Origin of the sequence: Actinomadura sp. 9N215 (genome assembly GCF_044326345.1) — a bacterium.
GTDB lineage: Bacteria > Actinomycetota > Actinomycetes > Streptosporangiales > Streptosporangiaceae > Spirillospora.
On the sequence record NZ_JBIRBA010000001.1, the window covers coordinates 225,716 to 687,088 of the forward strand.

Annotated in this window: 368 protein-coding genes, 2 tRNA genes, 2 pseudogenes and 1 riboswitch (2 of these 373 only partly in view); of the genes and pseudogenes, 151 read left to right on the plus strand and 221 right to left on the minus strand. The window is 71.3% G+C overall.

All coding sequences use genetic code 11. The features are described 5' to 3' along the window. On the minus strand, positions 1 to 69 hold the 5' end (the start) of the coding sequence (locus tag ACH34T_RS01010; RefSeq protein WP_395989980.1) for a family 2B encapsulin nanocompartment shell protein. It extends 1,362 nt beyond the left edge of the window; only the first 69 of its 1,431 coding nucleotides appear in the window; the start codon lies at positions 67 to 69; its stop codon lies off the left edge, out of view. Positions 70 to 280: 211 nt separating this feature from the next. Here ACH34T_RS01010 and ACH34T_RS01015 point away from each other — a divergent pair, with 211 nt between their 5' ends. After that, complete coding sequence (locus ACH34T_RS01015; RefSeq protein WP_395989981.1) at positions 281 to 628, plus strand: ArsR/SmtB family transcription factor; 348 nt, start codon at positions 281 to 283, stop codon at positions 626 to 628. A gap of 1 nt (position 629) precedes the next feature. Continuing rightward, the gene (locus ACH34T_RS01020; RefSeq protein WP_395989982.1) at positions 630 to 1,118 is read left to right on the plus strand and encodes a hypothetical protein; all 489 of its coding nucleotides are present in this window, start codon (positions 630 to 632) and stop codon (positions 1,116 to 1,118) included. On the opposite strand, the gene ACH34T_RS01025 is transcribed toward ACH34T_RS01020, so the two are convergent. Both ACH34T_RS01025 and ACH34T_RS01030 read right to left on the minus strand, forming a co-directional pair. Then, positions 1,024 to 2,448 (minus strand): MFS transporter, encoded by a 1,425-nt coding sequence (locus tag ACH34T_RS01025; RefSeq protein WP_395989983.1) that lies wholly within the window; start codon positions 2,446 to 2,448, stop codon positions 1,024 to 1,026. The two genes, ACH34T_RS01020 and ACH34T_RS01025, sit on opposite strands and share 95 nt — an antisense overlap. A gap of 75 nt (positions 2,449 to 2,523) precedes the next feature. Next, positions 2,524 to 3,156 (minus strand): hypothetical protein, encoded by a 633-nt coding sequence (locus tag ACH34T_RS01030; protein ID WP_395989984.1) that lies wholly within the window; start codon positions 3,154 to 3,156, stop codon positions 2,524 to 2,526. A gap of 376 nt (positions 3,157 to 3,532) precedes the next feature. On the opposite strand from ACH34T_RS01030, the gene lpdA reads away from it, so the two are divergent. Further along, positions 3,533 to 4,948: a dihydrolipoyl dehydrogenase gene (gene lpdA / locus ACH34T_RS01035; RefSeq protein WP_395989985.1), complete on the plus strand. Its 1,416-nt coding sequence runs from the start codon at positions 3,533 to 3,535 to the stop codon at positions 4,946 to 4,948. Positions 4,949 to 5,044: 96 nt separating this feature from the next. Here lpdA and ACH34T_RS01040 read toward each other — a convergent pair whose 3' ends face one another. The 3 genes from ACH34T_RS01040 to ACH34T_RS01050 all read right to left on the minus strand — a co-directional run bounded on the left by ACH34T_RS01040 (position 5,045) and on the right by ACH34T_RS01050 (position 8,143). Next, the gene (locus ACH34T_RS01040) at positions 5,045 to 5,653 is read right to left on the minus strand and encodes a hemerythrin domain-containing protein (protein WP_395989986.1); all 609 of its coding nucleotides are present in this window, start codon (positions 5,651 to 5,653) and stop codon (positions 5,045 to 5,047) included. A 55-nt stretch (positions 5,654 to 5,708) separates the two neighbouring features. Continuing rightward, on the minus strand, positions 5,709 to 6,749 hold the full coding sequence (locus tag ACH34T_RS01045; protein ID WP_395989987.1) for a DUF2637 domain-containing protein: 1,041 nt from the start codon (positions 6,747 to 6,749) through the stop codon (positions 5,709 to 5,711). A 137-nt stretch (positions 6,750 to 6,886) separates the two neighbouring features. Beyond that, positions 6,887 to 8,143 carry an NAD(P)/FAD-dependent oxidoreductase gene (locus ACH34T_RS01050; RefSeq protein ID WP_395989988.1) on the minus strand — a complete coding sequence of 419 codons (1,257 nt, stop codon included), beginning with the start codon at positions 8,141 to 8,143 and terminating at the stop codon, positions 6,887 to 6,889. 117 nt (positions 8,144 to 8,260) lie between these two features. Between ACH34T_RS01050 and ACH34T_RS01055 the strand changes: the two genes are divergently transcribed. Together ACH34T_RS01055 and ACH34T_RS01060 are read left to right on the plus strand one after the other, a co-directional pair. After that, entirely contained in the window at positions 8,261 to 9,790 is a 1,530-nt protein-coding gene (locus ACH34T_RS01055) for a PucR family transcriptional regulator (protein ID WP_395989989.1), read from the plus strand. A gap of 63 nt (positions 9,791 to 9,853) precedes the next feature. Continuing rightward, positions 9,854 to 10,441 carry a hypothetical protein gene (locus ACH34T_RS01060; protein WP_395989990.1) on the plus strand — a complete coding sequence of 196 codons (588 nt, stop codon included), beginning with the start codon at positions 9,854 to 9,856 and terminating at the stop codon, positions 10,439 to 10,441. A 54-nt stretch (positions 10,442 to 10,495) separates the two neighbouring features. On the opposite strand, the gene ACH34T_RS01065 is transcribed toward ACH34T_RS01060, so the two are convergent. Further along, complete coding sequence (locus tag ACH34T_RS01065) at positions 10,496 to 11,005, minus strand: carboxymuconolactone decarboxylase family protein (RefSeq protein WP_395989991.1); 510 nt, start codon at positions 11,003 to 11,005, stop codon at positions 10,496 to 10,498. A 184-nt stretch (positions 11,006 to 11,189) separates the two neighbouring features. Here ACH34T_RS01065 and ddaH point away from each other — a divergent pair, with 184 nt between their 5' ends. After that, on the plus strand, positions 11,190 to 12,032 hold the full coding sequence (ddaH, locus tag ACH34T_RS01070; protein WP_395989992.1) for a dimethylargininase: 843 nt from the start codon (positions 11,190 to 11,192) through the stop codon (positions 12,030 to 12,032). Between the two features lie 10 nt (positions 12,033 to 12,042). On the opposite strand, the gene ACH34T_RS01075 is transcribed toward ddaH, so the two are convergent. Next, positions 12,043 to 12,615, minus strand: a complete 573-nt coding sequence (locus tag ACH34T_RS01075) for a helix-turn-helix domain-containing protein (RefSeq protein ID WP_395989993.1) — start codon at positions 12,613 to 12,615, stop codon at positions 12,043 to 12,045. Between the two features lie 71 nt (positions 12,616 to 12,686). Here ACH34T_RS01075 and ACH34T_RS01080 point away from each other — a divergent pair, with 71 nt between their 5' ends. Beyond that, positions 12,687 to 13,685, plus strand: coding sequence for a hypothetical protein (locus ACH34T_RS01080; RefSeq protein ID WP_395989994.1), 999 nt, complete (start codon positions 12,687 to 12,689; stop codon positions 13,683 to 13,685). Here the strand turns inward: ACH34T_RS01080 and ACH34T_RS01085 are convergent. Next, positions 13,672 to 15,132 carry a wax ester/triacylglycerol synthase family O-acyltransferase gene (locus ACH34T_RS01085; RefSeq protein WP_395989995.1) on the minus strand — a complete coding sequence of 487 codons (1,461 nt, stop codon included), beginning with the start codon at positions 15,130 to 15,132 and terminating at the stop codon, positions 13,672 to 13,674. The genes ACH34T_RS01080 and ACH34T_RS01085 overlap by 14 nt on opposite strands. A gap of 187 nt (positions 15,133 to 15,319) precedes the next feature. On the opposite strand from ACH34T_RS01085, the gene ACH34T_RS01090 reads away from it, so the two are divergent. Beyond that, positions 15,320 to 15,997 (plus strand): uracil-DNA glycosylase, encoded by a 678-nt coding sequence (locus tag ACH34T_RS01090; RefSeq protein ID WP_395989996.1) that lies wholly within the window; start codon positions 15,320 to 15,322, stop codon positions 15,995 to 15,997. Between the two features lie 180 nt (positions 15,998 to 16,177). Here the strand turns inward: ACH34T_RS01090 and ACH34T_RS01095 are convergent, their stop codons facing one another. Further along, positions 16,178 to 17,032, minus strand: coding sequence for a hypothetical protein (locus ACH34T_RS01095; protein WP_395989997.1), 855 nt, complete (start codon positions 17,030 to 17,032; stop codon positions 16,178 to 16,180). 154 nt (positions 17,033 to 17,186) lie between these two features. Here ACH34T_RS01095 and ACH34T_RS01100 point away from each other — a divergent pair, with 154 nt between their 5' ends. Both ACH34T_RS01100 and ACH34T_RS01105 read left to right on the plus strand, forming a co-directional pair. Next, on the plus strand, positions 17,187 to 17,963 hold the full coding sequence (locus ACH34T_RS01100) for a lysophospholipid acyltransferase family protein (protein ID WP_395989998.1): 777 nt from the start codon (positions 17,187 to 17,189) through the stop codon (positions 17,961 to 17,963). 92 nt (positions 17,964 to 18,055) lie between these two features. Then, on the plus strand, positions 18,056 to 19,219 hold the full coding sequence (locus ACH34T_RS01105) for a DUF5925 domain-containing protein (RefSeq protein WP_395989999.1): 1,164 nt from the start codon (positions 18,056 to 18,058) through the stop codon (positions 19,217 to 19,219). 13 nt (positions 19,220 to 19,232) lie between these two features. Here ACH34T_RS01105 and ACH34T_RS01110 read toward each other — a convergent pair whose 3' ends face one another. After that, positions 19,233 to 20,414: a trans-sulfuration enzyme family protein gene (locus tag ACH34T_RS01110; protein ID WP_395990000.1), complete on the minus strand. Its 1,182-nt coding sequence runs from the start codon at positions 20,412 to 20,414 to the stop codon at positions 19,233 to 19,235. Between the two features lie 349 nt (positions 20,415 to 20,763). Continuing rightward, positions 20,764 to 21,552, minus strand: a complete 789-nt coding sequence (locus tag ACH34T_RS01115) for a DUF2470 domain-containing protein (protein ID WP_395990001.1) — start codon at positions 21,550 to 21,552, stop codon at positions 20,764 to 20,766. A 66-nt stretch (positions 21,553 to 21,618) separates the two neighbouring features. Here ACH34T_RS01115 and rpsD point away from each other — a divergent pair, with 66 nt between their 5' ends. Continuing rightward, positions 21,619 to 22,224: a 30S ribosomal protein S4 gene (rpsD, locus tag ACH34T_RS01120; protein WP_395990002.1), complete on the plus strand. Its 606-nt coding sequence runs from the start codon at positions 21,619 to 21,621 to the stop codon at positions 22,222 to 22,224. A 162-nt stretch (positions 22,225 to 22,386) separates the two neighbouring features. Here the strand turns inward: rpsD and ACH34T_RS01125 are convergent, their stop codons facing one another. From ACH34T_RS01125 to ACH34T_RS01170, 10 genes are all read right to left on the minus strand, one after another. Then, entirely contained in the window at positions 22,387 to 22,890 is a 504-nt protein-coding gene (locus tag ACH34T_RS01125) for a MarR family winged helix-turn-helix transcriptional regulator (protein ID WP_395990003.1), read from the minus strand. A 96-nt stretch (positions 22,891 to 22,986) separates the two neighbouring features. Beyond that, positions 22,987 to 24,018, minus strand: a complete 1,032-nt coding sequence (locus tag ACH34T_RS01130) for a hypothetical protein (protein ID WP_395990004.1) — start codon at positions 24,016 to 24,018, stop codon at positions 22,987 to 22,989. A gap of 24 nt (positions 24,019 to 24,042) precedes the next feature. Continuing rightward, complete coding sequence (locus ACH34T_RS01135; RefSeq protein WP_395990005.1) at positions 24,043 to 25,341, minus strand: MCE family protein; 1,299 nt, start codon at positions 25,339 to 25,341, stop codon at positions 24,043 to 24,045. Next, positions 25,338 to 26,426 (minus strand): MlaD family protein, encoded by a 1,089-nt coding sequence (locus tag ACH34T_RS01140; protein ID WP_395990006.1) that lies wholly within the window; start codon positions 26,424 to 26,426, stop codon positions 25,338 to 25,340. Before ACH34T_RS01140 ends, ACH34T_RS01135 begins: the two co-directional genes overlap by 4 nt. Further along, positions 26,426 to 27,496: an MCE family protein gene (locus ACH34T_RS01145; RefSeq protein WP_395990007.1), complete on the minus strand. Its 1,071-nt coding sequence runs from the start codon at positions 27,494 to 27,496 to the stop codon at positions 26,426 to 26,428. Before ACH34T_RS01145 ends, ACH34T_RS01140 begins: the two co-directional genes overlap by 1 nt. Further along, a complete protein-coding gene (locus ACH34T_RS01150; protein WP_395990008.1) occupies positions 27,496 to 28,518 on the minus strand; it encodes an MCE family protein in 1,023 nt (340 codons plus the stop codon). The genes ACH34T_RS01145 and ACH34T_RS01150 overlap by 1 nt, the downstream gene beginning before the upstream one ends. Beyond that, positions 28,518 to 29,597, minus strand: a complete 1,080-nt coding sequence (locus ACH34T_RS01155; protein WP_395990009.1) for an MCE family protein — start codon at positions 29,595 to 29,597, stop codon at positions 28,518 to 28,520. Before ACH34T_RS01155 ends, ACH34T_RS01150 begins: the two co-directional genes overlap by 1 nt. Beyond that, complete coding sequence (locus ACH34T_RS01160) at positions 29,594 to 30,655, minus strand: MlaD family protein (RefSeq protein WP_395990010.1); 1,062 nt, start codon at positions 30,653 to 30,655, stop codon at positions 29,594 to 29,596. Before ACH34T_RS01160 ends, ACH34T_RS01155 begins: the two co-directional genes overlap by 4 nt. Then, entirely contained in the window at positions 30,652 to 31,506 is an 855-nt protein-coding gene (locus ACH34T_RS01165; protein ID WP_395990011.1) for an ABC transporter permease, read from the minus strand. Before ACH34T_RS01165 ends, ACH34T_RS01160 begins: the two co-directional genes overlap by 4 nt. Further along, entirely contained in the window at positions 31,506 to 32,309 is an 804-nt protein-coding gene (locus tag ACH34T_RS01170) for an MlaE family ABC transporter permease (RefSeq protein WP_395990012.1), read from the minus strand. The genes ACH34T_RS01165 and ACH34T_RS01170 overlap by 1 nt, the downstream gene beginning before the upstream one ends. A gap of 284 nt (positions 32,310 to 32,593) precedes the next feature. Between ACH34T_RS01170 and ACH34T_RS01175 the strand changes: the two genes are divergently transcribed. The 3 genes from ACH34T_RS01175 (at position 32,594) to ACH34T_RS01185 (ending at position 34,920) form a co-directional block, all read left to right on the plus strand. Then, positions 32,594 to 33,214: a MarR family winged helix-turn-helix transcriptional regulator gene (locus tag ACH34T_RS01175; RefSeq protein WP_395990013.1), complete on the plus strand. Its 621-nt coding sequence runs from the start codon at positions 32,594 to 32,596 to the stop codon at positions 33,212 to 33,214. A 201-nt stretch (positions 33,215 to 33,415) separates the two neighbouring features. Beyond that, complete coding sequence (locus tag ACH34T_RS01180; protein ID WP_395990014.1) at positions 33,416 to 34,204, plus strand: lytic transglycosylase domain-containing protein; 789 nt, start codon at positions 33,416 to 33,418, stop codon at positions 34,202 to 34,204. Positions 34,205 to 34,257: 53 nt separating this feature from the next. Further along, positions 34,258 to 34,920, plus strand: coding sequence for a TetR/AcrR family transcriptional regulator (locus ACH34T_RS01185; RefSeq protein ID WP_395990015.1), 663 nt, complete (start codon positions 34,258 to 34,260; stop codon positions 34,918 to 34,920). Positions 34,921 to 34,956: 36 nt separating this feature from the next. Here the strand turns inward: ACH34T_RS01185 and ACH34T_RS01190 are convergent, their stop codons facing one another. The 21 genes from ACH34T_RS01190 to ACH34T_RS01290 form a co-directional block, all read right to left on the minus strand. Next, on the minus strand, positions 34,957 to 36,102 hold the full coding sequence (locus ACH34T_RS01190; RefSeq protein WP_395990016.1) for a hypothetical protein: 1,146 nt from the start codon (positions 36,100 to 36,102) through the stop codon (positions 34,957 to 34,959). A gap of 143 nt (positions 36,103 to 36,245) precedes the next feature. Then, positions 36,246 to 37,457, minus strand: a complete 1,212-nt coding sequence (locus ACH34T_RS01195) for a helix-turn-helix domain-containing protein (protein ID WP_395990017.1) — start codon at positions 37,455 to 37,457, stop codon at positions 36,246 to 36,248. Positions 37,458 to 37,710: 253 nt separating this feature from the next. Then, positions 37,711 to 38,910: a helix-turn-helix domain-containing protein gene (locus ACH34T_RS01200; RefSeq protein WP_395990018.1), complete on the minus strand. Its 1,200-nt coding sequence runs from the start codon at positions 38,908 to 38,910 to the stop codon at positions 37,711 to 37,713. Between the two features lie 188 nt (positions 38,911 to 39,098). Beyond that, a complete protein-coding gene (locus ACH34T_RS01205; RefSeq protein WP_395990019.1) occupies positions 39,099 to 39,743 on the minus strand; it encodes a hypothetical protein in 645 nt (214 codons plus the stop codon). A gap of 111 nt (positions 39,744 to 39,854) precedes the next feature. Continuing rightward, positions 39,855 to 40,673 carry a hypothetical protein gene (locus ACH34T_RS01210; RefSeq protein WP_395990020.1) on the minus strand — a complete coding sequence of 273 codons (819 nt, stop codon included), beginning with the start codon at positions 40,671 to 40,673 and terminating at the stop codon, positions 39,855 to 39,857. Positions 40,674 to 40,781: 108 nt separating this feature from the next. Then, the gene (locus ACH34T_RS01215) at positions 40,782 to 42,887 is read right to left on the minus strand and encodes a hypothetical protein (protein ID WP_395990021.1); all 2,106 of its coding nucleotides are present in this window, start codon (positions 42,885 to 42,887) and stop codon (positions 40,782 to 40,784) included. Between the two features lie 87 nt (positions 42,888 to 42,974). Beyond that, positions 42,975 to 43,634, minus strand: a complete 660-nt coding sequence (locus ACH34T_RS01220; RefSeq protein ID WP_395990022.1) for a hypothetical protein — start codon at positions 43,632 to 43,634, stop codon at positions 42,975 to 42,977. A gap of 240 nt (positions 43,635 to 43,874) precedes the next feature. After that, complete coding sequence (locus ACH34T_RS01225; protein WP_395990023.1) at positions 43,875 to 44,609, minus strand: hypothetical protein; 735 nt, start codon at positions 44,607 to 44,609, stop codon at positions 43,875 to 43,877. A 29-nt stretch (positions 44,610 to 44,638) separates the two neighbouring features. After that, the gene (locus ACH34T_RS01230) at positions 44,639 to 45,193 is read right to left on the minus strand and encodes a hypothetical protein (protein WP_395990024.1); all 555 of its coding nucleotides are present in this window, start codon (positions 45,191 to 45,193) and stop codon (positions 44,639 to 44,641) included. A 16-nt stretch (positions 45,194 to 45,209) separates the two neighbouring features. Beyond that, positions 45,210 to 45,848, minus strand: a complete 639-nt coding sequence (locus ACH34T_RS01235) for a hypothetical protein (protein WP_395990025.1) — start codon at positions 45,846 to 45,848, stop codon at positions 45,210 to 45,212. Between the two features lie 20 nt (positions 45,849 to 45,868). After that, on the minus strand, positions 45,869 to 46,480 hold the full coding sequence (locus ACH34T_RS01240) for a hypothetical protein (RefSeq protein WP_395990026.1): 612 nt from the start codon (positions 46,478 to 46,480) through the stop codon (positions 45,869 to 45,871). Beyond that, entirely contained in the window at positions 46,477 to 47,034 is a 558-nt protein-coding gene (locus ACH34T_RS01245) for a hypothetical protein (protein ID WP_395990027.1), read from the minus strand. The genes ACH34T_RS01240 and ACH34T_RS01245 overlap by 4 nt, the downstream gene beginning before the upstream one ends. Next, on the minus strand, positions 47,031 to 48,281 hold the full coding sequence (locus ACH34T_RS01250) for an MCE family protein (protein ID WP_395990028.1): 1,251 nt from the start codon (positions 48,279 to 48,281) through the stop codon (positions 47,031 to 47,033). The genes ACH34T_RS01245 and ACH34T_RS01250 overlap by 4 nt, the downstream gene beginning before the upstream one ends. Before the next feature lies 1 nt (position 48,282). After that, positions 48,283 to 49,530 (minus strand): MCE family protein, encoded by a 1,248-nt coding sequence (locus ACH34T_RS01255; protein WP_395990029.1) that lies wholly within the window; start codon positions 49,528 to 49,530, stop codon positions 48,283 to 48,285. Next, positions 49,530 to 50,762: an MCE family protein gene (locus ACH34T_RS01260; RefSeq protein ID WP_395990030.1), complete on the minus strand. Its 1,233-nt coding sequence runs from the start codon at positions 50,760 to 50,762 to the stop codon at positions 49,530 to 49,532. Before ACH34T_RS01260 ends, ACH34T_RS01255 begins: the two co-directional genes overlap by 1 nt. Next, complete coding sequence (locus ACH34T_RS01265; protein WP_395990031.1) at positions 50,762 to 51,781, minus strand: MCE family protein; 1,020 nt, start codon at positions 51,779 to 51,781, stop codon at positions 50,762 to 50,764. The genes ACH34T_RS01260 and ACH34T_RS01265 overlap by 1 nt, the downstream gene beginning before the upstream one ends. 89 nt (positions 51,782 to 51,870) lie before the next feature. Next, positions 51,871 to 52,929: an MCE family protein gene (locus ACH34T_RS01270; RefSeq protein WP_395990032.1), complete on the minus strand. Its 1,059-nt coding sequence runs from the start codon at positions 52,927 to 52,929 to the stop codon at positions 51,871 to 51,873. Further along, positions 52,926 to 54,206, minus strand: coding sequence for an MCE family protein (locus ACH34T_RS01275; protein WP_395990033.1), 1,281 nt, complete (start codon positions 54,204 to 54,206; stop codon positions 52,926 to 52,928). The genes ACH34T_RS01270 and ACH34T_RS01275 overlap by 4 nt, the downstream gene beginning before the upstream one ends. 1 nt (position 54,207) lies before the next feature. Continuing rightward, positions 54,208 to 55,044 carry an MlaE family ABC transporter permease gene (locus tag ACH34T_RS01280; protein WP_395990034.1) on the minus strand — a complete coding sequence of 279 codons (837 nt, stop codon included), beginning with the start codon at positions 55,042 to 55,044 and terminating at the stop codon, positions 54,208 to 54,210. Position 55,045: 1 nt separating this feature from the next. Beyond that, complete coding sequence (locus ACH34T_RS01285; RefSeq protein WP_395990344.1) at positions 55,046 to 55,747, minus strand: MlaE family ABC transporter permease; 702 nt, start codon at positions 55,745 to 55,747, stop codon at positions 55,046 to 55,048. A gap of 127 nt (positions 55,748 to 55,874) precedes the next feature. Then, positions 55,875 to 56,873 carry an ABC transporter ATP-binding protein gene (locus tag ACH34T_RS01290; RefSeq protein ID WP_395990035.1) on the minus strand — a complete coding sequence of 333 codons (999 nt, stop codon included), beginning with the start codon at positions 56,871 to 56,873 and terminating at the stop codon, positions 55,875 to 55,877. Between the two features lie 469 nt (positions 56,874 to 57,342). Here ACH34T_RS01290 and ACH34T_RS01295 point away from each other — a divergent pair, with 469 nt between their 5' ends. From ACH34T_RS01295 to ACH34T_RS01305, 3 genes are all read left to right on the plus strand, one after another. Beyond that, on the plus strand, positions 57,343 to 58,695 hold the full coding sequence (locus ACH34T_RS01295; RefSeq protein ID WP_395990036.1) for a helix-turn-helix domain-containing protein: 1,353 nt from the start codon (positions 57,343 to 57,345) through the stop codon (positions 58,693 to 58,695). A gap of 137 nt (positions 58,696 to 58,832) precedes the next feature. Next, complete coding sequence (locus ACH34T_RS01300) at positions 58,833 to 59,624, plus strand: NAD-dependent epimerase/dehydratase family protein (RefSeq protein WP_395990037.1); 792 nt, start codon at positions 58,833 to 58,835, stop codon at positions 59,622 to 59,624. A gap of 80 nt (positions 59,625 to 59,704) precedes the next feature. Next, complete coding sequence (locus ACH34T_RS01305) at positions 59,705 to 60,352, plus strand: TetR/AcrR family transcriptional regulator (RefSeq protein WP_395990038.1); 648 nt, start codon at positions 59,705 to 59,707, stop codon at positions 60,350 to 60,352. An 11-nt stretch (positions 60,353 to 60,363) separates the two neighbouring features. Here the strand turns inward: ACH34T_RS01305 and ACH34T_RS01310 are convergent, their stop codons facing one another. Beyond that, positions 60,364 to 61,827 carry a flavin-containing monooxygenase gene (locus tag ACH34T_RS01310; protein WP_395990039.1) on the minus strand — a complete coding sequence of 488 codons (1,464 nt, stop codon included), beginning with the start codon at positions 61,825 to 61,827 and terminating at the stop codon, positions 60,364 to 60,366. A gap of 83 nt (positions 61,828 to 61,910) precedes the next feature. Between ACH34T_RS01310 and ACH34T_RS01315 the strand changes: the two genes are divergently transcribed. Continuing rightward, on the plus strand, positions 61,911 to 62,612 hold the full coding sequence (locus ACH34T_RS01315; RefSeq protein WP_395990040.1) for a TetR/AcrR family transcriptional regulator: 702 nt from the start codon (positions 61,911 to 61,913) through the stop codon (positions 62,610 to 62,612). Positions 62,613 to 62,626: 14 nt separating this feature from the next. Continuing rightward, positions 62,627 to 63,490, plus strand: coding sequence for an SDR family NAD(P)-dependent oxidoreductase (locus ACH34T_RS01320; RefSeq protein WP_395990041.1), 864 nt, complete (start codon positions 62,627 to 62,629; stop codon positions 63,488 to 63,490). A 419-nt stretch (positions 63,491 to 63,909) separates the two neighbouring features. On the opposite strand, the gene ACH34T_RS01325 is transcribed toward ACH34T_RS01320, so the two are convergent. Beyond that, positions 63,910 to 64,614 carry a hypothetical protein gene (locus ACH34T_RS01325; RefSeq protein WP_395990358.1) on the minus strand — a complete coding sequence of 235 codons (705 nt, stop codon included), beginning with the start codon at positions 64,612 to 64,614 and terminating at the stop codon, positions 63,910 to 63,912. 122 nt (positions 64,615 to 64,736) lie between these two features. Between ACH34T_RS01325 and ACH34T_RS01330 the strand changes: the two genes are divergently transcribed. Beyond that, positions 64,737 to 66,320: an ATP-dependent DNA ligase gene (locus tag ACH34T_RS01330; RefSeq protein WP_395990042.1), complete on the plus strand. Its 1,584-nt coding sequence runs from the start codon at positions 64,737 to 64,739 to the stop codon at positions 66,318 to 66,320. A 13-nt stretch (positions 66,321 to 66,333) separates the two neighbouring features. On the opposite strand, the gene ACH34T_RS01335 is transcribed toward ACH34T_RS01330, so the two are convergent. After that, positions 66,334 to 67,608 (minus strand): hypothetical protein, encoded by a 1,275-nt coding sequence (locus tag ACH34T_RS01335; protein ID WP_395990043.1) that lies wholly within the window; start codon positions 67,606 to 67,608, stop codon positions 66,334 to 66,336. 92 nt (positions 67,609 to 67,700) lie between these two features. On the opposite strand from ACH34T_RS01335, the gene ACH34T_RS01340 reads away from it, so the two are divergent. Then, the gene (locus ACH34T_RS01340; RefSeq protein ID WP_395990044.1) at positions 67,701 to 68,801 is read left to right on the plus strand and encodes a PLP-dependent cysteine synthase family protein; all 1,101 of its coding nucleotides are present in this window, start codon (positions 67,701 to 67,703) and stop codon (positions 68,799 to 68,801) included. Positions 68,802 to 68,914: 113 nt separating this feature from the next. Here the strand turns inward: ACH34T_RS01340 and ACH34T_RS01345 are convergent, their stop codons facing one another. Together ACH34T_RS01345 and ACH34T_RS01350 are read right to left on the minus strand one after the other, a co-directional pair. Beyond that, positions 68,915 to 70,213 carry a M50 family metallopeptidase gene (locus ACH34T_RS01345; RefSeq protein ID WP_395990045.1) on the minus strand — a complete coding sequence of 433 codons (1,299 nt, stop codon included), beginning with the start codon at positions 70,211 to 70,213 and terminating at the stop codon, positions 68,915 to 68,917. A gap of 93 nt (positions 70,214 to 70,306) precedes the next feature. Next, a complete protein-coding gene (locus ACH34T_RS01350) occupies positions 70,307 to 71,101 on the minus strand; it encodes a FadR/GntR family transcriptional regulator (protein WP_395990046.1) in 795 nt (264 codons plus the stop codon). Between the two features lie 156 nt (positions 71,102 to 71,257). On the opposite strand from ACH34T_RS01350, the gene ACH34T_RS01355 reads away from it, so the two are divergent. The 8 genes from ACH34T_RS01355 to ACH34T_RS01390 all read left to right on the plus strand — a co-directional run bounded on the left by ACH34T_RS01355 (position 71,258) and on the right by ACH34T_RS01390 (position 81,128). Continuing rightward, complete coding sequence (locus ACH34T_RS01355) at positions 71,258 to 72,802, plus strand: amino acid permease (RefSeq protein ID WP_395990047.1); 1,545 nt, start codon at positions 71,258 to 71,260, stop codon at positions 72,800 to 72,802. A gap of 6 nt (positions 72,803 to 72,808) precedes the next feature. Then, entirely contained in the window at positions 72,809 to 74,164 is a 1,356-nt protein-coding gene (locus tag ACH34T_RS01360; RefSeq protein ID WP_395990048.1) for a glutamine synthetase family protein, read from the plus strand. Positions 74,165 to 74,229: 65 nt separating this feature from the next. Beyond that, positions 74,230 to 75,636, plus strand: coding sequence for an aldehyde dehydrogenase family protein (locus ACH34T_RS01365; protein WP_395990345.1), 1,407 nt, complete (start codon positions 74,230 to 74,232; stop codon positions 75,634 to 75,636). A 90-nt stretch (positions 75,637 to 75,726) separates the two neighbouring features. Continuing rightward, positions 75,727 to 76,491, plus strand: coding sequence for a 3-oxoacyl-ACP reductase (locus tag ACH34T_RS01370; RefSeq protein ID WP_395990049.1), 765 nt, complete (start codon positions 75,727 to 75,729; stop codon positions 76,489 to 76,491). An 83-nt stretch (positions 76,492 to 76,574) separates the two neighbouring features. Continuing rightward, a riboswitch (glycine riboswitch) is annotated at positions 76,575 to 76,670 on the plus strand. 165 nt (positions 76,671 to 76,835) lie between these two features. Beyond that, the gene (gene gcvT / locus ACH34T_RS01375; protein WP_395990050.1) at positions 76,836 to 77,993 is read left to right on the plus strand and encodes a glycine cleavage system aminomethyltransferase GcvT; all 1,158 of its coding nucleotides are present in this window, start codon (positions 76,836 to 76,838) and stop codon (positions 77,991 to 77,993) included. Between the two features lie 41 nt (positions 77,994 to 78,034). Continuing rightward, on the plus strand, positions 78,035 to 78,439 hold the full coding sequence (gene gcvH / locus ACH34T_RS01380; RefSeq protein WP_395990051.1) for a glycine cleavage system protein GcvH: 405 nt from the start codon (positions 78,035 to 78,037) through the stop codon (positions 78,437 to 78,439). 3 nt (positions 78,440 to 78,442) lie between these two features. Next, the gene (gene glyA, locus ACH34T_RS01385; protein ID WP_395990052.1) at positions 78,443 to 79,699 is read left to right on the plus strand and encodes a serine hydroxymethyltransferase; all 1,257 of its coding nucleotides are present in this window, start codon (positions 78,443 to 78,445) and stop codon (positions 79,697 to 79,699) included. A gap of 55 nt (positions 79,700 to 79,754) precedes the next feature. Beyond that, entirely contained in the window at positions 79,755 to 81,128 is a 1,374-nt protein-coding gene (locus ACH34T_RS01390) for an L-serine ammonia-lyase (RefSeq protein ID WP_395990053.1), read from the plus strand. 24 nt (positions 81,129 to 81,152) lie between these two features. Here the strand turns inward: ACH34T_RS01390 and ACH34T_RS01395 are convergent, their stop codons facing one another. From ACH34T_RS01395 to ACH34T_RS01410, 4 genes are read right to left on the minus strand one after another with little or no spacing between them, the layout of a single operon-like run. Further along, a complete protein-coding gene (locus tag ACH34T_RS01395) occupies positions 81,153 to 82,517 on the minus strand; it encodes a ferritin-like protein (protein WP_395990054.1) in 1,365 nt (454 codons plus the stop codon). Continuing rightward, positions 82,514 to 83,365, minus strand: a complete 852-nt coding sequence (locus ACH34T_RS01400; RefSeq protein WP_395990055.1) for a putative DNA-binding domain-containing protein — start codon at positions 83,363 to 83,365, stop codon at positions 82,514 to 82,516. The genes ACH34T_RS01395 and ACH34T_RS01400 overlap by 4 nt, the downstream gene beginning before the upstream one ends. Further along, complete coding sequence (locus ACH34T_RS01405) at positions 83,358 to 84,311, minus strand: DUF692 domain-containing protein (protein WP_395990056.1); 954 nt, start codon at positions 84,309 to 84,311, stop codon at positions 83,358 to 83,360. Before ACH34T_RS01405 ends, ACH34T_RS01400 begins: the two co-directional genes overlap by 8 nt. Beyond that, the gene (locus tag ACH34T_RS01410; protein WP_395990057.1) at positions 84,308 to 84,949 is read right to left on the minus strand and encodes a hypothetical protein; all 642 of its coding nucleotides are present in this window, start codon (positions 84,947 to 84,949) and stop codon (positions 84,308 to 84,310) included. Before ACH34T_RS01410 ends, ACH34T_RS01405 begins: the two co-directional genes overlap by 4 nt. 459 nt (positions 84,950 to 85,408) lie before the next feature. Here ACH34T_RS01410 and ACH34T_RS01415 point away from each other — a divergent pair, with 459 nt between their 5' ends. Beyond that, positions 85,409 to 85,675: a hypothetical protein gene (locus ACH34T_RS01415; protein ID WP_395990058.1), complete on the plus strand. Its 267-nt coding sequence runs from the start codon at positions 85,409 to 85,411 to the stop codon at positions 85,673 to 85,675. Here the strand turns inward: ACH34T_RS01415 and ACH34T_RS01420 are convergent. The 14 genes from ACH34T_RS01420 to purU form a co-directional block, all read right to left on the minus strand. Then, the gene (locus tag ACH34T_RS01420) at positions 85,665 to 86,111 is read right to left on the minus strand and encodes a winged helix-turn-helix transcriptional regulator (protein WP_395990059.1); all 447 of its coding nucleotides are present in this window, start codon (positions 86,109 to 86,111) and stop codon (positions 85,665 to 85,667) included. The two genes, ACH34T_RS01415 and ACH34T_RS01420, sit on opposite strands and share 11 nt — an antisense overlap. 20 nt (positions 86,112 to 86,131) lie before the next feature. Further along, a complete protein-coding gene (locus ACH34T_RS01425; protein ID WP_395990060.1) occupies positions 86,132 to 87,295 on the minus strand; it encodes a thiolase family protein in 1,164 nt (387 codons plus the stop codon). A gap of 390 nt (positions 87,296 to 87,685) precedes the next feature. Continuing rightward, positions 87,686 to 88,264, minus strand: a complete 579-nt coding sequence (locus ACH34T_RS01430; protein ID WP_395990061.1) for an alkaline shock response membrane anchor protein AmaP — start codon at positions 88,262 to 88,264, stop codon at positions 87,686 to 87,688. Further along, positions 88,264 to 88,872: a DUF6286 domain-containing protein gene (locus ACH34T_RS01435; protein ID WP_395990062.1), complete on the minus strand. Its 609-nt coding sequence runs from the start codon at positions 88,870 to 88,872 to the stop codon at positions 88,264 to 88,266. Before ACH34T_RS01435 ends, ACH34T_RS01430 begins: the two co-directional genes overlap by 1 nt. Positions 88,873 to 88,900: 28 nt before the next feature. Continuing rightward, on the minus strand, positions 88,901 to 89,431 hold the full coding sequence (locus ACH34T_RS01440) for an Asp23/Gls24 family envelope stress response protein (protein WP_395990063.1): 531 nt from the start codon (positions 89,429 to 89,431) through the stop codon (positions 88,901 to 88,903). Positions 89,432 to 89,462: 31 nt separating this feature from the next. Continuing rightward, on the minus strand, positions 89,463 to 89,666 hold the full coding sequence (locus tag ACH34T_RS01445) for a hypothetical protein (RefSeq protein WP_395990064.1): 204 nt from the start codon (positions 89,664 to 89,666) through the stop codon (positions 89,463 to 89,465). A 22-nt stretch (positions 89,667 to 89,688) separates the two neighbouring features. Further along, the gene (locus ACH34T_RS01450; RefSeq protein ID WP_395990065.1) at positions 89,689 to 90,009 is read right to left on the minus strand and encodes a hypothetical protein; all 321 of its coding nucleotides are present in this window, start codon (positions 90,007 to 90,009) and stop codon (positions 89,689 to 89,691) included. Next, on the minus strand, positions 90,006 to 90,485 hold the full coding sequence (locus ACH34T_RS01455) for an Asp23/Gls24 family envelope stress response protein (protein WP_395990066.1): 480 nt from the start codon (positions 90,483 to 90,485) through the stop codon (positions 90,006 to 90,008). Before ACH34T_RS01455 ends, ACH34T_RS01450 begins: the two co-directional genes overlap by 4 nt. Before the next feature lie 230 nt (positions 90,486 to 90,715). Continuing rightward, positions 90,716 to 90,856, minus strand: a complete 141-nt coding sequence (locus tag ACH34T_RS01460) for a hypothetical protein (protein WP_395990067.1) — start codon at positions 90,854 to 90,856, stop codon at positions 90,716 to 90,718. A 46-nt stretch (positions 90,857 to 90,902) separates the two neighbouring features. Further along, on the minus strand, positions 90,903 to 91,574 hold the full coding sequence (locus tag ACH34T_RS01465) for a response regulator (RefSeq protein ID WP_395990068.1): 672 nt from the start codon (positions 91,572 to 91,574) through the stop codon (positions 90,903 to 90,905). Beyond that, the gene (locus ACH34T_RS01470) at positions 91,571 to 93,172 is read right to left on the minus strand and encodes an ATP-binding protein (protein WP_395990069.1); all 1,602 of its coding nucleotides are present in this window, start codon (positions 93,170 to 93,172) and stop codon (positions 91,571 to 91,573) included. The genes ACH34T_RS01465 and ACH34T_RS01470 overlap by 4 nt, the downstream gene beginning before the upstream one ends. A 712-nt stretch (positions 93,173 to 93,884) precedes the next feature. Beyond that, complete coding sequence (locus ACH34T_RS01475; RefSeq protein WP_395990070.1) at positions 93,885 to 94,454, minus strand: hypothetical protein; 570 nt, start codon at positions 94,452 to 94,454, stop codon at positions 93,885 to 93,887. A 1-nt stretch (position 94,455) separates the two neighbouring features. Next, entirely contained in the window at positions 94,456 to 95,070 is a 615-nt protein-coding gene (locus ACH34T_RS01480; protein ID WP_395990071.1) for a DUF6286 domain-containing protein, read from the minus strand. Between the two features lie 119 nt (positions 95,071 to 95,189). Continuing rightward, positions 95,190 to 96,038, minus strand: a complete 849-nt coding sequence (gene purU, locus ACH34T_RS01485) for a formyltetrahydrofolate deformylase (protein WP_395990072.1) — start codon at positions 96,036 to 96,038, stop codon at positions 95,190 to 95,192. A 184-nt stretch (positions 96,039 to 96,222) separates the two neighbouring features. Here purU and ACH34T_RS01490 point away from each other — a divergent pair, with 184 nt between their 5' ends. The 3 genes from ACH34T_RS01490 to ACH34T_RS01500 all read left to right on the plus strand — a co-directional run bounded on the left by ACH34T_RS01490 (position 96,223) and on the right by ACH34T_RS01500 (position 98,766). Then, positions 96,223 to 97,407: an amino acid deaminase/aldolase gene (locus tag ACH34T_RS01490; RefSeq protein ID WP_395990346.1), complete on the plus strand. Its 1,185-nt coding sequence runs from the start codon at positions 96,223 to 96,225 to the stop codon at positions 97,405 to 97,407. 294 nt (positions 97,408 to 97,701) lie between these two features. Continuing rightward, positions 97,702 to 98,376 (plus strand): SIMPL domain-containing protein, encoded by a 675-nt coding sequence (locus tag ACH34T_RS01495; RefSeq protein ID WP_395990073.1) that lies wholly within the window; start codon positions 97,702 to 97,704, stop codon positions 98,374 to 98,376. 72 nt (positions 98,377 to 98,448) lie between these two features. Next, on the plus strand, positions 98,449 to 98,766 hold the full coding sequence (locus tag ACH34T_RS01500; protein ID WP_395990074.1) for an anti-sigma factor family protein: 318 nt from the start codon (positions 98,449 to 98,451) through the stop codon (positions 98,764 to 98,766). On the opposite strand, the gene ACH34T_RS01505 is transcribed toward ACH34T_RS01500, so the two are convergent. Next, positions 98,717 to 99,043, minus strand: a complete 327-nt coding sequence (locus tag ACH34T_RS01505) for a DUF3618 domain-containing protein (RefSeq protein ID WP_395990075.1) — start codon at positions 99,041 to 99,043, stop codon at positions 98,717 to 98,719. The genes ACH34T_RS01500 and ACH34T_RS01505 overlap by 50 nt on opposite strands. Positions 99,044 to 99,178: 135 nt before the next feature. On the opposite strand from ACH34T_RS01505, the gene bcp reads away from it, so the two are divergent. After that, positions 99,179 to 99,646 (plus strand): thioredoxin-dependent thiol peroxidase, encoded by a 468-nt coding sequence (gene bcp, locus ACH34T_RS01510; RefSeq protein WP_395990076.1) that lies wholly within the window; start codon positions 99,179 to 99,181, stop codon positions 99,644 to 99,646. Between the two features lie 189 nt (positions 99,647 to 99,835). Here the strand turns inward: bcp and ACH34T_RS01515 are convergent. Beyond that, positions 99,836 to 99,920, minus strand: a tRNA-Leu gene (locus ACH34T_RS01515). A gap of 263 nt (positions 99,921 to 100,183) precedes the next feature. On the opposite strand from ACH34T_RS01515, the gene ACH34T_RS01520 reads away from it, so the two are divergent. The 3 genes from ACH34T_RS01520 to ACH34T_RS01530 all read left to right on the plus strand — a co-directional run bounded on the left by ACH34T_RS01520 (position 100,184) and on the right by ACH34T_RS01530 (position 103,127). Beyond that, positions 100,184 to 101,167 carry an anti-sigma factor RsbA family regulatory protein gene (locus ACH34T_RS01520; protein ID WP_395990077.1) on the plus strand — a complete coding sequence of 328 codons (984 nt, stop codon included), beginning with the start codon at positions 100,184 to 100,186 and terminating at the stop codon, positions 101,165 to 101,167. Between the two features lie 77 nt (positions 101,168 to 101,244). Then, a complete protein-coding gene (locus ACH34T_RS01525) occupies positions 101,245 to 102,210 on the plus strand; it encodes an MEDS domain-containing protein (RefSeq protein ID WP_395990078.1) in 966 nt (321 codons plus the stop codon). Next, on the plus strand, positions 102,207 to 103,127 hold the full coding sequence (locus ACH34T_RS01530; protein ID WP_395990079.1) for an anti-sigma factor RsbA family regulatory protein: 921 nt from the start codon (positions 102,207 to 102,209) through the stop codon (positions 103,125 to 103,127). The genes ACH34T_RS01525 and ACH34T_RS01530 overlap by 4 nt, the downstream gene beginning before the upstream one ends. 93 nt (positions 103,128 to 103,220) lie before the next feature. Here ACH34T_RS01530 and rdgB read toward each other — a convergent pair whose 3' ends face one another. The 11 genes from rdgB to clpS all read right to left on the minus strand — a co-directional run bounded on the left by rdgB (position 103,221) and on the right by clpS (position 109,622). Further along, positions 103,221 to 103,826 carry an RdgB/HAM1 family non-canonical purine NTP pyrophosphatase gene (rdgB, locus tag ACH34T_RS01535; protein WP_395990080.1) on the minus strand — a complete coding sequence of 202 codons (606 nt, stop codon included), beginning with the start codon at positions 103,824 to 103,826 and terminating at the stop codon, positions 103,221 to 103,223. Positions 103,827 to 103,858: 32 nt separating this feature from the next. Continuing rightward, the gene (gene rph, locus ACH34T_RS01540) at positions 103,859 to 104,584 is read right to left on the minus strand and encodes a ribonuclease PH (RefSeq protein ID WP_395990081.1); all 726 of its coding nucleotides are present in this window, start codon (positions 104,582 to 104,584) and stop codon (positions 103,859 to 103,861) included. A gap of 20 nt (positions 104,585 to 104,604) precedes the next feature. After that, entirely contained in the window at positions 104,605 to 105,354 is a 750-nt protein-coding gene (locus ACH34T_RS01545; RefSeq protein WP_395990082.1) for an MBL fold metallo-hydrolase, read from the minus strand. Positions 105,355 to 105,391: 37 nt separating this feature from the next. Next, complete coding sequence (locus ACH34T_RS01550) at positions 105,392 to 105,658, minus strand: hypothetical protein (protein WP_395990083.1); 267 nt, start codon at positions 105,656 to 105,658, stop codon at positions 105,392 to 105,394. Positions 105,659 to 105,865: 207 nt separating this feature from the next. Then, on the minus strand, positions 105,866 to 106,654 hold the full coding sequence (locus ACH34T_RS01555; protein WP_395990084.1) for a thioesterase family protein: 789 nt from the start codon (positions 106,652 to 106,654) through the stop codon (positions 105,866 to 105,868). A gap of 61 nt (positions 106,655 to 106,715) precedes the next feature. Further along, entirely contained in the window at positions 106,716 to 107,663 is a 948-nt protein-coding gene (locus tag ACH34T_RS01560) for a PLP-dependent cysteine synthase family protein (RefSeq protein WP_395990085.1), read from the minus strand. Positions 107,664 to 107,684: 21 nt separating this feature from the next. Then, positions 107,685 to 107,957 (minus strand): MoaD/ThiS family protein, encoded by a 273-nt coding sequence (locus tag ACH34T_RS01565; protein WP_395990086.1) that lies wholly within the window; start codon positions 107,955 to 107,957, stop codon positions 107,685 to 107,687. A 107-nt stretch (positions 107,958 to 108,064) separates the two neighbouring features. Then, positions 108,065 to 108,232: a hypothetical protein gene (locus ACH34T_RS01570; RefSeq protein WP_395990087.1), complete on the minus strand. Its 168-nt coding sequence runs from the start codon at positions 108,230 to 108,232 to the stop codon at positions 108,065 to 108,067. Continuing rightward, positions 108,232 to 108,648, minus strand: a complete 417-nt coding sequence (locus ACH34T_RS01575; RefSeq protein ID WP_395990088.1) for a Mov34/MPN/PAD-1 family protein — start codon at positions 108,646 to 108,648, stop codon at positions 108,232 to 108,234. The genes ACH34T_RS01570 and ACH34T_RS01575 overlap by 1 nt, the downstream gene beginning before the upstream one ends. A gap of 86 nt (positions 108,649 to 108,734) precedes the next feature. Next, the gene (locus ACH34T_RS01580) at positions 108,735 to 109,262 is read right to left on the minus strand and encodes a DUF2017 domain-containing protein (protein WP_395990089.1); all 528 of its coding nucleotides are present in this window, start codon (positions 109,260 to 109,262) and stop codon (positions 108,735 to 108,737) included. 63 nt (positions 109,263 to 109,325) lie between these two features. Next, the gene (clpS, locus tag ACH34T_RS01585) at positions 109,326 to 109,622 is read right to left on the minus strand and encodes an ATP-dependent Clp protease adapter ClpS (protein WP_395990090.1); all 297 of its coding nucleotides are present in this window, start codon (positions 109,620 to 109,622) and stop codon (positions 109,326 to 109,328) included. 132 nt (positions 109,623 to 109,754) lie between these two features. Here clpS and ACH34T_RS01590 point away from each other — a divergent pair, with 132 nt between their 5' ends. The 3 genes from ACH34T_RS01590 (at position 109,755) to ACH34T_RS01600 (ending at position 112,360) form a co-directional block, all read left to right on the plus strand. Next, entirely contained in the window at positions 109,755 to 111,074 is a 1,320-nt protein-coding gene (locus ACH34T_RS01590) for a nicotinate phosphoribosyltransferase (protein ID WP_395990091.1), read from the plus strand. A gap of 135 nt (positions 111,075 to 111,209) precedes the next feature. After that, a complete protein-coding gene (locus ACH34T_RS01595) occupies positions 111,210 to 111,791 on the plus strand; it encodes an isochorismatase family protein (RefSeq protein WP_395990092.1) in 582 nt (193 codons plus the stop codon). Positions 111,792 to 111,793: 2 nt separating this feature from the next. Next, on the plus strand, positions 111,794 to 112,360 hold the full coding sequence (locus tag ACH34T_RS01600; protein WP_395990093.1) for a gluconokinase: 567 nt from the start codon (positions 111,794 to 111,796) through the stop codon (positions 112,358 to 112,360). 66 nt (positions 112,361 to 112,426) lie between these two features. Here ACH34T_RS01600 and ACH34T_RS01605 read toward each other — a convergent pair whose 3' ends face one another. From ACH34T_RS01605 to ACH34T_RS01620, 4 genes are all read right to left on the minus strand, one after another. Then, on the minus strand, positions 112,427 to 114,172 hold the full coding sequence (locus ACH34T_RS01605) for a DEAD/DEAH box helicase (protein ID WP_395990347.1): 1,746 nt from the start codon (positions 114,170 to 114,172) through the stop codon (positions 112,427 to 112,429). 142 nt (positions 114,173 to 114,314) lie between these two features. Beyond that, positions 114,315 to 115,136, minus strand: coding sequence for a zinc metalloprotease (locus tag ACH34T_RS01610; RefSeq protein WP_395990094.1), 822 nt, complete (start codon positions 115,134 to 115,136; stop codon positions 114,315 to 114,317). 405 nt (positions 115,137 to 115,541) lie between these two features. Continuing rightward, on the minus strand, positions 115,542 to 115,805 hold the full coding sequence (locus tag ACH34T_RS01615) for a DUF3039 domain-containing protein (RefSeq protein WP_207936091.1): 264 nt from the start codon (positions 115,803 to 115,805) through the stop codon (positions 115,542 to 115,544). A 10-nt stretch (positions 115,806 to 115,815) separates the two neighbouring features. Beyond that, positions 115,816 to 116,391, minus strand: a complete 576-nt coding sequence (locus tag ACH34T_RS01620; RefSeq protein ID WP_395990095.1) for a YqgE/AlgH family protein — start codon at positions 116,389 to 116,391, stop codon at positions 115,816 to 115,818. 170 nt (positions 116,392 to 116,561) lie between these two features. On the opposite strand from ACH34T_RS01620, the gene ACH34T_RS01625 reads away from it, so the two are divergent. Then, entirely contained in the window at positions 116,562 to 117,179 is a 618-nt protein-coding gene (locus tag ACH34T_RS01625) for a hypothetical protein (protein WP_395990096.1), read from the plus strand. 56 nt (positions 117,180 to 117,235) lie between these two features. Here ACH34T_RS01625 and ACH34T_RS01630 read toward each other — a convergent pair whose 3' ends face one another. From ACH34T_RS01630 to ACH34T_RS01640, 3 genes are all read right to left on the minus strand, one after another. After that, a complete protein-coding gene (locus tag ACH34T_RS01630; RefSeq protein ID WP_395990097.1) occupies positions 117,236 to 118,639 on the minus strand; it encodes an NAD-dependent malic enzyme in 1,404 nt (467 codons plus the stop codon). A 53-nt stretch (positions 118,640 to 118,692) separates the two neighbouring features. Then, positions 118,693 to 119,322: an AAA family ATPase gene (locus tag ACH34T_RS01635; RefSeq protein WP_395990098.1), complete on the minus strand. Its 630-nt coding sequence runs from the start codon at positions 119,320 to 119,322 to the stop codon at positions 118,693 to 118,695. Positions 119,323 to 119,404: 82 nt separating this feature from the next. After that, a complete protein-coding gene (locus tag ACH34T_RS01640) occupies positions 119,405 to 120,367 on the minus strand; it encodes a tetratricopeptide repeat protein (RefSeq protein WP_395990099.1) in 963 nt (320 codons plus the stop codon). Between the two features lie 463 nt (positions 120,368 to 120,830). Here ACH34T_RS01640 and ACH34T_RS01645 point away from each other — a divergent pair, with 463 nt between their 5' ends. The 3 genes from ACH34T_RS01645 to ACH34T_RS01655 all read left to right on the plus strand — a co-directional run bounded on the left by ACH34T_RS01645 (position 120,831) and on the right by ACH34T_RS01655 (position 123,968). After that, the gene (locus tag ACH34T_RS01645; RefSeq protein WP_395990348.1) at positions 120,831 to 121,832 is read left to right on the plus strand and encodes an ATP-binding cassette domain-containing protein; all 1,002 of its coding nucleotides are present in this window, start codon (positions 120,831 to 120,833) and stop codon (positions 121,830 to 121,832) included. Further along, positions 121,825 to 123,174: a hypothetical protein gene (locus ACH34T_RS01650; RefSeq protein WP_395990100.1), complete on the plus strand. Its 1,350-nt coding sequence runs from the start codon at positions 121,825 to 121,827 to the stop codon at positions 123,172 to 123,174. Before ACH34T_RS01645 ends, ACH34T_RS01650 begins: the two co-directional genes overlap by 8 nt. A 101-nt stretch (positions 123,175 to 123,275) precedes the next feature. After that, positions 123,276 to 123,968, plus strand: coding sequence for a DUF4230 domain-containing protein (locus ACH34T_RS01655; RefSeq protein ID WP_395990101.1), 693 nt, complete (start codon positions 123,276 to 123,278; stop codon positions 123,966 to 123,968). Positions 123,969 to 123,991: 23 nt separating this feature from the next. Here ACH34T_RS01655 and ACH34T_RS01660 read toward each other — a convergent pair whose 3' ends face one another. Together ACH34T_RS01660 and ACH34T_RS01665 are read right to left on the minus strand one after the other, a co-directional pair. Next, complete coding sequence (locus ACH34T_RS01660) at positions 123,992 to 125,275, minus strand: serine hydrolase domain-containing protein (protein WP_395990102.1); 1,284 nt, start codon at positions 125,273 to 125,275, stop codon at positions 123,992 to 123,994. Between the two features lie 121 nt (positions 125,276 to 125,396). After that, positions 125,397 to 126,578: an acetyl-CoA C-acetyltransferase gene (locus ACH34T_RS01665; protein ID WP_395990103.1), complete on the minus strand. Its 1,182-nt coding sequence runs from the start codon at positions 126,576 to 126,578 to the stop codon at positions 125,397 to 125,399. A gap of 107 nt (positions 126,579 to 126,685) precedes the next feature. Between ACH34T_RS01665 and mce the strand changes: the two genes are divergently transcribed. The 3 genes from mce to ACH34T_RS01680 all read left to right on the plus strand — a co-directional run bounded on the left by mce (position 126,686) and on the right by ACH34T_RS01680 (position 130,714). After that, complete coding sequence (gene mce, locus ACH34T_RS01670) at positions 126,686 to 127,120, plus strand: methylmalonyl-CoA epimerase (protein ID WP_395990104.1); 435 nt, start codon at positions 126,686 to 126,688, stop codon at positions 127,118 to 127,120. A gap of 384 nt (positions 127,121 to 127,504) precedes the next feature. Beyond that, positions 127,505 to 128,836, plus strand: a complete 1,332-nt coding sequence (locus tag ACH34T_RS01675) for a DivIVA domain-containing protein (RefSeq protein WP_395990105.1) — start codon at positions 127,505 to 127,507, stop codon at positions 128,834 to 128,836. A gap of 159 nt (positions 128,837 to 128,995) precedes the next feature. After that, the gene (locus ACH34T_RS01680) at positions 128,996 to 130,714 is read left to right on the plus strand and encodes an AI-2E family transporter (protein ID WP_395990106.1); all 1,719 of its coding nucleotides are present in this window, start codon (positions 128,996 to 128,998) and stop codon (positions 130,712 to 130,714) included. Between the two features lie 22 nt (positions 130,715 to 130,736). Here ACH34T_RS01680 and ACH34T_RS01685 read toward each other — a convergent pair whose 3' ends face one another. The 4 genes from ACH34T_RS01685 to ACH34T_RS01700 form a co-directional block, all read right to left on the minus strand. Then, the gene (locus tag ACH34T_RS01685; RefSeq protein ID WP_395990107.1) at positions 130,737 to 131,528 is read right to left on the minus strand and encodes an alpha/beta fold hydrolase; all 792 of its coding nucleotides are present in this window, start codon (positions 131,526 to 131,528) and stop codon (positions 130,737 to 130,739) included. 114 nt (positions 131,529 to 131,642) lie between these two features. Then, the gene (locus tag ACH34T_RS01690; protein WP_395990108.1) at positions 131,643 to 132,365 is read right to left on the minus strand and encodes an alpha/beta hydrolase; all 723 of its coding nucleotides are present in this window, start codon (positions 132,363 to 132,365) and stop codon (positions 131,643 to 131,645) included. 9 nt (positions 132,366 to 132,374) lie between these two features. After that, positions 132,375 to 132,692, minus strand: a complete 318-nt coding sequence (locus ACH34T_RS01695; protein WP_395990109.1) for an ATP/GTP-binding protein — start codon at positions 132,690 to 132,692, stop codon at positions 132,375 to 132,377. A 13-nt stretch (positions 132,693 to 132,705) separates the two neighbouring features. Beyond that, positions 132,706 to 134,298 (minus strand): 3-hydroxyacyl-CoA dehydrogenase family protein, encoded by a 1,593-nt coding sequence (locus ACH34T_RS01700; RefSeq protein ID WP_395990110.1) that lies wholly within the window; start codon positions 134,296 to 134,298, stop codon positions 132,706 to 132,708. On the opposite strand from ACH34T_RS01700, the gene ACH34T_RS01705 reads away from it, so the two are divergent. Further along, positions 134,297 to 135,346, plus strand: coding sequence for an LLM class flavin-dependent oxidoreductase (locus ACH34T_RS01705; protein ID WP_395990111.1), 1,050 nt, complete (start codon positions 134,297 to 134,299; stop codon positions 135,344 to 135,346). The genes ACH34T_RS01700 and ACH34T_RS01705 overlap by 2 nt on opposite strands. 51 nt (positions 135,347 to 135,397) lie before the next feature. Here ACH34T_RS01705 and ACH34T_RS01710 read toward each other — a convergent pair whose 3' ends face one another. Continuing rightward, positions 135,398 to 135,784: an SCO5389 family protein gene (locus tag ACH34T_RS01710; protein WP_395990112.1), complete on the minus strand. Its 387-nt coding sequence runs from the start codon at positions 135,782 to 135,784 to the stop codon at positions 135,398 to 135,400. Between the two features lie 159 nt (positions 135,785 to 135,943). Further along, entirely contained in the window at positions 135,944 to 136,117 is a 174-nt protein-coding gene (locus ACH34T_RS01715) for a hypothetical protein (protein ID WP_395990113.1), read from the minus strand. A gap of 163 nt (positions 136,118 to 136,280) precedes the next feature. On the opposite strand from ACH34T_RS01715, the gene nucS reads away from it, so the two are divergent. The 4 genes from nucS to ACH34T_RS01735 all read left to right on the plus strand — a co-directional run bounded on the left by nucS (position 136,281) and on the right by ACH34T_RS01735 (position 139,147). Then, positions 136,281 to 136,961 (plus strand): endonuclease NucS, encoded by a 681-nt coding sequence (gene nucS, locus ACH34T_RS01720; protein ID WP_395990114.1) that lies wholly within the window; start codon positions 136,281 to 136,283, stop codon positions 136,959 to 136,961. Between the two features lie 240 nt (positions 136,962 to 137,201). After that, complete coding sequence (locus tag ACH34T_RS01725; protein WP_395990115.1) at positions 137,202 to 137,609, plus strand: DUF3224 domain-containing protein; 408 nt, start codon at positions 137,202 to 137,204, stop codon at positions 137,607 to 137,609. A gap of 56 nt (positions 137,610 to 137,665) precedes the next feature. After that, the gene (locus ACH34T_RS01730; protein WP_395990116.1) at positions 137,666 to 138,250 is read left to right on the plus strand and encodes a TetR/AcrR family transcriptional regulator; all 585 of its coding nucleotides are present in this window, start codon (positions 137,666 to 137,668) and stop codon (positions 138,248 to 138,250) included. A 108-nt stretch (positions 138,251 to 138,358) separates the two neighbouring features. After that, a complete protein-coding gene (locus ACH34T_RS01735; protein ID WP_395990117.1) occupies positions 138,359 to 139,147 on the plus strand; it encodes a site-2 protease family protein in 789 nt (262 codons plus the stop codon). Positions 139,148 to 139,186: 39 nt separating this feature from the next. On the opposite strand, the gene ACH34T_RS01740 is transcribed toward ACH34T_RS01735, so the two are convergent. Further along, positions 139,187 to 139,801 (minus strand): TetR/AcrR family transcriptional regulator, encoded by a 615-nt coding sequence (locus ACH34T_RS01740; RefSeq protein ID WP_395990118.1) that lies wholly within the window; start codon positions 139,799 to 139,801, stop codon positions 139,187 to 139,189. Between the two features lie 81 nt (positions 139,802 to 139,882). Here ACH34T_RS01740 and ACH34T_RS01745 point away from each other — a divergent pair, with 81 nt between their 5' ends. The 3 genes from ACH34T_RS01745 to ACH34T_RS01755 all read left to right on the plus strand — a co-directional run bounded on the left by ACH34T_RS01745 (position 139,883) and on the right by ACH34T_RS01755 (position 142,794). Continuing rightward, a complete protein-coding gene (locus tag ACH34T_RS01745; protein ID WP_395990119.1) occupies positions 139,883 to 140,704 on the plus strand; it encodes an SDR family oxidoreductase in 822 nt (273 codons plus the stop codon). 91 nt (positions 140,705 to 140,795) lie between these two features. Then, positions 140,796 to 142,295 carry an aldehyde dehydrogenase family protein gene (locus ACH34T_RS01750; RefSeq protein WP_395990120.1) on the plus strand — a complete coding sequence of 500 codons (1,500 nt, stop codon included), beginning with the start codon at positions 140,796 to 140,798 and terminating at the stop codon, positions 142,293 to 142,295. Positions 142,296 to 142,302: 7 nt separating this feature from the next. Beyond that, a complete protein-coding gene (locus ACH34T_RS01755; protein WP_395990121.1) occupies positions 142,303 to 142,794 on the plus strand; it encodes a GNAT family N-acetyltransferase in 492 nt (163 codons plus the stop codon). Positions 142,795 to 143,213: 419 nt separating this feature from the next. On the opposite strand, the gene ACH34T_RS01760 is transcribed toward ACH34T_RS01755, so the two are convergent. Then, positions 143,214 to 144,581, minus strand: coding sequence for an FAD-dependent oxidoreductase (locus ACH34T_RS01760; protein WP_395990122.1), 1,368 nt, complete (start codon positions 144,579 to 144,581; stop codon positions 143,214 to 143,216). Positions 144,582 to 144,773: 192 nt separating this feature from the next. Here ACH34T_RS01760 and ACH34T_RS01765 point away from each other — a divergent pair, with 192 nt between their 5' ends. Continuing rightward, positions 144,774 to 146,867: an ATP-binding protein gene (locus ACH34T_RS01765; RefSeq protein ID WP_395990123.1), complete on the plus strand. Its 2,094-nt coding sequence runs from the start codon at positions 144,774 to 144,776 to the stop codon at positions 146,865 to 146,867. A 57-nt stretch (positions 146,868 to 146,924) separates the two neighbouring features. Here ACH34T_RS01765 and ACH34T_RS01770 read toward each other — a convergent pair whose 3' ends face one another. Next, on the minus strand, positions 146,925 to 148,517 hold the full coding sequence (locus ACH34T_RS01770; protein ID WP_395990124.1) for a GMC family oxidoreductase: 1,593 nt from the start codon (positions 148,515 to 148,517) through the stop codon (positions 146,925 to 146,927). A 72-nt stretch (positions 148,518 to 148,589) separates the two neighbouring features. Here ACH34T_RS01770 and ACH34T_RS01775 point away from each other — a divergent pair, with 72 nt between their 5' ends. Together ACH34T_RS01775 and ACH34T_RS01780 are read left to right on the plus strand one after the other, a co-directional pair. Continuing rightward, positions 148,590 to 149,216 (plus strand): cob(I)yrinic acid a,c-diamide adenosyltransferase, encoded by a 627-nt coding sequence (locus tag ACH34T_RS01775; RefSeq protein WP_395990125.1) that lies wholly within the window; start codon positions 148,590 to 148,592, stop codon positions 149,214 to 149,216. 145 nt (positions 149,217 to 149,361) lie between these two features. Beyond that, positions 149,362 to 150,294, plus strand: a complete 933-nt coding sequence (locus ACH34T_RS01780; protein ID WP_395990126.1) for a DUF4097 family beta strand repeat-containing protein — start codon at positions 149,362 to 149,364, stop codon at positions 150,292 to 150,294. A gap of 52 nt (positions 150,295 to 150,346) precedes the next feature. Here the strand turns inward: ACH34T_RS01780 and ACH34T_RS01785 are convergent, their stop codons facing one another. The 12 genes from ACH34T_RS01785 to ACH34T_RS01840 all read right to left on the minus strand — a co-directional run bounded on the left by ACH34T_RS01785 (position 150,347) and on the right by ACH34T_RS01840 (position 160,333). Then, entirely contained in the window at positions 150,347 to 151,873 is a 1,527-nt protein-coding gene (locus ACH34T_RS01785) for a M28 family peptidase (RefSeq protein ID WP_395990127.1), read from the minus strand. Between the two features lie 146 nt (positions 151,874 to 152,019). Next, positions 152,020 to 152,484, minus strand: coding sequence for a DUF2550 domain-containing protein (locus ACH34T_RS01790; RefSeq protein WP_395990128.1), 465 nt, complete (start codon positions 152,482 to 152,484; stop codon positions 152,020 to 152,022). A gap of 38 nt (positions 152,485 to 152,522) precedes the next feature. Beyond that, a complete protein-coding gene (locus tag ACH34T_RS01795) occupies positions 152,523 to 152,909 on the minus strand; it encodes a F0F1 ATP synthase subunit epsilon (RefSeq protein ID WP_395990129.1) in 387 nt (128 codons plus the stop codon). A gap of 75 nt (positions 152,910 to 152,984) precedes the next feature. Then, positions 152,985 to 154,415: a F0F1 ATP synthase subunit beta gene (gene atpD, locus ACH34T_RS01800; RefSeq protein WP_395990130.1), complete on the minus strand. Its 1,431-nt coding sequence runs from the start codon at positions 154,413 to 154,415 to the stop codon at positions 152,985 to 152,987. 2 nt (positions 154,416 to 154,417) lie between these two features. Beyond that, complete coding sequence (locus ACH34T_RS01805) at positions 154,418 to 155,314, minus strand: F0F1 ATP synthase subunit gamma (RefSeq protein ID WP_395990131.1); 897 nt, start codon at positions 155,312 to 155,314, stop codon at positions 154,418 to 154,420. A gap of 5 nt (positions 155,315 to 155,319) precedes the next feature. Continuing rightward, a complete protein-coding gene (gene atpA / locus ACH34T_RS01810; RefSeq protein WP_395990132.1) occupies positions 155,320 to 156,954 on the minus strand; it encodes a F0F1 ATP synthase subunit alpha in 1,635 nt (544 codons plus the stop codon). A 38-nt stretch (positions 156,955 to 156,992) separates the two neighbouring features. Then, positions 156,993 to 157,814 (minus strand): F0F1 ATP synthase subunit delta, encoded by an 822-nt coding sequence (locus ACH34T_RS01815; protein WP_395990133.1) that lies wholly within the window; start codon positions 157,812 to 157,814, stop codon positions 156,993 to 156,995. Next, complete coding sequence (locus ACH34T_RS01820) at positions 157,811 to 158,368, minus strand: F0F1 ATP synthase subunit B (RefSeq protein WP_395990134.1); 558 nt, start codon at positions 158,366 to 158,368, stop codon at positions 157,811 to 157,813. Before ACH34T_RS01820 ends, ACH34T_RS01815 begins: the two co-directional genes overlap by 4 nt. Positions 158,369 to 158,400: 32 nt before the next feature. Further along, positions 158,401 to 158,640 carry an ATP synthase F0 subunit C gene (atpE, locus tag ACH34T_RS01825; RefSeq protein WP_395990135.1) on the minus strand — a complete coding sequence of 80 codons (240 nt, stop codon included), beginning with the start codon at positions 158,638 to 158,640 and terminating at the stop codon, positions 158,401 to 158,403. Between the two features lie 99 nt (positions 158,641 to 158,739). Then, positions 158,740 to 159,534, minus strand: coding sequence for a F0F1 ATP synthase subunit A (gene atpB, locus ACH34T_RS01830; RefSeq protein ID WP_395990136.1), 795 nt, complete (start codon positions 159,532 to 159,534; stop codon positions 158,740 to 158,742). Positions 159,535 to 159,595: 61 nt separating this feature from the next. Further along, a complete protein-coding gene (locus ACH34T_RS01835; protein ID WP_395970705.1) occupies positions 159,596 to 159,817 on the minus strand; it encodes a hypothetical protein in 222 nt (73 codons plus the stop codon). A gap of 84 nt (positions 159,818 to 159,901) precedes the next feature. Beyond that, entirely contained in the window at positions 159,902 to 160,333 is a 432-nt protein-coding gene (locus ACH34T_RS01840; protein WP_395990137.1) for a hypothetical protein, read from the minus strand. A gap of 356 nt (positions 160,334 to 160,689) precedes the next feature. On the opposite strand from ACH34T_RS01840, the gene ACH34T_RS01845 reads away from it, so the two are divergent. Then, positions 160,690 to 161,187, plus strand: a complete 498-nt coding sequence (locus ACH34T_RS01845; protein WP_395990138.1) for a hypothetical protein — start codon at positions 160,690 to 160,692, stop codon at positions 161,185 to 161,187. 155 nt (positions 161,188 to 161,342) lie between these two features. Here ACH34T_RS01845 and ACH34T_RS01850 read toward each other — a convergent pair whose 3' ends face one another. The 16 genes from ACH34T_RS01850 to ACH34T_RS01925 all read right to left on the minus strand — a co-directional run bounded on the left by ACH34T_RS01850 (position 161,343) and on the right by ACH34T_RS01925 (position 179,581). Next, entirely contained in the window at positions 161,343 to 162,491 is a 1,149-nt protein-coding gene (locus ACH34T_RS01850; protein WP_395990139.1) for an MraY family glycosyltransferase, read from the minus strand. An 80-nt stretch (positions 162,492 to 162,571) separates the two neighbouring features. Then, entirely contained in the window at positions 162,572 to 163,777 is a 1,206-nt protein-coding gene (locus ACH34T_RS01855) for a DUF2207 domain-containing protein (RefSeq protein WP_395990140.1), read from the minus strand. 121 nt (positions 163,778 to 163,898) lie between these two features. Further along, complete coding sequence (locus ACH34T_RS01860) at positions 163,899 to 164,678, minus strand: BTAD domain-containing putative transcriptional regulator (protein ID WP_395990141.1); 780 nt, start codon at positions 164,676 to 164,678, stop codon at positions 163,899 to 163,901. Positions 164,679 to 164,847: 169 nt separating this feature from the next. Continuing rightward, positions 164,848 to 165,732, minus strand: a complete 885-nt coding sequence (locus ACH34T_RS01865; protein ID WP_395990142.1) for an L-threonylcarbamoyladenylate synthase — start codon at positions 165,730 to 165,732, stop codon at positions 164,848 to 164,850. Positions 165,733 to 165,839: 107 nt separating this feature from the next. After that, the gene (gene prmC, locus ACH34T_RS01870; RefSeq protein WP_395990143.1) at positions 165,840 to 166,700 is read right to left on the minus strand and encodes a peptide chain release factor N(5)-glutamine methyltransferase; all 861 of its coding nucleotides are present in this window, start codon (positions 166,698 to 166,700) and stop codon (positions 165,840 to 165,842) included. 108 nt (positions 166,701 to 166,808) lie between these two features. After that, on the minus strand, positions 166,809 to 167,873 hold the full coding sequence (gene prfA / locus ACH34T_RS01875) for a peptide chain release factor 1 (RefSeq protein WP_395990144.1): 1,065 nt from the start codon (positions 167,871 to 167,873) through the stop codon (positions 166,809 to 166,811). Between the two features lie 142 nt (positions 167,874 to 168,015). Continuing rightward, positions 168,016 to 168,234: a 50S ribosomal protein L31 gene (rpmE, locus tag ACH34T_RS01880; protein ID WP_021598595.1), complete on the minus strand. Its 219-nt coding sequence runs from the start codon at positions 168,232 to 168,234 to the stop codon at positions 168,016 to 168,018. Positions 168,235 to 168,477: 243 nt separating this feature from the next. Continuing rightward, positions 168,478 to 169,131, minus strand: a complete 654-nt coding sequence (locus ACH34T_RS01885; RefSeq protein WP_395990145.1) for a response regulator — start codon at positions 169,129 to 169,131, stop codon at positions 168,478 to 168,480. A gap of 118 nt (positions 169,132 to 169,249) precedes the next feature. Further along, positions 169,250 to 170,659 carry a sensor histidine kinase gene (locus ACH34T_RS01890; RefSeq protein WP_395990146.1) on the minus strand — a complete coding sequence of 470 codons (1,410 nt, stop codon included), beginning with the start codon at positions 170,657 to 170,659 and terminating at the stop codon, positions 169,250 to 169,252. Between the two features lie 239 nt (positions 170,660 to 170,898). Then, the gene (gene rho / locus ACH34T_RS01895; RefSeq protein ID WP_395990147.1) at positions 170,899 to 173,022 is read right to left on the minus strand and encodes a transcription termination factor Rho; all 2,124 of its coding nucleotides are present in this window, start codon (positions 173,020 to 173,022) and stop codon (positions 170,899 to 170,901) included. Between the two features lie 453 nt (positions 173,023 to 173,475). After that, complete coding sequence (gene thrB / locus ACH34T_RS01900) at positions 173,476 to 174,426, minus strand: homoserine kinase (RefSeq protein ID WP_395990349.1); 951 nt, start codon at positions 174,424 to 174,426, stop codon at positions 173,476 to 173,478. 91 nt (positions 174,427 to 174,517) lie between these two features. After that, complete coding sequence (gene thrC, locus ACH34T_RS01905; RefSeq protein ID WP_395990148.1) at positions 174,518 to 175,621, minus strand: threonine synthase; 1,104 nt, start codon at positions 175,619 to 175,621, stop codon at positions 174,518 to 174,520. Between the two features lie 196 nt (positions 175,622 to 175,817). Then, positions 175,818 to 177,119 carry a homoserine dehydrogenase gene (locus ACH34T_RS01910; RefSeq protein WP_395990350.1) on the minus strand — a complete coding sequence of 434 codons (1,302 nt, stop codon included), beginning with the start codon at positions 177,117 to 177,119 and terminating at the stop codon, positions 175,818 to 175,820. 14 nt (positions 177,120 to 177,133) lie between these two features. Next, positions 177,134 to 178,525 (minus strand): diaminopimelate decarboxylase, encoded by a 1,392-nt coding sequence (lysA, locus tag ACH34T_RS01915; protein ID WP_395990149.1) that lies wholly within the window; start codon positions 178,523 to 178,525, stop codon positions 177,134 to 177,136. Then, positions 178,522 to 179,169, minus strand: a complete 648-nt coding sequence (locus ACH34T_RS01920) for a DALR anticodon-binding domain-containing protein (protein WP_395990150.1) — start codon at positions 179,167 to 179,169, stop codon at positions 178,522 to 178,524. The genes lysA and ACH34T_RS01920 overlap by 4 nt, the downstream gene beginning before the upstream one ends. A 49-nt stretch (positions 179,170 to 179,218) precedes the next feature. Continuing rightward, complete coding sequence (locus tag ACH34T_RS01925) at positions 179,219 to 179,581, minus strand: response regulator transcription factor (protein WP_395990351.1); 363 nt, start codon at positions 179,579 to 179,581, stop codon at positions 179,219 to 179,221. A 127-nt stretch (positions 179,582 to 179,708) separates the two neighbouring features. Here ACH34T_RS01925 and ACH34T_RS01930 point away from each other — a divergent pair. The 4 genes from ACH34T_RS01930 (at position 179,709) to ACH34T_RS01945 (ending at position 182,797) form a co-directional block, all read left to right on the plus strand. Next, a tRNA-Arg gene (locus ACH34T_RS01930) sits at positions 179,709 to 179,783 on the plus strand. 1,070 nt (positions 179,784 to 180,853) lie between these two features. Continuing rightward, the gene (locus ACH34T_RS01935; RefSeq protein ID WP_395990151.1) at positions 180,854 to 181,372 is read left to right on the plus strand and encodes a hypothetical protein; all 519 of its coding nucleotides are present in this window, start codon (positions 180,854 to 180,856) and stop codon (positions 181,370 to 181,372) included. Then, positions 181,369 to 181,740: a hypothetical protein gene (locus ACH34T_RS01940; RefSeq protein ID WP_395990152.1), complete on the plus strand. Its 372-nt coding sequence runs from the start codon at positions 181,369 to 181,371 to the stop codon at positions 181,738 to 181,740. Before ACH34T_RS01935 ends, ACH34T_RS01940 begins: the two co-directional genes overlap by 4 nt. Positions 181,741 to 181,831: 91 nt before the next feature. After that, complete coding sequence (locus tag ACH34T_RS01945; RefSeq protein ID WP_395990153.1) at positions 181,832 to 182,797, plus strand: phytanoyl-CoA dioxygenase family protein; 966 nt, start codon at positions 181,832 to 181,834, stop codon at positions 182,795 to 182,797. Here the strand turns inward: ACH34T_RS01945 and istA are convergent. The 3 genes from istA to ACH34T_RS01960 form a co-directional block, all read right to left on the minus strand. Next, positions 182,794 to 183,627 (minus strand): IS21 family transposase, encoded by an 834-nt coding sequence (gene istA / locus ACH34T_RS01950; RefSeq protein ID WP_395990154.1) that lies wholly within the window; start codon positions 183,625 to 183,627, stop codon positions 182,794 to 182,796. The genes ACH34T_RS01945 and istA overlap by 4 nt on opposite strands. Next, on the minus strand, positions 183,628 to 184,017 hold the full coding sequence (locus tag ACH34T_RS01955; RefSeq protein WP_395990155.1) for an alcohol dehydrogenase catalytic domain-containing protein: 390 nt from the start codon (positions 184,015 to 184,017) through the stop codon (positions 183,628 to 183,630). A 92-nt stretch (positions 184,018 to 184,109) separates the two neighbouring features. Further along, positions 184,110 to 185,123, minus strand: a complete 1,014-nt coding sequence (locus tag ACH34T_RS01960; RefSeq protein WP_395990156.1) for a sigma-70 family RNA polymerase sigma factor — start codon at positions 185,121 to 185,123, stop codon at positions 184,110 to 184,112. Between the two features lie 154 nt (positions 185,124 to 185,277). On the opposite strand from ACH34T_RS01960, the gene ACH34T_RS01965 reads away from it, so the two are divergent. The 9 genes from ACH34T_RS01965 (at position 185,278) to ACH34T_RS02005 (ending at position 189,739) form a co-directional block, all read left to right on the plus strand. Next, the gene (locus ACH34T_RS01965; protein WP_395990157.1) at positions 185,278 to 186,000 is read left to right on the plus strand and encodes an SDR family NAD(P)-dependent oxidoreductase; all 723 of its coding nucleotides are present in this window, start codon (positions 185,278 to 185,280) and stop codon (positions 185,998 to 186,000) included. 15 nt (positions 186,001 to 186,015) lie between these two features. Next, a complete protein-coding gene (locus ACH34T_RS01970) occupies positions 186,016 to 186,819 on the plus strand; it encodes an SDR family NAD(P)-dependent oxidoreductase (protein WP_395990158.1) in 804 nt (267 codons plus the stop codon). 28 nt (positions 186,820 to 186,847) lie between these two features. Beyond that, the gene (locus ACH34T_RS01975; RefSeq protein ID WP_395990352.1) at positions 186,848 to 187,270 is read left to right on the plus strand and encodes an SDR family NAD(P)-dependent oxidoreductase; all 423 of its coding nucleotides are present in this window, start codon (positions 186,848 to 186,850) and stop codon (positions 187,268 to 187,270) included. 6 nt (positions 187,271 to 187,276) lie between these two features. Then, on the plus strand, positions 187,277 to 187,714 hold the full coding sequence (locus tag ACH34T_RS01980; protein WP_395990159.1) for a magnesium chelatase domain-containing protein: 438 nt from the start codon (positions 187,277 to 187,279) through the stop codon (positions 187,712 to 187,714). Further along, entirely contained in the window at positions 187,692 to 187,973 is a 282-nt protein-coding gene (locus ACH34T_RS01985; protein WP_395990160.1) for an ATP-binding protein, read from the plus strand. Before ACH34T_RS01980 ends, ACH34T_RS01985 begins: the two co-directional genes overlap by 23 nt. Before the next feature lie 116 nt (positions 187,974 to 188,089). Continuing rightward, positions 188,090 to 188,284 carry an ATP-binding protein gene (locus ACH34T_RS01990; protein WP_395990161.1) on the plus strand — a complete coding sequence of 65 codons (195 nt, stop codon included), beginning with the start codon at positions 188,090 to 188,092 and terminating at the stop codon, positions 188,282 to 188,284. Continuing rightward, positions 188,266 to 188,721, plus strand: a complete 456-nt coding sequence (locus ACH34T_RS01995; RefSeq protein WP_395990162.1) for an ATP-binding protein — start codon at positions 188,266 to 188,268, stop codon at positions 188,719 to 188,721. The genes ACH34T_RS01990 and ACH34T_RS01995 overlap by 19 nt, the downstream gene beginning before the upstream one ends. Positions 188,722 to 188,907: 186 nt before the next feature. After that, positions 188,908 to 189,237 (plus strand): ArsR/SmtB family transcription factor, encoded by a 330-nt coding sequence (locus tag ACH34T_RS02000; RefSeq protein ID WP_395990163.1) that lies wholly within the window; start codon positions 188,908 to 188,910, stop codon positions 189,235 to 189,237. A gap of 22 nt (positions 189,238 to 189,259) precedes the next feature. After that, positions 189,260 to 189,739, plus strand: coding sequence for an SRPBCC family protein (locus tag ACH34T_RS02005; RefSeq protein ID WP_395990164.1), 480 nt, complete (start codon positions 189,260 to 189,262; stop codon positions 189,737 to 189,739). A 903-nt stretch (positions 189,740 to 190,642) separates the two neighbouring features. Here the strand turns inward: ACH34T_RS02005 and ACH34T_RS02010 are convergent. The 13 genes from ACH34T_RS02010 to ACH34T_RS02070 form a co-directional block, all read right to left on the minus strand. Then, entirely contained in the window at positions 190,643 to 190,909 is a 267-nt protein-coding gene (locus ACH34T_RS02010; RefSeq protein WP_395990165.1) for a hypothetical protein, read from the minus strand. Continuing rightward, positions 190,899 to 191,729, minus strand: coding sequence for a hypothetical protein (locus ACH34T_RS02015; protein WP_395990166.1), 831 nt, complete (start codon positions 191,727 to 191,729; stop codon positions 190,899 to 190,901). Before ACH34T_RS02015 ends, ACH34T_RS02010 begins: the two co-directional genes overlap by 11 nt. Positions 191,730 to 191,775: 46 nt before the next feature. Then, positions 191,776 to 191,994 (minus strand): hypothetical protein, encoded by a 219-nt coding sequence (locus ACH34T_RS02020; protein ID WP_395990167.1) that lies wholly within the window; start codon positions 191,992 to 191,994, stop codon positions 191,776 to 191,778. Positions 191,995 to 192,160: 166 nt separating this feature from the next. Beyond that, entirely contained in the window at positions 192,161 to 192,628 is a 468-nt protein-coding gene (locus ACH34T_RS02025) for a hypothetical protein (RefSeq protein WP_395990168.1), read from the minus strand. A gap of 351 nt (positions 192,629 to 192,979) precedes the next feature. Next, the gene (locus ACH34T_RS02030) at positions 192,980 to 194,752 is read right to left on the minus strand and encodes a hypothetical protein (RefSeq protein WP_395990169.1); all 1,773 of its coding nucleotides are present in this window, start codon (positions 194,750 to 194,752) and stop codon (positions 192,980 to 192,982) included. A gap of 189 nt (positions 194,753 to 194,941) precedes the next feature. Further along, the gene (locus ACH34T_RS02035; protein ID WP_395990170.1) at positions 194,942 to 197,350 is read right to left on the minus strand and encodes a tyrosine-type recombinase/integrase; all 2,409 of its coding nucleotides are present in this window, start codon (positions 197,348 to 197,350) and stop codon (positions 194,942 to 194,944) included. Next, the gene (locus ACH34T_RS02040; protein WP_395990171.1) at positions 197,343 to 198,545 is read right to left on the minus strand and encodes a tyrosine-type recombinase/integrase; all 1,203 of its coding nucleotides are present in this window, start codon (positions 198,543 to 198,545) and stop codon (positions 197,343 to 197,345) included. The genes ACH34T_RS02035 and ACH34T_RS02040 overlap by 8 nt, the downstream gene beginning before the upstream one ends. 33 nt (positions 198,546 to 198,578) lie before the next feature. Continuing rightward, on the minus strand, positions 198,579 to 198,824 hold the full coding sequence (locus ACH34T_RS02045; protein WP_395990172.1) for a hypothetical protein: 246 nt from the start codon (positions 198,822 to 198,824) through the stop codon (positions 198,579 to 198,581). A 97-nt stretch (positions 198,825 to 198,921) separates the two neighbouring features. Then, on the minus strand, positions 198,922 to 199,188 hold the full coding sequence (locus ACH34T_RS02050; RefSeq protein WP_395990173.1) for a hypothetical protein: 267 nt from the start codon (positions 199,186 to 199,188) through the stop codon (positions 198,922 to 198,924). A 34-nt stretch (positions 199,189 to 199,222) separates the two neighbouring features. Next, positions 199,223 to 199,795: a hypothetical protein gene (locus ACH34T_RS02055; RefSeq protein ID WP_395990174.1), complete on the minus strand. Its 573-nt coding sequence runs from the start codon at positions 199,793 to 199,795 to the stop codon at positions 199,223 to 199,225. Further along, positions 199,792 to 200,133 (minus strand): helix-turn-helix transcriptional regulator, encoded by a 342-nt coding sequence (locus ACH34T_RS02060; protein WP_395990175.1) that lies wholly within the window; start codon positions 200,131 to 200,133, stop codon positions 199,792 to 199,794. The genes ACH34T_RS02055 and ACH34T_RS02060 overlap by 4 nt, the downstream gene beginning before the upstream one ends. Positions 200,134 to 200,181: 48 nt before the next feature. Beyond that, positions 200,182 to 200,496, minus strand: a complete 315-nt coding sequence (locus ACH34T_RS02065; protein WP_395990176.1) for a PadR family transcriptional regulator — start codon at positions 200,494 to 200,496, stop codon at positions 200,182 to 200,184. Between the two features lie 647 nt (positions 200,497 to 201,143). Continuing rightward, positions 201,144 to 201,407 carry a hypothetical protein gene (locus ACH34T_RS02070; protein WP_395990177.1) on the minus strand — a complete coding sequence of 88 codons (264 nt, stop codon included), beginning with the start codon at positions 201,405 to 201,407 and terminating at the stop codon, positions 201,144 to 201,146. 298 nt (positions 201,408 to 201,705) lie between these two features. On the opposite strand from ACH34T_RS02070, the gene ACH34T_RS02075 reads away from it, so the two are divergent. The 3 genes from ACH34T_RS02075 (at position 201,706) to ACH34T_RS02085 (ending at position 212,232) form a co-directional block, all read left to right on the plus strand. Then, positions 201,706 to 205,677 (plus strand): hypothetical protein, encoded by a 3,972-nt coding sequence (locus tag ACH34T_RS02075; protein ID WP_395990178.1) that lies wholly within the window; start codon positions 201,706 to 201,708, stop codon positions 205,675 to 205,677. A gap of 123 nt (positions 205,678 to 205,800) precedes the next feature. Continuing rightward, positions 205,801 to 211,728: a toxin TcdB middle/N-terminal domain-containing protein gene (locus ACH34T_RS02080; protein WP_395990179.1), complete on the plus strand. Its 5,928-nt coding sequence runs from the start codon at positions 205,801 to 205,803 to the stop codon at positions 211,726 to 211,728. A 210-nt stretch (positions 211,729 to 211,938) separates the two neighbouring features. Then, entirely contained in the window at positions 211,939 to 212,232 is a 294-nt protein-coding gene (locus ACH34T_RS02085) for a transposase (RefSeq protein ID WP_395990353.1), read from the plus strand. Here the strand turns inward: ACH34T_RS02085 and ACH34T_RS02090 are convergent. Together ACH34T_RS02090 and ACH34T_RS02095 are read right to left on the minus strand one after the other, a co-directional pair. Continuing rightward, a pseudogene (locus tag ACH34T_RS02090) lies at positions 212,199 to 212,987 on the minus strand (IS5 family transposase); the annotation flags it as partial. The gene ACH34T_RS02085 and the pseudogene ACH34T_RS02090 overlap by 34 nt on opposite strands. Positions 212,988 to 213,082: 95 nt before the next feature. Further along, entirely contained in the window at positions 213,083 to 213,334 is a 252-nt protein-coding gene (locus ACH34T_RS02095; RefSeq protein WP_395990180.1) for a hypothetical protein, read from the minus strand. Positions 213,335 to 213,585: 251 nt separating this feature from the next. Between ACH34T_RS02095 and ACH34T_RS02100 the strand changes: the two genes are divergently transcribed. Continuing rightward, positions 213,586 to 217,476 (plus strand): NB-ARC domain-containing protein, encoded by a 3,891-nt coding sequence (locus tag ACH34T_RS02100; protein WP_395990181.1) that lies wholly within the window; start codon positions 213,586 to 213,588, stop codon positions 217,474 to 217,476. 37 nt (positions 217,477 to 217,513) lie between these two features. Here the strand turns inward: ACH34T_RS02100 and ACH34T_RS02105 are convergent, their stop codons facing one another. Both ACH34T_RS02105 and ACH34T_RS02110 read right to left on the minus strand, forming a co-directional pair. Further along, a complete protein-coding gene (locus ACH34T_RS02105) occupies positions 217,514 to 217,960 on the minus strand; it encodes a hypothetical protein (protein WP_395990182.1) in 447 nt (148 codons plus the stop codon). Positions 217,961 to 218,642: 682 nt separating this feature from the next. Next, positions 218,643 to 219,242, minus strand: coding sequence for a hypothetical protein (locus ACH34T_RS02110; RefSeq protein WP_395990183.1), 600 nt, complete (start codon positions 219,240 to 219,242; stop codon positions 218,643 to 218,645). An 806-nt stretch (positions 219,243 to 220,048) separates the two neighbouring features. Here ACH34T_RS02110 and ACH34T_RS02115 point away from each other — a divergent pair. After that, complete coding sequence (locus ACH34T_RS02115) at positions 220,049 to 220,837, plus strand: hypothetical protein (RefSeq protein ID WP_395990184.1); 789 nt, start codon at positions 220,049 to 220,051, stop codon at positions 220,835 to 220,837. 514 nt (positions 220,838 to 221,351) lie between these two features. Continuing rightward, positions 221,352 to 222,533, plus strand: coding sequence for an MFS transporter (locus ACH34T_RS02120; protein ID WP_395990185.1), 1,182 nt, complete (start codon positions 221,352 to 221,354; stop codon positions 222,531 to 222,533). A 45-nt stretch (positions 222,534 to 222,578) separates the two neighbouring features. Here ACH34T_RS02120 and ACH34T_RS02125 read toward each other — a convergent pair whose 3' ends face one another. After that, a complete protein-coding gene (locus ACH34T_RS02125; protein WP_395990186.1) occupies positions 222,579 to 223,382 on the minus strand; it encodes a class I SAM-dependent methyltransferase in 804 nt (267 codons plus the stop codon). A 235-nt stretch (positions 223,383 to 223,617) separates the two neighbouring features. Between ACH34T_RS02125 and ACH34T_RS02130 the strand changes: the two genes are divergently transcribed. Together ACH34T_RS02130 and ACH34T_RS02135 are read left to right on the plus strand one after the other, a co-directional pair. Beyond that, positions 223,618 to 223,740 carry a hypothetical protein gene (locus ACH34T_RS02130; RefSeq protein ID WP_395990187.1) on the plus strand — a complete coding sequence of 41 codons (123 nt, stop codon included), beginning with the start codon at positions 223,618 to 223,620 and terminating at the stop codon, positions 223,738 to 223,740. Between the two features lie 476 nt (positions 223,741 to 224,216). After that, positions 224,217 to 225,323, plus strand: coding sequence for a hypothetical protein (locus tag ACH34T_RS02135; protein WP_395990188.1), 1,107 nt, complete (start codon positions 224,217 to 224,219; stop codon positions 225,321 to 225,323). A gap of 70 nt (positions 225,324 to 225,393) precedes the next feature. Here the strand turns inward: ACH34T_RS02135 and ACH34T_RS02140 are convergent, their stop codons facing one another. The 15 genes from ACH34T_RS02140 to ACH34T_RS02210 all read right to left on the minus strand — a co-directional run bounded on the left by ACH34T_RS02140 (position 225,394) and on the right by ACH34T_RS02210 (position 307,418). Continuing rightward, positions 225,394 to 226,152: an ABC transporter permease gene (locus tag ACH34T_RS02140; protein ID WP_395990189.1), complete on the minus strand. Its 759-nt coding sequence runs from the start codon at positions 226,150 to 226,152 to the stop codon at positions 225,394 to 225,396. Continuing rightward, positions 226,149 to 227,687 (minus strand): ABC transporter permease subunit, encoded by a 1,539-nt coding sequence (locus tag ACH34T_RS02145; RefSeq protein ID WP_395990190.1) that lies wholly within the window; start codon positions 227,685 to 227,687, stop codon positions 226,149 to 226,151. Before ACH34T_RS02145 ends, ACH34T_RS02140 begins: the two co-directional genes overlap by 4 nt. After that, positions 227,684 to 228,634 carry an ATP-binding cassette domain-containing protein gene (locus tag ACH34T_RS02150; RefSeq protein WP_395990191.1) on the minus strand — a complete coding sequence of 317 codons (951 nt, stop codon included), beginning with the start codon at positions 228,632 to 228,634 and terminating at the stop codon, positions 227,684 to 227,686. The genes ACH34T_RS02145 and ACH34T_RS02150 overlap by 4 nt, the downstream gene beginning before the upstream one ends. A 229-nt stretch (positions 228,635 to 228,863) precedes the next feature. Continuing rightward, entirely contained in the window at positions 228,864 to 235,313 is a 6,450-nt protein-coding gene (locus ACH34T_RS02155) for an amino acid adenylation domain-containing protein (RefSeq protein ID WP_395990192.1), read from the minus strand. Beyond that, a complete protein-coding gene (locus ACH34T_RS02160) occupies positions 235,310 to 249,664 on the minus strand; it encodes a non-ribosomal peptide synthase/polyketide synthase (RefSeq protein ID WP_395990193.1) in 14,355 nt (4,784 codons plus the stop codon). The genes ACH34T_RS02155 and ACH34T_RS02160 overlap by 4 nt, the downstream gene beginning before the upstream one ends. A 183-nt stretch (positions 249,665 to 249,847) precedes the next feature. Next, positions 249,848 to 250,609 (minus strand): class I SAM-dependent methyltransferase, encoded by a 762-nt coding sequence (locus ACH34T_RS02165; RefSeq protein WP_395990194.1) that lies wholly within the window; start codon positions 250,607 to 250,609, stop codon positions 249,848 to 249,850. Then, positions 250,596 to 251,675, minus strand: a complete 1,080-nt coding sequence (locus ACH34T_RS02170; RefSeq protein ID WP_395990195.1) for a sulfotransferase domain-containing protein — start codon at positions 251,673 to 251,675, stop codon at positions 250,596 to 250,598. The genes ACH34T_RS02165 and ACH34T_RS02170 overlap by 14 nt, the downstream gene beginning before the upstream one ends. A gap of 250 nt (positions 251,676 to 251,925) precedes the next feature. Next, a complete protein-coding gene (locus ACH34T_RS02175; protein WP_395990196.1) occupies positions 251,926 to 283,101 on the minus strand; it encodes a non-ribosomal peptide synthase/polyketide synthase in 31,176 nt (10,391 codons plus the stop codon). Next, positions 283,101 to 289,673, minus strand: coding sequence for an amino acid adenylation domain-containing protein (locus tag ACH34T_RS02180; protein ID WP_395990197.1), 6,573 nt, complete (start codon positions 289,671 to 289,673; stop codon positions 283,101 to 283,103). The genes ACH34T_RS02175 and ACH34T_RS02180 overlap by 1 nt, the downstream gene beginning before the upstream one ends. Further along, a complete protein-coding gene (locus ACH34T_RS02185) occupies positions 289,670 to 302,623 on the minus strand; it encodes an amino acid adenylation domain-containing protein (protein WP_395990198.1) in 12,954 nt (4,317 codons plus the stop codon). Before ACH34T_RS02185 ends, ACH34T_RS02180 begins: the two co-directional genes overlap by 4 nt. Before the next feature lie 28 nt (positions 302,624 to 302,651). After that, the gene (locus tag ACH34T_RS02190; protein ID WP_395990199.1) at positions 302,652 to 304,574 is read right to left on the minus strand and encodes an ABC transporter ATP-binding protein; all 1,923 of its coding nucleotides are present in this window, start codon (positions 304,572 to 304,574) and stop codon (positions 302,652 to 302,654) included. A 32-nt stretch (positions 304,575 to 304,606) separates the two neighbouring features. Further along, positions 304,607 to 305,098 (minus strand): flavin reductase family protein, encoded by a 492-nt coding sequence (locus tag ACH34T_RS02195; RefSeq protein ID WP_395990200.1) that lies wholly within the window; start codon positions 305,096 to 305,098, stop codon positions 304,607 to 304,609. A 30-nt stretch (positions 305,099 to 305,128) separates the two neighbouring features. Next, positions 305,129 to 306,712, minus strand: coding sequence for an MBL fold metallo-hydrolase (locus ACH34T_RS02200; RefSeq protein ID WP_395990201.1), 1,584 nt, complete (start codon positions 306,710 to 306,712; stop codon positions 305,129 to 305,131). 30 nt (positions 306,713 to 306,742) lie between these two features. Continuing rightward, a complete protein-coding gene (locus ACH34T_RS02205; RefSeq protein ID WP_395990202.1) occupies positions 306,743 to 307,084 on the minus strand; it encodes a hypothetical protein in 342 nt (113 codons plus the stop codon). A 58-nt stretch (positions 307,085 to 307,142) separates the two neighbouring features. Further along, complete coding sequence (locus tag ACH34T_RS02210; RefSeq protein ID WP_395990203.1) at positions 307,143 to 307,418, minus strand: hypothetical protein; 276 nt, start codon at positions 307,416 to 307,418, stop codon at positions 307,143 to 307,145. 285 nt (positions 307,419 to 307,703) lie between these two features. On the opposite strand from ACH34T_RS02210, the gene ACH34T_RS02215 reads away from it, so the two are divergent. Both ACH34T_RS02215 and ACH34T_RS02220 read left to right on the plus strand, forming a co-directional pair. Then, positions 307,704 to 309,197, plus strand: coding sequence for a tryptophan 7-halogenase (locus ACH34T_RS02215; RefSeq protein ID WP_395990204.1), 1,494 nt, complete (start codon positions 307,704 to 307,706; stop codon positions 309,195 to 309,197). A gap of 181 nt (positions 309,198 to 309,378) precedes the next feature. Beyond that, positions 309,379 to 310,614, plus strand: coding sequence for a cytochrome P450 (locus tag ACH34T_RS02220; protein WP_395990205.1), 1,236 nt, complete (start codon positions 309,379 to 309,381; stop codon positions 310,612 to 310,614). 39 nt (positions 310,615 to 310,653) lie between these two features. Here ACH34T_RS02220 and ACH34T_RS02225 read toward each other — a convergent pair whose 3' ends face one another. The 3 genes from ACH34T_RS02225 to ACH34T_RS02235 form a co-directional block, all read right to left on the minus strand. Beyond that, entirely contained in the window at positions 310,654 to 311,892 is a 1,239-nt protein-coding gene (locus tag ACH34T_RS02225) for a cytochrome P450 (protein WP_395990206.1), read from the minus strand. Between the two features lie 15 nt (positions 311,893 to 311,907). After that, the gene (locus ACH34T_RS02230) at positions 311,908 to 313,113 is read right to left on the minus strand and encodes a cation:proton antiporter (protein WP_395990207.1); all 1,206 of its coding nucleotides are present in this window, start codon (positions 313,111 to 313,113) and stop codon (positions 311,908 to 311,910) included. A gap of 229 nt (positions 313,114 to 313,342) precedes the next feature. Next, positions 313,343 to 314,422, minus strand: a complete 1,080-nt coding sequence (locus ACH34T_RS02235; RefSeq protein WP_395990208.1) for a pyridoxal-phosphate dependent enzyme — start codon at positions 314,420 to 314,422, stop codon at positions 313,343 to 313,345. A gap of 308 nt (positions 314,423 to 314,730) precedes the next feature. On the opposite strand from ACH34T_RS02235, the gene ACH34T_RS02240 reads away from it, so the two are divergent. Continuing rightward, positions 314,731 to 315,969, plus strand: coding sequence for a sensor histidine kinase (locus tag ACH34T_RS02240; protein WP_395990209.1), 1,239 nt, complete (start codon positions 314,731 to 314,733; stop codon positions 315,967 to 315,969). Then, a complete protein-coding gene (locus ACH34T_RS02245; RefSeq protein ID WP_395990210.1) occupies positions 315,966 to 316,661 on the plus strand; it encodes a response regulator in 696 nt (231 codons plus the stop codon). The genes ACH34T_RS02240 and ACH34T_RS02245 overlap by 4 nt, the downstream gene beginning before the upstream one ends. Before the next feature lie 10 nt (positions 316,662 to 316,671). Here the strand turns inward: ACH34T_RS02245 and ACH34T_RS02250 are convergent, their stop codons facing one another. From ACH34T_RS02250 to ACH34T_RS02285, 8 genes and pseudogenes are all read right to left on the minus strand, one after another. After that, positions 316,672 to 317,727, minus strand: coding sequence for a fatty acid desaturase (locus ACH34T_RS02250; protein ID WP_395990211.1), 1,056 nt, complete (start codon positions 317,725 to 317,727; stop codon positions 316,672 to 316,674). A 106-nt stretch (positions 317,728 to 317,833) separates the two neighbouring features. Further along, positions 317,834 to 318,634, minus strand: a complete 801-nt coding sequence (locus tag ACH34T_RS02255; protein ID WP_395990212.1) for an alpha/beta fold hydrolase — start codon at positions 318,632 to 318,634, stop codon at positions 317,834 to 317,836. Between the two features lie 12 nt (positions 318,635 to 318,646). Next, entirely contained in the window at positions 318,647 to 318,859 is a 213-nt protein-coding gene (locus ACH34T_RS02260) for an MbtH family protein (protein WP_395990213.1), read from the minus strand. Positions 318,860 to 319,136: 277 nt separating this feature from the next. Then, positions 319,137 to 320,510 carry a (3,5-dihydroxyphenyl)acetyl-CoA 1,2-dioxygenase DpgC gene (gene dpgC, locus ACH34T_RS02265; RefSeq protein WP_395990214.1) on the minus strand — a complete coding sequence of 458 codons (1,374 nt, stop codon included), beginning with the start codon at positions 320,508 to 320,510 and terminating at the stop codon, positions 319,137 to 319,139. Beyond that, complete coding sequence (gene dpgB, locus ACH34T_RS02270; protein ID WP_395990215.1) at positions 320,507 to 321,187, minus strand: enoyl-CoA-hydratase DpgB; 681 nt, start codon at positions 321,185 to 321,187, stop codon at positions 320,507 to 320,509. Before dpgB ends, dpgC begins: the two co-directional genes overlap by 4 nt. Next, positions 321,184 to 322,251: a 3,5-dihydroxyphenylacetyl-CoA synthase DpgA gene (gene dpgA, locus ACH34T_RS02275; protein ID WP_395990216.1), complete on the minus strand. Its 1,068-nt coding sequence runs from the start codon at positions 322,249 to 322,251 to the stop codon at positions 321,184 to 321,186. The genes dpgB and dpgA overlap by 4 nt, the downstream gene beginning before the upstream one ends. 262 nt (positions 322,252 to 322,513) lie before the next feature. Beyond that, complete coding sequence (locus ACH34T_RS02280) at positions 322,514 to 323,842, minus strand: PLP-dependent aminotransferase family protein (RefSeq protein WP_395990217.1); 1,329 nt, start codon at positions 323,840 to 323,842, stop codon at positions 322,514 to 322,516. A gap of 108 nt (positions 323,843 to 323,950) precedes the next feature. Continuing rightward, positions 323,951 to 324,154: pseudogene (locus tag ACH34T_RS02285) on the minus strand (MbtH family protein); the annotation flags it as partial. 550 nt (positions 324,155 to 324,704) lie between these two features. On the opposite strand from ACH34T_RS02285, the gene htpG reads away from it, so the two are divergent. Further along, positions 324,705 to 326,717, plus strand: a complete 2,013-nt coding sequence (gene htpG, locus ACH34T_RS02290) for a molecular chaperone HtpG (protein WP_395990218.1) — start codon at positions 324,705 to 324,707, stop codon at positions 326,715 to 326,717. A gap of 127 nt (positions 326,718 to 326,844) precedes the next feature. On the opposite strand, the gene ACH34T_RS02295 is transcribed toward htpG, so the two are convergent. After that, complete coding sequence (locus tag ACH34T_RS02295) at positions 326,845 to 327,441, minus strand: 4'-phosphopantetheinyl transferase (RefSeq protein ID WP_395990219.1); 597 nt, start codon at positions 327,439 to 327,441, stop codon at positions 326,845 to 326,847. Between the two features lie 628 nt (positions 327,442 to 328,069). Between ACH34T_RS02295 and ACH34T_RS02300 the strand changes: the two genes are divergently transcribed. Next, positions 328,070 to 329,188, plus strand: a complete 1,119-nt coding sequence (locus ACH34T_RS02300) for a ParB/RepB/Spo0J family partition protein (RefSeq protein WP_395990220.1) — start codon at positions 328,070 to 328,072, stop codon at positions 329,186 to 329,188. A gap of 27 nt (positions 329,189 to 329,215) precedes the next feature. Next, the gene (locus ACH34T_RS02305) at positions 329,216 to 330,067 is read left to right on the plus strand and encodes a MaoC family dehydratase N-terminal domain-containing protein (protein ID WP_395990221.1); all 852 of its coding nucleotides are present in this window, start codon (positions 329,216 to 329,218) and stop codon (positions 330,065 to 330,067) included. A gap of 25 nt (positions 330,068 to 330,092) precedes the next feature. Here ACH34T_RS02305 and ACH34T_RS02310 read toward each other — a convergent pair whose 3' ends face one another. Next, entirely contained in the window at positions 330,093 to 333,380 is a 3,288-nt protein-coding gene (locus ACH34T_RS02310) for a BTAD domain-containing putative transcriptional regulator (RefSeq protein WP_395990222.1), read from the minus strand. A gap of 1,101 nt (positions 333,381 to 334,481) precedes the next feature. Here ACH34T_RS02310 and ACH34T_RS02315 point away from each other — a divergent pair. Both ACH34T_RS02315 and ACH34T_RS02320 read left to right on the plus strand, forming a co-directional pair. Continuing rightward, positions 334,482 to 335,222, plus strand: coding sequence for a BTAD domain-containing putative transcriptional regulator (locus ACH34T_RS02315; RefSeq protein WP_395990223.1), 741 nt, complete (start codon positions 334,482 to 334,484; stop codon positions 335,220 to 335,222). Positions 335,223 to 335,557: 335 nt separating this feature from the next. After that, positions 335,558 to 336,052 carry a beta-class carbonic anhydrase gene (locus tag ACH34T_RS02320; protein WP_395990224.1) on the plus strand — a complete coding sequence of 165 codons (495 nt, stop codon included), beginning with the start codon at positions 335,558 to 335,560 and terminating at the stop codon, positions 336,050 to 336,052. 67 nt (positions 336,053 to 336,119) lie between these two features. On the opposite strand, the gene ACH34T_RS02325 is transcribed toward ACH34T_RS02320, so the two are convergent. Further along, a complete protein-coding gene (locus tag ACH34T_RS02325) occupies positions 336,120 to 336,665 on the minus strand; it encodes a hypothetical protein (RefSeq protein WP_395990225.1) in 546 nt (181 codons plus the stop codon). Positions 336,666 to 336,899: 234 nt separating this feature from the next. Between ACH34T_RS02325 and ACH34T_RS02330 the strand changes: the two genes are divergently transcribed. Continuing rightward, on the plus strand, positions 336,900 to 337,697 hold the full coding sequence (locus ACH34T_RS02330) for a hypothetical protein (RefSeq protein WP_395990226.1): 798 nt from the start codon (positions 336,900 to 336,902) through the stop codon (positions 337,695 to 337,697). Positions 337,698 to 337,712: 15 nt separating this feature from the next. On the opposite strand, the gene ACH34T_RS02335 is transcribed toward ACH34T_RS02330, so the two are convergent. Together ACH34T_RS02335 and ACH34T_RS02340 are read right to left on the minus strand one after the other, a co-directional pair. Continuing rightward, complete coding sequence (locus tag ACH34T_RS02335; RefSeq protein WP_395990227.1) at positions 337,713 to 338,411, minus strand: response regulator; 699 nt, start codon at positions 338,409 to 338,411, stop codon at positions 337,713 to 337,715. After that, positions 338,408 to 339,634 carry a sensor histidine kinase gene (locus ACH34T_RS02340; protein WP_395990228.1) on the minus strand — a complete coding sequence of 409 codons (1,227 nt, stop codon included), beginning with the start codon at positions 339,632 to 339,634 and terminating at the stop codon, positions 338,408 to 338,410. The genes ACH34T_RS02335 and ACH34T_RS02340 overlap by 4 nt, the downstream gene beginning before the upstream one ends. Positions 339,635 to 339,834: 200 nt before the next feature. On the opposite strand from ACH34T_RS02340, the gene ACH34T_RS02345 reads away from it, so the two are divergent. Further along, positions 339,835 to 341,898 carry a right-handed parallel beta-helix repeat-containing protein gene (locus ACH34T_RS02345; protein ID WP_395990229.1) on the plus strand — a complete coding sequence of 688 codons (2,064 nt, stop codon included), beginning with the start codon at positions 339,835 to 339,837 and terminating at the stop codon, positions 341,896 to 341,898. Positions 341,899 to 341,977: 79 nt separating this feature from the next. On the opposite strand, the gene ACH34T_RS02350 is transcribed toward ACH34T_RS02345, so the two are convergent. The 4 genes from ACH34T_RS02350 to ACH34T_RS02365 form a co-directional block, all read right to left on the minus strand. After that, positions 341,978 to 342,316, minus strand: a complete 339-nt coding sequence (locus ACH34T_RS02350; protein ID WP_395990230.1) for a VOC family protein — start codon at positions 342,314 to 342,316, stop codon at positions 341,978 to 341,980. 157 nt (positions 342,317 to 342,473) lie between these two features. Then, entirely contained in the window at positions 342,474 to 343,340 is an 867-nt protein-coding gene (locus ACH34T_RS02355) for a DUF6745 domain-containing protein (protein ID WP_395990231.1), read from the minus strand. 99 nt (positions 343,341 to 343,439) lie between these two features. After that, the gene (locus tag ACH34T_RS02360; protein ID WP_395990232.1) at positions 343,440 to 344,690 is read right to left on the minus strand and encodes an esterase-like activity of phytase family protein; all 1,251 of its coding nucleotides are present in this window, start codon (positions 344,688 to 344,690) and stop codon (positions 343,440 to 343,442) included. Positions 344,691 to 344,795: 105 nt separating this feature from the next. Next, positions 344,796 to 345,527: a S1 family peptidase gene (locus tag ACH34T_RS02365; RefSeq protein WP_395990233.1), complete on the minus strand. Its 732-nt coding sequence runs from the start codon at positions 345,525 to 345,527 to the stop codon at positions 344,796 to 344,798. Positions 345,528 to 345,784: 257 nt separating this feature from the next. Here ACH34T_RS02365 and ACH34T_RS02370 point away from each other — a divergent pair, with 257 nt between their 5' ends. Both ACH34T_RS02370 and ACH34T_RS02375 read left to right on the plus strand, forming a co-directional pair. Beyond that, complete coding sequence (locus ACH34T_RS02370) at positions 345,785 to 346,687, plus strand: ArsR family transcriptional regulator (protein WP_395990234.1); 903 nt, start codon at positions 345,785 to 345,787, stop codon at positions 346,685 to 346,687. Next, complete coding sequence (locus ACH34T_RS02375) at positions 346,684 to 347,079, plus strand: VOC family protein (protein ID WP_395990235.1); 396 nt, start codon at positions 346,684 to 346,686, stop codon at positions 347,077 to 347,079. The genes ACH34T_RS02370 and ACH34T_RS02375 overlap by 4 nt, the downstream gene beginning before the upstream one ends. Before the next feature lie 25 nt (positions 347,080 to 347,104). On the opposite strand, the gene ACH34T_RS02380 is transcribed toward ACH34T_RS02375, so the two are convergent. Genes ACH34T_RS02380 through ACH34T_RS02390 form a run of 3 tightly spaced genes read right to left on the minus strand, consistent with a single transcriptional unit; the run spans position 347,105 to position 355,303 of the window. Then, entirely contained in the window at positions 347,105 to 347,548 is a 444-nt protein-coding gene (locus ACH34T_RS02380; protein WP_395990236.1) for a hypothetical protein, read from the minus strand. Positions 347,549 to 347,600: 52 nt separating this feature from the next. Continuing rightward, the gene (locus ACH34T_RS02385) at positions 347,601 to 353,867 is read right to left on the minus strand and encodes an SDR family NAD(P)-dependent oxidoreductase (RefSeq protein WP_395990237.1); all 6,267 of its coding nucleotides are present in this window, start codon (positions 353,865 to 353,867) and stop codon (positions 347,601 to 347,603) included. Between the two features lie 38 nt (positions 353,868 to 353,905). Beyond that, positions 353,906 to 355,303, minus strand: a complete 1,398-nt coding sequence (locus ACH34T_RS02390; RefSeq protein ID WP_395990238.1) for a class I adenylate-forming enzyme family protein — start codon at positions 355,301 to 355,303, stop codon at positions 353,906 to 353,908. Positions 355,304 to 355,451: 148 nt separating this feature from the next. On the opposite strand from ACH34T_RS02390, the gene ACH34T_RS02395 reads away from it, so the two are divergent. From ACH34T_RS02395 to ACH34T_RS02405, 3 genes are all read left to right on the plus strand, one after another. Then, on the plus strand, positions 355,452 to 356,432 hold the full coding sequence (locus tag ACH34T_RS02395) for an ABC transporter ATP-binding protein (RefSeq protein ID WP_395990239.1): 981 nt from the start codon (positions 355,452 to 355,454) through the stop codon (positions 356,430 to 356,432). Further along, positions 356,429 to 357,208, plus strand: a complete 780-nt coding sequence (locus ACH34T_RS02400; RefSeq protein WP_395990240.1) for an ABC transporter permease — start codon at positions 356,429 to 356,431, stop codon at positions 357,206 to 357,208. The genes ACH34T_RS02395 and ACH34T_RS02400 overlap by 4 nt, the downstream gene beginning before the upstream one ends. A gap of 72 nt (positions 357,209 to 357,280) precedes the next feature. Next, positions 357,281 to 359,530, plus strand: coding sequence for a hypothetical protein (locus ACH34T_RS02405; protein ID WP_395990242.1), 2,250 nt, complete (start codon positions 357,281 to 357,283; stop codon positions 359,528 to 359,530). Here the strand turns inward: ACH34T_RS02405 and ACH34T_RS02410 are convergent. Then, positions 359,460 to 360,590: a serine hydrolase domain-containing protein gene (locus ACH34T_RS02410; protein WP_395990243.1), complete on the minus strand. Its 1,131-nt coding sequence runs from the start codon at positions 360,588 to 360,590 to the stop codon at positions 359,460 to 359,462. The genes ACH34T_RS02405 and ACH34T_RS02410 overlap by 71 nt on opposite strands. Positions 360,591 to 360,855: 265 nt before the next feature. Here ACH34T_RS02410 and ACH34T_RS02415 point away from each other — a divergent pair, with 265 nt between their 5' ends. The 13 genes from ACH34T_RS02415 (at position 360,856) to ACH34T_RS02475 (ending at position 379,941) form a co-directional block, all read left to right on the plus strand. After that, positions 360,856 to 361,059, plus strand: coding sequence for a DUF2997 domain-containing protein (locus ACH34T_RS02415; protein WP_395990244.1), 204 nt, complete (start codon positions 360,856 to 360,858; stop codon positions 361,057 to 361,059). After that, a complete protein-coding gene (locus ACH34T_RS02420) occupies positions 361,047 to 361,649 on the plus strand; it encodes a 4Fe-4S cluster-binding domain-containing protein (RefSeq protein ID WP_395990245.1) in 603 nt (200 codons plus the stop codon). Before ACH34T_RS02415 ends, ACH34T_RS02420 begins: the two co-directional genes overlap by 13 nt. Before the next feature lie 33 nt (positions 361,650 to 361,682). Then, a complete protein-coding gene (locus ACH34T_RS02425; protein ID WP_395990246.1) occupies positions 361,683 to 363,236 on the plus strand; it encodes an AAA family ATPase in 1,554 nt (517 codons plus the stop codon). Continuing rightward, complete coding sequence (locus tag ACH34T_RS02430) at positions 363,237 to 365,507, plus strand: hypothetical protein (protein WP_395990247.1); 2,271 nt, start codon at positions 363,237 to 363,239, stop codon at positions 365,505 to 365,507. A gap of 6 nt (positions 365,508 to 365,513) precedes the next feature. Further along, positions 365,514 to 367,802, plus strand: coding sequence for a hypothetical protein (locus ACH34T_RS02435; RefSeq protein WP_395990248.1), 2,289 nt, complete (start codon positions 365,514 to 365,516; stop codon positions 367,800 to 367,802). A gap of 5 nt (positions 367,803 to 367,807) precedes the next feature. Next, positions 367,808 to 369,643 (plus strand): hypothetical protein, encoded by a 1,836-nt coding sequence (locus ACH34T_RS02440; RefSeq protein ID WP_395990249.1) that lies wholly within the window; start codon positions 367,808 to 367,810, stop codon positions 369,641 to 369,643. A gap of 5 nt (positions 369,644 to 369,648) precedes the next feature. Further along, positions 369,649 to 371,028, plus strand: coding sequence for a hypothetical protein (locus ACH34T_RS02445; RefSeq protein WP_395990250.1), 1,380 nt, complete (start codon positions 369,649 to 369,651; stop codon positions 371,026 to 371,028). A 5-nt stretch (positions 371,029 to 371,033) separates the two neighbouring features. Continuing rightward, positions 371,034 to 372,803, plus strand: a complete 1,770-nt coding sequence (locus ACH34T_RS02450; protein WP_395990251.1) for a hypothetical protein — start codon at positions 371,034 to 371,036, stop codon at positions 372,801 to 372,803. Further along, positions 372,800 to 375,052, plus strand: a complete 2,253-nt coding sequence (locus ACH34T_RS02455; protein WP_395990252.1) for a hypothetical protein — start codon at positions 372,800 to 372,802, stop codon at positions 375,050 to 375,052. The genes ACH34T_RS02450 and ACH34T_RS02455 overlap by 4 nt, the downstream gene beginning before the upstream one ends. A 5-nt stretch (positions 375,053 to 375,057) precedes the next feature. Beyond that, positions 375,058 to 376,911: a hypothetical protein gene (locus tag ACH34T_RS02460; protein ID WP_395990253.1), complete on the plus strand. Its 1,854-nt coding sequence runs from the start codon at positions 375,058 to 375,060 to the stop codon at positions 376,909 to 376,911. After that, positions 376,908 to 378,518, plus strand: coding sequence for an Hsp70 family protein (locus tag ACH34T_RS02465; RefSeq protein ID WP_395990254.1), 1,611 nt, complete (start codon positions 376,908 to 376,910; stop codon positions 378,516 to 378,518). Before ACH34T_RS02460 ends, ACH34T_RS02465 begins: the two co-directional genes overlap by 4 nt. Before the next feature lie 44 nt (positions 378,519 to 378,562). After that, positions 378,563 to 378,970 (plus strand): DUF1257 domain-containing protein, encoded by a 408-nt coding sequence (locus ACH34T_RS02470; protein WP_395990255.1) that lies wholly within the window; start codon positions 378,563 to 378,565, stop codon positions 378,968 to 378,970. A 128-nt stretch (positions 378,971 to 379,098) separates the two neighbouring features. Continuing rightward, the gene (locus ACH34T_RS02475) at positions 379,099 to 379,941 is read left to right on the plus strand and encodes an SMP-30/gluconolactonase/LRE family protein (RefSeq protein WP_395990256.1); all 843 of its coding nucleotides are present in this window, start codon (positions 379,099 to 379,101) and stop codon (positions 379,939 to 379,941) included. Positions 379,942 to 379,957: 16 nt separating this feature from the next. Here ACH34T_RS02475 and hpnH read toward each other — a convergent pair whose 3' ends face one another. From hpnH to ACH34T_RS02535, 12 genes are all read right to left on the minus strand, one after another. After that, entirely contained in the window at positions 379,958 to 380,962 is a 1,005-nt protein-coding gene (hpnH, locus tag ACH34T_RS02480; protein ID WP_395990257.1) for an adenosyl-hopene transferase HpnH, read from the minus strand. 46 nt (positions 380,963 to 381,008) lie between these two features. Then, a complete protein-coding gene (gene shc / locus ACH34T_RS02485; RefSeq protein ID WP_395990258.1) occupies positions 381,009 to 382,889 on the minus strand; it encodes a squalene--hopene cyclase in 1,881 nt (626 codons plus the stop codon). 28 nt (positions 382,890 to 382,917) lie between these two features. Further along, positions 382,918 to 383,928 (minus strand): polyprenyl synthetase family protein, encoded by a 1,011-nt coding sequence (locus ACH34T_RS02490; protein ID WP_395990259.1) that lies wholly within the window; start codon positions 383,926 to 383,928, stop codon positions 382,918 to 382,920. After that, positions 383,925 to 385,334 (minus strand): hydroxysqualene dehydroxylase HpnE, encoded by a 1,410-nt coding sequence (hpnE, locus tag ACH34T_RS02495; RefSeq protein ID WP_395990260.1) that lies wholly within the window; start codon positions 385,332 to 385,334, stop codon positions 383,925 to 383,927. Before hpnE ends, ACH34T_RS02490 begins: the two co-directional genes overlap by 4 nt. Continuing rightward, a complete protein-coding gene (hpnD, locus tag ACH34T_RS02500; protein ID WP_395990261.1) occupies positions 385,331 to 386,191 on the minus strand; it encodes a presqualene diphosphate synthase HpnD in 861 nt (286 codons plus the stop codon). The genes hpnE and hpnD overlap by 4 nt, the downstream gene beginning before the upstream one ends. A 4-nt stretch (positions 386,192 to 386,195) precedes the next feature. Next, positions 386,196 to 387,053, minus strand: coding sequence for a squalene synthase HpnC (gene hpnC, locus ACH34T_RS02505; protein ID WP_395990262.1), 858 nt, complete (start codon positions 387,051 to 387,053; stop codon positions 386,196 to 386,198). A 281-nt stretch (positions 387,054 to 387,334) separates the two neighbouring features. Beyond that, complete coding sequence (locus ACH34T_RS02510; protein ID WP_395990263.1) at positions 387,335 to 388,150, minus strand: helix-turn-helix domain-containing protein; 816 nt, start codon at positions 388,148 to 388,150, stop codon at positions 387,335 to 387,337. A gap of 220 nt (positions 388,151 to 388,370) precedes the next feature. Continuing rightward, positions 388,371 to 389,180, minus strand: coding sequence for an SAM-dependent methyltransferase (locus ACH34T_RS02515; protein WP_395990264.1), 810 nt, complete (start codon positions 389,178 to 389,180; stop codon positions 388,371 to 388,373). A gap of 566 nt (positions 389,181 to 389,746) precedes the next feature. Beyond that, positions 389,747 to 390,169, minus strand: coding sequence for a VOC family protein (locus tag ACH34T_RS02520; RefSeq protein ID WP_395990265.1), 423 nt, complete (start codon positions 390,167 to 390,169; stop codon positions 389,747 to 389,749). 29 nt (positions 390,170 to 390,198) lie between these two features. Continuing rightward, positions 390,199 to 390,639: a helix-turn-helix transcriptional regulator gene (locus tag ACH34T_RS02525; protein WP_395990266.1), complete on the minus strand. Its 441-nt coding sequence runs from the start codon at positions 390,637 to 390,639 to the stop codon at positions 390,199 to 390,201. A gap of 72 nt (positions 390,640 to 390,711) precedes the next feature. Continuing rightward, positions 390,712 to 393,159: an ABC transporter permease gene (locus tag ACH34T_RS02530; protein ID WP_395990267.1), complete on the minus strand. Its 2,448-nt coding sequence runs from the start codon at positions 393,157 to 393,159 to the stop codon at positions 390,712 to 390,714. Then, a complete protein-coding gene (locus tag ACH34T_RS02535) occupies positions 393,159 to 393,890 on the minus strand; it encodes an ABC transporter ATP-binding protein (RefSeq protein ID WP_395990354.1) in 732 nt (243 codons plus the stop codon). The genes ACH34T_RS02530 and ACH34T_RS02535 overlap by 1 nt, the downstream gene beginning before the upstream one ends. A 175-nt stretch (positions 393,891 to 394,065) precedes the next feature. On the opposite strand from ACH34T_RS02535, the gene ACH34T_RS02540 reads away from it, so the two are divergent. Continuing rightward, positions 394,066 to 394,671, plus strand: coding sequence for a DNA-binding response regulator (locus tag ACH34T_RS02540; protein ID WP_395990268.1), 606 nt, complete (start codon positions 394,066 to 394,068; stop codon positions 394,669 to 394,671). On the opposite strand, the gene ACH34T_RS02545 is transcribed toward ACH34T_RS02540, so the two are convergent. The 3 genes from ACH34T_RS02545 to ACH34T_RS02555 all read right to left on the minus strand — a co-directional run bounded on the left by ACH34T_RS02545 (position 394,668) and on the right by ACH34T_RS02555 (position 399,076). Further along, complete coding sequence (locus ACH34T_RS02545; protein WP_395990269.1) at positions 394,668 to 396,872, minus strand: histidine kinase; 2,205 nt, start codon at positions 396,870 to 396,872, stop codon at positions 394,668 to 394,670. The two genes, ACH34T_RS02540 and ACH34T_RS02545, sit on opposite strands and share 4 nt — an antisense overlap. Before the next feature lie 324 nt (positions 396,873 to 397,196). Next, positions 397,197 to 398,237 (minus strand): SRPBCC family protein, encoded by a 1,041-nt coding sequence (locus ACH34T_RS02550; protein WP_395990270.1) that lies wholly within the window; start codon positions 398,235 to 398,237, stop codon positions 397,197 to 397,199. An 11-nt stretch (positions 398,238 to 398,248) separates the two neighbouring features. Continuing rightward, complete coding sequence (locus tag ACH34T_RS02555; protein WP_395990271.1) at positions 398,249 to 399,076, minus strand: SRPBCC family protein; 828 nt, start codon at positions 399,074 to 399,076, stop codon at positions 398,249 to 398,251. Positions 399,077 to 399,651: 575 nt separating this feature from the next. Between ACH34T_RS02555 and ACH34T_RS02560 the strand changes: the two genes are divergently transcribed. The 8 genes from ACH34T_RS02560 (at position 399,652) to ACH34T_RS02595 (ending at position 407,807) form a co-directional block, all read left to right on the plus strand. Next, positions 399,652 to 400,899: an extracellular solute-binding protein gene (locus tag ACH34T_RS02560; protein WP_395990272.1), complete on the plus strand. Its 1,248-nt coding sequence runs from the start codon at positions 399,652 to 399,654 to the stop codon at positions 400,897 to 400,899. Next, positions 400,900 to 401,880, plus strand: a complete 981-nt coding sequence (locus tag ACH34T_RS02565) for a carbohydrate ABC transporter permease (protein ID WP_395990273.1) — start codon at positions 400,900 to 400,902, stop codon at positions 401,878 to 401,880. Beyond that, entirely contained in the window at positions 401,877 to 402,692 is an 816-nt protein-coding gene (locus ACH34T_RS02570) for a carbohydrate ABC transporter permease (RefSeq protein WP_395990274.1), read from the plus strand. Before ACH34T_RS02565 ends, ACH34T_RS02570 begins: the two co-directional genes overlap by 4 nt. After that, the gene (locus ACH34T_RS02575; protein ID WP_395990275.1) at positions 402,689 to 403,567 is read left to right on the plus strand and encodes an ROK family protein; all 879 of its coding nucleotides are present in this window, start codon (positions 402,689 to 402,691) and stop codon (positions 403,565 to 403,567) included. The genes ACH34T_RS02570 and ACH34T_RS02575 overlap by 4 nt, the downstream gene beginning before the upstream one ends. A 382-nt stretch (positions 403,568 to 403,949) precedes the next feature. Further along, positions 403,950 to 405,740, plus strand: a complete 1,791-nt coding sequence (locus ACH34T_RS02580) for a hypothetical protein (protein WP_395990276.1) — start codon at positions 403,950 to 403,952, stop codon at positions 405,738 to 405,740. 358 nt (positions 405,741 to 406,098) lie between these two features. Continuing rightward, on the plus strand, positions 406,099 to 406,818 hold the full coding sequence (locus tag ACH34T_RS02585) for an NIPSNAP family protein (protein WP_395990277.1): 720 nt from the start codon (positions 406,099 to 406,101) through the stop codon (positions 406,816 to 406,818). 114 nt (positions 406,819 to 406,932) lie between these two features. Continuing rightward, a complete protein-coding gene (locus ACH34T_RS02590) occupies positions 406,933 to 407,289 on the plus strand; it encodes a hypothetical protein (protein ID WP_395990278.1) in 357 nt (118 codons plus the stop codon). 212 nt (positions 407,290 to 407,501) lie between these two features. Then, positions 407,502 to 407,807, plus strand: coding sequence for a hypothetical protein (locus tag ACH34T_RS02595; RefSeq protein WP_395990279.1), 306 nt, complete (start codon positions 407,502 to 407,504; stop codon positions 407,805 to 407,807). A 31-nt stretch (positions 407,808 to 407,838) separates the two neighbouring features. Here ACH34T_RS02595 and ACH34T_RS02600 read toward each other — a convergent pair whose 3' ends face one another. Continuing rightward, a complete protein-coding gene (locus ACH34T_RS02600) occupies positions 407,839 to 408,360 on the minus strand; it encodes a hypothetical protein (RefSeq protein WP_395990280.1) in 522 nt (173 codons plus the stop codon). Between the two features lie 188 nt (positions 408,361 to 408,548). On the opposite strand from ACH34T_RS02600, the gene ACH34T_RS02605 reads away from it, so the two are divergent. Beyond that, a complete protein-coding gene (locus ACH34T_RS02605) occupies positions 408,549 to 411,344 on the plus strand; it encodes an ATP-binding protein (protein WP_395990281.1) in 2,796 nt (931 codons plus the stop codon). Positions 411,345 to 411,509: 165 nt separating this feature from the next. Continuing rightward, positions 411,510 to 412,259 (plus strand): SDR family NAD(P)-dependent oxidoreductase, encoded by a 750-nt coding sequence (locus tag ACH34T_RS02610; RefSeq protein WP_395990282.1) that lies wholly within the window; start codon positions 411,510 to 411,512, stop codon positions 412,257 to 412,259. A 101-nt stretch (positions 412,260 to 412,360) separates the two neighbouring features. Here ACH34T_RS02610 and ACH34T_RS02615 read toward each other — a convergent pair whose 3' ends face one another. Further along, entirely contained in the window at positions 412,361 to 413,641 is a 1,281-nt protein-coding gene (locus ACH34T_RS02615; RefSeq protein ID WP_395990283.1) for a cytochrome P450, read from the minus strand. Positions 413,642 to 413,762: 121 nt separating this feature from the next. On the opposite strand from ACH34T_RS02615, the gene ACH34T_RS02620 reads away from it, so the two are divergent. Genes ACH34T_RS02620 through ACH34T_RS02640 form a run of 5 tightly spaced genes read left to right on the plus strand, consistent with a single transcriptional unit; the run spans position 413,763 to position 416,732 of the window. Next, complete coding sequence (locus ACH34T_RS02620; RefSeq protein ID WP_395990285.1) at positions 413,763 to 414,122, plus strand: VOC family protein; 360 nt, start codon at positions 413,763 to 413,765, stop codon at positions 414,120 to 414,122. 19 nt (positions 414,123 to 414,141) lie between these two features. Then, a complete protein-coding gene (locus ACH34T_RS02625) occupies positions 414,142 to 414,495 on the plus strand; it encodes an ArsR/SmtB family transcription factor (RefSeq protein WP_395990286.1) in 354 nt (117 codons plus the stop codon). After that, positions 414,492 to 415,436, plus strand: a complete 945-nt coding sequence (locus ACH34T_RS02630) for an ATP-binding cassette domain-containing protein (protein ID WP_395990287.1) — start codon at positions 414,492 to 414,494, stop codon at positions 415,434 to 415,436. The genes ACH34T_RS02625 and ACH34T_RS02630 overlap by 4 nt, the downstream gene beginning before the upstream one ends. Continuing rightward, positions 415,433 to 416,197 carry an ABC transporter permease gene (locus ACH34T_RS02635; protein WP_395990288.1) on the plus strand — a complete coding sequence of 255 codons (765 nt, stop codon included), beginning with the start codon at positions 415,433 to 415,435 and terminating at the stop codon, positions 416,195 to 416,197. Before ACH34T_RS02630 ends, ACH34T_RS02635 begins: the two co-directional genes overlap by 4 nt. A 34-nt stretch (positions 416,198 to 416,231) precedes the next feature. Beyond that, complete coding sequence (locus ACH34T_RS02640; RefSeq protein WP_395990289.1) at positions 416,232 to 416,732, plus strand: SRPBCC domain-containing protein; 501 nt, start codon at positions 416,232 to 416,234, stop codon at positions 416,730 to 416,732. Between the two features lie 94 nt (positions 416,733 to 416,826). Here the strand turns inward: ACH34T_RS02640 and ACH34T_RS02645 are convergent, their stop codons facing one another. Together ACH34T_RS02645 and ACH34T_RS02650 are read right to left on the minus strand one after the other, a co-directional pair. Continuing rightward, a complete protein-coding gene (locus ACH34T_RS02645; protein WP_395990290.1) occupies positions 416,827 to 417,285 on the minus strand; it encodes a VOC family protein in 459 nt (152 codons plus the stop codon). A gap of 219 nt (positions 417,286 to 417,504) precedes the next feature. After that, positions 417,505 to 419,391, minus strand: coding sequence for an ABC transporter ATP-binding protein (locus tag ACH34T_RS02650; RefSeq protein ID WP_395990291.1), 1,887 nt, complete (start codon positions 419,389 to 419,391; stop codon positions 417,505 to 417,507). Between the two features lie 188 nt (positions 419,392 to 419,579). On the opposite strand from ACH34T_RS02650, the gene ACH34T_RS02655 reads away from it, so the two are divergent. Then, positions 419,580 to 420,746: an aminotransferase class V-fold PLP-dependent enzyme gene (locus tag ACH34T_RS02655; protein ID WP_395990292.1), complete on the plus strand. Its 1,167-nt coding sequence runs from the start codon at positions 419,580 to 419,582 to the stop codon at positions 420,744 to 420,746. A 52-nt stretch (positions 420,747 to 420,798) separates the two neighbouring features. Here the strand turns inward: ACH34T_RS02655 and ACH34T_RS02660 are convergent, their stop codons facing one another. Together ACH34T_RS02660 and ACH34T_RS02665 are read right to left on the minus strand one after the other, a co-directional pair. Beyond that, positions 420,799 to 421,218, minus strand: a complete 420-nt coding sequence (locus tag ACH34T_RS02660; RefSeq protein ID WP_395990293.1) for a CBS domain-containing protein — start codon at positions 421,216 to 421,218, stop codon at positions 420,799 to 420,801. 82 nt (positions 421,219 to 421,300) lie between these two features. Further along, positions 421,301 to 421,756 (minus strand): RNA polymerase sigma factor, encoded by a 456-nt coding sequence (locus ACH34T_RS02665; protein ID WP_395990294.1) that lies wholly within the window; start codon positions 421,754 to 421,756, stop codon positions 421,301 to 421,303. Positions 421,757 to 422,789: 1,033 nt separating this feature from the next. On the opposite strand from ACH34T_RS02665, the gene ACH34T_RS02670 reads away from it, so the two are divergent. Then, complete coding sequence (locus tag ACH34T_RS02670) at positions 422,790 to 424,082, plus strand: D-alanyl-D-alanine carboxypeptidase family protein (RefSeq protein WP_395990295.1); 1,293 nt, start codon at positions 422,790 to 422,792, stop codon at positions 424,080 to 424,082. A 209-nt stretch (positions 424,083 to 424,291) separates the two neighbouring features. Here the strand turns inward: ACH34T_RS02670 and ACH34T_RS02675 are convergent, their stop codons facing one another. The 3 genes from ACH34T_RS02675 to ACH34T_RS02685 are packed head-to-tail and all read right to left on the minus strand — an operon-like array spanning position 424,292 to position 427,692. Then, positions 424,292 to 425,716 carry a pyridoxal phosphate-dependent decarboxylase family protein gene (locus ACH34T_RS02675; protein ID WP_395990296.1) on the minus strand — a complete coding sequence of 475 codons (1,425 nt, stop codon included), beginning with the start codon at positions 425,714 to 425,716 and terminating at the stop codon, positions 424,292 to 424,294. Then, complete coding sequence (locus ACH34T_RS02680; protein WP_395990297.1) at positions 425,706 to 427,067, minus strand: MFS transporter; 1,362 nt, start codon at positions 427,065 to 427,067, stop codon at positions 425,706 to 425,708. The genes ACH34T_RS02675 and ACH34T_RS02680 overlap by 11 nt, the downstream gene beginning before the upstream one ends. A gap of 13 nt (positions 427,068 to 427,080) precedes the next feature. Then, positions 427,081 to 427,692: a TetR/AcrR family transcriptional regulator gene (locus ACH34T_RS02685; RefSeq protein WP_395990298.1), complete on the minus strand. Its 612-nt coding sequence runs from the start codon at positions 427,690 to 427,692 to the stop codon at positions 427,081 to 427,083. A gap of 429 nt (positions 427,693 to 428,121) precedes the next feature. On the opposite strand from ACH34T_RS02685, the gene ACH34T_RS02690 reads away from it, so the two are divergent. After that, positions 428,122 to 429,027: an SAM-dependent methyltransferase gene (locus tag ACH34T_RS02690; RefSeq protein WP_395990299.1), complete on the plus strand. Its 906-nt coding sequence runs from the start codon at positions 428,122 to 428,124 to the stop codon at positions 429,025 to 429,027. 360 nt (positions 429,028 to 429,387) lie between these two features. Here ACH34T_RS02690 and ACH34T_RS02695 read toward each other — a convergent pair whose 3' ends face one another. Further along, a complete protein-coding gene (locus ACH34T_RS02695) occupies positions 429,388 to 429,858 on the minus strand; it encodes a hypothetical protein (RefSeq protein ID WP_395990300.1) in 471 nt (156 codons plus the stop codon). A 54-nt stretch (positions 429,859 to 429,912) separates the two neighbouring features. On the opposite strand from ACH34T_RS02695, the gene ACH34T_RS02700 reads away from it, so the two are divergent. Then, positions 429,913 to 431,388 carry a helix-turn-helix domain-containing protein gene (locus tag ACH34T_RS02700; protein WP_395990301.1) on the plus strand — a complete coding sequence of 492 codons (1,476 nt, stop codon included), beginning with the start codon at positions 429,913 to 429,915 and terminating at the stop codon, positions 431,386 to 431,388. 24 nt (positions 431,389 to 431,412) lie between these two features. Here the strand turns inward: ACH34T_RS02700 and ACH34T_RS02705 are convergent, their stop codons facing one another. After that, positions 431,413 to 432,063 carry a TetR/AcrR family transcriptional regulator gene (locus ACH34T_RS02705; protein WP_395990302.1) on the minus strand — a complete coding sequence of 217 codons (651 nt, stop codon included), beginning with the start codon at positions 432,061 to 432,063 and terminating at the stop codon, positions 431,413 to 431,415. Between the two features lie 114 nt (positions 432,064 to 432,177). Between ACH34T_RS02705 and ACH34T_RS02710 the strand changes: the two genes are divergently transcribed. Both ACH34T_RS02710 and ACH34T_RS02715 read left to right on the plus strand, forming a co-directional pair. Then, positions 432,178 to 432,624, plus strand: a complete 447-nt coding sequence (locus ACH34T_RS02710; RefSeq protein WP_395990303.1) for a hypothetical protein — start codon at positions 432,178 to 432,180, stop codon at positions 432,622 to 432,624. Positions 432,625 to 432,789: 165 nt separating this feature from the next. Beyond that, positions 432,790 to 433,443 carry a hypothetical protein gene (locus ACH34T_RS02715; protein WP_395990304.1) on the plus strand — a complete coding sequence of 218 codons (654 nt, stop codon included), beginning with the start codon at positions 432,790 to 432,792 and terminating at the stop codon, positions 433,441 to 433,443. On the opposite strand, the gene ACH34T_RS02720 is transcribed toward ACH34T_RS02715, so the two are convergent. The 5 genes from ACH34T_RS02720 to ACH34T_RS02740 form a co-directional block, all read right to left on the minus strand. Next, positions 433,405 to 434,043, minus strand: coding sequence for a hypothetical protein (locus tag ACH34T_RS02720; protein WP_395990305.1), 639 nt, complete (start codon positions 434,041 to 434,043; stop codon positions 433,405 to 433,407). The two genes, ACH34T_RS02715 and ACH34T_RS02720, sit on opposite strands and share 39 nt — an antisense overlap. A gap of 211 nt (positions 434,044 to 434,254) precedes the next feature. Beyond that, on the minus strand, positions 434,255 to 434,512 hold the full coding sequence (locus ACH34T_RS02725; protein ID WP_395990306.1) for a hypothetical protein: 258 nt from the start codon (positions 434,510 to 434,512) through the stop codon (positions 434,255 to 434,257). Further along, entirely contained in the window at positions 434,509 to 434,724 is a 216-nt protein-coding gene (locus ACH34T_RS02730) for a DUF397 domain-containing protein (protein ID WP_395990307.1), read from the minus strand. The genes ACH34T_RS02725 and ACH34T_RS02730 overlap by 4 nt, the downstream gene beginning before the upstream one ends. A 38-nt stretch (positions 434,725 to 434,762) precedes the next feature. Next, complete coding sequence (locus tag ACH34T_RS02735; protein WP_395990308.1) at positions 434,763 to 435,005, minus strand: DUF397 domain-containing protein; 243 nt, start codon at positions 435,003 to 435,005, stop codon at positions 434,763 to 434,765. After that, positions 434,996 to 435,790: a helix-turn-helix domain-containing protein gene (locus tag ACH34T_RS02740; protein WP_395990309.1), complete on the minus strand. Its 795-nt coding sequence runs from the start codon at positions 435,788 to 435,790 to the stop codon at positions 434,996 to 434,998. The genes ACH34T_RS02735 and ACH34T_RS02740 overlap by 10 nt, the downstream gene beginning before the upstream one ends. A gap of 205 nt (positions 435,791 to 435,995) precedes the next feature. Here ACH34T_RS02740 and ACH34T_RS02745 point away from each other — a divergent pair, with 205 nt between their 5' ends. The 6 genes from ACH34T_RS02745 to ACH34T_RS02770 all read left to right on the plus strand — a co-directional run bounded on the left by ACH34T_RS02745 (position 435,996) and on the right by ACH34T_RS02770 (position 439,695). Next, complete coding sequence (locus tag ACH34T_RS02745; RefSeq protein WP_395990310.1) at positions 435,996 to 436,397, plus strand: ATP-binding protein; 402 nt, start codon at positions 435,996 to 435,998, stop codon at positions 436,395 to 436,397. Then, a complete protein-coding gene (locus tag ACH34T_RS02750; RefSeq protein ID WP_395990311.1) occupies positions 436,376 to 436,753 on the plus strand; it encodes a hypothetical protein in 378 nt (125 codons plus the stop codon). Before ACH34T_RS02745 ends, ACH34T_RS02750 begins: the two co-directional genes overlap by 22 nt. 24 nt (positions 436,754 to 436,777) lie before the next feature. Then, complete coding sequence (locus ACH34T_RS02755) at positions 436,778 to 437,200, plus strand: hypothetical protein (protein ID WP_395990312.1); 423 nt, start codon at positions 436,778 to 436,780, stop codon at positions 437,198 to 437,200. Positions 437,201 to 437,425: 225 nt separating this feature from the next. Beyond that, the gene (gene hisS / locus ACH34T_RS02760; RefSeq protein WP_395990313.1) at positions 437,426 to 438,748 is read left to right on the plus strand and encodes a histidine--tRNA ligase; all 1,323 of its coding nucleotides are present in this window, start codon (positions 437,426 to 437,428) and stop codon (positions 438,746 to 438,748) included. A gap of 18 nt (positions 438,749 to 438,766) precedes the next feature. Beyond that, complete coding sequence (locus ACH34T_RS02765) at positions 438,767 to 439,303, plus strand: hypothetical protein (protein WP_395990314.1); 537 nt, start codon at positions 438,767 to 438,769, stop codon at positions 439,301 to 439,303. Between the two features lie 26 nt (positions 439,304 to 439,329). Continuing rightward, on the plus strand, positions 439,330 to 439,695 hold the full coding sequence (locus ACH34T_RS02770) for a hypothetical protein (RefSeq protein WP_395990315.1): 366 nt from the start codon (positions 439,330 to 439,332) through the stop codon (positions 439,693 to 439,695). 87 nt (positions 439,696 to 439,782) lie between these two features. Here the strand turns inward: ACH34T_RS02770 and galE are convergent, their stop codons facing one another. Continuing rightward, complete coding sequence (galE, locus tag ACH34T_RS02775; RefSeq protein WP_395990316.1) at positions 439,783 to 440,787, minus strand: UDP-glucose 4-epimerase GalE; 1,005 nt, start codon at positions 440,785 to 440,787, stop codon at positions 439,783 to 439,785. Between the two features lie 261 nt (positions 440,788 to 441,048). On the opposite strand from galE, the gene ACH34T_RS02780 reads away from it, so the two are divergent. From ACH34T_RS02780 to ACH34T_RS02815, 8 genes are all read left to right on the plus strand, one after another. Next, positions 441,049 to 441,711, plus strand: coding sequence for a response regulator (locus ACH34T_RS02780; RefSeq protein ID WP_395990317.1), 663 nt, complete (start codon positions 441,049 to 441,051; stop codon positions 441,709 to 441,711). A gap of 141 nt (positions 441,712 to 441,852) precedes the next feature. Next, entirely contained in the window at positions 441,853 to 443,286 is a 1,434-nt protein-coding gene (locus ACH34T_RS02785) for a hypothetical protein (protein ID WP_395990318.1), read from the plus strand. Positions 443,287 to 443,289: 3 nt separating this feature from the next. Continuing rightward, on the plus strand, positions 443,290 to 444,435 hold the full coding sequence (locus tag ACH34T_RS02790) for a DegT/DnrJ/EryC1/StrS family aminotransferase (RefSeq protein WP_395990319.1): 1,146 nt from the start codon (positions 443,290 to 443,292) through the stop codon (positions 444,433 to 444,435). Between the two features lie 2 nt (positions 444,436 to 444,437). After that, positions 444,438 to 445,556, plus strand: coding sequence for a polysaccharide biosynthesis protein (locus ACH34T_RS02795; protein WP_395990320.1), 1,119 nt, complete (start codon positions 444,438 to 444,440; stop codon positions 445,554 to 445,556). 9 nt (positions 445,557 to 445,565) lie between these two features. Further along, positions 445,566 to 446,792, plus strand: a complete 1,227-nt coding sequence (locus ACH34T_RS02800; protein ID WP_395990321.1) for a glycosyltransferase — start codon at positions 445,566 to 445,568, stop codon at positions 446,790 to 446,792. Then, the gene (locus ACH34T_RS02805) at positions 446,789 to 449,515 is read left to right on the plus strand and encodes an O-antigen ligase family protein (protein ID WP_395990322.1); all 2,727 of its coding nucleotides are present in this window, start codon (positions 446,789 to 446,791) and stop codon (positions 449,513 to 449,515) included. The genes ACH34T_RS02800 and ACH34T_RS02805 overlap by 4 nt, the downstream gene beginning before the upstream one ends. 2 nt (positions 449,516 to 449,517) lie before the next feature. Next, positions 449,518 to 450,261 carry a sugar transferase gene (locus ACH34T_RS02810; protein ID WP_395990323.1) on the plus strand — a complete coding sequence of 248 codons (744 nt, stop codon included), beginning with the start codon at positions 449,518 to 449,520 and terminating at the stop codon, positions 450,259 to 450,261. Between the two features lie 23 nt (positions 450,262 to 450,284). After that, a complete protein-coding gene (locus tag ACH34T_RS02815) occupies positions 450,285 to 451,205 on the plus strand; it encodes a hypothetical protein (protein WP_395990324.1) in 921 nt (306 codons plus the stop codon). Between the two features lie 171 nt (positions 451,206 to 451,376). Here ACH34T_RS02815 and ACH34T_RS02820 read toward each other — a convergent pair whose 3' ends face one another. Together ACH34T_RS02820 and ACH34T_RS02825 are read right to left on the minus strand one after the other, a co-directional pair. Next, the gene (locus ACH34T_RS02820; protein ID WP_395990325.1) at positions 451,377 to 451,535 is read right to left on the minus strand and encodes a hypothetical protein; all 159 of its coding nucleotides are present in this window, start codon (positions 451,533 to 451,535) and stop codon (positions 451,377 to 451,379) included. Between the two features lie 108 nt (positions 451,536 to 451,643). After that, entirely contained in the window at positions 451,644 to 453,209 is a 1,566-nt protein-coding gene (locus tag ACH34T_RS02825; RefSeq protein WP_395990326.1) for a Rieske 2Fe-2S domain-containing protein, read from the minus strand. Positions 453,210 to 453,524: 315 nt separating this feature from the next. Between ACH34T_RS02825 and ACH34T_RS02830 the strand changes: the two genes are divergently transcribed. The 6 genes from ACH34T_RS02830 (at position 453,525) to ACH34T_RS02855 (ending at position 459,000) form a co-directional block, all read left to right on the plus strand. Beyond that, entirely contained in the window at positions 453,525 to 454,445 is a 921-nt protein-coding gene (locus ACH34T_RS02830; RefSeq protein ID WP_395990327.1) for a sensor histidine kinase, read from the plus strand. Beyond that, positions 454,442 to 455,089 (plus strand): LuxR C-terminal-related transcriptional regulator, encoded by a 648-nt coding sequence (locus tag ACH34T_RS02835; protein ID WP_395990328.1) that lies wholly within the window; start codon positions 454,442 to 454,444, stop codon positions 455,087 to 455,089. The genes ACH34T_RS02830 and ACH34T_RS02835 overlap by 4 nt, the downstream gene beginning before the upstream one ends. Positions 455,090 to 455,248: 159 nt before the next feature. Further along, a complete protein-coding gene (locus ACH34T_RS02840; RefSeq protein WP_395990329.1) occupies positions 455,249 to 456,142 on the plus strand; it encodes a cytochrome P450 in 894 nt (297 codons plus the stop codon). Positions 456,143 to 456,254: 112 nt separating this feature from the next. After that, on the plus strand, positions 456,255 to 457,586 hold the full coding sequence (locus tag ACH34T_RS02845) for a sensor histidine kinase (RefSeq protein ID WP_395990330.1): 1,332 nt from the start codon (positions 456,255 to 456,257) through the stop codon (positions 457,584 to 457,586). Between the two features lie 46 nt (positions 457,587 to 457,632). Next, positions 457,633 to 458,298 (plus strand): response regulator, encoded by a 666-nt coding sequence (locus ACH34T_RS02850; protein WP_395990355.1) that lies wholly within the window; start codon positions 457,633 to 457,635, stop codon positions 458,296 to 458,298. 90 nt (positions 458,299 to 458,388) lie between these two features. Continuing rightward, the gene (locus ACH34T_RS02855; RefSeq protein WP_395990331.1) at positions 458,389 to 459,000 is read left to right on the plus strand and encodes a two-component system response regulator; all 612 of its coding nucleotides are present in this window, start codon (positions 458,389 to 458,391) and stop codon (positions 458,998 to 459,000) included. A 31-nt stretch (positions 459,001 to 459,031) separates the two neighbouring features. Here ACH34T_RS02855 and ACH34T_RS02860 read toward each other — a convergent pair whose 3' ends face one another. Together ACH34T_RS02860 and ACH34T_RS02865 are read right to left on the minus strand one after the other, a co-directional pair. Continuing rightward, positions 459,032 to 460,588, minus strand: a complete 1,557-nt coding sequence (locus ACH34T_RS02860) for a protein kinase (protein ID WP_395990332.1) — start codon at positions 460,586 to 460,588, stop codon at positions 459,032 to 459,034. A gap of 23 nt (positions 460,589 to 460,611) precedes the next feature. After that, on the minus strand, positions 460,612 to 461,373 hold the final stretch of the coding sequence (locus ACH34T_RS02865) for a serine/threonine-protein kinase (protein ID WP_395990333.1). The gene runs 930 nt beyond the window's last position; 762 of the gene's 1,692 nt are visible here — the last part of the coding sequence; its start codon lies off the right edge, out of view — the gene reads right to left on this strand; its stop codon occupies positions 460,612 to 460,614.

The following is a 461,373-nucleotide window of genomic DNA, read 5'->3' on the forward strand; positions in this document are numbered from 1 at the left end:
CCGTGCCGCCGCGGTACCGAGGCTCAACTGCTGCTGGTCCTGCTGCTGCTGGTCCTGCTGTTCCGTCACGTCCACACCACCGTTTCGTCGCCGGTCTGCCAGGAGGGGGCCGGGTTCGGCCAACCGTGACGCTACAGACGGTAATTGACGGATCGCAATTAGGCATTGCCTCACCTCTCCTTGCCGTGCCGCCACACAAGTCGCACCCGTCCGCGACACCCCGCCGGAGGCGGTCGCATATGCCGGGCAATTTATATGAGCGGACGGTTATGATGAGGCCATGTCCTCCGCGTTCGCCGTGCTCGCCGAGCCGACCCGCCGCCGCATCCTCGACCTGCTGCTGGAGCGCCCCCGGCCGGTCGGCGAACTCGTCGAGCGGCTCGGGCTCACGCAGCCGGGGACGTCCAAGCACCTGCGGGTCCTGCGCGACGCCGGGCTCGTCCGGGCCCGGCAGGACGCGCAGCGCCGCGTGTACGAGGTGCGCCTGGAACCGCTGGCCGAGGTGGACGCCTGGCTGTCCCCGTACCGCCGCGCCTGGGCGGCCCGCCTGGACGCCCTCGAAAACCACCTCGACACCGTCGAACCACACCTCGACACCCGCGAACAGGGCCTGGACGCCGGAGACTGACGTGGGCAGGCGTCGTTACCGCAGGCTCCTCGTCGGCCCCGACACCTACCGCTGGCGGACCGCGCATCAGCACAGCGGGGACGGGCGGCGTTTCGTCGACTGCCGTGAGGTCGTCCTGCTCCGCAAGGAGGGACGTCCCGGCCGCATCAACGTGGTGTTCCGCGCAGGGCCGGGCAGGATCGTCCCGGACGGCGGCCCTTACACGCACAGTGGCGGCGTGCGGCGCGCGGGCGACGACACTGTCCTCAACCTGCACCTGCCAAGGGTCGTGCGGGCGCTCGTCGACATCGCGCTGGCGCGCGGCGAGGACTTCGGGTCCAGCACGGAGATCGACGGATGGGACTGGCTCGACGCCGTGCGCGCCCACCTGGACGGCGAGTCGCGGGACGAGACCGCTAGGTGCGCGAGCCCACCCCGGAACTCGCGGGTTCCGGGGTCTTCTGCTCTCCGGCCTCCTCGATCGGCACCCCGGCCGTCTCCGGGATCTTGATGATCGGGACCAGCGCCACCAGCCCGGCGAGCATCAGGTAGTAGGCCGGGACGTAGTTGGAGCCCGTCGCGTCGATCAGCGACCCGACGAGTACCGCGGCCGTCCCGCCGAACAGGGACGTCGAGAGGTTGTAGCCGATCGCGAACGCCCCGTACCTGACCTTGGTCGGGAACATCGCCGGGAACGTCGCCGCGATCACCGCCAGGATCAGCACCAGCAGGCCCCCGACGATCGCGTACCCGAACGCGACGCCGACCGCGTTCTCGGTCTGCATGAGCGCGAACGCCGGCCACGCCAGCACGATGTAGCCGATCGCCGCGGTCATCAGCAGCGGTTTGCGGCCGATCCGGTCCGACAGCGCGCCCAGCGGCACGATCGCCGTGATCATCACCGCCTCCACCCCGATGGTGATCAGCTGCGCCGTCGTGTCGTTCATGTCCAGGAAGTCGACGAGGTAGGACGGCATGAACGTCAGCAGCGTGTAGTCGGCGACGTTCAGCAGGAACACGATGCCGATCAGCATCAGGATGACGCGCCAGTAGTGCTCCAGCGTCTCCTTCAGCGGCGACTGGGCCTTCTTGCCCGCCTGTTCCATCTGCTGGAACGTGGGGGTGTCCTCGATGCGCGTCCGGACGTACAGGCCGACGAGGCCGAGCGGCAGCGAGAGCAGGAACGGGATCCGCCAGCCCCAGTCGTGCATCGCCTCGCCGGTCAGCGCCAGGTCCATCAGCAGGACGAGGCCCGCGCCGAGGATGTAGCCGGTCAGCGTGCCCATCTCCAGGAAGCTGCCGAAGAACCCGCGGCGGCGCGTCGGCGCGTACTCGGCGATCATCGTGGCGGCGCCGCCGTACTCGCCGCCCGTCGAGAAGCCCTGGATCAGCCGGACGGCGAGCAGCAGCAACGGCGCGGCGACGCCGATCGTGCCGTAGCCGGGCAGGATGCCGATCACGAACGTGGAGCCCGACATCAGCATGATCGTGGTGGCCAGCACCCGTTTACGGCCGAGCTTGTCGCCCATCGGGCCGAAGAACATCCCGCCGAACGGGCGGGCCAGGAACGCCGCCGCGATCAGCGCGAACGAGCGCAGCGACGCGCTGCCGCCCGCGTCCTCGGGGAAGAACACCGTGCCGATGATCGCCGTCATCACCCCGGCGCTGAACACGCCGAAGTCGAACCATTCCACGCAGTTCCCGATCGCGGAGGCGATGACGGCCTTGTGGACGGCGGTGAGGTCGGCCTCGTCCTTCGTCAGGTCCACGCGCGGGTCGGCGCCGGGCGGCCCGGCGCGTTCCGGGTCGCTCCCGGAGCCCGCGTTCGTCGGCGTTTCCACGGGCGTTGATCTGCCCCGAGATCTGCGAAGATAACGCCGGGTGAGGGATTTCGGTTACTTAGGGGAAGCGTACGGTCACGCCTTCCGGGCGTCGCTCGCCGCGTCCTCCGCGTCGGTCTTGGGGGCGTTGGGGGCGTTGCGGGCTTCGTCGGCGTCGTGGGCTTCGGTGGCGGGGTCGTCCGGCAGCGTGGGGAGGACGGTGGTGCGCTGCGGATCGTCCTCCCTCGCCTCCTCGATCTCCTCGGCCATGGCCATGCGGTCCTTGGGGAGCTCGTCGGTGCTCTGCGGATCTCCGTCGAGCAGTTCGTCGAGGGTGGCGGTGGCCTGGGTGTCACCGGGGCCGCGGACTTCCTGGCCGTCCGGCGGCAGGTCGTCCTCGGGGATGGACATCAGCGCCTGCGTCTCCTGCGCCTCCCGGGTGATGACGCCGCTGGCGAGGACGGTGTTGCGGTGCCGCAGCGCGCCGTTCTCGCGGAGCAGGTTGTCGACGTCGGCGCGGACCCGCGCGACGCGGCGGCTCGCCCGGACGTGCACGGTGAACCCGCCCGCCGCGAGGCCCAGGATGAACGCGGCGACGGGGATGCCGACCGACCGCGGCGCGAGCGTCGCCACCAGCGCGACCGCGATCAGCGCGGTGACCGCTCCAAGCGCGAGGTAGTGCTCCTCCATCCAGTCGAGGACGGTGTTGACGCGCTTGGGAATTCGCACTCGTCTTCTCCTCACTCGGCTCGGAACGTGGACAACGACCGGCCCGCGGCGCGACGTTCCATGCACGCCTCCGGCGCAGGGTTTCCTGCGCCGCCCGCGAGGGTGGTCCTCGTTCTCGGCACGGCTGCTGGCGGGTGCCGCCGGACTCCGCGGCCGGGGGCGGTACGGGCTCGCGCCGCTCGGGCGCCGCCTCGCCTCCCGCGGTTCCCTGACCGGCGGGGGGCCGATCGAAACACTAACAGCCCGTGACCAGTGCTCCGGCGACCGCCGCCCGATGACGGAGGTCGCGCGGACAGGGTCACTCGGCGGGTCGCGCGACCGGGGTCACGTCCGGCCGGGATGCGAGCGCCTCCCGTGGCGAATATCGTCCATGGATATGAGCGAACACTTTGACGTCGTGGTCCTGGGCGCGGGCCCGGGTGGATATGTCGCCGCGATCCGGTCGGCGCAGCTCGGGCTGAAGACGGCGATCATCGAGGAGAGGTACTGGGGCGGCGTCTGCCTCAACGTCGGCTGCATCCCCTCGAAGGCGCTGCTGCGCAACGCCGAGCTGGCGCACATCTTCACCCAGGAGCAGAAGACCTTCGGGATCAACGTCGAGGGGCGGGTCTCGTTCGACTACGGCGTCGCCTACGAGCGCAGCCGGCAGGTGTCGGACAAGCTCGTCAAGGGCGTCCAGTTCCTGATGAAGAAGAACAAGATCACGTCCTATGACGGGCGCGGCACGTTCACCGACCCGAACACGCTGCAGGTCGCCAAGGCCGACGGCTCCAGCGAGACGGTCACGTTCGGTAACTGCATCATCGCGGCCGGGGCGCACACGAAACTGCTGCCGGGGACGTCGCTGTCCGAGCGCGTCGTCACCTACGAGGAGCAGATCCTCAGCTCGGACCTGCCGGAGAGCATCGTCATCGCGGGCGCGGGCGCGATCGGCGTCGAGTTCGCGTACGTGCTGCACAACTACGGCGTGAAGGTGACGATCGTCGAGTTCCTCGACCGGATGGTCCCGAACGAGGACGCCGACGTGTCCAGGGAGCTGGCGAAGCGGTACCGCAAGCTCGGCGTGGACGTGCTGACGTCCACCCGCGTGGACGCCATCGACGACTCGGGCGACAAGGTGCGGGTCTCGGTCACCGGCAAGGACGGCGCGCAGCAGGTCCTGGAGGCCGACAAGGTGCTGCAGGCCATCGGGTTCCAGCCGAACGTGGAGGGCTACGGGCTGGAGAAGACCGGCGTCGCGCTGACCGAGCGGGGCGCGATCGACGTGGACGGGCGCTGCCGCACGTCCGTCCCGCACATCTACGCGATCGGCGACGTGACCGCCAAGCTCATGCTCGCGCACGCGGCGGAGGCGATGGGCATCGTCGCGGCCGAGACCATCGCGGACGCCGAGACGATGGAGCTCGACTACGTGATGATCCCCCGCGCCACCTACTGCCAGCCGCAGGTCGCCTCGTTCGGCTGGACGGAGGCGCAGGCGCGGGAGCTGGCAGGGGAGAAGGGCTTCGACGTCAAGACCGCCAAGTTCCCGTTCAGCGCGAACGGCAAGGCGCTCGGCCTCGGCGAGGGCGACGGGTTCGTCAAGGTGATCAGCGACGCGAAGTACGGCGAGATCCTCGGCGCGCACATGATCGGCCCGGAGGTCACGGAGCTGCTGCCGGAGCTGACGCTGGCGCAGCAGTGGGACCTGACCGTCCACGAGGTCGCCCGGAACGTGCACGCGCACCCGTCGCTGGGCGAGGCGATGAAGGAGGCCGTGCACGGCCTCGCCGGACACATGATCAACCTCTGACCCCGGCCGCCGGGGCGCCGGACGAGTCCGGGCCCCGGGGCGAGCCGCCGGCGGGTCGCGGCGGGCCCGTCCGGGCACGCGGCGGCCGCCGGCGGGTTACGGGGTGTTCCACCTGTTGAGGGCCTCGTAGGCGGGACGCCACTCGTTCTCGAACGCGGCGCGCGCCGGCGGCGGGAGGGGGGCGAGCGCCGTCTCGACGGTCTTGGCGTCGGCGCCGTCCACCAGCCACGGGAAGATGCGCGGCGCGTCGGGTCCGATCCCGGCGGCGTGGGCCTGCCCGAACCGCGCCAGCTGCTCGGGCGTCACGGCCTCGTCCATCAGCGGCAGCGCCTCGTCCTCCTCGTGCTTCAGGTGGGCGGTGAGGCCGGTGGACAGGGTCTCGACCAGGTCGGCGAGCGGCTCCGAACCCTCGTCGATCGCCTCGATGACCGGGTCGATGCGGGCGTGCTCGGCCTCCATCGCGTCCAGCAGGGCGAGGTCGTCGGGACGTCCGGCCAGGGCCTCGCGCATCACCGGCCACAGCGCCTCGTCCTCGGCGGTGTGGTGGGCGTGCAGCGCCTTCTTGAACAGCTCCCAGCCGGGGGCGGACGCCAGGATGCGGCGCGGGTCGTCGTCCTCGCGGGCGGCGAGCTTGGCCAGATGGTCCAGTTCCCGCCTGAGGGCGTCGTGCATGGCGTACATAAGGGTCATGTCGTGCTTGGTCACTGTCTCCCCTTCCATTCACCGCATTGACGAAACGGTGGAGGGAAACGTGACCCCGTCAGGACGCCCGCGTGGTCGAGGCCCGGGTCGAGGCCTGGGCGGTCGACGACTGGGGAGTCGACGTGCGGGGGGCGGAGGCTGGGGCCGGGCGGGCCAGCCTGCTCAGCAGGCGCTGGCCCTGGCGGACGCTGATGTCCAGGCGCCGTCCCAGCTCGGCGCCGGTGATGCCGGGCTCGGCGTCGAGGATGGCGAGCGCGCGGGCCTCGTTGTCGGTGGCGACGCTGCGCGGGACCCGCTGTTGCGGGACCTGCCGTCGCGGCACCTTCTTCGGAGCGGCCCGCTTCGGAGGCGGGAGCGGCTCCGGCGACGCGGGTTCGGGCGCCGGAGGCTGAGGCTCGGGCGCCGTGAGTTCGGTGACGCGGGCGAGGGCCTGGTCGAGCATGACGCCGTCGCGCAGCATCCAGGTGATGTCGGCGGGCGCCCTGGACTTCCACTTGCGGCCGAAGTGGGCGTCCAGCAGGGCCAGGGCGTGGCGGCGGCGCTGCTCGGCGACCAGCGCCTGCGGGTAGGACGTGATCTGCCACAGCACCATGCGCCGCCACAGCCGGAACGTGGAGAACGGCGCCAGCAGCCACCGCGTCGCCGGAACGCCCTCGCGGACGGTCCCGGCGGCGATCCCGGCGCGCCGCCGGATCGCGTGCCGGACGGCTTCGATGAACGTCACGAACAGCACCGGCATCGCGGCGTGCATCACCATGCCGGTCGCGTCGCCGTGCGCGGCGGACACGTTCAGCCACACGGTCGCGCCGGTGAACGCCATCGCCATCCAGCGCAGCGCCGGCATCGGCATGGCCAGCCATTCGAGGAGCAGTGCCACCGACACCAGCGCGAGGATGCCGAGGTCGACCCCGGCCGGGACGATCCACGCCTCGTCGCCGAACCACGGCTCGGCCACGTCCCGGACCGAGGCGAACGATCCGTACCCGCCCAGGCCGGCGAGCCCGGCGAAGAACAGCCCGCCGACCCCGGCCAGGACCTTCTGCGCCCGGGTCAGCGGGACGACGGCCGTCCGCGTGGCCGTCCGCACCTCGCTGGTCATGACGTCCTCCCGCACAGGGGTGTCTACGCGATCACCAGGTGACCGTAGCGCGCCGGCGCGCCCGTCCGGACGAAACAGCCAGAACCGCCCAGAAGCCCCAGGTCGGCGGGGCAGGCGAGTTCCCAGTAGCGGCGGGCTCAGCGCAGCGGGTTGAACGGGGACAGTTCGGCGGGACGGCGGCCGGTGGTGATCATCTCGGCGAGGAGGCTCCCGGTGGCGGGGCCGAGGGTGATGCCCCACATGCCGTGCCCGCCCCCGACGTACACGTTCGGCGACCGGGTGGCGCCGATCAGCGGCAGCCCGTCGCGGGTGCAGGGCCGCGACCCGACCCACTCGTCGCGGCGGGCGTCCAGGTCGGCGCCGCGCAGCAGCGGGCGGACGGCCTCGACGATCGCGCTGATCCGGCGCGGGTCGAGCGGCGCCTCGGGATCGCGGAACTCCATCATCCCGGCGACGCGGAGCCGGTCGCCGAGCGGCGTGCACGCGACCTTCTGGGCGGGGAAGTACAGCGGGCCGTCCGGGACGCGCTCCATCGGCACGCTGAAGCTGTAGCCGCGACCGGCCTGCACCAGGGTGCGGACGCCGAACCGCCGGGCGAGACCGCCGAGCCACACGCCGCTCGCGATCACCACCGCGTCGAACGCCTCGCCGCCGCCCCCGGCGACCCGCACGGCGGCGCCGCGGCCCGGCACGTCGCGGACGTCCGTGACGGCGGCCCCGGTCTGGATCTTGCCGCCGCGGTCGAGGACGGAGTCGGCCAGCGCGTGCACGAACCGTCCGGGATCGATGAAGCGCTGCCCGCGCAGCAGGATCGCCGCCCCGATCTCGCCGGACAGCGCGGGCTCCAGGCGGCGCGCCTCGTCCCCGGTGAGGACGTCGAACTCCAGGTCCTGGCCGGCGGCGCGGATGTGCTCGACCTCGTCCAGCAGGAAGCGGCGCTCCTCGGCCGTCCGGTAGGCGGCGAGGAAGGACCCGGCCTCGTTGGTCTCCGCCTTGACGCCGCCTCCGACCAGCGCGTCAAAGCTCGGCAGCGCCCGGCCGTTGATCGGCACCAGCGACTCCATGGCGCGCCGCCACCGCGCCGCGGTGCTGTTCCGCGCGAAGCCCGCGAGGAACCTGAGCAGCCGCAGGCTCGCGCTCGGCGGGACGTAGACGGGCGACGACGGGCTGAGCACCGCGCGCACCCCGTACGACAGGACGGCGGGCTCGGGCAGCGGTGTCGCCAGGCCGGGCGTCAGCCATCCCGCGTTGCCCCAGGACGCTCCGGCCGCGACGTCCTTCCGGTCGAACACGGTGACGTAGGCGCCTCGCTCCTGCAGGAACCACGCCGTGGACAGCCCGACCATTCCGGCGCCCACCACGGCGACGCGGCGCGGACCGGCGCTGGAAGCCATGACAACTCCTCTTCGTCAACGATGTCACCTCGATGGTGAACCCGTCCCGGCCGGACGCCCCTGTTCATTTCGGCCAATTCGAGTGGATCACATAGTGTGAAACGCACAATGATCACGGTGACGGACCTCGTCGAATCCCTCGGACCCGGGCTGTTCCGGCTGGCCGCGGAGGGCCGCGACACGCAGGTGTACGACGTCGTCCTGGCCGAGCCGGGCGAGGCGGCCGGACGGCCGGGCGAGATCGTCCTCGGCGCCGGGGTGACCGCCGCCGCCGACGCCGTGGCGCTCCTGGAGCGGGTCGGCGCGGCGGGCGCGGCCGGGCTCGTCCTGAAGGCGCCGCTCGCCGCCGAGGTCGTCGCCGCCGCGCGACGGCCGGGGCCCGCCCGACGGCCGGGGCCCGCGCTCATCGAGCTCCAGCCGGAGACGTCCTGGACGCACGTCATCTGGCTGGTGCGCGCCGCGATCGACCACGCCTACGCCCCGCCCGGGGAGTCGGGCGACGACCTGTTCGCCCTCGCCGACGCCGCCGCCGAGATCGCGGACGCGCCGGTCACGCTGGAGGACGCGCGCTCCCGCGTCCTCGCCTACTCGGGTCATCGGCGCCCCGCCCGCCGGGACAGCACCGACCCGGCGCGCGTCTCCACCATCGTGGGACGGCGCGTCCCGCCGCAGGTCATCGCCCACCTGCGGGCCTGCGGCGTGTTCCGGAGGCTGGCCCGGTCGAGCGACCCCATCCGCGTCCCCGCCGGACCGGACGGGATGCTGCCCCGCCTCGTCATCCCGGTCCGGGCCGGGGGCGAATGGCTCGGCTCGATCTGGGTGGTGGCCAGGACGCCGATCCCGGTGGACCGCGTCCGGCGGCTGACCGAGCTGGCGTCCGTCGTCGCCCTGCACCTGCTGCGCCTGCGCGCCGAGACCGGGGTGGCGCGGCGCGCTTCCGCCGACCAGCTCCGCGCCGCGCTGCGGGACGGCACGGAGCCCGTTCCGGCGCGGCCGCCGTGGCGCGTCGCGGCCCTCGGCGGCGAGACCGGCGACCCGCGCCGCCGCCTCGACCTGTGGGAGGCGATCACGCACCGCTTCGGCTGGCACCGGCCGCTCCTCGCCGACGTCGACGGCGCGCTCTTCGCCGTCCTCACCGACCCGGGTCACCCCGGCCGCGACGCCGGTTCGATGCCGTGGCTGGAGCACGTCCTCTCCCGCGTCCGGTCCCACGACCCCGGGCTCTACGCCGCGGCGGGCGGCCTCGCGCGGACTCCCGCCGAACTCCCCCGCTCCCGCACCGAGGCCGCCGAACTCGCCGCCCTCACGGCCTCCGGCCACCTCGCTCCAGGGCTCCTCCTCCTGGACGACACCTGGGACGCCATCACCGTCGAACGCGCACGGAAAGCCACCGGAACCCATTTCCTGGGCGGCCCTCTCCCTGATCTCCAGGCCCACGACGAGAAACACGGAACGGCTTTCCTGCCGACACTCGCCGCCTGGCTGGACCATTACGGCGACACGAAGGGCACCGCGCAGGCACTCGGCGTCCACCCCAACACGCTCCGCCACCGCCTGAAGAGAATGGCCGAGGTCACCCCCCTGGACCTGGCGTCCTCCCAGACCCGCCTAGCCCTCCGCCTCCAGCTGACCGCCGTCCTGGACTAGGCCGAGCCGGAAAACCAGTTGCCCTGATCGGGGTGGCTGGCAAAGGTGGCGGAGGGAGGTCTCATGGACGTCACATTTCATCGGCTGGCCGGGAATCTCTACATCACCACAGCGGTCCGCGCCGACGGGGTGACGGTGACGTCTCCCGGATACGACCGCACCAGCGCGATCCCGCATGACCTGGCGCACTTCGTCGCGGAGCGGGAGTTCGGGATGACGCGCGGATTCTGGGGCAGCGTCGCCGCGGGGGCGCTGTTCACCAACATGGCCGTGGCCTCGGGACGGCAGAAGCCGGACGCGGCCGAACGGTCGAAGCGGATCATCAAAGCCCACGCGGACGACATCGGCCTCGCCGAGGCCGCAGCCGGCGCGATTCACGACGCGGTCGAGCACGACCTCACGTCCAAGGAGGTTGTGGCCCGGCTGCGCGCGCTCTGGGGCGTCATCAGTCCCGCACCTCTGCCCGTAGGCGACAAGGATATCGAGGCTGCGTCCGCCGCCCTGCGCCGTGAAGCCGCACGCTGGTCGGCGGTGCCCGTCGACCAGGGCCTGACCTTGAACTGGCCGCTGCGTGTGGAACACGTGCCGACGCCTCGTCCCGGCAAAGCACGCACCGGCCGCCGTTCCCGCAAGGCCCGCCACCAACGCTGATCGATGGTTCGACGGTGCGCTGGTCTCGGTGAGACTGCGCTGGTCTCGGTGAGACTACGCGTGCGGCTCCGCCTCGATCGCCAGCACGTTCGCGAACTGCCCGAACATCCAGTAGTAACCCACGACCTGCACCAGTTCGACGATCTCCCGGTCGCTCAGCCCGGCGCGGACCGGCGCGAACGTCGCGTCGTCCACCGGCAGTCCGCGCGCGACCGCCGTGGCGAACGTGAGCACCGCCAGGTCGAGTCCGCTGAAGCCGGAGTGGTCGCCGCGGTAGATCGCCTCGCGCTCCGCCGGTGTGACCGGATCGTCCGGCAGGACGTGCCGGAGGCGCAGATATTCCGCACCCAGAACGCCCGCGGTCGCGTTCGTCGCGAGCTCACGCAGCCGGGCCGGGAGTTCGAGCTGCGTGATCTGCTGCAAGCCGAGTTGCATCAGCGTCCCGGCGGTCGCCTCGGCGTGGGCGACCATCATGAACAAATGCGAGTTCGGCGGCAGTTTCGCGTGCCACTCCTGCAGATCGGCAGGCAATGCGGACGTGTCTGCGTACGGGATGCGTGCCACGTACGGAGCCTATGACACCCCGGGCGGTCACTGACGGTTTCGATCCCGCCAACGCGCAACAAAGTGCCGGCAGGCGGCGAAAGACGCAACGAAACTCCAGGTGGGAGCAAGGTTGGCGCATTGGTTCGCGAGCGCTTGCTTTCTAGGCTTTCGATCGGTCGGACCTAGCCCCCTGGAGATGCGCATGAGCGTTCTGCCGGTAACGGCGCCCGGTGTCGGTTCTGAGCGGACGGCGCTGCGGCGGCGGTATCTGATGTGCCGCCCCGAGCACTTCGCCGTCAGCTATGCCATCAATCCGTGGATGGACCCGGCGGCGGGAGCGGACGCCGGGAAGGCGGTGGAGCAGTGGGAGGCCCTGCGGGCGGCGTATCTGGGGCTCGGGCATGAGGTGAGCCTCATCGACCCGATCGAGGGGCTGCCCGACATGGTGTTCGCGGCCAACGGCGCCCTGGTCGTCGGCGGACGGGTCTACGGCGCGCGATTCACGCATCCGGAACGGCATGCGGAAGGGCCCGCCTATGCGCGATGGCTGCGGAAGAACGGCTTCTCCGAAGTGCTGGACGCGGAGCACACCAACGAGGGAGAAGGCGATTTCCTCACGCTGGACCAGGTGATCCTGGCGGGGACCGGTTTCCGGACGGAGATCGCCGCACATCAGGAGGCGCAGGAATTCCTCGGCCGTCCGGTGGTGACGCTCCGGCTCGTCGACCCGCGGTTCTATCACCTGGACACAGCGCTGTTCGCGCTCGGCGGCGGGAACGTGGCGTACTTTCCCGGGGCGTTCTCACCTGGCAGCCGCGCGGTGCTGGAAAGGCTGTTCCCGGACGCGATATTGGCGGCCGAACGCGACGCGGCCGTGCTCGGCCTCAACGCCGTGTGCGACGGACGCAACGTCGTCATCAACGCCGAGGCCGCCGAGCTGATCGAGACGCTGCGCGGCCGCGGATACGAACCCGTCCCGGTGGACATGTCCGAGCTCCGGAAAGCGGGCGGCGGCCCCAAATGCTGCACCCTGGAACTGCGTTAGCGCCGGCGCGTCATTTCTGCCGGGGCCTGGCGCGCAGATGCATGCGCTCGCCCTGTGGACCGAAAAGGCTGAGCAGTTCGACCGTGCCGCCGTGGCCGCTGAACCAGTGCGGCAGCCGGGTGTCGAACTCGGCGGCCTCGCCCGGCTCCAGGATCAGCTCGCGTCCGGCGAGGAAGAGGCGGAGCCGCCCGTTCAGGACGTACAGCCAGTCGTAGCCCTCGTGGGTCTGCGGGTCGGGCGTCCAGCGGCGCTCAGGGACGATTATCTTGAACGCCTGCACACCGCCGGGACGCCTGGTCAGCGGCAGTACGGTCATGTCGTGCATGCGCTGAGGACGGGGCCTGATCCGCGGGTCGCCGACGTCCGGGGCGCCGACGAGCTCGTCCAGCGGGACGCGGTGGGCCTGCGCCAGCGGGAGGAGCAGCTCCAGGCTCGGCCGCCGCTTGCCCGACTCCAGCCGCGACAGCGTGCTCACCGAGATGCCGGTGGACTCGGCGAGCGCGGTCAGCGTGACGTTCCGTTCCTGCCGCAGCCGCCTCAGCCTGGGGCCCACACCGGCGAGGACGTCCTCGGTCGTCTCCATGCGTTCATTGCAGGAACGGCAAAGCGGTTTGTCAAACGCGGACCCCGCGGCCTCCCTCTAGGGTGACCTGCATGAGACCGGACGAGCGGCGGTGGCGAGACGAGCGAACGAGCCTCAACGCCTCGCGCGGACCGCTCGGCGAGGCGGCGAGCGCGCTGTACCCGGACGTTCCGCGCGTCGCGGGCACGCCGTTGCTGTGCCGCGAGGAATGGGTTCCGGACGTGCCGATACCGCTGGAAGACGTCCGGCTGGAGTGGGATGCGCGGGACGTCCCACCGGCCGTCGCCGACCCGGCGGACGGGCTGCCGGACGGCTACCGCACGTACGCCGAGGCCATGGCCGCCCTGACACCGCCGAAGGTGTTCGAGGACCGACCGAGCTACCGGCTTCTCGAAGCCCGGCCGCCCCTGCTCCGCCTCGGCCCGGCGCGCTACTTCGACGGCGTGAACGTGGGTGAGCCGGTCGCGCACGAACTGGCGGCCGCAGTAGACGGCCTGCCGCTGCGCACAAGGGTCGGCGACCCGTGCGGCCTGACCCGCCGGACGGCCCTCCCCGCGATCACGACGCTGACCGTCACCGGAACCGAGTACGTCCTGCATTGGCGAGATCCGGCGAAGGTCGCGCACGCAGGCGGCCTCTACCAGGTGATGCCGGTCGGGGTGTTCCAGCCCCTGGACGACGAACGGCCGGACATCTGGGCGTGCATGGTCCGCGAATTCGCAGAAGAACTGCTCGGAATGGACGAGAACTACGGCGCGGGATTCGTCCAGGAGGAGTGGCCCTTCCACCGCGCGTTGACGTCAGCCCGCGAACAAGGGCGCCTGCGCGCGCACTTCCTCGGCCTTGGCGTAGACCCGCTAACCTTTGCGCTCGACCTGCTGACGGTGGTCGTCATCGACGGCGACGCATTCCGCGAACTGTTCGGCAAGCTGGTCGCGGTGAACGACGAGGGCGAGGTCTCGACGGCGCCGTTCGACGGGACGGTCCCGCGGCCGATGCAGCCGGCCGGGGCCGCGGCGCTGCGGCTGGCGTGGCGGCACCGGGCGGGCCTCGGGATCACTCCCGGCTGAGGTCCCGTAGCTCGTCCAGCGCGTCCACCAGGTGGTCGACGATCTCGGACGGGTCCGGGACGAGCTCCCGGCAGGCGACGATCCCGACGTTCACCTTGCCGTCGTAGGAGAAGACGGTGATGTTGAGGCCGCCGGTGACGTCCGTGATGACGGAGATCGGATAGTAGGCGAGCACCCGGGCCCCGCACATGTACAGCGGGAACTGCGGTCCCGGCACGTTCGAGATGATCAGGTTGATGGGCCGCAGCGACATCGTCGGCGCGGCCTGGAGGGCGAGGCGGGTGGCGGCGCCCGCGATCGGCGCGGGCAGCAGGGCGCTGATCTCCTGCACCCAGCCGCCCGACGACCCGGTGAACCGCCGTTTGGCGTTGTCCATGTCGCGCCGGACGGCCAGGTACCGCTCGGCCGGGTCGGGGACGTCGGTGGCCAGCCGCGTCGCCATGACGGACACCTGGTTCCCGGCGCCGGCGCCCGCGCCGCCGGTGCGCGCGGCGCCGCGCCGCAGCGACACCGGGACGGCCGCGACGAGCGGACGGTCCGGCAGGTCGCCGCGCTTGTCGAGCCACTGCCGCAGCGCCGTCGCGCACAGCGCCATGACCACGTCGTTGACGCTGCCGCCGAGCCCCTGCCTGATCTCCTTGATCGCGTCCAGCGGCAGCTCGCCGCAGGCGACGGCGCGGCGGCGTCCGATCTGCTGGTTGAACGGGGTCGGCGGCGCGCTCATCCGCGGCGCCCGCGGCACCTCGGGACGCCGCAGCGCGCCCTGCACGACCGACGACATCAGCCCCACGCCCGGGATCGCCGCCACCCCCGGGATCTCGTCCAGATACGGGGCGGTGCGCGCGACGGACACGGCCGTGCGGACGGGATGCAGCGCCGTCCTCAGCAGCCCGGTGCCGACCATGCCCGCGGTGCCGGGCGCGCGCGCCGGCTCCGACTCGTCGGCGGGCAGCTCGCGCGGCTCCGGCGACAGGTCGAGCAGCGCGGCGAGCGCCTCGGCGGCCATCACGCCGTCGACGGCGGCGTGGTGCACCTTCACGTAGACGGCGGTCAGGCCGCCCGCGAGCCCCTGGATGAGGAACATCTCCCACAGCGGGCGCGACCGGTCGAGCGGCTGCTCGTGCAGCATCGCGACGACGTCGGCGAGCTGCCGGTCGTCGCCCGGCGCCGGGAGGCCGATCTCGAAGATGTGCCGGACGGGATCGAAGTCCGGGTCGTCCTCCCAGTACGGGTGGTCGAGGCCGAACGGCACCTGGACGAGCCGCTGCCGCAGCGGCCGGGCCGCGAGATGCGCGCGGTTCCGGACGAGCTCGGCGACGAGCGGCACGGTGAGCCGTCCGCCGGGGCACGCGGCCGCGTCGACGATGCCCAGCCCGGCGATGTGGGCCTGGGTGGTGCCGGTCTCCGCGTTGAGGAAGGTGGCGTCCACGGTGGTCAGCTGGGTCATGCTCTCTTGTCCGTCCGCTCGGATTGCGCCTGCATGTCCTCTAGGAGATGCCGCCTGAGACCGCAGGTCAACGCGGTCCGGCAGGAAGTAACCCGGACTTAACAGGACGTTTCACGCGGTTCACATGGCCGCCCAAGCCGGGCGTTCACCCAGCGGGCGCATGATCATCGCATTAGGGTTGTGCCCCATGACGGCACGACCACTCACGGAGATCGTCGAAACCGGGTGGGCGACCGCGCTGGAGCCGGTCGCCGGGACGATCGCCGCCGCCGGCGACTGGCTCCGCGCCGAGGTCGCCGCCGGACGCCGCTACCTCCCCGCCGGGAACCACATCCTGCGCGCCTTCACCCGGCCGTTCGACGACGTCCGCGTCCTCATCATGGGCCAGGACCCGTACCCGACGCCCGGGCACCCGGTCGGGCTCAGCTTCTCCGTGGCGCCGGACGTCCGGCCGCTGCCCGGCAGCCTGATCAACATCTTCCGCGAGTACTGCGACGACCTGGGCCATCCCGAACCGTCCAACGGCGACCTCACCCCGTGGACGGAACAGGGCGTCTGCCTGCTCAACAGGTCGCTCACCGTCATGCCCGGCAAGCCGGGCTCGCACCGCAACAAGGGCTGGGAAGAGGTCACCGAGCAGGCCATCCGCGCCCTCGCCGCCCGCGGCCGCCCGCTCGTCGCGATCCTGTGGGGCCGCGACGCCCGCAACCTCAAGCCGCTGCTCGGCGGCGTCCCGTGCGTCGAGTCGCCGCACCCGAGCCCGATGTCCGCCGACCGCGGCTTCTTCGGCTCCCGCCCCTTCTCCCGCGCCAACCAGCTCCTGGAACAGCAGGGCGCCCAGCCTGTCGACTGGAAGCTGTTCTAGCCCAGGGGGCGACCCCCTGGAACCCCCGTCACGAGCCGGTCGATCCTCACGCCACGGTGCGGCTGTGTTGTGACCGTGCGGGTTCCGTGACCGTGGCGCTGCGGTCGCCCGGCTCGGCGGGCATGCGCCCTCCGCTCGCAGAGCTCGCTCCACGCGCCTGCCCGTGACCGGCGCTGAGCTTTAGACCTCTCCGGGGAGACGGTGGAGAAGGGAGGCGAACTCGGGGGAGGCGTCGGGGTTGGCGGGGAGGGGGGTCAGGCGGCGCTCGCCGTGGCTCCAGTAGACGCCGGGGGCGCAGGGGTCGTCGGCGTCGGCGTGCATCTCCCGGACGACGTCGGAGAACACCGGCAGGACCTCCCGGACAGCCGCCGACATGATCGGGTAGAGCAGCAGCGTGCTGTGGCACGGGACGCCGACCAGCGCGCCGTGCTCGTTCGGCCACGGGAGGAACTGGTCGACCTCGCTGAGCAGCGCCGACACGTACCGGCTGCCCGGCTTGGTGACGACGCGGACGTTGCGTCCCGGCAGCAGCGGCTGGTCGCGGACGGCGACGTCGGCCAGCTCGCGGTCATGCGTGTTCGTCATCACGTAGCCGAGCTTGTGCAGGCCGAGCAGCCCGGCGCGGGCCTTGGTGAGGGGGCCGCCGTAGCGGGGGTGCTCGATCATCACCATCGCGTCGAAGTGGTCCCCGGCGGGGACGACGACGAGGCCCTCCCGGTCGCGGGGGGCGAGCTTCGGCACGATGCGGAGCCGGAGCAGCTCCCTGACGTCGCCGAACAGCTCCATCTCGCCGACGGCGAGGAACGCGCGGTCGCCGACCTCGCGGACCCACTCGTCCACCACCTTCGGCCACGCCGAGCGCGGCTCCCTGGCGCAGCGTTCGAGCACGGTCCAGCTGGAGGCGCGCGCCTCCGACCGGCCGACGGGCAGCACCACCTCGGAGGTGCCGGAGTCGAACCAGGCGCTGGGCGCCAGGGCGGGCAGCACGTCGCGGATGAGCTCGTGCACGTCCGCCGCCGCGTCCAACGGTTCCATCTATGCTCATCCCCTTTCACACCCTCAGGGGGATCCTCGGGCTTCAACGGCTCACGTCACAACCCCACCTTCTCAGAGTTCCGGTCGGTTGTGGGACCCATCCGGATCCCCGCCCGCACTCGCTGATCATGGAGGCCTCAAGTACCGTGCTGCCATGCCCGAAATCGTGTATCCACCGGTGATCATGACGGCTCGCTGCGTGTTCAAGGCCCTGAACATCAAGATCCGTCTGGAGGGGACCGACCAGATCCCCCGTACCGGAGGCGCGGTGCTCGTCAGCAACCACATCAGCTATCTCGACTTCATCTTCGCCGGGCTCACCGCGCATCCGGCGAAGCGGCTGGTGCGGTTCATGGCGAAGAAGGAGATCTTCGACAACCGGATCGGCGGGCCGCTGATGCGCGGGATGCGGCACATCCCCGTCGACCGGGACGCGGGCGCCTCGTCGTACGCGGCGTCGCTGAAGGCGCTGAAGGGCGGCGAGATCGTCGGGGTGTTCGCGGAGGCGACGATCAGCCGCTCGTTCACGGTGAAGGACATCAAGAACGGCGCGGTGCGGATGGCGGTCGCCGGGAAGGTGCCGCTGATCCCGGTCGCGATCTGGGGCCCGCAGCGGCTGTGGACGAAGGGCCGCAAGCGCCGGCTGCTGCAGCGCGGCGTGCACGTGACGATCCTCGTCGGCGAGCCCCTGCACCCGAAGCGCGGCGACGACTACGACCAGTTCACCCGGGATCTGCACGCCCGGATGTCGGAACTGCTGGAGAAGGCGCAGCGCGAGTACCCGGACGTCCCGAAGCCGGGCGAGACGTGGTGGCAGCCCGCCTACCTCGGCGGCACGGCCCCGACTCCGGAGGAGGCCGAGAAGCTCGACCTGCGGGAGGCCGAGGCCCGCAAGACCGCCGCCGACGACGGCGGCGGCGGCGCATCCTGACGGGCTGCGACGGCTACTGACGGGCGGTCGGCGGCCCCCGGCGGGGCTAATTCGGTGGACGCGGTCCGCCGACGCGCCTGATCATTTATGGCATGACCACGCCACAGGAGAGGACGCAGGAGATCCTCCATCTCGTCGAGCCCCGGGAGAACGTCACCGACCCCGGGCCTGAGTCCGTGCTGCCCGTGGTCTTCAACCTCAGCGACAACAACTCCCCGGCCGACGTGATGGACGTGCTGTCGCTGCGCCCGTTCGCGTCCGGCGAGCAGCCCTGGTCCCGGTCGACGCGGCTGGAGCACGTCCGCGCGGACGCGCCGCTGCGTCCCGGCGACGCCCGGACCGTGCGGGTGGCGCACGAGAAGGGCAAGGAGTCGCTGCTCGCCGAGGGCGACGGCTGGACGCTGCTGACCAACCGGTGGAAGAGCGGCGTCGCCTACGTCGCCGTGTCCGCCGTGACGGACGAACTGGCGGAGGCCGTCCTCGAAGCGTCCGTGAAGGACGCGACCGACCCGCCGAAGGTGGACGAGACCAGCGTCGAGATGGGCTTCTGGCACATGGGCACGCACGGGCCCGTCCGCAACGAGCGCGCGATCACCGCCGACGCGTGGGCGGACATCCGCCGCAACTACACCGCGCCGGTCGCCGAGGCCCTCGACGAGGTGATGCGCCTCGGCCGCGACGACGTGTCCGGACGGCTGCTGCTCCTGCACGGCCCGCCCGGCACCGGCAAGACGACGGCGTTGCGCGCGCTCGCCCGGGCGTGGAACGACTGGTGCCAGTCCGACTGCGTCCTCGACCCGGAGGCGCTGTTCGGCACGCCCAGCTACCTCATGGAGGTCGCGGTCGGTGACGACGAGGACGAGAACCGCCGCTGGCGGCTGCTCGTCCTGGAGGACTGCGACGAGCTGATCCGCGGCGAGGCCAAGCAGTCGACGGGCCAGGGCCTGTCGCGGCTGCTCAACCTCACCGACGGGATGCTCGGGCAGGGCCGGGACGTGCTGGTCGCCATCACCACCAACGAGGACCTCGCGATGCTGCATCCGGCGGTCGTCCGTCCCGGGCGCTGCCTCGCGCAGATCGAGGTGGGGCGGCTCACCCGCGCGGAGGCGGTGTCCTGGCTGGACGGCGCCGAGGCGCCGTCCAGCGAGATCGGGGCCGACGGCGCGACGCTCGCCGAGCTGGCCGCGCTCCGCAAGGGCGAGAAGCGCCATGACGACCAGGACGCCCCGACCACCGCGACCGGCTTCTACCTGTAGGCGTCGACGCGGATCAGGTCGCCTTGGCGAGGGCCTGGTCGATGTCGGTCCACAGGTCGTCGGGGTCCTCAAGGCCGATGGACAGCCGGACCGTCGCCTCCCCGATCCCGGCGGCGGCGAGGGTCGCGGCGTCCATCTGCCGGTGGGACGTGCTCGCGGGGTGCATCACGAGCGTCGCGATGTTGCCGAGCGACGGGCCGAGCGAGATGAGCCGGACGGCCTCGGAGAAGGTGCGGCCCGCGTCCCGTCCGCCGGCGGGGTCGAAGGCGAGGACGCCGCCGCTCCCGTCCGGCAGGAGCCGGCGCGCCACCTCGTGCTGCGGATGGTCGGGCAGCCCCGGATAGTGGACGCGGGCGACGGACGGGTGCGCGGCGAGGCGGCGGGCGATCTCCAGCGCGGACGCGCTCTGCCGCTCCACCCGCATCGGCATCGTGGCGAGGCCGCGCACGGTCAGCCAGGCGCCGAACGGGTCGGCGACCGAGCCCATGTCGATGGAGAAGTCCCAGACGCGGCGGTACACGGCGTTGTCGGCGAAGACGGCGATGCCCCCGATGACGTCGCCGTGCCCGCTGAGGTACTTCGTCGTCGAGTGGACGACGATGTCGGCGCCGTGGTCGATGGGCTTGCAGAGGGTCGGCGCGAAGGTGTTGTCGACGACGGTCAGCACGTCCGTCCCGTGGACGGCCGCGGTGAACGCGGGCAGGTCGGTCACGTGCGTGTTGGGGTTCGCGACCGTCTCCAGGTAGAGGAGGCGGGTGGTGGGACGGAGCGCGTCCCGCACCTCCGCCGGGTCGTCGCCGGAAACGTAGGTGACGTCGACGCCCCACCGTTCGGCGAGGTCCTGGAACAGCGCGTACGTGCCGCCGTAGAGGGTGGTCTGGGCGATGACGTGGTCGCCGCTGCGCAGCAGGCTCATCAGCACGGTGCTGACCGCGCCCATGCCGGACGCGGTGGCGAGCGCCCCTTGCCCGCCCTCCAGCTCGGTGACGGCCCGTTCGAGGGAGCGGACGGTCGGGTTGGCCATGCGGGCGTAGAAGAAGGCCTCGTCCGGTCCGTGGAAGGCGGCGGCGAGGTCGTCGGCGGCGTCGAAGGCGAACAGGTGGCCCTGGTAGAGCGGCACGGCGAGCGGACGGCTGCCCACCGGCGTGATCACGGGCGGGTGGACGGCTCTGGTCTGCGGATGGTGTCCGGTCATGACTCCAGCCTGCGGCGGCGGACCGGCCGATGGAAACGGCCAATTCCGACCAGTGGCCCATTTCCAAACCAGTGGCCCGGACCACGCCCCCCGTCATCGCGGCGCCGGACCACCGGCCCGGCCGAAGGCGCACCGGACGCCCCCGCGGCCCGGTACGGTTCCCCGTCACCGGCTCACCCACCCCGCGAGGGCGAGCCGGTGATCGGGGTCGTCCCGGACGGGTGACGCTCGGCGTCCCTCGGCCGGAGACTTGAGCATCGCCCGGCGAGGGGTCCGCGCGCCATCCGGGAGATCACCGGCAAATTGCCGGGTTAGTCCGGTATCCGGGTTTCTACGTACTACGAGGGCGTTACGGGGTGGCTCGGGCGAACAGCCGCCGGTACACGCACCGCAGACCGTGGAGATCACTGACAGGCTCGGCGAAGGGGAGCCGCAGGTCGAACGTCGCGTGCGCGTCCGATGGCGGTGCGGAGCAGCGCAACCACATACCGTACCTGTCGAGCGCGAGTGGTCTGACCGGTCCGGGCGGGACGGATTCCGGCGGCAGGCCCGCGAGCTCGTCGCGGTGACAGGCGTCCAGATGCGTGAGGATGCCCGACTCGACGGCGACGAACGGGTCGGGCGCGGCGGCGGCGTACTCCTCGGGTTCGAGGGTGGCGCTCCCCCACGCGTCGTCGATCTCGACCTGGGCGACCTCCAGCGCGAGGATCGTCCACTCCCGGCGGCCGTCCCGCTCCGCGCCGAGGTCGAGCAGCTCGGGCCGCGGATGGGCGTGCGAGACGCGGAGCGCCGCGGCGCGCAGCTCGGCGTCCGGGACCTCGCTGAGCCAGCCGTGCAGCCAGGCCCGGCCGCGGACGCGGTCGGCCAGCGCGACCGGCGCGACGTCGGAGATCCGCAGCGTGGCGGGCACGTCGGCGTCCGCGTCCGGCGCCGGGTTCCGCAGCCCCGCCGCGATCGGCGACGCGGACTGGACGAGCAGCAGCGGCCTGCCGTCCCGGTCCGTCGCGTGCGCCGGGACGGGCGCGTACGGCACGCCGGGCGCGACGAGGACGCCGTCCGCGATGCCGTAGGCGAGGGTCCGCGCCCGCTCCGCCGCCGTGGGGCCGTCCACCGTCTTCGTGGTCTCCGCTCGCCGCACCTTGCCTCCTTGACCTACCAGGTTAGGCTTACCTAACTTAGGCATACCTAACCACCAAGGAGCGTGATGAACAACCCTCGTCCCAAAGTCCGGATCTCGCGGGCGCTCGGCATCCCGCTGACGCCGAAGGCCGTCAAGTACTTCGAGGCCCGCCCTTACCCGCCCGGCGTGCACGGCCGCGCCCGCAAGCAGGAGTCCGACTACAAGGTCAGGCTCCGCGAGAAGCAGCGCCTCCGCGCGCAGTACAACATCCGCGAGGCGCAGCTCCGCAACGCCTTCGCCAAGGCCGCGAAGACCGGCGGCAAGACCGGCGAGGCGCTGATCGTCGACCTGGAGCGCCGGCTGGACGCGACCGTCCTGCGCGCCGGGTTCGCCCGCACCATCTACCAGGCCCGGCAGTTCGTCGTGCACCGGCACATCCTGGTGAACGGGCGGCGGGTCGACCGTCCGTCCTACCGGCTCCGCCCCGGCGACGTGATCACCGTCGCGCCCCGCAGCCGCGCCATGGACGCCTTCCAGATCGCCGCCGCCGGCGGCAACACCGAGCACGTCCCGGCCTACCTGAACGTCCGCCACGACGCCCTCGTCGCGCAGCTGACCAGGCTCCCCGAACGCCACGAGATCCCCGTCATCTGCGACGAGCAACTGGTAGTCGAGCACTACTCGCGTTAACCCAGGGGGGCGACCCCCTGGAACCCCCGTCACCGGCCGGTGAACCGTTTCCCGAGCCGCTGGCGCGTCTCGTGAAACGGCCCCCCGACCGGCGGGCCGTGCGACCTCCGGCGCTGGGCGCCTCCGGCCGCACGACCCGTGGTGGCGGGCTGGGGTCTTGGGTCAGTGGAGGGCGCCTAGTTCTTTGCGGGCCTTGGTGCGGAGGGTTCGGAGGGCGTCCACGAGGACGTGACGCTGGTCGTCGGTCAGGGGGGCCGCGAAGTGCTCGCGGAGGGTTTCGGCGTGGACGCGCAGGGCCTCGTCGAGTTTCGCGCGGCCGGCGTCCGTCAGCTCCACCAGCTGGCGGCGGCGGTCTCCGGGGGCGGGCTCGCGGCGGACGAGGCCCGCCTCCACCATCCGGTCGATGATCCGGGTCATGCCGCCGCTGGTCAGGATCAGCTCGCCGGCCAGGTCGCCCATCGTGTGCGGGCCGGACCCGGCGGCGCCGGACAGCTTCAGCAGGACCTCGAACACCGCGTGCCGGATGCCGCAGCGGCGCTCCAGCTCCCGGCCCGCGATCCGCTCCAGCACGGACGCGGCGCTGAGCAGCGCGCCGAACTCGTGGACCAGCTCGTCCGGGACGACTCCGCCGTCGGTCCTGCGCTCGCCCGGTTCCGTTTCCGTCACGGTCGACATGATGCCCCGCCTTCGTCCAGCGACCCCGTCCATCCGGACAACGCGCGGCGCCCCGCGCGGCTTCCACGCGGGCGCCCCGGTTGATCGTCAGTTGTTCGGCTTGTCGCTCTTCTCCGCCTTCGGCGACTTCGACGCGCCGCCGCCCGGGACGCCCGGGAGTTGCTGCCCCGGCTGCTGGTTCTTGTTCTGCTCGTTGACGCCCGACGCGTACTGCTGGGTGACCTTCCATTCGCCCTCGACCTTGCTCAGGGACAGCCGCAGCAGCGTCGCCGGCTCCCTGGCCTGGCCGTCCTTGGTCCTGAGCGAGATCTCCACCATGACCACCGCCGTGGCGAACCTGCCGTCGACGCCGCCCACGAAGACCTGCTCGGTCTTGGACGACACCGCCACCTGCGGATCGGCCTGGAACGCGCTGGTCAGCGAGGGCAGCGTGTTCTTCTTGAACTCGTCGAGGAGGTCGCCGGCCATCAGCTTCTGCGCCTTGCCGGACTGCGTCTGGTAGTTCTGCGCGTTGTAGCTGAACGCCAGGTCGCCGTAGGCGGAGGCGGCCCTGCTCACCGCCGCCCGGTCGTCCTCCTTGGCGGAGCGGGAACTCGCGCTCCGCCACTGCCAGATCGCCAGGCTGGCCAGCAGCGCGACCAGGACGACGACCACGACGGCCTGCACCATGCCGAGCCCGAAGATCGTCGGCCGGGCGGCATGAGCCTCCGGCGCGACGTTCTTTCCGGCGGGCTCCTTCTCGTCTGGGGCTTCCAGGTGGGAGGGGCGCGTCGGCTTCGCGGGCTTGGCGGTGGGTTTCGCGGGTTTCGCTGCGGGCTTGGTCGGGCGGGGCGGGGACTCCTCCTCGGGCTCGTCGAGCTCCTCGTCCTCGGCGTCCAGGGCCTGCAGGACCTCGTCGAGGTCCTCGTCGTCGATGACCTCGATGACCCGCACCCGGCGCTTGCGCTTGGCGGCCGGACGCGCCGGACGCTCCGGAGGGGCCGGACGCTCCGCGACCTCGGTGTCCTCGGGCGCCTCGGTCTCCGGCGCCTCGGTCTCCGGCGCCTCGGTCTCCGCCGGCGCCGCGTCCGCCTCGTCCGAGACCTTGTCGGGCTCGTCCCTGGTGGTCTTGGCTGTCACTTCGGGCACTCCTCGGGATTGGGGTCAGTCCTTGCCCCGACGCAGTCGGGTCAGGCGGGACACCACGGGCACCGAGCCCATCATGACCCTGATCAGCACCAGCAGCGCGAGGACCGGGGGGACGTACACCAGCCACGCCGGCGGCCCGCCGGACGAGTCGTCGCCGGTGTTCGCGGCCTTCCCGGCCCGCACGCTCCGCTGGTCGAGCGCGGGATCGTGGGTGGGGATCGTCTCACCCGGGTTCTTGGCCTTGTAGGGCTTCTGCTGTGTCACCGCAGGGGTCCGCCCGCCGGGGCAGGCCGGGACCTTGTTCACCGCGGGCTGCGGCAGCGGGTACTTGTACTCCAGCGCGGCGGGCTCCTTCAGCGTGACCTGGAAGACGACGTTCAGGACGGGCTTGCCCTGGTCGATCCCGATCACGTTGTCGAGGACGACCCTCAGCGACGGCGCGTACTGGAGCGTCTTCCGCAGGTCGGTCAGGTAGCCGGGGTTGTGCGTCGAGATCCCCAGGGTGCCGAGCATGTCGACGGCGCAGCCGAAGTCGGGGCCGGTCTCGTCCAGCAGGTCGTTGACCGTGTCGAGCAGGCCGGGGCCGCGGTCGCGCAGCTCGGCGATCCGGCCGCGGACCTGGCCGAGCGCGGCGGTGAGCGCGGCGAGGTCGTCGATCCCGGCGCCTAGCGAGCCGCGGTTCTGGTTCAGGACGCGGGTGATCCGGGCGAGGTCATGGGTGAGGCCGTCGAGCAGCTCGGTGTTCTGCGCGAACGTCCGCGTCAGGTCGTCGCCGCCGTTGATGATCTGGCGGAGGGAGTCCTCGCGTCCGGCCCAGCCCTCGGCCAGCTCGTGGGTGAGGACCTTCGCGTCAGCGGGATCGATCGCCTTGAGTGTGTCGATGACCGCGCCGAACAGGTCGCCGTACTTGGGCGGGACCTTCGTGTGCGACACCGGGATGACGCCGCCGGGCTTCATCGGCGGCGCGTCCGCCTTGCCGGGGCCCGGGGTCAGCTCGACCACCGGCTCGCCGACCGCTGACTTGCGGGCCGCGGCCGCGGTGACGCCCTGCGGGATCTTGACGCCGCGGTCGATGTCCAGCCGGACGACGACCCTGTCCCCGTCCAGCTTCACCGAGTCGATCTTGCCGATGCGCAGGCCGAGATAGTCGACCTCGAAGTTCGGGTGCAGGCCGGGCGACGACTCGAACTCCACCGTGATGCGGTACGGCCGGTCGATGAAGTCGAATCTGATGACGTTGTTGAACGCCCACACGGCCATCACCACGGCGAGCGCGGCGAAGACCGCCAGGTTGACCGTCAGCCGCCTGTTCATCCCCGCCCTCCTAGGATCGCGTCGAGATCGGGGAGCGCGCCTTCGAGCCCGTCCGGGAGCTCCGGGGCGGGGGCGGGGGACTTCCCGTTCCCGTTCTTGTTGCCGTTCTTGGGCTTCTCGCTCAGGCCGGGGAAGATCGGCGTGCCGTCCGGCCAGACGATGCGGACGATCGGGTACAGCAGCAGCTGGCCGTCATAGGTGGCCAGCGGGATCTTCTTCGAGAAGGCGACCAGGCCGTTCACCAGGGCGGTGAGCCGCCGGCGGTTGCCGCCGAGCTGCTGCAGGACGGGGTCGAGGTCCGCGAGCAGTTTCCGGAACCGCAGGATGCGTCCTTCGAGGACCTTGTCGTTCAGCTCGCGGGCCATCCGGGTGAGCCGGTCGACCGTCTTGAGGATCTTCTCCTTGTCGTCGTCCAGCATCCGGGTCGTGCGTTCCAGCTGGACGGGCGTCTCGTTCAGCGCGTCACTGCCCCTGGCGAGCGACCGGCCCAGCCTGGCGAACCGGTCGACCGACTCGCCGAGCTCCCGGCGCTGGTCGGCGAACATCTTCAGCAGGACGCTCGCCTGCGCGACGGTCGTGTTGAGCTTCTGGCCGTTGCCGTCCAGCGCGGTGGCCCCGGCGTTGACGACCGTCGCGACGTCGTTCCCGGCGAGCGCCTGGATCAGCGGGCCCGCCTGCCCGACGACCTGCTCGAACGCCGGCTGGACGCTGGTCTGCGCGATCGTGTCGCCGGAGGCGAGGAACGGGCCGCGGCCCATGCTCGCGCCGGGCGGCATCCGCAGGTCGACGTAGTTCTCGCCGAGCAGCGACGTCACCTTGATCTCGGCGCGGGTGCCCTTCGGGATCCTGACGTCGTCCTCGATGGACAGCGTCACCTTCGCCCGGTAGCCGTCGAGCCGGACCTTGGTGACGCTGCCGACCGTGATGTCGGACATCTTGACGCTGTGCCCGGCGACGAGCTGCTGGACGTCGTCGAACGTCGCCGTCAGCGTCAGGTCGCCCTTCGGCGCGCCCGCCGTCGTGTAGGAGCAGCCGGAGACCGCCAGCGCCAGGACGGCCACAAGGACGAAAAGGGTCCTGCCCATCAGTTGCCTCCGTTCTGCCAGGGGCAGTTGGAGTTCGGCGGCGGCAGCGGGCAGCCGATGTCGTCGTTGTTCAGCAGGCCCTTCAGCCACGTCCGCAGGAACGCGTCGGTGGCGAACCGGATCTGCAGCGACTTGTTCTTCGGGTTGTAGGCGTTGAGGAGCAGCTCGTTGACGCCGGGCAGCGCGTGGATCAGCTGCGCCAGCTCCCTGGAGTCGCCCTTGAGGGTGAGCGCGGTCCGGGTGAGGACGGCGAGGTCGTACGGCAGGCGCCCCTTGTACTTCTGGATCAGCTTGTCGCCGTTCTTCGCCAGGTCGAGGACGCCGCCGATCAGCTGCTGGAGCTCGCCGCGCTCGGCGGCGAGGACCCGGCTGGCCTCGCCGAAGTCGCGGATCACCGAGCCGAGGACCTGCTCGCGTCCGCGGACCACCCCGGCGAGGCGGCTGAGGTTCCGCGCGACCTCGATGAGCTCCTCGTCCTGCCCGGCGACGTTCTCGACGAGGCGGGCGCTCTGTTCCAGGGTGGCGTTGAACTCCCGGCCGTTGCCGTTCACCGTGCCGGCGGCGGTGCCGAGCGCGCTCTGCATCTTCGTCGGGTCGAGCGCGTTCGCGAGGTTCGTGAACGAGCTGAGCGCGTCGTCCACCTCGACCGGGACGTGGGTGCGCTCGATGGGGATGACACCGGACGTCTCCTTCGGCTGACCCGGCTTCCACGCCGGATGCAGGACGAGGTTGCGCTCGCCGATCAGGTTCAGCGGGACGATCGACGCCTGCACGCCCCTCGGCAGCGGGACGTCGTCGCGCACGTGGAACGTCACCTTGACTTTGTCGCCCTGGTTCTCGACCCTCTCGACGAGTCCGACGTCCGCGCCCATCACCTTGACCTTGGACTCCGGGTAGAAGGAGCGGGCCTTCGGGACGTAGACGACCATCGTCCGCTCATCGCCGCCGTCGCTGCCCGGCGAGGTGATCGAGCAGCCGCCGAGCGACGCGGTCATCGCCAGACCGGCCGCGATCGCGACGCCTCTCCCAATGCTCCTTCCGGGGCGCGCGTCCGTCATGGCTCGGCGCATCAGTTGCCTCCCTGCTGGCGGCGGGTGGAGACCGGGCCCGGCGGCTGGAGGGGGCCGAGGCCGGTGAGCACGCCCTCCAGCCACGGCCCGTTGCCCCTGAGGATGGCGAGCTGCTGGAACGTCGGCCCGAGCAGCGAGAAGTCGGTGTTCAGCGCGTCCATGTTTGGGGCGAGCCTGGTGGTCAGCAGGTGCAGGTTGTCCAGGAGCGTGTTGAGCTCCTTCTGGTTCGTGGAGATCACGTTGGAGAGCGTCCGGACGGTGCGGTTGCCCTGCCCGATCGTCGCGGCCAGCTCGTCGCGGTGGCGCACCAGCGTCCGCAGCAGCACCTGGCTGGCGTTGATGATCTCGCGGAGCCGCTCGTCCTTGCCGGCCAGCGTGCCGGTGATCGTCTTGCTGTTCTCGATCAGCTTCTGGATCTCGGGATAGGAGTCGTTGAGCATCCGGGACAGGTCCTGGACGTTGACCAGGACGCGGTTCAGCTTCGCCGCGCCCGGTGACTTGATCTTGTTGACCTGGGTGAGCAGGCGGTCGATGGTCCGCTGGTCGAGCCTGCCGACGATGTTCTGCGCGCCCTCCAGCGCGTCCGGGACGGTGAACGGGACGCTGGTCCGCGACAGCGGGATCCGCCGCCGCGACTCGGGGACGTCCGCCATGTACGGCGCGGCGACCGGGCCCGACAGCCGCAGGTACCGGCCGCCGAGCAGCGTCGTCGTCTGGATCTCCGCCCGGGTCTTCGGCCCGAGGTCGATGCCCGCGTCGACGTGCCAGGTGACGACGACCACGCCGCGCCGGAAGTCCGGCTCGACGGACGTGACCCGGCCCGACTTCACGCCCGCGACGCGGACGTCCTGCCCCTTCTTGAGCCCGGCGGCGTCGCTGAACTCGCCGGTCATCGTGTAGCCGCGGTCGAGCAGGTGCAGCTGGCCCACGGCGAACGCGAACACGCATCCGGCGGCGAGCGCGGCGAGGGTGACGAGCGCGACGACCCTGTGGTTCGCGTCCCGGAGCGACTTCAGCGCCATCAGCCGCGCACCCCCAGCAGCATCTTCCGCAGCTCGGCGAGGTCGCCCTTGGACGGGGCCCCCGCGCCGGGCGACTTCGGCAGCGTCATCGGGAACGGGCACGGGCCCTGCACGATGTTCAGGCAGAGCGCGTTCGTCCGCAGGTAGTGGCCGCCGTTCGCGGACGAGAACAGCTGCCGCAGCGTGAGCGGCAGCTGCTGCACCATCTTCTCCAGCTCGTCGACGTTCAGCCGGAACGTCTCGCTGAACCTGCCGAGGTTGTCGATGATGCGGGCGAGCTGCGCGTCGTTGCCGCCGAGCACCTGGTTGAGGTTGGCGGTGACGCCGGAGACCTCCACGACCGCGTTCTCCAGCAGCCTGCGGTTGTCCGCGAAGACCCTGGTGAGCGACTCCAGGTTGTCGACGCTGGCCGCGATCTGCCTGTCGCGGACGGCGACGGCGTCGCTCACCGTCTCGTAGTCGTCGATCATCTTCTGGATCGTCGTCCGGCGGGCGGCGAACGTCTGGAGCAGCATGTCCAAGTTGTCGGTGAGCAGGGAGACGTTCTGCTCGTTGCCGTCCAGCGCCTGCGAGAACGAGAACAGGATCTTGTTGAGCTGGTTCGGGTCGAGGCTGCGGGTCAGCGGGCCGAGGTCGTTGACGATGGCGCCGAGGTCGACGACCGACCTGGTGTGCGGGACGCGGTCGCCGTCGCCGAGCATGGCGCGCTTCCTGCCCGGCTCCAGGTAGACGACCCGCTGGCCCATCACGTTGCGCCAGCGGATCGCGGCGGTGGAGTCGGACGGCAGCCGGACGTCGTCGTCGACGGCCATGTCCACCACGGCCTTGCCGCGCACCACCTTGATGCCCTTGACCTGGCCGACGGGCGTGCCCGCGACCTTCACGTCGTCGCCCTCCAGCAGGCCCGTGACGTCGTCGAACGTCGCGGTCAGCCGGTAGCGGGACGCGAAGCTCGCGCCGAGGATCTGCTGGCCGATGTAGAACGTGAGCAGCCCGGTCACCGCGACGAACACCAGGAACTTCACCGTCGTGGCGCGGCCGGGCCCGCGCGCGGCCTTGGCGCGCCGCCGCCCGCTCACGGCCGTCCCCCGGGCATCGGGGCGGTGAAGGCGGTCGTGGCCGGTTTGACGGGGCAGATGTCGATGAGGATCTGGCAGAGATCCAGCGGGAGGTCGTCGCGCGCCTGCGCGATCATCGTGCCCTCCGGGCCGGGGACGCGGATGATCTGCGCGAGCAGGTTGAAGAATCCGTTCAGGCTGTCCAGCAGCACGGGGATGTTGCGGCGCTGGCCGTTGAACACGGCGACGACCTGGCCGCCCGAGTCGATGATGGTGCCGAGGTTGCGGCCGTGCCGCTGGAGGTTCGTGCCGAGCGTGTCGCCGAGCCGGCCCGACTGGTCGAGCAGCTGCGTGATCTTGTCGGGGCGCTCGTTGATCGTGCGGGAGAGCCGGTTGAAGTCGCCCGCGAAGCCCGCGAGGGTGTCGCCGCGGGACGAGAGCGTCCCGGACAGCCCGTGAATGTCGCCCAGCAGCGCGTTGATCGCCGCCCGGCTCTCGTACGTCGCGTCGACGACCTCGGCGCCGTTGTCGATCGTCCGGCGCAGCGCGGGGCCCTGGCCGGAGAGCCCGCTGCCGAACGTGCGCAGGATCGTGGCGACCTCGTCCGGGTTGATGGCCTTGGTGAGCTTGTAGGTGGGCCAGGCGGTGTCGGACAGCTCCTCCGGGTCGCGCGTCTTGGCGACCTTTCCGCCGTCCTTCAGGTACGGGCCGGTCAGCTCGTGCGCGCCGAGGTCGAGCGCGAGGTCCTTCGGCCCGAACACCGAGATCGGCTCGACCGCCGCGACCGCCGTGTCCGCGACCCTGACCCCCTTGTCGACGCGGAACCGGACGTTGACGCGCCCGCTGTCGACCAGCGTGATCTCGTCGACGGCGCCGACGGCGATGCCGCGGACCTTGACATCCGACTTGCCGGGGTCGAGGCCCTGGCCGGCGCGTCCGAACGTCGCGGTGTAGTAGGTGGAGCCCTCGTGCGACGGCGTCGTCCCGACCGCGACGAACGCCACGGCGGCCGCGATGACGCCCGCGCCGGCCAGCCCGAAGACCGTCCGGGAGCGGCTCGACAGCGTCTCCTCGCTCATCCGGTCAGCCTCACCGTGCTGCCGTGGCCCCAGAAGATGTACGACAGGACCAGGTTCATCAGGATCATCAGGATGGTGGACTCCCGGATCGCGCGGCCCGCGGCGACGCCGACGCCGACCGGCCCGCCCGCCGCGTAGTAGCCGCGGTAGCAGTGCACGAACATGATGATGAACGCGAACACCGCGACCTTGACGACGCTGTAGAACACGTCGATCGGCGGCAGGTAGAGGTGGAAGTAGTAGTCGTAGATGCCGGGTGAGAGCCCGAAGTAGTGGATCGTGATGAACCGGGTCGCGAAGAACGCCATGAACAGCGACACCAGGTACAGCGGCACCAGCGCGATGACCCCGGCGGCGACCCGCGTGCACACCAGGTACGCCAGCGAGTTGATGCCCATGACCTCCAGCGCGTCGATCTCCTCGGAGATCCGCATCGCGCCGATCTCGGCGGTGAAGCCGGTGCCGACCTGCGCGACCAGCGCGACGCCCGCGATGATCGGGGTCACCTCGCGGACGTTGGAGTAGCTCGCCACCAGCCCGGTGAACGCCTCCGCGCCGATCCGCTCCAGGCCCGGGTAGCCCTGCAGGCCGACCATCGCGCCGGTGGCCAGCGACATCGTCGCGATCACGAAGATCATGCCGCCGCCGATGACGAGCGCGCCGACGCCGACGGTGATGTCGCTGACCTGCTTGGCGAGCGTCCTGCCGTACTTGCGGCGGACGATGATGTCGACAACCAGGTGGTACAGGACGCGGCCGAGGAACACGGGCAGGTCGGCGGAGGCGGCGAGCCCGGCGGTCCGGCCCCGGACGGCCCGGCCCAGCCTGCGCACGGGGGAGATGGCGACCATCAGAACCTCGGCGGGAAGAGGACCTGGTAGATCATGGTGAGGACGTAGTTCGTCGCGAACACCACGATCGAGGTGACCACCACCGCCCGGTTGACCGCGCGGCCGACGCCGACCGGCCCGTAGTCGCAGTTCATGCCCATGTGGCAGGCGACGGCGGCGGCGATGAACCCGAACACCCACGCCTTGAACAGGGTGATCACCAGGTCCGGGAACTGGAGCAGGGTCGTGGCGCCGTCGAAGAACGCGCCGGGGCTGACGCCCTGCTGGATGACGTTGAAGTAGTAGCCGCCCAGGACGCCCGCCAGGATCACCACCGAGCAGAGCAGCAGGGACACGGTGCTCGCCGCCCACAGCCTGGGCGTGACCAGGCGGTGGACCGGGTTGATGCCCATGACCTCCATCGCCGCGAGCTCGTCGCGGATGTTGCGGGCCCCCATGTCGGACGTGATCGCGGACCCGCCGACCCCGGACACCAGCAGCGCCGCGGCCAGCGGCGCCACCTGCTGGATCATCGCGGCGGTCAGCAGCGCGCCGGTGCCGGACTGCGCGCCGAGCTGCCGGGCGATGTCGCCGACCTGCAGCGAGATGGTCGCGCCGAGCGGGACCGCGATCAGCATCACCGGGACGCTCGTGACGCGCGCCAGGAACCAGCACTGCTCGACGAACTCGCCCCACCACTGGCGCAGGTCCCAGGTGCGGCGCAGACCCTCCAGGAGGGTCACGCACAGCAGTCCGGTCTCGTCGAGCGTCCGCCCGACGCGTCTGCGCGCGAGGTCCGGGGCCTTCGTCAGGCTCAGGGCCATCAGCCGGTGCCCTCCCCCAAGGGGGTTTGGTGAAGGTACAAACCAGCCTCCTTCGTTCTCGGACGTCGGCGCTCATCCGATACTCCGGACCCCTGCCGCGGCACGGGGCGCCGTCGTCGTGCTCGTTCGCGCGCCACCGTGGTCTCGGCCGAGACCGGGATCACACGCGGAGCCCGCGCCCAAGCAAGCACTCGGGCACCGCATGTGATCTGAGGCACTCTATTGGAAGAAGGTCTAAGAAGCGAGTACTTACATGTCGTTTTATCCGCGGCTAAGATCATCCGGTGCGAACCGAGGCGCGACACGACACCGAGAGAGACGCGACGGCGGAGGACAGGGCGACGGCGGACAGGACGACGGGCGCGGCGGACGACGTCGACCCGCTGGTCATGGGCGTCCGCGACCGCTGGGACGAGCAGGGGCTCCGCGGCGGGCCCTGGCCGTTCATGGCGATCTGCGCGGTGGGACGGCTCAACCAGCTCCTGAAGAAGGCCCTGGACACCGAGCTGAAGCGGCTGGACCTCACCCGGACCGGCTACTTCCTGCTGACCACCCTCGCCCTCACCACCCACGGGCGGGCGCGGCTGAGCACGCTCGGCCGGATCCTGATGATGCATCCGACGACGGTGAAGCTCACCGTCGACCAGCTTGAGGCGGCGGGCCTCGTCGCCCGCGCCCCCCATCCGCACGACCGGCGCGCCACCCTCGTGGCGATCACCGCCGCCGGACGGGACCGGGCCAACGACGTCAGCCTGGCGCTGGAGTCGCCGGGCGGCGAGCTCGCCGCGTTCGACGGCATGCACCGCGAGATCTTCGAAGCGCTGCAACCGGCGCGACTGGCGGCCGGAGATGTGGAACTCTTGAACCCTGGCGCGGGGCGCGATCGGGGGCGCCGCGACGGGTGAACCACGTGTCGCCCGGCCCCCGTACAGGCTCATGGACTCCGTTCATGGAAGATCCCATGGACGACACGACCCCGGGCGATAAGGCAGTCTTCTCCTATGCCACAGAGTCACGGCACGCGCAGACGTCCCCCAGCCTCCTCCCGGCGCGCCCGTTCCGGGCCGGGGCGACCGGACCGTTCGGGCGGGCGCGACGCCGCGCAGGTGCCCCCGCCCCGCGAGGCTCCCGAGCCGCGCGGCGGCGAGCGCGGGCCCGGCGCGTACGCGCCCTACGACCCCTATGACCCGTACGGCGGCGGGCCGCCGCCGCCCGGCGACGTCCGGCCGTCCAGGGAGCGGCGGCTGTGGCGGCTGCTCAGCAGCAACATCGTGATCACGGTCGTGGCGACCGGCGCGATCGCCGCGGCGGTCGTGCTGGTCGACATCGGCCGCTTCGTCGGCGACGACGACACCAAACCGCCGAAGATGGCCGCCGGTGACCTGTCGACCAACGACATGCTCACCCGGCTCACGGCCGGGTCCGACATGGACCCGGTCATCGCGGACGCGGTCGCCGCCGCCAAGAAGCGCGCCTACGAGAAGCACAAGCGCGAGATGGCGGAGCTGAAGAAGAGGGCCGAGAAGGAGGCGGCCGCCCGCGCGAAGCTGAAGGCGCAGCAGGAGAAGGAGCGGCTCGCCAAGCTGAACCCAAGCGCCAAGCAGAACAAGGCGTACGGCAAGAAGATGAACGCCCTCAAGGGGTGGGGCGGCTGCTGGTCGTCGCTGCTGACGCTGTGGAACCATGAGAGCGGCTGGAACGAGCGGGCCGAGAACCCGTCCAGCGGCGCCTACGGGATCCCGCAGGCGCTGCCGGGCACGAAGATGGCCAGCTCCGGGTCCGACTGGCGCACCAGTTCGCCGACGCAGATCGCCTGGGGGCTCGGCTACATCAAGGCCCGTTACAAGGACCCGTGCGGCGCGTGGTCGTTCTGGCAGTCGCACAACTGGTACTGACCGCGCGCGGCGGGCGCCGGGTGCGGGCGTCCGCGTCCTGGCACCATGGGGGGATGCGAGCGAGCAGGGCGCACCACGCGAACGGCGCCGCGGGCGACGGGACCGGCGGCGACTCGGGCGGCGGCGGGCGCCAGTGGGCGCGGGCCGACGCGACGCGGCAGGCGCTGCTGAGCGCGGCGCTGCACGTCTTCGCCGACCGCGGCTACGCCGACGCGGGCATCGCCGAGATCGTCGAGCGGTCCGGGATCAGCGTCGGCAGCCTCTACCACCACTACGGCGGCAAGGCCGGGCTGTACGTCGCGCTGTGGGAGGACCTCAGCGGCGAGCAGGAGGCGAGCGCCGCGCAGGCCGTGTCCGCCGCGCGCAAGGGCGGCGAGTCCGACCCGATCGCGCTGTTCATCGCGGGCGCCCGCGCCTACCTGCGGGTGTGCTGGGAGCGCCGGGACGCGGCCCGGCTGTTCCTCGGCGGGGAGGGCCCGTCCGGGTCGTCGCTGATGCGGCGCAGCCGCGCCCAGCACTGGATCGCGCAGAACACCAAGCTGCTGCGCGGCCCGTCCTCCGGCGAGCCGGCCGGACGTCCCGAGCAGGTGCTGAGCCTCGTCCTCACCACGGTGATCGGCGAGGCCGGACGGGAGATCGCCACGGCCGAGAGCGAGTCCGAGGCCACGGAGATCATCGAAGAGGTGTGCCGGATCCTGATCCGCCTGGCCCGCTGAACCCGGAGGCGGACGGCGCGGGCCGCCGAACAGGGGTCAGGCGAGGCGGATGCGCCGGACGCGTTTGGCACGGGCGGGTTGCGGCGGGAGCGTGCGCAGCCGCGCCGCCGTGAGCCGCTTCCCCGCGATCCGGGACCGGGACCGCCTGCGGACGGCCCGCGGCGGCCGGACGTCCGCGGCACGGCGGATCAGCCGCAGCCTGAGCAGCAGCAACGTCACCGACACCGTCAGCGCGGCCAGGAAGCCGGCCTGCAGCGCGCCGATGTCGTCGACGGTGAGCGGCTCGTCGGGAAGCTCCCGCAGGCCGGACACCGGGACGAGCGGCCCCAGGCTCGGCGCGATCTGCGGCTGGGCGATCGGCGGCAGCGCGACCTGGGGTCCCTGCATGCCCGCGAGCGGGTTGAAGCCGGTCGGGGTCAGCGGCGGGACGCCGGGCGGCAGGTTCGACAGGCTCACCCCGGGCGGCGGCGCGCCGGACGCGTCCGTGATGATCAGCTTGTAGCTGCCGGACGCGCCCTTGGCCTTCGTCGCGGCGGCCGCGGCCTTCACGAGGATCACACCGGGCTTGGCGTCGGACGCCGCCCGCACCGTCGCGAGGGCGGAGGTTCCACCGGCCCCGACGGAGCCGAGATTGTGCGTCCGCGGGCTCACCGCGGCGCCGGACGACGACAGCCGCAGGACGGTGTGCTGCGCGGTCGCCTTCCTCGACGACACCCGCACGGTCGCGGTGATCGATCCGCCGGGACGCATCGTCGCCGCCGACACCGACAGCCCGAGCGCCAGTTCGGGAGTCGCGGGCGTACCGGGACCGGGACCTGGCCCGGGCGGGTCGGTCGGATCAGGCGGGTCGGTCGGATCAGGCGGGTCCGGAGGGTCGGTCGGATCAGGCGGGTCCGGAGGGTCGGTCGGATCAGGCGGGTCCGGAGGGTCGGACGGGTCCGGCGGATCGGGGGGATCGGACGGGTCCGGTGGATCGGACGGGTCGGGCGGGTCCGTCGGCGTGCCGGTGGCCGGCGGATCGCTGGGAGGCGGGTCGGTGGCGGGCGGGTCGCTCGGCGTCTCGGAGGCGGTCGCGCTCGGGTCGGGCGTGGGCTCCGCGAGCACCGGGGGTGCGCTCGCCGCTCCGATCACCGCCGCCGCGGCCAGTCCCGCCAGGATCGACCAGGCCGATCGTGAGCGCACCCTGAACGCACCTCCACCGCGTCGCGACTATCCGTCCAATAGCTCCGAATTGGATGGAAGCATGGGCGAATGGGGGAATCAACCCTGTGCATCAAGGTCGTCGCACAGTGCTCATCGACCTGCGGCCGAGCGCTCGCCGTTTGTCAATCGGTGCTTGTTCTCTCCGTCGCGGCGCCCTCGCGTAGCCACATCGCGCGCAGCACGGCCTCGATCGCGAACCGTGCGTCGGGATCGGTCAGCCGGTCGCCGAGGATGTCTTCGAGGCGCCGCATCCGGTAGCGGACGGTCTGCGGGTGGATGTCGAGCTCCTTGGCGATCCCGGCGGCGGTTCCGCGGCTCACCAGCCAGGCGCGCAGCGTGTCCAGCAGCCGGTCGCGCTGCCGGGGGCTGAACCGCGCCATCGCGCCGAGGTGGCGGCGCGCGAGCTGGTCGATGAGCGCCTGGTCGGACAGCAGCAGCAGCGTGATCAGATGGTCCTCGCAGTCGGTCACCGGGCCGTCCCCGAGCACGCCGTTCTCCACCAGCCCGAGGGCGTGCCGGGCCCAGCGCAGCGAGTCGGCGGCGTGCCCGGCCGGGACCGCCGGGCCCGCGACGAGCTGACCGTCCGGCAGGACGCGCAGCAGGGCCCGCCGCCGTTCCGGGGTCAGGCCGCCCGGGACGACGAGGAACGGCTCGGCCGCGGTCAGGTCGGCGAGGACGTCGTCCTCCAGCGCGGCCCGCACGTACTGCGCGCCGGGCGGGGCGACGACCACGGTGACCTCGTCGGGGATCGGCCAGCCGGCCCGTCCGGCGGCGTCGGCAAGGACGCGCGGCGACCCGAGCGGGCGCATCAGCAGCTCCAGCAAACGCCGCCGGTGGCTCTCGACCTCGCCTTCGGGACGCGCGTCCAGGTAGCCCTCCAGCGCGAGCGCGGCGAGCTCGTCGATGTAGGCGAACAGGGCGTCGGCGAGCTGCGCCATGACCTCGGGCGACAGGTGCCTGCGCGGGCCGACCTTCATGATGCGGCGCCACGCGACCTGCGCGCCGAGGCGGAGCGCGGACTGGAGCGTGTCGAGCGTCCGGCCCTCCTGCGCCTCGAAGCGGCCGAGCCGCCGGTACGTCTCGTAGTGCCGCTCGCGCGGGGCGAGGGGGTTCGCGACCTGTTCCACGAAATCGGTCAGGGCGCGTTCGACGCCGATTCTCAGCGCCTCCACGTAGGGGCCCTTCAAATGGCGGCCGTATTCGGGGATCGTCCCGCGCACCTCGTGGACGATCTCCTGCGCGAGGCTGGGCAGTTCCGGCCGCATCAGCACGGCCAGCCGGCGCGGCAGCCTCGTCCGCCGCCGCACGACGCCCGGCGTCATCGTCTGCGCCATCGGCACACCTCCGAGAACGCCGCCGTCGCGGGTCCTGGCGTGTCGCCGGGAGGGGCACCCGGCGTCCCGGACGGTCGGCGGTGCGGCGGGACGTCGAGGGCGCGCCGAGCGGGGGTCCCCTGCACGCCCCCCGCGACATGTGAGCCGAACCACATTGAAGGTAGATCACTTACGTCCGGTCTCAAGGTAAAGAAAACGCAAATTCACCACTGTGTCAATCTGTAGTGACACTCGGCGTCCAATAAGGGCGGGCTCATCGCGGCGAGGGCCTCCGGTCCCGCAGCCGGTGCGCCCGGAGCACCGCGTCGAGCATGAAACGCGCCGCCGGATCGGCCAGCTGCGCGTCGAACGCCGCGCTGATCTGCCGCATCCGGTACCGCACCGTCTGCGGATGCAGCCGCAGCCGCCGCGCCGCCTCGACCGCGTTCCCCTGTGCCTCCAGCCACGCGCCCAGGGTTTCGGTCATGCGCATTCTCCGAGAATTCGTCATTCCGGCCAGTGCCGCCAATTCCCGCCGGACGAGCTGGTCGAGCAGCGACCCGTCCGACAGGAGCCACAGTTCCAGCAGATGCCGCTCGCACAGCGTCGGGCCCGCGTCCTCCAGCACACCGGCCTCCACCAGGCCGAGCGCGCGCCGCGCCCAGCGCAGCGAGTCGCCGGCCTCCGCCAGCGGGACGGTCAGCCCCACCGCGGCCCGGCGGTCCGGCAGTGCCCGGTGCAGCATCGCCCCGCGCGCCGCGCCGAAGCCGCCCGGGATCAGCAGCTGCGGCTCGGCGTCCGCGAGGTCGGCGAGTACGTCCGCGTCCAGCGCGTCCCGCACGCAGCGCGCCCCGGACGGCAGCGCGACCATCGTCACCTCGCCGGGCACCCGCCACCCGGCGGCCTCCGCCGACTCGGCCAGCGCGCCGCTCGCCGCCCCGGGCCGCAGCACGAGGCGCAGCAGCCGCCGGTGGACGCCGGACACCTCGTCCGCCGACGACTGCGCCTCCAGATAGCCCTGCACCGACAGCGACGCCAGCTCGTCGATGTAGGAGAACAGGGCGTCGGCCAGCCGCGTCATCACGTCCGACGGCAGCCGCCTGGTCCGCCCGACGTGCGCGACCCGCCGCCACGCGACCTGCACGCCGACCCGGTACGCGGCCTGGAGCGCGTCCAGGCTCCGCCCCTGGTACGCCTCGCTGCGCCCGAGCTCGCGGCACAGCTCGTCGCGCCGCTCGTAGGAGTCGCGGCCGCCGGACACCTGGTCGACGAACGCCGCCATCGCCTGCTCGACGGTGACCCGGAACGCGGCCGGCCTCGGCGTCCCCTCCTGCCGCCCGTACTCGGGCACCGACCGGCGCACCTCTCCGATGATCTCCTCGGCGAGCGAGGGCAGCTCGGCGCTCAGAATGGCGATGACCTGAGGCGGGATCGGCCCAGGACGACGCCCCCGCCCAGCGAGGGTCCCCGTCATTCAGCCCTCCTTCGCGCCGTCGAAAAGGCTTCAATAAAATTACCCGAACAACGGCTGCCGTGCAGCATTCAGCGGCGATCGGCGGCGGCTAATTCCGGGCATGCTCACTTGGCGACAGAATTGCCGTCGCCGAATAGTCATCTGGAGACAAAACTGTCCGATGACAATGGCGGTGGGTGATCGTCCGGTCAGGGGCTCGTGATGGTCTGGGCGGGGGTGACGGGGAGGGACGCCGCCAGTTCAATGGCGTCTCCCGGGGCGACCAGGTCGGCCGTGCATCGGTAGTTCGTGAACGTGACGCTCAGGTGCGCGCCGCTCAATGTCAGGGTGCGGTCGCCGTTGGCGTACGTCGCGCCGGTCGTGCCGGGGGCGCCGTCGGGGGCGCCGACGTCGGCGCGGCAGCCGTTCGAGACGTCCAGCGTGAGGTTGAGGTTGTTGAACGTGGCGGTCGTCGTGCCCTCGGCGGCGGCGTAGGAGTCGGCGTAGAAGTCCCAGGGGAGGTTGGCCGCCGTGGCCGCGGTGGTGAGGGCGTGCGGTCCGGTGCAGGCGGTGAGCGAGCCCTGGTCGAACGAGATCAGGCCGTAGCCCGACTGCCCCGCGCCCGCCGGGGCCGTCCCGGAGAACGCCGCCGTGCAGCGGATCGTCCAGCCCTTGGCGGTGTTGCGGAGTTCGGCGGGGGCGGTGGCGGAGACGGCGCCGCCGGGCGAGACCGTCCAGGTGCCCGCGTCCGCGTCCGCGTGCGCTGGGGCGGGGGCGGGGGCGGTCGTGACGAGTGCGAGCGCGGTCGCCAGTGCGAGCGCCGGTCTCAGTGCGGAGAACAGGGAGGACGTCATTGGCACGTTCCTTCGGCGTGGGCGCCCGCCCGGCGGGGTGAACCGCCGGGCGGGTGCGGGCCGCGCCCGCTGGGGGTGGTCAGCGCGCGGACGCGGCCGGTCTCGCGCGGATCAGGCCGGCAGCGTGGCGTACGTCCGGTAGCCGACGTACTCGTTGAAGATCATCGTGTTGCGGCCGGCGGCGGACGGGACGCCCGCCTGGCTGTTGACGATCTCGTTGACCAGGCCGAAGTCCAGGGCGCAGCCGCGGGCGCCCGGCACCGAGAACGCGTTGTCGACGTGGCCGAGCGACCGGGTCACCGTGGTGCCGTCCGTCCCGATGATCACCGGGGGCTTGCCGGAGATCGGGGTGTTGGGCGGCGGCGGGCTGGTCGTGCCGGTGATCAGGTCCAGCCTGATCGGGTGGGCCGAGTCGCCGATCAGGCACCTGCCGCCGAGGAACGGGTTGGTGAGCCGGATCTGCAGGTTCATCTTCACCTGGAAGTTCGAGTACTGGAAACCGCCCGCGTACTCGGGCTTGGCGTAGACGGCCGTGAGGATCGGGTCGCCGAAGATGCCCGGCATGACGAGCATCTTCTCCGACCTGAGGTTGCCGAAGATGGGCGTGTGCTCACGGGTATCCGGGTTGTACGACGTCGCGAACGTCATCCGGATCGGCTTGTCGATGTTCTGCGTGAACTTCCCGAGGATCATCTTGCCGCTGGTCACCACCGCGTTAAAGCAGATGGACGACCGCGGCGACGCGCCCGCCGGCAGCGTCGGACAGTCGGAGAAGTCGAAGGTGGGGATGGGGTCGTCCGCGAGCGCCGGCGCGGCGGGGGCCGCGGGCGCGGCCTGCGCCGGCGCCCCGGCCATCGTCAGTGCGGTCGCCAGGCCCGCGACGGGCAGCGCGACCTTGCCCATCCTTCTGAGCGCTCTGGTTGCTTTCACTGTGGGTCCTTTCCTCCTACCTGGTCGAGACCGTGGACCGGTCTCGGGCGAACAGCGGCGGGAAACTGCGGGCCTTCCTGGCGAGAAAGGACGGCACTCGGGGCCCTGCTACTCGGGCGTCTTGGACATGGTGATCTTCTGGCCGGGCCTGAACGCGAAATTTCCTTCCCCCGAGGCCCAGTTGGGCGTCCAGGCACCGGCCGGGCAGTCGGTGCTCGCGAGGGTGTCGAGTACCGAGGTCCCGTGCAGGGAGTTGTCCGAATACTCGCCCCCGATGGAACTGAAACCATCGAACTCTTTCCCGGACGGCGTCTTTCCTTTCGTGCCGAGCCGCAGCCGGCAGCTGTCCTCGTCGCCGTCGCCGTCGACGTCCGTGCCGCTGATCGCGACCGTCAGCTGCAGCCCGTAGACCCGCGCGATGATGTCGCCGGCGTCGGTGAGTTCCTGGCGGACGTTGAGGCTCCACGATTCGGTGTTGGCCGTCACGGTCACCGGGACATCGGACGGGCCATAGGTGCATCCGGCGAATTTCCGGGACTTGATCGTGGCGAGCTTGAACCTCGGCTGCCAAAGCCCCTTGGGAAGGGTGAACTTCATCGTGGCCGTCTCGCATTTGATCGAGCGGAACGCCCCGTCCGCCTCGCGGATCTCGAAGGGCTTCGCGACGGCGGTCACCTCGCCGCCCGGCGACACCGTGATGGTCTTCGGTTCGGTGTTGGTGTCCGGCTGGCACTTCGACGGGTCAGGGTTGTTCGGGTTCAGGGTGCACCACTTGCCCGACTCCAGCTGCACGTAGTTTCCCGTCCCGGACGTCGTCGCCGTCAGCAGCGGGCTGAGGTCCTCGCCCACACCGCAGCCGCTGAAGGCCGGCACCTCGGCATGGCCCGTGTAGGTGCCGCCGTCGGTGAAGTTGTTCGCCCCGATCACGTTGTTTCCGAGATAGCTGGAGAGTTTCAGGGGAATCGGGCCGGCGGCGCATCCGTCGCCGACGGCGACCGGCGTCCCGTTGACCAGGACGCCCGCCACCTGGATCTTCGTCGCCGCTTTGACCCAGACCGTGTTCTCCGCCACGGTGGGGATGATGCTGTTGCTCCAGAAGTCGGCGCGGAAGTTGGCGTTCCTGTTCCCGTTGGAACGCGGAGTCGGGACCTGCGCCACCTTCGCCGTGACGGTGGTGGGCATGAATCCGAAGCCCAGCATGGTCGCCTGTGTCGCGGCGGGCACAGCCAGAATGTAGCCGCGATACTGAATGTAGTTGTTGTCGCCTCGGTCGACCCATGCGTCGACGCTGTTGCGGATGCGGGCCTGCGCGCCGAGCGGCAGCGCGGCTCCAAGCTTCTTGGAATTGGCGAATCCCGATTGGCGGGCGCACTGGGGGCGGCCCGCGCTTGAGGTGTGCCGGGCGTCCGGGGGCGCCTTCGGAAGGTCCGGCGTGTCCATCGACGTCTCCGGATCGTCGTTGTATCCCCCGCCGGGCTCGGTCGGCCCGGGCATTCCGGCGCAGGTCGGATCCTCATCGGGAACCTGTGCATTCGCGCCCGCGCCGCCGGCGGATCCGGCGCCGGGTGCGCGAGCGATTCCACTACCCGAGACAGATCCGCGCATGACCGTGCCGTAGCTCTTCAGGGCACAGACCGCCTGGACGGGCCGCGCGTCCGTGTTGCCTTCGTCGCCGTTCAGGTCGAGGTTGAGGTTCGGCGCGATCCACACCACCTCTCCCGGAGAGTCGATTGTGACCGGGGGGACGGGACCCGTCCCCTTCAATTCGACCGGCCCGCGATGGTCCGGCTCCGTATTGGTCGCCTCAAGGGTGAAGCTCGGCCATCCCGCGTCCGTCAGCCGGCCGCCATGGCTGATCGCCACGGCGCTGCGAAGGGTGCCCGAAAGGCGCGGGCCCGAGATGCCCGCCGCTTGCGCGGGAGCCTCTGTCGCCGGAATTTGTTTGAGGACGTCCGAGACCATTCGTTCCGGCAGCCTTAGCGAAAGGGTCACCTTTCCCGGTGCGAGCGGCTTGCCGGGCTTGGCCACGAGTCGCGAGCGCGAACTGCCGGCGCGCAGCGTGATGTCGTAGATGCCGGACGACGTCGAGCAGACGTAGGAAAGGTCGTTCCCGGTCGCGGCCACCGCCTGAGGGAGATGGGCGAAAAGGCCGCCGACGACGACCAGCCCCGTCGTTCCGGCGCTCAGGGCCGATCTGCGGGAAACGAGCTTCATGGACATCCTCGTTCTTCGGGTGGAGCCGCGTCCCCCGGCGCCGGGGGACGCGGCCGCACGGTGACGAGTCCCGGTCGGTGCGACCGATCAGGACATGGTGATGATCGGCTTCGGACTGCCGTTCACCACGACCTCTCCGTCGAGCCTGATGTGGTCGCCGATGTTGATCAGCAGCGGGTCGCAGAGCCCGTTGTCGGCGGTGACCTCCAGGTTGTTGCTCGTCCCCGACAGCAGGTTGAGCGTGCCGTCGGCGTTGTCGTAGTTGCCGTCGACGGTGCCGGCCGCGCCGCCGGGGCCGGTGATGTCCGCCTCGCACCCGTCGCTGCCGACGATGTGGGCCTTCACGCCGCTGAGGAAGCCGGTGGTCACGCCGCCGGTCTGGCTGACGGCGGTGAGACCCCAGGGGAGGTTGCCCGGCTGGATCTCCACAAGGAGGCCACCGGGACCGTTGCAGGGCCCGTTGGCGCCGTTGTCGGTGTGGTGGAACGCGATGCTGTCGACCGTCGCGAGCGGGTTGTTGTCGCTCACCCCGTTGTCCAGGGTCGCGCCGCCGTTGACCACGTTGCAGGTGACCACCGCGCCCGTCTCGATGTCCTCGGCGATGAGGTTCGTGGACGCCTTCTGGAAGGTCTTCGCGCCGCCGTTCTGGACGGTCCAGGTCGCGGCGGAGGCGGGGGTCGCGACGAGGGAGAGGGCGGTGCCGGTGACGACCGCCGCGGTCAGGCCGGTGCGGATGAGCTTTCGCATGTCAGTTCTGCTTCCCTTCAGGGGTGGTTTCTCGACTAGTAGGGACACTGACCGCGTTTTACAAAGGGGCAACTCCTCTACGGGACGGTGAACTCGCGAGACCCCCTGGAATCCGCCGGTCTCAGCGGACTCCGGCACCGGACCACCCTGTCTCGCTGCTCTGCTACCAAGAAAGATACGCATCGGTAACTTGTTCCTCAATACTTGGCCGCAACTTTCTCGGGCATTTCTTGTGGCCTTTCAAATAATTGTCATGCACTGAGTTTTCGATCTTGGTCGCATTGTCATCGCCTGACAATTGATTCCAGTCCGCAATGGGTCCGTCACGGGCTCGTCACGGTGTGCGGATCTCCGTCCTGGACATATCCGCCGGTGAGGCCGATCCGATTTCCGACCTCGACCAGCAGCGGGTCGCACAAGCCGTTCGTACCGGTGATGACCAGATTGGTCCCCAGCGCGTCGTCGAGCGTGAGACGGCCGGTCGAATTCTGATACGAGAGACCGACCCCCGTTGGGGCCTCCCAGTTCGAGCTCGCAGCCGTCACTGCCCTCGCCCTTCGCGACGACCCCGGTCACCTTGCCTTTCACCGTTCCCCCGGTCACGTCGTAGGACTGGGCCTGGAACTTCCACGGCAACGCGAGCGCGGTCACGCGGACGAGCAGTCCCCCGGGGCCGTTGCAATCACCGCCGACGCCATTGTCGGAGTGCGAAAAGCTGATGGCGTCGATGGTGACGAGATCGTCGCCGGACAGTCCCGTGCCCGATTTCGCGGTCGAGGTCGCGGCGGAGGTGTCGCACGTGACCACCGCACCGTTGTCGATGTTCTCGACAATGAGATTGAGGTCGTTGTGCGCGGTGATCTTTCCGCCCGGGAGGAACGTCCAGGTCGCGGCGGTGCCGGCGGCCGCGGTCGCGAGAATGGCGGCTCCGGCCAGGGCGGCCAGTGCGGGCTTGCGGTGACCGATTTTAAGCATCGCGCATCTTACTCCAAAGAGAAGTTCGGCTATTTTTCGGTCAGGGTGTCGATGTTGCTGATTTTCCAGGCGCCGTCGGCGTGCACGGCGTTCACGGCGAAGACGGCCGCGGAATAGCTCGTCTCGTTCTTGTCGGTGCGGATGTTGCGCTGGTCGGCGAAGATGAGCAGGCGCGCGTCGTCGGCGGTCAGGGACTTGACCGCGGAGTCCGTGACCGTGGTGGTGAGGACCTGTTTCTGCGCGGGCGCCTGCTTGCGGACGAGCGCGAAGAGCTCGTTGTACTGCTGGACGGCCTTGCCGGTCAGCACTTCCTGCGCCGCCTTCTCGGTTTTCGCCACGTCCGCGTAGTTGTAGGAGAACGCCGTGTTCACCGCCGTGGTGATCTGGCCTTTGACTTCGGCCGTACGGGCGTTGTCGGTGAGCGCGTCGTTCCTCGCGGACGCCGCGCCCGCCAGGTCGCCCGCCTGGCCGTGCAGCCAGGCCGCGGCGACGCCGAACGCGATGGTGAGAGCGCCGAGGAAAACGACGAGGCGGCCGCGGCCATTGCCGGGGAGCGCGCGTCCGAGTGTGCTGATCGCTGCCATTCTGGGGTGCTCCTCGTCAGGGGGTTCCGGTCGGGGCCTGGCCGAGGGCCGACAGTTTCCAGCCCGACGACGTCCTCGTGAGCTGACCGGCGAACCTGCGCAGATTGCTCACCGGCTTTCCGTCGGCACGCGTGATCGTGACGTTGACGGCGGCGATGACGGCGGCCTTTCCGGCGCGGGTGTCGAGTTCGGTGAGCGCCGATTCCAGGACCTTCGCGGTGCTCGTCGTCTGCGCCTTCTCGATGTCGCTCTTCAGCCGGGCCCGGCCCTGGACGATCTCGTCGTAGAGCTGGGCGGTCGACGAGTCCTGCCAGACCTTCAGGCCCCCGTCCACGTCACGGTGGTCGAGGGTGTTGAGGTTGACGATCGCCTGGTCGGCGGCGGCGAGGACCCGGTCGCGTTCGGCGGCGTAGGTCAGCGAGGCGTCGTCGGACGCCGAGCGGTACGCATGGCCGAACCACGCGCACACCAGCGCGGCGATCACGGTCACCGCCAGCGCGACCTTGATCAGCGGCCCCTTGGAGAGGCCGCGTGGCGGCTTTGCGTCAGTGCTTTTCCTGGCGGACGGCTCCGGCTCTGTGGTTTCGGCCGTGGACTCGTCGGCTCGGGACTCGGGCGCTTCCGCGTTCGGGTCGGCCGTCCTGGTCTTGGTCACCTGAATTCCACCCCTTTCCTTCAGGCGGCCCGGAGGTCGCTGATGCGCCAGCCGTGGTCGTCGCGGGCCGTGACGATGAGCTGGGCCGCGACGGGCGCGCCGGTCGGCCTGCCGTCGCGGGTGGCGGTCTGGTCGAGGACGACCAGCAGGACCGCCGTCCCGTCACGGGTGAGTTCGATCAGCCCGGCCTTCGCGACCTTCGTGGTGAGGGCGAGCCTCATGACCGGGGCGTTCCGCTTCACCAGGCCGAACAGCCTGCGGTATTGGCCGGTGGCGCGGCCGGTGAGGGCCTCGCCCGCCGCCCGTTCGGTGGCCGCGGGGTCGGCGTGGGTGTAGGTGAAGATCCGCGCGACCTTGGCGGACACGTCCGCGACGACCTCGGCGGTGCGGGCCTTGTCGACGAGCGCGCGGTTGGCGGCCGGTGAACCCTCGCTCCGCCTGTCGGCCCAGCCGTCCACGGCGAGGGCGGACAGGCAGATCGCCAGGGCGAGGGCCACCGGCCACCCCCGTCCGGCGGCCCGCCTGAATGCTGGAACGAGCGGGCGCCGGGCAGGCTTCTTCTTCGGCGGGATGGGAACGCGGCGGGCGCCGCCGGTGCGGTCGGCGGGCCGGTCCTGGTCGGTGACGCTCACGGCCTGCTCCCCCCGGGCGACAGCGGCTTCAGCGAGCCGACCTTCCACACGCCGCCGACGCGCCGCATCCCGACCTCGTAGCGTTTGCGCTGCTCGGTGCCCTCGGCGGCCTCGCCGGATGGGTCGGTCCTGACCCTGACGGACGCGATGACGGTCGCCTCCCCGGCGGACCGGTCGAGGGAGGTGACGGCGAGCGCGGTGACCCGTCCGTGCGAGGCGGCCTTCTGCTTGCCGAACCTCGCGCGCGCGGCGGGCATGTCGCGTTTGAGGGCGTCGTGGAACGGGCCGGTGGCGACGTCCAGCCAGTGCGCCAGGTCGAGTTCGGCGACCTTGGGGTCGACGCTGTTGAGCAGCGTGAGATCGCGGACGGCCGTCCGGCTCACCTCGTCGCGCGCGGCGGCGAGGTCGTGGTCGGCGCCGCGTCCCGACTGGATCAGCGACCAGAGCGACAGGCACAGGAAGGCGGTGGCGGCGGCCGTGAGTACGTACCCGGCCGGACGGATCCACCGGGTCGTCCACGCGGACTCGCGAAGCGCCGCCGCCGGGCCGGTCATCGCGGGCCTCCGAGACCGAGGAGCGTGCGGAGGTCGCCGGCGGGGGCGGGGGCGGGCGTGCCGGGCAGGCCCAGTGCCGTGAGGAGGTCGCCGGTCGGGGTGGCGCTCAGCGTTCCGGGCTTGGCGGGTGCGGGGACGCCCTTGCGCGGCGCGTTCGCGGTGCCGCGGACGTTGATGCCGGTACCCGGGCCCTCCGCGCAGCGCGCGCCGGTATTGAAGCCGGGGGCGGGCGACAGGTCGAGGCCGTTGCGGTAGCGGGTCCCGCCGTAGCCGCGCGTGCACGGCTGCGGGTTGAAGAAGGTGTTCACCAGGCCGAGCCGGAGCTTGCCGCCGGACACGATCGAGGAGCCCACTCCGGCGACCTTCGGCAGGTTGGCGAGCAGTTCCTCGATGGCGGCCTGGCGCGGCTCGCCGACGCGCGCCGTCGTGAGGAGGTTCGCGAGGAGGATGCCGAGGTCGGGGTCCAGATCGCGCAGGAGTCCTGAGAGCTCGTTGGCCGCGCCGGGGCCGGACGCGATGACCTCGCGCAGGTCGGTGTCGGAGTCGCGGAGCTGCGCGGCCAGCAGCCTGGAGCTGGACGCGAACGACCTGAACGCCGCCGACATCTCGTTCTGCGTCCGCAGCACCGCCCGCCCGTTGTGGATCAGTGCGCGGGAGTCGGGGAACGCCGCGTCCGACGCCGACACGAACTGGGCGCTCGTGTCGAGGAGCTGCTGGAGGTGCGGGCCCTGCCCGGTGAACGCCAGCCCGAGCTCGTCGATCAGCACGCGGACGTCGTTGAGCGGGAGCGAGGCGGCCAGGTCGTTGACGCTCTTCAGCGTCTCGTTCACCGGCGCCGGCGTGGTGGTGACGCTGCGCGGGATCGTGCTGCCCTGCGCCAGGTACGGCCCGGACGGCGCGCTCGGCCGGAGGTCCACGTACTGCTCGCCCACGGCGGAGCGGTTCGCGACGATCGCCTGGAGGTTCTGCGGGATCTTCGGCGCGGAGGAGTCGATGTGCAGTTCGGCGGCGACTCCGTCCCGGGTCAGGTCGAGCTTCCCGACCGTGCCGACGGTGACGCCCCGGTACGACACCGCGGACCCCTCGAACAGGCCGCCGGTCGTCGCCAGGTCGAGCCGGACGGTGTAGTACCCGCGCATCCCGACGTACCGGCCGAGGTCGGCGTAGTTGACGCCGATGTAGCCGATCACCAGCACCGCGATGACGGCGAACGCGACGATCTTGATTCGGGTGACCGCGGTGAGCATGTCAGTTCCCCTCCCCGAGCGTCGGCAGCGGAAGGGCGGGCCGGTCGCCCGGAGTGCCGCCCGGCGGCGCGACCGGCGCTACCGGCTGCGGCGGCTGGGTGGTGGCGGGCGGGGCGGGCGCGCCGGATTCGGGGCCGCCGCCGTTCCCGACGTCCGGGCACGGGATCGGGAGCGGGCCGGAGGGCGGCGGCGTCTCGGCCGCGAGGGCCCGGAGTTTCCGCAGGTCGGCGCGCGGGTCGTACTCCTTCGCCGGCGGGACGACGCAGTTGTTGCCCGTGGTCGCGACGACGGTCAGGTAGCCGTTGAGGTAGTCGCCCTTGACGGCCTTCAGCGCCTCGTCCGTGAACGGGTACGTGAGCAGCACCTGCAGCGACCTCGGCAGGTCGCGGCCGGAGTCGGCGAGCTTGCGCAGGATCACCGCGAGCGAGCGCAGGTTAGCGACCGTGTCGTCCTTGCTCGCGTTGATCGTCCTCACCGCGACGTCCGCGAGCTTCTCCAGCTCGTGCAGCATCTCGACGAGCTGGCCGCGCTGCTCGTCCACGACCTTCAGGCCGGGCGACAGGTCGTCCAGGACGGTCTCGACCTGACCGTTGCGGGACGCGACCGTCGACGACAGCCGGTTCAGGCCGTCCAGCGCGTCCACGATCGAGGTGCGGTTCCGGTTGAGCGTGGCGGTCAGGCGGTTGAGGTTCTCCAGCGCGGAGCGGACCTTGTCCTCCCGCCCGCCGAGCGCCTTGTTCAGCTCCCGGTTGATCGTCCGGATCTGCGGGAGCCCGCCACCGGACAGCAGCAGCGACAGCGCGCCGAACACCTCCTCGGTGTCGGCGTTCCGCGTCGTCCGGTGCACCGGGATCGTGGCGCCGTCGGCCAGCGGCTGCGCGGACGGGGCCGTGCCCGGGGCGGCGAGCTTGATGTACTTCTCCCCCAGCAGGCTCGACTGCTCCAGGTTCGCGGTCGCGTTCGCCGGGAGGCGGACGTCGCCGTTCACCAGCAGCGTGACCTCGGCGTTCCACGAGCCCTTCGGCAGCGACACCTTCTTGACCCGTCCGACCGGGACGTCGTTGACGCGGACGGCGGCCTGCGGGACGAGGTTCAGCACGTCCTCGAACTGCACCTTCACCGTGTACGGATGGTCGCCGAGGTCGGCGCCGCCGGGCAGCGGGACGTCCTCGATCCGCATCGAGCAGCCCGCCGCCACGACCAAGGCGGCGACGGCGGTGAGGGCCGCGACGAGCTTGGGCGCGCGCATCAGCGGCCTGCCTCTCCGCCGGGCCCGGCGTAGGTGCGTCCGGCGGGCGGCAGCGGCAGCGGCGGCACCCCGGACGTCTGCGACGGCGGCACCGCGACCAGCCCGGACGTCTTCAGCCGCTCGCACTGCTCGCGGAGCGTCGCGGTCGCGGACGCCGCCGCCGCGCACACCGGCCGCAGGTCGGCGGCGGGCGGGTCGACGCCCGGCCGGCCCGTCCCGCCGAACGCCTTGGTGATCTCCAGCAGGTTGCCGCGGGTCATCAGCGAGCGGGTCTTCGGGTCGTAGGCGTTCAGCGCGTTCTGCGTGAGCAGCGGCGCGGTGTCGAGGAGCTCGGCGAGCGACGCGCGCTGGTCGACGAGCACCTGGGTGATCCCGGCGAGCTTGCCGACGTTCTGTTTCAGCAGCGTCCGGTTGTCCTCGATGAATCCCTTGACCTCGGCGAGCGCCCTGGCGAGGCTGCGCAGCGCCGCGCCGAGCTCGTCCCTGTCGGCGGCGAGGAACCCGCTGACCTCGGCGAGCTGGCTCTCCGCCAGCCGGATCTGCGCGTCGTTCTCCCGCAGCATCACGCTGAACTTGTTGAGGTTGGCGACGGTGGCGTACAGGTCGTCGCTGGAGTCCGACAGCGTCTGCGACGCCTTGCCGAGGTCGGCGATCGTGGTGTTGAGGGCCTTGCCGTTGCCGCCGAGGTTGGCGGCGCCGACGCGGACGACGTCCGACAGCGCGCCCTGCGCGTTCACGCCCCGCGGCCCGAGGTCGGAGGAGAACCGCCGGACGGCGTCGTACAGCTGGTCGAGTTCGAGCGGCGTCGCGGTGCGGCTCTCGTCGATGGACGCGCCGTCCGCCATCCGCGGGCCGCCGTCGTAGGCGGGGTCGAGCTGCACGTACCGGTCGGAGACCAGGTTCGGGGCGATCACGACGGCGCGGGCCCCGGCGGGGACGCTCACCTCCTCGTCCACCCGAAGGACGGCCTTGACCCGGTTGCCGAGCGGCTCGATCGTGTCGACCGACCCGACCTTCACACCGAGGACGCGCACGTCGGAGCCGGGGTAGACGCCGATGGCGGTGGCGAAGTACGCCGTGATCCGCCGGGACGGCCCGCCGCCCAGGACGGGGATCAGCGCGACCGCGACCAGGATCACGAAGCCCGCGATGAGCGCCTCCAGGACCCGCGTCCGGTGGTGGCGCATCGGGGACGGCAGCCGCGGCAGTTTCACCGTGCGCGTGGTGGCCATCAGCGACCTCCCGTCAAGTGCGGCGGTTTGCAGCCGGTCACGGGCGGTTTCCAGTTGCCGTTCTCCAGGTAGTTCTTGGGGACGGTCCCGCACAGGTAGCCGTCCACCCAGCGGCCGTTGCCCATCGCGTTGCCGACGACGCGGATGTAGGGGGCGGCGGTCTCCAGCGTCCGGTCCAGGTTCTTCTGGTTGCGTTCGAGGACGTCGGTGACCTCGTTGAGCGAGGTGAGCACCGGCTGGAGTTTCCAGCGGTTGTCGTTGACGAGCCCGACCAGCTCGTCCGCGAGGCGGCGCCCGCCGACCAGCAGCGCGTGGATCGCCTCGCGGCGGCGGCGGAGCTCGTCGAGGAGCAGGTTGCCGTCCTTGAACAGGGTCCTGAACTGGTCGTTCTGCGCGGCGAGCGTGCCGGACAGCCTCTTGGTACCGGCGAGGAGCCGCGCCAGCTCGGCGTCCCGCGACGCGATCGTCGTGGACAGCGACGACAGGCCCTTCAGCGCGACGCGGACGCTCGCCGGGGTGTCCTCGAACGTCGTGGAGATCGTCTCCAGGCTGGCCGCGAGCTTGGCGGTGTCGAGCCTGTCGAACGTCCGGCCGAGGTCCTCGAACGCGGTCGTGACGTCGTACGGGGAGATCGTCCGGTCGAGCGGGATCGGCCGTCCCGGGTCCTGCTCGCGGGCGCCGAGCGGGTCGAGCTGGAGGTACTTCGACCCGAGCAGCGTCTTGATCATGATGGTGGCGCGGGTGGCGTCGCCGACCCAGGTGTCCTTGACCCGGAACGTGACCTCCACCTTGTTCCCGGCGAGCGCGACGCCGGTGACCTTGCCGACCTTGACCCCGGCGACGCGGACCTCCTGGCCGTCCTTCAGCCCGGCCGCCTCGGAGAAGTGCGCGCTGTAGGTCGTGCCGCCGCCGATGACGGGCAGGTCGTCGGCGCGGAAGGCGAGCAGGCCGAGCACCAGCAGGACGGCGATGCCGACGGCGGACACCGCGATCGGGTTGCGCTCGCGCAACGGCTTCAACCGCGGACGCCCCTTCTTCAGACGCGGCAGCGCCCGAGGCAGCGGAGACGACGGTGGGGGCGGGGGCGACGGTGGCGGGTTCGGGGGCGTCATCCGCGGCACCTCGCGTCCTTGATCGGGATCCCGGTCGGCGGCGGCTGGTCCGTCACGTCCGCCCCGGCCCAGGTGGCGCCGACGAGCTCGACCTCGCACTGGTAGAAGTTCATCCACGACCCGTACGAGCCCAGCCGCCCGAGCGTCGCCAGCTTCCCCGGCGACCGCTGGAGGAAGCGCTCCAGCAGCGGCTTGTCGCGGTTGAGGTTGTCGGCGAGGCGGCCGAGGTGGACGATGTCGTCCTTCAGCGGCGGCCGCGCGACCTGGAGCAGGCCGGCGGTCGCGCTGGTCAGGTCGGCGATCGAGCCGAGCGCCTCGCCGATCGGCTTCCGGTCGGCGGCCAGGCCCGAGGTGAAGCGGCGCAGCGTCGTGATGAGGTCGACGAGCTGCCGGTCCCGCGCGTTGACCGTCTGGACGACGCTGTTCAGGTTCGTGATGACCTGGCCGATCACCCGGTCCTTGGCGGCGAGCGTGGTGGTCAGCTGCCCGACAGTGCGCAGCAGGCTCTCGATCGTGCCGCCCTCGCCCTGGAGGACCCTGACGATCGACTCGGAGAGCTTGTTCGCGTCGCCGGGCGAGAGCGCCTGCATCAGCGGCTGGAAACCCTGGAAGAGCTGGGTGAGGTTGAGCGTGCCCGTCGTCTGCCGCACCGGGATCGTCCCGCCGGGCCGCAGCGCCTGCCCGGGCGGGCCGGTGCCGCGGCCGAGCGCGATGTACCGTCCGCCGACGAGGTTGAGGTACTTGACGGCGGCGGTCGCCGACGCCGGGATCTCACGGTCGCGGTCCACCTCGAACTTCACGCGCGCCAGCCGCCGGTCGCTGACCCTGATCTCCTCGACCTGCCCGACCTCGACGCCCGCGATCCGGACGCCGTGCCCGGGATGCAGCCCGGCGACGTCGGTGAACTTGGCGTAGTAGGTGACGCGGTCGCCGCTGGTCGCGCCGGTGATGCTGGACGCCAGCAGCAGCGTCGCCGTCACCGTCACCGCGATGAAGATCAGCGAGCTGGTGAGCGGGACCGCCAGGCCCTTCAGCCCCTGTCCGCTGAGCCTCACTTGACCGTCACCTCCGTGCCCCGGTAGATCGGCCCGACGAGCACGCTCGACCAGTCCGGCAGCTCCTCGGGGACCTCGTCGAGCGCGGGCCCGGCAAGCTCGTTGACCAGGTCGTTCTCCGACGCCGAGTTGGCGGGGCCGAGCCCGCTCCCGGCCGCGCCGCCCTTGCCTGGGACCCCGCCCGCGGGCAGGATCCGCGCCGCCCCGGCCCCGGCCGCCAGGTACGGGACGCTCGGGCAGTGCGGCCCGCCGCCCGAGCCGTACCGCGGCGCGTCCCTGCCCGGCAGGTAGCGGCCCTTCTGCGGGATGGAGACGACCACGCCGTGGACGCCGTGCTCATCGGTGCCCTTGCCGAGCACCCGGTCCATCTTCGGGACGAAGCCTGCGAGCGCCCGGAACGTGCAGGGCGCGGCCGGCGCGTACCGGCGCATCAGATCGAGGCTGCCCCTGCTCGCCGACGCCAGCGCGATGATGTTGCCGGAGTTGGCGTTCAGGAAGTCGGTGAGGTCGGCGGACGATCCCGACACCGCCTCGTACAGGCTCGCGATCGCGGCGCGCTGCTCGGCGAGCGTCCGGCTGGTGACCGTGAAGTCGTCGAGGGCCTGCAGCAGGTCGGGGGCGGCGTCGGACGCGTGCCGCGTGAACTCCGCCAGCTCGGCGAGGTTGCGGGTGAGCGCCGGCAGCTCCGGGTTGAGCTTGCGGAGGAACGCGTCGAGCTGCTCGAAGTTGCGTCCGAGCTGGTCACCGCGATCCTCCAGCGCCGTCGCCATCGCGTTCAGCGTCGCCGACAGCTTCGCCGGCTGGACGGTGTTCAGCAGGTCCATCGTGTGGTTGAGGACCTCCGACAGCTCCACCGCGTTCTCGCTGCGGTCCTCGGAGATCACGTCGCCTTCGGCGATCGGCCGCCCCGACGTCGTGGACGGCGGGACGAGCGACACGTACCGGGCGCCGAACACCGTCGTCGGCAGCAGCCGCGCCTGGACGTCCGACGGCACCCGATCGGTCATCCCCGGCTTCAGCGCCAGTTCGAGTTTCGCGCCCGTCCCGTCCGCCTTGATGGAGCGGACCTCGCCGACGACGACGCCGCGGACCTTCACGTCCGCCAGCGGGTGCATCTCGTGCCCGGCCGTCGAGGTGCGCAGCGTCACCTTCGTCACCTCGGTGAACCGCTTGTCGTAGATCGCGATCGACAGCCAGATCAGCAGCGCCGGGACGAGCAGGAACGCGACCCCGGTGAGGCGCTGTCCGGCCACGTGCCGGGTGGTTCGTCGCGGCATGTCAGCCCGTCACCTTCACCGTCGTCGTCGCGCCCCAGATGGCGAGGCTGATGAAGAAGTCCGTCACGCTGATCAGCACGATCGCGGTGCGGACCGCGCGGCCGACGGCGACGCCCACGCCGGCGGGGCCGCCGACCGCGCGGTAGCCGTAGTAGCAGTGCGCCAGCACGACCATGACGCTGAAGATCAGCACCTTGGCGAACGACAGCACCACGTCCTCGGGCGACAGGAAGATGTTGAAGTAGTGGTCGTACGTTCCTGCCGACTGCCCGTTGAACCAGAGCGTCACCTGTCTGGACGCCAGATAGGAGCTGAGCAGCCCGATCCCGTACAGCGGGACGATCGCGACCGTGCCCGCGATGATCCGGGTCGTCACCAGGTACGGGACGGACTGGATGCCCATACCCTCCAGCGCGTCGATCTCGTCGTTGATCCGCATCGCGCCGAGCTGCGCGGTGAAGCCCGCGCCGACCGTCGCCGACAGCGCCAGCCCGGAGACGAGCGGCGCGATCTCGCGGGTGTTGAAGTACGCGGACACGAACCCGGTGAACGCCGCCGACCCGATCTGGTCGAGCGCCGCGTAGCCCTGGAGCCCGACAACCACGCCGGTGAACACCGTCATGCCGATCATCACGCCGACGGTGCCGCCGATGACCGCGAGCGCGCCGCTGCCGAACGCGACCTCGCCGAGCAGCCGCAGCGACTCCTTCATGTACCGGCGGACGGCGCGCGGCGTCCACAGCAGCGCGCGGACGTAGAAGCCGAGCTGGTCGCCCGGCTGGTCCAGCCACGACACGAGCTTCACCGGACGGAGCCGGCGCGCCCCGGGGACCGCCACGTCACGCTCCCTTCGGCGGGACGACCTGGAGGTAGATCGCCGTGAGCACGAGGTTGACGAAGAACAGCAGCAGGAACGTGATGACGACCGACTGGTTGACCGCGTCGCCGACGCCCTTCGGTCCCGGGCTCGGGTTCAGCCCCCGGTAGGCGGCCACCACACCGGCGATGAACCCGAAGATCAGCGCTTTCAGCTCGCTGATGTAGAGGTCGGGGAGCTGCGCGAGCGCCGAGAACGAGGCGAGGTACGCGCCGGGCGTGCCGTCCTGCATCATCACGTTGAAGAAGTAGCCGCCCGCGACGCCGACGACGGACACGAGCCCGTTCAGCAGCACCGCCACCGCCATGCAGGCCAGGACGCGCGGGACGACGAGACGCTGGATCGGCGAGACGCCCATGACCTCCATGGCGTCCATTTCCTCGCGGATCGTCCGGGAGCCGAGGTCGGCGCAGATCGCCGAGCCGGCCGCGCCGGAGATCAGCAGCGCCACGATCAGCGGGCTGGCCTGCTGCACCACCGCGAGGACGCTCGCGCCGCCGGTGAGCGACTGCGCGCCGAGCTGCTTGGCGAGCGACCCGACCTGCAGCGAGATGACCGCGCCGAACGGGATGGACACCAGCGCGGTCGGCAGGATCGCGACCGACGCGATGAACCAGAACTGCTGGATCAGCTCGCGGAGCTGGAACGGCCGCCGGAACGTCATCGCGAGGACGGTCCCGGCGAGCGCGAACAGCCGTCCGACCTGCCGCAGCGCGCCCGCGCCCGGCGCCCTGGCCGCGGCGGGCTCCGGCGTCGTGGGGTCGAGTCCCGTGCCGCCGGGTGTCGCGGTCTCAGCGCCGGCCATGACCGGTCCCCTCCTGCCGGTGGCTCCGGTTGGCCCGGATCGCCTGCTGCGCCTGGGGCGAGAGCCGCGGGAACATCTGGTCGACGCGCAGCGCGTGCCGGAACTCGCCCTGGCGGGGCGGCATCCCGGGCGTCGGGCGCAGTTGCGGCGGGATCTCGATCGTGCGGCGCGGGCGCGGACGGTCGGCGGCAGCGGCGGCCTCCGCGGCGAGCAGCGCGGCGTCCTTCTCCTCCGACATCCCGATCGGGCCCCGGACGTCGCCGTGCAGGAACTGTGCGACTGCGGGCTCGTCGCTGGTGAGCAGCGCCTCGCGCGGCCCGAACGCGACCAGGTCGCGCCGGTACAGCATCCCGATGTTGTCGGGGACGGTCGACGCGATCTCGATGTTGTGGGTGACGATCAGCATCGTCGCGTCGATCCGCGCGTTGACGTCGATGAGCAGCTGCGACAGGTGCGCCGTGCGGACGGGGTCCAGCCCCGAGTCCGGCTCGTCGCACAGGATGATCTCCGGGTCGAGGACGAGCGCGCGGGCGAGCCCGGCGCGCTTGCGCATGCCGCCGGACAGCTGGCCCGGCAGCTTGCGCTCCTCGCCGGTGAGGCCGACCATCTCCATCCGCTCCAGCACGATGCGCCGGATCTCGGCCTCCTTCTTGCGGGTGTGCTCGCGGAGCGGGAACGCGATGTTGTCGTAGAGCGTGAGGGAGCCGAACAGGGCGCCGTCCTGGAACATCAGGCCGAACCGCTTGCGGGCCTCGTAGACCTTGCGGTCGCGGTCGTTGACCATGTCCACGCCGTCGACCAGGACGCGGCCCTCCTCGGCCTTGAGCAGGCCGATCAGCGACTTGAGGAACACGGTCTTGCCGGTGCCGGACGGCCCGAGCAGCACGCTCACCTCGCCGGCGGGCAGGGTGAGGGTGACATCGCGCCAAATGACCTGCGGCCCGAACGCTTTGGTCAGGCCCTCGACGACGACTTCAATTCCCAACGAACACCACCACTCGCGATAAGCACGTCGCGAGGACGTTACGGCCGAGTAGCACTGGAACTCAATAGGCGTTCGCAGGATTCTGGAGGCTATTCGATGAATGGCGTCCAAAATTGTCATCGAGTTAGTCTTTGATCTCCCGGAATCCGTGTCCGGTGATTACCCGCCGGTAACCTGAGGGGGTTCGCGGGCCCGTCCGGCGGGCCCCGCGGCACCGGTTTGTCAACGAGCCAGCAACCGAATGCCGTTCTTGTCACTTCGCGCGCAAAAGCGCGTCGTCCGCCGGGCCGGCGAACGTGAAACTCTTGCCAGCGGCGGGTGGCGACTTTATGTTCGCGGTGTTCTCAGTCCCGCCCCCGGGTGTCAGCCCCTCCCCGCTCGGACACCCCCTCCCGGGCCGCCGTCCCACCCAAGGACGGGCAGCACGGCACCGGGACCGAGCCGGCCCGATGCGGAGGTCACCTTTCCCATGTCGCAGGCATTGGAATTGTCCGAAACCGACCGGAGCCAGACCCGTTCCCTGTCGGGGGGCGACCCCCCGCACCCCCAGGAAAAGGCCCGTTCCCTGTGGGGAGGCGACCCCCCGCACCCCCCGGAAACGACCGTTGTCGCCGGCTTTCTCGACCTGCTGCGCTCGGAGCTGCCCGACGTCGCGCAGGAGGTCGTGACCGAGATCAAGCAGACCATCCCGGAGTACGACCGGACGCAACTCTCCGCATACGACCAGATACTCCGGCTCAGCGTCGACATTCTGCTCTCCGGATTCCTGGACAAGGTCACCGACCCGGGCGCCTCCACCGCCCAGCGCGACGAGACCTGCCGCGCGATCGGCCATTTCGAGGCCGTCGAAGGGCGGAGCCTGGACCTTCTCCAGGCCGCCACCCGCGTCGCCTTCCACATCGCCTGGCGCCGGACGGTCATCGTCGCCGAACGCGAGCAGGTCCCCACCGCGGTCGTCTCCACGATCGTCGACGCGATGCTCGTCTACCTGGACGAGGCCGTCGCGCAGGCCCGCCTCGGCCACCAGCAGGCCACCGGCCACGCCGACATCCGCCGCCGCGAGGACCGCAGGCGGCTCCTGCACCTGATCCTCCAGCAACCCGCCGTCGTGCCCGAGGCGATCGAGGAGCTCGCCAAGTCCACCGGCTGGTGGCCGCTGCCCGGCGAGGCCACGCTCGTCGCGATCCACCCCGACGCCCCGTACACGCGCGCCGCGCTGGACGCCGACGTCCTCGCCGACCTGGACTCCACCGAGCCGTGCCTGCTCGTCCCCGGCCCGCTCACCACGGCGCGCCACGGCATGCTGCGCGCGGCCCTGTCGGACGCGAGCTCCGTCGTAGGCCTCACCCTGCCGCTGGAGCGGGCGACGCACTCGCTGCGCTGGGCGCGCCGCGTCCTCGGGCTCGCCGAGGAGGGCATCATCCGGGACGGCTCCCTCATCCCGTGCCGGGACCACCTCATGACGATGTGGCTGCTGTCCGACCCGCCGCTGATCGAGGAGCTCACCCGGCGCCACCTGGAGCCGCTGCGCGACGTGTCCGACGGGCAGCGCAGGCGCCTCGTCGAGACGCTCGCCGAGGCCGTCACCACCCGCGCCACCGCGGTCGACATCGGCGAACGGCTCAAGATCCATCCGCAGACCGTGCGGTACCGGCTCCGCCAGCTGGAGGGCTACCTGGGCGACAGCCTGGACGACGCCGACGCCCGCTTCTCCCTCGACGCCACCCTCCGCGCCGCGAGGCTGCACCGGCGCCGCGCGCTCGGCCGGCGGGGCACACCCGGCGAGGCGGCCGCGCCCGGCGGGGCCGCGCCCGGTACCTGACCCGCCACCGTTCGCTCGCGGCGTGCCGCCCTGTGCGGCAGGGCACGAGGACGGCACGCCGCGCCCCGCGAAACCCGGATGATCCCAAGCGCGGGGGCGCGTCGCCCGGCCCGGCGGCGGATGCGACACTGCTGGGCATGACACTCGGGACGATCATGCTGACCGGCGCCGCCGGCCGGGTCGGCAGTGTGCTCAGGGCATCGCTGCGGGACGAGACGGACCACCTGGTCCTCGCCGATCGCGCGCCCCTGCACGCCGAGATGCCGAACGTGACCGTCCACCGGACGGACCTGTCCGACGCGGCGGAGATCATGCGCGGCGCGGACGCGGTCGTCCACCTGGCCGGGGTGTCCGACGAGGCGCCGTTCCCCGACCTGGTCGAGGGCAACATCCTCGGCACGCAGCGCGTGCTGGAGGCCGCGCGCGTCACCGGCGTCCCGCGCGTCGTGCTCGCCAGCAGCAACCGGCTGACCGGCTGCTACCCCTCGACCGAAACCGTGTCGGCCGAGATGCCGCCGAGACCGGACGGCCTGTACGGCGTCAGCAAGGTCGCCGTCGAGGCCCTCGGCCGCCTCTACGCCGACAAGTTCGGGCTGGACGTGGTGTGCCTGCGCATCGGCAGCGTCGAAGCGCGTCCCACGGAGCCCCGCCACCTGTCCACCTGGCTCAGCCACCGCGACTGCGCCGGGTTCGTCCGCGCGGCGCTGACCGTCCCGTCGCCGGGTTTCCTCGCCGCCTACGCCGTGTCCGCCAACGCGCGGCGGTTCTGGGAACTGGACGAACGGCTGGGCTACGAACCGCTCGACGACGCCGCGACCTACGACATTCCGGACACATTCGTCGGACCCGGCGTGCCGCAGGGCGGGGAGTACGCGTCCGCCGAATTCACGCTCCAGTATCTGGACCGGTCCGCGCCGGGGCGCCGGTGATGTTTTGGGTCACGCGTGACGCCATGGACCGTTATCCTGACCTATGGGTTACCGGTTCCTGACGGAAAGTCGAAGGGTCCATGCCAACGTCGACCTGGTTCCGCCTCAATGTCGCCAAGCGTGAGCGCGTGTTCGAGGTGGCGATGCGCGAGTTCGGCGAGAACGGGTACTCGACGGGCAGCCTGAACACCATCGCGCGCGAGGCCGGGATCGCCAAAGGCTCCCTCTTCCAGTACTTCAGCGACAAGCTGGAGTTCTACGCGTTCGTCTGCGACGAGGCGTCGCGCCGCGTCCGCGAGGAGATGCAACGCCGCATGGAGCGGATCGACTTCGACCAGCCCTTCGACGAATGGCTGGTCGACGCCTTCTGCGACTGGACCGAGTACATGGCGGAGCACCCACTGGAGCGCGGCGTCACCGCCGCGACGAACTTCGAGCTCGACAACGGCGTCCGGTCCGTCGTCCGCGACACCGCCAACCAGCACTACCTGCAGGTCATCCGCCCGCTGCTGCGGCTCTGGCAGGAGCGGGGCGAGATCCGCGAGGACGCCGACCTCGACGTCATCGCCACCTGGATGATGGTGATCCTGCCGTTCCTCGCCCTCGCCCCGTACTACGACGGCATCGACCCGATCCACGAGCTGCGCGGCCGCACCCCGGCCGAGCAGCGCCCGGTGATCCGCCAGCTCATCGCGGGCTTCCGCCCGATCTTCGCCCCCACGAAGTAGCCTCCGCCGGGTCAGCGGGTCAGCAGGTACTCCGCCGGCCTGGCCCTGCGGGACCCGGCCCAGAACTCGAACGTGTGGCCCGGCCACAGCGTGCGGTTGACGCCCTCGTCGTCCAGGTACCAGCTGTCGCAGCCGCCCTCGTTCCAGACGGCGCGGCGCAGGCGGCGCTGCAGGCGGTCGTTGAAGCGGCGGGACGCGTCCGGCCGCGGCTCGATGGTCCCGGCGCCCCGGTCCCGCAAGAGGCGCAGGCAGCTCAGCACGTGCTGGATCTGCACCTCGATCATGAAGACGACGGAGTTGTGGCCGAGTCCGGTGTTCGGGCCGAGCAGCATGAAGAAGTTCGGCATGCCGGGGATCGTCGTGCCGCGGTGGGCCTCGATTCCGTCCGCCCAGAGCTCCTGGAGCTTCACGCCGTTCCGTCCGGTGACGCGCAGGTCGGCGAGGGCGTCGGTCACCTTGAAGCCGGTGCCGTAGATGACGCAGTCGACCTCGTGCTCGCGTCCGTCCGCGGTGACGATGGAGTGCTCCCGGACCTCGGCGATGCCGGACGTCTCCAGCTCCACGTTGGGACGGCCGAGCGCCGGATAGTAGTCGCTCGACAGCAGGATCCGCTTGCACCCGATCGTGTAGTCGGGCGTCACCTTGGCGCGCAGCTCGGGGTCCGCGATCTGGTTCTTGATGTGGTGGCGGGCGACCCGCTCCTGCGGCCCCGACAGCCGCGGGTCGATGGTGAAGCCGATCGCGCGGGCCTCCAGCGCCCAGTAGATGCCGCCGCGGAACGCCCGCGCGGCGCCCGGGATCTTCTCGAACGCCTTGCGGACGGGCGCGGGGATGGGGACGTCGGGCTTCGGCTGGATCCACGGCGGCGTCCGCTGGAACACGACCAGCTCGGCCGCCCGCTCCGCCACGCGCGGGACGAACTGGATCGCGGACGCGCCCGTCCCGATGACGGCGACGCGCTTGCCGCCGAGGTCGTAGGAGTGGTCCCACTCGGCGGAGTGGAACGCGGTGCCGCGGAACCGCTCGATGCCCGGCAGGTCAGGGAAGGACGGGACGTGCAGCGCGCCGATGCCGGACACGACGGCCTTCGGGGTGAGGACGGTCCCGTCCGCGAGCGTGACGTTCCAGCGCCGGGCGGCGTCGTCGTACTCCATCGAGTCGACGGCCGCGCCGAAGCGGATGTGCTCGCGGACCCGGTACCGGTCGGCCGTCCGCTCCATGTAGGCGCGGATCTCGGGCTGCGGCGCGAACATCCGCGTCCAGCCCGGGTTGAGCTCGAAGGAGAAGGAGTACATGTGCGAGGGGACGTCGCAGGCGCAGCCGGGATAGGTGTTGTCGTGCCACGTCCCGCCGAGGGCCTCGCTCTTCTCCAGGACCGTGAAGTCGTGGAAGCCGGCCCGCTTCAATCGGATCGCCATGCCGAGGCCGGCGAAGCCGGAGCCGATGATGACGATCGCCGGTGCGCGCTCGCTCATGTCCCGTCCTCTCGCGTAACCTACTCGCAGTAAGTTACCCGGAGTAGACTTACTGACGCCAGGTCCAATTGAGGGGATTTCCTGTGAGTGCCGCCACACCCAGCCCGCCGTCCGGCCGCGCGCCGTCCGGCCGCGCGTCGTCCGGCCGCGCGTCGTCCGGCCGCGCGTCGTCCGGCCGTGCGCCGTCCCGGCGGCGGCGGATGTCGCGCGCCGAGCGCGAACGGCAGATGCTGGACGTGGCCGAAGAGGTGTTCGGCGAGCGCGGCTACCAGGCCACCTCCATGGACGAGATCGCCGAGCGCTGCGGCGTCTCCAAGCCCATGCTCTACGAGTACTTCGGCTCCAAGGACGGGCTGCTCGTGGCGTGCGTGAGCCGGTCCAAGGCGGAGCTGCTCGACGTCACGCAGAAGGCCATGGCGGGCGCGACCGACCCCAAGGACATCCTGTGGCGCGGGATGGTCGCCTACTTCGGGTTCGTCGACGCGCACAGCAGGTCGTTCTCCATGCTCCTGCGCGAGCCGCTCTCCGCGCCGCCGTCCGCGATGGAGGCCGTGGAGGCGACGCGCAGGCAGCAGAGCGCGCTGATCGCGGGCGTGCTGTCCACGTTCGCGCCGTGCGCGCCCGCCGACGTCATCGACGCGTTCACGCAGATCATCATGGGCGGCAGCGAACGGCTGGCGCAGTGGCAGGCGCGGCGTCCCGACGTGTCGGCCGAGGACGCCGCCCGCCATATGACCGACTTCTGCTGGAAAGGCCTTAATCCGTACCTGTCAGACGCGTCCTGAGTACGGTTGACCGCATGCCACTCGCGCACTTCGACGGAGCGCTCGCCGTCGTCACCGGAGCCGGCAGCGGGATCGGCCGGGCCACCGCCCTCGCCCTCGCCGAGCGCGGCGCGCACGTCATCGCCGCCGACATCGACCTGCCCGCCGCCGAACGCACCGTCACCCTCGCGAAGACGGTCGGCGCCGGAGGCACCCCGTACCGGGTGGACGTGTCCGACGCCGCCGCCATGGAGACTTTCGCCGCCGAGGTCAAGGAGTCCCGCCGGGCGCCGGACATCGTCGTCAACAACGCGGGCATCGCGGTCGCGGGCTCGTTCCTCGACACCGGACTGGACGACTGGAACGCCGTCCTCGGCGTCAACCTGTGGGGCGTCGTCCACGGCTGCCGCCTGTTCGGCAGGCAGATGCGCGACCGCGTCCACGCCCTGCCCAACAAGCCGGACAAGCCCAACTTCGGCGGCCACATCGTGAACATCGCGTCCGCGGCCGCCTACAGCCCGACCCGCACGCTGCCCGCCTACTGCACGACGAAGGCCGCCGTGCTCATGCTCAGCGAGTGCCTGCGCGCCGAGCTGGCGGGCTCCCGCATCGGCGTCACCGCCGTGTGCCCCGGCTTCGTCAGCACCGACATCGTGAAGAACGGGACCTACGTCGAGGGCGACGAGCCGGCCCGGGAGCGGCTCCGCGAACGCGGTGAGCGCGCCCTCAGGATGCGGAACTATCCGCCGGAGAAGGTCGCCGAGCGGATCGTCCACGCGATCATCAAGAACAAGCCCGTGGTGCCCGTCAACTTCGAGGGCCACCTCCTGCACGCCCTCTCCCGGGTCTCCCCCGGCTCCCTCCGCCTCCTGGCCAGGATCCCCGCCCCGCGCGGCTAGGAGCCGTCGGCCGAGCCGGGGCCGTCCCCCGTCCGGCGCCGGTCGACGACGATCATCCGGAACGGGCGGCCGAACGGTAACGAGTTCTCGTTCGCGGCCATTTGGCTTTGGGTCGAAACGGGTTCGAGAAAATGGTTCGCGAATGGGGCGGCATTGGCACACGCCAAGGAACCGAAAGGGCCGCGGAGCGAGGTCCACTCCGCGGCCCGTCGACGCGTACAGGTTGCTGACCTGGGATTATCTCACCCAGGACACTCCTACCGATTGCACGGTCACGTCGTCGACCTCCTCCTCCCCGGGCATCACAAGCACACCGATCACCTGGCTGGTTCCCGGGAGCATGATCGGCGGCCCCTCCCCTTTACCGGAACACCCTAGAAGCTGTTGACAGAAAATATGCCATGATCGGCCGATTCAGGTCAGAAACGATTTAGTGCGGTGAGCACTTCGCGCGCGACGGCGGTCACCTTGGCGAGGGACGCCCGTTCCCGTCCGTCCTGGACGCCCCCGGCGGGCGCCCGCTCGGCGTAGCTGACCGTGAAGACCGCGTTGCGGATCCTGGCGGTGACCTGCCCGACCACGGACGGGCGCCCCTCGTCCGCCCGGAGCCAGCGGTACGCCTCGTCCCCGAGGCCGCGATGGCGCTCCAGGCTGATCGTCCGGACGAGCGGGGTGTCGTGCGCCTGCGCCCACTGCGTGTCGTAGTAGTTCTCGGCGTCCCGCACCGGGGTCGCGGTGTTGCCGGACGCGTACAGGTGCGTCTCCACCCGCAGCCAGGGGAACGCCGAGCCCGTCGTGGAGTACGTGCATGTGGTGAGCGTCGAGTTCGCGTTCTCCGTCCGCATCGCCATGGGCACGGTGCGGTCGACGGTGCGTTTCGAGACGGCGCCGCATGGGGCGGGCAGTGCTCTGACCACCTGGCTTCGTGACGTCTCGGGTGTCGGGCGTACGGACGCGTCCTTGCCGCCCCGTCCTGGGATCACGAGGAAGGCCGCGACGGCGGCGACGGCGAGGACGGCGGCGCCCACGAACAACGCGAACCGCTTCGGCCTGCGCTCGGGAGACGGCGGCTCCGGCGGGGAGTACGGCCGGTGGAACGGTCCGATCGAACGCTGAAGGCTCACGCCCCGCTCCTCCCTCCCCCGGCCGATCTTTGCCCCGCTCTCGCCAACGTAGTCAGGCGGATGGGCCCTGACCAGGCCCCCGGCCGGTGTTGATTGTCGGCCCCGGTGGACACAATGGGGGGATGCTGATAGCGGACCTCACCCGGACGTCGGCGGCCGTGGCCGGCACCTCGGGCCGGAAGGCCAAGGTCGCGGCGCTCGCCGAGTGCCTGCGCGCGGCGGAGCCCGGCGAGGCCGCGATCGTGGTCTTCTACCTGTCCGGCGAGCTGCCCCAGCGCCAGATCGGCGTGGGCTACGCCTCGCTGCGCGACGTCCCGCCGCCCGCCGCGGAGCCGTCCCTGACGGTGCCGGAGGTGGACGCGGCGTTCACCGAGATCGGCGCGGTGTCCGGGGCGGGCTCGGTCGCCCGGCGGCGCGAGCTGGTCGCGGGGCTGCTCGGCCGCGCCACCCGCCCAGAGCAGGACTTCCTGATCAGGCTGCTGGCGGGCGAGCTGCGGCAAGGCGCGCTGGACGGCGTGATGGCGGAGGCGATCGCGGCGGCGGCCGGGGTGCCGTCCGCGGAGGTGCGGCGGGCGTTCATGCTGCGCGGGTCCCTCGGGCCCGTCGCGACGGCGGCCATGGCCGACGGCGTGGACGGGCTGCGCGGGTTCACGCTGGAGGTCGGGCGTCCGATCAAGCCGATGCTCGCGGCGTCCGCGCCGTCCATCGGCGACGCGTTCGAGAAGCTCAAGGCGGACGCGGCCGTGGAGTGGAAGCTCGACGGCATCCGCGCCCAGATCCACATCTCGGACGGGGAGGTCCGGGTGTTCACCCGGACGCTGGACGAGATCACCTCCCGGCTCCCGGAGGTCGTGGCGGCGGTACAGGAACTGCCCGTTCGCGAGGCCGTGTTCGACGGCGAGCTGATCGCGCTGCGGCAGGACGGGCGTCCCCACCCGTTCCAGGTCACGGCCGCCCGAACCGCGACCCGAACCGCCAAGAACACCGAGCCCGTCCCGCTGGCCGTGTTTCTCTTCGACGTCCTGTATCTGGTCGAAGCCGAAGGCGTGCCGGGGGGCGCGGGAGGTCGTACCCCCTCGGAAGGCACGGACGGCGGTGATCTGCTCGACGCGCCCGGGGCGGAGCGGAACGCGGCGCTCGTCCGGGTCGTTCCCGAGGGGCTGCGGATGCCCCGCGTGATCACCGGCGACCCGGCGCGGGCGAAGGAGGTCTTCGACGAGGCCGTCGCGCGCGGGCACGAGGGCGTGGTGGTCAAGTCCCTCGACACGCCCTACACGGCCGGACGGCGCGGCGCGGGCTGGATCAAGGTCAAGCCGCGGCACACCCTCGACCTCGTCGTCCTCGCCGTCGAGTGGGGGCACGGGCGGCGGCAGGGCCTCCTGTCGAACCTGCATCTCGGCGCCCGCGATCCCGAGACCGGCGGGTTCGTCATGCTCGGCAAGACGTTCAAGGGCCTCACCGACGAGCTGCTCGCCTGGCAGACGAAGCGGCTCCGCGAGCTGGCCGTGCGGGAGGACTCCTGGACGGTCCACGTCCGTCCCGAGCTGGTCGTCGAGATCGCGTTCGACGGCGTCCAGCACAGCCCCCGTTACCCGGGCGGCATCGCGCTGCGGTTCGCGCGCGTCCTGCGCTACCGGCCGGACAAGTCCGCCGCCGAGGCCGACACCATCGACACGGTGCGCGCCGTCGCGCCCGTCATGGACTGAACCGGCCCAGGGGTCAGGTCGGGCGGTCGTCGAGCGCGGCCGGTTCGGCATGGCCGGGCGCCGCGGCCGGGCGCCTTTCGGCGGGCTGGGCGCTCGGCGGCGGGCGCCGTCCGGCGGGCGAGGTGCTCGGGGGCGGGCGCCGTCCGGCGGGCGAAGTGCTCGGGGGCGGGCGCCGTCCGGTGGGCGGGGTGCTCGGGGGCGGTTCCTCCTCGGGCGCGGCGCGGTGGGTCTGGCGCCTGGACGCGGCGCGCGTCCGCAGGCGGGACGCGCCCTTGCGAGTCCGGGAGTCGGTGCGGCGCTCGCGCGCCTCGGCCCGGCGGTCGGCCCAGGCCCCGGCCTTGCGCCCGGCGCGCCCTGACCTGGCGGTTCGGGACGACCGGGACGACCGTTCGGATCGGGCCTCCCGGGCGGCGCGGGCGGCGGCCTTGCGTTCCGCGCGGGCCGCGGCCCGGTCCTCGGCGCGGGCCGTCGTCCGCGCCCTGCGGAGGCGGCGCCGGGCGCGCTCGGCGGTCTCGGTGCGGCGCTGCAGCAGCTCCGGCGGGATGAGGTCGTGCCGTCCCGCGATGAACTCCTGCACCCAGATCTTGCCGCGGATGAGGGGCCGCCGGATCCGCCTCTCCCGCCGGACGGCCCGCTGGTAGCGGCGCGACGCCTCGTCGTAGCGCCAGCGCGACCAGGGCGAGGCGGGCCGCGCCACCCGCACGGCGCCGACGATCAGCAGCGCGGGCAGGAACAGGCCGATCAGCCCGGTCCAGATCTTGCCCTTCAGCAGCGTGATCACCGCGAGGACGAGGTTGCCAACGAGGAACGCGACGTAGACGGCGCTGAGGTCGCCGCCACCCGGGACGATGCCGACGCCCTCGTAGCCGAACGGCCGGACGCCGAGCAGCAGCAGCCCCGTCACGGCGATGGCGACGAACACGGCGTCGACGGACGCGCGGCCCTTCTCCGTCCAGTAGACGTCGCTGAGGTGCAGGATCAGGGCGAACTCGTCCAGGACGAGCGCCGAGCCCATCCCGAACACGACGGCCGCCGCCAGTTCGAAGCGGACGTGCCCGTCCGGGACGGCGAGGCTCGCGACGCCGCCCGTCAGCATCAGCACGACCCCGAACACGACATGGTGGATGTGCAGGTCGCCGGTGGTCACGTTGCGGAACCAGCGCACGTCCGCGCGGATCAGCCGGACGTTCACCCGCGTCAGCACGAATGTGATCATGAACGCGACGAAGAAGCCGAACAGCGGCAGCCGCCCGGTCTCCACGATGCGCGCGTCGAACATCTCGATCATCTGCCCCCCGCTGCCTCCATCATGCCCGGTGACATGCGCGGATATCGTGGGACCCCGGTTACGGAACAGCGCCGATCGAGGGGAGGGCCGCCGTGGGACGCACCGTGGACCGCTGCGATCCCGGGTACCGCGCCTGGGTCGCGGAGGCGATCCGGCTGGTCGACGCCGACGCCAACCGCAGCGCCGACACGCATCTGCACGTGTTCCCGCTGCCGCCGGAGTGGGGCATCGACCTGTACCTGAAGGACGAGTCCGTCCACCCGACGGGGTCGCTGAAGCACCGGCTGGCGCGGTCGCTGTTCCTGTACGGGCTGGCGAACGGCTGGATCCGCGCGGACACGACGGTGATCGAGGCGTCCAGCGGGTCGACGGCGGTGTCGGAGGCGTACTTCGCGCGGCTGCTCGGGCTGCCGTTCGTGGCCGTGATGCCCGCGTCGACCAGCCCGGAGAAGATCCAGCTGATCGAGTTCTACGGCGGGCGCTGCCATCTGGTGGACGACCCGTCCTCGATCTACGCCGAGTCGCGGCGGCTCGCGGCCGAGTGCGGCGGGCACTTCATGGACCAGTTCACGTACGCGGAGCGCGCCACGGACTGGCGCGGCAACAACAACATCGCCGAGTCGATCTTCGAGCAGCTGGGGCTGGAGCGGTTCCCCGAGCCGTCCTGGATCGTGGTCGGGGCGGGCACGGGCGGGACGTCCGCGACGATCGGCCGGTACGTCCGGTACCGCCGGTTCCAGACGCGGCTCGCGGTCGTCGACCCGGAGGGCTCGGCGTTCCACGGCTCGTTCGCCGACGGCGACCCGGAGCGGACGGCGGCGGGCTCGCGGATCGAGGGCATCGGCCGTCCGCGCGTCGAGCCGTCGTTCCTGCCCACGGTGATCGACCGGATGATCCGGGTGCCGGACGCGGCGTCCATCGCCGCGATGCGCTGGACGAGCGAGGTCAGCGGCCGGGACGTCGGCGGCTCCACCGGCACGAACATGTGGGGCGCGGCGGAGCTGATCGCGGAGATGCGGGCGCGCGGGGAGCGCGGCAGCGTCGTCACCCTGATCTGCGACGGCGGCGAACGCTACGCCGGCACCTACGGGTCGGACGCCTGGCTCGCCGCGCAGGGCCTCGCCGTCGAGCTCTACCTGGCCGCGCTGGACGCCTTCGTCAAGACCGGCGAGCTGCCGGACGTCCCGCAATAACGCCCGCAGCCGTAATCGCAATAACGCCCGCAGCCGCAATGACGCCCGCGGCCGTAATAACGCGCGCGGCGGTCTCGTGACGCCCGCGGTCGTCCGGCGGCCGCGGGCCCGAGCTAGCCGGTGACGCGGACGGGGTTGAACAGGTCGGCGTAGATGAGCAGCCCGCCCATGACGATCAGGACGGCCGCCATCACATACGTCACCGGGAGGGCCTTGGCGACGTCCACATATCCGGGATCGGGCCTGCGGAAGATCTTGGCGAACAGCTTCTTGATCGCTTCCAGCAGGGCGCCCGCGATGTGGCCGCCGTCCAGCGGCAGCAGCGGGACGAGATTGAACAGCCCGACCGCGAGGTTCAGCGACCCGAGCAGCATCACGAAGTAGGCGACCTTCTGCGACCCGGTGATGGTGTCGTCCGCGGCGACCTCGCCGCCGATGCGGCTGACGCCGACGACGCCGATCGGGCCGTTCGGGTCGCGATCCTCGCCGCCGAACGCCGCGTTCCAGACGCCGACCATCTTCTGCGGCATCCGCACCAGCGCGCCCGCCGTGCGCGAGGTCAGATCGCCCATCGTGCTCGCGACCGCGCCGGGCCCCTGCCGCTCGACCTCGCTGTCCGGGGTGATGCCGAGGAACCCGACGTTGACGACCTTGTCGGTGTCGTCCAGGTCGTACATCTTGTTGCGGGTGATGGGCACGTTCAGCCGCACGTCCTGCCCGCCGCGCCGGACGGTCATCGCCGCGGTCTCCCCGCCCGCCCCGCGGATCAGCTCCTGGAGCTGCCGGTAGTCGTCGATCTTCCTGCCGTCGAACGACACGATCCGGTCGCCCGCCTTCAGCCCGACCTGCTGGGCGGGGGTCGGCGTGGCGTTCGCCGGGCACTCCTTGAGCCCGGCCTGGCTGGCCGGGACCATGCACGGCTGGACCTCCCGGATCACGGGCTGGAGCTGGTTCGTGCCGATGCCCATCAGCAGGATCGCGAAGAACAGCACCGCGAGGATCAGGTTCATGGCGGGCCCGCCGACCATGATCAGCGCCTTCTGCCACCACTTCTTGGAGTAGAAGACGCGGTCCTCGTCGCCGGGCCTGACCTCCTCCAGCGCGGCGCCGCGCGCGGACTCGATGAGCCCCTGGAACGGGCCGGTGCTGGCCTGCCGCACCTGCCCCGGGGCGTCGCCCTTGCGCGGCGGCAGCATCCCGATCATGCGGACGTAGCCGCCGAGCGGGACCCACTTGACGCCGTACTCGGTCTCGCCGCGCCGCCACGACTTCATCGTCGGCCCGAACCCGACCATGAACTGGGTCGTCCGCACCCGGAACAGCTTGGCGAACGAGAAGTGCCCGAGCTCGTGCAGCGCGATGGACACCAGCAGGCCGAAGAACAGGATCAATGCTCCAGCCAGGTAGGCCATGCGGCTTGCCCCTCCGGTCGTGCACCCCGCGCACCGGGGGGTGATCTCCAGCAATCAACTCAGAGTACGTCAACGGTCCGCGTCCGGTTGAATCTAACCGAGGAAGCCGCGCAGCAGCGCCGCCGTGCCCTCCAGATGCTCGGCGACGGCGCGGTACGCGGCCCCGGGATCGCCCGCGAGGACGGCGTCGACGATCGCGGCGTGCTGGACGGCGGCGTGCTCGATGTTGCGGCCGAGGACGGGAATGGCGTTGAGCAGGTCGGTCACCCGCATCCGCGCGTCCGCGCAGGCCGCCGACAGCAGCGCCGACCCGGTCATCTCGGCGATGGTGAGGTGGAAGAGGGTGTCGAGGCGGCGGTACTCGTCCGGGCCGGCGGCGTTCAGCTCGGCCAGCCGGGTGCGGAGCAGCTCGCGCTGCGCGGCGGACAGGTCCGCCGCCGCGAGGATCTGGGCGGCGCCGGTCTCGACGGCCATCCGGTAGGTGAGCGTGCCGTTGAGGTCGTCGCCCATCTGCGCCAGGGCCCGCTTCAGGTCGGACTGGCGCGGTTTCGGACGCTCGTAGGTGACGAACGTCCCGCCGAACCGTCCGCGGCGCGACTCCACGTACCCCTCCTGCTGGACGACCCGGATCGCCTCGCGGAGCGTGACGCGGCTGACGCCGAGCAGCGGCGCCAGCTCCCGCTCGGGCGGGAGGCGCTCGCCGCGATCGACGACGCCGAGCTTGATCGCCTGGAGGAGCCGTTCCACGGTCTCCTCGAACGCGTTGCCCGTCCGGACGGGCCGGAACACCGCACTCGCGGCGAGATCCACCAGCCCCGAGCCACCCCCGGCAGGTCCGGCAGGCTCGGCGGGCTCGGCGGGTTCGGCAGGCGTGACGGGCTCGGGCATTGCCGTCCTTCGACCGCGGGGAATCTGGAAATTCCCACGTTACAGGTGCATTTCGGGGCGATCAGGGTCTTGACGTGGGGGCCGTCGCAAACATTAATGGTCTGTCGTTAGCCCATTATGGGCGACACCGAACCCCCTGTGGACGAGGAGGTGCTCGTGAGCCTCGACGAGCACAAGGCTTCCGCCGGCCCCGACCCCGTGTCCGACGACGAGAAACGGCTGCACGAGCTGGGCTACGCCCAGGAGCTCAGCCGGTCCATGTCCGGCTTCTCCAACTTCGCGGTCTCGTTCACCATCATCTCGGTGCTGAGCGGCTGCCTCACGTCCTACACCATCGGCCTCAAGGGCGGCGGTCCCGTCGTCATCAGCTGGGGCTGGCTCGGCGTCGGCGCCATGACGCTGCTGGTCGCGCTCGCCATGGCCGAGGTGTGCTCCAGCTACCCGACCGCGGGCGGCCTGTACTACTGGTCCGCCAAGCTGGCCAAACGGAACGGTCCAGCGTGGTCGTGGTTCACCGGCTGGTTCAACTTCATCGGCCAGGTGGCCGTCACCGCCGCGATCGTCTACGGCTCCGCCGCGTTCCTGAACCCGCTGCTCGACCTCCAGTTCGGGTACGACGTGTCACTCGGCCACACGTTCACGCTGTTCGCGATCCTGCTGGTCACGCACGCGCTGCTGAACCAGTTCGGCGTCCGGCTCGTGTCGCTGCTGAGCAGCGTCAGCGTGTGGTGGCACGTCCTCGGCGTCGCGATCGTCGTCGGCGTGCTGGCGTTCAAGCCGTCCCACCACCAGTCGGTGGGGTTCGTCTTCACCGAGTTCGTGAACGAGACCGGCTGGCAGTACGGGGCCTACGCGGCGCTGATCGGGCTGCTGCTGTCGCAGTACACGCTGACCGGGTACGACGCGTCCGCCCACATGACCGAGGAGACGCACGACGCGGCGCGGTCCGGGCCGAGGGGCATCGTCAACTCGGTGCTGATCTCGGTCGTGGCCGGGTGGATCCTGCTGCTCGGCGTCACGTTCGCCATCCAGGACTACGCGGCGGCGGTCGAGGGCGGCCCGGCGGCGATCTTCATCGCGGCGACCGGGGAGACGACCGGGAAGCTGCTGATCCTCGTCTCGTTCGGCGCGCAGTTCTTCTGCGGGATGTCGTCGGTGACGGCCAACTCCCGGATGATCTACGCGTTCTCGCGGGACGGCGCGCTGCCGCTCTCGTCCTTCTGGCACCGCATCAACAAGCGCAGCCGGACGCCGACCAACGCGATCTGGCTGGCAGCGGGCGGCGCGTTCGTCCTGGCCCTGCCCGCGATCTGGAATCTCACCGCGTACCTCGCGGTCACGTCGGTCGCGGTGATCGGCCTCTACATCGCGTACGTGATCCCGACGTTCCTGCGCCTGCGGCAGGGCGCCGACTTCAAGGCGGGCCCCTGGAACCTCGGACGCTGGAGCAAGCCGGTCGGCACGCTCGCGGTGGCGTGGGTGCTGTTCATCTCGGTGGTGTTCATGCTGCCGCCGGCCAACCCGATCAACAGGGACTCGTTCAACTACGCGCCGGTCGCGATCCTGGTGGTGCTCGGCGGCGCCGGGCTGTGGTGGGTGCTGTCGGCCCGCAAGTGGTTCAAGGGCCCGAAGGTGCAGGGCACCGCCGAGGAGCTGGCCGCCATCGAGAAGGAACTCCAGTCCCTGGGTAAGGAGAGTTAGAGAATCGTGACCACATCGCTCACCCTCGACGAGCTGCGCGGGGAGGCGGCGGCGGGCCGGATCGACACCGTCATCGTCGCGATCACCGACATGCAGGGACGCCTCCAGGGCAAGCGGCTCTCGTCCCGCTTCTTCCTGGAGGAGGTCGCCGGGCACGGCTCGGACGGCTGCAACTACCTGCTGGCCGTGGACGTCGACATGAACACGGTGGACGGCTACGGCATGTCGTCCTGGGACACCGGCTACGGCGACTTCGTCATGCGTCCCGACCTGGCCACGCTCCGCCGGATCCCCTGGCAGGAGGGGGCGGTGCTCGTCCACGCGGACATCGTCGCGGAGGACGGCGGCGACGTCGCGCCCTCGCCCCGGCAGATCCTGCGGCGCCAGCTCGCCCGGCTCGCGGACCGGGGCTGGGGCGCGTACGTCGGGACGGAGCTGGAGTTCATCGTCTACAAGGACAGCTACGAGGACGCCTGGACGAAGGCGTACCGGAACCTCACCCCGGCCAACCAGTACAACGTGGACTACTCGCTGCTCGGCGGCGCCCGCGTCGAACCGCTGCTCCGCCGGATCCGCAACGGCATGACCGGCGCGGGCATGTACGTCGAGTCGGCGAAGGGGGAATGCAACCTCGGCCAGCACGAGATCGCGTTCCGCTTCGACGACGCCCTCACGACGTGCGACAACCACGTCCTCTACAAGACGGGCGCCAAGGAGATCGCCGCCCAGGAGGGCATGTCGATCACGTTCATGGCGAAGCCGAACGACCGCGAGGGCAATTCCTGCCACGTGCACATCTCGCTCCGCGACGCGGACGGGCGTCCGGTCCTCGCCGGGGACGGGCCGCACGGCCTCTCCCGCCTGGGCGAGCACTTCATCGCGGGGCAGCTGGCGTGCCTGCGCGAGTTCACCCTGCTGTACGCACCGAACATCAACTCGTACAAGCGGTACCAGTCCGGCTCGTTCGCGCCGACCGCGATCAAGTGGGGCGTCGACAACCGGACGTGCGCGCTGCGGCTCGTCGGGCACGGGCCGTCGCTGCGCGTCGAGAACCGCGCGCCCGGCGGGGACGTCAACCCGTACCTCGCCGTCGCGGGGCTCATCGCCGCCGGGTTGCACGGCATCGAGCACGAGCTGCCGCTGGAGGAGCCGTTCGTGGGCAACGCCTACGCGGCCGACGCGGACACCGTCGTCCGGACGCTCCGCGACGCCGCCGCCGACTGGGGCCGCAGCTCCCTGGCCCTGGACGCGTTCGGCAAGGAGGTCGTCGAGCACTACGCCAACTACGCCCGCGTGGAGCTGGACGCCTACGACCGCGCCGTCACCGACTGGGAGCTGTTCCGCGCCTTCGAACGCCTTTGACCGTGGCCACGGCCGGGCCCGCGATCCAGCTCGGGGCCGCCGCACACCCAGGGGGGAAAGTGACCATTTCCAGCGAACCCGACCGCGCCGAAACAGGGGCCGGCGCGAGCGGATTCGACGTGGTGGATCCGGCGACCGAGGAGGTCGTCGAGACCGTCCGGATGGCGTCCGCCGGGGAGGCGGACGCGGCGGTGGAGCGGGCCCGGCGGGCGTTCGCGGGGTGGCGGGGCGTGGCGCCCGGGGACCGGGCGCGGCTGCTGCGGCGGTTCGCCGAGCTCGTCGACGCGCACGTGGACGAGCTCGCCGCGCTGGAGGTCCGCAACGCGGGGCACCCGGTGGCGCAGGCGCGCTGGGAGGCGGGGAACCTGCGGGACGTCCTGCACTACTACGCGGCGGCGCCCGAACGGCTCGCCGGACGGCAGATCCCGGTGGCGGGCGGGCTGAACGTCACGTTCGCGGAGCCCCTCGGCGTCGTCGCCGTGATCGTCCCGTGGAACTTCCCGATGCCGATCATGGGGTGGGGGCTGGCTCCGGCGCTCGCGGCGGGCAACACCGTGATCGTCAAGCCGGCGGAGCTGACGCCGCTGACGGCGCTGCGGGTCGGCGAGCTGGCGCTGGACGCGGGCCTGCCCGAGGACGTGCTGCAGGTGCTGCCGGGCGCGGGCCCGGTGGCCGGACGGCGCCTGGTCGAGCATCCGGACGTCCGGAAGGTCGTGTTCACCGGCTCCACCCGGGTCGGGACGGAGATCATGGCGGCGTGCGCGCCGGGCGTGAAGCGGCTGACGCTGGAGCTCGGCGGCAAGAACGCGAACATCGTGTTCGCCGACGCCGACCTGGAGAAGGCGGCCGCGACCGCGCCGTACGCCGTGTTCGACAACGCCGGGCAGGACTGCTGCGCCCGCTCCCGCGTCCTGGTCGAGCGCCCGGTGTACGACCGGTTCCTCGAACTGCTGGAACCGGCCGTCCAAGGGGTCGTCGTCGGCGATCCGCGGAACGAGAACACCGAGATGGGGCCGCTGATCAGCGCCGCCCACCGGGCGAAGGTCGCCTCGTACGTCCCGGCGGACGCGCCCGTGGTGATCCGCGGCGCCGCGCCCGCGGGGCCGGGATTCTGGTTCCCGCCGACCGTCCTCGCCACCACGTCCCCCGGGACCCTGCCGGCCTGGCACGACGAGGTCTTCGGGCCGGTCGTCACCGTCGTCCCGTTCGAGGACGAGGCCGACGCGATCCGGCTCGCCAACGACACTCCGTACGGCCTGTCCGGGTCGATCTGGACCCGCGACGTCGGACGGGCCCTGCGCGCCTCCCGCGCCGTCGAGGCCGGGAACCTGTCGGTGAACTCGCACTCGTCCGTCCGATACTGGACGCCGTTCGGCGGGTTCAAGCGGTCGGGCCTCGGACGGGAGCTCGGCCCAGACGCGCTCGACGCGTTCACCGAGACGAAGAACGTCTTCATCGCCACCGAGGAGTGAGCCAGCGTGACAGGAGCCGGAGCGACGGCAGCCGGAGCGACAGGAACCGAAACGACGGAAACCGCAGCGACGGAAACCGCAGCGACACCGATGCGGCGGCTTGAGGGCCGGGTGGCCGTCGTCACCGGCGGCGCCAGCGGCATCGGCCTCGCCACCGCGCGCCGCTTCGCCGCCGAGGGCGCGCGGGTCGTCGTCGCCGACGTCGACGAGACCCCCGGCAAGGCCGCGGCGAAAGAACTGGACGGCCTGTACGTCAAGGCCGACGTCACCAGCGAGGACGACGTGGCCGCGCTCTTCCGGACCGTCCACGACGCCTGCGGCCGCATCGACGTCGCATTCAACAACGCGGGCATCTCGCCGCCGGACGACGACTCGATCCTGAAGACGGGCCTGGAGGCGTGGAAGCGCGTCCAGGACGTCAACCTCACCGGCGTGTACCTGTGCTGCAAGCACGTCATCCCGTACATGCTCGACCAGGGCAAGGGCTCGATCATCAACACGGCGTCGTTCGTCGCGGTGATGGGCGCGGCGACGTCGCAGGTGTCCTACACCGCGTCGAAGGGCGGCGTCCTGGCGATGTCGCGGGAGCTGGGCGTGCAGTTCGCGCGGCAGGGCGTCCGGGTGAACGCGCTGTGCCCGGGGCCGGTCGACACGCCGCTCCTGCGGGAGCTGTTCGCGAAGGACCCGGAGCGCGCGGCGCGGCGGCTCGTGCACATCCCGGTCGGACGGTTCGCCGAGGCGTCCGAGATCGCCGCCGCCGTCGCGTTCCTGGCCTCGGACGACGCGTCCTTCATCACCGCCTCGGAGTTCCTCGTCGACGGCGGCATCTCCGGCGCCTACGTCACCCCCCACTGACCGCCCGGCCCGACCCGCGGGATCGGCCGGGCGGCGGGTGGTCGCACGGCGAAGCCGCTGCTAGCCTGGCCCGCAACAGCCGATGATCCCGTGCGGGAGAGTCCCTCGCAGCCGGTGGGGGACGCCGAAGGAGCAACCCCTCCCCGGAACCTCTCAGGCCCACGGACCGCACGGGCGAGGCAACCTCTGGAAAGCGGGGACCCTGTCCCCCGCCGAAGGTGCAAGCCCGTCCATGGAGATGGGTGAAGCTCTCAGGCGCCGATGACAGAGGGGGAGGCGCCGAGACGCCCGGTGCGCGAGTGGGACGATGGACCACGCGTGCCCGTGACGAAGGAGCCGAACCCATGCCCGCCGATCCGCCCGCGAAAAGCGCGAAGAACGCGGAGACCGCCGCCGACCCGGAGAGCGCCGACACCCCGGGAAGTCCCAGGAAGACGCCGCTGCACGACGTCCATGTGGACCTCGGCGCGAACCTCGTGGACTTCGCCGGATACCTGATGCCGCTGCGCTACAGGAGCGAGACCGCCGAGCACCAGGCGGTCCGCACCGGCGCCGGGCTGTTCGACCTGTCGCACATGGGAGAGATCTTCCTCTCCGGCCCCGGCGCGGGCGACGCGCTCGACCACGCGCTGGTCGGGAAGCTCGCGGCGATGCCCGTCGGCAAGGCCCGCTACACGATGATCTGCGCGCCGGACGGCGGCGTCCTCGACGACCTGATCGTCTACCGGCTCGCGGAGGCCACGTGGATGGTCGTGGCGAACGCCGCCAACGCCGACGTCGTCCGGGACGCGCTGGCCGAGCGGGCCGCAGGCTACGAGGCCGCCGTCGACGACCGGTCCGCCTCTTATGCGCTGATCGCGCTGCAAGGGCCGCGTTCACAGGAGATTCTCGAAGGTTTCACCGGCGCGCCGCTGGCCGACCTCAAGTACTACGCGATCCTCGCCGGACGGGTCGCGGACGTCGACGCGCTCGTCGCCCGCACCGGCTACACCGGGGAGGACGGCTTCGAGTTGTTCGTGGACGCGGCCGACGCCGTCCCGCTGTGGAAGGCGCTCGAACGGGTGGACGGGGTCGTCCCCGCCGGCCTGTCGGCGCGCGACACGCTGCGCCTCGAAGCGGGCATGCCGCTGTACGGCAACGAGCTGACCGCCGAGACGACGCCGTTCGAGGCGGGCCTCGGCCGGGTCGTGAAGCTGGACAAGCCGGGCGACTTCGTGGGGAAGTCGGCCCTGGCAGCGGTGGCGCAGACCCCGCCGGGCCGTAGGCTCGTGGGTCTGGTGGCGCAGGGGCGGCGCGCCCCGCGCAAGGGGTACCGGGTCGTCACGTCCGGCGGCGCGCCGTGCGGGATCGTGACGAGCGGCGCGCCGTCCCCGACACTGGGCGAACCGATCGCCATGGCGTACCTCGACAGCGGCGCCGCGGAGACCGGCCTCGCCGTGGACGTCCGCGGCCGGCACGAGCCGGTGGACGTGGTGCCCCTGCCGTTCTACAAGCGTTCCTGAAGTTCGGGGGGAGCCCCCGCAGTGAAGAGAGAGAAGTGATCGTGAGCGTTCCGGAGCAGCTCCGCTACAGCGAAGAGCACGAATGGGTGTCGGGCCTCGGCCCGGCTGGTTCAGCATCAGACGGCGGCATCGTCACCATCGGCATCACCGCGCACGCCGCCGACGCCCTCGGAGAGATCGTCTACCTTGAGCTGCAGCCGTCCGAGGGCGACGCCGTCGAGGCGGGCGAGCCGTGCGGCGAGGTCGAGTCGACGAAGTCGGTCAGCGACATCTACTCGCCGGTCAGCGGCGAGGTCACCGCGATCAACAGCGCGGTGGTGGACGAGCCGAAGGTGATCAACGACGACCCGTACGGCGAGGGCTGGATCTTCAAGGTCCGGGTGTCGGACGAGCCGGGCGACCTGCTCGACTCCGTGGCCTACGAGAAGCTGATCGAGGAGGCCTGACCGGTGCGCCTGCACGACCCGCTCGCCGCCGCCGACCCGGAGGTGGCCGAGGCCGTCGCCGCCGAGCTGCGGCGGCAGCAGTCCACCCTCGAAATGATCGCGTCGGAGAACTTCGCGCCCGTGTCGGTGCTGGAGGCGCAGGGCTCCGTCCTGACGAACAAGTACGCGGAGGGGTACCCCGGCAGGCGGTACTACGGCGGCTGCGAGTTCGTCGACGTCACCGAGCAGCTCGCGATCGACCGGGCCAAGGCGCTGTTCGGCGCGGAGCACGCGAACGTCCAGCCGCACAGCGGCGCGCAGGCCAACACGGCGGTGTACTTCGCGCTGCTGCAACACGGGGACACGATCCTCGGGCTCGACCTCGCGCACGGCGGGCACCTCACGCACGGGATGCGGCTGAACTACTCCGGCAAGACGCTGAACGTGGTGCCGTACCACGTCCGCGGCGAGGACGGCCTCGTCGACATGGACGAGGTCGCCGCGCTCGCCGCCGAGCACCGCCCGAAGATGATCGTGGCGGGCTGGTCGGCGTACCCGCGGCAGCTGGACTTCGCGGCGTTCCGGGCGGTCGCCGACGCGGTCGGGGCGCTGCTCATGGTCGACATGGCGCACTTCGCGGGGCTCGTCGCGGCGGGGCTGCACCCGTCGCCCGTCCCGTACGCGGACATCGTCACGACCACGACGCACAAGACGCTCGGCGGCCCGCGCGGCGGGCTGATCCTCGCCCGCGAGGAGTACGGCAAGAAGATCAACTCGGCGGTGTTCCCCGGCATGCAGGGCGGCCCGCTGGAGCATGTGATCGCCGCCAAGGCCGTCGCGCTGAAGATCGCCGCGTCGGACGAGTTCCGCGCCCGGCAGGAGCGCACCGTCGAGGGCGCCCGGCTGCTCGCCGACCGCCTCCTCGCCGAGGACTCCGCGAAGGCCGGCGTCAAGGTCCTGACCGGCGGGACGGACGTGCACCTCGTGCTGGTCGACCTCGTCGGCTCCGACCTCACCGGACGCGACGCCGAGGACCGCCTGCACGACATCGGCATCACCGTCAACCGCAACGCCGTCCCCAACGACCCGCGGCCGCCGATGGTGACGTCCGGGCTCCGGATCGGCACGCCCGCCCTCGCGACCCGCGGCTTCACCGCCGGCGACTTCGCGGAGGTCGCCGACGTCATCGCGCTGGCGCTGCAGCCGTCCTTCGACCGCGACGCCCTGTCGGCGCGCACGAAGGCCCTGGCTGACAAGCATCCCCTGTATCCCGACCTGTGATTTCTCCGCGCCCCCTCGCTCACCGGCGAGGGGGCGCAGCTACAAAGGGGTAGCAATGGCCATCAGCGTTTTCGACCTCTTCAAGATCGGCATCGGGCCTTCGTCGTCCCACACCGGCGGACCCATGGCCGCCGCGCACCGCTTCGCCCGCGGACTGCACCACGACGGCCTTCTGGAGAAGACGGCGACCGTCCACGCCACCCTCTACGGCTCGCTCGGCCTCACCGGAAAGGGCCACGGCAGCGACAAGGCCGTCATCCTCGGCCTCGAAGGCGACAAACCCGAACTCGTCGACGTGGACAAGGTCGACGAACGCCTGGAGGCGATCCGCGAGCGCGGAACGCTCCACCTCTTCAACGACCACGACATTCCGTTCGCCGTCAACGAGCACCTCATTTTCGAACGCAAGGAATCGCTCCCCGGCCACCCCAACGGAATGCGCTTCACCGCATTCGACGACTCGGGCAACGAACTGCGCACGAAGGTGTACTACTCGGTCGGCGGCGGCTTCATCCTGGACGAGAACGCCACCGGCGCCGACCGCATCAAACCCGACGACACCGTCCTGCCCCACCCGTTCGACACGGCCGCCGAACTCCTCGAACGCTGCCGCGACACGGGCCTTTCCATTTCCGCGCTGATGCTGGAGAACGAGAAGGCGTTCGGCCGCTCACCCGAGGAGATCCGCCAGGGGCTCCTCGACCTCTGGGACGTGATGCGCGCCTGCGTCGCCCGGGGCTACACCCGCGAGGGCCTCCTCCCCGGCGGCCTCAAAGTGCGCCGCCGCGCGCCCCAGCTCCACCGCCAGCTCTCGGTCGAGAAGCCGTCCGACCCCCTGCACGCCATGGACTGGGTCACCCTCTACGCCCTCGCCGTCAACGAGGAGAACGCCGCGGGGGGGCGCATCGTCACCGCCCCCACCAACGGCGCCGCCGGCATCGTCCCGGCCGTCCTGCACTACTACGACCGCTTCGTCCCCGGCCACGACGACGAGGGCGTCGTCCGCTTCCTCCTCACCGCGGGCGCGATCGGCGTCCTGTTCAAGCAGAACGCCTCCATCTCCGGCGCCGAGGTCGGCTGCCAGGGCGAGGTCGGCTCCGCCTGCTCCATGGCCGCCGCCGGCCTCACCGAGGTCCTCGGCGGCACCCCCGAACAGGTCGAGAACGCAGCCGAGATCGGCATCGAGCACAACCTCGGCCTCACCTGCGACCCCGTCGGCGGCCTCGTCCAGGTCCCCTGCATCGAACGCAACGCCGTCGGCGCCATCAAGGCCATCAGCGCCGCCCGCATCTCCCTCCGCGGCGACGGCCGCCACTTCGTCTCCCTCGACAAGGCCATCAAGACCATGCGCGACACCGGCCGCGACATGCTCGACAAATACAAGGAGACGTCGCGCGGCGGCCTGGCCGTCAACGTCATCGAATGCTGACCGCGGCGATCGGGATTCCGGGTGTCAGATGTCGGCGAGGAGGCTGATCTGGCGTTGGATGCCGTCCGAGCCGCCGAGGTCCGGGAAATGGTCGATGGCCGCGTCGCACAGGTCGATGAGCTGCTGCTTCTTGGAGCGGTTCTGCACCTTCGAGAAATCGAAGAACTCGAATGACGGCGCGGCGTGCAGTCCCTTCCACGAGCCCGCGGGGATCCGGGTGGTGACGAGCGCCTGGGCGATGGGGTACAGGACCCCCTGCATGATGGCGACGCCGTTGCGTTCGAGCCCGTACCGGCGGCTGAAGTGCTCCTCGCGGTCGGTGCCCGGGTACTTCTTCGTGACGACGTCGTCGGTGGTGTGCTGGTAGATCTCGTCCAGCATGCACAGGGTGTAGCAGTAGGCGGCGTTGAACAGCGTCATCAGGGCGTGGACGCCCGGCTGGTCATCGAAGTCCTCCACGCTCGGGTCGGACACGACGGGCCAGGTGGCCCGCGGGTCGTCGATGCTGATCTCGTACTTGTCGCCGTCGACGGCTCCGATGCCCTCCTCGCCCCGCTGGATGCGCAGGAACTTCTCGTAGTGGGTGAAGTCCTCGATGCCGCGCTTGACCTTGATGTGCTGGCGGTCCTTGAGGGTCCCCTCGCCCTGCTCGATGATGATGTTCAGCGCCTTGCGGGCGGTGTCCAGGTTGTGGACGCGGATCGGCTTCCCGCTGCCGAACTCGTTCCAGAAGGCGCGCTTGTACTGCTTGCGCGCGTCGCCGAGCGCCCATTTGATCTTCTTCTTGGCGTCCAGGTCGCAGAAGCCCGCCTCAATGGAGCGGTAGAACGCGCCCAGGCTGGTGTACTGGCCGACGGCCTTGGGATGCGCCTCGAAGGTGACCGCGTCGGGTTCCACGTCGTCCGGCATCTCGATTCTGCGGAACGTGCTCACATGGTCCGTGGACAGCTTTTCGAGGGACAGGAGGATCTCCGCGCCGTCCTCGTCGTCGGGGTTGTAGCGGTGCATCATCAGGCTCGGGTATTTCGGGATGAAGTCCTTGTCGTAGAAGGAGATCTGGTCGCCGTGCCCGATCGCGACCATCAGGTTGCGGACGAGGGCCAGGTGCAGCATCTCCTCGATCGAGATCCCGATCAGCGAGCGCAGCACGCCGCGCGGCGCCGCCCACTGGGAGTGCCCGCGGGTCTTGATCGAGTAGGTGGCGTACAGGTACAGCGGGATGGTGGACAGCTCCACCTGGGCCGCGACGTGCAGGTGGTCGGCCAGGTCCTGCACGCTCTGGATGCCCTTCTCCGGGTCGAGGCGCCGGATCGGCTCGGCCCTTGCCGCTGTCGCCGGGGCCTTCGTCGCCGTCCTGCCGTTCCCCGAGCGGATCGTCTTGGTGGTCATCGTGCAACCTTTCCTGTGGGTGTGGTGGTGCCGCTTCCGGGCGCGTGGACGCCGGGTTCGTGGAAGCGGGAGAAGTAGCCGAGGCCGGTCCAGCGGCGGAGGAGGTCGGCGGCGTGGGCGGCGTCGACGTCGCCGAGCGCGGCGCCGACCGTGGCGCCTCCGGCCAGCGCCCGCAGCGCCCGGTGGCCGGCGGGGCCGAGTTCCCGCATCGTGACCCGGTAGTCCCGCCGGTGGACGGCCAGCCGGACGGGACGCGGCGCGGGCGGTTCGGGGTCCTCGCCGCGCCGGACCGCCGCCAGGTACTCGTGGACGGGGAACGCCAGTTCCGGGAGGCGCAGGCAGGGCGCGACCACGGGACGCAGGCCTGGGAGGTCGGCGGGCCCCGGAAGGTCGTCCGGGTGCGGGAGCGGGGCGTCCTCGGTGCCCGGGCCCTCCATGACCTCGGTGACGACGCGTTCCAGCCGGGCCATGTCGATGATCAGGTCGGGCCATTCCTCGCGGCTCCGGCCCGGGGCGCCGTCGGGCCGGGTCGCCGACAGGTGGGCGGCGAAATCCTCGTCCAGCCGGGACAGCGAGTACGCGCTGGGCGGACGGGCGTCGAGATAGTCCAGGGCGAAGCGGTCGAACATCTCCTCGCCCAGCAGATGCGTCAGGCCGGGATGCAGGCCGCGCATGTTCTCCAGCAGCCTCAGCCGGTAGCCGCGCCAGTAGATCGCCAGCCGCTCCCGGGCGGTCAGCGCAGAGGACGGGGTGAGCTTGCGGGACGCCTCATCCAGGTCACCGTCCGGGTCCAGGATCGCCGTCTGCACCAGCCGCTGGAGCCCGGCGAGGCCGGACGCCTCAGGCATCGCGGCCGCCCCCGGCCCGGAGCGGCCGCCACGGGCGAGCGTCGGCGGCACTCAGGCGAGCGTCGGCGGGTCGCGGTCGAGCGTCGGCGGCGATGGGCCCGGCGGCGGCGGGCGGCCGGGCCTTGGCGGCGATGCGACGGGCCTTGGCGAGTTCCGCCTCCAGGACGGGGAAGGCGGGCAGCTTGTCGTCCCACTCCAGCAGGGTGGGGATCTCCTCGCGGCGTTCGGCGACGCGGCGGTACATGTCCCAGACCTCGTCGGTGACCGGGCCGTCATGGGTGTCGATGATGTGCGTGCCGTAGTCGGTGTGCCCGGCCAGGTGGATCTGCTCCACCTTGTCCAGGGGGATCGCGTCGAGGTAGTCGACCGGGTCGTAGTCGTGGTTGGCGGCGGAGACGTAGACGTTGTTGACGTCCAGCAGCAGGCCGCAGTCGGCGTCCTCCGCGAGCCGGGCCATGAACTCCGGCTCGGACATGGTGGACGCGGTGAAACCGACGTACGTGCTCGGGTTCTCCAAGACCAGCCTGCGTCCCAGATAGTCCTGGACGATGCGCACCCGTTCGACGACGTGCGCCAGGGCCGCCTCGGTGAACGGCAGCGGCAGCAGGTCGTGGGTGGTGCGGCCCATGACGCCCGTCCAGCAGACGTGGTCGGACACCAGCCGGGCCCGGACGGCCTCGGCGAGGTCCCGCAGCCGGGCCAGGTAGCCGAAGTCGAGCGGATCGGTGCTGCCGATCGACAGCGACACCCCGTGCAGGACGATCGGGTAGCGGTCGGCGATCGCGTCCAGGGCGCGGCGGCGTCCGCCCGCGCAGTCCATGAAGTTCTCCGAGATCACCTCGAAGAACCCGACGTCGGGCCGGTGGCGCCGCACGTGGTCCAGGTGCGGCGCGCGCAGGCCCAGCCCGAAACCGAGCGGCCGTTCCCCGGCGCTCGGCGGCGTCATCGACGCTTCCTGGCGGCACCCTTCCGGGCCGTCGCGGACGTGCTCTTGCGCGAGCTCGTCCGGCGATGGCCGTCCGACCGCGTGTGCGGCAGGTCGTGGCCGTCGTCGATGTCGTACTCGGGCAGCATGTCGTCGGGGATGCCCTCCGACGGGGACGGGCCGAACGCCAGCCCCGCCCGGTACATCCGGTCTTCCATGATGCGCCTGGCCTGCAACCACACGCTCTTGCCCTTCATCGGCCCGCAGCTGAACACGCGGCTGACGTTGAGCGGGCTGGCGCAGCTGCCGTTGAACCGGCACGCCTGGTCGCCGGGCCGCCACTGCTGCTCGTCGTTCCCGGCGTAGCCGCAGCCGCCCTGCCCGCGGCACTGCCCCTCGCCGTGACAGACATGGCGCACGGTCGCGCAGTTCCCCGTCCCGGCCATCGCGGCGCCGCCGTCGACGTCGAAGGCGTTGCACGCGTTCAGCCCCATGCAGACGTGCTGTTCGAGCCCCTCGGCCGGGCCGCCGCAGCTCATCGCCCCGAAGGTGAGGCCGCTCGCGTCGTCCCTGAGCTCGGCGGCGTACTCCTCCGACGACAGGACGCCGGCGTCCGCCGCCTCGTCGTGACCGTTGTGCTCCCGCTTCACCCTTGCCATGACCCCCCGATCTCCGCGAATCCGGCGCCAATGTCGAATTCGGCCCGCGATGCCGGTGAACATCGCGAACCCTCCTGCACCTTTGCCGGAACGAAGATCAGTAACCGCGGGCCTTGACTTATTACATCCCGGGTAACAGGGCACGCTCCCCTTGACCCGGCATTGACCGGACGACACGATCGTTTCAAGAAGATGAGCGTTTGCCGAGGCCCACGAATCACCGACGAGCGCCCCAAGGACGCGCGCGTGCCGTCCGCGTGACACCCTCGCCGTCCAGCCCATTCACCACCGCCGGGACGCTCAACACGACCTGCTTAGGTCGGCGAAACCCGCGGATGCTCAGGCTTATCTCGATGACCTGCTGACCCATATTCTGAATCAGAATATGGCCAAGTTACCGATCGTATTCTGCCTCGGTCGATCGATCCTAGAACGGAAGATATGTGAGCACAGTTCGCGATGCGCGGCGCCATTCTCACCGCCCTGGAGTTCCTCGCCGACGGCACGGCCGACATGCGTCAGAAGTTCGGCGCGCGTCAGAAGTTCGGCGCGCATCACAAGGCTGGCGTGCATCAGAAAGTCAGCGCACGTCACAAGGCCAGCGCACGTCACAAGGCCAGCGCACGTCACAAGGCCAGCGCACGTCACAAGGACGGCGCGCGTCACAAGGACGGCGCGCTTCGCCGGTCGGCGCGCGTGAGGAGGACGGGGTGTGTCAGGAGGTGAGGGTGCCGCGGCCGGTCGGGGAGTGGGCGCCGGGGCGGGCCTCGTTGCCGCAGTGCCGGCAGATGACCATGGGGTTGAGCGCGTGGCCGCAGGAATGCGTCCAGCGGACGGGCGGATCGTCGGGATGCAGATGCCGGTCGCCCCACCTCATCAGCACGAGGAGGACGTCGCACAGCTCCACGCCCGCGGACGTCAGGTGGTACTCGTAGCGGGCCGGGTGGTCGCTGTAGCGCTCGCGCCGGACGATGCGGTTCGCCTCCAGCTTCCGGAGCCGGGACGTGAGGATGTCGCGGGACGCGCCCGTGTTCCGGACGATCTGGTCGAAGCGCCGCACCCCGTAGCTCAGCTCGCGGATCACGAGCAGGCTCCAGCGTTCGCCGACCAGGTCCAGCGTGTCGGCGATGGAGCACTCGCGCGGCGCGGCGTCCTTCGGCATACCGGGCAGCCTAACCGCCGTCAGAGCCGCTCGATGACGGTGGCGTTGGCCAGCCCGCCCGCCTCGCACATGGTCTGGAGGCCGAACCGTCCGCCCCGGTCTTCGAGGGCGTGCAGCAGCGTCGTCATGATGCGGGCGCCGCTGGCGCCGAGGGGGTGGCCGATCGCGATCGCGCCGCCGCGGACGTTGACGCGGGCCAGGTCGGCGCCGGTCTCGCGCTGCCAGGCGAGGACGACGGGCGCGAACGCCTCGTTCACCTCGAACAGGTCGACGTCGTCCAGGGTGAGGCCGCCGCGCCGCAGGACCTTCTCGGTCGCCGGGATGATCGCGGTGAGCATCAGCAGCGGGTCGTCGCCGGTGACGGCGAACGCGTGGAAGCGGGCGCGGGGGCGCAGGCCGAGGCGTTCGGCGACGTCCGCGCCCATGACCAGGACGGCGGCGGCGCCGTCGTTGACGGGCGACGCGTTGCCCGCGGTGATCTTCCAGCCGATCTCGGGGAACCGCTCGGCCGTTCCCTCGTCGTAGTACGCGGGCTTGAGGCCCGCGAGGACCTCGGGCGAGGTGTCCGGACGGACGGTCTCGTCCCGCTGCCCCGGCCACGCGACCTCGCGGTCGAACTCGCCGTTCTTCCACGCCTCGGCGGCGCGGCGGTGCGACTCGTACGCGTAGGCGTCGAGTTCCTCGCGCGGCAGGTTCCAGCGGGCGGCGATCAGCTCGGCGCTGATGCCCTGGCCGACGAGGCCGCCGGGGTAGCGCTCGCCGAGCGTCGGACCGAACGGGTCGCTGCCGGGCAGGACGCCCGACCCCATCGGCACCCGCGACATCGACTCGACGCCGCAGGCGATCGCGATGTCGTACGCGCCGCTCTGCACGCCCTGCGCCGCGATGTGCAGGGCCTGCTGGGACGAGCCGCACTGCCGGTCGACCGTCATGGCGGGGACGCTCTCGGGGAACCCGGCGGCGAGGACGGCCGTGCGGGTGACGTTGAGCGCCTGGTCGCCCACCTGGGTCACGACGCCGCCGATGACGTCGTCCACCTGCGCCGGGTCGAGGCCGGTGCGCTCGACGAGCGTCCTCAGCGTCCGTGCGAGGAGGTCGGCGGGGTGGTCGTCGTGCAGCGCCCCGTTCGGCTTGCCCTTGCCCAGCGGCGTGCGCACGGCCTCCACGATCACCGCGTCCCGCATGATCCCCACCTCCGTCTGTTTTTCCAACTCACTCTCGAAGTATCCGATCAGTAAGTTGGAAAACACAACCCACTCGTGTCGTGGCGCCGCTCACACAAGAGCCCGGGGGTCGCGGCGGGTCGCCGCGTCCCCCGGGCCTATCGGGCCGCTCAGCGGGAGGGGCCCATGCTGTGGTCCGTCTGTTCCCTCCATGCGTCGAAGAGTCCCTCGGCGGAGCCGCCCGGAAGTGCAGAGTCGGACAAGCGTGCCTCCTCGTGGCCTCGACGTCAGGTTCACTTCGGACATTAGCCGCGCAAGCCGCTATAGGCCCTCAAACAACTTCAAAGTGCCCGTAAGACTTGTGCGGCGGGACGCGCCAGACGGCGGAGGCGCCAGACGACAGCGGAGGCGTCAGACGACGGTCGGGGGCTGCTCCCCCGGCACCAGGCGCAGCCGCACCACCGTGGGCACCGAATCGCGTTCGAGGGCGGCGCACAGCCGGGGCACGCCCTCGTCCTCGATGCGCCGCCGCAGGTCGGCGGCGTCGGCGCCGCGCCCGTACGCGACCTTCAACCGCAGTTCGGGACGGCTGGACGAGCCGATCAACCGCGCCCGCACCTTCCGCACACCCGGGTACTCCCCGATCTCGTCCTCAAGCGCACCCGTGACGGCCTTCGCCGACAGGCGCGTCGCGCCCGCGTCGGCGTCCGGCTCCATCGCGAGCCCCGCCAGCTTGCCGGAACGCCCCTGCGCGACCAGCCACGCCAGACCCAGCAGCGCCAGGACGACGGCCGCCGCGGCCACCGCGGGCCAGAACCAGCCGTGCCCGTCGGCGAACCGGCGCGCCTCGCCGGTGAGCACAGGGCTGGACGCCCGTCCGTCCCCAAAGGCGCCCAGGCCACGCGCGAAGCCCGCGCCACCGGCGACCGCCATGACGGCGCCGAGCAGAGTCAGGCCGGTGCGGTTCAGGTGCGCGGGACGGCGGTCCATCACCGGTCCCGCCGCTTCATCCGCACCGAGACGGACCGGGCGGGCAGCGGCCGCAGCCCGCCGAGCCGTTCGCGCACCGCCTCCGCGACGCCCGCGTCCAACCCCTCGGGCGCGTGCACGGGCGTCTCCGCGACCACCTTCACCCGGCGGCGGCGCAGCCGGACCCGCCGCACCCGCGACACGCCCGGCGCGTCCTCCGCCGCCGCGGCGACGGCGCCCTTCAACCCGCGCCGGCTCACCCCCATCATCAGGCTCGGCACCCGGCCGCGCAGCGGGACGATCTTGGACTTGCCGGGCAGCAGCGCGGACAGCAGGAACAGCAGGCCCACCCCCGCCACGGCACCGAAGATCGCGAGCGCGTACCAGTCGTCCCACGCCGCGTCCTTCACCCACCCGTACGGGAACACGTGTGCCGGACGGTCGAACAACGCCGAGATCACCTCGATCGCGGTGAGCGTCCCGGCCGCCGTCATCAGCAGCGCGCCGACCATCGCGGGCCGCACGCGGCGCGATCGGAACGCGTGCCTGGCCGCACGGTCGGCCTTCCGCGGCTTCGCCGCCGGCGCGCGCCGCGCCGTGGCGGGACGCGGCCCGGCCTGCGCGGTCACAGCACGGTCCTGTCACCGGCCTGCGCGGTCACAGCAGGGTCCTGTCGCCCGCGGCGGGACGGCCGAGCTCGTCCACGTCGATGTCCACCTGCCGGACGGTGAAGCCGGTCAGCTCCGCCACCCGCCCGCGCACGCTCTCCCGCACCCGCCGGGCGACCTCGCGCACCGGCAACGGGTAGGGCACCGACATCGCCACGCGAGCCGTGACGACGTCCCCGTGCACCCGCACCTCGGTACGCACCGGCCCGCGCCCGGGGACCGGGACTCCGAGGACCGTTCGGGTGAGCCCGCCGGACTCGTCGACCTCCGCCGCCGCCTCGGCCACGATCCGCGCCACCACCCGATCACGGATGACCGTCCGCCCCCGCTCCCCGCCACGCCCACCGTCCCCCACCCCGCCCGCAGCACCGCCCGCCACCCCACCTGACGCACCGCCCGCCACAGCGCCTGACGCGGTGCCCGGTGCATCGTCCGAAGTGCTGTCTGACGTGGCGTGTGGGGTGGGGGGCGGGTCGTTCGGGTCTGGGGTGGCCGGTCTGGCTTGGCCGGCGTCCGTCATCTTGGCTCTCCCGGTGCTCGTCGTGGGCCGGTCATCGGGGGCGGCGGCCGGTGTTCGTGGAGGTGAAGAGCTGTCTGAGGTCCAGGCTGCCCTCGATGGCGCGACCGATCAGGAAGCCGAGCGCGCCGAGGAACAGGACGATGAAGAACGCGCCGAAGCCGCCGAACGCCCCGGCGAAGCCGAGCGCCGCTCCGAAGGCCAGCCCGACCAGGGGCCACGGCGGTTTCACGTCCATCCCGGAACCTCCTCTCGGGCCGTCAGTCATCGGTCAGGTCCGCGATGAGCACGTCGACCGTGCGCCGCCCGGCCAGCGGGCGGACCAGGCGGCGGACGTCCTCGGCGATCTCGGGGAGCGGCCGCCCGTAGCGCACGACCACGCCGACCTCGACCTCGCCGTCGCGCACCGCGACGCCCGCCAGCGGCAGGCCCGCGCGGTAGGTCGCGACGCGGCCGTGCGGGCCGGACGACAGCGTCCGCACGTCCGGGCAGGCCATGGCCGCCTCGGCGACCTGGTCCGCCAGGCCGGTGCGGGATTCCCGGGGCGGGGTCGCGGGCACCGTGTCCGTCCAGGCGATCATCGGACGCGGGGCTCCTCGGACCGTTCCTCCGAGTCCTCCCCCGCGACGTGGACGTCGTCCACCGTGATGTTCACCTCGACGACCTCCAGCCCGCACATGTGCTCCACCTCGGTGATGACGTTGTCGCGCACCGCGCCCGCGAGGTCGGGAATGGACAGCCCGTACTCCACGACCAGGTCGATGTCGACGGCCGCCTGGCGCTCGCCGACCTGCACGTCCACGCCCTGGGTGGCGTCGGACGCCACCCCCGGCAGCCGTTCCCTGACGGAGCCGATCGTGCGGGACATCCCGGCGCCCATCTCGTGGACGCCGCCGACCTGCTTGGCCGCCATCGTCGCGACCTTGGCGACGACGGCGTCGGCGATCCTGGTGCGGCCGCCGGGCGTGACGAGTTCGCTGGAGCCGCCGTCGGCGCCGCGCTTGCGCAACGTCCCGGCGCCGCCCCGGCCGGCGCCCGGCCCGTCGTCCTGGCTCATGACTCTGCCCCCTCTGCGGGGTCGCCCCCGGCAGCCCCCGGTCCGGTCCCGCTCGCGAGGTCTCCCACGCGTCGGCTGACGTCCGGTTCATGCTCGCGGACGCCGCACCGAACCGCCGCTACGGAGAAAGACCAGGTCAACGCCGGTTTACCCGGGCGGGCGTCGCCGGGCCCCGACCCGAAACGGCGGGTCCCGGCGGACGCCCGCGGCCCCGGAAACGGCACCGGGGGCTAGCCCTTGAACATCTCGCGCATCTTCCGGGCGGCGTCGCCGGGCTTCTTCTTCGGCTGGGGCTTGTCCTTGGCGGGCGGACGCTTCTCGCGGTCCTTCCCGGTCGTCTCGGACTTGGCCTTCTCCGGCTTCTCGTTCACGACGACTCCCCCATGTCGTTTCACCGTCGTCCCATGCGTACCCCGTCTACCCGGGATAGAAGCGCACTTCCGGGCGGCCGACCTGACCGTAGTGGGGCCGGCGGCGGGCCAGGCCGTTCTCCGCCAGGTATTCGAGGTAGCGGCGGGCGGTGACGCGCGAGACGCCGGTGAGGTCGGCGGCCGCGGCGGCGGACAGCCCGTCGTGCGCGCCGGCGAGCACCTCGGTGACGGCCTGGAGCGTCTCGCGGCTCATGCCCTTCGGCAGCGACCGGTGGTCAGGGCTGCGGAGCGCGGCGAGCATGCCGTCCACGTCGGCCTGGCCGCTGACCTCGCCGGAGCCGACGGCCTGCTCCCGGAACCGCGCGTACGCGACGAGCTTGTCGCGCAGCGACGCGAACGTGAACGGCTTGAGCAGGTACTGGACGACGCCGACCGACACCGCCGAGCGGATCACCGCGAGGTCCCTGGCGGAGGTGACGGCGATGACGTCCACGTCGCTGCCGCCGGCCCGGAGCGCGCGGCACACCTTGAGGCCGTGCGTGTCGGGCAGGTAGAAGTCGAGCAGGACGACGTCGACCGGCGTCCGCTCGCAGAAGCGGAGCGCGTCCGCGCCGGAGTGGACGACGCCGGCGACCGTGAACCCGGCGACGCGGCCGACGTAGGAGCGGTGCGCCTCGGCGGCGACGGGATCGTCCTCCACGACGAGCACATTGATCATCGGGACTCCAGGGGCAGTCGGACGGTGAAGATGGCGCCGCCGTCGTGGCCGACGTGGATGTCGCCGCGGTGCCGCCGGACGGCCTGGCCCACCAGCGCGAGGCCGAGGCCGTGGCCGACGGGGCCGACGGACGTCTTGGTCGTCCAGCCGCGCCGGAACATCTCGGGCACGGCGTCCGGGTCGACGCCGGGCCCGCTGTCTGCGACCTGCAGGACGAGTTCGCCGTTGTCCTTCCTGGCGCTGACGACCACGCGGGGCGGGCGCTTGCCCGCGCCCGCGAGGGCGGCGTCGACGGCGTTGTCGATGAGGTTGCCGAGAATGGTGACGAGGTCGCGGGGCTCCACCACGCCCTCGATGGTGGTGTCGTCGGTGACGACGAGGTCGACGCCGCGCTCCCCCGCCTCCGCGGACTTGCCGAGCAGCAGCGCGACCAGCACCGGCTCCGTCGCCGAGCCGACGACCCGGTCGGTGAGCCGCTGCGCGGTCGCCAGCTCCGCCGTGGCGAACTCGACGGCGTCGTCGGGACGGCCGAGCTCCACCAGCGACACCACCGTGTGCAGCCGGTTCGCGGCCTCGTGGGCCTGGGAGCGCAGCGACTCGGCGAAGCCGCGCACCGTGTCGAGCTCGCCGGTCAGCCCCAGCAGCTCGGTGTGGTCGCGGAGGGTGACGACGTTGCCCATCGCCCGGTCCCGCGATTTGACCGGTGAGGTGTTCACGACGAGGACGCGCGTGTCGCCGACATGGATCTCGTCCGAGCGCGGCTCGCCGGACACGAACGTGGCGACCAGCTCGTCTGACAGCCCGAGTTTGGCGACCGGCCGTCCGCGCGACGCGTCCCGGAGGCCGAGCAGGTCGCGGGCGGCGTCGTTGCAGAGGACGATGCGTCCCGTCCGGTCCAGGAGGAGCAGGCCCTCGCGGACGGCGTGCAGGATCGCCTGGTAGTACTCGAACATCTCGCGCAGCTCGCCGGGCGCGGCGCCGCGCGTCTGCCGGCGGAGCCGCGCGGACACCAGGTAGCTGCAGCCGAGCCCGGCGGCCAGGACGGCGGCGGCGACCGCGACGAAGGACAGCATCCGCTGCCGCAGCTCCGCCGAGATCACCCGGACCGTGATGCCGACCGACACGAGCGCGACGATACGGCGCTGCCCGTCGTACACGGGCGTGACCGCGCGGACGGACGGGCCGAGCGTGCCGGTGTAGGTCTCGGTGAACGTCCGTCCGGCGAGGGCGGCCGCGGTGTTGCCGACGAAGTGCCCGCCGATCCGGTCCGGGTTCGGGTGCGTGTAGCGGATCCCGTCCGGGCTCATGATCGTGATGAAGTCGACGCCGGTGTCGCGGCGGACGCGCTCGGCGTACGGCTGCAGCAGGACGCTGGGGTTCGGGGTGGCGAGCGCGGCCTGGATGTTCTGGGCGTTCGCGATGCTCGCCGCGACCCCCGTCACCTTCTGCCGGGCGGCCTCGTCGGCGGCGCGTCCGGCGTCCAGGTAGGCGATGGTCGCACCGGCCGCCACCAGCAGGCCGACGATCGCGGCCTGCAGCACAAGCAGCTGCCGCGCCAGGCTCCAGCGGCCGGGCGCCGTCCATCCGGGACGCCGCACTGTCGCACCTTTCGTCGCTCCACGCCGTGAACGAAATGTACACAAGCGTGACCATCGTTACGGGACCGCGCATAGTCACGGGTGCACGGATCTCCGCCCACGCCGATTCATGCTTCTGACCTGCGAGCCTTTTCCACACGCAGGCGTCCGCCGTGTGCATGCGCCCGCTCCGCTTGGCGCATGGGCGCCTGCCAAGGCGCCGGCGCCCGTCCAGGATCCGCTGCCCCCGCAATGCGCGGGACCGGACGGGCGCCGCTCCTTGCTTCTCAGCTTGGGGCATCGCGGCTTCGCATACCGCGCGGTACGTAGGGATGGCCAGGGTAGGCCTGGCCGGGCGCATCACCGGCCGGCCGGGCACATCGCCAGAACGTCCGCCGCACCAAAACGCGCGGCACGCGCCGGGCTCCACGAGCCCGGCGGGTTTCAGCCGGTGGACGAGGTCGGCTCTCATCGTCGGACCCGCCGACCCATGCCCGGGCCGGCCGGCAGGCGGGCCGTCGCCATGCTGCCGATCTGGCCGGAGCCGGGCGCCCGGTGTCAGAGTCACCCCGCTCCTGACACCGGGCGGCCCTTCCCCAGGCCGTCAACTCCCCACCAGAACTTCAGGCCCGGCCGGTACCGGCGGGCGTCGGTTCCTGGCGGGCGTCGATTCCTGGCGGGCGTCGGCTCCTGGCAGGCCTCGGCTCCTGGCGGGCGTCGGTTCCTGGCGGTTTCAGGTGGTTTCTGGACGTGGGCGGCGGCGCAGCCGTCCCGGGCGTGTGGCGGCGGCGCGGAAGCGGATCACCACCGGCAGGTCCGGCATGCCGATCGCGCGGCGGTACCGCTCGACCGGGCCCGCGCCCAGTTCGCCGTACACCTCGCTGAGGACGGCGTCGTCCGCGCAGGCGACCCGCACGCGGAGCCGGGGCCTGGTGACCGTGCCGGTGAGCCGGACACGGGTGTCCCGGACGCCGGGCAGCCCCCGCGCGTCCCGGTTCAGGTCGTCGGCCGCGGCCCGGGCGAGGACGCGGATCTTCGGGTCGACGTCCGGCCGCCACCGGTGGACGAGCGACCGGCACTGCAGGACCAGCCACAGCTGCCCGGCGAGCGCCACCGCCTCCGCGACGCCCGCGGCGGTGGGCAGGAACCAGCCGTTGCCGTCGACGAACCGGATGAGGGCGGGGTCGAGCGGCGTCCTGTCCGAGACGGCGCCCAGCGCGTCGAACGCGCCGAGACCGGCGGCGAGCACCGCGCCGCCGCACAGCAGCAGGACCGCCCCGGTCACCGCGATCGCGATCCTCATGTCAGTCCTTCCGCCAGCCGAGCCGGACGTCGACGTCCGGCCGGTGCATCGGCTCGATGCGGTCGAGGCGCTCGCCGACGGCGTGCCCGACCAGCTCGGCCAGGTTCGCCGGGTTGCGGTAGTGCGTGCTCGCCCGGACGACGAGGCGCCTGCGGAACAGGCCCGGGCCGCGGACGCGGGCGCGCTCGATGCCGTGCACGCCGAGCGCCGCGTCCGCCAGGGTGCGGCGCAGGGCGGCGCGTCCGACGGCGCCCGCCAGGCGCGGGTCGGCCCCGGCCAGCGGCATGCCGCGGAGGCGTCCCGGCAGCGCGGCCAGCAGGAACGCCAGCCCGAGGACGGCGATCGCCGCCCCGCCGAGCAGGACGTCCGGGTCATGCCAGGCGCGGTGGCGCAGCGTGGCTGCGGCCGCGGCCACGCCCGGCACCGGGTGGACGCCCGACCCGAGCGCCGCGGCCAGCAGCTCGATCGCGGCGATCCCGCCGGCCGCGGTGACCAGCAGCGCGGCCGCGGCCCCGGCGACCGCGCGCCGGGGCCGGAACTCGCGGACGGCCAGCCGCCGCGCCCGCCGCTCGTTCTGCGCCTCCTCGATCAGGTCCTTGACCAGCGTCTCGGTCATGGCCACCCCCGTGAGCCATCGGCACGTCCGACATCATCACCCATGGTGAGGCATCGTCACGTGGAGTGAAACACGCCATGCCGACATCCCACCCGATCATCGGGCGGCAAAAGCGCAGGTCAGCGGAAGACGACGGTGCGGTCGCCGTTGAGCAGGACGCGGTGCTCGGTGTGCCAGCGGACGGCCCGGGCCAGCGCGAGGCACTCGACGTCGCGTCCCACGGCCACGAGTTCCTCCGGGCTGTGGGTGTGGTCGACGCGCGCGACCTCCTGCTCGATGATCGGGCCCTCGTCCAGGTCGGCGGTGACGTAGTGCGCGGTGGCGCCGATCAGCTTCACGCCGCGCGCGTGCGCCTGATGGTAGGGGCGGGCGCCCTTGAAGCTCGGCAGGAACGAATGGTGGATGTTGATGATCGCGCCGGGCAGCTTGGCGCAGAAGTCGTCCGACAGGATCTGCATGTACCGGGCGAGGACGACCAGGTCGGCGCCGTAGTGCTCGACCAGCGTCAGGACCTCCGCCTCCTGCGCGGCCTTGCCGCCGGACCCGGCCGGGAGGTGGTGGTAGTCGATCCCGTACGACTGGGTGAGGGGCCGCAGGTCCGGATGGTTGGACGCGACCGCGACGATCTCGATGTCGAGCAGCCCGGACCGCGTCCGGTAGAGCAGGTCGTTCAGGCAGTGCCCGCCCTTCGACACCATGATCAGGACGCGCGGCCGCTCGGCGAGCGCGTGCAGCCGCCAGTCCAGCTCCAGCTCGGGCACCAGGGACGCGAACGCGCCGCGCAGTTCGTCGGGGTCGGTGTCGTCCAGGGCGGCGAACTGCACCCGCATGAAGAACGTGCCGGACTCGCCGTCGCCGAACTGCTGGCTCTCCAGGATGTTGCACCCGCGCTCGGCCAGCAGCCCCGAGACGGCGGCGACGATGCCGGGCCGGTCGGGGCATGACAGGGTCAGCACATATTCGTTCACGGTCTCATCTTTCGCACGGGAAACGGCAGCTCAGAACGTCCTCCGAGCTTACGCGCCCCCCACCCGCCGCGCCGCGCGATGCGTCCGCCCGCCACGCCGCGCGCGTCCACGGACGTGTTGACCGGTCCTCACAGCGTATGTGAGAGGTTTTCACGTTATCCCTATACTGGACGGCGTGACGAGCATGAACCTCCGGGATCGCTACGACGCCGCGACGGCCGGGGTCGAGGCGCCGTTCGCCGTCGTCGACCTGGCGGCCTTCCGCGCCAACGCCGCCGGCCTCGCCCGCCGCGCCGCCGGCAAGCCGATCCGGGTCGCGAGCAAGTCGGTGCGCTGCCGGGCCCTCCTCGCGGACGTCCTCGCCCTGGACGGCTTCGCCGGGATCATGGCGTTCACCCTGCCCGAGGCCCTCTGGCTGGCGCGGGAGGGCGTCAGCGACGACGTCCTCGTCGCCTACCCGACCGCCGACCGCACCGCCGTCGCCGAGCTGGCCGGCGACCCCGCCGCCGCCCGCGCCGTCACGCTCATGACCGACTCGCCGGAGCATCTCGCCCTGATCGAGGACGCCGCCGGCGACCGCAGGATCCGCGTGTGCATCGACATCGACGCCTCCTACCGCCCCCTCGGCGGACGCGTCAGGATCGGCGCCCTGCGCTCCCCGCTCCGCACCCCCGCCGAGGTCGCCGCGTTCGCCGAGCGGGTGCTCAAGCGGCCGTCGCTCGACCTCGTCGGGCTGATGGCGTACGAGGCGCAGATCGCCGGCGTCGGGGACGTCCCGCCCGGACGGCCCGCGCGCGGCCGCGCCATCCGGGCCGTGCAGCGGCGGTCCCGGGTCGAGCTGGCCCGCCGCCGCGCCGCGATCGTCCGGGCCGTGCGCGGGCTCACCGACCTGGAGTTCGTCAACGGCGGCGGCACCGGCAGCGTCGAGACGACGGCCGCCGAACGCGCGGTCACCGAGGTAGCGGCGGGCTCCGGGCTCTACCAGCCGCACCTGTTCGACCAGTACTCCAACTTCAGCGGGCGCCCCGCCGCGCTGTTCGCGCTGCCCGTCGTCCGGCGCCCGGGGCCCGGCGTGGCGACCTGCCTCGGCGGCGGCTACCTGGCGTCCGGTCCTGGCGACGCCGTCCGGCTCCCGCAGCCGTACCTCCCGGCCGGTCTCGCCTACGACCGCGACGAGGGCGCGGGCGAGGTGCAGACGCCGCTGCTCGGACACGCCGCCGACCTGCTCTCCGTCGGCGACCGCGTCTGGTTCCGGCACACCAAGGCCGGCGAGCTGTGCGAACGCTTCGACGCCCTGCACCTGATCGACGGCGACCAGATCACCCGAACGGTCCCCACCTACCGAGGCGAAGGCCGCACCTTCTTGTGAAGGGGGGCGACCCCCTGGAACCCCCGCCACCGGCCGGTGAACCCTTTCCCAAGCCGCTGGCGAGTCTCGCGAAACGGCGCTTCCAACCCAGGGGGACGACCCCCTGGAACCCCCGTCACCGGTCGGGGAACCCTTTCCCGAGCCGCTGGCGCGTCTCGTGAAACAGCCCCCCGACCGGCGGGTCGTGCGGCCTCCGGCGCGGGGCGCCTCCGGCCGCACGACCCGTGACCCCGGCTTGGGTCCCGTTCAACGGAGGCGGCTGAGGTCCTGTCCGCGGAGGTCTAGGTTGGGGGTATGAGCGACGCTCCGATGATCAGTGTTCGCGGTGAGGCGGTGCTGGAGGCCGAGCCGGAGATCGCGCGGCTGTCGGTGCACGTCCAGTCGCAGGAGTCCGACCGGCGCACGGCCGTCGACCGGCTCACCGAGCGCAACCAGCGCTGCCTCGACCTGGTCAGGTCCTACGGCGAGGCCGTGGAGAAGCTGGAAACGGGCGGGCTGTCGATCACGCCGCTGCTGAAGTACAAGCGGCGCGAGGGCGACGTCCGCGCCTACCGCGGCACCGTCTGGATCAAGATCACGGTGAGCGACTTCGGGATCCTCGGGGAGCTGATCACCCGGCTCGGCGACATGGAGCGCACCTACGTGGACGGCCCGGAGTGGGAGCTGCGGCGCGAGAGCGAGGTGTACGGACGAGCGGCGCGGGAGGCCGCGCACGAGGCCGTCGAACGCGCCCGCAGCTACGCCGAGGCGCTCGGCGCCCGGCTCACCGGACTGGTCGAGCTGTCGGACGAGGGCCTCGGCCGGCACCAGGACACCGGCGGCCCCGTCGCGCTGGCCGCCGCGTACGGCGGCGTGGGCGGCGCGCCCGAGGAGCCCGAGCCGATCGACCTGGAGCCCGCGACGCAGATCGTCCGCGCCGCCGTGGAGGCCCGCTTCACCGTGACCCCACCCGACCTCAACGCACACTGACCCCGCCCGGCCCAAGGCCGCTGGCAGACGACGCCGCTGAACGGGCAAGGCCCGGAACCCGTACTCCATGATGTGGGAGGACCGGACTGCGGGGAGTTCCGCATCGGCCTCGGCGTGTACGCCCTGGGACGGCTGCCCGGCGCCGAGGCGGACGAGCTGTCGGCGCACCTGCTCGGCTGCCCGCCGTGCCGCGCCGAACTGGCCGAGCTGCGAAGCGTCGCCGAACTGCTCCGCCGGACGATCGTCCAGCGCCCCGCCTCCGGCCAGCCGCGCGGCCGCGCCGTCCAGACACGCGAAGGCGCCGGCCGCAGACCGCGGACCGGCGCCTCGGGGGCCGGGCTCAGCGGCGCCTGCGCCTACGGCTCCAGAGGATCAGGGCGGTCACGGTGACGGCGGCCCCGACGCCCACCGCCACCAGGCGCTTGTCGATCCCGCCGCCCTCGGCGTCCTTGCCGTCGGTGTCGCCGGACCCCTCGGACGGACGCACCATCGAGCCGACGGCCCGCACGACCTGACCCGCCTCCTCCTTCAGCCGCTCGGTGCCCCGGTGCGCGACGTTCTTGGGATTGACCCGGGCGGCGAGCTCGTCGATGGTCCGTGCGAAGCTCTGCCGGGTGAGGTCGAGCTCCCGTTCCAGCGCGTCCGGGTCCCGGGCCCTTTCAGCCATGCCGTGTCCTTATCGTGTCGGGCGAAACCATGACCAGCGAGTGATCCGAACAGTGTGGCAGGTCTTCCCGCCGGACGTCCGCCGCACCCCAGCCGGTACCGTTGGACCCATCTTCCGAGCGAAAGGCGGGTCAGGGTGTCCGAGCGGCTGCAGCCGGGCGACGTCGCCCCCGATTTCGAGCTTCCCGACGCCGACGCCCAGCCGGTGTCGCTGGCGTCGCTGCGCGGGCGGCGCGCGATCCTCTACTTCTACCCCGCGGCCCTGACGCCCGGCTGCACCAAGGAGGCGGTCGACTTCCAGGGCAGCCTCGGCGAGCTGGCGGACGCCGGCGTCGCGGTCGTCGGCATCTCCCCCGACAAGCCGGCCAAGCTCGCCAAGTTCCGGGAGAAGGAAGGCCTGACCTTCCCGCTGCTGTCCGACGCCGACACCGAGGTCCTCCAGGCGTACGGCGCGTACGGGGAGAAGAAGCTGTACGGCCGGGTCGTCGTCGGCGTCATCCGCTCCACCTTCATCATCGACGCCGAGGGCAAGATCGAGAAGGCGTACTACAACGTGAAGGCCACCGGCCACGTAGACCGCCTCCGCCGCGACCTCGACCTCTGACCCCGGTCCGACCTTCTTGGACGAGACCTCAGCCGGGGCCACGGGTCGTGCGGCCGTAGGCGCCCAGCGCCGGAGGTCGCACGACCCGCCGGTCGGAGGGCCGTTTCGCGAGACGCGCCAGCGGCTCGGGAAACGGTTCACCGGCCGGTAACGGGGGTTCCAGGGGGTCGCCCCCCTGGGTAAACACAGTGCGGGCGGGGGGATTCGAACCCCCACGGTGTCGCCACCAACAGGACCTAAACCTGCCGCGTATACCTGATTTCGCCACGCCCGCCGACGTTTCCTCAGGGAAACGCGTTCAGCTTAGCGTTCTGATCGGCGGGCCCGTGAACGGATTTCGCGGCGCCGCGGCGGGCCGCGGACCGGCCGTCCGGGTAAGGGACGCACCCTCCCCGCAATTGCGGACAGGGGCCCTGAGAATCTCGGCACGGTATTTGCGGAACGGCCTCGGCAGGCGGTCGCGGGCGGCCTAGGCTTGATGGGTCCGTCCGCCCGCACAGTCGGTGACGCCATGATCGCAAGCCCGGCGGGACCGCCGTGAACGACTCCTTCACGCACCGCGTGCTCCCCTACGACGGCATGGAACAGTTCCTCGACGGCGCCGTCCCGTTCCTCCTCGACGGGGTGGACGCCGGCGACCGCGTCCTCGCCGTCTGCGGGACCGCGCGCGAGACGCTGCTGCGCGACGTGCTCGGCCCCGCCGCCGCGGACGTCGAGTTCACCGACGCGTCCACCTGGTACGCGCACCCGTCCCGGACGCTCGCGGACTGCCTCAGCGACGCCGACGACACCGCCTGGCGGGGACGCCGGCTCCGCGTCCTCGGCGACCCGGTGTGGGCGTCGCGGTCGCCGCTGGAGGTCGCCGAGTGGCAGCGGGTCGAGGCCGTCGTGAACGTCGCGTTCCGCGGCACCGGCGCGTCGGTCCTGTGCCCCTACGCGGCCACGCTGCCGCCGGGCGTCGTCGCGGCGGCCCGCAAGACGCACCCCGAGACCGTGCGCGGCGCGCGGGCCCTCGCCAACCCCGGCTTCGTCGACCCGTGGGCCTACTGCGCGCAGTCCGACCGGGAGCCGCTGCCGAAGCCGCCGCCCGACGCCGACACGTTCAAGATCGACCGGCCGGACCTGTACTGGCTGCGCGCCTACGTGTCCGAGTACGCGCGGCAGACGCCGCTGCCCGAGGAGGACGTCCAGCGGCTCCTCGTCGCGGTCACCGAGGTCGTCACGAACGCGCTGCGGCACGGCGAGCCGCCCATCGTCCTGCGCATGTGGACGGACGCCCACGCCGCCGACCCCGCCTTCGTCTGCGAGGTCGGCGACGAGGGCCGATGGCCGCCGGGCACCGGGTACGGGCTGATCCCGCCGCGCCGCGGGGACACCGGGTCCGGCGGACGGTTCGGCCTGTGGGCGGTGCGCCTCCTGTGCTCGATCGTGCAGATCCGGACGGGCGACCACGGCAGCGTCGTCCGGCTGCGGCTCACGCTCCCCACCTCCGGCGATCCCGCCGCCGTCGACGGAGCGTGAGGAACTCCATGCGTTGGGCTTCCAAAAATCTCGCGGCGGCGTACGCTGAACCAATCACCGAACTCGATGGGCAGGCCATGGAGACACCCTGGTTCGCCAAGCGCCCCGTGAGCGGCGTCCGGCCCGGAGATCACGGCTGGCTGGCCTACAGCGGCTTCGAGGAGCGTGACCGGGTCATCGGGCCCTTCGTCCAGGAGGGCCTGCAGACGAACGAGAAGGTCGTGTACGTCACCGACGCGCAGCCCGAGCGGCTCCCCGGCCTCGGGCCCAGGCACCGGATCGACGTGGACGCCTACCGCAGGGCCGGCCAGCTGCAGGTGATCTCACGGCGGGACGCCTGCCTCGACCGGTACGGCGGCTTCGAGCCCGCCATGATGCTGGACACCCTCGGCCGCGAGGTCGACGCGGCGTTCGGGCAGGGCTTCCGCGCCGTCCGCATCACCACCGACTACACCTGGCTGCTGGACGAGCCGCGGCGCTCCGACCTCGGCCAGATCCTGGGCTGCGAGCACCGGGTCGGCGACGCCGTGTCGCCGAGCACGATGGCGATGGCCATCTGCCAGATCGACCGGCACGCGTGCCCGCGCGAAGAGCTCATCGCCCTCCGCGACACACACGAGGTCCTCGTGGAAGTGAACCCCGAATTCGATGACGGGATCCTGAAGATAGTGCGCACTTTCGAACCCGACGGCCTGCGCGTCGAAGGCGAGCTGGACGCCGCGCGGCACGCGGTGTTCGCCGAGAAGCTCACCCAGGTGAGCAGGGAGCGTGGCCGCGTCCATCTGGACTTCTCCCGGCTCGCGTTCATCGACCTGGCCGGCCTGCACCTGCTGGCGCGGCACGCCACCGTCCTGCCGGCGGGCGAGCCGCTGGTGCTCGACCACCTGGCGCCGGACGTGGAGGGCGTCATCGAGATGGTCGGCTGGCACCGGCTGCCGGGCCTCACCCGAGGCAGCGGGGGCGAAGGCGGGCGCGACGGCGAACGGGGCGCCGACCGCGGCGTCAGCCGACCGGTCCCCGGTGCGGAGGGGGTCGGCCGATGACCCTGGAGCACGGAGCGTTCCTGTACCGCGACGTCGACGAATTCCTGGCCGTCACCGTCCCGTTCCTCAAGTCCGGGCTGGAACAGGGCCAGGCCGTGATCGCGGTGGCCCGCGAACCCAACCTGGCCGCCCTGCGGGACGTGCTCGCGTCCGACGCCCCGCCGATCGACTACTTCGACTCGGCCGACTTCTACCGGCATCCCGTCCACACCCTGCGGGACTACCAGAACGTCGTGAAGCAGAGCGCGCCGCGCACCGTCTGCGCGCTCGCCGAGCCCGTCTGGGACGGCTGGGACGAGCGGCAGACCCTGGAGTGGATCCGCTACGAGTCCCTCATCAACGTGGTGTTCCAGGACTCCGGGGCCAGCGCGCTGTGCCCCTACGACAGCGCGACGCTGCCGCCCCGTGTCGTCGCGGAGGCGCGGCGCACCCACCCCTGGCTGCTGACCTCCGGGCAGCGCTGCCCCAGCGACGAGTACGTCGACCCGGTGGTGTTCGGCTCCGGCTGCGACCGCGGCCTGCGCTTCGACCGTCCCCGCGACGCCGACTACCTTCCGATCGACGGCGACGACCTGCACAAGCTGCGGACGTTCGTCGGCGAGCGCGCGGGCAAGCACGGCCTCGCCAAGCAGCGGGCGCAGAACCTCGTCACCGCCGCCAACGAGGTCGCCGCGAACGCGCTGCAGCACGGCACGCCCCCGATCGGCCTCTGGGTGTGGCAGGACGGCGCCGACCTCGTCTGCGAGATCGGCGACAACGGATTCTGGCGTCCGGGTCCGAGCCCGCTCACGGGATTCATCCCGCCCGACTCGGCCCTCCAGCGCGGCTTCGGCCTGTGGACCGTCCGCCTCCTCGTCGACCTGATGGAACTCCGCGCGGGCTGGGACGGCACCTTCGTGCGCCTCCGGTCCCGCTAGCAGATCAGCCGACCAGGCCACCGGTCGGCGGTCAGGCCAGCCGGTCGGGTGGGCGGGACGGCCCGTCGGCGGGCGGGAGGGCCGGTCGGCGGGTCAGGAGAGGGCGGCGGGGATCAGGGCCGCCAGGGCGCGGAACGCGCGGCCGCGGTGGCTGATGGCGTCCTTCTCCTCGGGCGGCATCTCGGCGGTCGTGCGGGTCTCGCCGTCCGGGACGAACACCGGGTCGTAGCCGAAGCCGCCCGTGCCGCGGGGCTCGCGGACGACGGCGCCGCGCAGCCGTCCCTCCACGCAGTGCTCGACGCCGCCCGGGACGACGAGGGCGGCCGCGCACACGAACGCCCCGCCGCGCTGACCGTCGGGCACGTCGCCGATCTGGTCGAGGACGAGCCGGAGGTTCGCGGCGTCGCGGTCGCCGGTGGCGTCGCCGAGGCGTCCCGACCAGCGGGCCGACAGGACGCCCGGCATGCCGTTCAGGGCGTCCACGCACAGGCCGGAGTCGTCGGCGACGGCGGGCAGGCCGGTGAACGCGGAGATCGCGCGGGCCTTCAGCAGCGCGTTGCCCTCGAACGTCAGCTCCGTCTCCGGCACGTCGGGCGCGCCGGGGAACTCGTCCAGCCCGGCGACGTCGAGGTCGCCGAGGATGCGGTGCAGCTCCGCGACCTTGCCCCGGTTGCGGGTGGCGAGCACGATCCTCGTCATCGGGTGTCTCTCGCCATCGGGCGCGGGCCTCGTCATCGGGCGAGGGCCGCCGTTTGCAGGCGGGTCAGCTCGGCGCAGCCGGCGGAGGCGAGGTCGAGCAGCGCGTCCAGCTCGGCGCGGTCGAACGGGGCGCGTTCCGCGGTGCCCTGCACCTCGGCGAAGCGGCCGTCGCCCGTGCAGACCACGTTCATGTCGGTGTTGGCGGCGCCGTCCTCCTCGTAGCAGAGGTCGAGGCGGGGCTCGCCGTCCACGACGCCGACGCTGACCGCCGCCACGGACGTGATGAGCGGCTCGCCCCCGCCCCTGAGCAGCTTGCGCTCCCGCATCCAGGCGACGGCGTCGGCCAGCGCCACGTACGCGCCGGTGATCGCGGCGGTGCGGGTGCCGCCGTCGGCCTGGAGGACGTCGCAGTCGAGCTGGACGGTGTTCTCGCCGAGCGCCTTGAAGTCGACGCAGGCGCGGATGGACCGTCCGATCAGCCGGGAGATCTCGTGGGTGCGGCCGCCGATCCGGCCCCGGACGGCCTCGCGGTCGTTGCGGGTGTTGGTGGCGCGGGGCAGCATCGCGTACTCGGCGGTGACCCAGCCGAGACCGCTCTCGCGCCGCCAGCGGGGCACCGAGTCCTGCACGGACGCGGCGCACAGCACCCGGGTCTTGCCGAACTCGACGAGCACCGACCCCTCCGCGTGGTCGAGCCATCCGCGCTGGATGCGGACGGGCCGGAGCTGGTCGGACGCGCGATCATCGGGGCGAGGCATGCGCTCCACCCTAGCGGGACTCAGAGGGTGTACTGGGCGCCCACGCGGGCCAGGTCGATGGGGCCCTCGTAGCCGCTCCCCCTGGCCTCCTTGAGGGAGACGTCGGCGTCGTTCCACGGCACCAGATGGGTGAGGACGAGCCGTCCCGCCCCGGCCAGGGCGGCGTGCTCGCCGGCCTCGCGGGCGGTCAGGTGAAGCTCGGCCGGGAGGCCCGGCTTGTCGAGGAAGGACGCCTCGCAGAGGAAGAGGTCGGCGCCGCTCGCCAGCTCGACCAGCGTCTCCGACGCGCCCGTGTCGCCGGAGTAGGCGAGGGTCTTGCCGCCGTGCTCGATGCGGAACGCGTATGCCTCCACGGGGTGCGGCATCAGCGCGGTCGTCACGCGGAACGGGCCGATCTCGTAGGGGCCGCGGCGCAGGGTCTGGAAGTCGAACGCCTCGGACATGCCTGGCTCGGGGTCGAGGTCGTACGCCTTGGCCATGCGGGCGGCGGTGCCCTCGGGGCCGTGCACCGGGATCCGGGGCGCCGGGCCGCTCGGCCGGTACGTGCGCGCCACCCAGTATCCGCACAGGTCGAGGCAGTGATCGGCGTGCAGGTGCGAGATGCAGACGGCGTCGATCTCGTACAGCGAGCGGAAGCGCTGCAGCGACCCGAGCGCGCCGTTGCCGAGGTCGAGCACCAGCGCGTAGCCGTCCGCCTCGATCAGGTAGCTGGACGCGGGGCTCTCCGGTCCGGGGAAGCTGCCGGAGCAGCCGATCACTGTGACCCGCACGCTCACTCCTCCTTTGGGTCCCCGAGGAATCAGGTGGTCAGAGCCGGGACCGGCGCCGCGGCCGGGGCACCGGCCCGGCGCGGGCCGGTCCCCGATCGGGCGGCGCCCGGTAGACGTCCTTGGCGGTCTCGTCGGTGCTTGACACCAGTGTGACCCGGTCCCCGACGACAATCGAGTTTGCGTCCACCACGTGCGGGTAATGTGTGCGGCCGGGCCGGAGCGCGCCGTCGCGGCGTCCGCGACCGCTGTCGAAGACCTCGTTGGGGGCGTCGGGGAGGCCGTCCCCCCGGAATGGGTCTGACATGGTCCACAAGGCTAAGCGACACGGCCGCGCGCGGGCGCGTCATGCGTTGGACATCACATCGTCACGCGGCGGAAAGGCCGCCCGGCCCGCGTGGTGCGCGCGCGATCCGGTCGTGGACGGCCCCGGACGCGGATCAGGCCCGAGGACGCGCCCCCCGGGATCAGGGCTGGGGACGCGGCCGCCCGCGGATCAGCTGCCGCCCGAGAATCAGGGGCGGGGGACGCGGGCGAGCTGGCGGCTCTGGGCGACGAGGCGTCCGGCGGAGTCCCAGACCTCGACCTGCTCGTCGAACCAGCCGTCGGCGAGGAGGCGGCCGTCGCCGTGGACGGCGAGCCAGCCCGGCGCGGGGACGGCCCGCATGTGCCAGGTCAGCTCGACGGTCGGCGCCCAGCCCCGCGCGCCGAGGTTCAGCGTGACGGGCGGCAGCGCGTCCACGGCGATGGCGAGCGCGTACGCGTCGGGCTCGTAGCCGTCGCGGAGCCGGAACCAGGCGCGCATTTCCAGGCGTCCGCTGGGCCGCCCGTCCAGCCAGCCCATCGTGGACCGGTCGAAGCGCATCTCGACTCGGTCGACGAAGCCGCTGCTGCCGGACGGTGGCCGGACCTCGGTGCACTCGTCCAGGGGCGGCAGCCCGGCGGGCGCGGCGCCGGCCCAGCCGGGCTCGGCGGCGGCGTCGAGGGTGGCGGTGGTGATCAGCGCGTCCGCGGCGGGACGGCCGTCCTGGACGAGCGTGACCCGCGACGTGGCGGCCGTGCGCCCCTCCTTGCGGGGCTCGACGTGCACCTGGGCGGGGCCGGCCTTGGCGACGCGGTGGAAGGTCACCGCGGTCGAGACGGGATGCGCGTGCGGGGAGGCGGCGACGGCGGCGCGGCCCAGGACGGCCATGAGGTAGCCGCCGTTGAGCGCCTCGGCCATGCCGTAGCCTGCGTCCAGGACGGTCTCGTACCGGCCCTCCCCGGCCTGCTCCACCGCGGTCGCCGCACCGAACCCGATCACCCGCGCCCTCCCGCGAATCTAGAATGACGTTCGAGAACGCACCCTACCGGGACGGCACGGGTCAGGCCCAGAGCTGCCCTTCGAGGCGGGCCTCCGCCTCCTCCAGGGTGCCGCCGTACGCGCCGGTGGACAGGTACTTCCAGCCGCCGTCCGCGACCACGAACGCGATGTCGGCCCGCTCGCCCGCCTTGACCGCCTTGTTCGCCATCCCGATCGCCGCGTGCAGCGCGCCGCCGGTGGAGATGCCGGCGAAGATCCCCTCCTGCTGGAGCAGCTCGCGGGTGCGGCGCAGCGCGTCCCCGGACGTGACGGAGAACCGGGTGGTCAGGACGGAGTCGTCGTACAGCTCGGGGATGAAGCCCTCGTCGATGTTGCGCAGCCCGTACACCAGGTCGCCGTACCGGGGCTCCGCCGCGACGATCTTGACGTCCGGCACCCGCTCGCGCAGGAACCGGCCGACGCCCATCAGCGTGCCCGTCGTGCCGAGCCCCGCGACGAAGTGCGTCACGGTCGGGAGATCCGCGAGGATCTCGGGGCCGGTCGTCTCGTAGTGCGCGAGCGCGTTGGCCTCGTTGCCGTACTGGTAGAGCATCACCCAGTCGGGGTTCTCCGCCGCCAGGCCCTTCGCGACCCGGACGGCCTCGTTCGACCCGCCCGCCGCCGGCGAGAAGATGATCCGCGCGCCCCACATCTCCAGCAGCTGGCGGCGCTCCGCGGACGTGTTCTCCGGCATCACGCAGATCATCTTGTAGCCGCGCAGCGTGGCGGCCATGGCGAGGGAGATGCCGGTGTTGCCGGACGTCGGCTCCAGGATCGTGCAGCCGGGCGTCAGCAGCCCCTCCTTCTCCGCCTTCTCGATCATGTAGAAGGCGGGCCGGTCCTTCACCGAGCCGGTGGGGTTGCGGTCCTCGAGCTTGGCCCAGAGCCGCACCTCGGCGGACGGCGAGAGCCGCGGCAGCCCGACCAGCGGGGTGCCGCCGAGCGAGTCCAGCAGCGAGTCGAAACGCATCAGTCTGCTCGCGGGTCCCGGTCAGCCGCCGGCCACGGCGGGCAGGATCGTGACGCTGTCGCCGTCGGCGACCTCGGTGTCCAGGCCGCCGAGGAAGCGCACGTCCTCGTCGTTGAGGTAGACGTTGACGAACTTGCGCAGGCCCTTGCCGTCGACCAGCCGGTCGCGCAGGCCGGCGTGCCGCGTGTCCAGGTCGGTGAACAGCTCGTCCAGCGTGCCGCCCTTGCCTTCGACGGCCTTGGCGCCGTCGGTGAGGTTGCGCAGGATCGTGGGGATCCGGACCTCGATCGCCATCGCGGTGGTCTCCTTCTACGTCGTACGGGGCTCCCCGCCCTCTAACCTGCTCACAACCGGGCGGGCAGCGGGATGATTCCGGGCATGTTCCAGGCAGGATCAGCGCGTCAGCGACAGTCGTAGACGACCTCGGCGCGCGAATGCCCGAACAGGAAGCTCTGTACGGGTGGGACCGCGACGGAACCGGCGCGGCGCCGTACGCCGACCGTTCCCTGCACGCTCGTCCACATGACGGCCAGTTTACCGGTCGCGTCCCGGACGATCCCCTGCGCCATCAGGCGTAGGAGTCGACGATCGCGACCTCTTCTTCGGTCACTTCGCCGTCCACGATCCGGTACGACCGGAACTCGGAGTCGTCCTCGTCGCGGGTGGAGACGAGCACGTAGTGGGCGTTCGGCTCGGCGGCGTAGGACACGTCCGTGCGGGACGGGTACGCCTCCGTCGAGGTGTGCGAGTGGTAGATCACCACGGGCTCCTCGTCCCGGTCGTCCATCTCCCGCCACACCTTGAGCTGCTCCTGCGAGTCGAACCGGTAGAACGTCGGGGACCGCTCGGCGTTCGTCATCGCGATGTACCGGACGGGCCGGTCCGAGCCGAGGGGGCCGGCGATGACGCCGCAGGCCTCGTCGGGGTGGTCGGCGCGCGCATGCGCGACGATCTTGTCGACCAGGGCCCGTTCGATCGTCAGCATGCCCGAAGGCTACCCGGCGGCGCGTCCTGGGCCGTCCCCGGGCCGCGCCGTCCCCGGGCCGCGCCGTCCGCACACCGCGCGGGCCGTCACCAGAGGACGCGGACCAGGCTCTCCTGCAACGACGTGAGCCAGTCGTAGGCGGCGAACATGGGGGCGCGCGGGTCGTCCGGGGTCATGGTCTCCGCCTCCTCGTACCACTCCTCGGTGATGTCGAGCCGGGTGCCGAGCGCCAGCCGGACGTCGTTCAGCGCCCGCAGCCACGCCTGCGCCTGCTTCTCGTCCAGGACGGCCTCGGACCCGGGACCGGCCAGCGAGGCCAGCACCGTCCCGGCCGCCTCGCGCTTGCCGTCGCGCAGCCCCATCTCGGTGTAGCGGCGGAACTCCTCCGCGGACTCGCCGTCGTCGCGGTAGGCGTCGGGGAACAGCCGCGCCAGGACGGGGTCGTCCGGCGTGGTGGCGTTCTCGGCGATGCCCATCGACGCCAGCTCGTCGTCCGCGCCCGGGGCGTCGCCGAGCAGCGCGAGCAGTTGCTCCATGAGGGCGCGCAGGAGCGCGACCTCCTCGGCCTCCAGCCGCACCCGGACGCCCTGGCGGGTCTTCTTCACATGGCTCATCGGCTCGCTCCGCCCACGACCGCGGCCGTTTCGCCTAGGTGCTCGCTCGTTCCGCCCACGCGCTCAGTCGTCCCGCTTGACGGTGGCCCACAGGCCGTAGGAATGGAGGATCTCCACGTCGCGCTCCATCTCCTCGCGGGTGCCGTTGGCGACCACGGCGCGGCCCTTGTGGTGCACGTCGAGCATCAGCTTCTCGGCCTTCGGCTTGGGATAGGCGAAGACGGCCTGGAACACGTACGTGACGTACGACATCAGGTTGATCGGGTCGTTCCACACGATGGCCAGCCAGGGCCGATCGGCGCTGACGTCCTCCTCGACGTCCGGCCGCTCCAGTTCGACGGGCGCGGGCGCCGTGCTCATGGCGCTCATTCCGCGTCGCCCCCTCTCTCGTGAAGTCGGTGGCCCACCGCACCCGATGCTATGCGCCACCCGTCCCCGGGTGTGGCGGCCTGCACGACCATCGTGCCCGCGGCGAGCCGTAAGGTTCCACTTGTGGACCTTGGTGACGGTACTGCCCTGCTGACCGACCGGTACGAGCTGACCATGCTCCAAGCCGCGCTGCGCAGCGGGACGGCCGACCGGCGCGCCGTGTTCGAGGTGTTCGCGCGGAGCCTGCCCGCCGGACGCCGCTACGGCGTCATCGCCGGGACGGGACGCCTCCTCGACGCCATCGAGCGCTTCCGTTTCGACACCGCCGAACTCGACTACCTGACGTCCAACGGCGTCGTGGACGAGCCCACCGCGCAATGGCTGGAGAAGTACCGCTTCACCGGAGACGTCTGGGGTTACGCCGAAGGCGACTGCTTTTTCCCGGAATCGCCGATCCTGGTGGTGGAGGGGACGTTCGCGGAGGCCGGCCTGCTGGAGACCCTCGCGCTGTCGATCCTCAACCACGACTGCGCGATCGCGTCGGCCGCGTCCCGGATGGTGCGGGCGGCGCAGGACCGTCCGATCATCGAGATGGGGTCGCGGCGCGCCCACGAGCGCGCCGCCGTCGCGTCCGCCCGCGCCGCGTACGTCGCGGGGTTCGCGACCACGTCCAACCTGGAGGCGGGACGGCTCTACGGGGTGCCGACCGCCGGGACGAGCGCGCATTCGTTCACGCTCCTGCACGACAGCGAGCGCCACGCCTTCGAGGCGCAGCTCGCCTCGATGGGCGAGGGCACCACGCTCCTCATCGACACGTACGACGTCGAACGGGCCGTCCGCACGGCGGTCGAGCTCGCCGGGCCGTCGCTGGGGGCCGTCCGCATCGACAGCGGCGACCTCGGGGTGATGGCGCGGCGCGTCCGCGACCAGCTCGACTCCCTCGGCGCGCACGACACGCGGATCGTGGTGACCGGCGACCTGGACGAGTTCGGCATCGCCGCCCTCGCCGCCGCGCCGGTCGACGGCTACGGCGTCGGGACGTCCCTCGTGACCGGCTCCGGCGCGCCGACGGCGTCCCTCGTCTACAAACTCGTCGCCCGCTCAGACGGCCCCGAAGACGACGCGCCCATGCGCCCGGTCGCGAAACGCTCCACCGGCAAGCCGAGCCGAGGCGGACGCAAGACGGCCGTCCGCCGCATCGACGGCCACGGCACCGCCCACGCCGAGACCATCTCCACCGGAGAACCTGCTCCTGGCCCGCGCGACCGCGTCCTGCAGGTGCCGCTGGTGCGGAACGGCGAGGTCGTGGGACGCGAATCGCTCCTGGACGCCAGGGAACGCCACGCGCGCGCGGTCGCCGAACTGCCCGCGACGGCGACGCAGCTTTCCAAGGGCGAGCCCGCAGTCCCCACCGAGTTCGTCAACGGTGGCCCGCGCCGCTGAGACCATCCCGGTTGAGCTGGGGTACGGTCCCCATTGAGCCCTTTTCATCCTGTGCCGGGGCGAGAATGCCACAACCCCGAACGAGAGCGGATGAAACGGACTCTTCGTTCGGCGCGACTCGTACAGGGAGCGGTCATGGGCAAGAAGGCTCTGATCATCGTCGATGTGCAGAACGACTTCTGCGAGGGCGGGTCGCTCGCGGTCGGCGGGGGCGCGGACGTGGCGACGGCCATCTCCGGGTACATGGCCGGGCACCGGCGCGAGTACGCGCACATCGTCGCCACCCGGGACTTCCACCTCGACCCCGGCGACCACTTCGCCGTCGAGCCCGACTTCGTCGACACGTGGCCGCCGCACTGCGTGATCGGCACGCCGGGCGCCGACTTCCACCCCAACCTGGCGCTCGCGCCCATCGAGGCCGTCTTCAGCAAGGGCCGCGAGACCGCCGCCTACAGCGGCTTCGAGGGCGTGTCCGACGACGAGCAGCCCCTCGCCGACTGGCTCGCCGCCCGCGGTGTGGACGCCGTCGACATCGCCGGCATCGCCACCGACCACTGCGTCCGCGCCACCGCCGTGGACGCCGCCCGCGCCGGCCTGCGCACCGCCGTGCTCCTCGACCTCACCGCCGGGGTCGGCAAGGCGACCGTCGACCGCGCCCTGGACGAGCTCGCGCAGGAGGGCGTCGTCCTGTCCGGGGCACCGGTGGTGACCGCCTGACCATGACCCCGCGACCCCCCGGGACACCGCCCCCCACGGTCGTCGTGATCGCCGGCGTGTCCGGCAGCGGCAAGACCACCATCGGGAGCCTCCTCGCCGAACGGCTCGGCTGGGACTACGCCGAGGCCGACTCCTTCCACTCCGAGGCCAACATCGAGAAGATGCGCGCGGGTCATCCGCTCACCGACGCCGACCGGCTCCCGTGGCTGCGCGCCATCGCCGACTGGATCGACGACCGGCTCGCCACGGGACGTCCCGGCGTCGTCACCTGCTCCGCCCTCAAACGCGGCTACCGCGACCTGGTGGCGGGCGGACGTCCCGGCGTCCGCGTCGTTCTGCTGGACGGCGACCGCGACCTCATCGCCGCCCGCATGAGGGCCCGCAAGGACCACTACTTCAGCGCCGACCTCCTCGACTCCCAGTTCGCCGACCTGGAGCTCCCCGGCCCGGACGAGGACGTCCTCACCGCCCCCGTCACGGGCCCGCCGGAGGAGACGGTCGCCCGCCTCCGCACGGCCCTCGGCCTCTCCCCGTCCCCCGACACCTGCTCCCCCCAGCCACGTCCGTAGCCGTCGCCTGACGGCGTCCGACAGGAAGAGCGGGCACGGCTGGTGAACTTCTCCGGCGGCGCTCGGTCAGGGACGGCGCTTGGCGGCCCATTCGCGGATCTTGGCGATGCGTTTGCGGATGTCGTCCGCGCTGGCCTGGGCGATGGCGGGGCCGCCGCAGGAGCGGCGCAGCTCGCTGTGGATGACGCCGTGGGGCTGGCCGGTGCGGTGGTTCCAGGCGCCGACGAGGCCGTTCAGCTCGCGGCGGAGGGTCGCGAGGTCTTCGGCGGTGGTGCGGTCGGCGCGGGGGTCGCCCGTCTTCTTCTTGCGTTCGCCGGCGAGCTGGTCGGCCTGGCGCTTGCGCAGCAGCGCCGACACCTGATCGGGTTCGAGCAGGCCGGGGATGCCGAGGTATTCCTCCTCCTCGGCCGAGCCCGGCTGGGCGTGCATGCCGAACTCGCCGCCGTCGTACAGGACGCGGTCGAACGTCGCGGACGCCTCGACCGTCTCGAACGGCAGCTCCTCGCCGACCGCGTCGGGCGTGTCCTTCTGCTGGTTGGCCTCGGCGAGCAGCTCGTCGTCCAGGCCGTCCTCGGGGACGGGACGGTCGAGGACGTGGTCGCGCTCCTCCTCCATGTCGGCGGCGTGGCCCATCAGCGTGGGCACCGACGGCAGGAACACCGACGCGGTCTCGCCGCGGCGGCGCGCGCGCACGAAACGGCCGATGGCCTGCGCGAAGAACAGCGGCGTGCTGGTGGACGTCGCGTACACGCCGACGCACAGGCGCGGGATGTCGACGCCCTCGGACACCATCCGCACCGCGACCATCCAGCGGTCGTCGGTGTCGGTGAACTGCTTGATCTTCTTGGACGCGGACGGGTCGTCCGACAGCACGACCGTGGCGCCCTGGCCGGTGACGGCGCGCAGCATCTTGGCGTAGGCGCGGGCGGTCTCGTGGTCGGTGGCGATCACCAGGCCGCCCGCGTCGGGGATGACGCGGCGCAGCTCGGTGAGGCGGCGGTCGGCGGCGGCGATGACCTGCTTGATCCAGTCGCCCTTGGGGTCGAGCGCGGCGCGCCACGCCTGGGCGGTCTGGTCCTGGGTGAGGGGCTCGCCGAGCGTCGCGGTGATCTCGTCGCCGGCGCGGGTGCGCCAGCGCATCTCCCCCGCGTACGCCAGGAAGATCACCGGGCGGACGACACCGTCCGCGAGGGCCGGGCCGTAGCCGTAGGTGTAGTCGGCGCGGCTGCGGCGCACGCCGTCGGGGCCCTCGTCGTACTGAACGAACGGGATCGGATTGATGTCCGTGCGGAACGGCGTGCCGGACAGCGCGAGCCTGCGCGTCGCGGGCTCGAACGCCTCCCGGACGGCGTCGCCCCACGACAGCCCGTCGCCCGCGTGGTGCACCTCGTCGAAGATCACCAGCGACTTGCGGGACTCGGTGCGGTTGCGGTGCAGCGCCGGACGCGCGGCGACCGTGGCGTAGGTGACGGCGACGCCGTGGAAGTCCTTGCCGACGGGGCCGTCGCCGTTCTGGTACTCAGGGTTGATCTTGATGCCGACGCGGGCGGCGGACTCGGCCCACTGCCGCTTGAGATGCTCGGTCGGGCACACGACCGTGATCGCGGAGATGACGCGGCGCTCCATCAGCTCGCGGGCGAGGCGCAGCGCGAACGCCGTCTTACCGGCGCCGGGCGTCGCGACGGCGAGGAAGTCGCGCGGGCCCGGCTGCTGCCCGTCGCTCCCGAAGTAGGCCTCCAGCGCGTGCTGCTGCCAGGCGCGCAGGGACGGCGCCGTCCCCCAGGCGGCCCGCTCGGGGAGGGCGGGAGGCATGCTCGATGCGGCGAAGGTGCTCACGGTCATCGAAGGCTACCGAGCCCCACCGACAGATCGCGCCGCCGCGGCCGCACATGTGCCGAGATCCACAGCGGGCCCGCGGCGGGTCCGAGGCGGGTCCGCGGCGGGCCGGCGCCCGTCAGCGGGACCGGTACGCGGCCCAGGCCGCGCGGATCCGGCGGCCCTGGCCTGCGGTGAACTCCCGCATGCAGGGGTCGTGGGCGTAGTCCATGAAGTTGTGCACCGGGTCGTCGCCGCGCTGCGGGCAGGTGTCGCGGGAGTAAGGACATCCTTCCGCCGGCTCCGCCTCGTACGGCGTGTCGGCCACCCCGTCGCCCGGCGGCAGGCACCCGCCCTCGAACGTGTGCAGCAGCCCGAGCCAGTGCCCGATCTCGTGGACGGCCGTGTAGCCGCGGTCGAACCGCTTGTACGGACCGCCCGGCAGGCTGCGGTAGTCGATGATGACGCCGTCCACGCGTGGGTTCTTCTTGTAGTGCTGCGGGAACGTGGCGAAGCCGAGCACGTCGGTGCCCACGGCGGCGGTGAAGACGTTGAGCGTGCCGCGTCCGCCCTTGCGCAGGCGTCGCTTCATCGGGCCCTCGTACCTTCGCGGGTTGTGGAACCACGCCGCCTTGTCGGCCCGGCCATATCCGGCCAGGCGGAACCTGACGCGCGTGTCCGCGCCGCCCCTCCTCCCTCCGTACGCGGCGTTCAGCGTGGAGATCTGCCGCCGGACGGTCGCCTTGGACAGCCGCCCCCTGGGCCCGCTGTGGACGATGTGGAACCGCACCGGGACGACGACATGCCGCGCCCTGCGCTCCCCCGGGCCCAGCCGCGACTCCGAGTCGAGCCGCCGTTCGTCGGACGTGCCGAACCGGGCGCGCAGCGTCCGGCGCAGATCGCCGAGCATCCCGACGACCTGGTCATGGCCGAGATGCGCCCCATCCCGGTGAGGCCCCACGTCACGCAGATGCGTCCCGGCGCGGTCGTGCCGGGCGTCGTGGTCGTGCCCCGCGTCGCGGAGAGGCGCCCCGGCGTGAGGGTGGGCCCTTCGTGCGTCGTCTTCTGGGGCGTCTTCTGGGAGGCAGGCTTCGGCACGTCCTGCCGCAGGGGCGGTCTTGAGGCGTGTCCGGTCGCCCGTCGCGGAGGCGGCCCTGATCCGCGTCCGGTCACCCATCGAAACTGGAACGGCACACACCGTGACCAGCAGTGCGCATAGCGAAACCCCGGCGATCCGCCGCATTGAATCCCCCGTAAGTGTGTCAACACCAAGGTCCCGCGGTCACGCGTCCCGACCGCGGGACCCCTTCACACGCGCACGCCGGTACCGGCGACGCGCCGCCGGCCGCCGCTCAGCGGCGGCCGGTCACTCGTCGCCTTCGCCGCCGCCCGGCTTCATCGACTCGTAGATCTCCTTGCACTCCGGGCACACCGGGAATTTCTTCGGGTCCCGGTTGGGCACCCAGACCTTGCCGCACAGCGCGATCACGGGCGTGCCGCTCACCGCGCTCTCGGTGATCTTCGCCTTCTTCACGTAGTGCGCGAACCGCTCATGGTCGCCGTCACCGTGCGAGAGGTCCGGCCGCACATCTGTCTGGGTGTCGCCGTCGGGCAGGATCTTCGTACTCACGTCGTTCACCTTAGTTCAGCGTCGGGTCGTCGGGGAACGTGGCGACGAACGCCAGGTCGCCGCCCTGTCTGCGCAGCACCTGCCGCCAGAGCCCGTCCGGGTCGCCCGCGAACACGTCCCCCGCCTCGGCCGGCACCAGGTACCAGGAGCCGTCCTCGATCTCCGTGCGCAGCTGGCCCGCCGACCATCCGGCGTAGCCGGCGAACACCCGCAGCTGCAGCAGTTCGGCCGCCAGCAGGCCGGGCGGGGCCTCCAGATCGACCAGGCCCACGCGGGAGACCTCGGTGCCGCCGTCCAGGGCGCGCCAGCCGAGCGGTTCGTCCTCACCGGGGAGACGGGCCAGGGCGAGCGCGTTCTCCAGCGCGACCGGGCCGCCCTGGAACACCACCGCGGGGCCGGTGACGAGCTCGGCCCACGGCGGCAGCACGCGGTCGACCGGTACTTCGGTCGGCCGGTTGAGGACGACGCCGAGCGTCCCGCCCTCGATGTCGTGCTCGACCAGCAGGACGACGCTCCGCCGGAAATTCGGATCCTCCAGCTGAGGCGTCGCCACCAGCAGGAGCCCCACCCTGATGCCGTCTTCCATGCGTTCCATCATGCGTTGCGCGGACCTCCGGCGGCACGTCCCAGGGCTCGTTAGCCTGTTACGCATTCCTATCGATGGGGATATCGGCACCACAAGCACCTAGGTCGACAATGATCTAGGATCATCGACCACCCGCGCGGCGGCCGCCGAGCGGGCCGGGGAGGACCGCGATGCAGTTGCCCAGGGTCGTCATCGCCGCCGTGTTCTTCGTGATCGGGGCGCTGATCGCGATCCCGGCCCTGATCAACGCGTTCACGGACGACGGGGAGCCCAGGGCGTCGGCGACCACCTCGCCGAGCCCGTCCGCGTCGTCCAGCCCGTCCCCCGGCGGGTCGAAGGGGGCGCAGGCGGTGACGGCCACGATCGGGTCGGTGTCGTGCCCGGCGAGCACGGTGAACGTCACGGTCCGCAACACCGGCACCAAGACCGAGGACTTCGGGATCGAGAAGAACGACGACACCGCCGCGATCCCCGGCCAGATCCGGCCGGACTCGACCCGGACGGTCGCCGTCCGGCTCCGCGAGGACCGCCGCACCCTCATCACGGTCAACTGGGCGAACAAGCGGCTTGAGACCAAGACCGTCAGGGCGAACTGCGAGAAGGCCGGGGCCGCCCCGGCGCCTACGAAGAAGCCGCCGGAGAAGCTGCCGCACACCGGCCCCGACGACCTCGTGTGGGCCCGCGCCGCGACCGGCGTCGGCATCATCCTCACCGGCGCGATCATCTTCTGGTACGGCGGGGTCTGGCCCCGCCGCCGCGACCAGGTCTTCGCGAAGAAGAACTCCTAGGCCGTGTTCTCCTCGTCCCGGGGCGCCCCGGGCAGGTAACGCGCTCGCGCGACGGCTCAGGCCTCCGTGCGGGGGCGGCCGCCCGCGGCCTCGCGAACGGCGCCCGCGACGCGGGTGCTGACGTCCGGGTGGAACACGCTCGGGACGATGTAGTTCGGGCCCAGCTCGTCCGGCGTGACGACCTCCGCGAGGGCCTTGGCGGCGGCGGCGAGCATGTCCAGCGTGACGCCGTCGGCCTGCGCGTCCAGCAGGCCGCGGAAGACGCCCGGGAACGCCAGCACGTTGTTGATCTGGTTGGGGTAGTCGCTGCGGCCGGTGGCGACGACGGCGGCGTGCTCGCGGGCCTCGTCCGGCGACACCTCGGGCTCGGGGTTGGCGAGCGCGAACACGATCGCGTCGTCGTTCATCGTCGCGATGTCGTCGCCGTTCAGGATGCCGGGCGCGGACACGCCGATGAACACGTCGGCGTCCTTCACGGCGCCGCGCAGGTCGCCCGCGTAGCCGCCGGCGTTGGTGTGGGTCGCGATCCAGCGGAGCGAGTCGTCCAGGTCGTCGCGGCCGGCGTGGACGGCGCCGCGGTAGTCGCAGACGACGAGGTCCCGCGCGCCCGCGTGGATCAGCAGCTTCAGGATGGCGCTGCCCGCCGCGCCCGCGCCCGCCATCGTGATCCGGACGGAGCCGAGGTCCTTGCCGACGACGCCCAGCGCGTTCGTCAACGCGGCGAGCACGCAGATCGCGGTGCCGTGCTGGTCGTCGTGGAAGACGGGGATGTCGAGCAGCTCGCGCAGCCGGGCCTCGACCTCGAAGCAGCGCGGCGCCGAGATGTCCTCCAGGTTGATGCCGCCGAACGCGGGCGCGATGATCTGCACGGTCCGGACGATCTCGTCGGTGTCCTGGGTGTCGAGGCAGATGGGCCAGGCGTCGATCCCGGCGAACCGCTTGAACAGCGCGGCCTTGCCCTCCATGACGGGCAGCGCGGCCTCCGGGCCGATGTTGCCGAGGCCGAGCACCGCGGAGCCGTCCGACACGACCGCGACGCTGTTGCGCTTGATCGTCAGGCGGCGGACGTCCTCGGGGTTGCGGGCGATCGCGAGGGAGACGCGGGCGACGCCGGGCGTGTACGCCATGGACAGCTCGTCGCGGTTGCGCAGCGGCACCTTGGACTGCATCTCGATCTTGCCGCCTAGGTGCATCAGGAACGTCCGGTCGCTGACCTTGTGGATCTTGACGGCGTCGATCTGCTCCAGCGCCGCCGCGATCGCCTCGGCGTGCTGGGTGTCGCGGGTCGCGATCGTGACGTCGATGCGGAGCGTCTCGTGCCCGGCGGTGTTGACGTCGAGGGCCGTGACGATGCCGCCGGCGTTCTCCACGACGTGGGTGATCTGGCTGACGGCCCGCCCCCCGGCCGGCACCTCCAGCCGGACGGTGATGGAGTACGAAACGCTCGGCACGCTCGCCACGACAGCTGCTCCCTCTGCTCCGGATGGGGGCCGCGTCCCGGCCGGCCTTCGACTCAGAACGCCCGCGCCGCCCCGACGATGAGATCGGCGGTCGCGGACGCGGGCAGCCTCGTGGCGTCGATCACGAGGTGGTAGAGCCGTGGATCGGCGGGGTCGACCCCGTAGAAGTGCTTCACGTAGGCCGTACGGGCGCGGTCATTGTCCTCGAGCATACGCTCAACATCGCGGTCGGGTGGCGGGGTCCCGGCGATGGCGCGGGCGAGCCGGCGGTCCTTCGGGCCGTCCAGGCGGACGTGCAGCGCGTCGTCCCGTCCGGCCAGGACGACCGCCGCGGCCCGGCCGAGCAGGACGGCACCGCCGCGATCGGCCATGCGGGTGATCACGCGCTCGGTGTGCTCGACGAACTCCTCCGGCGGGACGAACCCGTGATCGGGGATGTAGACGTCCATGCCGAGCGCGACCGTGGGCAGCCGCGCCGCCCCGGCGAGGATGCGGCCGATGCCGCTCTCGGCGCGGCCGTCGTGGACGAGCGCCTCCTCCAGCGTGCAGCCGATCTCGCCGGCGACGAGCTCGGGGATCGCGCGGTCGACGAAGCGCAACCCGAGCCGCTCCGCCACGGCGGGACCGATCGTCGAACCGTCCGTCCCGAACGTGGCGGAGATGGTCACCACGCGCGCGCTCACATCCCGTCCATGCCCGCTCAGGGCACGGACGGAACTCGGCGATCACATTCGGGCGGCGCTGGTCAGATCCGGAAGTCGCTGGTCAGAACAGGGCGGACTGCAGGGAGCGGCGGGCCTTGGCGACGCGCGGGTCGTCCGGCGGCAGGACCTCGAACAGCGACAGCAGGTGCTTGCGCGCCGCGTCGCGGTCGTCGCCCGCGCCGGCCCTGACCGCCGCCACCAGCCGCTCGAACGCCTGCTCCAGCCGTCCGGTCAGCATCTCCACGTCGGCCGCGCTGATCTGCGCCTGTACGTCGCCCGGCTTCTCCGCGGCCTCCTGGAGGGCGCGCTCCGGGTCCAGCGACCTGACCCGGAGGTTCAGCTCGACCACCGCCAGCCCCTGCTTGGCCTGGGCGTCGCGCGGGTCGCTCGCGAGGATCCGCTCGAACGCGGCCTTGGCGCCGTCCAGGTCACCGCTCTGGAGGGCGTCCTCCGCCTGCTGGTACACCGGGTCGGCGGCGGGCGCCTCCGCGGCGTCGGCGGCGGGCTGCTCGCCCTCGGGGGCGTCCGGCAGGATGCCCTCCTTGCGCAGCGCCTCGAAGAGCTGGTCGATGGCCTGGCGCACCTGCGCCTCGGGCGCCGCGCCGTTCAGGAACGGCAGCAGCTGCCCCGCGACGACCGCCGCGACGAACGGGATGCCGCGCACGCCCATCTGCTGCATGTACGCGCCGAGCTGCGGGTTGGCGTCGATGTCGACCTTGGCGAGGATCCACGCGCCGGCCGCCTCGGTGGCGAGCTTCTCCAGGATCGGCGAGAGCTGCTTGCACGGCCCGCACCACTCGGCCCAGAAGTCCACCAGGACGGGGACGGACTGCGACCGTTCCACGACCTCGGTGTTGAACGTCTCGTCGGTGACGTCCACGACGTACTGGCCGGCGGCGGCCCCGCCCGCGTCCGCCGCGGACGCGCCGCCGCCCTGGGCCCGGCGTTCCTGCTGCTTCCTGGCGGCCGCCTGGCGCGCCCCCAGGTCGATGGCCCCGTGCAACGAAAAGTCCCGAGAAGGCATGGGTCCATCCTGCCCCATGAGCGCCGGTGGCTGCGCGTCCGTCCGCTCCAAGCGGACCGCGCGGCCCGCGCCGGACGTCCCGCACCCCGGGCCGGACGTCCGGCCCGCCCCTTTCCAAAGCACAGTTCGGGAATTGTCCGCCTTTTTCGAATTCTCACCATCGGCGCGGCAGGCAAAGAATCCAGGAGTTCCGCTGTAAAGGCGAAAAGATTGCTGGCACCCATCACCAAGCCCGGTTATAGTCACTGTGTCGATGCATCGCGGCACGGCAAAAGCGACCGGCGCGCCGGGCCCGCCGAACGGCGGAGGCCCGGTCCGGTGGACGCCGAGTGGCAGGGTTGGGGGACCGAGGCCACCGGCGCGTCCGCCGCACCGGGGCTCGCCGGCCGGCCGCCGCGACCGCATGACAAGCAATGGGGGGAATCCTGTGATCGCGGAGCATTCCGTGATCGTGGCCCGAGGAATGGGTGTCCGCCGCGGGGGGCGGTGGCTCCTGCGCCCGGTGACCTTCGGCGTACCCGAAGGCGTGGTCGGCCTGGCCGGTCCACCTGGCGCCGGTAAATCCACTCTGCTGGCCACGTTCGCGACCTTGCGCAGGCCGAATGCCGGCGCGCTGCACATTCTCGGACACGACATCACGAACACCGCCGAACTGCGCGCCGCGCGGGCCGGCATCGGATACCTGCCGGCGCGGTTCGCCCGCGCCGAGCACATGACCGCCGGCGAATTCGTCGAGTATGCGGCGTACTACAAGCGGACCAGCGCGTCCACCGCGCGCTCCACGATGCGGCGGCTCGACCTCGCCGAGGCCGCCGGCACCGAGCTCGCGCTGCTGCCGCCCGACGTCCGCCTCCGCGCCGGGCTCGCCGCCGCGTGCGTCCACGAGCCCGACGTCGTCCTGCTGGACGACCCGTTCGGCGACCTGTGCGCCGCCGCCGAGCCCTGGCCCACCGGCGCCGCAGGTCCCGGCCGGCACGCGCTCACCGCCGCGATGGCCGAGCTGATCCCGGTCCTGCGCTCCCTCGCCCCGACGGTGGTGATCACGGCCGACGTCCCGGAGACGCTCACCGGCTGGTGCGACCGGCTCCTCACGCTCGCCCGCGGCAGGCTGACCGAGCAGCCCACCCACTCGGCCGCCGCCCGCCGCGGCCGCACCGCCGCCGACCGGCGCGGCCCGGACGCCGTGTCCCCCGGCGCCATGTCCCCGAACGCCGTCGCACCGAGCGCCGTGGCACCGGACGCGGCCGCCCCGCGCGACGCCGGGGCGATGACCCCGCAGGGCGCGGGCTCGACGGTCCCGCGGAAGACGAACGCGGCGGGCCATCGCCACCGGCGGCGTCCCGCGCGGCCGTCGCTGCCCCAGTTGCCCCGGCTGACGTTGCCGCAGCCGCCCTGGCCGCAACTGCCACTGCCGGCGAGGCCGCGGGCGAGGCGGCCGCCCGCCGGGAGCGCCACCGGTGTCTGACCTGGGGCGGGTGCTCCGGCTGGACGCCCGTCGCACGGCGCTGCTGGTCGCGGTGCCGGTCCTCACCGCGGTCGGGACGGCGGCGGCCGCGCTGTCGCTGACCCCCGCGGTCGCCTACTGGGACAACACCGTCGTCGCGCTGCTCAACGCCGTCCGCTACCTGAGTCCCGTCGCCGCGGGCCTCGCCGCATGGACCGCCGTACGGGAACGTCCGCTCGACTATCTGCGCGACCTCACCGCACGATCGCCCGCCACCGGCGTGCTGTTCGACCTGCTGCTGCTGTCCGCCGCGGCGCTGGTCTCGTACGTTGCGGTGACGGTCGTGGTCGTCGCCGTCACCTTCGTGCAGGCGGAGGCCGGGCACCCGCACCCGCTGGGCGTGGTGTCGGGTGCGGGCTCGCTCGTCCTGCACGTCGTCGTGGGCTACCTGACAGGACGCGTCGTCCCGCATCGCGCCACCGCGGCCGTGGTCGTCGCCGTGGCGTCGGTGTGGGCGGCGGCCCGCGTCCCCGGCGTGTCGTGGTGGAGCCTGCTTCCCCCGGCGGCGTTCGACCAGCTCGACCTGTTCACCGCCCTGCGTCCCGAGGTCCTCGCCGACCAGGTCACCTGGACGGCCGGGCTGACCGCCGCGCTGATCCTCGGCTACGTGATGTGGGCGACGCGGCGGTTCCTGATCGTCCTGCCGCTGATCGTGGCGCTGGCCGCGACGGTCAGCGCCACGCTCGGACTCCACCGCTCCGGCGGCGGGACGGCCGCGCCCGTGGCCGCCGAGCCGGTGTGCCGCGACTGGCCGCTGACCGTGTGCGTCCACCCCGCGCTGCGCGACGCGCTGCCCAGGCTGATGGCCGCCGCCACGCCGCTCGCCGCGCGGCTGAACGGCACGCCGGGCGCGTTCACCACGGTGGAGCAGCGTCCGGCGTGGGCGCCGATCTCGGTGGCGGACGGCGTCGCCACCGTCCACCTCGACGAGGAGCTGACGCCCGGGTACGCGGCGCGGGCCGTTCGGCAGATCAGCGAGAGCCTCAAGGACGCCCGCACCTGCGTGGCCGCGCCGGACGGCTACCGCGCGGTCGTCGACGCCTGGCTCCTCGGCGAGGACCCGCCCGCCGCCGCCGACGCCCGCTCCGCGCGCCGGTTCGCCTCCTGGACCGAGGCCCGGCGCCGCGCCTGGCTGCGCCTCCACTTCGCCGCCTACCGGACGTGCGCGCTCGGCCCCGCCGACTTCCAGCCCGTGAAGGCCCGCGCCGCCGAGCACGCCCACCATCCGGGGCGCGCCGCGGCCGACTCGCGCGTCCCGGCCCCGAAGCGGAAGGCGCTGGTGCGCGAGGGACGCCCAAACTGACGCGTCCGATGTTGTCCAGTAGCGACGTCGTGGGGGCGATGCCTACGCCTACCTAACCGTCGCGACAGATATGGGACGGTTCTGCCGGGAAGGTCCCGTACATGGCTCGCTCGGAACCGAAGAACGACGCGCCCCGAAGGTCCTTCTCCGTTCTGCCCCGGCGCGGGTTGCTCGTCCCCGCGCTGCTCATCGTCGCGACCGTCGCGGTCGTGCTGCTGGCCCAGCAGGTCCTGCGCGGCCTCCCCGGCTGGCTGAACCCGTTCGCCGAGGAGACCAAGGACCGCAGCGGGCCCGTCCTGCTGCAGTCGATCCGCGACCTGCACCGCTACGAGGCGGCGAGCGGCAACTTCCAGGTCATCGTGGACCTGGAGAAGGACGCCAAATTCCTGCCTGGCGCGCTGCGCGGCAAGCGCACCCTGTTCGTCGGGAACGGGTCCGTCGACGCCTACGTCGACTTCGCGAAGCTGGGCTCGGGCGCCGTCAAGGTGAACTCCGACCGGACGTCCGCCACCATCACCCTCCCGCCGGCCCAGCTGGAGAAGACCAACCTGGACACGAAGCACAGCTACGTCCACGCCACCGAACGCGGCCTGTTCGACCGCTTCGGCGACTTCTTCAGCAGCAACCCGAACAACCAGCAGCAGCTCTACGTGCTGGCGTCCCAGAAGATCCAGACGGCCGCCGCGCAGAGCGGCCTGAAGGAACGCGCCGACGCCAACACGAAGACGATGCTGGAGAACATGCTCAAGGCGCTCGGCTTCACGACGGTCACCGTCAACCTCGGCTCTCGGTGACCGAAGCGGACTGACCCGGAGCGTCAGCAGAGCACGTTTTCGATCGTCTCTCTTGCGGCCATGCCCTGCCGATCGGCGGGCTCCCCGGCGAGCTGGCTCGCCATCGCGACCGTGACGGCCCGGCCGCCGTCCGCGCGGACGCCCTCGCGGACATTGTAGCCGAGCATGTCGCCGCCGTGCGCCCAGTAGCCAGCCCGGTCGCAGCGCAGCGGGTACCAGAACAGGCCGAGCCCGTACCGGGAGCCCTGGTACGGGCCGTCCCATCCGGTCGGGACGGTGCGCTGCATCTGGGCGAGCAAGTGCGGCGGGACGAGCCGTCCCCCGATCAACGCCCGGAAGAACCGGTTGTTGTCCGCCGCGGTGGTGATCATGGCGCCGGACGCGTCCGCCACGCTCGGGTCCAGCAGGGTCACGTCGGTCAGCGGCGCGCCCTCGCCGTACTGATCGCCCGCGCCATACCGCGCGCTCTCGCCGTGCCGCGCGCCCTCGCCGTACTGCGCGTCCTCGCCGTACTGCGCGTCCTCGCCGTACTGGTGGTAGCCGCGGACGAACGGGCGGCGCAGCGTGACGCGGTGTCCCGGAACGTACGTCCCGTGGAGCCGGAGCCGCCGCAGGACGCGGTCGCCCACCTCGTCCTGCCACGACTTGCCGGTCGCCCTCGTGACGATCATGCCGAGCAGGACGTAACCGGTGTTGGTGTAGTTCCACTTCGGCGTCCCGTCGGGGTGGGTCTCGCCGGGCTCGAAGTCGGGCCGGTCCTCAAGCGCCAGGCGCACGAGCCGTTCGGGCGTGTAGTCGTCGAAGCGATGCTCGCGGTAGTAGGCGGCGCTCTCCAGCAGCGGGATGTCCAGCAGGAAGTTGTGCAGGCCGCTGGTGTGCTGGAGCAGGTGGCGGATCGTGATCTTCCGTCCGTCGTTGCCGTTGGCCCGGACGAGCCCGGGCAGCCATCCGTCCACGGTGTCGTCCAGGCTCAGCCGTCCCTCGCCCACGAGCTGGAGCACCACGGTCGCGACGTAGGTCTTGGTGATGCTGGCGGCGCGGAAATGGGCGCCGGGCGGGATGGGCCGTCCGGTGCGCAGGTCGGCGACGCCGGCCCGCGCGGTGATGCGTCCGTCCGGGGTGCGCGCCTCCGCGAGCACGCCGGTGACGCCGAGGCGGTGGATCCCTTCGACGTCGCGGCGCGACCGCTCCTGCGGGTCGGCGGCGGCCGAGGCGGGCGCGGCCCCCACCCCCGCCGTGAGGATCAGGGCTCCGGTGACGGCCAGCGCCCTTCGTCCTTCCCGGGCACGCGCGGCATCCGAGTGCATGGCCGGCTCCTCCCGTCGCCAACGTCCGGTGCGGTCCGTCGAGGCTAGGGATCACGGCCGTGCGGGCACGATGCGGCTGGCCGGTGGGGTGGGACTGGTGCCAGCCCCACCCGGCCGGGGTTCAGGACGCGGGGACGCGGAGGATGAGCGCGTCGCCCTGGCCGCCGCCGCCGCACAGTCCCGCGGCGCCGAGGCCGCCGCCGCGCCGCTTCAGCTCGTAGGCGAGGGTCAGCGCGAGGCGGGCGCCTGACATGCCGACCGGGTGGCCGAGCGCGATGGCGCCGCCGTTGACGTTGACCTTCTCGGGGCCGACGCCGAGGTCGCGCATCGACTGGATGCCGACGGACGCGAACGCCTCGTTGATCTCGATGAGGTCGAGGTCGGCCACGCTCAGGCCCGCCTTGCCGAGCGCGTGCCTGATCGCGTTGGACGGCTGGGAGTGCAGCGAGGTGTCCGGGCCCGCGACGTTGCCGTGCGCGCCGATCTCGGCGAGCCAGGCGAGGCCCAGCTCCTCGGCCTTCGCCTCGGACATCACGACGACGGCCGCGGCGCCGTCGGAGATCTGCGAGGCCGAGCCGGCGGTGATCGTCCCGTCGTTGCCGAACGAGGGGCGCAGCCTCCCGAGCACTTCGGCGGTGGTGTCGCCGCGCACGCCCTCGTCCGTGCCGAACACGATCGGCTCGCCGCGCCGCTGCGGGATCTCGACCGGGGCGATCTCGTCGTCGAACACGCCGTTCTTGATGGCCGCGGCGGCGCGCTGGTGGGAGCGGGCGGAGAACTCGTCCTGCTCCTCGCGGGAGATGTTCAGCCTCGCGTTGTGGCGATCGGTCGACTCGCCCATGGAGAGTCCGTCGAAGGCGTCCGTCAGCGCGTCGTACGCCATGTGGTCGAGGACCTCGACCGAGCCGTACTTGTACCCGCCGCGCGACTTCGGCAGCAGGTGCGGGGCCTGCGTCATCGACTCCATGCCGCCCGCCACGACGATGTCGAACTCGCCCGCCCGGATCAGTTGGTCGGCGAGCGCGATCGCGTCCAGCCCGGACAGGCACACCTTGTTGACCGTGACGGACGGGACGCTCATCGGAATGCCCGCCTTGACCGCCGCCTGCCGGGACGGGATCTGCCCTGCGCCGGCCTGCAGCACCTGGCCGAGGATCACGTACTGCACCTGGTCGCCGGACACGCCGGCCCGCTCCAGCGCCGCCTTGATCGCGTGGGCGCCGAGGTCGGCCGCGGAGAAGTCCTTCAGCGAGCCCGTCAGCCGTCCGATGGGGGTGCGCGCGCCGGCGACGATCACGGACATTTCAGGGGCCTCCAAGGGGTGCGTAGGCGACGTTTGCCACGATACCCAGGAGGACCTCGTTCGGTTCCGTTCGGCCCCGCCTGGCCGCCAGACTAGGGAGAAAGCCCGTGCTGACCCGTATCGACCACATCGGCATCGCCTGTCGCGATCTCGACGCGACCGTCGCGTTCTACCAGGAGACCTACGGCTTCACCGACGCGCATTTCGAGGTGAACGAGGAGCAGGGCGTCCGGGAGTGCATGCTCAAGATCAACGAGACCGGGGACGGGGCGGCCAGCTATCTGCAGCTGATCGAGCCGATCCGGGACGACTCCGCGGTCGCCAAATGGATGGCGAAGAACGGCGAGGGCGTCCACCACATCGCGTTCGGGACGGACGGGACCGTCGCCGGCGAGGCCGCCGGAATCGCGGGCAAGGGCGTCCGCGTGCTGTACGACGCGCCGCGCAACGGATCGATGGGTTCCTTGATCAACTTTTTGCATCCGAAGGACTGCCACGGCGTCCTGACCGAGCTCGTGGAGAAGCGCCGCGACCCCGCATGATCTTGCGGGTGGGGCGGCGTGCCGGGGCCTGCCGGGGCTCCGCGTGACGCCGCCGCGAGCCGCGACCGGATCGTGACGTGTTCGATATCACGGCGGCCGCCGGCCCGCCCCCGACCGCCGCTCTGTGACCGTTCAGACACGTTTGGCGTATTTGTGGGCCCCGTACCTGGGGAGTCGCGGCGCCGGTGAAGTCAATTACAAAGCAGACAAACCACGCAGCGTGTCAAGATGAACCCCCAACACGGCAGTGTCGGGAGTAGGCTTCATTCGCCGGAAGAGGTCTGGGGCACTGAGCCCGTCATGGAGCCCGTCATGCCGTCATGCCAGGCGATCAACCGGTCCCCGGAACCACTGGTAGCCCCGTCACATCCAGGATTGAGCCACATGCAGTCCGACATCGACGCCCAGCTCAGCAACTTCTTCGAAGACACGCCCCCACGCGAGTTCGACGTGGTGCTCCGCGGCTACGACCGGCACCAGGTCGACGAGCACATCAAATCGCTCGACAACGAGGTCCGGCAGACCCGGGAGCAGACCCAGGCCCTGCAGCGGGAACTGTCGGACGCCCATCGTCAGCTTCAGGAACAGGAACGTCCCACCTATTCCGGGCTCGGCGCCCGCATCGAGCAGCTGCTCCGGCTGGCCGAGGAGCAGGCCACCGAGCTCGTGCAGGCCGCCAGGTCCGAGGCCAACGAGATCAAGGCCGCGGCCAAGGTCGACGCCGCCGAGCAGCGCGCCAACGCCGAGAACGACGCGGCCGAGCTGCGCGCCAACGCCCAGCGCGAGGGCGACGACATGCGCGGCGCCGCCGAACGCGAGGCCGAGGAGGTGCGCACGTCGGCCCGCCGCGAGGCCGACGAGCTGACCTCCACGACCGAGCGCGAGGTCGCCAAGCTGCGCGCCACCGCCGACCACGAGGTCGCCGAGAAGCGCGCCGGCGCCGAGCGCGAGATCGCGAAGCTGCGGACCACGACCGAGCGCGAGGTCGCGCAACTGCGCGCGTCCACCAAGCGCGAGCGGGACGAGATCCTCACCACGGCCAAGCGGCAGGCCGACGAGATGCGGGCCCAGGCCCAGCGCATCCTGGAGGAGAGCGAGGCCCAGCGCGCCCAGGCCGAGGCCGAGTTCGAGATCCAGCTGGCCGCCCGCCGCGAGGAGGCCGACCGGCAGGACGCCGAGCGGCACTCCAACGCCCAGGCGGCCACGCAGAAGCTCGTCGCCGAGGCCGAGCAGCGGGCCGCGTCCGCCGAGCAGCGGGCCGCGAAGGCGACCCAGCAGGCCGAGCAGACCCGGCGTGAGGCCGACTCGCACGCCAAGCAGCTCATGGCCAACGCCCGCAAGAACTCCGACAACGTCATCGCCGAGGCCAAGGCGCAGGCCGAGCAGCTGCTCGCCGAGACCAAGGCCGAGGCCGACCGCGTCCGGACGGCGGCGCAGCGGCAGGTCGACGAGCTCACCCGGCAGCGCGACAGCATCACGAGCCACCTCAACCAGCTGCGCCAGCTCATCGGCGGCGTCGCGCCGAACCTCGGCGGCGACGCCGAGCTCGCCGCGGCCCCGGAGAAGGCCGCGATCCCCGCGGCCGACCCCAAGCCGGCCCCGGCGCAGCAGCAGGCCCAGCCGAAGCAGCAGCAGCCGGCCGGGAAGGCCGCGCCCGCCAAGCAGGCCCAAGGCAAGAAGTCCGACGAGGACGACGAGGACTGGTGGCAGGAGTGACCGGATTCACGACCGCCTGACGCGGTCGACGTGCGACGGAGAGCCTAGAGGCCGGAAACGCCTCTAGGCTTTCCTACGTCTTACCACGTAGCCGCTTGATCCAGAGCCCGTCGCCACGGGCCGGCGAGCGGCTGCGGCCGGACGGAAGAGGAGAGCGGCGTGCCCGACCAGACCCCCCACGAGGACGGCCCGGAGGCGACGCACGGCGACGCACGACCGGCGACCGACCGCAAGGTCCCGGCGCCCGCCCCGCCCGCCGACGACGCCGAAGACACCCCCGCCCGGCCGGAACCAACCGAGCCCACCGAGCCGACCGAGGACGCCCGGCCGAGCAAGGCCCACGCGCCCGGCGAACCAGCCGACGACGAGCCCACCGAGCCGGAGGAGTCGAACAAGCCCGCCCAGCCCAACGGGCTGGACGAGCCCGACACCCCCGCCAAGGCCAACAGCCCAGCCACGGCCAACAGCTCCACCAAGACCGACACCTCCGCAAAGACACGCAGCTCCGCAAAGACCCGTGGCTCCGCCAAGACGGGCAGGTCTGGTGAGCCGGACGGAGACAACAAGACCGGCGGCGAGTCGAGCGAATCGTCCGAGCCCGGCGAACCGTCCGAGGACGCCATCGCGCCCAGCGGAGCGCTGAAGCCCGAGGAGATCGACGAACCCGTCGGCGAACGCGATCCGTCGACCGGCGCGCCGGTGAACCTCCCGGCGCCGGCCGCGAAGGCGGTGGTCGAAGGGCAGCCGGCGCTCGACCCGGACGCGCCCGACCCCGCGCACGACATCGAGCAGCGCAGGCGCGAGGCGGGCGTCGACCATCGCTTCCCGTTCGGGCGCCCCGGCGAGCCGCTCGGCCGTGCCCACCCGTTCGTGTTCGGGTTCACCGCGGCGCTCGGCGTCATCACCGCGTGGATGCTGGTGCAGGCCGCCTCCAACGCCAAGTCCGTGATCGTGATGATCGTGGTCGCGATGTTCCTCGCGGTCGGGCTGAACCCGGCGGTGGAGCGGCTCCGCAGGTTCGGGCTGCCGCGCAGCGCGGCGGTCGCGGCGGTGTTCCTGGTCGTGATCCTGTTCTTCGCCGGGTTCGTGGCCTCGCTCGTCCAGCCGGTGTCCGAGCAGGTCACCGAGCTGCGCAAGAACATCCCCGAGTACGTCGAGCAGTTGCAGGACAACAAGACGCTGGCCAACTGGGACAAGCGGTACGGGCTGCTCGACCGCGCCGAGGAGACGGTCAAGGGCGAGGACTTCCAGAAGAGCCTCACCGACACCGCCACCGGGATCGGCAAGGTCGCCGTCAGCGGCGTCTTCCAGACGGTCACCATCCTGATCCTGACGCTGTACTTCATGAGCTCGCTGCCGCAGATCAAGACGTTCTTCTACAAGCTGGCGCCGCGCTCGCGAAGAGCGCGGGTCGCGCTGCTCGGCGACGAGATCCTCGACCGGATCGGCGGGTACGTCGCGGGGCAGTTCACGATCGCGTTCATCGCGGGCACGACCTCGTACGTCTTCCTGGCGATCCTCGGGGTGAAGTATGCGCTCGCGCTGGCACTGATCGTCGCGGTGACCGACCTGATCCCGCTGATCGGCGCCACGATCGGCGCGGTGGTGGTGTGCCTGGTCGCGTTCCTGACCGGGGACGTCACCAACCTGATCATCTGCGCGATCTTCTATCTGATCTATCAGCAGGTGGAGAACTACGTCGTCTATCCGCGGGTCATGAAGCGGACGGTCGACGTCCAGCCCGCGGTGACGATCGTGGCGGCGCTGATCGGCGGGGCGCTGCTCGGCGTGGTCGGCGCGCTGCTGGCGATCCCGACGGCGGCGGCGATCTCCCTGCTGATCCGCGAGATCGTCGTGCCCCGCCAGGAGACGATGTAGCCCCGCCGCCTCGCCCCGGTGGCTAGTGGCTGGTGCGGGCGAGGGCGGTGGCGAACTCGGCGACGGCCTGGTTGAACAGGTCGGGCTGCTCGACGGCGCACAGGTGCCCGGCGCGCGGGATGACGAGCAGTTCCGCGTTCGGCATCGCGTCCGCCATGGCGCGGGCCTCGTCCTCGGTGGCGAGGGTGTCCTCGTCCCCGACCATGACGAGCGCGGGGACGCGGAGGCCGCGGAGCGTGTCGAAGGACTCCGGCCGTCCCGCCATGGCGCGCTGCGCCCACGCGGCGGCCTTCGGCGGCGTGGCCTGGACGAGCCCGCGAACCCGCCCGTAGACGAGGGCGCGCTGCCGGTACGTGGTGGGCCCGACGAGCGCGGGCAGCACCTCGTCCACGAGGACCCGCGTGGTGCCGTCGCCGTCGAGCAGGCCCGCCTGCCGCAGCCGGTTCTCCCGGACGGCCCCGGTGTCGGCGGCGGCGCGGGTGGCGGCCAGGACCAGCCCGAGGACGAGGTCGGGATGGCGGCGGCACAGCGCCATCGCCACGTAGCCGCCCATGGAGAGCCCGCCGACCACGGCCCGCCCGACGCCGAGGCGCCGGAACATGCGGGCGACGTCGTCGGCCATCGCGTCGATGGACGGGTCGTCGTCGCCGAGCTGCGAGCCGCCGAAGCCGCGCAGGTCGGGCGTGACGACCCGGAACCGGCTCGCGAGGCCCTCGCGCTGGGCGAGCCACATCGCCGAGGAGAGCGGGAACGCGTGCAGCAGGACGAGCGGCGTGCCGGATCCGACATCCCTGGCGTACAGCTGCACGGTCATAGGCGGTCCTCCCGGACGGCGTCGCCGAGGGCCGCCGTGAACGCGACGGCTCGACCATCGTCTACCCGCTGCCGGGCCTGCGTGACGGGAGTGGCCATGACCGGCCGCGCAGAGTTACTTGTCTGGTTCGTCCCATTCGGTGGGGAGCGGGGCGGCCGCCGGAGCGACCCGCTTCACGATCTCGTTCAGCACGATCCGCACGTACGGCTCGCCGACCCAGAGGTGCTTGGCGTTGTCGACCGCGATCACCTCGGCCTGCGGGACGCGCTTGAACCGCTCCCGCGCCTCCGCCGGACGCAGGTAGTCGTCGAACTCGGGGACGAGCGCGACGACGGGACGTCCGTCGGCGCCCCAGGCGTCCAGCTCGGCGTCGCCCGCGCGCTTCAGCGGCGGGGACAGCAGGATCGCGCCTTCGACCAGCGGGTCGCGCCCCCACTTCAGGGCCAGCTCCGTCCCGAACGACCAGCCGAGCAGCCACGGGCGCGGCAGGTCGTGGTACTCGGTGTACTCCAGGGCCGCCGCCACGTCGAACCGCTCGGTCTCCCCTTCGCCGAACTCGCCCTGGCTCGTGCCGCGCGCCGACGTCGTCCCACGCGTGTTGAACCGCAGCACCGCGACGCCGGCGAGCGCGGGCAGCCGGTAGGACGCCTTGCGCAGCACGTGGCTGTCCATCATGCCCTCGGCCGTGGGCAGCGGATGCAGGCAGACGAGCGTCGCGACCGGCGGCCGGTCGGGCGGCAGCGCCAGCTCGCCGACCAGCTCAAGCCCGTCGGACGTGTGCAGCGTGATGTCCTCGCGCCGCGCCGGCAGCACGCTGGACGCCCTGATCTCCGCCATGAGTCTCCTTCAGTAACGCGGCGCGTTCCGCGACCGCCGCACCCGAGGGGAGCGGCGGGTCCGTGCCTGCCAGCAGGGACGATGCCAATGCCGCCGGTCGTCGCCGCCCTGGTCGTCCGCCGGCCAGGCGACGACGTGCCCGATGCCCGGCGGGATCTCCTGGTCGCATCCGGGGCACCGGTACGCCTTGACGGCACCGGCCCCGGACACGGCCCGGACGACCCATTCCCCGTCCGGCCCCTCCTCGGTCTCCTGAGCCCACGACCCGCCCCCGCCGCCCTTGTCCGGGCGGCCGGAAGGGGCGCGACGATTCTTCCGGGGGCTCATGCTCCGAGGATATTCAGCGCAGCGGGCGGCCCGCCGTGACGTGCTCCACAAGGAGGGGGTCGGGGGCGAGGGCGGGATCGCGGGTCTCGGTGTGGAGGGCCCGCAGGACGGTGACCGCGCGGTCCAGGCCGAGCCGGTCGAGGTCGGCGATCGGGCCGGTGGGGTAACCGCAGCCGAGCGTCATCGCGGCGTCGATCGAGTCGGCGTCGGCGTATCCGGCGCCGAGCATGGCGGCGGCGTCGTTCAGGTACGGGAAGCGGAGGGCGTCCACGATGAACCCGGCGCGGTCGCGGCAGCGGACGGCGGTGAGGCCGAGGCGTCCGGCGAGGTCGGCGGCCCGGTCGGCGACGTCGGGCGCGGTCGCGACGGTGGCGGCGATCTCGGCCAGCGGAGCCGCCGTGGCCGTGGCCGCCGGGTCGGGGAGGTGCAGGCCGATGACGTCGGCGGGACGTCCGGTCGCCATGGCCTGCCGGATCACCGTCCCGTCCGCGGACGTGACCGCGAGCACCGTGCCCGGCTTGACGGCCTGCGCGGCGGTGGACAGCAGCGCCCGCCCGGCCTCGGCGTCCTCCGCGGCCTCGATGACCAGGTCGCAGCCCGCCAGCTCGGCGGCGGAGGCGCGGACCCGGGAGCCCGCCCGGTCGCACAGCGCGGCGATCGCGTCCGCGAGCGGGCCGACGCCGACGACGCCGACGACGGGCGGCGGGCCACCCGGGGCCTCCGCCGCGGGCGCGGGGGCCTCGGCGCCGTCGTGGACGTAGAAGCCGCGGCCGGTCTTGCGGCCGAGCAGCCCGGCGGTGACGAGCTCGCGGAGCAGCGGCGAGGCGGCGTGCCTGCGGTCGCGGGACTCGGCGTAGATCGCGTCCAGGACCTGGAGGCAGGTGTCGAGGCCGATCAGGTCCATGAGGGCGAACGGGCCCATCGGCAGCCCAGCGCCGGTCTTCATCGCGGTGTCGATGTCGTCGCGGGTGGCGTGCCCGGACTCCAGCATCCCCGCGGCCTGGTTCAGGTAGCCGAAGAGCAGCCGGTTCGCGACGAACCCGGCGCGGTCCCCGATCGTGACGGGCGTCTTGCCGAGGCCCTTGACCAGCTCGGCGACGCGGGCGACGGCGTCCGGCTCGGTGCGGACGGTCGCGATGACCTCGACGAGCTTCATCACCGGCGCCGGGTTGAAGAAGTGCACCCCGACGACCTTGGCGGGACGGCCCGTCCCGGCGGCGATGTCGGTGACCGGCAGCGAGGAGGTGTTCGTGGCGAGGACGGCGTCGTCGCGGCACACCCGGTCCAGCTGGTCGAACACCTTGCGCTTCAGGTCGAGCCGCTCCGGGACGGCCTCGACGACCAGGTCGCAGCCGCCCAGGTCGGCGAAGTCGACGGAGAGCGCGACCCGGCCGAGGATCTCCCGCCGCGCCTCCTCGGTGAGGCGCCCGCGCTTGACGGCCCGTCCGGTGGACGTCTCCAGATGCTCGCGTCCGCGTTCCAGCGCGTCCCGGTCCACCTCGATGCCGACGACGGAGAGGCCGCCGCGTGCCAGCACCTCGGCGATGCCCGCGCCCATCGTGCCCAGTCCGACGACCCCGACCCTGCTGAACGATCGACCAGTCATGGACGGCAGTCTCGCAGAGCGCGCACGCGTCCACGATGCCGGGTACGACGGGGACGTGCGCCTCGGAATCTTCCTCCTCGCCGCCCGTTTCCCCGGCCAGGACGACGCCTCAGCCCTCTCCCGGACCATCGACGCGGCCGTCGCCGCCGAACGCGCCGGGTTCGACGACGTGTGGCTCGCGGAACATCACTTCATGTCGTACGGGGTCGTCCCGTCGGCGACCGTCCTCGCCGGGCACATCTTGGCCGTCACCGGCCGGATCGACGTGGGGACGGCGGTCAGCGTCCTGTCCAACCAGCATCCGGTGGCGCTGGCCGAGCAGGCGGCGATGCTGTCGCTGCTGTCCGGCGGACGGTTCCGCCTGGGCGTCGGACGCGGCGGGCCGTGGCGCGACCTGGAGGTCTTCGGCACCGGCCTCGACCGCTACGAGCACGGCTTCGCCGAGTCACTGGACCTGCTGCTGGCGTGGCTTCGCTCCGACCGGGTCGCGTGGTCCGGGGAGCAGTTCCGGTTCCGTGAGGTGCCGGTCGTCCCGCGCGCGCTTGTCCCGCCGCCGGTGGCGGTCGCGTGCACGTCCCCGTCCACGGAGGCGCTGGCCGCGGAGCGGGGCCTGCCGATGCTGCTGGGCATGCACATCGGACCGGACGACAAAGCCGCCGCCGTCGCCCGCCACGGCCTGCCGGACGCCCCGCACATCTCGACCCACGTGGCGCAGGTCGCCGACACGCGAGAGGAGGCCGTCAAAACGCTCATGGACGAGATGCCGCGCTGGCTCGGACCCGGCCTGGAAGGATACGTCGCCGTGGACGATCGTCCGCGGCCGTCCCGCGACCCGGTCGGCTACACGCGCCGCATGTGCGAGCTACATCCCGTGGGTTCGCCGGACGACTGCGTGGAGTCGCTCGTGACCGCCGCCGAACGCACCGGCATCCGGCATCTGATCCTGCTGGTCGAGGCCGCGGGGTCGCGGGAGGCCACGCTGGAGAACATCGCCCGGCTCGGCGCGGACGTCCTCCCCGGGGTCCGCTCCGCCGTCCCCGCGAAATGACGCGCGGCGCGCCGAGGGGGCTCGGCGCGCCGCGACGGTCGTGCGGTCGGGTCAGCAGTCGCGGAGTTCGGGCGACTGGTTGAGGATCTGTTCGCGGGCCGTGACGAACGTCCGGTAGGTGTCCGAGCCGCCGTCCGGGAAGACGGCGACGCGGTGGCAGTTCTGGAAGGCCAGCCGGACGCCGAAGTACCGCTCCAGCGCCCCGCGCATCGCGTCGCTCGCGAGCACCCGGAGCAGCTGGCCGCGGGCCTGCTCGTCCGGCGGCGGCGTCTGGTTGTCGGCGAACTCGCCGCCGTCCACCTGCAGCCGGGCCACCAGGCCGCTGATCATGTCCCAGGCGTAGGGCAGGGACGTCTTGATGCACTCGACGAACTGCGCGTCGCCGACCTCGCCCTGCTTCGCCGTCTCCAGGAGTTCCGGGGTCACGTCAAGAGACATTGCGGGGGTCCTTTCGTCGGATGCCCACGACGCTAATCACGCCTCCGGAAGATTTCCAGGGTTGACAAAGGTTTTCATTCCGCTATGTCCAGCCGCCCGGGCGACCCCGCGTCCCGGCCGTTCCCTGCGTCCCGGTCGCCCCCGCGAGCCGGGACGCGGTCAGCGCGGCTGCGCGGCGCCGTGCCCGGACGGACGCCGCCGGACCGGACGGGCGGCCGCCCGCTCGGCGCGCTCCGCCCAGTACTCGCGGGCGCGGCGCGCCATCCGGGCGGTCCGGACGGCGCTCGCCTCGGCCCGCCGGTCACGGGCCCGGTCCCGCATGATCGATCGCATGATGTCGTGGTGGTACACGGCCCCTCCCAGGTACTGCCCGGCCGATGAGCACGGCCCGGCAGTTAAGAGACTCGTCCTAAGGCCCCCTCCCCCACATCGGCACGACGCCTTATATCGGGCGTCCGGGCGCCTTAGCCGTCCGCCCACACTAGGGTTGGTCGCCGTGCGTCTCGTTATCGCCCGGTGCAGCGTCGACTACGCCGGAAAGCTCACCGCCCACCTGCCGATGGCGCTCCGCCTGATCCTGATCAAGGCGGACGGGAGCGTCAGCGTCCACGCGGACGACCGCGCCTACAAGCCCCTCAACTGGATGAACCCGCCCTGCTCGCTGCGCGAGGAGCCGCACGAGGAGAACGGCGCCGTCGCCCGCTGGACGGTCACGCACGGCAAGTCGGGCGAGCGGCTCATCCTCACCATCGAGGAGTTCCTGCACGACACCAGCCACGAGCTGGGCATCGACCCGGGCCTGCAGAAGGACGGCGTCGAGGCGCACCTCCAGGAGCTGCTCGCCGAGCACATCACCACGCTCGGGAACGGCTGGTCGCTGATCCGCCGCGAGTTCCCCACCGCGATCGGCCCGGTCGACATCCTGTGCCGGGACGCCGCCAGCGCCACCGTCGCCATCGAGATCAAACGGCGCGGCGAGATCGACGGCGTCGAGCAGCTCACCCGCTACCTGGAGCTCCTCAACCGCGACCCGCACCTCGCGCCCGTCCGCGGCGTGTTCGCGGCCCAGGAGATCAAGCCGCAGGCCCGCGTCCTCGCCACCGACCGCGGCATCGACTGCGTCACCCTCGACTACGACGCCCTCCGCGGCATCGAACACGAGGGCACCCTCTTCTGACCCCACAATTGTGGTTCTTGGACGAGTGAGATTCCGCTACTTGGACTGGACCTCAGCCGGAGTCACGGGTCGTGCGGCCGGAGGCGCCCCGCGCCGGAGGTCGCACGACCCGACGGCCGGGGGTTCCAGGGGGTCGCCCCCTGGGCCAACACAGTGCCGGGGGTTCCAGGGGGTCGCCCCCTGGGCCAACACAGTGCCGGGGGTTCCAGGGGGTCGCCCTCCTGGGTAAATACTGCGGGCATGACTTTTCAAGCCAGCGGCAGCTTCGACATCGACGCGTGGGAAGCCGAGAAGCCCTACGACGAGCGCGACGGCACCAAGCTGACCCGGGTCCACGTCGGCAAGACGTTCCACGGCGACCTCGTCGGGACGAGCAGCAGCGAACTGATCACCGTGGAGTCCGCCGCAGGGCCCGTCGCGTACGTGGGGGTCGAGCACGTCCAGGGCATCCTGCACGGGCGGGAGGGGACGTTCGTCCTGCAGCACAGCGCGGGCAGTGAGGACGGCACGCCCGACACGCAGTGGCTGCGGTGGCTGATCGTCCCGACGTCGGGCACGGGCGAGCTGGCGGGCATCCGCGGCGTCGGCCAGATCACCGTCGCCGAGGACGGCGGCCACACCTGGGCGCTGGAGTACACGCTCGACTGAGACCGCGCGGGCGGCGGCGGAGCGGCGATATGGCGGGCGGCCGGTAATGTGCAGGCATGCCCCCGGTCACCACCGACGCGACACGCGAGCGGATCATCGACGCGGCCGAGGAATGCTTCGGCCGTTTCGGCGTGGCCAAGACGACCGTCGAGGACATCGCGGCCGCGGCGAACCTGTCGCGCGCCACCGTGTACCGCAGCGTCACCGGCGGGCGGGACGAGCTGATCCTGGCCGTGCTGATGCGCGACCTGCGCCGGTTCCTCGACCGGCTCGCCGAGCGGCTGCGCGGCGAGCGGTCGGTGCCGGAGGCGATCGTGGAGGGCACGCTGGACGCCGTCGAGTACGCCCGGCGCGAGCCGGCCGTCGCGCATTTCCTGGCGCCGGAGGCGGCGGGCCACATGCAGGCGGCGGTGGCGGGCGCGGCGGAGCACGTGCTCGCGCTGTGCTGCGAGTACGTCCGGCCGCACTTCGAGCGGGCGCAGCGGCAGCGGACGCTCAGGGCCGACATCGAGGTGGAGGGGACGGTGGAGTTCCTCTTCCGGATCATCACCTCGCTGATCGTCATGGACCGGGACCGGGACGCCGACGGGTCGCGCCGCTTCCTGCGCACCTATGTCGTTCCCGTCATCGCGGCGCCATGACCGCGGCGAGGCGGTAGCTTCCGTGATGGCGGCGAGGATCAGGCGGGACGCGACGGGCGGGACGGACGGGACGCCGGACGGCCGGCATGGCGAGAGGGGCCGGGAACGATGACAGGAACTGCGCACGGGACGCGAGGGGGCGCGGCGGTCCGGCCGAGCCCGGTGTTCCTCGCGATCGTGGCGGCGACCGTCCTGTGCGGCCTGATCGCCTGGCGGTACGGGGAGAACCCGACGAGGTCCGCGCGGCTGGCGCTGTTCGGGTTCGTCCTGTCGGCGTGGGTGCTGTCGCTGTGCCTGCACGAGTTCGGACACGCCTACATGGCGTACCGGTCGGGCGACCGCGGCGTCATCGCCAAGGGCTACCTGACGCTGAACCCGCTGAAGTACTCGGACATGCTGCTCAGCTTCCTGATCCCGGTGGTGTTCATCCTGCTCGGCGGGATCGGGCTGCCCGGCGGCGCCGTCTGGATCGACCGGCACGTCATCCCGGGCAGGCTCCGGCACAGCCTGATCTCGGCGGCGGGGCCGCTGTCGAACGCGATGTTCGCGGTGATGCTCGCCGTCCTCTACAAGAACTTCGCCCACCAGGACCACGGCGTCTTCTGGCTGGGCGTGGCCTTCCTGGCGTTCTTGCAGGTCACGGCCGCTGTCCTGAACCTGCTGCCGATTCCCGGGCTGGACGGCTTCGGGATCATCGAGCCCTATCTGCCGCGGCGGTGGGCCGACCAGCTCGGCTCCTACGGCGGCTACGTGTTCCTCATCCTGATCGCCCTGCTGTGGCTGGACCCGGTCAACGAGGCCTTCTTCGACTTCGTCTACAACATCACGGACGTGCTGGGCCTGGACGAGCTGCCGATCCAGTTCGGCCACTCGCTCTTCCAGTGGTGGAACGACTGATCCGGCCGACCGGCTGGTTAGGCTGCTCGGCTGGTCCGGTCAGCCGGGTCCGGCGAGGTGGCGGACGATGCGGCGGAGCTGCTCGGCGTAGCGTTCCTGGAACTCGGGCGAGCCGGGGTCGAGCCCGAAGACGCGGCGGACGGCCAGCGGCATCGTGACGGGCGCCGCGACCATGGCCATCATCGCCAGCATGACGGCGGCCGGGTCCAGGTCGCCGGCGAATTCGCCCGCGGCCTGGCGGCGTTCCAGGTCGGACAGGTCCTCGCGGTCGCCGGGCGGGACGTCGTCGAGGTCCTCGGTGAGGCCGCGCCACGCGTTCAGCCGCGTCCCGCGCGGGTCGTCCAGCACGTGCCGGAGATACCGGACCATGATCTCGTCGAACGGCGCGGCCGGGTCGTTGAACTCGGCCTCCCGCTCCAGCCAGCGCTGCCCGATCGCGCAGTACAGGCCCTCCTTACCGCCGAAGTAGTAGTTGATCAGCTGCTTGTTGACGCCGGCGCGGTCGGCGATGTCCTGGACGCGGGCCCCCGCGTAGCCCTTGGCGGAGAACTCGTCCAGCGCGGCGTCCAGCAGCAGCCGCCGCGAGCGTTCGGCGTCGAGTTTGCGCTCGTCGGGGGCCGGGGCCCGCCGCGAGCGGCGCGTGGTGTCCGTCACGCCCCCATGCTAGCCGCCCGCCTGAAGGCATCATCCATCCAGCTGGTTGACATTTTCATCCAGTTGGTTGAACATGGGCGCATGATACTTGTGACCGGAGCGACCGGAAACGTCGGCCGCCATGTCGTCGGCGAACTGCTCTGCGCGAACGCCAAGGTCCGCGCCCTGACCCGCGACCCCGCCACCGCGCGGCTGCCGAGCGACGCCGAGGTGGCCCGCACCGATGAGCTGCCCCTGGACGGCATCACCTCGATCTTCCTCAACCCGGCCGTGTTCTGGAACGGCGTGGACGACCTGCTGTCCCGCGCGGCCGGCCACGGCGTCCGCCGCGTCGTGCTGCTGTCGTCGTCCGCCGCCCTCGCGCCCGACCCGTCCAGCGAGCTCGCCGCGCGGCACCTGGACATCGAGCGGGCGATCGAGGACTCCGGGATGGAATGGACGTTCGCGCGTCCCGGCGAGTTCGCGTCCAACGCCCTGGCCTGGCGGGACGCGATCCGCGCCGGCGACGCCGTCCGCGAGCCGTACGCGGCGGCGCGCACCGAGCCGATCCACGAACGCGACGTCGCGGCCGTCGCCGCGAAGGCCCTGCTCACCGACCACCTCGTCGGCGCCAGGCCGGTGCTGAGCGGCCCCGAGTCGATCACGCGGCCGGAGATGGTCCGGCTGATCGGCGAGGCGGCCGGCCTGCCGGCGCGCTTCGAGGAGATCACACCGGAGGAGGCCCGGAAGGAGCTCCTCGCCCGCCCCTACATGCGCGAGGGCCTGGTGGACGACCTGCTCCGCCTGCGCGCCGGGGCCGTCGGCGTCCCGTCCGCGCCGTCTCCCGAGGTCGAGCGCATCACCGGCCGTCCCGCCCGGACGTTCGCGGAGTGGGCCGCCGATCACGCGGACGACTTCCGGTGATCCGGCCGTTCACGCTTGGGCCTAGGGTGGTTTACTAACGGGTATCCGCCCGCAAGCAGGCACTTACACGGTCCCTCCCGGGAGGTTCCTCATGTCCGTGGCCACGGAGAGCACCGAGACGTTCGCGTCGCTGAATCCGGCCACCGGCGAGGTCGTCGCCGAGCATCCCGTCCAGGACGCCGCCGCCGTGGCCGCGGCCGTCGAGCGCGCCCGGGAGGCGGCCGGCTGGTGGCGGGCCCTCGGCTGGAAGGAGCGCCGGCTCCGGCTGCTGAACGTCAAGGGCTCGCTCACCCGCAACCTCAACCGGATGGCCGAGCTCATCCACCAGGAGACCGGCAAGCCGCTGCAGGACGCCCAGCTTGAGACGATCATGGCGATCACGCATCTGGACTGGGCGGCCCGGAACGCCCAGAAGGTCCTCGGGGCGCGCAGCGTCTACCCGGGCATCATGGCGATCAACCAGAAGTGCGTGCTGGAGTACCAGCCGCTCGGCGTCGCCGGCGTGATCGGCCCGTGGAACTATCCGATCTTCACGCCGATGGGCTCGATCGCGTACGCGCTGGCCGCGGGCAACGCGGTCGTGTTCAAGCCGTCGGAGTTCACCCCGGGCGTGGGGGTGTACCTTGCCGAGCTCTTCGCCGCGGTCGTCCCCGAGCACCCCGTCCTGCAGACGGTCACCGGCTTCGGCGAGACCGGCGCGGCGCTCGCGTCCTCCCCCGGCGTCAACAAGATCGCGTTCACCGGCTCGACCCGGACCGCCAAGCGCGTCATGGCCGCCTGCGCCGAGAACCTCACGCCGATCATCGCCGAATGCGGCGGCAAGGACGCCTGCATCGTCGACGCCGACGCCGACCTCGACGCCGCCGCCGACGCCGCGCTCTGGGGCGCCATGTCGAACGCCGGGCAGACCTGCATCGGCGTCGAGCGGATCTACGTCGTCGACGAGGCGTACGACAGGTTCCTGGGCGCGCTCACCGAGAAGGCGCGCGACCTGCGTCCCGGCTTCGACCGCGCGGCCGCCTACGGGCCGATCACGATGCCCGGCCAGCTCGACATCATCGAACGCCACATCAAGGACGCGCTCGCCAAGGGCGGGAAGGCCGTCGTGGGCGGCGCCGAGTCCGTGCGCAAGCCGTACGTGGAGCCGGTCGTGCTGACGAACGTGCCGGACGACTCGTCCGCCGTCCGCGAGGAGACGTTCGGCCCGACGATCACCGTCCACCGCGTCAAGGACCTCGACGAGGCGGTCGAGAAGGCGAACCGGACCGCCTACGGCCTCGCCGGGACGATCTTCTCCGGGGACAGGTCCCGCGCCATGGACGCCGCCCGCCGGATGCGGTCCGGCATGACGTCCATCAACGCGTTCGCCGCGTTCGCCCAGGTCGCCGCGCTGCCGTTCGGCGGGGTCGGCGAGTCGGGGTTCGGCCGCATCCATGGCGCTGACGGGCTGCGCGAGTTCACCCGCCCGAAGGCCATCACCCGGCAGCGGTTCGCGACCGTGAACGTGACCTCGTTCGCCCGCGGCGAGAAGGAGATGAACCGCGTCCTCGGGATGATCAACATGATCCACGCCCGCCGCTACAAGCGCTGAAGCGTCCATGGCCTCCGGCGCACCCGTACGCAGCCGCCTCCAGGTGACCTTGGGCGCGGCGCCCCCGTCCCCGCCTCCGCCCGGTTTCCGCCCGTTCGAGGACGCCGACGCCGCCGCCGTCGCCGCCCTGATGTGGGACGCCTACCGCGGCACCCCCGACGAGGCCGACGTCGGCGACCTCCAGGGCGCGGCGCGCGAGGTGCGGCTCACCCTGAACGGCGAATACGGGACGTTCCTGCGCGACGCGTCGTTCGTCGCCGAACACGACGGACGCCCCGTGGCCGGCGCCCTGGTCACCCTCTACAAAGAGCTCCCTCTCCTGGCCTTCCTTTTCGTCGCCCAGTCCCATGCGGGCCACGGCCTAGGACGCGGACTGGTCCAGGCCGTCATGCACGCCCTCGCCGACCAGGGCCACGACACCCTCACCCTGGCGGTGACCCGCCGCAACCACCGCGCCCGCCGCCTCTACGACCAGCTGGGTTTCGTCGAGGTCCCCTGAGGAAGCCGCCTGAGCACGCCGCCTGAGCACGCCGCCTGAGGACGTCGCCTGAGGACGTCGCCCAAGCCGGTCGGGCGCCGTCTGTCTAAGCCGGGGGGCGGCGCCGTCCGGGATCTAAGGCGGGCTAAGGCGCCTAGATAAGGCGTCGTCCCGATGTGGGGGTGGGGGCCTTAGGACGAACCTTGTAGATGTCGGGCCGAGAGGGTCCGGCAGAACGCAAGGAGAGCGACGATGATCCGCCCGGACTTCAGCAACATCATCATCAGCGACCGCGTCACGGTGTTGCGCAACGAGGCCAAGAAGGCCCACCGCGTCCGCATCGCCAAGGCCAACAAGCGGTGACGCCCGCACCCTGTACCCACCACCATGCGCCCCCGTCCAGAAGGACGGGGGCGCTCCTCGTTGTGCGGCGAGCGGGTTCAGCCCCGTACCTCCTGGGCGGACGGAGTCTCGGGACGCGGTGTCGCGTGCGGGGACGGGTCCGCGGACCGCCGGACGGCGCAGGCCGCGGCCAGGACGGACGGGCGCATCAGCGTGGACGGCGGGTCGAGGAGCCCGATCACCCGCATCAGGCGGCCGGCGATCTCAGGGTCGCGGGCGGCCGCCGCCTGGACGCGGCCGACGTAGGCGTTGAGCAGCCGGACGATCGCGCCGCGCCGTCCCGGCACCTCCGGCATGGACAGGTCGGCGGCCACGGCCATCCGCCACGGGTCGTCCAGGGCCTTGCCGACCTCGCGGAAGTACCGCCTGGTCAGGCCGCGGGCGCCCGCGCCCGCGGTGTCCAGGGTGCGCGCGAGCACCTGCGCCTCCAGGCACGCCACCGTCATGCCCTGGGCGTAGATCGGGTTGAAGCTGCACAGGGCGTCCCCGGTCACGAGCAAGCCGGCCGGGAACCGCCGCAGCCGCTCGTAGCGGTGCCGCAGGTCGGACGGGTAGCGGTGGGTCGCGATCTCCCCGAGCGGCTCGGCGGCGCGGACCGCCTCGGCCACGTCCGGCGGGGCCATGCCCGCCATGTAGTCCAGGAATCCCTCGGGGTCGGTCGGCGGCCGGTGCCCCCGGTCGAGCCCGGCGAGCGTCAGCAGGTGCCGGTCTCCCTCGATCGCGATCAGCGCCATCCCGCGCGGCCGTCCCGGCCCGGGACCGACCACCACGGCCTTGTCGGGCGGCGAGCCCAGCGGCAGCCGGACGGGACGGCTGGCGTACGCCACCCCGACCTTGATCTCCTCGCGGGGGGCCGGGTCGTGGCCCAGCGACTCCAGCCACAGCCGGGTCCTGCCGCTCCGTCCGGTCGCGTCCACGACCAGGTCGGCGGGGAGCTCCTCCTCGGCGCTGCCCGGGACCCGGCGCATGATCCGCACACCGGTCACCCGCCGGGGATCGGGCGCGACCAGCCCGACAGCGTCGCATCCGTCGGCGAACGCGACGCCGTCCAGGGCCCGCACCCGGTCCCGGACGGCGCCCTCCAGCAGCGGGCGGCTCGCCTGCACCACCCGGTCGCTGCGCGGCACCCGGCGGAGCGCGTGCCCGCCCAGGGTGAACCGGTGCTCGGTGCGCGGGTCGGCCACCACCGCCCCGGCTTCGACCAGCTCGCTCTCCAGCCCGGGGAACAGGCCGTGCAGGATCTCCTGTCCCCGCGGCAGCAGCATGTGCGCGTGCCGTCCCTGCGGCACGCCCCGCCGGGCCCGGCCGGGGCCGGGCGCCGTGTCGCGTTCGACGATCGTCACCTGCTCGTAGGCCCCTGCCAGGACCCGGGCGGCGAGCAGGCCCGCCATCCCGGCCCCGAGCACGACCGCGGTCTCCGATCCGTCCCATGTCTCGTCCCTTCCTTCGTGCTGGTGGGTAGGGCGACGATCCGACGGTCCGGTGTCCACTCGACAGGCCATTCGCTGTCCGTCTACTGCCCGATCGGCGGGCACTCCGGGCTGCGCGGCGGACGATCAGCGGCCTAGCTTAGGGAGACGGGTGCGGAGGGGGTGCCGATGAGCGGGACGTTCGAGGACCGGCTGCGGCGGGCTCGGCGGCGGCGTTTCGTCGGCCGGGCCGGGGAGATCGAGCTGTTCAGGGTGGCACTCGGGGCCGGGGCCGGGGCCGCAGCCGAGGGCGGGGACGAGGCCGAGTCTCCGTTCTCGGTGCTGTTCATGTACGGGCCGGGCGGCGTGGGCAAGAGCGCGCTGCTCGCGGAGCTGGCCGACGAGGCACGGCGGTGCGGTGCGGCTCCCGTGGTCGTGGACGCCCGGGTCGTGGAACCGTCGCCCGAGGCGTTCGTCCAGGCGGCCGGGGAGAGCACCGGACGCCGCGTCGTCATGATCGACACCTACGAGCTGCTCGCGCCCCTGGACGACTGGGTGCGCGAGACCTTCCTGCCGGGACTGCCGTCCGACGCGCTCGTGGTCATCGCCGGACGGGACGCCCCCTCCCCCCGCTGGACGGCCGATCCGGGGTGGCGGGAACTGCTGCGGGTGGTGTCGCTACGGAACCTGCGCCCCGAGGACACCCGCGCCTACCTGCGGGTCGAGGGCGTCCCCGACGAGCTGCACGAGCAGGTGCTGGCCATGACGCACGGGCATCCGCTGGCGCTCTCGCTGACCGTGGACATGATCGTCCGGCAGCGGCGGGAGGGCCGCGCGGTGCCGGACGCGCTGGCCGCCGCGCCCGACGTCGTCCGGGCCCTGCTCGGACGGGTGATCGATCAGGTGCCGTCCCCACGGCACGCGCGGGCGCTCCAGGTCTGCGCGCACGCCCGGTTCACCACCGAGGAACTGCTGCGCGCCATGCTCGACGGGCGCGCCGAGCTCGACGGGAACGCGATGCCCGCCGCCGGGGACGACGCGGGAGAGCTGTTCGGGTGGCTGCGCACGCTGTCGTTCATGGAGGAGGGCGCGCACGGCCTGTTCCCCCACGACGTCGCCCGCGACATCCTGGACGCGGACCTGCGCTGGCGCGACCCGGACGGATACGCGGCCCTGCACCGCAGGCTGCGCGGGCATCTCGTCGAGCGCGTCCGGCGGGCGACGGGGAACCGGCGCGACCACCGCAAGCACGTCGCGGACGTCCTGTTCCTGAGCCGGTCCCATCCGGTCGTCAGCTCGTACTGGCAGCTCACCGGGCTGGGCGGGTTCTTCACCGACGGGGTGCGCCCGGACGATCACGCGGCCCTGCTCGACCTGACCCGGCGCGTCCAGGGCGAGGAGCAGGCCGCGCTCGCCGCGTACTGGCTGGGACGGCGTCCCGACGCGTTCGGCGCCTTCCGCGACACGTCCGGCGAGCTGTTCGGGTACGCGGCGTTCCTGCCCCTGCACGAGGCGGACGAGCGGGACCTCGCGGCGGATCCGGCGGCGCGGGCGATGTGGGAGTACACCGAACGGCACGGCCCGGCGCGCCCCGGGGAGAGCGTCATGGCCTGGCGGTTCTTCGTGGACGCCGAGGCGCACATCCGTCCGTCCAGGGCGGAGACGCTGATCCGGCTCTGGACCGGCCAGGACATCCTCACGTCCGGGCCGCGGGCGTGGGACCTCGTCGCCGTCCCGTCCGACCGCGGCTACTGGGACCCGCTGCTGCGCCACTTCGACTTCCACCACGCCGCCCGGTTCGGGGTCGGCGGCCGTCCCTACGAGGTGTACGCGCACGACTGGCGCCGGTTGAGCGTCGAGGAGTGGCTGGAGCTGACCGCCGAACGCGAGCTGGGCGCCGCCGCCACCCCGCCCACCGGGACGGCTCCGGAGCTGGTGCTCTCCCAGCCCGAGTTCGCCGACGCGGTGCGGGCCGCGCTGAAGGATCTGCACCGGCCCGAACGGCTCGCCGGCAACCCGCTGATGCGGTCGCGGCTCGTCCGGCACCGGGCCGGGACGCTCCCGGACCTGATCACCGAAGCGGCCGGCACGCTCCGCGGCGACGAGTCCCTGTACCGGGTCGTCGACCGGACGTTCCTGCGTCCGGCGGCCACGCAGGAACGCGCCGCCGAGATGCTGGGCCTGCCGTTCAGCACCTACCGCCGCCACCGCGACCGCGCCGTGGACCGGATCACCGCCTGGCTCTGGCAACGCGAGATCCACGGCGCCACGGAGACCGGCTAGCGGCGGGCCCGGCCCACCGGCCCGGCCCACCGGCCCGGCCCATCGCCTCCGGCCGGTCTATCCGTGGGCGTTGGCGGGCTTCAGCGGGGCGCGGTCGCGGATCAGGTCGGCGGCGCGTTCGGCGATGGCGATGGTGGGGGCGTTGGTGTTGCCGCGCGGGACGGCCGGCATGACGGACGCGTCCACCACGCGCAGGCCCTCGACGCCGCGGACGCGCAGTTCCGGGTCGCAGACGGCGCCGTCCGCGCCCATCGCGCAGGTGCTGGTGGGGTGGTAGAGGGTCGCGACCTCGCGGCGGATGTAGTCGACGAGGGCCTCGTCGGTGTCGACCTGCTCGCCGGGGGCCCACTCGCCGCCGGTCAGGGACGCCAGCGGTCCGGACGCGGCGATCTCGCGGGCCTGGCGGACGCCCGCGAGGAGGACGTCCAGGTCGGCCTTGTCGGCCAGATAGGCGGGGTCGATCAGCGGCTTGGCGTGCGGGCTGGAAGAACGGAGGGTGAGCGAGCCCCGGCCGGTGACGGCGACCGCGGCGACGAGCACCGACATGAGCCGCTCGGACGACTCGGTGAGGCCCTGGTCCACGAACGGCGAAGGCAGGACGTGGTACTGGAGGTCGGGCGCGGGCAGGCCCTCCACCGTCCGGACGAACCCGCCCGCCTCGGCGACATTGGACGCGTGCGGGCCCCGCGCGAACGCCTGGTAGACGGCGAGGGAGCGCATCGTCGCCAGTTCCCACAGCGGCTTGGTCCGCGGGGTGGCGAACATGACGTTGACGAACGGGTGGTCCTGGAGGCCCTGCCCGACCGGGGAGTCGGCCAGGACGTCGATGCCGAGGGAGCGCAGGTGGCCGGCGGGCCCGATGCCGGAGAGCATGAGGAGCTGCGGGCTGTTCACCGCGCCGCCCGCCAGGACGACCTCCGCCTCCGCGCGGGCCGACAGGCTCTCGCCGCGCGCCTCGTACCGGACGCCCGTCGCGCGCCCCTTCTCGAACAGGACGCGGGTGGCCAGCGCGTCGGTGATGACCGTGAGGTTCGGGCGGTTCTCGGCCGGACGGAGGTAGCCCGCGGCGGCCGACCAGCGGCGGCCGCGCTTGTGCGTGACCTGGTAGAAGCCGACGCCGTCCTGGTCGGCGCCGTTGAAGTCGGGGTTCGCGGCGAGGCCGTACGCCTTGGCCGACTGCACCCACGCGCGCGTCAGAGGGTGCTTGTAGCGCAGGTCCTCGACGCGGAGGGGGCCGCCGACGCCGTGGTACGGGATCTCGCCGCGCTGCTGGTCCTCCGCGCGCAGGAAGTAGGGCAGCAGGTCCTCGTAGCCCCAGCCGTCGCAGCCGTAGGAGTCGCGCCAGGTGTCGTAGTCGTACCGCGCCCCGCGGATGTAGATCATCGCGTTGGTGGACGAGCTCCCGCCGAGCGTCCGCCCCCGCGGCCAGTACACGCTGCGCCCAGCGGCGTGCTCCTGCGGGACGGTGGAATAGTCCCAGTCGTAGGGGCCCTTGAACATCGTGCCCGCGGCCGCCGGAATGTGGATCTCGGGGGCGTCGTCGGGCGGGCCCGCCTCCAGCAGCAGGACCTTCACGGAGGGGTCCTCGGTCAGTCTGGCGGCGAGAACGCAGCCCGCGCTGCCCGCTCCCACGATGATGTAGTCGTACACGGCGGCCTCCGGAGTATTTCCCGAAACCCTACCGAACGGGTTTCTGGCGATCCCGGCGCTAGGGTGATCGACATGGCGAAGAACAGGGACAACCCCGTCGTCCTGTCGCGGATCTACACCAGGACCGGGGACGACGGCACCACCGCGCTGGGCGACGCGTCCCGGACCAGGAAGACGGACCCGCGGCTCGCCGCCTACGCCGACGTCGAGGAGGCCAACGCCGCGATCGGCACGGCCGTCGCGCTCGGCGCCCTCCCGGACGATCTCGTCGCGCTGCTGACCCGCGTCCAGAACGACCTGTTCGACGTGGGCGCCGACCTTTGCGCGCCGGTCGTCCCCGACCCGCAGTATCCGCCGCTGCGCGTCGACGAGTCGTACATCGACCGGCTGGAGGCGGCCTGCGACGAGTACAACGAGGCGCTACCGCCGCTGCGCAGCTTCGTCCTCCCGGGCGGGACGCCGGGCGCGGCACTGCTGCATGTCGCGCGGACGGTCAGCCGCCGCGCCGAACGCTCCGCCTGGTCGGCCGTCGAGGCGCACGGGACGGCCGCCGAAGGCGACCCGGACGCGGTGGAGGGCGGCGTGAACCCGCTGACGGCCCGCTACCTGAACCGGCTGTCCGACCTGCTGTTCATCCTGTGCCGCATCGCCAACGCCGAGCACGGCGACATTCTGTGGAAGCCCGGTGGGGAACGCTGATCCCCTCCTTTCCAGGACCCCACCGGAGACACGCGAGGGTGGGGTTAGCCCCACCCCCGGGAGACCGGCTCCCCTCCTGGTCACGCCGTCCCGCACCGAGCAGGCTGGTTCCGTACGGGCGCACAGCGACAACAGGAGTGACCACGTGAGGACCCTGACGATCACCGCCGTCGTGACGGCCGCGGCCGCGGCGACGCTGACCGGCTGCGGCAACCTGACCTTCGGCACGCACCAGGAGGACCGGACCTACTCCGCGCCCGCCGGGATCACCGCCTTGAAGATCAAGTCGAACGGCAGCCGGGTGGTGGTCACGGCGTCCGACTCCCCCGGCGTCAAGGTGCGGGAACGGCTGAAGTGGTCGAACGGCAAGAACAAGCCCGAGGCGCGGCACGTCACCGAGGGCAACACGCTCAAGCTGTCGTCCAAGTGCGCCAGGGCGACGATCGGGGTCACCAACTGCGGGATCTCCTACCGCGTCCAGGTCCCGACCGGCATGCCCGTGGAGGTCGACAACGACGACGGCGCGATCGTCGCGACCGGCCTCGGCGGGGTCGTGAAGCTGCACAGCGACAACGGCTCGCTGAAGGTGACCGACCTGCGCGCGTCCTCCGCCTCGCTCAGCTCGAACGACGGCGCCATCCACGTCACAGGACGCGCCACCACCGTCGACCTGAGCAGCGACAACGGGTCCATCAACGCCACCGGCCTCACCGCCGACAAGCTGACCGCCCACACCGACGACGGGCGCATCGACCTCAGCGGCCGGGCCACCGTCGCCGACGCGCGCACAGCCAACGGCTCGATCAACGCGAGCGGCCTGACCACCGACCGGATCACCGCGAAGACCAACGACGGCAAGATCGACCTGCGGCTCACCACGCCGCCGACCAGCGTCCGCGCCACCACCGACAACGGCTCGGTGCACGTCCGCGTCCCGGCGGGCGAGGGCTACGCAATCAGCATGTCCAGCGCCAACGGCGCCGAGCGGATCGACTCGGCCGTCCGGCAGGACTCGCGCTCCCAGCACCAGCTCCGCCTCCGCAGCGGCAACGGCAGCATCACCGTCTCCCCGTCCTGACCCCCCGCGCCCTCGACACGACTCGCGCCCTTTCCGAGCCGCCCCGGGCGGGTCAGCGGAGTTGGGACCGGCCCTGCCAGGCGGGCGTGTAGGGCCCCGGGGTGGCGCTCAGGGGCAGGCGGGCGCCGCCGTTCACGGCGACCGTCGTCCGGGCCAGGTGCTGGGTGACGTGGGCGATGCCGTCGGCGTTGGTGTCGAGGAGCTTGCGGTCGACGTTCTTCAGGCGGTCGCACTTGGCGTGGTAGCACGGGTCGTACGGCCTGCCGGCCCTGCCGCCGAACTTCTTGGCCTCCGCGGCGGTCTTGACGCCGTCCGAACCGGTGGCCATGCCGCCGGACGGGATGCCCGCCTCGACGAACGGGCCGTAGTCGGAGCGTCCGTTGAACTCCTGCTCGGTCGTCGGGAGCTTCCGGCCCCTGAAGTAGTCTCGGAACATCTTCTCGATCGCGCCCGAGCCGGCGGGGGCGCGCGTGCCGGTGCGGGTGGAGTGGTCGCCGTCGTACACGCCGCGCGTGCCGTTGCGGGAGCCGAGCATGTCGAAGTTGAGGGCCAGCGCGATCTTCTCGCGGTCCGGACGGGACAGCGACTTCACGTAGTGCGTGGAACCGCGCAGCCCCTCCTCCTCGGCGCCCCACCAGGCGAACCGGACCCGGTTGCGCAACCCGTCCTTGCCCAGCTCGTTGATCTTCGCGGCGATCGCGAGGAGGGCCGCCGAGCCCGTGCCGTTGTCGTTGACGCCCGCGCCCGCCGGGACGCTGTCGAGGTGCGCGCCGAGCAGCACCACGTTGCCGGGCCGTCCGCGCCCGGTGTCGGCGATGACGTTGGCCGTCCTGCGCTTCCCGTGGACGGTGTCGGTCCGCACGCGCAGCTTGAGCCCGCCCTTCCCGGCGCCTTTCCCGGCGGCCTTCGCCAGCGTGACGCCGACCGCGCGGGACGTGCCGACGACCGGGACCCGGGACGGCGTGCTCACCGTGCCGATCACCGGCCCCTTCTCCCCCGGCCTGTTGTAGATCACGACGGCGGACGCGCCCGCCGCCCGCGCCTTCGCGACCTTGGTGGCGAACGTGCAGGTCCCGCGCTGGACGAGCGCGATCGACGCCTTAGTGAAGCCCTTGAAGTCGCCCTTCTCGCAGCCGCTCGTCCCCTCGCCCTTGGCCGGGACGTCGACCGCGATCACGGGCGCCGTCAGATCGCCGGAACCCGAGTACGCGAGGGTGGCGAAGTCCGCGCCCTCCTTGTAGGACGCCCTGGACGGCGCCGTCCGGGCCAGCGCCGCACGGGAACGCTCCCGCCAGTACGGGTAGGCGAACTTCTGGATCTTCGGTTCGAGACCGGCCTTCCGCAGCCGCCCGGCGACGTACCGCGCCGACACGTCGTAGCCGGCGCCGCCCGACGCGCGGTGGCCGCCGTTGTAGTCGGCGATCTCCTGGAACGCCTCCAGGTGCGCCTCGACGTCCTTCAGCGTGACGAGCCTCGCGAGGTCGGGACGGGGCGGCGCCGCGCCCGCCATCGGCAGGAAGGCGGCGGGCAGAACGGCGACGGGCAGCACCACGGCGGCGCCGATGAGCAGCTTGCGCACGTGCACTCCTGCGGATGAGGACGGACCTGAGCAGCAGGATCCTCACCCCGCGACCGTCCCGCGCCGAGCGGCGGCGCGCACGCCAGGCCGATTCCGTACCGGGGCCTTACCGCTTCATGAAGAACGCCCCGTGGGGCATGCCTCCGTCATTCCGGAGGATGCAGTTCCACGGGGAAGCCGGGCGGGGCCGCCTCCAGCCAGGCGAGGAAGCCCGTCAGCGCCGCCGCGCCCATCGCCAGCTCCACCGTCAGGTCGCCGTCCCTGACCTCGATGATGCTCACGTCCGGCAGCAGGCCCTCCGCCTCCTCGGGCCCGGGGCTCCGGCGGTTGGACACGACGAGGCCCCGGCGGTGAATCACCTGCCGGGGCCTGGTACGGAAACCGAACACGCGGTGCCAATGCAGGACATCGCCCTTGTAACGGCCGATGCCGAGACGCCACACCCCCGGGGCTCCGCCCTCCGGGGACAGCTCCCGGAGGCTGCACTCGACCGTGCCGCCGCCACGGGTGAACAGCCGGCGGCGCACCGCCATCGACGCGAACAGCAGCGCCGCCACCAGGACGGCCACGGCGAGCACCCCGCCCGCGTCCCATGCCAGGTGCTCGCCCAAATCCCCCGCCGTCCGCCCTGCGCCGCCGCGCCCCGTGCTCAGGCCTCGATGCCCGCCGCGCGCAGCCGCGCCCGGGCCCGCCGCTCCGGCGTCGCGTCCTCGCCCTCGGCCGCGAGCGCGTTCTCCAGCGCCCGCCGCGCCTCCGGGACGTCGATCTCGTCGCCCAGCTCGGCCTGCTCCGCCAGCACCGACACCTCGTCGGCGGCGACGGAGAAGAAGCCGCTGCCGACCATCGCGACGATCGGCTCACCGCCGGCGGCCGGCTCGATCTTCACGACGCTGCCGTCCAGGAGGACGCCGAGCACCGGGGCGTGGCCCGGCAGGATGCCGAGCGAGCCCTCGATGGTCTGGGCGACCACCATCCTGGCCTCGCCGGACCAGATCTCGCGCTCCGGCGAGACCAGCCCGACCTTAAGGTTTGCCACGTTTTCCCTCCGGGTTCACCGGGAGCCGCCGCCGGCGGAGCCGCGCACTCGCTGTGGCGGCCCCGCCGGTGCGGGCTACTTCTCCAGCTCCTTGGCCTTCTTCTCGGCGTCCTCGATCCCGCCGCACATGTAGAACGCCTGCTCGGGCAGGTGGTCGTACTTGCCCTCGGCGATCGCCTTGAAGGACGCGACCGTCTCGTCCTTCGACAGCGTCACGCCGGCCAGACCGGTGAACTTCTCCGCCACGTACATCGGATGCGACAGGAAGCGCTCGATGCGCCGCGCCCGCTGGACGGTGACCTTGTCCTCCTCCGACAGCTCGTCGATGCCGAGGATCGCGATGATGTCCTGCAGCTCCTTGTACTTCTGCAGGATCCGCTTGACCTCCTGCGCGACCTGGTAGTGCTCGTTCCCGAGGATCTGCGGGTCCATGATCCGCGAGGTCGAGTCGAGCGGGTCGACCGCCGGGAAGATGCCCTTCTCGGAGATGGCCCGCGACAGGGTCGTCGTGGCGTCCAGGTGCGCGAACGTGGTGTGCGGCGCCGGGTCGGTGATGTCGTCGGCGGGCACGTAGATCGCCTGCATCGAGGTGATCGAGTGACCGCGCGTCGACGTGATCCGCTCCTGCAGCACGCCCATCTCGTCGGCCAGCGTCGGCTGGTAGCCCACCGCGGACGGCATCCGGCCGAGCAGCGTCGACACCTCGGAGCCCGCCTGCGTGAACCGGAAGATGTTGTCGATGAACAGCAGCACGTCCTGGTTCTGCACGTCGCGGAAGTACTCCGCCATCGTCAGGCCCGACAGCGCGACCCGCAGGCGGGTGCCCGGCGGCTCGTCCATCTGGCCGAACACCATCGCGGTGTCCTTCAGGACGTCCATCTCGTCCATCTCGACCCAGAGGTCGTTGCCCTCACGGGTGCGCTCGCCGACGCCGGCGAACACCGAGGTGCCGCCGAAGTTCAGCGCGACCCGGCGGATCATCTCCTGGATCAGCACGGTCTTGCCGACGCCCGCGCCGCCGAACAGGCCGATCTTGCCGCCCTTGACGTACGGGGCCAGCAGGTCGATGACCTTGATGCCGGTCTCCAGCATCTCGGTCCTCGACTCCAGCGTGTCGAACGCCGGGGCCCTGCGGTGGATGCCCCAGCGCTCGGTGATCTCCAGGCTGGCCGTCGGGACGTCCAGCGCCTCACCGAGGGTGTTCCACACGTGGCCCTTGGTGATGTCGCCGACCGGCACCGAGATGGACGAACCGGTGTCGGTCACCGGGGCGCCGCGGACCAGGCCGTCCGTCGGCTGCATCGAGATCGCCCTGATCATGTTGTCGCCGAGGTGCTGCGCGACCTCGAACGTCAGGGTCTTCTCCTCGCCGCCGAGCGTGACCTGCACGTGCAGCGCGTTGTAGATCTCCGGGATGGCGTCGGCGGGGAACTCCACGTCGACGACCGGGCCGATGACACGCGCGACGCGCCCGGTGGCGGTCGCCGTCTCTACCTGAGCAGTCATTATCACTCCCCGCCAGACTCGGCGAGCGCGTCAGCGCCACCGACGATCTCGCTGATTTCCTGGGTGATCGCGGCCTGCCGCGCCTGGTTCATCTGGCGCGTGTAGACCCCGAGCAGTTCGTTGGCATTGTCGGTCGCCGACTTCATCGCCCGCCGGACCGACGCCTGGAAGGACGCCGCCGACTGCAGCAGCATGTGGAAGATGCGGCTCTCGACGTAGTTCGGCAGCAGCAGGTCGAGCGCGGCCGGGGCGGACGGCTCGAACTCGTACGCCGGCGGGACCTTCGAGGACTCGGTCTCCTCGATCTCCAGCGGCAGCAGCCGCTTGACCCGGACGGCCTGCGTCAGCATCGACACGAACTCGGTGTAGACCACGTGGATCTCACCGACCCCGCCCTCCGCGTCGGTCTTCAGGAAGTCCTCGGTCAGCAGCCGCCCGATGCGCTCCGCGTCCGTGAACGCGGGACGGTCGCTGAACCCGCTCCACGTCTCGGCGACCTCCCGGCCCCGGAACCGGTACCAGGTGATGCCCTTGTTGCCGACCACGTACGGGACCGGCTCGCGGCCCTCGTCCCGCAGCCGCCTGATCAGCGCCTCCGACTCGCGGATCACGTTCGCGTTGTACGCGCCGCAGAACCCGCGGTCGCTGGTGACGATCAGGACGGCGCTGCGGGTGTCGGCCGGCTGCTCCTTCAGCAGCGGATGGTCGATCCCGACATGGTGGCTCACCAGCGCGGTCAGGGCCTGCGTGATCTGGTCGGCGTACGGCTTGGACGCCGCCACCGCCTGCTGGGCCTTGACGATCCGCGACGTGGCGATCATCTCCTGGGCACGCGTGATCTTGGCGGTCGACTTGACCGACTTGATCCGCTGCCGGAGCTGGCGAAGCTGTGCGGCCATCGCCGTCAGTCCTTCTTGACGCGGGTGATCGTCTCCTGCTTGACGTCCTCGTCGTCGATCGCCTCGACCGGCTCCTCCGCGAGGATCTCGCCCTCGCTGGTCTGGAAGCCCTTCTTGAACTCCGTGATGGTGTTCTTGAGGCTGGTGAGGGCGTCGTCGGAGAGCTTGCCCGTCTCGCGGATGGTGGTCAGCACGCCGCCCGCCTCGCGCTCCACGTAGTCGAGGAACTCGCGCTCGAAGCGGCGGATGTCGGCGACCGGGACGTCGTCCATCTCGCCGGACGTGCCCGCCCACACCGAGACGACCTCCTGCTCGGCCGGGAACGGCGACCCCTGCGGCTGCTTGAGCAGCTCCACCAGGCGGGCGCCGCGGTCGAGCTGCGCGCGGGACGCCGCGTCCAGGTCGGACGCGAACGCCGCGAACGCCTCCAGGTCGCGGAACTGCGACAGCGCGAGGCGCAGCGTGCCGGCGACCTGCTTCATCGCCTTGATCTGCGCGTCGCCGCCGACCCGCGACACCGAGATGCCGACGTTGATCGCCGGGCGGACGCCCTGGTTGAACAGGTCCGTCTCCAGGAAGCACTGCCCGTCGGTGATGGAGATGACGTTCGTCGGGATGTACGCCGACACGTCGTTGCCCTTGGTCTCGATGATCGGCAGGCCCGTCATCGAACCGCCGCCCAGGTCGTCCGACAGCTTCGCGCACCGCTCCAGCAGCCGCGAGTGCAGGTAGAACACGTCACCGGGGTAGGCCTCGCGGCCCGGCGGGCGGCGCAGCAGCAGCGACACCGCGCGGTACGCCTCCGCCTGCTTCGACAGGTCGTCGAAGATGATCAGGACGTGCTTGCCCTGGTACATCCAGTGCTGCCCGATCGCGGACCCGGTGTAGGGGGCGATGTACTTGAAGCCCGCCGGCTCGGACGCGGGCGCCGCCACGATCGTGGTGTACTCCAGCGCGCCGGCCTCCTCCAGGGAGCGGCGCACGTTGGCGATCGTGGAGCCCTTCTGGCCGATCGCGACGTAGATGCAGCGGACCTGCTTCTTCTCGTCGCCGGACTCCCAGTTCTCCTTCTGGTTGATGATGGTGTCCACGCAGACGGTCGTCTTGCCCGTCTGCCGGTCACCGATGATCAGCTGCCGCTGGCCGCGGCCGATCGGCGTCATCGCGTCGATGGCCTTGATGCCGGTCTGCAGCGGCTCCTTCACCGACTGGCGCTGCACGACGGTCGGGGCCTGCAGTTCGAGCGCGCGGCGCTCGGTGCTCTCGATCGGGCCCTTGCCGTCCAGGGGGTTACCCAGCGCGTCCACGACGCGGCCGAGGAAGCCGTCGCCGACGGGGGCCGAGAGGACCTCGCCGGTGCGGCGGGCCTTCTGGCCCTCCTCGATCTTGCTGAAGTCACCCAGGACAACGGTGCCGATCTCGCGCACGTCCAGGTTCAGAGCCAGGCCACGGGTGCCGTCCTCGAACTCGATGAGTTCGTTCGCCATCGCGGACGGCAGGCCCTCGATGTGGGCGATGCCGTCGCCGGAATCGACGACGGTGCCGACCTCTTCGCGCGCGGCGGCATCGGGCTCGTACGACTGGACGAAGCGCTCCAGCGCGTTCCGGATCTCGTCCGGACGGATCGTCAGCTCCGCCATGATTCCTCTCTTGCTCCTCAGAGTCCGCTCTGCCGGCCTCAGCCGGTACCGAGCCGCCGGCGGACGTCGTCCAGCCGTCCGGCGATCGTGCCGTCGATGATCTCGTCCCCGATCTCGATCGACATTCCGCCGATCACCGTGGGGTCGATCTCGATGTTCAGGTGTACGTCGTGGCCGTAGGCGGCGGCGAGCACGGCGGCGAGCCGGGTCCGCTGCGCCTCCGGCAGCTCGGCGGGCGTCCGCACGAGCGCGACCAGCCGCTGCCTGCGCTGGGCGACGAGCTTGCCGTACTCGGCCAGCCCGCCTTCCAGGCTACGTCCTCGCGGGCGCAGCACCAGTTCGGTGACCAGCGCCAGCGTCGCGGCGGTGACCTTGCCGTCCAGCAGGGCGTTGACCACGCCGAGCTTGCGCTCGTCCGGCAGGCCCGGACCGGAGAGGGCGCCGCGCAGTTCCGGCTCGCCCTCGACGACACGGGAGAACCGGAACAGCTCGTCCTCCAGGTCGTCGAGCCGCCGGTCGGCCTCGGCGCGGGCGGCCTCGGCGGTGACCGCGAGGGTCTCCACCGCGTCCGCCAGCTCCGACGGCTTCGACCAGCGCAGCCGGACGACTTCGGCGACCAGCCCGAGAGCGGCCGGCGACACCTTGCCCTCCAGCAGGATGCGGGCGAGCTGCGCCTTGTCGGCGCCGTCCCGCGCCGGGTCGGAGACCGCCCGCCGCAGGCCGTGCTCGCGGTCGATCAGGTGCAGCACCGCGAACAGGTCGCCGCCGAGCTCGGCCAGGTCGGCGGACGAAATGGCCGCCTCAAGCCGCTCCTTGGCCTCGGCCAGCGACGCCCTGCTCACCGCTCCCGTGATGGTCATGATGTGATCTGCTCCTGCGTGCGAGCGCGCTCCTCGAGCTCTTCGAGGAACCGGTCGACGACCCGGCTCTGCCGCGCGCTGTCCTCAAGGGACTCGCCCACGACGCGTCCGGCCAGCTCGACCGACATGGCGCCGATCTCGGCGCGCAGCGACTGCAGCGCCTGCTGCCGCTCCGCCTCGATCTGCGCCTTGGCGTTCTCGACGATCCGGCGCGCCTCGGCCTGGGCCTGCTCCTTGGCCTGGGCGATGATCTGCGCGCCCTGCTCCTCGGCCTTGCGCCGCTCGTTCGACGCCTCGACCGCGGCCGCCTTCTGCTGCGCCTTGTACTGGTCGAGGACCTGCTGGGCCTCTTTCTGCGCCTGCTCGGCCCGCTCCAGGCCGCCCTCGATCGCCTCGGTGCGCTCCTCCAGCGTCTTCTGGAGACGCGGGACGAGCATCCGGCCGACGACGACCAGCACGACGACGAACGAGAAGATGCCGACGACCAGCTCGAACGCATGCGGGACGAGAGGGTTGTTCTCCTCCGCCGCAAGGACGGACGCTGCTCTGATCATGTCTGCAGCCCTTCCTCAGGGGATGGACCCGTTTACTTGATGCTCTGGAAGATGAACGGCGCGACCAGGCCGATCAGGGCGAGGGCCTCGGTGAGGACGAAGCCCAGCATCATGTTGGTGCGGATGACACCGGTCAGCTCCGGCTGGCGGGCGATGGCGTTCACGCCCTGGCCGAAGATGATGCCGACGCCGATACCCGGGCCGATGGCCGCGAGGCCGTAGCCGATCGCGGTGACATTGCCTTCGACGGCGGCGAGGACGGCTCCCGTCATGGGTTCTTCCTTTTCTGTCGGCCGGCGGAGTGTCCGCCGGTCTGGCTTATCGAGGTTGTCGGTACGGGCGCGGCGCCGAGGGCGCCCCGCCCATGGGGCTCAGTGCTCCGCGTGCAGGCCGCTCTGGATGTACATGGCGGCCAGCATCGTGAACAGGAACGCCTGCAGGAACTGGATCAGCAGCTCGAACGCGGTCATCGCGATGGTGACCAGCACGCCGACGATGCCGACCCCGAAGCCGAGCGGCGTGGGCTTCTCGAACAGGAACCAGAAGCCGACGAGGCTGAAGAACGCCAGGATCATGTGCCCGGCGAACATGTTGGCGAAGAGCCGCACCGCGTGGGTGAACGGGGCGATGATGAAGGTCGAGAGGTACTCGATCGGCACCAGCAGGAAGTAGACGGGCAGCGGCAGGCCCCGCGGGATCATGTTCGTGAAGTACTTCGCCGGTCCCTGGTGCTTGATGCCCAGGTAGACCTTGATGAAGTAGACGGACAGCGCCAGGACGGCCGGGAACGCGATGTGCGAGGCGATCGGGAACTGGATGACCGGGACGACCGAGAAGATGTTCCAGACCCAGATCAGGAAGAACATCGACATGAGCAGCGGCATCCACTGCTCGGTGTTGCGGCCGAGGAACGGCCGGGCGATCTCGTCCCGCACGAACATGTAGCCGATCTCGCCGAGGTTCTGGATGCCCTTCGGCACCAGCTTCGGCTTGGCGAACGCGCTCCAGAAGAAGACGCACACGACCGCCGAGCCGAAGACCGCGAACACGACCGGCTTGGTGAGCCACTCAGGGCCGCCGTTGAAGAGGGGCGGGAAGTCGAAGAGTTCTGTCCCGGGGGCCTCGAACTCATCCCCCTCGGAGGCGAGGACCGTCAGCGCGTTCACGCGGCGTTCCCTTCATCACTGTGTTGATGTTTCACGAAGGTTTCCTCGGCGGCCAGGCCGCTCAGAGGGTGCGACCGTACTTCACGTAGACCAGGTAGACGGCGAGCCCGACACCGATGACCACGCCGACCGCGGTCAGCCAGTTCTGGCCCGTCCATTCGGCCAGCAGCCACCCCAGACCGCCCCAGATGATCATCCCGGAGAGGAGGTAGCTGGGCACGGACCAGGCGGCGTCGGCGAATTCCCGTTGGCCGTCCTCCGGCCGACGTTTCTGCTCGCTCATCGCGCTCCGGACGATAGCAGGCCATCCATGCGGTGGTCATATTGGAGTAGTCCGTGCGGGCCATCACCGGGCGCGGCGACGTCATCACGGACTCCGGTCCAGCACGTTCTCGGGCTCGTCGTTCTCGGGCTCGTCAATGTAGGGCCTCCGCTGCAGCGCGACTCGGAACTCGGCGGCGATCCAGAGCAGCGCGAGGCCGATGACCGTCCAGCCGAAGACCTTGGTGTTCCAGATCGTGACCTCGTCCATGGCGCTGACCAGCACCATCACCGCGAGGATCTTCACGGCGTAGCTCGCGAGGGCGGCGAGCATCATCGTCTGCGTGGAGATCTTGGCGGCCCACGCGACCGCCAGCACGCTGAGCGAGAAGAAGGCGATCACCACGACGGTGGCCAGCGCCGCCGCGAACGCGCCCTTGGCGCCGGCGGTCAGCAGGCCGATGAGGACGGCGCCCACCCCGGCGGCGGCGGCCGGGATCGCGGCGCCGCGGAGCATCCGGGCGTCGGAGGTATGCATGAGGGCTCCGGCTGGTCACGTTCAGTGGTCGTCTGTTGTTCGTGAAAGGTATCACAAGCGTCCGGTATGTCCACAATTACCCTAGAGGTAATGCGCCACCGGGAGGGTGTGGGCGACTCCCTGTCACACTCCACGCTTCAGCACGGACTCTAGCCCAGCCCGCCGGCGCGGCGGCACGGGCGGATTCACCAGCCGGCCGAAACCCGTCCGACCTGTACCGGGAGCCCACGGGGGGACGAGCCGGAGACGCGTCGGCGACGCTCCTGGGGCGGCCCGGAGACGACCCTCCGATTTCGTGGGCGGCGGCTCGACCGGGCCACCGCGAACTCCGCGGCTCCCAATCGGAGGGAAGCGTCATGACGCATCAGCACATCAGGAAACTCGCCGTCGCAACCATGGCCGCGGGAACGATGGCCACGATGGGCACGGTCGCCTCGGCGCCGGCAATCGCCGATGGGCCGGGAACGGCTTCCGCCCGCCACTCGGTCACCGCGTCGGCGGCGACCGTCACGCAGACCGCGTCGGCCGCGCAGACCACCGCGGCCAAGGCCTCCTGCCGCAACGCCGTCAGCAAGATCACCGGCTCCACCGTGACCGCCCGCATCTGCTGGCAGGGCAAGAAGGTGTGGGTCACCGGCGTCATGTACGACACGAAGGGAGACAACCGCAAGGCGTGCGTCAAGGTCCGCTATGTCAAGAACGCGGTCCGCACGACCATGCGTGCGTGCATCAAGAACAGCAAGCCCGGCAAGAGCCAGAAGTGGAGCGACAACCAGCCCAAGGCCTCCAAATACGTGATCCAGGCATGCACGCGGAACACCTTGAAGACCTCGTGTGACAGCAAGTGGCGATGACCTGCGGGGGCCGGCGCCGCGGTGACGAGTACCGCTGCTAGCGTCCGGCCGCCGTCCGTTGCGGGCCCGGCGCCAACGGCTGCGGCGCCGGGCCCGCCCGCGCGGGTGACGGCCGCGCGGGTGACGGCCGGGCGGGTGACGGCCGGGCGGGCAGGTCAGACCGGCATCGTGGGGCGGTCGGCGGGGCGGTCGCTTCCGGGGACGGCGGCGGGACGGCGGCGCGGCTTGGCGAGCATGAGGACGACGCCGGCGACCGCCACCAGCAGCGTGATGCCGAGGGTGATCCAGGCGGCGTCGAACTGCGCGAGCCCGATCAACCCTGACGCCAGCAGCCCGACCCAGAAGTACATGATCAGCACGGCGCGGCGGGTGGAGTGGCCGAGCTCCAGCAGCCGGTGGTGCAGGTGCTGCTTGTCCGGCGCGAACGGCGACCTGCCCTGGTTGGTGCGCCGCCACACCGCGAGCAGCATGTCGATGAACGGGACCGCGGCCACCGCAGGGATCAGCAGCATCGGGACGAAGAACGGGAACAGCCCGTTGGCGAGCACGGCCGGGTCGAACTGGCCGGTCAGCATGATCGTGGATGCGCTGAGCAGCAGCCCGATCAGCATCGAGCCGGTGTCGCCCATGAAGATCTTGGCGGGGCTGAAGTTGTGCGGCAGGAAGCCCAGGCACATCCCGAACAGGATCGCCGCGATGAGGGTCGCGGCGGACAGCGTGGTGAGCCCCTCCGTCCGCGACAGCAGGTAGGCGTAGGAGAACAGCGCCAGCGCGGCGATCCCGACGACGCCCGCGGCGAGGCCGTCCAGGCCGTCGATGAAGTTCACCGCGTTGATCGTCGCGACGACGATCAGGACGGTCAGCGGCACCCCGTAGGCGGGCGGCAGCGTCAGCGACTCGCCCGTCGGCAGCGGGATCACGTAGATCTGGATGCCCTGCATGATGAAGATCCCGGCCGCAGCGACCTGGCCGGCGAACTTGGTGAGGGCGTCGACCTCCCAGCGGTCGTCCGCGATGCCGATCAGCACCAGCAGGCCGCCGGACATCAGCAGCGCCTTGGTGACGCTGATGTCGCCGTCCGCGAGGACCTTGCGCATCTCCGGCAGCCCGGTCGCCACCACGAGCGCCGCGACCATCCCGCCGAACATCGCGAGCCCGCCGAGCCGGGGCGTCGGGATGACGTGCACGTCGCGTTCGCGGGGGACGGCCTGCGCGCCGAACCAGACGGCGAACGTGCGGACCAGCGGGGTCAGCAGGTAGGCGACCAGGGCGGCGACCAGGATGCTGAGCAGGTATTCCCGCACTCCTCTGCGCCTCCCCTCACCGGTCCGGCCCGCGCACGCCCCGTACCCCGTCCGTGCAGGCCGTCACCTTGGTAGACGGCTCACCGGGACGATCTGTTCACATCGCGACCGACCAACTGTAGTCCTCCCGGGGGCCGTCCGGTGCCCGATCGCGTCGTCCCGGAACCGTCCCGGAACCGGTGGACGCAGCCGATCCCGGCCCCGACGATCATGAGCGCGAGCCCGCCGAGGCACCGGTCCCCCAGCGAGAAGGCCCAGGGCCCGTGGGCCGCCACGTCGTCGCCAGCGTCGGCGACGACCAGCAGGAACCCGGCGGCCGCCAGCGCCGCTCCGACATGCCTCGGCGGCGCCGGGCGCCGGGCGAGCACGGCCAGGGCCGCGAGGGAGAGCGCGAGGAGCGCGGTGCCCGTCCAGTCGCCCGTCCAGCGCGGCGGGACGTACCGCGGCGGCGCGACGGCGACCGCGTGCTTGGGCATCCTGACCCTGATCGTCATGCCCTCGTGCGGGGCCAGGGCGCGCTGGATGAAGTCCACGGCGTAGGGGCCGTCGCGGTCGCGCAGACACCGGGTCGTCGCGCCTGGGGCGCCCGCGCGGCACGTGACGACGGCCGAGCGGAGCTCATCGTCTGATCGGTGGTCGGGTGGGGGCTGGAGGACGGGGTTCCGCAGCGGCACCGGCGCCTCCACCCGGACGGCCGCGTTCCCGATCGGCACGTTCCAGCCCGTGCCGATCGCGTCCCAGACCAGCTCGTCGTGGCGGGCGCGGGGCGTGAACGCCCACGCCACCGCGTACTCGATCACGTACGCCTGCCGTCCGCGGACCTCGCGGTTCCGGTCGCCGACGCTGATCCGCACGTCGTTGAGGAACTTCATCGTCCTGACCCGGGACGGGGCGCCGGTCGACGAGCTGCTCCGGACGTCCCGCACGTCGTACACCCGATCGCCGTGCCGGAACGGCACGATCCGCACGATCCCGTGCTCGCCCGCCTGGTCGAAGTCGTAGGTGATCGTCTCCCGGACGTACAGGACGCCGTCCGCGCCGATGGTGAGGACGACGTCATAGGTCGGGATGCGCTCCCGATCGGCCGGAACGCGCTTCCCGAACTCCTCGGCGGCGGCGGTACCGGCAGAGCCGGGGGCACGGGCGGAGCGGGGGGCACCGGCGGAGCCGGAGGCGGTGTGGGAGGCGGAGGCGGCGTCGGAGCGGGCGGGCAGCGCGACGAGGACCAGCAGCAGCACGCCCGCGGCGATCGCGGGCCCCTGGACACGGCCACGCACGTCAGGCATGGTTCCACCGTTACCGCAATCACGCCGCCGTAACGACGCCGATACTCCCACCGGGCCACCGACCCCTCCCCGTCCGCATCAACACCGGCACCCCGCCGTTTCTGGGCGTCCGCACCCGAGGTCACGGAGTGCGGACGGGCCGGAGAGGCGCCGCGGAGACCCCCTCCTGCCGGTCCGGCCTCGTCCCGGTGCGGACGAGGTCGCGGAACATGCGGCTCGGCTCCACCCCGAGAGCGCGGCGGACGGCGGCCTCGTACTCCAGATAGACGCGGCGCGCGGCGACCGTGTCCCCGAGCGCGATGTACGAGGAGAAGATGATCCGGACCGGCGTCTCGGCGAGTTCGTCGATGCCGGCGGCGACGAGCGAGAGCTCTATGGCCTCGTGGGCGCGCCCCGCCTCCAGGCCCGCCGCGGCCGCCCTTTCGAGCGCCGCCTGCCGGAGCCGGTCCCAGCGGTCCCTTTCCACCAGCACATGGTCCTCGGCCGCGGTGCGCAGCAGCTCGGTGCCCAGCAGCCTGACCACCATCGGGTCGACGTCCCTCAGCGATTCCGGCGCCGCGTTGAGCATGTTGCTCGCGATCTTCCGGGCGGCCCGATAATCGACGGCGGCGTCGGCCGCCATGGCGATCCTGTCCCCGTCGACCTCGACCAGGGCGTCGCCGGTCGCGTCGCGGATCCGCCAGAGCAGCTGGCTCAGCCGTCTCGCCGCCCGTCCGGACTCCAGGTCCGGCCAGAGGTCCGTCGCGACCGACCTCCGGTGCAGCGGGCCGTCCTCCAGCGCCAGCCGGACGGCCAGCCCCCGGCCGGCGGCCGAGAGCGGGAGCTCGTCCGCCCCGCGGAGGCAGGAGAACTCGGGGAGGAGATGGACGATCACCTGATCCTGGGACGGCCCACTGGCCATGAGAACCCCCGTCGTCTTCGTGTCCCGTGAGTGCGGGATCCGCGGCGTCAGGCCGCTGGACGAATACCACCAGCGGGGCGTCTCACGAAGATCTCCACGACGTCGTCACAGCGTCTCCGCCTTTCGCCGTCGCCGGACCGGATCGGTCGGGGTGGGGCGGGCTCGCGGGTCAGGCGTCCTTGTTCTCGGCGGTGGGGGCCGTGGGGGCGGTGTCGGCCGTGGGGGCGGCTTCCGCGGTTGCCGGCGGTTCCTCAGCGGGTTCGGTGCGCGCCTCAGCGGGCTTGTCCCGAGTTTCGGTGGAGGGTTCCTTGGTAAGGGACGGCTTGGCGATCTCGGCGCCGGACGGGGCCTCTGCGGGCCCGACGGAGTCGTCGGAGTCGTCGGAGTCGTACGGCTCGTCCGGGTCGTCCTCGTCGGTCAGCAGGACGCCGACCACCGAGCGGATCTTGTCCTCGGGAATGGCGCCCGCGCGCAGCAGCCGCGGCACGGAGCCGGTCAGGTCCACGATCGTGGACGCGTCGGCGTGCCCCGACACGCCCCCGTCCAGGTAGACGGAGACGGCGTCGCCGAGCATCTTCTCGGCCTCCTCGACGTCCCGGGCGGCGGGACGGCCGCTGAGGTTCGCGCTGCTGACCGCCATCGGGCCGGTCTCCTTCAGCAGCTCCACCGCCAGCTCGTGCATGGGCATCCGCACGGCGACGGTCCCCTTGGTCTCGCCGAGGTCCCACATGAGGTTCTGGTTGGCGCGGCACACCAGCGTCAGCGCGCCCGGCCAGAACTCGTCGACGAGGTCCTGCCCGTAGGTGCCGAGGTTCTCCACCAGGGCCGTCGCGGCCCGTACGGACCCGACCAGGACGGGCGGCGGCATCTCCCGCCCGCGTCCCTTCGCGTCCAGCAGCTTCCGCACGGCGTCCGCGAGGAACGCGTCGGCGCCGACCCCGTACACGGTGTCGGTCGGCAGGACGACCAGCTCGCCGCGCCGGACGGCCGACACGGCCTCGGCGATCCCGCGGGTGCGCTCCTTCGGATCGGAGCAGTCATAACGTCGGCTCACGGTCGACCGTCTTCCCATCTGCGCAGCGCTCGTCCGGTATGGCACCGCCCAGAATAGCGGCGCTTCGGAGCGCTGCCTCATCGCGAGGGGGGCGCCTGCCCGGCGGTTCAGTCCGAGGCGATCCGGGCGGTGACGAAGCGGTCCCGGTTGGTGAGGTCGCGGCGGTTGCGGACGTCGCGCCAGCCGTTCTCCTCCGCGAACACCCAGTAGACGCCGTTGCCCTGCAGGTCGCTGTGCTCGACCGCCACGTAGCCGCCGGGACGCAGAAGGCGGCGCGCGGTGCGTTCGACCACGCGGATCGCGTCCAGTCCGTCGTCCCCGCCGCCCCACAGCGCGTCGGCCGGATCATGGTCGCGGACGTCGCGCGGCACGTACTCCCACTCGCTCATCGGAATGTACGGCGGGTTCGACACGACCAGGTCGACGGTGCCGTCCAGCTCGGGCAGCGCGGTGGCGAAGTCGTCCAGGTGCAGCCGGACGCGGCCGCGCTCGTCCAGTTCCTCGACGTTGCGGGTGGCGTGCACGAACGCGGTCGGGTCCTTCTCCACGGCGTGGACGCGCGATCGCGGCGCCTCCAGCCCGATCGACAGCGCGATCGCGGCGGAGCCGGTGCCGAGGTCGACGACGAGGGGGTCGCGGACGTCCATGTCGCGCAGCGTCTCCAACGCCCACCCGACCATCACCTCGGTCTCCGGACGCGGGACGAACACCCCGGGCCCGACCCTCAGCTCCAGGTAGCGGAAGAACGCGCGGCCGGTGATGTGCTGCAGCGGCTCGCCGGCCTCCCGGCGCGCGACGAACTCCCAGAAGCGGGCGTCGAACGCGCCGTCGGGGACGCCGTGCAGCTCCGAGCGCTTCACCTGGTGCACGGCCGCCGCGAGTTCCTCGGCGTCGGCGCGGGGGGAGGCGGCGCCCGCGTCCGCGAGGCGCGCGGTGGCCCTGGCGATCTCGTCGAGCAGCAGGTTCATGATCCTGCCCTTCGAGGGGGGACGACCCCCCACGCCCCCCGGTTCGCTGCGCTCATGACCACGACCTTCCGAGGGGGGCGACCCCCCACGCCCCCCGGTTCGCTGCGCTCATGATCCTTGTGCTTCGGCCAGCCGGCGTTCCATGTCCGCGTCGACGAGCGCCTGCGTGACGTTGTGGAGGTCGCCGTCCAGCACCTGGTCGAGGTTGTAGGCCTTGTAGCCGACCCGGTGGTCGGAGATCCGGTTCTCCGGGTAGTTGTAGGTGCGCACCCGCTCGGACCGGTCGACCGTCCGGACCTGGCTCTTGCGCTCCGCCGCCGCGGCCTTGTCGGCCTCCTCCTGCGCCATCGCCAGCAGCCGCGACCGCAGGATCCGCAGCGCCTGCTCCTTGTTCTGGAGCTGGCTCTTCTCGTTCTGGCAGGACACGACGACGCCGGTCGGCTGGTGCGTGATGCGGACCGCCGAATCGGTGGTGTTGACGCTCTGCCCGCCCGGACCGGACGAGCGGTACACGTCGATGCGCAGGTCGTTCGGGTCGATCTGGACGTCGACGTCCTCGGCCTCGGGCGTCACCAGCACGCCGACGGCGCTGGTGTGGATGCGTCCCTGCGACTCGGTGGCCGGGACGCGCTGCACCCGGTGGACGCCGCCCTCGTACTTCAGGCGCGTCCAGACGCCCTCGTCCTGCGCGCCCCTGGCCTTCACGGCGACGGTGACGTCCTTGTACCCGCCGAGGTCGGACGGGTGCGAGTCGAGGACCTCGGTCTTCCAGCCGACGCGCTCGGCGTACCGCAGGTACATGCGGAGCAGGTCGCCGGCGAACAGGGCCGACTCCTCGCCGCCCTCGCCCGCCTTCACCTGCAGGATGACGTCCTTGGTGTCGTTCGGGTCGCGCGGGACGAGCAGCCGCCGCAGCCGCTCCTCAAGCTCCTCGCGGCGCCGCTCCAGGTCGGCGGCCTCGGCGGCGAACGACTCGTCGTCCCCCGCCAGCTCGCGGGCGGCGGCGAGGTCGTCCTCGGTCAAGGCCAGTTCCCGGTGCGTCTCGACGATCGGGCGGAGCTCCGCGTAGCGCTTGCCGAGCTTGCGCGCCAGGCCCTGGTCGGCATGGACGGACGGATCGGCGAGCCGTTCCTCGATGCCCGCGTATTCGCTGATCAGTTCGTCGAGATTCACGATGTGTCCTGGCCCGTTCCGGCGCGGTGGCCATGCTGGTCCGCGACGGTCCGCGGCGGCCTCCGGATGCCGACTTCGAAGGCCCGGGGACCCTCGGTGAGTCCCCGGGCCGTCACTGGTCGCTGTATGTGCGGCGGTCGTCCTACTTGCCGGCCTTCTTCTTGCCGAAGCGCTGCTCGAAGCGCGCCACCCGGCCACCGGTGTCGAGGATCTTCTGCTTGCCCGTGTAGAACGGGTGGCAGTTCGAGCAGACGTCCGCGTGGATCACGCCGTTCTCGGCGGTGCTGCGGGTCTCGAAGGTGTTGCCGCACGTGCACGTCACGGTCGTGACGACATAGTTCGGGTGAATGTCAGGCTTCATGGTTCTCCTCGCTTCTGGCGGTCGCCGGGCGCTCCGGGCTCGCATGGCCGTTTCCGCATGGCGGAGCTCATGAGAGAGGTGAAGACGTGAACCGGTACCGCAGCGGTTGGCATCCCAAGTGTGCCAGATACGTGAACGTGCCGACGTCATCGGGCATTCCCGATCTTGGACGTTACCGTACGGGCCGCGCCGGGGCCGAGGCGGGGCCGTGCCGGGGCGGGGGCCAGGCGGGCTCGCCCGGGCTCAGGCGTCGGTGCGGCCCAGGTAGGCCAGGACGGCCATGACCCGGCGGTGCCCGCCCTGCGCGGGCTGCAGGCGCAGCTTCATGAAGATGTTCGAGATGTGCTTCTCCACCGCGCCCTCGGTGACGACGAGGTCCGCGGCGATGGCGCCGTTCGACCGTCCCTGCGCCATCAGCGCCAGCACCTCGCGCTCCCGCGGCGTCAGCCCCTCCAGCGGGTCGCCGGTGCGGCGGCGGCCGAGCAGCTGCCCGATCACCTCCGGGTCGATGACCGTCGCGCCGGCGGCGATGCGGCGGACCGCGTCGATGAACTCGGCGATGTCCGACACCCGCTCCTTCAGCAGGTAGCCGACGCCTTCGGCGCCGCCGCCGATCAGGTCGGTCGCGTACCGCTCCTCCACGTACTGCGACAGGACGAGGATCGGCGTGCCCGGCAGGCGCTCCCGGACGGCCAGCGCGGCGCGCAGCCCCTCGTCGGTGAACGACGGCGGCATCCGCACGTCCACGATGGCGAGGTCCGGTTTGTGCTCCTCGACGATGCCGAGCAGGCCGGGGCCGTCCCCGACCGTCGCCACCGTCTCGATCCCGGCGTCGTCGAGCAGCCGGACGAGCCCTTCGCGCAACAGCACCGAATCCTCGGCGATCACTACCCGCATCCGCCCATTATCGGCCCTGCGGCGCCGGGACGGGGCCCGCGGCCACGGGAGAGGCCCCGCGGCCGCGGACCCCGTCCCGCGTCACCCGGTGCAGGAGGGGTCACCCGGGCGCCGGAGATCACCAGGTGCAGGGCAGGTCGGCCCGGATGATCGTCGGGCCGCCGGCCGGGCTGTCCACGATGAGCATCCCGTCGATCGTGGCGGCCCGGTCGGCCAGCCCGGCGAGCCCGCCCCCGGGCCGCGCCTCCGCGCCGCCCATCCCGTTGTCGATCACCTCGACGACCACCCAGCGCTCCTCGCGGACGACGCGGACGGACGCCCGGGTCGCGCGGGCGTACTTGGCGATGTTCGCCAGCGACTCGGCGACGATGAAGTAGGCGATGCTCTCGACCGCCGCCGGCGGGCGCTCCGGCAGGTCCACGTCGACCTCGACCGGGACGGGCGCCCGGCCCGCGAGGCCGGAGAGCGCCGGGTCCAGGCCCCGGTCGGTGAGGATCGCCGGGTAGATCCCGCGGGCCAGGTCGCGCAGCTCGGAGATGGCCTCCTTGGTGCCCGAGTGGGCCTGCTCGATCAGCGCCCGCGCGCCCTCCGGGTCGTCGTCCAGCTTGGAGCGGGCCCGTCCGATGTCCATGGCCACGGCCAGGAGCCGCTGCTGCGCGCCGTCGTGCAGGTCGCGCTCGATGCGGCGCCGCTCGAACTCCGCCGCGTCCACGCCGCGGGCGCGGCTGGCCCGCAGATGCTCCGTCCGCTGCCGGAGCTCCAGGTTCTCCTTCTGCGACGGGCTCGGGCCGAGCATCAGCCCGGCGAACGCCGAGTGCCCGATCGCCATGATCCGCGTCACGTACATCGCCAGGACGAGGAAGAACAGCCCGCCCACCGAGATCGGCAGCGCCTCCAGCGGGTTGCCGGCCCAGTACGAGACGAACCCGACGCTGACCTCCGCGCCGCTCCCGTCTACCGCCACGATCACCGGCATGAACAGCAGCATGCACGTCGCGGCCCAGACCACCGCGGACAGGACGAACTCCACCAGCGTGATGGGGAACAGCACGGCGAGGTAGGCGAGGTCCTTCCAGGTGGCGGGGTCGCCCGCCATGCCCTTCAGCTTGGTCAGCGGGTTGCGTCCCGCGGGCAGCCGCCGATACGGGCTCGCGATCTTGACGCCGAACGCCGCCCGGACGAGCTGCCGTTCCAGCATCGCCCCGAACCGCCACGCGACCATCATCAGCGCCAGCATCGGCAGGCCCACCCAGATGATCAGCAGGCTGAGGGAGAGGGACAGCCCCACGATCAGGACGATGAACCAGCCGAGCCCGAACGCCATGCTGACGGCCAGATAGATCGCCGAACGCCAGGTCAGCGACGACTTCAGCATGGCGAGCGGCGTCCACGGGCTGTTCGCGACGGTCGCCGCCGCGTCACCGCCCGCCTGGATCAGCGCGGCCCACCGCGCCGCCGCCCACCGCGACGCGGCGCCGCCGCCGGCGGTCGCGCCCCCGTTCCCGGGGTTCCTGCTCAGCTCGCCCACGTCGTCCCTCCATGCCCGTTCCAACGTACGGTCCAAGCCTGCCCGGCACGCAGTGGGGCGACCATGATGTCCGCCGCCCATTCGGTGGTGGGGCTAACCCCACCATCCCCAGGCGACGGGCGCGCGGACGCCGGCGGAACGCGGAACGCCCCCGTCCGGGACCGTTCCCGGACGGGGGCGCACACCCGTCTCACGCTCGTCTGTCGAGCCCTCAGCCGACGACGGTCAGCCAACGGCGCTCAGCGGTCGTCGGAGACCGTCGTCTTCTGGACCTGGAGGAGGAACTCGGCGTTCGACTTCGTCTCCTTCATCTTCTCCAGGAGGAGCTCCAGCGCCTGCTGCATGTCGAGCGCGTGCAGGACGCGGCGGAGCTGCCAGACGACGCGCAGTTCCTCCGGCGCCATGAGGATCTCCTCCTTGCGGGTGCTGGACGCGTCGACGTCCACCGCCGGGAAGATCCGCTTGTCGGCCAGGCCACGGTTGAGCTTCAGCTCCATGTTGCCGGTGCCCTTGAACTCCTCGAAGATGACCTCGTCCATGCGGGACCCGGTCTCCACCAGCGCGGTGGCGAGGATGGTCAGCGAGCCGCCGTTCTCGATGTTGCGCGCGGCGCCGAAGAACCGCTTCGGCGGGTACAGCGCGGTCGAGTCGACGCCGCCGGACAGGATGCGTCCGGACGCGGGCGCGGCCAGGTTGTAGGCGCGGCCGAGCCGGGTGATCGAGTCGAGCAGCACGACGACGTCGTGGCCCAGCTCCACCAGCCGTTTGGCACGTTCGATCGCCAGTTCGGCGACGGTGGTGTGGTCCTCGGCGGGACGGTCGAAGGTCGAGTGGATCACCTCGCCCTTCACCGTCCGCTGCATGTCGGTGACCTCTTCTGGACGCTCGTCCACCAGGACGACCATCAGGTGGCACTCCGGGTTGTTCTTGGTGATCGCGTTGGCGATCGCCTGGAGCACCATCGTCTTGCCGGCCTTGGGCGGCGACACGATCAGGCCGCGCTGGCCCTTGCCGATCGGCGACACCAGGTCGATGATCCGGGTCGTGAGGATGCCGGGGTCGGTCTCCAGGCGCAGCCGCTCCTGCGGGTACAGCGGGGTCAGCTTGCTGAAGTCGACGCGGCCCTTGGCCTGGTCGGGCTCCACCCCGTTGACGGTGTCGAGGCGGACCAGCGCGTTGAACTTCTCGCGCCGCTCGCCCTCGCGCGCCTGCCGGACGGCCCCGGTGATGACGTCGCCCTTCCGCAGCCCGTTCTTGCGGACCTGCGCCAGCGACACGTACACGTCGTTCGGTCCCGGCAGGTAGCCGGTCGTGCGGACGAACGCGTAGTTGTCGAGGATGTCGAGGATGCCCGCGACCGGGATCAGCACGTCGTCCTCGGTGATCACCGGCTCTTCGTAGCGGTCGCGGCCGCGGCCGCGGTTGCGCTCGCGGAAGCGGCGCCCGCGACGGCTCCGGCCGCCGCTCTCGTCGTCGTCGTGCTGGCCGCCGCCGCCCTGGTTCTGGCCGCGCTGGCGTCCGCCGCCGCCCTGGTCGCCGCGCTCTCCCCGGTCACCGCGGTCGCCGCGCTCGCCCCGGTCGCCACGCTCGCCGCGGTCTCCCCGCTCGCCGCGCTCGCCCCGGTCGCGGCCTTCGCCGCGCTCACGGCCGCCGCGCTGCCGCTGGCGTCCGCCGCCCTCGCGGCCCTCGCGGCCGCCGTCGCGGTTCTCGCGCCCGTCCCGCCCGTCGCGTCCGCCCTGGGACTCGCCGTCCTCGGTGTTCTGCTCCCGGCCCTGGTCTCGCTGGTCGCGGCCCCGCTCGCCGCGGCCTTCGCCCCCCCGGTCCTGCCTTTCGCCCCGCTGCCGGCCGCCCTGGCGCCCGTCCCGCTCCGGCTTCTCCGCCGGCTCCGCCTTCTCGACCGTCCCGGCCTGCTCGGCCTGTGCGGCTGCCGGCTCCCCCGCCGGCGCCCGCTCTCCCGCCGGGGCCTGCTCGGCGACCGCGGCCTGCTCGCCCGCGGGCGCGACCTCGGCGAGGGTGACCTGGTCGTCGGACACCTCGCGCTTCGCGCCTGTGGTACGGGTCCGCCGGGGGCGCTCGGTCTTCACCGCGGCAGCGTCTCCCTGCTCGCCCCCCGCCGAGCCCTGCTCCTGGCCGCCGCCCTGCTTCTCCTGGATGGCCGCGATGAGCTGGCTCTTGCGCATCCCGGTCACACCGGTGATGCCGAGGCTGGACGCGAGCGCCTTGAGCTCGGGCAGCACCATGGCCGACAGGCCGGTGCCGGCCCGGCGGCGCCGGGGGGTGGCGGGCTCGGCGTCGGCGGCCTGCGCGGCGTCGACGGGTCCCGTACTCGATGCGTCCGTAAGGAGTTCGCTGGATTCGCTCACTAAGGGTCCTTCCCAGGGAGCGGGCGTTGGCCGGTGTTCGGCCAGCCGACCCGGTAGTGCGGCCCGGCGGGGGCGCCGGGACGGGCTCCGCTGATCACGGTGGGGCCGGGATCTGCGTGTTCTGGGCACAGCCAGATGGTGGACGGGACGGTTCGCTCGTGCGTGTTCCCTGTACCGCCACGTCCGAAGTTTCGCTGGAATGCCGGACAACGGGATGTCACGGTGTCGGGAAGCCTAGTACGCGGGACCGACACGGCCGAAGGGCCGGTCAGGTGACGCGCGGCTGACGAGCACGCTGCCCCGAACGGGGCATCTGGTGCGGCATTCAGCCTAACATCACCAGGGCGCACTGCTATTCCCCAGAGGTCGATGTCTTCGCATTTTACCTAGCGGGAACGTGCCGGACCCGCATCGGCAGCGCCGGGACGCCTGCCCCCGCCCCCGGCGCCGCCATCAGGAACGGAACTCCGATTCTCCGGTCATGACGCGCGCGCCGCGGGTCGCGACGTCCAACGGGTGCTTGAGCCACCCATTACCCACTTCAGGGACTATCGAATCAACTTGTGATGCGCTTGTGAAGGCCAGGACAGTAGGTCCTGCCCCGGAGATCACCGCCGGGACGCCCGCGGCGCGGAGCCGTCCGACCAGCGCGGCGGACTCGGGCATCGCGGGCGCGCGGTAGCTCTGGTGGAGGCGGTCCTCGGTCGCGTCGAGCAGGACGTCCGCGTCCAGGCCGCCGGTGAGCGCCGCTATGAGCAGCGCGGCGCGTCCGGCGTTGGCGGCGGCGTCGCCGTGCGGGACGCTCTCGGGCAGCAGCCCCCTGGCCCGCTCCGTCGCGAGCCGCTGTTCCGGGACGAACGCCGTGACCTGCGCGATCTTCGTCTCCAGGCGGACGAGCCTGGGGCCACGCGGGGTCGTCCAGGCGACGGTCAGGCCGCCGGCGAGGCACGGCGCGACGTTGTCGGGATGGCCTTCGATCTCGGTGGCGAGGCGGAGCGCTTCGTCGTCGCCGAGGAGCCTTCCGGCGGGGTGCAGCGCGCGGGCCGCGACGATCCCGGCGACGATCGCGGCCGACGACGAGCCGAGGCCGCGGCTGTGCGGGATCCGGTTGCGGCAGCGCAGCCGGAGGCCGCCGGGGCGCGGGACCGGTCCAGTTCCGGCCAGGCCGTCGAGCAGGTCGAAGGCGCGGCGGAGCACCCTGACGATGAGGTGCCGGTCGCCCCGGTCGGCGACCTCGGAGCCTTCGCCGTCCACCTCGATGGTCAGCGTGCCGTCCGGCGTCCCGACCTCGACCTCGACCTCGTCGTACAGGGACAGCGCGAGGCCGAGCGAGTCGAACCCGGGACCGAGATTGGCGCTGGTGGCCGGCGTCAGGACGAGGACCGGCCCCTCCGTCCAACCCACGTCGTCCGTCGGGCCCGCGTCGTTCGTCCGGCCCGCGTCGTCCGCCGGGCCCGCGTCGCTCGTTCGGCCCGTGTCGCTGGTCCGGCCCACGTCAGGTGAGGCCGAGTTCTGACGCGGCGGAGTGCGCGTCGACCTTGATGGTGGTCGGGGCGGGCGCGCCGGAGATCGCCCAGTCGGGGTCCTTGAGGCCGTTGCCCGTCACCGTGCAGACCACCCGGGAACCGGACGCGACCACACCCCGCTCACTTGCCTGCAGAAGGCCCGCGACGCTCGCCGCAGAAGCGGGCTCTACGAAAACGCCCTCTTCCCTGGCGAGAAGCCGGTAGGCGGCCAGGATCTGCCGGTCGGTGACCGAGTCGATGGCGCCGCCCGACTCGTCCCGCGCGGCGATGGCCAGATCCCAGGACGCGGGGTTGCCGATCCGTATGGCGGTGGCGATGGTCTGCGGTTTCAGGACGGGTTCACCCTTGACGAATGGCGCCGCACCGGACGCCTGGAAGCCGAGCATGCGCGGAGTCTTCGATGCCGTCTTCCCGCCGGTTTCCCCGGCGGTTCTCCCGTCGGTCTTTCCGGCGGCGTACTCCTTGTAGCCCATCCAGTATGCGGAGATGTTGCCCGCGTTCCCTACGGGCAGGCAGTGCACGTCGGGGGCGTCGCCCAGCGCGTCCACGATTTCGAACGCGGCCGTCTTCTGGCCCTGCAGCCGGTACTTGTTGACCGAGTTGACGAGGGCCACCGGATAGTCGACGGCCAGCTTCTGGGCCAGTTCCAGGCAGTCGTCGAAGTTGCCGTCCACCTGGAGGAGCCGCGCGCCGTGCACCAGCGCCTGCGCCAGCTTCCCCATCGCGATCTTGCCGTGGGGGACGAGGACCGCGCACGTCATCCCGGCCCGGACCGCGTACGCGGCGGCGGACGCCGACGTGTTGCCGGTCGAGGCGCAGATGACCGCCTTCGCGCCGTCCTCGGCGGCCTTGCTGATCGCGACCGTCATGCCGCGGTCCTTGAACGAGCCGGTCGGGTTCGCGCCCTCCACCTTGAGGAACACGTCGCAGCCGGTCAGCTGCGACAGCCGACCGGCGGGCACCAGCGGCGTCCCGCCCTCCAGCAGCGTGACGACCGGCGTCGCGTCCGACACCGGCAGCCGGTCGCGGTACTCCTCGATTAGGCCACGCCACGGGCGGGCGTTCGCGTTCACGTCGGTCTCCCTGAATGACCTGCGATATTGCCCGGGAGTCTACCGGTGCCGCCGAGCCTGCGACGGCGTCAGGCCGCCCGGTTACGGGCGTCCGATTCCACGCCGAAGCACCCGACGGCCCAAGCGCGACTCATTCGCCGCAGGTGGCATGGCTTCGTCGCGAACGACGCGGCTCATTCGCCGCGGGTGGCGTGGCTCATTCCTCGCCCTCGACGCGCATGACGCTCGCCACCTCGCGGACGATGTCCAGCCCGCGGAGGCCCTCGACCGTCGCCGCCAGGGCCGCGTCCGGGGCCCGGTGCGTCACGACGACGAGCTGCGCCTCCTCGCCCAGCCCGACCTGCCGGACGGCCTGAATCGACACCCCGTGCCTGGCGAACTCTTCGGCGACGGTGGCGAGAACACCGGCCTCGTCGGTCACGTCCACCTGGATGTAGTAGCGCGTGACCGTCTCGCCCATCGGCAGTACGGGAAGCTTCGCGTACGTCACTTCCACTGGGCCCGGTGTACCGCCGGCCACATTTCTGGCCACCGCGACCAGATCGCCAAGGATCGCGGACGCCGTCGGCGCACCACCGGCTCCCGCGCCATAGAACATCAGCGAACCGGCCGACTGCGCCTCTACGAACACCGCGTTGTACGCCTCGCGGACGCTCGCCAGTGGGTGCGACCGGGGAATCATCGCCGGATACACGCGAACTGATACGCCACGGCCGTTGCGGCCGTCCCCGCTGTTTCCGTCCGCCGAAGGAACCCGCTCGCAGATGGCGAGAAGCTTGACGACGCAGTCCATCCCCTGGGCGCCGGCCACGTCGGCGGCGCTCACCTCGGTGATGCCTTCGCGATGGACGTCGGCAGCGGTCACCGGAGTGTGGAACGCGAGCTGCGCCAGGATCGCCGCCTTGGCCGCCGCGTCGAAACCCTCCACATCGGCGGTTGGGTCTGCCTCCGCATAGCCCAGCGACTGCGCTTCCTCCAACGCGTCGTTGAACCCTGCGCCGTGCGTGTCCATCTGGTCGAGGACGTAGTTCGTGGTGCCGTTCACTATGCCGAGCACCCGATGCACGTGGTCGCCGACCAGAGACTCCCTCAGCGGCCGCAACAACGGAATTGCGCCCGCCACCGAAGCCTCGTAGTAGAGATCGGCGCCGTACTCCCGTGCCGCCGCGAACAGCGTCGCGCCGTCCTCCGCCAGCAGCGCCTTGTTCGCCGTGATGACCGACTTCCCGGACTTCATCGCCTCCAGCATCAGCGACCTGGCCGGCTCGATCCCGCCGATCACCTCGATGACGATGTCGACGTCGTCCCTGGTCACCAGGGTCTGCGCGTCCGTCGTCAGGAGCTCCCTGGCGACGCCCTCGCGGACCCGGTCCGGCCGCCGGACCGCGATCCCGGCCAGCTCCAGCGGCGCCCCGACGCGCGCGGCGAGATCGTCCGCCTGCTCGTTCAGCAGCCGGACGACCTCCGTGCCGACCACGCCGCAACCGAGCAGCGCCACGCGCAGTCCGGATTTCACGCTTCGACCTCCGCATCGAGCCGCAGCAGGTCCTCGGCGCCCTCCCGGCGGACGATCACGCGCGACCTGCCGTCCCTCACCGCCACCACGGCGGGCTTCGGGACGTGGTTGTAGTTGCTGGCCATCGACCGACAGTACGCACCGGTCGCCGCCACCGCCACAAGGTCCCCCGGCGCAATATCTTCGGGGAACCAGAGGTCCCGCACCACAATGTCGCCGCTTTCGCAGTGCTTGCCGACAAGCCTACTGAGCATGGGCGATGCGTCCGACGACCGGCTCGCCAGCGCCCCGGTGTACTCGGCGCCGTACAGCGCGGTCCGGAGGTTGTCGCTCATCCCGCCGTCCACGGACACGTAGGTGCGCAGGCCCTCGACGTCCTTCACCGTGCCGACCTCGTACACCGTCACACCGCCCGGGCCGATGATGGCCCGTCCGGGCTCCACCGTCAGCCGCGGCATGGCCAGCTCGTACGCCCTGCACTCGCGCGCCACGATCGTCCTCAGCCCGTCCGCGATGGACTTCGGGTCGTGCGGCTCCTCACCGGGCACGTACGCGATCCCGTAACCACCGCCCAGATCGAGTTCCGGAAGCTCGATCCCGTGCTCGTCCCGGATGGCCACCAGCAACTCGGCCAGCCGGTGCGCGGCCACCTCGAACCCGTCCACGTCGAAGATCTGCGACCCGATATGGCTGTGCAGCCCCACGAGCTCCAGCTGCTTCAGCTCCAGAACCCTCCGCACCGCCTCCAGCGCGGCCCCCGAACTCCTGGAGAACCCGAACTTCTGGTCGTCGTGAGCGGTCGCGATGAACTCATGCGTGTGCGCCTCGACGCCCGTGGTGACGCGCACCATCACCTTGGGCCGGGCACCCTTCTCCTTGGCGAGATAACCCACCCGGGCTATCTCCTCGAACGAATCCAGGACGATCCGTCCCACCCCGGCGTCGAGCGCCTTCTCAATCTCCCAGGACGCCTTGTTGCTCCCATGCAAAGTGACCCGCTCCATGGGGAACCCCGCCGCCAACGCGACAGCAAGCTCACCCCCACTGCAGACGTCCAGCCCGAGACCCTCTTCCTTCAACCACCGGGCCACGGCCGTACACAGGAACGCCTTGCCGGCATAGTGCACGTCGCCGTCGTGGAACGCCGCCGCGTACTCCCGCGCACGGCTCCGCACGTCCTCCTCGTCGTAGACGTACAGAGGCGTGCCGTACTCCTGGGCGAGATCCCGCACATCGACGCCGCCGACCGTCAGGACACCGTCGTCCCGCTTGGCGTTCCGTGGCCAGATCGCGGGCTCCAGCACGTTCAGATCGTCCGCCGGACCGACCGGATGATCCTCCGGCAGGACGTCGGCATGTCGCGGCCCAGCAGGGTGTACTCGACTCATATCCGCTCTCTAGGGGTCTCACCGATCATGTTCAGCCCGTCGCCGAGGACGACCCGCACGGCCTCCGCCAAGCCGACCCGTCCTTCGTGCACCACCCCGGGCGCCTCATCACCCTTCGGCACCGCAGGACACCGCTCATGGACGTCGTGGTACGCCCCGGCCACTCTCTCCAAACAGAACATCAGCGGCCTGGCATCCCGTTCCCGCTCCGCCTGGAGGGCCCTCCCTTGCACGTCCCCCAGCAGCCCCACAAGCTCAAGCTCCTCCGCCTGGACGTCCCACAGCGGCCCCCGTCCGATCCCAAGCTCCGAAGCCCAACGCCCCACCCAACAAGCCCGCACATAGGCGTACCGCACCGAAAACCCCGGATTGTCGAACGTCCGAGGCCACTCACTCCACCCGCCCTTGATCCGCGCACCCTCGAAACCGCGGAGAGCCCCCTCCACCACCTCACCCACAGACAGAACAACCCGCACGAACCCGTCCCCGCTGACAGAACCCCCGACCCGCCGCGCGATCACCCACGGATCAACCTTCAACCGCAACGCCACAGGACTCTCATAAACCCCAGCACCCCGGCTGAAAACAACGACCTCATCAGGCACCGACACAGCGAGCTCACCCTCGGCCACGGCGTCCCTCACCGCACCCACGAGAGCACCGCTCACATCGGCTGGAGTCACACCGGTGAGACTATCCGGCCACCGCGGCGAGCTTCCGCACGGTCTGGATCAGCTGATTGGGGTCGAACGGCTTGGTCACGTAGGCGTCCACCCCGATCTCGTGCCCCCTGCGCACATCATGTTCCTGCGCCCGCGCCGTGATCATCACCACCCTGATGTGCGCGGTCTCCGGGTCCCCCCGCAGCCGGACGGCCGTCACCCACCCGTCCAGCCTGGGCATCATCACGTCCAGCGTGATGACGTCCGGCCGCACCTCGGCCACCTTCTCCAGGCAGTCCTGACCGTCCACCGCGGTCGACACCTCGAACCCCTCCAGTTGCAGGTTCACGGCGATGAGCTGGCGGATCACCTCGTCATCGTCGACGACCAGCACGCGTCCCAGTGGCTCGGTCACGGCCTCGAAGTTAGCCCACTCCACCCCGCTCACGCACGGCGAACGTCCCCGTGCGCGTCACCCCGTCAACCCTGGTAATCTTCTACCGCGCCGCCCAGGGGCGCACGCCCCCTTAGCTCAGGGGATAGAGCAACGGCCTCCGGAGCCGTGTGCGCAGGTTCGAATCCTGCAGGGGGCGCCACCAGGTGGGCCAAGACAGGCACTGACCCAGCACGAACGGTGCGGAAATCTGACACGAATCGGGCCTGAGAAATCCGACAGTGCGCGAACCTTCCACACAGAACGCAGCTAACCAGATATGCTCCGTCGACTGTGGCGTAACTAGACGCCTTCGACCCCTGACTTACTGTCAAGCCCAAGTCGTGTCACCGCATCGCTCGCTCAGCGGCATGAGCGGGCGCTTGTCATCGGAGGGACTGGGGTTGTTCACGACTCAATCCGTGCGACCGTTATCCAGAGAATCGGGCTGGCAAGTGGCACCCGAATGCGGGAAGAGCTATACATTCCTGAAGCAACTGGATGATACTACAAGAGCGCTACCGGTCCACCTCGCCGGGAGACTTGTGACCGCTATCAGCCAGGTGGGGCTAATAGCCCTGCAGGCAACCGCCAGTATTCTGGAGTGGATTGCAGAGCGAATCACCACACACGATTGGGCTTGTGAAAAGCCAGAGCACTCTGGCTTTCTTTCGGAAGCGTTTCTTGCAGACGCTAGGATCATTCGACAGTTCCTAGCAGGCGCTGATTAGGCCACTTGCCGAATTGGGCTGTTTAGGGTCAAGGGACGGCGGCGCTCAGGCCGCTGGCGCGGCCCCGCGCCAGGCCGCCCGGAGCATGCGGCGTGGGCGCCGGTCACCGGACGGCCGCGCTGGGCCGCGCATCGCGCCACGTCCGCCGGCCCCGTCCCGACCGCTTACCGCAGGGGCGCGCCGCCGCCCTGACCACTCGACGCCGGGTCTCCAAGCCCGTTCGGCGACGAGCACCGGGGCGTGACTGTGGTCGAGTTCCGTTGGAGTCGTCAGGGGCGATTGCCGGAATATCGGTTGCGCGTGCGCTACCGGGGAACCCCGTGGTTCTCCAGACCCCTCCTGGAACCGGAGAGCACTCCTGCGCGAATCTGTCTGTCAGGGGTTGCACGCCGTTCGCGCGGGAGCGCCCTCCGGACTGCTGTGGAGGACGCGGGACGACGGCAGACGGGAAGATCTGTCAGCGTGGCGTACGCGCCTAGTCGCGCCATGGCATGGTGTTGCCGTGTCGTTTCCCTGGACGAACCTCATCACAGCCGGATCGACTCTGATTGCCGCTCTTGGCGGAGCTTCTCTGACAGCATTACTCAGCGGTCGGGCCGAAAGCCGTCGCCTCGCACATGAACGCCTGATGAACCGCGCTAATCAGCGGACCGAGGGGTACGCGGACTTCCTCCGCATCGCGCAAGCAGACGCCCGCCTCCTGGGCATTGCTGGCTTCCGTTTCTCTCACGGTGTTCCCGACGATGAAGAGGCACAGAAGATGATCGACGAGATGAGCGAGATCGTCGTCGCCTTCCAAGGAGCGTGTGCGCGAGTCGAGATCGTGGGCTCGGAGGCAGCGGCAAGCGCGGCCCGACGCGTCTCCGAGGCCGCCGCTCTGGTGGGCCAACGCCTTCGTATCTCCTACCTCTCAGGACAGCCCGTCGATCTGGACGCCGGAACTGCCGAGCACGCGGAACTGAAGCGCACGATCGACCAGTTCTCGCAACTGTGCCGTCAGGAACTCGCCGACGCGGATTGATCAACAGCTCGTTGCGTGCCCGTTGCGTGTCCATTGGATCGGGCGATCATGGCGCGTACTGTCATCATGAGCACAGCTGCATCAGATGCCCCCTCCTCCGCATCGACCCAGCTCAGCGGGCCAGACCGGAGGAAATCCGCGACAACCTCATCGACCGTGTCGCCGAAGCCCAACGCGAAGGCTGGGCGGGAGAAGCCGAAGGACTCAAGGTCAGCCTCGCCGCCGCCAACGCCAAACTCGCCCAGGTCGACGGGCTCATCGAACGACTCCGTACCACCATCAACCTCGGACTTCCCACTTTCAAGGACATCGCCGCCCGCACCACGCACGCCCCGACAAGACCGGATAGCACAGATCGAGAACCTTGATCTGCTCTCCGCTCAGCGAAGACTCGATCTCGACGCCCGGCTGTCCACAAATGGTTAGAAGGAGTCTTCCGCACCTGGTGATACTGCCCAGATGGATCTGAGCCAGGCCATCAGAGACTGGCGGAGCCAAGGATTCGCCGTCCTGCCCGGCTACCTATCTGACGAGGTGCTGGACCCGGCGGTCGCCGAGCTGAGCCTGATGTTCCCCTCGGAACAAGGTTTCCACAACGGCAGTGATCCGCGCCGGCAACGCTTCCTCGGTGACGAGTTCGCCGGCATCGACACTTTCCCCTTCATCAGCACCGAGATCAGCCTGCTGGCCGTGCACGACCGCCTGATCCACCTGGCCCGGACGCTGCTGCAAAATGATGATCTGCGGATCTACTCCGCGGAGGCGTGGGCGAAGTACACCGGGGCGGCCGACTACGACCAAGACCTGCACCGCGACTTTCTCAATCACACCTTGGTCGTTCCCCCTCACGGAACCGACCAGCAGCAAGTCGAGATGTTCATCTATCTGGTCGACGTTCCTGACCACCTGGGACCGCCCCATCTGGTTCCCGCCACCTACTCTGCCGGCATTCCGGCCAAGCCCAACTGGTTCCCGCGCCAGGATCCGACCGGCTCACAGGGCCCAGACGCCAGCCCTGGCACGCCAGCGGGCTTTCACGCTCCGGCCCGCCCAGAACTCTACGAGCATGAAGTGTCCGCCGCAGGTCCCGCCGGCACCGTGGTGGCCTTCCAACTCGGCACCTTTCACCGGGGCACCGCCTTGAACCGTCCCGGCGGCGCGCGCTTCACCATGCACGTCAACTACCGGCACGCGGAAGCCGAGTGGACCCATCGTCAGGGATGGGCCGACCGCAGCCACGATCCGGCCTGGTATCACTTCGTCGAACGCGCCTCTCCCCAGCAACTTCAACTCTTCGGGTTCCCACCCCCCGGACACCCATACTGGACAGCCGACACCCTCGCCGGAGTGGCGCTCCGTTATCCCGGTCTCGACCTGTCACTCTGGCGCGCCCACATGGACGACATCCGACCTCCGTCCTGCTAGTTCAGAGAAGGGATGGGGACGAGGTGATTGCGCCGGAACCAGCCGATCTGTCCCTCGACGCCGCCCTTCTCATGCGCGCCTCGGATGCCGGGCTGGCAGTAGAACGCCTCGATGCCGTAGTGGGAGTGGAACGCTGTCCACCGGTCGGCTTCGACGCGTCGACGGGAGAACTTGATCACGCTCGCGACGGCGGCCTTGAGGTTGTCGTAGCGGATCTTCCCGGTCGGCACCCCGCCGAGGACCCAGAACGCGTGTGCCCGGCCCTCGAAGAAGGCTTCCTGGCCGGCCGAGGCACTGATCCGGTGCACGGCCCTGCCGGACTCGGAGAGTCGCAGGCTGAACAGCGTGCAGGTGACAAGTTCTCCGCGTAGCCCGATCGCGACCTCGCCGAGGTCGACCTCGGCCTCACGGCCGGGCAGGGGCTCCTGGGGCATGAACGTGTCCGCGGGTTCCCGGCCCGCCTCGATCCGGATCTCACGTCGGCGGGTGGCGACGTACTCGCGCACCATCCAGTACGACACGTCAGTGGCATCCTGCTCATCGAGGAGCCGGTCGAAGATCCGCTTCGCGGTGTGTCGCTGCTTGCGGGGTGCGTCCAGGTCCGACCGTAGCCAGTCGTCTATGACGCCTCGGTAGTGGTCCAGACGTGAGCCGCGTTTCGGGGGCGGCTTGCGCTCCTTCGGCCAGGCCGACTCCAGCGCGGCGGCCAAGGTCCGGTAGCCGACGCCGTGCTTGGGCTGTAGCGCACGGTTCGACATGCCCGATCGGGCGTCGCGCCGAATCGCCGCATACAACTCGACACGAGACCCTGGCAGCTGCGCCAAATGCACTCACCCGCTTCGATTCCGGTCTGCCCAGTCGGCCAGCCCGGTGCCCCTCCCGCCCAGGCGCAGGGTGCGAAGCGCGGTGGCCCCGGCGATGGGCAACGTGGCGGCCTTGGCGAAGTCGACCCTGTCGGGCAACGGGGCGAGTTGCTCACCGTCGACGGCAACGCGCTCGGCCCACCCACCTTGTTCGGCCACGTCCACGGGTGTGCCAGCCGCCGGCCCGGTGCCGTCCGCAGCGGGCTGTACCACTACACCGGCAACGTCCTGCCCGGGCCGCCACCCGGCCGGGCGTGCCTTCAGCAGCGCGAGTTCGCCGCGGTTGATCGAGAAGGCGCGGACTCTGACAACCGCCTGCCCGGGCCGCGGCGTCGGCTCCGGCGCTTCACTGAACATGACTCTCGCTGATGTGTCCGGAGCATGTGAACAGCAGGCACTGGTCAACCTTTCGAATCTCGCGTCTGGGATACGGGCTGAAAGCAAGGAGGTCAGTTACAGGGAAGGGACCGCGGGAGCCCGAACCACGGAAGGACGCTGTTGTCAAAACGGGTCACGGCGCTGATCCGATCGCCGGCCAAGGTGAGGACCACGAGCCCCGTCCCACGCCGGATGCCATCGCTGCCCGAGCGCAGATAAGTACCGAATGCCGGTTGGCCGTTCGCGCGCGTAGGCACCAGGTGGTACTTCCGGTTGGCGCTCATGAGCGCGGCGTAGAACCCGGAGACGGCGTCGCGGCCGAGGTACTCAAGCGGCATCGGCGGCATGGAGACGCGAGCGTCGTCGGTGAGCAGGCCGACCAAGGCGTCGACGTCGCCGGATTCGTAGGCACGGGCGAACTTCGCCACGAGTGCCTCTTCGGCCGGCGAGGCGGGCGCAGGTGGTGAATCGTCCATCCCGCTCGGCGGGATTCGCCGGTGCAGCGTGGCGCGTGCCCGTTTGAGTGCGCTGTTGACCGAATCGACGGAAGAGTCGAGCATGTCGGCGACCTCGGCCGCCGGGTAGCCGAGCACCTCGCGCAAGATCAGGACGGCACGTTGGCGTGCCGGCAGGATCTGCAGCGCAGTGACGAACGCCAGCGAGATGGACTCTTTCTGCTCATAGCGTGCTTCCGGTCCGAGCGGCGCGGCGATCGCACCGTCGAGGAGAGCGTCAGGGTACGGCTCCAGCCACACGACTTCGCCGAGCCGGCTCGGCTCCGGCGGTTCGATCTCGGGCACATTCCACTCCTTCGCCGGGCGACGGCTGGCCGAGCGAATCGCGTTGAGGCACTGGTTCGTGGCGATCCGGTACAGCCAGGTGCGGATCGAGGCACGCACCTCGAACCGGTCGAGTGCCCGCCACGCCGCGAGCAGCGTGTCTTGCAAAGCGTCCTCGGCGTCCTGGAACGAGCCGAGCAGCCGGTAGCAATGCATGTGCAACTCCCGGCGATGTGGCTCGGTCAGCTGCCGGAACGCCTCGCCATCGCCGGCCTGCGCCCTCGCGATCAGCTCGCTCGCTGTCACGTCTCATCACCCCACCTGGTGTCGGTTCTTGCCAGCCCTTCTCCGGTTCTGACACCGGGCCGGCCGAGAACTGGGCGCACCACGCCCGCCCAATTCCTCCACACCGTGGTGTCTGCACCATCGACGGCTCGATTCCACCTCATGAGGAGCACACATGACACTCACGGGCAAGACAGTCCTGGTCACCGGAGCCAACCGCGGCATCGGAAGGGCGCTGGTCGAGGAGGCGCTGAGCAGGGGCGCCGAACGGGTCTACGCCGGCACACGGCAGGCCCTGAACCCTACGGATGAGCGCGTCACGCCCCTGGTCCTGGACCTGACGAATGCCGCCCAGATCAACCTTGCCGCCGAGACCGTTGATTCGCTCGATGTCCTGATCAACAACGCGGGCGTCTACGGCTATGAAGACCTGGCCGATCGAGCTGCCCTCGAACAGCATCTCGCGGTCAACCTCTTCGGACCCTACGCCGTCACGCAGGCCTTCCTGCCCCGGCTCATCGAGTCGCAAGGCGCGATCGTCAACGTGCTGTCATTGGCTGCGGTGGCTGCCGTGCCCATCAGTCCTGCGTACTCGATCTCCAAGGCGGCCGCCTTCTCGTTGACGCAGTCCCTGCGTGCCACTCTCGCCGGCCAGGGCGTGGACGTCCACGCCGTACTGCCCGGTCCCGTGGACACCGACATGGTGCGCGACCTCGAGATCCCGAAGGCGTCACCACAGTCGGTAGCCACAGCCATCCTCGACGCGCTGGACAAGGGAGAGGACGAGATCTTCCCCGATCCCTTCTCACAGGCGCTTGCCGATAGCTGGAACAGCGGGGCGGTCAAGGCGCTCGAACGTCAGAACGCGGCGCTCGTCGGCGCGGCCCAGAACCAGTAGCGGAAGGGCATACCAATGAGTACGAGTCTGCTGCTCCAGGACAAGACGGCCGTGATCTACGGAGCCGGCGGCGCCATCGGTCACGCCGTCGCCAGAACATTCGCACGCGAAGGGGCACGCCTCCTTCTCACAGGGCGCACCCTGTCGAAGGCGGAGGTACTGGCCAAGGAGATCGTCGCCGACGGCGGCGTGGCCGAGGCCGCGCAGGTCAACGCGCTCGACGAGAACGCCGTGGCCGAGCACCTCGACACGGTAATCGAGAAGGCGGGGGGCATCGACATCTCGTTCAACGCCGTCGGGCTCCGCAACACCACGCTGCAGGGCGTTCCGCTCGTCGATCTCGACGTCGAGGAGTTCATGCGACCCGTCAACGAGCACGTGCGCGCCAACTTCTTGACCGCACGCCTTGCCGGCCGGCACATGGTCGCCAACGGCGCGGGCGTGATAATGACCGTGACCTCGCTTCCCTCCCGGATCGCCAATCCCCTCATGGGTGGCGTGGCCTTGGCCATGGCAGCCGAGGAAGCCCTGATCAGGGACCTTTCCGTCGAACTCGCGCCGTACGGCGTACGCGTGGCCGGCGTCCGGACCCAGGCCATGCCCGACAGCGGCACGATCGAAGAGGTCTTCGGCATCCACGCCAAGGCCCACGGGATCACTCGCGAACAGTTCCAGGCCATGGTCGCCGAGCGGACACACCGCAAACGCCTGCCGAGCCTCCAGGAAATGGCTGAGGTCGTCACGTTCATCGCCTCGGACCGGGCCGCTGGTATCGCCGGAACCATGGCCAACATGAGCCTCGGAGCCATCCCCGACTAAGACGCCGGGAGGAGCACGATCATGAACAATTACGGGCAGGACCGCGGTCGTTGTCGGCGCCGGCCGCGGCTTGGGCCGCGGCATCGCCGGCGCGTTCGCCGAGGCGGATGCTTCGGTGATCGCCGTCGCTCGCACCGGTGATGACCGCACCGAGCTGGCCGGCACGAACGAGAACATCCAACCCGAGCGTGGACGCAGCCGAGGACGGAGTGGCGGGAGCAGATGCTCGATCGGCACAACCCGGACGTTCTCGTACTCGACTCCCGCCGACACTGAGACCCCTCGGAGCCCCGCTCACCCCTTCGTGCTCGTGCCATTGGATGCACGCAAGCCATATCGCAACTCCGTGAGTGCGGTGGTACGAGCGGCTGCGAATCGACCATTCCGCCGAGGCTCGATTCCGCTTCGGGGCGCCCTCTGCTCACCCCGACCCTTACGACGAAAGGATTGATATGCCATGGGCCTGGCCCGTACACGCGCGATCGCACTGCTGGGTATCGAAGGCACCGTGGTCGACGTCGAAGCCTCGATCACCGAAGGGACGCCCGGCTTGCACCTGATCGGGCTCCCCGACACGGCCCGCAACCAAATCCGCGATCGCGTTTACGCCGCCATCATCAACTCCGACCAGCACTTCCCCCACCGCCATGTCGCGGTCAGTCTCTTCCCCATCAGCCTGCCCAAACACGGCAGCGGATTCGACCTGGCCATCTCCGTTGCCGTCCTAGCAGCCAACGGCGCCGTCCCCGCCGAGGCGTGCACGGGCACGGCGCTGATCGGTGAGCTGGGCCTGGACGGTCGGGGTGCGGCCCGTGCCCGATGTCTTGCCCGCCGTCCTGGCGGCCGTCGACGCCGGTGCCACCGTGATGGTCGTGCCCCAGGCCAATGCCGCTGAGGCATCCCTGGTACCCGGCGTCGAGGTGATCGGCGTTTCCTCGCTAGGCGCGCTGATCGCGCACCTGCGCGGCCTGCCACCACCCAACGACGGCGACCACGCCCACGGCAGCAACCATCACGCCGCCTACCCCACAATGAGGCTGCCCGGCGGCCTGGATCTGGCCCAGGTGAAAAGGCAAGCCGGCGGGCGCAAGGCGATCGAGGTGGCCGCGGCGGGAGGCCACCACCTCGCCCTAGTCGGCCCCGCCCGCACGTGAGCGATCATGCTCGCCGAGCGGCTACCTGGCCTGTTGCCCGACCTTGATCACGACACCGCGCTGGTGGTGACCGCCCTTCACTCCCTCGGGACGTCCTTCCTCCCGACGAGCCTTTGATGTTCCGGCCCCCGTTCTGCGCGCCGCACCACACATCCTCCCGGGCGGCCGTCCTCGGCCACAGCACCAGCCGCACCGTTCACCCAGGGGCCGTATCGCTCGCCCACCGAGGAGTTTTGCTCCTGGACGGCCTGCCCGAGTTCGCCATGCGGACGCTGGAGTCGCTGGCCGGGCGTTGGAGGACGGGACGGTAACCGTCAGCGGAGACGGCGGGAGCGTGCCCCTTCCCGCTCGTCCGATCGCGGTGCTGGCCGCCCACCCGTGCCCGTGCGACGCACCGACCTCGCAGGCGTGTACGTGTGCGCCCGGCGTCCGCCAGCGCTACCTGGCCCGGCCGCCCCGCTCCCTGCTGGACCGCGTCGCCATCAAGCACCGGCTCGCCCCGGCATCCCCAGCCGAGCTTCGCCGTGACCTAGCAGCGGCCGAGTCCAGCAGGCGCGTCGCCGACCGCGTCCAGGCCGCCCGTGACCGCGCAGCGCGTCGGCTGACGGACACGCCGTGGCGCACCACCGCCGAGATTCCTGGCCCGGAGCTGCGGCGCCGTTTCCCCCCACCGCCGCAGGCGACCGCGGCATTCGACGCCGCGCTGTCCGGCGGTCTGCCAACCGTCCGCGGCCTCGACCAGGTGTGAGGCACCGACCGACGCCGCAACCACCCGGTGCCGTCATGGCGCGTGTCACCAGCCGCCCAACGAGACCGTTTGCTGATCAGAGCCCGTCCGGGCTAACACTTAAGCGCGCACTTGACTATTGTGCTGCGCCCGGCAATACTTAAGTCTGTGGTTGAGCGTGCGGGTGTCGACGTCATCCTCCGAGGCTTGGCCGAGCCGACCCGCCGGGCGATCATCGAACGGCTCGGGCGCGGCCCCGCCACCGTCAGCGAGGTGGCCAAGCCGTTCGACATGACCCTCGCGGCGGTGGTGCAGCACCTGCGGGTCCTGGAGGAGTGCGGCCTGATCCGCACCGAGAAGGTCGGACGGGTGCGGACCTGCCGCCTGGAACCCGGCGGCCTGGAGGCGCTCGCCGCCTGGATCGCCGCGCGACGGACGCCGGTCGAACGCCAGCTCGACCGTCTCGGCGAGGTCCTCGCCGGTGACGGCCGGCCGGAGGGCACCTGCCAGCCCCGACAGACCGATGAACAGCCCTGACAGCCGAATAGAAAGGCAGACCATGATAAGCGAGAACGTCGTCGCGACCCCGCCGGTCGCGCACAGCACCGTCAGCCTGGAGCGGACCTACCCCGCACCGCCCGCCCGCGTGTACGCGGCGTTCGCCGACGAGGCGACCAAACGCCGCTGGTCGCTGGAACTGGACGGCATGCACGTCGACGAGTTTGCCCTGGACTTCCGCGTCGGCGGGACGGAGACCGCAAGATTCCGGGTCGGCAACGGCCCGCAGGTGCACACCGAGACGGTCTTCCAGGACATCGTCCCCGACACGCGCATCGTGTTCGCCTACCGGATGGCCATGGACGGCACACCGACGTCGGCCGCCCTGACAACCGTTCAGATCGCCCCGGCCGGGGACGGCACGATTCTGACCTACACCGAACAGAGCGCCTACTTCCACCAGGGCCACTCCGCCGAGCTCGCCGAGGAAGGATGCGCGGTCCTGCTGGCCAGCCTCGGCAACGTACTCGCGGCGACCTGACGCGCCCGGGGGCATCAGCCCCCCGGGCGCGGCCCCGCGTCCTGGCATCCGCCGCCGCGCGGGTAACGATCGGGAGGCTTCAAGCTCACGTCCGGACCGGGTACTTGGACTCCACCGACCAGCAGAAGGCCTCCACTCGGGTCCGTGTCACAGGGGCAAAGTGGCTCTGGGTAGTTGTTGTCACTCTTCGTGCTCTCGTAAATGACGTGTTCTGCGAGACCGGCGGTCCCTCGCCGGGCGGTCACGTCCTCCCAGATCGCCATTCGCACAACTCCTCGCAGAACCGGATGGCTGCGCGCGGAGTTCTGCGAGACTGGCCCGGTGGAGCTGACAGCGGAGGAGGCCGCGGAGGCGGTCGAGCGCTACGACTGCCCCACTGCCCACGGGGGCTGGGACTGTAGCGTCCGCGAATTCTTCAATTGCTTCGTCGAGGGGGAGGACGATGTTAGCGGGCCGCCCGTCACTGCTGTCCATTCCGGAGAGCGGCCACTCTTCGGGCCAATACGGCACTTTGGGAAGCCAGGACGAAAAATAGCGGACCGCTTCGGCTTTCTCGCGAACCAATTCCAAGTGCCGCGCCTGCTCGGCTTTTGCGACTTCTTCAGGACTGGGGGAAGGCACAGGTAGCAGCTTCCACAGACATCGCGGACCGTCTTCCGCTCGCCGCCGACAAAATAGTCTTTCTCAATCATTATCGCGGACCGCATCCGCAGCTTTGCCCCGCACACTTCACAAACAGGGACAGCCTCCTCTTCCACCACACCATCTAACCTCCTCAGCACCTTGCTGCATTCGTACCGATCCGCTGCCGAGTGCCTCCTCTTCAAGGATGCTCGGCAGCGGCGAGCGGCGCCCCCGGTTTGGGGGAGTTGGCAGACGCTCGTGCCGTCAGGCTAACGGGCGTCAGGACAGTCGCTCGGCAGCCTGGCCGATATCCCTGACCACGAGGGGCTGGCGTTGCGACAGCTGAGGCCGGTGATGGGTGTCAACGGGGCTGCTACCGGTGAGACTTGCCGTGATCTTCAGCATCCGTTGCTCGCCTCCAGAGCCGGGAAGGCTGACGCCCAGAGCGGCGACCGCGTCGGGCCAGTCGATGACGTCCGCCGACTGTCCGCCGCCGATGCTGGGATGGACGGTGATGAACCGGCTTTCTCTAAACTCAATTCTCATGGGCAGAGGCTCTTCCGGAGATTGATCCGAACGAGGGCATGCCGAGTTCGGTCGCTGTCGCCCTTCGTTGGAGGGTGGCGTCGATCTGGGTCAGTTTGTCCTTGACGCTGCTGTAGCTGACTTGCAGACCTTCGACCTCGCCCAGCCATCCTTCGCGTTTCGCCTCGATGATGCGGGCTTCAAGGTTGTCGCGGATCTCTTCGAGCCTGGCTCGCTGCGTGGGATCTGGTCGCAGGAGCGAGCATCTCACGCAAGCGTGTTCATGGACGCAGGGTGAGCCGAACGCTCGGGCGCAGGTTCCAACCGACACCTTTCTTTTCTCGAAATGCACAAGGAACGCATCCCATTCCGCGTCGGTCGGCGTTCGATATTCTTCGCTGGGCCTGGTTGCTCGGCGGCGGGTCACGAAGCCTCGATGAGCCTCAATCGTCTCGGCTGGGTAGACGGCTTTGCAACCCATGGTCGTGTCAATGGTCTTGTGCCCACAGATGACCTGCGCGATGTGCGGCGGCAGACCGTTCATGATGGCGTCCGTGACAAAAATTCTTCGGAAATCGTGCGCCTGGAATATCAACGGACCACCGTTGGTGCCGGTGAGTTCGGTCGCGGCCAGTGAATTGATCAGCAGCTTGCGGATGGCCGAAGGCGTGAACGCGCGGCGCTCATTACCGATGCCGCGCTGAAAGAGCACTGGCATCGGCGGGTTCCAGATCTTCACCCGGACGTCGTAGGAGACCACCAGGGGGATCGACCCATCGGAGTTTTGCAGGCGCTGGATGATGGCGCTCAGGACGTCGGCCAGTTCGGGGCTGACCAGCATTCTCTGAACTAATAATGATCATGACGGCGGCGGCAACCTGGACCATCTATGGTTCTTGGATGCGCCGCAGGATGTTGGCCAGCAAGATCACGGTGTCGGCGGCGATCCCGGCCTCGCGCCGCGTCGCGGCTGAGTCGTGCTTGATGTGCTGGGCGAGGTCGATCGCTCCTCGAGCCAGTTTGCGCAGGTCAGCGTGCTCTGAACCGGCGAGGGCGTCCTCGATGTAGCGCCCGATGCGGATCTTGGTCTTGTCGACCGGCGGCACGTTCTCGCCGGGGCGTAGGTGACCTGTGGGTCATAGACCTGTCGGCTCAACACCTCAAGGATGATGACGCAGTCGTTGCCGATGTTCCGGTAGTCCTGCGCGGTAGTGGCCGACTCGAAGTGCCTCCGGAGCTCGGCCAGCTCTGCGTCGACGCTGGTCCATCCGGTTACTGGGTTGGGGCTGACGGGCTGAGCGGCGTGGACGACAGTGCCCGGCTCTCCTTCTCGATCAGTTGGTCGTGCAGAGGATTGAACAGGTCGTTCAACATGTCACGGCGCTTCTGCCATGAGCCGCTGCATCCTTCGCGTAGCCATTGCGACCTGAAGGTCGCGTAGTCGCGGAAAGGCAGGTTGAAGGCGACGCCGACTCGCTTGAGCACGGCGTGCAGGGTCAACACCGCTTCACGTATGCCGTGTTCGGTCAGCTCCTGACTGCTGTCGGTGCCGTACTTTTCCAACTCGTCGTGGACCAAGCGGGCCAGGCCGACGGCAGCATCGAGGTCGTCGTGATCTTGGACAGGGCTCGCCCGCAGCGCGGTCAGCAGCTGCGTGTTCAGAGACCTGTTCAGTCTCGGAGGCGGTCCCCAGGGGTCATGCGCCTGTTGTCGTTCGATGAAGAAGTCATCGGGCCTCACGGGTCTCACCACCTCAGCAGCCTTGACCTGGTCTTGTGGCTGACTGGATTCGGCGCCTCCACACTGAACAGGCTCGCCGCCCTTCCAGCATTACTGCGACCGCTGACCGGACGGCGTTGCCTCACCGTCAGCTGGATCCAACAGCTGAAATCGCGGGCCTCCACACGGGTCGCACGGTTCCAAGGGACATCCACCGCGTACAGGAACCTTCTCTGCACCAAGCAAGCCGGCACGTCATGACCAGAGGCCAACGCTCCGGCATGTGTGTTGCCGTGACGCGTCTGTTCGGCACACAGGTCCGTGGGGGGACATCCGCTCATGCCGAAGAGTGCACAGGGGGAGGTGATCGGCTCAGAGGCCGGCCGTGGCCAATGCCGTCAGCAGTGGAAGCTTGTGGCGGTAATCGGCTTTGAATCGTTCGAGACAGTCTGCGAAGTCCAAGCCGGCTTGTTGATGCATCGCTTTGAGTTCGGTCAGCAGGTAGGCGGCCCGGTTGAACCTGGCGTAATCGGTCCGTCGGTCGATGGTGAGTTCGGCGGCCCGCAGCATGATCGAGATCGCCTCGGCCGGATGCTGGTGTGCCAGCGCCCACGCCATGTGCGGTAGCTCACGGACATCGAGATCGAATTCCCGCGCCATCTCCCAGGCTTGATCGACGTCGCCGATAGCGAACAAGAGATGGACCAGCGAAGCGGCAGTACCGGTGGGTCCAAACAGCACCGCTCGTTCGAGTAGGTGAGCGAAGGCGCGGTTTTTCGCGTACTCCACCGCGTTCAGCGGTTCGGCGGCAGCCAGCAACGCACCGTACGCACGTTCTCGATCCCGATAGAATCCTTCATCGGGAACGCATGCGAAAATGTCCCAGCGGATCCTTGCCGCGTCACGGTACTGACCACGCAGCTCATACAGCTCGGCGAGTAGGACGTCGCCCCCTAGCAGACCGTCGCTGTCGTTTTGCTGCAGGCCTTCCAGATAGGAGAAGGCGCGGTTTTTCGCGTACTCCACCGCGTTCAGCGGTTCGGCGGCAGCCAGCAGCTCACGATAGTGGGTTTGGCGGGGCCATCTTTCGAAGATGCTCCAGCGGATCCTTGCCGCATCTCGGTGTCGACCGCGCTGCTCATACAGCTCGGCGAGATCGACGTCGTCGCTGAGCTCCCTTTGTTGCATGCCCTCCAGCCAGGAGATGGCCTTGTCGATCCGTCCCGCCGAACGCAGCGCCTCGGCGATCGACCTGTCTCTATGGTGCGATGGATTCTCGGCGTAGAAGTCTTTCAAGACCTCGACATCAGGTTCAAATGCCAGCAGGAAGTGTTCGCGGACGAAGGCGATCCCAACACGCTGATTCGCCGCCTCCTCGTCATAATCGTCGTCGAACTCGTCGTAATAGGAGTCCTCAGAAGGCAGGCCCCGGTCCAGCTCGTCCAACCGCCGCCGAAAAGTAGCCAACCCCCGGGCCCCGAGCGCCTCAACCAGATCGGCGACTTCAACGAAGAAGTATCCGGTATCCTCCAACTGCAGATCGAGAACCCAGCCGGCCAACTCATCAGGGCTCATCGGTTCATCCAGGCATGCACGGACGAGGCCCGCGGTGGTCCGCTCCCCGACGTCAAAGAGCATCTGCCGGTCCTCTTGGGCGTCGAAATGGGACCGATCGTGCACCAGGTCCCGCAGCAGTCGTTGATACAGCGGCCTGGTGATCGCCGGGTGATCAATGGTGGCCTGCTCCAAGGTGAGCAGGAGATCTTCGGCCTCCTTCGCCCAGCTGTCCACGTTCGCACTGTTTCGCGACGCCCCGCCGACCGCGTCCACCCGGGAAAGCAGCGCCGCGGCATCCGGTGGGCCTGTCACGTCCACAGCCATCACCGCAGCAGCCACGCAGTGCTCGCAGAAGACACCGCCGCGCCCTATCGGGCAGGAACACTCACCGACCAGCTGGCCATCGGCGCCCGTCAACCGCACCTGATAGTCATCGTCCCCCACCACGGCGACCACATGGTCCGCGAACACCTGCAGCGGACCTATCTGCTCGTAAAGCTCGAGACCGAGCTCGTACCGATCGGTGTCAGCACGTGCCATCACATCGTCTTTAGTGAACCAGACCGCGTCTTTGGTGAGCCAGACCACTCGCATATCCAACCAGATCGGACGGCCGCAGGGCCGCGACTGGGGGCATCCCTGGTGGTTGTCAGAGCTGGTTGTCGCGGAATGTCCTAAACGCACTCTTCCGCCGCGATGAGCGTGTTTCAGAAACTTGGGTTAGGTGGGTCGATCCCAGCCCGGTCCTTGCGCTGGGAACGACCGACGGGACTCAGATCAGCGTGGCGCAACGACCCCCGGTATGCCTAGTTCGACTGGCGCGATTCGGGTCAGACGCTTGGACTCCTCCCGTTTCTGCCGCAGGTAGGTGAGGGTGAGGTCGATGCCCTCGACCTCACCCAGCCATGCCTCGCGCTTGGCGCGGGCGCGGCGTGCCAGCAGGTCGGCCTCGATCTCATCGAGACGTGACAGCATTTTCGGGTTTATAGCAAGCATGGGGCATCGCAAACACGAATGTTCATGCTGGCACGGGGTGCCATAGGGCCGCATGCAGCCGCCTAGCTCAACCTTTCTCTGGTCGAAATGTTCCTCGAACTCGCTCCATTCTTGCTCTGTGACGTTCCGGTACTCGTCGTGCGGGCGGGCGCCGCGGCGCCGCTCTAGGTATTCTTGGTAGTGGCGGACGACGTCCTCGTTGAACACGGCGACGTAGCCGCGCGTGGTCTGCAGGGTCAAATGCCCGAGCAGGGCGGCTCCGATATGGATCGGCAGCCCATTGTTCACCAGGTCCGTCGCGAACAATCTCCGAAAATCATGCGGAGTGAAACAGGCACTGCGGAAGCCAGGATGGCGTTCGGCGAGTTCCTCGCAGCGTCGCCGCAGCATGTTCACCACGGTGGCCGGGGAGATGACTTCCAGATTGGTCCCGATCTTGCGTTGGAACAGGAACGGCATCGCCGGGCTGGCTTGGCGCTCGTGTGGGTCGTAGCGTGACAGCAGCGGGATGGCCCGGCCATCTCGGGTGTGGCGGCGGATGATCGCGGCGATGACGCTGAACAGCTCGGCGGACATGGGGATGACGCGCTCTCGGTCGCTCTTGGACGGGGCGATCACGAGCAGGGTGATGATCTCACCGTTGGGTCGCTGGTATTGCCGGATGCTGAGATGGGTGAGCTCAAGCGCCTCCTCGATCCGAATCCCCGTGTGGCGAAGGAATTCCACGATCGCCCACTCGAAGAACGCAGCATCTTCGGCGGACGTGGCATTGATGTGCTTTCCGGAGGACTGGTCGAGGACGCGCACGTTCGCGGTTCCGCCGAGCCTGATCCGCCGTTCGTCGACCCGGCTCCACAAACGCTGATAGGTACGGCCGTCGAGGGCGACCGTTTCCCCGCCCTCTGCTACGGAGGCGTGCTCAAGCAGGGCGCGGAGGTGCTCGTATCGGGCCTCCATGTATTCCACGAGTGCGCTCAACAACGGTTGGCGTTGGCGGGTTCTGTCGTCCATTCGTTCCTTGACGCGCCGTTTGCGGATCCCGAAGCCGCGGACTTCCGCGTCAGATGCTGGGCAGGGCGCCACCCAGATCGCCCATTGCTCGGGCTCGGCGGCTGCCCAGGCTTGCAGGTCGGCATAGAAGGCCCTGATAGCGCGCAGTATCGGCTCGAATTCACGGCGTCCCTTGCCGTCGGCCCGGACCGCGACCTGCTCGCGCCATCGCCGGTAGAGTTCGCCGTCGATGCGCAGGTCCACTTGGTCGGGGGCGAGCTGTTCGATCGTGGCCCAAAAGTGGCTGGCCAGGTGCCGGGACAGGTTGTCCAGCGTCGAGTAATCCAGCTCGGGCTGGCGGCGCTCCAGATAGGCGATCAACAGCTGCCGGACGCCGGCGTGGCGGATCGGATAGCGGTCGACCATCTCCTGAACGGTCAACCGGCCGGTCAGCAACGCGGCCTTCAGTGTCGCCGGCCCGTTCGGCGGCAAGTGCCCCATCGCGTGCAGTGCCTGCCAGGCCAGATGCCCGGGGAACCGGCTGCCCGCGCCGCGGGCGCCGAGCACCAGCCCCTGACGGCGGCACTCCCAGGCGTAGTGCAGGAAAGCCGCCGGACTCAGATCGGCCAAGGCGATGCCCTGCGTGGTCAAGGCGACCGCGACGTCGAACAACGCGATGCCGTGATGGACCGGGTTCACCGGGCTGGTCTGCACCTGGGCCCAGAACTCGTCCAGCAGCGGGTCGTTCTGGGCAACCAAGAACCGCTTGCCGTAGTAGAGAAACTGGTTGGACCGGAACGCTTCCAGCGACGGCTGGATGATACGCAAGCAAAACAGGCACGCGGCGCCGGTCCCGATCTGGCTCCTGTCCCGGGGCGCCGACCGTAGGACAGAGACGGGGCGGCCGGGCTCGTTGAACCCACTGGCCTGCCACCGGTCCTGCCAAGTCTGGCCCGGGAACTCGCTCAGATGCGCAAGGAGGTCCCGGGCGCCACGGCTTCGACGCCACCGGTTGTCCACCGACTTCGTCGGCCAGGTCGTGCGCACCGCCTGCGCGATCTCCTCGATAGTTGCCCGGCTCAGATCACCGCGAGGGCGCTGCGGGACTGCCGGGGCAGGCGCGGGCGCGGCGTTCACGCTGACGAAGCGGCTAAGCCCCTTCTTGCTCCGGTGGATCGTCGTGCTTCCGGGGTCAGCCACCGAACACCGCCTTGATGTCCTCGGGGTCATACCCCGCGGCATAGACCCGCTGCGGTCGGGGCCGGTTGTAGTGCTCGGCCAACTTGTCGTGCATGTCCTCCACCCGCGCGGTCAGATAGCGGCCGGTGGTGTCCAGGTGCGCATGCCGCAGGATCGCCTGGACCTCGGCCAGCGTGAGCCGCTCGTCCCCGGCCATCCTGGTGGCCGCCGTGTGCCTCGCGTCGTGCAAAGTCCAGTTCGTGCCCAGCTTGTCGTTGGCCCGCTGCAGGATGCGACGCATCGCCCAGTACGTCAGCGGCCTCGGCTTCCCGCGCCGGGTGCGCCAGACCGGTTGCCCCGGCGCGGGCAGCCCGTCGGCGGCCAGGTAGCGGCCGAGATAGCGGAAGGCGTCCGGGGACGCCGGCACGGCCTGCCGTTCCCGGGTTCCCTTGCTGACCACATAGACCAGCCGGCCTGCCCAATCGATGTCCTCCAAGCCGACCCCAAGCAATTCGCTCGCCCTCGCACCGGACGAGACGTAGAACTCCAGCAGGGCGCGGTCGCGATCGCAGCCCATCTCCGCGAACAACTCCTCCCACCGGTGGTCGGGTATCGCGCGCGGCGCCTGCGCCGGCACCTTCTGCCGCAACCTGGCCCTGCGGACCACCGGCACCGGTTCCAGCGGGGAGCGGTGCGCCAGCGCCCGCCTTCGCTCTGCCGACGCCGGGACAGGGTTGAGCGCCGGGCCAGCCCCGAAGCGGGCATGGAAGGAGTAGTAGCCGCCGATCACGGTGAGCGCGTGGTTGATCGTCCTGGGCGCGTAGCCCGCCCGCAGCGATTGCTTGCCGGTCTTGAGATTCACCGACCCTGGCGGGGACGAATCCGGCGACCGACGGCGGCGTTGCAGATTGCGGGCCTGACGCAGCCAGCCCACCAGCACCGCGACCTCAGCCTCGGTCGCCTTCTCCCACGGTGTCTTCAACATCCACAACAACCGGTGCCACCGCAACAGGTCGAAAGCGTAACTGCGGCAGGTCAACTGGCTGGCGTCACCCAGCACGAGATCCCGCAAGTACGCGCTGACCGACTCTACGTCCCGCCCGTCGGCGTCCACCACGACGAACGGGAGGTCTTCCGCCCGCCCAGCGACCACCGACCCAACGGCCGGAACCGAGCAACGCCCCTCCAGCAGGGCACGACGCACATCCTCGACCACACCAACTCCTTGATCGCGACCAGCAGCATCTGATCACCAGTGGGACTTAGTGCAGTCAACAGGCCGCCACCAGCGCAGCAGGTCCATCCCGTAGGAGCGGACCGTCGATGGCGCCTTCCCGGACGCCAGCAGCTCCTGGAAGAAGACGGAAGTTGCCTCCACGGTCGCGCCGTCGGACCCGACCATCCGGTAGGGCTCGTATCGGTCGTCGGTCTCCACCAACCGGCCCCACCGAGGAACCACCAGCGCCGCCAGATCCCGCTGGGGAGCATAGTTCATCACGACCGGTGACCGTAGCGACCGAGGACACGACCTGCCCTCTGAACTGCGAAACCTCCATGCCTAGTTCAGTCAACGGGGCGTCAGGTGCCCCCTCCTACGGACCGACCCAGCTCAGCAGCCACGCCTGGTCGAGATCCGCGACAATCTGACCATCCGGATCACCGAGGCCGAACAGCACGGCTGGCACGGCGAGGCTGAAGGGCTTCGCGTCAGCCTCGCCGCCGCCGAAGGCAAGCTCGCCCAACTCGACGAACGTGCCCGGCGAGCTACCACCATCATCCTCGGCATCCCGACATACCGCGAGATCGTCGGCCGCGCCGCCAGGATCCCCGGCAATCGGTCCTGAATCGATGGTTCTCATTTGCTACGACCTGCCCTCCAGAGGAGGCAGCGACCTACGCGCGTCGCGATCCGGCAAACCGGAGGAGAATCGCGAACCGGGGCGCGCCCAACGCGATCGACACGACGAACTGCCTGCGCTCTCGTCGGTCAGGGATAGCCAGCAGCTCGGCTGACCACTCGTGGGCGAATCGATCGCGCTGACCTGCGGGCAGCAACAGGACCGCGGCCTCCAAGATCCAACCGTGCCAGCGACCCACTGTTGCAGCACGAGGCAGATAGCCCTTGGCCCTGGCCGTGATCACCCCTGCCACCAGTTGGAGAACACGAGCACCCACATGGAGCAGAGGCTGAGACAACCGCCATAGCGAGGGCAGGTTCAGCGTCAGCCAGTGCGGTGGAACGATCGTGCCCAGCGCCAGCCAGCACGCGCTCAGCAGCCTGAGTAGCGGAGTGGGCAGCTCTTTAAGATCGTCGATCCACTCCTGCAGGTAGTCGTGTCCCTGCTTGTCCTTCCAGCGTCCTGCCGCCCAGCACGTGATGCGCCTGGCCAACCAGTCCGAATACCCGGTGATCTCGTTGGCGATCAAGGGGATGAGGAGCGAAATGACGAGCTGCCAGCCGCTCATTGGTCACCACCAAGGCCACCGGCCATGCCGAGATGCCCGCTGTTCTGTTCCCTCTGCTTGATCCGGCCGACCCTGACCAGCAGTTCGTGGACCTTGGCTCGTCCCTGGGGCGTCAGCTGGTGGATCCGGCGAGGCGGCCGGCCAGGCCGGGGGTTGCGGGTGTCCCACTGATTGTCGCTCCAGCCCAGCTCCCGGAGTCGATCCAGGTTGTTATAGACCGTGGGTCCTGATCGCTTGGTGAGTTTCTTGATCTCGTAACCGTGGAGGCCTGGTGGATGCTTCCACAGGGCCTCCGCGATATCGATGAACGGCTCCGTCAGCCGCTCTGGATCCCTCATACGGCTTAATTTATCTAGGAAAAGTTGATCTGGCTAGTAGCCCACAGGTCACCTGGCCGGGGCCCGCACGAGGCGACGCACCCTCCTCCCCCTGACTTGGTCCAGCCTGGCCTGGTCCAGTCCGTCTCGGGTGAGGCGGTAGTGCCTGCGCGGAGGACGACCTTCCTCAGGGTCGATGTCCTCGAAGAATGACTCCAGCCAGCCAGCCCGTTCCAGTCGCGCCAAGATCGGATACAGCGTTCCCGACGGGAGCCCCGTCCGCTTCATCAACTCATAGCCGTAGCGTGTCTTCGTTGGGTCGGCCAACAGTTCGCGCAGGACGCTGACGGTCGCCGAGGTCATGCGAGGCTTGGAAGTGCCCATGCACGAACTCTACGTAGGCAAGTCGCCGTAATCTACATAGGTAGATTAGCGAGCCGGACCTGCGTGGATCGCCACGGCGTTCCTGCCTAGATCACGCGCTTCCCGGCCGTCGACAACGATCAACCTGAGTGCTCGCCAGGAAGGTGCCGGTCGCAGGGCGCGTCGTCGACCGGGTCCGATGGCCCGGCGGCCGTCTGACCGGCGGGGGGCCGTGTGCGGGTGGGCGGGCCCGGGCGGGGCTGCCACAGCGGCCGACGCGGCGGCGGGCGCCGCCAGCACGGCCAGGGCGGCGGTCAGGGCGATGACGGGGCAGCGCAGCATCAGGGGCCTTTCGCTGAGGCTCGACCACACCAGAAGAACACAGAGAGCAATCCATCGTAACTAACTGCAATCGCCAGGGTGCGGTTGCTGCCGGTGAAACCGGGCGTCGCCTACATCGGCTACTTCGATGGTGACGCCGGCCGTAGCAGAGGGCTTTGCGGAAGCAGCCGAGGCCATCTTCAGACAGTGGCAGACCGGCCCCCGGCGGAAAGACTGTCTGCTCCTCCCTCTGGTCAACAACTACCGACTTGCCCTGGAGTTGGCCCTGAAGCAGGCGATTTGTAACGCCGCCGCGCCTGCGTCTCGACAGCCACGACGACCCAGCGCTAGGCCCCGCCGAGGTGGACGCGCACCTCAAGCGCAAGCAGCGTCATCGCCTGGGCCCGCCGGCGGATCAGCTTGCCAGGCTGCTCAAGTAGCTCACGCTCGACGACGTCCCGGCAGACACCATGCGCCTGCTGGCTCGGTTCCATCAGCTTGACCCCACTGGCGAGGCGTTCCGGTATGCCAACCATCTCCAGACCAGCGCCCGGCAGGTGGATGTTCCGCAGCTCACGAAGCTGTTCCGCCACGCCTTCGCCATCATCCACGGAGGCGTCCTCACGACGTTGCACGTTTACGCCGACTTCCAGTACGCCATGGACCAGCAGTACGCGGACTACGCCGAGGCGCTCGACGGCATGTACTCCTGGCCGCCGCAACATGTCCAGGCGGCCAAGCTCTTCGCCTGCGGAAACTCGTCTGAATGGACACCGCGGATGGGGGATACAATGAGTGAGACGATGATTACCGAGAGTGATGTAGGGCGTCCAGGGGATGGCTATGTCTTCAGTGCGCCAACGTGACGCGTATCGCACGACGGCATCCTGGTGACGCGAAAGGGTAAGCATGCCGCAGGAAGAGGGTCTGACACCTCGGCAGAAGTACCTCTCCGAGTTCTACAGCACCAAGGTAACCGCCGCTGATCTGGGAATCTTCGCCGACAGCCCCCAGGTCGAGGAGCCGGGCACGTGCCTGGAATACCAGATCCATGGTCTGATCATTCTGGGCAACGGGGCGTACCTGGGAGGGCGTTACCAGGAGGCGCTCGACCGCTACCTGCAGGCTTGGGGCTTGCTGCCCAAGCTCGTGTACCCGCTGTTTCCAGGCCCGTTGGGCAGGATCAAGGGCGATCTGCTGCTCGAGTTCGACCTCACCGAGCATCTGACCTCGGCGGCCGCGGAGATCCACAAGTGGCGCGGCCCGATCGGGTCGAAGGCCACGATCACGAGCACGGTCCCCGCACCAGAAGGGCTGGTCGAGCTCAGCGACACCATGGAGGGAGACGTCGGCCAGGGACGACGGCTGATCCGGCTCGGCCAGGTCGCGGCCGAAGCGGGCAGCTTCGATGAGGCCAGGCGCCACCTGGACGGCGTCCTCCAAATCGCAGGCGACGACTTGGAGCTCCAGGCCGATGCGCACCTGATGCTCGCGGCCGTTGAGCTACGGCAGGCGAACCCCTCGGGTGCCTACGAGCGCCTCGATCAGGCGAGGACACTGTACGAGAGGGCCGCCCGCGACGACGGTGTCGCCGCGACCCAGCACAACCTGGGCGTGATGTTGACCCTGCAGGGTAGTGCGGACGAGGCGGCGCGGATGTTCGCGAACAGCGCGAGCAACGTGCCCAAGAGCCTCGGCTGGCAAGTCACCCAGACCCTGAACCCGGGCATCGCCTCGTTCACCCGCGAGATGGGTGCGGCGAGCCTGCCGTTCATGGTGAAGGACGCCGCGACCGGCGGCTGGTCGATGCTCGCCGGAAAACACGACGCGGCCGCGAGCACGTCGGCCTCGATACTGCTGAACGGCACCGGCGTCCAGCTCGACCTGACCGGCGACGCCACATCGCAGTTCAAGACCATGGTGTACGACTCGCGCGTCAACCAGGCGACCCTCGACGGGCTCTCGACCTACCTCGGCAGCATCACCCAGTTCGTCACCTACCTGGCGCACGTTCAGGGGTTCGTGCTGCCGCTGGCGCTGGGCGACACCTACGCCGGGCTCGGCGACTACTCCAAGGCGGTGTCGTACTACCTCAAGGCGCGGGACTACCGGTACCTGAACCTGCCGATCGAGCGCCCCATGCTCTGGGCGAAGACGGCGCGGGCCATCATCCAGCTCGGCAACCGGCTCTACCGCGACCGCGACCCCGCCGCCGCGCAGGCGCAGTACGAGCGGATCGTCAAGGTGCTGCCGGGGGGTGGGTTTGACCTCACCGGGGCGTTGTACAGCGGTACGTTCGCCGACCTGACGGCCGAGACGATGGCCTTCCTGGCGGCGCCGGACAAGGTCGGGTTCACCGCCATGGACTTCGCCCGGCGCTCCGTGCTGATGGAGGCGCTCGGTCACCTGACCCAGATCCAGAACAACATCAACTACCTGGGGTTCCCCGACGAAATCGTCCCGATCCACTCCTGGCGATACCTACAGAATGTCGCGCGGTACCTGGCGACCCAGGCGGTTCAGGCGGAGCGCTCCTTCATCACCTTCAGGGACAACGCGGAGAAGGAGGCATTCACCCGGCTCGCGTTGGAACAGGGCGTGGACGCCCAGGCGGCAGCCCTCGATGTGGAGGAGGCGCGAGTCAATGCCGCGTTGGCCCAGCAGGCCGCCGCCCGGTCCGCCAAGAGTCTCGCCGGCAGCCGCCTCGACAACGCCGAGGATCAGCGGCAAGAGTACGAGGGCTTGAGCCAGGAGCTCGTGTATCTGGAGGAGATCATCGCGTTCACCAACGCGAGCGGCCTCCGGGACATGAAGGTCCGCATCAACTCGGACTGGGCGAACCTGCTCGGCATCGATCCGGGCCATTGGAACCCGAACGACCTGATCCAGCTGCTCACCCGGCGCCGCAGCCAGCTCTCCCGGGAATACGAGCTGCGGAACATGGACCGCCAGATCGAGGAGTTGGAGGCGGCGCTCACGGCCGCGACCGATCAGGTGGCAGTGGCCCAGAAGATGACCGAGGTCGCCACGGCGCAGCAGGAGCTGGCCGAGCTCCGGCTGGACCAGGCCAAGGCGCAGCTGGAGCACTTCGACAGCGAGGAGTTCACCCCGGAGCTGTGGGACAACCTGGCCCAGGCGCAGCGCGAGCTGTCCCGGCGCTACCTCGACCGCGCGATCGGCGCAGCGTTTCTGATGGAGCGAGCGTTCGAGTACCAGTACGACACCGAGGTCAACCGCATCCGCTTCGACTACCAACGCAGCGAGCTGCACGGCCTGCTGGCCGCCGACTTCCTGCTAGCCGACATCGACGAGTTCAGCTTCGACCGGCTCCTGGAGACCAAGAAGCGGCTGCCGATCAAGGTGACCATTCCGCTCGCAGAGCGCTATCCCTTCCCGTTCAGCCAGCAGTTCCAGCGGACGGGACGGCTTGAGTTCCAGACCCTGCTGGAGGAGTTCGACCAGCAGTATCCGGGGGCGCACCTCGCAACGCTGCGGCGGGTCGAGGTCGTGGTCGAGGGCCTGATCGGCCCCGAGGGCCTGCACGGCCGGCTGACCAACGCCGGCACCGGCTTCGTACGGGACCGGCAGGGCCGCCGCCGGATGCGGCTGCAGCCGCCGGAGACGCTGCTGCTGTCGCGGTTCGACCTGCGCAGCGACGGGTTCGTGTTCACCGCGGACGAGGACGTCCTCGACGTGTTCGAGAACAGCGCCCTCGCGACCGGCTGGGTGCTCGAGTTCCCGCCGGACGCCAACGACGTGGACCTGAGCGCCCTCGGCAATGTGCACCTGGTGCTGTACGCCGAGGCGTTCCACAGCAACCAGGTGGCCGACACCGTCCGCGCCGAGCTGGGCGCGACCGCGCTGTACCAGCACACCCTCGGGCTGTCGCTCAGCGCGCAGTTCCCCGACGAGTTCTTTGGATTCCAGGATGCCGGCCAGGTCCGGTTCACCGTCGACAACGCCTACCTGCCGTTCAACCACACCGAGCCCCGCCTGCGCGAGCTGCAGCTGCGCGTCCAGTCCGGCGAGGAAGGCGCGCCGGCCGGGCTCAACGTGCGGGTCGAGCGCATCGGCGGCGCGGCGGCGACGCAGGCCACCGACGTCAACGGAATGGTCGGCACCGGTGACGGCGCAGCACTGAACGCGCTGCGGGGGGCGTCGCTGACGGGCGAGTGGCTGATCCGCATCGACCTCGCCGACAACCCGGGCTTCGACCCGGCGAGCGTCGACGAGATCGTGCTGTTCGCCGAGTACGACTACACCCCACGCGGCCGGCCCGCCTCCGGCGACGCCTTCGACGCCGACCCGATGGCCGATTTCGACGCCATCACCGACGCCGCGGCGACCACCGGCGGACCGGCCGTCTGGTCCTACGACCCGGCGGGCAGGCTGATCCGCCAGACCAGCGGCGTCCACGGGCCCGGCGCCTCCCCTACGAGCCCGGACAAGCCCGGCACCTTCCTGATCAGGAAAACCGCCGCCGCGATCCCCTGGCCCGCGCTGCGCGACCTGACCGTCCACTCCCGGCTGCGCTCCGACGACCCCGATGGGATCGGCCTGATCTTCCGCTACCAGGATCCGGACAACTTCTATTTCCTGCTCATGGATTCGGCGCGCCACTACCGGCGGCTCGGCAAGAAGGTCGCCGGGACGTTCCAGGAGCTCGCCACGCCGGCCGTCGACCTGGTCAACGGCTACCCGGTCGGCGAAGTGCTGGATGTCACGGTGAGCATGGTCGGGGACGCCGTCGTCGCGTATCTGAACGGGCAGGAGATCCTGCGCGGCTGGGATGGCTCGATCATGGCGCCCGGCCGGGTGGGCTGCTACGCCTGGGCCAACCAGCAGGCGCACTTCCTCGACCTCGCGATCCGGCCGGTCTGAGAGGACGGGGACGACCATGGGATACGCGCCGCCGCCCCGCGTGGCCTGGCGCGCGGCCTCACGCCCACTCCCCGGCGATGGCGCCGCACCCGATGCCCGACGCTCGCGAAGGGGGATATGAGCATGGAGCAGTCAGGAGTCGCCCCCGAGATCGTGCCGCTGCCGCACGGCGGCGGCGCCGTCCGGGGCATCGGCGACACGTTCTCACCCGACCTGCACACCGGCACCGGAAGCTATCGCATCCCACTGTGGTTTCCCCGTGGGCCGGGGGGCTTCCAGCCGGAGATGGGGCTGGTCTACTCCAGCGGCGCGGGCAACGGGCCGTACGGCATGGGCTGGCACCTTCCCGTCCTCACCATCCAGCGGCGTACCGATCGACGGCTGCCGAGATACGACGGCACAGACACCCTCCTCATCGACGGGGAAGAACTGGTCCCGGTCGACGAGGGAGGATACCGGGCCCGCCGGGAGGAGCAGTTCCGCCGAGTGACCGGCGCCGATGACGGGTTCGAGGTACGTGACCGGGGCGGACGCCGCTTCCTGCTTGGTACGGGCGAGGCTGCCCGGGTCGAGCACGTGGACGGCACGGGCATCCGGCGCACGCTGGCCTGGCTGGTCGAGCGGGCCGCCGACCGGAACGGCAACACCGTCGACTACTCCTACCGGCGCGACGGCGGGCGACTGTACCTCAGCGAGGTCCAGTACGGCCCGTACCGGATCGCATTCGGTTACGAGCCCCGGCCGGACGCCGTCACCGACCGCCGGAGCGGCTTCGACCTGACCACGGCGCTGCGGCTGCGGAGGGTGGAGTACCGGCTCATCGGCGAGGCGGAGCCGTTCCGGACATACGGCTTCTCCTACCACGAGTGCCCGCACACCCGGATCTCGCTGCTCACCGAGGTGATCTGCACCGGGCAGCGGGACGGGGAGACCGCCGCGCTGCCGACGCTGCGTCTCGGCTACACCCCCTACCGACCGGGGCGCCGCTACCAGGCGCTGCGCTCGGCCACCGGCGCGCCGCCGCCGTTCGGGCTGGACGATGCAGGCATGAGCCTGGTCGACCTGGACGCCGGCGGGCTGCCCGGCGTGATTCAGCTCACCGGGCTGATCCACCGCTACTGGCCCAACATCGGCGGTGGCTTCGGCCCGCCGCGGACGCTGCACCGGGTGCCTGCCCCGCTGACCCTCGGTGATCCGGCGGTGGGGTTCGCGGACATGGACGGCAACGGCACCGCTGATCTGCTGCTGCTGGGCGACTCCCCCCTCGGATACGTCGAGAACGCCCCCGGGAAAGGGCTGACCCGGCGGACCCGCTGGCGGCGGCCGCCCGCCTTCTCCCCCGCAGACCCGGACCTGCGTCTGCTCGACCTGACCGGCGACGGCCTGGTCGATGCCATGCGCACCGGGCAGCGGCTGCTGTACCTCTACCGCAACCTCGGCGCTGACGGCTGGGATCGGCCGGCAGCGATCCCCCGCGTCCACGATCTGGACCGCTTCCCCGACGTGTTCTTCAGCGATCCCCGGGTGAAGCTCGCCGATCTCACCGGGGACGGGCTCACCGACATCGCGTGGGTGCACGGCGGCCGGATCGACTATTGGCCGCACTACGGGAACGGCCGCTTCGGCAGGCGGGTCGCGCTCGGGCTGACACCCGCGCTCGGCCGCGAATTCGATCCGAGGCGGCTGCTGCTCATGGACGTAAACGGCGACGGCCTCGCCGACGTGGTCCATGTCGGCGCGGACCGCGTGCTGGTGTGGGCGAACCGCGGCGGCCAGGAGCTCGTGCTCGCGGCCGACATCCGGCACACACCGCCGCCGCGGGACTCCAGCGTGCAGGCCGCCGACCTGCTGGGCACCGGCACCGCCGGCCTGGTGTGGTCGGAGCCCGCAACCCATCGGGCCGATGGCAACTACCGCTACCTCGACCTCACCGGCGGGATCCGCCCGTACCTGCTCGCCTCCATCGACGACGGCACCGGCCTGGTCACCGAGGTGGAGTACCGGCCCTCCACCGAACACATGCGGCAGGCGGCGGCGAACGGCACCCCCTGGGCGACGGCGCTGCCGTTCCCGGTGCAGACCGTCACCCGGATCACCCAGCGCGACTCGGTGTCAGGCACGACGGTGACCCGGCGGATCCGCTACTTCGACGGCCTGTTCGACGGCCGCCGCCGGGAGTTCCGCGGCTTCGGACGGGTCGAGGTGCTCGATGATGGCGGCCCGGGCGCCCCATCGGCGCGTACCACATCCTGGTTCCACCAAGGCATACCAGGTGTCACACCAGGCGCGGACCAGGAGGAACGCGATGCGCTCACCGGCAAGCTGGCCCGGCTGGAGGTGACCGGTCCAGACGGCGGCGCCTCGGCCGAACCGCCGTTCCGGGTGGAGGAGAACAGCTACGCCGTGCGGAACTTGTGCACCGGTACCGACGGGCGGCAGGTGCTGTTCCCACACCTTGCCGAGTCGGTCGTGCACGTCGTGGAGCGCGGAACCACACCGCTCATCGACACCACCACGCTCGAGTACAACCAGCTCGGCAACGTCGTCGCCAAGCACGAGCGGTGGGACGCGGGAGACGCCGTGCAGGAGCTGGTCACCACCATGCGGTACACCGAGGACACCACCAGGTGGATCCTCAATCTCCCGGTCGAGCTGCGCCACGCCGACACGACCGGCCGCCTGCTCGGCTTGCGGCGGTTCTACTACGACGGCGCCCCGTTCCAAGGGCTGCCGCTCGGCCGGGTCGAGCTCGGCAACCTCACCCGCCGCGAAGACCTCGTGATCACCGACGACGTGGTCACCGCGGTGTACGGAACCGATGCGCCGGACTACCCGGCGCTCGGTTACCACCGCATGGACACCGGGGGCGGCGTGGCAGGGTGGGGCGTGGACGGCCTCGCCGACGGACACGACGGACATGGCAATCCGCACCGGCGCAAGGATCCACTCGGCCACCTCGGCACGATCACCCACGACCCGCACGGCATCTTCCCCGCACAGGTCACCGATCCGCTCGGGCACGTCCATACCGTCGAGTACGACCTGCGCGCCGGTGAGGTCCGCGCGGTCGGCGACGCGAACGGCGCGGTCACCGGGTACCGCTACGATCCGGTCGGTCGGCTGATCGCCACCATTAAGCCGGGAGACAGCGACGCCCTGCCGACCAGTGCCTTCGAGTACCTCGACGGCGCCCTGCCGCTCGGCGTACGCACCCGCCTGCGCAGCATCGGCGGGCAGCCGGACACGCTGGACGCGGTCGAATACTTCGACGGCTTCGGCCGAACCGTGCAGCGGCGCAGCGCGGCCGAGGGTGGGCAGGTGCTGGTCGACAGCCACCGGACCTATGACGCGCGCGGTCTGGAGGCCGAACGCACGATCCCGTTCTTCTCCACCGGGTTCGGATACCTGGCCGGTGAAGGTGCCGCGCTGCCCGGCCACTACCGGTTCGGCTACGACGCGGTCGGCCGGGTGGTCGAGACGATCACACCCGATGGGCGGCCCTCCCGGATCAGGTACGAAGCGGGACGGATCACGCGGTACGACGTCAGCGACACCGACGCCAGCCCGGCCAACGTGGCACGCGGCCACTTCGACACCCCGCGGGTGGATCATGTCGACGCCCGTGGCAGGCTGCTCGCGGTCGAGGAACGGCTGTCTTCGTCGTCCGCGCTGGTCACCCGGTACGGCTACGACCCGATGGGACGGCTGACGAGCATCACCGACGCGCGCGGCGTGCTCCTCGCCGAGTACACGCACGACCTCATGGGACGGAAGCTGCGGGTCGACCATGTGGACGCGGGCGTGCGGCGGGCTGCTCACAACGCCCGCGGCGACCTCGTCCTACTCGTCGACGCGGCGGGCCGGGCGGTGGAGCTGGACTACGACGCGGTTGGCCGGCAGCTGCGAACCACCGTCGAGGGAACGGTCACCGAGACGTTCAACTACGACAGCGGCACCGGACAGAACCTGATCGGGCGACTCGCGGAGGTCACCGACCCAGCGGGCGCCACCCGATACAGCTACACCGCCCGCGGCCTGGTCACCGAGAAGACGCGGAAGACCGCGGCGCTCGGCGGCCCGACCTCGTTCACCGTGGTCTACGGCTACGACGCGCTGGAGCGGATGACCGCGGTCACCCACCCCGGCGGCAGCCCGGTCAACTACGAGTACAACGAGCGTGGTCTGCTGGCCAGGGTGCCGGGATTCGTCGATCATGTCCGATACAACGCGCTCGGACAGCCGACGGAGCTGCGGTATGCCAACGGGACGGTGTCTTCGTTCGACTACGACCCGGCCACGTTCTTCCTCAACGAGGCGCGGATAACCGGGCCGACCCCGCCCGCCCCGGCGCAGCCGTACTACGAGATGAACTACAGCTACGACGCGGTCGGCAACCCGCTGTCGATCAGCGACGGGATCACCGCCGCAGGGCATCCCAGGTTCGACCGGGTGTGCGAGTACGACGCGCTGTACCGGCTCACGGGCGTGACCGGCTCTGCCGACGGCACGCCGTTCCGGCACTCATATTCCTACGACGACGCGGGCAACTTCCGCCGCAACGACGAGCTCGGGCCGGATGAGCTCACCCTGGAGCCGGGCACCAACCAGCTGCGCGGCATGACCGCCGACGGGGCAGAGACGCCGCTCTTCGAACACGACGCCAACGGAAACCTGACCTCTTCGCCCGATCTCGCGCTCACGTTCGACCCGCGGGGCCGACTGGTGCGCGCGGTCAGGCCGGACGGCACCGTGGTGGAGTACGCCTACGACCACGCCGGGATGCGGGTACGCAAGCGGGTCACGCCAACCGGCGGCCAGACCACCGAGACGCTGTACGTCGACGGGCGCTATGAGGTGCGCGACGGGCAGGCGACCCGGTTCATCACCAGCGGCGACACCCCGCTCGCCGCAGTCGGGCCCGACGGGACCCGGTTCCTGCACCACGACGCTCTCGGGCATCTCGTCCTCGTCACCGGGCCGGCGGGGGAGGTCCTGCTGCGGCTCGGTCATCACGCGTTCGGCACGCCCGCGTTCGTGGCGGGGACCTCGGACATCCCCTACCAGTTCCTCGGCAACGAACTGGACGAGACCGGGCTGATCTACTGCCGGGCGCGCTACTACCACCCGGGTCTGGGTCGGTTCGTGTCGCCCGATCTGTTCGTCCTGCTCAATCCGGAACAGATGCTCGGGCTGCCGTCCGCGCTGAACCCGTACGCCTACGCCTCCAACAACCCGATCCGTCAGGCCGACCCGGAAGGCGCGTGGTGGAAGTGGGTCGTCGGGGGCCTCATCATTGCGGCTCTGGTCGTCGCGACGATCGTCGTCGGGGTGGCGACCGGAGGTGCCGGCTTCGCCTTCGGGATCCTGCTCGCGGCGAGCATCGGCTCGGCGCTTGGCGCCGGTGTGGGCAGCTACGCCGCATGGCGGGGCGGAGGCGATCTCGCCGACGGCTTCCTGGTCGGTGCGCTGGTCGGCGCGGGGGCGGGCGCGGGCGGTTACGCTCTCGGGGCGGCGGTCGGTGCCGCCGGTATCAGTGGAGCCTGGGGGGCGATCTTGTCCGGGGCGGTGCAGGGCGCGGTCGTGGGCGCCGGGAACGGTGCGATCGTCGGCTACGCCGGTGGCGCGGGGACCGTACAGGATGTCCTCGTCGCGATGGCCGTCGGCTTCGCGATCGGCGCCGTGCTCGGCGGGATCGCGGGCTACCTGCGTTACAGCATGCCGGATGTGAAGCGCGCGATCGTCGACAGGGCGGGCGAGATGCCCGTACAGCAGGTCGACCCGGTGACCGGTCAGCCCGTGACCGGCGTGACCGGCCAGCCGGTCACGGTAGACGTACCGATCCCGGGGCCGGCCCGTCCCTTCTGGCAGAGCGTCGCGCAGACCCTGGCGAGCTGGACGCAACAGGCCCTGCAGGCGACCGCGCATCCAATGATCTTCGCCAGCTTCGGCGCCAGCACCCAGGCGGCGGTCTGGCACGACTGGGACATGATCAAGGTATGGCAGATCGACACCTTCGGTGGAGATGAGGAGACGGTCATCGTCGGCAGTTGACCCTTCTTCGCCGACCGCTCCGGCCCACGCCGATTTCCGCGCAGCGCCGATTGAGAGCTTGCGGATCCTGTTGAGCCGGGCCGGTGGGCGGGCCTGCCAGAGCACCGGCTTGAGCTGCCCCGGGTTTGGTGAAGTCCTTGATGTGCCCCGGCTTTGGTGGTGTCGGGTTGCTGGAATCCTCGTGCTGTTGATCACGAGGAGAGGCAGCGGATGCCCCGTAGTTATCCCCCCGAGTTCCGCCGCAAGGTGTTGGATCTGGTGAAGTCCGGCCAGCCGGTCAGGCAGATCGCTGCGGATCTGGGCATCCACCGCGAGGCGCTGCGCACCTGGGTCCGGCAGGCCGAGGCCGATACCGGCAAGCGGCCCGAGCAGCTCACCTCGGCTGAGCGTGACGAGCTCAAGCGGCTGCGCAAGGAGAACTCCGAGCTCAAACGGGCCAACGAGATCCTCAAGGCCGCCAGCGCGTTTTTCGCCGCCGAGCTCGGCCAGCCCCGGACGAAGTAGTCGCGGTGATCGATCATCTTCGCGACTGCTTCGGGGTCGAGCCGGTCTGCCGGGTCCTGGACCTGTGCCCGGGCACCTACTACGGCCGCAGACGCCGCCCGCCTTCGGTCCGTGCCCGCCGTGACGCCGGTGCAGGCGATGCCGCGGCGGCGCAGGTGAGCGCGGATCGCCCGGGAGGAGTAGGCCTTGTCGGCTCGGACCCGGTCCGGCCGGGTGCGTGGACGACCTCGTCCTGGCCGGGCGACACCGATGGCGGCCATCACCGCCTCGAACTGTGGGGCATCTGCGCGTTGCCCGGCCGTCACCACCAGCGACAATGGCCGCTGACCCTGCTCACAGGCCAGATGCACCTTGGTCGACAACCCGCCACGGGAGCGGCCCATCGCGTGATCGTCTGGCTCGGTGCCCGCACCTGCGGGTGGCTCGCGCTGCAGATGCGCCCGCACGAGCGTGGAATCCACGTTCACCTCCCAGCAGATCAGCCCGGACGCGTCCGCCCGGGCCTGCAGCCCGGCCAGGATCCGCGCCCAGACGCCAGCGCGCTGCCAGCGGCGAAACAGCGCGTAGATCGCCTGCCAGGAGCCGTAGCACTCCGGCACGTCCCGCGAGGGCGTCCCGGTCCGCACCCGCCAGCGGATGCCGTCGATGAGCCGGCGTTTGATCCACTTCGACGGGCGACCCGGCCGGGTGGGCACCGGCAGCAGTGGCTCCAGGAGCGCCCACTGTTCATCGGTCAGGTCGAACCGCCTCGTCACCGCTAGGGTGGCCACGAGGTCTCCGGAACTCAGGGTCTTCTTGGTCGATGACTCCTGTACCGGAAACCTCACTGTGTCGGGCGCTGGCACGCCGCTCATCCCACTTTGAGACACGCCCCAGGTGTGTCTCGAAGTAGGTGGAGCCATTCGTTGATGACGGTGATCTCAAGGACCGCCTGGTAGCGGACGCAGAGCTTGTATCTGGTGGCCATGGCCCGGTGCCGCTTGAGTCGGTTGATGCCGTACTCGACGGCGCGGCGGCCGCGGTAGTCGATCGGGTCGAAGGCCGGTGGGCGGCCGCCACGACTACCTCGGCGCTGCCGGTGGCCGGCCTGGTCGGCCGGCACCGGGATCGTGGCTGCGATACCGAGGCCGCGCAGGTGAGCGCGGATAGCCCGCGAGGTGGCCCTACCGGCCCGAACCCGATCCGACCGGGCCTTGGGACGGCTCCATCCCGGCCGGGCGACCCTGATGCCAGCCATCACCGCCGCGAACTGCGGGGCGTCTGCGCGCTGCCCGGCCGTCACCACCAGCGACAACGGCCGCTGGCCCTGCTCACAGGCGGCGGTGGGCGATCGGGTTGCTTGTTCTAGTCACGGTGGTTTCCATCGTTGTGGGCATCCCGGTCAACAAGGTGACGGACCTCGTGCCGGAGCGTCTTGACGACGATGTTTGGCTCTGGCTGGGCCTACTTGTCGGGTGCTGCCTGCTGGTGGGCGTCGGGGTCGTGTGGCTGGAAAGGCACCAGCGGCGGCCGGCCGAGTTGTTCGATGTGCCCGAGCAGCAATCCTGGGTGCCGCGTGAGGAATTCGATCAGGCGGTTCGAGCGGTGGGCCTGTCGCCAGGGGCCACGGTGGCGCTCACGACCGGGCTGCACGGAGCCGGTGGTTTTGGTAAGACGACGCTGGCCAGGCAGGTCTGCCAGCATCCGAGAGTTCGCAGACGCTTCCCGGGCGGGGTCATCTGGGTGACCGTGGGCCGGGACCGCTCCAGCAACGCATTGGCCGAGGTGATCGGTGCCACGGTGGTCCGGTTGGGGGGTACCGCGCTTCCCACCTCTGACCTGGAGCAGGCCGGGCTGTACTTGTCGCAGGTCCTGGCGGAGCGTGGCCCGTGCCTGCTGGTCGTTGATGACGTGTGGACCGACACCCAGCTCAGGCCGTTTCTCCACGGCGCGCCACGGTGCACCCGGTTGGTCACCACTCGTAATCCGAAGATGCTGCCACGGAGCGCGGCATCCGTTGAAGTCGATCAGATGGAGCGGCCCAGCGCCCTCGACCTCCTTACCCAGGGCCTTCCTGCCTTCCGTCCTGGGTTCGAGCGGGATCTGCTGAGGCTCACTGGTCGGTGGCCGTTGCTGCTGTCGCTTGTGAACGGTGCTCTGACGGACCGTACGGCACGGGGTGTCGAGTTGTCCGAAGCCACCACCGACGTGATCGCCCGGCTGCGTGCCGTCGGACCTGCCGCACTGGACGTGGCCGACGCCACCAGCCGGGACAGGATGGTACGTGCCCACCGTCGAATACAGCCTCGACCCGCTCGGTCCGTCCATGACCGCTATCTGGAGCTTGGGATCTTCGCCGAGGACTTGGCCGTGCCGGTCGGCGTGGTGGCTGCGCTGTGGTCGGAAAGCGGCGGGCTCACCGAGCAGGAGACCGCCGACCTGTGTGCCCTGCTCGCCGACCGTTCTCTGCTGCGGTTTCATCGCCCGGCCGGTAAGCCGCACGACGTCGTCGAACTGCACGACGTCTTGCGCGATTACGCGCGATCGGAACTGGGAGGTCGGCTCGCCGCAGGGCACCGCGCCCTGGTGGAGGGAGCCCGTTGCGGGTCCTGGTGGGAACTGCCGGACGAACCCGACTATTTGCTGCGCCAACTGCCCGCCCATCTGGCCGCGGCGGGATTGGATGTTGAGCTGAATCGCCTGGTCACCGACGTGCGCTGGCTCAACGTCAAGACCACCAAGTTCGGGCCGGTCGCCGCGGAGGGCGATCTACGACTGGCCCGTACCCCACTGGCGAGGAACATGGCCCAGGCGATCTCGCAGATCGCTCACCTCTTGGAGCCTGCCGAACCTGCGGTCATCACGTCCACACTGCTGGCCCGCCTGGTTCCGGAGACGACCCGTGTGGACGAGTGGGACATCCCTCTGCTGACATGTCGCTGGCCCCTACCAGATCCACCTGACCCTCGGCTGCTACGAGGACTGGGACGGCATGGTCAGTACGTGACTGGCGTGGCCCTGTCTCCCGATGGCACCTGGCTGGCAACCGCATCCCGCGGTGGCACCGTGCAGATGTGGGGTACCGACGGGCAGTATCGCGGCACCATCGGCTGGGACGTCGGTCCGGAGGTCGTGGTCGGTGTGCGCATCGGACCCGGTGGCGACTGGGTCCTCACCGCCGACCGGTTCGGCGATGTCGCGCTGTGGGACGTGGACGGCGTCCTACTCGGCGTCCTGACGACGGGCCGTACCGGTGGGGCTCAATCGGTGGCGGTATCCCCCGACGGTGCGTGGCTGGCGACCGTCGATCCGGTCGGAGGCGTCCAGCGTTGGCAGTCGAACGGCACGTCGCTCGGGCCACTCCTCGGCCCGACGACCGGAGTAATCGGTGCTGCGATCGCCCCGGACGGGCAGTGGCTGATCACCGTCGACGCCGCAGGGACGGCACGCCGATGGGGCTGTGACGGGCGCCCGCAGGAGGTGATGCGGCAAGGCATCGGAGACGGAGCCAATGCGGGCTATGAGGCATGCCGCATACACGATGACACGAAGTATCGGCGGGGGCGGCTGGGCCAGCGACTGACGATGCTGAACCGGACCCAGGGAATCGGTGCGACGGCCTGGTGCGCGGCGCTCACCGGATGGTGGCCAAAACGTATGGCGCCCGCGTCCTTCGCCGCGGGGTGGGCCAGAGCAGACGGCGAGCGGAGACGCGATGAGCAGTTCCTGGTCGAGGGGATCAGCGCTGTCGCAATCAACGCGGACGCCACCCTGGTGGCTGTACGCATCGACCTTCAACGCATTACCCTCCTCAACGCCGACGGCACGGTGCGCGCCGTGCTGGACGACGCTCATGCCAGAGGGTCGGCCGTGATGTTCGCCCCCTCCCGCACCCCCATTCCCGACAGCGGCTTCAAAAACCCTGAGGACTACGGGCAACCCGCTCCCGACATTGAGGAATACCAGCATAGCGAACCACACCTTGCCTTCGTCCGCTTCCCCTCAGGCCAGACCGACGAGGAACTTCACGTCGACAGCGGACGAGGCGTCGCCATTTACGACCTTCTGGGAAACAAGAAGGGATATGTCGAAGAACTGTCCTCGACGCGACTAGGCATCGTTGCAGTGGCACCCGACAGTGATGTGCTGGCCCTGGGGGTACAGAACAGTGCCCTGCTCATGCGGAGGTCAACGCCGGCCTCAGGCTTTCCAACCCCGTGGACCAGCGGCGTCCTGTCAGCCAGACTCTCACCGGACGGGTCAAAGCTTTACTGTGCCTACAGCGACGACGACTTCACCGCGGTCATACGCGATCTCGATGACCCGGCTCAAGAGAGTCCGTGCGCGTGGAGTTTGTCCACCGCTTTCTCCTCGGACGGTTTCTGCCTGATGACCTCCCATCGCGACAGGGTCGAACTGTGGTCGGCCGACGGCACCACCATCATCCAGGACTGTGAAGCAATTGAAGCCACAAACGGCACATTGTTCGCCGTACGGAACGTCGGCAACCAGCCATCGAGCTTTTCCCTATTGAACACCGATGGCACAATCCAGGCTGAGATCGGCACCCGCAACGAAGACGAAAAACTCCAGATCGCACCCGATGGTACCTGGCTGACGACCACAACACAGAGCGGCGAGGTCCGCCTGTGGCTTCCTACCGGTGAGCGGCGAGCGACCATTCAACTGCCGCAGAGTGACGAGCCCCCGGACGTGGCGATCGCGCCCGATGGCCAGTGGCTGGTGGCCCGCAGCGGCGACCATGTCGCGGTATACGACAGGGACGGGAACATTCGCTCTGGCCACGACTCCGATGTGGACAACATCGTCATCGCTCCCGGTAGCGAATGGTTCGCCGCCAGTTATGGTCACAGCAGAACGGCCCTCTACGACAACGAGGGCAAGTTCAGGAAGACCCTCCTAGGAACAAACCCCGTGATCGCGCCGAACAGCGCGTGGCTGGCGACCTACAACCAGCACCGAGCCACGGTATACCTGTGGAGCAACGACGGCGTCCTCCGGCACCAACTGGAAGGCCCGCACGAATGGGCTACCAAAGGCATCGCGATCGCACCGTCCAGCGACTTGCTGGCGCTGGCGGGCGCGCAAGGTGACCTGACCGTCCTGGACGCCGGGTCCGGCCAGTTCCTCACCGGCATCCGACTCGACACCTACGCGACATCACTCGATTGGTTCCCCGATGGCAGCGGTCTGTATGGAAACAGCCCGCGCGGATTGTACGCGTTCACCCTCCACCAGCCCTGAGGCCCCCCCGCGCCCTGCAACTCGGGCGCCGGAATCTTCATCCACCGGCGTAACCCACGCCCGACCATCCGATCAGAAAGGCGGCTCGTCCGAAGTGCTCGCCCACGGATTGGCCGCCTTGGGGAGTGCCGCCTCCGGCAGCGGCAGGTTGGTCACCACGTAGAGGTTCAGGATGTCGTCCCGATCCATGAACATGATCTGGCTCCGTTTGCTCGCATCCAGGGCGTTGCCGAGCCAGTTGCGGGCTGCCTTGGTGATCGTGCCGCCTGCCACGATAAACGCGTGGTCGACGATTCGTCTCCGGGTCGGAGATCTCGTGCGCCAGCATCATCAGCGCCTGGTTGTGGATCTCGGCGACGTTGCTGCTGCCTGTCTTCGTCTGACCGGCCGCGTCGATCTTGCCCTTCTTGGCCTGGATGCCGAAGTAGAGGACGTGCTGGGTGGGCAGCGTGTAGCGCATCCAGATGTCCTTGCCGTACTCCAAGGCTTTGTCCTTGTGGCCGGCGGCGGTGATGCGGTGGTAGCCGAGCTGGGCGGAAGAGGGGAAGCAGCACCTCCTCGATCAACTCGTCTTCACTGCAGGCATCGAGATATGCAGCCAAGCGGTTGCGTCGCTCAACTTCCGCCTGGTTGAACGGGCGGTGGGGGTTGACCTGCGGAATCGTCGCCAACCCTGTCCCCAGGTGCCGCACGTAGCAGTGGCGGTCCTGCCCGTAGAACACCTCGAAGCCCTCGCGGTTCAGCACCTCGTTCAGCTGGGCCAGCGCGTTCTTCCGATTGACCCCTTCGCTGAGCGCGTCGGCGGGGTTCATCAACAGGTCGATCAAGCGGCAGAAGATCTCTAGCGGATGGGTCGGGCCGTCGTGGGGTTCCGCGAGCAACTCGGCGAGTCGGTCAGCCACCCAGCCGTGCCTCGTGCTTCCGTCGTGAACGAAGTCAAGGTCGAGCTCCTGAAAGAACTCCGTGATGTAACTGCTCGACCGGTACGGGAAGAAGGCAGGCTTCTCGCCCGGACCAGGGGTGACGACTCCCGGGTTGCCGACAACCAGTTCCGCCAGGGCGTTCAGGTTCCGCGGCCGAAACTTCATGCCGTCATCGTGCCAGGACCGGCTGACACCCAAGCCACGATGACAACGATCACCTCATCCAGCATGCCCTGTGCTCGTCTAGCTCTTCGCTGGCCACAGCTCCCATCGGTTCGCCCGTCCACGCCTAACCTCGGCATCGGGGAACTGCTTTTGCAGCTCGGTCAGTCGGGCCGTGATCTCAGGGATCGGCAACCCCGACGGGATGACAGCCAGGGTTTCCGGCATGGGGGGCGGCGGCGCCGGTGGTGGCTCGTTGCGCTGCTTGTTCTCCTCGGCGGCTGCGGTGAGCATCTCCCGCACCCGTTGTATCCGCTTGGCCCACCCCGGCCAGGCCGGGCACGGGCCGTCGTACGGCGGCGTCACCCGGCCGTGCTTGAACATCGGCGTGGTGCACTCGCTGCACATCTGCTCGGCGGCAAGCTCGGGAACCGCCAGCAGATCGTCGAGTTTGCGTTGCGCCATGCCGATCTTGACGCGCAGCTCTGAGCGCTCTTTCCGGTCCTTGGAGGCCTTGTGGGTGGCCTGCAGGTCGGGGAGCTGTTTCCGTAGGTCCCGAACCGAGAACTCCCGGTCGTACTTGTAGTGAAAGAGCATGACCTCGCGCCGCTCGCGCGGCAGCCGGCCGTTCTTGTCGATGACCTCCTCTGGGTCACCGACGTCGGTCTCAAGGCACGTCACGAGCTTGTGGGCACGCTCGATCTGGGCCTCAAGTTCGGCTATGTCCTTCTGGCGCTTCTAGCGGCGCTGCGGTTCGGTCATTTCCCGCTTGAGCTGCTTGTGGCGTTTGGTGGCGGACGCCGTCCAGCGGGGCATCCTCGCGGATCCACGGGCTCTTGGGATGGTCGCGGTACCAGTCGGCGCGGTCTTTGTGATGCTGAAATTCGGGGTGGTTGGTGCGTTCACAGAAACCGTCCCGGGAGAGTTCAGGCATTTGCACGAGCTACCATTCAGCCGCGCGACTCGATTGATTGTCTCGTAGATCACCGCCACGAAGCGATGGTTGGGGCGAGAAGCCGCTGTCAGTGGGTCCTGAATTCCGCGATCCTGTGGGATCTGAATATTGATCTGTTCGGGTGCGCCTCGTTCCTGTCTCTCATCGAGTTGAGCTCGTAAGACTCGGTTTGTGGGGCTGAGGGTGGGGAATTGCCGCCGCTGTGGGGCGGGGCGGGGTTGAGCTCTGTCGCTGTATCCGTTCTGACGTCTGCCCTGAGAAATGGGAAGTGTGGCCGGGTGATCGGACATGGCCAGTCGGGACTACGTGTGGCAGATGAGGCCCGTTGCGAGGGTGAGGACGGGGTGAAGAGAAATCACACCAGGCGCTGATGCCAGATCACGCTGGGGACCGATGTGGGCCGGTCCTCGGAGCGACATGATCCATGGAGGTCCCCGCCCGCTATCGCTCAAGGAACTTTATGTCAGCTCAAGCAGCCCGGATGCGCGCTGGTGTTCCCGGTCGCACCCTTGCGGTGCTCACCGTCCTCGCGGTGGCGCTGGCCGTCGCCTTCGTCGTCGCCCCCCGCTTCCTGGCGGGCGTCGGGCCGGGCAGCGGCTTCGCCGGTGAGCGCGACCTCGTCGAAGCTCTCCGGACGTCATTCACCGGATACTGGAGTTCTGGCGACCGGGATCTGTCCCCGAGCCTGGAAAGGGTCGTCGACTACTGGTTCCGTTATCACCTGGCCAAAGCCGCGATCGCCGCACTCTTGCTGATCGTGCTCGTCGCGCTCGGCATTCGTGTCTGGAAGGCATTCGTGAGGGCCGACGGTCTCGGGACGGGAAAGAGCGTCGCATTGGCCTCGACCGGCGTTCTCGTCACAATGCTCGCGCTGTTCTCGCTGGTGGCGGTGATGGCCAACCTCCAGGGCGTGGTCGCCCCTTACTCCTCGCTGCTGCCGATGTTGACAGCGGGCGCGACCGACGCCCAGCTCACCGGCACGCTCGATCAGATCCGGCGGCAACTGGCCGACTCCCCGGGCACGGACGGTCACACCGCACCCGCCCTGCAATTGATGATTGACGACTTCGCCCGCTACCACGTGGCCATGGCCGTGATCGCCGCGATCGTGGCGGCCGTCCTCAGCGTCCTCAGCGCGGTCTTGTGGAGGTGGTTCGCGCGGACGGAGCCGTCAGGCAGGCGGACCAGGCGAGTCTTGGGATCGTTCGGCGTCCTCTCAGCCCTGCTTTCACTGGCCGGGATCGTCGTCGCCGTGGCGAACACCACCACCGCGGCCGACCCGGCACCGGCACTCCTGGCCTTCTTCCAAAACGGATGGTGAATCCCCGGCCCGCGCTGGTTCCAGCGACTCTGGCCTCGCCCTCTATGCGCGCCGCCGCTCAACGCCAAGCCGACGCCGCCGCCGGGTCGCCGACTGCCCCGAGATTTCGTTCCCATGGGGCGGTCACGAAGGTGGTTGACCACCTTCGTGACCGCATCGTCCCGGGGGCGGCCGGGCTCGGCGGCGAAACGTGCTGGCGGCCCTCACGAGCTGTCCTGCCTGGTGAGACGGCAGAGTGCGGTGAAGTCGTCATCGGTGCCGGCTCAGTTGCGGCGGGATTTTGCCGATGTGTTCACTCCGGTGGGCGCTGCGCTGAGTGGCGCGCGTTGTGGTGTGGTGAGGTCGGGCCATTGGACGACGTCGTCGCAGGTGGCGTTGAGGAGGTCGGGGGCGTGGCTGACGAGGAGGGCGCCGCGGCGGCCTTCGTTGGTTTGGGCGCGGCTCTGGCGGTGGGGTGGGTGGGGTTGGGGCTACGCTGGGGGCGTTGTTGCTGGGGCGTCGGGCGGGATTTCAGATGACCAGCCCTGCCGGTTCTTTGAAGTGGGCCATGTGGCCGTTGTACGCGGCCGGGTTCACTACCGCCTTTGGTGCGCACGGTGTTGCTGCCAGCCTTGGTGGTTCTTCCGATGATGCCGTCACCTCGTTGCTGGTGCTGGGTGGTCTGCTCGCTCTGTACGACGGGGCCGAGGTGTTGCTCAAACCCGTGTTCGGCTCGCTGGCCGATCGGGTCGGAGGCAAGCCGGTCCTGGTTGGGGGGCTGGTCGCGTTCGCGGGTGCGTCCGCGTTGTACGCGGTCGCCGACTCGGGCGGATGGTTGTGGGCGGCGCGGCTCGGGCAGGGCGCTGCGGCTTCGGCCTTCTCTCCCTCGGCGTCCGCCATGGTCGCCCGTCTGAATCCGGCGGCCAAGCGCGGTCGCGCGTTCGGTGGCTACGGCTTCTACAAGTCGATCGGCTACACCCTCGGTCCGCTGCTCGGCGGTGTGCTGGTGTGGGCGGGCGGGCTGCGGCTGCTTTTCACGGTGATGGCGGTGTGCGGCGCAGCCGTCGCCGGGTGGGCGGCGCTCGCCGTGCCCGCCGTACCGCCGCTCCCCCGTGAACGGCAGACCGTGGCCGACCTCGCCCGCCGTCTGGCCGACCGGTCGTTTCTCGCGCCGACCGCAGCGCTCGCCGCGGCCACCGCGGCGTTGTCAGTCGGTGTCGGTTTCCTTCCCGTCTCCGGGGCGGCGGCCGGGCTCGGCAGCGTGGCGACCGGTGCAGCCGTTTCTGTGCTGGCCGCCACCGCCGCCATCGTCCAGCCCAAAGCCGGCCGCGCTCTGGACGCCGGGCGCCTGACCACCCGCACCGGGCTGCTGGCTGGGCTGTTCATCACCGCCGCGGGGCTCGCGGCCGCGACGTTGCCCGGCCTGACCGGGGTCCTCCTGGCCGCGGCCCTCATCGGGATCGGCACCGGGCTGATCACGCCGCTCGGCTTCGCAGCCCTGGCCGCCTCCACCCCGGCCGAGCGCATGGGCCAGACCATGGGCTCGGCGGAACTCGGCCGCGAACTCGGTGACGCCGGCGGGCCGCTGCTCGTCGCCGGCGTCGCGACCGTGGCGACCCTCACCGTCGGCTACGCCGCTCTGGCCGTCCTCTTAGCCGCCGGGACGCTGATCGTCCTGGTCATCCGGCCTCGGACGCCGCGAGCATCGAACGCTTGACAGATCGGTTGTGGGGTGAATGGGGTCGATGCAGTGGCTGGGTTGTTATGCGGGTGAGGGGCCTAGGTGGTGGGCGGTGATCAGCCAGGCGCGGGAGTTGAAGTACACGCCTTCGGCGGTTAGGTGTTCGGTGAGTTTCTGGCGTAGACGGTCGGTTGCGGTGGTGGGGTTCAGGGTCTTCAGGGCTTCGGCGGTGCTTGTGAAGCTTTGGACCCAGTTGAGGGCGGTGGGGACGTCCGGGCCGTAGTAGACCGGTTCCTGGACGTCGGTGAAGGCGATGTCGGCGAAGCCCGCGGCCCGCAGGATTTCCCGGACGGTCGGCGGGTCGGCGAGTGAGAACGCGTCCGGTCCCTCGCTGGTCACCGGCCCGTTGGAGATCTGGAGGGCCTGGCGGACGGCCACGGCCCACTCGTTGCGGTCGTGGGCTTGCCAGACCAGCATCACCAGGCGTCCTGCCGGGCGCAGTGCCCGGCCGATGTTGGTGAACGCCCTTACGGGGTCGGCGAAGAACATCGTGCCGAACCTGCTCATGGCCACGTCGAAGCGTTGTGGGGGCAGCGGGTGGACTTGTGCGTCGGCTCGCTCGAAGGTGACGTTGGTCAGACCCTCCGCGTGGGCCAGCTCTCGGGCGCGCTCGATCGCGGGTGCGGAGACGTCCACTCCGAAGGCACTTCCCGACTGGGCGGCTCGTGCGGCCTGCCGGGTCGTCTGGCCGGTCCCGCAGCCGATGTCGAGGACGTGGTCGTCTCGCCGGACGCCTACCGCCTGGCGCAGCGTCTCGTTGTGGCGCCGTAGTTCTGCGTCGTAGTCGATGGTGCCCGGGGTCTGTTCGCCTGGAACATGTGGCATTGCGGTCCCCTTCCGGCAAGCCCGAGGCGGATCGCCGGTGTCGGTGTCGGAGTGGGTCGGGATCTGCATGGTGTTGATCATCTTAGCCGGGTCGGCCAGGCCCATTCGGTCCCCTCTTGGGGGAGGGGTGAAGGTGAATTCTGGTGCCGTTATTCGGGCTTTGTCAGCTATTCGGTGGTACGCTTTGAGCATGGAAGGTACTTCGCCTCGCAGGAAACGCTGGATAATTGCGATCGTGGTGCTGGTCGTGATCATTGTCGCCGTGACGCTTTCGTTCGGCGGACAGACCGAGAAGGGGCCGGACAACGGCTTGGGCCCCACGTCGTCGTCGCACGTAGACCAGACGGCAAACTTTTAACGGTGAACTCCCGAAAGCCACGGCCGGTGATGGATGTCCGGCCGTGGCTGCGTTTTCGGGCGGATAAGGCGATGAGGCAGGGCGGGTGGGTGTAGGCGAGGCGCCCGTCCCGGTGGAAGGCGCGGATCAGATGGCGTTGTCAACGGTGCGCCCCGGCTTTGGAGCTTTCAACCAGGCGAAATCGTTCGACTGCGGCAGTTGACCAGTTGAACAGTTGAACTTCGTGCTTGGACGTGGGGTGCGCCGGTTGAGGCTTCCGGGGTGTTCGGACGCGCGGTAACGTTCGCGTTGCGCGTGCTCCTCGAACTGGACGCGGTGGCGAATTCGTCGTCTCCGCCGTCCGGCTCAGGAGCATTTTCTACCTTAGGCGCGTGCCGCGTCCGGTCGGGTGAATTCATCCATGCCGCCGTTTGATTCGGGCGGGACGGCGCGGCGGGGCCCGGTCGGATCCACCGTCCACGCGAATAGGAGAGACGATGACGAACGTGGTACCAGAATCGGCGCCCGCCGGCGCGGCCGCGCGGCCCGCGGTGAAATCGTGGGACGAGTTCACGCAACTGCGCGAAGTGATCGTCGGCGATGTGACGAACGCCCGGCTGCCGCGGATGAACGATATCTCCGCGTGGCTCGCCTGCTATCCGACGCTGTCGAAGAAGGAATTGCAGGAGGTCGCCGAGGGAGCGTTTCCCAAGCAGGTCATCGAGGAGACCACGGAGGATCTGGAAACGCTGATCTCGACGCTGCGCGGCCTGGGCGTCACCGTGCACCAGCCCGCGGCACCAGATCACGCCAAGCAGTTCAGTTCGCCTGACTGGACGAGTGACGGATATCTGTCGTACTGCCCGCGCGACATCACGATGATCCTCGGTTCGGCGATCGTCGAGACGCCGAGCCCGATGCGGGCCCGGTACTTCGAGCTGCTCGGGGGCATGCGGGAGCTGTTCCAGGAGTACATGCTGCGGGGCGCGGCGTGGATCTCGGCGCCGAAGCCGCGGCTGGCCGACGACCTGTTCGCTCTCGACGACGACGGCCTGCCGCTGCTGGGCGAGACCGAGCCGGTGTTCGACGCGGCGAACACGCTGCGCATCGGCAAGGACGTGATCTACCAGGTGTCCCGCAGCGGCAACGAGCTGGGGCTGCGCTGGCTGGAGTCCACGCTGCGGCTGTTCGGCGACTTCCGCGTCCATCCGGTGCGCGGGGTGTACGGCTACACGCACATCGACACCACGATCACCCTGCTGCGGCCGGGGCTGGTGCTGCTGAACCCCGAGCGGCTGACCGAGGAGACGGTCCCGGAGTGCTTCCGCGGCTGGGACATCCTCTGGTCGCCTCCGATCCGCGACATTCCCTCGGTGGTGGAGCGTCCGCTCAGCGCGCCGTGGCTGGGGATGAACCTGCTGATGGTGAGCCCGGAGGTGGCGATCGTGGACTCGGACCAGCCCGAGCTGATCGCCGCGATGGAGAAGAAGGGCATCACGGTGCTGCCGCATAAGCTGCGTCACTCCCGGGTGCTCGGTGGCGGGTTTCACTGCGTCACTCTCGACATCGTCCGCGATGGTGATCTTGAGGATTACTCCAGCTGAGCTCCAGCTGAGCGGGATACCTGGTGGCCCATGGGCCGGGGGCAGACCCATGGGCCGGTCAGGTGGGCCGCTACGCGTCGCGTCTGCGTAGCAGCAGGCCGCCCAGCAGCAGCGCCGCGGCGGCCCAGGCGGCGGTCACGCCGAGGCCGGCCCAGGGGCCGATGGGCAGGTTTCCGAGGTCGGTGGTGGCCTGGACGGCCAGCCCGGCGCTCATCGGCGCGATCTTCTCCGTCGTGCGCTGCCACTGCGGGTCGCTGATCGTCTGGGCGAGGATCGGCAGGATGTACAGCAGGCCGAGGACGACGCCGATGCTGGTCGCCGAGTCCCGCACGGCGGTCGCGATGCCGAGGCTGAGCAGCGCGATCAGCACCAGGTAGAGGACCGATCCGACGACCGCGCGCAACGTCGGCCCGTCGGTCAGGGTCAGGGTCTGGTCGCCGTAGCCGGGCAGGACGAGCCGCCCGGCGAGGAGCGACCCGAGGACGGCGATCGTCCCGGCGGCGGCCACGACGGCGGTGACGATGAGGGCCTTGGCCGCGAAGAGCGTCGACCGCCGCGGCACCGCCGTCAGGGTGGTGCGGATCATTCCGGTGTTGAACTCGCCGCTGATGACCAGCACGGCGAGGATGGCGACCAGCGCCTGACCGAGGTCGACGCCGATGAGGCTGAGTTTGGCCATGTCGCCGCCGCAGTCGCCGGGCTTGCAGGTCACCACCGAGGTCGCCGCGGCGCTCAGCGCCACCGTCGCGACGATGGCGCCGACCATCAGCCACAGCGGGCCGGCGACGGTCCGGAGCTTCGTCCATTCCGCGTGCAGGGCCAGTCTCATGCGTCCCTCCGGTGGAGCAGGAAGGCGGCGACGGCCAGGGCAGCCACCGCGTACGCGGCCAGGACGGCGAACCCGGCCCACGGGGCCAGCGGGTAGTAGCCGTTGTACGGCGTGTAGATGCTCTCGACCTGCGGATACTCCACGAGCGTCTGCTGGACGGCGAAGGCCGCGCCCGGCGTCACCCTGGCCAGCCAGTCCGACGCGCTCGCGGGCATGAACGGGATGGCGTTCAAGATGTAGGGCAGCACGATCGCCACGATGACGGTGGTGACCGCGCCGGCGCTGCTCCGGAGGATGGTGCCGACGGCGAGGGCGAGGACGGCGGCGGTCGCGAGCAGCGCCGCGATGCCGAGCTCCACCCGCAGTTCGGTCGAGGCCGCCACCGGGAAGACGTACACGCCGTTGGCCTTGGCGAGCCGCTCGCCCAGCGGGACCGCGACGGCCGCTCCCGCGAACCCGGCGACGAAGGTGACGGCTCCCAGCACGATCGCCTTGGCCACCAGGATCCGGCTCCGTCTCGGGCTGGCGGCCAGGGTGACGTGGATCAGGTTCTTGCGGTACTCCGTCGTGATGAACAGCGCCCCCACGACGATCACGGCGATGAGCGCGGCGAACGTGCCGGTGAGGATGTCGCTGAGGGTGCCGCCGGTCGGCAGGCTCTCGCGGACGGCGGGCGCGATGTCGCCGGCGCCGACCACCGTGTAGCGGCCGCCGGATTCCGTGAACGAGCCCGACGCGTTCTCCGGGTAGCCGGAGAAGGTCGGGGATTCCTGGCCCAGCTGCTCGCCCTTCCACTCGCCGCCGGCCCAGCTCCCCTGGACGCGGAGGTCCCCGAAGGCGGCGGTGGAGACGCTGCCGCGCGTGCCCATGCCGTCCACGTCGGGCGGGGACGCGACGAACAGCCCGCCCTGCGTGTTCTTCCCGAGGCCGCGCACGTGGACGGTGCCGACCTTCGTCCAGCGGGAGCCGTCGGTGGACGCGTAGCCGGTGACGGCGTCGCCCGAGCGGTCCAGCCGCAGCCAGCGGGGAGCCTCGGCGGAAACGGCGCCGGACGGTCCCGCCTTGTCGTTGACGTAGTTGTCCTGCATCCGGACGCCGTTGCCGCCGGTGACCATGATCGCCGCGTAGGGCGAGCCCTGGCGGGTGCCGTCCTTGATGATGAGCCCGGCCTTCGACCACGGCACGGTGCCGGGCTCCAGTTCCGAGGGGCTCGTCGGGATGCGGCTCTTGAGCTCGGAGACGGAGACGGTGATGCTGCCGTTCCCGGTCAGCGGCTGGTGGACGAAGTAGAAGCTGTCGGTGACCGGTCCCCCGCCGGGCCCGACCGGAACGGGCGCCGAGCCCTCCTGGTTGCTGCTGACCCCGGCGAGCAGGGCGAACATCACCACCAGCCCCGCCGCGACCCCCATGCCGCCGACCCAGCCGAGGACGGTGCGGAACTTCGTCCATTCCGCGTGCAGGAGCTGGAGGAAGCCGTCCCGCCCGGCCTGCTCGCCGGGTCCTGGCCGGCGCGGCGGCGTCATGGTCGCGGTCACCGCGGCACCTCCGTGGGCGTCGCGGAGGTCGCGGGCGTGGCGGCGCGGAACTCGACCGCGTTGCGGGTGAGCTCCATGTAGGCCTCCTCCAGCGTCGCGCGGTGCGCCGACACCTCGGAGAACGGCACGGCGTTCTCGTTCAGGAGCGTCACGATCCGGTCCGGGGCGAGGCCGGAGACGGTGATGGTGTCGCGGCCGATGGCCGCCACGGTGGCGCCGGCCTGGGCGAGCACGCGCATCGCGTCCGCGGGGGCGTTGGTGCGCACGGCGACCCTGCTCCCGGACGCGGCGCCGATGAGCTCGGCCACGCTCGTGTCGGCGATGACCTTGCCTCGCCCGACCGCGACGAGGTGGTCGGCGGTGTCCTCAAGCTCGCTCATCAGGTGGCTGGACACCAGGACGGCGCGGCCCTGGTCGGCCAGCGACCGGAGGAAGTCGCGGATCCAGATGATGCCTTCCGGGTCCATGCCGTTGAACGGCTCGTCCAGCATCACCGCCGCCGGGTCGCCCAGCAGCGCCGCGGCGATCCCGAGCCGCTGCCGCATGCCCAGCGAGAAGCCGCCCGCCTTCCGCCGCGCGGCGGACGTGAGGCCGACCAGGTCGAGCACCTCGTCCACCCGGCGCGCGGGCAGGCCCTGCGAGTGCGCGAGCCAGAGCAGGTGGCCGCGGGCGCTCCGGCTGGGGTGCAGCGCCGCCGCGTCCAGCAGCGAGCCGACGTGGCTGAGCGGATGCCGGAGGCTGCGGTACGGCTTCCCGTTGATCAGCGCGGTGCCCTCGTCGGCCGCGTCCAGGCCCAGGATCACCCGCATCGTGGTGGACTTCCCGGCGCCGTTGGGGCCGACGAATCCGGTCAGGAGCCCGGGGCGGACGTTGAACGTCATCCCGTCCAGGGCCAGGGTGCGTCCGAAGCGCTTGCGCAGGCCGGCGACTTCGATGGTTGCTTCCATACCGAGAAGGCTAGGGAAATCGCCTGCCGCGAACATCACGGAGCAGTGCCATCTTCGCCGCCGCTGGAACGTGGGACGCCCTCGCGCGGCGTCCCTCGTCCGAGCGACGCCTGGCGTCCCCCTCAGGAGGGACGGCCGCGCATGCGCCCAGGTCAGGGCGTTCCGCGGGAACAAGATCGGCCGCCCCGGCGGTGGAGCTGCCGGGGCGGCCGATCTCGCCGGACGGTCTCTAGAGCTCGAACTCCTCGTATCCCTCCGCGCCGCCGACGGCGGCGGGCGTGGCCTTGTCGATGGCCGCGGCGGTCTCGGCGATCGTGGGCTCGTGGAACATCGCGGTCACGGGCATCTCCACGCCGAACGCGTCGCGGATCCTCGACACGATCTGGGTGGCGAGCAGGGAGTGGCCGCCGAGCTCGAAGAAGTTGTCGCGGGTGCCGATCTGGGTCCGGCCGAGGACTTCGGCCCAGATCCCGGTCAGCAGCTCCTCGGTGCGGGTGGCCGGGGCGACGTACCGGTGGACGGGCTGCGGACCGGCCTGGTCGGGGTCGGGCAGCGCGGCCCGGTCGACCTTGCCGGTGGGCGTCAGCGGCAGGTCGGCCAGCTCGGTGAACGCCGCGGGGATCATGAAGTCCGGCACCCGGCGCCGGAGGTGTTCCCGCAGGTCGGCCACCGACGGGATGGGCTCACCCGCGGTGGACGGCGTCAGGTAGGCGGCGAGCCGCGCCGAGTCCCCGTCCCCGACGACGGCGACGACCGCCGACCGCACGCCCGGGTGGGCGGCCAGCGCCGCCTCGATCTCGCCCGGTTCGATCCGGAACCCGCGCACCTTGACCTGGTCGTCGAGCCGTCCCAGGAATTCCAGGTTCCCGGACTCGTTCCACCTGACGCGGTCGCCGGTCCGGTACAGGCGGCCGCCACCGGTGCCGAACGGGTCGGCGACGAACCGCGCCGCGGTGAGCATGGGCGCGCGGGCGTAGCCCCTGGCCAGGTTCGTCCCGCCGATGAACAGTTCGCCCGGCACGCCGGGGGGCAGCGGGGACAGGTCGCGTCCCAGCACGTAGAGGCGGGTGTTGGCGGCCGGGGCTCCGATCGGGACGGCCGCGTCCGGCCGGTCGGCGTCCGGGTCGTGCGTGTAGGAGGTGACGTCGATGGTCGCCTCGGTCGGCCCGTACACGTTGTGCAGCTTCACCGGCAGCAGGCCGGTGAGCGCGGCGGCGGCGCGGCCGGTGAGCTGCTCCCCGCCGCAGACGACCTGCCGGAGCGTGGAGCATCCGGCGAGCGCGGCGCGCGCGGTGAGCAGGCCGAGCATGGCCGGGACGGTCGGGAGCACGGTGACCTGCTGCGCGGTCATCGTCTTGATCAGCGCGTCCGCGTCGGCCGCCACCGTCGACGCGGGCGCGATGACGAGGGAGCCGCCTGCGGCCAGCCCCGGGTACAGCTCGATCCCGAAGGCGTCGAAGCTCGGCGAGGACGACACCAGGACGCGGTCGCTCCCGGTGACGGCGAACCGCTCGTTGAACCAGCGCACGTAGTTCACGAGCGCGCCGTGCCCGACCATCACGCCCTTGGGCGTCCCGGTCGAGCCGGACGTGTAGATCACGTAGGCGAGGCTGTCCGGGCGCCTGGCGGCGACCGGCTCCGGCGCGGTGGACGCGGCCAGCGCCCGCCGGACGGACGGGTCGTCCAGCGCGACCACCCGTACCCGGCGCACCGGCAGGTCCTCGACCACCGCCGCCGTGCCGACCAGGACGGCGGCGCGGCTGTCGGTGAGCATGTACGCGAGCCGCTCGGGCGGGTAGTCCGGGTCGAGCGGCAGGTACGCGCCGCCCGCCTGCCAGACCGCGAGGACCGCGGTGACGAGGTCGGCGCCGCGCGGCAGGCACAGGCCGACGACCGTGTCCGGTCCCGCGCCCGTCGTGCGGAGGTAGGCGGCGAGGCGTCCGGCCCGCTCCATCAGGGCGGCGTAGGACAGCGAGCGGCGGCCGTCGACGACGGCGATCGCGTCCGGGGTCTCCGCGGCGCGTGCGGTGACCAGCTCGTGGACGCCTTCGGCGTCGGGCCAGGTGACGTCCGTGTCGTTCCAGCCGTCCAGCACCTGGGTCCGCTCGGCGGCGGTGAGCAGCGGCAGGCGCGACACGGGCGCGGACGCGTCGGACACGACTGCCGACATCACCGTCAGCAGGTGCCCGGCCAGGCGCCGTATCGTGGCCGGGTCGAACAGCTCGGCGCTGTAGTGGATGCCGCCGGACAGGCCGCCGTCGGCGTCGTCGGACATCGCCAACCGCACGTCGAAGCGCGTGTTGACGTCGATCTCGAAGTCCTCCAGCTCCACCTCGGGCCCGTCGGCGGATTCTTCGGCGGGGGTGGCCTGGCGGGTGAGGCGGCGGTCGCCGGGGGCGTAGTTGAACAGCACCCGGAAGAACGGGGTGTCGGAGTCCCGGTCGGTGACGAGGGCGTCGACCAGCTGCTCGAACGGCAGGTCCTGGTTGGCGTAGGCGGCGAGGGACATGTCGCGGACGCGGCCCAGCAGCTCGCCGAAGCCAGGGTCGCCGGACAGGTCGGTGCGCATCACCAGGGTGTTGACGAAGAACCCGATCAGGTCCTCGGTCTCGGCGCGGTTCCGGCCCGCCACGGGCGTTCCCACGACGATGTCGTCCTGGCCGCTGTAGCGGCCCAGCACGATCGAGTACGCGGCCAGGAGCGTCATGAACATCGACGCGTCATTGTCCCCGGCCACGGCACGGAGGCCTTCGGCCACCGAGACGGGCACCCGGAAGCCGAGCACGGCGCCCGCCCGGGACGGCTCCGGCGGACGGGGCCGGTCAGTGGGCAGCTCCAGCATCGGCGCCTCGGCGAGCTGTTCCCGCCAGTACGCCAGCTGCCCGTCGAGGGTCTCCCCGGTCAGCGCCGACCGCTGCCAGGCGGCGAAGTCGGCGTACTGCACCGGGAGGGGCGGCAGCGGGTCCGGCTCGCCCGCGCGGAACGCCTCGTACAGGGCCGTCAGCTCGCGGCGGAAGATCTGGTCCGACCACTCGTCGTACGACACGTGGTGCATCGTGAGCACGAGCAGGTGCTCGGCCGGGTCGAGACGGTACAGCGACGCGCGGACCATCGGCCCGGCGGCCAGGTCGACGGCCAGCTCGGCGTCCTGGGCGATCAGCTGCTGGGCCGTCCGCGCCGGTTCGGCCAGGCCGGACAGGTCGATCACCGGCAGCGGGACGGTCCCGGGCGGGTCGATGACCTGGTGCGGGACGCCGTCGGCACCGGCCACCAGCCGGGTGCGCAGGATCTCGTGCCGTGCCGTGACGGCGTCCAGGGCGGCGCCGAGCGCGGCCTGGTCCAGGTCCGGGCCGAGCCGAATCTGGGTCGGGACGACGAATTCGGCGGAGCCGGGTTCGAGCTGGTCGACGAACCAGAGGCGCTGCTGGCCGAACGACAGCGGCAGGGGCTCGTCCCGGCCGACCGGCGTGACCGGGGACGTGGCCGTCCCCGCCTGGTCGCCCTCGACGAGCTCGGCCAGTTCCCGGAGGGTGGGCCGGTCGAACGGGGCGGAGAACGGGATCTCGATCCCGAAGACGTCGCGGACGCGGAACGTCACCTGGATGGCGAGCAGGGAGTGGCCGCCGAGGTCGAAAAAGTTGTCCTCGGCCCCGACCCGCTCGACGCCCAGCACCTCGGCCCAGATCCCGGCCAGCAGCCCTTCGGCCGCGGTGGCGGGGGGCACGTACCGGCCCGCGTCGAGGCGGCTCTCGTCGGGAGCGGGCAACGCGGCCCGGTCGACCTTGCCCGCCGGGGTGAGCGGCAGGGCCGCCAGTTCGGTGAACACGGCGGGGATCATGTGCTCGGGCAGTCGGCGGGCGGCGAACTCGCGGAGCGCGTCGGCCGCCGGGATGCCTTCGGCGGGGTCGGCGGGCACCAGGTAGGCGGCGAGCCGCGCGGCCGTCCCGTCGCCCCAGGCGGTGACGACGGCGGCGCGAACGTGCGGGTGCGCGGCCAGGACCGCCTCCACCTCGCCCGGCTCGATCCGGAACCCGCGGACCTTGACCTGGTCGTCGGCCCGGCTCAAGAACTCCAGCCGTCCGTCGGCGCGCCAGCGGACGCGGTCTCCGGTGCGGTACATGCGCGACCCGTCAGCGGCGAACGGATCGGGAATGAACCGCTCGGCCGTCAACGCGGGACGTCCGCCGTACCCGCGCGCCACCTGCGCGCCGCCGACGAACAGTTCTCCTGTGACGCCGATCGGGACCAGGCCCAGGGACTGGTCCAGGACGTACACCGTGGTGTTGGCAATCGGTTCGCCGATCGGCGCCCCGTCTCCGGGGAGGCATTGTCCGGCTGAGGCGCAGACCGTTGTCTCGGTCGGGCCGTAGGCGTTGAACAGGCGCCGGTCGGTCGACCAGGTCGCGGCCAAGCCCTCGTCGAGACGCTCGCCTGCTGTGACCAGCGTGCTGACGCCGGCGAGCTCCCGTGCCGGTTCGCCCGCCGGTGCCGCTGCTCCGAGGGCGTGCAGCAGCGATGGCGGGAGGGTCGCGACGTTCACTCCGGCCGCCGTCACGAGTTCGGCCACCCGGCCCGCTTCGGCCCGCTCCTGAGCCGAGGCGACCACGAGGACGCCGCCCGAGGACAGCGCCATGACCAGCTCCCAGACGGAAGCGTCGAAGCTGAACGAGGCGAACCCCAGCAGCCGGTCACCCGGAGACACCCCGAACAGCCGCCGCTGCGCCACCGCCAGAGCGAGGACGCCGCCGTGCGCCACCTGCACACCCTTGGGGGTACCGGTCGAACCCGACGTGTACATCACGTACGCCAGGCCGGTTTGGTCCACCGCCACCGGGTCCATCTCCGACGGGGTGGCCGCCAGCAGGGCGGCGTCCGTGCGGTCGTCCAGGCACAGAACACGCAGGCGACCGGCAGGCAGGTCCTCGGCCAGCTCGGTCTTGCTCACCAGGACCGGCGCCCGGCTGTCGGACAGCATGAACGCGAGGCGCTCCGGCGGATAGCCCGGGTCCAGCGGCAGGTACGCCGCGCCGGCGCGCCACGTCCCCAGCACCGCCGTGACCATGTCGATCCCGCGGTCCAGGCACAGGCCCACCACGGTCTCCGGGCCCGCGCCCGCGGAACGCAGCAGCCCCGCGAGACGTCCCGACCGCTCCCACAGCGACGCGTACGTCACCGACACGCCGCCGCAGACGACCGCGACCGCGTCCGGGGACTTCGCGACCTGCTCCGCGACCAGTTCGTGGACGCCGCCGACGCCCGGCACCGGCGCGACCGTGTCGTTCCAGCCGCCGACCACCCGCGTCCGCTCGGCGGAGGTCAGGACGGGCAGGTCCGCCACCTTCCGGCCCGTGTCGGCCGCGATCGCCTCCAGGATGGTGGCGAGATGCTCCGCCAGCCGCTCCATCGCGGCCGGCTCGAACCTGGTCCGCTCGTAGTCGAGGCGGACCGACAGCTCCGGTCCGGGCCCGATTCCCGCGGCCACGGTCAGCGGATAGTTCCCCTGCGGGCGGCCGTGGAACACCGTGCCTGCCCGCAGGCCGTCCGCGCTCGGCGACTCGTCGTCGCCGCTCATCGCCGGGGCCGGGTAGTTCTCGAAGATGAACAGCGTCTCGAAGAGGGGCTGGCCCGCGGCGACCTGGCTGCAGGCCTGGATGTCGGTCAGCGTGGTGTGCTCGAAGCGGCGTCCGCGCGCCTGCCCCGCCTGGACGGACGCCAGCCACTCCGGCACGGACTGGCCGGCGTCGACCTTGATCCGGGCCGGGGTCGTGTTCATCAGGAACCCGACCATGTCCTCGATGCCGTCGAGCTGGCCGCTGCGCCCGGACGACGTCACGCCGAACACCACGTCGTCCGTTCCGGAGTAGCGGGAGGTCAGCAGCGCCCACGCTCCCTGGAGGACGGTGTTGACCGTCAGCCGGTGGCGACGCGCGAACTCCGCTATCCGGGTGGTGGTGTCGGCGGGGAGGCGCGTCCAGGCCGTGCCCCGTCCGGTCTGGCCGGTCTCGTGGCCAATGTCCAGCGAGGTCGGTTCGGTGAAACCGGCGAGATGGTCCCGCCAGTACTGCTTGGCCTCGTCCTGGTCCTGGGCGGCCAGCCACGCGACGAAGTCGCGGAACGGGCGGCGGTCCGGGAACGTCGGCTGCCGTCCCGCCACGAGCTCCTGGTACGCCTGCAGCACCTCCCCGATGACGGACGGGCTGCTCCAGCCGTCGAGGAGGAGATGGTGGTAGCTCCACAGCAGCTCATGCCGCCGCTCCCCGAGCCGCACCACCGTGACCCGCGCCAGCGTCGACGCGGCGAAGTCGGCGCCCGCCGCCTCGTCGGCGGCTATGTAGTCGTCCATCGCCCGCCGCTGGAGGTCCTCGTCCAGGCCGGACAGGTCGACGACCTGCCAGGGCAGCGGCACCGACCGCGACACCACCGCGACCGGCACCGGCACCTGCTCCCACACGACCCCGGTGCGCAGCACCTCGTGCCGGGTGAAGACCAGCTCCCAGGCCTGGCGGAGGACGGCGAGGTCCAGCTCACCGTGCAGCGGCAGCCCCATCCAGATCCAGTACATCCCCGTCCCGGGAGTCAGCCGGGAGTGGAACAGCATGCCCTGCTGAAGTCCGGTGAGGGGGTAGATGTCCTCGATGGCGCCGCCCTGCGGTTGCGCCGTCAGATCGAACGCTGTCATGACTGACCTCCGGAATCGGTACTCTCACCCGGCCGAGACACCGAGCCGAAACGTTGCTTGATGAAATCGAGGGAAGACTGATTGAGATCGACCAGCGGGAAGTCCGACGGCGTGACGGCGCCGCCGCCCTCCGGACGGCAGCAGTGGTCGATCAGCTCGCCGAGGACCTCGACGTACCGGTGCGCCAGTTCGCTGATCGTCGCCTTGTCGTGGACCTCGGTGCCGTAGGCCCAGACCAGGCCCAGGCGGCCGTCGACGACCTGACCGTTGATCTCGATCAGATACGACCGGTCGCCCGCCGCGGAGTGCGCGTGCCCCTGCGGCCTCTCGACCACCCGGAACCGGCCTCCGACCGGGCCCGCATTGCCGTCGGCGTAGGCGGTGCTGGGGTCGGATTGCTTGTTGGGGGTGGCCTGGCCGAGATAGTTGAAACTGATCTCCGCTGTCGCGGGCGGCCGCCAGTCCGACAGGTGACGCAGCAGGCCGTAGCCCAGGCCGTGGCGGGGGACTTGCCGGAGCGTTTCCTTCGCAGTCGCCAGCGCCGCGCCCGGGTCTGTTCCGCCGGGTAGTGCGACGGGGTACAGGCTGGTGAACCAGCCCACGGTTCGGGACAGGTCGATTCCTGGGCCTTCTTCGTGGCGGCCGTGGCTTTCCACGTCCACCACCACTGGGCCGTCGCCGTCGAGCCAGCGGCCCAGGGTCATGCCCAGCGCGGCTAGGAGCACCTCGTCGATCCGCAGGCGGGACGCTCCCGGGACATCGTGCAGGAGGCGGGACGTCTGCTCGGCGTCCAGTAGCACTCGCACTTCGCGGCCTGCGGCGGCCGCGTTGCCGCCGTCTGGGCGGTCGCGTGGGATGGGACGGGTCTGGCCCGCGACCTGCTCCCAGTACGGCGCCTCTTTGGCCAGCTCGTCCGAGGCCGCCAGTTGCGTGAGGCACGACGACCAGGCCGCGAACGACGTTGTCTTGGCGGGCAGCGTCGGCGGCTTCTTGGCCAGCACTTGCGTGTACGCCGAAGCCAGGTCTTCTAGGAGGACGGGCCAGGACACTGTGTCCACGACCAGGTGATGCACCACGACGAGGACCAGCCACGGTTCGTCGCCGCGGTCGAACACCACGATCCTCATCAGCGGGCCTGCTGAGAGATCCAGCGACGCTTGGGCTGCGTCGGCCTCTCGGGTGAGCCAGGCTTCTTCGTCGTGCAGGTGGGTGGGGCGTGGGGCCGCTTCCCAGATCACGTCCTCGGCTTGTCCTACGTCGATTCCTGTGACTCGGGACTGCCAGACGCCGTCCACCTGCTCGAACCGCGAACGCAGACCGTCGTGATGCGCCAGCACCCGCGCCACCGCGTCCCGCAACACCGCGACGTCCACCCGGCCGTCCGCTTCCAGGAACATCGACTGGTTGAAATGCCACGGGGCTGGGAGCTCAAGGTCGAAGAACCACTTCTGTACCGGAGTGAGTGCCTGTTCGCCCTCCACCGCGCCCTGTTCTCCCACGACGACCACGTCGCCGGTCGCGACGGTGGCCAGCGAGGCGACCGTCTGGTGGTCGAACAGCTGCGCCACCGACACGCCGACGCCCAGTCCCCGAGCACGCGCCACGACCTGGATGCCGATGATCGAATCGCCGCCGAGCTCGAAGAAGTTGTCCTCGACGCCCACCTGGTCCACGCCCAGGACGTCGGCCCAGACCTTGGCCAGGACGCGCTCCACCTCGGTTCGGGGAGCGACGTACCGATCGGACAGGTCGCCGCCGCCCGGATCGGGGTCGGGCAGCGCCGCCCGGTCGATCTTGCCGCCCGGGGTCAGCGGCAGCGCGGCCAGCTCGGTGAAGGAGGCCGGGATCATGAAGACCGGCAGCCGGGTCCGCAGATACTCGCGCGCCTCGCCCGCGGCGGGGGCGCCCCGGGCGGGATCGGCCGGGACCAGATAGGCGGCCAGCCGGGTCGCGTCCCCCGCCCCGGTCACCGCCACCACCGCCGACCCGACGTCCGGGTGCGCGGCCAAGGCCGCTTCGATCTCGCCCGGCTCGATCCGGTATCCACGCACCTTGACCTGGTCGTCGACCCGGCCGACGAACTCCAGCTGGCCGTCGGGACGCCACCGTGCCTGGTCCCCTGTGCGGTACAGGCGTGACCCGTCCCCGGCGAAGGGGTCGGCGACGAACCGTTCCGCGGTCAACACGGGGCGGCCCCGGTAACCGCGCGCCACTCCGGCGCCGCCCACCAGCAGCTCGCCCGCGACACCTGGGGGCACCAGGCGCAGCGACGCGTCCACGACGTACGCGCGGGCGTTCGGCACTGGACGGCCGATCGGCGGTGCCTCACCGTCCTTTTCCACCGTCGCGATGCTGGCCACCACCGTGGCCTCCGTCGGGCCGTAGGCGTTCAGCAGCCGATGTCCGGCTTGCCGCCACGCCGATGCGAGGCTCGCCTCGACCCGTTCGGCGCCCGTGACCAATGTCCGCAACGAAGCCATTTCCTCAGGCGCCAGGACCCGCAGCAACGACGGCACCATGAAGGCCAGCGACACTCCCGCCGACCGCACCAGTTCCGCGACTCGATCCGGTTCGGCCCGTTCCGCCGCCGACGCGACGACCAATGTCCCGCCGCCGGACAGCGTCATCACCAATTCCCACACGGCCGCGTCGAAACTGAACGGCGCGAGCAGCAGTCCCCGGACCCGTTCGCCCAGCGTCGGCCACAATCCCACCGCCAAATTCAGCAGGCCCTCGTGTTCGACCAGCACACCCTTCGGGGTCCCGGTCGATCCGGATGTATAGATCACATACGCCAGGCCCGCGCCCTCGACCGCCGTCGGCGGCGGCGTCGCCGGGTATCCGTCCAGTTCGGCTCGGAGTTCTGGGTCGTCCAGCCACACCATGGCGTCCACCAGCGGATCGGCCGCGGGATCGGCCGCCAGGCCGGAGGCCACCGACCGGTGGGCCACCACGACGCGGGCGCCGCTGTCCGCCAGCATCAACGCCAATCGTTCCGGGGGATACTCCGGGTCCAGCGGCACGAACGCCGCTCCCGCCAACCACACCCCCGTCACCGCGACCGCCAATTCCACCCCGCGGTCCGCGCACACGCCGACGACGGATTCCGGGCCCACTCCCCTGCTGCGCAATAGCCACGCCAGGCGCGACGCCCGGCCCACCAATTCCCCGTACGTCAAATGAACGTCGCCGCATACCACCGCGACCGCGTCCGCGTCCGCGCGATCGGCCGCGTGCCGGACCAGCAATTCGTGGACGCCGCGCGCGTCCACCGCCGACGCCGATGTGGCGACATCCGACGGCGCCGCGACACCCGACCCCCACTCCGCCAATTCAGCGCGTTCCTCCGCCGACAGGACGGACAACGCGCCGATCCCGCTTTCACCATTCGCCGCGACGTCCGCCAGCACCGCGACCAGATGACCCGCCAACCGCTCGATCGTCGCCGCGTCGAACAACGCCGTGCTGTACTCGATGCCGCCGATCAGCCCGCCGTCGTCGGCGTCGCCCATCGTCACGGAGAGATCGAACTTCACCTGGAACGAGCCGGCTAGGCCGTCGCCGTCCAGGTCCGCGTCAGTGGCGGTGGTCGGACGAACCGCAGCGGCAACCTCGCGCGGGTCACGGGGTGCGTAGTTGAAGAAGACCTGGAAGAGCGGGGTGCGTGACCGGTCCCGTTCGGTCACCAGTGCGTCGACCAATTGCTCGAACGGCAGGTCCTGGTGGGCGTAGGCACCGAGCGCGGTCTTCCGCACCCGGCCGACCAGCTCCGCGAACGTCGGGTCGCCGGACAGATCGGTGCGCAGCACCAGCGTGTTGACGAAGAACCCGATCAGGTCCTCGGTCTCGACCCGGTTCCGGTTCGCGACCGGCGAGCCGACGACGACATCGTCGAGTCCCGTATAGCGGCCCAGCACCACGTTGAGCGCGGCCAGCAGGGTCATGAAGACCGTCGCGTCGTTGTCCCGAGCTATGGCTCGCAGATGCTCGCCGGTCTCCGCCGGAATGCGGAACGCGGCCAGCGCCCCGGCGCTGGAGCGCATCGGAGGCCGGGGACGGTCGGTGGGCAGTTCCAGGACCGGCGCTTCGGCGAGTTGGTCCCGCCAGTAGCCGAGTTGCTGGTCGAGGACGTCGCCGGTCAGCCATGCGCGCTGCCAGGCGGCGAAGTCGGCGTACTGCACGGCGAGCGGCGGCAGCGGGTCCGGCTCACCTGCCTGGAACGCCTCGTACAGGGCCAGCAGCTCACGACGGAAGATGCGGGCCGACCAGTCGTCGAAGACCACGTGATGGGCGGCCAGCGCGAGTACGTGCGCGGTCTCCCCCATCCGGATCAGGCAGGCCCGGATCAGCGGCCCGGCCGCCAGGTCGAAGGGCTGGGCCGCCATTCCGGCGATCAGCCGTTGTGCCGCGTCCTGTGGATCATCGGCGTCCGACAGGTCGGCCACCGGCAGCGGCACCTGCGACGGCGGGTCGACGACCTGCTGAGCCACCCCGTCCGAGCCGGTCACCAGCCGGGTGCGCAGCACCTCGTGCCGGGCCACGACAGCGGTCAAGGCCATCCCCAAGATCCGAGGATCCGGGGCCTCGTCCCAACGCACAGTCGTCGTCAGGTTGTATTCGGTGGAGTCGGGTTCGAGTTGGTCCAGGAACCACAACCGCTGCTGCGCAAACGACAACGGCAATTGCTGATCCCGCGGCACCGGACCCACCGGCGGCGCCACCACACCCGGCCCAGCCCCATCAATCACCCCGGCCAGACCACGCACCGACGGCGCATCGAACAACGCCGCCAACGCCACCTCAACCCCCAACACCTCCCGCACCCGCGACATCACCTGCGTCGCCAACAACGAATGCCCACCAAGAGCAAAGAAATTGTCCGCAACCCCGACCCGCTCCAGACCAAGCAGCTCCGCCCACACCCCCGCCAGCAATTCCTCGGTAGCCGTGCTCGGCGCGACATACGCCGTCCCCAACTCCGGACGCGCCACATCCGGAACCGGCAACGCCGCCCGATCCACCTTCCCCGCCGGCGTCACCGGCAGCCCCGCCAACTCGGTGAACACCGCCGGAACCATGTACTCGGGCAAACTGCGGGAGGCGAACTCGCGCAACACCTCAGCCGCCGGAATGCCCTCGGCCAGATCGGCGGGCACCAGGTAGGCGGCCAGCCGCGCCGCCGACCCCGCACCCCAAGCGGTCACCACAGCAGCGCGGACCTGCGGGTGCGCGGCCAGCACCGCCTCCACCTCACCCGGCTCGACCCGGAACCCGCGGACCTTGACCTGGTCGTCGGCCCGGCCCAAGAACTCCAGCCGCCCATCAGCACGCCAGCGGACGCGGTCCCCGGTGCGGTACATCCGTGACCCGTCAGCGGCGAACGGGTCCGGGATGAACCGCTCGGCCGTCAACGCGGAACGGCCGCCATAACCGCGCGCTACCTGCGCGCCACCCACGAACAACTCACCCGCCACACCAATCGGGACCAGGCCCAGGGATGGGTCCAGCACGTACACCGCAGTGTTGGCGATCGGTTCGCCGATCGGCGCCCCGTCCCCGGGGCGGCATTGTCCGGCTGAGGCGCAGACCGTTGTCTCGGTCGGGCCGTAGGCGTTGAACAAACGCCGACCCTCAGACCAGCTCGCGGCCAAGCCCTCGTCCAGCCGCTCGCCCGCGGTGACCAACGTGCCCACACCAGACAGCTCGCCCATTCCCAACGCTTGCAAGAGAGACGGCGGGAGGGTCGCGACGGTCACCCCGCCTGCGGCGGCCAGCGCAGCCACGCGCTGCGGCTCGGCACGGTCCTGAGTTGAGGCCACCACCAGCGCACCACCCGCCGACAACGCCATCACCAGCTCCCACACCGAAGCGTCGAAGCTGAACGAGGCGAACCCCAGCACCCGATCCCCCGCAGCAACACCGAACAACCGCTGCTGCGCCACCGCCAGGGCGACCACACCGCCGTGCGGCACCTGCACACCCTTAGGCGTGCCGGTCGACCCCGACGTGTAGATCACATACGCCAGACCAGCCTGATCCACCGCGACCGGCTCCGGCGACGCAGTGGCCGCCAGTTCCGCGCGGACCTCCGCCTCATCCAGCCACACCACGGAGTCCGCGTCTGCGGCAAGGTCTGCGGCGACCGCGCGGTGACCCACCAGCACCCACGCGCCGCTGTCGGACAGCATCCACGCCAACCGCTCCGCCGGATACCCCGGGTCCAGCGGCACGAAAGCTGCGCCAGCCCGCCAGGCCCCCACCACAGCAACCGCCATATCGATCCCGCGATCCAGGCACAGGCCCACGACCGACTCCGGGCCCACACCCGCCGCACGCAACCGTCCCGCTAGACGCCCCGCGCGCTCCCACAACCCGGCATAGGTCAACGACACGTCATCGCACACCACCGCGACCGCGTCCGGGGTGGAGGTGACCTGCTCCGCGATCAGCTCGGGCGCACTGCTCTCCGGCGGCAACGGCACCGGCGCGCCACTGCCGGAGTCCACGACCTGGGTCCGCTCAGTGGTGGTCAGGATGGGCAGATCCACAACCCTCTGATCGGCGTTGGCCGCGATCGCCTCCAGGACGACCGACAGATGCCCCGCCATGCGATCGATCGTCTCCGGGTCGAACAACGCGGTGCTGTACTGGATCTCGCCGACCAAGGCACGGCCGGACTCGGCCCACGTCACCCCGAGATCGACCTTCACCTGCAACGGACCCGGCTCGACATCGTGCCCGGATCCAGTTCGGCCTCCGGCAGGCTGGGCGGCCTCATCGTCCGTGTCGGAAGGGTCGTAGCTGAACCAGACCTGGAACAAGGGGGAACGGGAGCGGTCGCGCTCGGTGACCAGGGCGTCCACGAGTTGCTCGAAAGGGAGGTCCTGGTAGGCGTAGGCGTCCAGGGAGGTCTCCCGGACCCGCGCCAGCAGGTCGCTGAACGAAGGGTCGCCGGACAGGCTCGTGCGCAGCACCAAAGTGTTGACGAAGAACCCGATCAGGTCCTCGGTCTCGGCCCGGTTCCGGCCGGCTACCGGTGTTCCGACGACCACGTCATCGGAGTCGGCGTACCGCCCCAGTACGACGTCGAACGCCGCCAGCAGCGTCATGAACAGGGTCGCGCCGTTCGTGCGGGCAATCTGGCGCAGCGCATCAGCGGTCTCGGCCGGGACGACGAAGCTGGTCGCCATACCCGCGCTGGACCGGACGGGCGGACGAGGCCGGTCGGTGGGCAGCTCCAGGACGGGCGCACCGGCCAGTTGCCCCCGCCAGTAGGCGAGCTGCTCGTCGAGGACGTCGCCGGTCAGCCAGGAGCGCTGCCAGACGGCGAAGTCGGCGTACTGCACCGGCAGTGGCGGCAGCGGGTCCGGCTCACCGGCCCGGAACGCCTCGTACAGGGCCGCCATCTCGCGATCGAAGATTCGTCCCGACCACTCGTCCGAGACCGCGTGGTGCATGGACAGCGCCAGCAGGTGCTCGTCCTCATTCAGCCGGATCAGGCAGGCGCGGAGCAGCGGTCCGGCGGCCAGGTCGAAGGGGGTCAGCGCATCGGCCGCCAACAGGTCACGCGCGGCGGCCATCGGGTCGGGCAAGCCTGACACGTCGGCCACCGGCAGCGGCACCGGCCCCGGCGGGTCGATGACCTGGTACGCGACACCGTCAGTCCCGGCGACCAGCCGCGTCCGCAGCACCTCATGTCGCGCCGCAACCGTGCTCAGCGCCGAGCCCAGGGCGGCCGTGTCGAGCTGGCCGTGGAACGGGAGCGGCGACGGCACGTTGTACTCCGTCGAGCCTGGCTCAAGCTGGTCCATGAACCAGAGCCGTTCCTGCCCGAACGACAGCGGCAACCGCTGGTCCCGGCTCACCGGAACCACCGAAGGCGCCACCGGCCCCGCCGACGTCTCCTCGATCAGCTCGGCCAAGGCGCGGACGTTAGGCCTGTCGAACAGGGCTCCCAAGGTCACCTCGGCCCCGAACACCTCCCGCACCCGCGACGTCACCTGGGTGGCGAGCAGTGAGTGGCCGCCGAGCTCGAAGAAGTTGTCGTCCGCGCCGACCCGGTCGGTGCCCAGCACCTCTGCCCAGACCCCAGCCAACAACTCTTCTGTCGCGCCGACCGGCACCACGAACGTCCCCAGTTCGGGACGAGTGTCATCCGGATCCGGCAGAGCAGCCCGGTCAACCTTCCCGTTGGGCGTCAGCGGCAGCTCGGCCAACTCGATGAACACCGACGGGATCATGAACTCCGGCAACCGCCTCTGCAGGTGACCCCGCAAATCCGACGCCGAAGGCACCCCCGTAGCACGGTCGGCCGGAACCAGATAAGCCACCAGCCGGGCCGCAGCCCCATCCCCGAACACCGCCACCACCGCCGACTGAACCCTCGAATGCGCAGCCAGCGCAGCCTCAACCTCACCCGGCTCAATCCGATACCCACGCACCTTCACCTGGTCGTCCGCACGGCCGAGGAATTCCAGGTCCCCGGACGCGGCCCAGCGGGCCCGGTCACCCGTCTTATAGAGCCGCGACCCGTCGCCCGCGAACGGATCAGCCACAAACCGCTCCGCGGTCAACGCAGGACGCCCGGCATATCCGCGCGCCACCCCGGCGCCGCCGATGAACAACTCCCCGGCCATCCCGGTCGGGACCAACCCCATCGACCCGTCCAACACATACAAACGCGTGTTGGCGATCGGACGACCGATCGGAACCTGACCGGGCACCTCCTGCCCGCCGGTGAGCGCATGCACCGACACCCCGACCACGGTCTCGGTCGGGCCATACTCATTCACCACCACCGAATCGGGCGCGTCGGCCAGCCAGTCGGCCACATACGGGCCGGGAAGGGCTTCACCACCGACCACCAGATGCCGGGCCAGGCCAGCGATCTCGTGGGCGGGCATCAACTCCCGCAACAACGGCAGATGCCCGGGCACCACCTTGACCAACCCGAACCCGCCCACACTCCGCGCCACCTCAACCAGATCCTCGGGGTCACCACCCGCACTGATCACGATGGACGTCCCCGTCACCAGCGGCACCACCAGACTGGTCACCGTCAAGTCGAACGACAACGACGAATGCAACACCGCACCCGGACCACCCGCAGACAACCCGTAGGCGTCCGCGGCCCAGCTCACGTAATTGACCAGCCCACCACGCGTGACCTGCACACCCTTCGGACGACCCGTCGACCCAGACGTGTAAATCACATACGCCAGCCCGTCCGGGCCCGCCGCCAACTGCTCGGGCGGGTCTGCGGGGGCCGCGGCCACCGTCGCGGCGACCATCGGGTCGTCCAGGCCGACGGTCTGCACCCGCCGCACCGGCAGATCCTCGACCAGCTCGACGGTGCCCAGCAGGACCGCCACGCGGCTGTCCGTCAGCATGTACGCCGACCGCTCAGGCGGGTAGTCCGGGTCCAGCGGGAGATAGGCGCCACCGGCCAACCACACCGCCAGCACCGACGTCACCATGTCGGCCCCACGCGGCAGACACAGACCCACCACGGTCTCCGGGCCTACACCGACGCCACGCAGATAGTGCGCCAAACGGCTGGCGCGGGCGGCCAGCTCTGCGAAAGTCAGCGACTGCTCGCCGGACACCACCGCGATCGCATCCGGGTGCGCGGTCGCTTGAGCCAGGAACAGCTCCGCCGGGCCGTCCGCAGGCAACGCCGCAGCCGGGCCGTTCCCCACCTCTGCCACCTGCACACGCTCATCGGCACTCAGCAGCGGCACCGCCGACAGCGGACGGGACGCGTCCGTAGCCACCGCCGCCAGGACCGTGCTCAAGTGCGCGGCCATCCGCTCCACCGTCGCGCGGTCGAACAACGCCGTGGCGTACTCGATCATCCCCGTCAGCGCGCCGGAGCCGCCATCGCCCACGATCAGCCGCAGGTCGAACTTGGCCAGTTCGCCGTTCTGCTCCTCGGCCTGTTCGCCGTCGTCGTGCGGGCCCTCGTGCTCGAAGTAGTCGAATAGAACTTGGAAAAGCGGGGTGCGGGAACGGTCTCGATCGGTGACCAGCGCGTCTACCAGCTGCTCGAACGGGAGGTCCTGGTGCGCGTAGGCGCCCAGCGCCGTCTCCCGCACCCGGCCCACGACCTCGGCGAACGTCGGGTCCCCGGACAGGTCCGAACGCATCACCAGCACGTTCACGAAGAACCCGATCAGGTCCTCCACCTGGGCGTGGTTTCGGTTCGCGACCGGGGTCCCGATCACCACGTCGTCGGTGTCGGCGTAGCGACCCAGCAGGGCCGAGAATCCGGCCAGCAACGTCATGAACGTCGTCGCGCCGTTCTCACGGGCGATCTCGCGCAGGCCGTCCGCTACCGGCGCGGGGATCGTGAAACCGACCATCGCGCCCGCACTGGATCGGACCGGCGGACGCGGACGGTCGGTCGGCAGGTCCAGCACCGGTACCCCGGCGAGTTGGTCCCGCCAGTAGCCGAGCTGCTGGTCCAGGACGTCGCCGGTCAGCCACGAACGCTGCCACGCCGCGAAGTCGGCGTACTGCACCGGGAGGGGCGGCAGCGGGTTCGGGGCGTCCGCTCGGAACGCCTCGTACAGCGCCAGCAGGTCCCGGCGCAGGATGCCCTCGGACCACTCGTCGAACACCACGTGGTGCAGCGACAGGCTGAGCACGTGGTCGGACTCGTCCAGCCGGATCAGGACCGCGCGGATCAGCGGGTCGGCGGCCAGGTCGAAGGGCGCGTCCTCGGCCGCCGTGACCAGGTCGCGCGCCGCCGTCTCCGGGTCGAGGGCGCCGGACACGTCCACCACGGGCAGCGGGAACGGGCCGGACGGGTCGATCACCTGGCGGGCCGTCCCGTCGGGGCCGGCGACCAGCCGGGTCCGCAGCACTTCGTGCCGGGCGACGATCGCGTCCAGTGCGGCCTGCAGGGCTCGTGCGTCCAGGGGCTCACGCCATGGCATCCGGATGGGCACGTTGTATTCGGACGATCCCGGCTGGAGCTGGTCGAGGAACCACAGCCGCTGCTGCGCGAACGACAGCGGCAGCGCCCGGTCGCGGGGGACCGGCGTGATCGGCGGCACGGACACGCCCTGCGACGACCGCTCGACCACCCGGGCTAGTTCGCGGACGGTGGGCTGATCGAACAGGGCGGCCAGCGGCACCTCAGCGTCGAACACGTCGCGGATGCGGGACACCACCTGGGTGGCCAGCAGCGAGTGGCCGCCGAGCTCGAAGAAGCCGTCCTCGGCGCCGACCCGGTCGACGCCGAGCAGTTCCGCCCAGATCCCCGCCAGCAGTTCCTCGGCGGGGGTGGCGGGCTCGACGAACGCGCCGTCCAGCTCGGGACGGCTGGTGTCCGGCGCGGGCAGCGCGGTGCGGTCGATCTTGCTGCTGGACGTCATCGGCAGCCCGGCAAGCTCGATGAACACCGACGGGATCATGAACTCCGGCAGGCTCTGGCGCAGGTGCCCGCGCAGCTCGCCGTGGGAGGGGATGCCCTCGGCCGGGTCGGCGGGCACGACGTAGGCGACCAGGCGTGCCTGCGCCGCCTCCCCGAACGGGGTCACCACGGCGACCTGGACGCCGGGGTGCGCGGCCAGTTCGGCCTCGACCTCCCCCGGCTCGATCCGGACGCCGCGGATCTTGACCTGGTCGTCGGCGCGGCCCAGGAACTCCATGTGTCCGGAGGTGCTCCAGCGGACCCGGTCGCCGGTGCGGTACATCCGCGAGCCGTCGGCGGCGAACGGGTCGGCGATGAACCGCTCCGCCGTCAGTGCCGGGCGTCCGCCGTACCCGCGACCGACGCCGGGGCCGCCGATGAACAGCTCGCCGGGCACTCCGGCCGGGACGGTCGCCAGCCGGTCGTCCAGCACGTACACCGTCGTCGCGGCGATCGGCAGCCCGATCGGGACGGGCGAGACCGCCTCCCGCAGCACCGCGACGACCGCCGTGATGGTCGCCTCGGTGGGCCCGTACGTGTTGTAGATCGGCACCGACGTCCGCTCGAACCAGCGCGCGAGGACCCCGGCGGGGATGGCCTCGCCCGCCAGGACCAGGAGCCGGAAGTCCGGCCCCAGGCCGTCGCCCGAGGCGAGGTCGGCGATGGCGAGTTCCCAGACCGCGGGGGTCATCTCCGCGATGGTCGCCTGCGCGCGGATCTCCCGCAGGGCCCGCGCCGGCGTCCACATCTCGGGGCCGCGCAGCACGAGGCGTCCGCCGTGCATGAGGATCGGGAAGAGCTGCTCCACGGTCGCGTCGAAGGTGATGGACGCGAACTGGAGGGTGCTGTCGGACGGGGTGATCCCGTAGCGGCGGCCCATCTCGGTCAGCCGCAGGCTCATGGAGCGATGTTCGAGGAGGACGCCCTTGGGACGTCCGGTCGAGCCGGAGGTGAAGATGACGTAGGCGAGGTTCCCCAGGCCCGCCTGCGGCGGGAGGTCGTGGCGGTCGTGGGCGGCAATGGCCGCGCCCTCGGCGTCGACGACGACCTGGGCCACGCCCGCCGCGCCTACCCGTTCGGCCAGCGCGGTTTGGGTGATCACCAGGGGTGCGCCGGACGCCTGGAGCATGTACTGCATGCGCTGGCCGGGGTGGTCGGCGTCCAGGGGGAGGTAGGCGGCGCCTGCCTTGAGCACTCCGAGCAGGGCCACCATCAGGCCGGGGCTGCGCGGCAGGCAGACGCCCACTACGTCCTCACGGCCTATGCCGCGCGTCTGGAGATGCCGGGCCAGCTGGTTCGAGCGGGCGTTCAGCTCCTCGTAGGTGAGCTGGCGTCCGCCCTCCGCCACCGCGATCGCGTCCGGACGCTGCCGCGCCTGCTCCTGGATCATCGCCAGGACTGAAGAGCCTGGACCGGGCACCGTTCCCGGCTCCGGATCCGCGCCCGTCCCCCAGGCGCGCAGCTCGCCGCGCTCAGCGTCGGACAGCAGCTCCAGCTCGGCCACCCGGCCGTCGGGGTTCGTGAAGGCCCGCAGAACCGTGACCAGGTGCCGGGCCAGGCGGCGCACCGTCGCCTCGTCGAAGAGGGCGGAACTGTACTCGATCGCTCCGGACAGGCCGCCTTCGCCCGCGTCACCGAAGTTCACCTGCAGATCGGCCGTCGTGAGCTGCCGGGTGAGGCCGTTGCCGTCCCCGTCGCCGTTCTCCCGGCCTGCTGGGGCCTCGCCGACTTCTTGGACTTCCGGGCCCGGCTGCGCTTCCTGGGGCTGGCTTCCGGGGGTGTCTTCCTGGCCGTAGTTGAGGAAGACCTGGAAGAGCGGGGTGCGGGAACGGTCCCGCTCAGTGACGAGGGCGTCGACGAGCTGCTCGAACGGCAGGTCCTGGTGGGCGTACGCGCCGAGCGCCGTTTCGCGTACGCGGCCGACCAGTTCCGCGAACGTCGGGTCGCCGGACAGGTCGGCGCGCATGACCAGGGTGTTGACGAAGAAGCCGATCAGGTCTTCGGTCTCGGCTCGGTTCCGGCCCGCCACCGGTGTGCCGACCACCACGTCGTCGGTGTCGCAGTAGCGGCCCAGCAGGACGGCGAACCCGGCCAGGAGGGCCATGAACATCGTCGCGCCGCTATCCCGGGTGACCTCGCGCAGGCCGTCCACCACGTCCGAGGGGACGGTGAACGGCACCACCCCGCTGGCCGTCGTCCGTACCGGGGGGCGAGGACGGTCGGTGGGCAGCTCCAGCACCGGCGCTCCGGCCAACTGCTCCCGCCAGTAGCCCAGCTGCTGCTCCAGGACGTCCCCGTCCAGCCACGACCGCTGCCACACGGCGAAGTCGGCGTACTGCACCGGCAGCGACGGCAGCGGGTCCGGTTCGCCCGCCCGCATCGCCTCGTACAGCGCGAGCAGTTCGCGGCGCAGCACACGCTCGGACCACTCGTCGAAGACCACGTGGTGCATCGTCAGCGCCAGCACGTGCCCGGCCTCGCCCAGCCTGAAGAGGCACGCGCGCACCAGCGGGCCCGCCGCCAGGTCGAACGGCTCCATGATCATCTGGGCGCCGAGGCGCTTGGCGGCGCGGGCCGGGTCGGGGGCGGCGGACACGTCGACGACCGGCAGCGACACCGGGCCCGGCGGGTCGATGACCTGGTGCGCGACGCCGTCCTGGCCCGCGACCAGCCGCGTCCTGAGCACCTCGTGCCGCGCCACCAGGGCGTCCAGGGCCGCGGTGAGCGCTCCGGCGTCGAGGTCGCGGCCGAGCCGCACCCGCATCGGCATGGTGTATTCGATCGAGCCCGGTTCGAGCTGGTCGAGGAACCACAGCCGCTGCTGCGCGAATGATAGTGGAATCGGGCCGTCGGGGCGTTCTCCCCATCCTTGCAGAGGCGACCGCTCACCCCTGAGGCGTCGCGTCAGCAATTCCCGTCTGGCCCGGGAAAGCATCACATGTCCTCCACCGTGAGAATGCCTAACTGAAACGCGACTCATCCGTTGCCGCCGGGGCGCCCGATAGCCATATCAATATGGCATTCGGTGCTGCTGTATGGCACGCGAGTACGCGCCTGATCGGCGCCCGGCCGCAGCGCGGCAAGTGTTCAACTGCGGCGAAGCATCACTTGATGACGGTTACCCGCCGCGGACGGCCGAAATGATTACCCGCGGGGTGTCGTCCAGGAGGGCGGGCGTGTGCTTCGCCTCCGCGAGGAGCACCTCGGCGGCCTCGTCCCCGAGTTCCGCGGTGATGGCCTCCCAGTTGCTCAGGATGGCCTCGTGCACGGCGATCTCCCGCTCCCGGGAGCCGGTTTCCCGCTTGGCGATGTCGGTGAATCCGGCCCGTTCGAGGAACGAGTCGTACGGCAGCAGGGCCGGCTCCCAGGTGGTGAACACGAGCCGTCCGCCGGGGCTGAGCACCCGCGCCAGCTCGCGGAACGCGGCCGACTTGTCGTGCACCATCCACAGCGCGTCGATGCTGACGGCTCCGTCGAAACCCCCCGCCGGCAAGCCGGTGTCGGTGGCGCTGGCCACGTAGAAGCTGGCCCGGGCCTCCATGCCGAAGCCCGCCGCCCGTTCCGACGCGGCGGCCACCCCCTCCGGGATGATGTCCACGCCCACCAGCGGCACGTCGAGTTCGCGCGCGATCCAGAGCCCGGGGCCGCCGCGGCCGCAGCCGACGTCCAGGAGCCGTGTCGTGCCCGGCCGCGCCAGGAGGTCCGCCAGCAGGCGCAGGTCGCTCATCGTGACGAATCCGAAGGGTTCCACCTCGGACGGATAATCGGCGCCGTAGATATCCCGGTAGATGGACTGGAGCGTGGAGCCGCGGCCCTGGTTGGCCAGCACCGAACGGTAACGATCTTCCCGGGTGAAAAGCGATTTGTCAGCCGTGCTCATTGGATCGCACCCTTCCCAGCCAGGCCAGCACGTCGGGTTCGAGAACCTCCGCCACGCGGGCATGGTAGTCGGCGAGCTCGGTGCCGGTAAGCGGCGCGGCCCCCGATTCCGGCGCCCCTTTCCGGACGTCGGCCCGATCGTCTTCAGGGTGGTTCGGAAATGGCTCGACCGGGCCTTCGGCGGCGTACATCTGTTCCAATGTCGCGGCCTTCACGAGGCCGGACCAGACGTCGTCGGAGACCGTGATTCCCAGCCGCGCCGCGAGCAGGCGCAGCTGCCCTTCCAGATCGGCGAACAGGTCGTCGTAGTGCATGAGGACGACGTTCGGTTCGGCGCGCCGCGCCCACGCGTCGGACACATGCCGGAGGACGCCGAGCAGCGGGCTCGGTTTCGCCGGCGAACCCGGTCCCGCGGCCAACCAAGCGATGTCCAGCGGCTTTCTTCCGATCGCGATATAGGTGACCTCCGGGACGCTGGGAATGGCCGAAAGCGGGCTGTGCGTCTTGATGAAACGGCGGTGCCGCTGCGCCGCGTATTGTCCGAACACCTCGTGGCACAGGGTTCCCGGATCGTCCAGCCATGGCGACAGGGCGCTGAGCGGAGCCGGAAGGTGCGGCGTCTGGAAGATCAGGAGCGCGCAGATCGTCTGCACCAATGCCGCGCCGCTCCTTCGGGGCGCGCTGATGACGATGTCGCCCGGCCGGAACGGGAAAGAGGCCCAGCGATCGGCCAGGACGCCGTCCGTGGCCACCTCGACGGCCGAACGGCCCCGGGAGGTGAGGGCGACCACCGTGCGGTCGGGGTGATGGGGAGCGCTCCGGTCTTCCAGGTATCCGCGCAGGAAGAGCTTGTCGGTCATCTCGCGTGACACGGCGCGGTCGATTTTCGGCTTCGGCCGCGAACCCGGCGCGGAGCGGCCCCTCATCTGCAGCGCGGCCAGGAGGAGCACGTCGCCCAGGGTGATGTCGTCGAAGCCCGCAGCCGAGAGACGAGCGGCCATCGCCTGTTCGTTGGATTCACTCATCTCGAAGAACAGGCTCAGGGCACTTCTGGCCGTATCAAGCATACTCGCAATTCTTGTGGCTTCCCCGCGGGTATTTCAACCGGGCGGCCGGCCGAGCCTGGCCGAGCCGACCGCCCGGGTGTTCAACCACGGAACCGCATCAGTTGAACACGGACTTGCGCGCCGAGCAATAGCGCCCTTCTCGGCGACGGCGCCTTAATGTTCACCGCGCCGTTTCCCGATCGCCGTGCCGTTCCGTTCACCGTTCCGTTCCCGGTCCCGTTCGCCGTGCGGTTCTCGGTCTCGTTTCTCGTCATTGCCAGCGGGTGATCTCCGCCTTCAGCCAGGTGCCGATGGCCCGGGCGCTGTCGCCGCGGAGCACGGTCGAGTGCTCGGCGGGGACGTCCACGACCTCCGGCTCCCGCGCGAGCACGGACCGCCACTGGTCGAGCGTCAGCCGCCGGATCTCGTCCGGGTCCTCGTCCGGCATGAACAGCACGACCCTGCCGTCGAAGGGCGGGCGCTGGTCCAGGCCCAGCCCGTAGGAGAGGTAGGCCTGCCCGTTGGCGGTCACCGCGCGCATGATCCGCATGCTGTGCTTGTCGCCCTTGCGGACGCCGATCGCGATCCTGTCGTCGGGTTCGCGGTAGCGCAGCAGCTCGTCCTCGTCGGATGGGGAGAGCCGCGTCCCGGGCGGCGCCTCGATCGCCTCGTCGAGCCGGCGCAGGAGCTCGGGGTCCTCCCCGGCGTCGGCGGGGTCCTGCGAGCCGTCGCCGCCGTCGACGAAGGCCGGGGCCAGCAGGAAGACGCCGCCCACCTCCTTGCCCGCGGCCTCCGCCCGCCGGGCCATCTCCAGGGCGACGTAGCACCCGCCGGACTGCGCGACGAACATGTACGGCCCGTCCGGCTGCAGCTGGAGCACCTCGTCGAGGTAGCCCGCCGCCATGCTCTCGACGGAGTCCAGCGGACGGTCGTCGCCGGTCAGGCCCCGTCCCTGGAGGGCGATCAGCTGCTGGCCCTCGCCGAGGTGATCGCCCAGCCCGGCGTACGCGGCGACCTCGCCGGTGATCGTGTGCACGGCGTACACGGCCGGGAGGACGTTCCCCCGCCGGACGCGGACCGCCGACCGGAGCCTCGCCTCCGCCATGTGCGCCTCGATCCGCGCGGCGACGCCGGCGACGGTCGGATGGTCGAACAGGTCGCCGACGCTGGTGTCGTGACCGGCGGCCCGGATCTGGGCCACGATCTGCGTCACCAGCAGGGAGTGCCCGCCGAGCTCGAAGAAGTTGTCCTCGACCCCGACCCGGTCCACGCCCAGCACCTCGGCCCAGACCCCGGCCAGCACCCGCTCCACGTCCGTGCGGGGAGCGACGTACCGGCCCGACAGGTCGCCGAGGCCGGGGTCGGGCAGGACGGCCCGGTCGATCTTGCCGGTCGGGGACAGCGGCAGCGCGGCCAGCTCGGTGAAGGAGGCCGGGATCATGAAGGCCGGCAGCCGGGCCCGCAGGTACTCGCGCAGCTGGCCCGCCTCGGGAATGCCCTCCGCCGGATCGGACGGAACCAGGTAGGCCGCCAGCCGCGCCGAGTCCCCGTCGCCCCACACCACCACGACCGCGGCCGCGACGTCCGGGGCGGCCGCGAGCACGACCTCGATCTCCGCGGGCTCGATCCGGTAGCCGCGCACCTTCACCTGGTCGTCGACCCGGCCGACGAACTCCAGCTGACCGTCCGCGCGCCAGCGCACCCGGTCGCCGGTGCGGTACACGCGCGCGCCGTCTCCGGCGAACGGGTCGGCGACGAACCGCTCCGCCGACAGCGCGGGACGGCCGCTGTACCCGCGCGCCACGCCGAGGCCGCCCACCAGCAGCTCGCCGACCACGCCGACCGGGACGAGGCCCATCGACCCGTCCACCACGTACGTGCGGACGCCGGGCAGCGGCCCGCCGATCGGCGGCACCCCGCCGCCGCCTTCCACCAGCCCGACGGTCGACACCGCCGTGGCCTCCGTCGGCCCGTACGCGTTCATGAGCCGGTACCCGGCCGCCTGCCACGCCGCCGCCAGGTTCGCCTCCACCCGCTCGGCGCCCGTGATCAACGTCCCGAGCCCGGCGAGGTCCTCCGGCTCCAGCGCCCGCAGCAGCGACGGCACCATGAACGCCAGCTCGACGCCCGCGGACCGCACCAGCTCCGCGACGCGGCCCGGCTCGGCCCGCTCGGCCGCGGACGCGATGACCAGCGTCCCGCCGCCGGACATCCCCATGACCAGCTCCCACACGGCCGCGTCGAAGCTGAACGGGGCCAGCATCAGCCCGCGCGGCGTCCTCCCCAGCAGCGGCCACCAGGCCACGGAGAAGTTCGCCAGGCCGCCGTGCCCGATCTCGACGCCCTTCGGCACCCCGGTCGACCCCGACGTGTAGATCACGTACGCGAGTGCGTCCGGGTCGACCGTCACCGCGTCCGGCGGCGTCGGCGCGAGCGCGGCCAGGTCGGCGCGTACCGCGGGGTCGTCGAGCCATACCGCGGTGTCGACCGCGCCGCCTTCGGCGGAATCCACCAGTCCGGCGGCCACGGCCCGGTGGCCCACGACGACCCGCGCGCCGGAGTCGGCCAGCATGAACCGCAGTCGGCCCACCGGGTACTCCGGGTCGAGCGGCACGAACGCCGCCCCCGCCAGCCACACTCCGAGGACCGACACGACCCACTCCACGCCGCGATCGACGCATATGCCGACGACCGATTCGCGGCCCACGTCCAGTCCGCGCAGGTAGTGCGCCAGGCGGGACGCCCGCGCCAGCAAGGCGGCGTACGTCAGGTGGACGTCCCCGCACACCACCGCGACGGCGTCCCCGTCGCCGAGACCGTGCCCGACCAGCAGCCCGGGCAGCCCGCCGACGCCGGCAGACGCCGACCCGGCCGCGCCAGAGCCCGAGCCCGAGCCCCATTGCACCAGCTCGGCGCGCTCCCCCTCGGACAGCACCGACAGCCCGGACACCCGCTCGGCGCCTTCCACGACGCCCGCCAGCAGCAGCCCGAAATGTCCCACCATGCGATCGATCGTGCTTGCGTCGAACAGCGTCGTGCTGTATTCGATCGTGGCCGTGAGGGCGTCGTCGTCCTCGACCACGACGAGCCGCAGGTCGTACTTGGCGGTCACGGCGGACTGGACGTCCGCCGCACCGGCCCTGCTGATCGTGCCGCCGCGTCCGCCGCCGTCGATTGCGTCAGGGCCGTCGAGTTCGGCGTGGGGGGCCGGGGCGGCGACGGCGCGGACGTCTCGGGCGTCCTGCCGGTAGTAGTCGAACACCACCTGGAACAGTGGCGTGCGTGACCGGTCCCGTTCGGTGACGAGCGTGTCCACCAGCTGCTCGAACGGCAGGTCCTGGTGGGCGTAGGCGCCGAGCGCCATCTCCCGCACCCGGCCGACCAGCTCCGCGAAGGACGGGTCCCCCGACAGGTCGGCGCGCAGCACGAGCGTGTTGACGAAGAAGCCGATCAGGCCCTCGGTCTCGGCCCGGTTCCGGCCCGCCACCGGCGTGCCCACGACGATGTCGTCCTGCCCGCCGTACCGGCCCAGCAGGACGCTGTACGCGCTCAGCAGGGTCATGAACATCGTCGCGCCGCCCTCGCGGGTCACCTCCCGCAGCCCCCGCGCGATCTCGCCGGGGATGCCGAACCGCACCGCGTCGCCCGCCGAGGACCGCTGCGGCGGACGCGGCCGGTCCAGGGGCAGTTCCAGGGTCGGCAACGCGGCGAGCCGGTCCCGCCAGTAGCCGAGCTGCTGGTCCAGGACGTCGCCGGTCAGCCAGTCCCGCTGCCACACCGCGAAGTCGGCGTACTGCACCGGCAGCGGCGGCAGCGGGTCGGGCCCGCCCGCCCGGAACGCCTCGTACAGGACGGTCAGCTCGCGCTGCAGGATCTGGTCCGACCAGTCGTCGAACGCCACGTGGTGGACGGTCAGCGCCAGCAGGTGCCCGGCGCCCGCCATCCGGATCAGGCAGCCGCGGATCAGCGGGCCGGCGGCCAGGTCGAACGGCTCCGCCGCGTCCGCCGCCAGCAGGTACCTGGCCGCGCGCACCGGGTCGTCGTAGCCTGACACGTCCGCCACCGGCAGCGGCACCGGTCGCGGCGGGTCGATGACCTGGTGCGCGACGCCGTCCGCGCCCGCGACGAGCCGCGTCCGCAGCGCCTCGTGCCGGGTCACCAGCGCGGTCAGGGCCGCGGTCAGGGCGGCGACGTCCAGCGCGTCGGGCAGCGGCATCAGCGACGGCAGGTTGTACTCGGCCGACCAGGGCTCGAACTGGTTCAGGAACCACAGGCGCTGCTGCGCGAACGACAACGGCAGCGCCTGGTCCCTCGGGACGGGCACGATCGGCGGGGCCGTCCCGCCCGGCCCGGCCTGGTCGATCACGTCGGCCAGCGCCCGCAGCGTGGGGTGCTCGAACAGCGCGGCCAGGGGGACCTCGGTCCCGAACACCTCCCGGACCCGGGAGATCGCCTGGGTGGCGAGCAGCGAGTGCCCGCCCAGCTCGAAGAAGTCGTCCTCGGCGCCGACGCGGTCGGCGTCGAGCAGCCCCGCCCAGATCTCGGCGAGCAGTTCCTCCGTCGCCCCGGACGGCGCCACGAACACGCCCGGCTCGGCACGGCCCGTGCCGGGATCCGGCAGCGCGGACCGGTCGATCTTGCCGTTGGGCGTCAGCGGCAGCGCCGCCAGCTCGGTGAACGCCGACGGGATCATGTACTCGGGCAGGCTCCGCCGCAGGAAGGTCCTGAGGTCGCCCGCGGCGGGGACGCCCGCCTCCTCGTCCGCCGGGACCAGGTAGGCGGCGAGCCGGTCCCCCGCCTCGCCCCAGGCGGCGACCGCGGCCGACCGCACCCCGGGATGCGCCGCCAGCGCCGCCGTCACCTCGCCGAGCTCGACCCGGAACCCGCGCACCTTGACCTGGTCGTCGACCCGTCCGAGGTACTCCAGATCGCCGTCCGCGTCCGCGCGCCAGCGGACGATGTCGCCCGTCCGGTACAGCCGCGACCCGTCGCCGCCAAACGGATCGGCGACGAACCGCTCCGCGGTCAGCGCCGGACGCCCGGCGTACCCGCGCGCCACCCCGTCGCCGCCGATGAACAGCTCACCGGCCACTCCGGCGGGCACCGGGTTGAGCCGCTGGTCCAGAACGTAGACGCGCGTGTTCCCGATCGGCGTCCCGAGAGTGACCGGCCCGTCGTTCGCCAGGGGACGGCATGTCGACCAGATCGTGGTCTCGGTGGGCCCGTACATGTTCCACGCGCCGGCGGTGCGAGCCTGGATCTCCCGGGCCAGTCCGGCGGGAAGCGCCTCGCCGCCGCACAGGGCCCGCAGGCGCGCCTCCCCCTCCCAGCCGTCGGCGACCAGCATCTGCCAGGTCGACGGCGTGGCCTGCATGACGGTGGCGCCGGTCCGGTCGATCTCCCCCGCCAGCAGCCGGGGAGAGCGGACCGTGTCGCGGTCCGCCACGACGACCCGGCCGCCCACGGCCAGCGGCAGCAGCAGTTCCAGACCGGCGATGTCGAAGCCCAGCGTCGTCACGGCCAGCAGCACGTCGGCGGAGGTGAGCCCGGGACGGCCGGCCATGGACGCCAGGAAGTTCGCCAGGTTGCGCTGCGTGACCTGCACGCCTTTCGGAATCCCGGTCGACCCCGACGTGTAGATCACGTAGGCGAGCCGGGCCGCGTCCCCGGCCTGCTCCGGCTCCGGCTCCGGTGGCCGGACGGGCTCGTCGGAGGCGTCTGACGGGTCGTCCAGCCAGATCGTGGTGTCCGCGGAGAGGTCTCCGGCCACCGCGCGGTGACCGGCCAGAACGCGGACTCCGCTGTCGGCCAGGACGAACTCCAGCCGCTCGGCCGGGTAGTCGGGGTCGAGCGGCAGGTAGGCGGCGCCCGCCTTCCAGACCGCCAGCATCGCGACGACCATGTCCAGGCCGCGTTCGAGGCACAGGCCGACGACGGACTCGGGGCCCGCACCCCGCGCGCGAAGCCGGCTCGCGAGCCGCTCGGCGCGCTCGTCCAGCGCCGCGTAGGTCAGCGCGACCTCGCCGGCCACCATCGCCACGGCGTCCGGCCGCGCGGCCGCCTGGGCCGCGACCAGCTCGTGCACCCCGTCGACCTCGGGGATGGACGCCGACGTGTCGTTCCAAGCCGCCAGCATCCGGTCCCGTTCGGCGGCGGTCAGGATCGGCAGCGCCGACAGGTTCCGGTCGGCGTCCTCCGCCACCGCGCCAAGCAGGGTGAGGAGGTGCCCGACCATCCGCTCGGCCGTGGCTGGGTCGAACAGCGCCGTGCTGTACTCGATCGATCCGGCCAGGCCGGTGCCGACGTCCGCCAGGTTCACCGACAGGTCGAACTTCACCGTCCTGGAGGACGGGTCCGCGTCGTCCTGCCCGTGGGTGGCACCGTGCTCGCCGACGTCTCCGGACGCCGCGCTCTCGGGGTCGTCGCGGAGGTAGTTGAAGAAGACCTGGAACAGCGGGGTGCGGGAGCGGTCCCGGTCGGTGACCAGCGCGTCGACGAGCTGCTCGAACGGCAGGTCCTGGTGGGCGTAGGCGTCCAGCGCGGTCTCGCGCACCCGGTCCATCAGCTCGGTGAAGGACGGGTCGCCGGACAGGTCCGTGCGCAGCACCAGGGTGTTGACGAAGAACCCGATCAGGTCCTCGGTCTCGGACTGGCTCCGGTTGGCCGCCGGGGAGCCGACCACGACGTCGTCCAGGCCCGCGTACCGGCCCAGCACCGCGCCGACGCCCGCCAGCAGCGTCATGAACATCGTCGCGCCGCTGCGCTGGGCGACGTCCCGCAGCCCGTCCACGACGGAGGCGGGCACGGTGAAGTGCGTGACCGCGCCCGCGCTCGACCGCACCGGGGGCCGGGGCCGGTCGGTGGGCAGTTCCATGACGGGCGCACCGGCCAGCTGCCCCCGCCAGTAGGCGAGCTGCTCGTCGAGGACGTCGCCGGTCAGCCAGGAGCGCTGCCAGACGGCGAAGTCGGCGTACTGCACCGGCAGTGGCGGCAGCGGGTCCGGCTCACCGGCCCGGAACGCCCGGTACAGGGCCTGAAGGTCGCGGCGGAAGATCTGGCTCGACCACTCGTCGGAGACCGCGTGGTGCATGGACAGCACCAGCACGCAGCGGTCCAGGTCCGTCCGGACCAGGCAGGCGCGGAGCAGCGGTCCGGCGGCCAGGTCGAAGGGGGTCAGCGCATCGGCCGCCAGCAGGTCTCGCGCGGCGGCCGTCGGGGCGGGCATGCCCGACACGTCGGCCACCGGCAGCGGCACCGGCCCCGGCGGGTCGATGGCCTGGTATGCGACGCCGTCCTGGTCTGCGACCAGGCGTGTCCGCAACACCTCGTGGCGCGCCACCACCGCGTCCAGCGCCGCGCCGAGCGCCTGGACGTCCACGGCCCCGGACAGCCAGAGCGGGGACGGCACGTTGTACTCCGCCGACCCGGGTTCAAGCTGATCGATGAACCAGAGCCGTTCCTGCCCGAACGACAGCGGCAACCGCTGGTCCCGGCTCACCGGAACCACCGAAGGCGCCACCGGCCCCGCCGACGTCTGCCCGATGAGCTCGGCCAGCGCGCGGACGGTGGGATGGTCGAACAGGGCCGCCAGGGTCACCTCGGCCCCGAACGCCTCCCGCACCCGGGAGATCACCTGGGTGGCGAGCAGCGAGTGGCCGCCGAGCTCGAAGAAGTTGTCCTCCGCGCCGACCCGGTCGGTGCCCAGCACCTCTGCCCAGACCTCGGCGAGCCGTTCCTCGATCGCACCGGTCGGCGCCAGGAACGCGCCCAGCTCAGGACGAGCGGTGTCGGGCGCGGGAAGCGCGGTCCGGTCGATCTTGCCGTTGGGCGTCAGCGGCAGCTCGGCCAACTCGGTGAACACCGACGGGATCATGAACTCCGGCAACCGCCTCTGCAGGTGACCCCGCAAATCCGACGCCGCAGGAACCCCCGTAGCACGGTCGGCCGGAACCAGATAAGCCACCAGCCGGGCCGCAGCCCCGTCCCCGAACACCGCCACCACCGCCGACTGAACCCTCGAATGCGCAGCCAGCGCAGCCTCAACCTCACCCGGCTCGATCCGATACCCACGCACCTTCACCTGATCATCCGCACGGCCGAGGAATTCCAGTTCCCCGGACGCGGCCCAGCGGGCCCGGTCACCCGTCTTATAGAGCCGCGACCCGTCACCCGCGAACGGATCAGCGACAAACCGCTCCGCGGTCAACGCAGGACGCCCGGCATATCCGCGCGCCACCCCGGCGCCGCCGATGAACAACTCCCCGGCCATCCCGGTCGGGACCAACCCCATCGACCCGTCCAACACATACAAACGCGTGTTGGCGATCGGCCGACCGATCGGAACCTGACCGGGCACCTCCTGCCCGCCGGTTAGCGCATGCACCGACACCCCGACCACGGTCTCGGTCGGGCCATACTCATTCACCACCACCGAATCGGGCGCGTCAGTCAGCCAATCGGCCACATACGGGCCGGGCAAGGCTTCACCGCCGACCACCAGATGCCGAGCGAGTCGCGCGATCTCGTGGGGAGGCATCAGTTCCCGTAGGAGTGGCAGGTGTCCAGGCACCACCTTCACCAGCCCGAACCCGCCCACACTCCGCGCCACCTCAACCAGATCCTCGGGGTCACCACCCGCACTGATCACGATGGACGTCCCCGTCACCAGCGGCACCACCAGACTGGTCACCGTCAAGTCGAACGACAACGACGAATGCAACACCGCGCCCGGACCACCCGCAGACAGGCCGTAGGCGTCGGCGGCCCAGCTCACGTAGTTGACCAGCCCACCACGCGTGACCTGCACACCCTTCGGACGACCCGTCGACCCAGACGTGTAAATCACATACGCCAGCCCGTCCGGGCCCACCCCCAACTGCTCGGGCGGGTCTGCGGGGGCCGCGGCCACCGTCGCGGCGACCATGGGGTCGTCCAGGCCGACGGTCTGCACCCGCCGCACCGGCAGGTCCTCGACCAGCTCGACGGTGCCCAGCAGGACCGCCACGCGGCTGTCGGACAGCATGTACGCCGACCGCTCCGGCGGATACTCCGGATCCAGCGGCAGATACGCGCCACCGGCCAACCACACCGCCAGCACCGACGTCACCATGTCGGCCCCGCGCGGCAGACACAGACCCACCACGGTCTCCGGGCCCACGCCCACACCGCGCAGATAGTGCGCCAAACGGCTCGCACGTCCCGCCAGCTCTGCGAAAGTCAGCGACTGCTCACCGGACACCACCGCGATCGCATCCGGGCACGCCGCCACCTGAGCCAGGAACAACTCCGCCGGGCCGTCCGCAGGCAACGCCGCAGCCGGGCCGTTCCCCGCCTCTGCCACCTGCACACGCTCATCGGCACTCAGCAGCGGCACCGCCGACAGCGGACGGGACGCGTCCGTAGCCACCGCCACCAGGACCGTGCTCAAGTGCGCGGCCATCCGCTCCACCGTCGCGCGGTCGAACAACGCCGTGGCGTACTCGATCATCCCCGTCAGCGCGCCGGAGCCGCCATCGCCCACGATCAGCCGCAGGTCGAACTTGGCCAGCCCACCGACCAGGTCTTCGGCCCGCTCGCCGTCCTCTGCCGCGCCGTCCTCGGCCACGCCGTCGCCGTGTGAGCCCTCGTCGCCGAAGTAGTCGAATAGAACTTGGAACAGGGGGGTGCGGGAACGGTCTCGGTCGGTGACCAGCGCGTCTACCAGCTGCTCGAAGGGGAGGTCCTGGTGCGCGTAGGCGCCCAGTGCCGTTTCCCGCACCCGGCTCACGACCTCGGCGAACGTCGGGTCCCCGGACAGGTCCGAACGCATCACCAGCATGTTGACGAAGAAGCCGATCAGGTCCTCGGTCTCGGCGCGGTTCCGGTTCGCGACCGGAGATCCGATCACCACGTCGTCGGTGTCGGCGTAGCGGCCCAGCAGTACCGAGAATCCGGCCAGGAGCGTCATCGACATCGTCGCGCCGCTTTCACGCGAGATCTCGCGCAGGCCGTCCGCGACCGGCGCGGGGATCGTGAAACCGACCATCGCGCCCGCACTTGAACGCACCGGCGGACGAGGACGGTCGATGGGCAGCTCCATCACCGGCAGCCCGGCCAACCGCTCCCGCCAGTAGCCGAGCTGCTGGTCCAGGACGTCGCCGGTCAGCCACGAACGCTGCCACGCCGCGAAGTCGGCGTACTGGACGGGCAGCGGCGGCAGCGGGTCCGGCTCCCCGGCCAGCGACGCCTCGTACGTCGCGACGAGATCGCGCCGCAGGATGCGATCGGACCACTCGTCGAAGACCACGTGGTGCATGGTCAGCGCCAGCACGTGTCCCGTCTCGCCGAGCCGGATCAGGCAGGCCCGGACCAGCGGCCCGGCCGCCAGGTCGAACGGGTCGGCGACGTCCGACATCACCAGGTCTCCGGCGATCCGCCACGGGTCGGCGGCGTCGGAGACGTCCACCACGGGCAGCGGCACCGGTCCCGGCGGGTCGATGACCTGGTGCGCGACGCCGTCCGGCCCGGCGACCAGGCGGGTCCGCAGTACCTCGTGCCTCGCCACCACGGCGCTGAGCGCGGCGGTCAGCGCGGCAACGTCCACGTCCTGTCCCAGGTGGACCGGCGACGGCAGGACGTACTCGACCGACCCGGGCTGAAGCTGGTCGAGGAACCACAGGCGCTGCTGCGCGAACGACAGCGGCAGCGGCTGGTCGCGAGTGACGACCGTCACCGGCGGCGCCACCAGGCCCCGCGCGGTGCCCTCGATCACCGCGGCCAGGGCACGGACGGTGGGATGGTCGAACAGGGCCGCCAGCGGCACCTCCGCTCCGAAGACCTCCCGGATCCGCGACATCACCTGTGTGGCCAGCAGCGAATGCCCGCCGAGCGCGAAGAAGTCGTCGCCCGCGCCGACCCGGTCGACTTCGAGCAGTTCGGCCCAGATCCCCGCCAGCAGTTCCTCGGCGGGGGTAGCGGGCTCGACGAACGTGCCGTCCAGCTCGGGACGGCTCGTGTCCGGCGCCGGCAGCGCGGCGCGGTCGACCTTCCCGGCCGGGGTCAGCGGCAGGACGGCCAGCTCGATGAACACCGACGGCACCATGAAGTCCGGCAGCCGCTGCTCCGCGAACTCGCGCAGGGCGCCCGGAGCCGGGACGCCCCCGGCCCCGGGAGTGGGCACGACGTACGCGGCGAGCCGGGCGGACGCCTCGTCCCCGACCACCACCACCGCCGCGCCCTGGATCGCTGGGTGCGCGGCCAGGACGGTCTCCACCTCACCCGGCTCGATCCGGTACCCGCGGACCTTGACCTGGTCGTCGACCCGGCTCAGGAACTCCAGGTGCCCGTCGGCGCGCCAGCGCACGCGGTCGCCGGTCCGGTAGATCCGCGATCCGTCGGCCGCGAACGGGTCGGCGATGAACCGCTCCGCCGTCAGCGCGGGACGTCCGCCATAGCCGCGCGCGAGCTGCGCGCCGCCGATGAACAGTTCCCCGACGACGCCGGTCGGCGCCGGGTTCAGGCTGCGGTCCAGCACGTACGCCCGGGTGTTGGCGATCGGGCCGCCGATCGGCAGCGCGCCGCCGACCTGTCCGGCGGCCGTGTCGTGGCTGTAGGACGTGGCGTCGATGGTGGCCTCGGTCGGCCCGTACACGTTGTAGAGCGGCACCCGCAGCCGCCGCGCCAGGGCCTCGGCGATGTCGCCGGTGAGCTGCTCGCCGCCGCAGATCACCTGCCGCAGCGCCGTGCAGGCCGCCAGGGCGGGCATGCCGGTGAGCAGCCGCAGCACGGCCGGGACCGTCGCGAGCAGGGTCACCTGCTGGGCGGCCATCGTGTCGGCCATCCCGGCGATGTCCGCCGCCGGGCCGGACGCCGGGACGATCACCAGCGCGCCGCCCGCCGCCAGGCCCGGGTACAGCTCGATCCCGAAGGCGTCGGTGCTCGGCGACGAGTACATCAGGACGCGGTCGCCCGCGGTCATGGCGTACCGGTCGAGGAAGGACCGCACGTAGTTCGCGAGGGCGTCGTGCGAGATCATGACGCCCTTCGGCGTCCCCGTCGAGCCGGACGTGTAGATGACGTACGCCAGCCGGTCCACCGCGGGCGGCGCGGCGGGCGGCTCCGTCGGCAGCACGGACAGCCGCCGCTGGACGTCCGGGTCGTCGAGCAGCACCGTCGTGCTCGCGTCCATGGCGCCGGCGGGCAGCGCGGCGGGCATGTCGCGGCGGCCGACCAGGACGGTGACGCCGCTGTCGGCGAGCATGAACTCCAGCCGCTCGGCCGGGTACTCCGGGTCGAGGGGCAGGAAGGCGCCTCCGGCCTGCCAGATCGCGAGGACCGCGATCGTGAGGTCGATCCCGCGCGGCAGGCCGAGCCCGACGATGGACTCCGGCCCGACCCCGGCGGCGCGCAGATGGTGGGCGAGCTGCGCGGCCCGCTCCAGCAGGGCGCCGTAGGTCAGCGTCCGCTGACCGGTCACCACGGCCACGGCGTCAGGCGTGGCCGACGCGTGGGACGCGATCAGCTCGGGCACCTCGATGCGGGTCGGCCAGGTGACGGCGGTGTCGTTCCAGTCCCGCGTCAGCCTCGCGCGCTCGTCGGCGGGCAGGACGGGCAGCGCGGACAGCGGCGCGCGGGCGTCCGCCGCGGCCGCGGACAGCAGGGTGCCGAGGTGCCCGGCGAGCCGCTCGATCGTGGACGCGTCGAACAGCGCGGTGCTGTACTGGACGGCCCCGGCCAGACCGCCGCCCTCGCCGGAGTCGCTGAGCGTGAGGTCGAGGTCGGCGAGCGTGAGGGCGCGCGCGAACCCGTCGGTGTCGTGCCCGTCCGGGACATCGGCCCCGTCCGGGGCATTGGGCTCGCGTTGGTCGTCGCGGTCGTCGCGGTCGGCTCCGTCTCCTCCTCCGGCGTAGTTGAAGAAGGCCTGGAACAGGAGGGTGCGGGAGCGGTCGCGGTCGGTGACGAGCTCGTCGACCAGTTGCTCGAACGGCAGGTCCTGGTGGGCGTACGCGCCGAGCGCGGTCTCGCGTACGCGGCCGACCAGCTCAGCGAACGTCGGATCGCCGGACAGGTCGGCGCGCATCACCAGCGTGTTGACGAAGAACCCGATCAGGCCCTCGGTCTCCGCCCGGTTCCGGCCCGCCACCGGCGTCCCGACCACCACGTCGTCGGTGTCGCAGTACCGGCCCAGCAGCACCGCGAACCCGGCCAGCAGCGTCATGAACATCGTCGCGCCGCTCTCGCGGGCAACCTCGCGCAGCTGCTCGGCGGCCTCGGCGGCGACGGTGAACTCCGCCACCGCGCCCTCGCTGGACCGCACCGGCGGACGGGGCCGGTCGGCGGGCAGTTCGAGGTCCGGCAGATCGGCCAGCTTGTCCCGCCAGTAGGCGAACTGGGCGTCCAGGACGTCCCCGTCCAGCCACGACCGCTGCCACACGGCGAAGTCGGCGTACTGCACCGCGAGCGGCGGCAGCGGGTCCCGCTCACCGGCCCGCAGCGCCGCGTAGAGCGCCGACAGCTCGCGCTGGAACACCCGCGCGGACCACTCGTCGAACGCCACGTGGTGCATGGTCAGCGCCAGCACATGCCCGGGGTCGTCGCCGAGCCGGATCAGGCAGGCGCGGACGGGCGGCGCGGCCGCGAGGTCGAACGGGGTGGCGGCGTCCGCCGCGAGGAGGTCCCGCGCCGCGCGCAGCGGGTCGTCGAGTCCTGACACGTCGGCCACCGGGAGCGGCACCGGCCCGGGCGCGTCGATGACCTGGTGCGCCACTCCGTCCGGCCCGGCCACGAGCCGGGTGCGCAGTACCTCGTGGCGCGCGACGACGGCGTCCAGCGCCGACCCCAGGACGGCCACGTCCAGGTTCAGGCCGAGCTCGACCGGCAACAGCAGGTTGTACTCGGTCGACTCCGGCTCCAGCTGCTGCAGGAACCACAGGCGCTGCTGCGCGAACGACAGCGGCAGCGGACGGTCGCGAGGCACGACCGTCACCGGCGGCGCCACCAGGCCCCGCGCGGTGCCCTCGACCACCTCGGCCAGGCCCCGCACCGTCGGGTGGTCGAACAGGGCGGCCAGCGGCACCTCGGCCCCGAACACCTCCCGGATCCGCGACATCACCTGCGTGGCCAGGAGCGAATGCCCGCCGAGCTCGATGAAGTCGTCGGCGGCGCCGACGCGGTCCACGCCGAGCAGCTCGGCCCAGATCCCGGCCAGCACCTCCTCGGCCGGGGTCGACGGCGGCACGTACCCTTCGAGCTCGGCACGGCCCGGGTCGGGGTCGGGCAGCGCCGCCCGGTCGATCTTGCCGCCGGGGGTCAGCGGCAGGGCGGCCAGCTCCGTGAACGACGACGGGACCATGAAGGCGGGCAGCCGCGCCCGCAGATACTCGCGCAGCTCAACGGCGTCGGGGATGCCCTCGCCTGGAGCGGCGGGCACCAGGTGGGCGGCCAGGCGGGCCTGGGGGCCGTCGCCGGTCACCGTCACCACGGCCGCGTGGACGTCCGGGTGCGCGGCCAGCACGGCCTCGATCTCCGCGGGCTCGATCCGGTATCCGCGGACCTTGACCTGCTCGTCCACCCGTCCGAGGAACTCCAGCTGCCCGTCGGCGCGCCACCGCGCCCGGTCGCCGGTCCGGTAGACCCGGGACCCGTCGGCGGCGAACGGGTCGGCGACGAACCTGTCCGCGGTCAGGTCCGGACGGCCGGCGTAGCCGCGCGCCACCCCGGCGCCGCCCACCAGCAGCTCCCCCGCCACCCCGAGCGGCACCAGGTCCAGTGACTTGTCGACCACGTAGACCCGGGCGTTGGGGACCGGACGTCCGATCGGCGGTGCTCCGCCGTCCTGCTCCACCGTCGCGATGCTGGCCACCACCGTGGCCTCCGTCGGACCGTAGGCGTTCAGCAGCCGGTGCCCGGCGCCGCGCCACGCCGACGCCAGCTCCGCCTCCACCCGCTCCGCGCCCGTGAGCAACGTGCCCAGCCCGGCCAGATCGTCCGGCTCCAGGACGCGCAGCAGCGACGGCACCATGAACGCCACCGAGACGCCCGCCGACCGCGTCAGGCCCGCCAGCGCGGCCGGCTCGGCGCGGTCGCCGGCCGACGCGACGACCAGCGTCCCGCCGCCCGCCAGCGCGATCACCAGTTCCCACACCGCCGCGTCGAAGCTGAACGGCGCCGCCAGCAGTCCGCGCGGGTCCTCGCCCAGCAGCGGCCACAGTCCCGCCGCGAGGTTCAGCAGTCCCCCGTGGGCCAGCTGCACGCCCTTCGGCACGCCCGTCGACCCGGAGGTGTAGATCACGTACGCCAGCTGACCTGGCTCCACCCTCGCCCGTTCCGGCGGGACGGCGGGCAGCGTGTCCAGCTCGGCGCGCACTTCGGCGTCGTCCAGCCACACCGCGTGGACGCCGCCGGTCAGGACACCGTCGAGTGCACTGGCCGCCGTCCTGTCTCCGACCAGCACCTGGGCGCCGCTGTCGGACAGCATGAACTCCAGCCGGTCCGCCGGGTACTCCGGGTCCAGGGGCACGAACGCCGCCCCGGCCAGCCACACTCCGGTGACCGCCACCACGAGCTCCGCGCCGCGGCCCGCGCAGACGCCGACGACCGACTCCCGGCCGACCCCCAGCGCACGCAGGTGATGCGCCAACCGCGACGCCCGCTTCACCAGATCGCCATAGGTCAGATGGGCCTCGCCGTACACGACCGCGACCGTGTCCGGGGACCGCTTCGCGTGCTCGACGAGCAGCTCGGGCACGCCGCCGGCTTCCGGCATCAGCTCCGCCGCCGCAGCGTCCGAGGCCCATCCCAGGAGCTCGGCGCGTTCGCCCGCCGACAGCAGCGATATGTCGCCGACCGCGCCCTCACCGTCGCCCGCGATGCCCGCCAGGACGGTGGCCAGATGCGTCCCCAACCGGCCGATCGTCCCCGCGTCGAACCGGGACAGGTCGTAGCTGAATCCGACCTCCAGCCCCGGTGACGTCCCGGCGACCACGACCAGCGGGTAGTTCAGCCGCTGGTGGCCGTGGGAGACGTCGCCGTAGCGGAGGCCGTCCTCCTCCGGCCCGTCCTCGCCCTCGTCCTCGGCTCCGGCTCCGGCTCCGGCCGGGAGGGGGTAGTTCTCGAACGCGAACACGACGTCGAACAGGGACCGCCCGGCCGGGATCTCGCTGGCAGCCTGGATGCCGGTCAGCGTGGTGTGCTCGAACCGGCGGCCCCGCGCCTGGACGGCCTGTATCTCGGCCAGCCAGGCGGCGGTCTGCCGAACGTCGTCGACCTTGATGCGGGCCGGGGTGGTGTTCATCAGCAGCCCGACCATGTCCTCGATGCCGTCGAGCTGGCCGCTGCGCCCGGACGACGCCACTCCGAACACCACGTCGTCGGTCCCGGCGTAGCGGGAGGTCAGCACCGCCCACGCCCCTTGCAGGACGGTGTTGACGGTCAGCCGGTGCCGCCGCGCGAACTCCACCACCTGGGCAGACGTGTCCCCTGGGAGGGGGGCCCAGACCATGTCGCGGCCGGTCAGGCCAGTCGCGTGCTCGACGCCCAGCGAGGTGGGCTCGGTGAACCCTTCCAGCTGCTCTCGCCAGTACCGCTCGGCCTCGTCCTGCTCCTGGCCGTCCAGCCAGGCGACGAAGTCACGGAACGGCCGCCGGTCGGGCAGCGCCGGGTGCCGTCCCGCCACCAGTTCCTCGTAGGCCTGGACGACCTCGCCGATCACGGCGGGGGCGCTCCAGCCGTCGAGAAGGAGGTGGTGGTAGCTCCACAGCAGCTGATGCCGCTGTTGGCCGAGGTGCACCATCGTGATCCGCGCCAGCGACGGCGCTCCGAAGTCGGCGCCCGCCGCCTCGTCGGCGGCCAGATGGTCGTCGATCGCCCGCTGCTGCGCGTCCTCGTCGAGATCCGACAGGTCGATCGTCCGCCAGGGCAGCGGCACCGACCGCGACACCACGGCAAGCGGCACCGGCACCTGCTCCCACACCACTCCGGTGCGCAGCACCTCATGCCGGTCGAAGACCAGGTCCCAGGCGCGGCGCAGGGACGGGATGTCCAGGTCGCCCTGCAACGGCAGCCCGATCCGCACCCAGTACATCCCCGTCCCGGGAGCCAGCCGGGAGTGGAACAGCATGCCCTGCTGCAACCCGGTGAGCGGGTAGATGTTCTCGACGTCCTGGCCGACCCGGCTCTGGACGCGGTCGAGGGCGGACTGGTCGAGCCTGGCCAGCGGGAAGTCCGACGGCGTGTAGCCGCCGGACTCCGGACGGCAGCAGTGGTCGATCAGCTCGCCGAGCACCTCGACGTACCGGTGCGCCAGCTCACTGATCGTCGCCACGTCGTGCAACTCGCCGCTGTAGTTCCAGCCCAGGGCCAGACGGCCGTCGACGACCTGGCCGCTGATCCCGATCACATGCGACCGGTCGCCCAGATCCGACTGCTCCCGTCCCAGCCCTCGCCCGACCGGCCGCAACCCTGCTTCGCCGCCGTTGGCGTTGGCGGTGTTGTTGTCGGCCGACTTGTTGGGGGTGGCCTGGCCGAGGTAGTTGAAGCTGATCTCGGCGGACGCGGACGGCCGCCAGTCCGACAGGTAGCGCAGCAGGCCGTAGCCCAGTCCGTGGCGGGGTAGCTGCCGGAGCGTCTCCTTGGTCGCCGCCAGCGCTGCGCCCGGGTCTGCTCCGCCGGGGAGCGCGACCGGGTACAGGCTGGTGAACCAGCCCACCGTCCGGGAGAGGTCTATTCCGGGGCCTTCTTCGTGGCGGCCGTGGCTTTCCACGTCCACCACCACTGGATTGTCGCCGTCCAGCCAGCGGCCCAGGGTCATGCCCAGCGCGGCCAGGAGCACCTCGTCGATCCGCAGGCGGGACGCCGCCGGGACCTCATGCAGGAGACGCGACGTCTGCTCGGCGTCCAGCCACACCCGCACCTCGCGGCCTGCGGCGGCCGCGTTGCCGCCGTCTGGGCGATCGCGCGGGACCGGACGGGTCTGGGCCGCGACCTGCTCCCAGTACGGCGCCTCTTCGGCCAGCTCGTCCGAGCCCGCCAGTTCCGTCAGGTACGACGACCACGCCGCGAAGGACGTCGTCTTGGCGGGCAGCTCCACCGGGTCTCCGGCCAGCACCTGCGCATACCCCTGCGCGAGATCACCCGCCAGGACGGGCCAGGACACCGTGTCCACGACCAGGTGATGTGCCACGACCAGGACCAGCCACGGCTCGTCGCCACGGTCGAACACCACGACCCGCATCAACGGGCCCGCTGAAAGGTCCAGCGACGCCTGGGCGGCGTCGGCCTCTCGGGTCAGCCACTCTTCTTCGTCGTCGAGGTCGGTGGGGCGCGGGCCCGCCACCCAGATCGCTTGCTCGGCGGACGCGTCGTCGACTCCGGTCACCCGGGACTGCCAGACGCCGTCCACCTGCTCGAACCGCGAACGCAGACCGTCATGGTGCGCCAGCACCCGCGCCACCGCTCCCCGCAACGCCTCCATGTCGACCGGCGACGCCGCCTCCAGCAGCACCGACTGGTTGAAATGGGACGGCTCCGGGAGCTCCAGGTCGAAGAACCATTTCTGCATCGGCGTGAGCGCCTGTTCGCCCTCCACCGCGCCCTGTTCGCCCACGACCACGTCGTCGGCCGCGACAGTGGCGAGTGAGGCGACCGTCTGGTGGTCGAACAGCTGCGCCACCGACACACCGACGCCCAGTCCGCGAGCGCGTGCCACGACCTGGATGCCGATGATCGAATCGCCGCCGAGCTCGAAGAAGTTGTCGTCCGCACCCACGCGATCCACGCCGAGGGCCCAACCGAACGCCTCGGCCAGGATCCGCTCCGTCTCGGTGCGCGGCGCGACGAACCGCCCGACTTCGGGACGGGCGGTGTCGGGGTCCGGGAGAGCGGCCCGGTCGACCTTGCCGTTGGGGGTCAGCGGCAGCGCCGCCAGCTCGGTGAACACCGACGGGATCATGAAGTCCGGCAGCCGGTTCCGCAGATACTCCCGCAGCTCACCGGCCGGAGGCAGACCACTCCCCTGATCGGCGGGCACCGCGTAGGCCGCCAGCCGGGCCGCGCCGCCGTCTCCGGAAGCCGCCACCACCGCCGACTGGATCCTCGGGTGCGCGGCCAGCGCGGATTCGACCTCACCCGGCTCGATCCGGTACCCGCGAACCTTCACCTGGTCATCAGCACGGCCGAGGAATTCCAGTTCGCCGGACGCGGCCCAGCGGGCCCGGTCACCGGTCTTGTAGAGCCGCGACCCGTCGCCCGCGAACGGGTCGGCCACGAACCGCTCCGCGGTCAGCGCCGGACGTCCCGCATACCCGCGAGCCACCCCGTCGCCACCGATGAACAACTCCCCGGCCATTCCGGTGGGGACCAGGCCCATCGATGCGTCCAGGACGTACAGGCGGGTGTTGGCGATCGGACGTCCGATCGGAACCTGACCGGGCACGTTCTGTCCGGCGGTGAGGGCGTGCACGCTGACCCCGACCACGGTCTCGGTCGGGCCGTACTCATTCACCACCACCGAGTTCGGTGCGTCCGCGAGCCAATCGGCCACATACGGCCCGGGCAGCGCCTCACCACCGACCACCAGATGCCGAGCGAGTTGCGCGATCTCGTGCGGAGGCATCAGTTCCCGGAGGAGTGGCAGGTGTCCGGGGACGACCTTGACCAGCCCGAACCCGCCCGCACTGCGGGCCACCTCGACCAGGTCCTCGGGGTCGCCGCCTTCGCTGATCACGATCGGTGTCCCGGTCACCAGCGGCGCCACCAGGCTGGTCACCGTCAAGTCGAACGACAACGACGAATGCAGCACCGCACCCGGACCACCCGCAGACAGCCCGTAGGCATCAGCGGCCCAGCTCACGTAGTTGACCAGACCGCCGCGGGTGACCTGCACACCCTTCGGCCGACCCGTCGACCCGGACGTGTAGATCACATACGCCAGACCGTCCGGGTGCGCCGTTGGCGACGGCGGGTCGGCGGGTGATGCGGCCACGGTCGCGACGACCATCGGGTCGTCCAGGCCAACGGTCTGGACGCGTCGCACCGGAAGATCCTCGACCAGCTCCACCGTGCCCAGCAGGACCGCGACGCGGCTGTCGGACAGCATGAACCCCAGGCGTTCCGGCGGGTAGTCGGGGTCCAGTGGGAGGTAGGCGCCACCGGCCAGCCATACCGCCAGCACCGAGGTCACCATGTCCGTCCCGCGCGGCAGGCACAGGCCGACGATGGTCTCGGGGCCTACGCCGACGCCGCGCAGATAATGCGCCAGACGGCTCGCGCGGGCGGCCAGCCCGGCATAGGTCAGCGACTGCTCACCGGACACCACCGCGACCGCGTCCGGATGTGCCGACGCCTGGGCCAGGAAAAGCTCAGCCGGGCCGTCCGCAGGCCACACCTCGGACGGGCCGGTCCCGGCGGCTTCCAACCGGGTGCGCTCGTCGGCGGTGAGCAGCGGGACCCCGGACAGTGGACGAGTCGCATCGGCGGCCACGGCGGCCAGGACGGTGCTCAGGTGCGCGGCCATCCGCTCGACCGTCGTCCGGTCGAACAGCGCCGTGGCGTACTCGATCATCCCCGTCAGCGGGCCGGAGCCGCCGTCGCCCACGATCAGACGCAGATCGAACTTGGCGAGGCCTCCGACCTGCTCGCCGTCCTCGGCCTCGTCGCGCGGGCCTTCATCGCCGAAGTAGTCGAAGAGCACCTGGAAAAGCGGGGTGCGGGAACGGTCTCGTTCGGTGACCAGCGCGTCTACCAGCTGCTCGAACGGGAGGTCCTGGTGCGCGTAGGCGCCCAGCGCCGTTTCCCGGACCCGGTTCACGACCTCGGCGAACGTCGGGTCCCCGGACAGGTCGGACCGCATCACCAGCATGTTGACGAAGAACCCGATCAGGTCCTCGGTCTCGGCCCGGTTCCGGTTCGCGACCGGGGATCCGACCACGACGTCTTCGGTGTCGCAGTACCGGCCCAGCAGCACCGAGAACCCGGCCAGCAGCGTCATGAACATCGTCGCGCCGCTGTCACGCGAGATCTCGCGCAGGCCGTCCGCCACCGATTCGGGGACGGTGAACCCGACGATCGCACCGGCGTTGGACCTAACAGGAGGCCGCGGACGGTCGGTGGGCAACTCCAGCACCGGCGTCCCGGCGAGTTGGTCCCGCCAGTAACCGAGTTGCTGGTCGAGGACGTCGCCGGTCAGCCACGAACGTTGCCAGGCGGCGAAGTCGGCGTACTGCACCGGGAGGGGCGGCAGCGGGTCCGGCTGCCCGGCCAGCGACGCCTCGTACAAGGCCAGCAGGTCCCGGCGAAGCACCTGGGTCGACCAGTCGTCGAAGACGACGTGATGCATGGTCAGCGCCAGGACGTGCCCGGCCTCGCCCATCCGGATCAGCACCGCCCGGACCAGCGGTCCGGCGGCCAGATCGAACGGAGCGGCGATGTCCGACGTCACCAGGTCCCCGGCGATCCGCAGCGGTTCGGCGACACCCGAGATGTCCACCACCGGCAGCGGAACAGCCGCAGGCGGATCGATCACCTGGTGCGCGACGCCGTCCTCGCCCGCGACGAGCCGGGTCCGCAACACCTCGTGCCGCGCCACCACGGCGGCCAACGCCGCAGCCAGCGCGGCCACGTCCACGTCCTGCCCAAGAAGCACCGGCGACGTCAGGACGTACTCCACCGATCCGGGCTGGAGCTGGTCCAGGAACCAAAGGCGCTGCTGCGCGAACGACAGCGGCAGCGGCTGGTCCCGAGGAACGACCGTCACCGGCGGGACCACCAGGCCCCGTGCGGTCTCCTCGATGACGCCCGCCAGGCTCCGCACCGTCCAGTGGTCGAACAGCGCGGCCAGGGGCAGCTCGACCCCGAACACCTCGCGTACCCGGGACATCATCTGGGTGGCCAGCAGCGAGTGCCCGCCGAGGGCGAAGAAGTTGTCCTCGGCCCCGACCCGGTCCAGGCCGAGCAGTTCGGTCCAGATTCCCGCGAGCAGTTCTTCCGTCACTCCGGACGGAGCGGGCACGTCGGCGTCCTGGTCCTGGCGGCTCGGCTCCGGGACCGGCAGCGCGGCCCGGTCGACCTTGCCCGCCGGGGTGAGCGGCAGGGCCGCCAGCTCGGTGAACACCGCGGGAACCATGTAGTCGGGCAGACGCCGGGCGGCGAACTCGCGGAGCGCGTCGGCCGCCGGGATGCCATCGGCCGGATCGGCGGGCACCAGGTACGCCGCGAGCCGCGCCGCCGCGCCGTCGCCCCAGGCGGTGACGACGGCGGCACGCACGTGCGGGTGCGCGGCCAGCACCGCCTCCACCTCGCCCGGCTCGATCCGGAACCCGCGGACCTTGACCTGGTCGTCGGCCCGGCTCAAGAACTCCAGCCGCCCGTCCGCGCGCCACCGGACCCGGTCTCCGGTGCGATACATGCGCGACCCGTCGGCGGCGAACGGGTCAGGGATGAACCGCTCGGCCGTGAGGGCGGGGCGTCCGCCGTAGCCGCGCGCTATTTGCGCGCCGCCGACGAAGAGTTCTCCTGTGACGCCGATCGGGACCAGGCCCAGGGATTGATCCAGGACGTACACCGTGGTGTTGGCGATCGGTTCGCCGATCGGCGCCCCATCTCCGGGGAGGCATTGTCCGGCCGAGGCGCACACTGTTGTCTCGGTCGGGCCGTAGGCGTTGAACAAACGCCGACCCTCAGACCAGGTCGCGGCCAAGCCTTCGTCGAGGCGCTCGCCTGCGGTCACCAGCGTTCCTACAGCGGGCAGTTCGCTCGTTCCCAGCGCTTGCAGCAGCGACGGCGGTACCGTCGCCACGCTCACTCCGGCCGCAGCCGCAAGAGCAGCCACGCGCTCGGGCTCGGCACGGTCCTGGGTCGAGGCCACCACCAGCGCGCCGCCCGAGGACAGCGCCATGACCAGCTCCCAGACGGAAGCGTCGAAGCTGAACGACGCGAACCCCAGCACCCGATCTCCCGGAGACACCCCGAACAAGCGCTGCTGCGCTACCGCCAACGCCACCACGCCGCCGTGCGGCACCTGCACGCCCTTGGGAGTGCCGGTCGAACCCGAGGTGTAGATCACGTACGCCAGACCGGCCTGATCCACCGCCACCGGCTCCGGCGGCGGCCCAGCCGCCAGCTCCGCGCGTGTCTGCGGCTCGTCCAGCCACACCACGGAGTCCGCGTTCGCGGCGAGGTCGGCGGCGACCGCGCGGTGGCCCACCAGCACTCGCGCGCCGCTGTCGGACAGCATGTAGGCCAGCCGCTCCGCCGGATATCCCGGGTCCAGCGGCACGTAGGCCGCGCCGGCGCGCCATGCGCCCAGTACCGCCGTGACCATGTCGATCCCGCGGTCCAGGCACAGGCCGACCACCGTCTCCGGGCCCGCGCCCGCCGCGCGCAGCCGTCCGGCGAGGCGTCCCGCCCGCTCCCACAGCGACGCGTACGTCACCGACACGTCGTCGCACACCACCGCGACCGCGTCCGGGGCAGACCTGACCTGCGCCGCGATCAGCTCGGGCGCGCTGTTCACCGGCGGCAGCGGCACGCGTGCGCCGTCGCCGCTCGCCACCACCTGCGTCCGCTCGGCGGCGGTCAGGATGGGCAGGTCCGCGACCCTCTGGTTCGCGTCGGCCGCGATCGCCTCCAGGACGACCGACAGGTGCCCCGCCATCCGGTCGATCGTCTCCGCGTCGAACAACGCGGTGCTGTACTGGAGCTCGCCCGTCACCTCGGCGTCGGAGCCGCCGAGCAGGAGCGCCAGGTCGAACTTCATCAGCGGCGCCCCGGCCAGCAGCCCCGCCTCCGGCGCGTCGTCCTCGTCGACCCGGCGGCCCGCCTCTCCGGCGGCGTAGTAGAACCAGACCTGGAACAGGGGGGAACGGGAGCGGTCGCGCTCGGTGACGAGGGCGTCGACGATCTGCTCGAAGGGCAGGTCCTGGTGGGCGTAGCCGTCCAGGGTGGTGTCCCGGACCCGGGCCAGCAGCTCGGCGAAGGTCGGCTCTCCTGCCAGGCTGGTGCGCATCACCAGGGTGTTGACGAAGAAGCCGATCAGGTCCTCGGTCTCGGCCTGCGTGCGGCCCGCGACCGGGGACCCGACGACCACGTCGTCGGAGTCGGCGTACCGGCCCAGCACCACGTCGAACGCGGCGAGCAGCGTCATGAACATCGTCGCGCCGGACTCGCGGGCCACCGCCCGCAGCCCGTCCGCCACGTCGGCGGGGATGCGCACGAGCGTCGAGGCGCCCGCGCTGGACGCGATCGGCGGCCGCGGACGGTCGGTGGGCAGCTCCAGCACCGGCGCGTCGGCCAGTTGCTCCCGCCAATACGCCAGTTGGCCGTCCAGGACCTCTCCGGCCAGCCAGGAACGCTGCCAGACGGCGAAGTCGGCGTACTGCACCGCGAGCGGCGGCAGCGGGTCGGGCTCACCGGCCCGGAACGCCTCGTACAGGGCCGCCATCTCGCTGCCGAAGATCCGTCCCGACCATTCGTCGGAGACCACGTGGTGCATCGACAGCACCAGCGCGTGCTCGTCCCCGCCCAGCCGGGCCAGGCACACGCGGATGAGGGGTCCGGCGGCCAGGTCGAACGGGGTGACGGCGTCCTGCACGATCAGCTGGTGCAGGGCGGCGACCGGGTCGGGCAGGCCGGACAGGTCCACCACCGGCAGCGGCACCGGCCGCGGCGGGTCGATGACCTGGTGGGCGACCCCGTCCGGCCCGGCGACCAGCCGGGTCCGCAGGACTTCGTGCCGTGCGACGACGGCCGCGAGCGCCGCACCGGCCGCGCGCACGTCGACGCCGGTGCCCAGCCAGATCGGTGACGGGACGTTGTACATCACCTCGTCCGGGTCCATCTCGTGCAGGAACCACAGGCGCTGCTGCGCGAACGACAGCGGCAGCGGCCGGTCCCGGGGGACGGGGACGATGGGCGGGGCGGCCGGCCCTCCGGCGGCGGCCTCGATCGCCGCGGCCAGGCCTGCCAGCGTCGGATGGTCGAACAGGGCCGCCAGGGCCAGCTCGGCTCCGAACACCTCCCGCACCCGCGAGATGACCTGGGTCGCGAGCAGCGAGTGCCCGCCCAGCTCGAAGAAGTTGTCGCCGGCGCCGACCCGGGACGTCCCCAGGACCTGCGCCCAGATCCCGGCCAGCAGTTCCTGCACCGGGCCGACCGGGGGCAGCCAGCCGTCGGGCTCGGCGTCCCCTTGTCCCGGGTCGGGCAGCGCGGCGCGGTCCAGCTTGCCCGTCGGGGTGAGCGGCAGGGCCGCGAGCTCGGTGAACACCTGCGGCACCATGAACTCTGGCAGCCGTCCGCGCGCGAACGCCCGCAGCGCGGGGGTCGGCGGGATCCCCGCCTGCGGGTCGGCCGGGACGAGGTACGCCACGAGCCTCGCGGCGGCGCCCTGCCCGTCGACCGTCGCCACCGCGGCCCGGACGTCCTGGTGGGCGGCCAGCACCGCCTCGACTTCGCCGAGCTCCACCCGGAACCCGCGCACCTTAACCTGGTCGTCGGCGCGGCCGACGAACTCCAGCTGGCCGTCCGTGCGGCGGCGCACGCGGTCTCCGGTCCGGTACAGCCGCGACCCGTCGTCGCTGAACGGGTCGGCGACGAAGCGTTCCGCGGTCAGCGCCGGACGGCCCGCATAGCCGCGGGCCAGCTGCGCCCCGCCGATGTACAGTTCCCCGGCCACGCCTACCGGCACCGGGTTGAGCCAGCGGTCCAGCACGAACAGGCGCGTGTTGACGGTGGCCGCCCCGATCGGCGGGCCCGCCTCGTCCAGCCGTTCCGGCGCGTCGACCGTGCCGGTGGTCACCATCACCGTCGCCTCGGTCGGGCCGTAGGTGTTGACCAGCCGCCGGCCGCCGTCCGCCCAGGCGCGCGCCATCGTCCCGGTCAGCCGCTCCGCGCCCGACAGGACGGTGCCCAGCCCGGGGACGCGCCGCGGGTCCAGCACCTCCAGGAGCGACGGCACCACGCTGGTCGCCTCCGCCCCCAGCTCCGTCACCATCCCCGCGAGGCGGGCGGGCTCGGCCCGCTCCGCTCCGGCCGCCACGACGAGCGTGCCGCCGCGTCCGAGCGTGACCGCCACGTCCAGGACGGCCGCGTCGAAGCTGAACGAGGCGAATTGCAGGACCCTGGTCCCCGGGGCCACGCCGAGGACCGGCCCGATCCCCGCCACCATGTTCACCACGCCCGCGTGGGGCACCTGGACGCCCTTCGGGGCGCCCGTCGATCCCGACGTGTAGATCACGTAGGCGAGCTGGTCCGGGTCGACGACTACCGGTTCCGGCGGGAGCGGTGACAGGTCGTCCAGTGCCGCGCGCGTGGCCGGGTCGTCCAGCCACACCGTGGGCAGGCCCTGCCCGGCCGACGCGGCCAGGTCACCCGCCGCCCGCCGGTCGGCCACCAGCGCGACCGCGCCGGAGTCGGCGAGCATGTACTCCAGGCGGTCCGCCGGATACTCCGGATCCAGTGGGAGGTACGCGCCGCCGGACAGCCACACCGCCAGCAGCGCCGGGACCATGTCCGCGTCCCGCGGCAGGCAGATCCCCACCACCGACTCCGGGCCCACGCCCAGCCCGCGCAGGTGCTGGGCCAGCCTGCCCGCGCGGTCCATCAGTCCGGCGTAGGTCAGCCACTTCCGGCCGCTCACCACCGCCGGGGCGTCCGGGCGCTCCGTCGCCCACGCCGCCACCAGCTCGGCCGCGCCGCTCACCGCGGGCACCGGCCCCGCCGTCTCGTTCCAGCGCCGCACCAGCTGATCCCGCTCGGCGGACGTCAGCACCGGCAGCCGCGACAGCGCCCGGTCCGGGTCGGCCGCGACCGTCCCCAGGACCGTCTGAAGGTGCCCCACGAGACGGTCCACGGTGGCCGCGTCGAACAGGGCCGTGCTGTAGTCGACGCGCCCGGCGACCGCACCGCCCGCGTCGCCCAACGTCAACGCCAGGTCGAACTTCACCGGGAACGCGCCGCCCAGCGGGTCGGGTGCCGGGGCCGTCCCGTCCGGGCCTGCGTCACGCTCGTCGGGCTGCTGGAAGCCGTAGCTGAAGAGCACCTGGAAGAGCGGGGTGCGGGACCGGTCGCGGTCGGTGACGAGCGCGTCCACCAGTTGCTGGAACGGCACGTCCTGGTGGGCGTACGCGTCCAGCGCCGTCCGCCGGACCCGGCCTATCACGTCGGTGAACGTCGGGTCGCCGGACAGGTCGGACCGCATCACCAGCGTGTTGACGAAGAACCCGATCAGGTCCTCCACCTGGGCGTGGTTCCGGTTCGCGACCGGCGACCCGACGACGACGTCGTCGGTGTCGGCGTACCGGCCCAGGAGCACCGAGAACCCGGCCAGCAGTGTCATGAACATCGTCGCGCCGTTTTGCCGGGCCACGTCGCGCAGGCCGTCCGCGACCGGCTCGGGAATGGTGAACGAGGTCGCCGCACCCGCATTGGACCGGATCGGAGGACGAGCCCGGTCGGTGGGCAACTCCAGCACCGGCGCTTCGGCGAGTTGGTCCCGCCAGTAGCCGAGTTGCTGGTCGAGGACGTCGCCGGTCAGCCATGCGCGCTGCCAGGCGGCGAAGTCGGCGTACTGCAACGCGAGCGGCGGCAGCGGATTCGGCTCTCCCGCCCGGAACGCCTCGTACAGCGCCGCCAGCTCACGCCAGAGAATCCGGTCGGACCATTCGTCGAACGCCACGTGGTGCACGGAGAGCGCCAGCACGTGCCCGGCCTCTCCCATCCGGATCAGGCAGGCCCGGATCAGCGGCCCGGCCGCCAGATCGAAGGGCGTAGCGGCGTCCGCCGCCAGCAGGTCCCGCGCCAGCGCGACGGGATCCGCCGCCGACGACACGTCCGCCACCGGCAGCGGGAACGCCCGTGGCGGGTCGATGACCTGGTGACCCTCCCCGTCAGGACCGGTCACCAGCCGGGTGCGCAGCACCTCGTGCCGGGCCGTGATCGCGCCGAGTGCCGCCTCCAGCGCGGACACGTCCAGGTCCTCGCCCAGCGGCATCACGGACGGGATGACGTATTCGGTGGAGTCGGGTTCGAGTTGGTCCAGGAACCACAACCGCTGCTGCGCAAACGACAACGGCAATTGCTGATCCCGCGGCACCGGACCCACCGGCGGCGCCACCACACCCGGCCGCACCCCATCAATCACCGCAGCCAGACCACGCACCGACGGCGCATCAAACAACGCCGCCAACGCCACCTCAGCCCCCAACACCTCCCGCACCCGCGACATCACCTGCGTCGCCAACAACGAATGCCCACCCAACGCAAAGAAATTGTCCGCAACCCCCACCCGCTCCAAACCAAGCAGCTCCGCCCACACCCCCGCCAGCAATTCCTCGGTAGCCGTGCTCGGCGCGACATACGCCGTCCCCAACTCCGGCCGCGCCACATCCGGAACCGGCAACGCCGCCCGATCCACCTTCCCCGCCGGCGTCACCGGCAGCCCCGCCAACTCGGTGAACACCGCCGGAACCATGTACTCCGGCAGATGCCGGGACGCGAACTCGCGCAACACCTCAGCCGCCGGAATGCCCTCTGCCAGGTCGGCGGGCACCAGGTAGGCGGCCAGCCGCGCCGCCGACCCCGCACCCCAAGCGGTCACCACAGCAGCGCGGACCTGCGGGTGCGCGGCCAGCACCGCCTCCACCTCACCCGGCTCGACCCGGAACCCGCGGACCTTGACCTGATCGTCGGCCCGACCCAAGAACTCCAGCCGCCCATCGGCGCGCCAGCGGACGCGGTCCCCGGTGCGATACATCCGCGACCCGTCAGCGGCGAACGGGTCCGGGATGAACCGCTCGGCCGTCAACGCGGAACGGCCGCCATAACCGCGCGCTACCTGCGCGCCACCCACGAACAGTTCTCCTGCGACGCCGATGGGCATCAGGCCCAAGGACTGGTCCAGCACGTACACCGCAGTGTTGGCTATCGGCTCCCCGATCGGCGCCCCGTCCCCGGGCAGGCATTGTCCGGCTGAGGCGCAGACCGTTGTCTCGGTCGGGCCGTAGGCGTTGAACAAACGCCGACCCTCAGACCAGCTCGTGGCCAAGCCCTCGTCCAGCCGCTCGCCCGCGGTGACCAGCGTGCCCACACCAGGCAGCTCGCCCGTTCCCAGCGCTTGCAGGAGAGAGGGCGGGAGGGTCGCGATGGTCACCCCGCCTGCGGCGGCCAGGTCGGCCACGCGTTGCGGCTCGGCACGGTCCTGGGTTGGGGCGACCACCAGCGCGCCGCCCGAGGACAGCGCCATGACCAGCTCCCAGACGGAGGCGTCGAAACTGAACGAGGCGAACCCCAACACCCGATCCCCCGCAGCAACACCGAACAACCGCTGCTGCGCCACCGCCAACGCCACCACACCGCCGTGCGGCACCTGCACACCCTTCGGAGTCCCCGTCGACCCCGAGGTGTACATCACATACGCCAAACCATCCCGACCCACCGCGACCGGCTCCGGCGGCGGCCCAGCCGCCAAATCCGTCCGCGTCTGCGGGTCGTCCAGCCACACCACGGAGTCCGCGTCTGCGGCGAGGTCTGCGGCGACCGCGCGGTGACCCACCAGCACCCGCGCGCCGCTGTCGGACAGCATCCATGTCAACCGCTCTGCCGGATAGCCGGGGTCCAGCGGCACGAATGCCGCACCGGCGCGCCAGACGCCGACCGCGGCGACCGCCATGTCGGTCCCGCGGTCCAGGCACAGGCCGACCACCGACTCCGGGCCCACGCCCGCTGCACGCAGGCGTCCCGCCAAGCGACCCGCCCGCTCCCACAACCCGGCGTACGTCAACGACACGTCGTCGCACACCACCGCGACCGCGTCCGGGGTGGACGTGGCCTGCTCCGCGATCAGTTCGTGGACGCCGTTCGCGCCGGGTACCGGCACGAGGGGGCCGTCGCCGGACTCCAGCAGTTCCCCGCGCTCGGCCTCGGACAGGACGGGCAGGTCGCTGATCGGCCGTCCCGCGTCCTCGGCGATGGCGGTCATCGCGGTGACGAGGTGGCCCGCCATCCGCTCCATCGTGGACGTGTCGAACAGCGACGTCCGGTAGTCGATCCTGCCGACCAGTTCGCCGCTGGCGCGGAGTTCCCCGAGTCCCAGGACGAGGTCGAACCGCACCGGCGGCGCGACGTCGAGTGAGAGGTCCGGCTCGTCGGGGTCGCCGTTCGGTTCGGCGAGGCCCTGGTCCGTGACAGCGGGGTCGTAGTTGAACAGGACCTGGAACAGCGGGGCCCGGGAGCGGTCGCGTTCGGTGACGAGGGCGTCGACGAGCCGCTCGAAGGGCACGTCCTGGTGCTCGTAGGCGCCCAGCGCCATGTCCCGGACGCGGCCCAGCAGTTCGGCGAAGGTCGGGTTCCCGGACAGGTCGGCGCGCAGGACGAGCGTGTTGACGAAGAACCCGATCAGGTCCTCGGTCTCGGCCCGGCCCCGGTTGGCGACAGGCGCGCCGACCACGATGTCGTCCTGGCCGCAGTACCGGCTCAGCACGACGTCGAACGCCGCGAGCAGCGTCATGAACATCGACGCGCCGTTCTGCCGGGAGATCTCCCGCAGCCGGTCCGCGACGGGCGCGGGGACGCGGAACTCGGCGGACGCCCCCGCGCCGGACGAGTCCGGTGTGCGGGGCCGGTCGGTGGGCAGTTCCAGGGCCGGCGCCCCGTCCAGGGTGTCCCGCCAGTAGTCCAGCTCGGCTTCCAGGACGTCCCCGGACAGCCAGGACCGCTGCCAGACCGCGAAGTCGGCGTACTGCACGCCGAGCGGCGGCAGCGGGTCCGGTTCTCCGGCCTGGAACGCCTGGTAGAGGGCGGACAGCTCGTCGTGGAAGATCCGTCCGGACCATTCGTCCGAGGCCACGTGGTGCATGGAGACCGCGAGCACGTGCCCGGGCGTGCCCAGCCGGATCAGACAGGCGCGGATCACGGGGCCGGAGGCCAGGTCGAACGGCGCGGCGGCCTCGGCCGCCACCAGGTCCCGTGCCACCGCCGCCGGGGCGGGCGCCTCGGACACGTCCACCACCGGCAGCGGCACCGGCCGCGGCGGGTCGATCACCTGGGTGGCGGTGCCGTCCTGCCCGGCGGGCAGCCGGGTCCGGAGGACCTCGTGCCGCGCCACGACGGTGCTCAGCGCCGCGTTGAGCGCGGGCACGTCGATGTCGGGGCCCAGCTGGACGTGCATCGGCACGTTGTATTCGGCCGATCCGGGGTCGAGCTGGTCGAGGAACCAGAGCCGCTGCTGCGCGAACGAAAGCGGAAGCCGTTCCCCGCGGTCCGCCGGGGTGATCGGCGGAACGGGCTGGACGGGCCGCACGGACGCGCCCTGCCGGGCTCCCAGCAATTCGACGATGTCGTCGCGCCATTCCTGGAGCCGTTGCCGAAGGTCGTCGGTCAGCACATTTCGCGGCGCGGAGACGCGGAGCCGTCCGTCGAGAAGGCTGAGGTGCACACCCTGGTCTTCGAGGTCCTTAACGAAATCTGAAGGAGAAATAGTCATCAGGAAGTACCATCCTCGCCGGGCCGTGCATCCTGTCCATAACTGCTCAATGCCTGGAGCACCTCGTCCTCTGACATGTGCTCGATCTCGTCCAAGATCTGCTCTTCGACCGCCCGGGCGAGGTCGCGCACGGTCGGCTCGTCGAACAGGGCCGCGAGGGGCACCTCGGTCCCGAACGCGTCGCGGACGCGGGAGATCACCTGGGTGGCCAGCAGCGAGTGGCCGCCGAGCTCGAAGAAGTCGTCGTCGGCCCCGACCCGCTCCACGCGCAGGACCTCGGTCCAGATCTCGGCGAGGAGTTCCTCGGTGGGCGTCGATGGCGCGGCGAACGCGCCGTCCAGGTCGGTGCGGGCGGTGTCGGGCGCCGGCAGCGCGGCGCGGTCGATCTTGTTGCTGGGGGTCAGGGGCAGACCGGCCAGCTCGACGAACACCGACGGGATCATGGAGTCCGGCAGGCTCTGGCGGAGGTGGTCGCGCAGTTCGCCGTGGGCGGGGATGCCCGCGGCCGGGTCGGCGGGCACCACATAGGCGACCAGCCGCACCTGCGCCGCCTCCCCGAACGTGGCGACCACGGCGACCTGGACGCCGGGGTGCGCGGACAGCGCCGCCTCGATCTCCCCCGGCTCGATCCGCACCCCGCGGATCTTGACCTGGTCGTCGGCGCGGCCCAGGAACTCCATCCGGCCAGCGGCGCTCCAGCGGACCCGGTCGCCGGTGCGGTACATCCGCGAGCCGTCGGCGGCGAACGGGTCGGCGACGAACCGCCGCGCCGTCAGCGCCGGACGTCCGCCGTACCCGCGGGCCACCCCGGGGCCGCTGATGAACAGCTCCCCCGGCACCCCGACGGGGACGGGGCGCAGCCGCGCGTCCAGCACGTACACCGTCGTCCCGGCGACCGGCAGCCCGATCGGCACGGGCGAGACCGCCTCCCGCATCAGCCAGGCGACGGCCGTGATGGTCGCCTCCGTGGGCCCGTAGGTGTTGAGCACGGGGACCGTGGTCCGCTCGAACCAGCGCGCCAGCACCCCGGCGGGGATCGCCTCGCCGCCCAGGTTCAGGAGCCGGAAGTCCGGCCCGAGCCCGTCGCCCGCCTGACCGACGCCCGTCGGGCCGTCGCCCGCCGGACGGTCTGAGGCCAGTAGGTCGGTGATGGCCAGTTCCCAGACCGCGGGGGTCATCTCCACCATCGTGACCCGCTCGGCCCGGATCTCCCGCAGCACCCGCTCGGGCGACCAGAGCTCGGCGCCGCGCAGTACCAGCCGCCCGCCGTACATGAGGACCGTGAACAGCTGGTCCACCGTCGCGTCGAAGGTGATGGAGGCGAACTGCAAGGAGTGGTCCGCCGGAGTGACCTCGTACTGGCGGCCCAGCTCGGCCAGCCGCACGCTCATGGCGGCGTGGTGGATGAGGACGCCGTTGGGACGTCCGGTCGAGCCCGAGGTGAAGATGACGTACGCGAGGTTCCCCGGCCCGGCCTGGGGCGGCAGGTCGTCGTCCGATCGGGCGTCGATCGCGGCCTGGTCGTCGTCGATCAGCAGCCGCGGCGCGGCGGCGGATTCGAGCCGGTCCACCAGCCCGCTTTGGGTGACCACCAGCGCGGCGTCGGCGGCTTCCAGCATGTACTGCATGCGCTGGCCGGGGTGGTCGGCGTCCAGGGGGAGGTAGGCGGCGCCTGCCTTGAGCACTCCGAGCAGGGCCACCATCAGGCCGGGGCTGCGCGGCAGGCAGACGCCGACCACGTCCTCACGGCCTATGCCGCGCGCTTGCAGATGCCGCGCCAGCTGGTTCGAGCGCGCGTTCAGCTCGCCGTAGGTGAGCTGGCGTCCGCCCTCCGCCACCGCTACCGCGTCAGGACGCTGCCGCGCCTGCTCCTGGATCATCGCCAGGACCGAGGAGCCCGCACCGGGTACCGCGTCCGGCTTCGGCGACGCGCCCGTCCCCCAGGCGTGGAGCTCACGGCGCTCGGCCCCGGACAGCAGGTCGAGTCCGCCTATCCGGCGGCGGGGGTCGGTGAAGGCCCGCAGCGCCGTGGCCAGATGCGCCGACATCCGCTCGATCGTCGCCTTGTCGAACAGGGCGGTGCTGTACTGGATGAAGCCGGTCAGGCCGCCCTCGCCGGAATCGCTGAGGGTGAGGTCGAGGTCGGCGAGGGTGAGGGGGCGGGCCGGCGCGTCCGCGTCCAGGGCGTCCTGGCCCTGGGCGTCCGGGACGGCGGGTTCCCGCTGGGGGCGGCCGACGTCCTCGCCCGCGCGGAGATAGCTGAAGAAGACCCGGAACAGCGGGGTGCGGGAACGGTCCCGGTCGGTGACCAGCGCGTCGACGAGCTGCTCGAACGGCAGGTCCTGGTGGGCGTACGCGCCGAGCGCGGTCTCCCGCACGCGGGCGAGGACGTCGGCGAACGTCGGGTCTCCGGACAGGTCCGCGCGCAGGACGAGCGTGTTGAGGAAGAACCCGATCAGGTCCTCGGTCTCGGCGCGGGTCCGGTCCGCCACCGGGGTGCCGACCACGATGTCGTCCTGGCCGCAGTACTCGCCCAGCAGGACCGAGAATCCCGCCAGCAGCGTCATGAACATCGTCGCGCCGCCCTCGCGGGCGACCTCGCGCAGCGCCTCGGTGACGTCGGCGGGCACGGCGAACTCCACGACCGCGCCCGCGGTGGACCGCACCGGCGGCTGCGGACGGTCGGTGGGCAGCTCCAGCACCGGCGCCCCGGCCAGCCGCTCCCGCCAGTAGCCCAGCTGCTGTTCCAGGACGTCCCCGGTCAGCCACGCCCGCTGCCAGGCCGCGAAGTCGGCGTACTGCACCGGCAGCGGCGGCAGCGGGTCGGGACGTCCCGCGCGGAACGCCTCGTACACCGCCAGCAGCTCCCGCCGCAGAATGCGCTCGGACCACTCGTCGAAGACCACGTGGTGCATCGTCAGCGCCAGCACGTGCCCGTCCGGGCCCGTCCGGACCAGGCAGGCGCGCAGCAGCGGCTCCGCCGCCAGGTCGAACGGCGTGGACGCGTCCGCCGCGAGCAGCGCCCGCGCCGCCGCCTCCGGATCGGCCAGCTGGGACACGTCGGCCACCGGCAGCGGCACCGGCCCCGGCGGGTCGACGACCTGGTACGCGACGCCGTCGGACCCGGCCACCAGCCGCGTCCGCAGCACCTCGTGCCGCGCCACGACCGCGTCCAGCGCCGCGCCGAGCACGGCCACGTCGACACGCTCGTCCCAGCGCACGCTCAGGTGGACGACGTACTCGGCCGACTCCGGCTCCAGCTGGTCGAGGAACCACAGGCGCTGCTGGCCGAACGACAGCGGCAGCGGCTCGTCCCGCGAAACCGCCGTCACCGGCGGGACCGCCACGCCCCGCGCCGTGCCCTCGATCACCTCGGCGAGGCCCCGCACGGTCGGATGGTCGAACAGCGCGGCCAGCGGCAGCTCGGCCCCGAACACCTCCCGCACCTGCGACATCAGCCGCGTGGCGAGCAGCGAATGCCCGCCGAGCTGGAAGAAGTCGTCGTCGGCGCCGACCCGGTCCACGCCCAGCACGCGGGCCCAGATCCCGGCCAGCAGCTCCTCGGCGGGGCTGGACGGCGCGGTGTACCGGCCGTCCAGGTCCGGACGGCCCGTGTCGGGAGCCGGCAGCGCCGCCCGGTCGATCTTCCTGGCCGGGGTCAGCGGCAGCGCGGCCAGCTCGGTGTAGAGCGCGGGGATCATGAATTCGGGCAGGCTCTCGCGCAGATGCGCGCGCAGCTCGTCCACCGGGGGGATGCCTTCGGCGTGGTCGGCCGGGACGAGGTAGGCGGCCAGCCGGCGGCTCGCGTCGTCCCCCCAGGCGATCACCGCGGACGCCCGGACCGCCGGGTGCGCGTCCAGCGCGGCCACGATCTCGCCCGGCTCGATCCGGAAGCCCCGGATCTTGATCTGGTCGTCCACCCGGCCTAGGAACTCCAGCTGCCCGTCGGCCTGCCACCGGACGCGGTCGCCGGTCCGGTACATCCGCGTCCCGTCGGCGGCGAACGGGTTTGCGACGAACCGCGCCGCGGTCAGCGCCGGGCGGCGGCCGTAGCCGCGGGCCAACTGCTCGCCGCCTATGAACAGCTCGCCGGCCACCCCGACCGGCACCGGGTCCAGCCGGACGTCCAGGACGTACATCCGCGTGTTCGCGAGCGGCCTGCCGATCGCCGGACCGCCACCCCGAGCAGAGTCCTGAGCGGACGGGCTGTCCTGGGCGGACGGGCCGACGCGTGCGACGCACGCGCCGACCGTGGTCTCGGTGGGGCCGTAGCCGTTGAGCATGCGGTGGTGGTCCTGCCAGGCCGCGGCGAGGTCGGCGTCCAGCCGCTCCCCCACCGTGACCAGCGTGCCGAGCCCGCGCAGATCGCCGGGTTCCAGCACCTTCAGCAGCGACGGCGGCATGACCGCCAGCCGCACGGCCCGGTCCCGGACCAGCCCGGCCAGCAGGCCGGACTCGGCGCGCTGCCGCACCGTGGCGACCACCGCCGTCCCGCCCAGCGCCAGCGCCATGACCAGTTCGGCCACCGCGCCGTCGAAGCTGAGGTGCGCGAACTTCAGCACCCGGACCCCGGGACCGGCCCCGAACACCGCCGCGAACGCGGCCGCCATGTTGACCACGCTGCGGTGCGCCACCTGGACGCCCTTGGGCGTGCCCGTCGAACCCGAGGTGTAGATCACGTACGCCAGCCGTCCCGGGCCGCCCGCCGCCGGGGCGGGAGGCGTGGCGGGCGCCGCCGCGACCGCGGCCCGGATCGCCGGATCGTCCAGCGCGATCGCGGGCAGCCCGGCGGGCAGGGACGCGGGCAGGCCGGTCCCGACGACGATCGCCGCGCCGCTGTCGTCCAGCATGAACGCCGTCCGGTCCTTCGCCTGGTCGGGGTCCAGCGGGAGGTACGCTCCGCCGGCCAGCCAGACCGCCACGATGGCGGTCACCATGTCCGGACCGGGCGGCAGGTGCAGGCCCACCACCGTCTCCGCCGTGACTCCGGCGCCGCGCAGCCAGTGGGCCAGCCGGGACGCGCGCGCCACCAGCGCGGCGTATGTCAGCGACAGGGAGCCGCATTCCACCGCGACGGCGTCCGACGCCGCCCGCTCGGTGATGAGTTCGTCCACGCCGCCGACGGACGGCGTCGGCATCGCCGTGTCGTTCCATTCGTCGATGACCTGGCGCCATTCCCGCTGGGCGAGCACGGGGAGGTCGGCGACCGTCCGGCCGTCGTCCGCGGCGATGGCCTCCAGGACCTCGGCCAGATAGCGGGCCATCCGCTCGACGGTGCCCGCGTCGAAGTGGGACCGGTCGAACAGCAGCCGGACGCCCAGCTCGTCGCCCCAGTTGACGATCACGCCCAGCGGCTCGTTGGCCTGCATCTCGGCGGGCTGGGTCCGCTCGATCCGGAGGCCGGTCTCCGCGGCGCCGGCACGGCCCCGCGCGGCCGGGGTGGGGTAGTTCTCGAACACGAACAGCGTGTCGAAGAGCGGCTGACCGGCGGCGAGGCGGCTGCTGGCCTGGATGTCGGTCAGCGCGGTGTGCTCGAAGCGGCGGCCCCGCACCTGCCTGGCCTGGACGGCCCCCAGCCACTCCGGAACCGTCTGACCGGCGTCGACCCCGATCCGGGCCGGGATGCTGCTCATCAGCAGCCCGACCATGTCCTCCATGCCTTCGAGCTGGCCGCTGCGCCCGGACGACACCACGCCGAACACCACGTCGTCGGCGCCGGTGTAACGCGACGTCAGCAGCGCCCATGCTCCCTGGACCACGGTGTTGACGGTCAGGCGGTGGCGTCGCGCGAACTCCGCTATCCGGGTGGTGGTCGCGGCCGGTAGACGGGTCGAGACCGTGCCCCGTCCGGTCTGGGCGGTCTGGCCGGTCTGGGCGGTCTGGGCGGTCTGGGCGGGCGTGTGGGCTATGACTAGGGAGGTGGGCTCGGTGAACCCTTCCAGGTGCTCTCGCCAGTACCGCTTGGCCTCGTCCTTGTCCTGGGCGGCGAGCCAGGCGACGAAGTCGCGGAACGGGCGGCGGCCCGGCAGGTCCGGCCGCCGTCCCGCCGCCAGGTCCCGGTAGGTCTGCAGGACCTCCCTGATCACCACCTGGGCGCTCCAGCCGTCGAGCAGGAGGTGGTGGTAGCTCCACAGCAGCCGATGCCGCTCCTCGTCCAGGCGCACCACCGCGACGCGCACCAGCGACGGCGCGGCGAAGTCGGGGCCCTCGGCGATGTCGGCGGCCTCGTGGTCCGCGACGGCCCGCCGCTGGACGTCCTCGTCCAGGCCGGACAGGTCGATCACCCGCCAGGGCAGCGGCACCGACCGCGACACGACCGCCACCGGCACCTTCGCCTGATCCCACACCCCGGTGCGCAGCACCTCGTGCCGGGCGAAGACCAGCTCCCACGCCTCGCGCAGGGCGCCGAGGTCGAGGGGGCCGTCCAGCCGCAGCCCGTACTGGACCCAGTACATCCCCGGTTCGGCGGCCAGCCGGGAGTGGAACAGCATGCCCTGCTGCAGCCCCGTCAGCGGGTAGATGTCCTCGATGGCGCCGCCGCGCGGTCGCGCCGTCAGATCGAACGCCGTCATGGCCGACCTCCGGAATCGGTGCTCTCGTCGGGCCGGGCCACCGAGCCGAAATGCTGGGCGATGAGGTCCAGGGAGGTGTCGTCCAGGTCGGCCAGCGGGAAGTCCGACGACGTGAAGCCGCCGCCGCCCTCCGGACGGCAGCAGTGGTCGATCAGCTCGCCGAGGGTCTCCAGGTACCGGTGCGCCAGTTCGCTGATCGTCGCCTCGTCGTGCACCTCGCCGCTGTAGTTCCAGCCCAGGAGCAGGCGGCCGTCGACCACTTGGCCGATGATCTCGACCACGTGCATCCGGTCGCCGTCGAGCGAACGCGCCTGACCGCGCGGCCCCTCGACCGGCCGGAACAGGTCGTTACCGGTTCGGTCGTCACCGGCCTGGTTGGGGGTGGCCTGGCCCAGGTAGTTGAAGCTGATCTCGGTGGTCGCGGGCGGCTGCCAACCCGCCAGGTAGCGCAACAGGCCGTAGCCCAGGCCATGGCGGGGGACCTGCCGGAGCGTCTCCTTCGCGGTCGCCAGCACCGTACCCGGGTCTGTTCCGCCCGGGAGTGCGACCGGGTACAGGCTGGTGAACCAGCCCACGGTTCGGGACAGGTCTATCCCGGGACCTTCTTCGTGGCGGCCGTGGCCTTCCACGTCCACCACCACTGGACCGTCGCCGTCCAGCCAGCGGCCCAAGGTCATGCCCAGCGCGGCTAGGAGCACCTCGTCGATCCGCAGGCGGGACGCCGCCGGGACCTCATGCAGGAGGCGCGACGTCTGCTCGACGTCCAGCCACACCCGCACTTCGCGGCCTGCGGCAGCGGCGTTGCCGCCGTCTGGGCGGTCGCGCGGGACCGGACGGGCCTGGGCCGCGACCTGCTCCCAGTACGGCGCCTCTTCGACCAGCTCGTCCGAGGCCGCCAGTTCCGTCAAGTACGACGACCACGCGGCGAACGACGTCGTCTTGGCCGGTAGCGCCACCGGGTCTCCGGCCAGCACCTGGCCGTACGCGGACGTCAGGTCCTCCACCAGGACGGGCCAGGACACGGTGTCCACGACCAGGTGATGCACCACGACCAACACCAGCCACGGCTGATCGCCGCGGTCGAACACCACGATCCTCATCAGCGGGCCTGCCGAGAGGTCCAGCGACGCCTGGGCCGCGTCGGCCTCCCGGGTGAGCCACTCTTCTTCGTCGGTGAGGTCGGCGGGGCGTGGGCCCGCTTCCCAGATCAGGTCTGCGGCCGCCGCGTCGTCGACTCCGGTCACCCGGGACTGCCAGACGCCGTCCACCTGCTCGAACCGCGAACGCAGACCGTCGTGATGCGCCAGCACCCGCGCCGCCGCGTCCCGCAACGCCCCCGCGTCGACCGGCGACGCCGCCTCCAGCAGCACCGACTGGTTGAAATGGGACGGCACCGGCAGGCCCAGACCGAAGAACCACTTCTGCACCGGCGACAGGGCGTGCTCGCCCTCGACCGCGCCCTGGTCCGCCGCCACGACCACGTCACCGGCGGCCGCCGCGGCCAGCGACGCCACGGTCTGGTGGTCGAACAGCTGCGCCACCGACACCCCGACGCCCAGTCCCCGGGCGCGCGCCACGACCTGGATGCCGATGATCGAATCGCCGCCGAGCTCGAAGAAGTTGTCGTCCACGCCGACGCGGTCCACGCCGAGGGCCCGGCTGAACGCCTCGGCCAGGATCTGCTCGGTCCTGGTGCGCGGGGCGACGAACCGGCCGACCTCGGGGCGGGTGTCGTCCGGGTCCGGGAGGGCGGAGCGGTCGACCTTGCCGGTGGGGCTCAGCGGCACGGCGGTCAGCTCGGTGAAGGTGGACGGGATCATGAACTCCGGCAGCCGCGTCCGCAGGTGCTCCCGCAGGTCGGACACCGAGGGGAGCCCCGCGACGCGGTCGGCCGGGACCAGGTAGGCCGCCAGCCGGGCCTGGGCTCCGTCCCCGACCACGGCCACGACCGCCGACTGGACGCCGGCGTGCGCGCCCAACACCGACTCGATCTCGCCCGGCTCGATCCGGTAGCCGCGCACCTTGACCTGGTCGTCGACCCGGCTCACGAACTCCAGCTGCCCGTCGGCGCGCCACCGGACCCGGTCGCCGGTCCGGTACAGGCGGGAGCCGTCACCGGCGAACGGGTCGGCGACGAACCGTTCCGCCGTCAGCCCGGGCGCGCGGAGGTAGCCGCGGGCCAGGCCGGTGCCGCCGATGAACAGTTCCCCGGCGACGCCGACCGGGACAAGGCGCAGCGATTCGTCCAGGACGTACAGGCGGGTGTTGGACAGCGGGGCGCCGATCGGCAGCGCTCCGCCCGTCCCCGGCTCGTCGTCGCGGGTCTCGTCCGGCAGGCGGGTGTAGGAGGTGACGTCGATGGTGGCCTCGGTCGGGCCGTACACGTTGTGCAGCGGCACCGGCAGCACCTTGGCGAGGGCGGCGGCGGTCAGCTCGGTGAGCTGCTCCCCGCCGCACACCACCTGCCGGACGCCCATGCACGCGGCCAGCCCGTCGTGCCCGGTGAGAAGCGTGAGCATGGCCGGGACGGTCGCGAGGACGCTCACCCGCTGCGCCGCCATCGTGTCGATCAGCCCGTCGACGTCCGCGCCAGGCCCGGACGGCGGGACGACGACCAGCGTGCCCCCGGCGGCCAGCCCCGGGTACAGCTCGATCCCGAACGCGTCGAAGCTCGGCGACGACGACACCAGCACCCGGTCGTGGGCCGTGACGCCGAACCGGCGGTTGAACCAGTACACGTAGTTGACCAGCGCGTCGTGCCCGACCATGACGCCCTTGGGCCGTCCGGTCGAGCCGGAGGTGTAGATCACGTACGCGAGCTGCCCGGGCCGCGGCGGCACGGCCTCGGCGGGCGCCGCCGCCTCCAGCGCGGGCCGCACCATGGGGTCGTCGAGCGCGATGACCCGCATCCGCCGCAGGGGCAGGTCGTCCACCGTCTCGGACGTGCCGATCAGGACGGCCGCGCGGCTGTCGGCGAGCATGAACGCGAGCCGTTCCGGCGGGTACGCCGGGTCCAGCGGCAGGTGGGTCGCGCCCGCCTGCCAGACGGCCAGGACGGCGACGGTCAGATCGATCCCGCGGGGCAGGCAGAGCCCGACGATGGTCTCCGGCCCGACCCCGACGCCGCGCAGGTAGCCCGCCATCCGCCCGACCCGTGTCATCAGGGCGGCGTAGGTGAGGGACTGTCCCGCGCACGTCACGGCGACCGCGTCCGGGTGGGCGGCGGCCTGGTCGGCGACCAGTTCGTGCACCCCGGCGGCCTGCGCGGGCCAGGACTCGGCGGTGTCGTTCCATTCGACGGTGAGCCGCTCGCGCTCGGGGGCCGTCAGCATCGTCAGCGCCGAGACGGGACGGTCGGCGCCTGCGGCGACCGCGTCCAGGATCGTGCCCAGGTGCCCGGCCATCCGCTCGATGGTCGACGCGTCGAACAGCGCCACCAGGTACTGGATGACGCCGGACAGCTCGCGGCCGTCGTCGTCGAAGATCACCCGGATGTCGAAGCGGGAGATGGCGCCCGTCCAGAGGCCCTCCAGCACTCCGGGATCGAGGTTCTGGTGCGGGCCGTCCTCGGTGAGGAAGTAGTTGAACAGCACCTGGAAGAGCGGGGCGCGGGACCGGTCGCGGTCGCTGACCAGCGCGTCGACGAGCTGCTCGAACGGCAGGTCCTGGTGGGCGTGGGCGGCGAGCGTCGTGTCGCGGACGCGGCCCAGCAGTTCGATGAAGGTCGGGTCGCCGGACAGGTCGGTGCGCAGCACCAGATCGTTGACGAAGAACCCGATGAGGTCCTCGGTCTCGGCGCGGTTCCGGCCCGCGACCGGCGTGCCCACCACGATGTCGTCCTGGCGGCTGTAGCGGCCGAGGAGGACGGTGAACGCCGCGAACAGCGTCATGAACAGGGTGGCGCCGTTGTCGCGGGCGATCTGCCGCAGCCCGTCCGCGGTTCCGGACGGGACGGTGAACGGCACCACGGCGCCCGCGCTCGACCGCACGGGCGGACGCGGCCTGTCGGTGGGCAGGTCGAGCAGCGGGGCCCCGGCCAGCCGGTCCCGCCAGTAGTCGAGCTGGCCGTCGAGCACCTCGCCGGTCAGCCACGAGCGCTGCCACACGGTGAAGTCGGCGTACTGCACCGGCAGCGGTGGCAGCGGGTCGGGCTCCCCGGCCTGGAATGCCTCGTACAGCGCCGCCAGCTCGCGGCGGAAGATCCGGTCCGACCATTCGTCGAAGACGACGTGGTGGACGGTCATGGCGAGGACGTAACCGGCCGGGCCGAGCCGGATCACGCAGGCGCGGATCAGCGGCCCGGCCGCCATGTCGAAGGGCAGCAGCGCGTCCGCCATAATCAGCAGACGGGCGGCGGCCACCGGGTCGGACACGTCGGAGACGTCCGCGACCGGCAGCGGCGCGGGCCTGGGCGGGTCGACGACCTGGTGGCCGACGCCGTCCGGGCCGATCACCAGGCGGGTGCGCAGCACCTCGTGCCGCGCCACGATCGTGCCGAACGCCTTCTCCAGGCTGCGGACGTCCAGGTCCTCGCCCAGCCACATCGGCGACGGGACGTTGTACTCGGTCGAGCCCGGTTCGAGCTGGTCGAGGAACCAGAGCCGCTGCTGCCCGAACGACAGCGGCAGAGCCTGATCCCGGGGCGCCCGGGTCACCGGCGGCACGCGGCGTTCCACCGAGGTTCCGGGCGCCGGGGACGTGCCGTCGATGACGGCGGCGAGGCCGCGCACGGTGGGCTGGGCGAACAGCGCCGCCAGCGGCGCATCGGCCCCGAACGCCGTCCGGATCCGGGACATGACCTGCGTGGCCAGCAGCGAATGGCCGCCGAGCGCGAAGAAGTTGTCGTCGGCCCCGACCCGGTCCAGGCCGAGCACCTCGGCCCAGATTCCCGCCAGCAGCTCCTCGGTGTGCGTGGACGGCGGCGCGTAGTGGCCGTCCAGCGCGGGACGGGCCTCCGGCGCGGGCAGCGCGGCGCGGTCGAGCTTGCCGCGGGGCGTCAGCGGCACGGCCGCCAGCTCGATGAACACGGCCGGGATCATGAACTCGGGGAGCCGCTGGGCGGCGAACCCGCGCAGCTCGTCGGGCGCGGGAATGCCTTCGGCGTGGTCGGCGGGGATGAGGTAGGCCACCAGGCGGGCGCCCGCGCCGGTGCCGTCCACGGTGACGACCGCGGAGCGCACGGCGGGATGGGCGGTGAGGACGGCCTCGATCTCCGCCGGCTCGATCCGGAACCCGCGCACCTTGACCTGGTCGTCGGCGCGGGCCACGAACTCCAGCTCACCGGACGCGGACCACCGCACGCGGTCGCCCGTCCGGTACAGGCGCGAACCGTCCGCGGCGAACGGGTCGGCGACGAACCGTTCCGCGGTCAGCGCCGGGCGGCCTCCGTAGCCGCGCGCCAGCTGCGGCCCGCCGATGAACAGTTCCCCGGGCACCCCTACCGGCACCGGGTTGAGGGACCCGTCCAGCACGTACAGGCGCATGTTCGGCACTGCGCGGCCAACGGCCGGGGCACGCTGAGGCTCGGGGTCCACCGGCCCGGTGGTCACCATCACCGTGGCCTCGGTCGGCCCGTAAGTGTTGACCAGTCGCCGGTCCTGCACCCAAGCGCGCGCGAGCTCCCGGGTCAGCCGCTCCGCCCCGGACAGGACGGTGCCCAGCCCCGGCACCCGCCGCGGGTCCAGGACCTCCAGCAGCGACGGCACCACGCTGGCCGATTCGACTCCCAGCCCGGTCACCATCGCGGCCAGCCCGGCCGGGTCGGCGCGCTCCGCCTCGGCGGCCACCACGAGCGTCCCGCCGCGCGCCAGGGTCACCGCGATGTCCAGGACGGCCGCGTCGAAGCTGAACGAGGCGAACTGCAACACCCTGGTCCCGGGGTCGACGCCCAGCACGGGCCCGAGGCCGACGGCGAGGTTCACCAGGCCCCGGTGCGCGAGCTGCGCCCCCTTCGGGACGCCGGTCGACCCCGACGTGTAGATCACGTAGGCGAGCCCGTCCGGCTCCACCCGGGCGTCCTCGGGACGGCCCGCCGGTCGTCGCTCCGCCAGCTCCGCCCGTACTGCCGGGTCGTCCAGCCAGATCACCGGGCGGTCCTCCCCGGCCACATCGCCCGCCACCGATCGTTCAGCGACGAGCAGCGCCGCGCCGCTGTCGGCGAGCATGAACTCCAGCCGGTCGGCCGGGTACTCCGGGTCCAGCGGGACGTACGCGCCTCCGGCCAGCCACACGCCGAGCACCGCCGCCGCCATGTCCACGCCGCGCGGCAGGCACAGCCCCACGACCGACTCCGGCCCGACGCCCCGCGCGTCCAGCAGGGACGCCAGCCGCCAGGCCCGGTCCACCAGCCACCCGTACGTGACCTGCCGTTCCCCGCACACGACCGCCACCGCGTCCGCGGAGGAGCCCGCGTGGGCGACGATCAGCTCGGCCACGCCGTTCACCGGCGGCAGTGTCGCCGCCGCGCCGTTCCAGCCTTCGACGACCTGTTCCCGCTCGGCCGACGTCAGCACCGGCACCTGCGAAAGGGGACGGCCCGGATCGTCTGCCACCGCCTCCAGCACCGTCACCACATGGCCCACCAGCCGGTCGATCGAGCCGGGGTCGAAAAGCTCCGTGCTGTAGTCGATCTGGCCCGCCACGGCCGACCCGCCATCGGCCAGTCCCAGCGCCAGGTCGAACTTCACTTCGACCGGGTCCGGGGCGGCGTCCCGGCCGGGCCCGGCGCCGCCGCTCAGGTGGAACCCGGAGCGGTCACCGGCAGGACGGGGCGCATCGTCGTCGTCGAGGGTGGCGTAGCTGAAGAAGACCTGGAACAGCGGTGTGCGGGAGCGGTCGCGTTCGGTGACCAGGGCATCCACGAGCCGCTCGAACGGCAGGTCCTGGTGGGCGTAGGCGCCCAGCGCCGTCTCCCGGACGCGACCGAGCAGCTCGGCGAACGCCGGGTCACCGGACAGGTCCGTGCGCAGCACCAGCGTGTTGACGAAGAACCCGACGAGCCCTTCGGTCTCGGCACGGTTCCGGTTCGCCACGGGCGTCCCGACCACGACGTCGTCGGTGTCGCAGTAGCGGCCCAGCAGCACCAGGTATGCCGCCAGCAACGTCATGTACATGGTCGCGCCGTTCGCGCGGGCGATCCGGCGCAGCGCGTCGGCGGTCTCGGCCGGCACGACGAACCCGGTCGCCGTGCCCGCGCTCGACCGGACGGGCGGACGAGGCCGATCCGTCGGCAGCTCCAGCGTCGGCGCCCCCTCCAGCTTCTGGCGCCAGTAGTCGAGCTGACCGTCCAGGACCTCGCCGGTCAGCCACGAACGCTGCCAGGCCGCGTAGTCGGCGTACTGCACCGGCAGCGGCGGCAGCGGGTCGGGCTCCCCCGCCCGCAGCGCCTGGTAGAGCTCCGACAGCTCGCGGCGGAAGATCCGGCCCGACCACTCGTCGGAGACCGCGTGGTGCATGGACAGCGCCAGCAGGTGCTCGTCCTCGCCCAGCCGGATCAGGCAGCCCCGCAGGAGCGGACCGGCCGCCAGGTCGAACGGGGCGGCCGCGTCCACGGCGACGAGGTCCCTGGCCGCGCGCATCGGGTCGGGCACGCCGGACACGTCCGCCATCGGCAGCGGCACCGGACGCGGCTCATCGATCACCTGGCGGGCCACGCCGTCCGGTCCGGCGACCAGGCGCGTCCGCAGCACCTCGTGGCGCACGACCATCGCGCCCAGCGCCGCGCCGAGGGCGGCCGTGTCGAGACGGCCGTGCAGCCACAGCGGCGACGGCACGTTGTACTCGGTCGAGCCCGGTTCGAGCTGGTCCATGAACCAGAGGCGTTCCTGGCCGAACGACAGCGGCAGCGGCCGGTCGCGGGAAACCGCCGTCACCGGCGGCACCGGCACGGCCGGCGCCGTCTCCTCGATCACGGCGGCGAGGCCGCGGACGGCGGGGTGGTCGAACAGGGCGGCCAGGGGGATCTCGGTGTTGAACACGTCCCGGATCCGGGAGATCACCTGCGTGGCCAGCAGCGAGTGCCCGCCCAGCTCGAAGAAGTTGTCCCCCGCCCCGACCCGGGCCACGCCCAGGACCTGCGCCCAGATCCCGGCCAGCAGCTCCTCGGTCACGCCGGTCGGCGCCACGAAGGTGCCGAGCTCGGCGCCCGCGGTCTCGGGCGCGGGCAGCGCGGCCCGGTCCAGCTTCCCGCTGGGCGTCAGCGGCAGCAGGGGCAGCTCGATGAACATCGACGGGATCATGAACTCCGGCAGGCGCGCGCGCAGGTGGTCGCGCAGGGCGCTCGCGTCCGGCACTCCGCTGCCGGCGCCGACTCCGCCGTCGACCGGGACCAGATAGGCCACCAGCCTCCGGTCGGCGCCGTCCCCGTCGGTGACGACCACCGCCGACTGGAGGCTCGGGTGGGCGACGAGCGCCGCCTCCACCTCGCCCGGCTCGATCCGGTAGCCGCGCACCTTCACCTGGTCGTCGGCGCGGCTCAGGAACTCCACGTGTCCGGACGCGGTCCAGCGGACGCGGTCGCCCGTGCGGTACAGGCGCGACCCGTCGCCGCCGAACGGGTCGGCGACGAACCGTTCGGCGGTCAGCGCCGGACGACGGCCGTACCCGCGCGCCAGCTGCGCCCCGCCGACGTACAGCTCCCCGGCCACGCCCACCGGCACCGGCCTCAGCGACCGGTCCAGCACGTAGGCGCGGGTGCCCGGCAGCGGCGTCCCGACCGGGACCGTCCCGGCGGCCACCTCGGACGGCCCGAGCCGAGCCGTGAGCACGCCGATCGTCGCCTCGGTCGGGCCGTAGTGATTGACCACCGGACGGTCTCCGGCGACGTCCAGCAGCCCGGCGGCCAGCCTCGCCGGCACCGCCTCCCCGCCCAGGACCAGCACGCGTCCCGGCATCAGGCCCGCCAAGCCGCCGCCGTCCGTCGACCCGCCACCGCCGAGCCCGCCGCCGTCTGCATTTCCACCGGCCAGTGCCGCCAGATGCGACGGGACGACCTTCAGATGCTCGATCCCCCACGTGGCCACGAAGTCCCGCACCGCCGCCGGATCGGCCGCCAATCCCTGATCCAGCACATGGAGCGTGCCGCCGGAGGCCAGCGCCGCGAACACCATCGTGTTGCCCAGGTCCGTCACCAGCGGTTGCAGGACGCCGAACCGGCCGCCGTCGCCCAGCCCGACCCGGTCCACCACGCCCGCGACGTAGGCCGCGACCGCGTCGAACGTGACCTGCACGCCTTTCGGACGTCCCGTCGACCCCGACGTGTAGACCACGTACGCGAGCTGCCCGGCGTGCGGCGCCGCGGCCTGCGGGACCGCAGCGGGAGTCGTGGCCGCGAGCATCTGCCGCACCATCGGGTCGTCGAGCGCGATGACCCGCAGCCGCCCGGCGGGCAGGTCGCCCACGGTCTCGTCCGTGCCCAGCACCACCGCCGCGCGGCTGTCGGACAGCATGAACCCCAGCCGCTCGGTCGGGTACGCCGGATCCAGCGGCAGGTAGGCCGCACCGGCCAGCCACACGCCCAGCACAGCCGTCACCATCTCCGCGCCCGCGGGCAGGCACAGCCCGACCACAGACTCCGGCCCGACGCCTACCCCGCGCAGATATTCCGCCAGGCGGGCCGCACGCGTCGCCAGGCCCTCATACGTCAGGCAGCCCTCGGGGCCCACCAGCGCCACCGCGTCAGGAGCCGAACGCGCACGCGCCACCAGCAGCTCCGGCGGCGTGACGGCCTCCGGTCGCGTGGCCGCGGCGCCGCTCCAGGCGTCCACCAGCTCGCCGCGCTCCGCCGCCGTCAGCAGCGGCAGGTCCGACAGGCGCAGCGCCTCGTCGGCGGCGACCGCGCCGAGCAGGGTGTTCAGGTGGTCGATCAGCCGGGTGATCGTCGCCGCGTCGAACAGGGCCGTGCCGTACTCCACCATTCCCGACAGGCCGGCGCCGTCGTCCACGACGATCAGGCGCAGGTCGAACTTCGCGACGACGTCCGTGCCGACGTCGCCCGGGTCCTCGACGTCGTAGTTGAAGAACGCCTGGAACAGCGGGGTGCGGGACCTGTCCCGCTCGGTCACCAGCGCGTCGACCAGCTGCTCGAACGGCAGGTCCTGGTGGGCGAAGGCGCCGAGCGCCATCTCCCGCACCCGGCCCACCAGCTCGGCGAACGTCGGGTCGCCGGACAGGTCGGCGCGCATCACCAGCGTGTTGACGAAGAACCCGATCAGGTCCTCGGTCTCGTCCCGGTTCCGGTTCGCCACCGGCGTGCCCGCCACCACGTCGTCGGTGCCGCAGTACCGTCCGAGCAGCGCCGCGTACGCGGCGAACACGACCATGAACATCGACGCGCCGCTCTCGCGGGCGACCTTGCGCAGCCCGTCGGCGGTCTCGTCCGGGACGGCGAACCGCGTGACCCGCCCGGCGGACGACCGGACGGGCGGACGCGGCCGATCCGTCGGCAGCTCCAGCTCGGGCAGCCCGGCCAGCCGGTCCTTCCAGTAGGCCATCTGCTGGTCCAGCACCTCGCCGGTCAGCCAGGCGCGCTGCCAGACCGCGAAGTCGGCGTACTGCACCCCGAGCGGCGGCAGCGGGTCCGGCTCCCCTGCCTGGAACGCCGCGTACAGGGCGGAGAGCTCGCGCCGCAGGATCCCGCCCGACCACTCGTCGAACGCGACGTGGTGCAGGGTCAGCGACAGCACGTACCCGGCCGCCCGGCCGCGAACAGGGCCGAGCCGGATCAGGCAGGCCCGGATCAGCGGGCCCGCGGCCAGGTCGAACGGCGCGGCGGCGTCGAGGGCGACCAGCAGGTCGGCGGCGCGCACCGGGTCCGCCGTCGCGGACACGTCGGCGACGGGGAGCGGCACCGGTCCCGGCGGGTCGATCGCCTGGCGGGCCGTGCCGTCCGGGCCGGCGACGAGGCGGGTCCGCAGCGCCTCGTGCCGGGCCACCACGGCGTTCAGCGCGGCGCTCAGTTCGCGGACGTCGACGTCCGCGGGCAGCGGGACGCGCATCGGGATGGTGTACTCGGCCGTGCCGGGTTCGAGCTGGTCGAGGAACCACAGCCGCTGCTGGGCGAAGGACAGCGGCAGCGCCCGGTCGCGGGGCGCCGGGGTCACCGGCGGCGCCGGCGTCCGCGCCGAAGGACCCTCGACGGCCGTGGCCACGCCCCGCACCGTGCGCTGGTCGAACAGGACGCTGAGCGGCAGCTCGACCCCGAACACGCGGCGCACCCTGGCGATCACCTGCATGGCGAGCAGGGAGTCGCCGCCGAGCTCGAAGAAGGTGTCGTGCGCGCCGACCCGGTCGACGCCGAGGACCTCGGCCCAGATGCCGGCCAGCAGGTCCTCGGTGGGGGTCGAGGGCGCGACGTAGGGGGCGTCCAGATCGGGACGGCCCGGGTCGGGGTCGGGGAGGGCGGCCCGGTCGATCTTGCCGGCGGGGGTGAGCGGCAGCGCGGCCAGCCCGGTGAACGAGGCCGGGATCATGAAGTCGGGCAGCCGTCCCCGCAGGTACTCGCGCAGCTCGGCCGGTCCGGGGACGCCCGCGCCCGGGCTGGCTGAGACGAGGTAGGCCGCCAGCCGCGACCGCGTCCCGTCGCCGGTCAGGGTCACGACCGCGGCCCGGACGGCGGGATGGGCGGCCAGCGCGGCCTCCACCTCGCCCAGCTCGACCCGGAACCCGCGCACCTTGACCTGGTCGTCGGCCCGGCCCACGAAATGGAGCGCGCCGTCGGCGGTGCGCCGGACGCGGTCGCCCGTCCGGTAGAGGCGCGATCCGTCCGCCGCGAACGGGTCGGCGACGAACCGTTCCGCGGTGAGGGCCGGACGGTGGCCGTACCCGCGCGCGACCTGCGGCCCGCCGATGAACAGCTCGCCGGTGACCCCGGCGGGCACGGGCTTCAGTTCCTCGTCCAGGATGTGCAGGCCCGTGTTCGGCACCGGGGTGCCGATCGGCGGCGCCTCCCGGATCTCGGGATCGACCGGCCCGGTGGTGACCATCACCGTGGCCTCGGTCGGCCCGTACGTGTTGACCAGCCGGCGGTCCGGCGCCCACGCCCGCGCGACCTGCTCGGTGAGCCGCTCCGCTCCCACGAGGACGGTGCCCAGGCCGGGCACGTCCTCCGGCGACAGCGTCCGGAGCAGCGACGGCACGATGCTCGCGGCCTGCACCGCGCCCGCCCGGAGCATCCCGGTCAGCCTGCTCGCCTCGGCCCGCTCCGGCGCGGTGGCGACGGCCAGCGTCCCGCCGGACGCCAGCGTCGCCGCGATGTCCAGCACCGCGGCGTCGAAACTGAACGAGGCGAACTGGAGCATCCGCACCCCGGGCGCCACCCCTAGCACCGGGCCCACCCCGGCCACCAGGTTCGCGAGCCCGCCGTGCGGCACCTGCACGCCCTTCGGCAGCCCCGTCGACCCGGACGTGTAGATCGCGTACGCCAGCCCGCGCGGGTCCACCCGCACCGGCTCGAACGGAGTGGAATCCGCCGCCGCCAGCTCCGCGCGGACGGACGGGTCGTCCAGCCACACCGCGGCGGCGCCGTCCAAGATCCCCACCGTGCCGCCGCCGACGGCCCCGGCGGCCCCGCCGGTCAGGGCGCTCGCGGCGGCCCGCTCGCCGACCAGGAGCGCGGCGCCGCTGTCGGCGAGCATGAAGGCCAGCCGCTCGGACGGGTAGTCAGGGTCCAGCGGCACGTACGCGCCCCCGGCCAGCCACACCCCGAGCGCGGCGGTCACCATGTCCACGCCGCGCGGCAGGCACAGGGCCACCACGGACTCCGGCCCGACACCCCGCACGCGCAGGAGCCGGGCCAGCCGGGACGACCGCCCCGCCAGCCCGGCATAGGTGAGCGATCGTTCCCCGCACACCACCGCGACCGCGTCCGGGCACGCCTCCGCCCGGGCCGCGATGAGCTCGTGCACCGCGGTGAAACCGGGCTTTTCCTCGGTGGCCGAATGATCGGACGCCACTGCCAACACCTCCGCCTGAACGCGGCGTTCAGGAAATCGTGGGACCAGTACCGTTGCCGGCTTGCCGGGCGAACTGCGTGTTGCACAGCTCCGCGTAGAGGCCGTCCTCCGCGAGCAGCGCGTCGTGCGTGCCGCGCTCGGCGATCCGGCCCCCGTCGACGACCAGGATCTGGTCGGCGTCGCGGACGGTGGACAGCCGGTGCGCGATGACCAGCGAGGTCCGATCGGCCAGCGCGGTCTTGAGCGCGCGCTGGATCGCCGCCTCGGACGCCGAGTCCAGATGGGCCGTCGCCTCGTCGAGGATGACGATCGGCGGGGCCTTCAGCAGCAGCCTGGCCAGGGCGATCCGCTGCTTCTCGCCGCCGGACATCCGGTAGCCCTGGTCGCCGACCATCGTGTCCAGGCCGTCGGGAAGGGCCGCGATCAGGTCCCAGATCCGGGCCGCCTCGCAGGCCTCGACCACCTCGGGCTCGGAGGCGTCCGGCCGCGCGTAGAGCAGGTTCGCGCGGATCGTGTCGTGGAACAGGTGCGCGTCCTGCGTCACCACGCCGACCGAGTCGTGCAGGGACGTCATCGTGAGGTCGCGGACGTCGCGCCCGCCGATCAGCACGGCGCCCGCGCTCGGGTCGTAGAACCTGGGCACCAGGTGGGTGATCGTCGTCTTCCCCGCGCCCGACGGGCCGACCAGCGCCGTGAGGCGGCCGGCCGGCGCGAGGAAGTTGACCTCGTTCAGGACCTGGGTCTTGCTCCCCCGCTCGGGCACGACGACCGACGTCGACTCCAGCGAGGGCAGCGACGCCTCCGCCGCGGACGGGTAGCGGAACGACACCCCCTGGAACTCGATCTCCGGGACGGCGGCGGGCCCGTGCCCGTTGCCGCGGGCGTTCAGCACCTGGGCGCCCGGCCGCTCCTCGACCAGCGGCTTGAGGTCCAGCACCTCGAAGACCCGGTCGAAGCTCACCAGCGCCATCAGGACGGCGACCGGCAGGCTGGACAGCTGGTTGACCGGGCCGTACAGCTGCGTCAGCAGCGTGATCATCGCCACCAGCGTGCCGACCTTGAACGCCTCGTCGATGACGAGGTAGCCGCCGACGCCGAGCATCACCGCGAGCGCGAGCGTGCTGGCGAGGCCGATCACGATGGCGAGGATCTCGCCGACGACGTCGGCCCGCACGCCGACGTCGCGGACCCGGCGCGCCCGCCGGGTGAACAGCCTGGACTCCTCGTCGGGCCGTCCGTACAGCTTGACGAGCATCGCGCCTGCGACGTTGAACCGCTCGTTCATGAGCGAGCCCATCTCGGCGTTGAGCTGCATCGTCTCCCGGGTGAGGCGCTGCAGCCTGGACCCGATGATCTTGGCGGGGAGGATCAGCAGCGGGATGGTCAGCAGCGCCGCGATGCTCAGCTGCCAGGACAGGTAGAACATGGCGGCCAGCACCAGGACCAGGGTCAGCAGCGTCTCGACGGTCTGCGACAGCAGCATCGTCACCGCCTGCTGCGCGCCCACGACGTCGGTGTTCAGCCTGCTCACCAGCGACCCGGTCTGGGTCCGGGTGAAGAAGGCGAGCGACTGCCGCTGCACGTGGTCGTAGGCCTGGGCGCGCAGGTCGAAGACCAGGCTCTGCCCGATCCCGGCCGACAGCCGGGCCCGGACGTAGCCCGCGACGGCCTTCAGCACGGCCAGCCCGGCGATGATCAGGGCCAGCGCGATCACGACCCCGAGCTTCTGCGGCACGATGCCCCGGTCGATGACCTGCCCGAACAGCACGGGCGTGCCGGCCGCGACGCCCGCGTCGAGCAGGGTGATGAGCAGCAGCAGCGTCAGCATCCAGCGGTACCGGCGGATGTACGGGACGATCCGCGGCAGCGTGTCGGGACTGATCTGCTGGCGGGTCACCGGCTCTTCGTCGGCCTCGTGGCCCTCCAGTCCCGGCGGGGCTGGAACAGTCATGCCTGGCATCTGGCCGACTCCGTCTCTTTCACCTATTTACCAATGGCAGCGAAATTCTGGGAGAAATAGACCAGCAGATCGCAGTCGTCGTCGGACACGTGCACGTCGGTGACCGCGCCGATCAGCAGCAGATGGGTCGCCCGCTCGACGATGTCGTCGACCTTGCAGACGACGCGCGCGGGGGCGTCGGCGAGAACCGGGACGCCGTCCGCGCTCAGCCAGTCGCCGTGGTCGAACCGGGAGGTTCCGCGGACGCCGTCCACCCGCCCGGCGAACACCTCGGCGACCCGGCGGTGCTGGGTGCCGAGGATGTTGACCGCGAAGGCGGGCGCGTCCACGATCACCTGCCCCAGCCAGGTCTGCCGGCTCACGCCGACCACCAGCGACGGAGGATGCAGCGACAGCGACGAGACCGCCGTGGCGGTCAGGCCGCACCGCGTGCCGTCGGCCGCGGTGGCGGTGACGACGCACACGCCGCTCGCCAGCCGCCGCATCCCCCGGACAAAGCTGTCGGCCAGATCCATGATCAGTGGCCGCGCGCCCTGGTGGTCATCTCACCAGCGCCATTCCTGCTGGCCGTAGAGGTGGTCGGCCTTGACGCCCTGCGCGGCGCACCAGGTCATGAACTCCTCCACCTGCTTCAGCTGGAAGGAGTCCTCGTTGTACGACGTCGCCATGACGTGGCCGACGAGCCACTGCTCCTCGCCCATCGCGTAGATGTAGGCCTCGTCGGCGCCCAGCTCCTTGACGATCGCGCCCGCCTGGGCCGCGTTGGAACCGGAGAGCGTCCGCGAGTCGCTCATCTTCTTGCTCACCGGCCGGACGAGCAGCGCCTGGTACAGCCAGGTCAGCGGGGCCCCGGCGCACTCCATGCCCAGGAACGCCACGTCGGTCTCGCCGACGTGGTTGCGCATGTGGCGGTAGAGCCCGGGCTCGATGCCGGACGAGTCCGCGCCGATGTAGATCCGCCGCCCGCCGAGCTCGACGAAGTACGTCGACTTGGCGCGGATGTCGAGGTCGGCGTGCTCGCCCAGGAACGGCGCCGCGGTCACCTTCCCGCCGGGGAACTGCACCTCGGAGAAGTCGTCCACCTCGATGACGTTCATGCCGACGCGCTCCAGATAGAGCGCGAGCGACGGGTCGCAGATGTTGCCCCGCGACGACCGCGGCACGACGACGGCGTCGATCCTGCTGCGGAGCGCCAGCAGCGTCTCCAGCACGATGTGGTCCTGGTGACCGTGGGTGATCAGCGCCAGGTCGATGTGGTCGGGCAGGTCACGGTAGGTGTACCGGCCGGTCGCCGTGCTGTCGGCGCTGACCCACGGGTCGGTGATGACCGTGGCCTCGGGCGTCTGCATGACGAGGCAGGCGTGCCCGAAGTAGCGGATCCGGCCGCCGCTCTCGATGTGCCGGTCGGGGGACAGGTCGGGGGCGTCCGTCAGGAGCCCGCTGAGCTGCTTCGCCTCGACGTCGCCGAGCTCCAGCGCCTCGCGCAGCGCGCCCAGCGTGGTCGGCTCCGTCCGGGCCTGGAACAGGTCGGCGATGCCCTGGTGGCGGAACGGGATCGGCAGGTCGATGACGTCGGGGCCCGGCAGCCGCGGCGTGCTGAGGATGAAGGGGCGCTCGACGCCCGTCTCGATCGACAGCTGCACCGACTGGCGGTCCTCGGAGTAGACGCTGCTCTCGTAGAGCACCGGCTCCATGAACCGGATCGACGCCTGGTTGCTGGTGTCGTAGGCGAGCTCCACCAGCCCGGCGAGCTCCGGCGGCAGCTTCGGGTACAGCGGCGTCAGGTCGAACCCGGTCGCCTCCTGGCCGACGAGCTCGTCGGCCTCGGCGATCGCCTCGGCGAACCGGAGCTGCTCGGCCCGGTCGCGCCGGATCGAGGCCAGCAGCTCGCGCACCTCGCCGCTGCGGTCCTCCGGGATGTTGACGAAGAACCCGCCCCGCAGTTCCGGATTGACGCTCGCGTTGATGTGCACCTGCGGAGACTGCAGATACGACTCGAGCAGCGGCACCTGAAGGAATGCCAGGTTCATCGCCGACTGGACCGGAGCCACGTTGTGCATCCACGCGTAAAACCGGTCGACGAGCGGCTCTATGATCACGTTCGAGCGAAGGAACTTCGGCTCATCCATCTCGGTGCTCCTTTACTTTTCCGGCGCCACTCAGTCGACGGCGACTTCGGCTTCTGCTACGACCACGAGCCGCCCGACGCCCTTGAGTCCGGCGAGTTCGATATCTGCGATGCAGCGCACGGGGTCGTCATTGAGGATCAGCGTCCCCTCGACGTGCACGCTGCCGGTGCCCTGCCCGAAATCGGCTCCGCTGGTGTCGGTGGCCGAACGGTCGAGCCGGATGCCGAGATCGGTGCCGCCACGCGTCTCGGTGAACTTGATGAACACCGTGCCGATGTCTTCGAGGCGGGTCCGGAACTCCTCCAGCGAGGGATTCGGGCCGCCCACCTTCACCGGCTGCTCGGTGGACAGGCGCTTGGTCAGTTCGTCCATGGGTTATCCTCCCGCGGGCGACGTTCCGCCGCCCTTCGCTCAGCTCTGTTCCGATCGCTCAGCTCTGTTCCGATTCGGCGTAGGCGAAGGCCAGATCCTCCGGGATCTCGAACTTCAGCACCGTCTCGCAGAACTCCCGCCATTCGGGAGTCACGTCGGTGAAGAGCCGCTTGTCCTTGTCCTTGCCGACCGGGCTGATCAGCACCGTGAGCTCATCGGACAGAAAGACCGGCTGGTCGTCGGCGATGTCGTGCTCTTCCGGCGCCGCGCCGCCGGCCCAGCCCGGGAACTTTCGCAGTTCACCCAGCGAATATGCTTTGCAGTACTTCTTCACCAGAACCCTCCAGAAGTGCCCGCCGTCCGGGACTATTCGACGCGAGCCAGACTGTACGGCAACAGCGCTTCCCCATCGAGGACGTCAGCCGACGTTAGCCGCGAATCCCGGAACCGTACGCGTTCAACCGGCGAGATTCACCGGTTGAACGCATGGCCTGAACGCCAGGTCAGCCCGCCTTGTTAGCGATGTTCTCAGCTGTCATAGTGCAGTGACTTCATGCCGGGAGGCCTGTGCACTATTTCAGGCTCGCGTGCTACTCCGCCAGGAAGCGAGATGGAGCAGATGAGCAAAGACGGCCTTAGCGAAGAAGCCGACGTCGTCGTCGTCGGCGGCGGGCCTGGCGGTTCCACGCTGGCGACGCTGATCGCCATGCGCGGGCACAACGTCGTGCTGCTCGAAAAGGAGAAGTTCCCGCGGTACCAGATCGGCGAATCGCTGCTCCCGTCGACCGTCCACGGCATCTGCCGCCTCACGGGCGTCGCCGACCAACTCGCCAAAGCCGGGTTCACCAAGAAACGCGGCGGGACGATGCGGTGGGGCGCGAACCCCGAGCCGTGGACGTTCTCCTTCTCGGTGTCGCCGAGGATAACGAGCGAGACGTCGCATGCCTACCAGGTCGAGCGGAGCAAGTTCGACCAGATCCTGCTCGACCACGCGCGGCACACGGGCGTGGACGTCCGCGAGGAGCACGCCGTCGCCGACGTCATCGAGGAGGACGGCCGGATCAGCGGCGTCACCTACACCGGCGCCGGGGGAAATGCGGGAACGATCCGCGCGAAATACGTGGTGGACGCCTCCGGCAACGGCAGCCGCATCTACCGGAAGGCCGGCGCGACGCGGCAGTACTCGGAGTTCTTCCGCAGCCTCGCGCTCTTCGGCTATTTCGAGGGCGGAAAGCGGCTGCCGGAGCCGAACTCGGGCAATATCCTCTGCGCCGCGTTCGACAGCGGCTGGTTCTGGTACATCCCGCTCAGCCCGACGCTCACCAGCGTCGGCGCGGTCGTCCGGCGGGAACTCGCCGACAAGATCCAGGGCGATCCCGAAGAGGCGCTTTCCGCGCTCATCGCCGAATGCCCGATGATCACCGAATACCTCAAGGACGCCACGCGGGTCACCGAAGGCCAGTACGGGCAGCTCCGGGTGCGCAAGGACTACTCCTACGCGAACACGAAGTTCTGGCGTCCCGGAATGGCGCTCATCGGCGACGCGGCGTGCTTCGTCGACCCGATCTTCTCCTCGGGCGTCCATCTGGCCACCTATGGTGCGCTGCTCGCCGCGCGGTCCATCAACAGCGTCCTCTCCGGGACGGTCGACGAGGACGCCGCGTTCCGCGAGTTCGAGGAGCGGTACCGCAGCGAATACGGCGCGTTCTACGAGTTCCTCGTGTCCTTCTACGACATGCACGTGAACGAGAACTCCTATTTCTGGTCCGCCAAGAAGGTCACCGACAGCACCAGCACCGACCTGGAATCGTTCGTCAGCCTCGTCGGCGGGGTGTCGTCCGGTGAGTCGAACCTGGCGACGGCGGAAACGCTGACAAAGCGCTACAAGAGCAAGTCCAGCGAGTTCGCGGAGGCGGTGGACCAGCTCGCCGAGAGCAAGGAGCAGAGCATCCTGCCGCTGATGCGGTCATCGGTCGTCAAGCGCGCGATGGAGCAGGGCGCCAAGGAGCAGGTCCGCCTCCAGCTCGGCGCGGACGCCGGCCCGGAGACCCCGTTCTTCGAGGGCGGCCTGATCTCCTCGCCCGACGGTTTGAGCTGGTCGCGGCCCGCCTGACGCGCGCGAGCGGCCTGCGCCAGAGGAAACGCCGGAGCCCCCGCCACCGGAGCCCCCGCCGCCGGACGCCCTGGAGACGCCGAGGACGGCTTGGCCCGCGCCGGCCAAGCCGTCCTCGTCTCTCCCGCCCCTCCGCGGAGACCGCGTTCGCATTGGACACGCATTCAGGGAAAGGAGTCCCATGAGGATAACCAGGCCGGCCGAGGACATGCGCATTCCGCTCGACGACATCGATCTGGCCGACACCGATCTCTATATCAAGGGTGACGCGCACCTCGTCTGGCAGACGCTTCGGGCGGAACGCCCCGTTTTCCACCAGGTGCTGGAGAGCGGCATCGGGTTCTGGGCCGTGACGCGGCGGGAGGACGTCTACCGCGTACTGAGCGACTACGAGACGTTCAGCTCGGAGGGCGGCACCGCACTCGCCATGATCGACGCGCCGGACCCGGCCGCCGGGCTGATGATGCAGTCGACGGACCCGCCCCAGCACCGGAAGTTCCGCGAGCAGTTCTCCAAGCCGTTCTCCCCGCGCGCCGTCCCCGGCTACTCGGACTTTGTGCAGTCTTTTATCAAGCAGTCATTGGAACCGGCGCGCGACGGCGAAGTGTGGGACGTGGCGTCCACGTTCGTGCGGTTGCCGATGGCCGTCTGCGCCATGCTCATGGGTTTGCCGGACGAAGACATCGACCCGTTGCTCAAGCTGGCGTACGCGTCGCTCGCCCCGGACGATCCCCGTTACAGCACCCGCGGCGCGGCGAAGCCCACGGCGTCGTCGGCCCATTACGAGATCATGGGCTATTTCGGCAAATGCATCGCGCACCGGCGCAAGAACCGGTCCGATGACCTGATCAGCTTCCTGATGTCGATCGACATCGCCGGGCGGCGGATGACGGACCAGGAGCTCCTGTCCAACTGCCTGAGCCTGCTGCTCGGCGCCGTGGTCACGACGTCGCACGTCATCAACGCGACGATCATCGCGCTGACGGAGCAGCACGGCGGGGAGGGCTACTGGCCGGACGCGATGCCGACGCCCGCGGCCGTCGAGGAGGCGCTGCGCTGGGCCTCCCCGGTGACGCACTTCATGCGGCGCGCCCGCCACGACACCGAGATCGCCGGCCAGAAGATCGCGGCGGGCGAGGCGGTCACCGCGTGGATCGCGTCCGCGAACCGTGACGAGCGGGCGTTCGACCGGCCGTACGAGCTCGACTTCGAGCGGACGCCGAACCGGCACATCGCGTTCGGGACGGGCCCGCACACCTGCCTGGGAAGCCATCTGGCCCGGCTGATGCTGCGGAACTCATTCACGGAGCTGTGCGCCGCCATCGAGTCGTTCGAGCTCGCCGAGAAGCCCGTGCACCTCGCCTCGAACGAGATAGCCGGAGTCGTCAGCCTGCCGCTGCGGACCAAATTCCGGTAACAGCGTGTTCCGGCAATAGAGCGCGGAGGCCCCCGGCCCCTATTCTTCCCAGCTCACGGCAGGGGACGGGTCCCTTTCCAGCGCCACCGGGAGGCTGCTCATGCCGGTGAGGAAATTGGAATAGATCCAGCGCTCGGGCCCGGTCTGGCGGATCTCGCCGACGAAGACGCGCAGCGCGTCCAGCATCGCGCGGATCTCGATCCTCCCCAGCGACGCGCCGAGGCAGAAATGGCGTCCGTATCCCAGCGCCAGATGCCGGTTCGGCGTGCGGGCGATGTCGAACCGGTCGGGGTCCTGGAACACGGCCTCGTCGCGGTTGCCGGAGATCAGCCACAGGGTCACGAGGTCGCCCGCCTTGATGACGCGGTCGTCGCGCAGGCCGACGTCGGCGGTGGCGACCCGTCCGAAGTGCATGGCGGGCGTGGTCCAGCGCAGCACCTCTTCGCCCGCCACGTCGACGGACACATCGCGGCTCTTGAGCGTCTTCCACTGGCCGGGGTTCTGGACGAACGCCCGGACGGCCCCGATCATCGACAGCCGGCTGGTCTCGTCCCCGCCCATGATGAGGCTGTAGCAGTTGAGCACGATGTCGAGGTCCTGGAGCCGCCTGCCCTCGACCTCCGCGGTCGCCATGAGGCTGATGGGGTCGGCGCCCGGGGATCTGCGCCGCTCCGCCACGAGGTTCTGGAAGTAGACGACGATGGCGCTGCGCGCGGCCACGTCGGCGTGCGCGTCCGGGTGCTCGTAGTCCGACGCCAGCGCGGACTTGGTGAGCTTGGCGACCTCCTGGCGGTCCCCCTGCGGGATGTCGAGAAGGTCGCAGATCGTTTCGAGCGGAATGGCGGACGCGATATCGCGGGCGAAGTCGCATTCCCCCTTCTCCGCCGCCTCCACCACCAGGTCCTTCGCGATCCGGCGCACATGCCGGGCGACCTTCGCCACCGCGCGCGGGGAGAACGCCTCCAGCAGGACTTTGCGCAGGCTCGTGTGATAACTGCCGTCGCTGACCGCGAGCATGCTGCCGGCGCCCATGTCGCCGCCCTTGAGCATGGTCTCCAGGATGTTGCCTTTTTCGGACGTGAAATTGGCGTCGTCCTTCAGCACCCGGACAATGTCCTCGTACTTGCTGAGCACCCAGAATCCGGGGCCCTCGGACGTCGCCGCGTGCCAGTGCACGGGATCCTGGGCGCGGAGCGTCCGCCAGACCTCGAACATGTCCCGGTCGACATAGCTCTTCGGGTCCACGAGGTTCGGAACCGCCACCGAGGGTCCGGCCATATCTCCGTCGTCTCCTTAGGAGCTCGTCAATCGCTCGGCCGCCTCGGTCCGCTCCGTCTTCAACGGCTTTATCAAGGCGAGCAGCGGTCCTGTCATGAGCGTCGTCAACAATGCCATCAGGACGAGGGTGGTGAACAGGCGCTCGCCGATGATGCCGGCCTCTAGTCCCACATTGAGCGCGATCAGTTCGGTCAGCCCTCGCGTGTTCACCAGCGTGGCGACGGTGGCCGACTGCCGGGAGTCCAGCCCGCTGAGCCGGGAGATCGAGTAGGCGGGCCCGAACTTGCCCGCGCAGGCGATCGCGGTGATCACCGCGAGCAGGAGCAGGCCGTGCCCGTGCACGGCGTCGATGGTCAGCGAGAACCCGGTGACGACGAAGAACAGCGGGAGCAGCAGGCTCCCGGCCTGGTCCATGGTGCGGAGGACGTCCGGGTCGGGCGTGCTGCCCTTCCCGCGCATGACCACGCCGGCCAGGAGGCCGCCGAACACCGGATGCAGCCCGAGTTTGGCGGTGGCCCACGCGGTGCCCATGGCCAGCGCGAACGCGATCGGCAGCTGGTTGCGCAGGATGGACTGGCTGCGGCCGCTCCACCAGGCCAGTAGGGGGCGCACCACGGCCAGCATGACGGCCAGGAACAACGCGATCAGCAGCAGCCTGACCGGCCAGGACAGCTCGCCCGAGTGGCCCGTGCCGATCAGCGCGGCGGCCAGCGTCAGCCACGCCAGCACGTCCATGATCGCGGCGGCGCCGGTCGCGACGGTACCGGAGACGGTCCCGGCCAGGTTGCGCTCGCGGACGATCGCGGCGAGGACGGGCAGCGCCGTGATGGACGTCGCCACCCCCATGAACAGCACGAACGACCGGCCCTGATCGTCCTCGCCGATGGCGGCGAAGGACGGCTCGAAGAGCAGCACGCAGAGCATTCCCAGGCTCATCGGCACGATGAGCGCGCCGGCGGCGATCAGCGGCACCGCCCGGCCGTGCCCGCGCAGCGCCCTGAACTCGATCTCGTAGCCGACGGAGAACATGAAAATGACGACGGCCACCTGGGCCAGCACGTTGAGATACGGAAGAACGTGCTCGGGGAACAGATGTCCGGAAAGGTCGCCCGGCAATCGGCCGAGCACGCTCGGCCCCAGCAGCACCCCGGTGAGTATCTGCCCTATCACGGCCGGCTGCTCGAATCGCCGCGCCACCGCGGCGAGCACCGAAGAAAGCACGAAGACCAACGTGATATCGGCGAGAACGGTCGCTACCAGGGACTCCATGCTCAGCCTTTCAACTGCGGCTCCGCATCAGTCGAACACCACTCAACTGCCTGAGGAGCGATGCTGTGCTATTGCACTGCGGGTGGGGGATTCATATGGTCTGGCCACAGCGGGCGGGACGACGGAATTGCTTCTGACCACGATGTCCGACCTGTCGGGACGGCACATCCCGGGTGAGCGGTCAGCTCTCGAAGTAGTGCGGGGCCGGTTCCGGCACGACATGGGCTTCGCGCCGCTCCAGGGTGAAGCGCAGCCCGTCGGCTCGGAGGCGCTCGATCACCGCGGTCGTCTCGTCGAGCAGGCCGATGTCCGACAGCCAGCGGTCCGCGTAGAAGGCGTCCAGGTACTTGGAGCCGTCGTCGGGGCACAGGCACAGCGGGAACATGGTCCCCCGCCGTTCCGCCCCCGTCACCATCGCGTGGAGCACGCTGCCGCTCGAACCGCCGACGGCGAGTCCGACGTCGTCCCGCAGCACCCGGCACATCGCGAACGACTCCGCCGCGCCGATCGCCGCGAAGTCGTCGTAGACGCCCTCGCCGAGGAAGCTCGACCGCAGGCTGGACCCGATGCCGGGCACCAGCCGCCGGCCCGTGCCGTCGGTGATCGCCTGCGACCCCGTCGCGTCGACCGCCACGATGCGCATGTCGGGACGGTGGCGGCGCAGGTACGCCGACACGCCGGCGAGCGTGCCCCCGGTGGAGACGGCGACGTAGACGCCGTCGCAGGCCGGGCCGCCCTGCTCGGCGATCTCCCGGCCGGTCGTCTGCTCGTGGATCCGGGGGTTGGCGTGGTTGCGGTACTGGTCGGGCCAGCGGTAGCCGGGATTGCGCTCCAGCTGGCGCTCGACCTCCCGCAGGCGGCTGATCAGGTACCCGCCGTACTGGTCCGGCTCGTCGATCAGGACGATCTCCGCCCCCAGCAGGCTCAGCCGCTCGCGCGTCGCGGCCGGCGTCCGCGGATCGATGACCGCGATGCTGCGGCAGTCGATCTGCCGGAGCAGCGACGCCATCGCGATGCCGAGGTTGCCCGATGTCGATTCGATGACGACGGTGCCCGGAGTGAGCGGCTTTTCGCGTTCGAGCATGAGGATCAGGCCGATTGCCGTGCGATCCTTGATCGAGCCGGTGACATTCTCTCCTTCGAGTTTGAGCAGAAACTCGCGGCGCAGGCCGCGGTACTCGAAGGCGGCGGTCACCGTGGGTGTGGGCTTGAGGTTATTCCGCAGAACCGAGGCGACGCCGCGCGCCGAGGTTCGGTCCACCGTCCCACCTCCAGTTAAACTGCCGAGCGTCCACTCGAACACAGTTCTATCCTCGCGAATAAAACCCTAGGGCACGATCGATTAAAGGGCCACTGCCCCGATACTCGAACGATCGTCGCAAAAGAACGGCCGCGGCCTGTGGACGGCGAGATGAATACGCCGCTTATCCCCCATGAACGGCGACGATGGCACGCCGAAGGCGGACCGGCGCGACGAAGGCGGACCGCGCCGCGCATCCGCCTCGCCACCGGGGCCGCCGCACCGGCCGACTCCGGACGTCCCAGGGCCGAAACAGGCACAATGAGCGCATGGGCCTGACGAGAGGCGGCTGGGCGGAGAAGGGACGGCGGATCGGGGCGGTCGCGCAGGCCCCGACCGTGACGGGCGTGCTGCTGGGCGGGGCCGCGACGGCCGAGGCCGTCGGGCGGGCCGCGATCTCCGGCTGGAGCCTGTCCTACGCCCTGGTGTTCTGCCTGCTCGGGCTGGCCGGCACGCTCCCGCTGACCTTCCTGACGCCGGGCGCCGCCGCGGCGGGCATCTCCGCCGTCACCGTCCTGTCCCTGGCGGGCTTCCGGACGCTGACCGTGGCGGCTCTCTGCGCCAACCTGATCGTCTTCTACCGGCTCGGCCGGACGGGCCCGCGGCACAGCGGCGCGCTGCTGCTCACCCCGGCCGCGGCCGTCGCCTTCCTCCTGCTGGCGCTGTTCAACGACCCGGCGGAGGAGGTCGAGGTGCTCACCCTGATGCTGGCCTCGCTCGCGCCGGTCGCGGCATGGGCGGGCTCCACCCAGCGCGCGCAGATCGACGCCGAGCAGCACGGGGCGGCGCGGCAGGCCATCATGGGCCGCCTGCTGGAGCACACGGCCCGGGGCGAGCGGGCGCGCATCGCCCGCGAGCTGCACGACGTCGTCGCGCACCATATCTCCATGATCGCGGTGCAGGCGGAGACGGCCCGGCTGGCGACGCCCGGCATGCCGGCCGCCGGGGCGCAGCGGCTGTCCGAGATCGGCGACGCCGCGCGGGCCGGGCTGACCGAGATGCGGCGGCTGCTCGGCGTCCTCCGGGAGGACACCGAGGCCGACGACGCCGAGGACCGCCGCCCGCAGCCGAGCCTGCGGCAGCTCAACGACCTGCTCGACGGCGCCAGGGACACCAACGGCGCGGGAACGAGGCTGATCATGCGCGGCGGGCCCGTGGCGCTCGATTCGGGCATCGAGCTGGCCGCGTTCCGCATCGTCCAGGAGGCCCTGACGAACGCGCGGCGGCACGCGCCGGGCGCCGCGGTCGACGTCGAGGTGGAGTACGCGGAGGACGCGTTGCGCCTGCGTATCCGCGACAACGGGCCTGGGCCGCCCGCGGAGCCGTCCAGCCCGGGGCACGGGCTGATGGGGATGCGCGAGCGCGCCGCCGCGGTCGGCGGCCATCTCAGCTCGGGCCCCGCGCCGGGCGGCGGCTTCCTCATCGAGGCGTCGCTGCCGACCAAGGTGGACCAGGCCCCGCTCGGTTCGGACAGCGTCGTGAACGCCGGGATGGTGGACGATCGATGACCAGCTCGCCGCGGGAGATCCGGATCGTCGTCGCCGACGACCATCTCGTCGTCCGCACCGGATTCGCCGCGCTGCTCGACACCCAGCCCGACTTCACGGTCGTCGGCACCGCGTCCGACGGGTCGCAGGCGATCCAGGTGTGCACGGACCTGTCCCCCGATGTCGTGCTGATGGACGTGCGCATGCCCGGCATGGACGGCATCACGGCCACCCGCCGGCTCACCGGCGAGAAGTCGGAGACCGCGCGCGTCCTCATCCTGACGACGTTCGACCTGGACCACTACGTCTACGACGCGCTCTGCGCCGGCGCCAGCGGCTTCCTGCTCAAGGACGTCACCGCCGAGAGCCTCTTCGAGGCCGTGCGGGTCGTCGCGAACGGCGAGGCGCTGCTCGCGCCGAACGTCACGCGCCGGCTGATCGCCGAGTTCACCCGGCTCCGCCCGCAGGAGCCGGACGAGCCCGCCCCCGAGCTCGACGCGCTCACCGTCCGCGAGACGCAGGTGCTGCGGCTGGTGGCGGACGGCCTGTCCAACGCGGAGATCGCCGCCCGGCTCGTGATCACCGAGGAGACGGTGAAGACGCACGTCAGCCGGGTCCTGGCGAAGCTGGGGCTACGCGACAGGACGCAGGCCGTCATCCTCGCCTACGAGACGGGCCTGGTCGTCCCGAAGGCCAGAGAACCGCGCACATAACGTCAAGAACTCAGTTCAGGCCGGGATTTTGCAGCCCTCCGCGCCCTTCCGGTGGAAGCCCCCGGACGGGCGTGGAAAGGAACCTCTTCCGGTATCGCAGCCGCGCGGCATATCCGTCCGGATCGACCACCAGCAGTTTCCGGTGCAGGCTCCGGATCCGGTGGTGCGGAACGCCAGGCCACAGATGATGCACCGTGTGATATCCGTCGCCGTGCGGATGGATGAGCAGACGCTGCATCAGGCCAAGATTGGAGATGGTCGAATCGAACACGGTGTGCGAACCGGTGTAGATGTGCTCGTTGCTTTCGCCGAGAAAACGGACGACCGGCAGCATGACGCCGTAGCCGGCGAGCCAGATCGCCGCCGCGACCAGGGCCGCCGTCCAGCTCCCCCAGACGAGCCGCGCCGGGACGATCACCAGCGCGACCGCCCAGACGAGCGGCATGACGGGGAGGTTTCCCGTCCCCTTCGACGTCTCCTTCCACCGGCGCCGGTACGTCGGCATCAGGCCGAGCGCGTCGCGCGCGAACGCCAGGACGCTCCGCCGGTCCAGGTCCTCCAGCCCGAGCTGCCGATAGTTGGCCAGATCGGGATCCTCGCGGGTGCCGAAGCGCCGGTGGTGCCGCAGATGCGACGCGCGGTAGACGTCGAGCCGCGCCCCGGTCGGGACGCCGGCGAGCACGGTGGCCAGCAGGTCGTTGAGGCGGCGGTGGTGACGCGTCCAGTTGTAGTGGGACGCCTCGTGGGCCATGTTCTCCAGGGCCCGGAACTGCCGTCCCAGCAGCGCCGCGCCGAACCCGGCCGCAGCGAGCCCGGCCACGATGTGCCAGCCGGTCCAGAGGACCGGCCAGGCACCGGCGATGACGATCGTGACGATGACGGCCTGGTCCAGCAGGGCCAGTGCGGTGGACAGCCACAGCCTGGTCGTGTGGGCGGCGGCGATGGCCGGGCGCTCCTGCGGCGGTGTCGTGTAGCCCCGGCGAAAGGGACGGTCGGCGTACCCCGACGCCGGCCCCGCCGCCGTCCCCGCTGCCGGGGTGACGGAGTCACCGACCGCGCTGGACATTGTCGACGCACCCCCAGTTCAGCACCGGAGAACAATTCCCGATGACCGGACCAATCCCGTCGTGACGCATGGCGAATGGTTCACCGTCAGTTCTCGTGGTTCACCGTCAGTTCTTGTCAAGGAACTCGATGATCGCCGAATTGACCTCGTCCGGGTGCTCCAGGTACCCGAAGTGGCCGCACTCCGGGATCTCGACGTAATCGCAGTCCGGAATGGCGTCGGCCACTTCGGCGGCCAGGTGCGGCGGGGTGACCAGGTCGTCCTCGAAGGCGATCACCCGGCAGGGGGCGGTCACGTCGCGGAGCGCCGCCCTGCGGTCCCGGCTGGTGTCGATCCAGATCTGGCCGCGGCCGATGGCGGTGCTCGGCGAGAGCCGGAGCGTGTCCAGCCACAGCGGGACCGACCCGTCGTCGTTCAGCGTCGCGGGCGACAGCATCTGCATCGCCGCCATCGCCGCCTCGTAGTCCGGCGGGAGCGTGAGGCCGCTCTCCGCGAGCGCCTGCTCGGCCTTGGCCTGGGCGTTCCGGATCTCGTCCGACCGCGCCTTCGTCGCGATGAGCACGGCGCACCTGACCAGCTCGGGCGAGCCGATGGCCAGCTCCTGCGCGATCAGCGCGCCCAGCGAGGCCCCGACGATCCGGCACGGCGCGAGGGCCAGCGCCTCGATCACGCCCCTGGTGTCGTCGACCAGGTCGGCCAGCGAGTACTTCCCGGGCGGGACGTCCGACGGCGGGATCCCGCGGTTGTCGAAGGTGATCGCCTGGTACCCGGCGTCGGCCAGGGCGGGCGTCTGATGCATGGTCCAGACCCGGCCGGCGGCCGAGGACCCCATGATCATGAGGACGCGCTCGCCCCGCCCGTTCCGCTCGTAGGCGAGCCGGATGCCATTCGTGAAGACATGTGGCATGGCGGGGGCGGACTATTCGCCGTCGAGCGCTAGACGCAGGCTCTTGGGTCGCATGTCGGTCCAGGTGGCCTCCAGGTATTTGTCGCACTCGTCCTTTGAGGCGCAAACACCGGTCTCCGTCCAGCCGCCCGGCACGTCCAGGTCGGCCGGCCAGAGCGAGTACTGCTCCTCCTGGTTGACGAGCACCTTGAAGCGCGCTTCCGGCGAATCGAAGTCAAAACTCACGGTACGCATGGCAACCTCCCATTCCCGGGTCAGGACGTCCCCACTATCCAATTCGCGGCACATTTATTCAACGCCGGTCGTTCAACTGCGGCGTGGCCACAGTTGAACCCGGCGAGACCGAAGCGGCCGGGTCTGCGCCGGCCGTCCCGCTCGCCTGCGGAATGCACGAAGCGCCCCCGCGACCTTGACGGCAGGAAGTGCGGGAAACTCCCGTCCGCCCAGGTCACGGAGGCGTCGTCGTGGTCGGATCAATGGTGTCGGCCGGCCGCGGCCCGCTTCACCCCCGGCCCGCCTTCTTCGCCTGGAAGCGGCCCGCCTTGCCTATCACGTCGTCGCTGTAAAGCCGCAACGACTGCTGGAGTGCGAATTCCGCCATGTACCGGAGGAATTCCTCGGGAGACTCCTCCGCAAGGGTCAGCATCCGCCGGTTGGCGACGACCGCCGGGCTCTGCATGCGGGCGAGGCACCTTTCGGCGGCCGCGTCCAGATCGTCGGGCTCCGCGACCTCGTCGACCAGCAGCCGGGCGTCCGGTTCGGTCGCGTGGATCCTGCGTCCGGCCAGGATGACCTGGCGGGACACCCGCGTCCCGGCCTGCCGGGGCAGCCGGAGGTTGGCGGCGCCGGGGACGATGCCCTCGTCGGCGGCGGGAAGGCTGAGGAAGGCGTCCGACGCGGCGATCACCTGGTCGAAGACGAGCAGCAGCTGCGCGCCCCCGCCGATGGCGAAGCCGTCGACCACGGCGACCCACGGCTTCTCGATCGACGGCGAGTGCCAGGCGCCCATGACGGGCGCGCCGTCCTCGGCCAGGACGCCGCGGAGCAGCTTGTGGATGTAGCCGAGCTCGCGCCGCAGGAGGAAGTCGACCAGCGAGATGCCGCCGGCGTGCAGCGCCTTGAGGTTGATGCCGGCGCTGAACACCCGCCTGCCGCGGTAGCGGGGATGGGTCATCTCCCCGCCGCGCAGCAGGCCGACCCGCACGCCCGGGTCGAGCAGCGCGAGGTCGACGGCGGTCTCCATGTCCTCGACCTGGCGCGGGTCCTCCGCGTTCAGGCAGTCGTCCCTGCACATCGTCAGCCGCGCGACGCCGCCGGTGCGTTCCAGCCGCACCGACCCGAGGTCGGCCTCGCCGGACCCGATGAAGTCCGGCAGCAGCCGAAGCGCGCGCGGCGTCGGCCGTCGCATCGCGTCGAGCAGGTGCGGGCCCGCCGTCGGCGACCGCAGCACACGGCTGAAGAAGATGCCCTGGTCGATCTCGTGCCCCTCTTTGGCGGCCTGCGGCCGGACGCGCTCGGCGGCGAGCCGGTCGGCGGACGGCACCAGCCCGGGAAAGGCGCTCGCGGCGGCCTCGGCGAGCTCCGCCAGGCGGCGGTGGCGCGTGCGGCCGCCGGTGAGCTCGGCGTAGACGGCGTCGGCGTGGGCGTCCATGAACAGGCAGCGCAGCGCGCGGGCGCCGTCCTTCGCGGCTTCTGCGGCCTCCCGCTGCTCCGGCGACCGCCGCCCGGGTTCGGGCAGGGCCGCGAGCAGCTCGTCGGTGCGGCGCGCCGCGGCGGCCAGCGCCTCCCGGGCGTCGGCGAGGTCCGGGGCGCGGACGGCCTGCCGGACGGCCTGAGGATCGTCGCGCACCGCGGACGGCGCCCCCGCCCCGCTCACCGGCCGCTCTCGGCGGCGGACGCGGCGGACAGGCGCAGCGCGCGGTCGCAGGCCGCCAGGTGAGCGCCCAGCGCCTCCTCGAAGCTGACCGCCGACGCGTCGTGCATCAGCTGCCGCCTGATCGCCAGCTCCGCGCCGGGAATCGCCTCGGCCAGCTCCGTCGCCGCCGTCAGGGCCGTGTCGGCGTCCGTGGTCAGCTCGTCGACCAGGCGCATCGCCACCGCGTCGGCGGCCGGGATGGGCACGCCGAGCAGCACCGCCCGGCGGGACGCGGCCGCGCCCGCCTGCCGGACGATCCGGTACAGCACCATGCCGGGCCAGGTCGCCCACGCCCGCCTGGGCATGAGCAGGCGCAGCGACGCGGTCCCGATGCGGTAGTCGGTGGCGAGGAGCGCCTCCAGCGCGACGCCGCCGCACTCGCCCGACGCGACCGCGATCGTGGCGGCCGGGAGCCGCTCGAAGCGGCGCAGCGCGCGTTCCCACTTGCTCACCAGGGCGACGGTGATGTCCTCGTCCGCGGGATCCTCCGGGGCGCCCGACACGTGCAGGATGACCGCGTTGCGGCCGGTGCGGTCCTCGGCGCGGTCGCACACGGCCTCGAAGGCCGCGACCAGCTCGGCCGACAGGGGACGCGCGCCGTCGACGCGGATGACCAGGTCGTCCGTCTCCGGGGTCACCACTGGACCAGCGCCGTCTCGATCGTCGATCCAGGGCCCATGGTCATCAGCACTCCGTAATCGCCTGGCAGGGTGACGCCCTCGCGGACCAGCCGCTGGTAAGAGAAGAGAAAGGAGCCGCTCGACAGGTTGCCGTAGTCCCGCAGGACGCTGCTCGTGTGCCGGACGTCATGGCGGGTCAGGCCCAGGTTGATGCGGACCGCGTCGATGACCTTCTTGCCGCCCGAATGGATCAGCCAGTGCCGGACGTCGCTGCGGCGCAGCCCGGCACCCGACAGCAGCCGGTCGACGACGAGTTCGGCGTTGGCGCCCACGACGTACGGGATGGCCGGGTCGAGGAAGAAGCTGAACTTCCCCTGGACGTCGTCCCAGTCGTAACGCATCGCTTCGAGCGCGTCGGTGATGATGTGGCTGGCGAACGAGATGAGCCGCGGGCCTCCGGCGGCGGGGTCCGGCAGGGCGTCGGCGAGGTCGCCGGGGCCGGTGGCCTGGCCCGCGGTCTGGGGTTCGCTGACGAGCGCTATGGCGGCCGCGCCGTCGCCGAACAGGCTGTTCACGACCGCGGTCCGCATCGTCGAGTCGAAGACGTAGGCGGCGGAGCAGGCCTCGGCGCACACCATGACGGCGAGCTCGCCGGGATGCGCCGCGGACCACGCGGCCATCACGCCGAGCGCGTTCAGCCCGGCGTTGCAGCCCATGCCCACGATGTCGGCCCTGGCGCAAGACGGCGGGATGCCCGTCTCGCGGATCAGCAGGGCGCTCAGGCCGGGCGTGAGAAAACCGGTCGAGGTGACGCAGCACAGGTGCTTGACGTCGTCGAGCGTGGCGCCGATGTCCTTCAGGCACGCGTCGATGGCCCGCGCCCCCATGTCGACCGCGAGCCTCTTGTGCTTGCCGAGCAGTTCCCCCTGCGTCTCCTGGACGCGGACCCCGTCGGCGCCGGGCTCGGGAAGCGTGAGAAAGCGCCGCTGAATGGCGCTGTTCAGGAAGACGGATCGGACCTTGGCGTCGTTGATGCCGAATTCTTCGAGCACGTCCTCCTGGGAATAGGCGCTCCCGCCCACCGCGGTTCCAATACCGGCGATCCTGGGGATTCCCGCCGCTGGCCGGGCGGGCGCTTGCGCCGGATCCTGGACGCCGGGGCTTGCCACGTCCACGCACACGGTCATCGGTACGTCCACCCCCACCTGCGGCGCTGGCTCCGCACGAGTCGCACTGGCTTGAACATCGACCTTTCCCTTCCGGTAGGCGGCGACCGGCGTCCGGTCACTTCTCGGATTCGGCTTTGGCTTTGGGGTTTGGCTTCGGGTTGCGTTCGGGCTCGGCTCAGAGCTCGGTTTCGGCCGCGCTTTCGGCCTCGATGAAACGGGCGAGCCGGAGGATCCCTTCGGTGATCTCGTCCTCGGACAGGTAGCTGACGGACAGCCTGAGGGCGCGTTCGCCGCCCCCGTCCGGATAGAAGTACGACATCGGCGTCCAGATGACGCCGAATTCCTCGGCCGAGCGCGCCAGGGCGGCATTGCCCGCCAGGAACGGGACGCGCATGCTCAGGAAGAAGCCTCCGCTTGGGGCGTTCCAACGCACCCCGAGCGCCTCGCGCCGGTCCGCCGGAAAGCAGCGTTCGAGCTCACGGAGGGTGGACCGCATCGCGGTGGCGTAGTACTCGGCCGTCTTGGCGTTGAGTTCCGAGACCCGGCCCTGGCAGGACAGCAGCATCCCCGCCACGACGGCCTGGCTCACCGCCGACGTGTTCACCGTCACCATGCTCTTGATCTTGGCGAGCTCGGCGGCCAGCGGCCCGGCGCCGCCCGCCGCGTCGGTGACCAGCTGGTCGGCGACGGCGAAGCCCACCCGGGCGCCGGGGAAGGCGGTCTTGGAGAAGGACCCCAGGTGGACGACCCTGCGGTCGCGGTCAAGGGACTTCAGCGTCGGCAGGTGCGGACGGGGGCCGAGCAGGCGGTACGGGCTGTCCTCCAGGATCAGGATGTCCTGGCGTCGGGCGAGGTCGAGCAGTTCATGGCGGGTGGGCTCCGGCATCGTGGTGCCCGTCGGGTTCGAGTGGTCGGGCACGACGTAGAAGGCGCGTGGACGCCGTCCCCGCGCGCGCTCTGCCTCGATCGCCGCCTCCAGGTCGGCGATCGACAGGCCGTCCTCGCGCTCCTCCACGGCCGTCGGCTCGATGTCGAGCATCCGGGCGGCGCCCGTCATCCCCACGTAGCACGGGCTCGACACCAGGAGCGCGTCGTCGGGACCGGCGATCAGCGCCCGCAGCACCAGGAACATGGCCTCCTGGCAGCCCACCGTGACCACGATCGACTCCGGCGGGACGTCGATGTCCTCGTCCACGCGCAGCGAGTCCGCGATCAGATCCTGGATGCGGCCGGCCGTCGGGCCGTACTGGAAGATCGCGTCACGGATCTGGCCCGCGGAGTTCCCGCCCGCCGCGAGATGGTCGACGTACTCGTGGAGATAGGCGAAGACCTGCTCGACGTCGAAGAACCCGTCATAGGGACGGCCCGGCGCGAACGAGATCGCGTCCGGATACCGAAAGGTGACCTCGTTCAGGAAGTTCATCGTGTCGAGCAGCGGATCGGAAAGGCTGCCGTGCAGCTCGCCGATGCTCAAGTCGCCATACCGGATGTCCTGCGCCGACATTGGACCGCCACCGCCTCAGCAATAGAAGTTAGGCTATTTACCGCTTCCCGCCGCCGCATCCTCTTCCCTGGCCGTTTCCATTTCCACGGATGTTTTCATGGGCCTCTCCATGGATGTGATCAGGCCGCCGGGCCGCATGTCGGTCCAGCTCTTCTCGACGAAGTCGAGGCATTCTTGACGCCCGGCCGCGCCGAAGATAACCTGCCAGCCGTCGGGCACGTCCGCGAAGTCCGGCCACAGCGAGTGCTGTCCCTCGTCGTTGACAAGGACGAAGTACGTGCCGTCCTCGTCTTCGAACGGGTTCGTCGTCACCGCTATTTCCTCTCACCCCGTCCCGCGATCGGAGTCTTAACCGGCCTCCGGCGGGACATGCACTTCACAGCGCCGGTCACACTGGACTCACTTTCGCGTTACGGCAATAATCTGTCAAGACCGCCTCCGCCCTGTTCAACTGCGGCATCGCCTCAGTTAAACACCGCTTGGCGCGTCCTTTATGGGCGCGGCTCGACTACCGCGGGGCCACGGCAATCAGCGGTCGGCGAATTTCCTTTTCCCGGGCGCCGTTCCGGCACCAAAGGGCCGGGCGTTCGGCCGTGTGTTCGCCGTACTTGAAGGCCCGGGCGCGTGGCGTTATGTTGCGCCGGAGGTTGATCACCGCCCCTCCGCGGCCGGAGGCCCTCCCGTCCGGCGGAGCGGTCCGCGGCCGCCGGCGTCCCCTGCTGAGCTGGTCAAGTGGTGAGCGGGCCGGAACACCGGTTACGCTCAGCGCCGTGGGTTCCGCGCGCCGCGAATTGACTCACCATCGGATTTCGCCGCTCCGGGACTCGCGCTGGCTGTTCAATGCGGATCATGGAGGCGTCGGATGTCGGCCCAGGCGGACCAGGCGGAGCAGGAAGTCTTCAACTTCCAGGCGGAGGCGGTGCAGATCCTGGACCTGATGGTCCATTCCTTGTACAGCAACAAGGAGATCTTCCTGCGCGAGCTGATCTCGAACGCCTCGGACGCGATCGACCGATTGCGGCTGGAACTGCTCTCCCGTTCGGAACTGCCCGAGGCGGAAGGGCGGTTGCAGATCCGCATCGGCTACGACAAGGACGCCGGGACCATCACCGTGGCCGACAACGGCATCGGCATGAGCCGCGACGAGGTGATCCAGAACATCGGCACGATCGCCAAGTCCGGCACCAAGGAGTTCCTGGGCTCGCTGACCGGTGACCAGCGCAAGGACGCGACAATGATCGGGCAGTTCGGGGTGGGCTTCTACTCCGCGTTCATCGTCGCCGACCGGGTGGTGCTGACCAGCAGGCGGGCCGGGCTGGAGCCCGGCGAGGGAGTGCGCTGGGAATCGGACGGAAAAGGCGAGTTCACCCTGGAGACGATCGAGCGTCCCGAGCGGGGCACCACGATCGTCCTGCACCTGCGGGACGGCGAGGACGACCTGTCGAACGGCTGGCGGCTGCGGTCGATCATCGAGAAGTACTCCGACCACATCAGCGTCCCGATCCTGATGCCCGGCGAGCCCGGAGACAAGGCCGCGCCCGGGGCCGACGCCGACACCAGCGCCGATTCCGACGACGCAGCGGAGGCGGCGGTGCCGGACATCACCGTCAACCGGGCATCGGCGCTGTGGACCCGTCCGAAGAGCGAGCTCACCGACAAGGAGTACGCCGACTTCTACCGGCACATCGCCGGCGAGGCCACCGACCCGCTCGCGTGGGTGCACGCCAAGATCGAGGGCACCTACGAGTACACGCTGCTGCTGTTCGTCCCGTCCCGCGCGCCGTACGACCTGTGGGTGACCCAGACGCGCCGCGGGGTGCGGCTCCACGTGCAGCGGGTCTTCATCCTGGAGGACACCGGGCAGATCCTGCCGAACTACCTGCGGTTCGTCCGCGGCGTGATCGACTCCGCCGACCTTCCGCTCAACGTCTCCCGGGAGATCCTGCAGAGCAGCCGCGCGGTGGACAACATCCGCACCAACGCGGTGAAGAAGGTGCTGCGGCGGCTCGCCGAGCTCGCCGAGAACGAGCCGGAGAAGTACGCCGCGTTCTGGAAGGAGTTCGGCTCCACCCTGAAGGAGGGGATCGCCGACGACTACTCCAACCGGGACGACATCGCCAAGCTGCTGCGGTTCACGTCCACCAAGTCCGCCACCGACGACCCGGACACCTCGCTGGACGCGTACGTGGCCCGGATGAAGGAGGGCCAGGAGGACATCTACTACCTGCTGGCCCCCTCCCCCACCGCGGCCAAGTCGAGCCCGCACCTGGAGGCGTTCCGCACCAAGGGCGTGGAGGTGCTCCTGCTCAGCGAGGGCGTCGACAACTGGGTCGTGTCCAGCCTGCGCGAGTACGGCGGCAAGAAGCTGCAGTCCGTCGCGCAGGGCGCCGGGGACGTCGGCGACCTGGCGGACGAGGAGGAGAAGCAGGCCAAGGAGCAGGCCGACGCCGAGTACGCCGACCTGCTCGGCAAGCTCAAGGCCCACCTGAGCGGGCAGGCCTGGGACGTGCGCCTGTCCACCCGCCTCACCACGTCGCCAGCGTGCATCGTCAGCAACGAGCCCGAGAGCGACATCAACCTCATGCAGCGGCTGCGCGGAACCGGGCTGCCGCGCCAGGCGGTGCTCGAACTCAACCCAAAGCACCCGCTCATCCGGCGGCTCAACGGCGAGCGGGACGACCGGCACATCCGCGAGTGGGCGCAGGTCCTGTTCAACCAGTCGGTGCTCACCCTCGGCGCCCGCATCGAGGATCCCGCCGCGTTCGTCCAGCAGCTCAACAACCTGCTCACCGCCCTCACCGACGACACGGACAAAGCGGAACAACCGAAGCAGGCAGAGCAAGCGGAACAGCCGGAAGAAGGAGAGGCAGGTTGAGCCCGACCCTCCGGGGTGGGTCAGCTGTCGCCGGAGAACGGCTCGCCGGAGAAGACCGCAGGGATTGAATGGGCGTCGAGCGGGGCTCGGCGCCCATTTCGCGGTCGTGGTCGGGGGCGCTCGGGCGCTAAATGGCGGGGACGACGACCGTGGTCACCAGAAGCCCTTTCTCGGCGAGCCAGCGTCCGTGCAGCAGCCTCAGCGACGACCCGTTGAGAATCGGGCCCGGTACGAGCAGGCGCGCGGTGAAGGTGCCCGCATTCGGGTCGATGACAATGCCCGCCGACTCGAATCCCAGCCAGCGCCGGGCCAGCGGGAACCACGCCTTGTAGACGGACTCCTTCGCGCTGAAGAGCAGCCGCTCCCAGGAGACGTCGGGCCTTCCGGCGGACAGTTCCGCGACGTGGCCGCGCTCCTCGTCGATGGCGATCAGCCTCATCATGTCGCGGTCGGGGAGCGCCTCGTTCGGCTCGGCGTCCACGCCCAGGGACGCGACGTCCCTCGTCAGCGCGACCGCGGCGGCACGGTATCCGGCGCAGTGCGTGATGCTTCCGGTCACCCCGTCCGGCCACTGCGGGGCGCCGCCTGGCCCGGGCAGGACGGCGACCGCGGGCAGGCCGAGCCGGGCGAGCGCGCCCCTGGCGCACGAGCGCGCGGTGGCGAACTCCCGTTTCCGGCTTTCCGCGGCCCGGGCGATGACGGCGCATTCCTGGGGTAACAGCACGGCGTCGAGGTCGTCTCCGAATGATTCGGTCGCGGTGACATGCGCAGGCAAAATGCCCTCTATCATCTTCCGCCCATCTTCAACAGCGGCTTACCGGACCCGCCAGAAGCAGAGAATATTTACCGATGGATAATAAGCGGCCGAAGGCGATCGCTGGAATTCGTTCAACTGCCGATTGACACTGGTTGGACGAATCGAGAAATCGTGCGACCGTGCGAATCGGCGCCGCGTCCGTCCGGCGGCGACCGCCCCGCCACAATCCCGCCACCACCCAGACAGCACCTCGGCACCGCCCAGACAGCACCCCGACGTCAGATCATCCGCCCAGCTCGCCGCGGCTCCGCCTACGCCGCCGCTACCGGCACCGCGGAGTGGCCAGGGCGGGTTGTCCCGATTTCGCGTACTACGGCAACCAGGTCATTCGGCACCTCACAGCGATACGCCCGTGAAGTGGGGAAACATCCCAGGTTCTCCGGACAGGTACGGCATTTCGGTGTCAGCGGGCCACCAGCCGGCCACCAGCACCGGTCCGTAGCGTCGACACCTGGAAAGTCAGGACGAAACCATGTGAAGGAGCGCGGTCGTGGCCCATCCAGGTGCTCGCGAGGCTCAGCCGGTAACCGGTGCGGTGGCTTCTCTGCCGCCCGTTGACGACCCGTCCACGAACACCGGCGGTGACGGCACTCCAGTGGTGGCCGTCCCCGTTCTCTCGCTCCGCCCGGCCGACTCCCCACGGCTGAACGGCGAGGACAAGGCCCACATCATGCGTCTCGCCGAGGCCGAAACGCCCCTGCCGCCGATCCTGGTGGACCGGCGGACCATGCGGGTGATCGACGGCATGCACCGGCTGATGGCGGCGTCCCTGCGGGGCCAGGAGACCATCGACGTCATGTTCTTCGAGGGCAACGAGGCCGACATCTTCCTGCGCGCCGTCCAGGAGAACGTCACGCACGGCCTGCCGCTGTCCCGGGCGGACCGGCGCGCCGCGGCGGAGCGGATCATCGCCTCGCACCCGCACATGTCCGACCGGGCCATCGGCCAGACGGCCGGGCTGGCGGCGAAGACCGTCGCCGCCCTCAGGAAGCTCTCCGGCGAGGGCGCGCAGCAGCCGAGCGTGCGGGTCGGCAGGGACGGCAGGGTCCGCCCGCTGGACGGCGGCGCGGGCCGCCTCCGCGCCGCGGAGCTGCTGGCCGACCAGCCGACCGCGTCCCTGCGCGACGTGGCGCGGGCCGCGGGCATCTCCCCGGCGACGGCGTTCGACGTGCGCAAGCGCCTTGAGCGCGGCGAGTCGCCCCTGCCGGAGAAGTCGGGCGGGCGCACGGGCCGGGCGAAGCCCGCCGGCGCCGGCGCGGCCTCCGCCGGGGATGCGGCCGACCGCGGCGCCGGTTCCGGACGCGACGACCGCACCGCCACCGCCCCCGCGCCGCCCCTCCGCTTCGAGCCGCGGACGGTCCCCGCGGCCCCGGCGGCGCCGGACCCCGCCGCCACGGTGGAGAAGCTGATGCGCGACCCGTCGCTGCGGAACAACGAGCGGGGCAAGAGCATGCTCCGGCTCCTCCACATCAACGCGGTCGGCGCGGAGCAGCTGCCGGACGTGACCGAGACGGTGCCGCCGCACTGCGTCGCTATCATCGTCCAGCTCGCTCACCAGTACGCGAGCATGTGGCAGGACTGCGCCCGGGAGCTGGACCGCCGGGCGCGGATCATCGACCCGGTCGCCAGCCGTCCGCTGACCGGATCCGCCTGATCAGGACGGCCGGGAAGGCCTGAGGGAATGAACAGCACCAGCGAGCGCACGGAAACACTCCAGCCCGAGCCGGCGCGCGCGCTGGGCTCGCTGCTGGACGTGCCGGTACCGGACTTCGAGGACGGCGCCGGCCTGCCGCTGCTGTGGCACTGGATCTACCTGCTGGAACGGCCCGCGCAGTCCGACCTCGGCCCGGACGGGCATCCGCTGCGCGGGACGGTCGCCGCCTTCCCCGGAGGCACCCGCCGCAGGATGTGGGCGGGCGGCCGCGTCCGGACCGACGGGCCGCTCGTCTGCGGGGAACCGGCCACCAAGCGCAGCCGCGTGCTCTCCATGAAGGACAAGCAGGGCCGGACGGGCCCGCTGACCTTCATCCTGGTCGAGCATCAGATCCTGCAGCGCGGCCGTGTTGTCATCGACGAGCAGCAGGACATCGTCTACCGCGAGCCGGTCTCCCCCGACGCACAGGCGTCGGCTTCGTCCGAGGAAGGCCCGGTAGTCGAGCCCGGTGACGGCGAGTGGGCGATCGAGGTTTCGCCCACGCTGCTCTTCCGCTTCTCGGCGCTCACCTACAACGCGCACCGGATCCACTATGACCGCGACTACGCGCGGCAGGTGGAGGGCTACCCGGGCCTGCTCACCCAAGGACCGCTGCAGGCCGTCGCCATGGCCGAAGCGGCACGCGCCGCCGGATACGCCGGCGACGACGCCAGGGGCGAGCGCCTGCACTTCGAGTACAGGCTGACCTCGCCCCTGTTCGACCACCAGGGCCTCGTCGTCAGCGCCGCCAAGGAGGAGGACGGCGCGCTGGCGACCGCCGTCCGGGACAACTACGGACGCCGAACGGCAACGGGAACCCTCCGCCCAGCCGACCACTGACCCCGGTCATTGCGCGTCACCCCGGTCATTGGGCGCACGCCTCGACGCGCAGCCCCAGCAGGGGCGCGATCGACTCGCCGCAGTCGTCGAGGACGGCGGTGCCCACCGTGATGGGCCCGGCGGCGCGCAACCTCAGTTCGCGGTGAACCGTGAGCGCACGGCTGCTGAAGTGCACCGCCTGCTGACCGTCGCCGAGCTGGACCAGGCACCACCCGATCGTGTAGAGGGCCCGGATCTCTCCTTGCAGGTCACCGGCGGCACGGGAGTGCCGCAGCGCCTGCCGTGCCTGGTCCATCGCCTCCATCCCGCGATGCTGCGACTGCAGGACGTGGGCGCGGCTGAGACCCGACAGCGCCTGGAGCCGGCTGTCGCCGAGCCGCCCGGCCAGCCGGACGGCCTCGTCCAGGTGGTGACCCGCGCTGGTGACGTCGCCGAGCAGGAATCTCAGCCAGCCGAGCTGCTGGCGCGCCATCGTCAGGCCGGCGAGATCGCCGCGGCCGGTGGCCGCCGCGAGCGCCGCCTCCTGAGCCGCCGCGAGCCGGTGCCGGCCCGCCTCGTCCTGGAAGTACCACCCGGCCGTCCAGGGGAGCTCCCAGGCGTACGGGGCGTAGCCGCCCTCGGCGGCCTGCCTGATCAGGGCGAGCAGGACGTTCCGCTCGTTCTCGAACCAGTCGACCGCCTGCTCGGGTCCCTCGAATTCCTCAAGGGTGACCCCGGGCCGCGGCGGGGTGCGCGGGAGCTCGGCCTGACCGGGACGCAGGAGGCTCGTCGCCACGACGGAGGCGCGCAGGTAGTGGTCGAGCACCCGCTGGACGGCGGCACGCCGGTCGACCTGGCTCTCGCGGATGCTCGCCTCCTCCGCCGCGTAGGAGCGAAGCAGGTCATGGCAGGTGTAGCGGCCCGGAAGGTGCTCTGTCAGCAGGTGCTCATCACATAATTCGGCGAGCGCCAGGCACGCCTGCCCCGGTGACAGGGCGGCCAGGCTCGCCGCCACCGGGACGGTGATGTCCGAGCCCGAGTAGAGGCCGAGGAGCCGGAACATGCGGGACGCCAGGTTCCCGAGCCTGGCCCGCGACCACGAGAACACCACCCGCAGGCTGGTGACCGGCTCCCCCGTGTCGAGCGCGTCCAGCCGCCTCCGCGTGTCCCGCAGCTCGGCCGCGAGCGCGGCCAGCGACAGGCCGGGACGCGCGGCGGCGCGGGCGGCGGCGTCGCACAGGGCGAGCGGCAGGCCGCCGCAGAAGGCGGTCAGCTCGCCGATCACGGCGGGGTCGGCCGTCGCCCATCTGGCGCGCAGGTGCAGGGCGAGCAGTTCGCGGGATTCGGCCTGCGTCAGGACGCCCAGCGTCATCAGGTGGGCGCCTTCCGCGGCCAGCCCGGTGAGCCGGTTCCTGCTGGTGACCAGCACCAGGCACGTCGGCGATCCCGGCAGCAGCGGGCGGACCTGTTCCGCGTCGTGGACGTTGTCCAGGACGATCAGCATGCGGCGGTCCGCCAGCAGGCTGCGGTACAGGGCGGCCCGACCGTCGAGGTCCGACGGGACCCGCGCGGGCGGCACGCCGAGGGAGACCAGCACGCCCTCCACCGCGTCGGCGGGCACGACCGGCGTCCCGGACGGCCCGGACCCGCGCAGGTTCACGAACAGCTGCCCGTCGGGGAAGCGCGGGGCCAGCTGGTGCGCCCAGTGGACGGCCAGCGCGGTCTTCCCGATCCCGGCCATCCCGGTCAGCGCCGCGATGACGACGCCCTTCGCGTGCGTCATGTCCTGCTCCGCCAGGGCGGAGAGCCAGGTCAGCTCGCTGGCGCGTCCGGTGAAGCAGCGCGGCGCGGCGGGCAGCTGCCGCGGCGGCGGGAGGTGCCCGGTGGCGGTGAACGCCCGCGGCTGCGCGTGCGGCTGCTCCCCGTTCAGGACATGCGCCAACCCGCGGCCCGGCACGTGCATCAGCTCCCGATCGGCCTCCTGCATCAGCTGCCGGTCGGCTCCGTCCATCAACTCCTGGTCGGCCCCCTCCAGCAGCTCGCCGTTCGCCGTGCGCGGCAGCTCCCGGTTCGGTACGCGCATCGGCGCCCGGTTCGGCGCCCGGTTCGGCGCGCGGTTCGGCTCGCGGCTCGGCACGCGTACCAGCTCGCGGCTCTGCCCGCGAAGGTGATCGCGGCCCGGCGTGCGGGGGTGATCGCGGCCCGGCCCGCGGAGATGATCGCGGTTCGGTGCGCGCAGGTCCTGCCGCAGGACCCGCACGTAAGCGTCGGCCAGTTCCTCGCCCGGATAGAGCCCGAGCTCCTGGTCGAGGCGCGACCGGACGCCCTCGAAGACCCGGATGGCGTGCGCCTGCTGCCCGGACCCGGCCAGCGCGATCATGAGATGGGCGTGCACCCGTTCGTTGAGCGGCTCGGCGTCGGCGAGCGCCTGCAGCCGCGGCAGCACCCGATCGTGCCGGCCCAGGTCGTGGGCGACCTCCGCGTACTGCAGGAGCACGCCGACGAGTTCCTGCTTGAGCGCGGTGACGCCCGGGTGCCCGGCGAGGACGTCCACGTCGGCGAACGGCTCGCCGCGCCACAGGCTGACCCCGCAGTCGTAGTGCTCGGCCGCGGTCACGTCGTCCCCGGCGGCCCTCGCCGCCATGGCGCGGGCGACCATGTCCCGGAAGACGAGCAGATCGACCTCCATGCCGGAAAGGCTCAGCCGGTAGGCGCCCCCGACCGAGTCGATCACCTCGTCGTCGCCGCGGCTGCTGCCGCTCTTCAGGGCCTTGCGGATGCGGCTCACATGCGCCTGCACCAGCGACACGGCGGTGCGCGGCGGCTCCTCGTCCCAGAGCAGGTCGACGATCGCGTCCCGGCGGACGGGCACTCCGGGCTCCATCAGGAGCAGCCCCAGCACCGCGCGCCGCGCGGGCGGTCCGAGGCGGAGCGGCTTGCCGTCCGTCCACGCCTCGAACGGGCCGAGCACGGACAGCCGCAGCCCTTCACCGCGTCCGGACGGGTGCGCCGCCCGCGCGGATTCGGAGTCGTCCCGCGGGCGATCCGCCGTCGGCGCGTCGTCGGCCCGTCGCCTCGGCAGCGCGGCCGCGCGCGCCAGGTCGGCCGCCTGGTCTTCGTCGAGTCCCAGGGCTTCGGTGAGCGCGGCCAGCGAGTGCGGCCGCGGCCGGCATCGCCTGGACTGCTCGAAGTCGCGCAGCGCGGCGAGGCTGAGCCCCGCCCTGGCCGCGAGTTCACGTTGCGTCAACCCCATCTGGCGCCGGTACGCACGTACCAAGGCCCCGAAATGAGAATTGTTGTCACTGGCCCCCGCCAACTTCTGCCCCCGTCTCATCACATATGCCACACGGGCACAACATGCGATGCTGCAACGAATTTCGGATCTCAGGTACAGGCGATATTCGTGGCGCGGCGAGGCCCGGCCGTCGATGACGGTGGGCCCGGTCGCGAGCGCCTGGACGAGACACGACGTGTGCCGGACGATCTCGCGCGTGTCGATCTGATCGCTGGAGAGCTGACGCGCGTGGCCGACCGCCGCGGCATGGTTTCGGTTTTCGACATCCGCCGAGTCCGGGTCTGGCTAATCGTTTGGGAACTGTGGGACCCGGCGAATTCTCGAACCGCGCCTGGATCGTTGACGATCAGCGTGCGCGGTATCCCTGGAAAGAGCCTGACGGCCGGTGGGAGTTGGTCCGGCGTGCGGCTCGCTGGCACATCCTTCTCTGGTCTATCGCCCCGTGACTTTCGGTTCCGCATGGGACCCCCCAGGTCCCATGCACATGGTAGTGCGTCTTCGTCGAGATTGTCGCCGACAAAGCCTTGTTGCCTTCCATACCAGATATTCGGCACGGCGGGCAAGCCGGATAATCGGGCCCGCCGCCGGACGGCGGGCGCGGCCCCGGCTGACGGATTGTCGTCCGTCCCGGCACTGCGCGTGGCCCCCTTCGGGCACCGGGCAATGCCGGAGCGGATGATCTCCGCGCCGGGCTCGTCCAGCTTCTCGATGACATAGTCGGCCGCGTTCACGTTCGCCCCCGGACTTGACTCGACCACTATTTCGATGATGCTGCCCCGTTTCCAACTTGAACAGCTTAGATGGCGAAGGCTACCGATCCGCTACCCGTCCCCTACCGGTATTACTACCGGTCCACTTCCAGCGTTTCGACCTGACCGGAGTCGCGGGATGCCGATCATGTGCTCGGCCACGCCTTCGCCGGTCAGGAGACCCGTGTTCGCAACTGATCGACCACGTACCGTGATCATCGGTGGCGTGTCGTTCGCTCTCGGTGACCACATCCGGACACTCGGTGGAACGTTCGACCCCGGCACTTGACAGTTCCTCGATGACTGCACTTAGCGTTTGGACGATGGAGTCTGCTTCGGCGAGCCCATAAGCAGTACCTGCACGGTGAGGGGGGACCGTTTGTCGTTGAATATGTCATTCCTGGGCTCGATCGAAGTGACATCCGGACAACGGGAAATACATTTGGCCGGACAGCGCCAGCGGGCGCTGCTCTCGATCCTGGCGCTCGATTTCGGACGGGTCGTCCCGACCGAGAGAATCATGGACGCCATTTGGAACACCCAGCCTCCCGCCACGGCGCGCACCAAGCTCCACGCGCACGTCTCGGCATTGCGGCAGACGCTCGGCCAATCCGCGCGGGATCAGCGCGGTCCTTTGATCACGGCATCGCAGGGTTACAAGCTCTCCACCAACAATGTCGAACTCGACATCGCCGAGTTCTTCACGCTGACCGGCGGGGGCCAGCAGGCCCAGCGCGCGGGCCAGTACGAGGCGGCTTCGGACCTGTACGGCGAAGCACTCGCGCTGTGGCGCGGGCCCGCGTTCGCGGACGTCACGTCGGCCATGGTGCGCGCGGCCGCGGTGTCCCTCGACCAGCATCGTTTCCTGGTGGCGGAATCCAAGGCGGAAGTCGATCTCCTTCAGAACCAGGCCGACATGGTGGTCAGGGATCTGTCCGGCATTCTCGCCTCGCAGCCTCTCCGCGAGCGGTCCAGGGGGCTGCTGATGAAGGCGCTGTACTCGCTCGGCTGCCGCGTCGAGGCGCTGGAGCTCTACCGGGAGGGCCATCAACTAATGGTGGCCGAGCTCGGCGTGGAACCCAGCGCACAACTACGAACCCTGCACCAGCGAATACTCGCGGACGACGAGTAGACCCCCATCCACCGATGGTTTCCGGGGCTGTTTCCCCCGCCGGTCCAGGCGCGTCGGGCCGCCGACCGCAGAACAACCGGCTTGCCCGGCATTTCGGGACGTTTCAGCTTTTAATAGGCCTGGACCGAGCCAATCACGCGGCAGCCGCCACTGCGCGAGGCAGCCGCTAGGCGGCAGGCGGCACCCCTCAGGCGGGCATCCGTCGGCGACCGGCGGGAAGCTCATGTCGTCGCCTCGACAGGGAGAAAGTTAACTAATAAGGTAGGAAAAGTCACTATTAGTGCCGACCCTGGGTTTCCTGGCCCGGGACGGGCGCCGAGCCGGGGAGGCCGAGGATGAGCGTGACCGATGAGCTGATCGCCAACAGCGAGCGGTACGCGGCCGAGTTCGACAAGGGCGATCTGCCGCTGCCCCCGGCGCGGGGCGTGGCGGTGGTGGCCTGCATGGACGCCCGCCTCAACCCCTACGGCGTCCTCGGGCTCAGCGAGGGCGACGCCCATGTCATCCGCAACGCGGGCGGCGTCGTCACCGCCGACGAGCGGCGGAGCCTGGCCATCAGCCAGCGGCTGCTCGGGACCACCGAGATCATCCTGATCCACCACACCGACTGCGGCATGCTCACGTTCACCGACGACGCCTTCAGGAAGCAGATCCAGGACGAGACCGGCGTCAAGCCCGACTGGGCGGCGGAGGCGTTCGCCGACCTCGACGAGGACGTCCGCCAGTCCATCGGGCGCATCAAGGCCGACACGTCCATCCCGCATACCGACCAGGTCCGGGGCTTCGTCTACGACGTGCGGACCGGCCGGCTCCGCGAGGTCCATCCCTAGGACCGGCCGGGCCTGGCATACCGCGCACAGCGCGCGGAGTGCCCGTCGTCCGGAAATGGTGCAGGGGTCAGCGGTGCCGCTCGGCTGTCTCCATGGTCCAGTTGTAGAAGGTCGCCGGGTCGCCGAGCGCGTTCTGCAGGCTGGGCCTGACGATGGGCGCGTTGGCGGCGCTGAGGACGTCGAACAACCCGAGGTAGGCCCATTCCCAGACCATGGCCTCGAAGTTGTAGGCGTGCATGAGCGGGGTGAGGCGGCGGCGGATGCGGGCGACCTCGTCCGGCGCGAACCCGGCTTCGCCCAGCCGGGCGAGGCAGGCGCGTTCGTCTGCCGGGTCGAGGCGGGTGTCGAGGAACGGTTCGAGCAGGTCGGCCCACGTATCAGGACGGGTCGACCGGACGATGCCGTTGCGGCGGCAGAACCGCTCAAGCTCGGCCTGCTTTCGATGCGGGACGAACAGGGTCTCGCCGAGGGTGGTCCGTAGCTCGGGCCTGATGGCCTTCCAGTCGGCGTCGCGGATCCGCGCGGGCGTCACCATTCCGAAGGGGTGGACCGTGGCGCCGCGAAAGTCATAGCGCAGGAAACAGATGTGGTCCTCGGCGAAGGTGACCTCCATCGGTTCAGGGTCGTCCCTTCGCCGGCGGGTCCGGAAGGCGGCGACGCTGTGAGATTCGCCGCTCGGCGGTGGGACGGAGTCGCCCGGCCGCCCGTGCGCTTCCGTGTTTCCCGGCCCACCCCGTAAGGTGCCGTGGACAACACGCGGGAGGCCAGGCGAATGGACGCGGCGCAAGCGATTTCCTTGGTGGTGGATTGGATCCGGTCTCGCGGCCTGGATTACCCCACGGAGGGCTTGGCGGCGGATCGCTTCGAGGCCGGCTGGAGCGTCTACGCCCCGGTGGACGTCGACGAGAGCGACCCGATGGCCTTTCTCAACATGCCGGTGGGACGGTCGGTGTTCCTGGTGGGTGACTCCGGCCGTATCGAGGAAGTATCGTCCTCGGTTCCCCCGCAGTACGCCCACGAGCGGTTCGCCGCGCGGGAACGGTCCACCGGCACCGCCGCCGGACGGAAACGCGCCACGGACGGCGGCGCGACGGGGGCCGATGCCTATATGGCCGAGTTCGTGCAGTGGCTTGAGCAGGACGGACCGTCCGGCCAGCCGGGCATCAGCGGGTTCAGCATCGTCGGTCCAGGACCCGGCGACGGCGCCGCCGGAGGCCAGGACGGTGTGATCGCCGACGAGGCGTCGCGGCTGATCGACCCGATCGTCCAGCAGCTGGCATTGCTCGGCCCGCCCGAGTGGGAATGGCTGTGGGCGGAATTCGCCTTCACCGTGTCCGCTGAGATCGCCTATCTGCGGTTCTCGTCCTATCACCGTTCAGTGGTCGTTCCGGTGCCGGAGCCGGTGGCGGCGCTCGTCCGCGATCAACGGGACGTTGCGGCGCGGATGTCGGCCGGGCCGTGGTGGCGGCTGCTACTGACCGTCACCAATCGTGGTGAGACGACCGTGAGCTACGACTACGGCGACGGCCCTTTCCCGCACGATCAGCTGCTGCCGCCCGAGGATTACCGCAACGACCTGGAGGCGTATCCCCGCCCGCGCGTTCCGGCATGGCTCGCGCGATACATCGACTGGCCGGACGCATAGCGCCCGGAGGAATGGTCAGGCCAGGTCCGCGTCGTGCGCGAGAATGGCGGCCTGCACCCGGTTGGCGAGGCCGAGTTTGGCGAGGGCACGGCTCACATGGGCCTTCACGGTGGCCTCGCTCATGGTGAGTTCGCGGCCGATCTCGGTGTTGGACATCCCGCGCGCGACGCTTCGCACCACGTCCAGCTCACGGACGGTGAGGACGGCAAGGCGTTTCCGGGCATCGGCGGCCCTGGACACCCCGCTCCTGGCGAAATGCTCGATCAGCCTCCTGGTGACGGTGGGGGCGAGCATCGCGTGCCCTGCGGCGACGACGTGGACGGCCGCGATGAGGTCGCGCGGCGGGGTGTCCTTGAGGAGGAACCCGACGGCGCCCGCGCGCAGTGCCTCGTGGACGTACTCGTCGAGGTTGAACGTGGTGAGCATGACCACCTTCGGCGTGGAAGACGCGGGCACGGTCCCAGCGGACGCGGTCGCAACGGGGGCGGTCTGTCCGGCGGCGGCGGTGATCCGTCCGGCGGCGGTGAGGCCGTCCGTGCCGGGCATGCGCACGTCCATGAGCACGACGTCCGGACGGCACCGAGCGGCCGCCGCGACGGCCTCGGCCCCGTCGCCCGCCTCGGCGACCACGCTGATCCCGCCGTCGCTCTCCAGGATCCGGCGCAGCCCGCACCGGACCAGGCGCTCGTCGTCGGCGATCAGCACGCGGATCATGCGGGCTCCTCGATGAGGGGGATGCGGGCGCGGACGGCGAAGCCGCCGTCCGGACGCGGGCCCGCCTCCAGCCGTCCGCCGATCAGTTCGAGGCGTTCGCGCAGGCCGATGAGGCCGAGCCCGGCGCCAGGCGGGCGAATCGCGGCCCGCCTGCCGGGGGGCTCGTTGGCGACGGTCAACTCCACGTGGTCCGGCCGGTAGCGCAGGACGACCTCCGTCGCGGCACCGGCGGCATGTTTGTGGACGTTCGTCAGCGCCTCCTGCACGACCCGGTAGGCGGCGCGCTCGGCGGCGGCGGGCAGCGGACGGGCCGCGCCCTCGTCGTGACGGCGGACGGGCAGTCCGGCCGACCGTGACTGGTCGAGCAACCGGTCCAGGTCGTCGAGCACCGGAAGGGCGGTGCTCGGGTCGGCGGCCGGATCCGCGGCCAGGTCGGCGGACGGCGAGCGCAGGACGCCCAGCACCTCGCGCAGATCGGTGAGCGCCGCCTGGCCCGTGGCGCGGATGAGCTCCGCCGTGGTCCGCGACTCCTGGTCGGACGTGCCGACCTCAAGGGCCCCGGCATGCAGGACGATCAAGGAGACCCGGTGCGCGACGACGTCGTGCATCTCGCGCGCGATGCGGGTGCGCTCGGCCGCGCGGGCCCGCTCCGTCCGCGCGGCCTGGTCGCGTTCGAGCCGTTCGGCGCGGTCGGCGAGCCCCGCCAGGACCTGCCTGCGGGCATTGATCCACAGGCCCGCGAACAGCGGAAGGCCGACCAGGAACAGCACGGCGAGGACGCCGTCGAAGGTCGACGTGGAGTAGCCGGGGCCGAGCACGAACCTCAGGCCGGAGGCGTCGTAGAGCGGCGGCAGTCCGAGGAGCGCGACGGCGGAGCCGCCGGTGAACACCGCGAGGTGGCCTCTGCGCCGCAGCGTCGTCGCCGCGTAGTAGGACGCGACGATGAAGCCCGGCCACCACGAGAACAGCAGGGCGGCGGGCGCGGTGACGGCGAACAGCGGCCACAGCCGGCGCCTGGCCGTCGCGGCGGCCGCCCCGGCCACGGCGGCGGACAGCAGGATCAGCGCGCCCTCGGCCCGGCCGCCGGGCCGCTCCTCCCAGTAGTCGAGCACGACGAAGCCCGCCAGCACGATCCCCAGCGCGCTCGGCGCGACGCGGTCGGCCAGCCGCGCCACCGGCTCCAGCGCCCGGCCCTGGGACGACACCGCCCGCGCATAGTCCACGGCGCGAGCGTAACCAAGGGGGGGCGGCGGGCGAATCCGACGATCGTCGATATGCGCTCGTCCAAAAGGCGAGACATCCCGGTACCTGAGGACGACGCCCTGATCGACGATCAGCCGACGCGCGCCCGGCACGCCCGCCGCGAAGGTTGGACCGAGGCTCATCGAACCGACCGGGCCTCATCGAACCGACGGGAGGCGGAGTGGGCATCAAGAGGACGCGGGCAGGGGCCGGCGCGGGTGCGGCGGCACTGGCGATCGGCATGCCGGTCGCGGCGGTCGTGGCGGTCGCGACGGTCGCGGCAGCCGTGACGGTGGTGGCGGTGCCGTCATCGGCTTCGGCGCAGTCCGGGCAAAGACCCGAGCAGTTGTACGTCGCGCCATGGGGCAAGGACGTCTGGCCGGGCACCGTCGAACAGCCCTTTGCCACGCCGGCGCGCGCGCAGAAGGCCGTCCGGGAACGGACTGCGCGGATGGCGTCGGACATCGTGGTGAACTTCCGGTCCGGGACGTACCGGCTCGCGGCGCCGCTGAAGCTGACGGAGGCGGCGGGCGACTCGGGGCGCAACGGCCATCGGGTGATCTACCAGGCCTACGGCCACGGGACGCCGCGCCAGGAGAAGGTGACCCTCAGCGGCGGCCGCGAGATCACCGGATGGCGGCCGGACGAGCGGCAGAAGGGATTCTGGCGCGCCGACGTCGGGGGACTCGACCTCCGCCAGCTCTATGTCAACGACAGGCGGGCGTCGCGACTCGTCCATGGAAACGCGGGGCTCGGGGACAAGCTGGAGCTGACGAAGACCGGCTACACCACCACGAGTCCCATTCCGGGAAAGTGGCGTGACCCCCGCGACATCGAGTTCATCTATCGGTACGGCTATGTCGAAGGCCGCTGCGGCGTGGCCGACATCTCCGGCTCCGGCTCCGGCTCCGGCGCGGGCTCTGGCTCTGGCTCTGGGCGGACGGCTATCACCATGGATCAGCCTTGCTGGGACATGCTCCGGAACCTGTACGGCGCGGACGCGCCCAAAGAATGGTTCGCGGTGGAGAATTCCCTGAGCTTCCCCAGCACGCCGGGCAGCTGGTATCTCGACCGCTCCCAGCCCGGACGGCATGTGCTGCTGTATCGCCCGCGGCCAGGGGAGGACATGCGTCAAGCCCAGGTCACCGCGCCCATTCTGGAGTCTCTCGTCAGCGGTACGGGGCAGCCCGGACGTCCATTGCACGACGTCGCCTTCAAGGGCCTGACATTCGCGCACGCCTCCTGGCTGGCGCCCAACGAACCGGAGGGATTCGCCGCGGCGTGGAGCATGTATATGCGTCCGGGGAAGGACGGTGAAATGACGGCGCTGACGGTGCCGGGCAACGTCGCCTTCCGCACCGCGGAACGGATCACCGTCGAGGGAAACCGCTTCGTCCATCTGGGCGCACAGGCGCTGGAATTCTCCGAGAACAGTTCGTACAACGTCGTGGACGGCAACGTCATCACCGACGTCTCGGACGGGGGAATCCTGATGGGCGTCGTCCCGCCCGACCTGAAAGGCACCAACAGCGGCAATCGCATCACCAACAACTGGATCCACGGCACCGGAGCGGACTACCGCGCGTCGTCCGCGATCTGGGACACGGCGACGCAGCGCACGACCATCGCCCACAACCAGGTCAACGACGTGCCGTACATCGGAATTCTGTCCGGGCCGAGCGACGACCTGCGCGGCATCATGCACGGCAACCGCATTCTCAACAACCGGGTCTTCAGGACGAACCGGCTCCTGGCCGACGGCGGCGGGATCTACCTCCGGGGCGAGCAGGGGACGTCCTTCGCGGACGGGGCCGTCATCAGCGGAAACGCCGTCACCGAAAGCAAGTTCACTCCCGAATGGAACATCGGTATCTACACCGATGACAGCTCCAATTGGGTCACCGTCGACCGCAATGTCGTCTACGACTACGTGGCCTCGATCGGCGGGTGCAGCGAGGAGTGGGGCAACCGGCCCGTCCAGAACGTGCGGTACCGCAAGAACTTCTGGGACGACGCCGTACCATCGTGGTTGGAACGCAAGGACTATCCGGGAGCCTGGCCTCCGGCCGACGAGCAGAACCCTGAGGAAGGGTGCGGCGAACCCCGGAAACTACAGTTCGCCGCCAACACGAAACTGCCGCCCGCCAACCCGGGCCAGGCATGCTCCAACAACACCGAATGCGCCGCGATAGTGCGGAAGGCCGGGCTGCTCCCGTCCTACCGCCACCTTCTGCGCGCACCATAACGACGAACGCGAGCCTCAGGCACCGCGAGCCTCGAACACCGCGAGGCTCCGGTGCCGTGGGGCTCCGGTGCTGTGGGCCTTAGGCGCCGCCGCCGAAGCTGATCTCGTTGCCTTCCGGGTCGTGGTAGATCACCTTGGACACGCCGTTATCGTAGCCCTCGCGCTTCGCGGGCTCGATGCCCCGGCGGGCGATTTCGGCGACCCGGTCGTCGAGGTCGTCGACGAACGAGAACACCAGGGCGTTCCCGGCGCGGTCCGGGTCCTGGACGATGTAGACGTATCGGTGCTCGGCCATTTCCCACACCGCTTCGATGTCGTTCGGGAGGAACGACGGCTTCCGGCCGAACAATTGCTCGTACCACGGCAGCGCCGCCGCGTAGTCGGTGACGGGAATACCGGCGAAGAGATCGAGTGCCATGTCGTCCTCTGTCTGTGGTCGCTGTGTCGCGGGTACTGACCTCGCTGCCGCCGGGAATTCATCGCCGTCCCGCATGACGAGCCCCGGGGTTCGGGGGTCGGGGATCGAGGGTCGGGCCGGGACGAGAGGATTGGTCTCGTCCCGGCCCGGCCGTGGGTCATGCCGGTCGCGGGCGCCAGCCGTCGCGGTAGCGGACGCCGCCGCCACTGAGCCGGACCTCGTCGTGCCAGGTCCCGGGGACCGGTTCGGTGCGGATCTGGTCGGGTCGCTCGACCACGACGCACACCTCCTCGCCGGGCCACCACCACCCGCACGAGCGCGCCACCGCGGCCCAGTGGCCGAGGTGGTCGAGCCGGTCCGGGGTGTAGTGCGCCAGGCCGAGACGGTGCAGGGCGTCGTAGTAGGCGATCCACGCCGCGTCCTGCTGCCCGTACCAGCACACCGGTACGGGCCCGCGGGCGGTCAGCGTGGTGCGGACGGGTTTGCGGAATCCGTCGGCGAGGCTCCGGTGCAGGGCGTTGTGGACGCCCTGATGCAGGACGACGCCCAAGGGGACACCGGCGCGGATCGCCTCCAGCGGAGGCAGTTCGGGCCAGGGTTCACGCTTCTTGCCCTTCCGCGCCGGGGTCAGCTCGGGGTCGCCGTAGACGACACCGGCGCTGAGCGCGCCGCGGAGCTGGGACGCGACCATGGCCAGATCGCTGGCCGGCGATGGCGGTCCCGGGGTGCGGGGGTCCCGGAGTCTCGCGTAGAGGTCGTCCAGCGTGGGCAGGCCCGCGATCAGCGGGATCGCCTGGTCCGGAGAGTCGACCCACGCGAACCGGGGCCGTGGACGGGACATTCGTACGTAGATCGCGGTGAGGCCGCGTTCGGTGGTCTGCCGGTCTGCGGGTTCCGTGGACAGGCCGTGGTCCAGCCATTCCTGCCGGATCTTGACTGCTTCCCGCCACCGGTCGTGAGCGTGCTTGCCGCGGACGTCGGCCGCGGGCCGGGCGGCGTCGTCGCGCCGCGTGGGCGCGATCAACGCGCCTGGGCGTCGCCGCCCTTCCGGTTGGAGATCATGCTTCGATGATGGCCTGGGTTCCACCGTCCGCGCAACCGCCCACCCCAGCACGGGGGCGGGTCAAGCGCGGCGGGGCAGCGGACGGGGCAGTCGCACCTTGATGAACTCGGTGTCGTCGGCGCGGCCGGCCACGCGGGTCGCGTCGAACGGGAAGTTGTTGTCGTTGAGCACGCCGATGGTCCGGTCGTCGAATACGGTCACCGCCTCGATCGTGAAGAACGGGAACCTGAAGACCCGGCCGGGGGTGCCGAGCCCGCGCGGGTTGGCGATGTTCAGCAGGTCCACGACCTCGGTCTTGTCGGCCAGGCCGTCGCCGTCACCGTTACCGTCGCGGTCGGGGCGGTCGGGGAGGTCGACCAGGTGGATCTTCTTGACGGCCGCCTTGTCGCCCTGCAGCTGGTCGCGTTCGATGGCGAGGAAGCGGCCGCGGCCGACGCCGATCAGGTCGGCGACGGACAGCTCGGGCGTCTGCATGCGGTAGGTCCAGCGCCGGCCGGTGAAGGCGGCGCGCCGCCGGTCGAACTCGTATACCCGCAGGTCACCTGGTGTGTCGCCGGTGACGGTGCCCTCCAGCATCGGGTACAGCGTCCCGCCGTCCGGGGAGATCGCCAGGTTCTCCAGGCCCTTGCTGCCGCCGAGGTTCGGCTTCTCCCCCGGCTCCAGCTCCGGGCTGCCGGGGGACTTCGCGCCGGGCACCGGGATCGGCCGCTCCAGCAGCCGTCCCGCGCGGTCGAAGTGCAGCACGTAGGGGCCGAACTCCTCGCCGATCCAGAACGTGCCGTCGGGCGCGCGGACGATCGACTCCGGGTCGAAGTCGGCGCCCGTGAGGACCCGGTCGGGACGGGTGAGCGGGAAGCGCACCTGCCCGTCCGGATCGCTGAGCGTGATGCCGCCGCCGGACGCCCGCACCCGGCCGTGCCGGAAGTCGGGTTCGAGCCTGTGGACGCGCAGCAGGAAGTCGGCGCTGGTCTCCTTCCGGCCGTAGCCGTTGTCGGCCAGCGCCAGGAACGATCCGTCCGCGTTCCGCACGACCCCGCTGACGCCCTGCACCGGCTGCCCGGGGAACGGCGGGCGGACGCCGTTGACCGGCTCGGTCCCCAGCGCCGAACCCGACGGCTCGCTCCCGGGGACATAGGTCTCGGCGGGTAGCTCGGCCCAGCCGACGAGCGTCGGGCGCGCGGCCGTCGGGTGCGCGGCCCCGGCACCGGCCCCGGCGTCCGGATCTGCCGACGCGGCGGACGCTCCGCCGGCGGCGATCAGCGCGGCGATGGCGCCGGGGGCCACCAGACCGGAGATGACACGTCTGCGCATGGAAACACCCTCCGTCGTGCCGCCCAGTTGATCACCGTACAACGGGCATGCGGATCGCCCGGCCGGAACGGGGTTCCGGCCGGGCGGTCCGGGCGGGGGGCGGGGTCAGACGCCGGCCACGGAGCGGATCCAGGACCGGCTGGCGGGCACACTTCCGTACGTCTGCTCCGACCGGCCGTCGGCGGTCGACGCGACGCCGACCTGCCGGCCGTTGTAGCGCTGCGGGCCGCCGGAGTCGCCGCTCCAGGCGTTGCCGTTGATCTTGCTGGTGCAGATCGCCGGGCCGTACCGGTAGTCGAGGCAGGTGCCGGACACGGACGTGACGCGCACGTCCGCGCATTTGAGCTGTTCCGAGAGCGGGCCGTTGTAACTGGTACGGCCCCAGCCGCAGATCTGGTTCGTCGATCCGACCTCCGGGTCGGCGTCGGCGAGCTGGGAGTAGGTCGTCTCGTGGGCGCCGGCCAGGTGCACCAGCGCCAGATCGCCCTTCGGCGCCACCTGGTGCTCGCTGACGTTGATCGTGGTGGCCTTCTCGCGGTAGACGCTCCCGACGCGGACCGTGAGGCCGCTGCCCACGCAGTGCGCCGCGGTGAGGACCCACGTCGGGGCGATGACGGTGCCGGAGCAGGTGAACGATCCGCTGCGGTAGATCGAGGCCGCCCAGGGGGCGTCGGCATCGGTGACGAAATAGCCGCCGATGATGGGCGGCGCGGCCTTGGTCGCCTCGGTCGTCGGCGGACGCGGCGCTCCGCCGTCACTCGCCGTGGCCGGAAGGACCATTCCGGCGAGCAGAGCCGGCACGGTACCGACCAAGGTAATGACGCGTAGCGAGAGCATGCACAGCTCCTTTGCCGTGTTATGCGCAAAAGCTCCTTAAAAATAGACCAGCGACCATCTTGTGTGGCACTTCTAGACAGCTCAGTTTTTCAGTGTGAATACTCTTGCGGTCGAAGCCGAGACTGGACGGGCCGCGCAGATCTGGCGCACGCGGAGTTTTGGATTTTCTCGATCCGTGACCATTCGTGCCGTGGGGGCGGGGTGCGTCGGCGCGCAGGCGCAGGTGCATCAAGCTGGTTTGATGTATCGTGGTTCACGTGGAGTCTTCGGAGCACGCCGCCCCGCCCTTCGTGCGGCTGGCCGCGCATCCGCTGCGATGGCGGCTGCTGCGCGAACTGGCCGCCGGCGACTACCGGGTCCGTGAGCTGGTCGACCTGGTCGGCCAGCCGCAGAACCTGGTGTCCTACCATCTGCGGCTGCTGCGCGACGGCGGGCTGGTCACCGCGCGGCGCAGCAGCTTCGACGCCCGGGACAGCTACTACCACCTGGACCTGGAGCGCTGCGCCCACGCACTGACCACGACCGGCGCCGCACTCCACCCCGCCCTCGCCCCCGACCTGGCCCGTGCCCCGGGCCTCGACCCGGACCTCGACCCGGACCTCGATCCCGACTTCGACGCGGCCCTTGGCTCGGGCCCGGGCTCGTCCGTGGTCTCGTTCCTGGGGGCCTCCTCGTCGGGGCCTCGTCTCGCCGTGCTGTTCGCCTGCACCGGCAACAGCGCCCGCTCACCGATCGCCGAAGCGCTCCTCGACCACCGCACGGGCGGGCGCGTGGACGTGGTCAGTGCGGGCAGTCATCCCAGGCAGCGGCTGCACCCGGACGCCGTCCAGGTGTTGCGCGAGCGCTACGGCATCGACGTCGCCAACCGGCGCCCGCGGCATCTGGACGCCGTGGCCGGACGGCGGTTCGACTACGTGATCAGCCTGTGCGACAAGGTCCGCGAGGTGTGCCCCGACTTCGGCGGCCGCACCCGGCGCGTCCACTGGAGCATCCCCGACCCGGCCGCCGCCACCACGATCAGTACAGCCGGGGGCGCGACGGGCGTCGGGACCGAACGTGCGGGGCATCCCGCCTTCGCCCGGGCGGCGGCGGACATCGACACCCGCATCCGCCATCTGCTGCCGCAACTCGTCCACCTACCACGAGGGGACTCGTCATGACCGCACCCGATCAGCTCGCCGGCGTCCGCTACCTCGTCGACGACGTCCAGAAGGCCGCCGACTTCTACACCACCCACCTGGGCTTCACGCTGCGCACCAGCGCCGGGTCGGCCTTCGCCGACGTGGTGCGCGGACCGCTGCGGCTGCTGCTGTCCGGGCCCGCCAGCTCCGGGGCCCGCGCGACGCCCGAGCCCGCCGTACCCGGCCGCAACCGCGTCCACCTCATCGTCGACGACCTCGACGCCGAGATCGACCGGCTCCGCGCCGCCGGGCTGACCTTCCACAGCGACGTCGTCGCCGGGCCAGGCGGGCGGCAGATCCTGATCACCGACCCGGCCGGCAACCTCGTCGAGCTCTTCCAGCCCGCCGCCACCGCACCGACCGGGACCTAACTGAGGCCGCGGGCGCGAGCGGCCGTCACCAGTGCCGTTCGACGGTGCCTTTCGTGGCGACGTGCGCCTTCTTGAGGGTGCGCAGCTTGGCGCGGCGGTGGCGGCGCCGCTGGACGCGGGCGAGCCGCCGCTCGTCCGCGACGTCGTTCGCCATGTCGTCGTCAGCGAGGCGCAGCCGTCGCTGAAGGCGGCTTTCGACCCAGTCGCCGAGCGGCAGGCCGGGTTCCTTCCGCCATTTCTTCGGGCGGCGGCGCGCCAGCCGCTCGTCCACCTCGTTCGCGGCGTCGCGGTCGGGAGGGCCCGTGGCGTCCTGAAGGATCCGCTGGACGCGGTGCCGGTTGGCGCGGTTGGGGAACCGCTTCCTCAGCCGTACGGCATTCCGCGAGCTCTTGTCGTTCTCGGCGTAGGCGTTGCGGCGGTCCTTGGCGTAGCTGATCTGTTTCTTTTCCTGAGGGCTCCTGCGCGGCATCGGTCACCTGCTTTTCGTTAGGCCGCCGCTGACCGCACTGTAGCGGGGACGGTCAATCATGGGAACTTGATTGTTCGATGGCGCTCGCCATTCCGGCCACGGTCGGGGACTCGAAAAGGGTGCGCATGGACGGCGGGTCGCCGAGCAGATCGCCCGCACGCCAGATGAGCTGGACGGCCACCAGTGAAGTGCCGCCCAATTCAAAGAAGTCGTCCTCGACACCGATGTCGCCGACGCCGAGAACGTCCGCCCACAGTTCGGCTAGGGCGGCTTCCAGGTCGGTGTGCGGGGCGACGTAGTCGCCGAGGACGGAACGGTCCGGTGGGTCGGCCAGGATCGCGTCGCCGGACGCCGGTGTCCGCATCGAGTGCCGGTCGGCCTGGCGGACGCGGGCGCTGATCTCGTCGATGGGGACGGCGCTGACGACGACCTGCGGGCCGAGGCCGGCGGCTAGGAGCCGGCGCAGCGCCTCGGCGCCGTCCGCCGGCGTTATGCCAGGCCGCCGAGTCGGCGAAGCGGGCGGATGGGCGAGCGAAACGGGCGGCTGGGCAGGTGGCTCGGCGGGCGGTGGGGCGAATGTCGGGAGGGAATCGGCGTCGAATTCGCGCAGGATGACGTCGTCTATCGACAGGATCTCCTGGCCGGATTCGTCGAGGATCGCTACGTCCATGACGCGGAGGCCGTCCGTTCTGTCCGGCTGGTGGCGTACATGGCTGAAGGCGCGTGCGGGCAGCGGGCCGCGTATGACGACCCTTCCGTATCCGATCGGGAGGTGGTCGCGGTCGTGACGGCCGGCGTCCGCCGCTATGGCCTCGTCCAGCAGCGCGGGATGGACGGTCAGGCCATCGGACACGACCGTTCCCGGGGCGGACAGAATCGCCAATGCCTCGTCAGGTCCCGCATAGGTTCGGACGAGCCCGCTCCAGCGCGGGCCCAGGGTCACCGCGCTTCCTCGTCTGTGCGGCGTCGCCGGTTCGTATTCGCTGGTGCAGCGTTCACGAATGGCGGTGATGTCGCGTGGAGGCACGGATTCGGGGACGACCGCTCTCGCCGTGGAGTGTGCGTGATCGACGGTGTGGCCGGTGGCGTCGACGGTACGTACCGCTATCGGTCGTGACTCGGTTCCGGCACCGACGACGACCTCGAAGTCCACTGTTTCGCCGTCGGGGGCTGCGAGCGGCGCGGCGAAGGCGATGTCGCGCAGTTCCACCGCGACGGTCGCGTCCTGTGTTCCGTTCACTGCGGCGATGAACGCGGCGCGCATCAGGTCGAGATGGGCCGTGCCTGGTAGGACGGGCGTCCCCTGCACGCGGTGCTCGTCGAGCACCCAGTGGGTGGTGGACGACATCGTCCCCTTGAAGACGTCCGAACCGGACGGGCCGTGGCGGTGCGCGGTGAGCCACGGGTGCGCGTCGGTCGCCGTTCCCGCGTGGTCGTGGCCGTAGGGCATGCCGACCTCCGCCGCCATGCCGACGTCCAGCCACGCGCCCCAGTTCACCGAGACGACCGTTCCGTTCCGGGGCGTCCCGTCGCGCGAGGCCGGTGCGGCGATCCCGCGCGGGCTGCGCGCGTAGGCGTCCATGAACGCGTTGGCCGCGCAGTAGTCCGACTGGCCCAGCCCGCCGGCGATGGCGGTGACGGAGGAGCACAGCGCGAGGACGTCGAGCGGCAGGTCGCCGAACACCTCGGCGAGCGCGAGCGTCCCGGCGACCTTGGGCGCCAGCACCGCCCGCGCGGTGTCCCGCCGCTTGACCTCGATCAGGCCCCCGCCGGGGACCCCGGCCGCGTGGACGATCCCGTCGACCTCTCCGAAACGCGCCCGGATCTCGCTCCTGACCCGCTGGAGCGCCTCAGGGTCTGTGACGTCGGCCGTGTGCACCGCCACCTCGGCCCCGGCCTCCTCCATCCGCCGTATCGCCTGGACGGCGCGCGACATCCGGTCGCCGGGACCGTGCTCGGCGAGCCACGCGTCCCAGGACGCCCGGCCGGGGAAGGCGGACCGGGTGAGCAGCGCAAGCCGCGCCCGGACGCGCCGCGCGAGGTGCTCGGCGATCGTGATGCCGAGACCGCCCAGCCCGCCCGTGATCAGGTAGACGCCGCGTTCGCGCCAGCCGTCCGCCGGATCCCCTCCGGCCTCCGGCGGGAGCGGGACGCGAGTGTGGGTGGGCGTCCAGCGTCTGCCGTTGCGGAGCGCGACGACCGGTTCGCCCGTACCGGTGCCGGCGAACGTGCCGGTGCCAGTGCCGGTGGTCGTGAGTTCGGTGATGAGGTGGTCCAGTGCGCCGTCGCGCAGGTCGGTGTCGATGTGGCGGCAGGTGAGGTGCGGCGCCTCCAGTGGGAGGACCCGGCACACTCCGGCGGCGAGCGCCAGCTCCGGTCTCAGCAGATCGGTCCCGTCAACGTCCTGGGCGTGTGCGGTGACGACGTCCAGGGCGGCCGGGGCGGGGTCCGGGCTTTCGGCGAGTGCCTGGGCCAGGGCGAGGAGGCCGAAGAACGTACGGTCCTGGGCGGTTTCGGCCTCGGCTCGGGTGAGCGCCGTGTCCGGGGCGGGCGGGGGGATCAGGCCCCAGGCGGCGACGATCCGGGGCGGGGCCGCCCGGCCGTCCTCGGCGAGCGCGTCGAGGACGCGGCGGTGATCTTCCCAGTCGGCCGGGTTCACCGTGAACGTTTCGTCGTCGTGCCGCTCGTATCCGGAGCCGGGGAGGACGGTGACGACGGCGGCGCCCGCGTCGCGCAGCCGTCCGGCGAGCGCCTCGCCTGGGTCGTCCTCGTCGCGGAGCAGCAGGCAGAGGCCGAGGTCGGAGGGCGATGCCGGGCGCGGGATCGGGGACGCCTGCCGCCAGCCGGGGACCTCGTACCAGTCGTCGACCGTCCGCCATCGTTCGCCGTCCGGCGCGGTCGGCGCGGTCGTGGCGGTCGTGGCGGTGGGCTCGGGGGCGTCCACCCAGTAGCGGCGGCGTTCAAAGGGGTAGGTCGGGAGCGGCACGCGGTGCCGTCCGGGGCCGGAGATCGCGGGCCAGTCGACGGGGACGCCGCGCAGCCACAGGTCGCCGACCGCGCGGAGCAGGGTGGCGCAGTCCTGGTCGTCCCCCGCAGAGGCAGCGGACGGGAGGGTCGCGGACGGGAGCGCGCCGTCGGCCCGGACGTGCGGGCGCACCAGTTCGGTGAGCGTGCTGCCCGGGCCGACCTCCACCGCCGTCCGGTCCGCCGCGCCGAGCAGCCGCGCCGCGCATTCGCCGAACCGGACGGGTTCGCGCAGATGGCGGGCCCAATACGCGGGATCGATGGCCTGCTCCGCCGTGATCCAGTCTCCGGTGACGCAGGACAGGAAAGGGACGTCCGGCCTGTTCCTCGGCACCTTCGCGACGACGTCGGCGAACTCGTCCAGGACCGGGTCCATCATGGCCGAGTGGAAGGCGTGCGAGGTGCGCAGCCGCCTGCTGGGCGTACGGTGGGCGGCGAGCGTCGCGGCGAACGCGTCCACCGCGCCGGACGGGCCCGCCACGACGCATTCGCCGGGCGCGTTGACCGCCGCCACCGACAGCTCCGGGGGCAGGAGCGCGGCGGCCTCGTCCTCGGGGAGCGCGACCGCGAGCATCGCCCCGGCGGGCATCCGCTGCATGAGACGGCCGCGCGCAGCGACCAGCGCGAGGGCGTCCGGAAGGGAGAAGACCCCGGCGAGGCAGGCCGCGGTGAGTTCGCCGACGCTGTGCCCGAGCATCGCCGCGGGCCGTACGCCCCAGGAGCGCAGCAGCTCGGCCAGTGCGTACTGGACGGTGAACAGCGCGGGCTGCGCCAGCTCGGTCTGGTCGAGGGCCTGCCGAGCGTGCCGGGTCTGCTGGGCGTGCTCGTCGGCGGTGTCGGCCAGGAGGTGATCGCGCAGGTCCAGGCCGTCAAGGTGCGGGGCGAGCAGGTCGGCGCATCGGTCGACGGCGGAGCGGAAGACCGGGTAGGCGGCGTAGAGACCGCTTCCCATGCCCGGGTACTGCGCGCCCTGGCCTGGGAAGAGGAACGCGGGCGGGCCTCCCGTCCCTCGGGCGAGTCCGGTGCGAAGGCGGCCGCGATCGTTGTCGGTGAGGGCCGTGCCTGCGTCGTGTCCGTCCTGCGCGACGAGGACGGCCCGGTGGGGACGTTCGGCGCGTCCGACCTGGAGTGTGTGGGCGACGTCGGCGAGGGGCAGATCGTCCTCGGCCAGCAGGTGCGCGCCGAGGTTCACGATCATGTCGTCGAGCGCGGTCTCGGTGTTCGCCGACAGCGGCAGCAGCTGCCAGGACGGGCGCGGCGGCGGGGCCGCCGCCCGGGCGGGCGGCTCCTCGACGATCAGGTGCGCGTTGGTGCCGCCGATGCCGAACGCGCTCACCCCGGCGCGGCGGGGCTCCGGGCCGCGCGGCCACGGCGTCAGCGCGGAGACGACGCGGAAGGGGCCGTCCGCGAAACCGATCCGCGGGTTCGGCCGCTCGGCGTGCAGGGTCCGCGGGATCAGCTCCCCCTTCAGCGCGAGCACGGTCTTGATGAGGCCCGCGATGCCCGCCGCGCTGATCAGGTGCCCGATGTTCGACTTCACCGACCCGATCCCGCACCACTGCCGGGCGGACGTCCCCGCGCCGTACGCGCGGCTGAGCGCCTCGACCTCGACCGGGTCGCCGAGCGCCGTCGCCGTGCCGTGCGCCTCCACGTACGTCACGGTCTCCGGGTCGACGCCCGCCCGGGCCAGCGCCCGCTCGGCCACGGCCGCCTGGCCGTCCACGCCCGGCGCGGAGAAGCCCTGTTTGGCGGAGCCGTCGTTGTTCACCGCCGAGCCCAGGACCACGGCGTGCACCGTGTCGCCGTCGGCGAGCGCCGCGGACAGCGGTTTGAGGACCACCACCCCGGCTCCGCTGCCCCAGATCGTGCCGCGCGCGTCGGCGTCGAAGGGGCGGCAGTGCCCGTCCGGGGAGACGACCCCGCCCTCCTGGTACAGGTAGCCGTGACCGTGCGGGAGCACGATCGAGGACGCCCCCGCGAGCGCGACGCCGCAGTCGCCGCGGCGCAGCGCCTCGACGGCCAGATGCACCGCGACCAGCGACGTCGAGCACGCCGTCTGCACGGTCATGCTCGGGCCACGCAGGTTCAGGCGATGCGAGACGAACGTCGCGAGGAAATCGGGGTCGTTGGCGGACGAGACGGCCAGCGTGCCGACGCTCTCCACGACCGCGCGGTTGGGCCGGACGAACTCGAACCCGTACGTGCCGCGCCCCGTGCCCGCGAAGACGCCGATGTCGCCCGCGAACCGCGCGGGATCGTACCCGGCGTGCTCCAGCGCGGTGTGCGCGGTCTCCAGGAGGAGCCGGTGTTGGGGGTCGCGGATCTCGGCCTCGCGCGGGGTCAGGCCGAAGAACGCCGCGTCGAAGCGGTCGGCTCCGTCGAGGACGGACGCGGCGGGCACGAACGCCGGATGGCGCGCGACGTCCGCCGGGACGCCGAGGGAGATCTGCTCGTCCAGGGAATAGCGGCGGATCGACTCGACCCCGCCGATCAGGTTCTGCCAGTACGCGTCGAGGTCGTGCGCCCCCGGGAAGCGGCCGCTCATGCCGATGACGGCGATCGGCTCGTCCGGCGGGACGTCCGCCGCCCCCGGCCGCCCGATGGGCTTCGCGGCGCGGCCGGTGTTCCGGAGGTCTTGGGCGATGGACGCGAGCAGTTCCCGGCGGGCGGTGTGCGGGAAGAAATGGTCGCCCGGGAGAACGCGCAATGCGAAGTCGGACGAGGTGTGCGCCCGCCACCCGGACATCTCGTCGGCGCCGACCATGGCGTCGGCGTCTCCGGCGAACGCGGTGATGGGGCAGCCGAACGGTTCTTCCGCCACGAAACGGTAGTCGTCGGTGAACGCGAAGTCGGACCGCAGGATCGGCAGCCAGACCGCGCGCATCGCCGGGTCGTCCAGGAGGTCGCGCGGGGCGCCGCCGAGCCCGGCCAGCCAGCCCGTCAGCTCGTCGTCGGTCATCTCGGCGACGCGCGGCCTCGACAGCGGCGTGTGCGGCACCGGCGAGCCGCCGACGAAGAACCAGGCGGGCGGTGGGGCGCCGACGCGGCGGAGCCGCCTGCACAACTCGAATCCCAGGATGCCGCCCATGCTGTGGCCGAAGACCGCGTAGGGCCGGTCGGTCATCGTCAGGGCCGCGTCGACGAGGTCGTCGACGTCGACGGCCGGTGGCTCGTCCGCGCGGGCCTCGCGTCCGGGAAGTTGGACGGCCACCACCTCGATATCGGGGAGGAGTTCCGCCCAGCCGCGGAAGGCGGTCGTGCCGCCGCCGGCGTAGGGGAGGCAGAGCAGTCGCATTCGCGCGCCGGGCCGCGGCGCGTCCGTCCTGAACCAATTCATCGCTGCTCGGCGCCCGCCTCTTCACCACGCGCCCGGCCGGTTTCCGCGCCCGCCGGATCAGCCGCCTCGCGCGCCGGATCAGCCGCCGTGCGCGCCGGATCGGCCGCCTCGCGCGCCGGGTCGGATTCGCGGCGCAGCAGGTCGGCGACGAGCATTCCGCGACGCGCCTTTCCGGTCAATCCTCGCGGTATCTCGGACAACCGGACGAAACGGTGCGGAAGCTTGTGCGGCGACAGAAGGGCGGCCAGGTTTCTGCGTAGTTCCGCGTTCGGCACGTCTCCATCGGTCACCACGAAAGCCACTATCTCCTCCCGTTCGGAGACCGGCATTCCCGCTACCACACAGTCGGTGACGCGGCCGTTCATTCGCAAAGCCTGCTCGATCTCGTGCGGGTCCACTCTTCGCCCGCCTATGTTCATCAGTTCGCTGCGCCGTCCGGAGATATGCAGGTTGCCGTGCTCGTCGAGGCGGCCGAGGTCGCCGGTCCGCCGCCATTCCGCCGACCGCCCGGAGCCGTCCCCGCCGGACGCCCACGAATGCCGGACGAGCACTTCTCCGGAGGGGTCGATCCGGAGTTCGGCGCCGTCCAGCGGGGCGCCGACGCCTTCGCCGGGGTCGCCGCGTCCGAGCGTCACCGATCCGTCCTCCGTCGTCCCGTAGGCGGGGAGCAGCGGCACGCCGGTCGCCTTCTGCCAGCCCGCGACCAGGTCGTCGGGCAGCGGCTCGCCGCCCGCGACGCAGGTGCGCAGCGCCCAGTCGCGCGTGACGCCCGGCTCACCGGCCAGCCGCTCGGCATACCGGCGGTACAGAAAGGGAATCGACAGCAGCACGGTCACCCGCTCACCGAGCAGGGTCCGGTGGAATTCGGCGGGCCCGAGCAGCCCCGACCGGACGACCACGGTGGCGCCGCTGAGCAGCCCTGCCAGCAGGCTCCGGTCGAGGTTCATGCGGTGCGGCATCGCGGCGGTGCACCAGACGACGTCGCTCTCCCCGAGCCGCAGGCTCCGCGCGCACGCGCGCGCATTCGCCAGCAGTTCCGGCCAGCCGACCTCGACGATTTTCGGAAGGCCGGTGGTTCCCGATGTGCTCAATCCGAGAACGGGCGCCTCGCTGCCCGCTCCTTGGAAAAGCGCGGTGGCGCGTTCGGCCTCCCATGGCGTGGCGGCGGCGTCCAGGAGGAGAACGCTGTGGCCGCCGCACGCCAGGGTCAATAGCGCGATGACGTCGTCGACGGTGCCGGACACGGAAAGCACCCGCCGGTCACTTCCCTCAACGGACGACGACAGCCGCTCCGCCAACTCGCCATAACCGATCTCGCCGCCGGCGCCCTTCAGCGCGACACGATCCGGGTCCCGGCGCGCCGCCGACCGGACGGCGTCCACAAGCGGTTCCATGACACCCGGTGATCGAGCACTCGCGAATTCCATTCGGGCTCCAATCTCGGCCTTTTCAGGGCCAGTATGCCGGGCCTGTGTGTACGGCCCTCGCCGGCGAACCCGGCCACCGGGTGAACCCGGCCGCACGGGCTGGAACAATGCCTCCATGATCTCGGTTGAGGGCCTCACCAAGCACTTCGGCCCGGTCCGCGCCGTGGACGGGCTGAGTTTCACCGCGCGTCCCGGAATGGTCACCGGATTCCTCGGCCCGAACGGCGCCGGAAAAACGACCACCCTGCGCATGCTGCTCGGCCTGGTGACGCCCACGTCCGGGCGGGCCCTGGTGAACGGGCGTCCGTACGCGGCGCTGGACCGTCCGGTCACCGAGGTCGGCGCCGCGCTGGAGGCGACGGGGTTCCATCCCGGCCGCAGCGCCCGCGACCATCTGCGGATCGCCTGCACGGCCGCCGGGCTCCCCGAACGGCGGGTGCCCGCGGTCCTGGAGCTGACCGGGCTCGCCGGCGCCGCCGACCGGAGGGTGGTGGGGTACTCCCTCGGCATGCGGCAGCGGCTGGCGCTCGCCACCGCCATCCTGGGCGAGCCGCGGGTCCTCATCCTCGACGAACCCGCCAACGGCCTGGACCCGGCGGGCGTCCACTGGCTGCGCTCGCTGCTGCGCCACCTGGCGGATGACGGATGCACGATCCTGGTGTCCAGCCACGTCCTCCCCGAGGTCGAGCAGACCGCCGACCACGTCGTCATCGTCGCGCACGGCCGGCTCGTCCGGGACGCGCCGCTGGCGGAGCTGGTCGGCGCGGGCGGCGAGCTCCGCGTCGCGACCGAGCAGGCCGGAGAGCTCGCCGCCGCGCTGGAGAACGCGGGCGGCCGGGTCCGGCGCGCGGACGACCGGCTGTGGGTGACCGGGCTCGAACCGGAGGACGTCGGGCGCGCGGCCCTCGAAACGCGGGCGGTGCTCACCGAGCTCGCCCGGGAGCGCTCCGGGCTGGAGAAGATCTTCCTGGAGCTCACCATGGCGGACCTGGCCACCCCGCCCGTCCCGGACGCCGCCGTCCCGGCACAGGCGGCCCCGGAAGCGGCCCCGGAGGAGGTCGGCGCGCCGGGCACGGAGAAGGGCGGACGGACATGATCAACCTGATCAGGGCGGAGCTGTTGAAGATCCGCTCCACCCGGATGTGGCTCGGCATGCTGGCCCTGAGCCTGGGCTTCAGCCTGATGGGCCTCGCCGTGTACGTGGCGCTGGCCGGCGTCGAGATGGACGGGGAGACCACGATCCCGCCGGTCACCGACCCGGCGACCGTCCGCGCGTTCTACGCGAGCGCGAGCGGCGGCGTGCTGTTCATGATGATCCTCGGCATTATGGGGATCACCGGCGAGTACCGGCACCAGACCATCAGCGGGACGTTCCTGATCACCCCCGTGCGCGGCCGGCTGCTGGCGGCCAAGCTGATCTCCTACTTCCTGTTCGGCGCCGGGTTCGGGCTGGCGACCGTGCTGGTCACGGTGGCGGTGGCGCTGCCCGCGCTGGCGGTCAAGGGCGGCTCGACCTCGCCGCTCGACCATGACGTCCCGCTGATCCTGGGCGGCACGGTCCTGGCGATGGCGCTGTACGCGCTGGTCGGGCTGGGGCTGGGCGCGCTGATCCGCAACCAGATCGCGGCGATCATCGTGGCGGTCGGCTGGGTGCAGCTGGTCGAGGGCATCGTCACCATCGCGCTGCCGGAGGCCGGGCAGTGGCTGCCCGCCGGGGCGGTGCGGGCGATCACGCGCACCACGTCGGCGTTCGGCGGTCCCGGCGAGCTGGACACCCTGCCCGCCTGGGGCGGGACGCTGCTGCTCGTCGGGTACGGGCTGGCGTTCGCGGCCGTCGCCACCGTCACGACCGTCCGCCGCGACATCACCTAGCCGGGCCGACGCGGACGGCCTGATTCGTCCTTTCCGGTTGCGGGGCCGTGCGGGCGCCTGGACTCTGGCCTCATGATCGATGAGCGGCGGAGGCGGGCCGGGATCGCGGTGGCGTGGTCGGCCGTGCTGCTGTGCCTGGTCGTCGGCTCGGCGGCGGCGCAGATCGCGGGACGGGCGGGCGGGGACGTCCGCCCGGTGCGCGCGCCGGTCGTGGTCATCGGCGTCGCGGGGCTGGCCTGGGGCGACATCCGCCAGGACCAGACCCCGCACCTGTGGCGCCTGCTCACCGGCGACAGAGCCAATGGGACCACCGCCGGGGCCACGGGCGCGGCGGCCGGGGCCGCGACCGTGCGGACGACCGGCGGACCGGCGTGCGCGTCCGACGGGTGGCTGTCGCTGTCGGCGGGCCAGTCGAGCGTCGGGCCCCGCTCGGAGGACGGCTCAGGCGACCGCGAATGCGACCCTCTCCCCAAGGTCACGGGCACCGGCGGCGGCGAGGCGCGCGTGGGGCGCTGGGACGACCTCGTCGACGCCCAGTCCCGGTCGGAGTTCTCACCGCACCCGGGGGAACTGGGGCAGGCGCTGGCCGAGCACGAAGGATGCGAGACCGCCATCGGCCCCGGTGCCGCCGTGGCGCTGGCACGTCCGGACGGAACCGTCGAGCGCTACAGCGCCGCCGTGGACGACGCCGCGCTCCGCTGCCCCGTCACGGTGATCGACGGCGGCCAGGTCGTGGAGTCCGGCTCGGGACGGCTGAACTCGCTGGCCAGGATCGACGCGTTCGCGGGCGGTGTGCTCGACCGCCTGGACGGCGCCACGACCGTGCTCGTCCAGGGCGTGACCGAGCCTCCGGGCGGGACGCCGCACCTGGCGGTGAGCATGATCGCCGGCCCGGTGACGGCGTCGCGTCCCGACCCGGCGCTGCTGACGGTCACCTCCACCCGCTGGGGCGGGGTCGTGCGGCTGCTGGACGTCCCCAGCACCCTGCTCGACGCGGTCGGCGCGCCCGAGCCCGCGGAGTTCAGCGGCGCGCCGATCTCCCTCGGCCGGGCGCGTCCCGCCGACCCGACCACGACCGTCCACGAGCTGGGCGCCGTCACCACCACCGACCAGACGCTGCGGCGCTGGGCGGGACTTCTCCTGGCGGTCGTGGCGGCGGCGCAGTTCGTCCTTTACATCACGGCGATGATCACGGCGCGCCGCGGCGCCGCCCCGGGGGCGTGGCGGCGCGGCTTCGTCCACGCCGCGGTCGTGCTGTCGGTGCTGCCGGTGTCGATGTACCTGATGTCGCTGACCCGGTGGTGGCACGCCCCGTCCCAGGACGCGGCGCTGTGGGGCGCACTGGCGGTCACCGTCGCGGCGGCGGCGGTGCCGGTGTGGCTGCTGCCCGCGCGTCCGCTGTGGCGGGCGCCGCTGGCCGTCGCCCTGCTCACCTTCAGCGTGCTGGTCGTGGACGCGGCGACCGGGACGCTGCTGCACCGCGCCAGCCCGTTCGGCCCGTCCGCGCTGTACGGCGGGCGGTACTACGGGTTCGGCAACTCCACCTTCGCCGTGTTCTCCGTCGCCACGCTGGTGCTGGCGGGAGCGGCCGCGGCCGAGCTGATCGAGCGCGGACGGCGGCGGGCCGCGACCGTGGCGGTGGCGGCGATCGGCGCCGTGGCCGTCGGCGTCGACACGTGGCCGTCCTGGGGTGCGGACGTGGGCGGCGGGCTGGCCCTGATCCCGGGCGTCGCGGTGCTGGCCTTCGCCGTCGCCGGGGTGCGGCTGACGCCGGCGCGGCTGCTGGCCGTCGGTTCGGCGGCGGTGACGGCGGTCGCGGCCGTCGCGGTGGCGGACTGGCTGCGTCCCGCCGCCTCGCGCACGCATGCGGGACGGTTCGTCCAGGACGTCCTCGAAGGGCAGGCGTGGCAGCTCGTCGAGCGCAAGGCCGGCTACGCGCTCGGCTCCCTGGCGGGCGGCCCGCTGGCCTGGGGCACCGCGCTCGTCCTCGCCGTGCTGGTGGCGGCGCTGGCATGGCCGGAACGGTTCTCGCCCGGCTACCTCGACGCGGCCCTGCGCGCATGGCCGACGCTGCGTCCCACGCTCACCGCGGTCCTGACCACCTGCGCGATCGGCGCGGTGGTCAACGACTACGGCATCCGGCTCGTCACCTTCGGACTCGTCACCCTGCTCCCCCTCGTGGCCCTCGCCTGCGCCCGCGCGCCCCAGGCCGGGACCGGCGCCGACGCCGGGGCCGGGGCCGACGCCGGGGTCACTCGCAGAAGGCCGTCGTCAGGGCCTCGCCGAGATGGGCGTCCTGCGCGGCGGTTCCCCCGGGTTTGAGGTTGACCATGACGGTGGCCTGCCGGCCGTCGCCGGTGGCGCCGCTGCGGGTGGAGAAGCCGATCATGTCCCCGGCGTGTCCCCACAGGTGGCCGCCGCAGGGCAGCGAGACCCGCTCCAGTCCGAGGCCGTACTCCCTGCCGGTCTCGGTCTTGTGGATCCGCATCATCTCGCGGAGCTCGGGCCGGTCGAGCAGCCGTCCGCCGACGAGGGCGCCGAAGAAGCGGTTCACGTCGAACGCCGTCGACACGATGTTCCCGCCCGCCGGGGCGACCGAGAGGTTGAGCCGCGTGCGGTCGAGCAGCGGCGCGTCCGGGCCGGTGCGGACGTACCCGCGCGGGTGCGGCCGGGGCAAAGGCGAGGCGTCCGCGGACACGTACGTGTGCCGCAGCCGCAGCGGCTTCAGGACGCGCCGCTCGATCTCCTCGCCGTACGGACGCCCGGTGATCTTCTCGATCAGCATCCCGGCGAGCAGGTAGCCGGTGTTGCCGTACGACCAGCCCTCGCCGGGCTCGAACAGCGGCGGCTGCTTCAGCGCCAGTTCGAGCAGGTCACGCCGGTCGTGCTGGTCGAGCGGCCGCTCGATGATCTTCGCCATGGACAGGTGTTTCAGGTAGTCGGCCAGGCCGCTGGTGTGCTGGAGCAGCTGCCGGACGGTGATCCTGCGGTCGACCAGTCCCGGCAGGTAACGGTCGATGGGCGCGTCCAGCTCGACCTCGCCCTCGCCGACGAGCTGGAGCACGACGGTCGCGACGAACGGCTTGGTGATGCTGCCGAACCGCCAGTGGCCGTCCTTCGGGAGGGGCGCGCCGGTCCGGACGTCGCCCACGCCGCTGCGGATCACCGTCCTCCGGCCGTGCCGGTCCTGGACGTACGCCAGCGCGCCCGGCGCCCCGTCCTGAGCGGTGAGCCCCTGGATCAGCCGCCTGAGCCGCTGATGGTCGGCGCGGTCACCGCGGTCGGCGCGGTCGGCGCGGTCGGCGTCCGCGCCGGCCGGGGCCGCCTGCACCGTCATCGTCAGTCCCACGACGCCGAGCACGGCGATCGCCTTGCGGAACATGCCCTCTCCCTCCGTTCGGGTGATCATCACGGTAGGAGGGACCGGACCGGATGAGCGTCCCTCTCGGGTATCGGCTCCGCGCTCGGCCGTCCGGACTACGCGGCCTCGATGTCACGCCGCAGCCGGAGTCGCACCGCCACTTACGCACGACTCCGGCACCTGCTTCGGGTGGATTTGCTGGAGAATGAACGGGTGTGCGCGGGACGGGTCCCGCGCGGTACGCGGCACAGTGTGAGGCGGCTCGGTTCCAAGCGAGGGGTGTGCGATGGCTGAGGAGAAGGTCGAGATCGTCATCGGACCGGACGGCACCGTGGAGATGCGCGTCGAGGGTGTGGCCGGTCCGCGGTGCCTGGACGACACCGATCCCCTCGTCCAGCTGCTCGGCGGGGACGTCGAGCATCACGAACTGACCGAGGAGGCGTACCAGCAGGCCGAGGGCGAAGAGCAGGACCGCCTGTGGCAGGGGTGAGCGGGCCGCGGATCCCGTGGCGGCTGCACGCCGTCCTCCCGCGCAGCGCGGCCAACGGGCCGGGCACGCGGTACGTGATCTGGAGCCAGGGCTGCGCGCTGGGATGTCCCGGCTGTTTCAATCCCGAGACGCATGCGGCGGGCGGCGCGGACGTCCGGACGGTCGGCGACGTGGCCGCGGACGTCCTGGCGGACGCGGCGCACCTGGACGGCGTGACGCTGACCGGCGGGGAGCCGCTGGAGCAGCCCGCGGCGGCGGGCGCGTTCTGCGCCGAGGTGAAGGCGCGCAGCGAACTCGGGGTGATCGTGCTGACCGGCTTCACCCGCCGGGAGATCGAGGCGGACCCGGCCCGTGCGGCGGCCGTCGCCGACGCCGACCTGGTGATCGCCGGACGCTACAACGAGCGGCTGCGCGTGGCCCGCGGCCTGCGCGGCTCGTCGAACAAGGAGTACTGGATGCGCACCGAACGCTACGGTCCGGACGATCTTGCGGCCGTGCCCGAGCTGGAGGTCACGATCACCGGCGGGACGGTCACGTTCACCGGGATGGCGGCACCGGAACGGGAGTTCGGAATGGGCGGGCGGTTCTGATGGGCAGGCGGTTCTAGTGGGCAGGCGGTTCTGATGGGTATGGACGCCGTCCGGGACGAGATCCGGCTGTACCTCCGCGCCAGGGTCGCGCTGATCGTGCTGGTCACCGTCGAGGAGCGGCGCGCGCTGCGGATGCTCGACCAGGTGCGCCGCGACCGCGACCCGTCCGCCGACCTCGTCACCTGGGACGTCGCCGCCGGGCTCGAATCGGCGGACGGCCGGCAGCTGCCCAGGGCGGGCTCGCCGCCGGAGGCGCTCGCCAAGATCCAGGAGCTGGCGGTGAAGGAGCCGGGGCGCCGCGACCTGTACGTCCTCAAGGACTTCCACGCGTTCTGGGACCGCGACCCGGTGGTCAGGCGGCGGCTGCGCAACCTCGCCGACAAGCTCGTCTACACCGGCGCGTCCCTGATCGTCACGACGCCGGTGCGGACCGTCCCGGTGGAGCTCGGCGACGACGCGGTCGTCGTCGAGATGCCGCTGCCGGACGGCGACGAACTGCGCCGCGAACTCGACCACCTGATCGACAACACCAAGGGCGTGAAGAACGCCCTCACCGCGGCGGGCCGCAGCAGGCTCGCGCAGGCCGCGCTCGGCCTCACCGCGGCGCGGGCCCGGCAGGCGTTCGCCAAGGCGATCGTCCGGGACGACGTGCTCGACGACCGCGACATCGACGCGGTGGTGGCGGAGAAGAAGGCCGTGATCCGGGAGAGCGAGGCGCTGGAGTTCTACAGCGCCGAGGAGGGTCCCGACGACCTCGGCGGCCTTGGCGCGCTCAAGAAGTGGCTCGGCCTGCGCGAGCGCGCGTTCGGCGACGCGGCCCGCGAGTTCCGGCTGCCCGCGCCGAAGGGGATCGCGCTGATCGGCATCCCAGGCACGGGCAAGAGCCTCACCGCGAAGATGATCGGCGGGCTGTGGCGGCTGCCGCTGCTGCGGCTGGACGTAGGCGCGCTGTACGGCTCGCTGGTCGGCGAGTCCGAGGAGCGGGTCAGGCGGGCGCTGCGGCTGGCCGAGACCGTGTCGCCGTGCGTGCTGTGGATCGACGAGGTGGAGAAGGCGCTCGCCGCGGGCGGCCACGACGGCGGCACCTCGCAGCGGGTCTTCGGCACCGTGCTGACCTGGATGCAGGAGAAGACCGCGCCGGTTTTCGTGGTCGCGACGGCCAACGACGTCAGCGCGCTGCCGCCGGAGACCCTCCGCCGCGGCCGGTTCGACGAGGTGTTCTTCCTCGACCTGCCCACCGAGGAGGAGCGCCGCGAGATCATCACCGTCCATCTGCGCAAGCGCGGCCGCAAGCCGGAGGCGTTCGACGTGCACCGGCTGGCGCGCGACTGCGACGGGTTCGTCGGCGCCGAGCTGGAGCAGGTCATCGTCGACGCGATGTACGAGGCGTTCGGCGCCGACCGCGACGACATCACCACCGACGACGTCGCGCGGGCGGCCGCGGAGACCGTCCCGCTGAGCAAGTCGCAGCGCGAGGTCATCGAGGATCTCCGCACCTGGCTGCGGGAGGGCCGCGCGCAGTCGGCGTCCTTCACCGATGCGGAGCTGGCCGCCGCCGGACATCAGGTGCCGGTGCTGGAGGTGTAGGTGAACGTCCGGACCGCCGCGTTCCTGCTGAGGGTGCTCCCGCGCTCGGAGGCCGCCGTCACCACCGTGATACGTGCGGCGGAATCGGGTGACCCGGCGGCCGTCCGCGCCTTCGCAGGGACCGCGCGCGCCTTCGCGGGCACGGCCGGGACTCCGCTGCGCGAGACGCTGTGGCGGGCATGGCTGTCCCGGACGTCGCGGGGGCCTGGGCGGTGGACGTCCGCGCTGCTGGACGGCCCGCCGCCCGCTCCCGGCTTCCTCGTCGACGCCGCCTGGGCGGACTGGCTGGACGAGCACGACGACCACCTGTGGTCCCTCCTGAAGGCCTGGGACCGGGCCGCGACGGGCGCGGACGCCCGCGTCGCGTCCCTCAGCCGCCTGGCGCGCGGGGACGCGAGGGCCGCCGCCCCGCGGGTGCTCGCGGAGGCCGCCGCCCGCCTCGACCATCCGATCGGGGATCAGGCCCGCGCCCACCTGCTCGCGCACCCCGAACCGGACGCCGTGGACGCCCTGTGCGACGACGCCACCCGCTCGCCCGAGCTCACGGCGTTCTGCGTCGCGCACCGGCTCGCCCCGTCCGGCCCGGTGGAGCGCGCCGCCTTCTTCGTCCGGACCGGGCAGCACGAGCAGCACCGGGCGCTGGACGGCGACGGCGCGCTGCTGGCGACGGCCTACCGGGCGGCGCCCCCGGACGTCCGCGCGGAACTGCGCACGATCATGGCCGAGGAGGGCGACTCCGACCTGATCCGGGTGACGGTGACCGGGGAGCGGCGCGGCCGGATCGCCGAACTGTCCGGCACCGAGCTGGCCTACCTCCGGCACCACCTGGCGGAGCAGCGGCGCTGGCCGGACCTGCGCGCCCTCGCCCGCGACCTGCCCGTCGCCGCGGCCGCCGAGACGGCGCGCCTCCTCCCGGCGGACGAACGCGCCGGGGACGACGCCGACCTGCTCGCCGTCCTGGCCGATCTGCCCTGGCAGAAGCTGCGGGACACCGCCGGCCGCCTCCCCGCCGACCATCTGACCAGGTATGGGCCGCCCAGGAACCGCATGGCGGTGTCCATCTCACCGGACTCCGCCGAACTGGCCGTGAGCCAGCCGGAAAAGCGGCGCCCATCGGCCTCAGCGGGCGCGCCGACCGCGATTCATGTGGACACCGTGCAAATCGGCACGGGTGAGAGCACGTCGCAATTCACCGGCACCACGGCATTCGGCTACCACAACCCGGTGCTGCACCTCGGCGACGAGATCCTCCTCAGCCGGAAGCAGAATCACCGCTGGAATGTCGAACGGGTCTTCCCTGGCCGGCACCCGTTCGACTCCCCCGCCGGCATGTCCCCGCAGATGCGAAGAACATCGCACGGTGCGGTGCTGATTCACCTGGACGGTCTGGCGTTCGCCGACCCGGGCGCCGACGGATTGCGGCTCGAAAGCGTCCATTCCTTCCGGAAGATGATGGGCGGCAAGGCCGTCGCCCTGGACAGCAGATGCCAGCTCACCACGCTTCCCGCCGCCCGCCTGATCGCGTTCTGCGACCTCCACAACCAGATCTACGTGACGACCGAGGACGCGTCGTCCGTCCTGAGAATACCGGCGGACCACTACACCGGCACCGACTGGTCGATCAGCGCGCTCTCCTTTCTCGGCCCGAGCACATTGGCCGTGCACGGACATCAGCGAATCGGACTCGAACTCACCCAGCACACCGAGATCTGGGAGTTCCCGCCGCCCGGCGACCCGCACGCGGCGGCCCCGCACCGCACCGCCGCGCACGACGGAATGGTCCGCGACCGCTGGCCCGTCGAGGAGTGGGAAGGGTCGCCGATCGATCCGTACTTCGCCCACCAGCTGCTCACGTTCAGTTCGCTGGCCCCCCATTTCGGCGGCCTCGACCCAGGCATTCCCTGGTTGCAGGCGTCGCAGGAGCAGACGGGGTCCCGGCGGTTCCTCGCCATGCCCCTGGCGGGAGACATGCTCGTCACGGCGGTCGGCAAGATGGAACACGAGACGCTGGAGGTTCACAGCCGTTTCCTGCCCACCGCGCGGGCACTCCTCGAACGGCCGTTGCTGTACAGCACCCCGCAGGATCTCCAGCGCGCCCGCGACCTCCGGTCGAAGATCGGCGACCCCGCCGTCCGGGACGCGCTCGCCCTGCTGGAGACCTGCCTGGCGGCCCGCTTCGGCGGCGACATCGCGCTCGGCGCCCCCGGCCCCATGCCCTCCGCCGGCCCCACCGACATCGCGCTCGATCTCGATCCGACCCGGCCGGGGTGAGGCGAGGTGACGCCGACGAACGTGCGGACCGCCGCTCTGGTGCTGCGCCTTCCGCTCGGCCCGGATTCCCAGCGCCGCCGCCGGGCGCTGGACGCCGTACTGCGCGCGGCCTGCTCGGGCACACCCGTGGCCATGCGCGCCGTCACCCGCGAGCTGGAGTCCGGCGACCGGGAGAAGGTGTGGCGGACGTGGCTGGAACGTCGGGTGTCCAGGGAGTCTCCGCAGCGGTGGACGTTCCCGCTCCTGCCCTCCGCGTCCCCTCCGGACATCCTGGTGGACGCCGCCTGGGACGACTGGCTGAAGGCGCACGATCCCGCGTTGTGGTCGCTGCTGGAGCGCTGGAACCGTCCCGCGACGGACGCCGAGCCGCGGACGCGTGCGCTCAGCCGGCTGGCCCTCGGCGACCAGGACGTCGAACTGGAGGCGTATGCGCTGGTCGAGGCCGCGTCCCGGTTCGACCACCCCGTCGGCGAACCGGCCCGCGCCCGGCTGGCGACCGGCGGCGACGTGGAAGCGGCCGACCTGTTCTGCGCGCTGTCGGCGGACTCCCCCGCCGCGTCCGCGTTCTGCGTCGCCCACGGCCTGGCGCCCTCGGACGACGTCCAGCGCGCAGCGTTCTTCGTACGCACCGGACAGCACGAGCAGTACCAGGCATCGGACCCCGAAGGCACGCTCCTCGCACTCGCCTACGAGAGCGCCTCGCCCTACGAACGCGGGACGCTGCGCATGGCGATGACCGAACTCGGCGGCGTCGACCTGCTGCGGATCGTGGCGGGGCGGCGCACCGGACCCGGCGGCTTCGCCGAGCTCACCGCGTCCGAGCGCGCCTACCTGGCCGGACGGCTCAAGGATCGGGGCGACTGGGAGCGGCTGTGGTCGCTGACCATGCTGCTGCCGCTGCCCGAAGCCGTGGACAACGTCCGCGCGTTCGGCGACTGGCTGCCCTCGGACGAGGACGATCGCCGCGTGTTCCAAGCGCTGCGAACCGCGGACCCGACCGCCGTGCGCACCTGCGTCGAGACCCTGTCCGCCGGGGACCTGCCCGCGCTCCACGCCCATCTCAAGCTCAGCGGGAGGCTGGCCGGGACGACCGTGGTCGACGGTCTCGATTTCGCGCCGGACGGCTCCCAGCTGGCCTTCACCGCAAAACTTCGCGACAGCTCATGCGCCGGAGTGGTGGACCTCCGCGACACGACGCTGACATATCTGCATTCCGACTTCCCGTATCCGCTGGAGTTCGTGGCGCATCTGGGATCCGACGCCATTGTCGTCGCGGCGTCCTGCGAATACGACTTTGATGGTTCGGGCCGGAAAGCCAGGCTCCACCACGCCGATCGGGACGGCGTCCGGACGCTTGGCGACTGCAATAAGATCTGGGGCCTGAATCGCGTCGCCGGAAACCGATCCTTCATCGTGTCCGCATGGGACGGTGAGGCGGACCACGCCAAGTGGGGGGCTGTGCTCACCGGTACTTCCCAAACGCCCCTTGTCCGCACTGGAATTACCGACGGAATCGATTACTTCCTGCCCCTCAGCACCGCGCTGGACCCCGACCGCAGGCGGGTGGCCGTCTCCGACCACGGCACCATTCTGGTCGCCGAACTCGACGGCTCCGCCGTCAACCGTATCGACCTCGACCCGGCAGGCTTGTCAAGAGAGTCCTGGCTCATCGCCTTGTCGCCGTCGGTGCTCATCTGTTTCGGCGTCCTGGGCGAACTGCGTGTGTGGCGCGAACCGCTCACGTCCGGGGGACCGCCGGTGAGCACTCCGCTGTGGTCCGATGAATCGACTCCGATCAATGTGATGTGGTCTCCGGCGTTGGATCGATTTCTCGTCGTGCACAGATCGTTCGTGGAGCTCCTCGACATCCCGCGGGCCGAGGGCGCCCCTCTCGTCTCCGGCCGGATCCGGCTCGACGTGCCCCGGAGTGAGTCGCGCTTCAAACCACCGTCGGGAGGCGACTACGTCCTGGCAGCGCCGCGTTTCGTCCGGCTCTCGCCGAAGGGCGATGTCCTGGCCTTGGGGGGCGTGGGCGACACGATCGACCTCTACGCGATCACGTGGTTCACCCTGCGCGGGCCCGGAAAGATCGCCGCCCCGCTGGGTCTGATGGACCGCGAGTTCATGGGGGACGTCGGCGCGGCCCTCGCCAACCCGGTGTTCGACGGCACATACCGGCCGACGCTTGAACTGCTGTGGCAATGCCTGGAGTACCGGTTCCGCCATGACATCGGGATCGGCGAGGCGGAGGGCGCGGTGGCCGTGGCCGACGACGACATCGGGCTGGGCGGGTGACGGCGATGCCCTTCACCGCGGATCAGGCCGCCAGGCTGACCGGTCGGGCCAGGCAGCGGCGCGCCGACGGCTCCCGGGAATTGCGCGCCCGGCTGGCCTGGCGGCGGCTCGTCCGGGCCTGCGGACGGGGCGACCCGGCCGTCCAGGACGCGGTCCGCGACACCGCCCACGACCTGCCCGACGCCGACGTCCTCGACCTGCTCGCGGCGGCCCCGGAAGAGCCCGCCGATCACGCCGCCTACCTGACGCTCATCGGCCAGGACGCGCAACGTCAGGCCCTGGACCCGGACGGCTCGCTCCTGTCCGTGGCCTACTGGGCGGCGCACCCGGCGCTGCGCGAACGGCTGCGCACGGCCATGGCCGCCGCCGGAGACTCCGATGCCGTCCGGGTCGTGGCGGCTGCCGACCAGCGCGACCGCATCGCCGCGCTGAGCGGCGAGGACCTCGACTACCTCGGCCGCCACCTCGCCGAGCACCGGCGCTGGGACGACCTGCGCCGCCTCGCCCGCGACCTGCCCCTGGACAAGGCCGCTGCCGCCGCCCGCCTCCTCCCGGAACAGGAGCGGACAACACCGTCCGGTCCTTCTCCCGAAGAGATCCGGGCGACGGTCGACAGGCTGCCGCGCCACCGCCTGATCATCCACAAGGCCGACTTCGGGGACCCGCCGCACGCGTGCTTCTCTCCGGACTCGTCCGAACTGGCCTTGATCTATGAGAACCCTCGCATCATTCGGGAGCGCCCTCTCCAGGTGGACGTGCTCCACATCGGCACGGGCCAGGCCGTCAGCCTCGGCGACGGCGTCAGGGAGCTCAGGTTCGGCCGCTCGGTACTGCACCTCGGCGGGGAGATCCTCATCACCCGGCGGCCGGCGGCTGTTCTGGACGTCATCCACCGTGTCGCACCGGACATCGCGCCGCTCTGCCCACCGGACCGTTACTCGGTGCTCCGGCGGTCGAGCGGCGGCGGGCTGGCGGTTGGCCGGGCGGGCCTGACCTTCATCGGCCTGGGCGCGGGCGGGCTGCGGCACCGGCCGATCCCCCGGTTGGCCAAACTCAACAACAAGAAGGGTTTCGTAGGGCCGTATCTCGAAGCGTCCGCCGCCGCTGTCGCCACGCTTCCCGAGGCCCGGTTGGTCGCGCTCTTCACCAAGGGCGCCATCTTCGTGGTGGACGAGGACGGCAACGTGCGTCACGAGGCCATGCAGCCCGAGGCCGATCCGGAGTTCTGGCACAACCCCGCGCTCACCTTCCTGTCCCCGAATTCGCTGGCGCTGAACGAGCTCGCACGCTTGGGCACAGGGCAGTACACCGAGATATGGCAGCTTCCCCCGCACGGCCCGCCGCGCCGCACCGTCCGGCATGTCGGCGCCATCAGGGACCTCCGGCCGCTCGAACAGTGGCGGGGGCTTCCGCTCGACGAGGCCTTCGCCGCGCGCGTCGGCGCATCGGACGGAACGAATCTCGACTCCGATCTCCTCGGGACGCAGGATCCGTCCGACCCGGCCGGGGGGTCTCCGCCGCGCCGGGTCGTCCTGGCGTCTCCGGGCTGCGACATCGTCCTCACCACCGTCGGGAGGGGCGTCTGCGAGGTGCACAGCCCGCACCTGCCCGCCGTCCGCGACCTGCTGGAACGGCCGCTGCTGCGGAGCGGCCCGAACGACCTCCAGCAGGCGCGGTCGCTGCGCGAGAAGATCGGCGATCCGGCCGTCCGGGAGGCGCTCGACCTGCTGGCCGCCCATCTCGCGGACCGCTTCGGCGGCGACATCGCGCTCGGCGCCGGCCCGGCCGCCGCCACCCCCGGCACCACCGACATCGCGCTCAACGCGGATCGGCAGGGGTGACGTCCATGAAAGTGCGGATCGCCGCGCTGCTGCTCCGGCTCCCCCTCGACCCGGAGTCCAGGTCACGGCGCCGGGCCTTGAAGATCGTGCTGCGCGCGGCGGGCTCCGGCACGCCCGCGGCCATGGGCGCCGCCGTCCGCGAACTGGAGTCCGGCGATCAGGAGCCGGTGTGGCGGGTCTGGCTGTGGCCCGCGGTGTCAGGGCCCTCGCCGCAGCGGTGGACGTCCCCGCTCCTGGAGTCGGCGCCGCCCCACGACCTACTGGTGGACGCCGCCTGGCACGACTGGCTCACCGAGCACGACACCACGCTGTGGTCGCTGCTGGAGCGCTGGAACCGGCCAGCGACGACCGCCGACCCGCGGACGCGCTCCCTCAGCCTGCTGGCACTCGGCGCCGACGACGCGGCACTGGACGCTCCCGTCCTGGCCGAGGCGGCGGTCCGCTTCGACCACCCGGTCGGCGAGCGGGCGCGCGCCCGCATCCTGCCGCAGGACGACGCGACGGCCGTCGACCATTTCTGCTGGGAATCGGTGGGCTCCCCCGACGCCGTCGCGTTCTGCATCGCCCACCATCTGGCGCCCTCGGACGAGGTCCAGCGCGCCCAGTTCTTCGTCTACATGCCGATCGGCACGACGGTGGGCCCCGATCGCCGGACGGTCGCCGTCCACGGCGATGAGGACGTCCTGGTCGCCGACCTCGGCGGCTCCGCCGTCAACCACCTCGAACTCGATCCGACGACGGGCGTCTCGATGTTCATCGCCCTGTCGCCGTCGGTCCTCGTCTGCTGCGATCACAAGGGCAACCTGCACGTGTGGCGCGAACCGCTCACCACCAAGGAACCGCCGGTGATGACGCCGACGTTCGGCTCCCTTCCCGTCGGCATAGCCTGGTCCGCCGCGCTGGACCGCTTTCTCGCGATCACGGATTCGTCCGTGGAACTCCTGGACGTTCCACCGGCCGACCACTCCGCGTCCGCGACCGGCCGGATCTCGCTCGTCGTGCACCAGGGCAGATCGCGCTTCACGCCGCCGGGGACGTACGGCCCCTTCGGCGGGGAGGGCGAAGGGGCGCGCTACGTCCGGCTCTCACCGGCGGGCGACGTCCTGGCGCTGGGAGGCGTGGGCGGCACGATCGACCTCTACGCGATCATGCGGCTCAACCTGCGCGCGACCCCGGGCATCGGCGCGCCGATGGGCCTGATGGACCACGAGTTCCTGGCGGACGTCCGCGCCGCGCTGGCCAACCCGGTGCTCCGCGACAGGTTCCGCCCGGCGCTCGAACTGCTGCGGGACTGCCTGGAACACCGGTCCCGCCACGACATCGGCATCGGCGGCGCGACCGGTGCGATGGCCGCGGCCGACGACGACATCGGGCTGGGGCGGTGACGGCGATGGCCTTCACCGCGGACAAGGCCGCCCGGATGATCAGCCGGGCCGCGCGCCGCCGCGCCGACGGCTCCCGGGGCACGCGCGCCCTGTGGGCTTGGCAGCGGATCGTCCTGGCCTGCGGGGAGGGCGACCCGGCCGTCCAGGACGCGGTCCGGGACGCCGCGCCCGGCCTGCCCGAGTCCGACGTCCTCGACCTGCTGGCCGCGGCCCCCGAAGAACCCGCCGACCAGGCCGCGTACCTGACGCTCATCGGCCAGGACGCCCAAAGACAAGCCCTGGACCCGGACGGCTCACTCCTCGCCCTGGCCTACCGGGCCGCGACCCCGCGGACGCGCGAGCGGCTCCGCACGGCCATCGCCACCGCGGACGACGCCGACGTCGTCCGGGTCGTGGTCACCGGCGACCAGCGCGACCGCGTCACCGAGATGACCTACGAGGAAGTCGACTACCTCGCCCACCAGCTCGCCGGGCGGCGGCACTGGAACGAGCTGCGCCGCCTCGCCCACGACCTGCCGATCGCCAAGGCCGAGGCCGCCGCCCGGCTCCTGCCGGACCACGAGCGCACGACGCCGATCGCTCAGGCCCCGGAGCGGATCCGGGCGACCATCGAACGCCTGCCGCGCGACCACACGATCGCCCAGGAGATCGGCCGGCATCGCCCGCCGGCCGCGTCCTTCTCCCCCGACCTGTCCGAACTCGCCCTGAGCTACGAGACGCACTCGCAGAACCGGGTGGAGACGCTCCGCATGGCCACGGGCGAGGTCGTCCGTCATTTCGACAAGGGCAACTGGGGCGCGGACGGCGGATTCCCCCACTCGGTCCTCCATCTCGGCGACGAGATCCTCGACCTGCATCGCGAGAAGAACGGATACCGCCTCTTCCGGGTCATGCCGGACGTCGTCCTCCTCAGCGCGGGAAGCGGCTTTCCTGGAGGCGGCTTCGGGGCCCTGCGGAGGTCCAGCCAGGGCGCGGTGACCGTGGGCCGGGCCGGGCTCAAGTTCATCGACCCCGGCGCGGAAGCGTCGCGCTTCCGCGAGGTCCCCCGGCTCGCCGGGAAGGACACCGAACCCTGGCTGTACGGCCGCGGGCTCCTCGACGCCGTCGCCACGCTTCCCGCGTCCCGGCTGATCGCGTTCGTCCTCGACGACCTCTTCGTCCTCGACGAGGACGGCAAAGTCCTGCACGAGATCCCCGAGTTCCTCCCGGACGCCCACCCGCTCCCTACACTCACCTTCCTCTCCCCGGACGCACTGGCCGTCAACGGGTTCTCCACCGACGAGGACGAGGAGTGCACCGAGATCTGGGAACTCCCGCCGAGCGGCCCGCCGCGCCTGGCCGAACAGCGCTTCGGCGCGATCCGGGAATGCTGGCCTCCGGAGAGGTGGCGGGGCCTGCCCCTCGACCCCGCGTTCGCGGCGCGGGTGACCGCTCCGGACGACGGCCCGGACGTCCTGGCGGTGACACCGGGCGCGGACATCACCGCCACCGCCACCTCCATCGACGGCGGAACGGTCGAGGTGCACAGCCCCCACCTGCCCACCGCCCGTGCCCTTCTCGAACGTCCGCTCCTGCGCAGCGGCCCGAAGGACCTCTCGCACGCGCGGGAGCTGCGCACGAAGATCACCGACCCCGGCGTCCGGGAGGCGCTCGACCTGCTGGCCGCCCACCTCGCGGACCGCTTCGGCGGCGACATCGCCCTAGGCGGCCCGGTGGCCGCGGGCGGCCCCACCGACATCGCCCTCAGCACGGACCCGCGGAGTGAGGCGAGATGAAGGCGACGAACGCACGGACCGCCGCGCTGCTGCTGCGGCTTCGCCTGAAGCCGGCCTCCGAGCGACGCCGCGAAGCCCTGAAGACCGTGCTGCGCGCGGCGAACTCCGGCACACCTACGGCCCTGCGCGCCGTCGCCCGCGAACTGCGGACCGGCAACCGAGAAAGGGTGCTGCGGTTCTGGTTGAGGCCGCCGGTGTCCGGGCCGCCTCCGGGGCGGTGGACGTCCCCGGTCGTGCGAGTGCTGGCCCCGGATCCGGCGTCGCCTCCCGCCGGGCTGGTGGACGCCGCCTGGCGCGACTGGCTGGACGAGCACGATGACGGCCTGTGGTCACTGCTGAAGAGCTGGAATCGTCCCGCCCCCGACCCCGAACGCCATGATCTCAGCCTGCTGGCGCTCGGCGCCGACGTCGTCCTGGACGCGTCCGTACTGGTGGAGACCGCGTTCCGCTTCGACCACCCCATCGGGGAGCGGGCGCGCGCCCGGCTGCTGGTGGACGGCGGCACCACGGCCGTCGACCTGTTCTGCAGCAGTTCGATGGGCTCCCCCGAAGCGATCGCGTTCTGCTTGGCCCACCACCTGGCTCCCTCCGACGATGCCCAGCGGGCCCTGTTCTTCGTACGCACCGGGCAACACGAACAGCACCGTGCACTCGACCCCGACGCCACGCTGCTCGCGCTCGCCTACAAGAGCGCGCCGCCGGACGTCCGCGCGTCGTTGCGCACCGTGATGACCGAGCACGGCGACATCGACGCGCTGCGGGTGCTGGCCGGAACGAGCGGCCGGCAGAACGACTTCGGCTCGCTCACCGAACAGGAACGCCGCTACCTGGTGCGGCAGCTCGCGGACAGGGGCGATTGGGGACGGCTGTGGCCGCTCACCCTGCGGCTGCCGCTGGCGGAGGCCGTCGACGCGGTGCGCGCCTTCGGTGAATGGGAGCCTTCCGACCCCGACGGCCGCCACGTTTTCCAGGCGCTCCGGGCGGCGGACCCGGGCACCGTCAGGGAGTGCGTCCAATCCCTCACACCCGAGGGCGGGCCCCCGCCGGGCATCCGGATCAGCCTCGCCGATCTCGACCCGCTACTGGCCAAAACGAACTGGGTCAAAAACCTCGACTTCGCGCCGGACGGCGCTGAACTGGCCTTTGCCGGGACACTCTTCCAACCGTCCCCGGGCCGGCAAAAGGGTGGCTACGCCGGAGTGATAGACCTCCACAGAAAGACGATGATACGGGAGTTTCACGACTTCCCTAATCCGCTGGGATGGGTCGCGCACCTGGGCTCCGACACTATCGTCGTCGCGGAGGACGCACGGTCCATATCCCACGCTTCCGGCCGCGATTTCAAGATCTACTACGCCGGTCGCAACGGCGTACAGGCATTTCGCCGTCGAACTTCCAGAGTCACGGGCTTGGAGCGTGTCCGCGGCGATCGGAGATTCATCCTCTCCACCTCGGGCCGCAAAGCGAAAGACGGAAGGCTGTTCACCGGGAGGGCCTACAAATCCCTGGTTCGCAGCGAGATGATCGACCTTATGAAGTACTCCCCGACCAGGACCGCGGTGGAGCCCGACCGCCGAAGGATCGCCGTGCAAGGCCACACGCAGATCCTCGTCGCCGAACTCGACGGCTCCGCCGTGAACCACCTTGAACTTCCGCTACCGGGGAGCCTCCTCGCCTTGTCGCCGTCGGTTCTCGTCAGTTGCACCGACGTAGGCACCCTGCATATATGGCACGAGCCGATCACGGCCAAGGAGCCGGCACCGTGGAAAAAGGCCTGGACGGGCGATTCACTTCCGATCGATGTGGTCTGGTCTCCCGCGCTGGATCGGTTTCTCGCGGTACGCAAGTCATTTGTGGAGTTTCTCGATATTCCACTGGCCGATGACACGCCCACCGTATTCGGCCGGATCCGGCTCGATGCGCCCCAGTCTCGGCACGCCCTGCGACTGTCGCCGGACGGTGACGTCCTGGCGCTGGGAAGCAGGGACGGCTGGATCGATCTCTACGCGATCACGCGGCTCGCCGCGCGCCGGGACGGGGGCGTCGCCCAGCCACTGGGCCTGGTGAAGTACGAGCTTTTGACGGATGTCGAAGCCGCGCTCACCAACCCGGCTCTCGACGACGACTCCCGGGCCACGCTCGAACTGCTGCGGACCTGCCTGGAATACCGGTTCAGCCACGACGTCGGAATCGGCGACGCGACCGGCGCGGTGGCCGCGTCGGACGACGACATCGAGCTGGGGCGGTGACGGCGATGGCTTTCACCGCGAGCAAGGCCGCCCGGCTCATCGGCCGGGCCACGCGCCGTCGCGGCGACGGCTCCCGGGGCCCGCGCGCCCGGCGGAGTTGGCGGCGGCTCGTCCTGGCCTGCGGGGAGGGCGATCCCGCCGTCCAGGACGCGGTCAGAGACGTCGCCGGCGAGCTGCCCGCGGCCGACGTCCTCGACCTGCTCGCCGCGGCCCCGGAACAGCCCGCCGACCAGGCCGCGTACCTGACGCTCATCGGCCAGGACACCCAAAGGCAGGCCCTTGACCCCGACGGCTCACTCCTCGCCCTGGCCTACCGGGCGGCGAGCCCGGAACGGCGCGAACGGCTGCGCACCGTCATGGCCACCGCGGGCGACACCGACGTGATCCGGGTCGTGGTCACCGGCGACCAGCGCGACCGCATCACCGAGATGACCTACGAGGAACTCGGCTACCTCGGCCACCAGTTCGCCCAGCACCGGCAATGGGACGAGCTGCGCCGCCTCACCCGCGACCTGCCGATCGCCAAGGCCGTGGCCGCTGCCCGGCTCCTACCGGACCACGAGCGCCCGGAGCCGCTCGCAGACGTCTCCGAAGACCTTCGGGCGACCATCGACCGGCTCCCGCGAGACCACCTGATCACCCACGAATTCCCCATCGGCACGAGGTGGTGTGCGTCGTTCTCCCCGGACGCCTCCGAACTCGCCCTGAAATACCTGGTCTACAGGACAGGACGACCGGAGCAGCTCCGGGTGGAGACGCTCCAGGTCGTCACGGGCGAGGTCGCGCACCATTTCAGCAAAGGGGTGTGGAGGCATTACCAGGCCGGCTCGATACTTCACCTCGGGCACGAGATCCTCATCACCCACCCGGAATGGGGCGGCATTTTCCGGGTCGCCCCGGAGTTCGTGACGCTCGGTCCGCGGGCCGCCTATTCGGATCTGCGGAGGTCGAGCGGCGGCGCCGTGGCGGTCGGCGAAGGAAGGCTGGCCTTCGTCGACCCCGGCGCATACACGGTGCGGTATCAGCCGCTCTACGGGTACACGAAGAAGCCCGGCCGGACGATACATTTCCATGAGAACGGCGCCGCGGTCGCCACGCTTCCGCCGGCCCGGTTGATCGCACTGTACGACGACGGTCAACTCTCTGTGATGGACGAGGACGGCCTGGTCATTCATGAGACCTCGCCGCCCTGGCACGACGATGAACACGGCTGGGAGCCCGCGCTCTCCTTCCTGTCCGCGGATTCCGTGGCACTGCACCGGTACACGCACCCGGACACCAAGCCCGCGAACACGGGGCATATCACCGAGATATGGTCATTGCCACCGGACGGCGAACCGCGGCGCACCGACCGGCACGAAGGCCCCATCCGGAAACGCTGGCCTCTGGAGCACTGGCAGGGCATGCCCTTGGACGACGCGTTCGCCGCGCGCGTGGCCACCTCGGGCTGGCACGACCTCGACACCGATCTGCCCTGGTTTCAGGACCCCGTGACGAAGGCGGCCGGGTCGCTCACGCCGAAACGCCAGAGGCTCCTGGCGGTGGCCTCGGGAGGCGACATGTACGCCACACTCGGCACCCACTCGAACGTCGAGGTGCACTGCCCGCATCTGCCCGCCGCACGCGAGTTTCTGGAACGTCCGCTGCTCCGGTCGAGTCCGAAGGACCTTGCGCGGGCGTTGCAGCTCCGCGCGAAGATCGGCGACCGGGACGTCACGACGGCGCTGGACCTGCTGGTCGCCGCCCTGTCGGAGCGCTTCGGCGGAGAGATCGCGCTGGGCCCCGGCCCGATGGCCGCGGGCGGGACCACCGACATCGCCTTGGCCCAGGACCTGACCGAGCTTGAGGGAGACGCATGACGACACGGATCGGCATCGACTTCGGCACCGCGAACACGGTCGTCGCGGGGTGGGACGAGGAGCACGGCCGGGGCGTGCCCATCCCGCTGCCGGGCGTCGACGTGCTGCGCGAGGCCGGTCCGGGGCCCACGCAGCGGGTCGTGCCGTCGCTGATCGCCTACGTCGACGACGGCGCCGCGCGGCGTCTCGGGTCCCAGGTCACGCCGGAGATGTTCGAGGCGCCCGGCGTCGCCGTGTTCGCGTCCACGAAGACGAACGTGTCCGGGCACGCCTACGACGCGCCGCGCAAGGTCGGCGACCGGAAGATCACCGGCCGGGAGGCGGCGACGCGGTTCCTCAGCGACGTCATGGCGCTCGCGCTGCTGACCGTCGAGGACGACGATCTGGAGATCGTCGCGACCGCGCCGGTCGAGTCGTTCGACCGGTACCGCGACTGGCTGGTGCGCGAGGTCCGGGACGGGCTGCCGACGGCGCGGCTGCGGGTCGTGGACGAGGCCACCGCCGCCGCCGTCGGCTACCACGCCCGCCTCAATCCGGGGGACGCGTTCGCCGTCGTCGACTTCGGCGCGGGCACCCTCGACGTGTCGGTGGTGCGGGTGCAGGAGCCCGACGCGGCCGGGGCCGGCGCGGGCGTGCGCACCATCGCCAAGAAGGGCCTGGACCTGGGCGGCAACACCATCGACGCGCTCCTCGCCGAGCACGCCGTCGCCCGGCTGCCGCTCCCCGCCGGCGACCAGATCGGGCGCAACCGGGTCTTCCGCCGCCTGCTGGCGTCCGCCGAGCGGGCCAAGCGCGCCCTGGCCACGGCCGCGCAGGCCGACATCGAGGCCCGCGACGCCCGCACCGACGCGACGCACCGGGTCACGGTCACGCGGGCCGAGTTCGACGCGCTGCTCCGCGACAAGGGCGTGCTGCGGCGCGTCAACCAGGCGCTGCGCGGGTGCCTTGAGTCCGCGGCGGCGCGCGGGTACGGCGTCGGCGACATCCGGCAGGTGTTCCTCGTCGGCGGGAGCTGCCTCATCCCCGCCGTGCAGGACGTCGTCGGCCTGCACTTCGACCCGGACGTGGTACGCCTCGAAAGCCCGCTGGAGGCGGTGGCCACCGGCGCGGCCGGGATCGCGGGCGGAAGCGAGCTCTACGACCACATCCAGCACGACTACGCCATCCGGCACGTCGACGGCGAGACCGGGACGTACGAGTTCGAGACGCTGGTCGAGGCGGGCACCGCGTATCCGACGCCGGAGCCCGTCCGGACGATCACGATCAAGGCGGTGCACGACCGGCAGCGGCGGCTCGGCCTGGCCGTCTACGAGCTCGCGCACGCCACCTACCGCGACGCGGGCGCCGAGCTGGAGATCGCCTTCGACGCCGGCGGCGGCGCCCGCGCGGTCGCCGTCACCGCGCAGCAGCGCCAGGAGCGCTCCATGCTGTGGCTGAACGAGGACAGCCCGACGTTCCTGGTGGCCGATCCGCCCGCCGTCGCGGGCCAGGACCGCTTCCGCCTGGAGTTCCGCATCGACGCGCACAAGCGCCTCACCGTGACCGCCTACGACCTGCACCGCCACCTGCTGATACTGGACCGGCAGCCGGTCGTCCGGCTGGCCTGACCCGAGGAACCCGCACCCGGCACCGACACCCTGAGGGACCGCGAATGTCGCACTTCACCCGAGTACGCACCACGCTCCGCGACGCCGACCTGCTCGCCAAGGCGCTCGCGGCGGTCGGATTCACCGCCGTCGAGACGCACGACGACCCGCAGACGCTGTACGGATACCAGGGCGACGCCCGGCCGGAGCGGGCCGAGGTGATCGTCCGCCGCCGCCACATCGGGCGCGCGAGCAACGACATCGGCTTCCGCCGCCAGTCGAACGGCAGCTTCGAGGCCATCATCAGCGACTACGACAGGCACCGCTACGACCACGCGTGGCTGGCGAAGGTCGGCCGCGCCTACGGGCACGCCGCGGCGCTGCGCTACGCCGAGGACAACGGGTACGAGATCGACTCCGACGTCGTCGGCGAGGACGGCGAGCGCCGCCTCGTCCTGCGCCGCTACACCTGACGGCCGTACCACCGGCTCGCGTCGACGAATTTTCCGGCGGGTGTCGATCTGGGCCGTACTCGTTCGTGTAGCAGGTGAGGAGCCGCCCGGAGGGGGCAGGCTCCCACGAGCGAACGAGGGAGACGACCATGGGCGAGGTTCGGACACTGCTCGACGGACGCGGGCTGGTGGAGTCGCCGCGCTGGCACGGGGACCGGCTGTACTTCTCCGACTGGTCCGCGGGCGAGGTCGTCGCGGTCGATCTCGACGGCCGGGACGAGGTGGTCGCGCGCGTGGCGTCGCTGCCGCTGTGCACCGCCTTCCTCCCGGACGGACGGCTGCTGATCGTCTCGTCCGCGGACGGGCGGATCCTGCGCCGCGAACGCGACGGGAACCTGGCCGTCCACGCGGAACTCGGCGAGCCCGGCTGGAACGACATCGCGCTCGACGGCCGCGGCAACGCCTACGTCAACCGGATCGGCTTCGACCCGATGACGGGGCAGGTGTCCAAGCCGGGCAGCGTCTCGCTGGCCGCCGCCGACGGGTCGGTCCGCGAGGTGGCCGGCGACATCGCCTTCCCCAACGGGATGGCGGTGACGCCCGACGACACCACGCTGATCGTCGCGGACTCGTACCGGCACTGCCTGCTGGCGTTCGACATCGACGCCGGCGGCGGCCTGTCGAACCGGCGCGTCTGGGCGGACCTCGGCGAGGGCACCCCGGACGGCATCTGCCTCGACGCGGAGGGCGCCGTCTGGTACGCCGACGTGCCCAACAAGTGGTGCAGGCGCGTCGCCGAGGGCGGCGCCGTCCTGGACACGGTCGGGCTGGACCGCGGCGGCTTCGCCTGCGCCCTCGGCGGCCCCGACGGCAGGTCCCTGTTCGTCGTGGCCGCCGAGTTCCTCGGCATGACCGAGCCGGAGCCGGTGGCGGCGGGCAGCGGTCAGGTCCTGGTCACGCGGGTGGACGTCCCCGGAGTGGGACGTCCATGACCCGCCCGGCGCGTCGTCACGTCTCGCGGATCGCCCGCAGCGACTGCTTCAGCGAGCCGACCGTGGCGAGGACGGCCGTGGGCTCGTACCCGCAGTGGGCCATGCAGTTGGCGCAGCGCGGGTCGCGGCCCCGGCCGTAGGAGTCCCAGTCGGTGTCCTCCACGAGTTCCTTGTAGGTCTGGGCGTAGCCGTCCGACATGAGGTAGCAGGGACGCTGCCAGCCGAAAAGCGAATAGGACGGAATTCCCCAGGCGGTGCACTGGAAGTCGGCCTTGCCTTCCAGGAAGTCCAGGAACAGCGGCGAGTGGTTGAGGCGCCAGCGCTTGCGGCGGCCGTCCGCGAACGCCTTGCGGAACAGTTCCCGCGTCTCCTGGACGCCGAGGAAATGCTCCTGGTCGGGCGCCTTCTCGTAGGCGTACGCCGGCGAGATCATCATGTCGTCGATCTTGAGGTCGTCGTTGAGGTAGTCGAGGACGTCGATGACGTTCTGCGGGGTGTCGGTGTTGAAGAACGTCGTGTTCGTGGTGACGCGGAATCCGCGCCGCTGGCATTCTTTGATCGCGGCGACGGCGTCGTCGAAGACGCCCTCCTTGCAGACGGATTCGTCGTGGCGTTCCTTCAGCCCGTCGATGTGCACCGCCCACGCGAAGTAGGGCGACGGCTTGAACTTGTCGAGCTTCTTGGGGATGAGCAGCGCGTTCGTGCACAGGTACACGAACTTCTTCATCTTGATGAGCTCGCCGACGATCTCGTCGATCTGCGGGTGCATGAGCGGCTCGCCGCCCGCGATGGACACCATCGGGGCGCCGCATTCCTTGATGGCGGCGATGGCCTGCTCGACCGGCATGCGCTTCTTCAGGATGTCGTGCGGATGCTGGATCTTCCCGCATCCGGCGCACGCCAGATTGCACGCGAAGAGGGGTTCGAGTTCGACGATGAGAGGGAACTTCTCCCTGCCGCGCATCTTGTTGCGGAGGATATAGCTTCCGATGCGGACGCTTTGACGGAGTGGAACGCTCATGGTGTTCGTACCTCCTTTGGCAAGGTGAACTCGGTGGTCTCCGCCGTCACCGCGTGTTCCCCGCCGGGGAACCGCCCAGGTAGCGGCCGAGCGCGCTGATCGGGAAGACCAGCCGGTAGAGGTGGTAGTTGATGTAGAAGTCGCCGGGGAATCCGGTGCCGGTGAACTGGTCCTCGTCCCAGGTGCCGTCGGGGCGCTGGTGGTCGACGAGCCAGCGGACGCCGGCGTCCACGGCCGGGGTGCGTTCGCCGGCGGCGAGCAGCGCCAGCAGCGCCCACGCCGTCTGCGACGCCGTCGACTCGCCGCGTCCGATCCACGCGGGGTCGTCGTAGGAGCGCAGGTCCTCGCCCCAGCCGCCGTCCTCGTTCTGGTGCTCTTCCAGCCATGCCACCGCGCGGCGGATCGGCGGCTTGCCCTTGCCGACGCCCGCGGCGACGAGCGCCGGGACGACGCTGCCCGTGCCGTACACGTGGTTGGCGCCCCAGCGTCCGAACCACGACCCGTCCGCCTCCTGCGCCTTCAGCAGCCACACGACGGCGCGCTTCGCGGCCGCCGACTCCGCGAGACCCTCGCCCGCGAACGCCTCGACGACGTGCGCGGTCACGTCCGCGGACGGCGGGTCGATCACCGCGCCGAAGTCGCAGAACGGCAGCTTGTTGCACAGGTCCTGGGTGTTGTCGGCGTCGAAGGCGCCGTAGCCGCCGTCCCGCGACGCCATCCCCTCCAGCCAGCGGACGGCCCGCCCGATCGGCGCCTCCGCCGCCGGGAAGTCGACCTTGCGGAGGGCGAGGATCACCTCGGCCGTGTCGTCGGTGTCGGGGTAGACGTCGTTGTCGAACTCGAACGCCCAGCCGCCCGGCGCGAGGCCAGGGCGCCGCACCGACCAGTCCCCCGGCCCGCGGACCTCCTCCCCGACGACCCACGCGGCGGCGCGCCGCAGCGCCGGGTCGGCGGCGGGCACGCCCGCGTCGCTCAGAGCGGTCATGGCGAGGACCGTGTCCCAGACCGGGGACTGGCACGCCTCCAGCCTGCGGCCCCTCTCGTCCCGGATCGTGAAGCGTTCCAAACCGTCCAGGCCGCGCCGGATGACCGGGTGGTCGAGGCCGTAGCCGAGCTCGTGCAGCGCCATCAGCGAGTACACCCACGGCGGCTGGATCCCGCCCCAGCAGCCGTCCGCCTCCTGCCGCGCGACGATCCAGTCGGCGGCGCGGCGCAGCGCCGCCGTCCGCAGCGGCCGCACCGGACGCTTCTCGTACACGTGCAGGACGCGGTCCAGCCCGTTGAAGAACCGTCCCCAGCCCTTCTCGTCCTTCGCCGGACGGACGCCGACGCGCAGCTCCGCCAGGTCGAACGGCAGCGACCGGACCGGACGCAGCGACCCCAGCACGGTCAGCGGCACGATCGTCTGCCGCGCCCAGCACGCCCAGTCGTACACGTTCAGCGGGACGCGCTTCGGCAGGTACATCAGCTCGGGCGGCATCACGGGCAGGTCGTCCCACGACCACTGCCCGAACAGCGCCAGCCAGATCCGGGTGAACACGCGGGTGCCCTCGATGCCGCCCGCGTCCCGCGCGTACTTCGCCGCCCGGCGCATGTGGTCGGCGTCCACGGGGTCGCCGGCGAGGCGCAGCGCGACGTACGCCTCCACCGTGGTGGACAGCTCGGGCGGGCCGCCGTGGAAGTTCGCCCACGTGCCGTCGTCGCGCTGCTGCGAGCGGATCCAGCGCGCGGCCTCCGCCGTGTCGTCCGCGGACCGGATGCCGAGGAACTGGCGGAGCAGCAGGTCCTCCGCGTCCATGGTCACGTTCGTCTCCAGCTCGCCCCGCCACCAGCCCTCCGGCGACTGCAACCCGAGGAGGTGGTCGCGGGCCGCCGCGACGGCGGCAGCGGCCGCACCGGTGAGTCCGGACACTTCGGTCGTCGTCATTCAGCGCGCTCCTTCTCTCTGCGCGGTTTCAGTAGTCCCGGGAGGTGACGAAGAGGGCGATGTCGCGGAACTCGGTGCGGACGTGGTCGTCCATGCCCGACTCGGCGAGCCGCTTCTCGGCCGCGGCGACGCGCCGGTCCGCCTCCGCCGCGGCCCACTCGCGGCCGCCGGCCGCCTCGACCAGCCGGGCCATCTCCCGCAGGACGTCCTCGGGCTGCGGCCCCGGCAGCGCGTACAGCTCGGCGAGCCGGTCCGACTCGGCGGTCCCGGCGGTCAGCGCGAACACGACGGGCAGCGACTTCTTGCGGGCCCGCAGGTCGGCCAGCACCGGCTTGCCGGTCGCGTCCGGGCTGCCCCAGATGCCGAGCAGGTCGTCGACGAGCTGGAACGCCAGGCCCATCTCGGACCCGAACCCGGTCAGCGCCGTGACCAGCCGGGTCGGGCCCTCACCGAGCATCGCGCCTATCGAGCAGGCGCAGGCGAGCAGCGCGCCGGTCTTGTCCGCCGCCATCGACAGGCACTCGTCGAGGGTGACGTCGTCGCGCTGCTCGAACCCGATGTCGAGCGCCTGGCCGGAGATGAGCCGCTGCGTCGCGGCGGTCAGGGCGCGCGCCGCCCAGTGCGCGCCGCGCGTCTGCTCCTCCAGCAGCAGCTCCTCCGACAGGGCCAGCAGCGCGTCGCCGCCGAGGATCGCGGCGGACGGGCCGAACACCGTCCACGCGGCGGGACGGTGCCTGCGCGTCCGGTCGCCGTCCATGATGTCGTCGTGCAGCAGCGAGAACGCGTGCACGAACTCGACCGCGACGGCGCCCGGCAGCGCCGTCCCGTAGGGGGCGCCGACGGCGCGGGCCGACAGCAGCGCCAGCGCGGGCCGCAGCGCCTTCCCCCCGGCCGCGGCGGGACGGCCCTGCTCGTCGGTCCAGCCGAGGTGGTAGGCGACGACGCGGCGGGTCCACGGGTCGAGCCGTTCGGCGGACGCGCGCATCGCCTGGTCCACCAGCGCGCGCCCGTCGGTGATCGAGGCCGGGACGGCGGTCATCGGGAGCTCACCCCCGTGGCCGTGTTCGGCGCCGTCCCGTTCAGGTGCCGCCTGACCAGCCGGGCGGCGTTCAGACCGCTGCGCACGGCTCCCTCCATCGTGTCGGGCCAGCCCGTGTCGGTCCACGCGCCGGCGAGGAACAGCCACGGCAACCGGGTCGCGGACGCGGGACGCAGCGCGCCGCTGCCGGGGCTCTGACGGAATGTGGCGTGCCGCTCCCGCGTCACGAAGAAGTCGGTGACGCGGGCGCGGCGGGCGGCCGGGAACAGCCGCTCCAGCTCGGCGAGGTAGACCTCGCGCAGCTCGGCGGTCGGCGTGTCGATCCAGCGGTCGGCCGCCGAGACCGACACCGCCAGATACTGGCCCGTCTCTTGTGGGGAGGCGACCCCCCGCTCCCCCCGGAACTGCCCGGAGCTCGTGCCGCTGATCGCCGTCCGGTCGAAGACCCACTGGACGGGCGAGCCGATCGCGGCGACGAACGGCTCGTCCAGCACCGGCCGGTCGTAGACGACGTGGACGTTGACGATCGGGCTGGAGCCGAGGCCCGCCCAGTCCGCCCGTCCGGGGCACGCGTCCGCCGGGACGAGCGAGGACGCGGCCCGGTGCGGCACCGCGACGACGACGGCGTCCGCGCTCACCGGCTCGCCGTTCACCAGCAGTTTCGGCCCGTCCTCGATCGCGGTGACCTTCGCGCCGAGCCGGACGCCGCCCCCGCCCGCCTCGATCTTCGCGGCGGCGATCGTGCCGTGCAGTTCCCCGAGCGGCACGGTCGGCACCCCGACGTCGGCGGCGTCGGACCGGCCGAGCAGCGCCGTCTGGCACACGAACGCGGCGGGGCCGAGCGCGGCGTCGTCCAGCCGGACGTTGAGCGCCGCGGTGACGAACAGGTCCCACAGCGCGTTCCGCGCCTGCGGCCGCTGCCCGTGGTCGGCGAGCCAGCCGCCGATGCTGTGCCGGTCGAGTTCCGGGTCGTCCGGGTCGAGCCGGTCGAGCGCCAACGACGCGCGGACGGCCCGCAGCCGGTCGCCCGGCGAGAGCAGCGCGTACCGGGCGAGCGCGGGCATCAGGTGCAGCGGCCCCGGCGCCTTGGCGCGGCGGAGCCGCCCGGCCCGGCCGCCGGGGGTGAGGACGCGGACGTCGAACCGGTCCTGGACGCGGACCTTGTCCGCCGCGTCCAGCCGCCGCAGCAGCCCCTGGTAGGCGGTGCAGCATTTCAGGAAGATGTGCTGCCCGTTGTCGACGACGCGGCCGTCGCGCTGGAAGGAGTGGGTGGCGCCGCCGAGCCGGGGGCGCGCCTCGTAGACGGTCGCGCGGAGCCCGGCGTCCTGCAGCGCCAGCGCGGCCGTGATCCCGGCGAGGCCGCCGCCGACGATCGCGACGTGCCCGCCCCCCTGTCCACCGGTCATCGATGGATCCCCGACATCGCCCTGGCGGACACCGCGGCCTTCTCCCAGGCCGGGAGGGACGTGCGGGTCTCCAGCGCGGCGAGCGGATCGGACCTGATCCGCTTCAGCAGCTGCCGGTAGATGCCCGCCATCGCCCCGGCGCAGGCGGCGCTGCGGCGGTCCAGCATCGGCAGCAGCTTCAGCCCGGTGTCGTACCATTCGGCCGCCCTGGACGCCTGGAACCGGACGAGCGAGACGAGGTGGTCCGGCGGGTCGGTGAACCGGCCGGACTCGTCCAGGTGCAGCGTGCACCCGAACCTGGCGAGGTCCTTGGCGGGCAGGTACACGCGTCCGCTGAGACCGTCCTCCCGGACGTCCCGCAGGATGTTCGTCAGCTGCAGCGCGACGCCGAGCGCGTCGGCGCGCGGCCCGGCCGTGTCCGGGTCGGACGTCCCGAACACGCCGAGCGACAGCCGCCCGACGGCGCCCGCGACGCACCGGCAGTACCAGAGCAGGTCGTCGAACGTGTCGTAGGTCTCGCCGCGGACGTCGGCCTCGCAGCCGTCGATGAGCTCGCCGAACGCGTCCAGCGGGATGGGGTGGCGGCGGGCCGCGTCCGTGAGCGCCACCAGCACGGGATCGGACGGGTCGCGGCCCGGGTCGGCGAGCAGCGCGCGCTCCTCCGCGAGCCTTTCGAGCCGGGTCGCGGCGGGTGCGTCGTGGTCGTCGCCGATGTCGTCGATACGGCGCGCGAAGGCGTAGACGGCGCTCAGGGCGCGCCGCTTCGGCGCCGGCAGCAGGCGGATCCCGTACGAGAAGTTGCGGGCCTGCGAGCGCACAACGTTCTCGCAGTGCCGGTACGCGCTGGCTTCGTCCATCTCCTCATCTCCTTCCCAGAGTCCGCGACCACTCGGCGAGGAGCCGCGGTTTTCTCGGTCGTGACGGGCCGCCCAGCACGTCGTATGCGTTCTTGTCGAGTGCCGCCAGGGCCGCGAGTCCGCCGGCGACGTAGCCGGAGACGGCGAGGCGGGCGAATCCGCGGAGCTTGGTCGTGAGGTCGGCTCCTTCGTCCAGCAGCTGTCGGGCGCGCCGCGCCTGGAGTGCCACGACGCCGCGCAGGCGGGTCGGCGTGACTGCGGCGGCGAGGTCGTCCTCCACGCATCCGAACCGGCGCAGGTCGTTCTGCGGGAGGTAGATCCGGCCGTTGCCGTAGTCCTCGCCGACGTCCTGGCAGTGCTCGACGATCTGCAGCGCCGTGCACACCTTGTCGGACAGGCCGAGCCGGTCGGGGGTGGCGGCGCCGAACACGTGCAGGACGATGTGCCCGACCGGGTCGGCGGACAGCGCGCAGTAGTCGACGAGGTCGTCGAACGTCGTGTACCGGGTGACCTCCTGGTCCTGCCGGTTGGCCTGGAGGAGGCGGCGGAACGGCTCGGCCGGTATTCCGCAGGCGGTGACGGTGCGGGCCAGGTGGCGCATCGCCGGGAGCTCCGGCGCCGTGCCCGCGTAGACGCGGTCGAGGTCGCGTTCGACGGTGTCGAGGAGTGCGGCCCGCTCGCCGGGTGGCGCCTCGTCGCCGATGTCGTCCACGAGCCGGGCATAGCCGTACACGTTCAGCAGGTGCGCGCGGTAACGCGCCGGCAGCAGCCGGCTGGCGACGGGAAAGTTCTCACCCGTCTGCAGTTCGTCGCGCGAACGGCGTTCCTCTGTCTCGTTCCACAAACGCTCACTGACGGACATGGCGTTCCTTCGAGGGCGGCGGTGGTGCGGGGCATTGAACATGCCCGATAACCGGGTGCACGCCCGGTAAACACGGGCAACGAGGGTCATGCGGCGTACGTCCCCTGGTAACCGTGCCGACCCTCCCGAATATCCGTCATTTACGAATATAGACCGGAAGTGGTCAGACGGGAATATGTGATCCACGAGACATGCGATCACCGTTTGTCATGGCTCATTCCCAGCTGGCGATCATGGAACGCCGCCGCGGCGGGCGGCAGGCCGGTGACCGGCGGAAACGGTCAGTAAGTGGCCAGGATGTCGGCGAGAATCCAGGGCGTCCGCTCCGGCGGGGCCGCCTCGGTCACCAGCGTGTTGAACACGTGCCAGTGCCGCTCGATCTCCGCCCGGCGGACCGGGTAGTCCGCGCTGTCGGCCCGCTCCAGGTAGACCATGTCCTGCAGGCCCTGCTGCGGGAACCGGACGAGGGTGAGCGGCCCGTCGCCCTCGACCCGTCCGCAGATCCCGCGCGGAGCGATCTGGACGGTCACGTTCGGCCGCTTGCACAGCTCGATGATGTGCAGGATCTGCGCGCGCATCGTGGCCGGGCCGTCGATCGGCCGCCACAGCGCCCGCTCGTCCAGGACGACCCACAGGTTCAGCGGGCGCGGACGGCGGCGCAGCACGCGCTGCCGCCGCATCCGGAACTCGACCCGCCGCTCGACCTCCGCCTCGGGATAGAGGCGGCGGATCAGCGCGCGGGCGTACTCCTCGGCCTGGAGCAGGCCTGGGACGAACTGGGGCTCGAACGTGCGGACCAGCTTGGCCGTCTGCTCGGCGGTGAGGTAGGCCCGCACCCACCCAGGGACGATGTCGCCGTCGGCGTGCCACCAGGGACGCGCCGTGGTCTGCTCGGCGAGTGCCAGCAGCGTGGTGCGCTCGTCGTCGTCCGCGCCGTAGAAGGTGAGGAGCGTGTCGACGTCGCCGGCCGCGCATCCGGTGCGGCCGAGCTCCATCCTTCCGATCTTGGAGCTGGACCCGCCGATCGCCTTCGCCGCGTCCCGCCGGGAGATCCCGGCCGACTCGCGCAGCGCGCGGAGCCCTCTGGCCAGCAGCATCCTGGGAACGTACGGGTCCCCGTGGACGCCGGTGGTCGGTCTGCTTCCGGTGATCGTGACGGAGGCCAAGGGGACTCCAATCAGGGGGACGCGTGCGCAACCGTTCCGACTATACCTTCACGGAATGCGCCGGGAACAAAACGGTGCGCAACGTTCCGTGGAAGGTCTCCGCATCGCGGCCCCCGGGAACGTCTATCTTTCGGTCGGAGGTCGCTCTGCGTCAGGGTTTGCGGCCCACCCCGCACAGTGTCGGGAGCAGCTCGACGTCGACGCCGACGTCCGGGCGCCACTCGTTGGCCGTCACGAGCCCGGGCTCCTCGACCTCCAGCCCCTCGAAGTAGCCGGAGAGGAACTCGCGGCTGCGGAGCCGGAACGGGATGGCGCCGGTGTCGTCGTAGGCGCGCTGCGCGGCGTTGAACGCCTCGTTGTCGTCGGTGCAGTCGTCGAGGATGAGGTAGCTGCCGGACGGCAGCCCGCCCAGCAGCCCGCGCGCGACGCGCCTCGCCTCGTCGGGGTCGACGATGTGGCCCATGACGTTGACGAGCAGCAGCGCGACGGGCCGCGTGAGGTCGAGGATCTCGGCCGCCCGGTCCAGGATCGTCTTGGGATCGTGCAGGTCGCAGTCGATGTAGGCGGTGCGGCCCTCGTCCGTGCCGGTCATCAGCGCGCGCGCGTGCGCGAGGACGAGCGGATCGTTGTCGACGTAGACGACCCTCGCCTCGGGGGCGGCGCGCTGGGCCATCTCGTGGGTGTTGTCGACCGTGGGCAGGCCCGTCCCGCAGTCCATGAACTGGCGGACGCCGCGCTCGTGGATCAGGAACCTGATCGCGCGGTCCATGAAGTAGCGGCCCGCGCGGGCGAGCGGCACGATGCCCGGATAGAGGGAGACGTACTGGTCACCGGCGATGCGGTCGATCTCGTAGTTGTCGGTGCCGCCGAGCCAGTAGTTCCAGATCCGGGCGGACTGCGGAACGTCCGTATTGATCTTCGTTTCGGCTCCCTGATCCGGGCCGGGGGTGCCATCGGTCATCGGCCTGACGCTCCTTTCAGCGGCACGGCACGAGATCGCTCGCGCGGGCGCTGACGCGTGCGTTACGGCAAACCTAGACCCGGCGCTCCCGGGGCTGCCAGAAACGTGAAATTCGGACCTGTCCCCTTTGGCATTGAGGACATTAACGAATACGCAGAGTGGGCATGCTTCCGAGGTTGGCGGGACGGCGGTGACCAGGAGTGATTCCGGCGAAGGCCGGGGACGTCCGGCGCCGTCCCCGCCGGACCTCCGGCCGAAATGGCCGCTTACGGCCGCGCCACGATCTCCTGCCCCGTCCGTACCAGGCTTCGCACCTCACCGTCCGGACATTTCTCCCGGGCCGCCTTCCCGGTCGCGCCTTTGCGCTCGCCGCGTTCGATCATTCACGCGGCCGCCCCCGCCCGCGCGGCACCCGTCGGCCAACCCCGTACAAAACATTCTAAAATGGATAATCAGGATTTCAGGCTTTTATACTCCGCAAAGCGAACATGATCATGAAGGGCCGCAATGGCCCGGGCGTGCACGGCCTTGCGGAGGCGCGTTCGGACGCTTGTGGAGGTGGGCGGTCACATCTGGGCGTAGGCCTGGGTCAGGCGGATGTGGTTGCCGGACGGGTCGCGGAACGAGGAGTCGATGCCGTACGGCTGCTCCTCCGGCTTTTCCACGAACTCGACGCCGCGTTCCGTCAGCTCCTTGTGGGCGGCGTGGCAGTCGTCGGTGCCGAGGAAGATCGTCCCGGCGAAGCCCTTGGCCATGAGCTCGCGGACCTGCGCGGACGTCGCCGCGTCCATGACCGGCTCGCCGGGCAGGGCCATCAGGACGATGGAGACGTCCGGCTGGCCGACCGGGCCGACGGTCAGCCAGCGGAACCCGCCCATCTCCGGCACGGTCACGTCGACCCGCACCTCCATGCCGAGCTTCTCGGTGTAGAAGGCGAGCGCCTCGTCCTGGTCGTGCACCCACAGCTGCGCGCTGGCAAAGGTGATCATCGGGTTCCTCCCGTGGAGTAGGTGGAACCTCACGCTAGATCCGCGGCGGCGGGCCCGTCTTCTCGAAACGTCCGGTGTTTCGGCCGGCCGTATATGCGCAGGACACAGCCGGGTACGCGCGCATGGACGGCCGCCGGCGGGAACGCGGCGCGGTAGGTCGTCGGCGGCATCCCGAACATCCGGGTGAAGCTGGTCGTGAACGAGCCGATGCTCTGCAACCCGACGCCGACGCAGATGTCGGCGACAGATCTGTCGGTCGTCCGCAGCATGGCGGCGGCGCGCTCCAGACGGCGGGTCAGCAGGTAGGCGTGCGGGGACTCGCCGAACGCCCGCCGGAACCGCTCGCTGAAATGCGCACGGGACAGCCCGGCCGCGTCCGCCAGGTCGGCCACGGTGAGCGGCTCGAAGTACCGCGCGTCGGCCAGGTCCTTGGCGCGCAGCAGGTGACGGGCGGGCGGCACGGACGCCATGCCGTCGATTATGCCCCCGGCCGGTGACAGTGGCCGGGGGGCGTGGGCGTGGGTGTGGGCGTGGGCGGCGGGCTATTCGCGGGTGTTGATCGTGTCGGCGGGGCGGGCGGCCATGGCCAGCCGGGCGGGGAGGGCCGTCGCGATCGCGGCGAGGAGCGCGCCCCAGGCGAGGACGCCCAGGTGCCCGAGCGGCGGGACGTGCGGCGGGCCGCCCGTCATCCCGCCGCTGAACGCGGTGAGCGTGGCCAGGGCGATCGCGGTGCCGAGGACGGCGGCGACCGCGACGACGGCGAGGGTCTCCCAGCCGAGCATCCGCATGACCTGGCGGCGGGTCGTCCCGACGAGGCGCAGCAGCGCGAACTCGCGGGCCCGGTCGGACGTCGACATCGCGAGCGTGTTCACCACGGCAATCGCCGTGAACGCGATGATCAAAGCCATGGCGACATGGTTGACCTCGGCGTTCGTGGTCGCGCGGGACTCGGCGAGGGCGGCGGCGTCCGTGGTCGGCAGGCCCGGGGGCGGCGTCCCGGCGATCAGGAGGGTGCCGCGCGGGTCGTCCACGTGGGCGGCGAGGAGGTCGTGGGAGACGGTGAGGTCGCCGAATCCGAGGCCGCGCCCGTACACGGCGATCACCGTGGGCCGGATGGGCGTGCCGTCGCCGAGGTTGAGGCGCAGCCTGTCGCCGGGCCGGACGCCGAGCCGGTCGGCGGCGGTGGCGCTCACGGCGATGGTGGACGGGTCGAGGTTCTTGAGCGAGCCGTCGCGGACGTCCAGGTCCATGGTGCGGTCGAGGCCGGCGGGTGTGACGCCCTGGATCGCGTAGTTCTCCAGGTCCACGCGGACGGTGCTCTGCAGGACCTCCGTCACGGCGGTCACGCCGGGCGCGCGGCGGAGCTCCTCGGCCGTGCTGTGCGGCACCTTGGGTCCGGCTACGTGCGCGGCGATCGTGCCGTCGGTCGCCTGGCGTGTCGCGGCATGGCCCATCGTGGTCTGGGAGAACAGGATCGTCGCGGTCAGGCCCGTCATCAGCGTGAGCGGCGTCAGGACGGACGCGACCCGCCGCGCCCCGGCGGCGAGATTCGCCGCCGCGAGGTGCCCGCCGACCGGGAAGAACCGCAGCGGGACGGACACGGCGGCGACGGCGGCGCGGGCGACGGCCGGGCCGAGCAGCGCCACGGCGACCGTCCAGACGATCGCGGTCAGCATCGTGACCGGGCTGGACGCCGCCTCCGTGTTCAGGCCCGACAGCACGATCGTCAGGACGACCGCTCCGGCGGCGACGGCGAGACCGGCCACGACCCGGACGACCCCCATCCGGGCCGGGCGGAGCGCCGCGTCGCCGAGCGCCTCGACGGGACGGATCCGGGCCGTCCGCCGGGCGGTGACGCGGGCCGCGGCGAACGCGGCGACGATCGCCGCGAGCGTGGCGGCGAGCGGCGGGAACGGGCTGACGACCAGGTCCAGGTTGGGCGGGAGCGCGTCGAGGGCGCGGAACCTGTCGCGCAGCCAGAACGCCACCGGCAGCCCGGCGGCCGCGCCGAGCGGCCCCGCGACGAGCCCGACCAGCAGCGCCTCCCGGCCGATCATCCGGCGGACCTGGCGGGGCGTGGCGGCGACGGCCCGCAGCAGCGCGATCTCCCGCTCCCGCTGCTGCACCGACAGCGCGAACGTGCCGGACACGACGAGGATCGCGACGAGCAGGGCCGTCCCGCCGAGCGCGCCGCCCATGCTGATCAGCTTGATCCGGGACTTCTCCGCGCCGAGGAACTCCGCCTTGCCGCGGTCCTTCCCGGTGTGGACGGTGGCGCCGGCGCCATTGGTGTGATTGGCGTTGCGCACGGCGTTCTTGATGGCCTTTTCCGGGCCGTGCGCTCCGATGGCGGTGATTTTGGCGCCGTTCCGTCCGGACAGGTGGGCGGCCTGGGCGGTGCTGAAGAAGACGGCGGTCTGGTGCTTGAGGGACTGCTTGGTGACGCCGACGACGCGGTATGTCCCGGGCGTCGTCGTCGCGACCTTCACCGTTGCGCCTGGACGGAGGCCCTTCGCGTGGGCCGTCGCGGCGTCGATGACGATTTCGTTGTTCGCGGTTGGGGCGCGTCCGTCCCGGATGGTGAACGGGGTGAGCGCGGCCGATTCCCACCCATGACCCCACGATTCGCGGTCGTCGTCGGCGGAGCCTATTTCGGCTGGGAATGACACTTCGGTGACCACGTTCCGCACACCGTCCGCCTGGCGGAGCTTGTCGGCGACGGACGCCGGCAGCCAAGCGCGCTCTGCGATCGCCTTCGCCTTGTGCTTCTTCTTCCCCTTCTTCTTGATGAAGGTCTTGTGGACGTACTGGTCACCGGTGACGACGACCGGAGAACCCGCGAACCGTTCGGGCGCGACAGAGCCGCGCAGTCCCGTGTCGAGCAGGACACCGCACGCGCAGACCAGCGCGGCAGCGCACAGAAGCGCGACGAAAGCCCCGGCGAATCCCGCCTTGCGGTGCCGCAGCGTGCTGAGTACGAGCCAGAACATCACTTCCACGCCCCCAACCGGGTCATGCGTGCCGCGACCGCGTCCCGGGACGGAGCGGACAGCCAGTCGACGATCTGCCCGTCCGCCAGGAACAGCACCGTGTCCGCGTACGAGGCGGCGACCGGGTCGTGGGTGACCATCACGACCGTCTGGCCCATGTCGTCCACCGTCTCCCGCAGGAGTGTGAGGACGTCACGGGCCGTCATCGTGTCGAGGGCGCCGGTCGGCTCGTCCCCGAACACCACCTCCGGACGCGTCACCAGCGCGCGGGCGATCGCGACCCGCTGCTGCTGCCCGCCGGACAGCTGGCCCGGACGATGCCCCGCCCGGTCGGCCAACCCCACGCGCGCCAGCACTTCGTCCAGCCACGCCCTGTCGGCGCGTGTCCCCGACAGGCGCAGCGGCAACGTGATGTTCTGCACGACCGTCAGCGACGACACCAGGTTGAACGCCTGGAACACGAACCCGACCCGCTTCCTGCGGAGCTCGGTCAGCTTCGTCTCGTTCATCGCGGACAGCTCCGTGTCGCCCAGGCGGACCGTGCCCGACGTCGGCGTGTCGAGACCGGCGGCGCAGTGCAGGAACGTGCTCTTGCCCGACCCGGACGGCCCCATGACCGCCGTGAACCGCCCGCGCGGGACGGACGCCGTCACCTCCCGCAGCGCCGCGACCGCTCCCCTGCCGCGCCCGTAGACCTTGCTGACGCCCTCCAGCCGCACAGCTTCGCCCATGCCCGCCGTCTCGCCTGGGCCCGCCGTCCCGCCCGCGCCTGTGTCGTTCACGCCTGTCTTGTTCATGCCCTTCAGTCTTCTGACCTGGGCGTTCACGGGCCAGAGATGAGATCACCAGGGACCCGTGATCTCGTCATGGGTCAGGCCGTGACCGCGTCGCTGGTACACATGAGGGGTGATCAAGGTGCTTCTGGCGGACGACCATCACGTCGTCCGCAGCGCCCTCGCCGGTCTGCTGAACCTCGAACCCGACCTGACCGTGGTGGCGGAGGTCGACCGCGGGGACGAGGTGCTGCCCGCGGCGCGCGCGGCCCGTCCGGACGTCGCCGTCCTCGACATCGACATGCCGGGACTGGACGGCCTCGCCGCGGCGGCCGTGCTCCACGACGCCCTGCCGGAGATCACGACGCTGGTCCTCACCGGCCACGGGAAGCCGGGTCATCTGCGCCGCGCCCTGACCGCGGGCGTCCGCGGCTTTCTGCTGAAGACGTCGCCGCCGGAGGAGCTGGCTGCCGGGATCCGGACGGTCGCCGCCGGTCAGCGCGTCCTCGACCCGAAGCTCGCCCTCACCGCCTGGGACATCGCCGACAACCCGCTCACCCCGCGCGAGACGGACGTGCTGCGCCTCGCCGCCGAGGGGGCCGAGGCGCCGGAGATCGCCGAGCGCCTCCACCTGTCCGCCGGGACGGTGCGCAACTACCTGACCGCCGTCGTCACCAAGCTCAACGCCAGGAACCGCACCGACGCCGCCCGCATCGCCCGCGAAGCGGGCTGGCTCTAGCCGCTCGTCGTCCCCACGCTTCGCGCTTCGAGGCCGCTTCTGGTCTCCAGGCCGATCCGTGCTTCGAGGCGGAAGCGGCCTGTGCCGTCGGCGCGGGCGCTGAGCGTCCCGCCGTACGAGGCGAGCCGCGTGGTGAGGTTTCCGATGCCCGCGCCGGGAGGCGTGCGCGGCGCGGCCGGGTCGAGCCCGTCGTTCTCGACCACCAGCCGCACGGCGTCGCCGTCCCGGTCCGTCAGGATGGTGCAGCGCGTGGCGGCGCTGTGCCGCAGGACGTTCGTGACGGCCTCGCGCAGGACGGTCCCGAGCACCACCGACGCCTCGCCGTCCACCGCGTGCTCCATCTCGGCCTCGACGTCGACGCCCGCCGCGGTGAGCACCGACCGCGCGGACGCCACCTCCCCGTCCAGCGAGAGGTCGGCGGCGCCGCCGGTCGCGGTGCGGAGATCGTTGCGGGCCTGCTCGGCCATCGCGACGACCTCGACCAGTTCCGCGCGGGCGCGTTCCGCGTCGGCCTCGGTTTCCGTGCGGGCGGCGAGCCGCCGCGCCAGCTCGCATTTGAGGAGGATCGCGGCGAGGCTGTGCCCGAGCAGGTCGTGCAGGTCCCTGGCCGCCCGCAGCCGTTCCTGGACGGTCGCCGCCCGCGCCAGCTCCTCCCCCGCGACCCGCAGGTCCCGCACCAGCCGCGCCAGCCGGACGAACCCGTACACGACCAGCCCGGTCACCAGCGTGGAGAAGGCGTAGTTGACGACCGCCGCCGTCCCGAGGCCGAGCGCCACCGCCGCGCCCCCGACCCCGGCCATGGTCGCCGCCACCAGCGGGACCGCCGCCCGCACCGGCAGCCCGACCAGGAACGTGCCCGCGAGGACGCCGGAGGCGCCCAGCCACGCCTCCCCGAAGACCGGGACGGGCACGGCGCTCAGCACGGCGAGGATCAGCGGCCACCCCTTGGGCCGCCCACCGCGCGTCCAAACGAGCTGCACCACGGCGATCAGCGCCAGGCCGACCGCCGCGGCCGCCCAGCGCGGCCCCCACGGGACCAGCAGCAGGCCCTTCACGCAGAACCCCGCCAGGACGGCCGCGAGGAGGGTCAGCGAGAGCCGGTACGCCGCCCGGTCGGGCATCGTCAGGGCGCGGTCCCCGGCGTCGGCGCGGTCCCCGGCGTCCACGACCGCCTCCACGGCGAACCGGCCGTCGTCGCCGAGCCCGGCGGAGAACGCGCCGCCCGCCGCGCGGACCCGCTCCGCCGCCTCCGCCAGGCCGTCCTCGCCGCGCGCCGCCGTCCGGACGCCGTCGTTGACCACGCGCAGCCTGACCGCGCCGTCGCGCTCGGACGTCTCGATCAGGCAGGTCCGGGCCGAGCCGGTCCGGACCACGTCCGTGACGGCCTCCCGCAGCACCAGGGCGAGCAGCGCCCCGGCCGGGCCGAGCGGTTCCCGGTGCCCGGTCCGCACGTCCGCGCGGACGTCCGCCGCCTCCAGCAGGGCCCGCGCGGCCGACGCCTCGGGCGCCAGCGACATGCTCCGGAAGTCCGCGGCGGCGGCGCGCGCGTCGTTCAGCGACCGCCGCGCGACGGCCAGCACGTCGCCGATCGCGTCGGGACGCCCGATCGCGTCGGGACGCTCGATCGCCCGCCGGGCGCCGTCCGAGATCGCCGCGAGCCCGTCGCCCAGGCCCCGGTTCAGCTCCGCCGCGATGCGCAGCCGCTCCCGCTCGACCGCCGCCATGGTGAGCGGCAGCCGCGCCGCCGCCGTGTCGTCCGCGCGGGCCGCCAGCCGGACGAGCCCGTACACCACCAGCCCGAGCAGCAGGCACGTGATCGTGACATCGGCGACGGCCGCCCCGCCGCCGCGGAGGACGCCGATGACCGCCGCGCTGCCCACCACCCCGGCCGCGATCGGCCACGCGCCCGCCGACAGCAGCGCACCGGCGACGAACCCGAGCATCCCGACCGACGTGCCGAAGGCGAGCACGGCCGTGTACGCGGCCAATGCCTGTCCGAGCACGAGGCGTCCGCCGCGCCACCGCTCGAACCGCGGGACGACCCACACCAGCTGCAGCGCGAGGACCAGCGCGACCAGCACGGCCACCGTCCCGACCCGCGCGACGCCGTCCGTCCGCGAGGGGGCCGCCAGCACGTAGACCCCGGCGAACGACGCCAGCACGACGCCGACGACGACCCGCGCGACTCGCGAGTCATGCACCGCCTCGGCCAATCCCCCTCAACTCCCCCGCCAGGAAACGCTCGTCCCAGCCAACCAGAGAAGCGGGGGTGCATCGACGGGGCCAAGGTGCGCGGATGCGGCCCTTCACGCTGAACGTCGTGGCCGACCCGCCGTGGCCGACCCGCCGTGGCCGACCCGCCGCTGCCGCGCCCGGGCCCCGGCCCCGCGCGAGCCGACGCCCGCACCAGGGGTCGATCCCGGGCGCGGACGCCGATCCGAGCGGACTCGATCCGGGCGCGGACGCCAGGGTCGGACGCCAGGGCCGGCAGATCGCTGCCGACCGCCGTCAGCGACGCGGCGGGGTCAGCGAGCCTGTTCGTACTCCTGCTCGCGCTCCTTGCGGTCGCGTTCCTCCTCGTCCAGCGCCTCCTCGTGCGTCCGGACGACCTCGCTGTCGTGGATCTCGCCGCGCCAGCCCTCGACGTCGTCGGGATGCGTGAGCGACTGCGTCATCACGTACCTGCCGAAGTGCTTCAGCTCCAGCCGGACGCGGCGGCCCTGGGCGCGCCACACGTTCGCGGTCCGCTCGAAGAGGCCCTGCGGGTGGTATTCGAGGACGAGCAGGACGCGCGTCAGGTTCGGCGCCAGCTTGTGGAAGCTGACCGTCCCGTCCACATGTCCCTTGGAGCCCTTGGACCGCCAGACGATGTGCTCGTCCGGGACCTGCTCGACGATGGTCGACTCCCACGTCCGGCTCGACCAGAAGATCTTCGCCTTCCAGTGCAGCTTCCCGTCCTCCGCCTGCTCGACGCTGACCACCTTCTTCATGAACGACGGGTAATCCTGGAAGCGCGTCCACTGGTCGTAGACGAGACGGCGCGGCGCACCGATGTCGACGTGCTCGACGATGTTGGTGACCTTCACCTTCGTGCCGCCGCCCTTGCCGCCGCCGCTCTTCCCGTTTTCCTTGGCGTCTTCGGCGTCGTTTTCCTTGGCGTCCTCGGCGTTGTTCTGGCCGATGCCGGGGAGGACGCCGGTGGCCGTGTCCTTGACGCGCCCGAACAGCCCCGGGCCCGACTCCCCGGACGACTTCTCCGCGGCCTCGTCCTCCCGGCCCTTCTTCTGCTTCTTCGGCTTCTTCTGCTCCTTGCCCGGCGCGTCGGCCGCGTCGGCGGACGGATCAGACGGGCCTTGCCCGTTCCGGTGTCCGCTGAGCGCACGGTTCGCGGCGACGGCCGCGCCCGCGCCCAGCAGGACGCCGCCCGCCGTGCCGACGGTCCGCTTGCCGCCGGGCAGGTTCTTCGTGATGCCGTTCAGGCCGGGTATCCGCTTGCTGCGGCCGCCCGGCAGCCGTTTGGTGATGGTTCCGACGGGCAACCGGCCCATCCGGTTTCCGCGTTTCATGATTCGCTACCTCACTCCGGGGTTGTGACGATCTCGCCGCCGCGGATCTCGCCGCGCCAGCCCTCGACCTCGTTGGGACGGGCCAGCGCCTGCGTCATCACATGGCGGCGGAAGTGCTTGAGTTCCAGGCGGGTGCGGCGCCCCTGGGCACGCCAGAGGTTGCCGGTCCGCTCGAAGAGCCCGACGGGGCGATACTCCAGGACGAGCAGGACGCGCGTCAGGTTCGGCGCCAGTTCGTGGAAGCTGACGGTCCCGTCCACATGCCCCTTCGGGCCCTTGGACCGCCAGACGATGTGCTCGTCCGGGACCTGCTCGACGATGGTCGACTCCCACGTCCGGCTCGACCAGAAGATCTTCGCCTTCCAGTGCAGCTTCCCGTCCTCGGTCTGGTCGACGCTGACGACCTTCTTCATGAAGGACGGGAAGTCCTCGAACCGCGTCCACTGGTCGTAGACGAGACGGCGCGGGGCGCCCACGTCGGTCTGTTCGGCGATGTTGGTCGGCTTCCCCCTTCGTCCACGCCCGAAGATGCGGGCGAGGGTCTCTTTCAGCGCCGTCCAGCCGAAGGTCAGCAGCGCGCGGAACGGGGACTTTCCCTCGTACAGCGCCTTGGCTCCGGCCAGGGCGGCCTTGACGAGCGGACCACCGTGCTCGGCCTCGGCCGTAAGGCGCCGGACGGCCCGCTCCAGCCGCCGCTCCAGCCGCTGCTCCAGCCGTCGCCTGAGCTTCTGGACGAGGCTCCGGCCGGACGCGCCGAGAATCCGGTGCCCGAGGCGCCGGGCCGACATCGCGGCCACGGCTCCGCCCGCCCCGGCGGCCAGCCCCATCCGGAAGTTCATGTCACCTCGCTCATCCTGTTCGGCCCAGTTCAGGCTCAGTTCAGGTACGGCGCCGGGGTTACCCGGTCAAGTAGGGGCAAAACAGACCGCAGGCCAGATCGTGCCCGGGGGCGCCGGACGCCCACCTGTCCAGACCGGCCCAGACCAGATCGGACAGGCACAGACTGGCCCATACCGGTCGAGCGTGAAAATCAGTCCAGCCCAGCGTGGAGACCGGACCACCCCGGACGACCCCGTCCCACTCGATAACAGTTAAAAAACGTGCTTAACGAACCCCTTGCTCCAGTCAGGACGAGCTGTTTATCTTCGCCCCGCAACACGCGTTGACGGTTCGACGAACAATCAGATCGCTCCCATTTTTCGCTGCCCGAAAGGGGGAGGCAGAGCGGGCCGGAAACAGCGAGGCTCAGCGCGAGCGAACGATTTCCGACCGTGATTTGAGCGACCGGCGCCCGGCGGCGCCCAATGATTCGGAACCTCATCGCAAGAACTGCATCACCCATGACCGGGTGAATCGCCTGCGCGCACGTGCTCGACCACGTTCGACCATGCAATATGGGAGAAAGCAGGGACAGATGAAACGGCACCTCATGGGCGTCGTCGCCGCGGGACTGACCGTGGCGCTCGGGGCCGGCGGATGCGGCAAGGGAAGCTCATCGAGCGACGACTCCGACGGTAGGAGCATCAAGTTCGTCGCGGCCGTTTACGACGAGAACGCCAAGCCCTACTGGGACGCCCTGATCAAGGAGTTCGAGTCCAGGAACTCCGGCTACGGGGTCAACCTCGAAATGGTCGACTGGACGCAGATGGACGCCAAGGTCAAGACCTACGTCCAGACGAAGCAGGTCCCCGACCTGCTCAACTACAACGCGTTCTCCGACTTCGCCCGCGACGGCCTCATCTACAAGGCGTCCGAGGTCCTGTCCCCGGCGACGCTGAGCGACTTCACGCCCACCTTCGTCGAGCAGGCCGAGTACAACGGCGAGCAGTACGGCATTCCGTTCATCTCCAGCGCCCGCCTCCTCTTCTACAACAAGCCGCTGTTCAAGAAGGCCGGCATCACCGGCCCGCCCGCGACCTGGGCTGAGGTCAGGACGGACGCCGAGAAGATCAGGAAGACGGGCGCGTTCGGATACGGGCTGCCGCTCGGTCCCGAGGAGCCGCAGGCCGAGTTCTACTCCTGGGCGATGAACAACGGCGGCGGCTGGGTCGACGCGTCCGGGAAATGGGCCATCAACCAGAAGGCCAACGTCGACACGCTCACCTTCCTCAAGGACCTCACCAAGTCCGGGCTGACGCAGCCGAACCCGGAAAGCACCGAGCGCAAGACGGTGTTCAACCAGTTCGCGCAGGGCAGGATCGGCATGTCGATCGGCGGTCCTTTCACGAAGGCCGGATTCATCGCACCCGTGAACAAGAACCTCGACTTCGGCGTCGCCCCGCTGCCGAGCAGGAGCGGGCGCGAGCACAACACGTTAGGTGTCATGGACGTCCTCGTCGCGTTCAAGAAGGCCGGCGGCAAGAACAAGGACGCCATCAAGAAGTTCCTGGACTACGTCTACCAGAAGGAGAACACCTCCAAATTCCTCATCAAGGAGGGCTTCCTTCCGGTGACGAAATCCGCCGGTGACGCGCTCAGCGCCGACCCGTATATGAAGCTGTTCGTGGACGCGCTGCCCACGTCGAAGTTCGCGCCGACGTCCAACCCGGCGTGGTCCGCGGTGGCGGGCGCGGTCAAGCAGGACCTCGGCGCGTCCGTGGCGGACGAGGATCCGAAGACGGTCCTGGACAAACTCCAGGAGACGGCCGAGAAGGCCGGCTGAATGCGGGACTTCAAGACGAGGCGGCGGGGGGCCGCCACCTCCCGGGCCCCCCGCCACTCCTCCGCTCCCCGCCATTCCGTCGCTCCCGGCCATTCCCTCCCGCGGCGGGCCGCGCGGGCGCTGACCCCGCTGCTGTGGCTCGGCCCGTCCCTCGTGCTCATCTTCGTCGTCGTGGTGTGGCCGGTCATCGAAATGGTGCGCACGTCCTTGCAGGACATCACGTCGTCCGGCGTGACGGTCGGGTACCGCGGCGCGGACAACTACCGCGACCTGTTCGACGAGGACGACCTGGTCCCCGTCGTGCTGCGGACGCTGCTGTGGGTCGGCGGGATCGTGGCCGTCACGATGGCGCTGTCGCTCGCGCTCGGCCAGCTGCTGAACGCCCGCTTCCCCGGACGCCGCGTCGTCCGCTGGGCGGTGGTGGTCCCGTGGGCGGCGTCGGTGCTGATGACGGCGCTGATCTGGAAGTGGATGCTGGACAACTACTCCGGGCTCGTCAACCGCGTCCTGCTCGACCTGCACCTGATCGACGAGCCGGTGAACTGGCTCGCGCACCCGTCCCAGGCGATGGTGTGGATGATGTGGGTCGCGGTGTTCGTCTCGCTGCCGTTCACGTCGTTCGTGATCCTCGCCGGGCTGCAGACGATCCCGTCCGACGTGTACGAGGCGGCCCGGGTGGACGGCGCGGGCCCGTTCCGCACCTATGTCGGCATCACCCTCCCGCTCCTGCGCCCCGCCATTCTCATCGCCTCGATCATCAACGTCATCAACGTGTTCAACAGCTTCCCGATCATCTGGGCGATGACGGGCGGCGGGCCCGGCCACGACACCGACACCACCACCACGTTCATGTACAAGCTGGCCTTCTTCGACCAGAACGTCGGCGAGTCCGGCGCGATGGCGGTCGTCAATTTCGTCCTGATCCTCGTCATGGTGCTGCTGTACCTGCGCGCCGCCCGCTGGCGGAAGGAGATCCGATGACGCGCCGGATCGTTCTCGCCGGGATCGGCTGGCTGGTCGCGCTCGCGTTCCTGCTGCCGTACCTGCAGATGTTCATCGCCGCGCTCAAACCCGACCGCGAACTGACCGCGTCGCCGGGCGCCTATCTGCCGTCGGATTGGACGTGGTCGAATTTCGTCGACGTCTGGTCGGCCGCCCCGGTCTGGACGTACCTGCGGGTCTCCCTGACCGTCGCGGCCGCCGCCACCGTGGTGACGCTGGCCTGCGCGATGCCCGCCGCGTACTACACCGCCCGGAACCGTTTCCGCGGCCGCGGCGCTTTCCTGCTGCTGGTCCTGGTGACGCAGATGTTCGCGCCGACCGCACTGGTCATCGGCATCTACCGCGAAATGGTGGCCCTGGACCTGACCGACACGCTGCTGTCGCTGATCCTGGTGAACGCGGCCTTCAACCTCCCCTTCTGCGTCTGGATCCTGCACGGCTACTTCTCCAGCATCCCGAGGGAACTCGAAGAGGCCGCCTTCCTGGACGGCGCGGGCCGCCTCGGCGCACTCACCCGCGTCACCCTGCCCATTTCCATGCCGGGCGTCGTGACCGCGATCGTCTACACTTTCATCGCCGCATGGAACGAGTACATCGTTGCGTTGACGGTCACAGCGTCCCCCGACCGGCGCCCGCTCACGGTCGCCGTCCCGTCCTTCGTCACCCAGTATCAGGCGGACTGGCAGTTCCTTTTCGCCACGTCCCTGATCGCGATCGTCCCGGTGGTCATTCTGTTCATCTTCATCGAGCGCTACCTCATCGGCGGCCTGACCGCGGGTTCGGTCAAATGAGCCTCATCGGCCTGGACGTCGGCGGCACCACCATGAAGGCCGCCATCACCGAGGACTCCGAAACAATGGTCACGGAGTCACGCCCCACGAACCGCACCGACCCGGTCGGCGGAATCCTCGATTTCGCCGCCCACCTGGCCACCCGCGCGGACGCCCTCGACTCCCCTGCCCGCGCCGCGGGAATCGTCGTGCCCGGCATCGTGGACGAGTCGACGGGCACCGCCGTCCATTCCGCCAACATCGGCTGGCGGGACGCCCCCATTCTCCACCTCGCACAGGAACGCCTGGGAATTCCCGTGGCGCTGGGCCACGACGTCCGCACGGGCGGTTTGGCGGAGGCCGTCCTAGGCGCGGGACGCGACGCCGACGACTTCGTCTTCATGGCGATCGGCACGGGAATAGCGGCCGCGCTCATCATCAACAACGCCCCGTACCCGGGGGTCGCGGGCTGGAGCGGGGAGATAGGCCACGTGGTCGTCCGTCCGGACGGCGAGGACTGCGCCTGCGGCAACAAGGGCTGCCTGGAAACCTACGCCTCGGCCGCCTCGATCTCCCGCCGCTACGGCGGGAACGTCCCGGCGGAAGAGGTCATAGCCCGCGCCGAAAAGAACGACGAGAAGGCAGAACAGGTCTGGTCCGACGCCCTGGACACTCTCGCAGACGGTCTAGCAGCCACGACACTTCTGGTAGACCCGGGCCTAATCGTCATAGGCGGCGGCCTGGCCCAGGCCGGAAAGACTCTCCTGGACCCTCTGGCAACCCGCCTGACCGACCGCTTGAAGTTCCGCCCGTCCCCACCCCTCCTGCTCTCCAAACTGGACGACCAGGCAGCCGTGAAAGGCGCCACAATCCTCGCCCACCGCCTGGTCACGTAGTCAATTACGCGAGAACTCCATCCGAAGAGTGGTGTCGCCTGGCGCGCCGCCTCGTCCACGCTCACGCCGCCCACCGTGACGGCACCGTCCACTACCTCGAACACGGCGAGCCGCTCTGAACAGGTGGCGGACGGCCCGAGGGCGATAGCCAAGACGGCGGGTGTGGGGGGCGTCTTCCTGAACCCGGGCCCCGCTAGCCGGGGGCGGGGTGAGGGGGAACTTGGGGTGGGGGTTGATCGTCGTTAGGGGCGGACGGGACAACCGAGAGCGGGTCGTCCGGCCGGGGGGCTGGAGCCCGCGGTGCAGGAGGCCGTTCGTGGTCGACAGCCTGGAGCGCGGCGTGGCGGGGGCGGGGCGTCCGCCGCTGGCGGCCGCGCTTCTGTTGCTCGCGGCGCTGCCCGCAGGGGTGCTGGTCACGGTGATCGATCTGATCGCGTTCGGGCGCACCAAGGCGGCGCTTCCAGGCGCGCGTCCGAGCGTCAACGCCGACGTGGTCGATCTCGCGCTCGCGGAGTACGCGGAGTTCGGCGCGCGCCGCATCATGTTCATCGCGGGGTTCTTCGCGGTCGCCGTCCTTGTGTTCGGCGCGCTCGCGTGGGTCGTGCGCCGGGGCGCGTTCCGGCGGCCCGCCGCCGTCTTGCTGGCCGCCGGTACGCTGACCGCCATTTACCTGGTCGGGCTCTTTCTGGTGTTCGTGCGCGACCCGGTGCACGACTTCGGGACGCAGCACGTCGAGAGGCCGGACGGCGGGCTGGCGGGCGTCCCGTGGGCGATGGACACGGTCAGCCCCGGGTGGTATCGCCCAGCGCTGGCGGCGGTGGTGATCGGGGCGGCGGTCGCGGCAATCGCAGCTTGCGTACTCCTGGCCCGGTCGCGCGGCAGTTCCTGGATCGCGGGACGCGGCGGCGTCGAGATCTCGGCGCGCGGCCACCGCACCAGCACGTCGATGCTGATGGCGGCGCCCGCCGTGGTCGTCCTGTACGCGGCTGTCAACCTCGCCGCGATCACCGCTGCCGCCCATGGCGGGAACGAGTACGTCGACGAGGCGGCCGGAATCTCTCGCGGGATCATGTCCGCCGTGACCGCGATCCTCGCCGTGGTGACGGCGGGCTGGACGACCATCGGCATCTTTCTGCGGCATGGGCGCGCCTGGCCCGTGTCGATGGTGGCGGCGGGCGCGCTGCTGATCGTCCATCTGCTGGTGCTCTGGCTGGCGTGGGACTACCAGCCGCTCGGCTCCGCGGCCTTCGCCGACGACCAAGGCGAGGTCCGGGCTGCTGGAGAACCGTCCGTCCTGGCATGCGCCGGTCCTCGCCTTGGTCGTCGGCCTGGCCGCCGCGTGGCCTGTCGCGGCGCTGCTCAGACCGGCCGCCGTGAGCGGGAGACCGGCCGCCGTAAGCCGGGGGCCGGTCGTCGCCCGTGGCGAGACCAGCAGATCGCGGTGAGCCGGTACCTTCGGTCTCGGTCGCTGGGACGGCGCCATTGGACGCCCCGTGCGCGCAGGCCGAGCTCATACGAGTCTTTTCGTGATGGTGCCGGTGCCGACCGTGGAAGTCGGCACCGGCATCGTGCTTTCTCGCTTTTCGGACGCCGCCTGGCGAAGCCATTACGCCGATGGTGCTATTTCGACGAATCGGCCTTGCTCAGTGGGCCGTTGAGCACGATGGCGCTATTGCCGAATCCGCCAGCGCCTATCGTGTGTCGCGTTCAGCTCGGAAAGCTTGGGAGCCCCGGGGTGTTCGCCCGGAACCGGGACTCTCCCTCGATCGACTTGTCGCCTTCCGCGGTGGCGCACTCCGCCGCGGAGAAGTGCGAAGTGCCGGTGCCGCTGAAGCGCTGGCCGCCCATGGGGCCGCCCCTGGTGGTCGCCTCGAACGTCCCCGCTCCACCGGCCCTGTACTGCGCCTTGAATGACACCGTGACGGACTGGCCCGTGGCCGCCTGGCCCTTGACCTCGCCGCTCACCCGTCCCTCCCGGCACGTTCCGGTCGCGGTGATGTTCTGCTCCGACACCCGGGTGATGCCGGGCCCCACACCGCTGATCCCCTCGCAGGATCCCCCCACGCGGGAAAGGCTTTCGACACGGGCCGTGCGCACTTCGTCGTTCACGAACCCTCGGTCCAGATGCGCCGTGGCGCGCACGGCGCATTCGACCGGGGCCGCGATGGCCTGACGCTGTTGCGCCTCAGTCGATGCCTGTGCCGTGAGGCTGGTCGACAGCGGCGCGATGACCACGGCGCTCACGCATGCCGCCTTCAGATAACGGTTCATCGTCTCCCCTTGACCCGGTCATGGACGCACCGCGACCGGGAAGTCGTCGTTTTCGAACGGACGCCGGAGTGCCTACCCGGGGAGTTGCCCTCAAAGGCACGCGGACCCTCAAAACACATCCAAGACCTCCCCTGGCCGGCGGTGCCGGTGGTGGTCGTGGCGGAAAATGTGCGGAATCCGACGTCTTTGCCACTCGTGCCGAAGGTGCGGTACTGGCACTTTGGACGCTGGCCAGCGACCACCCGTACAAGGAGTCTCCAATGACCGTGTCCGACTGTTCGGTCGTCGAACTCAGGCAGTACACCCTGCACCCCGGCCGGCGGGACGTGCTCATCGAGATTTTCGAGCGCGAGTTCATCGAAACCCAGGAGGCCGTCGGAATCCATGTCATCGGGCAGTTCCGCGACGAGGCCGACCCGAACCGCTTCGTGTGGCTGCGCGGGTTCCGCGACATGGAGGTGAGGAAGGCGGCACTGACCGCGTTCTACCTGGACGGTGCCGCGTGGAAGGCGCACGGGCGCGCCGCCGCGGCCACGATGGTCGACTCGGACGACGTTCTTCTCCTGCGTCCGGCCTCGTCCGATTCCGGGGGTGCGCCGGAGAGGGAAAGGCCGCCAATAGGTGCGACGCCGCCGGAGTCCCGTGTAATGGCCACGATCGTCCATCGGGACGCGCCCGTCGATGAGATGTTCCATGCCTTCTTCGAGGACGAGGTCGCGCCATTCCTCAAGGAGATCGGCGGGGCGCCCGCCGTCCGATTCCAGACCGAGCCCGCGGAGAACACCTTCCCGCGCCTTCCCGTGCGGACGGGCGAGAACGTCTTCGTCTGGTTCACCTCCTTCGCCGACGCCGACCACCACCGCGACCACCTTGATCGCCTCGCGCGCTCCCCTGAATGGACGACACGGCTCCAGCCCGCCCTTGCGCCCACCTTGGAGCGGCTGACCCTCGCCCCGACCGCGCGATCGCTGCTGCGCTGACCGGGCGATCAGACCTGCGGCTTCACCCGCGCGGGGCGGTGCTGCCGCGGCGCGTGGCCGACTCAGGACGTCGCCTTGGGCCGGGGTTTGGGGGATGCTCGGGGCGGTGGGTTCGTGCCTCAGAGCGGGGTGGACGTGGACGAGGTTTCCGAGCGGGTGCGGCGGCGGGTGCGGAAGGACTTCCCCCATCAGGCCGAGCAGGTCATCGAAGCCCTGGCCGGGCTGACGGAGGGGGTCTTCTCCGGGGAGCCCCGCGACTCGATCGCCGTCGAGCGGATCCAGGTGGCGGCTCTCGTCCGCGCCCATGGACGGCTGCGCAAGCTGGACGAGGCCGTCGCGCTCGGGCGCCGGGACTGGCGGGACCTGCTGGTCGGCGCCGGGCTGGCCCACGAGGGCTGGCAGCAGCTCGTGGAGAACGAGCTGGCGCCGCCACCGTCCGGCCATGCTTGGTTGGCCCGCCGGCGCCGCTAGACCCCCGCTGCTCTGACCAGATGGCGGACGCGCCGAGAGAGTCAAACCGACGGGCGGATCAGGCCGGTGTCGGTTGGACGGCCGTAAGCGGGAGTCGGTGCTGAGGCCGGGGTAGCGAGGGCAGGGCGAATTCCGAGGGGCCGGCGTGAACGAGGTGCGCGCGCCTCGGCCCCGCCTCAGCGGCGGGAATCGTCACCATGGGCCCGGGCGTCGTGGGCATCGCCCTGGCGCCGGACCTGGCCCTCGCGGCCGCCGCGGCGGCGGCGGGCGGCGTGGGGTACGGGATCGCCGCCACGCATCTCACCCCGCTGGTGGTCAACGCGTCGCCGTCCTCGCACCTGTCCCGCACGACGGCCACGATGACCCTCGTCCAGAACCTCAGCGTCATCACGACGTTCGTGGGTTCCGGCGGGCTGGCCGAGGCGGCGGGTCCTGCCGCGATCGCCCTGGTCGACGGGCTCCTCCTCACCGCCATCGGCTTCGCGGCGCTCGGCTCCCGTCCCTTCCGGCGCGCCTGAGATGCTGCCGACCCGTCGCAGGGCCCCTCGCCTAACCCATCTCGGCGCCGCCCGCGCCGGGCTTCGGCGCGGCCAGGCGGATGACCGCCCTCTTGCCCGCGGTGCCTTTCAGCTCGTGGGAGAAGGTGCCGTTGATGTTGAAGGGGTCGTCCGATCCCGGGGGGCTGAATCCGATGCTTCCGCCCGCCGTCTTGAGTTCGATCGACATGTCCCCGATGCTCGCGACCGTCAGCTTGGCCAGCCCGGATCGTCCCCGCACGCCGGGGTTGAAGCGGATGACGTCGCCGACTCCGACCTCCACCTCGCAGCGGGCGTCCGCGCAGGCGCTGAGACGGCTGCCGTCCGCCGCCTTCGGCAGCGTCGCGGTCGGGGACGGCGTCGCGGTCGGCGCCGGAGCCGGGGAGGCGGGACGCGTGGTCGCCGGAGAGCGCGTCGCCGGACTGGAGGCGGACGTGGCCGGTTCGTCGTCGCCGCAGCCCGCGAGCAGCAGCGCGAACGCAGGAAGGGCCAGGGGCCAAACGGCGTGCCGCCCGAGGGCCCGCGTCTTTCGCATGTCTTCTCCCGCCTTCACCGAAGTCGGCCACAAGCTAGCGGCGCCCGCCGGGGAGGGGTCCCGGGTCGGGAGCGCTACGTTGCCGACCGCCGAGATCACGCCGGACGGCCGCCCGGCCCGCCCGCGGCACCGGTCGGTGAGCAGGCGAAACGGCGGCCCTGGGATGTCCGGGTTGTTACTGTTTGCTCGTGCTCATCGGGCGTGACCGCGAAAAGGAACGCGTCGCCGGGCTGCTCGCGGACGCCCGGTCCGGACGGAGCGGCGCCGTGCTGATCCGCGGCGAGGCGGGCATCGGGAAGACCGCGCTGCTCGATCAGGTCGCGGCGGACGCCCCGGACATGCGGATCGTGCGCGGCGCGGGCATCGAGTCCGAGACGGAGCTGCCGTTCGGCGGGCTGCACCTGATGCTGTACCCGCACAGCGAACGGTTCGGCGCGCTGCCCGGCCAGCAGGCGGCGGCGCTGCGCTCGGCGTTCGGGCTGCCCCCGCCGGACGACGCCGAAGGACGCCCCCGGCAGGAGACCGCCGGGCCGGTCAGCGACCGGTTCCTGATCGGCGCGGCCACGCTCACGCTGCTGTCCGAACTGGCCGCGGACCGTCCGGTGCTGTGCCTGGTCGACGACGCGCAATGGCTCGACCGGGCCTCGCTGGACGCGCTGCTGTTCGCCGCCCGCAGGCTCGGCGCCGACCCGATCGCCATGGTCTTCACGGTGCGGGACTCCGCCGTCCCGTTCCCCGATCACGGGCTGGACGTCGTCCGGCTGGAGGGCCTGGACCGCGCCGCCGCGCAGGACCTCGTGGACGCGCACATGCCCGCCCTGACGGTCCCGGTGCGCGAACGGCTCCTGGACGAGGCGGGCGGCAACCCGCTCGCCCTCATCGAACTCGCCAAAGCGCTCGGAGCGCAGCCCGCCCGGCACGCGGGCCACGCCGGGCCGCTGCCCGTCGGCGGGCATGTAGGCGGACGGGTCCAGCAGGCGTTCCGGCTCCAGCTGGCCGAGCTGCCCGGCGCGACACGGCTGCTGCTCCTGGTGGTCGCGGCCGACGGCACCGCCGACCTGGGCGTCGTCCTGCGGGCGGCGGAGACGCTCGGGCTCGGCGCGGCCGATCTGGGGCCCGCGGAGGAGGCCGGGCTCGTGGTGCTTGACGGCGAGGAGGTCAGGTTCCGGCACCCGCTCATCCGCGCCGTCACCTACCAGAACGCCGCGCACCATCAGCGGATCGCCGCCCACGGTGCGCTGGCCGCGACGCTCGGCGGCGACGAGCACGCCGACCGGCGGGCGTGGCACCTGGCCGCGGCCGCCACCGGACCCGACGAGAGCATCGCGGCCGAACTGGAACGGGCCGCGCGCCGCGCCGGGCACCGGGGCGGGACGGCCGCGGTCGCCGCCGCCTACGAGCGGGCGGCGCGGCTCAGCACGGACGCGGAGGGCAAGGCGCGGCGGCTCGTCCACGCGGCGCGGGCCGCCTACGACGCCGGACGCCCCGACTCCGCCACCCGCCTCGCCGAGGAGGCCGCCCACCTCACCGGGGAGGACGGCGTCATCGCCGAGGCCACGTTCATCCGCGCCCAGGTCGAGTACGAGCGCACCGCCCCGGCCGCCGACGCCGCGCTCGCGCTGGAGGCCGCGGCGCTGATCGTGGAGAGCGACCCCGAGCAGGCGGTGCCGATGCTGACCGAGGCCGTCTGGTCGGCCCGGGACGCGGGCGCGCACGACCTCGTCCGGGACAGCGTCGCGCTGCTCAGGAAGGTGAAGGTCCCGGCCGGCTCCGCGAAGGCGCTGATGACCGGCGGGCTGATCGCCTACGGGCGGCTGCTCGACGGCGAGCCAGGGGCCGTCCCGCCGATACGCGCGCTGGTCAAGGCCGCGCACGACGGCGACGGCGACGGCGACGGCAACGGCAACGGCAACGGCAACGGCAACGGCAACGGCGACGCCGTCGTCGAACGCATCATCGCCGGTTTCCTGGGGCTGGTCGTGGCCGACGACCGGACCGCGACCGCCCTGCTGGAGAACCTCGCGGCGGAGGTCAGGCAGCAGGGCGCGCTCGGCTGGCTCCCGTACGTCCTGGAGCCCCTCGCGATCGGGCGGCTGCTGCTCGGCGACCTGCACGGCGCCGAGTCCGCCGCGGCGGAGGGCCTGTCGCTCGCCGCCGACATCGGCATGGACATGCAGGTCACCGCGCTGCGATGCGTCACGGTCCGGCTGGAGTCGGACGCGGAGCGCAGCCGGTCGCTGGCGCCGGGCGTCCTCCGGGAGGCCGAGCTGATGCCGACGAACGCGGCGCTGGCGTCCTGGGGGCTCGGCCTGCACGACCTCGCCGACGGCCACGCCGACGCCGCGCTGGACCACCTGGACGCCGTGTGCTCAGGCCCGGCCCGGCACGACGTGCTGATCCGCGCCGTCCCCGACCACGCGGAGGCGGCGGTGCGGGCCGGACGCCCGGACCTCGCCCGCGCCCACCTCCCCGCCTTCGAGGCGTGGGCGGCCGCCGTGTCCCGCACCGCCCACGTGTCCCGCTGCCGCGCCTTGCTGTCCACCGGCGACGACGCGGACGAGCACTACCGCGCCGCGCTCGTCCTGCACGGCGACCACGCCTACGACGCGGCGCGGACGCGGCTCCTCTACGGCGAATGGCTCCGCCGCCGGCGCCGCCGCACCGACGCCCGCACCGAGCTGACCGCCGCCCTGGACGCGTTCTCCCGGCTCGGCGCCGATCGCTGGGCCGACCGCGCCCGCACCGAGCTGGAGGCCCTCGGCGACCGTCCGGCCGCCCGCACCGGGGACGCCGACCCGCTCAAGCGGCTGACCCCGCAGGAACTCCAGGTCGTCCGGCTGGCCGCCGCCGGGCTCAGCAACCGTGAGATCGCCGCGCAGCTCTACCTGAGCCCGCGCACGGTCGGGCACCACCTCTACAAGGCGTATCCGAAGATCGGCGTCACCCGGCGCATGGAGCTCGCGCGACTCGTATCGGTCAGCTGACTTATCCGTGCCAGGACGCCGGTTGGACGCGCCCGTCCCGGGGACCTCTTCCAGTGGCCTTTACGTGCCCTGACCTGTGCTTTTGAAGGTACGTCCGGCGACCGATGCGGGGCGTCGCGCCGCGCCCCTACCTTCGGGGTCACCGCGAAACGAACGGAGAGAGCGATGCTTCTGGAGAACAAGACCGCGATCATCTACGGCGGCGCCGGGACGATCGGCGGCACCATGGCCCGCGCCTTCGCCGCCGAAGGCGCCCGGGTCTTCCTCGCCGGCCGGACGCCCGCCACGCTCGACGCCGTCGCCGACGAGATCCGGGAGGCCGGCGGCCTCGCCGAGACCGCCCGCGTGGACGCCCTGGACGAGGACGCCGTCAACAACTGGGTCGACTCCGTAGCGGCCACCGCCGGAAGCGTCGACGTCTCGGTGAACGCCATCTCGATGGACGGGCTGTTCCGCCCCATGATCGAGATACCGGTGGACGACTTCGCCAAGTCCCTGGAGAAGATGGCCCGGACGTTCATGCTGACCACGCGGGCCGCCGCCCGGCACATGGTCAAGCAGGGCTCCGGCGTGATCCTGCACTTCGGCGGCTCCGACAGCACCAACCACAATCCGGGCCTCGGGAACGTCCAGGTCGGCTTCGACATGATCGAGGCGATGCGCCGGCAGTGGGCGTGCGAGCTGGGGCCGCACTCGGTCCGCGTGCTGTCGATGAAGTCCGGCGGCGTCCCCGAGTCCTTCCCCGACGTCCCGGAGTTCGCCCAGGCGAAGCAGCAGATCGTGGACGCCACCCTGCTCAAGCGCGCCGCGTCCCTCGCCGACGTCGGCCACGTCGCCGCGTTCCTCGCGTCCGACCGCGCCGCCAGCCTCACCTCGACCCAGGTCAACATCACCGCCGGCGCCCTGGTCGACTGACCGAACCCGCACCTACGCCCGCACCCCGAGGCTGAGGCCTCCGCCTGGGCCCGGCGCCTACGCCTCTGCCTGGGCGCGCGTCCGGTTCGAGGCCGCCACGGTCACCTGGCCGTGGCGGCCTCGACGCGGGTGGCGGCGACCTGGGTGACGATGAAGTGGCTCTCCGGGAGAGCCGGGGCCCGCCACGGGTGGACGCGCAGGTCCTGGGCGGGCACCGAGTAGCTCATCCACCGGGTCAGCGCGGTGACGGAGACCTTCATCAGATCCTTGGTGATCCATTCTCCGGCGCAGCGATGGCCGTGGTAATGGTCTCCGCCGCCCTGCGGAATCATGGAATAGGCGTCCGGCTCCCGGCCGAGGAAACGCTCAGGCCTGAACTGTTCCGGACGCTCCCACAGGCGCGGATCGTGGTCGGTTCCGTGCAGGTCGAGCAGCACCCGGCGGCCCTTGGGAAAATGGTGGCCGCGCCATTCGAAGTCGCGGGCGGCCCGTGCGGCGACCATCGGGAAGAACGGATAGAAGCGCCGCACTTCCTGGACGAACGCCTCCAGCGGTTCGGGATCGTCCTCGGTGGCGAGGCGGTGCCGCCATTGCGGATTTCCGTGCAAGGCGAGGGCCGCGAAGACGACGAAACGCGCCACCGCCACCGTGGGACGAAGGACATTGAGCAGTTCGACACCCGCCACGTCCGGAGGCAGCAGACGACCGTCCGCATCCCGACAGGAGGCGACGACGTCCACAACCGTGCGAGTGCCCGGCTCCTCGGTCAGGCGGGTGTGCGGGTTCTCGCGGGCGCGGCGGATGAGGGCGGCGGCCCAGCGGTCGGCGATCCTTCGGGCGGCGCGTCCGCGCAGGTAGCGGGCGCCGACGGCGGCGGGCGCCTCGATCAGCGCGGTCAGCAGGCCGGTGATCGCCGGAAGGCGGCGGTCGCTGACGGGCACTCCCGTCCAGGCGCACACGGCCTGGCACAGCAGCTCGCTGACCTCGTCGTACAGGACGACCTGCCGCCGCCCCTCCCAGTCCCTGATGCGTTCCCGCCATATCCGGGACGCGATGTCGCCGAGCCTGTCCCGGGCGTCCGGGGTCATCAGCGACATGAACATCTCCTTGCGCGCCCGGTGGCGTTCCCCGTCCAGCGACTGCACGCCGCCCTCGCCGAACAGGGTGAGGATCAGTCGGCGGGGCGCGGCGTCGGCCCGGACGAACAGGCCCGGGTCGTAGAAGACGCGGGCCGCGTCCGCGCCCGTCATGCACGTCGTCTTCTGGAGCAGCAGCCGTGTGTCGTAGACGTCGCGGTCCAGGCGGCGGGCGCGATCCGACAGCAGCCCGTAGGGGCGCGCCGCCAGCGGCAGCGTGCTGTCCAGCCGTTCCAACAGGCGCATGGCGTACTCCCCGGTCCGGTCGTCCGATGCCGAAGCACCCTCTCCCCCGGACGCCGGGCATCATGTGTAGGGAGATTCCTACGCTTGACGGGTAGGGAATCTCCTACGTATCGTCTGCCGCATGAACATCACGCATGTACGGCTGCTGACCGTCCCGGTGTCCGACCAGGACGCCGCCAAGGCCTTCTACACCGACAGGCTCGGCTTCGAGGTGGTCGCGGACGAGTCCAACGGGCCGATCCGCTGGCTCCAGCTCGCCCCGAAGGGCGCGCAGACCAACGTCGTCCTCGCGAATCACGTGCCCGGGCTGGCGCCGGGCAGCGTCCACGGGCTGATCCTGGAGACCTCCGACCTGGACTCCGACTGCGAACAGCTCCACGCCGCCGGGGTCGACGTCGACGGGCCGCAGGACCTGCCCTGGGGTCGGCAGGCCACGCTCACCGACCCCGACGGCAACGGCATCGTCCTCGCCGCCCGCTGACCCGCGGCCGGTGGCTGACATGAACGGCGACACGAACGGCGACATGGACGGCGGCGCGGACGTCTTCGCGGCGCTGGCGAGCCCCGTCCGGCGGGAGCTGACGGCGCTCCTGCTGGACGGCCCCCGCCCGGTGAACGACCTGGCGTCCCATTTCGCGATGAGCCGCCCGAGCGTCTCGGAGCACCTGAAGGTGCTGCGGGAGGCCGGGCTGGTCAGCGAGCGGCGCGACGGCCGCCAGCGGATCTACCGGCTGGAGGCGGCGCCGTTGCGCGACCTGTCGGAATGGCTGAGCCCCTACGAGCGGTTCTGGCGCGACAGGCTGTCCGACCTGCGCGAACTGCTGGACGACGAGAACGACGAGGACGACCTGTGACCCCCGTCCTGGAAGCCGCGGGCCTCGTCAAACGGTACGGCGACGTGACGGCCCTGGCCGGGCTCGACCTGGTCGCCGAACCCGGCCGGGTCGTCGCGCTGCTCGGGCCGAACGGCGCCGGGAAGACCACGTTCGTCCGGTCGGTGGCGACGCTCGTCCGGCCCGACGGCGGGACGCTGCGGGTGGACGGGATCGACGCCGTCCGCGAACCGGCCCGCGTGCGGCGGATCATCGGCCTCGCCGGGCAGTACGCGGCCGTGGAGGCGGCGATGACCGGCCGGGAGAACCTGGAGATGATCGCGCGGCTGTTCGGGCAGGGCCGCCGCGCCGCCCGCGCGAGCGCGCGGGACGTCCTCGAACGGCTCGCGCTCGACGAGTTCGGCGACCGGCTCGTCCGCACCTACTCCGGCGGGACGCGCCGCCGCCTCGACCTGGGGGCGAGCCTGGTCGGCGCACCCCGGCTCCTCCTCCTGGACGAGCCCACCACGGGCCTCGACCCGCGCAGCCGCATCGCGCTGTGGGACGCCATCGGCGACCTGGTGAAGGGCGGCACCGACGTACTGCTGACCACCCAGTACCTGGAGGAGGCCGACCGCCTCGCCGACCAGGTCGTGATCATCGACCGGGGCGTGGTCGTCGCCGAGGGCACGCCAGGGGAGCTGAAGTCGCGGGCCGGCGGCGACCTGGTGGAGGTCCGCGTCCGGGATCACGCCGCGGTCGCGTCGGCCGCGGCGGCGCTGGCGGCGGTCGGGGACGTCCAGTCCGACCCGTCCTCGCTCCTGCTGACCGTGCCCGCCGGGAACGGTCCAGACGATCTGGTGAAGGCCGTCCACGCCCTGGCCGGCCACCACGCCGCCATCGCGGACATCACCCTCCGCCGCCCGACCCTCGACGAGGCCTTCCTCTCCCTGACCACCACCCCGGAACGGAGCCCGACATGATCGGCGAGGCAGGGTTGGGCACGGCGAGCTGGGTGGTCGCACGGCGCGGGCTCCGGCGGACGTTCCGGACACCGCAGATCATCGTGATGGGCCTCGTGCAGAGCGTCGCGTTCCTGCTGATCTTCCGGTACGTGTTCGGCGGCGCCATCGACACCCGCGGAACCGGATACGTCGACTACATGATCCCCGGCGTGCTGACCGTGAGCGGGCTGTTCGCCGGGATGAGCGCTGCGGTCGCGGTCGCCGACGACGCCGCCTCGGGCTATCTCGACCGGCTGAAGTCGCTGCCGATGCCGCGCACCGCCGTCATCGCGGGCCAGGTGTTGGCCGACACCGTCCGCGTCGCGCTGATCCTCGCGGTCACCGCCGCGCTGGCCTTCGCGGTCGGGTTCCGCGTGCACGCGGGCTGGGCCGCCGCTCTCGCCGCGTTCGGCCTGTGCGTCCTGTTCGGGTTCGCCTTCGTGTGGACGTTCGTCGCGCTCGGCCTGCTCACCGCGAACCCGCAGGCGGCGCAGGGCGTCGGCTTCCTCGCGCTGCCGCTGAGCTTCGTGTCCGGCGCCTACGTCCCGGTGGAGACGATGCCCGGATGGCTGCGGGGTTTCGCCGAGAACCAGCCGGTCACGGTCATGATGGACGCCGTCCGGTCCCTCACCCAGGACACCGGGCCGCACACCGGCGACATCACCTTTGCACTGGCGTGGACGGCCGGGATCATCGCCGTCTCCGCCACCATCGCCGTCGCCCGTTTCCAGCGGTCCTGACATGACGGCACGCAAACCGAACCGAGGCGACGAAATGACCAGCGACGGCACCGACGACAACGGCACGAGCAACAGCGAAATGCGCAGCGGTGGCGAGGACATGGGCGGCGGGCGGGCGGCCATCGAGGTGGACGAATTCCTCCCGCATCCGCCCGCCAAGGTGTGGCGGGCGCTCACCGACCCGGATCGGCTCGCGCGCTGGCTGATGCCGAACGATTTCAAGCCCGTTGCCGGTCACCGTTTCACTTTCGCGACGCGTCCGATCCCGAACATCGGGTTCGACGGGACGATCGCCTGCCAGGTCCTCGACATCGACGCCGAGCGGCTGCTGCGGATCAGCTGGGGCGGCGGGACCCTCGACACGACGGTGACCTGGCGGCTCGTCCCCGAGGGGCGCGGCACCCGCCTGTTCATCCGGCACGCGGGCTTCGACCTGGACGACCCCGTCCACGCCTACGCGTTCCGCGGCATGGGCAGCGGCTGGCGCTCCCACGTGATCCGCGCCCTCCTCCAGGTCCTCGCAGAAACCCCCTGACCGGAAAGGCAGCAGGCCAGCTGGAACGCGGCGGCGGGGCGGTCGGTGCAGGCGCCTTCGAGATCTCGTCGCTTCAGGTTCTCGCGGAGAATTCCTAGGCGGGGGCGGTGGCGGGTGGGTCGGCGTAGATGCCGTTGAGCATGCCGGTGGCTTGGCCGATCTCGATGAGGTGGCCGTCCGGGTCGCGCATGTAGCAGCGCAGTTCGGCCTTGCGGTCGAGCGGCTCGGTCAGGAACTCGGCGCCCCGCGCGGTCGCGGCCGCGTGGAAGGCGGCGATGTCGGCCACGCGGACGTTCATGAACGCCGAGACCGGGTCGCCGGGCTGCGGAGCCGTCAGCGTGATGCCGGGTTTGTCGGGGGTGGGGCCGCCGCCGGGATTCATGATGATCCAGGTGTTGGCGACCTTCACGATGGCGGGGTTCTCCTCCAGGACGACCTCGCCGCCGAACACGTCCGCGTAGAACGCGCGGGAGCGGGCCACGTCCCGCACCACCAGGAAATGCGTCAGTACCAGGCCCTGCTCGGGGGCCGGCAGCTCGCTTCGGTCGACCATCGTCGTGTCCTCCCAGTCGGGCTTCGGGCCGGTGCGTCCTTACGCGTCGTCCGGAAGGCCGCGGCCTCCCTGGCGCTTGGTCAGCTCACACGCCGCGTGCCGTCCTCACGGGACGTGTCATCGGCGGGCGTTTTCGTCGTGCCCAGCCCGTGACCTCCGTCCGCGTGCCGTCCTCACGGGGCGTGTCATCCCCGCGTGCCGACCGTCAAACCCGGGTGGTCAGGCGACGGGTTCCAAGGGCGGCTGGTCGGCGAACTGCGTGCGGTACAGCTCGGCGTAGCGGCCGTTGGTGGAGAGGAGGTCCGAGTGGGTTCCCCGTTCGACGATGTGGCCGTCCTCCACGACGAGGATGAGGTCGGCGGCGCGGACCGTGCTGAGCCGGTGGGCGATGACGATGGCGGTTCGGCCGTCCAGGGCCTCGGTGAGGGCCTCCTGCACGGCGGCCTCGGACGTGGAGTCGAGGTGGGCGGTGGCCTCGTCCAGGATCACGACGCGGGGGCGGGCCAGGAGGAGGCGGGCGATGGTGAGGCGCTGGCGTTCGCCGCCGGAGAGGCGGTAGCCGCGCTCGCCGACGATGGTGTCGAGGCCGTCCGGGAGGCCCTTGATGAGCGTGTCGAGGCGGGCGCGGTGCAGGACGTCCCACAGGTCGTCCTCGGCGGCCTCGGGACGGGCGAGGAGGAGGTTCTCGCGGATCGACTCGTGGAACAGGTGGCCGTCCTGCGTGACCATCCCGAGCGTGTCGCGGATGCCCTGGAACGACAGGTCGCGGACGTCGACGCCGCCGAGCCGGACGGCGCCCGTGTCGACGTCGTAGAGGCGCGGGAGGAGCTGCGCGATCGTCGACTTGCCCGCGCCGGACGAGCCGACGAGCGCGATCATCTGGCCGGGTTCGGCGCGGAACGAGATGTCGTGCAGGACGTCGACGCCGCCCCGGGTGTCGAGGGTGGCGACCTCTTCGAGCGAGGCCAGCGAGACCTTGTCGGCGGACGGGTAGGCGAAGCGGACCCCGTCGAACTCCACGGAGACGGGGCCGTCCGGGACGGAACGGATCTCGGGCTCGGGCTTCTCGGCGACCAGCGGCCGCATGTCGAGGACCTCGAAGACGCGCTCGAAGCTGACGAGCGCGCTCATCACCTCGACGCGGGCGCTGGCCAGCGCGGTGAGCGGCGCGTAGAGGCGGGTGAGGAGCAGCGCGAGCGCGACGACGGCGCCCGCGTCGAGGTGGCCGCGCAGGGAGAGGTAGCCGCCGAGCCCGTAGACGAGCGCCAGGGCCAGCGCGGACACCATGGTGAGGGCCGTGATGAACACGTGCTGCACCATCGCGGTGCGGACGCCGATGTCGCGGACGCGCCGGGCCCGCGCGGCGAACTCGGCGGACTCCCGCGCCGGGCGGCCGAACAGCTTCACGAGCGTCGCGCCGGGCGCGGAGAAACGCTCGGTCATCTGCGTGCTCATCGCCGCGTCGTGCGAGGCGGCCTCGCGTTCGAGACGCGCCAGGCGGCTGCCCATGCGGCGGGCCGGGAGGACGAACACGGGCAGCAGGACCAGCGCGAGAAGAGTGATCTGCCAGGAGATCCGCACCATCACGGCGAACGTGAGCAGCACGGTCACCAGGTTGCTGACGACGCCGGAGAGAGTGTCGCTGAACGCGCGCTGGGCGCCGATGACGTCGTTGTTGAGGCGGCTGACGAGCGCGCCGGTGCGGGTCCGGGTGAAGAAGGCGACCGGCATGCGCTGGACGTGGTCGAACACGGAGGTGCGCAGGTCGAGGATCAGCCCCTCGCCGATACGCGCGGACAGCCACCGGTTGGCGAGCCCGAGCCCGCCCTCGCCCAGCGCGAGGATGGCGATCAGCACCGCAAGGCCTATGACCGTGGACGTGGCGGACTGGTCGACGATGGCGTTGACGACCTGCCCGGCCAGCACGGGCGTGGCGACCGTGAGCACGGCCAGGGCGACGCTGAGCCCGAGGAACGCGGCCAGCGCCCGCCTGTGCGGGCGGGCGAACCCGGCGATGCGGCGAAGGGTCGCCTTGGAGAAGGGTCTGCTGTCGCGCGCGTTCATCGCGTGGTGCAGCGACATCCACGCGGTGACTTCCATGTCCATGACGTCCCCCGCTGATCATCAGCACTGATCGTTGGCCTGGTGGGGCCCAGCATGCGACCTCAACGTTGGTTGAGGTCAAGTGCGCCGCTCGCGACCCGTGGACCACGGTGCCGGACGGGTACGACATTTTCGACGCGTCGAAGATTTCGGTGCGTCGAGAAGTTCGAGAAGTTCGAGGAAGGCGGCACGTGGACATCGATCAACTCCGGTCCGACACCCCCGGCTGCGCGAACGTGGCCCACCTCAACAACGCCGGCGCCGCGCTGCCGCCGCGCCCCGTGATCGACGCGGTGGCGGAGCACTTCGCGCTGGAGTCGACGATCGGCGGGTACGAGGCGGCGGAACGGAACGCCGCGTCCGTCAGGCACTTCTATGACGCGGTGGCCGGCCTGATCGGCGCGCACGCGGACGAGATCGCGTACGTGGAGAACGCCACCCGGGCATGGGACATGGCGTTCTATGCGATCCCGTTCGCCGACGGCGACCGCATCCTCACGGCGACGAGCGAATACTCCAGCAACGCGATCGCCTACCAGCAGGTGGCGGCGGCCAAGGGCGTGAGGGTTGAAACCGTCCCGGACGACCGCGACGGGACGCTCTCCCTGGACGCGCTGGAGGCCGAACTGGTCAAAGGCGGTGTCCGGCTGGTGTCGCTCAACCACGTCCCTACGCACAACGGGCTCGTCCACCCCGTCGCGGAGGTCGGACGGCTGTGCCGGGAACACGGCGTCCTGTACCTGCTGGACGCCTGCCAGTCGGTCGGTCAGCTGACCGTGGACGTCAACGAGATCGGCTGCGACCTGCTGTCGGCGACCGGACGCAAGTTCCTGCGCGGCCCGCGCGGGACCGGGTTCCTGTACGTGCGGCGCGAGATCGTCCGGACGCTGGAGCCGCCGTTCCTCGACCTGCAGGCAGCCACGTGGAAGGCGCCGGGCGGTTTCGAGATGCGCCAGGACGCGGTCCGTTTCGAGACATGGGAACGGTACGTCGCCGGGCAGATAGGGCTGGGCGTCGCCGCCGACTACGCGGCCGATCTGGGATTGCCCGCAATCGAGACGCGCGTGACAGGGCTCGCCCAGAGGCTGCGTACGGAATTGGCCGCCCGGCCTGGTACGACCGTCCTCGACAAGGGCGCGCGACCATCCGGCATTGTCACGTTCACCGTGGACGGCCACGAGCCTGCCGCCATCAAAGCGGCCGCATTGGAACACGGGGTCAACATCAACGTCACCAGTCCGATCTCACACGGATACGACCCGCACGCCGTCCCGTCGGCCGTGCGGGCCTCCGTGCATTACTACAACACCGAAAACGAACTGGACCGACTCCTATCCGTCCTCCCGACTCCTCGCTAAGCACCCGGACCAGTCAAGCGTTCCAACGGGACTAGGAGTCTGTTCGAGCAGGTCAGGTGTTCGGGCGGGCTGCGCTGATGTCGGCGAGCGCCGACCGGGCGTCCTCCTCGATCGCCAGGTCGCCGATGGACACGATGCCGACCGGGCGCCCGTCCTCAAGGACGGGGAGCCGCCGCACGGACCGCTCCCGCATGATCTGCGCGGCCCGGTCCAGCGAGTCGTCAGGACCGACGGTCGCGGTGGCCCGGCTGGCGATACCGCCGATCTTCGCGCTGGCCGGGTCGCCGCCCGCGGCGAGCCCCCGCACGACCAGGTCGCGATCGGTGACGAGCCCCTTGAGGTCCTCGCCGTCGATGACCAGCACCGCGCCGATGTCCTCGTCGCGCATCGCCCGTGCCACGGTCACGAGGTCGAGCTCCGGGGACACCGACGTCGGGGAGCCGGTCATGATGTCGCGCACCTTCGTTGCCATCGCTCACTCCTTGAGCCTCTCAAGCCTCGCGGGCGTCACTGCGGCCCCGGGACGAGTCGGGCCCTACCCGACAGAAACGACATCACTCATCAAGCCCGAGCCCCCCGAACGCCACCCCGGGACACCCCCTGGCCACCACGCCCGGACGCCACCCCGGGACGCCCCTGGCCACCACGCCCGGACGTGACCCCCGGGACGCCGACCGTGGTCGCCAGTCGCGGAAGGGTGCGAAGAGCCGCTCGGCGGTAACGCGCCGCCTCGTCCGGTGATGCTGCGCGACCAGTCTCGTCGCGATACCGAACAGCCACGGGTGCGCGTCGCGCTGCGCCAGGTCGTAGCGGTGCCGCCGGCTGAAGGCGGCCAAGAACGTCTCTCCGACGACGTCCTCCGCGGCCTCCGGCCCCAGCCTGCGCGAGACGTACCGGAAGAGCATCGCGGAATACCGGTCGAACAGCGCCGCGAACGCCTCCGGATCGATCAGCGAGCCCTCGATGAGATCCGCGTCGCATTTCTGCGCCGTCGTCGGAGGAACGGTCATCGCGACCACCATGTCTTCACAACCCACCAGGACATGCGCACCGGGCCTTCCCGTGCGGGGGACGTCTGTCAGCGATGTATCTCCACAACGCCGCGTCCGGGTTCACACGGGGACGGCGACACCCCGACGCCTGTGCGGGTTCACGCGAACCTTCTCGATAAACTGCGCATCCTTCAAGATGCACGGAGGTTCTCGGGGAGGACCGCTCCGCCTGGAGGAACCAGTCAAGGAGGGTCGGGCCGTGGACGACGACGCCCAGCGCGAACCGGTGACGTCCGGCTCAAAGGACTCGAACGACTCACCGGACTCAAAAGCCTCGACGGACTCGACGGACTCGAAAAGCGAGGACACCGACGAGCACGAGGACGCCCGCACCGCCACCGCCGAGTTCCGCATCCCCGCGAACGTCTCCCTGACCAGGCCGGACATCTCCATCCGCCGCCCCGCAGCCGAACCCCAGGAGGACGAGGACGACGCGTCCGAGGAGCCCGCTCCATCTCCCCCGGAGGGCCCTTGGTACGTCCAGTTCCCCCAGCCCGACGACGCCGAGGAGCCCGAAGCCGAAGAGGCTCCCCCAGCGCAGTCCCCGCCCGCACCCCAGCAAGACGGCCCCTGGCACGCCCCCCTGCCCCCAACCTCACCACCTCCCACCCAATCTTCGATCCCACAACCCCAAGCTCAAACCCCACAAACTCAAGCTCAGACCCCACAAACTCAGGCTCCACAGGCCCAAGCCCAACAAGCCCAGACCCCAGCCCCGCAGACTCAGACCCCGCAAACTCAAGCCCCACCCCCACAGACTCAGACCCCACAAGCCCAAGCCCCCGCCCCACAGGCTCAGGCCCCACAGGCTCGGGCTCCACAGCCTCAAGCCCCGCAGGCTCCGGCTCCACAAGCTCCGGCGGACGCACCTCAGGGCGATGGTGGTGCCGGGCCCACGCGGGTCGAGCCTCTGCCCACGCTGCCTCCGCCTCCGTCTTCGCAGGCTGCGCCGCCGCAGCTTCCGGCCGCGCGGTCGTCCGGCCAGTGGACTGTGCCGTGGGACGGTCCACCTCCCGCGACGCCCGCGCCCCCGCCCGCACCGCCCGCACCTCCGGCGGCGGAGGCGGTCGCGGAGACGGGCGCGGAACCCAAGCGGGGACGCCGCTGGCCCGTCGTGGTGGCGGCGGCGCTGGTGCTGGTCGTCGGGATCGTCGTCGGGCAGCTCGTGCGGCCGGTGCCCGAGCCGTCCGTCGAGCTGGCGATGGCGTCCAGCCACGCGTTTCCCGGGCAGGCGCCCTCGTTGCCTTGGCCGTCGGCGGGGCAGTCGGTCGTCCAGGTGGACGGGCTCGGCACGATGGGCTCGTCGGGCGGGTCGGCGCCGATTCCGACGGCGAGCGTAGCCAAAGTGATGACGGCGTACGCGTACCTGCGCGACCATCCGCTGAAGCCGGGTGAGGCGGGGCCGGTGCTGACGGTGTCGCCGCAGGCGGCGGCGCAGATCCCGGACCGCAGGAAGCGCGGCGAATCGCTCCTCGGCGTGACCGCGAACCAGCGGCTGACGCAGCGCAAGGCGCTGGAGGCACTGCTGATCATCTCGGCGAACGACGTGGCGCACGAGCTGGCGCGGTGGGACGCCGGGAACGAGCAGGCGTTCGTCGCGAAGATGAACGCGGCGGCGGCGGAGCTGGGGATGACGAGCACGCGCTACACCGACCCGAGCGGCTACCACGCGGGGACGGTGAGCACGGCCGCCGACCAGGTGAAACTGCTGCGGGCGGCGATGAACGTCCCGGCCTTCGCCGAGATCGTGAACAACCGGGCGTACGTCCCGGACGTCGGCGGCGGCGAGGCCCGCGAGGGCGGGAACTTCCTGCTGGGGCAGTACGGCGTCGTCGGCGGGAAGACCGGCTACACCGACGCCGCCGGCGGGAACTACGTGTTCGCGGCGCGCAAGGACGTCGCCGGCGTGAACACGCTGATCATCGGTGCGGTGATGGGCCAGAAGTCGCCGACGGCGGCGGGCGCCGTCAACGCGGCGGGGCAGCTCGTCATGGCGGCCGAGACGGCGCTGACCACGGCGACGCTCGCGCCGAAGGGTGCGAGGGTCGCGCGGGTCGATGACGGGCTCGGCGGCAAGACGCCGCTGCGCGCCGCGTCGCCCGTGACCGTGGTCGGCTGGGCGGGTCTGACCGTGCCGGTCGGCGTCCAGGGCGATCCACCGCGCCAGGGTGACAACGGTTCGCGGGTCGCGGCCGTGACGGCCGGTGCCGCGCGAGTGCCGTTGGAGCTGGGACGGACGCTGAACGAGCCGTCCATCGTCAAACGCCTGACCCGCCTCAACTGACCAGCCCCGAACGGACAACGGCCCAGCGTCCTCCGGTTCAGGCGCACCGCCGTCCGGGTTTGCCGCGGCTCACGCGCCAACGGGCTCAAGCATGAGCGGCTCAGGCGCACACCAGGTCAGACGGCTACAGCTCAGACGGCAGCAACTCACGCACCCACCGGCTCAGGTGCACAGCAGGCAGGGGGACGGCGAGCCAGGCGCCGGCGGGGTCAGGCGTATAGGGCGGATAGGAAGCGGATCAGGAGGGTCTCGCGGGTCGCGGGTGGCAAGGCGTTGAGGATGGCGTTGACCGTGGCCATCTCCGGTTCGGAGCCGCCGGACAGGTGCACGCCGACGGAGGTGAGGAGTTCGGCGAAGCCGGCGTCGTCGAGGGCGTCGAGGTCCAGGTCGGCGAGGGCCTCGACCAGGCCGGACGGGACGTCGGGCGGTCCGGCGGCGCGGGCGGCCTTCGCGGCGTCGGCCAGCGCCGCGAGGAGGGCGCCGGCGTCGCTGACACCGGTCAGCGTGAAGTGCAGGTTCGGCGGAATGCCCTGGTAGGACAGCTGAGGCTGGAAGAACCAGCCGCGTGCCCTGGCCTCGTCGGCGATGACGAACACGTCCAGCGCGGGGTCGTCGGACGTGACGGCGACGAGCGGCACGGCGGGCTCGCCCAGCACGCGCAGCCCCGGGATCTCGGCGACTCCGGCCATAAGGGTTTCCGCTGTTTTCATGGCGTTCGCGGCGAGATCGCGGTACCCCTGCGCGCCGACCGCGTTGAGGGTGGCCCACGCGGCGGCGAGCGGCCCGGCGCTGCGGCTGCTCTGTACGCCCGCGTTGATCACGGTGTAGCCGGGCCATTCCGCCGAGGCGAAGTAGGCGTGCCGGCGGAGCGACTCGTCCGCGAACAGGACGACCGAGGCGCCCTTCGGCGCGTAGCCGTATTTGTGCAGGTCGCAGGAGAGGGACGTCACGCCGGGCACGGACAGGTCGAACGGCGGGACGTCGCGTCCCGCGTCCCGCAGCCAGGGCAGGACCCAGCCGCCGACGCACGCGTCCACATGGCAGCGCACTCCGGCGGAGGCGGCGACCGCCGCGATCTCCGGAACCGGGTCCATGACGCCCTGCGGGTAGGACGGCGCAGAGGCGACGACCAAAACAGTGCGTGGTGTCAGCGCGGCGGCGGTCGCGGCGGGATCGGCGCGGAACGACGCGTCGACCGGGACGTGCACGGCCTCCAGGCCCAGGTAGTGCGCGGCCTTGTGGAACGCGGGGTGGGCCGTCGCCGGAAGGACGATCTGCGCCCGCCCGTCCACGGGATGCGCGTCCCGGGCCGCCTTGACGGCCAGCATGATCGACTCTGTGCCGCCGCTCGTGAAAACACCGGAACCACCGCCGAGCCTGTCCGCGACCGCGCCGACGACCTGGCGTTCGAGGGCGACGATGCTGGGGAACGCGGTCGGGTCCAGGCAGTTGACCTCCAGCATCTCCCGGTAGGCGGTGGCGGCGAGGTCGTGGACGGCGTCGCGTCCGGTGTCGTAGACGTAGGCGGTGACCTGCCCGCCGCGCACGGGCAGGTCGGCGTCCCGCATCCGCGCGAGTTCGGCGAGCAGTTCAGCGGCCGGGCGGCCGGTCTCGGGGAGGTGGTCAGAGGGCATGTTCCGGTGTTTCCTCGCTACGTCGGTGGACGGCGGCCAGCCGGCGGTACGCCAGCAGCAGGGGGACGCTGAGCAGCAGAAGCAGCGCCGGGACGACCGTGAACCCGGCGGTCAGCCCGGCGAGCGCGGAGCCTGGCTGGACGACGGGCTCATCGAGGTCGGACGAGCGGAACGACGACCCCGCCAGGATCAACGCGAATACACCGGGTCCGAGGGCGAGCGCGCCCGTCTCGGCGGCCGTCCACAGGCCGGTGAACGCCCCGGACTGCGCGTGCCCGGTCCGTCCGGTGTCGGCGTGGACGGTCTCCGGCAGCAGCGACAGCGGGAGCAGCTGGACGGCCGCGTAACAGACGCCGATCACCGCGCTGAGCGCCAGCACACCCGCCGTCGACGTGATCGCCGGATACAGCGCGACGGCCGTAGCCGCGAACAGCCCGAGCCCCGCCGCATAGCAGTTGACCAGCCCGTACTTGCGCGACAGCCACCGCCACAGCGGCACCGCGAACGCGCTCGGCCCGACCATGCAGACGAACATCGCGGAGGTGAGCCCGTAGTCGCCCAGCCGGTAGGTCGCCACGTAGGGCGCGCCCGCCAGCATGATCGCGACGGCGAGGGTGTGCGCGACGTACGCGCCGAGCAGCATGAAGAACGGCCTGTTTCCACGCGCGGTGCGCAGCGCCGCGACCAGCCCCAGCGGCCGCGGCCCCGGACGGGACGGAATCCAGCGGTTGGCGAGCGTGCTCACGACCATCGCGGCGCCCATCGCGAGCCCGATCACGGCCCCCATCAGCGCGTATCCGGCGCGCCCGCCACCGCCCGCGTCCGCGAGCGCGGGGGCGAGGCCGCCGGCGAGCAGGATGCCGAGGGTCAGGCAGACGACCCGCCACGCCATCGCGCGTCCCCGCTCGGACGGCTCGTCCGACACCTCGGCGGGCAGCGCCACGTACGGCACCTGGAAACAGGCGAACGCGCTCGCGGCCAGCAGGAACATGACCCCGGCCCAGCCGGCGGCGAACCCCGGGGAGCCGACCGGCACGGCGAACATCGCGGCGAACAGGAACGGCAGCGTCACGGCGCCGAGCAGCAGCAGCCGGGTGCGGCGTCCGGTCCGCACGGCCTCCCGGTCGCTGGCGGCGCCGACGACCGGATTGAGCAGCACGTCCCACGCCTTCGGCACCACGAGCACGACCCCGGCGATCGCAGCGGAAACACCGAGAACATCGGTCAGGTAGTACAGAAGCAGCAGGCCGGGGACGGCTGAGAACACCCCGGTCCCGACCGAGCCGACGCCGTACCCGAGAAGCCGCCGCCGCGGCAGAACACCCGTCTCCCGGGGCGGCGCGGCCGTCATCGGTTGGGCGCCGTCATGTGCTGGCCTGGTGGGGCAGGCCGAGGCCGACGGCGACGAGGCGGCGCAGGTGGGCGCGGAAGCGGGCCAGTTCGCGGGGGTCGTCCCTGCCGTGGCGCCGCCCGTCGGCGTCCAGGACGCCGCCGCACAGGAACCCGTGGGTGCACCAGACGACCGTCCACACGACGTACTCGACGTCGACGTCGTCGGGCACGACCTTGCGGGCGGCGCTGACGACCATGTCCGTCAGCGGCCTGACGTACTGCTCCTCAAGGTGCGCGACGTCGGAGGCGTCCGACAGCCAGCGATGCATCCACAGCGCGGGGATCTCCGGATTGTCGGCGCAGAAGTCGATGTAGCGGTCGGTGAGGACGAGCAGCCCCTGCGCGTCCAGGTCGACTTCGGCGAGCGCGTCCTCTAGGGCCGCCCGTTCCGCCAGGTGGGCGCGCTCCATGACGGCGAGGTACAGGTCGCGCTTGCCGCCGACGTGGTAGGCGACCGTGGCGACGTTGAGCCCGGCCGCCTCGGCGATCATGCGGGTGGACGTGCCGTCGTAGCCGAGCGCGGCGAACAGCCGGCCGGCCGCGTCCAGGATGCGCTCGCGCCCGCCGGAGTCGCTGCTGGTCATCACCCAAAGCTAGGCGTTCGCCCACAAACCGGTCAATCGCTTGATTGAGAACCGGACACAGCCCCGCGACCATCCGCGCAGAGCCCGCGACCGTCCGCGCAGAGCCTGCGACTATCCGCGCAGAGTCTGCGACCGTCCGTACAGAGCCCGCAACCGTCTGCGCAGGGCCGCGTGTCTGCGAGGGGCGGCGGGGGTTCGCGACGGTTCTTCCTGGCTGTGGCGCACATTTTCGAAGGGATTCGGAACCAGGCTGATTCAGCATTCCGGTACCGGACGGCGGCCTCACTGTGCAGTGTGAACCTGGCCCACTCCGGGAGCGCGGACTTAGTGTCGCGGTATGGGCGCTGAAGTGTCCCCGACCATCTGCGAACCGCTGCCCCAGGGACAGACGTGAACCGGCCGAAGCCCGTGTCTTCACTGGAGGTCCTGTTGGGGCGGCCTCGTCCGGTCGTCTACTCCGACGACGAGTTGTTCACGCAGTCAGAGGAGCCCGGCGAACGGACGTCGCTTTCCGGCGGCCGAATGGGCCCGAACATCGCACGCGTCCACAACTACCTGCTCGGCGGCAAGGATCACTTCGCCCTCGACCGGGATCTCGCACACCATCTTCTCGAACTCATGCCGGAGGCCGAGGCGGAGCTTCGCGCCGTCCGCCGGTTCGCGATAAGGGCGGCACGGCACCTCGCGGTGCGGCGCGGTGTCCGCCAGTTCCTCGAATTCGGCATGGGCTACCCGGGCCGGGAGAATGTCCACGAGACGGCGCAGCGATTCGCCCCCCAGGCCGGTGTCGTCTACGTCGCGGACGATCCGATCGTGCTGGCGCACGCACGGGCGCTTCTCGCGACCAACGACCGGGTCGGAGTGGTCGAAGGACGATTGCACGATCCCGACGGATTCATGCATCACCGGAATGTTCGCGAGCTGCTCGACTTCAGCAGGCCGGTGGCGGTTCTGCTGGCCGGAAGCATGCAGTTCGTTCCACCCGGGCACAACCCGCACAGGATTGTCGCGCAGATACGTGCGGCCCTTTCGCCGGGCAGTTACCTGGTCATCGCACATCCGGTGGCACGGCCGGAATGGGGCAGGCTGACCGAGATATTCCGCGACTACCTCGGTGAATCACCGTCGGTGCTCACGAAGGCACAGATAGCCGCCTTCTTCGACGGGCTCGATCTGGAGCGGCCCGGCTTGGTTCCGGCGTCGGAGTGGCACCCCATCAGGGCGTCGGCCCGCGACGGCGACACGTGGTTCTACGCGGGGGCCGGCCGGATCGGCGACCCGGACGTGTCGCCGATCCGGCCGAGTCGAATCGACGCTGAGGCCGTCCTCCACTAGGGCGACCGCCGTTACCCGGGCATCGCATTCGCCCGTCTCGGCTGACGGAACATCGACCCGGCCCCCTTTCTGACGCCACGCCATAACCGGCTCCACCCATACACGCGTCCGGCACCCACCCATACACGCATTCGGCACCCACCTATACGCGCGTCCGGCGCCCGCCCCTCAACACGTCCGGCGCCCGCCCCTCAACACGTCTGGCGCCCGCCCCTCAACGCGTCCGGCGCCCGCCCGTACGCGTTCGGCGGGTGCGGACGGCGGTCGGCCCGGTATTGTCGGTCAAGGACCGGCGGCGAGGATATGCCCACGCCTGCCACAGCCGGGTAGAAATCCAGACCCGGCCCTACGTTCAGTCGATCAGATGGTAGAAGCCCGATGCCTACCTTGCGGACCCTGGTGCGGCGGCCTGATCTCGACTTGCGATTCCTCGAAGGCGCCGATGAACAGCGATACGGGGAACGCCAGGTGACGGGGGCGGTGCAACTGGATCCGATTCCCGACGATCTGATTCACCGCGGGCCGCCCGCTGCGGAAAACGGGCTGCTCCAGGGCCGTGTCGTCCTCATGCCCTCCGCTCTCAGCGAATCGTCCGGCCGCCACTACCGTCCCGAAGTCGCCGAAGAGTTTCTGAGTTCCTTGGCCGGCATGAACGTGGCAGGGGTGATTCTGCGGTCGAATCCGCGTCCCGACGATCCGTTCCCGACGCTGTGGTCTGTCTCCGCACAACGGTGTGGACTGGCCCTTCTGGTCGTTCGCGATGACGGCGTATGGACGCACGCGGCCATTCAAACGGCGATCGTCGACGAGCAACGCCGCGAAGACCACCATGACTCGAACTTCTTGCGGGGAATGCAGCGGGAGGCGGTACGGCCGGGGGGCCTCATGCGCCTTCTGGAGCAGGTGTCGAGGCTGCTGAATGGATACGTCATGCTCGTCGATCAGCCCGGACGCCTCATCGCCGCCTTCCCGCGACCGCCCGGCGGTCTCCTCACGCGACTGGGCGACGACATCGAACGCGTCGCGGCGAAAGGGATCAGCTCGGCCTCGGTCAGCGTCCAGGGCGACGCGATCCATATCCTGCCGATCGACGTCGAAGGATCCCCCACCGCCGTGCTCATCGTGGGCAGAGCTGATCCGTTCACATCGCGGGCGCGGCGGCTGATCGGCGACGCGGCCCGGCTCATCGGGATGCGGTGGCGGCTGGACGAGCTCGGCCGCGCACAAGAGCGCGTCGAGAAGGCGGACCGGGACAATCGGGAGGCCGTCCTCCATCTCCTCCTGACCGGGCACCTGTCGGCCGCCCGCCGCGCGGCGAGCGCGCTGGGGCCCGCGCTCGCGGACACGAACCGCCTGTACGTGGTGGAGTGCCCCGAACACGACCGACGCGAGGTGGTGGCGCGCTGCAACGAGGCGGCCGGCGGCCGGGCGTGGGTGGTCCGGTGCCCCCTCTACGACAGCCATGTGGTCGTGCTCGCTCCAACGCCCGGGCCGACACCAGGCCAGGGGCCGGGCCCGAGCCACGACGATGACGATGACGTGGACGCCCGCCTGAGCCGTGCGCTCCAGGCGTACGCCGTCCTGAACAGCGGAATCAGCGTGGGCGCCGGCCTTGAGGTCGCCCTCGTCGACACGCCCGTCGGATGGGAGCAGGCCTACCACGCCTTGGCCGTCGCCAGGAGCAGCCCCGAGCGGTTCGCCCGGTTCAACCCGCAGGAATCTCTCGCCGGGCTGCTGGGGCCAGGCGGTCACAGCTGGGCCCTGGCCAGGCTCCGGCCCCTGCTGGACCACCGACCAGACCGGCCACAGGATCCCGATGCGAGGGTGCTCACGGAGACGCTGGAAGCCTGGCTGAACTTCTACAACGGCGCAGCACGGGTCCTGAAGGTTCACCGCAACACGCTGTCGTCCCGCCTCCGGCGGGTCGAAGGGCTTCTCGCCTGCGAGCTGACCGACCTTGTGACACAGACCAAACTGAGTCTGGCCCTGCGGATGCTCGACTCCCCGGGCGGGCGGCAGCCCGCGGACGAGCCGACGCTGGACGAACTCCTCGACTCCGACCATGTGCGTCAGTGGGCGGACGGCCAACTGGAACCGTTCGTCCAGCAGGACTCGCCCCTGCTTCTCGACACCCTGCGGTGCTGGCTGGACGGCAACGCGAATCTGAAGACAGCCGCCGCGGCGCTGGGCATTTCGGTGCCGGGCCTGCGCAAACGACTCGTCCGCGCCGAAACGCTCATCGGACGATCACTTCTCGGCGCCCCGTCCGTGCGCTACGACCTGTGGCTCGCACTGCACGTCCACGACCGGCGAGGGAACGCCAAGCTCAGCCAACGCGGCGACGGCGCCGAGCCCCGGTAGACGGACCCGTCGCGTGCGACCGGCTCAGGGTGCGGGGGTCGCGGCGAGGGCCCCGGCCAGCACCAGGCGGCCCGCCGTGCGGACCATCGCGGCGACCTCCTCCACCGGCCGGCGCAGCGACGCGAGGCTGACCAGCGCGGCGAGCAGGATGTGCCCGAGGACGAGCTCGACGTCCTCCCGCTCCGGCACCGGGTCACCGATGGCCGTGGACAGCCGGTCCCGCACGAACAGGAACAGGACGGTGCGCGCGTCGTCGACGCTGGAGTCGTCCGACGTCACGGCCTGGATGATGGCCGAGGTCAGCGTCGGCTCGTCCGCCGCGACGTACACGATGCGCTCCAGCAGCGCGGTCAGCCGGTCGAGCGCCGTGTCCCCGACCGCGAGCACCTCGATGTCGTCGGTGACGCGGTGCGCCCACGTGGCCGCGACCTCGGTGAGCAGGTGATCCTTGGTCGCGAAGTACCGGTAGACGGTCGCGCGCCCGACCCCGGCGCGGTCCGCGACGTCATGCATGGTGACCGCGGGATAGCCGCCCTCCAGCGCCAGCTCCCGCGCCGAGTCGATCAGCCGCTCCCGCCGCTCCCGCTGATCCTTGCTCAACGTCCGCGTGACGGCGAACCGCTCGCCCTCGCCCAAAATGACCGCCCTGTCCGCCCTGTACTGACCCGCCCCCATTCTTCCGCATTTTCCCGCCCAAACCGCACCAGGGCCGACCTCCACCCGTCCCAGGCGACCACCCCGCCCACTGGGTCAAGCGGACATCCGACCACGGCATCTACGGTGGCGGTCATGGAACGAAGCAACCCCGTGTTGGCCTACCACCCAGCCAACCAGGTGCTGCTCGACTACCTGAAAACGCGAGCCCGCCGCCCCAACACACCCATTAGCCGCACCTACGCCCTCGACGGATGGGAACTCCACACCCACCCCGATTTGCTGGAACGGTTCGAAAAAATCGCCCCAGACGACGCCCAGATCATCCCGCTGTTCGGCGTTCCCGCCCTCGCAGCCAACGGAATCGCCGCCGCCGCCGCACTCGGAACCGGCTGGCTGATGGTCAGACTGCCGCAACTCCCAAACAACATCGAAACCAAGGACCCCATACTCCCGCTGACCGATCACGGATGGCATGCGGTCAGCGCCTGGCAGAGCGGAACCCCCTCCACAGGGGGCAAACGGCGCCTTACCCACCTACTAAACGACGCGCTCCATCACGCACGCACCCTCAACCCATAGCGGACGCTGCGCTGGACCGTCCGCTACACGCACCCGTCAGCGCCCCTTAAAGGCAGAGCGCGCCACCGGGTCCTCGCCTACCTGCGTGATCAACTAGGAATCCTGGTAGGGCTGATCGGGGCACCGTAGACTCGCCATAACCGCATTCGGGAAGAAGTGGGCTGGATGGACGCCATCGTGTCGGCGTTGCGGAAGCCGTTAGTCGTTCTCTTGCTCGGTGTGCTCCTTACGGGCATCGGCCTCTCCTTCTTCGCGACGCCCAAGCCGACCCACGGCCACGCCGTCTGCGACGGTCATGTGATGAACAGCGGTGATCGCTGCCTGAGCGTCGACACCGGTTCCGACACCGTCGTGGGTAGCTCCGGCTTTGACAAGATGGAAAAGGAGACCTACAGAGAGCAGCAGGCGGATTACTGGGGCCGCTTGGCGGCTTTGGCCGTGGGCCTCGCGATGCTGTTCGTGGCGGCCAGGATGTTCGTAGGCAGCGAGGGGGAGGCCGAGCCAGATCGGGCCGAGCTGATGCACACCCTCGCCGTGGCTCAGGAGCGCGGCGACCTGATGATGATCGCCAGCACCGCCAGCGCACTCGGACGGCACTACGAAGAGCTCAGCGATCCCTATATGGCCGCCGGATACACGGCTCTCAAGGTCGTCTCGTACAACGAACAGGGCCTGAACGTCGACGAGGACCTGAATCGCCCGGCCGAGCAGCGCCGCATCGTCGGCGACGACGACTTTCGTCAGCGGCTGCTCGAAGTTTTGGACCCGGCGGGCGCCGATTCACTGATCCGGTTCCTTGACGAGTCGCGTTCCGCCTGACGTCCCGGCGGCTCGGCGGCGTCGCTGGTCGCCGATGACGACCCCAGTGTGGATCGTCACGACCAGCACCATGCCGGCGCCTGCGCCGACCAGCCACAAGAACCGGTGGCGGACGGCCATGGAGGGCAGATTCCCGTTCGGGTCGAACGCCACCAGCACCCGATCCCCGCCGTACTTGTCGGTGGTATCGGTCCCCTTGCTCTCCGCCGGCCCGCTGTCCAACCGGTCAGTGCGCCCGTCGTCGCAGGCCAGCCGCCGGTAGTTGTAGGTCTCCTCCCCGCCGGGGGTGAGCCGGTGCCAGGTGCGCGCCTCGACGACGGTGCACATGTGCCGTGGCGCGACCCAGGTCAGCACCAGGGCGTACGCGGTGGCGGCGGTGACGACAAGGACGACGCCGCAAGCGACCGCCAGCCCGAACGCGCTCTTCTCCATGAAGTGGTGGTGCGCGTGCGCACCGACCCCGAGTGCCAGCGCGACGCAAGCCAGGCCGAGCGGGAAATACCGCGGGTGGACGCTCACGGCCAGATAGGCGACCCCGGTGAACGCCGCCGCGACCAACGGCGCCCCGCAGACCGCGATCAGCATCCGAAGAGCGAACACCCTAAAACTCTCACAAACCCCCACCGACTTGTCGACGGGGCAGGCCGACGAGTTCGACGCCGATGGCGACGACGCCGAGGGCTTCGCGTTCAGGGGGATAGATCCGGCAGATGTTGGCGGAGTTGTTCTTCACGCTTGGCCAGCGGGTCGACCGAGGTGACGGATTCGTGGGCGAACATCTCGTCGAAGTCGCCTTACCGCGCGTCACGCGTCACGCGTCACGCGGGTGAGAACCTGGTCGTTCTGGCAGCGAAAGCGAATGAAAGAGCCTGTCTTGATCTCCTTGCGGCTGGAGTCGTCCACCCGGATTTCGGTCGCCTTGCGTCTTCTCTGAACCAGTGCGCATGTTCGCCTCACTGATGGCGTTCTCGACGTCGCGTTCCAGTGGGTCGAACGCTGTTGGAGAGGCATGCTCCCGTGGCTTCCCCACCAACCGCGGCGCAAGGTCCGACGACACGATCTCGATCATGCCGCACCGCCTGCCGAGTCCACGTGAGACACGGTCTTGAGCACCTCAGCGAGCCGCCGAAAGTCACGACGGCTTACCATGAGCGCCGGACCTTGAGGGTCTTGGCTATCACGGACTACTACCGCGCTCGGCGCATCGGCGATCTCGACACAGTTGTCACCCTCGGCTGTGCTTCGTGAAGCCTTGCGCCAAGTCACTTCGTTAGCACTCATCGTCCCTCATGACTCCGGTGGACAATCAGGATGTCGTTTCAAAGGTGCTTGAGAATGTTCGCGAAACGCTGGAAGTCGTTAGTGCTGATGATGAGCTTGGGACCGTTGGGGTCCTTGCTGTCACGCACCGCCACAGCACTCGAAATTCCAGCTACCTCGATACAGTTGTCATTCTGAACTGTGCTGCGCGAAGCCTTGCGCCACGACGCAACCTCCACACAAGCGTCACCCTGTTCGCTACTGCGGGAAGACTTGCGCCACACCGCATCCGTCATGTCCATCGCTCGTCTGTAACCTTTCTAATCAAAGATCGCGTTTCTCTTACGTTCAGCGCTTCCGATTGCAGGATCACGAAGGTCTCGTTTGCCATCGCAATCTCGTCTGGGTCGGTTGTTGTTTCACCTCCCCATGCCTTGATTGCATAGGCCACCTGCTTGTGGTCGGGACGAGTAGCGATGTTGAAAGGTCCCCAGACATTTCTAATATATCGGATCGGAGCAATCTGCAGCTGCACTCTTCCTTGCGAGGAAATCTCGTACAGATAATCCAGTTGCTCTTTCATAGTCTCCGGCCCCCCGACCTCGCGATAGAGAACCGTCTCATCCATGATTATAGAGATGATCGGAGGTGGGTTCCTGTGCAGAATCTCCTGCCGTCGCATCCTGTTCTTGACTGCGTCCTCATCTCGCAAGAGAAAGCGAGCGTAGGCCTCCTTCTGCAATAGCCCGGGAACCAGTCGCTCTTCGTAGGCGCGGACCATGATCGCGGACTGTTCGGCTTTTGGATAGCTGGCGAAGTGCTTGGGGTACTTGTCGGACTTGATCGATTCTAGTAGCTCGTCCCAGGCTTCGACGAGAGTTGTGCCGGACTTGAGCGCCCGGTCGAGCCGCAGAGCAAAGTCTCGGCGGCAGCGCGTCCGGCCAGACTCGACCTGCGTGATGTAGCTGCGCGTCACGCTGACCCGGTCAGCAAGTTGCTGCTGGTTGAGCCCAGCGGTTTTGCGAAGGTGCCTGACCTCCGCGCCAAAGCTCAGGAACTCGGGCTTGATCTTGCCTTGTATCGACACGAGGACTCCAACCGAGGGGCAACTACCTTCGGTAGCGGTTGTGAGTGTTCTGACACTGCTCTCTTGCTGCCCTGAAATCGTACGCCGCCGTGTGGCCAGATGGTGGTCGTTCGATAACACAGGGTGATTGCGGCGGGTACTTCCGGTTTGGCGGGTTGGCCCCGTTCGAGGTCAGCCACCGTCCAAGCTGGAGGGGGATTCACCGATGCCCGCAGTGCTACTCGCGCCCGAGTCGCCGCCGCTCGTGCTGGAGCCGAACGACACCGCGCCCGGGAAAGCGCGGTGCTACCTCACCGAGCGGTTCCGCGAGCTGGGGCACGCCGACGACTTCGTCGGACGGCTCGTGGTTACCGAGCTGGTGACCAACTCCTTTAAGTACGTCGGTGTCGGGCAAATCGTCGTCCGCGTCTTCCCGGACGGGTGCGAGCCGCTCACCGTCATCGAGGTCGAGGACGAGGGCACCGCGCTCCCCGTGGTCCGGGACGAGGACGACGACGACGCCGAGTGCGGGCGCGGCCTGCTGCTGATGGCGGAGATCGTCCACGACTGGGGTGTCCGGCGGCTCGGCGCGAAGGGAAAGGTCGTATGGGCCCGCTGCGCCCGCTGAACGTCCAGGCGGGCCGCCACCTGCTGTGGTGGCGGACCCGTCTGGGACGTACCACGGCCATCCGCCACCTGGACCTGCTCGCCGTGACCATCACACCCAAGGGCTACCGGTGCATCAAGGTCTACCAGGCCGAGGAGTTCCCCACCCGTCCAGCGCTCCTGTGGGTCCTGGCGTTCAGCCCGGACCGCTACGTCCGTGTCCCGGTGACCGTCCGCGCCACACCCGGCAAGACCTGGGCCTACTACGAGGCCGGACGCGGTAGGCGCGGCTACCTCTGTCCCTGCGGCGACATCGAACGCGCGGCTGACGAGGTGGACGGCCTCCTCAAACATCGCATGTTCCCGTCCACCTGGTAGCCCGCTACCACCGGAGAGACCACGATGACCCACGCCCCCGACCCCTGGTACCGCCACGGACAGGTACCGCACGCCCGTCCGGCAGGCCGCCTGGAACTCGATCCCGACATCGACCAGGCCCTCGACGACCTGCGCCGCGCCTTCCCAGGCATCTGCATCTGGCACGGCGAGTGGAGCGGTTCGCTCTGGGCGCTCCGCCCTGCCCGCCTGGTCGAGGCCCGAACCGCCGCCGACCTGGCCCGCCAACTCCACAACGCCACCCCACAAACCCGGCAAGCGACCGCCGCGCACCGTCCCGCCCCGTCCACCCGCCGCCCGGACGGCACCTGGACATCGCCTGAGTCCCCCGCCTGCGGGTTCACGCGTCAAAAGAAGTCACCCGGCGGTATCCTCCGCTGGCTTCTGACAACCTGCCTCCACCTGACGCCTGCGTCTCCTTGCCCGTGACATCGAACTCGGAGAGTCCCCTCGGCCTGGCGAACGCGGCGCGGCGCTACCCCCGGATCTCGGGGGCGCCTGCGGTTCGGTACTGGCGGATGATTGGCGGTCGCTACGATCGTGGAGCGGCAGCGTAGACGGTCCTTGAGGCGGCAGCGGCGACCGGCGGCCACTGGTGGACCAGCTTCATTACTCACTCCTTTTCTCATTGATTTACCATGGTCAGGAGTTCTCATGGCGTCACAGCGGTTCGAGGCCCCGTCCGGCACCCGCGATTTCCTCGCCGGTGCCCTACGCGTCCGTGAGCGCGTGTTCACGGAGATCCGCCAGGTTTTCGAGCGGTACGGGTTCGAGCCGCTGCAGACACCGGCGTTCGAGCGCCTGGAGACCCTGACCGGCAAGTACGGCGACGAGGGCGACAAGCTGATCTTCAAAATCCTGCGGCGCGGAGAACATGAGGCTACGGGCGAGGCTGATCTTGCGCTGCGATACGACATGACCGTTCCACTCGCCCGGGTCGTCGCCAGTCATGGGTCGCAGTTGCCCACCCCGTACAAGCGGTACGCGATGGGCCCGGTGTGGCGGGCGGATCGGCCGGGCAAAGGACGTTTTCGCGAGTTCGCACAATGCGATGTGGACGTGGTCGGATCGGCGTCCCCATTGGCTGATGCCGAGGTGGTTTGCGCGCTCACCGACGCACTCGACGCGGTCGGCCTGCGGGAATATCAGGTACTGGTGAACTCACGACAGGCGCTGTCCGGGTTGCTGGAGCTCTATGGCGTTCCCGGGGATCTCGGCAATGGCGTTCTGATCACCCTGGACAAACTCGACAAGCTGCCCCCGGAAAAGGTGACGGTGGAGCTGGTCGAAGCTCGATCGTTGACATCGGGCATCGCCGAAGCCCTGGTGAACGACCTGACGGCCGCCGATGCGGTGGAGCGAGTGCACGCCACGTTGAAGGACAGTGAGGTCGGACGGCTCGGCCTGGAGGAGATCGGCCGACTGCTGGAGCTGGCCGCCCCGAAAGTGGGACGTGAACGGATCTCCTTCACTCCGAGCCTGGTACGGGGGCTGGATTACTACACCGGCGTGATCTTCGAGGTGGTCGCGGAGGGGATGCCGGGCTCGATCGCCAGCGGCGGCCGTTACGACGGGCTCATCTCGGCGCTCGGCGGCCCCGACGTCCCGGCCTGCGGCGGCTCCCTGGGCATCGAACGGATCATCGGCCTGCTCAGCGACCACGAGGGCGACACCCACCGGCTCGACGTCGCCGCCACCGTGATCAACGAAGACTCCGCGCCAGAAGTGATGGGCTTCGCCGCACGGCTACGGGACGCCGGCCTGAGCACCGAGGTGTATCTGGCCGCCAGCCGAAAGCTGGCGAAACAGCTTAAGTGGGCCGCCGACCGCAACGCCCGCTTCGCTCTGATCTACGGCGCTTCCGACAAGGAGGCCGGGGTGGTCACCGTCCGGAACATGGACTCGGGCGAACAGGCGCAGGTGCCGACGGACGAGCTTGCCGCGCACCTCACCGGGAGATGCGCGCCGTCGAAGTAACTCCAGAAGGAGCAACTGATGGGTGTGCAAGGCGATCGCGTTTTCGCAGCGATCAAGGAGAAGGGGTTCCCCGACGCGCGCAAGGATCCGGACGATCTACTCCGCGAGACCGTCTCCGATCTCTTCGAGAAAAAGGCCGCCAACCTCGCCACGGCTCGTCGGCTACTCGCTGAAGCACTGACCCAATACGACCAGAACGGCATGTGGCGGGTTCTCGATGAACGCGCTGCCCTCCTCGACATCGACGACGTCTCCGAACGTTGGGCCCGAGGCTTGGTCGAGCACCCGTTCCCGATCTCCCTGCTGTCACTCCAATTCAACTGGCGGTACATGAAGGAACACGGTGTCCGTGCCTTCTACGAAATGACCGCACGCTACGTCGACGAGCTCAGCGCGAACACCCGCCGATGGTTCGACGCCTGGGCGGCCGAAGCCGCAACCGGCGTCGTCGACCGCGTCACCACCGTCGAGTGCGACCTCGCCTCCGAGGAAGCCCCGATGCACTGCGATATCTGCAAGAAGACCATCACCGCATTGCTGTACCTGAACGGATAGGTTGTCGCCTCAGAGAACGGCTTGTGATGGCGCGCAGTGCGTGGCATGAGCTTCCTGCTCGTGTGAGGGGCGCCGTCCAGGAACTCGTCGGCGATGTGAGTGGCTTTGATCCGCCACCGGCGGGCAATCACGCTGACATCGCCGGGACGCTCCGTACCGCCAACGGCCCCGTCTTCGTCAAGGGCTCGCGCAAGGAGGCCGAGCACGACGACGGAGCCGAAGTGCGGACGCTGTCGTGGGTCGATGCCGACTCGGCGGCCGTCGAGTTGTTTTCCCGGGCGTTCGCTGAAATCTGGCGGCGGCGAAGTGCGGCCGATCTTGAGTCACCCTGGAAAGGCGAGCTGGCCGCCTTGGCCACGAATTGGGAACAGTACTGGGGCGGGGTGGCGTGAGGGGGCGCCGCGCACGGGCCCGTCCGGTCCTTTTGGGGTGCTCGGCCAGAAGGATCGGACAGGCCCGTGCGGGCGGGTCCGGAAAGGTCAGGCGACGTCCAGGTCGCGGCGGCGTTCGGCCCATTGGAGAGAATGGCGGATGGCGTCCTCGATGGTGTATTCGGGTTTCCAGCCGAGCAGTTCCCACGCCTTTTCCGGGTTGACGAAGGCGCCGACGACGTCGCCGGGGCGGGCCGGGGCGTCCTGGGCCTGGAAACCGTCGCCGACTACCTCGCGGAATGCCTCGACGAGTTCGCGGACGGTCGTTCCGTCGCCCGTTCCGAGGTTGATGACCTCGTAGCCGGAGCCCTCGCCGCGCGGCGGGACGATCGAGTCGAAGCGGGCGGACGCCTCGTAGAAGGCGCGGGCGATGTCCCAGACGTGGATGTAGTCGCGGATGGCGGTGCCGTCGCGGGTCTCCCAGTTCACGCCTGTGATCGTGAAGGGCACGCCCAGGGTGTGGCACTCGATCATCTTGCCGAGGGCGTGGGTGGGCTTGCTGTTCTGGAGGCCCGTGCGAAGCTGCGGGTCGGCGCCGATCGGGTTGAGGTAGCGGAGCGAGATGACGCGGAGGCCGTAGGCCTTGCAGAAATCCTCCAGGAGGAGTTCGGCCATCATCTTCGAGCGCGTGTACGGGTTCTGCGGCTCCAGGACGGAGGTCTCGGTGACGGAGAGGTCCGGCTCGGGACGGTACATTCCCGCGGTCGACGCGAAGATCATCCGGTCGCAGCCGTTGCGGACGAGATGCCCGGCGAGGTCGAGCGTCCTGGACAGGTTGACGCGGTAGTAGCGCAGCGGGTCGGTCATCGAGTCGGGCACGACGATCAGCGCGGCGCAGTGCACGGTCGCGACGATCTCGGGATGGCTCTGGAAGATCTCGTCGACCAGGTCGCCGTCGCCGATGTCGCCCTGGTAGAAGATCTTGCCGTCGGCGAACTCCTGCCTGCCCGTGACGAGGCTGTCGAGCACGACGGGCGTGATTCCGCGCTCGGCGAAGGCGGAGGCGATCGTGCTCCCGATGAAACCGGCTCCCCCGGTGATCAGGACTTTCATAGGGCATTCCCCTGACAGCCAGTGTCCGACATTGCACGGATCAGAATCAGCAGGGGATCGCGGCAGGTCAACGGCCCGCACTCCAGGTGACCGAGTCCGGACGGGAGTGAACCCCCGGCCGTGATCTCGCGTCCGCGCACGCGATTTTCTACGGGCCGTCCGCGCAGGGTGTGTCCGGTCCCGGCCGTCAGGATCGAGCGTGCGATCGAAGTACAGCGTTTGCATGATTCGCCGGACGGCGGCGGAGGTCATCGTCGGTGGATGGAACCGATCCGCGTCCTCATCGTGGACGATCACGCGCTCTTCGCCGAGGCCCTCGCGGCGCGGCTGGGCCGCGAGCCCGATCTGGTGATCCTGCCGATCGCCGCCGACGTGCGCCGCGCACTCGCGCTGACCGCGACCGAGCGCCCGCGGGTCGTCGTCCTCGACCTGACGCTGGGCGCGGAGAGCGGGCTCGAGGTCCTGGACCGGGTCCGCGAGACGGATCCGGAGGTCCGGGTCGTGATGCTGACCGCGATGAGCGATCTCGACGCGATGGTGCAGGCCATCCGGCGGGGCGCGGTGGGCTGGCTGGAGAAGACCGAGAGCGCCGACCTGGTCGCGCGGGTGATCCGCTCGGCGGCGCGGCGCGGCGGGTGGATCCCGCCGGACGCGGTGGGCGAGGTGCTGCGCCGGCTGCTGCGCGACGGCGGCGAACAGGACCCCGGGTCGCGGCTGCTGGCAGCCCTGACGCCGCGCGAGCGGGAGGTGCTGCAGTGCATGGTGGACGGCCTCGGCCGCGCGGAGATCGCCGAACGGCTCGGGCTGTCGGCGAACACCGTCCGCACCCACACGCAGAACCTGCTGGCGAAACTCGACATGCATTCCGCGCTGGAGGCGATCACGCTCGCGATGCGCGCCGGAATGCGCCCCTCGAACGGGTGAACCGCAATGCGCCGTTCGAACGGGTGAATCGGCCGCCGCGCCGGGCCTGATGCAAACGGCGTAGTCGGGGGTCGTCTTTTGCGCGATTGCCCCGGCGAATCCCGTTCTTACGCTCGCCCAAAGGAACCCGGAGGGAAGATCGTGGAGATCGACGAAGTCGCCGCACGGGTGGTCCGCAGTTACTGGGCGCTCCTGCTGGTCATGACGGTTCTCCCGCTGACGCTGGTGGCGCTGCTGATGAACGGGCAGGAGCCCGCGTCGGTCGCGAAGTCGCGGCTGCAGGCGAGCAGCAAGGCGACCGACGCGGCGCCGGGGGACGCGGGCGTGAGCATCGTGGTCAGCCAGGTGAAGGCGTTCGCGACCGGCGAGGTCCTGCTCAGCCAGGTGCTGCGGGAGCAGCGCGTGGACCGCACGACGGTCAAGGTCGCGAAGGCGATCGAGGTGACCGGGCTCGGGACGTCGACGGTGGTCGAGCTGTCGGTGAAGGACGCCGACCCGGCCATCGCGCGCAGGCTGACCGACGCCATCGGGGCCGCGGTCGTCCGGGAGATCAACGCGTCCAACCAGGGCACGATCAAGCAGCAGCTGGACGCGATCGACAAGCGCGTCCGGACGCTGGAGCGCAGGCTCGGGCCGCTGTCGCGGCGCGCGGGCGCGCAGCCGAACCCGGACATCGACGCCGCGAACGAGCGGGAGCGGGTGCAGGCGGAGCTGGCCGACCTGCGGTCGAACCGCTCTGATCTGCAGACGCAGCTGACGTCCGCGGGGACCGCGTCGGTGGTGCAGCCCGCGGTGCTCGCGCCGAAGGCGGACCCGACGGTGATGATGGCGGCGATCGCCGGGCTGGTCGGGCTGATCGGCGGGATCCTGATCGCGGTCGTGACGGAGATGGTCCGCCCGACGATCCCGGGGCAGCGGCGGGTCGCGCGCCGGCTCGGGGCGCCGCTGCTCGGCTGGGCCGACAAGGGCCCGGCGCGGCTGGCGGACACCGGGCGGCGCATCAGGCTGGCCGCGAAGCGGGAGGGCGTCGGACGTGTCACGCTGGTCGGCGCGCCAGGACCGCTCCCTGCGAGCCTCGTATCGTCGGTCGCGGCGGCGGTGTACGGGGACGAGACCAAGGTCGTCAGCGCCAAACCTCCAAAGCCCCGGCCCGCCGAGCGCGACACACCCGACGGCGACGAGAGCGGCGAGGACGGCGGCGACGGGCCGTCCGCCAACAGCGACGGGCCGTCCATGAACAGCGGCGGGCGCGGCGGCAAGAAGAGCACGTCCGTGGTCCGCGCCGGTGGCACCGCCGTCATGACGAAGAAGTCCGGCGAGGTCTCCCCGTCGGAGATCACCCAGCCGGTCCCGCTGCGCCAGCTGTGCCACGTGCACGCGTTCGAGGACATCGACCCGGGCTCCGACGACCTGGTCGGCGTGGTCGTGGCGGTCGGCCCGGTGACGACGGTGTCCGGGCTGGAGACGGTCCGCGACCTGGTGGCCGCGTCCGGCTGGCCGCTGCTCGGCGTCGTCGCCACGTCCCGCAAGATCGCCGTGTCCCACAAGAGCGCGTCCAGGAAAGAGCAGGGGTAGTCCATGAGTTCGTCCGTTCCGTTCACGATCCCTTCGGTCTCCGGCGAGGTGGCCGACGCCGTCGTCAAGGTGCTCGACTCGGGCTGGATCACGACGGGGCCGCAGACGGCCGCGTTCGAGCAGGAGTTCGCCGACCACCTGGGCGCCGCGCACGTGGTGAGCGTCGCTTCGTGCACGACCGCGCTGGAGCTGTGCCTGCGCGCGATGGACCTGCCGCCCGGGTCGGCGGTGCTGACGCCGAGCCTGACGTTCTGCGGCGCGATCAACGCGATCGTGCACGCGGGGCACCGGCCGGTGCTCGTCGACATCGACGAGGACACGCTCGTCCCTAGCCCGGAGACCGTGGCCGCTGCGGCGGAGCGGTGCGAACCGGCGGTGATGATCGTCCAGAACCAGGGCGGTTACCCGGTGGACGTCGCCGCGCTGGCCGAGGCCGCGCGGTTGGACCGCACGCGGATCATCGAGGACGCGGCGCACGGCCCCGGCGCCGCGCGCGACGGCAAGCCCGTCGGGTCCGATTCGTACGCCGCGTGCTTCTCCTTCTACGCCACGAAGAACATGCCGATCGGTGAGGGCGGCGCGGTCGCGTCCAGCGACCAGGAGTTCGCCGACCGGGTCCGCGCGATGCGCCTGCACGGGATGAGCAAGGACTCCTGGAAGCGGTACCTGCCCGGCGGGAGCTGGCGGTACGACGTGAAGACCATCGGGCTGAAGGCGAACATGACCGACGTCCAGGCGGCGATCGGGCGGGCGCAGCTCGCGGCGCTGCCCGGCTGGCAGGAGCGCCGCGCGGAGATCGTCGCCGCGTACGACGAGGCGCTGCGCGGGCTGCCGGGGCTCGTCCTGCCGCAGCGGAACCTGGACGGCGTCCAGCACGCCTGGCACCTCTACCAGATCCGTGTCCAGGACCGGGACGCGGTCAGCGGCGAGCTGGAGGCGGCGGGCGTCGCGACGTCCGTGCACTTCATCCCCGCGAACCAGATGACCGCCTACCAGGAGATCCTCGGCGCGGACGAGTGCGCGCGGGTGCCGGTGACCGACCGCGTCGGCGAGGAGCTGCTGTCGCTGCCGCTGTACCCCGGGCTGACGGCCGACGGCCAGGACCGCGTCGTGTCCGCGCTGACCGAGGCGCTGCGGGCGCGGAGCTGACCGTGCGAAGGTTCCTGCCGCGCCTCCGCGCCGTTCCGGGGGGTATGGGGGGCCGTCTCCCCACCCGGATCCACGCCGGGCGCGAGCGGGAGGCCGCCGCCCCCGCCCCGGCCAGCCCGCTGGCCCTCCTCATGGGACGGGACGAGGTCGAACTCGCCGGAGCCCGCGCGCGCGTGCTCGTGCGGGGCCGGCGGGTGCTGGTCACCGGCGCGTGCGGCGCGGTCGGGCGGGCGCTGTGCCACCAGCTCGAACGGCTGGAGCCCGCGGAGCTGTGCGCCGTCAAGGTCTCCGAGATGGACGTGCGGGACGCGCGCGTCGTCGACCGCGTCATCGCCGGAGCCCGCCCCGACCTGCTGTTCCACACCGCCGCCCGGGACGGCCTCGCCGACGTCGAGGGCGACCCGTGCGGGGGCGTCGCCGACAACGTCCTCGCCACCCGGCATGTGATCGACGGCGCGGTGCGGCACGGCGTGCGGCGGCTGGTGTTCGTGTCGTCCGACATGGCCGCCGTGCCGACGTCGGTGCTCGGCGCGACGATGCGGCTCGGCGAGCTGCTGCTGCGGACGGCGACCGGCGGCCCGACGTGCTTCGCGGCCGTCCGGGTCGGCAACGTCATCGGCGAGACCGGGCCGCCGCTGACCCTGCTCGCGGACCGGATCGCCTCAGGCGAGGTCGTCACGATCACCCATCCGGAGGTGGCGCGGCACTTCATGACGGTGACGGAGGCCGCCGGGCTGCTGATCGAGGCGGCGGCGATGGCGGAGGAGGCGGAGACGTTCGTCCTCGACATGGGCCTGCCCGTGCCCGTGATCGACCTCGTCCACCGGTACGCGCAGCAGCTGCGGCTGCCGGAGGTGACGATCAGGTTCTGCGGGCTCGGGCCCGGCGAGAAGCTCGCGGAGCAGGCGTTCGCCGACTCCGAGCGCCGGATCAGGACCGCGCACCCGAAGATCTGGGCGACCCGTCCCGCCGCACCGCCCGCCGGCCTGCCGCAGCTGCTGGACGAGCTGGAGGCCGCCGCAGGGACCGGCGACGCCGACGAGGTCCGCCTGCTGCTGCGCCGGCTGCTGCCCGAATACCACCCGGTCAGGCGTCCCGAACCCACCCTCCCGGCCCTGTGAGGTGCGCCCGTGAGTACAACCAGGAAGCTCAGAGTCGCCACGGTGATCACCCGTTTCAACGGCGGCGCGGGACAGGTCGCGCTGAACGGCGCGCTCGCGCTCCCCGACGGCGAGTACGAGCGCGCGATCATCACCGGCGGCGTCGGCATGGACAGCAAGGCCTCGTCGACGGATGACGGCGACGGCGTCCGCTACGGGGACGACGCCGTCGCGCACGCCGCCGCGGGCGACCTCACCCCGCACGCGCACTCCGCCGGGATGGAGATCGTGCAGGTCGGGCCGCTGGTGCCGCAGATCTCGCCGCGCGCCGACCTGGCCGCGCTGCGCACGCTGACCCGCGTCCTCGCGGCGGGGCGGTACGACGTCGTCCACACCCACAGCGCGAAGGGCGGCGTCATCGGACGGGTCGCGGCCGCCCGCGCGGGCGTCCCGCGGATCGTGCACACCTGGCACGGGTTCCCGTTCAACGAGTTCCAGTCGTGGGCGCGGCGCCGCCTCTACATCCGGCTCGAACGGATCGCCTCCAAGCGCACCGACGCGTTCCTCGCGATCGGGTCGGAGACGGTGACGACCGCGCTGCGCCTCGGCCTGACCACGCCGGAGCGGGTCCGGCTGTCGTGGCCCGCCGTGGACGTCGCCGCCTACGCGTCCGCGCCCGGGTCCCGCGCGCAGGCGCGCCGCCGCCTCGACCTCCCGCTCGGCGTGAAGGTCGTCGGGTCGGTCGGGCGGCTGACGTTCCAGAAGGGCCCGGAGATCTTCGCGAAGGCGCTCGCCCGGCTCCCCGACGACGTGTTCGGCCTGTGGGTCGGCGGCGGCCCGATGGCCGACGAGCTGGAGCGGCTCACCGGCAAGCTCGGCATCGAGGAGCGGATGCGCTGGCTCGGGCACCGCGACGACGTCGCCGACGTGCTGCCCGCGTTCGACGTGATGGCCATGGCGAGCCGGTGGGAGGGCCTGCCGTGCGTGCTGGTCGAGGCGATCGGCGCCGGTATCCCGCTGGTCGCGACGGCCGTCCCGTCCAACCAGGACCTGGTGCTCGCCGGTGAGACGGGGATGCTCGTCCGTCCCGAGGACCCGGAGGGGCTCGCCGGGGCGATCACCGCGCTGCTGGACGATCCGTCCGCCGCCGCGCGGATGGCGGAGCGGGCGCGCGAACGCGTCGGCGACTGGTTCTCGCCCGCGCACCTCGGGACCGTCCTGGACGAGGTCTACCGGGGGAGCTCTCAGCGCCCATGACAGCGACCATCGAGGCTCCCGCACCGGCCCGGGCACCCTCCGCGCCCGCGCCGCCCCCGCTCAGGCGGCGGGTGCGGTCGACGTCGGTCGTCCTCGTCGTGGGCATCGCCTCGCTGCCGATGCTGATGCCGGCCGGGCTCGCGCCTGGCCCGGGCAACACCGGGCTGCCCGACCTCGCGCTCGTCGCCGTCACGGCGACGATGCTGCTGTGGGCGGGCACCCGGAAGCTGCCGATCCGGTGGCCGTTCCTCATCCCCACCCTTCTGACGATCATCGCGGGCGGGATCGCCGCCATCGTCAGCGACGCGGGCGCGCTCACCCTCGTCAAGGACCTGTTCGTGCTGCTGTGGGCGGTCAGCGTCGCCAACCTCGGCCGCGAGCCCGGACACCTGAAGGTCGCCCTCCGCGCGTTCGTCTGGATCGGCACCTTCTACGCGCTGGTGATGATCACCGGCTTCGTGCTGGGCCTGGACGCCCTGTCCGGCAAGCAGGTCGACGGCGAACGCGCGATGTTCACGTTCGGGGACGCGAACTACGCGTCCAACTGGTTCATCTGCATCTTCTTCATCGCCCGCGCGACCCGCTTCCCCGCGACGGCCTGGCGCCGCTGGACGGTCTGCGGCGTCCTGCTGACCGCCGAGCTGCTCACCGGCTCCAACGGCGGCCTCCTCGCGCTCCTCGTCGCGATCCTGCTCGGCTACCTGTTCCGGCTGTTCCGCGAGGGCAGGGCGCACCACGCGATCGCCGTCGCGTCGCTTGCGGTGTTCCTCGGGGGCGGCGGCGTCGCGATCGTCACGCAGGTCGACATCCAGCCGTTCCTGGACCGCGCCAGCGCGACGTCCCCGATCCTCCGCGACTCCATCGGACGCACGACCGGGGAGAGCACCAACTCGCGCAGCACCGTGCTCTCCACCACGATCGACATGATCAGGGAGCAGACCCACCCGTGGGGCATCGGCGCCGGCGAGACCGAGGCGGAGATGCGGGTGCGGCAGGAGACGTACGTCCGGGAGGCGCACAACGACTACGTCGCCGCCGTCCTGGAACGCGGCTTCCTCGGCGGCTTCGCGCTGATCGTGCTGGTGTTCGTGCTGCTGATGCAGTGCGTGCGGATCGCCCGGCGGAACGCGCTGACCAGGGAGTACGCGCGGCTCGTCCCGCGCCCGGAGCTGTTCGGCGCGCTCGTCGCCGTCTTCCTCGTCTCGGGCCTGTTCTACGAGACGCTGCATTACCGGCACGGCTGGGCCATCTTCGGCCTGATAGCCGCTCTCCATCTCTTCGGGCGCCGCGACGCCGTCCCCGACCATGCGGGTGCCTCCCCGTTGATCGCAGCGCCGCCACCCGCGGTCAGGAAGAAGCAGCCGACGGCATTCGCCCCGCCGCCCGGGCCCGGCAAGGCCCCGTCGCCCACCCAGAAAGAAGATCCACCGCTCGACGCGACGACGAGCGCGGCACGCCTGCGCCGTCGCCTCGTCGCGCTCGTCGCGGGGAACATGGCGGGACGGATCGGCGCGCTCGCCTCGCTCGGCATCGCGACGATCATGGTGGCGCGGATCGGCGGGCCGCAGCTCGTCGGCGCGTTCACGCTCGTCCGGGTCCTGCCGGGGCTGCTGTGCCACCTGTCGAACGCCGGGCTGCCCGCCGCCGCGCCGTTCTTCCTCGCCCGCAAGGACTACGACCAGAGCCGGGTGCGGCCCACCCTCGCCTGGCTGACGGTCATCGGCGCCGGCATCGCCGCGCTCGCCTGGCTGGTCCTCACCCCGCTGTTCTTCCTCGTGTTCTTCAAGTCGTTCGGCATCTGGGTCACGCTCGCCGCCGCCGTGCCGTCCTTCACGCAGGGCTTCGTGTCGGTCGGCAAGGGCCTCCTCCAGGGGACGGACGACCAGCCAGGCGCGAGCCTCGCCATCGCCGTCGAGGAGTTCGTGTTCCTGCCGATCTACCTCGTCCTTTTGACCGGCTGGTACGGGCCGGGCGCGCTGATCGCCGGGCTGGTGCTCGCCGATCTCGCCGCCGCCGCGTGGATCGCGCGGCGGCTCGCCCGCCACGGGTTCTTCTCCGGCTGGGGACGTCCCGACCGCGCGCTCGGCCGCAAGATCACCGGCTACGGGTTCCGCGGCTACCTCGGCCAGCTCATCGACCTGCTGCAGCTCCGGTTCGACATGGCGCTGCTCGGCGCGCTCGCCGGGCCGAAGGTCCTCGGCGTCTACACGGTCGCCAGCAAGTTCGCCGAGCTGGTGCAGCTGCCGGGGCTCGCCGTCAACTACGTCCTCTATCCCGACTTCGCCAAGGAGGACCGGGAGACCGCGACGAAGCGGACGTCCAAGCTGATCCTGCCGGCGCTCGGCGTGTCGGTGCTCGCCGCGCTGCCGCTCGCGCTCATCGCCGGGACAGCGCTCCCCTGGGTCTTCGGGGACGTGTTCGACGACGCCGTCGTGCCCACCTACATCCGCCTCGCCGGAGTGGTCACGTTCGGGGTCACCGGGCTGATCATGGCCTACCTGTACGGGGTCGGACGGCCCGGCGCCGCGTCCACCGGGCAGGGCATCGGCCTCGTGGTCGTCGTCGTGCTCGGCGCCGTGCTGATCCCCGCGCACGGCGCGATCGGCGCCGCCGTCGCCACCTCGCTCTCCTTCGTCGCCACCACCGCCGCGCTGCTCGTCTGGTTCCAGCACGTCAAGAAGGCCGCTCTCACAGGCGACGCCTCTCTCACAGGCAAGGGGTGACCATGCCCGAGGATCATTCGGGACTCGCGAGCCGTCCCATCGACCCGTGCGACGGGGTCGCGCCGTCCAGGGCCCGCCGCGTCCTGGACGTCGCCGGCGCGGTCGCCGGGCTCCTGCTCCTCAGCGTCCCGCTGCTGACCGTCTACCTGCTCGTCCGGCTGACCAGCCGCGGCCCGGGCGTGTTCCGGCAGACGCGGGTCGGGCAGGGCGGACGGCCGTTCGTCATGTACAAGTTCCGGACCATGCGGCAGGGCGTCGGCGGGCTCACCGTCACCGCCAACTGCGACCCGCGCCTCACCAGGGTCGGCAAGCTGCTGCGGCAGTGGTCGCTGGACGAGCTGCCGCAGCTGGTGAACGTCCTGCGCGGGCAGATGACGCTCGTCGGCCCGCGGCCCGAGACCTACAACCTCGCCGTCCACTACGACGCGGACTGCCGTTGGATCTTCGACCACCGGCCGGGGCTGACCGGCGTGTCCGAGGTCCGGTTCCGCGACTTCGACGTGCTCGGCCCCGGCGAGGAGGTCGACCTCGTCAATTACATCGAGCGGATCGTCCCGGCGCGGGTCGCGGTCGACTCCGTCTACCTGCGCGACCCGTCGCTGCGTGCCACGTTCGGCGCACTCTGGGACACTGTCAAGCACGTCCTCGGCTTCACGTTGCCGCCCCTCCAGGACACCCGGCAGAAGCCGCCGCCGGAGACGGCGAACACGCCGCGCACCGCCGAGGAGCCCGGTTCCGCAGCCTGACCGACGTTTTCGGGGAGCAAGGCATGGACATCCGAGGTCTCCCGTACAAGGTGTCGGCCGTCGCCGCCACGCTGCTGGCGGTGATCGGCTTCCTCGTCTACCTGGGCGACAGGACGGCCGACAACCGGCCCTACGACGGGCCGCTCGCCTCGCCGGGCGCGCCGGGCGCCAGGCCAGGCGGGACGCGCCGGATCGCGCTGAACACCGAGCCGTCCGACTATCCCCGGCTCCAGGAGCTCGGCTACGACCTCGTGGACGTCAAGCCCGAGGCGTCGCTCGTCGCCGGCGTCCCCCGCGGCATGCGGGCGCTGCTGTGGGTCGGCAACTTCATCTGCGACGACTTCGTCCTCGGCTTCGAGGAGTTCCAGCAGGCCGTCCAGCGGTTCGGACGCGACCCGAAGGTCTACGGCTGGTACCTGTCGGACGAGCCGAACCCCGGCGAGTGCCCCGGGATCGCGGCGGAGATCCGCCGCCGCGCCGACTACATCGAGAAGCACGCGCCCCGCCAGGTCTCGTTCATCTCCCTGACCGACTGGCCGATGAAGCCGCTCACCCCGGAACGCGTCGGCGTCGACCTGTTCGGCCTGGACCCGTACCCCTGCAAGGGCTCGTCGAAGGCCCGCGAGCGCTGCGACATCGGCGCGATCGACCGGATGGTCCGGATGGCGGACGACGCCGGAATCCCGCGCGCCAAGGTCGCGCCCGTCCTGCAGACGTTCGGGCAGAGCTGCTCCAGCGGCGACAAGCAGTACTGGCTGCCGACGCAGGACCAGTTCCGCGAGATCCTCGCCCGCTGGGACCGCCTCGCGCCGCGCCCCCCGCTGGAGATCTCCTACTCCTGGGGACGCCAGGACGAATGGGCCTGCCCCACCCTCTCCGACGCCACCGGCGGCGAACACCCCGACCTGCAAAGCCTCGTCCAAGCCCGCAACAAAGCGCGTTAACTCCCAGGGGGCGACCCCCTGGAACCCCCGTTACCGGCCGGTGAACCGTTTCCCGAGCCGCTGGCGCGACTCGTGAAACGGCCCCCCGGCCGTCGGGTCGTGCGACCTCCGGGCGCTGGGCGCCCTCCGGCCGCACGACCCGTGACCTCGGCTCAGGTCTGATCCTCGGGGTCAGTCTCCCGGGTTGTCGGCCACGGCCGGATGGCCCTGGTCGGACGGGACCGGGAAGTCGAACGATCCGAGCTTCAGCGCCAGGACTTCCATCACACCGATGACAAGAACGAACGCGACGGCCAGCAGGCCGAGCCGCGTGCGGTTCAAACCGCGCACTCTTCAATCCCCCCAGACAAGCAGGTTGGAAATCTAACACGAGATGACGTAAAACCCCATGTCAGACACGCCCTACTTGTCGCGGGGGATTGCACGCCCATCGGTGATTCAGGTCACTTTCCGGCTGGTGAGATTGGCGGCCCTCGCGTTGACGCATTCGCCGGTGGCCAAATCGAAGGCGAAGTTGTGGGCGAGGCAGTGGATCCGGCCGTCGCGGACGACGGCGCCGACCGACAGGTCCTCCCCGGCGTGCGGGCAGTAGCGGGGGATGTCGTAGCGGGCGCCGTCGCAGGAGACGGTGATCCGCTCGGACTCGTCGCGTCCCGTCTCGTACGCCTCGACCGCCTGGAGGGCGGGCGCGTTGGCGTGTTTGAGGAGGCCGACGAGGTAGTCGTTGTAGACGTCGGGGTCGCGGTAGAGGCTGAGCCGGAACGAGATGAGCAGGTCCTCCCAGGCCAGCCGGCCGGCGAGGACGCCGTCGATCCACCGTCCAGCGGTCGTGATCCGGTAGTGCGGGCGCGCGTCCGGGGACGCCGGGGCGACGGTGACCCCGTCCGGGGAGAAGTCGACGTCCCAGACGCCGCCGTTCGGTCCGGTGACCTCGAACTGCACCGTCATCGAGATCTGCCGCAGGAAGTAGTCGCTCAGCCCGCCGAGGTACTCGAAATGCGCGGCGAACCGGTCGAACAGGTCGGGACCGGGCTCGGGGTGCATCGCCATGACCCCGGCGATGTCGGCGGCGCGGTCGGCGGCGTACCGCTTGAGGTAGTCGGCCCGGTCGGCGTCGGCGAAGGAGAACTCCGCCGAGACGGGGTCGCGGGTGATCTCCCCGGTGTCGAGGTCGATGGCGTCGCCGGGCTTGAAGGTGTCCCAGCGCTGGTTCGGCAGGTGCTCGCGCAGCCACTCCGCGGCCATCTCGGGGTCGCAGAACGCGCCGTCCTCCTGGCCGAGCACCCAGTTGAGCCGGTCGACCTCCGCGTCCAGGAAGCAGGGCGGCCCGGCGAACGGGACGGCCAGCTCCGGCGCGGTCTGCCGGACGAGGCGCTGCACCGAGCGGAGCTTCGACACCCGCTTGTCCATGGAGATCTTCGCCATCTCCGCGGCCGGGTACCGGTAGCAGATCGGATGCCAGGACGCCCCGGCCGTCTGCACGGCCATCAGGTCCAGCCGGCCGCCCGCCAGGTGCTTGGCGCGGCGGGCCTGCGCCGCGGTGAGCCTGGCGTCGTTGCCGTGCAGGATCCCGCGGCCGTCGGCGAAGATGAGAAAGGCCGCGTCGTGGCACATCGGCGAGAGTTCCGGAATCGCCGTGATCCAGGAGCCTCGATTGTCGAGCGGGAATTTCTCCCAAGCCGTCAACTCGATTATCTGGCGGCCGCCGGCCGCCGCCGCCATGCGTTCCCGGAAGGCCGGTCCCGGATAGCGCGGAATGAGGATTCTGGTCCGTGCCGGAAGCCGGTCCAGCACCCACGGGTCGAAATGATCTAGGTGCTCGTGCGAGACGGCGAGCCAGTCCGCGTCGAGCAACGGGGCGACATCGAGGTGATCGTTCCTCGGATACTGGTGCCAGGCCCCGAGAAAGGCCCCCGTTGGAGCGAGCCACGCGTCCGCGAGCAGGTGGAACGCGGCCGCGTCCACCTGCACCCCCGCATGTCCGAGAAATGTGACCTTCGGCATGTTGAGAGGGTCTCTCCGACGGCCCGCGGGCGCACCCGCCGGAATGCGCAAAGCGGCTACGCCGTAGGCATGAAAGAAAGGTTAGAAGTGGACGACAGCAGAACTGACAATCCTGACTGCGACGCACCGTCAATCAAAAAGGTTCACCCGTCGAAGTGCGTGTCCACTTCTGGACAGACGGTGGTCTGTTACGGCCATTTCCTGGACAGCGTGCGTATCCCGGAGAGAACGTTTGAGGCGGTGCTGAAATAACATACGGGGGGACCCATGGACAACGGGTGGTCTCGGTCTTCTCCGGTGGACCCTCCGGCGGGCGTGGGCACGCTCGCCGGAACGGATCCCCGAGAGCCAGGACCCGGCGACGAGCTCCCCGCCGCCGGCGATTCGACCAACGGCGCGCCGCCCATCGGCGCGCCTCACGCCGGCGCACCGCACATCGGGGCGCCGCATACCGGCGGGCCGCACATCGGCGGGGCGCATACCGGCGGGCCGCACGTCCTGTGGCGGCGGCGGCTCCGTCATGACATCCGCCACGAACTGGGCACGATCATCATGCTGGCCTCGGCCGTCGTCGTCGCGGAGGACGTCGGCGCCACCAGCAGGGCCCGCATCGAGCAGCTGCTCGGCGAGACCCGCTGGCTCGACCATCTGCTGCGGCAGCTCGACGACGGCGCGGACGACGAGAACGCCGACCGTCCGCCGCCGAGCCCGGAGCGGATCCGGGTGGACGAGCTCACCGCCGAGATCGTCACCGGGATGCGGCTCGCCACGCCGCACGAGGTCTGCTTCACCGGCGGCGAGGCGTGGGCGCACATGGACCCGGTCGCGCTGTGGCGCGCGGTGCGCAACGTCCTCGACAACGCCTGCCGCGTCGCGGACGGCCGCGTCGACGTGCGGGTCGAGTCCGGCCAGGGCTGGGTCGCCGTCCAGGTCGACGACGACGGCCCAGGGTTCGGCGCGGACTGGGGCGCCCGGCACGGCCACGCGTCCGGCGGCGGCGCCCCGCCCGCCGGCCGGTCCGCCGCGCCGCGGTCCCGGGACCGCGGCAAGCCGAAGGCGGCGCGGCGCGGGCTCGCGTCGCTGGGGCTCGGCATCGTCCACGACCTCATCTCCGGGTACGGCGGCAGCCTGGAGATCCGCACCTGCGAGATGGGCGGGGCGCGCGTCCGGATCCTGCTGCCGGCGGCGCCGCCACCGGCCGACGCGCACGCCGACGACTGGCGGCCCCATCCATGAGAATGGTCATCTGCGACGACCACGCGGTCTTCGCCGAGTCCCTGTCGCTGGTGCTGACGGACGCCGGGCACACCGTCGTCGGCGTCGCCTACTCCCCCGCGGGCGTGATGCCGCTGCTGCGGATCAGGCAGCCGGACGTGTGCCTGATCGACCTCCAGTTCCCGACCGGCACGGCGCTCGACTGGATGCCGCGGCTGCGCGCCGCGTCGCCGCGCACGAAGTTCGTCGTCCTCACCGGGTTCCTTGAGCAGCAGGTGCTGGACGCGGGCGTCGCGGTGGGCGTGCGGGGGTTCGCGCACAAGGGCCAGCAGGCCGGCGACATCCTCACCGTGCTGGGACGCGTCGCGGACGGCGAGGTCGTCACCGACCAGGCGGCCAGGCGGGCCGGGACGCGGCCGCGCAGCCAGGCGCAGCACGTCGCGCGGTTCCTCACGCCGCGCGAGCGGGAGGTCCTGACACGGCTCGCGCGCGGCGAGTCGACGCAGGCGCTCGCCAAGGCGATGGGGGTCACGCGCAGCACCGCGCGAAGCCACGTGCAGAGCGTGCTCAGCAAGCTCGGCGTGCACTCGCAGCGGGAAGCGGTGATCGAGGCGGCCAGGCACGGACTCGTCAGCGTGGAGACCGGGGAGTGGCTCGCCGGCTGACCCTCGCCCTCGCCGGCTGGCCCTCTCCGCTCACCGGCTGACCCCCTCCGCTTGCCTGCTGAGCCCCTCCGCAAGGCGGGCGTCTAACAGACGGCCGAATCCGGACCTTTCAGGTTTCGGCCGGGACACGTTAGCGTCCGCCTAGCAGAGGAGGTTCCCATGCCTCAACGGCGAGGCGCGCTGCCCATCACCGACGCCGGGGTGCTCGACTGCGCGGACGCGTACGCGCGCGGCGTCCCGTTCGACCGGCTGGAACGGCTCCGGGGAAAGACCCCGGTCGTCTGGCTGGACGGGCGCCTGGCCGACCGGCCGGGCTCCTGGGCCGTGCTGCGCTACGCCGACGTCCACCACGCCCTCACGCATCCGGAGCTCTTCGCGCCGCCGGGCGACGGGATCCTGCACGGCCCCGTCACCCCGGACGTCCCCGACGCCGACGCGGCCCCCGGAAAGCCCGCCCCCGAGCCCATCGACATGGACCCGCCCGCCCGGGCCATGCTCGCCCGCGTCCCGTACGGCGAGACGGTCGACTTCGTCGGCGACGTCGTCCGCGACCTCCCCGAGACGCTGCGGAACACCCTCGCCGGCGGCCTCTACGCGCTGCTCCGCCACCCCGCGCAGTACGTCCGGCTCCAGCGGTCGCGGTGGGACGAGCGGCTGATCGACGGCGCCGTCGAGGAGATGCTGCGCTGGTGGACGCCCGTCCTCCAGGTCTGGCGCGTCGTGCAGCGCGACACCGTCATCGGCGGCGTGCCGCTGCTCGCCGGCGAACGGGTCACGCTGTGGCTCGTCTCCGCGAACCACGACGGCGACGTGTACCCCGACCCCGAACGGTTCGACACGGACCGGTTCGTCCGGGGCGCCAGGTCCCACCTCTGCTTCGGGTTCGGCTTCCGCGCCTGCCTGGGCGCGCGGCTGACCCGCGTGCAGCTGCGCGCTCTCCTCGACGCGCTGCTGGAACGTCCGGGGCTGCCGCAGCTGGCGGGCGAGCCGGTGATGCTGCGGTCCAGCGCCCGGCACGGCTTCGAGCACCTCCCCGTCCGGTGGCCTCGCTGAACGGCCCGCGCGCGGCGCTGAACGGCCGGCGCACGGGTACGTCCCGGGGAGTAGGGGCGCTGACTCCCCACGGCCGACGTCCGTCCCGACCTCGATGACTTAACGTGCAGACATGAGCACTTCACCGCCGCATGGCCCGGCGAGGCCGCACTGGCCGAGCCCTGCCTCATGGCCGGTGTGGATCGTCCCCCTCCTGCTGGCGGTCGTCCAGCTGGTCGGGTCGATGGGCGCGCAGCACAGCGCCGACGGGCGTGGCGGATCCGGGCCGCCGTGGGCGGACGACCGCGGCGGCGGTTCCGACGTCGGGCACGCCGACCTCGGCCCCCTCGGCTGGGGTCTCGTGGTGGCCGGCCCGGCGCTGCTCCTGCTGCGCCGCCGGAACCCGGTGTTCACGCTCGCCGCGACCGGCGCGGTCACCGCCCTCTACCTGCTGCGCGCCTACCCCTACGGGCCCGCGCCGCTGTCCCTCGCCGTCGCGCTGATGGCCACGGTCGTCGCCGGGCACCGCCTGGCCGCCTGGATCGGGACGGGCGCCGGCCTGGCCGCCTTCTTCGGCCTGTCCGCGCTGATCGGCGTCCCGGAGAAGGAGCGCGGCAGCGGATGGTTCTCGCCGCAGGAGCCGAACCTCGTCGCCGCGACGTTCGTGACCGCCTGGGCGCTGGTCGTGCTCGTCACGTCCGAGCTGGTCCGGATGCGCGCGCAGCGGGCCGCCGAGACGGCCCGCACCCGCGCCGAGGAGGAGCGCCGCCAGGCCAGCGAGGAGCGGCTGCGGATGGCCCGCGAGCTGCACGACGTCCTCGCCCACAACATCTCGATGATCAACGTGCAGGCCGGGGTGGCGCTGCACCTGATGGACGACAACCCCGAGCAGGCCCGGACGGCGCTCGCCGCCATCAAAGAGGCCAGCAAGGACGCCCTCACCGAGATGCGCGGCGTGATCGGCGCGCTGCGGTCGCAGGGCGAGACCGCGCCCCGCGCCCCCACCGCGGGCCTCGACCGGCTGGACGACCTGCTCGCCCGCGCCCGCTCCGCCGGGCTCCGCGTCGACGCCGAGATCACCGGGGACCGCCGTCCGCTGCACGCGGGCACCGACCTCGCCGCGTTCCGGATCGTCCAGGAGTCGCTGACGAACGTGACCCGCCATGCCGGACCCGGCCCGGTGACGGCGCGGCTCAGCATCGCCTACGGTGAACACGAGATCGTGGTGCAGGTCGACGACGACGGCCAGGGGGTCTCCCTCCTGGACGACCATCCGGGCGGCACCGGCAGCGGGATCCGCGGCATGCGGGAGCGGGCCGCGGCGCTCGGCGGCGCGTTCGACGCCGGGCCGCGGCCGGGCGGGGGCTTCCGCGTCCGCGCGACGCTCCCCCTGCAGGAGGAGCCGGGGCCGGACGGGCCGGGGACCGCGAAGGCGGACGACGCGTCCGCCCTGAGAGAGGACTGACCGGACAATGCAGGTCTCTGGTGGCTCGCCCGACGCGCGGGACGCGATGATCAAAGTGCTGCTGGCCGATGACCAGGTGCTGGTCAGGGCCGGTTTCCGGGCGCTGCTCGACGCGCAGCCCGACATCGAGGTCGTCGGCGAGGCGAGCGACGGCGAGGAGGCCGTGGCGCAGGCGAAGCGGCTGCGCCCGAGCATCATCCTGATGGACATCCGCATGCCGGGACTGGACGGTCTCGAAGCCACCCGCAGGATCGCGTCCGACGACCGGCTCGACGGCGTCAAGATCGTGATCCTCACCACATTCGAGCTGGACGAGTACGTGTTCGAGGCGCTGCGCGGCGGCGCGAGCGGGTTCCTCGTCAAGGACACCGAGCCGGTCGAGCTGATCCACGCCGTCCGGGCCGTCGCGGACGGGGACGCGCTGCTGTCACCGTCCGTGACCCGCCGCCTGATCGCCGAGTTCGCCGCCCGGGCCAAGGAACCCGCGCCGTCGCCCCGGCTCAACGCCCTCACCGAACGGGAACGGGAGGTCATGGCGCTGGTCGGCGAGGGGCTGTCGAACGAGGAGATCGCCGCCCGCCTCGTGGTCAGCCCGGCGACCGCGAAAACCCACGTCAGCCGGACGATGGTGAAGCTGAACGCCCGCGACCGCGCGCAGCTCGTCGTGTTCGCCTACGAGTCCGGGCTGGTCAAACCGGGCTGGCTGCCCTAGAAATTCTTACTCTGGGACGATTCACTGTTGTCGTCCCATCGGTCATGACAGGGTGGACGGCGTACGCCGTCGTTGACGTAAGGGAGTCCGGTGCCGAGCGACGCGAGGATACTGGCCGTCGACGACCGCGAGGAGAACCTGACCGCCCTCGCCGCCGTGCTGGACGCGCTGCCCGTGGAGGTCGTGCCCGTCACGTCCGGGCAGGCCGCGCTGAAGGAACTGCTGAACGACGAGTTCGCGCTGATCCTGCTCGACGTCGTCATGCCCGAGATGGACGGGTTCGAGACCGCCGGCCACATCAAGTCCCGGCCCCGCACCCGCGACATCCCGATCATCTTCCTCACCGCGGGCGGCGAGGCGGGCGAGCAGGCGTTCCGCGGCTACGCGGCCGGCGCCGTCGACTACCTCACCAAGCCGTTCGACCCGTGGCTGCTGCGCGCGAAGGTGTCGGTGTTCGTGGAGCTGCACCGCCGCAACCTGCAACTGCGGCGGCAGGCGCGGCTGCTGCGCCAGTCCCTCGCCGAGGGCGACGGGGAGGCGGTGCTGGCGGGCGGCGAGCGGCTGCTGTCGGCGCTCGACGAGCGCGTCAAGCTGATCGAGGAGGACGTCGTCCGGCTCCGGGCGGGCGAGCCCGCCGCCGACCTCGAAGCGCACGTCGCCGACCTCCGCCTCGCCCTGGACGCCCTGTCCGCAGGCGGCTGACCCGGCTCAGCGGACTTTCGATCCCGCCGGCTCAGAAGGCTTCGATCGCGGCGGGCTGCGCGCGGATCACCGGTCTCGGGACCGCCGCCGCCGGGGCCTCCGCGCCCGTCCGCAGCTTGCCGCGCAGGATGAACGCGCCCACCAGCACCGCCGCCACGACGAGGACGACGGCGATCGTGACGACCACCAGCGTCTTGCGGCGCTCCGCCCGGCCCGGGGTTCCGCCGTGCGGGGACGGCGGAGGCGGCTGCTGCCAGTTCGCGTACTGCTGCGGCTGCTCCCACGGCGGAGGCGTCTGCGGTGGAAGGCCCGGCTGCCGTGTCCCCGACAGCGGCCGGCCAGGCGGCTGGGTCGGTGGTTGAGCGGGCGGCTGTTCGGGCGGCGGCGCCCACTCGGTCTCCACGAACGTCCGCGCCTCCGGATCGTGCCCAGGCCGAGGCCGCGAATAATGCGAGCCATTCTGGTCCCGCCCACGCCCCGGCCCCTGGCTCTGACTCAGGCTCTGGCTGGGGTTCGGGCTCTGACTGGGGTTCGGGCTTTGGCTCGGATTCGGACTCTGGCTGAGGTTCTGGCCCTGGCTCGGGTTCGGGCTCTGGCCTTGGTTGGGGTTCGGGGTCGGGGGCTGGAAGCGGCCGGGGTCGCGGCGGGTCGGCGGGTTCAGGTCGTCCGGGTCGAGGACGGTCTCCGTCGCGTCGTCCGTCCTGGTGGGCAGGAAGCGGCCGGACGGCTCGTCCGCCACCGTCTCCTCGACCTGCGGCCCGGGCGGGGGCGGCGGGGGCAGCATCGCCACCCGGGTGAGCAGCGGCTGCGCCTGCACGGCGGTCATCCGGTTCACCGGCTCGCGGGCCAGCAGACCGTCCAGGACGTGCGCGAGCGGGCCCGCGTTGCGCGCCGGCGGTACCGGCTCGGTCAGCGCCGCCTGCAGCGACGCCATCGCGTCCGACCGCTCGTACGGGGAGCGTCCCTCCACGGCCGCGTACAGGGTCGCGCCGAGCGCCCACAGGTCGGAGGCGGGCACCGCGCGCTCGCCCTGCGCCCGCTCCGGCGGGATGTAGGCGGGCGAGCCCATGACCAGGCCCGTCTGCGTGAGGGTCGCGTCGCCCTCCACCTGCGCGATGCCGAAGTCGGTGAGCACGACCCGGCCGGTGTCGGTGATCAGCACATTGCTGGGTTTGACGTCGCGGTGCAGGATGCCCTTCTCGTGCGCGTGCCGGAGCGCCCCGAGCATCTGCAGCCCGATGTCGGCGACCCGGCGGTGGTCCATCGGCCCGCGTTCGAGGAGGTCCTGCAGGGACGGGGCGAGGACGAGCTCCATCACGATCCACGGCCGGTCCGACTCCTCGACCACGTCGTGGACGGTCACGACCCCGGAGTGGTTCAGCCGCGCCGACGCCCGCGCCTCCCGGAACGTCCGCTCGTACAGGACGGCCCGCTCGCCGTCGTCGAGCCCCGGCGGGAGCAGGACCTCCTTGACGGCGACCTCGCGGTCCAGCATGACGTCGAAGGCGCGCCACACGGTGCCCATGCCGCCCCGCCCGACGACCGAGTCGAGCCGGTAGCGGTTACCGAGCAGACGTGCCTGTGCCATGGCTTAGAGGGTCCCCCCGCTGGTCATCCCACCCCGGAGGGACGGAACGTGTCGAGCACATTCTTCACGAGTGCCTCGTTCGCGTTCCACTGGGACGCGGGAACCGCAACCACCACAGCATAGGGCCGGCCATTGAAGATCACACCGCGGTCGCGCGCCCGGGTGACGCCGACCGAGCGGGACCAGGTGAACTCGATGTCGGCGGCGGGGACCCCGGCGACGCTCGTCTGAGTGATCTCCCCGATCCGCTGGAAGTTCTTGAGCCTGCCGTCGGCGATGGCCTCCTGCTCCCAGGTGACCCAGTGCTGGTACGGGTCGCCGGTCCACTGCGTCTGGTCGACCTGGACGTAGGCGCTGCTCACGGGATCGGTCCAGACGACGCTGTTGCCCTGCTGGGAGCGGCGCCAGCCGCGCGGGACGGCGATGCTGAAACCGGGTCCCGCCGACCGGACCAGACCGTCCGGGAGAGGCGTCCGGCCCGGAGTGGACGACGACGCGGACGAGGACGCGGGCGTCGTGGGCGGGCTCGGTGTGTTCTGCCCGGTCACGAGGGTCTGCGACGGCTGCGCGTCGGGCTGCCCGCCGCCGGACGATTCGTCCGGCCACAGCAGGAACCCCGCGACGGCCAGGACCGCCGCCGCGGCCACCGCGCCCGCGATGATCGGCAGGACTGGCGACCGCCTCCGCGGCATCCCGGTCGTGGCGGGCGGCACCGTGTGCCCGGACGTCCACTGGCCGCCGGTCCCCTGCGGGTACTGCGTGGTCATGTCGTCCGGAACCGGAAC

Coding starts and splice junctions, on each gene's coding strand:
- ACH34T_RS01015 (WP_395989981.1), top strand. CDS start 281: ATGTCCTCCGCGTTCGCCGTGCTCGCCGAGCCGACCCGCCGCCGCATC.
- lpdA (WP_395989985.1), top strand. CDS start 3,533: ATGAGCGAACACTTTGACGTCGTGGTCCTGGGCGCGGGCCCGGGTGGA.
- ACH34T_RS01045 (WP_395989987.1), bottom strand. CDS start 6,749: ATGACCAGCGAGGTGCGGACGGCCACGCGGACGGCCGTCGTCCCGCTG.
- ACH34T_RS01050 (WP_395989988.1), bottom strand. CDS start 8,143: ATGGCTTCCAGCGCCGGTCCGCGCCGCGTCGCCGTGGTGGGCGCCGGA.
- ACH34T_RS01060 (WP_395989990.1), top strand. CDS start 9,854: ATGGACGTCACATTTCATCGGCTGGCCGGGAATCTCTACATCACCACA.
- ddaH (WP_395989992.1), top strand. CDS start 11,190: ATGAGCGTTCTGCCGGTAACGGCGCCCGGTGTCGGTTCTGAGCGGACG.
- ACH34T_RS01075 (WP_395989993.1), bottom strand. CDS start 12,615: ATGGAGACGACCGAGGACGTCCTCGCCGGTGTGGGCCCCAGGCTGAGG.
- ACH34T_RS01080 (WP_395989994.1), top strand. CDS start 12,687: ATGAGACCGGACGAGCGGCGGTGGCGAGACGAGCGAACGAGCCTCAAC.
- ACH34T_RS01085 (WP_395989995.1), bottom strand. CDS start 15,132: ATGACCCAGCTGACCACCGTGGACGCCACCTTCCTCAACGCGGAGACC.
- ACH34T_RS01090 (WP_395989996.1), top strand. CDS start 15,320: ATGACGGCACGACCACTCACGGAGATCGTCGAAACCGGGTGGGCGACC.
- ACH34T_RS01095 (WP_395989997.1), bottom strand. CDS start 17,032: ATGGAACCGTTGGACGCGGCGGCGGACGTGCACGAGCTCATCCGCGAC.
- ACH34T_RS01100 (WP_395989998.1), top strand. CDS start 17,187: ATGCCCGAAATCGTGTATCCACCGGTGATCATGACGGCTCGCTGCGTG.
- ACH34T_RS01105 (WP_395989999.1), top strand. CDS start 18,056: ATGACCACGCCACAGGAGAGGACGCAGGAGATCCTCCATCTCGTCGAG.
- ACH34T_RS01110 (WP_395990000.1), bottom strand. CDS start 20,414: ATGACCGGACACCATCCGCAGACCAGAGCCGTCCACCCGCCCGTGATC.
- rpsD (WP_395990002.1), top strand. CDS start 21,619: ATGAACAACCCTCGTCCCAAAGTCCGGATCTCGCGGGCGCTCGGCATC.
- ACH34T_RS01135 (WP_395990005.1), bottom strand. CDS start 25,341: ATGAACAGGCGGCTGACGGTCAACCTGGCGGTCTTCGCCGCGCTCGCC.
- ACH34T_RS01140 (WP_395990006.1), bottom strand. CDS start 26,426: ATGGGCAGGACCCTTTTCGTCCTTGTGGCCGTCCTGGCGCTGGCGGTC.
- ACH34T_RS01145 (WP_395990007.1), bottom strand. CDS start 27,496: ATGCGCCGAGCCATGACGGACGCGCGCCCCGGAAGGAGCATTGGGAGA.
- ACH34T_RS01150 (WP_395990008.1), bottom strand. CDS start 28,518: ATGGCGCTGAAGTCGCTCCGGGACGCGAACCACAGGGTCGTCGCGCTC.
- ACH34T_RS01160 (WP_395990010.1), bottom strand. CDS start 30,655: ATGAGCGAGGAGACGCTGTCGAGCCGCTCCCGGACGGTCTTCGGGCTG.
- ACH34T_RS01165 (WP_395990011.1), bottom strand. CDS start 31,506: ATGGTCGCCATCTCCCCCGTGCGCAGGCTGGGCCGGGCCGTCCGGGGC.
- ACH34T_RS01170 (WP_395990012.1), bottom strand. CDS start 32,309: ATGGCCCTGAGCCTGACGAAGGCCCCGGACCTCGCGCGCAGACGCGTC.
- ACH34T_RS01185 (WP_395990015.1), top strand. CDS start 34,258: ATGCGAGCGAGCAGGGCGCACCACGCGAACGGCGCCGCGGGCGACGGG.
- ACH34T_RS01195 (WP_395990017.1), bottom strand. CDS start 37,457: ATGGCGCAGACGATGACGCCGGGCGTCGTGCGGCGGCGGACGAGGCTG.
- ACH34T_RS01200 (WP_395990018.1), bottom strand. CDS start 38,910: ATGACGGGGACCCTCGCTGGGCGGGGGCGTCGTCCTGGGCCGATCCCG.
- ACH34T_RS01205 (WP_395990019.1), bottom strand. CDS start 39,743: ATGACGTCCTCCCTGTTCTCCGCACTGAGACCGGCGCTCGCACTGGCG.
- ACH34T_RS01215 (WP_395990021.1), bottom strand. CDS start 42,887: ATGAAGCTCGTTTCCCGCAGATCGGCCCTGAGCGCCGGAACGACGGGG.
- ACH34T_RS01220 (WP_395990022.1), bottom strand. CDS start 43,634: ATGCGAAAGCTCATCCGCACCGGCCTGACCGCGGCGGTCGTCACCGGC.
- ACH34T_RS01225 (WP_395990023.1), bottom strand. CDS start 44,609: ATGCTTAAAATCGGTCACCGCAAGCCCGCACTGGCCGCCCTGGCCGGA.
- ACH34T_RS01230 (WP_395990024.1), bottom strand. CDS start 45,193: ATGGCAGCGATCAGCACACTCGGACGCGCGCTCCCCGGCAATGGCCGC.
- ACH34T_RS01245 (WP_395990027.1), bottom strand. CDS start 47,034: ATGACCGGCCCGGCGGCGGCGCTTCGCGAGTCCGCGTGGACGACCCGG.
- ACH34T_RS01250 (WP_395990028.1), bottom strand. CDS start 48,281: ATGCTCACCGCGGTCACCCGAATCAAGATCGTCGCGTTCGCCGTCATC.
- ACH34T_RS01255 (WP_395990029.1), bottom strand. CDS start 49,530: ATGCGCGCGCCCAAGCTCGTCGCGGCCCTCACCGCCGTCGCCGCCTTG.
- ACH34T_RS01260 (WP_395990030.1), bottom strand. CDS start 50,762: ATGGCCACCACGCGCACGGTGAAACTGCCGCGGCTGCCGTCCCCGATG.
- ACH34T_RS01275 (WP_395990033.1), bottom strand. CDS start 54,206: ATGCCGCGACGAACCACCCGGCACGTGGCCGGACAGCGCCTCACCGGG.
- ACH34T_RS01285 (WP_395990344.1), bottom strand. CDS start 55,747: ATGACGTTCCGGCGGCCGTTCCAGCTCCGCGAGCTGATCCAGCAGTTC.
- ACH34T_RS01295 (WP_395990036.1), top strand. CDS start 57,343: ATGTCGCAGGCATTGGAATTGTCCGAAACCGACCGGAGCCAGACCCGT.
- ACH34T_RS01300 (WP_395990037.1), top strand. CDS start 58,833: ATGACACTCGGGACGATCATGCTGACCGGCGCCGCCGGCCGGGTCGGC.
- ACH34T_RS01305 (WP_395990038.1), top strand. CDS start 59,705: ATGCCAACGTCGACCTGGTTCCGCCTCAATGTCGCCAAGCGTGAGCGC.
- ACH34T_RS01310 (WP_395990039.1), bottom strand. CDS start 61,827: ATGAGCGAGCGCGCACCGGCGATCGTCATCATCGGCTCCGGCTTCGCC.
- ACH34T_RS01320 (WP_395990041.1), top strand. CDS start 62,627: ATGCCACTCGCGCACTTCGACGGAGCGCTCGCCGTCGTCACCGGAGCC.
- ACH34T_RS01330 (WP_395990042.1), top strand. CDS start 64,737: ATGCTGATAGCGGACCTCACCCGGACGTCGGCGGCCGTGGCCGGCACC.
- ACH34T_RS01335 (WP_395990043.1), bottom strand. CDS start 67,608: ATGATCGAGATGTTCGACGCGCGCATCGTGGAGACCGGGCGGCTGCCG.
- ACH34T_RS01345 (WP_395990045.1), bottom strand. CDS start 70,213: ATGGCCTACCTGGCTGGAGCATTGATCCTGTTCTTCGGCCTGCTGGTG.
- ACH34T_RS01350 (WP_395990046.1), bottom strand. CDS start 71,101: ATGCCCGAGCCCGTCACGCCTGCCGAACCCGCCGAGCCCGCCGAGCCT.
- ACH34T_RS01370 (WP_395990049.1), top strand. CDS start 75,727: ATGCGGCGGCTTGAGGGCCGGGTGGCCGTCGTCACCGGCGGCGCCAGC.
- gcvT (WP_395990050.1), top strand. CDS start 76,836: ATGCCCGCCGATCCGCCCGCGAAAAGCGCGAAGAACGCGGAGACCGCC.
- ACH34T_RS01390 (WP_395990053.1), top strand. CDS start 79,755: ATGGCCATCAGCGTTTTCGACCTCTTCAAGATCGGCATCGGGCCTTCG.
- ACH34T_RS01395 (WP_395990054.1), bottom strand. CDS start 82,517: ATGACCACCAAGACGATCCGCTCGGGGAACGGCAGGACGGCGACGAAG.
- ACH34T_RS01400 (WP_395990055.1), bottom strand. CDS start 83,365: ATGCCTGAGGCGTCCGGCCTCGCCGGGCTCCAGCGGCTGGTGCAGACG.
- ACH34T_RS01405 (WP_395990056.1), bottom strand. CDS start 84,311: ATGACGCCGCCGAGCGCCGGGGAACGGCCGCTCGGTTTCGGGCTGGGC.
- ACH34T_RS01410 (WP_395990057.1), bottom strand. CDS start 84,949: ATGGCAAGGGTGAAGCGGGAGCACAACGGTCACGACGAGGCGGCGGAC.
- ACH34T_RS01415 (WP_395990058.1), top strand. CDS start 85,409: ATGCGCGGCGCCATTCTCACCGCCCTGGAGTTCCTCGCCGACGGCACG.
- ACH34T_RS01420 (WP_395990059.1), bottom strand. CDS start 86,111: ATGCCGAAGGACGCCGCGCCGCGCGAGTGCTCCATCGCCGACACGCTG.
- ACH34T_RS01425 (WP_395990060.1), bottom strand. CDS start 87,295: ATGCGGGACGCGGTGATCGTGGAGGCCGTGCGCACGCCGCTGGGCAAG.
- ACH34T_RS01430 (WP_395990061.1), bottom strand. CDS start 88,264: ATGGACCGCCGTCCCGCGCACCTGAACCGCACCGGCCTGACTCTGCTC.
- ACH34T_RS01440 (WP_395990063.1), bottom strand. CDS start 89,431: ATGACGGACGCCGGCCAAGCCAGACCGGCCACCCCAGACCCGAACGAC.
- ACH34T_RS01445 (WP_395990064.1), bottom strand. CDS start 89,666: ATGGACGTGAAACCGCCGTGGCCCCTGGTCGGGCTGGCCTTCGGAGCG.
- ACH34T_RS01450 (WP_395990065.1), bottom strand. CDS start 90,009: ATGATCGCCTGGACGGACACGGTGCCCGCGACCCCGCCCCGGGAATCC.
- ACH34T_RS01455 (WP_395990066.1), bottom strand. CDS start 90,485: ATGAGCCAGGACGACGGGCCGGGCGCCGGCCGGGGCGGCGCCGGGACG.
- ACH34T_RS01465 (WP_395990068.1), bottom strand. CDS start 91,574: ATGATCAATGTGCTCGTCGTGGAGGACGATCCCGTCGCCGCCGAGGCG.
- ACH34T_RS01475 (WP_395990070.1), bottom strand. CDS start 94,454: ATGAGGATCGCGATCGCGGTGACCGGGGCGGTCCTGCTGCTGTGCGGC.
- ACH34T_RS01480 (WP_395990071.1), bottom strand. CDS start 95,070: ATGACCGAGACGCTGGTCAAGGACCTGATCGAGGAGGCGCAGAACGAG.
- ACH34T_RS01490 (WP_395990346.1), top strand. CDS start 96,223: ATGAACCTCCGGGATCGCTACGACGCCGCGACGGCCGGGGTCGAGGCG.
- ACH34T_RS01495 (WP_395990073.1), top strand. CDS start 97,702: ATGAGCGACGCTCCGATGATCAGTGTTCGCGGTGAGGCGGTGCTGGAG.
- ACH34T_RS01505 (WP_395990075.1), bottom strand. CDS start 99,043: ATGGCTGAAAGGGCCCGGGACCCGGACGCGCTGGAACGGGAGCTCGAC.
- ACH34T_RS01525 (WP_395990078.1), top strand. CDS start 101,245: ATGGAGACACCCTGGTTCGCCAAGCGCCCCGTGAGCGGCGTCCGGCCC.
- ACH34T_RS01530 (WP_395990079.1), top strand. CDS start 102,207: ATGACCCTGGAGCACGGAGCGTTCCTGTACCGCGACGTCGACGAATTC.
- rdgB (WP_395990080.1), bottom strand. CDS start 103,826: ATGACGAGGATCGTGCTCGCCACCCGCAACCGGGGCAAGGTCGCGGAG.
- rph (WP_395990081.1), bottom strand. CDS start 104,584: ATGCCTCGCCCCGATGATCGCGCGTCCGACCAGCTCCGGCCCGTCCGC.
- ACH34T_RS01550 (WP_395990083.1), bottom strand. CDS start 105,658: ATGTCAGACCCATTCCGGGGGGACGGCCTCCCCGACGCCCCCAACGAG.
- ACH34T_RS01560 (WP_395990085.1), bottom strand. CDS start 107,663: ATGCGTTTCGACTCGCTGCTGGACTCGCTCGGCGGCACCCCGCTGGTC.
- ACH34T_RS01565 (WP_395990086.1), bottom strand. CDS start 107,957: ATGGCGATCGAGGTCCGGATCCCCACGATCCTGCGCAACCTCACCGAC.
- ACH34T_RS01570 (WP_395990087.1), bottom strand. CDS start 108,232: ATGGCGCAGGGGATCGTCCGGGACGCGACCGGTAAACTGGCCGTCATG.
- ACH34T_RS01575 (WP_395990088.1), bottom strand. CDS start 108,648: ATGCTGACGATCGAACGGGCCCTGGTCGACAAGATCGTCGCGCATGCG.
- ACH34T_RS01580 (WP_395990089.1), bottom strand. CDS start 109,262: ATGAGCCATGTGAAGAAGACCCGCCAGGGCGTCCGGGTGCGGCTGGAG.
- clpS (WP_395990090.1), bottom strand. CDS start 109,622: ATGAGCACGGCGCCCGCGCCCGTCGAACTGGAGCGGCCGGACGTCGAG.
- ACH34T_RS01595 (WP_395990092.1), top strand. CDS start 111,210: ATGGGCAAGAAGGCTCTGATCATCGTCGATGTGCAGAACGACTTCTGC.
- ACH34T_RS01600 (WP_395990093.1), top strand. CDS start 111,794: ATGACCCCGCGACCCCCCGGGACACCGCCCCCCACGGTCGTCGTGATC.
- ACH34T_RS01605 (WP_395990347.1), bottom strand. CDS start 114,172: ATGCCTCCCGCCCTCCCCGAGCGGGCCGCCTGGGGGACGGCGCCGTCC.
- ACH34T_RS01620 (WP_395990095.1), bottom strand. CDS start 116,391: ATGGAAGACGGCATCAGGGTGGGGCTCCTGCTGGTGGCGACGCCTCAG.
- ACH34T_RS01625 (WP_395990096.1), top strand. CDS start 116,562: ATGCAGTTGCCCAGGGTCGTCATCGCCGCCGTGTTCTTCGTGATCGGG.
- ACH34T_RS01640 (WP_395990099.1), bottom strand. CDS start 120,367: ATGCCTTCTCGGGACTTTTCGTTGCACGGGGCCATCGACCTGGGGGCG.
- ACH34T_RS01645 (WP_395990348.1), top strand. CDS start 120,831: ATGGGTGTCCGCCGCGGGGGGCGGTGGCTCCTGCGCCCGGTGACCTTC.
- ACH34T_RS01655 (WP_395990101.1), top strand. CDS start 123,276: ATGGCTCGCTCGGAACCGAAGAACGACGCGCCCCGAAGGTCCTTCTCC.
- ACH34T_RS01660 (WP_395990102.1), bottom strand. CDS start 125,275: ATGCACTCGGATGCCGCGCGTGCCCGGGAAGGACGAAGGGCGCTGGCC.
- ACH34T_RS01665 (WP_395990103.1), bottom strand. CDS start 126,578: ATGTCCGTGATCGTCGCCGGCGCGCGCACCCCCATCGGACGGCTGACG.
- ACH34T_RS01675 (WP_395990105.1), top strand. CDS start 127,505: ATGCAGTCCGACATCGACGCCCAGCTCAGCAACTTCTTCGAAGACACG.
- ACH34T_RS01685 (WP_395990107.1), bottom strand. CDS start 131,528: ATGACCGTGCAGCTGTACGCCAGGGATGTCGGATCCGGCACGCCGCTC.
- ACH34T_RS01690 (WP_395990108.1), bottom strand. CDS start 132,365: ATGGCGGAGATCAGGGCGTCCAGCGTGCTGCCGGCGCGGCGCGAGGAC.
- ACH34T_RS01695 (WP_395990109.1), bottom strand. CDS start 132,692: ATGAGCCCCCGGAAGAATCGTCGCGCCCCTTCCGGCCGCCCGGACAAG.
- ACH34T_RS01705 (WP_395990111.1), top strand. CDS start 134,297: ATGGACGGCAGTCTCGCAGAGCGCGCACGCGTCCACGATGCCGGGTAC.
- ACH34T_RS01700 (WP_395990110.1), bottom strand. CDS start 134,298: ATGACTGGTCGATCGTTCAGCAGGGTCGGGGTCGTCGGACTGGGCACG.
- ACH34T_RS01710 (WP_395990112.1), bottom strand. CDS start 135,784: ATGTCTCTTGACGTGACCCCGGAACTCCTGGAGACGGCGAAGCAGGGC.
- ACH34T_RS01715 (WP_395990113.1), bottom strand. CDS start 136,117: ATGCGATCGATCATGCGGGACCGGGCCCGTGACCGGCGGGCCGAGGCG.
- ACH34T_RS01725 (WP_395990115.1), top strand. CDS start 137,202: ATGACTTTTCAAGCCAGCGGCAGCTTCGACATCGACGCGTGGGAAGCC.
- ACH34T_RS01730 (WP_395990116.1), top strand. CDS start 137,666: ATGCCCCCGGTCACCACCGACGCGACACGCGAGCGGATCATCGACGCG.
- ACH34T_RS01735 (WP_395990117.1), top strand. CDS start 138,359: ATGACAGGAACTGCGCACGGGACGCGAGGGGGCGCGGCGGTCCGGCCG.
- ACH34T_RS01745 (WP_395990119.1), top strand. CDS start 139,883: ATGATACTTGTGACCGGAGCGACCGGAAACGTCGGCCGCCATGTCGTC.
- ACH34T_RS01750 (WP_395990120.1), top strand. CDS start 140,796: ATGTCCGTGGCCACGGAGAGCACCGAGACGTTCGCGTCGCTGAATCCG.
- ACH34T_RS01755 (WP_395990121.1), top strand. CDS start 142,303: ATGGCCTCCGGCGCACCCGTACGCAGCCGCCTCCAGGTGACCTTGGGC.
- ACH34T_RS01765 (WP_395990123.1), top strand. CDS start 144,774: ATGAGCGGGACGTTCGAGGACCGGCTGCGGCGGGCTCGGCGGCGGCGT.
- ACH34T_RS01775 (WP_395990125.1), top strand. CDS start 148,590: ATGGCGAAGAACAGGGACAACCCCGTCGTCCTGTCGCGGATCTACACC.
- atpD (WP_395990130.1), bottom strand. CDS start 154,415: ATGACTGCTCAGGTAGAGACGGCGACCGCCACCGGGCGCGTCGCGCGT.
- ACH34T_RS01805 (WP_395990131.1), bottom strand. CDS start 155,314: ATGGCCGCACAGCTTCGCCAGCTCCGGCAGCGGATCAAGTCGGTCAAG.
- atpA (WP_395990132.1), bottom strand. CDS start 156,954: ATGGCGGAGCTGACGATCCGTCCGGACGAGATCCGGAACGCGCTGGAG.
- ACH34T_RS01815 (WP_395990133.1), bottom strand. CDS start 157,814: ATGACCATCACGGGAGCGGTGAGCAGGGCGTCGCTGGCCGAGGCCAAG.
- ACH34T_RS01820 (WP_395990134.1), bottom strand. CDS start 158,368: ATGATCAGAGCAGCGTCCGTCCTTGCGGCGGAGGAGAACAACCCTCTC.
- atpE (WP_395990135.1), bottom strand. CDS start 158,640: ATGACGGGAGCCGTCCTCGCCGCCGTCGAAGGCAATGTCACCGCGATC.
- ACH34T_RS01835 (WP_395970705.1), bottom strand. CDS start 159,817: ATGAGCGAGCAGAAACGTCGGCCGGAGGACGGCCAACGGGAATTCGCC.
- ACH34T_RS01840 (WP_395990137.1), bottom strand. CDS start 160,333: ATGCATACCTCCGACGCCCGGATGCTCCGCGGCGCCGCGATCCCGGCC.
- ACH34T_RS01845 (WP_395990138.1), top strand. CDS start 160,690: ATGACGCATCAGCACATCAGGAAACTCGCCGTCGCAACCATGGCCGCG.
- ACH34T_RS01855 (WP_395990140.1), bottom strand. CDS start 163,777: ATGCCTGACGTGCGTGGCCGTGTCCAGGGGCCCGCGATCGCCGCGGGC.
- ACH34T_RS01860 (WP_395990141.1), bottom strand. CDS start 164,678: ATGGCCAGTGGGCCGTCCCAGGATCAGGTGATCGTCCATCTCCTCCCC.
- prmC (WP_395990143.1), bottom strand. CDS start 166,700: ATGAACCTGCTGCTCGACGAGATCGCCAGGGCCACCGCGCGCCTCGCG.
- rpmE (WP_021598595.1), bottom strand. CDS start 168,234: ATGAAGCCTGACATTCACCCGAACTATGTCGTCACGACCGTGACGTGC.
- ACH34T_RS01885 (WP_395990145.1), bottom strand. CDS start 169,131: ATGCGGGTAGTGATCGCCGAGGATTCGGTGCTGTTGCGCGAAGGGCTC.
- lysA (WP_395990149.1), bottom strand. CDS start 178,525: ATGAGTCGAGTACACCCTGCTGGGCCGCGACATGCCGACGTCCTGCCG.
- ACH34T_RS01945 (WP_395990153.1), top strand. CDS start 181,832: ATGGATCTGAGCCAGGCCATCAGAGACTGGCGGAGCCAAGGATTCGCC.
- ACH34T_RS01955 (WP_395990155.1), bottom strand. CDS start 184,017: ATGTTCAGTGAAGCGCCGGAGCCGACGCCGCGGCCCGGGCAGGCGGTT.
- ACH34T_RS01965 (WP_395990157.1), top strand. CDS start 185,278: ATGACACTCACGGGCAAGACAGTCCTGGTCACCGGAGCCAACCGCGGC.
- ACH34T_RS01970 (WP_395990158.1), top strand. CDS start 186,016: ATGAGTACGAGTCTGCTGCTCCAGGACAAGACGGCCGTGATCTACGGA.
- ACH34T_RS01980 (WP_395990159.1), top strand. CDS start 187,277: ATGGGCCTGGCCCGTACACGCGCGATCGCACTGCTGGGTATCGAAGGC.
- ACH34T_RS01990 (WP_395990161.1), top strand. CDS start 188,090: ATGTTCCGGCCCCCGTTCTGCGCGCCGCACCACACATCCTCCCGGGCG.
- ACH34T_RS02005 (WP_395990164.1), top strand. CDS start 189,260: ATGATAAGCGAGAACGTCGTCGCGACCCCGCCGGTCGCGCACAGCACC.
- ACH34T_RS02010 (WP_395990165.1), bottom strand. CDS start 190,909: ATGAGAATTGAGTTTAGAGAAAGCCGGTTCATCACCGTCCATCCCAGC.
- ACH34T_RS02015 (WP_395990166.1), bottom strand. CDS start 191,729: ATGCTGGTCAGCCCCGAACTGGCCGACGTCCTGAGCGCCATCATCCAG.
- ACH34T_RS02045 (WP_395990172.1), bottom strand. CDS start 198,824: ATGAACTATGCTCCCCAGCGGGATCTGGCGGCGCTGGTGGTTCCTCGG.
- ACH34T_RS02050 (WP_395990173.1), bottom strand. CDS start 199,188: ATGAGAACCATCGATTCAGGACCGATTGCCGGGGATCCTGGCGGCGCG.
- ACH34T_RS02055 (WP_395990174.1), bottom strand. CDS start 199,795: ATGAGCGGCTGGCAGCTCGTCATTTCGCTCCTCATCCCCTTGATCGCC.
- ACH34T_RS02060 (WP_395990175.1), bottom strand. CDS start 200,133: ATGAGGGATCCAGAGCGGCTGACGGAGCCGTTCATCGATATCGCGGAG.
- ACH34T_RS02065 (WP_395990176.1), bottom strand. CDS start 200,496: ATGGGCACTTCCAAGCCTCGCATGACCTCGGCGACCGTCAGCGTCCTG.
- ACH34T_RS02075 (WP_395990178.1), top strand. CDS start 201,706: ATGCCGCAGGAAGAGGGTCTGACACCTCGGCAGAAGTACCTCTCCGAG.
- ACH34T_RS02080 (WP_395990179.1), top strand. CDS start 205,801: ATGGAGCAGTCAGGAGTCGCCCCCGAGATCGTGCCGCTGCCGCACGGC.
- ACH34T_RS02085 (WP_395990353.1), top strand. CDS start 211,939: ATGCCCCGTAGTTATCCCCCCGAGTTCCGCCGCAAGGTGTTGGATCTG.
- ACH34T_RS02120 (WP_395990185.1), top strand. CDS start 221,352: ATGACCAGCCCTGCCGGTTCTTTGAAGTGGGCCATGTGGCCGTTGTAC.
- ACH34T_RS02125 (WP_395990186.1), bottom strand. CDS start 223,382: ATGCCACATGTTCCAGGCGAACAGACCCCGGGCACCATCGACTACGAC.
- ACH34T_RS02135 (WP_395990188.1), top strand. CDS start 224,217: ATGACGAACGTGGTACCAGAATCGGCGCCCGCCGGCGCGGCCGCGCGG.
- ACH34T_RS02140 (WP_395990189.1), bottom strand. CDS start 226,152: ATGAGACTGGCCCTGCACGCGGAATGGACGAAGCTCCGGACCGTCGCC.
- ACH34T_RS02150 (WP_395990191.1), bottom strand. CDS start 228,634: ATGGAAGCAACCATCGAAGTCGCCGGCCTGCGCAAGCGCTTCGGACGC.
- ACH34T_RS02155 (WP_395990192.1), bottom strand. CDS start 235,313: ATGACAGCGTTCGATCTGACGGCGCAACCGCAGGGCGGCGCCATCGAG.
- ACH34T_RS02160 (WP_395990193.1), bottom strand. CDS start 249,664: ATGCTTTCCCGGGCCAGACGGGAATTGCTGACGCGACGCCTCAGGGGT.
- ACH34T_RS02165 (WP_395990194.1), bottom strand. CDS start 250,609: ATGAGCACGGCTGACAAATCGCTTTTCACCCGGGAAGATCGTTACCGT.
- ACH34T_RS02170 (WP_395990195.1), bottom strand. CDS start 251,675: ATGCTTGATACGGCCAGAAGTGCCCTGAGCCTGTTCTTCGAGATGAGT.
- ACH34T_RS02175 (WP_395990196.1), bottom strand. CDS start 283,101: ATGACTATTTCTCCTTCAGATTTCGTTAAGGACCTCGAAGACCAGGGT.
- ACH34T_RS02180 (WP_395990197.1), bottom strand. CDS start 289,673: ATGACGGCGTTCGATCTGACGGCGCGACCGCGCGGCGGCGCCATCGAG.
- ACH34T_RS02190 (WP_395990199.1), bottom strand. CDS start 304,574: ATGACTGTTCCAGCCCCGCCGGGACTGGAGGGCCACGAGGCCGACGAA.
- ACH34T_RS02195 (WP_395990200.1), bottom strand. CDS start 305,098: ATGGATCTGGCCGACAGCTTTGTCCGGGGGATGCGGCGGCTGGCGAGC.
- ACH34T_RS02200 (WP_395990201.1), bottom strand. CDS start 306,712: ATGGATGAGCCGAAGTTCCTTCGCTCGAACGTGATCATAGAGCCGCTC.
- ACH34T_RS02205 (WP_395990202.1), bottom strand. CDS start 307,084: ATGGACGAACTGACCAAGCGCCTGTCCACCGAGCAGCCGGTGAAGGTG.
- ACH34T_RS02215 (WP_395990204.1), top strand. CDS start 307,704: ATGAGCAAAGACGGCCTTAGCGAAGAAGCCGACGTCGTCGTCGTCGGC.
- ACH34T_RS02220 (WP_395990205.1), top strand. CDS start 309,379: ATGAGGATAACCAGGCCGGCCGAGGACATGCGCATTCCGCTCGACGAC.
- ACH34T_RS02225 (WP_395990206.1), bottom strand. CDS start 311,892: ATGGCCGGACCCTCGGTGGCGGTTCCGAACCTCGTGGACCCGAAGAGC.
- ACH34T_RS02240 (WP_395990209.1), top strand. CDS start 314,731: ATGGGCCTGACGAGAGGCGGCTGGGCGGAGAAGGGACGGCGGATCGGG.
- ACH34T_RS02245 (WP_395990210.1), top strand. CDS start 315,966: ATGACCAGCTCGCCGCGGGAGATCCGGATCGTCGTCGCCGACGACCAT.
- ACH34T_RS02250 (WP_395990211.1), bottom strand. CDS start 317,727: ATGTCCAGCGCGGTCGGTGACTCCGTCACCCCGGCAGCGGGGACGGCG.
- ACH34T_RS02255 (WP_395990212.1), bottom strand. CDS start 318,634: ATGCCACATGTCTTCACGAATGGCATCCGGCTCGCCTACGAGCGGAAC.
- ACH34T_RS02280 (WP_395990217.1), bottom strand. CDS start 323,842: ATGTCGGCGCAGGACATCCGGTATGGCGACTTGAGCATCGGCGAGCTG.
- htpG (WP_395990218.1), top strand. CDS start 324,705: ATGTCGGCCCAGGCGGACCAGGCGGAGCAGGAAGTCTTCAACTTCCAG.
- ACH34T_RS02305 (WP_395990221.1), top strand. CDS start 329,216: ATGAACAGCACCAGCGAGCGCACGGAAACACTCCAGCCCGAGCCGGCG.
- ACH34T_RS02310 (WP_395990222.1), bottom strand. CDS start 333,380: ATGAGACGGGGGCAGAAGTTGGCGGGGGCCAGTGACAACAATTCTCAT.
- ACH34T_RS02315 (WP_395990223.1), top strand. CDS start 334,482: ATGTCATTCCTGGGCTCGATCGAAGTGACATCCGGACAACGGGAAATA.
- ACH34T_RS02320 (WP_395990224.1), top strand. CDS start 335,558: ATGAGCGTGACCGATGAGCTGATCGCCAACAGCGAGCGGTACGCGGCC.
- ACH34T_RS02325 (WP_395990225.1), bottom strand. CDS start 336,665: ATGGAGGTCACCTTCGCCGAGGACCACATCTGTTTCCTGCGCTATGAC.
- ACH34T_RS02335 (WP_395990227.1), bottom strand. CDS start 338,411: ATGATCCGCGTGCTGATCGCCGACGACGAGCGCCTGGTCCGGTGCGGG.
- ACH34T_RS02350 (WP_395990230.1), bottom strand. CDS start 342,316: ATGGCACTCGATCTCTTCGCCGGTATTCCCGTCACCGACTACGCGGCG.
- ACH34T_RS02360 (WP_395990232.1), bottom strand. CDS start 344,690: ATGCGCAGACGTGTCATCTCCGGTCTGGTGGCCCCCGGCGCCATCGCC.
- ACH34T_RS02365 (WP_395990233.1), bottom strand. CDS start 345,527: ATGCTCTCGCTACGCGTCATTACCTTGGTCGGTACCGTGCCGGCTCTG.
- ACH34T_RS02375 (WP_395990235.1), top strand. CDS start 346,684: ATGACCGCACCCGATCAGCTCGCCGGCGTCCGCTACCTCGTCGACGAC.
- ACH34T_RS02380 (WP_395990236.1), bottom strand. CDS start 347,548: ATGCCGCGCAGGAGCCCTCAGGAAAAGAAACAGATCAGCTACGCCAAG.
- ACH34T_RS02385 (WP_395990237.1), bottom strand. CDS start 353,867: ATGCGACTGCTCTGCCTCCCCTACGCCGGCGGCGGCACGACCGCCTTC.
- ACH34T_RS02390 (WP_395990238.1), bottom strand. CDS start 355,303: ATGGAACCGCTTGTGGACGCCGTCCGGTCGGCGGCGCGCCGGGACCCG.
- ACH34T_RS02395 (WP_395990239.1), top strand. CDS start 355,452: ATGATCTCGGTTGAGGGCCTCACCAAGCACTTCGGCCCGGTCCGCGCC.
- ACH34T_RS02400 (WP_395990240.1), top strand. CDS start 356,429: ATGATCAACCTGATCAGGGCGGAGCTGTTGAAGATCCGCTCCACCCGG.
- ACH34T_RS02405 (WP_395990242.1), top strand. CDS start 357,281: ATGATCGATGAGCGGCGGAGGCGGGCCGGGATCGCGGTGGCGTGGTCG.
- ACH34T_RS02410 (WP_395990243.1), bottom strand. CDS start 360,590: ATGTTCCGCAAGGCGATCGCCGTGCTCGGCGTCGTGGGACTGACGATG.
- ACH34T_RS02415 (WP_395990244.1), top strand. CDS start 360,856: ATGGCTGAGGAGAAGGTCGAGATCGTCATCGGACCGGACGGCACCGTG.
- ACH34T_RS02425 (WP_395990246.1), top strand. CDS start 361,683: ATGGGTATGGACGCCGTCCGGGACGAGATCCGGCTGTACCTCCGCGCC.
- ACH34T_RS02440 (WP_395990249.1), top strand. CDS start 367,808: ATGCCCTTCACCGCGGATCAGGCCGCCAGGCTGACCGGTCGGGCCAGG.
- ACH34T_RS02445 (WP_395990250.1), top strand. CDS start 369,649: ATGAAAGTGCGGATCGCCGCGCTGCTGCTCCGGCTCCCCCTCGACCCG.
- ACH34T_RS02450 (WP_395990251.1), top strand. CDS start 371,034: ATGGCCTTCACCGCGGACAAGGCCGCCCGGATGATCAGCCGGGCCGCG.
- ACH34T_RS02455 (WP_395990252.1), top strand. CDS start 372,800: ATGAAGGCGACGAACGCACGGACCGCCGCGCTGCTGCTGCGGCTTCGC.
- ACH34T_RS02460 (WP_395990253.1), top strand. CDS start 375,058: ATGGCTTTCACCGCGAGCAAGGCCGCCCGGCTCATCGGCCGGGCCACG.
- ACH34T_RS02465 (WP_395990254.1), top strand. CDS start 376,908: ATGACGACACGGATCGGCATCGACTTCGGCACCGCGAACACGGTCGTC.
- ACH34T_RS02470 (WP_395990255.1), top strand. CDS start 378,563: ATGTCGCACTTCACCCGAGTACGCACCACGCTCCGCGACGCCGACCTG.
- ACH34T_RS02475 (WP_395990256.1), top strand. CDS start 379,099: ATGGGCGAGGTTCGGACACTGCTCGACGGACGCGGGCTGGTGGAGTCG.
- hpnH (WP_395990257.1), bottom strand. CDS start 380,962: ATGAGCGTTCCACTCCGTCAAAGCGTCCGCATCGGAAGCTATATCCTC.
- shc (WP_395990258.1), bottom strand. CDS start 382,889: ATGACGACGACCGAAGTGTCCGGACTCACCGGTGCGGCCGCTGCCGCC.
- ACH34T_RS02490 (WP_395990259.1), bottom strand. CDS start 383,928: ATGACCGCCGTCCCGGCCTCGATCACCGACGGGCGCGCGCTGGTGGAC.
- hpnE (WP_395990260.1), bottom strand. CDS start 385,334: ATGACCGGTGGACAGGGGGGCGGGCACGTCGCGATCGTCGGCGGCGGC.
- hpnD (WP_395990261.1), bottom strand. CDS start 386,191: ATGGACGAAGCCAGCGCGTACCGGCACTGCGAGAACGTTGTGCGCTCG.
- hpnC (WP_395990262.1), bottom strand. CDS start 387,053: ATGTCCGTCAGTGAGCGTTTGTGGAACGAGACAGAGGAACGCCGTTCG.
- ACH34T_RS02510 (WP_395990263.1), bottom strand. CDS start 388,150: ATGCTGCTGGCCAGAGGGCTCCGCGCGCTGCGCGAGTCGGCCGGGATC.
- ACH34T_RS02515 (WP_395990264.1), bottom strand. CDS start 389,180: ATGACCGATGGCACCCCCGGCCCGGATCAGGGAGCCGAAACGAAGATC.
- ACH34T_RS02520 (WP_395990265.1), bottom strand. CDS start 390,169: ATGATCACCTTTGCCAGCGCGCAGCTGTGGGTGCACGACCAGGACGAG.
- ACH34T_RS02525 (WP_395990266.1), bottom strand. CDS start 390,639: ATGGCGTCCGTGCCGCCCGCCCGTCACCTGCTGCGCGCCAAGGACCTG.
- ACH34T_RS02530 (WP_395990267.1), bottom strand. CDS start 393,159: ATGTTCTGGCTCGTACTCAGCACGCTGCGGCACCGCAAGGCGGGATTC.
- ACH34T_RS02535 (WP_395990354.1), bottom strand. CDS start 393,890: ATGGGCGAAGCTGTGCGGCTGGAGGGCGTCAGCAAGGTCTACGGGCGC.
- ACH34T_RS02550 (WP_395990270.1), bottom strand. CDS start 398,237: ATGAAACGCGGAAACCGGATGGGCCGGTTGCCCGTCGGAACCATCACC.
- ACH34T_RS02555 (WP_395990271.1), bottom strand. CDS start 399,076: ATGAACTTCCGGATGGGGCTGGCCGCCGGGGCGGGCGGAGCCGTGGCC.
- ACH34T_RS02560 (WP_395990272.1), top strand. CDS start 399,652: ATGAAACGGCACCTCATGGGCGTCGTCGCCGCGGGACTGACCGTGGCG.
- ACH34T_RS02565 (WP_395990273.1), top strand. CDS start 400,900: ATGCGGGACTTCAAGACGAGGCGGCGGGGGGCCGCCACCTCCCGGGCC.
- ACH34T_RS02570 (WP_395990274.1), top strand. CDS start 401,877: ATGACGCGCCGGATCGTTCTCGCCGGGATCGGCTGGCTGGTCGCGCTC.
- ACH34T_RS02575 (WP_395990275.1), top strand. CDS start 402,689: ATGAGCCTCATCGGCCTGGACGTCGGCGGCACCACCATGAAGGCCGCC.
- ACH34T_RS02585 (WP_395990277.1), top strand. CDS start 406,099: ATGACCGTGTCCGACTGTTCGGTCGTCGAACTCAGGCAGTACACCCTG.
- ACH34T_RS02600 (WP_395990280.1), bottom strand. CDS start 408,360: ATGCGAAAGACGCGGGCCCTCGGGCGGCACGCCGTTTGGCCCCTGGCC.
- ACH34T_RS02610 (WP_395990282.1), top strand. CDS start 411,510: ATGCTTCTGGAGAACAAGACCGCGATCATCTACGGCGGCGCCGGGACG.
- ACH34T_RS02615 (WP_395990283.1), bottom strand. CDS start 413,641: ATGCGCCTGTTGGAACGGCTGGACAGCACGCTGCCGCTGGCGGCGCGC.
- ACH34T_RS02620 (WP_395990285.1), top strand. CDS start 413,763: ATGAACATCACGCATGTACGGCTGCTGACCGTCCCGGTGTCCGACCAG.
- ACH34T_RS02625 (WP_395990286.1), top strand. CDS start 414,142: ATGAACGGCGACACGAACGGCGACATGGACGGCGGCGCGGACGTCTTC.
- ACH34T_RS02635 (WP_395990288.1), top strand. CDS start 415,433: ATGATCGGCGAGGCAGGGTTGGGCACGGCGAGCTGGGTGGTCGCACGG.
- ACH34T_RS02640 (WP_395990289.1), top strand. CDS start 416,232: ATGACCAGCGACGGCACCGACGACAACGGCACGAGCAACAGCGAAATG.
- ACH34T_RS02645 (WP_395990290.1), bottom strand. CDS start 417,285: ATGGTCGACCGAAGCGAGCTGCCGGCCCCCGAGCAGGGCCTGGTACTG.
- ACH34T_RS02650 (WP_395990291.1), bottom strand. CDS start 419,391: ATGGACATGGAAGTCACCGCGTGGATGTCGCTGCACCACGCGATGAAC.
- ACH34T_RS02660 (WP_395990293.1), bottom strand. CDS start 421,218: ATGGCAACGAAGGTGCGCGACATCATGACCGGCTCCCCGACGTCGGTG.
- ACH34T_RS02665 (WP_395990294.1), bottom strand. CDS start 421,756: ATGACCGTTCCTCCGACGACGGCGCAGAAATGCGACGCGGATCTCATC.
- ACH34T_RS02675 (WP_395990296.1), bottom strand. CDS start 425,716: ATGCCCTCTGACCACCTCCCCGAGACCGGCCGCCCGGCCGCTGAACTG.
- ACH34T_RS02680 (WP_395990297.1), bottom strand. CDS start 427,067: ATGACGGCCGCGCCGCCCCGGGAGACGGGTGTTCTGCCGCGGCGGCGG.
- ACH34T_RS02685 (WP_395990298.1), bottom strand. CDS start 427,692: ATGACCAGCAGCGACTCCGGCGGGCGCGAGCGCATCCTGGACGCGGCC.
- ACH34T_RS02695 (WP_395990300.1), bottom strand. CDS start 429,858: ATGGTGGTCTTCGCGGCGTTGCTCGTCGACGATCGCCGTTTGAATGGC.
- ACH34T_RS02700 (WP_395990301.1), top strand. CDS start 429,913: ATGCGCCTTCTGGAGCAGGTGTCGAGGCTGCTGAATGGATACGTCATG.
- ACH34T_RS02705 (WP_395990302.1), bottom strand. CDS start 432,063: ATGGGGGCGGGTCAGTACAGGGCGGACAGGGCGGTCATTTTGGGCGAG.
- ACH34T_RS02710 (WP_395990303.1), top strand. CDS start 432,178: ATGGAACGAAGCAACCCCGTGTTGGCCTACCACCCAGCCAACCAGGTG.
- ACH34T_RS02715 (WP_395990304.1), top strand. CDS start 432,790: ATGGACGCCATCGTGTCGGCGTTGCGGAAGCCGTTAGTCGTTCTCTTG.
- ACH34T_RS02725 (WP_395990306.1), bottom strand. CDS start 434,512: ATGATCGAGATCGTGTCGTCGGACCTTGCGCCGCGGTTGGTGGGGAAG.
- ACH34T_RS02730 (WP_395990307.1), bottom strand. CDS start 434,724: ATGAGTGCTAACGAAGTGACTTGGCGCAAGGCTTCACGAAGCACAGCC.
- ACH34T_RS02735 (WP_395990308.1), bottom strand. CDS start 435,005: ATGGACATGACGGATGCGGTGTGGCGCAAGTCTTCCCGCAGTAGCGAA.
- ACH34T_RS02745 (WP_395990310.1), top strand. CDS start 435,996: ATGCCCGCAGTGCTACTCGCGCCCGAGTCGCCGCCGCTCGTGCTGGAG.
- ACH34T_RS02750 (WP_395990311.1), top strand. CDS start 436,376: ATGGGCCCGCTGCGCCCGCTGAACGTCCAGGCGGGCCGCCACCTGCTG.
- ACH34T_RS02755 (WP_395990312.1), top strand. CDS start 436,778: ATGACCCACGCCCCCGACCCCTGGTACCGCCACGGACAGGTACCGCAC.
- hisS (WP_395990313.1), top strand. CDS start 437,426: ATGGCGTCACAGCGGTTCGAGGCCCCGTCCGGCACCCGCGATTTCCTC.
- ACH34T_RS02765 (WP_395990314.1), top strand. CDS start 438,767: ATGGGTGTGCAAGGCGATCGCGTTTTCGCAGCGATCAAGGAGAAGGGG.
- ACH34T_RS02770 (WP_395990315.1), top strand. CDS start 439,330: ATGGCGCGCAGTGCGTGGCATGAGCTTCCTGCTCGTGTGAGGGGCGCC.
- galE (WP_395990316.1), bottom strand. CDS start 440,787: ATGAAAGTCCTGATCACCGGGGGAGCCGGTTTCATCGGGAGCACGATC.
- ACH34T_RS02780 (WP_395990317.1), top strand. CDS start 441,049: ATGGAACCGATCCGCGTCCTCATCGTGGACGATCACGCGCTCTTCGCC.
- ACH34T_RS02790 (WP_395990319.1), top strand. CDS start 443,290: ATGAGTTCGTCCGTTCCGTTCACGATCCCTTCGGTCTCCGGCGAGGTG.
- ACH34T_RS02805 (WP_395990322.1), top strand. CDS start 446,789: ATGACAGCGACCATCGAGGCTCCCGCACCGGCCCGGGCACCCTCCGCG.
- ACH34T_RS02810 (WP_395990323.1), top strand. CDS start 449,518: ATGCCCGAGGATCATTCGGGACTCGCGAGCCGTCCCATCGACCCGTGC.
- ACH34T_RS02815 (WP_395990324.1), top strand. CDS start 450,285: ATGGACATCCGAGGTCTCCCGTACAAGGTGTCGGCCGTCGCCGCCACG.
- ACH34T_RS02825 (WP_395990326.1), bottom strand. CDS start 453,209: ATGCCGAAGGTCACATTTCTCGGACATGCGGGGGTGCAGGTGGACGCG.
- ACH34T_RS02835 (WP_395990328.1), top strand. CDS start 454,442: ATGAGAATGGTCATCTGCGACGACCACGCGGTCTTCGCCGAGTCCCTG.
- ACH34T_RS02840 (WP_395990329.1), top strand. CDS start 455,249: ATGCCTCAACGGCGAGGCGCGCTGCCCATCACCGACGCCGGGGTGCTC.
- ACH34T_RS02845 (WP_395990330.1), top strand. CDS start 456,255: ATGAGCACTTCACCGCCGCATGGCCCGGCGAGGCCGCACTGGCCGAGC.
- ACH34T_RS02850 (WP_395990355.1), top strand. CDS start 457,633: ATGATCAAAGTGCTGCTGGCCGATGACCAGGTGCTGGTCAGGGCCGGT.
- ACH34T_RS02860 (WP_395990332.1), bottom strand. CDS start 460,588: ATGGCACAGGCACGTCTGCTCGGTAACCGCTACCGGCTCGACTCGGTC.